445 protein-coding genes, 5 tRNA genes and 4 pseudogenes (2 of these 454 cut by a window edge) are annotated in these 453,280 nt (G+C 58.2%); 181 read left to right on the forward strand and 273 right to left on the reverse strand.

What is annotated here, in order from left to right:
- The 12 genes from ACR0J2_RS06675 to xylF all read right to left on the reverse strand — a co-directional run.
- Positions 1-824 carry the start of a molybdopterin-dependent oxidoreductase gene (locus ACR0J2_RS06675; RefSeq protein ID WP_480812063.1) on the reverse strand. 1,816 nt of this gene lie to the left of the window's left edge, so only the first 824 of its 2,640 coding nucleotides appear in the window; its start codon is at positions 822-824; its stop codon lies off the left edge, out of view.
- On the reverse strand, positions 824-1,156 hold the full coding sequence (gene nirD / locus ACR0J2_RS06680; RefSeq protein WP_170614615.1) for a nitrite reductase small subunit NirD: 333 nt from the start codon (positions 1,154-1,156) through the stop codon (positions 824-826). The genes ACR0J2_RS06675 and nirD overlap by 1 nt, the downstream gene beginning before the upstream one ends.
- Positions 1,153-3,588, reverse strand: a complete 2,436-nt coding sequence (nirB, locus tag ACR0J2_RS06685; RefSeq protein WP_480812064.1) for a nitrite reductase large subunit NirB — start codon at positions 3,586-3,588, stop codon at positions 1,153-1,155. The genes nirD and nirB overlap by 4 nt, the downstream gene beginning before the upstream one ends.
- Positions 3,589-3,592: 4 nt before the next feature.
- Positions 3,593-5,272 carry an ABC transporter ATP-binding protein gene (locus tag ACR0J2_RS06690; protein ID WP_480812065.1) on the reverse strand — a complete coding sequence of 560 codons (1,680 nt, stop codon included), beginning with the start codon at positions 5,270-5,272 and terminating at the stop codon, positions 3,593-3,595.
- 5 nt (positions 5,273-5,277) lie between these two features.
- The gene (locus tag ACR0J2_RS06695) at positions 5,278-6,360 is read right to left on the reverse strand and encodes an ABC transporter permease (protein ID WP_480812066.1); all 1,083 of its coding nucleotides are present in this window, start codon (positions 6,358-6,360) and stop codon (positions 5,278-5,280) included.
- A gap of 73 nt (positions 6,361-6,433) precedes the next feature.
- Positions 6,434-7,798 carry a CmpA/NrtA family ABC transporter substrate-binding protein gene (locus ACR0J2_RS06700; RefSeq protein WP_480812067.1) on the reverse strand — a complete coding sequence of 455 codons (1,365 nt, stop codon included), beginning with the start codon at positions 7,796-7,798 and terminating at the stop codon, positions 6,434-6,436.
- A gap of 292 nt (positions 7,799-8,090) precedes the next feature.
- Positions 8,091-9,260 (reverse strand): ABC transporter substrate-binding protein, encoded by a 1,170-nt coding sequence (locus ACR0J2_RS06705; protein WP_170614610.1) that lies wholly within the window; start codon positions 9,258-9,260, stop codon positions 8,091-8,093.
- Positions 9,257-9,841, reverse strand: a complete 585-nt coding sequence (locus ACR0J2_RS06710; RefSeq protein WP_170614609.1) for an ANTAR domain-containing protein — start codon at positions 9,839-9,841, stop codon at positions 9,257-9,259. The genes ACR0J2_RS06705 and ACR0J2_RS06710 overlap by 4 nt, the downstream gene beginning before the upstream one ends.
- 245 nt (positions 9,842-10,086) lie before the next feature.
- Complete coding sequence (gene xylA, locus ACR0J2_RS06715) at positions 10,087-11,394, reverse strand: xylose isomerase (protein WP_170816020.1); 1,308 nt, start codon at positions 11,392-11,394, stop codon at positions 10,087-10,089.
- A 9-nt stretch (positions 11,395-11,403) separates the two neighbouring features.
- On the reverse strand, positions 11,404-12,207 hold the full coding sequence (locus ACR0J2_RS06720; protein WP_480525431.1) for an ATP-binding cassette domain-containing protein: 804 nt from the start codon (positions 12,205-12,207) through the stop codon (positions 11,404-11,406).
- Positions 12,207-13,505: a sugar ABC transporter permease gene (locus ACR0J2_RS06725; protein WP_480812068.1), complete on the reverse strand. Its 1,299-nt coding sequence runs from the start codon at positions 13,503-13,505 to the stop codon at positions 12,207-12,209. Before ACR0J2_RS06725 ends, ACR0J2_RS06720 begins: the two co-directional genes overlap by 1 nt.
- A 62-nt stretch (positions 13,506-13,567) precedes the next feature.
- The gene (gene xylF / locus ACR0J2_RS06730) at positions 13,568-14,551 is read right to left on the reverse strand and encodes a D-xylose ABC transporter substrate-binding protein (protein ID WP_480812387.1); all 984 of its coding nucleotides are present in this window, start codon (positions 14,549-14,551) and stop codon (positions 13,568-13,570) included.
- Between the two features lie 187 nt (positions 14,552-14,738).
- Here xylF and ACR0J2_RS06735 point away from each other — a divergent pair, with 187 nt between their 5' ends.
- Complete coding sequence (locus ACR0J2_RS06735) at positions 14,739-15,956, forward strand: ROK family protein (protein ID WP_480812069.1); 1,218 nt, start codon at positions 14,739-14,741, stop codon at positions 15,954-15,956.
- Complete coding sequence (locus tag ACR0J2_RS06740; protein WP_170680405.1) at positions 15,946-17,457, forward strand: CRTAC1 family protein; 1,512 nt, start codon at positions 15,946-15,948, stop codon at positions 17,455-17,457. Before ACR0J2_RS06735 ends, ACR0J2_RS06740 begins: the two co-directional genes overlap by 11 nt.
- On the opposite strand, the gene ACR0J2_RS06745 is transcribed toward ACR0J2_RS06740, so the two are convergent.
- From ACR0J2_RS06745 to ACR0J2_RS06810, 14 genes are all read right to left on the reverse strand, one after another.
- Positions 17,458-18,759 (reverse strand): cytochrome-c peroxidase, encoded by a 1,302-nt coding sequence (locus tag ACR0J2_RS06745; protein WP_480812070.1) that lies wholly within the window; start codon positions 18,757-18,759, stop codon positions 17,458-17,460.
- The gene (locus tag ACR0J2_RS06750; RefSeq protein WP_480812071.1) at positions 18,749-19,708 is read right to left on the reverse strand and encodes an aldose epimerase family protein; all 960 of its coding nucleotides are present in this window, start codon (positions 19,706-19,708) and stop codon (positions 18,749-18,751) included. The genes ACR0J2_RS06745 and ACR0J2_RS06750 overlap by 11 nt, the downstream gene beginning before the upstream one ends.
- Entirely contained in the window at positions 19,705-21,162 is a 1,458-nt protein-coding gene (xylB, locus tag ACR0J2_RS06755; protein WP_480812072.1) for a xylulokinase, read from the reverse strand. Before xylB ends, ACR0J2_RS06750 begins: the two co-directional genes overlap by 4 nt.
- A 264-nt stretch (positions 21,163-21,426) precedes the next feature.
- Entirely contained in the window at positions 21,427-22,521 is a 1,095-nt protein-coding gene (locus tag ACR0J2_RS06760) for an alpha-hydroxy acid oxidase (RefSeq protein ID WP_480812073.1), read from the reverse strand.
- A complete protein-coding gene (gene comE / locus ACR0J2_RS06765) occupies positions 22,521-23,075 on the reverse strand; it encodes a sulfopyruvate decarboxylase subunit beta (protein WP_480812074.1) in 555 nt (184 codons plus the stop codon). The genes ACR0J2_RS06760 and comE overlap by 1 nt, the downstream gene beginning before the upstream one ends.
- Complete coding sequence (gene comD / locus ACR0J2_RS06770; protein ID WP_480812075.1) at positions 23,072-23,578, reverse strand: sulfopyruvate decarboxylase subunit alpha; 507 nt, start codon at positions 23,576-23,578, stop codon at positions 23,072-23,074. Before comD ends, comE begins: the two co-directional genes overlap by 4 nt.
- A gap of 62 nt (positions 23,579-23,640) precedes the next feature.
- The gene (locus ACR0J2_RS06775) at positions 23,641-24,051 is read right to left on the reverse strand and encodes a universal stress protein (protein ID WP_480812076.1); all 411 of its coding nucleotides are present in this window, start codon (positions 24,049-24,051) and stop codon (positions 23,641-23,643) included.
- Positions 24,052-24,078: 27 nt separating this feature from the next.
- Entirely contained in the window at positions 24,079-25,059 is a 981-nt protein-coding gene (locus tag ACR0J2_RS06780; protein WP_480812077.1) for an alcohol dehydrogenase catalytic domain-containing protein, read from the reverse strand.
- Positions 25,056-25,817: an SDR family NAD(P)-dependent oxidoreductase gene (locus ACR0J2_RS06785; protein WP_480812078.1), complete on the reverse strand. Its 762-nt coding sequence runs from the start codon at positions 25,815-25,817 to the stop codon at positions 25,056-25,058. Before ACR0J2_RS06785 ends, ACR0J2_RS06780 begins: the two co-directional genes overlap by 4 nt.
- Entirely contained in the window at positions 25,810-27,117 is a 1,308-nt protein-coding gene (gene hisD / locus ACR0J2_RS06790) for a histidinol dehydrogenase (protein ID WP_321253872.1), read from the reverse strand. Before hisD ends, ACR0J2_RS06785 begins: the two co-directional genes overlap by 8 nt.
- A gap of 12 nt (positions 27,118-27,129) precedes the next feature.
- Positions 27,130-28,458, reverse strand: coding sequence for a TRAP transporter large permease (locus tag ACR0J2_RS06795; RefSeq protein WP_170680424.1), 1,329 nt, complete (start codon positions 28,456-28,458; stop codon positions 27,130-27,132).
- Between the two features lie 11 nt (positions 28,459-28,469).
- On the reverse strand, positions 28,470-28,982 hold the full coding sequence (locus ACR0J2_RS06800) for a TRAP transporter small permease (RefSeq protein WP_170614591.1): 513 nt from the start codon (positions 28,980-28,982) through the stop codon (positions 28,470-28,472).
- Positions 28,983-29,095: 113 nt separating this feature from the next.
- A complete protein-coding gene (locus tag ACR0J2_RS06805) occupies positions 29,096-30,241 on the reverse strand; it encodes a TRAP transporter substrate-binding protein (protein WP_170614590.1) in 1,146 nt (381 codons plus the stop codon).
- Positions 30,242-30,263: 22 nt separating this feature from the next.
- Positions 30,264-30,449 carry a hypothetical protein gene (locus ACR0J2_RS06810; protein ID WP_170614589.1) on the reverse strand — a complete coding sequence of 62 codons (186 nt, stop codon included), beginning with the start codon at positions 30,447-30,449 and terminating at the stop codon, positions 30,264-30,266.
- A 130-nt stretch (positions 30,450-30,579) separates the two neighbouring features.
- On the opposite strand from ACR0J2_RS06810, the gene ACR0J2_RS06815 reads away from it, so the two are divergent.
- Positions 30,580-31,614 (forward strand): LacI family DNA-binding transcriptional regulator, encoded by a 1,035-nt coding sequence (locus ACR0J2_RS06815; RefSeq protein WP_480812079.1) that lies wholly within the window; start codon positions 30,580-30,582, stop codon positions 31,612-31,614.
- A 505-nt stretch (positions 31,615-32,119) separates the two neighbouring features.
- Here the strand turns inward: ACR0J2_RS06815 and ACR0J2_RS06820 are convergent.
- From ACR0J2_RS06820 to ACR0J2_RS06835, 4 genes are all read right to left on the reverse strand, one after another.
- Positions 32,120-33,187: a hypothetical protein gene (locus ACR0J2_RS06820; protein ID WP_480812080.1), complete on the reverse strand. Its 1,068-nt coding sequence runs from the start codon at positions 33,185-33,187 to the stop codon at positions 32,120-32,122.
- A 4-nt stretch (positions 33,188-33,191) separates the two neighbouring features.
- On the reverse strand, positions 33,192-33,503 hold the full coding sequence (locus ACR0J2_RS06825) for a MocE family 2Fe-2S type ferredoxin (protein WP_480812081.1): 312 nt from the start codon (positions 33,501-33,503) through the stop codon (positions 33,192-33,194).
- Entirely contained in the window at positions 33,503-34,663 is a 1,161-nt protein-coding gene (locus ACR0J2_RS06830) for a fatty acid desaturase family protein (protein WP_480812082.1), read from the reverse strand. Before ACR0J2_RS06830 ends, ACR0J2_RS06825 begins: the two co-directional genes overlap by 1 nt.
- 78 nt (positions 34,664-34,741) lie before the next feature.
- Complete coding sequence (locus ACR0J2_RS06835; RefSeq protein ID WP_480812083.1) at positions 34,742-35,770, reverse strand: LacI family DNA-binding transcriptional regulator; 1,029 nt, start codon at positions 35,768-35,770, stop codon at positions 34,742-34,744.
- 175 nt (positions 35,771-35,945) lie between these two features.
- On the opposite strand from ACR0J2_RS06835, the gene ACR0J2_RS06840 reads away from it, so the two are divergent.
- The 13 genes from ACR0J2_RS06840 to ACR0J2_RS06900 all read left to right on the forward strand — a co-directional run bounded on the left by ACR0J2_RS06840 (position 35,946) and on the right by ACR0J2_RS06900 (position 51,268).
- On the forward strand, positions 35,946-36,674 hold the full coding sequence (locus tag ACR0J2_RS06840) for an SDR family NAD(P)-dependent oxidoreductase (protein ID WP_480812084.1): 729 nt from the start codon (positions 35,946-35,948) through the stop codon (positions 36,672-36,674).
- Between the two features lie 12 nt (positions 36,675-36,686).
- Positions 36,687-37,841, forward strand: a complete 1,155-nt coding sequence (locus tag ACR0J2_RS06845) for a Gfo/Idh/MocA family protein (protein WP_480812085.1) — start codon at positions 36,687-36,689, stop codon at positions 37,839-37,841.
- 10 nt (positions 37,842-37,851) lie between these two features.
- A complete protein-coding gene (locus tag ACR0J2_RS06850) occupies positions 37,852-38,766 on the forward strand; it encodes a sugar phosphate isomerase/epimerase family protein (protein ID WP_480812086.1) in 915 nt (304 codons plus the stop codon).
- A gap of 45 nt (positions 38,767-38,811) precedes the next feature.
- Positions 38,812-39,849, forward strand: coding sequence for an ABC transporter substrate-binding protein (locus tag ACR0J2_RS06855; RefSeq protein ID WP_480812087.1), 1,038 nt, complete (start codon positions 38,812-38,814; stop codon positions 39,847-39,849).
- Positions 39,850-39,924: 75 nt separating this feature from the next.
- The gene (locus tag ACR0J2_RS06860; RefSeq protein ID WP_480812088.1) at positions 39,925-41,409 is read left to right on the forward strand and encodes a sugar ABC transporter ATP-binding protein; all 1,485 of its coding nucleotides are present in this window, start codon (positions 39,925-39,927) and stop codon (positions 41,407-41,409) included.
- Positions 41,406-42,347 (forward strand): ABC transporter permease, encoded by a 942-nt coding sequence (locus ACR0J2_RS06865; RefSeq protein ID WP_480812089.1) that lies wholly within the window; start codon positions 41,406-41,408, stop codon positions 42,345-42,347. Before ACR0J2_RS06860 ends, ACR0J2_RS06865 begins: the two co-directional genes overlap by 4 nt.
- On the forward strand, positions 42,344-43,351 hold the full coding sequence (locus ACR0J2_RS06870) for an ABC transporter permease (protein ID WP_480812090.1): 1,008 nt from the start codon (positions 42,344-42,346) through the stop codon (positions 43,349-43,351). The genes ACR0J2_RS06865 and ACR0J2_RS06870 overlap by 4 nt, the downstream gene beginning before the upstream one ends.
- A 12-nt stretch (positions 43,352-43,363) precedes the next feature.
- Positions 43,364-44,440, forward strand: a complete 1,077-nt coding sequence (locus tag ACR0J2_RS06875) for a Gfo/Idh/MocA family protein (RefSeq protein WP_480812091.1) — start codon at positions 43,364-43,366, stop codon at positions 44,438-44,440.
- Positions 44,437-45,552 carry a Gfo/Idh/MocA family protein gene (locus ACR0J2_RS06880; protein WP_480812092.1) on the forward strand — a complete coding sequence of 372 codons (1,116 nt, stop codon included), beginning with the start codon at positions 44,437-44,439 and terminating at the stop codon, positions 45,550-45,552. Before ACR0J2_RS06875 ends, ACR0J2_RS06880 begins: the two co-directional genes overlap by 4 nt.
- 231 nt (positions 45,553-45,783) lie before the next feature.
- A complete protein-coding gene (locus ACR0J2_RS06885; RefSeq protein ID WP_480812093.1) occupies positions 45,784-47,316 on the forward strand; it encodes a phospholipase D family protein in 1,533 nt (510 codons plus the stop codon).
- A 57-nt stretch (positions 47,317-47,373) separates the two neighbouring features.
- Positions 47,374-47,739 carry a cupin domain-containing protein gene (locus ACR0J2_RS06890; RefSeq protein WP_480812094.1) on the forward strand — a complete coding sequence of 122 codons (366 nt, stop codon included), beginning with the start codon at positions 47,374-47,376 and terminating at the stop codon, positions 47,737-47,739.
- Between the two features lie 168 nt (positions 47,740-47,907).
- On the forward strand, positions 47,908-49,302 hold the full coding sequence (locus tag ACR0J2_RS06895) for an alpha/beta fold hydrolase (RefSeq protein ID WP_480812095.1): 1,395 nt from the start codon (positions 47,908-47,910) through the stop codon (positions 49,300-49,302).
- A 76-nt stretch (positions 49,303-49,378) separates the two neighbouring features.
- A complete protein-coding gene (locus ACR0J2_RS06900) occupies positions 49,379-51,268 on the forward strand; it encodes an amidohydrolase (protein ID WP_480812096.1) in 1,890 nt (629 codons plus the stop codon).
- Positions 51,269-51,414: 146 nt separating this feature from the next.
- Here ACR0J2_RS06900 and ACR0J2_RS06905 read toward each other — a convergent pair whose 3' ends face one another.
- The 8 genes from ACR0J2_RS06905 to ACR0J2_RS06940 form a co-directional block, all read right to left on the reverse strand.
- Entirely contained in the window at positions 51,415-51,867 is a 453-nt protein-coding gene (locus ACR0J2_RS06905) for an SRPBCC family protein (RefSeq protein WP_170680458.1), read from the reverse strand.
- Positions 51,868-51,973: 106 nt separating this feature from the next.
- Positions 51,974-52,786, reverse strand: coding sequence for an XdhC family protein (locus ACR0J2_RS06910; RefSeq protein ID WP_170614569.1), 813 nt, complete (start codon positions 52,784-52,786; stop codon positions 51,974-51,976).
- Between the two features lie 12 nt (positions 52,787-52,798).
- The gene (locus ACR0J2_RS06915; RefSeq protein WP_480812097.1) at positions 52,799-53,938 is read right to left on the reverse strand and encodes a vWA domain-containing protein; all 1,140 of its coding nucleotides are present in this window, start codon (positions 53,936-53,938) and stop codon (positions 52,799-52,801) included.
- A gap of 47 nt (positions 53,939-53,985) precedes the next feature.
- A complete protein-coding gene (locus ACR0J2_RS06920; protein WP_480812098.1) occupies positions 53,986-54,852 on the reverse strand; it encodes an AAA family ATPase in 867 nt (288 codons plus the stop codon).
- A gap of 53 nt (positions 54,853-54,905) precedes the next feature.
- Positions 54,906-57,323, reverse strand: coding sequence for an aerobic carbon-monoxide dehydrogenase large subunit (locus ACR0J2_RS06925; RefSeq protein WP_480812099.1), 2,418 nt, complete (start codon positions 57,321-57,323; stop codon positions 54,906-54,908).
- The gene (locus ACR0J2_RS06930) at positions 57,320-57,814 is read right to left on the reverse strand and encodes a (2Fe-2S)-binding protein (RefSeq protein ID WP_480812100.1); all 495 of its coding nucleotides are present in this window, start codon (positions 57,812-57,814) and stop codon (positions 57,320-57,322) included. The genes ACR0J2_RS06925 and ACR0J2_RS06930 overlap by 4 nt, the downstream gene beginning before the upstream one ends.
- Before the next feature lie 13 nt (positions 57,815-57,827).
- Positions 57,828-58,661 carry an FAD binding domain-containing protein gene (locus ACR0J2_RS06935; protein ID WP_480812101.1) on the reverse strand — a complete coding sequence of 278 codons (834 nt, stop codon included), beginning with the start codon at positions 58,659-58,661 and terminating at the stop codon, positions 57,828-57,830.
- A 139-nt stretch (positions 58,662-58,800) separates the two neighbouring features.
- On the reverse strand, positions 58,801-59,901 hold the full coding sequence (locus tag ACR0J2_RS06940; RefSeq protein ID WP_170614565.1) for an MHYT domain-containing protein: 1,101 nt from the start codon (positions 59,899-59,901) through the stop codon (positions 58,801-58,803).
- A gap of 607 nt (positions 59,902-60,508) precedes the next feature.
- Between ACR0J2_RS06940 and ACR0J2_RS06945 the strand changes: the two genes are divergently transcribed.
- Positions 60,509-61,729 (forward strand): APC family permease, encoded by a 1,221-nt coding sequence (locus ACR0J2_RS06945; protein ID WP_480812102.1) that lies wholly within the window; start codon positions 60,509-60,511, stop codon positions 61,727-61,729.
- A 45-nt stretch (positions 61,730-61,774) separates the two neighbouring features.
- On the forward strand, positions 61,775-63,391 hold the full coding sequence (locus ACR0J2_RS06950; protein WP_480812103.1) for an MFS transporter: 1,617 nt from the start codon (positions 61,775-61,777) through the stop codon (positions 63,389-63,391).
- Here ACR0J2_RS06950 and ACR0J2_RS06955 read toward each other — a convergent pair whose 3' ends face one another.
- Both ACR0J2_RS06955 and ACR0J2_RS06960 read right to left on the reverse strand, forming a co-directional pair.
- Positions 63,392-64,882 (reverse strand): trypsin-like peptidase domain-containing protein, encoded by a 1,491-nt coding sequence (locus ACR0J2_RS06955; protein WP_480812104.1) that lies wholly within the window; start codon positions 64,880-64,882, stop codon positions 63,392-63,394. It lies immediately after the preceding gene.
- Between the two features lie 321 nt (positions 64,883-65,203).
- Positions 65,204-65,707 (reverse strand): Hsp20/alpha crystallin family protein, encoded by a 504-nt coding sequence (locus ACR0J2_RS06960; RefSeq protein WP_480812105.1) that lies wholly within the window; start codon positions 65,705-65,707, stop codon positions 65,204-65,206.
- Positions 65,708-65,999: 292 nt separating this feature from the next.
- Between ACR0J2_RS06960 and ACR0J2_RS06965 the strand changes: the two genes are divergently transcribed.
- Together ACR0J2_RS06965 and ACR0J2_RS06970 are read left to right on the forward strand one after the other, a co-directional pair.
- A complete protein-coding gene (locus tag ACR0J2_RS06965) occupies positions 66,000-67,304 on the forward strand; it encodes a ferredoxin reductase family protein (protein ID WP_480812106.1) in 1,305 nt (434 codons plus the stop codon).
- A gap of 310 nt (positions 67,305-67,614) precedes the next feature.
- The gene (locus ACR0J2_RS06970; RefSeq protein ID WP_480812107.1) at positions 67,615-68,166 is read left to right on the forward strand and encodes a flavodoxin domain-containing protein; all 552 of its coding nucleotides are present in this window, start codon (positions 67,615-67,617) and stop codon (positions 68,164-68,166) included.
- Between the two features lie 83 nt (positions 68,167-68,249).
- Here ACR0J2_RS06970 and ACR0J2_RS06975 read toward each other — a convergent pair whose 3' ends face one another.
- The 11 genes from ACR0J2_RS06975 to ACR0J2_RS07025 form a co-directional block, all read right to left on the reverse strand.
- Positions 68,250-69,095, reverse strand: a complete 846-nt coding sequence (locus ACR0J2_RS06975; protein WP_480812108.1) for a universal stress protein — start codon at positions 69,093-69,095, stop codon at positions 68,250-68,252.
- Between the two features lie 93 nt (positions 69,096-69,188).
- Positions 69,189-69,566: a SnoaL-like domain-containing protein gene (locus tag ACR0J2_RS06980; RefSeq protein ID WP_480812109.1), complete on the reverse strand. Its 378-nt coding sequence runs from the start codon at positions 69,564-69,566 to the stop codon at positions 69,189-69,191.
- A gap of 367 nt (positions 69,567-69,933) precedes the next feature.
- A complete protein-coding gene (locus ACR0J2_RS06985) occupies positions 69,934-71,208 on the reverse strand; it encodes an amidohydrolase family protein (protein WP_480812110.1) in 1,275 nt (424 codons plus the stop codon).
- Complete coding sequence (locus ACR0J2_RS06990) at positions 71,208-72,152, reverse strand: ABC transporter permease (RefSeq protein ID WP_480489624.1); 945 nt, start codon at positions 72,150-72,152, stop codon at positions 71,208-71,210. Before ACR0J2_RS06990 ends, ACR0J2_RS06985 begins: the two co-directional genes overlap by 1 nt.
- Positions 72,152-73,201, reverse strand: coding sequence for an ABC transporter permease (locus tag ACR0J2_RS06995; protein WP_480812111.1), 1,050 nt, complete (start codon positions 73,199-73,201; stop codon positions 72,152-72,154). Before ACR0J2_RS06995 ends, ACR0J2_RS06990 begins: the two co-directional genes overlap by 1 nt.
- A complete protein-coding gene (locus ACR0J2_RS07000) occupies positions 73,191-74,729 on the reverse strand; it encodes an ABC transporter ATP-binding protein (protein WP_480812112.1) in 1,539 nt (512 codons plus the stop codon). The genes ACR0J2_RS06995 and ACR0J2_RS07000 overlap by 11 nt, the downstream gene beginning before the upstream one ends.
- Entirely contained in the window at positions 74,729-75,751 is a 1,023-nt protein-coding gene (locus tag ACR0J2_RS07005) for a BMP family protein (protein WP_480441254.1), read from the reverse strand. The genes ACR0J2_RS07000 and ACR0J2_RS07005 overlap by 1 nt, the downstream gene beginning before the upstream one ends.
- A gap of 201 nt (positions 75,752-75,952) precedes the next feature.
- Positions 75,953-76,405: an N-acetyltransferase family protein gene (locus ACR0J2_RS07010; RefSeq protein WP_480812113.1), complete on the reverse strand. Its 453-nt coding sequence runs from the start codon at positions 76,403-76,405 to the stop codon at positions 75,953-75,955.
- Positions 76,406-76,458: 53 nt separating this feature from the next.
- The gene (locus ACR0J2_RS07015) at positions 76,459-78,525 is read right to left on the reverse strand and encodes an oxidoreductase (protein WP_480812114.1); all 2,067 of its coding nucleotides are present in this window, start codon (positions 78,523-78,525) and stop codon (positions 76,459-76,461) included.
- A 75-nt stretch (positions 78,526-78,600) separates the two neighbouring features.
- Positions 78,601-79,428 carry a TetR/AcrR family transcriptional regulator gene (locus ACR0J2_RS07020; RefSeq protein ID WP_480812115.1) on the reverse strand — a complete coding sequence of 276 codons (828 nt, stop codon included), beginning with the start codon at positions 79,426-79,428 and terminating at the stop codon, positions 78,601-78,603.
- An 8-nt stretch (positions 79,429-79,436) separates the two neighbouring features.
- Complete coding sequence (locus tag ACR0J2_RS07025; RefSeq protein ID WP_480812116.1) at positions 79,437-79,766, reverse strand: DUF6614 family protein; 330 nt, start codon at positions 79,764-79,766, stop codon at positions 79,437-79,439.
- Between the two features lie 80 nt (positions 79,767-79,846).
- Here ACR0J2_RS07025 and ACR0J2_RS07030 point away from each other — a divergent pair, with 80 nt between their 5' ends.
- Entirely contained in the window at positions 79,847-81,139 is a 1,293-nt protein-coding gene (locus ACR0J2_RS07030) for an NAD(P)/FAD-dependent oxidoreductase (RefSeq protein ID WP_480812117.1), read from the forward strand.
- Positions 81,140-81,157: 18 nt separating this feature from the next.
- Here ACR0J2_RS07030 and ACR0J2_RS07035 read toward each other — a convergent pair whose 3' ends face one another.
- Together ACR0J2_RS07035 and ACR0J2_RS07040 are read right to left on the reverse strand one after the other, a co-directional pair.
- Complete coding sequence (locus tag ACR0J2_RS07035; protein WP_480812118.1) at positions 81,158-82,510, reverse strand: MATE family efflux transporter; 1,353 nt, start codon at positions 82,508-82,510, stop codon at positions 81,158-81,160.
- A gap of 28 nt (positions 82,511-82,538) precedes the next feature.
- The gene (locus ACR0J2_RS07040; RefSeq protein WP_480812119.1) at positions 82,539-83,177 is read right to left on the reverse strand and encodes a TetR family transcriptional regulator C-terminal domain-containing protein; all 639 of its coding nucleotides are present in this window, start codon (positions 83,175-83,177) and stop codon (positions 82,539-82,541) included.
- Positions 83,178-83,306: 129 nt separating this feature from the next.
- Here ACR0J2_RS07040 and ACR0J2_RS07045 point away from each other — a divergent pair, with 129 nt between their 5' ends.
- From ACR0J2_RS07045 to ACR0J2_RS07060, 4 genes are read left to right on the forward strand one after another with little or no spacing between them, the layout of a single operon-like run.
- Positions 83,307-84,953: a phytoene desaturase family protein gene (locus ACR0J2_RS07045; protein ID WP_480812120.1), complete on the forward strand. Its 1,647-nt coding sequence runs from the start codon at positions 83,307-83,309 to the stop codon at positions 84,951-84,953.
- Positions 84,950-86,482, forward strand: a complete 1,533-nt coding sequence (locus tag ACR0J2_RS07050; RefSeq protein ID WP_480812121.1) for a phytoene desaturase family protein — start codon at positions 84,950-84,952, stop codon at positions 86,480-86,482. Before ACR0J2_RS07045 ends, ACR0J2_RS07050 begins: the two co-directional genes overlap by 4 nt.
- Complete coding sequence (locus ACR0J2_RS07055; protein ID WP_480812122.1) at positions 86,479-87,654, forward strand: aminomethyl transferase family protein; 1,176 nt, start codon at positions 86,479-86,481, stop codon at positions 87,652-87,654. Before ACR0J2_RS07050 ends, ACR0J2_RS07055 begins: the two co-directional genes overlap by 4 nt.
- A gap of 13 nt (positions 87,655-87,667) precedes the next feature.
- Positions 87,668-89,047 carry an aminotransferase gene (locus ACR0J2_RS07060; protein ID WP_480812123.1) on the forward strand — a complete coding sequence of 460 codons (1,380 nt, stop codon included), beginning with the start codon at positions 87,668-87,670 and terminating at the stop codon, positions 89,045-89,047.
- Between the two features lie 34 nt (positions 89,048-89,081).
- Here ACR0J2_RS07060 and ACR0J2_RS07065 read toward each other — a convergent pair whose 3' ends face one another.
- A complete protein-coding gene (locus ACR0J2_RS07065) occupies positions 89,082-89,861 on the reverse strand; it encodes a class I SAM-dependent methyltransferase (protein WP_480812124.1) in 780 nt (259 codons plus the stop codon).
- A 188-nt stretch (positions 89,862-90,049) separates the two neighbouring features.
- On the opposite strand from ACR0J2_RS07065, the gene ACR0J2_RS07070 reads away from it, so the two are divergent.
- Entirely contained in the window at positions 90,050-92,509 is a 2,460-nt protein-coding gene (locus tag ACR0J2_RS07070) for a GcvT family protein (RefSeq protein WP_480812125.1), read from the forward strand.
- A gap of 24 nt (positions 92,510-92,533) precedes the next feature.
- On the opposite strand, the gene ACR0J2_RS07075 is transcribed toward ACR0J2_RS07070, so the two are convergent.
- From ACR0J2_RS07075 to ACR0J2_RS07095, 5 genes are all read right to left on the reverse strand, one after another.
- Positions 92,534-93,166, reverse strand: coding sequence for a TetR/AcrR family transcriptional regulator (locus ACR0J2_RS07075; RefSeq protein WP_321253946.1), 633 nt, complete (start codon positions 93,164-93,166; stop codon positions 92,534-92,536).
- Position 93,167: 1 nt separating this feature from the next.
- A complete protein-coding gene (locus ACR0J2_RS07080) occupies positions 93,168-94,010 on the reverse strand; it encodes an ABC transporter permease subunit (RefSeq protein ID WP_170824829.1) in 843 nt (280 codons plus the stop codon).
- Positions 94,011-94,919: an ABC transporter permease subunit gene (locus tag ACR0J2_RS07085; protein WP_480812388.1), complete on the reverse strand. Its 909-nt coding sequence runs from the start codon at positions 94,917-94,919 to the stop codon at positions 94,011-94,013.
- 50 nt (positions 94,920-94,969) lie between these two features.
- The gene (locus ACR0J2_RS07090) at positions 94,970-96,034 is read right to left on the reverse strand and encodes an ABC transporter ATP-binding protein (RefSeq protein ID WP_480525324.1); all 1,065 of its coding nucleotides are present in this window, start codon (positions 96,032-96,034) and stop codon (positions 94,970-94,972) included.
- Between the two features lie 164 nt (positions 96,035-96,198).
- Positions 96,199-97,410, reverse strand: a complete 1,212-nt coding sequence (locus ACR0J2_RS07095) for an extracellular solute-binding protein (RefSeq protein WP_480812126.1) — start codon at positions 97,408-97,410, stop codon at positions 96,199-96,201.
- Positions 97,411-97,724: 314 nt separating this feature from the next.
- On the opposite strand from ACR0J2_RS07095, the gene ACR0J2_RS07100 reads away from it, so the two are divergent.
- From ACR0J2_RS07100 to ACR0J2_RS07110, 3 genes are all read left to right on the forward strand, one after another.
- Complete coding sequence (locus ACR0J2_RS07100) at positions 97,725-98,987, forward strand: aromatic ring-hydroxylating oxygenase subunit alpha (RefSeq protein ID WP_480812127.1); 1,263 nt, start codon at positions 97,725-97,727, stop codon at positions 98,985-98,987.
- 15 nt (positions 98,988-99,002) lie between these two features.
- Positions 99,003-99,245, forward strand: a complete 243-nt coding sequence (locus ACR0J2_RS07105) for a hypothetical protein (protein ID WP_170806491.1) — start codon at positions 99,003-99,005, stop codon at positions 99,243-99,245.
- A gap of 127 nt (positions 99,246-99,372) precedes the next feature.
- Entirely contained in the window at positions 99,373-100,638 is a 1,266-nt protein-coding gene (locus tag ACR0J2_RS07110; RefSeq protein WP_480812128.1) for a flavin monoamine oxidase family protein, read from the forward strand.
- A gap of 108 nt (positions 100,639-100,746) precedes the next feature.
- Here ACR0J2_RS07110 and ACR0J2_RS07115 read toward each other — a convergent pair whose 3' ends face one another.
- The gene (locus ACR0J2_RS07115; RefSeq protein ID WP_170680549.1) at positions 100,747-101,541 is read right to left on the reverse strand and encodes a helix-turn-helix transcriptional regulator; all 795 of its coding nucleotides are present in this window, start codon (positions 101,539-101,541) and stop codon (positions 100,747-100,749) included.
- A 117-nt stretch (positions 101,542-101,658) separates the two neighbouring features.
- Between ACR0J2_RS07115 and ACR0J2_RS07120 the strand changes: the two genes are divergently transcribed.
- Genes ACR0J2_RS07120 through ACR0J2_RS07145 form a run of 6 tightly spaced genes read left to right on the forward strand, consistent with a single transcriptional unit; the run spans position 101,659 to position 107,275 of the window.
- Positions 101,659-102,789: an ABC transporter ATP-binding protein gene (locus ACR0J2_RS07120; RefSeq protein WP_480812129.1), complete on the forward strand. Its 1,131-nt coding sequence runs from the start codon at positions 101,659-101,661 to the stop codon at positions 102,787-102,789.
- Between the two features lie 31 nt (positions 102,790-102,820).
- Positions 102,821-103,984, forward strand: coding sequence for an ABC transporter substrate-binding protein (locus tag ACR0J2_RS07125; protein ID WP_480812130.1), 1,164 nt, complete (start codon positions 102,821-102,823; stop codon positions 103,982-103,984).
- 27 nt (positions 103,985-104,011) lie between these two features.
- Complete coding sequence (locus ACR0J2_RS07130; RefSeq protein WP_480812131.1) at positions 104,012-104,863, forward strand: ABC transporter permease; 852 nt, start codon at positions 104,012-104,014, stop codon at positions 104,861-104,863.
- 9 nt (positions 104,864-104,872) lie between these two features.
- Positions 104,873-105,688, forward strand: a complete 816-nt coding sequence (locus ACR0J2_RS07135; protein ID WP_170614528.1) for an ABC transporter permease — start codon at positions 104,873-104,875, stop codon at positions 105,686-105,688.
- Positions 105,685-106,482, forward strand: a complete 798-nt coding sequence (locus ACR0J2_RS07140; RefSeq protein ID WP_480812132.1) for an SDR family NAD(P)-dependent oxidoreductase — start codon at positions 105,685-105,687, stop codon at positions 106,480-106,482. Before ACR0J2_RS07135 ends, ACR0J2_RS07140 begins: the two co-directional genes overlap by 4 nt.
- Positions 106,483-106,498: 16 nt before the next feature.
- On the forward strand, positions 106,499-107,275 hold the full coding sequence (locus tag ACR0J2_RS07145) for an SDR family NAD(P)-dependent oxidoreductase (RefSeq protein ID WP_480812133.1): 777 nt from the start codon (positions 106,499-106,501) through the stop codon (positions 107,273-107,275).
- 218 nt (positions 107,276-107,493) lie between these two features.
- Here the strand turns inward: ACR0J2_RS07145 and ACR0J2_RS07150 are convergent, their stop codons facing one another.
- From ACR0J2_RS07150 to ACR0J2_RS07180, 7 genes are all read right to left on the reverse strand, one after another.
- The gene (locus ACR0J2_RS07150) at positions 107,494-108,714 is read right to left on the reverse strand and encodes an aminopeptidase P family protein (protein WP_480812134.1); all 1,221 of its coding nucleotides are present in this window, start codon (positions 108,712-108,714) and stop codon (positions 107,494-107,496) included.
- A 162-nt stretch (positions 108,715-108,876) separates the two neighbouring features.
- Complete coding sequence (locus ACR0J2_RS07155; RefSeq protein ID WP_170614525.1) at positions 108,877-110,088, reverse strand: ABC transporter permease; 1,212 nt, start codon at positions 110,086-110,088, stop codon at positions 108,877-108,879.
- Between the two features lie 5 nt (positions 110,089-110,093).
- Positions 110,094-111,368: an ABC transporter permease gene (locus tag ACR0J2_RS07160; protein WP_170614524.1), complete on the reverse strand. Its 1,275-nt coding sequence runs from the start codon at positions 111,366-111,368 to the stop codon at positions 110,094-110,096.
- A gap of 72 nt (positions 111,369-111,440) precedes the next feature.
- Entirely contained in the window at positions 111,441-112,532 is a 1,092-nt protein-coding gene (locus ACR0J2_RS07165; RefSeq protein ID WP_321253967.1) for an extracellular solute-binding protein, read from the reverse strand.
- Between the two features lie 103 nt (positions 112,533-112,635).
- Complete coding sequence (locus tag ACR0J2_RS07170; RefSeq protein ID WP_170806700.1) at positions 112,636-113,724, reverse strand: ABC transporter ATP-binding protein; 1,089 nt, start codon at positions 113,722-113,724, stop codon at positions 112,636-112,638.
- A 148-nt stretch (positions 113,725-113,872) separates the two neighbouring features.
- Complete coding sequence (locus ACR0J2_RS07175) at positions 113,873-114,583, reverse strand: aspartate racemase/maleate isomerase family protein (protein WP_170680568.1); 711 nt, start codon at positions 114,581-114,583, stop codon at positions 113,873-113,875.
- The gene (locus ACR0J2_RS07180; protein ID WP_480812135.1) at positions 114,580-115,725 is read right to left on the reverse strand and encodes a M24 family metallopeptidase; all 1,146 of its coding nucleotides are present in this window, start codon (positions 115,723-115,725) and stop codon (positions 114,580-114,582) included. Before ACR0J2_RS07180 ends, ACR0J2_RS07175 begins: the two co-directional genes overlap by 4 nt.
- A gap of 192 nt (positions 115,726-115,917) precedes the next feature.
- On the opposite strand from ACR0J2_RS07180, the gene ACR0J2_RS07185 reads away from it, so the two are divergent.
- Positions 115,918-117,102 (forward strand): M24 family metallopeptidase, encoded by a 1,185-nt coding sequence (locus tag ACR0J2_RS07185; RefSeq protein WP_480812136.1) that lies wholly within the window; start codon positions 115,918-115,920, stop codon positions 117,100-117,102.
- Positions 117,103-117,135: 33 nt separating this feature from the next.
- Here ACR0J2_RS07185 and ACR0J2_RS07190 read toward each other — a convergent pair whose 3' ends face one another.
- A complete protein-coding gene (locus ACR0J2_RS07190; protein ID WP_480812137.1) occupies positions 117,136-117,978 on the reverse strand; it encodes a LysR family transcriptional regulator in 843 nt (280 codons plus the stop codon).
- A gap of 106 nt (positions 117,979-118,084) precedes the next feature.
- On the opposite strand from ACR0J2_RS07190, the gene ACR0J2_RS07195 reads away from it, so the two are divergent.
- The 5 genes from ACR0J2_RS07195 to ACR0J2_RS07215 are packed head-to-tail and all read left to right on the forward strand — an operon-like array spanning position 118,085 to position 122,884.
- On the forward strand, positions 118,085-118,684 hold the full coding sequence (locus ACR0J2_RS07195) for an amino acid synthesis family protein (protein WP_480812138.1): 600 nt from the start codon (positions 118,085-118,087) through the stop codon (positions 118,682-118,684).
- Positions 118,656-119,444 (forward strand): alpha/beta fold hydrolase, encoded by a 789-nt coding sequence (locus ACR0J2_RS07200; RefSeq protein ID WP_480812139.1) that lies wholly within the window; start codon positions 118,656-118,658, stop codon positions 119,442-119,444. Before ACR0J2_RS07195 ends, ACR0J2_RS07200 begins: the two co-directional genes overlap by 29 nt.
- Entirely contained in the window at positions 119,441-120,358 is a 918-nt protein-coding gene (locus ACR0J2_RS07205) for a flavin reductase family protein (protein ID WP_480812140.1), read from the forward strand. The genes ACR0J2_RS07200 and ACR0J2_RS07205 overlap by 4 nt, the downstream gene beginning before the upstream one ends.
- Before the next feature lie 3 nt (positions 120,359-120,361).
- A complete protein-coding gene (locus tag ACR0J2_RS07210) occupies positions 120,362-121,396 on the forward strand; it encodes an LLM class flavin-dependent oxidoreductase (protein WP_480812389.1) in 1,035 nt (344 codons plus the stop codon).
- A gap of 9 nt (positions 121,397-121,405) precedes the next feature.
- The gene (locus ACR0J2_RS07215; protein ID WP_480812141.1) at positions 121,406-122,884 is read left to right on the forward strand and encodes an aldehyde dehydrogenase; all 1,479 of its coding nucleotides are present in this window, start codon (positions 121,406-121,408) and stop codon (positions 122,882-122,884) included.
- Positions 122,885-123,177: 293 nt separating this feature from the next.
- Here the strand turns inward: ACR0J2_RS07215 and ACR0J2_RS07220 are convergent.
- The 18 genes and pseudogenes from ACR0J2_RS07220 to ACR0J2_RS07305 all read right to left on the reverse strand — a co-directional run bounded on the left by ACR0J2_RS07220 (position 123,178) and on the right by ACR0J2_RS07305 (position 141,375).
- A pseudogene (locus ACR0J2_RS07220) lies at positions 123,178-123,884 on the reverse strand (IS6 family transposase).
- A 94-nt stretch (positions 123,885-123,978) separates the two neighbouring features.
- On the reverse strand, positions 123,979-124,986 hold the full coding sequence (locus tag ACR0J2_RS07225; protein ID WP_321253982.1) for a LacI family DNA-binding transcriptional regulator: 1,008 nt from the start codon (positions 124,984-124,986) through the stop codon (positions 123,979-123,981).
- Between the two features lie 5 nt (positions 124,987-124,991).
- Complete coding sequence (locus tag ACR0J2_RS07230; RefSeq protein ID WP_480812142.1) at positions 124,992-126,161, reverse strand: dihydrodipicolinate synthase family protein; 1,170 nt, start codon at positions 126,159-126,161, stop codon at positions 124,992-124,994.
- A gap of 4 nt (positions 126,162-126,165) precedes the next feature.
- A complete protein-coding gene (locus ACR0J2_RS07235; protein ID WP_170806510.1) occupies positions 126,166-126,474 on the reverse strand; it encodes a Dabb family protein in 309 nt (102 codons plus the stop codon).
- A 2-nt stretch (positions 126,475-126,476) separates the two neighbouring features.
- The gene (locus tag ACR0J2_RS07240; protein ID WP_480812143.1) at positions 126,477-128,063 is read right to left on the reverse strand and encodes a GMC family oxidoreductase; all 1,587 of its coding nucleotides are present in this window, start codon (positions 128,061-128,063) and stop codon (positions 126,477-126,479) included.
- Positions 128,064-128,079: 16 nt separating this feature from the next.
- Positions 128,080-128,838, reverse strand: a complete 759-nt coding sequence (locus tag ACR0J2_RS07245; protein WP_170806512.1) for a 3-ketoacyl-ACP reductase — start codon at positions 128,836-128,838, stop codon at positions 128,080-128,082.
- Entirely contained in the window at positions 128,835-130,325 is a 1,491-nt protein-coding gene (locus ACR0J2_RS07250; RefSeq protein WP_170614508.1) for a GMC family oxidoreductase, read from the reverse strand. The genes ACR0J2_RS07245 and ACR0J2_RS07250 overlap by 4 nt, the downstream gene beginning before the upstream one ends.
- The gene (locus ACR0J2_RS07255; protein WP_170806514.1) at positions 130,322-131,434 is read right to left on the reverse strand and encodes a sn-glycerol-3-phosphate ABC transporter ATP-binding protein UgpC; all 1,113 of its coding nucleotides are present in this window, start codon (positions 131,432-131,434) and stop codon (positions 130,322-130,324) included. The genes ACR0J2_RS07250 and ACR0J2_RS07255 overlap by 4 nt, the downstream gene beginning before the upstream one ends.
- 6 nt (positions 131,435-131,440) lie before the next feature.
- Positions 131,441-132,322: a carbohydrate ABC transporter permease gene (locus ACR0J2_RS07260; RefSeq protein ID WP_170614506.1), complete on the reverse strand. Its 882-nt coding sequence runs from the start codon at positions 132,320-132,322 to the stop codon at positions 131,441-131,443.
- Positions 132,322-133,215 carry a carbohydrate ABC transporter permease gene (locus ACR0J2_RS07265; RefSeq protein ID WP_170496900.1) on the reverse strand — a complete coding sequence of 298 codons (894 nt, stop codon included), beginning with the start codon at positions 133,213-133,215 and terminating at the stop codon, positions 132,322-132,324. Before ACR0J2_RS07265 ends, ACR0J2_RS07260 begins: the two co-directional genes overlap by 1 nt.
- A gap of 101 nt (positions 133,216-133,316) precedes the next feature.
- Positions 133,317-134,567, reverse strand: coding sequence for an ABC transporter substrate-binding protein (locus tag ACR0J2_RS07270; protein ID WP_170614504.1), 1,251 nt, complete (start codon positions 134,565-134,567; stop codon positions 133,317-133,319).
- Between the two features lie 56 nt (positions 134,568-134,623).
- On the reverse strand, positions 134,624-136,147 hold the full coding sequence (locus tag ACR0J2_RS07275; RefSeq protein ID WP_480812144.1) for an aldehyde dehydrogenase family protein: 1,524 nt from the start codon (positions 136,145-136,147) through the stop codon (positions 134,624-134,626).
- A gap of 4 nt (positions 136,148-136,151) precedes the next feature.
- Positions 136,152-136,919 (reverse strand): enoyl-CoA hydratase/isomerase family protein, encoded by a 768-nt coding sequence (locus tag ACR0J2_RS07280; protein WP_170680589.1) that lies wholly within the window; start codon positions 136,917-136,919, stop codon positions 136,152-136,154.
- Complete coding sequence (locus ACR0J2_RS07285) at positions 136,916-138,487, reverse strand: acyl CoA:acetate/3-ketoacid CoA transferase (protein WP_480812145.1); 1,572 nt, start codon at positions 138,485-138,487, stop codon at positions 136,916-136,918. The genes ACR0J2_RS07280 and ACR0J2_RS07285 overlap by 4 nt, the downstream gene beginning before the upstream one ends.
- A complete protein-coding gene (locus ACR0J2_RS07290) occupies positions 138,487-139,488 on the reverse strand; it encodes a Gfo/Idh/MocA family protein (RefSeq protein ID WP_170614500.1) in 1,002 nt (333 codons plus the stop codon). Before ACR0J2_RS07290 ends, ACR0J2_RS07285 begins: the two co-directional genes overlap by 1 nt.
- Before the next feature lie 216 nt (positions 139,489-139,704).
- Positions 139,705-140,529, reverse strand: coding sequence for a TauD/TfdA dioxygenase family protein (locus tag ACR0J2_RS07295; RefSeq protein ID WP_480812146.1), 825 nt, complete (start codon positions 140,527-140,529; stop codon positions 139,705-139,707).
- A 43-nt stretch (positions 140,530-140,572) separates the two neighbouring features.
- Entirely contained in the window at positions 140,573-140,980 is a 408-nt protein-coding gene (gene gloA2 / locus ACR0J2_RS07300; protein ID WP_480714203.1) for an SMU1112c/YaeR family gloxylase I-like metalloprotein, read from the reverse strand.
- Positions 140,981-141,000: 20 nt separating this feature from the next.
- Complete coding sequence (locus ACR0J2_RS07305; protein ID WP_170614498.1) at positions 141,001-141,375, reverse strand: winged helix-turn-helix transcriptional regulator; 375 nt, start codon at positions 141,373-141,375, stop codon at positions 141,001-141,003.
- A 130-nt stretch (positions 141,376-141,505) separates the two neighbouring features.
- Between ACR0J2_RS07305 and ACR0J2_RS07310 the strand changes: the two genes are divergently transcribed.
- Positions 141,506-142,114, forward strand: coding sequence for an NAD(P)H-dependent oxidoreductase (locus ACR0J2_RS07310; RefSeq protein WP_170680616.1), 609 nt, complete (start codon positions 141,506-141,508; stop codon positions 142,112-142,114).
- A complete protein-coding gene (locus ACR0J2_RS07315) occupies positions 142,101-142,820 on the forward strand; it encodes a glutathione S-transferase family protein (protein ID WP_480812147.1) in 720 nt (239 codons plus the stop codon). Before ACR0J2_RS07310 ends, ACR0J2_RS07315 begins: the two co-directional genes overlap by 14 nt.
- Positions 142,821-143,380: 560 nt before the next feature.
- On the opposite strand, the gene ACR0J2_RS07320 is transcribed toward ACR0J2_RS07315, so the two are convergent.
- Positions 143,381-143,470: transfer RNA gene (locus ACR0J2_RS07320), tRNA-Ser, on the reverse strand.
- Positions 143,471-143,750: 280 nt separating this feature from the next.
- Here ACR0J2_RS07320 and ACR0J2_RS07325 point away from each other — a divergent pair.
- Positions 143,751-146,738 carry an NACHT domain-containing protein gene (locus tag ACR0J2_RS07325; RefSeq protein ID WP_480812148.1) on the forward strand — a complete coding sequence of 996 codons (2,988 nt, stop codon included), beginning with the start codon at positions 143,751-143,753 and terminating at the stop codon, positions 146,736-146,738.
- A 10-nt stretch (positions 146,739-146,748) separates the two neighbouring features.
- On the opposite strand, the gene ACR0J2_RS07330 is transcribed toward ACR0J2_RS07325, so the two are convergent.
- Positions 146,749-147,891 (reverse strand): tyrosine-type recombinase/integrase, encoded by a 1,143-nt coding sequence (locus tag ACR0J2_RS07330; protein ID WP_480812149.1) that lies wholly within the window; start codon positions 147,889-147,891, stop codon positions 146,749-146,751.
- Entirely contained in the window at positions 147,888-148,466 is a 579-nt protein-coding gene (locus ACR0J2_RS07335) for a hypothetical protein (protein WP_480812150.1), read from the reverse strand. Before ACR0J2_RS07335 ends, ACR0J2_RS07330 begins: the two co-directional genes overlap by 4 nt.
- Before the next feature lie 105 nt (positions 148,467-148,571).
- Here ACR0J2_RS07335 and ACR0J2_RS07340 point away from each other — a divergent pair, with 105 nt between their 5' ends.
- The 7 genes from ACR0J2_RS07340 (at position 148,572) to ACR0J2_RS07370 (ending at position 153,520) form a co-directional block, all read left to right on the forward strand.
- On the forward strand, positions 148,572-148,817 hold the full coding sequence (locus ACR0J2_RS07340) for a hypothetical protein (RefSeq protein WP_480812151.1): 246 nt from the start codon (positions 148,572-148,574) through the stop codon (positions 148,815-148,817).
- Positions 148,818-148,945: 128 nt separating this feature from the next.
- Positions 148,946-149,224 carry a hypothetical protein gene (locus ACR0J2_RS07345; protein ID WP_480812152.1) on the forward strand — a complete coding sequence of 93 codons (279 nt, stop codon included), beginning with the start codon at positions 148,946-148,948 and terminating at the stop codon, positions 149,222-149,224.
- Positions 149,221-150,906, forward strand: coding sequence for a DUF3987 domain-containing protein (locus tag ACR0J2_RS07350; protein WP_480812153.1), 1,686 nt, complete (start codon positions 149,221-149,223; stop codon positions 150,904-150,906). Before ACR0J2_RS07345 ends, ACR0J2_RS07350 begins: the two co-directional genes overlap by 4 nt.
- Positions 150,907-151,534: 628 nt before the next feature.
- Complete coding sequence (locus ACR0J2_RS07355; protein WP_480812154.1) at positions 151,535-152,026, forward strand: hypothetical protein; 492 nt, start codon at positions 151,535-151,537, stop codon at positions 152,024-152,026.
- Between the two features lie 67 nt (positions 152,027-152,093).
- A complete protein-coding gene (locus ACR0J2_RS07360) occupies positions 152,094-152,312 on the forward strand; it encodes a hypothetical protein (protein WP_480812155.1) in 219 nt (72 codons plus the stop codon).
- Between the two features lie 165 nt (positions 152,313-152,477).
- Positions 152,478-152,993 (forward strand): hypothetical protein, encoded by a 516-nt coding sequence (locus ACR0J2_RS07365; RefSeq protein WP_480812156.1) that lies wholly within the window; start codon positions 152,478-152,480, stop codon positions 152,991-152,993.
- Positions 152,994-153,316: 323 nt separating this feature from the next.
- Positions 153,317-153,520, forward strand: a complete 204-nt coding sequence (locus tag ACR0J2_RS07370) for a hypothetical protein (RefSeq protein WP_480812157.1) — start codon at positions 153,317-153,319, stop codon at positions 153,518-153,520.
- 143 nt (positions 153,521-153,663) lie between these two features.
- On the opposite strand, the gene ACR0J2_RS07375 is transcribed toward ACR0J2_RS07370, so the two are convergent.
- A complete protein-coding gene (locus ACR0J2_RS07375) occupies positions 153,664-153,858 on the reverse strand; it encodes a hypothetical protein (RefSeq protein ID WP_480812158.1) in 195 nt (64 codons plus the stop codon).
- Between the two features lie 66 nt (positions 153,859-153,924).
- On the reverse strand, positions 153,925-154,839 hold the full coding sequence (locus tag ACR0J2_RS07380; RefSeq protein ID WP_480812159.1) for a hypothetical protein: 915 nt from the start codon (positions 154,837-154,839) through the stop codon (positions 153,925-153,927).
- 458 nt (positions 154,840-155,297) lie between these two features.
- On the opposite strand from ACR0J2_RS07380, the gene ACR0J2_RS07385 reads away from it, so the two are divergent.
- The 9 genes from ACR0J2_RS07385 to ACR0J2_RS07425 all read left to right on the forward strand — a co-directional run bounded on the left by ACR0J2_RS07385 (position 155,298) and on the right by ACR0J2_RS07425 (position 163,434).
- Entirely contained in the window at positions 155,298-155,444 is a 147-nt protein-coding gene (locus tag ACR0J2_RS07385; RefSeq protein WP_480812160.1) for a hypothetical protein, read from the forward strand.
- A 441-nt stretch (positions 155,445-155,885) separates the two neighbouring features.
- On the forward strand, positions 155,886-157,142 hold the full coding sequence (locus ACR0J2_RS07390) for an SPOR domain-containing protein (RefSeq protein ID WP_480812161.1): 1,257 nt from the start codon (positions 155,886-155,888) through the stop codon (positions 157,140-157,142).
- Positions 157,143-157,161: 19 nt separating this feature from the next.
- On the forward strand, positions 157,162-158,328 hold the full coding sequence (locus ACR0J2_RS07395; RefSeq protein ID WP_480812162.1) for a D-alanyl-D-alanine carboxypeptidase family protein: 1,167 nt from the start codon (positions 157,162-157,164) through the stop codon (positions 158,326-158,328).
- Complete coding sequence (gene tmk, locus ACR0J2_RS07400) at positions 158,325-158,951, forward strand: dTMP kinase (RefSeq protein WP_480812163.1); 627 nt, start codon at positions 158,325-158,327, stop codon at positions 158,949-158,951. The genes ACR0J2_RS07395 and tmk overlap by 4 nt, the downstream gene beginning before the upstream one ends.
- A gap of 7 nt (positions 158,952-158,958) precedes the next feature.
- Entirely contained in the window at positions 158,959-160,080 is a 1,122-nt protein-coding gene (locus tag ACR0J2_RS07405; RefSeq protein WP_170677769.1) for a DNA polymerase III subunit delta', read from the forward strand.
- Positions 160,077-160,883 (forward strand): TatD family hydrolase, encoded by an 807-nt coding sequence (locus tag ACR0J2_RS07410; RefSeq protein ID WP_480812164.1) that lies wholly within the window; start codon positions 160,077-160,079, stop codon positions 160,881-160,883. Before ACR0J2_RS07405 ends, ACR0J2_RS07410 begins: the two co-directional genes overlap by 4 nt.
- Positions 160,880-161,677 carry an MBL fold metallo-hydrolase gene (locus ACR0J2_RS07415; protein WP_480812165.1) on the forward strand — a complete coding sequence of 266 codons (798 nt, stop codon included), beginning with the start codon at positions 160,880-160,882 and terminating at the stop codon, positions 161,675-161,677. Before ACR0J2_RS07410 ends, ACR0J2_RS07415 begins: the two co-directional genes overlap by 4 nt.
- A 66-nt stretch (positions 161,678-161,743) precedes the next feature.
- Positions 161,744-162,676, forward strand: a complete 933-nt coding sequence (locus ACR0J2_RS07420) for an AEC family transporter (protein WP_480812166.1) — start codon at positions 161,744-161,746, stop codon at positions 162,674-162,676.
- Between the two features lie 62 nt (positions 162,677-162,738).
- Positions 162,739-163,434, forward strand: a complete 696-nt coding sequence (locus ACR0J2_RS07425) for a CbiX/SirB N-terminal domain-containing protein (RefSeq protein ID WP_170806524.1) — start codon at positions 162,739-162,741, stop codon at positions 163,432-163,434.
- Positions 163,435-163,538: 104 nt separating this feature from the next.
- Here the strand turns inward: ACR0J2_RS07425 and ACR0J2_RS07430 are convergent, their stop codons facing one another.
- The 5 genes from ACR0J2_RS07430 to ACR0J2_RS07450 all read right to left on the reverse strand — a co-directional run bounded on the left by ACR0J2_RS07430 (position 163,539) and on the right by ACR0J2_RS07450 (position 167,916).
- On the reverse strand, positions 163,539-164,555 hold the full coding sequence (locus tag ACR0J2_RS07430) for a GGDEF domain-containing protein (protein ID WP_480812167.1): 1,017 nt from the start codon (positions 164,553-164,555) through the stop codon (positions 163,539-163,541).
- Complete coding sequence (locus ACR0J2_RS07435; protein WP_480812168.1) at positions 164,552-165,139, reverse strand: heme NO-binding domain-containing protein; 588 nt, start codon at positions 165,137-165,139, stop codon at positions 164,552-164,554. The genes ACR0J2_RS07430 and ACR0J2_RS07435 overlap by 4 nt, the downstream gene beginning before the upstream one ends.
- Positions 165,140-165,240: 101 nt before the next feature.
- Positions 165,241-166,800 carry a trimethylamine methyltransferase family protein gene (locus tag ACR0J2_RS07440; protein ID WP_480812169.1) on the reverse strand — a complete coding sequence of 520 codons (1,560 nt, stop codon included), beginning with the start codon at positions 166,798-166,800 and terminating at the stop codon, positions 165,241-165,243.
- A gap of 105 nt (positions 166,801-166,905) precedes the next feature.
- Positions 166,906-167,607, reverse strand: coding sequence for an HAD family hydrolase (locus ACR0J2_RS07445; RefSeq protein ID WP_170677790.1), 702 nt, complete (start codon positions 167,605-167,607; stop codon positions 166,906-166,908).
- Positions 167,608-167,631: 24 nt separating this feature from the next.
- Positions 167,632-167,916 carry a DUF3572 domain-containing protein gene (locus ACR0J2_RS07450; RefSeq protein WP_170615403.1) on the reverse strand — a complete coding sequence of 95 codons (285 nt, stop codon included), beginning with the start codon at positions 167,914-167,916 and terminating at the stop codon, positions 167,632-167,634.
- An 88-nt stretch (positions 167,917-168,004) separates the two neighbouring features.
- On the opposite strand from ACR0J2_RS07450, the gene ACR0J2_RS07455 reads away from it, so the two are divergent.
- Positions 168,005-169,405, forward strand: coding sequence for a diguanylate cyclase (locus ACR0J2_RS07455; protein ID WP_480812170.1), 1,401 nt, complete (start codon positions 168,005-168,007; stop codon positions 169,403-169,405).
- An 18-nt stretch (positions 169,406-169,423) separates the two neighbouring features.
- Here the strand turns inward: ACR0J2_RS07455 and ACR0J2_RS07460 are convergent, their stop codons facing one another.
- Genes ACR0J2_RS07460 through ACR0J2_RS07475 form a run of 4 tightly spaced genes read right to left on the reverse strand, consistent with a single transcriptional unit; the run spans position 169,424 to position 171,322 of the window.
- Positions 169,424-169,897 carry a periplasmic heavy metal sensor gene (locus tag ACR0J2_RS07460; RefSeq protein WP_480812171.1) on the reverse strand — a complete coding sequence of 158 codons (474 nt, stop codon included), beginning with the start codon at positions 169,895-169,897 and terminating at the stop codon, positions 169,424-169,426.
- Entirely contained in the window at positions 169,894-170,241 is a 348-nt protein-coding gene (locus ACR0J2_RS07465; RefSeq protein ID WP_480812172.1) for a hypothetical protein, read from the reverse strand. The genes ACR0J2_RS07460 and ACR0J2_RS07465 overlap by 4 nt, the downstream gene beginning before the upstream one ends.
- Entirely contained in the window at positions 170,234-170,848 is a 615-nt protein-coding gene (locus ACR0J2_RS07470; RefSeq protein WP_480812173.1) for an RNA polymerase sigma factor, read from the reverse strand. Before ACR0J2_RS07470 ends, ACR0J2_RS07465 begins: the two co-directional genes overlap by 8 nt.
- A 6-nt stretch (positions 170,849-170,854) precedes the next feature.
- Complete coding sequence (locus tag ACR0J2_RS07475; RefSeq protein WP_170806533.1) at positions 170,855-171,322, reverse strand: EF-hand domain-containing protein; 468 nt, start codon at positions 171,320-171,322, stop codon at positions 170,855-170,857.
- Positions 171,323-171,521: 199 nt separating this feature from the next.
- On the opposite strand from ACR0J2_RS07475, the gene ACR0J2_RS07480 reads away from it, so the two are divergent.
- Together ACR0J2_RS07480 and ACR0J2_RS07485 are read left to right on the forward strand one after the other, a co-directional pair.
- Entirely contained in the window at positions 171,522-171,920 is a 399-nt protein-coding gene (locus tag ACR0J2_RS07480) for a DUF983 domain-containing protein (RefSeq protein WP_170806534.1), read from the forward strand.
- Between the two features lie 9 nt (positions 171,921-171,929).
- Entirely contained in the window at positions 171,930-172,631 is a 702-nt protein-coding gene (locus tag ACR0J2_RS07485; RefSeq protein ID WP_170615390.1) for an NUDIX hydrolase, read from the forward strand.
- A gap of 9 nt (positions 172,632-172,640) precedes the next feature.
- On the opposite strand, the gene ACR0J2_RS07490 is transcribed toward ACR0J2_RS07485, so the two are convergent.
- The 31 genes from ACR0J2_RS07490 to ACR0J2_RS07640 all read right to left on the reverse strand — a co-directional run bounded on the left by ACR0J2_RS07490 (position 172,641) and on the right by ACR0J2_RS07640 (position 201,135).
- Positions 172,641-174,308: a ribonuclease J gene (locus ACR0J2_RS07490; RefSeq protein WP_480812174.1), complete on the reverse strand. Its 1,668-nt coding sequence runs from the start codon at positions 174,306-174,308 to the stop codon at positions 172,641-172,643.
- Entirely contained in the window at positions 174,305-175,084 is a 780-nt protein-coding gene (locus ACR0J2_RS07495; protein ID WP_170615386.1) for a type III pantothenate kinase, read from the reverse strand. Before ACR0J2_RS07495 ends, ACR0J2_RS07490 begins: the two co-directional genes overlap by 4 nt.
- 11 nt (positions 175,085-175,095) lie before the next feature.
- Entirely contained in the window at positions 175,096-175,845 is a 750-nt protein-coding gene (locus ACR0J2_RS07500; protein ID WP_480812175.1) for a biotin--[acetyl-CoA-carboxylase] ligase, read from the reverse strand.
- A gap of 54 nt (positions 175,846-175,899) precedes the next feature.
- Complete coding sequence (nuoN, locus tag ACR0J2_RS07505; RefSeq protein WP_170677812.1) at positions 175,900-177,342, reverse strand: NADH-quinone oxidoreductase subunit NuoN; 1,443 nt, start codon at positions 177,340-177,342, stop codon at positions 175,900-175,902.
- 15 nt (positions 177,343-177,357) lie between these two features.
- Positions 177,358-178,902: an NADH-quinone oxidoreductase subunit M gene (locus tag ACR0J2_RS07510; protein WP_170615380.1), complete on the reverse strand. Its 1,545-nt coding sequence runs from the start codon at positions 178,900-178,902 to the stop codon at positions 177,358-177,360.
- Positions 178,902-181,091: an NADH-quinone oxidoreductase subunit L gene (gene nuoL / locus ACR0J2_RS07515; RefSeq protein ID WP_480812176.1), complete on the reverse strand. Its 2,190-nt coding sequence runs from the start codon at positions 181,089-181,091 to the stop codon at positions 178,902-178,904. Before nuoL ends, ACR0J2_RS07510 begins: the two co-directional genes overlap by 1 nt.
- Before the next feature lie 6 nt (positions 181,092-181,097).
- Positions 181,098-181,403 carry an NADH-quinone oxidoreductase subunit NuoK gene (nuoK, locus tag ACR0J2_RS07520; protein ID WP_480812177.1) on the reverse strand — a complete coding sequence of 102 codons (306 nt, stop codon included), beginning with the start codon at positions 181,401-181,403 and terminating at the stop codon, positions 181,098-181,100.
- Positions 181,404-181,407: 4 nt separating this feature from the next.
- Positions 181,408-182,010 (reverse strand): NADH-quinone oxidoreductase subunit J, encoded by a 603-nt coding sequence (locus ACR0J2_RS07525; RefSeq protein WP_480812178.1) that lies wholly within the window; start codon positions 182,008-182,010, stop codon positions 181,408-181,410.
- On the reverse strand, positions 182,007-182,417 hold the full coding sequence (locus tag ACR0J2_RS07530) for a carboxymuconolactone decarboxylase family protein (RefSeq protein WP_010442761.1): 411 nt from the start codon (positions 182,415-182,417) through the stop codon (positions 182,007-182,009). The genes ACR0J2_RS07525 and ACR0J2_RS07530 overlap by 4 nt, the downstream gene beginning before the upstream one ends.
- Positions 182,414-182,908, reverse strand: coding sequence for an NADH-quinone oxidoreductase subunit NuoI (gene nuoI / locus ACR0J2_RS07535; protein WP_170615374.1), 495 nt, complete (start codon positions 182,906-182,908; stop codon positions 182,414-182,416). Before nuoI ends, ACR0J2_RS07530 begins: the two co-directional genes overlap by 4 nt.
- A gap of 1 nt (position 182,909) precedes the next feature.
- Positions 182,910-183,947 carry an NADH-quinone oxidoreductase subunit NuoH gene (gene nuoH / locus ACR0J2_RS07540; RefSeq protein WP_480812179.1) on the reverse strand — a complete coding sequence of 346 codons (1,038 nt, stop codon included), beginning with the start codon at positions 183,945-183,947 and terminating at the stop codon, positions 182,910-182,912.
- Positions 183,948-184,151: 204 nt separating this feature from the next.
- On the reverse strand, positions 184,152-186,173 hold the full coding sequence (gene nuoG / locus ACR0J2_RS07545; RefSeq protein ID WP_480812180.1) for an NADH-quinone oxidoreductase subunit NuoG: 2,022 nt from the start codon (positions 186,171-186,173) through the stop codon (positions 184,152-184,154).
- Positions 186,174-186,176: 3 nt separating this feature from the next.
- Positions 186,177-186,530 carry a DUF5333 domain-containing protein gene (locus ACR0J2_RS07550; protein ID WP_480441352.1) on the reverse strand — a complete coding sequence of 118 codons (354 nt, stop codon included), beginning with the start codon at positions 186,528-186,530 and terminating at the stop codon, positions 186,177-186,179.
- A gap of 149 nt (positions 186,531-186,679) precedes the next feature.
- Positions 186,680-187,069: a hypothetical protein gene (locus tag ACR0J2_RS07555; protein ID WP_480812181.1), complete on the reverse strand. Its 390-nt coding sequence runs from the start codon at positions 187,067-187,069 to the stop codon at positions 186,680-186,682.
- Positions 187,069-187,485 (reverse strand): MAPEG family protein, encoded by a 417-nt coding sequence (locus tag ACR0J2_RS07560; RefSeq protein WP_170806545.1) that lies wholly within the window; start codon positions 187,483-187,485, stop codon positions 187,069-187,071. The genes ACR0J2_RS07555 and ACR0J2_RS07560 overlap by 1 nt, the downstream gene beginning before the upstream one ends.
- A 5-nt stretch (positions 187,486-187,490) precedes the next feature.
- Complete coding sequence (gene nuoF / locus ACR0J2_RS07565; protein ID WP_170806703.1) at positions 187,491-188,789, reverse strand: NADH-quinone oxidoreductase subunit NuoF; 1,299 nt, start codon at positions 188,787-188,789, stop codon at positions 187,491-187,493.
- Positions 188,790-188,801: 12 nt separating this feature from the next.
- Positions 188,802-189,023, reverse strand: a complete 222-nt coding sequence (locus ACR0J2_RS07570; protein WP_170615364.1) for a DUF5337 domain-containing protein — start codon at positions 189,021-189,023, stop codon at positions 188,802-188,804.
- 32 nt (positions 189,024-189,055) lie between these two features.
- Positions 189,056-190,153: an NADH-quinone oxidoreductase subunit NuoE gene (nuoE, locus tag ACR0J2_RS07575; RefSeq protein WP_480812182.1), complete on the reverse strand. Its 1,098-nt coding sequence runs from the start codon at positions 190,151-190,153 to the stop codon at positions 189,056-189,058.
- Positions 190,153-191,376 carry an NADH-quinone oxidoreductase subunit D gene (locus tag ACR0J2_RS07580; protein ID WP_170806549.1) on the reverse strand — a complete coding sequence of 408 codons (1,224 nt, stop codon included), beginning with the start codon at positions 191,374-191,376 and terminating at the stop codon, positions 190,153-190,155. Before ACR0J2_RS07580 ends, nuoE begins: the two co-directional genes overlap by 1 nt.
- Complete coding sequence (locus ACR0J2_RS07585) at positions 191,376-191,501, reverse strand: hypothetical protein (RefSeq protein ID WP_475159136.1); 126 nt, start codon at positions 191,499-191,501, stop codon at positions 191,376-191,378. The genes ACR0J2_RS07580 and ACR0J2_RS07585 overlap by 1 nt, the downstream gene beginning before the upstream one ends.
- 1 nt (position 191,502) lies before the next feature.
- On the reverse strand, positions 191,503-191,676 hold the full coding sequence (locus ACR0J2_RS07590; RefSeq protein ID WP_170615358.1) for a hypothetical protein: 174 nt from the start codon (positions 191,674-191,676) through the stop codon (positions 191,503-191,505).
- A gap of 2 nt (positions 191,677-191,678) precedes the next feature.
- A complete protein-coding gene (locus ACR0J2_RS07595; RefSeq protein WP_480812183.1) occupies positions 191,679-192,281 on the reverse strand; it encodes an NADH-quinone oxidoreductase subunit C in 603 nt (200 codons plus the stop codon).
- Positions 192,282-192,292: 11 nt separating this feature from the next.
- Positions 192,293-192,826, reverse strand: coding sequence for a NuoB/complex I 20 kDa subunit family protein (locus tag ACR0J2_RS07600; RefSeq protein ID WP_170615354.1), 534 nt, complete (start codon positions 192,824-192,826; stop codon positions 192,293-192,295).
- Positions 192,817-193,182 carry an NADH-quinone oxidoreductase subunit A gene (locus ACR0J2_RS07605; RefSeq protein WP_170615352.1) on the reverse strand — a complete coding sequence of 122 codons (366 nt, stop codon included), beginning with the start codon at positions 193,180-193,182 and terminating at the stop codon, positions 192,817-192,819. Before ACR0J2_RS07605 ends, ACR0J2_RS07600 begins: the two co-directional genes overlap by 10 nt.
- A 186-nt stretch (positions 193,183-193,368) precedes the next feature.
- Positions 193,369-194,157: a crotonase/enoyl-CoA hydratase family protein gene (locus ACR0J2_RS07610; RefSeq protein WP_480812184.1), complete on the reverse strand. Its 789-nt coding sequence runs from the start codon at positions 194,155-194,157 to the stop codon at positions 193,369-193,371.
- Positions 194,150-194,680, reverse strand: coding sequence for a P-loop nucleotide/nucleoside kinase family protein (locus tag ACR0J2_RS07615; protein ID WP_480812185.1), 531 nt, complete (start codon positions 194,678-194,680; stop codon positions 194,150-194,152). The genes ACR0J2_RS07610 and ACR0J2_RS07615 overlap by 8 nt, the downstream gene beginning before the upstream one ends.
- Entirely contained in the window at positions 194,681-195,535 is an 855-nt protein-coding gene (locus ACR0J2_RS07620; protein WP_480812186.1) for a hydroxymethylglutaryl-CoA lyase, read from the reverse strand.
- Positions 195,536-195,614: 79 nt separating this feature from the next.
- A complete protein-coding gene (locus ACR0J2_RS07625) occupies positions 195,615-197,546 on the reverse strand; it encodes an acetyl/propionyl/methylcrotonyl-CoA carboxylase subunit alpha (protein ID WP_480812187.1) in 1,932 nt (643 codons plus the stop codon).
- 78 nt (positions 197,547-197,624) lie between these two features.
- Positions 197,625-199,229 (reverse strand): carboxyl transferase domain-containing protein, encoded by a 1,605-nt coding sequence (locus tag ACR0J2_RS07630; RefSeq protein ID WP_480812188.1) that lies wholly within the window; start codon positions 199,227-199,229, stop codon positions 197,625-197,627.
- Entirely contained in the window at positions 199,226-199,534 is a 309-nt protein-coding gene (locus tag ACR0J2_RS07635) for a hypothetical protein (protein WP_480812189.1), read from the reverse strand. Before ACR0J2_RS07635 ends, ACR0J2_RS07630 begins: the two co-directional genes overlap by 4 nt.
- Positions 199,535-199,608: 74 nt before the next feature.
- Positions 199,609-201,135, reverse strand: a complete 1,527-nt coding sequence (locus ACR0J2_RS07640; RefSeq protein WP_480812190.1) for an AMP-binding protein — start codon at positions 201,133-201,135, stop codon at positions 199,609-199,611.
- 136 nt (positions 201,136-201,271) lie between these two features.
- On the opposite strand from ACR0J2_RS07640, the gene ACR0J2_RS07645 reads away from it, so the two are divergent.
- A complete protein-coding gene (locus tag ACR0J2_RS07645; RefSeq protein ID WP_480812390.1) occupies positions 201,272-201,874 on the forward strand; it encodes an OmpW/AlkL family protein in 603 nt (200 codons plus the stop codon).
- Between the two features lie 51 nt (positions 201,875-201,925).
- Here ACR0J2_RS07645 and ACR0J2_RS07650 read toward each other — a convergent pair whose 3' ends face one another.
- The 3 genes from ACR0J2_RS07650 to ACR0J2_RS07660 form a co-directional block, all read right to left on the reverse strand.
- Positions 201,926-203,089, reverse strand: coding sequence for an isovaleryl-CoA dehydrogenase (locus tag ACR0J2_RS07650; RefSeq protein ID WP_480812191.1), 1,164 nt, complete (start codon positions 203,087-203,089; stop codon positions 201,926-201,928).
- A 166-nt stretch (positions 203,090-203,255) separates the two neighbouring features.
- Entirely contained in the window at positions 203,256-204,455 is a 1,200-nt protein-coding gene (locus ACR0J2_RS07655) for a DegT/DnrJ/EryC1/StrS family aminotransferase (RefSeq protein ID WP_480812192.1), read from the reverse strand.
- Positions 204,456-204,494: 39 nt separating this feature from the next.
- Positions 204,495-205,166: an HAD-IA family hydrolase gene (locus tag ACR0J2_RS07660; RefSeq protein ID WP_480812193.1), complete on the reverse strand. Its 672-nt coding sequence runs from the start codon at positions 205,164-205,166 to the stop codon at positions 204,495-204,497.
- 134 nt (positions 205,167-205,300) lie between these two features.
- Here ACR0J2_RS07660 and glmU point away from each other — a divergent pair, with 134 nt between their 5' ends.
- The 4 genes from glmU to ACR0J2_RS07680 are packed head-to-tail and all read left to right on the forward strand — an operon-like array spanning position 205,301 to position 209,720.
- Positions 205,301-206,653, forward strand: coding sequence for a bifunctional UDP-N-acetylglucosamine diphosphorylase/glucosamine-1-phosphate N-acetyltransferase GlmU (gene glmU, locus ACR0J2_RS07665; protein WP_480812194.1), 1,353 nt, complete (start codon positions 205,301-205,303; stop codon positions 206,651-206,653).
- 3 nt (positions 206,654-206,656) lie between these two features.
- Positions 206,657-208,480 carry a glutamine--fructose-6-phosphate transaminase (isomerizing) gene (glmS, locus tag ACR0J2_RS07670; protein ID WP_480812195.1) on the forward strand — a complete coding sequence of 608 codons (1,824 nt, stop codon included), beginning with the start codon at positions 206,657-206,659 and terminating at the stop codon, positions 208,478-208,480.
- A gap of 3 nt (positions 208,481-208,483) precedes the next feature.
- Positions 208,484-209,044 carry a pyridoxamine 5'-phosphate oxidase family protein gene (locus ACR0J2_RS07675; protein WP_480812196.1) on the forward strand — a complete coding sequence of 187 codons (561 nt, stop codon included), beginning with the start codon at positions 208,484-208,486 and terminating at the stop codon, positions 209,042-209,044.
- Positions 209,034-209,720 carry a DNA alkylation repair protein gene (locus ACR0J2_RS07680; protein ID WP_480812197.1) on the forward strand — a complete coding sequence of 229 codons (687 nt, stop codon included), beginning with the start codon at positions 209,034-209,036 and terminating at the stop codon, positions 209,718-209,720. Before ACR0J2_RS07675 ends, ACR0J2_RS07680 begins: the two co-directional genes overlap by 11 nt.
- Here the strand turns inward: ACR0J2_RS07680 and ACR0J2_RS07685 are convergent.
- The gene (locus ACR0J2_RS07685; RefSeq protein ID WP_170806565.1) at positions 209,708-210,124 is read right to left on the reverse strand and encodes a hypothetical protein; all 417 of its coding nucleotides are present in this window, start codon (positions 210,122-210,124) and stop codon (positions 209,708-209,710) included. The genes ACR0J2_RS07680 and ACR0J2_RS07685 overlap by 13 nt on opposite strands.
- Positions 210,125-210,214: 90 nt before the next feature.
- On the opposite strand from ACR0J2_RS07685, the gene moaA reads away from it, so the two are divergent.
- The gene (gene moaA, locus ACR0J2_RS07690) at positions 210,215-211,222 is read left to right on the forward strand and encodes a GTP 3',8-cyclase MoaA (protein ID WP_170806566.1); all 1,008 of its coding nucleotides are present in this window, start codon (positions 210,215-210,217) and stop codon (positions 211,220-211,222) included.
- Between the two features lies 1 nt (position 211,223).
- The gene (locus ACR0J2_RS07695) at positions 211,224-212,519 is read left to right on the forward strand and encodes a 3-deoxy-D-manno-octulosonic acid transferase (protein WP_480812198.1); all 1,296 of its coding nucleotides are present in this window, start codon (positions 211,224-211,226) and stop codon (positions 212,517-212,519) included.
- A 94-nt stretch (positions 212,520-212,613) separates the two neighbouring features.
- Here the strand turns inward: ACR0J2_RS07695 and ACR0J2_RS07700 are convergent, their stop codons facing one another.
- From ACR0J2_RS07700 to ACR0J2_RS07715, 4 genes are read right to left on the reverse strand one after another with little or no spacing between them, the layout of a single operon-like run.
- Positions 212,614-213,777 carry a M20 aminoacylase family protein gene (locus ACR0J2_RS07700; protein WP_480812199.1) on the reverse strand — a complete coding sequence of 388 codons (1,164 nt, stop codon included), beginning with the start codon at positions 213,775-213,777 and terminating at the stop codon, positions 212,614-212,616.
- A gap of 18 nt (positions 213,778-213,795) precedes the next feature.
- The gene (locus ACR0J2_RS07705; RefSeq protein ID WP_170806569.1) at positions 213,796-214,962 is read right to left on the reverse strand and encodes a M20 aminoacylase family protein; all 1,167 of its coding nucleotides are present in this window, start codon (positions 214,960-214,962) and stop codon (positions 213,796-213,798) included.
- 51 nt (positions 214,963-215,013) lie between these two features.
- The gene (gene argE, locus ACR0J2_RS07710) at positions 215,014-216,180 is read right to left on the reverse strand and encodes an acetylornithine deacetylase (protein ID WP_480812200.1); all 1,167 of its coding nucleotides are present in this window, start codon (positions 216,178-216,180) and stop codon (positions 215,014-215,016) included.
- A 5-nt stretch (positions 216,181-216,185) separates the two neighbouring features.
- On the reverse strand, positions 216,186-218,006 hold the full coding sequence (locus tag ACR0J2_RS07715; RefSeq protein WP_170806571.1) for an ABC transporter ATP-binding protein: 1,821 nt from the start codon (positions 218,004-218,006) through the stop codon (positions 216,186-216,188).
- A gap of 285 nt (positions 218,007-218,291) precedes the next feature.
- Here ACR0J2_RS07715 and ACR0J2_RS07720 point away from each other — a divergent pair, with 285 nt between their 5' ends.
- The 3 genes from ACR0J2_RS07720 (at position 218,292) to ACR0J2_RS07730 (ending at position 222,073) form a co-directional block, all read left to right on the forward strand.
- A complete protein-coding gene (locus ACR0J2_RS07720; protein ID WP_170615308.1) occupies positions 218,292-219,998 on the forward strand; it encodes a peptide ABC transporter substrate-binding protein in 1,707 nt (568 codons plus the stop codon).
- Positions 219,999-220,092: 94 nt separating this feature from the next.
- On the forward strand, positions 220,093-221,100 hold the full coding sequence (locus ACR0J2_RS07725) for an ABC transporter permease (protein ID WP_170615306.1): 1,008 nt from the start codon (positions 220,093-220,095) through the stop codon (positions 221,098-221,100).
- Complete coding sequence (locus ACR0J2_RS07730; protein ID WP_170806572.1) at positions 221,093-222,073, forward strand: ABC transporter permease; 981 nt, start codon at positions 221,093-221,095, stop codon at positions 222,071-222,073. The genes ACR0J2_RS07725 and ACR0J2_RS07730 overlap by 8 nt, the downstream gene beginning before the upstream one ends.
- A gap of 6 nt (positions 222,074-222,079) precedes the next feature.
- Here the strand turns inward: ACR0J2_RS07730 and ACR0J2_RS07735 are convergent, their stop codons facing one another.
- From ACR0J2_RS07735 to ACR0J2_RS07760, 6 genes are all read right to left on the reverse strand, one after another.
- Positions 222,080-223,216, reverse strand: a complete 1,137-nt coding sequence (locus ACR0J2_RS07735; RefSeq protein ID WP_480812201.1) for an MFS transporter — start codon at positions 223,214-223,216, stop codon at positions 222,080-222,082.
- Between the two features lie 71 nt (positions 223,217-223,287).
- Positions 223,288-224,565: a DUF3422 family protein gene (locus ACR0J2_RS07740; RefSeq protein WP_480812202.1), complete on the reverse strand. Its 1,278-nt coding sequence runs from the start codon at positions 224,563-224,565 to the stop codon at positions 223,288-223,290.
- Positions 224,566-224,671: 106 nt separating this feature from the next.
- Positions 224,672-225,028 carry a VOC family protein gene (locus ACR0J2_RS07745; RefSeq protein ID WP_480525189.1) on the reverse strand — a complete coding sequence of 119 codons (357 nt, stop codon included), beginning with the start codon at positions 225,026-225,028 and terminating at the stop codon, positions 224,672-224,674.
- Between the two features lie 161 nt (positions 225,029-225,189).
- Complete coding sequence (locus tag ACR0J2_RS07750; protein WP_170615302.1) at positions 225,190-226,644, reverse strand: NAD(P)(+) transhydrogenase (Re/Si-specific) subunit beta; 1,455 nt, start codon at positions 226,642-226,644, stop codon at positions 225,190-225,192.
- Between the two features lie 13 nt (positions 226,645-226,657).
- Entirely contained in the window at positions 226,658-228,229 is a 1,572-nt protein-coding gene (locus ACR0J2_RS07755; RefSeq protein WP_170677877.1) for a Re/Si-specific NAD(P)(+) transhydrogenase subunit alpha, read from the reverse strand.
- A 131-nt stretch (positions 228,230-228,360) separates the two neighbouring features.
- Positions 228,361-228,810: an isoprenylcysteine carboxylmethyltransferase family protein gene (locus ACR0J2_RS07760; RefSeq protein ID WP_321254091.1), complete on the reverse strand. Its 450-nt coding sequence runs from the start codon at positions 228,808-228,810 to the stop codon at positions 228,361-228,363.
- Between the two features lie 170 nt (positions 228,811-228,980).
- On the opposite strand from ACR0J2_RS07760, the gene kynU reads away from it, so the two are divergent.
- Positions 228,981-230,174 (forward strand): kynureninase, encoded by a 1,194-nt coding sequence (kynU, locus tag ACR0J2_RS07765; protein ID WP_480812203.1) that lies wholly within the window; start codon positions 228,981-228,983, stop codon positions 230,172-230,174.
- Here the strand turns inward: kynU and ACR0J2_RS07770 are convergent.
- The gene (locus tag ACR0J2_RS07770) at positions 230,167-230,745 is read right to left on the reverse strand and encodes a TetR/AcrR family transcriptional regulator (RefSeq protein WP_170615298.1); all 579 of its coding nucleotides are present in this window, start codon (positions 230,743-230,745) and stop codon (positions 230,167-230,169) included. The two genes, kynU and ACR0J2_RS07770, sit on opposite strands and share 8 nt — an antisense overlap.
- 98 nt (positions 230,746-230,843) lie before the next feature.
- Here ACR0J2_RS07770 and ACR0J2_RS07775 point away from each other — a divergent pair, with 98 nt between their 5' ends.
- Both ACR0J2_RS07775 and ACR0J2_RS07780 read left to right on the forward strand, forming a co-directional pair.
- Entirely contained in the window at positions 230,844-231,308 is a 465-nt protein-coding gene (locus ACR0J2_RS07775; protein WP_480812204.1) for a (2Fe-2S)-binding protein, read from the forward strand.
- 3 nt (positions 231,309-231,311) lie between these two features.
- The gene (locus ACR0J2_RS07780; protein ID WP_480812205.1) at positions 231,312-233,552 is read left to right on the forward strand and encodes a xanthine dehydrogenase family protein molybdopterin-binding subunit; all 2,241 of its coding nucleotides are present in this window, start codon (positions 231,312-231,314) and stop codon (positions 233,550-233,552) included.
- A gap of 39 nt (positions 233,553-233,591) precedes the next feature.
- On the opposite strand, the gene ACR0J2_RS07785 is transcribed toward ACR0J2_RS07780, so the two are convergent.
- The 3 genes from ACR0J2_RS07785 to ACR0J2_RS07795 form a co-directional block, all read right to left on the reverse strand.
- On the reverse strand, positions 233,592-234,371 hold the full coding sequence (locus ACR0J2_RS07785) for a gamma-glutamyl-gamma-aminobutyrate hydrolase family protein (protein WP_170615295.1): 780 nt from the start codon (positions 234,369-234,371) through the stop codon (positions 233,592-233,594).
- Between the two features lie 231 nt (positions 234,372-234,602).
- The gene (locus ACR0J2_RS07790; RefSeq protein WP_170615294.1) at positions 234,603-235,028 is read right to left on the reverse strand and encodes a GlcG/HbpS family heme-binding protein; all 426 of its coding nucleotides are present in this window, start codon (positions 235,026-235,028) and stop codon (positions 234,603-234,605) included.
- A gap of 81 nt (positions 235,029-235,109) precedes the next feature.
- Entirely contained in the window at positions 235,110-237,245 is a 2,136-nt protein-coding gene (locus tag ACR0J2_RS07795; RefSeq protein ID WP_480812206.1) for a malate synthase G, read from the reverse strand.
- A 223-nt stretch (positions 237,246-237,468) separates the two neighbouring features.
- On the opposite strand from ACR0J2_RS07795, the gene pepN reads away from it, so the two are divergent.
- The 7 genes from pepN to ACR0J2_RS07830 all read left to right on the forward strand — a co-directional run bounded on the left by pepN (position 237,469) and on the right by ACR0J2_RS07830 (position 246,415).
- The gene (gene pepN, locus ACR0J2_RS07800; protein WP_480812207.1) at positions 237,469-240,021 is read left to right on the forward strand and encodes an aminopeptidase N; all 2,553 of its coding nucleotides are present in this window, start codon (positions 237,469-237,471) and stop codon (positions 240,019-240,021) included.
- Entirely contained in the window at positions 240,018-240,446 is a 429-nt protein-coding gene (locus tag ACR0J2_RS07805) for a hypothetical protein (RefSeq protein WP_321254101.1), read from the forward strand. The genes pepN and ACR0J2_RS07805 overlap by 4 nt, the downstream gene beginning before the upstream one ends.
- 204 nt (positions 240,447-240,650) lie before the next feature.
- Entirely contained in the window at positions 240,651-241,838 is a 1,188-nt protein-coding gene (locus tag ACR0J2_RS07810) for a hypothetical protein (protein ID WP_480812208.1), read from the forward strand.
- 99 nt (positions 241,839-241,937) lie between these two features.
- A complete protein-coding gene (gatB, locus tag ACR0J2_RS07815) occupies positions 241,938-243,449 on the forward strand; it encodes an Asp-tRNA(Asn)/Glu-tRNA(Gln) amidotransferase subunit GatB (RefSeq protein ID WP_480713772.1) in 1,512 nt (503 codons plus the stop codon).
- A 149-nt stretch (positions 243,450-243,598) separates the two neighbouring features.
- Complete coding sequence (gene pepT, locus ACR0J2_RS07820) at positions 243,599-244,855, forward strand: peptidase T (protein WP_480812209.1); 1,257 nt, start codon at positions 243,599-243,601, stop codon at positions 244,853-244,855.
- A gap of 81 nt (positions 244,856-244,936) precedes the next feature.
- The gene (locus ACR0J2_RS07825) at positions 244,937-245,371 is read left to right on the forward strand and encodes a DUF4177 domain-containing protein (protein WP_170806585.1); all 435 of its coding nucleotides are present in this window, start codon (positions 244,937-244,939) and stop codon (positions 245,369-245,371) included.
- A gap of 144 nt (positions 245,372-245,515) precedes the next feature.
- The gene (locus ACR0J2_RS07830) at positions 245,516-246,415 is read left to right on the forward strand and encodes a hypothetical protein (protein WP_480812210.1); all 900 of its coding nucleotides are present in this window, start codon (positions 245,516-245,518) and stop codon (positions 246,413-246,415) included.
- A gap of 6 nt (positions 246,416-246,421) precedes the next feature.
- Here ACR0J2_RS07830 and ACR0J2_RS07835 read toward each other — a convergent pair whose 3' ends face one another.
- Positions 246,422-246,676: a BolA family protein gene (locus ACR0J2_RS07835; protein WP_170678569.1), complete on the reverse strand. Its 255-nt coding sequence runs from the start codon at positions 246,674-246,676 to the stop codon at positions 246,422-246,424.
- Between the two features lie 107 nt (positions 246,677-246,783).
- On the opposite strand from ACR0J2_RS07835, the gene ACR0J2_RS07840 reads away from it, so the two are divergent.
- Positions 246,784-247,410, forward strand: a complete 627-nt coding sequence (locus ACR0J2_RS07840; protein WP_170615281.1) for a J domain-containing protein — start codon at positions 246,784-246,786, stop codon at positions 247,408-247,410.
- Between the two features lie 69 nt (positions 247,411-247,479).
- Here ACR0J2_RS07840 and ACR0J2_RS07845 read toward each other — a convergent pair whose 3' ends face one another.
- Positions 247,480-248,256 (reverse strand): carbon-nitrogen hydrolase family protein, encoded by a 777-nt coding sequence (locus ACR0J2_RS07845; protein ID WP_480812211.1) that lies wholly within the window; start codon positions 248,254-248,256, stop codon positions 247,480-247,482.
- A gap of 137 nt (positions 248,257-248,393) precedes the next feature.
- Between ACR0J2_RS07845 and ACR0J2_RS07850 the strand changes: the two genes are divergently transcribed.
- The 7 genes from ACR0J2_RS07850 to ACR0J2_RS07880 all read left to right on the forward strand — a co-directional run bounded on the left by ACR0J2_RS07850 (position 248,394) and on the right by ACR0J2_RS07880 (position 256,590).
- The gene (locus ACR0J2_RS07850) at positions 248,394-248,813 is read left to right on the forward strand and encodes an Lrp/AsnC family transcriptional regulator (protein ID WP_480812212.1); all 420 of its coding nucleotides are present in this window, start codon (positions 248,394-248,396) and stop codon (positions 248,811-248,813) included.
- A gap of 81 nt (positions 248,814-248,894) precedes the next feature.
- Positions 248,895-249,488 carry a dimethylsulfonioproprionate lyase family protein gene (locus ACR0J2_RS07855; protein ID WP_480812213.1) on the forward strand — a complete coding sequence of 198 codons (594 nt, stop codon included), beginning with the start codon at positions 248,895-248,897 and terminating at the stop codon, positions 249,486-249,488.
- A 379-nt stretch (positions 249,489-249,867) separates the two neighbouring features.
- A complete protein-coding gene (gene cobS / locus ACR0J2_RS07860; RefSeq protein WP_170615271.1) occupies positions 249,868-250,854 on the forward strand; it encodes a cobaltochelatase subunit CobS in 987 nt (328 codons plus the stop codon).
- Between the two features lie 121 nt (positions 250,855-250,975).
- On the forward strand, positions 250,976-252,853 hold the full coding sequence (cobT, locus tag ACR0J2_RS07865; RefSeq protein WP_480812214.1) for a cobaltochelatase subunit CobT: 1,878 nt from the start codon (positions 250,976-250,978) through the stop codon (positions 252,851-252,853).
- A 294-nt stretch (positions 252,854-253,147) separates the two neighbouring features.
- Complete coding sequence (locus ACR0J2_RS07870) at positions 253,148-254,314, forward strand: alpha/beta hydrolase (RefSeq protein WP_480812215.1); 1,167 nt, start codon at positions 253,148-253,150, stop codon at positions 254,312-254,314.
- Between the two features lie 77 nt (positions 254,315-254,391).
- Positions 254,392-256,182: an aminopeptidase P family protein gene (locus tag ACR0J2_RS07875; protein ID WP_480812216.1), complete on the forward strand. Its 1,791-nt coding sequence runs from the start codon at positions 254,392-254,394 to the stop codon at positions 256,180-256,182.
- A gap of 63 nt (positions 256,183-256,245) precedes the next feature.
- Positions 256,246-256,590: a DUF427 domain-containing protein gene (locus ACR0J2_RS07880; protein WP_170806592.1), complete on the forward strand. Its 345-nt coding sequence runs from the start codon at positions 256,246-256,248 to the stop codon at positions 256,588-256,590.
- A 62-nt stretch (positions 256,591-256,652) separates the two neighbouring features.
- On the opposite strand, the gene ACR0J2_RS07885 is transcribed toward ACR0J2_RS07880, so the two are convergent.
- Entirely contained in the window at positions 256,653-257,471 is an 819-nt protein-coding gene (locus tag ACR0J2_RS07885; protein ID WP_480812217.1) for a DUF2189 domain-containing protein, read from the reverse strand.
- A gap of 213 nt (positions 257,472-257,684) precedes the next feature.
- Positions 257,685-258,278, reverse strand: a complete 594-nt coding sequence (locus ACR0J2_RS07890) for a sulfotransferase family protein (RefSeq protein ID WP_480812218.1) — start codon at positions 258,276-258,278, stop codon at positions 257,685-257,687.
- A 137-nt stretch (positions 258,279-258,415) separates the two neighbouring features.
- Between ACR0J2_RS07890 and ACR0J2_RS07895 the strand changes: the two genes are divergently transcribed.
- A complete protein-coding gene (locus ACR0J2_RS07895; protein WP_480812219.1) occupies positions 258,416-259,333 on the forward strand; it encodes a LysR family transcriptional regulator in 918 nt (305 codons plus the stop codon).
- Positions 259,334-259,382: 49 nt separating this feature from the next.
- Here ACR0J2_RS07895 and ACR0J2_RS07900 read toward each other — a convergent pair whose 3' ends face one another.
- The 17 genes from ACR0J2_RS07900 to ACR0J2_RS07980 all read right to left on the reverse strand — a co-directional run bounded on the left by ACR0J2_RS07900 (position 259,383) and on the right by ACR0J2_RS07980 (position 277,437).
- Positions 259,383-261,068, reverse strand: a complete 1,686-nt coding sequence (locus ACR0J2_RS07900) for a chloride channel protein (RefSeq protein WP_170615256.1) — start codon at positions 261,066-261,068, stop codon at positions 259,383-259,385.
- Positions 261,069-261,168: 100 nt separating this feature from the next.
- Positions 261,169-262,818 (reverse strand): DNA repair protein RecN, encoded by a 1,650-nt coding sequence (gene recN / locus ACR0J2_RS07905; RefSeq protein ID WP_480812220.1) that lies wholly within the window; start codon positions 262,816-262,818, stop codon positions 261,169-261,171.
- Positions 262,819-262,853: 35 nt separating this feature from the next.
- On the reverse strand, positions 262,854-263,714 hold the full coding sequence (locus ACR0J2_RS07910; protein WP_170615252.1) for an outer membrane protein assembly factor BamD: 861 nt from the start codon (positions 263,712-263,714) through the stop codon (positions 262,854-262,856).
- Positions 263,715-263,861: 147 nt separating this feature from the next.
- The gene (gene lpxC / locus ACR0J2_RS07915; RefSeq protein WP_170806597.1) at positions 263,862-264,782 is read right to left on the reverse strand and encodes a UDP-3-O-acyl-N-acetylglucosamine deacetylase; all 921 of its coding nucleotides are present in this window, start codon (positions 264,780-264,782) and stop codon (positions 263,862-263,864) included.
- Between the two features lie 213 nt (positions 264,783-264,995).
- A complete protein-coding gene (gene ftsZ, locus ACR0J2_RS07920; RefSeq protein ID WP_170615248.1) occupies positions 264,996-266,612 on the reverse strand; it encodes a cell division protein FtsZ in 1,617 nt (538 codons plus the stop codon).
- A gap of 345 nt (positions 266,613-266,957) precedes the next feature.
- Complete coding sequence (locus ACR0J2_RS07925; protein WP_480812221.1) at positions 266,958-267,377, reverse strand: hypothetical protein; 420 nt, start codon at positions 267,375-267,377, stop codon at positions 266,958-266,960.
- Positions 267,364-268,698 carry a cell division protein FtsA gene (ftsA, locus tag ACR0J2_RS07930; RefSeq protein WP_170615246.1) on the reverse strand — a complete coding sequence of 445 codons (1,335 nt, stop codon included), beginning with the start codon at positions 268,696-268,698 and terminating at the stop codon, positions 267,364-267,366. Before ftsA ends, ACR0J2_RS07925 begins: the two co-directional genes overlap by 14 nt.
- Before the next feature lie 8 nt (positions 268,699-268,706).
- A complete protein-coding gene (locus ACR0J2_RS07935) occupies positions 268,707-269,711 on the reverse strand; it encodes a cell division protein FtsQ/DivIB (protein WP_480441393.1) in 1,005 nt (334 codons plus the stop codon).
- Entirely contained in the window at positions 269,699-270,619 is a 921-nt protein-coding gene (locus ACR0J2_RS07940) for a D-alanine--D-alanine ligase (protein ID WP_480812222.1), read from the reverse strand. The genes ACR0J2_RS07935 and ACR0J2_RS07940 overlap by 13 nt, the downstream gene beginning before the upstream one ends.
- Before the next feature lie 104 nt (positions 270,620-270,723).
- Positions 270,724-271,650 (reverse strand): UDP-N-acetylmuramate dehydrogenase, encoded by a 927-nt coding sequence (gene murB, locus ACR0J2_RS07945; protein ID WP_480812223.1) that lies wholly within the window; start codon positions 271,648-271,650, stop codon positions 270,724-270,726.
- On the reverse strand, positions 271,647-271,940 hold the full coding sequence (locus ACR0J2_RS07950) for a hypothetical protein (RefSeq protein ID WP_480812224.1): 294 nt from the start codon (positions 271,938-271,940) through the stop codon (positions 271,647-271,649). Before ACR0J2_RS07950 ends, murB begins: the two co-directional genes overlap by 4 nt.
- A 24-nt stretch (positions 271,941-271,964) precedes the next feature.
- On the reverse strand, positions 271,965-272,231 hold the full coding sequence (locus tag ACR0J2_RS07955; RefSeq protein WP_170677935.1) for a DUF2484 family protein: 267 nt from the start codon (positions 272,229-272,231) through the stop codon (positions 271,965-271,967).
- Positions 272,228-272,476 carry a DUF2484 family protein gene (locus tag ACR0J2_RS07960; RefSeq protein ID WP_480812225.1) on the reverse strand — a complete coding sequence of 83 codons (249 nt, stop codon included), beginning with the start codon at positions 272,474-272,476 and terminating at the stop codon, positions 272,228-272,230. The genes ACR0J2_RS07955 and ACR0J2_RS07960 overlap by 4 nt, the downstream gene beginning before the upstream one ends.
- Positions 272,477-272,552: 76 nt before the next feature.
- A complete protein-coding gene (murC, locus tag ACR0J2_RS07965; protein WP_170677940.1) occupies positions 272,553-273,962 on the reverse strand; it encodes a UDP-N-acetylmuramate--L-alanine ligase in 1,410 nt (469 codons plus the stop codon).
- Entirely contained in the window at positions 273,959-275,056 is a 1,098-nt protein-coding gene (locus tag ACR0J2_RS07970; protein WP_480812226.1) for a UDP-N-acetylglucosamine--N-acetylmuramyl-(pentapeptide) pyrophosphoryl-undecaprenol N-acetylglucosamine transferase, read from the reverse strand. The genes murC and ACR0J2_RS07970 overlap by 4 nt, the downstream gene beginning before the upstream one ends.
- Positions 275,056-276,219, reverse strand: a complete 1,164-nt coding sequence (gene ftsW, locus ACR0J2_RS07975) for a putative lipid II flippase FtsW (protein WP_170677944.1) — start codon at positions 276,217-276,219, stop codon at positions 275,056-275,058. The genes ACR0J2_RS07970 and ftsW overlap by 1 nt, the downstream gene beginning before the upstream one ends.
- Before the next feature lie 165 nt (positions 276,220-276,384).
- Positions 276,385-277,437, reverse strand: a complete 1,053-nt coding sequence (locus tag ACR0J2_RS07980) for a Hint domain-containing protein (RefSeq protein ID WP_480812227.1) — start codon at positions 277,435-277,437, stop codon at positions 276,385-276,387.
- 235 nt (positions 277,438-277,672) lie between these two features.
- Here ACR0J2_RS07980 and ACR0J2_RS07985 point away from each other — a divergent pair, with 235 nt between their 5' ends.
- The gene (locus tag ACR0J2_RS07985) at positions 277,673-278,851 is read left to right on the forward strand and encodes a BaiN/RdsA family NAD(P)/FAD-dependent oxidoreductase (protein ID WP_480812228.1); all 1,179 of its coding nucleotides are present in this window, start codon (positions 277,673-277,675) and stop codon (positions 278,849-278,851) included.
- On the opposite strand, the gene ACR0J2_RS07990 is transcribed toward ACR0J2_RS07985, so the two are convergent.
- The 9 genes from ACR0J2_RS07990 to mraZ all read right to left on the reverse strand — a co-directional run bounded on the left by ACR0J2_RS07990 (position 278,848) and on the right by mraZ (position 288,544).
- Positions 278,848-279,222, reverse strand: coding sequence for a glycine zipper family protein (locus ACR0J2_RS07990; RefSeq protein ID WP_480812229.1), 375 nt, complete (start codon positions 279,220-279,222; stop codon positions 278,848-278,850). The genes ACR0J2_RS07985 and ACR0J2_RS07990 overlap by 4 nt on opposite strands.
- A 106-nt stretch (positions 279,223-279,328) precedes the next feature.
- Entirely contained in the window at positions 279,329-280,726 is a 1,398-nt protein-coding gene (murD, locus tag ACR0J2_RS07995) for a UDP-N-acetylmuramoyl-L-alanine--D-glutamate ligase (protein ID WP_480441397.1), read from the reverse strand.
- A 150-nt stretch (positions 280,727-280,876) separates the two neighbouring features.
- A complete protein-coding gene (gene mraY / locus ACR0J2_RS08000) occupies positions 280,877-281,959 on the reverse strand; it encodes a phospho-N-acetylmuramoyl-pentapeptide-transferase (protein WP_170615220.1) in 1,083 nt (360 codons plus the stop codon).
- 40 nt (positions 281,960-281,999) lie between these two features.
- Positions 282,000-283,394 carry a UDP-N-acetylmuramoyl-tripeptide--D-alanyl-D-alanine ligase gene (locus ACR0J2_RS08005; RefSeq protein ID WP_480812230.1) on the reverse strand — a complete coding sequence of 465 codons (1,395 nt, stop codon included), beginning with the start codon at positions 283,392-283,394 and terminating at the stop codon, positions 282,000-282,002.
- Positions 283,391-284,872 (reverse strand): UDP-N-acetylmuramoyl-L-alanyl-D-glutamate--2,6-diaminopimelate ligase, encoded by a 1,482-nt coding sequence (locus ACR0J2_RS08010; RefSeq protein WP_480812231.1) that lies wholly within the window; start codon positions 284,870-284,872, stop codon positions 283,391-283,393. The genes ACR0J2_RS08005 and ACR0J2_RS08010 overlap by 4 nt, the downstream gene beginning before the upstream one ends.
- 22 nt (positions 284,873-284,894) lie before the next feature.
- Positions 284,895-286,682 carry a peptidoglycan D,D-transpeptidase FtsI family protein gene (locus ACR0J2_RS08015; RefSeq protein WP_480812232.1) on the reverse strand — a complete coding sequence of 596 codons (1,788 nt, stop codon included), beginning with the start codon at positions 286,680-286,682 and terminating at the stop codon, positions 284,895-284,897.
- Positions 286,679-287,047, reverse strand: coding sequence for a cell division protein FtsL (ftsL, locus tag ACR0J2_RS08020; protein ID WP_480812233.1), 369 nt, complete (start codon positions 287,045-287,047; stop codon positions 286,679-286,681). The genes ACR0J2_RS08015 and ftsL overlap by 4 nt, the downstream gene beginning before the upstream one ends.
- The gene (rsmH, locus tag ACR0J2_RS08025; RefSeq protein WP_480812234.1) at positions 287,044-288,036 is read right to left on the reverse strand and encodes a 16S rRNA (cytosine(1402)-N(4))-methyltransferase RsmH; all 993 of its coding nucleotides are present in this window, start codon (positions 288,034-288,036) and stop codon (positions 287,044-287,046) included. Before rsmH ends, ftsL begins: the two co-directional genes overlap by 4 nt.
- 4 nt (positions 288,037-288,040) lie before the next feature.
- A complete protein-coding gene (gene mraZ, locus ACR0J2_RS08030) occupies positions 288,041-288,544 on the reverse strand; it encodes a division/cell wall cluster transcriptional repressor MraZ (protein WP_170677960.1) in 504 nt (167 codons plus the stop codon).
- 897 nt (positions 288,545-289,441) lie between these two features.
- Between mraZ and ACR0J2_RS08035 the strand changes: the two genes are divergently transcribed.
- Both ACR0J2_RS08035 and ACR0J2_RS08040 read left to right on the forward strand, forming a co-directional pair.
- Positions 289,442-289,666: a DUF1127 domain-containing protein gene (locus ACR0J2_RS08035; protein ID WP_170615206.1), complete on the forward strand. Its 225-nt coding sequence runs from the start codon at positions 289,442-289,444 to the stop codon at positions 289,664-289,666.
- 375 nt (positions 289,667-290,041) lie between these two features.
- On the forward strand, positions 290,042-290,332 hold the full coding sequence (locus tag ACR0J2_RS08040; protein ID WP_480812235.1) for a DUF1330 domain-containing protein: 291 nt from the start codon (positions 290,042-290,044) through the stop codon (positions 290,330-290,332).
- Here ACR0J2_RS08040 and ACR0J2_RS08045 read toward each other — a convergent pair.
- The gene (locus ACR0J2_RS08045; protein WP_480812236.1) at positions 290,329-292,725 is read right to left on the reverse strand and encodes an ATP-dependent helicase; all 2,397 of its coding nucleotides are present in this window, start codon (positions 292,723-292,725) and stop codon (positions 290,329-290,331) included. The genes ACR0J2_RS08040 and ACR0J2_RS08045 overlap by 4 nt on opposite strands.
- Before the next feature lie 425 nt (positions 292,726-293,150).
- On the opposite strand from ACR0J2_RS08045, the gene ACR0J2_RS08050 reads away from it, so the two are divergent.
- From ACR0J2_RS08050 to ACR0J2_RS08065, 4 genes are all read left to right on the forward strand, one after another.
- Positions 293,151-293,375 (forward strand): diguanylate cyclase domain-containing protein, encoded by a 225-nt coding sequence (locus tag ACR0J2_RS08050; protein ID WP_480812391.1) that lies wholly within the window; start codon positions 293,151-293,153, stop codon positions 293,373-293,375.
- A gap of 39 nt (positions 293,376-293,414) precedes the next feature.
- A complete protein-coding gene (locus ACR0J2_RS08055; RefSeq protein WP_170677968.1) occupies positions 293,415-294,572 on the forward strand; it encodes an alpha-hydroxy acid oxidase in 1,158 nt (385 codons plus the stop codon).
- Positions 294,573-294,696: 124 nt separating this feature from the next.
- Positions 294,697-298,134 (forward strand): pyruvate carboxylase, encoded by a 3,438-nt coding sequence (locus ACR0J2_RS08060; RefSeq protein WP_480812237.1) that lies wholly within the window; start codon positions 294,697-294,699, stop codon positions 298,132-298,134.
- 78 nt (positions 298,135-298,212) lie between these two features.
- Complete coding sequence (locus ACR0J2_RS08065) at positions 298,213-298,596, forward strand: MAPEG family protein (protein WP_170615194.1); 384 nt, start codon at positions 298,213-298,215, stop codon at positions 298,594-298,596.
- 2 nt (positions 298,597-298,598) lie between these two features.
- Here the strand turns inward: ACR0J2_RS08065 and ACR0J2_RS08070 are convergent, their stop codons facing one another.
- Positions 298,599-298,751, reverse strand: a complete 153-nt coding sequence (locus tag ACR0J2_RS08070) for a hypothetical protein (protein WP_321254170.1) — start codon at positions 298,749-298,751, stop codon at positions 298,599-298,601.
- Between the two features lie 151 nt (positions 298,752-298,902).
- Between ACR0J2_RS08070 and ACR0J2_RS08075 the strand changes: the two genes are divergently transcribed.
- The 3 genes from ACR0J2_RS08075 (at position 298,903) to ACR0J2_RS08085 (ending at position 300,037) form a co-directional block, all read left to right on the forward strand.
- A tRNA-Gly gene (locus ACR0J2_RS08075) sits at positions 298,903-298,977 on the forward strand.
- Between the two features lie 34 nt (positions 298,978-299,011).
- Positions 299,012-299,086: transfer RNA gene (locus ACR0J2_RS08080), tRNA-Gly, on the forward strand.
- Positions 299,087-299,170: 84 nt separating this feature from the next.
- Entirely contained in the window at positions 299,171-300,037 is an 867-nt protein-coding gene (locus ACR0J2_RS08085) for a GNAT family N-acetyltransferase (protein ID WP_480812238.1), read from the forward strand.
- Positions 300,038-300,040: 3 nt separating this feature from the next.
- Here ACR0J2_RS08085 and ACR0J2_RS08090 read toward each other — a convergent pair whose 3' ends face one another.
- Complete coding sequence (locus ACR0J2_RS08090; protein WP_058280212.1) at positions 300,041-300,280, reverse strand: Lrp/AsnC ligand binding domain-containing protein; 240 nt, start codon at positions 300,278-300,280, stop codon at positions 300,041-300,043.
- 154 nt (positions 300,281-300,434) lie between these two features.
- Between ACR0J2_RS08090 and hisB the strand changes: the two genes are divergently transcribed.
- Both hisB and hisH read left to right on the forward strand, forming a co-directional pair.
- Positions 300,435-301,022, forward strand: a complete 588-nt coding sequence (gene hisB / locus ACR0J2_RS08095; RefSeq protein WP_480812239.1) for an imidazoleglycerol-phosphate dehydratase HisB — start codon at positions 300,435-300,437, stop codon at positions 301,020-301,022.
- On the forward strand, positions 301,023-301,661 hold the full coding sequence (gene hisH / locus ACR0J2_RS08100; protein WP_480812240.1) for an imidazole glycerol phosphate synthase subunit HisH: 639 nt from the start codon (positions 301,023-301,025) through the stop codon (positions 301,659-301,661). It begins immediately after the preceding gene.
- A 4-nt stretch (positions 301,662-301,665) separates the two neighbouring features.
- On the opposite strand, the gene ACR0J2_RS08105 is transcribed toward hisH, so the two are convergent.
- Positions 301,666-302,067: a DUF2147 domain-containing protein gene (locus ACR0J2_RS08105; RefSeq protein WP_170615181.1), complete on the reverse strand. Its 402-nt coding sequence runs from the start codon at positions 302,065-302,067 to the stop codon at positions 301,666-301,668.
- Positions 302,068-302,201: 134 nt separating this feature from the next.
- On the opposite strand from ACR0J2_RS08105, the gene hisA reads away from it, so the two are divergent.
- Complete coding sequence (gene hisA, locus ACR0J2_RS08110) at positions 302,202-302,921, forward strand: 1-(5-phosphoribosyl)-5-[(5-phosphoribosylamino)methylideneamino]imidazole-4-carboxamide isomerase (RefSeq protein WP_480812241.1); 720 nt, start codon at positions 302,202-302,204, stop codon at positions 302,919-302,921.
- On the opposite strand, the gene ACR0J2_RS08115 is transcribed toward hisA, so the two are convergent.
- A complete protein-coding gene (locus tag ACR0J2_RS08115) occupies positions 302,922-303,368 on the reverse strand; it encodes a DUF302 domain-containing protein (protein ID WP_480812242.1) in 447 nt (148 codons plus the stop codon). It abuts the gene before it with no gap.
- A 117-nt stretch (positions 303,369-303,485) separates the two neighbouring features.
- Between ACR0J2_RS08115 and hisF the strand changes: the two genes are divergently transcribed.
- The 3 genes from hisF (at position 303,486) to ACR0J2_RS08130 (ending at position 305,201) form a co-directional block, all read left to right on the forward strand.
- The gene (gene hisF / locus ACR0J2_RS08120) at positions 303,486-304,247 is read left to right on the forward strand and encodes an imidazole glycerol phosphate synthase subunit HisF (RefSeq protein ID WP_170615177.1); all 762 of its coding nucleotides are present in this window, start codon (positions 303,486-303,488) and stop codon (positions 304,245-304,247) included.
- Positions 304,244-304,561 (forward strand): phosphoribosyl-ATP diphosphatase, encoded by a 318-nt coding sequence (locus ACR0J2_RS08125; protein ID WP_480812243.1) that lies wholly within the window; start codon positions 304,244-304,246, stop codon positions 304,559-304,561. Before hisF ends, ACR0J2_RS08125 begins: the two co-directional genes overlap by 4 nt.
- A 73-nt stretch (positions 304,562-304,634) precedes the next feature.
- Complete coding sequence (locus tag ACR0J2_RS08130) at positions 304,635-305,201, forward strand: hypothetical protein (RefSeq protein WP_480812244.1); 567 nt, start codon at positions 304,635-304,637, stop codon at positions 305,199-305,201.
- A gap of 3 nt (positions 305,202-305,204) precedes the next feature.
- On the opposite strand, the gene ACR0J2_RS08135 is transcribed toward ACR0J2_RS08130, so the two are convergent.
- The 4 genes from ACR0J2_RS08135 to rlmB form a co-directional block, all read right to left on the reverse strand.
- Positions 305,205-305,675 (reverse strand): CoA-binding protein, encoded by a 471-nt coding sequence (locus ACR0J2_RS08135; RefSeq protein ID WP_480812245.1) that lies wholly within the window; start codon positions 305,673-305,675, stop codon positions 305,205-305,207.
- Between the two features lie 202 nt (positions 305,676-305,877).
- Positions 305,878-306,327 carry a YHS domain-containing (seleno)protein gene (locus ACR0J2_RS08140; protein ID WP_170615169.1) on the reverse strand — a complete coding sequence of 150 codons (450 nt, stop codon included), beginning with the start codon at positions 306,325-306,327 and terminating at the stop codon, positions 305,878-305,880.
- Between the two features lie 107 nt (positions 306,328-306,434).
- Complete coding sequence (locus ACR0J2_RS08145; protein WP_170615442.1) at positions 306,435-306,716, reverse strand: hypothetical protein; 282 nt, start codon at positions 306,714-306,716, stop codon at positions 306,435-306,437.
- A gap of 12 nt (positions 306,717-306,728) precedes the next feature.
- The gene (gene rlmB, locus ACR0J2_RS08150) at positions 306,729-307,502 is read right to left on the reverse strand and encodes a 23S rRNA (guanosine(2251)-2'-O)-methyltransferase RlmB (protein ID WP_170677986.1); all 774 of its coding nucleotides are present in this window, start codon (positions 307,500-307,502) and stop codon (positions 306,729-306,731) included.
- Between the two features lie 116 nt (positions 307,503-307,618).
- Here rlmB and ACR0J2_RS08155 point away from each other — a divergent pair.
- Positions 307,619-307,702, forward strand: a tRNA-Tyr gene (locus tag ACR0J2_RS08155).
- An 85-nt stretch (positions 307,703-307,787) separates the two neighbouring features.
- On the opposite strand, the gene ACR0J2_RS08160 is transcribed toward ACR0J2_RS08155, so the two are convergent.
- The 6 genes from ACR0J2_RS08160 to ACR0J2_RS08185 form a co-directional block, all read right to left on the reverse strand.
- On the reverse strand, positions 307,788-308,219 hold the full coding sequence (locus tag ACR0J2_RS08160; protein WP_480812246.1) for a c-type cytochrome: 432 nt from the start codon (positions 308,217-308,219) through the stop codon (positions 307,788-307,790).
- Positions 308,216-309,535 carry a multicopper oxidase family protein gene (locus ACR0J2_RS08165; protein WP_480812247.1) on the reverse strand — a complete coding sequence of 440 codons (1,320 nt, stop codon included), beginning with the start codon at positions 309,533-309,535 and terminating at the stop codon, positions 308,216-308,218. Before ACR0J2_RS08165 ends, ACR0J2_RS08160 begins: the two co-directional genes overlap by 4 nt.
- Before the next feature lie 8 nt (positions 309,536-309,543).
- A complete protein-coding gene (locus ACR0J2_RS08170; RefSeq protein WP_480812248.1) occupies positions 309,544-310,410 on the reverse strand; it encodes a copper resistance D family protein in 867 nt (288 codons plus the stop codon).
- Positions 310,411-310,412: 2 nt separating this feature from the next.
- Positions 310,413-310,754, reverse strand: coding sequence for a copper resistance CopC family protein (locus tag ACR0J2_RS08175; RefSeq protein WP_480812249.1), 342 nt, complete (start codon positions 310,752-310,754; stop codon positions 310,413-310,415).
- Positions 310,755-310,764: 10 nt separating this feature from the next.
- Positions 310,765-311,196: a c-type cytochrome gene (locus ACR0J2_RS08180; RefSeq protein WP_170806626.1), complete on the reverse strand. Its 432-nt coding sequence runs from the start codon at positions 311,194-311,196 to the stop codon at positions 310,765-310,767.
- Positions 311,197-311,291: 95 nt separating this feature from the next.
- Complete coding sequence (locus ACR0J2_RS08185) at positions 311,292-311,642, reverse strand: hypothetical protein (RefSeq protein WP_480812250.1); 351 nt, start codon at positions 311,640-311,642, stop codon at positions 311,292-311,294.
- Positions 311,643-312,011: 369 nt separating this feature from the next.
- Here ACR0J2_RS08185 and ACR0J2_RS08190 point away from each other — a divergent pair, with 369 nt between their 5' ends.
- Together ACR0J2_RS08190 and ACR0J2_RS08195 are read left to right on the forward strand one after the other, a co-directional pair.
- A complete protein-coding gene (locus tag ACR0J2_RS08190) occupies positions 312,012-313,349 on the forward strand; it encodes a DUF3300 domain-containing protein (protein WP_170615154.1) in 1,338 nt (445 codons plus the stop codon).
- A 1-nt stretch (position 313,350) separates the two neighbouring features.
- Entirely contained in the window at positions 313,351-314,241 is an 891-nt protein-coding gene (locus ACR0J2_RS08195) for a DUF2950 family protein (protein ID WP_480812251.1), read from the forward strand.
- A gap of 199 nt (positions 314,242-314,440) precedes the next feature.
- Here the strand turns inward: ACR0J2_RS08195 and ACR0J2_RS08200 are convergent, their stop codons facing one another.
- A complete protein-coding gene (locus ACR0J2_RS08200; protein ID WP_480812252.1) occupies positions 314,441-315,385 on the reverse strand; it encodes a hypothetical protein in 945 nt (314 codons plus the stop codon).
- 417 nt (positions 315,386-315,802) lie between these two features.
- Positions 315,803-316,222, reverse strand: coding sequence for a hypothetical protein (locus tag ACR0J2_RS08205; RefSeq protein WP_480812253.1), 420 nt, complete (start codon positions 316,220-316,222; stop codon positions 315,803-315,805).
- 415 nt (positions 316,223-316,637) lie between these two features.
- Between ACR0J2_RS08205 and ACR0J2_RS08210 the strand changes: the two are divergent.
- Positions 316,638-317,410 (forward strand): annotated as a pseudogene (locus tag ACR0J2_RS08210) (transposase).
- Here ACR0J2_RS08210 and ACR0J2_RS08215 read toward each other — a convergent pair.
- Positions 317,324-318,379 (reverse strand): annotated as a pseudogene (locus ACR0J2_RS08215) (aromatic ring-hydroxylating oxygenase subunit alpha); the annotation flags it as partial. The pseudogenes ACR0J2_RS08210 and ACR0J2_RS08215 sit on opposite strands and share 87 nt — an antisense overlap.
- 1 nt (position 318,380) lies before the next feature.
- Positions 318,381-319,538 carry an aromatic ring-hydroxylating oxygenase subunit alpha gene (locus ACR0J2_RS08220; protein WP_480812254.1) on the reverse strand — a complete coding sequence of 386 codons (1,158 nt, stop codon included), beginning with the start codon at positions 319,536-319,538 and terminating at the stop codon, positions 318,381-318,383.
- A 132-nt stretch (positions 319,539-319,670) separates the two neighbouring features.
- On the opposite strand from ACR0J2_RS08220, the gene ACR0J2_RS08225 reads away from it, so the two are divergent.
- A complete protein-coding gene (locus tag ACR0J2_RS08225; RefSeq protein WP_480812255.1) occupies positions 319,671-320,591 on the forward strand; it encodes a LysR substrate-binding domain-containing protein in 921 nt (306 codons plus the stop codon).
- A gap of 587 nt (positions 320,592-321,178) precedes the next feature.
- On the opposite strand, the gene ACR0J2_RS08230 is transcribed toward ACR0J2_RS08225, so the two are convergent.
- The 3 genes from ACR0J2_RS08230 to ACR0J2_RS08240 all read right to left on the reverse strand — a co-directional run bounded on the left by ACR0J2_RS08230 (position 321,179) and on the right by ACR0J2_RS08240 (position 323,154).
- Positions 321,179-321,526 (reverse strand): ankyrin repeat domain-containing protein, encoded by a 348-nt coding sequence (locus ACR0J2_RS08230; RefSeq protein WP_480812256.1) that lies wholly within the window; start codon positions 321,524-321,526, stop codon positions 321,179-321,181.
- 212 nt (positions 321,527-321,738) lie between these two features.
- Positions 321,739-322,236 carry a GNAT family N-acetyltransferase gene (locus ACR0J2_RS08235; protein ID WP_480812257.1) on the reverse strand — a complete coding sequence of 166 codons (498 nt, stop codon included), beginning with the start codon at positions 322,234-322,236 and terminating at the stop codon, positions 321,739-321,741.
- A gap of 270 nt (positions 322,237-322,506) precedes the next feature.
- Positions 322,507-323,154, reverse strand: a complete 648-nt coding sequence (locus tag ACR0J2_RS08240; protein WP_170806710.1) for a class I SAM-dependent methyltransferase — start codon at positions 323,152-323,154, stop codon at positions 322,507-322,509.
- 96 nt (positions 323,155-323,250) lie between these two features.
- On the opposite strand from ACR0J2_RS08240, the gene ACR0J2_RS08245 reads away from it, so the two are divergent.
- Entirely contained in the window at positions 323,251-324,150 is a 900-nt protein-coding gene (locus ACR0J2_RS08245) for a LysR family transcriptional regulator (RefSeq protein WP_480812258.1), read from the forward strand.
- Between the two features lie 16 nt (positions 324,151-324,166).
- Complete coding sequence (locus tag ACR0J2_RS08250) at positions 324,167-324,658, forward strand: P-loop nucleotide/nucleoside kinase family protein (protein WP_480812259.1); 492 nt, start codon at positions 324,167-324,169, stop codon at positions 324,656-324,658.
- A gap of 119 nt (positions 324,659-324,777) precedes the next feature.
- Here the strand turns inward: ACR0J2_RS08250 and ACR0J2_RS08255 are convergent, their stop codons facing one another.
- Both ACR0J2_RS08255 and ACR0J2_RS08260 read right to left on the reverse strand, forming a co-directional pair.
- Positions 324,778-325,191, reverse strand: a complete 414-nt coding sequence (locus ACR0J2_RS08255; RefSeq protein WP_480812260.1) for a DUF4345 domain-containing protein — start codon at positions 325,189-325,191, stop codon at positions 324,778-324,780.
- Between the two features lie 28 nt (positions 325,192-325,219).
- Positions 325,220-326,047 (reverse strand): SDR family oxidoreductase, encoded by an 828-nt coding sequence (locus ACR0J2_RS08260; protein WP_480812261.1) that lies wholly within the window; start codon positions 326,045-326,047, stop codon positions 325,220-325,222.
- 136 nt (positions 326,048-326,183) lie between these two features.
- Between ACR0J2_RS08260 and ACR0J2_RS08265 the strand changes: the two genes are divergently transcribed.
- The 10 genes and pseudogenes from ACR0J2_RS08265 to ACR0J2_RS08310 form a co-directional block, all read left to right on the forward strand.
- Entirely contained in the window at positions 326,184-327,179 is a 996-nt protein-coding gene (locus ACR0J2_RS08265; RefSeq protein ID WP_480812262.1) for an AraC family transcriptional regulator, read from the forward strand.
- 777 nt (positions 327,180-327,956) lie between these two features.
- A complete protein-coding gene (locus ACR0J2_RS08270; protein ID WP_170806642.1) occupies positions 327,957-328,853 on the forward strand; it encodes a LysR family transcriptional regulator in 897 nt (298 codons plus the stop codon).
- Positions 328,854-328,927: 74 nt separating this feature from the next.
- Entirely contained in the window at positions 328,928-329,743 is an 816-nt protein-coding gene (locus ACR0J2_RS08275) for a putative hydro-lyase (protein WP_170806643.1), read from the forward strand.
- Between the two features lie 36 nt (positions 329,744-329,779).
- Entirely contained in the window at positions 329,780-330,814 is a 1,035-nt protein-coding gene (locus ACR0J2_RS08280) for a TRAP transporter substrate-binding protein (protein ID WP_170806644.1), read from the forward strand.
- A gap of 119 nt (positions 330,815-330,933) precedes the next feature.
- Positions 330,934-331,485: a TRAP transporter small permease gene (locus ACR0J2_RS08285; RefSeq protein ID WP_170806645.1), complete on the forward strand. Its 552-nt coding sequence runs from the start codon at positions 330,934-330,936 to the stop codon at positions 331,483-331,485.
- Positions 331,482-332,768: a TRAP transporter large permease gene (locus ACR0J2_RS08290; RefSeq protein WP_170806646.1), complete on the forward strand. Its 1,287-nt coding sequence runs from the start codon at positions 331,482-331,484 to the stop codon at positions 332,766-332,768. The genes ACR0J2_RS08285 and ACR0J2_RS08290 overlap by 4 nt, the downstream gene beginning before the upstream one ends.
- A gap of 6 nt (positions 332,769-332,774) precedes the next feature.
- Positions 332,775-333,428, forward strand: a complete 654-nt coding sequence (locus ACR0J2_RS08295; protein ID WP_480812392.1) for a DUF2848 domain-containing protein — start codon at positions 332,775-332,777, stop codon at positions 333,426-333,428.
- Positions 333,429-333,442: 14 nt separating this feature from the next.
- The gene (locus ACR0J2_RS08300; protein ID WP_480812263.1) at positions 333,443-334,186 is read left to right on the forward strand and encodes a 5-oxoprolinase subunit B family protein; all 744 of its coding nucleotides are present in this window, start codon (positions 333,443-333,445) and stop codon (positions 334,184-334,186) included.
- On the forward strand, positions 334,183-335,208 hold the full coding sequence (locus ACR0J2_RS08305) for a 5-oxoprolinase subunit C family protein (RefSeq protein WP_480812264.1): 1,026 nt from the start codon (positions 334,183-334,185) through the stop codon (positions 335,206-335,208). The genes ACR0J2_RS08300 and ACR0J2_RS08305 overlap by 4 nt, the downstream gene beginning before the upstream one ends.
- Positions 335,205-335,555: pseudogene (locus ACR0J2_RS08310) on the forward strand (LamB/YcsF family protein); the annotation flags it as partial. The gene ACR0J2_RS08305 and the pseudogene ACR0J2_RS08310, both read left to right, overlap by 4 nt.
- Here the strand turns inward: ACR0J2_RS08310 and ACR0J2_RS08315 are convergent.
- Together ACR0J2_RS08315 and ACR0J2_RS08320 are read right to left on the reverse strand one after the other, a co-directional pair.
- Positions 335,540-335,671: a hypothetical protein gene (locus tag ACR0J2_RS08315; RefSeq protein ID WP_480812265.1), complete on the reverse strand. Its 132-nt coding sequence runs from the start codon at positions 335,669-335,671 to the stop codon at positions 335,540-335,542. The pseudogene ACR0J2_RS08310 and the gene ACR0J2_RS08315 sit on opposite strands and share 16 nt — an antisense overlap.
- Positions 335,672-335,782: 111 nt before the next feature.
- Positions 335,783-336,163, reverse strand: coding sequence for a hypothetical protein (locus ACR0J2_RS08320; protein WP_480812266.1), 381 nt, complete (start codon positions 336,161-336,163; stop codon positions 335,783-335,785).
- A 168-nt stretch (positions 336,164-336,331) separates the two neighbouring features.
- On the opposite strand from ACR0J2_RS08320, the gene ACR0J2_RS08325 reads away from it, so the two are divergent.
- Together ACR0J2_RS08325 and ACR0J2_RS08330 are read left to right on the forward strand one after the other, a co-directional pair.
- Positions 336,332-336,766, forward strand: coding sequence for a hypothetical protein (locus ACR0J2_RS08325; RefSeq protein WP_480812267.1), 435 nt, complete (start codon positions 336,332-336,334; stop codon positions 336,764-336,766).
- 392 nt (positions 336,767-337,158) lie between these two features.
- On the forward strand, positions 337,159-339,075 hold the full coding sequence (locus ACR0J2_RS08330; RefSeq protein WP_480812268.1) for an adenylate/guanylate cyclase domain-containing protein: 1,917 nt from the start codon (positions 337,159-337,161) through the stop codon (positions 339,073-339,075).
- Between the two features lie 60 nt (positions 339,076-339,135).
- Here the strand turns inward: ACR0J2_RS08330 and ACR0J2_RS08335 are convergent, their stop codons facing one another.
- The gene (locus ACR0J2_RS08335) at positions 339,136-339,444 is read right to left on the reverse strand and encodes a hypothetical protein (RefSeq protein WP_480812269.1); all 309 of its coding nucleotides are present in this window, start codon (positions 339,442-339,444) and stop codon (positions 339,136-339,138) included.
- Between the two features lie 330 nt (positions 339,445-339,774).
- On the opposite strand from ACR0J2_RS08335, the gene ACR0J2_RS08340 reads away from it, so the two are divergent.
- The 4 genes from ACR0J2_RS08340 (at position 339,775) to ACR0J2_RS08355 (ending at position 344,124) form a co-directional block, all read left to right on the forward strand.
- Positions 339,775-341,001, forward strand: coding sequence for a tyrosine-type recombinase/integrase (locus ACR0J2_RS08340; protein ID WP_480812270.1), 1,227 nt, complete (start codon positions 339,775-339,777; stop codon positions 340,999-341,001).
- Between the two features lie 418 nt (positions 341,002-341,419).
- Positions 341,420-341,614 carry a DUF6462 family protein gene (locus ACR0J2_RS08345; RefSeq protein WP_170682562.1) on the forward strand — a complete coding sequence of 65 codons (195 nt, stop codon included), beginning with the start codon at positions 341,420-341,422 and terminating at the stop codon, positions 341,612-341,614.
- Positions 341,615-341,734: 120 nt separating this feature from the next.
- Positions 341,735-342,628, forward strand: a complete 894-nt coding sequence (locus ACR0J2_RS08350) for a DUF7146 domain-containing protein (protein WP_480812271.1) — start codon at positions 341,735-341,737, stop codon at positions 342,626-342,628.
- The gene (locus tag ACR0J2_RS08355) at positions 342,625-344,124 is read left to right on the forward strand and encodes a YfjI family protein (RefSeq protein ID WP_480812272.1); all 1,500 of its coding nucleotides are present in this window, start codon (positions 342,625-342,627) and stop codon (positions 344,122-344,124) included. The genes ACR0J2_RS08350 and ACR0J2_RS08355 overlap by 4 nt, the downstream gene beginning before the upstream one ends.
- A gap of 428 nt (positions 344,125-344,552) precedes the next feature.
- On the opposite strand, the gene ACR0J2_RS08360 is transcribed toward ACR0J2_RS08355, so the two are convergent.
- Together ACR0J2_RS08360 and ACR0J2_RS08365 are read right to left on the reverse strand one after the other, a co-directional pair.
- Entirely contained in the window at positions 344,553-344,768 is a 216-nt protein-coding gene (locus tag ACR0J2_RS08360; protein ID WP_480812273.1) for a type I restriction enzyme endonuclease domain-containing protein, read from the reverse strand.
- A 605-nt stretch (positions 344,769-345,373) separates the two neighbouring features.
- Positions 345,374-345,733 carry a winged helix-turn-helix transcriptional regulator gene (locus ACR0J2_RS08365; protein WP_170547363.1) on the reverse strand — a complete coding sequence of 120 codons (360 nt, stop codon included), beginning with the start codon at positions 345,731-345,733 and terminating at the stop codon, positions 345,374-345,376.
- A 111-nt stretch (positions 345,734-345,844) separates the two neighbouring features.
- On the opposite strand from ACR0J2_RS08365, the gene ACR0J2_RS08370 reads away from it, so the two are divergent.
- On the forward strand, positions 345,845-346,501 hold the full coding sequence (locus tag ACR0J2_RS08370; RefSeq protein WP_319546064.1) for a nitroreductase family protein: 657 nt from the start codon (positions 345,845-345,847) through the stop codon (positions 346,499-346,501).
- 16 nt (positions 346,502-346,517) lie between these two features.
- Positions 346,518-347,378 (forward strand): glyoxalase III HchA, encoded by an 861-nt coding sequence (gene hchA, locus ACR0J2_RS08375; protein WP_480812274.1) that lies wholly within the window; start codon positions 346,518-346,520, stop codon positions 347,376-347,378.
- 600 nt (positions 347,379-347,978) lie between these two features.
- On the opposite strand, the gene ACR0J2_RS08380 is transcribed toward hchA, so the two are convergent.
- From ACR0J2_RS08380 to ACR0J2_RS08410, 7 genes are read right to left on the reverse strand one after another with little or no spacing between them, the layout of a single operon-like run.
- The gene (locus tag ACR0J2_RS08380) at positions 347,979-349,640 is read right to left on the reverse strand and encodes a Na/Pi cotransporter family protein (protein WP_480812275.1); all 1,662 of its coding nucleotides are present in this window, start codon (positions 349,638-349,640) and stop codon (positions 347,979-347,981) included.
- A gap of 36 nt (positions 349,641-349,676) precedes the next feature.
- Positions 349,677-350,471 carry a metallophosphoesterase gene (locus tag ACR0J2_RS08385; protein WP_171724197.1) on the reverse strand — a complete coding sequence of 265 codons (795 nt, stop codon included), beginning with the start codon at positions 350,469-350,471 and terminating at the stop codon, positions 349,677-349,679.
- Between the two features lie 2 nt (positions 350,472-350,473).
- On the reverse strand, positions 350,474-351,283 hold the full coding sequence (locus tag ACR0J2_RS08390; RefSeq protein WP_170478326.1) for a carbohydrate ABC transporter permease: 810 nt from the start codon (positions 351,281-351,283) through the stop codon (positions 350,474-350,476).
- Positions 351,280-352,173: a carbohydrate ABC transporter permease gene (locus ACR0J2_RS08395; RefSeq protein WP_480812393.1), complete on the reverse strand. Its 894-nt coding sequence runs from the start codon at positions 352,171-352,173 to the stop codon at positions 351,280-351,282. The genes ACR0J2_RS08390 and ACR0J2_RS08395 overlap by 4 nt, the downstream gene beginning before the upstream one ends.
- Positions 352,174-352,232: 59 nt before the next feature.
- Complete coding sequence (locus tag ACR0J2_RS08400) at positions 352,233-353,489, reverse strand: ABC transporter substrate-binding protein (protein WP_480812276.1); 1,257 nt, start codon at positions 353,487-353,489, stop codon at positions 352,233-352,235.
- A 56-nt stretch (positions 353,490-353,545) separates the two neighbouring features.
- The gene (locus tag ACR0J2_RS08405; RefSeq protein WP_480812277.1) at positions 353,546-354,562 is read right to left on the reverse strand and encodes an ABC transporter ATP-binding protein; all 1,017 of its coding nucleotides are present in this window, start codon (positions 354,560-354,562) and stop codon (positions 353,546-353,548) included.
- Positions 354,563-354,564: 2 nt separating this feature from the next.
- Entirely contained in the window at positions 354,565-355,341 is a 777-nt protein-coding gene (locus ACR0J2_RS08410) for a DeoR/GlpR family DNA-binding transcription regulator (protein WP_170398784.1), read from the reverse strand.
- Between the two features lie 268 nt (positions 355,342-355,609).
- Between ACR0J2_RS08410 and ACR0J2_RS08415 the strand changes: the two genes are divergently transcribed.
- Positions 355,610-356,494: an HAD-IIA family hydrolase gene (locus ACR0J2_RS08415; protein ID WP_170398787.1), complete on the forward strand. Its 885-nt coding sequence runs from the start codon at positions 355,610-355,612 to the stop codon at positions 356,492-356,494.
- Positions 356,495-356,881: 387 nt separating this feature from the next.
- Here the strand turns inward: ACR0J2_RS08415 and ACR0J2_RS08420 are convergent.
- Positions 356,882-356,957: transfer RNA gene (locus tag ACR0J2_RS08420), tRNA-Thr, on the reverse strand.
- 181 nt (positions 356,958-357,138) lie between these two features.
- Between ACR0J2_RS08420 and ACR0J2_RS08425 the strand changes: the two genes are divergently transcribed.
- On the forward strand, positions 357,139-358,014 hold the full coding sequence (locus ACR0J2_RS08425; protein WP_480812278.1) for a hypothetical protein: 876 nt from the start codon (positions 357,139-357,141) through the stop codon (positions 358,012-358,014).
- Between the two features lie 193 nt (positions 358,015-358,207).
- Here the strand turns inward: ACR0J2_RS08425 and ACR0J2_RS08430 are convergent, their stop codons facing one another.
- Positions 358,208-358,477 (reverse strand): DUF2312 domain-containing protein, encoded by a 270-nt coding sequence (locus tag ACR0J2_RS08430; protein WP_170614681.1) that lies wholly within the window; start codon positions 358,475-358,477, stop codon positions 358,208-358,210.
- Between the two features lie 163 nt (positions 358,478-358,640).
- Here ACR0J2_RS08430 and ACR0J2_RS08435 point away from each other — a divergent pair, with 163 nt between their 5' ends.
- Entirely contained in the window at positions 358,641-358,859 is a 219-nt protein-coding gene (locus tag ACR0J2_RS08435; protein WP_170614682.1) for a hypothetical protein, read from the forward strand.
- A gap of 10 nt (positions 358,860-358,869) precedes the next feature.
- Here the strand turns inward: ACR0J2_RS08435 and ACR0J2_RS08440 are convergent, their stop codons facing one another.
- Entirely contained in the window at positions 358,870-359,085 is a 216-nt protein-coding gene (locus ACR0J2_RS08440) for a hypothetical protein (RefSeq protein WP_170614683.1), read from the reverse strand.
- Between the two features lie 253 nt (positions 359,086-359,338).
- On the opposite strand from ACR0J2_RS08440, the gene ACR0J2_RS08445 reads away from it, so the two are divergent.
- Genes ACR0J2_RS08445 through ACR0J2_RS08460 form a run of 4 tightly spaced genes read left to right on the forward strand, consistent with a single transcriptional unit; the run spans position 359,339 to position 361,530 of the window.
- On the forward strand, positions 359,339-360,202 hold the full coding sequence (locus ACR0J2_RS08445) for an MBL fold metallo-hydrolase (RefSeq protein ID WP_170619544.1): 864 nt from the start codon (positions 359,339-359,341) through the stop codon (positions 360,200-360,202).
- A 33-nt stretch (positions 360,203-360,235) separates the two neighbouring features.
- Entirely contained in the window at positions 360,236-360,658 is a 423-nt protein-coding gene (locus ACR0J2_RS08450) for a YeeE/YedE thiosulfate transporter family protein (protein ID WP_170680819.1), read from the forward strand.
- The gene (locus tag ACR0J2_RS08455; RefSeq protein WP_170680821.1) at positions 360,658-361,089 is read left to right on the forward strand and encodes a DUF6691 family protein; all 432 of its coding nucleotides are present in this window, start codon (positions 360,658-360,660) and stop codon (positions 361,087-361,089) included. The genes ACR0J2_RS08450 and ACR0J2_RS08455 overlap by 1 nt, the downstream gene beginning before the upstream one ends.
- A 9-nt stretch (positions 361,090-361,098) precedes the next feature.
- The gene (locus tag ACR0J2_RS08460) at positions 361,099-361,530 is read left to right on the forward strand and encodes a TIGR01244 family sulfur transferase (RefSeq protein WP_170680823.1); all 432 of its coding nucleotides are present in this window, start codon (positions 361,099-361,101) and stop codon (positions 361,528-361,530) included.
- On the opposite strand, the gene ACR0J2_RS08465 is transcribed toward ACR0J2_RS08460, so the two are convergent.
- The 5 genes from ACR0J2_RS08465 to ACR0J2_RS08485 form a co-directional block, all read right to left on the reverse strand.
- Positions 361,531-362,640 (reverse strand): FliM/FliN family flagellar motor C-terminal domain-containing protein, encoded by a 1,110-nt coding sequence (locus tag ACR0J2_RS08465; protein WP_480812279.1) that lies wholly within the window; start codon positions 362,638-362,640, stop codon positions 361,531-361,533.
- A gap of 78 nt (positions 362,641-362,718) precedes the next feature.
- Entirely contained in the window at positions 362,719-365,397 is a 2,679-nt protein-coding gene (locus tag ACR0J2_RS08470; RefSeq protein WP_170614689.1) for an ATP-binding protein, read from the reverse strand.
- Positions 365,385-365,699 (reverse strand): hypothetical protein, encoded by a 315-nt coding sequence (locus ACR0J2_RS08475; protein WP_480812280.1) that lies wholly within the window; start codon positions 365,697-365,699, stop codon positions 365,385-365,387. Before ACR0J2_RS08475 ends, ACR0J2_RS08470 begins: the two co-directional genes overlap by 13 nt.
- On the reverse strand, positions 365,696-366,076 hold the full coding sequence (locus tag ACR0J2_RS08480) for a response regulator (RefSeq protein ID WP_170807952.1): 381 nt from the start codon (positions 366,074-366,076) through the stop codon (positions 365,696-365,698). The genes ACR0J2_RS08475 and ACR0J2_RS08480 overlap by 4 nt, the downstream gene beginning before the upstream one ends.
- Before the next feature lie 78 nt (positions 366,077-366,154).
- Positions 366,155-367,450: a helix-turn-helix transcriptional regulator gene (locus ACR0J2_RS08485; RefSeq protein ID WP_170807966.1), complete on the reverse strand. Its 1,296-nt coding sequence runs from the start codon at positions 367,448-367,450 to the stop codon at positions 366,155-366,157.
- Positions 367,451-367,674: 224 nt separating this feature from the next.
- On the opposite strand from ACR0J2_RS08485, the gene ACR0J2_RS08490 reads away from it, so the two are divergent.
- The 4 genes from ACR0J2_RS08490 to aat all read left to right on the forward strand — a co-directional run bounded on the left by ACR0J2_RS08490 (position 367,675) and on the right by aat (position 370,907).
- Positions 367,675-368,211: a LuxR C-terminal-related transcriptional regulator gene (locus ACR0J2_RS08490; protein WP_170614692.1), complete on the forward strand. Its 537-nt coding sequence runs from the start codon at positions 367,675-367,677 to the stop codon at positions 368,209-368,211.
- A 152-nt stretch (positions 368,212-368,363) separates the two neighbouring features.
- Entirely contained in the window at positions 368,364-368,867 is a 504-nt protein-coding gene (gene accB, locus ACR0J2_RS08495) for an acetyl-CoA carboxylase biotin carboxyl carrier protein (protein ID WP_170807950.1), read from the forward strand.
- Positions 368,868-368,876: 9 nt separating this feature from the next.
- Positions 368,877-370,226 carry an acetyl-CoA carboxylase biotin carboxylase subunit gene (gene accC, locus ACR0J2_RS08500; RefSeq protein WP_170614694.1) on the forward strand — a complete coding sequence of 450 codons (1,350 nt, stop codon included), beginning with the start codon at positions 368,877-368,879 and terminating at the stop codon, positions 370,224-370,226.
- A 48-nt stretch (positions 370,227-370,274) separates the two neighbouring features.
- Positions 370,275-370,907 (forward strand): leucyl/phenylalanyl-tRNA--protein transferase, encoded by a 633-nt coding sequence (aat, locus tag ACR0J2_RS08505; RefSeq protein WP_170614695.1) that lies wholly within the window; start codon positions 370,275-370,277, stop codon positions 370,905-370,907.
- Here aat and ACR0J2_RS08510 read toward each other — a convergent pair.
- The 6 genes from ACR0J2_RS08510 to ACR0J2_RS08535 form a co-directional block, all read right to left on the reverse strand.
- Complete coding sequence (locus ACR0J2_RS08510) at positions 370,871-371,230, reverse strand: DUF2155 domain-containing protein (RefSeq protein ID WP_480812281.1); 360 nt, start codon at positions 371,228-371,230, stop codon at positions 370,871-370,873. The two genes, aat and ACR0J2_RS08510, sit on opposite strands and share 37 nt — an antisense overlap.
- A complete protein-coding gene (gene mlaD, locus ACR0J2_RS08515) occupies positions 371,227-371,679 on the reverse strand; it encodes an outer membrane lipid asymmetry maintenance protein MlaD (protein ID WP_170614697.1) in 453 nt (150 codons plus the stop codon). The genes ACR0J2_RS08510 and mlaD overlap by 4 nt, the downstream gene beginning before the upstream one ends.
- Before the next feature lie 12 nt (positions 371,680-371,691).
- Positions 371,692-372,075, reverse strand: coding sequence for an NADH:ubiquinone oxidoreductase subunit NDUFA12 (locus ACR0J2_RS08520; protein WP_170807948.1), 384 nt, complete (start codon positions 372,073-372,075; stop codon positions 371,692-371,694).
- A gap of 79 nt (positions 372,076-372,154) precedes the next feature.
- The gene (locus tag ACR0J2_RS08525; protein WP_480812282.1) at positions 372,155-372,514 is read right to left on the reverse strand and encodes a RidA family protein; all 360 of its coding nucleotides are present in this window, start codon (positions 372,512-372,514) and stop codon (positions 372,155-372,157) included.
- A 211-nt stretch (positions 372,515-372,725) separates the two neighbouring features.
- Positions 372,726-373,994: an ATP-dependent Clp protease ATP-binding subunit ClpX gene (clpX, locus tag ACR0J2_RS08530; protein WP_170614700.1), complete on the reverse strand. Its 1,269-nt coding sequence runs from the start codon at positions 373,992-373,994 to the stop codon at positions 372,726-372,728.
- 133 nt (positions 373,995-374,127) lie between these two features.
- Positions 374,128-374,760: an ATP-dependent Clp protease proteolytic subunit gene (locus ACR0J2_RS08535; protein ID WP_170614701.1), complete on the reverse strand. Its 633-nt coding sequence runs from the start codon at positions 374,758-374,760 to the stop codon at positions 374,128-374,130.
- 341 nt (positions 374,761-375,101) lie between these two features.
- Between ACR0J2_RS08535 and ACR0J2_RS08540 the strand changes: the two genes are divergently transcribed.
- From ACR0J2_RS08540 to ACR0J2_RS08550, 3 genes are all read left to right on the forward strand, one after another.
- Complete coding sequence (locus ACR0J2_RS08540; RefSeq protein ID WP_480812283.1) at positions 375,102-375,443, forward strand: ArsR/SmtB family transcription factor; 342 nt, start codon at positions 375,102-375,104, stop codon at positions 375,441-375,443.
- A gap of 243 nt (positions 375,444-375,686) precedes the next feature.
- Positions 375,687-375,896, forward strand: a complete 210-nt coding sequence (locus ACR0J2_RS08545; RefSeq protein WP_170807946.1) for a hypothetical protein — start codon at positions 375,687-375,689, stop codon at positions 375,894-375,896.
- Positions 375,897-376,567: 671 nt separating this feature from the next.
- A complete protein-coding gene (locus ACR0J2_RS08550; RefSeq protein WP_480812284.1) occupies positions 376,568-376,753 on the forward strand; it encodes a hypothetical protein in 186 nt (61 codons plus the stop codon).
- An 87-nt stretch (positions 376,754-376,840) separates the two neighbouring features.
- On the opposite strand, the gene ACR0J2_RS08555 is transcribed toward ACR0J2_RS08550, so the two are convergent.
- From ACR0J2_RS08555 to lepA, 4 genes are all read right to left on the reverse strand, one after another.
- The gene (locus ACR0J2_RS08555; RefSeq protein ID WP_480812285.1) at positions 376,841-377,293 is read right to left on the reverse strand and encodes a hypothetical protein; all 453 of its coding nucleotides are present in this window, start codon (positions 377,291-377,293) and stop codon (positions 376,841-376,843) included.
- A 168-nt stretch (positions 377,294-377,461) separates the two neighbouring features.
- A complete protein-coding gene (locus ACR0J2_RS08560; protein WP_170614706.1) occupies positions 377,462-377,947 on the reverse strand; it encodes a hypothetical protein in 486 nt (161 codons plus the stop codon).
- 427 nt (positions 377,948-378,374) lie between these two features.
- The gene (locus ACR0J2_RS08565) at positions 378,375-379,322 is read right to left on the reverse strand and encodes a hypothetical protein (RefSeq protein WP_480812286.1); all 948 of its coding nucleotides are present in this window, start codon (positions 379,320-379,322) and stop codon (positions 378,375-378,377) included.
- Between the two features lie 299 nt (positions 379,323-379,621).
- Positions 379,622-381,421 carry a translation elongation factor 4 gene (lepA, locus tag ACR0J2_RS08570; RefSeq protein ID WP_170614709.1) on the reverse strand — a complete coding sequence of 600 codons (1,800 nt, stop codon included), beginning with the start codon at positions 381,419-381,421 and terminating at the stop codon, positions 379,622-379,624.
- 518 nt (positions 381,422-381,939) lie between these two features.
- Between lepA and ACR0J2_RS08575 the strand changes: the two genes are divergently transcribed.
- The gene (locus tag ACR0J2_RS08575) at positions 381,940-382,251 is read left to right on the forward strand and encodes a hypothetical protein (RefSeq protein ID WP_170614710.1); all 312 of its coding nucleotides are present in this window, start codon (positions 381,940-381,942) and stop codon (positions 382,249-382,251) included.
- Between the two features lie 65 nt (positions 382,252-382,316).
- Positions 382,317-383,267, forward strand: a complete 951-nt coding sequence (locus ACR0J2_RS08580; RefSeq protein WP_321254378.1) for a LysR family transcriptional regulator — start codon at positions 382,317-382,319, stop codon at positions 383,265-383,267.
- Here ACR0J2_RS08580 and ACR0J2_RS08585 read toward each other — a convergent pair.
- Positions 383,264-383,707 (reverse strand): low molecular weight protein-tyrosine-phosphatase, encoded by a 444-nt coding sequence (locus ACR0J2_RS08585; protein WP_170807965.1) that lies wholly within the window; start codon positions 383,705-383,707, stop codon positions 383,264-383,266. The genes ACR0J2_RS08580 and ACR0J2_RS08585 overlap by 4 nt on opposite strands.
- A 28-nt stretch (positions 383,708-383,735) precedes the next feature.
- Here ACR0J2_RS08585 and ACR0J2_RS08590 point away from each other — a divergent pair, with 28 nt between their 5' ends.
- Both ACR0J2_RS08590 and ACR0J2_RS08595 read left to right on the forward strand, forming a co-directional pair.
- Complete coding sequence (locus ACR0J2_RS08590) at positions 383,736-384,431, forward strand: NAD-dependent deacylase (RefSeq protein ID WP_480812394.1); 696 nt, start codon at positions 383,736-383,738, stop codon at positions 384,429-384,431.
- Positions 384,432-384,492: 61 nt separating this feature from the next.
- Positions 384,493-385,101: a DUF308 domain-containing protein gene (locus ACR0J2_RS08595; RefSeq protein WP_170807939.1), complete on the forward strand. Its 609-nt coding sequence runs from the start codon at positions 384,493-384,495 to the stop codon at positions 385,099-385,101.
- 98 nt (positions 385,102-385,199) lie between these two features.
- Here ACR0J2_RS08595 and ACR0J2_RS08600 read toward each other — a convergent pair whose 3' ends face one another.
- From ACR0J2_RS08600 to meaB, 5 genes are all read right to left on the reverse strand, one after another.
- Positions 385,200-385,673 carry a copper chaperone PCu(A)C gene (locus ACR0J2_RS08600; protein WP_480812287.1) on the reverse strand — a complete coding sequence of 158 codons (474 nt, stop codon included), beginning with the start codon at positions 385,671-385,673 and terminating at the stop codon, positions 385,200-385,202.
- Between the two features lie 40 nt (positions 385,674-385,713).
- A complete protein-coding gene (locus tag ACR0J2_RS08605) occupies positions 385,714-386,064 on the reverse strand; it encodes a hypothetical protein (RefSeq protein WP_170614715.1) in 351 nt (116 codons plus the stop codon).
- A 397-nt stretch (positions 386,065-386,461) separates the two neighbouring features.
- Complete coding sequence (gene rpmB, locus ACR0J2_RS08610; RefSeq protein WP_170614716.1) at positions 386,462-386,749, reverse strand: 50S ribosomal protein L28; 288 nt, start codon at positions 386,747-386,749, stop codon at positions 386,462-386,464.
- A gap of 222 nt (positions 386,750-386,971) precedes the next feature.
- Positions 386,972-388,108 (reverse strand): Hint domain-containing protein, encoded by a 1,137-nt coding sequence (locus ACR0J2_RS08615; protein ID WP_480812288.1) that lies wholly within the window; start codon positions 388,106-388,108, stop codon positions 386,972-386,974.
- Between the two features lie 165 nt (positions 388,109-388,273).
- Positions 388,274-389,251: a methylmalonyl Co-A mutase-associated GTPase MeaB gene (gene meaB / locus ACR0J2_RS08620; RefSeq protein WP_480812289.1), complete on the reverse strand. Its 978-nt coding sequence runs from the start codon at positions 389,249-389,251 to the stop codon at positions 388,274-388,276.
- 123 nt (positions 389,252-389,374) lie between these two features.
- On the opposite strand from meaB, the gene hrpB reads away from it, so the two are divergent.
- The 3 genes from hrpB to ACR0J2_RS08635 all read left to right on the forward strand — a co-directional run bounded on the left by hrpB (position 389,375) and on the right by ACR0J2_RS08635 (position 394,027).
- A complete protein-coding gene (hrpB, locus tag ACR0J2_RS08625; RefSeq protein ID WP_480812290.1) occupies positions 389,375-391,822 on the forward strand; it encodes an ATP-dependent helicase HrpB in 2,448 nt (815 codons plus the stop codon).
- Between the two features lie 177 nt (positions 391,823-391,999).
- Complete coding sequence (locus ACR0J2_RS08630) at positions 392,000-392,458, forward strand: NUDIX hydrolase (protein ID WP_170614720.1); 459 nt, start codon at positions 392,000-392,002, stop codon at positions 392,456-392,458.
- A 90-nt stretch (positions 392,459-392,548) separates the two neighbouring features.
- Positions 392,549-394,027 (forward strand): inorganic phosphate transporter, encoded by a 1,479-nt coding sequence (locus ACR0J2_RS08635; protein WP_170614721.1) that lies wholly within the window; start codon positions 392,549-392,551, stop codon positions 394,025-394,027.
- Between the two features lie 6 nt (positions 394,028-394,033).
- Here the strand turns inward: ACR0J2_RS08635 and ACR0J2_RS08640 are convergent, their stop codons facing one another.
- Positions 394,034-395,008, reverse strand: a complete 975-nt coding sequence (locus ACR0J2_RS08640; protein WP_480812291.1) for a 2-dehydropantoate 2-reductase — start codon at positions 395,006-395,008, stop codon at positions 394,034-394,036.
- 151 nt (positions 395,009-395,159) lie between these two features.
- Here ACR0J2_RS08640 and ACR0J2_RS08645 point away from each other — a divergent pair, with 151 nt between their 5' ends.
- Both ACR0J2_RS08645 and ACR0J2_RS08650 read left to right on the forward strand, forming a co-directional pair.
- Complete coding sequence (locus ACR0J2_RS08645; RefSeq protein WP_170614723.1) at positions 395,160-395,879, forward strand: response regulator; 720 nt, start codon at positions 395,160-395,162, stop codon at positions 395,877-395,879.
- 1 nt (position 395,880) lies between these two features.
- On the forward strand, positions 395,881-396,012 hold the full coding sequence (locus tag ACR0J2_RS08650) for a hypothetical protein (RefSeq protein WP_480812292.1): 132 nt from the start codon (positions 395,881-395,883) through the stop codon (positions 396,010-396,012).
- A gap of 213 nt (positions 396,013-396,225) precedes the next feature.
- Here the strand turns inward: ACR0J2_RS08650 and aspS are convergent, their stop codons facing one another.
- The 4 genes from aspS to ACR0J2_RS08670 form a co-directional block, all read right to left on the reverse strand.
- Positions 396,226-398,001 (reverse strand): aspartate--tRNA ligase, encoded by a 1,776-nt coding sequence (aspS, locus tag ACR0J2_RS08655; protein WP_480812293.1) that lies wholly within the window; start codon positions 397,999-398,001, stop codon positions 396,226-396,228.
- Between the two features lie 79 nt (positions 398,002-398,080).
- Positions 398,081-398,752 (reverse strand): CPBP family intramembrane glutamic endopeptidase, encoded by a 672-nt coding sequence (locus ACR0J2_RS08660; protein WP_480812294.1) that lies wholly within the window; start codon positions 398,750-398,752, stop codon positions 398,081-398,083.
- Positions 398,749-399,396, reverse strand: coding sequence for an aminotransferase class IV family protein (locus ACR0J2_RS08665; RefSeq protein ID WP_170680879.1), 648 nt, complete (start codon positions 399,394-399,396; stop codon positions 398,749-398,751). The genes ACR0J2_RS08660 and ACR0J2_RS08665 overlap by 4 nt, the downstream gene beginning before the upstream one ends.
- A complete protein-coding gene (locus ACR0J2_RS08670) occupies positions 399,351-400,478 on the reverse strand; it encodes an aminodeoxychorismate synthase component I (RefSeq protein WP_170680881.1) in 1,128 nt (375 codons plus the stop codon). The genes ACR0J2_RS08665 and ACR0J2_RS08670 overlap by 46 nt, the downstream gene beginning before the upstream one ends.
- A 178-nt stretch (positions 400,479-400,656) precedes the next feature.
- Here ACR0J2_RS08670 and carB point away from each other — a divergent pair, with 178 nt between their 5' ends.
- Positions 400,657-404,010, forward strand: coding sequence for a carbamoyl-phosphate synthase large subunit (gene carB / locus ACR0J2_RS08675; RefSeq protein ID WP_480812295.1), 3,354 nt, complete (start codon positions 400,657-400,659; stop codon positions 404,008-404,010).
- Between the two features lie 220 nt (positions 404,011-404,230).
- Positions 404,231-405,355 (forward strand): beta-ketoacyl-ACP synthase III, encoded by a 1,125-nt coding sequence (locus ACR0J2_RS08680; protein ID WP_480812296.1) that lies wholly within the window; start codon positions 404,231-404,233, stop codon positions 405,353-405,355.
- 65 nt (positions 405,356-405,420) lie between these two features.
- Here ACR0J2_RS08680 and ACR0J2_RS08685 read toward each other — a convergent pair whose 3' ends face one another.
- Positions 405,421-405,882 carry a hypothetical protein gene (locus tag ACR0J2_RS08685; RefSeq protein ID WP_170614729.1) on the reverse strand — a complete coding sequence of 154 codons (462 nt, stop codon included), beginning with the start codon at positions 405,880-405,882 and terminating at the stop codon, positions 405,421-405,423.
- 355 nt (positions 405,883-406,237) lie between these two features.
- On the opposite strand from ACR0J2_RS08685, the gene ACR0J2_RS08690 reads away from it, so the two are divergent.
- Positions 406,238-406,816, forward strand: coding sequence for a thymidine kinase (locus ACR0J2_RS08690; protein ID WP_170614730.1), 579 nt, complete (start codon positions 406,238-406,240; stop codon positions 406,814-406,816).
- On the opposite strand, the gene ACR0J2_RS08695 is transcribed toward ACR0J2_RS08690, so the two are convergent.
- The 5 genes from ACR0J2_RS08695 to ACR0J2_RS08715 all read right to left on the reverse strand — a co-directional run bounded on the left by ACR0J2_RS08695 (position 406,813) and on the right by ACR0J2_RS08715 (position 410,025).
- Positions 406,813-407,763 (reverse strand): 2-hydroxyacid dehydrogenase, encoded by a 951-nt coding sequence (locus tag ACR0J2_RS08695; RefSeq protein ID WP_170614731.1) that lies wholly within the window; start codon positions 407,761-407,763, stop codon positions 406,813-406,815. The two genes, ACR0J2_RS08690 and ACR0J2_RS08695, sit on opposite strands and share 4 nt — an antisense overlap.
- On the reverse strand, positions 407,763-408,101 hold the full coding sequence (locus tag ACR0J2_RS08700) for a tRNA-binding protein (protein ID WP_170614732.1): 339 nt from the start codon (positions 408,099-408,101) through the stop codon (positions 407,763-407,765). The genes ACR0J2_RS08695 and ACR0J2_RS08700 overlap by 1 nt, the downstream gene beginning before the upstream one ends.
- A complete protein-coding gene (gene proC / locus ACR0J2_RS08705) occupies positions 408,094-408,909 on the reverse strand; it encodes a pyrroline-5-carboxylate reductase (RefSeq protein WP_480812297.1) in 816 nt (271 codons plus the stop codon). The genes ACR0J2_RS08700 and proC overlap by 8 nt, the downstream gene beginning before the upstream one ends.
- A gap of 39 nt (positions 408,910-408,948) precedes the next feature.
- Positions 408,949-409,449 (reverse strand): type III secretion system chaperone family protein, encoded by a 501-nt coding sequence (locus tag ACR0J2_RS08710; protein ID WP_170614734.1) that lies wholly within the window; start codon positions 409,447-409,449, stop codon positions 408,949-408,951.
- A gap of 327 nt (positions 409,450-409,776) precedes the next feature.
- On the reverse strand, positions 409,777-410,025 hold the full coding sequence (locus ACR0J2_RS08715; RefSeq protein WP_050604795.1) for an accessory factor UbiK family protein: 249 nt from the start codon (positions 410,023-410,025) through the stop codon (positions 409,777-409,779).
- 98 nt (positions 410,026-410,123) lie between these two features.
- Between ACR0J2_RS08715 and lgt the strand changes: the two genes are divergently transcribed.
- The 4 genes from lgt (at position 410,124) to ACR0J2_RS08735 (ending at position 414,349) form a co-directional block, all read left to right on the forward strand.
- The gene (lgt, locus tag ACR0J2_RS08720; RefSeq protein WP_480812298.1) at positions 410,124-411,011 is read left to right on the forward strand and encodes a prolipoprotein diacylglyceryl transferase; all 888 of its coding nucleotides are present in this window, start codon (positions 410,124-410,126) and stop codon (positions 411,009-411,011) included.
- Entirely contained in the window at positions 411,008-412,075 is a 1,068-nt protein-coding gene (locus ACR0J2_RS08725) for a class I SAM-dependent methyltransferase (protein WP_480812299.1), read from the forward strand. The genes lgt and ACR0J2_RS08725 overlap by 4 nt, the downstream gene beginning before the upstream one ends.
- Positions 412,072-412,830 carry a peptidoglycan editing factor PgeF gene (gene pgeF / locus ACR0J2_RS08730; RefSeq protein ID WP_170807922.1) on the forward strand — a complete coding sequence of 253 codons (759 nt, stop codon included), beginning with the start codon at positions 412,072-412,074 and terminating at the stop codon, positions 412,828-412,830. The genes ACR0J2_RS08725 and pgeF overlap by 4 nt, the downstream gene beginning before the upstream one ends.
- A gap of 736 nt (positions 412,831-413,566) precedes the next feature.
- Positions 413,567-414,349 (forward strand): Hint domain-containing protein, encoded by a 783-nt coding sequence (locus ACR0J2_RS08735; protein ID WP_480524323.1) that lies wholly within the window; start codon positions 413,567-413,569, stop codon positions 414,347-414,349.
- 117 nt (positions 414,350-414,466) lie between these two features.
- Here ACR0J2_RS08735 and ACR0J2_RS08740 read toward each other — a convergent pair whose 3' ends face one another.
- A complete protein-coding gene (locus tag ACR0J2_RS08740; protein ID WP_480812300.1) occupies positions 414,467-414,967 on the reverse strand; it encodes an Lrp/AsnC family transcriptional regulator in 501 nt (166 codons plus the stop codon).
- A gap of 227 nt (positions 414,968-415,194) precedes the next feature.
- On the opposite strand from ACR0J2_RS08740, the gene trxB reads away from it, so the two are divergent.
- The 3 genes from trxB (at position 415,195) to ACR0J2_RS08755 (ending at position 419,856) form a co-directional block, all read left to right on the forward strand.
- Positions 415,195-416,136: a thioredoxin-disulfide reductase gene (gene trxB, locus ACR0J2_RS08745; RefSeq protein ID WP_170680911.1), complete on the forward strand. Its 942-nt coding sequence runs from the start codon at positions 415,195-415,197 to the stop codon at positions 416,134-416,136.
- A 124-nt stretch (positions 416,137-416,260) separates the two neighbouring features.
- Entirely contained in the window at positions 416,261-417,931 is a 1,671-nt protein-coding gene (locus ACR0J2_RS08750) for an adenylate/guanylate cyclase domain-containing protein (protein ID WP_480812301.1), read from the forward strand.
- A gap of 206 nt (positions 417,932-418,137) precedes the next feature.
- On the forward strand, positions 418,138-419,856 hold the full coding sequence (locus tag ACR0J2_RS08755) for a bifunctional sulfate adenylyltransferase/adenylylsulfate kinase (RefSeq protein WP_480812302.1): 1,719 nt from the start codon (positions 418,138-418,140) through the stop codon (positions 419,854-419,856).
- A gap of 57 nt (positions 419,857-419,913) precedes the next feature.
- Here ACR0J2_RS08755 and ACR0J2_RS08760 read toward each other — a convergent pair whose 3' ends face one another.
- From ACR0J2_RS08760 to ACR0J2_RS08775, 4 genes are all read right to left on the reverse strand, one after another.
- Positions 419,914-420,786 carry a glycosyltransferase family 10 domain-containing protein gene (locus ACR0J2_RS08760; RefSeq protein WP_480812303.1) on the reverse strand — a complete coding sequence of 291 codons (873 nt, stop codon included), beginning with the start codon at positions 420,784-420,786 and terminating at the stop codon, positions 419,914-419,916.
- A complete protein-coding gene (locus ACR0J2_RS08765) occupies positions 420,783-421,670 on the reverse strand; it encodes a PhzF family phenazine biosynthesis protein (RefSeq protein ID WP_480812304.1) in 888 nt (295 codons plus the stop codon). Before ACR0J2_RS08765 ends, ACR0J2_RS08760 begins: the two co-directional genes overlap by 4 nt.
- Before the next feature lie 113 nt (positions 421,671-421,783).
- A complete protein-coding gene (locus ACR0J2_RS08770) occupies positions 421,784-422,008 on the reverse strand; it encodes a DUF1150 family protein (RefSeq protein WP_170614745.1) in 225 nt (74 codons plus the stop codon).
- Between the two features lie 5 nt (positions 422,009-422,013).
- On the reverse strand, positions 422,014-422,427 hold the full coding sequence (locus tag ACR0J2_RS08775) for an Hsp20 family protein (RefSeq protein WP_058275530.1): 414 nt from the start codon (positions 422,425-422,427) through the stop codon (positions 422,014-422,016).
- A gap of 164 nt (positions 422,428-422,591) precedes the next feature.
- Between ACR0J2_RS08775 and ACR0J2_RS08780 the strand changes: the two genes are divergently transcribed.
- From ACR0J2_RS08780 to ACR0J2_RS08790, 3 genes are all read left to right on the forward strand, one after another.
- On the forward strand, positions 422,592-422,816 hold the full coding sequence (locus ACR0J2_RS08780; protein WP_037308505.1) for a YdcH family protein: 225 nt from the start codon (positions 422,592-422,594) through the stop codon (positions 422,814-422,816).
- A 64-nt stretch (positions 422,817-422,880) separates the two neighbouring features.
- Complete coding sequence (gene purE, locus ACR0J2_RS08785) at positions 422,881-423,369, forward strand: 5-(carboxyamino)imidazole ribonucleotide mutase (RefSeq protein ID WP_480812305.1); 489 nt, start codon at positions 422,881-422,883, stop codon at positions 423,367-423,369.
- A complete protein-coding gene (locus ACR0J2_RS08790) occupies positions 423,362-424,429 on the forward strand; it encodes a 5-(carboxyamino)imidazole ribonucleotide synthase (protein ID WP_480812306.1) in 1,068 nt (355 codons plus the stop codon). The genes purE and ACR0J2_RS08790 overlap by 8 nt, the downstream gene beginning before the upstream one ends.
- Positions 424,430-424,496: 67 nt before the next feature.
- Here the strand turns inward: ACR0J2_RS08790 and ACR0J2_RS08795 are convergent, their stop codons facing one another.
- The 6 genes from ACR0J2_RS08795 to ACR0J2_RS08820 all read right to left on the reverse strand — a co-directional run bounded on the left by ACR0J2_RS08795 (position 424,497) and on the right by ACR0J2_RS08820 (position 430,369).
- Complete coding sequence (locus tag ACR0J2_RS08795; protein ID WP_480812307.1) at positions 424,497-425,648, reverse strand: alpha-D-ribose 1-methylphosphonate 5-triphosphate diphosphatase; 1,152 nt, start codon at positions 425,646-425,648, stop codon at positions 424,497-424,499.
- Positions 425,645-426,418, reverse strand: coding sequence for an alpha/beta fold hydrolase (locus ACR0J2_RS08800; RefSeq protein WP_480812308.1), 774 nt, complete (start codon positions 426,416-426,418; stop codon positions 425,645-425,647). Before ACR0J2_RS08800 ends, ACR0J2_RS08795 begins: the two co-directional genes overlap by 4 nt.
- 38 nt (positions 426,419-426,456) lie before the next feature.
- Entirely contained in the window at positions 426,457-427,299 is an 843-nt protein-coding gene (locus ACR0J2_RS08805) for a DMT family transporter (RefSeq protein WP_480812309.1), read from the reverse strand.
- A 237-nt stretch (positions 427,300-427,536) separates the two neighbouring features.
- A complete protein-coding gene (gene groL, locus ACR0J2_RS08810) occupies positions 427,537-429,177 on the reverse strand; it encodes a chaperonin GroEL (RefSeq protein WP_170614751.1) in 1,641 nt (546 codons plus the stop codon).
- A 55-nt stretch (positions 429,178-429,232) separates the two neighbouring features.
- Positions 429,233-429,520, reverse strand: coding sequence for a co-chaperone GroES (locus tag ACR0J2_RS08815; RefSeq protein ID WP_170614752.1), 288 nt, complete (start codon positions 429,518-429,520; stop codon positions 429,233-429,235).
- 174 nt (positions 429,521-429,694) lie between these two features.
- The gene (locus ACR0J2_RS08820; protein WP_480812310.1) at positions 429,695-430,369 is read right to left on the reverse strand and encodes a DUF2161 domain-containing phosphodiesterase; all 675 of its coding nucleotides are present in this window, start codon (positions 430,367-430,369) and stop codon (positions 429,695-429,697) included.
- A gap of 121 nt (positions 430,370-430,490) precedes the next feature.
- On the opposite strand from ACR0J2_RS08820, the gene ACR0J2_RS08825 reads away from it, so the two are divergent.
- From ACR0J2_RS08825 to ACR0J2_RS08855, 7 genes are all read left to right on the forward strand, one after another.
- Entirely contained in the window at positions 430,491-431,471 is a 981-nt protein-coding gene (locus tag ACR0J2_RS08825) for a TraB/GumN family protein (RefSeq protein WP_480812311.1), read from the forward strand.
- Between the two features lie 108 nt (positions 431,472-431,579).
- Positions 431,580-432,500: a manganese-dependent inorganic pyrophosphatase gene (locus ACR0J2_RS08830; RefSeq protein WP_480812312.1), complete on the forward strand. Its 921-nt coding sequence runs from the start codon at positions 431,580-431,582 to the stop codon at positions 432,498-432,500.
- A gap of 240 nt (positions 432,501-432,740) precedes the next feature.
- Positions 432,741-433,616 carry a TIGR01459 family HAD-type hydrolase gene (locus ACR0J2_RS08835; RefSeq protein WP_480812313.1) on the forward strand — a complete coding sequence of 292 codons (876 nt, stop codon included), beginning with the start codon at positions 432,741-432,743 and terminating at the stop codon, positions 433,614-433,616.
- A gap of 101 nt (positions 433,617-433,717) precedes the next feature.
- Positions 433,718-434,161 (forward strand): MaoC family dehydratase, encoded by a 444-nt coding sequence (locus tag ACR0J2_RS08840; RefSeq protein WP_170614757.1) that lies wholly within the window; start codon positions 433,718-433,720, stop codon positions 434,159-434,161.
- A gap of 68 nt (positions 434,162-434,229) precedes the next feature.
- Positions 434,230-435,162, forward strand: coding sequence for a bifunctional riboflavin kinase/FAD synthetase (locus ACR0J2_RS08845; protein WP_480812314.1), 933 nt, complete (start codon positions 434,230-434,232; stop codon positions 435,160-435,162).
- A complete protein-coding gene (locus ACR0J2_RS08850; RefSeq protein WP_480812315.1) occupies positions 435,159-435,632 on the forward strand; it encodes a YcgN family cysteine cluster protein in 474 nt (157 codons plus the stop codon). Before ACR0J2_RS08845 ends, ACR0J2_RS08850 begins: the two co-directional genes overlap by 4 nt.
- Positions 435,632-436,666, forward strand: coding sequence for a beta-eliminating lyase-related protein (locus ACR0J2_RS08855; RefSeq protein WP_170619553.1), 1,035 nt, complete (start codon positions 435,632-435,634; stop codon positions 436,664-436,666). Before ACR0J2_RS08850 ends, ACR0J2_RS08855 begins: the two co-directional genes overlap by 1 nt.
- Positions 436,667-436,701: 35 nt before the next feature.
- Here ACR0J2_RS08855 and ACR0J2_RS08860 read toward each other — a convergent pair whose 3' ends face one another.
- Positions 436,702-437,526 (reverse strand): alpha/beta fold hydrolase, encoded by an 825-nt coding sequence (locus ACR0J2_RS08860; RefSeq protein WP_480812316.1) that lies wholly within the window; start codon positions 437,524-437,526, stop codon positions 436,702-436,704.
- Positions 437,523-438,125, reverse strand: a complete 603-nt coding sequence (locus ACR0J2_RS08865; RefSeq protein ID WP_170614762.1) for a 2-hydroxychromene-2-carboxylate isomerase — start codon at positions 438,123-438,125, stop codon at positions 437,523-437,525. The genes ACR0J2_RS08860 and ACR0J2_RS08865 overlap by 4 nt, the downstream gene beginning before the upstream one ends.
- A 107-nt stretch (positions 438,126-438,232) precedes the next feature.
- On the opposite strand from ACR0J2_RS08865, the gene ACR0J2_RS08870 reads away from it, so the two are divergent.
- Both ACR0J2_RS08870 and rpiB read left to right on the forward strand, forming a co-directional pair.
- Positions 438,233-439,252, forward strand: a complete 1,020-nt coding sequence (locus tag ACR0J2_RS08870) for a ribose-phosphate pyrophosphokinase (protein ID WP_170614763.1) — start codon at positions 438,233-438,235, stop codon at positions 439,250-439,252.
- A gap of 68 nt (positions 439,253-439,320) precedes the next feature.
- Positions 439,321-439,770 (forward strand): ribose 5-phosphate isomerase B, encoded by a 450-nt coding sequence (gene rpiB, locus ACR0J2_RS08875; protein WP_170614764.1) that lies wholly within the window; start codon positions 439,321-439,323, stop codon positions 439,768-439,770.
- 60 nt (positions 439,771-439,830) lie between these two features.
- Here rpiB and ACR0J2_RS08880 read toward each other — a convergent pair whose 3' ends face one another.
- The 7 genes from ACR0J2_RS08880 to ACR0J2_RS08910 all read right to left on the reverse strand — a co-directional run bounded on the left by ACR0J2_RS08880 (position 439,831) and on the right by ACR0J2_RS08910 (position 446,203).
- On the reverse strand, positions 439,831-440,181 hold the full coding sequence (locus ACR0J2_RS08880) for an H-type lectin domain-containing protein (RefSeq protein ID WP_170614765.1): 351 nt from the start codon (positions 440,179-440,181) through the stop codon (positions 439,831-439,833).
- A 117-nt stretch (positions 440,182-440,298) separates the two neighbouring features.
- Positions 440,299-440,709 carry a F0F1 ATP synthase subunit epsilon gene (locus tag ACR0J2_RS08885; RefSeq protein WP_480812317.1) on the reverse strand — a complete coding sequence of 137 codons (411 nt, stop codon included), beginning with the start codon at positions 440,707-440,709 and terminating at the stop codon, positions 440,299-440,301.
- A 12-nt stretch (positions 440,710-440,721) separates the two neighbouring features.
- Positions 440,722-442,146: a F0F1 ATP synthase subunit beta gene (atpD, locus tag ACR0J2_RS08890; RefSeq protein ID WP_170614767.1), complete on the reverse strand. Its 1,425-nt coding sequence runs from the start codon at positions 442,144-442,146 to the stop codon at positions 440,722-440,724.
- A gap of 18 nt (positions 442,147-442,164) precedes the next feature.
- Positions 442,165-443,043: a F0F1 ATP synthase subunit gamma gene (locus ACR0J2_RS08895; RefSeq protein WP_480812318.1), complete on the reverse strand. Its 879-nt coding sequence runs from the start codon at positions 443,041-443,043 to the stop codon at positions 442,165-442,167.
- Between the two features lie 12 nt (positions 443,044-443,055).
- The gene (gene atpA, locus ACR0J2_RS08900) at positions 443,056-444,594 is read right to left on the reverse strand and encodes a F0F1 ATP synthase subunit alpha (protein WP_170614769.1); all 1,539 of its coding nucleotides are present in this window, start codon (positions 444,592-444,594) and stop codon (positions 443,056-443,058) included.
- Positions 444,595-445,155 carry a F0F1 ATP synthase subunit delta gene (locus ACR0J2_RS08905; protein ID WP_170614770.1) on the reverse strand — a complete coding sequence of 187 codons (561 nt, stop codon included), beginning with the start codon at positions 445,153-445,155 and terminating at the stop codon, positions 444,595-444,597.
- Positions 445,156-445,468: 313 nt separating this feature from the next.
- Positions 445,469-446,203, reverse strand: coding sequence for a class I SAM-dependent methyltransferase (locus ACR0J2_RS08910; protein WP_170807897.1), 735 nt, complete (start codon positions 446,201-446,203; stop codon positions 445,469-445,471).
- 61 nt (positions 446,204-446,264) lie between these two features.
- Here ACR0J2_RS08910 and gloB point away from each other — a divergent pair, with 61 nt between their 5' ends.
- From gloB to ACR0J2_RS08925, 3 genes are all read left to right on the forward strand, one after another.
- Positions 446,265-447,032: a hydroxyacylglutathione hydrolase gene (gene gloB / locus ACR0J2_RS08915; protein ID WP_480812319.1), complete on the forward strand. Its 768-nt coding sequence runs from the start codon at positions 446,265-446,267 to the stop codon at positions 447,030-447,032.
- 174 nt (positions 447,033-447,206) lie between these two features.
- Positions 447,207-449,531, forward strand: coding sequence for an ATP-dependent Clp protease ATP-binding subunit ClpA (gene clpA, locus ACR0J2_RS08920; protein WP_170680940.1), 2,325 nt, complete (start codon positions 447,207-447,209; stop codon positions 449,529-449,531).
- Between the two features lie 78 nt (positions 449,532-449,609).
- Positions 449,610-450,218, forward strand: a complete 609-nt coding sequence (locus ACR0J2_RS08925) for a DJ-1/PfpI family protein (RefSeq protein ID WP_480812320.1) — start codon at positions 449,610-449,612, stop codon at positions 450,216-450,218.
- Positions 450,219-450,228: 10 nt separating this feature from the next.
- On the opposite strand, the gene ACR0J2_RS08930 is transcribed toward ACR0J2_RS08925, so the two are convergent.
- The 3 genes from ACR0J2_RS08930 to ACR0J2_RS08940 form a co-directional block, all read right to left on the reverse strand.
- The gene (locus ACR0J2_RS08930) at positions 450,229-451,908 is read right to left on the reverse strand and encodes a peptidoglycan -binding protein (protein WP_480812321.1); all 1,680 of its coding nucleotides are present in this window, start codon (positions 451,906-451,908) and stop codon (positions 450,229-450,231) included.
- A 3-nt stretch (positions 451,909-451,911) separates the two neighbouring features.
- Entirely contained in the window at positions 451,912-453,090 is a 1,179-nt protein-coding gene (locus tag ACR0J2_RS08935; protein ID WP_170619555.1) for a biopolymer transporter ExbB, read from the reverse strand.
- Between the two features lie 69 nt (positions 453,091-453,159).
- A protein-coding gene (locus ACR0J2_RS08940; protein ID WP_480714020.1) for a gamma-glutamylcyclotransferase crosses the window boundary here: on the reverse strand, positions 453,160-453,280 show its final stretch. 410 nt of this gene lie beyond the right edge of the window; 121 of the gene's 531 nt are visible here — the last part of the coding sequence; the start codon falls outside the window, past its right edge — the gene reads right to left on this strand; it ends in the stop codon at positions 453,160-453,162.

Raw genomic sequence — 453,280 nt, forward strand, 5'->3', positions numbered from 1 at the left:
AGATCACAAAATGTCTCGATCTCTTCGGTGGTCAGGCCCGTAACTGTCGGGTCGTCCCGCTGCGCCGTTCTAAGCGCCTCATCAAAGCCGACAGTCTGCTCCAGAAATTCAGGCACGACGTGTCCGCCTTCGTGAATGCTGACCAGCAATCTGTTGAACAAAGCAACATCGCTGCCCGGATGCAAAGCCAGATGAAGGTCGGCCTGATCGCAGCTTGCTGTACGGCGCGGGTCGACAACAACGATCTTTGTCCCACGTGACTGTCGCGCCGCCAGAACGCGCTGGTACAAAACCGGATGACACCAGGCGAGGTTGGACCCGACCAGAACCACCAGGTCGGCCTGATCAATATCCTCGTAGGTACCCGGCACAGTGTCTGACCCAAAGGCGCGTTTGTGGCCAGCCACGGTTGAGGCCATGCACAGCCTGGAATTCGTATCGATATTGGCCGAACCGATGAACCCTTTCATCAGCTTGTTGGCGACATAATAGTCCTCGGTCAGCATCTGCCCTGACACGTAGAACGCGACACTGTCCGGTCCGTAGGCCTCGATAGTGGACAAAAAGCGATCGGCGACCAGTTGCAGTGCTTCGTCCCACGGCACATCCTTTCCAAATGCTTGCGGGGCCAGAAGGCGATGATCCAGCCCGACCGTTTCACCCAATGCCAATCCCTTTGAGCATAAACGCCCATGGTTCGCCGGATGATCCGGATCGCCGCGTACCGCCAAACCGCCGGCGCCATCAGGGCGCAACAGAACACCGCAACCAACACCGCAATAAGCGCAGGTGGACCGGATTTCAGGCAGCCCGGTTCCGTCCATCAGGCCGCACTCCGCCGGGTTGCCGCTTTGTCGTCCAGCAGGATACGACTGCCTTCCAGCCGCACCGGATAGGTGGTGATGCGACCATCATCCGCGCCCTGAGCCTCGCCCGTGTTCAGATCGAAGACCCAATTGTGCAAGGGACAAGTCACCGACTGACCATGCACGATGCCTTCGGACAGCGGGCCGCCCTTATGGGGACAATTATTGGTAGCTGCGAAGACTTCGGCCTCGGCAGTTCGGAAAATCGCTATGCAGCCGATATGAGTTTTTATCAGGCGCGCCCCGCGCAGTGGCACCTCATCGATATGCCCGACGTCGATCCAGCTCATTCCGCGGCCTCCAATGTGAAATCTGCAATCGGCGCGTAGGTTTGCGCCTTGTCCCGCACATGTTCGGCCCAAGGGTCCCTGCGGTAGATGCTTTGAGACAGCTCGAACCTTTCGACCAGAGCCGCGCGGTTTTCCAGATCGTCGACCACATGCCCCCTGATCCAACCCATGCCGACTTTGCCCATCCATTTATACAAACGATCCAAGTACTTGCCGCCTTCCCGATAGGCCTGAGTGACGGCCATCACAACCTCGATTGCTTCGTCTTCGGTTGGCACCTGGCACAGCAATTCGGTCTCTTTCACATCCATGCCGGCAGCTCCGCCGATGCTGATCTGAAACCCAGAGTCCACGCAAACCACGCCGATATCCTTGCAGGTGGCCTCGGCACAGTTGCGCGGGCAGCCCGACACGGCCAGCTTCAGCTTGTGAGGCGTCCACGACCCCCACAGGATTTGCTCAAGCTTGATCCCAAGCCCGGTGCTGTCCTGCGTTCCAAACCGACAATGATCGGTTCCGACACAGGTCTTCACCGTGCGCAAACCCTTGGAATAAGCATGGCCCGAGACCAGACCCGCCTTGTTCAGATCCGACCAGATCGCGGGCAGGTCCTCACCCTTCACGCCCAGAAGGTCGATCCGCTGGCCACCAGTGACCTTGACGGTTGGCACGTCGTATTTATCCGCCGCATCCGCGATGGCGCGCAGTTCTTCTGGTGTGGTAATCCCACCCCACATACGGGGCACCACGCTGAACGTGCCATCCTTTTGGATGTTTGCGTGCTTGCGTTCGTTGACAAACCGGCTTTGCGGGTCGTCCTGATACTCAAGCGGCCAATCGGCCAGCAAGTAATAGTTGATCGCGGGGCGGCAGACATGGCAGCCGTTGGGCGTGTTCCATCCAAGCTCCTGCCAGACGGCAGCCTGGCTTTTCAACTCCTGCCCTTTGATCAGGCGGCGCACATCCTCATGGGTCAGATCCGTGCAGCCGCAGACGGGTTGCGCCGTTGGCATTTGGAAGTCGTCGCCCAACGTGACTTGCAAGACTTGCTCAACCAGCCCCGTGCATGTGCCGCAGGAGGCACTGGCCTTGGTACTAGCGCGCACCGCGCCCAGATCGCCGGCCCCTGCATTGATCGCCTCGACGATGTTGCCCTTGCATACGCCGTTGCAGCCGCAAATCTCCGCCTCAAGCGGCAATGCTGCAACGGCTGAGAGAGGGTCCGCAGTGTCACCCCCCTGATAGGCAGGGCCGAAGATCAGCGTCTCGCGCATCTCTTCGATGCTGGTGCCGTCCTTGATTAGCCCGAAGAACCAGCTGCCATCGGCAGTGTCGCCATACATCACGGCGCCAACCAGACGATCTTCTTCGATCACAAGCCGTTTATAGACCCCGCGCGAGGGATCGCGGAACACAATATCCTCGCGCTCGGGGCCTTCGGCAAAATCGCCTGCGCTGAACAGGTCGCAACCGGTGACCTTCAACTTGGTCGAGAGGGTTTTCTGTGCGAATGCAGCGTCTTCCGCCAGCAACGACTGCGCTGCCACCTTCGCCTGATCATAAAGCGGCGCGACAAGGCCAAAGATTTCTCCGTCATGTTCGACACATTCGCCCACGGCAAAAACGTCCGGGTCCGAGGTCAGCATCTGGTCATCCACATGAATGCCACGCCCGGTGGCCAGACCGGCCTCCTGCGCCAGTGCCGTATTGGGGCGGATTCCAACTGCCATGACCAGCAGATCACAAGGCAACTCGGTCCCGTCATCCAGCAAAAGCGCGCGAACCTTACCGCCTTGCCCAATGATTTCCTTGGAGTTCGCCTGCAGACAGATCTTTATGCCTTTATCCTCAAGCGATTTCTTCAGCAGATAGCCGGCGGCCTCATCCAACTGGCGTTCCATCAGATGGCCCATGATGTGCACCACGGTGACGTCCACTCCGTGGGCGGCCATGCCTGCAGCCGCCTCAAGACCCAGCAAACCGCCACCGATCACAACGACCTTGTTGCCTGGGCCCATACCCATCATCTGCCGGGTGTCTTCCAGATCGCGATAAGCGATCACGCCATCCAGATCATGCCCAGGCAGAGGGATCATGAACGGGTTCGACCCCGTCGCGATCAACAGCTTGTCGTATGGAACATGGCCGTTCGCCCCTTCGACCACCTTCATCCCGCGGTCGATCCTGACCACCTTTTCGCCAAAGCGACAGGTGATCCTTCGCTCGGCGTACCAAGCGTCGTCATGGGTGACGATCTCTTCATAGGTCTTCTCACCCGACAGAACCGGGCTGAGCATGATGCGGTTGTAGTTTCCGCGCGGTTCCGCGTTGAACAGGGTGATATCGAACGCATCTGGTGCAGCATCGGTCAGGTGCTCCAGCACCCGGCCCGAAGCCATGCCTGCGCCTATGACAACTAGTCTTTGTTTCATGGTTTCACTCCGCTGCAATCGCCTTGGGGGCAGGCGATTTCGGCTTGGCGCCGTGTTCGTATTCTTCAAGGAAGTCCAGAACTTCCTGCCGGTAGGCGTAGTAATCAGGGTGTTCCAACAATGCCTTACGGGTCCTGGGGCGCGGCAGGTCGACCTCGGTGATTTTCCCGATGGTCGCTTGCGGACCATTGGTCATCATCACCACGCGATCGGCCAGAAGGATCGCCTCGTCCACATCATGGGTGACGCAGATCGCAGTCACCTTTGTGCGGGACCAGACCTCCATCAGGACTTCCTGCAATTCCCAGCGTGTGAGGCTGTCGAGCATCCCGAAAGGCTCATCCAACAGCAATAGTTTGGGCGACAGAGCAAAGGCGCGGGCGATGCCGACGCGTTGTTTCATGCCGTTCGACAGATCGGAGGCAGACTTGTCCATCGCGTCAGCTAGACCGACACGTTCCAGATAGTATTCGACCACATCTTGCCGCTCGGCCATGCTGGCCTTGGGGTAGACCTTGTCGACGCCAATTGCGACATTTTCCTTGGCGCTAAGCCAGGGGAACAGGTTGGGCGACTGGAACACCACGGCGCGCTCGGGATCGGCCCCTTCGACGTGACGGCCATCCAACTTGATCGCACCCTTCGAGATTTCGTTTAGCCCGGCAGCCATAGTCAGAACCGTGGACTTGCCACAGCCGGAGTGGCCGATCAGTGAGATGAACTCGCCCTTGTCGATCTTCAGATCGAAATTCTCAACCACGGTCAGCGGACCTTTGGGCGTCGGGTAGACCTTGTGCAGTTGCGAGAAATCGAGAAAGCGGTTCTCGATCATTCCTTTCTGTGCCTCGGCAACAGCAGTGGGGACTCCGTGGATTGGCGTGACATCGGGCAGGATGCGCGAACCTTCGACTTTGGCCTCGATACCCACATCCATGAGATACTTGGTGACGTCTGCACGCAGACGTTTGAAGGTCTCGTCGTTGTTCATCGCGCCCCGATCCCGTGGACGCGGGATCGACACGCGGAACTCCTGCCCCAAAGTCCCGTCCGGGTTCAGAGCGATGATCCGGTCGGCCAGGATGATCGCCTCATCCACATCATTGGTGATAAGGACACAGGTCTTTTTGTCGGCTTCCCAGATATGTTCGATCTCATCGGCCAGATTGGCGCGGGTCAGCGCATCCAGCGCCGACAAAGGCTCATCCAGCAGCAGAACTTCGGGGTTCATCGACAGCGCGCGCGCCACGTTAACCCGCTGGCGCATCCCGCCGGACAACTCCGCCGGGCGGCGCGAGGCGGCGTGGCTGAGTCCAACCATCTTGACGTAATCCGCCACTTTCTCGGCTCTCTCGGCCTTGCTTAGGCCAGGAAAGACCGTATCCACCGCCAAACCCACATTGCCGCTGACCGTCAACCACGGCATCAGCGAGTAGTTCTGGAAGATCACGCCACGTTCCGGGCCCGGCCCCTTGATCGGAGTGCCTTTGAACGTGACCTCTCCCTTGGTCGGCATATCAAGGCCGGCCATCAAATTGATCAGGGTCGTCTTGCCGGTACCCGAAAAGCCGAGGATCACCAGAAACTCGCCCTCTTGCACATCCAGATCGATCCCTTTCAGAACAACGGTCCGCGCGGTGCCTTCACCAAAGGATTTCGAGGCGTTCTTGAAGCTCAGAATGCTCATCTCGATCACCGGTTATTCGTAAAGGTAAAGAGGGATTGCAGCGCGTACATCACCCGGTCCAGCAAGAAGCCGATGATGCCGATGGTGAAAACCGCAACCATGATCTTGGCCAGAGAGCTGGACGAGCCATTCTGGAATTCATCCCAGACAAACTTGCCCAGACCGGGGTTCTGCGCCAGCATTTCAGCCGCGATCAAGACCATCCAGCCAACACCAAGCGACAGGCGCAGACCGGTAAAGATCAACGGCAGGGCCGAAGGCAGCACCAGCTTGGTGATCTTGGTATAGGTGTTCATTTTCAGTACCTTGGAGACGTTAACCAGGTCCTTGTCGATAGAGGCTACACCCAGCGAAGTGTTGATCAGCGTTGGCCACAGCGAACACAGGGTCACGGTGATGGCCGAGATCAGGAAGGACTTGGCAAACCACCCGTCATTGGTGACATAAACTGCCGAGACGATCATGGTGACGATCGGCAGCCATGCCAGTGGAGACACGGGTTTGAATATCTGGATCAGCGGGTTCAGCGCAGCGTTTGCTGTTGGCGACAGACCCGCCGCAATGCCAAGCGGGACGGCCACCACCGTTGCGATCAGAAACCCGAAGAACACGGTTTTGATCGAGGTCCAGATCTGCTGGTAGTAGGATGGCGCGCCCGTGTAAGCGACCTGCTTGACCTCTTCCGCGCGGCCCGCTTCGATCAGCTTTTGGTTTCGCTTCTCGACCATCGCCTCGAACTTGGCGCGTTTGGTGGCTTTGGCTTGCGCGTCCTCGTTCAGATTGACCATTTCCGCCCAAACCTGAGCCGGTCCGGGGACCGCACCCAAAGAGGTCTGCACCTTGGGGGCCAAAGTCGCCCACAGCAGCAGAAATGCGCAAATCGACAGAAGGGGGACCACCAGCAACCGCCAGATCTCGGTCATCTGGGCGCGCGGGTTGTCCCCCGCTGCTGCTTTCAGCACCGGGGTGGCCCAACTGAGGCCAAGGACCTGAAACCATTTGTCGGCGGCATTAATACGGGTAAAACGGCGGGCGCGGCGTTCCTCTCGGGCGGCGTCTGCATTCAATTCTGGATCGACCGTTGTCATCTGATGTGTCCTTGCGATGGCGGGGCACTTGTGAGCGTCGCGCCTGACCCAAGCCGGGCGCAGTGTTGCGGGGTTAGCCTTGCACGTCCGAACCGACGATCTTCTGATCGCCCTTCAGACCAATGGACAGACTTTCGAGGTAGGCGTTGGGGGTGCGGCCGTCATAGGCGATGCCGTCAATGATATCCTCGACCGGGGTCGGCGCCTTGTAACCGTCGCTGTTCCAAGGGAAGTCAGCCTCATTGGCCAAGCCCTCGTCGACCAGCAGGCGCGCGGCTTCCAGATAGATCTTGGGTTTGTAGACGGACTTGGCGACCTCGTCATACCAACTGTCCGGTTTTGCGTCGGCGATCTGACCCCATCGGCGCATCTGGGTCAGGTACCAGACAGCGTCCGAGTAGAACGGGTAAGTCGCGTTGTAGCGGAAAAACACGTTGAAATCAGGAACTTCGCGCTTGTCACCCTTCTCGTATTCAAATGTGCCGGTCATCGAGTTCGCGATAACGTCGTAATCCGCGCCGACATATTCTGGACGGCTGAGGATTTCGACGGCCTCGGGGCGGTTGGCGTTATCGTTTTCATCCAACCACATGGCGGCGCGGATCAAGGCCTTGGTCACGGCCAGCGTGGTGTTCGGATACTCCTCCGCAAATTCGGCGGTGATGCCAAAAACTTTTTCGGGGTTGTTCTTCCAGAGCTCATAGTCGGTGATGACCGGAACGCCGATGCCCTTGAACACGGCCTGCTGGTTCCACGGCTCCCCCACGCAGTAACCATAGATCGTACCAGCCTCGAGCGTCGCAGGCATCTGCGGCGGAGGGGTTACGGACAGGAACACATCCGCGCCAATCTGGCCAGTTACGTTCTCGGGGCTGTAGTAGCCGGGGTGCAGACCGCCAGCGGCGAGCCAGTAGCGTAATTCGTAATTGTGCGTCGAAACTGGGAAAACCATGCCCATGTTGAAGGGCTTGCCTTCGGATTTGTACTTCTCTACCACCGGGGCCAGAGCCTCGGCACTGATCGGATGCTGCGGGCGACCATCCTCCATCACCGGGATATTCGGTTTCATCTCTTCCCAGATTTCGTTGGACACGGTGATGCCGTTGCCGTTCAGATCCATCGAAAATGGCGTGATGATATGCGCCTCGGTCCCGTATCCGATGGTCGCAGCCAGTGGCTGCCCCGCCAGCATATGCGCGCCGTCCAGCTGCCCGTCGATCACACCGTCCAACAGCACTTTCCAGTTGGCCTGTGCCTCAAGCGTGACGAACAAACCTTCGTCCAGGAAATATCCCTGCTCATAGGCCACTGCCAACGGTGCCATGTCCGTCAACTTGATAAAACCAAAGGTCAGTTCATCTTTTTCCAGTTCAAGTTCGGCCAGAGCGGGAGAAACAAGCGCGGTAGTTGCCGCAAAGCTCAAGAACAGTTTCTTCATCACATTTCCCTTCGGTTCGGCCCAATCAGGGCGCGTGGCTGCCCGTTTGCCTTCGGGCACAAAAAAAGCCGCCGACACACACCGCCGGGAGGAGTTGGCGGTTGGTCGAGCGGCTTTGCTCTTGATAGATGCCCATGGACATGGGCGCATTCTGTCGGATGGCTCCGTTGCCTGCCGATGGCTTCAGTAAGCCGACAAAACGTGGTCGCGTCATCTGTATTTTGAAGGATGGCTGAAATTTTTCCGCATTGCAGCATTGCGCGATGCTGCAATGCGGAAAAAATGTGCACACCTACTCGGAAGGCTCGAAAATACGTCGATCGAAGAAGACATTCCGAGATAGAATCAGGCTGCCCTTGGCTGATGCAACTGCCATTGGTTCCGGCAAGGCACCTTCCAGTTTCTCGGACGCACCCGGGGTCTCAATTCCTGATCGATGCATCGCTTGACGGTACAAGTCGCTCCGAAAGACCTTGGCTGCTGCATGTTCGGCAGCACCAACTTCAAGGCCGTTTCGCTTCGCCATTTGATGTGCAATCCACTTGGCCTGACTGCGCCACGGAAAAGTTGCCGCGCCTTCAAAAAACTCTACAAACCCCTCAACATGGCGGTGTTCTCCACTTGGAGAGATCGCAAATTCCCCCATCAAGGCGCGATCGACCAGTTCCGGGGACACATTCAGATAGGCTTTGCGCGCCAACATCTCGGACGCCGTAGAACGGCTGTCGGGATTGGACAACCACCGCCCGGCACGCCAAACCGCGCGCATAAGGCTGCCCAGAAGATGTGGTTCGGTCTGGGCCCAATCGTTTCTGACGGCCAGCACCTTTTCCGGCGCGCAATTCCAGATTGCCCGACCGGGCAACAGCAAAGCCCCAAACTGGTCCTCGACAGCAAACGACCCCCAGGGTTCCCCAACGCAGAACGCATCAATCTCTCGTGCAGCAAGCGCCTGCGCCATCAAAGGTGGAGGAACAGTACGGATCTCGACGTTTTTTGAAGCCAGCTCGGTTCCGGCCACCCAATATCGCAGCAACTCGACATGCATTGAAAATGGAAACGGCACCCCGAAGATCAGAGTGTCGTCGGCGGCCTTTGCGAGTGCAGCGCCGGCAGCTTTTGCATCGATGAAGTCGAAACCATATCCCTGATCCACCAACTTCCGGGCCAGTTGTGCGCCAACTCCGACGACATTGCCATTCAGCGACAGAACGGAAACAGCGGATATCGGGGTCGTGATCCCACCCAGCCCAAGTGCTATTGCGACAGGGATCGGAGATAATAAATGTGCAGCATCGACGTGCCCAAAAGCCAACATGTCGCGCAACGAAGACCAGGACGGTGCGGGACGAAGATCCAGCGAGATCCCTTCGGCGTGGTCAAAGCCCATCTCGCGGGCGACAACCAAGGGGGCAGCATCCACCAAAGGCATATAAGCAACCGGGAGCGTCACGGTTCTCATGACAACAACCCCGACGCCGTCACCAGTGCGTCGGCCACTTCGGCCACCCGACGGTTTTGATTCATGGCCGTCTTTCGTAACAGGGCGTAAGCTTCATCTTCCGGCACGCCTCTGGACTTCATTATCAAGCCTTTGGCCTTGTCAATCACCTTGCGCTCTTCCAAGGCGCGGCGCGTTTCCGCCAGTTCCACGCGAATTTGGCGCAGGACCTGGAACCTGGCGATTGCAATATCCATCACTGGCTTGATGCGGTCGGCCTGCAATCCATCCACGACATAAGCCGACACTCCGGCCTCGACCGCTGCCCTTGCCAATCCCCCTGCCGCGCCGGACACGAACATCGCAACCGGGCGCTCCAACGGGCCGGACGCGACCGTCAGTTCCTCCAGCATATCGCGGGACGGATTGTCGATATCAATCAACACAATATCCGGGTCGTGGGTGGCAATCTTGCGCGCCAGGCCCGAAACATTGCCGATCACAAAGACATCTACATCCCCATACGCTTTCAAGGCGTCAACTATAGCGAAAGCGCGGTCGTGGTTCTGCTCGACCACAACGACGGTCAGGTTTTGGCTCATGACTAGTCAACTGAGCTCTGCCCACCTCAACCACAATTGGAAAGTCCTCCACCCCTTCCTTCGGCGGCAGAATTGCTCAATTATTCAGCGATCATTGGCGCTATGCAAAGATACAGGGCAGATTGACTGACATGTCGGCATGTCGAATTGTTCTGCGGATCAATTTGTTGGACAGGTCCCGCAAGCGCTATGGACTGCCAAATGTGTCAATCTCTCAGTACCCGCTTATTGAATGCAGCCCCTGTTCAGACAAACCTGTTTACATAGTTCTCCAGGATTTCCTGATGTCCCGATTGCGGCCTCGGATAAATGTTCTCACGCAAAACGCGCGCAGCAATCTCTTCCAGACCGCTATCCAGCATCGTCGCCGCTGAAGGCGTGTTCCAGCCCGAGTAACGCTTCGACAGCTCAGCTTCCAAACCGCCATCTTCAATCATGGCGGCAGCGGCCTTCAAACCCCGGGCGCAGATATCCATTCCCCCGACATGGGCAGCCACCAGATCTTTTGCATCAATGGACTGGCGTCGGATTTTTGCGTCGAAATTTGTGCCTCCGGTGGTAAAGCCGCCGGCCTTCAATATGTAATAATAAGCCAAGGCTACTTCCGGCGTGTTATTTGGGAACTGGTCAGTGTCCCAACCCGACTGGTAGTCGTTGCGGTTCATATCGATCGAGCCCAGCATTCCCTCGGCTGCGGCCACTGCAATTTCATGCTCAAAGCTGTGCCCTGCAAGGATCGCATGCCCCTGCTCAAGATTTAGTTTCACCTCGTTCTCCAGACCGTATTTCCTGAGGAACCCGATACAGGTTGCCGCGTCATAGTCGTATTGGTGTTTGGACGGCTCCTGTGGTTTGGGTTCTACCAGAATGGTGCCCTTGAACCCGATCTTGTGTTTATACTCCACGACCATATTCAGAAACCGACCCATGTGGTCCAGTTCGGTTTTCATATCCGTGTTCAGCAGGGTCTCGTACCCTTCGCGCCCGCCCCAAAGTACATAGTTTTCACCACCGAGTTTGTGGGTCGCGTCCAGGCAGGATTTCACCGTTGCCGCCGCAAAGGCAAAAACGTCGGGGTCAGGATTGGTGCTGGCGCCGGCCATCCAGCGGCGATGGCTGAACATATTGGCCGTGCCCCAAAGCAGTTTCGTCCCGGACACCTGCATCTTTTCGCCAATGTAATCCGTGATTTCTTCCAGAGTTCTCAGGTTGTCGGCAAAATTTCCCTGTTCGGGCCGGATGTCGGCGTCGTGCCAGCAGAAGTAGGGCTGGCCAAGAACTTCGAACATTTCGAAAGCAATATCTGCCTTCAAACGAGCCCGCCCCATATCATCCTGAGGATGCCACGGGCGTTCAAAGGTAGGACCACCGAAGGGGTCTCCGCCCTCCCACGCGAATGAGTGCCACCAGGCGACTGCAAACCGCAGATGATCTTCCATGCGTTTGCCCATGACCATCTCGTCCGGATCATAGTGCCGGAAGGCCAGCGGGTTTGTGCTGTCCACGCCTTCAAACCGGATCCGCTCGATCCCTTCAAAAAATCCGCTTGGCATTTCTGCCCCCTACTCTGCTTTTTGTTCTGGCTTCTTGCCGAGAATGATCATCGACAGAAGGTCATCATCGGTGACTTCTGCGATATCGACCGTTCCAACCAATTTCCCATTCTTCATGACCGAAGCGCGATCACACAGCTCCATAACGGCATGAACATCGTGATCGATCAGGAAGATACCGATACCTTGCGCCTTTAGCTGGTGGATCAGATCCGCAACCATCTGCGTTTCATGCGGCCCAAGAGCCGCTGTTGGCTCGTCCATAATCAGAATACGTGCGTTGAAGTAGACGGCCCGGGCAATTGCCACGGATTGTCTTTGCCCCCCCGACAACGCGGAAACCGGGTCATTGAACTTCTGAAAATTGGGGTTCAGCTGCGCCATGATCTTGCGGCACTCGGCCTCCATGGCTGCATCGTTGACCAACCCGAAAGGCGTCGTCATCTCGCGCCCCAGGAAAAGGTTCGACGTTGCATCCAGATTGTCGGCCAAGGCGAGCGTTTGGTAGATCGTTTCGATGTTGTTCGCGCGGGCATCACGGGGGTTTCCGATCTCGACACGTTTGCCGTCGATCAAAATTTCGCCCTGATCCATTTGATAGGCACCGGACAGAACCTTGATCAACGTGGATTTCCCGGCCCCGTTATGTCCGAGCAAACCAACCACCTCACCGGGGTAGAGATCGACTGACACATGGTCGACGGCCTTGATCCCGCCGAAGGAGATCGAGATATCGCGCATCTCGACCAATGGGGGCGCGCCAGATCCGCGGCCAGCATTGGTTGGTGTTTTCTGCGTGTCCTGAGCTTGCATCACTTTGCCCCCAGTCGCTTGCGGTAGACGATGTCGATATAGACGGCCAGTACAAGAACGCTGCCGACCACGATGTTCTGAAACGGTGCATCGACGCCAACCATGGCCATGCCAGATTGCAGCGCTTGCATGATCAATGCGCCAAGGATCGCGCCGTATATGGTGCCGATGCCACCGGACAACGCGGTTCCACCGATGACAGCAGCGGCAATGACCCTCAGTTCATCCAGCGTGCCAATGTCGTTCGAATGGTTTGCAAGGCGCGCCGAGGCGACCACGGCCGAAACAGCGCACAGAAAGCCCATCAGTGCAAATATCTTCACGGTCAGCAGGCGTGTATTGATGCCCGAAAGCTCTGCCGCATCCGGGTTGCCACCAGTGGCAAAGATGTAGCGCCCGAACCGGGTTTTTCGCGCCACGACGGTCAGCGTAACCGCCACGATGATCAGGATGAGGACAGAAATCGGTATGCCGTATCCGACGACCAGCCCTTCGGGCATCGTCTCTCCGCGCGCTTCGAACATGCGCTGCAATCGGCGCGTCGGAATGGCGTAGCTGTTGACGATGTAGACATAGCCAAGGATGGAAATTGCGATTATTCCGGCCAGGGTGGCCTCGGCCCAAACGGGCTTAACGGGGAAGCCATGCGCGGCTTTTGCGCGACGGCCGCTCCACAAGGCCCAGATGGCGATCCCGGTGGCAAACAAGCCAAACAGCCAGCTTGTCGTTGCCCCCAAGGTTCCGTTGGTTCCGCCAAACATCAGGAACGTACTATCCAGAGGGCCAATGGTCTGGCCGCTGGTCAAGTACCACGCCACATTTCTCCAGACCAGAAACCCGCCTAGAGTGACGATGAAGGCCGGTATCGTCAGGTACCCGACCATCCAGCCGTGAAAAGCACCGATTAATGTGCCGACAAACAACCCCACGACTATGGTAATCGCCCAGGTTGCCGGGTTGTTCAAACCCATCCCGAGGATCTGTGGCAAAAGTTCGGTTTGCGTCATTGCCATCACGGCCGAAGTCGTTGCCAGCAACGCGCCGACCGACAGATCAATGTGACGCGTGACGATTATGAACACCATCCCGCAGGCCATGATTGCCACCGAAACCGTCTGAATTGACAGGTTGAACAGGTTGCGAGGTGTCAGGAACCGCCCATCGGTGACGATGTTGAACCCGATGCACAGGATGACAAACGCGCCGATCATTCCCAAAAGCCGCATATCCAGTTCCAATTGCTGGAACAGGCTGGGTTTCGCTTTTTCAGGTACCGGCTGAGACGAAGTTTCGGTCATTTCCGATCTTTCATAGTCAGCAATAGTCCCCGGCCCCCCAAAAGGGCCAGGGACTTTAGGTTTTAGTTACAGGGGGCCGGGCCGTTTTCGACGCCCTGGCACAAGTCTTCCAGCGGAATCCATCCGGCTTCCACCACGACAGTCAGGTTGTCTTTGGTGATCGGTACCGGCGCCAGGAAGACAGAGTTCATCGCAGTGCCACCTGGCGAAGTCCAGCTAACTGCGCCTTCAACATCTGCAGGACTTGTGCCACCGCTCAGCGCCAATGCGATTTCACCAGCCGCTTTGCCCAATTCACGGGCATCTTTCCAAACCGAAACGGTTTGAGTGCCCAGTGCAACCCGGTTCAGCGCTGCGTGGTCGCCATCCTGACCCGACACCGGAATGCCTTCCATGCCCTGTGCCGTCAGGGCCGCAACAACACCGCCTGCAGTTCCGTCATTCGAAGCGACAACCGCATCCACGTTGTTTTCATTTGCGGTCAGGATCTGCTCCATGTTCCGCTGTGCATTCGCAGGAAGCCAGCCATCCGTATAGGCCTCGCCGACGATCACGATATCGCCACTGTCAACGGCCGCTCCGATGATTTCTTGCTGTCCGCCCCGCAGGAAGTCAGCGTTCGGGTCGGTCGGCGAACCTTTGATCATGACGTAGTTGCCCTTGGGCATGGCCGCAAAAACGGCCCGGGCCTGCATTCTGCCAACCTCGACGTTGTCAAAGGTCAGATAAAACGCACGGTCGTCCTCGATAAGGCGGTCATAAGCAATGACCGGGATGCCTTCGTCAGCTGCCGCCTGAACCGCCGGTCCGATAGCCTGTGCATCCTGCGCCAGAATGATAAGGGCGTCGACACCCTGGGCGATCAGGCTTTCGATATCCGAAAGCTGCTTTGCGGAAGACGATTGCGCATCTGCCGAAATGTACTCGGCGCCCCCTGCTTCCAGCGCCGATTTGATGGCCGCTTCGTCCGTCTTCCAACGCTCTTCCTGAAAGTTGGACCAGCTTACACCGACCACCGGCTCTGCGAATGCAACCGTGGCCAGCATAGTGGCCGCAGCTGAAAAGCTGAGAATTCGTTTCATGATTTCCTCCCATATGCCGAGCCATCGCTTCTCGATTCGCGGCTCTCACAATTTTGAATAGCATATTTATTTCAGCCGGTAAAATATTTACTCTATTAGACGAACTGAAATTCAAATAAGTTGAGCCAACGGTGAGATTCGCGAGGACAAGATGCTGAAAAGCAAAGCCTCTCCGGTTTCTTTGGAACAAAGAAATGCAACCCGGCTGCGGGTGTTGGAGCACATCAGAACAAAAGGATCCGTCTCTCGGATCGATATCGCTTCGGCCCTGCAAACCAGCCCTGCGACGGTAACGGCGGCGACGGCAGATCTCATCTCGGCCGGATTGATCAAAGAAACCCAAAGCGAAGCGCAGCTCAAATCCGGGAAAAGAGGCAGGCCAAGGGTTTTGCTGCAATTGGACGGCCAATCTTACCTTGTCGCAGGGCTCAAGGTCGCGCGTCAGGTGATCTCGGTCATTCTGGTGGACTTCCAAGGCAATGAGGTGGCTTCACACAAGTATGCGCTGGAATCCGCCAGAATGTCGTCGACGGATTTTGTACTGGCGATCCGCGAGGCTCTCGAGGCGACTTGCGGAAAGATTGATGCCTCTGTTCGCGACCTTGCTGGCGTCTCAATCGGGGTGGCTGGTCTCGTTGATGCCAGGGGAAATTTCGTGCACTGGTCATCTTCGATTGCCGAACGAAACATCGATTTCAATCGCCTGCTGTCAAAAGAGCTGTCCTGCCCTGCTTTCGTGGATAACGACGCTAACCTTGTCGCGAAGGCCGAACAGTTGTTCGGACTTGGCAAGGGGCTGAGCAACTTCCTTGTTGTCACGATCGAACATGGGGTCGGTCTGGGTATCGTACTGGACGGAAAGCTATATCGAGGAGAGCGCGGCTGCGGAGCTGAGTTCGGGCACACCAAGGTACAGCTTGACGGCGCATTGTGCCAATGCGGTCAACGTGGATGTCTGGAAGCCTATGTCGGAGATTATGCCCTGATCCGTGAAATGACGGTCACAGGTCATTCCAATGAAATGCAGGCTGTTTCCGACATTCATGATCTGGCCGACTCTGGAGATGAAAGAGCGTCTTCCGTGTTGGCCCGTGCCGGTCAGATGTTTGGCCTTGGGGTTTCCAATCTGATCAACCTTTTTGACCCAGAATGCATTATCGTCTCGGGCACGCAAAAAAGCTTTGAGCATCTGTGTTCAAGCGAGGTTATGACCCGCATCCGAAACGGCGTCGTGAATGTCGATGCGCCGTTGCCGGACATCAAAGTTCACCATTGGGGCGATTTGATGTGGGCCAAAGGCGCCGCAGCATACGGAATCGAACAGATTTCGATCCTAAAGGTCAAGGAACTCTCGGCAAATGCGTCCTGAGTTTGCTGCCCTCGTGGTTCTTGCCACCACTGCAAATGCCGGGCCGAACGTGCCCGAGTTCGTTGGCATCGAGGTGCCGGAACATATTTACGATGGCGGCTGGGAGCATTTTGTCGGCGGCGGTGTCGCCGTGTTCGATTGCAACGGAGATTCTTTGCCCGAACTGTTCGTGGCCGGCGGATCGAACCGGTCGCAACTGTTCCACAACACCTCGCAGGGCACGATTTCTTTTAAGGTCGAGACGCCTGATGAATTGTCCCTGACCGGCGTAACCGGCGCGTACCCGCTGGACATAGACAGCGACGGTCTGATGGATCTGGCGGTTTTGCGTGTTGGTCCGGACCTTCTTCTCAAAGGCCGCCCAAATTGTCGGTTCGGCCCTTTTGATAACCTTGGCTTCTTGTCGGAAGACCACTGGACCACAGGTTTTTCAGCCACTTGGGAAGATGGGCAGTCCTTGCCGACGCTGGCATTCGGGACTTATGTTGATCGGTTCGATCCCGACGGCCCTTTTGAAACTTGCGGACCTACCCTCCTCTACCGCCCCCATGGCAGCGGCTACCAGCAGCCGCTGCACCTTGAACCCGGCCACTGTTCGCTTTCAATTTTGTTTTCCGACTGGGCCCGGACCGGACGCGCGGACCTTCGCGTCAGCAATGACCGCCATTACTACGTCAGGGGTGGACAAGAGCAATTGTGGGCCATGGAAGCCGACCCGCGGTTGTATGATCTGGATGAAGGCTGGTTACCTTATTCGATCTGGGGAATGGGGATCGCATCAAGGGATCTGACCGGCGACGGCTTTCCCGAAGTTTATCTGACGTCCATGGGCGATCAGAAGCTTCAGGTTTTCGACCCAAGCGCCAACGGCCCGACCTGGCGCGATGCGACCTACGAAAAGGGAACAACAGCCCATAGACCGCATAGTGGCGGTGACGGAAGACCGTCGACCGGGTGGCACGCTCAATTTGGCGACGTCAACAACGATGGTAAGGACGACATCTTCGTTGCGAAAGGCAATGTCGAGCAAATGCCCGACGCCGCGCTGAACGATCCCAACAACCTGCTCATGCAAACCCCGGAAGGTCAGTTCGTCGAAGCCTCAGTCGATGCCGGGGTGGCGTCGATGGCAAAGTCTCGCGGTGCGGCCATGGCAGATCTGAACAATGACGGAAGATTGGATCTGGTGGTCGTCAACCGTGGTTCGACACTCGAAGTCAGCCAGAACATCTCGCAGGGTGGCAATTGGCTGTTGGTTGATCTTACTCAGGACCAATCTAATCGAGCCGCGATAGGAGGGTTTGTCGAACTCAGAACCTCGCAAGGTGTTCAGACCCGCGAAATAACAGTTGGCGGCGGTCATGCCGGAGGCATAGCCGGGTTCCATCATTTTGGCCTGGGGAATGAGGACCGCGCACAGATTCGTGTGATCTGGCCGGATGGAAAGAAAAGCAAGTGGCTGGAAACCCACGCCAACCAGATCTTCCGAATTCGGCGTTAGTTACTTGTCAATGGGCAGGCCGCTGGGGACCTGATCGGGCACACCGAGCCGCTCCGCCGGATGTTCAAGGCTTGCCAGAAAGCTCAGCAGCGCCTCAATCTCTTGATCTGTCAGGGTGATTTTCGGCAAGCTGGTACTTTCGGCAATCGCATCCACATTTTTCTGGTCCAGCATTGGATTTTGATCTTCGGAACCCGGGAAGTCTGGCAACCGGGCCATTTCAATCGAGTAGTTTTTCAATGACGTCACCGGATCCAGATGGTGGCGCACCATGTCCTCAAGACGGGCAAAAGCTCCGTTATGTCCATACGGAGCAGTCAGCGTCACGTTACGCAGTGAGGGTGTTCGAAAAGCGAATGTATCCTCCGCGCGACCAGTCACGCGGAGACGCCCGTCGTCCCGATTGTGGCTCTCAAACCACGCCGCTTTTCCGGGGCCGATTTGCGGCATCGCGATTGAATGAAACTGGTGATCCGTCTGGAACCAGCCCGAGTGGCAGTTGCTGCACTCAGCCTTGCCGTAGAAAAGGCTCATGCCGAATGTGGCCTTTTCCGACAACTCACCTTCACCTCTCATCGCGCGATCGAACGGGCTGTTATCCGCGCGCCACTCGAACGCGATGAAATCCGCGATTGCGTTGGCAATATCCGTGAATGTGATCTCTTTGCCCGGCGTGATCTCATCGAACCTTTGCCGGTACTCCGGAACAGCCGCGACACGGGCTGCAATCAGATCCCATGCGCCGCCTGGTTGTGTCAAAAACCCAAGTCGCACCGCTTTGCTGACGTCATTCTCGGAATAATGACCACCCATTTCGTCCGCCGACAAAACTGGAAACATGGCTTGTGCCGCCAGTGCCGACTGGAAGCCGGGCCTCATATGCGTTCCCAGCGGCGTCCTGATGCCATTGACTTGGCTCGGGTCCGTCTCAAGCCGCCCGTCATGAAAGAACGTCGTGAACTCAATGGCTCCGAGGTTCCAAAGACCTGGCGAGTTTCGCGGAATTCGTTGTTCGGGCGTGTTCAGGGGATCCAGCGTGCGATCCGTACCCAGCCCTATTCCCCCTTCCCCGATGCCAAGGGAAAGACCATCTGACGTACCCAGCCTGGGATGATGACAGGTCGCGCAACTGATGTTCTTGTTGCCCGACAAGATCGGGTCGTAGAACAGAAACCGCCCCAACTCGACGCTGTCGAAATCAGGATCAAGGAACTCCGGCCTCGGCCCAAGCTCTTGAGCACTTATGCCACCGGCGCCCCAAATGGACAGGCTGAAAACTGTGATTAACGACTTAGCCCTCATGCCAACCCTCAGAGATCTCTAAGGCAAGCACCTGACGGTACGGGTTCTCAGGTGTACAGATAATCGACGGAAACGACGGGATATTTGGGGCGTTGGGGTATCCCGATGGCTCAATACAGAGACCGGACGAACCACGAAACGGTTTTGCCATCTTCGCCCCTGAATACACCTGCGCTCCAGGCTGGTCAGAATAGACTGTCAAAGCAAGACCAGAAGGTGCCGAAAATACCGCTACCGGAGCCTTTGGATCACGGTTTTGGTCGAAGCAAAAGTAGTGATCGATCCCTGCAGAAATACTTCCAATCGATTTTGACTCTTCAAAGTCCAACTCGTTTTCCGTGGTTGAACAGACCCGACCGGAAGGAATTCCTTGATGGTCGATTTCCAGATACCGGTTTGAGGCAAGTTTCAACCTGTGCGCGTCGACCCCGTATGAGCTTCCCAAGGTGTAGTAGTTGTGTTGCGTCAGACTGATGGGCGTAGGCCGGTCCGGATTGGCTGTGAACGAATAAATCAATCGCGGAAGCTGCAGCGAGATCCGGACTTCGAACCTAACCTCCCCCGGAAAGCCGCTTTCCCCGTCGCGTGAAAGATAGCTCAGCAAGACCTCGTTTGGCGCCAACTTCTTGAGATCCCAGAATTGACTGGAAAGTCCCTTCTCTCCACCATGAAGGGTGTTTTCACTTTCATTGGCGCTCAGTTCGAAACCAGTGCCTTCCAGATCAAAGCGCGCACCGCCAATCCGGTTCGCGACGCGTCCGACAATTGCACCCGTATAACTTGTATCTTTGAAGTACGCGGACAGGTCATTGAACCCCAGAATGAGCGGCCTGTCCTTGTACAACCACTCTTGCGTGATTGCGCCGTAATTCAGGACCGAGGCCCGCATTTCCCCATCCGTCAACACAGCTGTTTCGACCCGAGAGAGCTTTTCCGTGTCCGGTGTCATCTTGCCGCCAACGGCGCGAGCGCCTTGTAGTATTGCCGGTATCGCCCGTATTCGCTTTCATAAAGGTCGATCAGGTCACTACGCGGCTCTATAGTTTCCTCGATCTCCGGCGGCGTCATGACATCTGCCGGATTTGTGTTGTTGGCAGCACAGATGGCAAGGCGCGCGGCGCCCATGGCCGCTCCGAATTCGCTGCCTTTGGGCACGTCCAGCGGCACCTGCAAAACGGTGGCGAGTGTTTCCAACCAAAACCTCGACCGCGCGCCCCCTCCTACGGCCATCAGGCTGTTTGGTTCTGTTCCCGTACTTTTCAGGGCTTCAAGGCAATCTCTCATCGCAAATGCAACACCCTCCATCACCGCCCGGGTCAGATCGACAGGTTCGGATGCCACGTCCACGCCCAGAAATGCGCCCCGGATCTTGCTGTCGTTGTGCGGGGTTCGTTCGCCGGACAGGAAGGGAAGGAACGTAACCGACGAAGGCCCAGTCACCCCGTCAGGCAACGCCGCAACCAGTTCTTCCACTGGTTTACCGAGGTTCCGTGACAGCCAGTTCATGCTGTTTGTGGCCGACAGGATAACCCCCATTTGTATCCACTTGTCCGGGATAGCATGGCAAAAGCAGTGCACAGCAGTTTCAGGTGCGGGCGCATAGGTATCCCTGGCAACAAGCAAAACGCCGGAGGTTCCCAGTGAGACAAAGCCTGCACCGTCCCGAATGCTGCCGATACCGCAGGCTGATGCGGCGTTGTCCCCTGCTCCTCCGGCTACGACAACACGCCCGGAAAGCCCCCACTCTTGCCGCAACTCGGCTTTCAACTCTCCACCAGGCTCACTGCCTTCAACCAAGCAAGGCATTTGGTCCGTGCGCATGTGGCAAGCGGCCAGCGCGGTTTCCGACCATTGCCGAGCGCCAACATCCAACCAGGAGGTCCCCGCACTGTCTGACACATCCGAGACATATTCGCCCGTCAGCCAGAATCGCAAATAGTCTTTTGGCAGCAGAACTTTAGCGGTCTTTGCGAATACCTCCGGCTCATGTGAGCGCACCCATTCCAATTTTGGCGCTGTGAACCCCGGGAACACGATATTCCCTGATATGGCGCGCATCTGCGGTGTCTGATCCAACATCCTCGCCTCATCAGCGGACCGTGTGTCGTTCCAAAGAATACATGGTCGCAAAACATTGCCGGCTTTATCCAGAAGGGTGGCACCGTGCATATGTCCGCTAAGACCGATACCCAGCAGTATTGCGAAGGCACTTTCGTTGCTGACGCGGATTTGCCTGACAACTTCTTGGCACGCATCAATCCAATCTGATGGGTTCTGTTCGGACCATCCAGACTTTGGCGTCGAAGTTGAAACGCTGACCTCGGCGCTGCTTACGACCAAACCGTTTTCATCTACCAAAATCCCTCTGAGACCAGATGTTCCCAAATCCAACCCAAGGTACATTCGACGCAAATCCCCATTTTTATTTTAGTTGATAAAATTAATTGAACCCGAGATCTTGTCAAGGCGCTGATCAAACCACTCCGTGTGGGGCGCGACATGAAGTCCCTTCTATCCCGCAGTTCCGCAAAAGAGGTGGTGCAGTACTGGCCCGAGCTGAACTCAACGGCCTACCCCAAGCGTCGCAGTTCCGCAAAATAGGTCAAGCCGTAAGCGACCGCTATTTCGGCCGGACTGTCGGGTGTTTCAGGCGCGCAGTGCTCGCAGTCAGGGGCCGGTCAGAGAGGTCTTCCCGGTCTGCGCCATGGCAATGCTCAGTTCTTCGCTAAGCGCGTCCCACAATTGCTCCAAACCGGATTCACCCGCGGCCGCAATGGCATACTGCAGGATCCTTCCGACAAATACGTAGTCCGCCCCGACCGACAATGCCTTGAGAACATCTTCGCCTGACCGGATGCCGCTGTCGTAGAACACGGGAAAGTCTGGCCCAAGATCGGCACGGATCTTTGCCAGCATGTCAATCGGCGCAGGCGCAGAATCCAACTGCCGCGCGCCATGGCTTGAAACCTGGATGGCATCCACGCCTGCCGACATCAGGTTGCGGGCATCTTCGACGTCCAGCACGCCCTTGACGACCAGTTTTCCAGGCCAAAGGTCGCGCAATTGCACCAAAGTGTCCCATGTGGCACGCGCCCGGCTTTCGGTACGATCGAAGTCATAGCCTTCCATCTCGAAATTGGCCATCACAGGCTTGCCCTTCAGAAGGGTGTTCAATGACCAGTGCGGGTGCAGTGCGAAGTCGATGAACTGGCGCGGGCCGATGCGGAACGGCATCTTGAACCCATGGCGCAATTCGCGCGGGCGACGGCCGACCTCGGGGACATCGACGGTCAGGACAAGGACGTCATACCCGGCCTGTTTCGCACGCTCGGCCAGTTTGAAAGATCCCGTCCCGTCTCCGCTGAAATACAACTGAAACCAGGCATTACCTTCGGCCTCGGTAATGATCTCTTCCATCGGCGTCGAGGCCACGGTCGATACGACATGTGGCACGCTGTAGCGCGCCGCAAGCCTCGCAAGCATCAAATCAGCGCCCGGGGCGGCAAGGTTGCACATCCCCATGGGGGCGATACCGAAGGGCCTGTCTGCCTCGACATCAAAGACCCGAGACGCCATCGACCGTTGATTGACATCGCGCAGGATACGGGGTCGCAAGGTTATGGCGTCCAATGCGGCACGGTTGCGCGCCGCGCCGGTTTCGGCCCCGGCGGAGCCGTCGATATAATCGAACACCATCCACGGCAGACGCCGCCGAGCCAGACGGCGGGCGTCTTCGGCGCTATGGATGGTGCCTGCGGCCATCAGGCCTGTACGGCCTTCATGAAGCGGTCGCGGATGACGACCGGGTCCATCGTGATCGGCGGCATCTTGGCATTTCCGCTTTCGCATTTGCTGACGATGACGGTCATCTGTTTGGCATCCAGTGCCTCTTGCAGCACACGGCCCGTGTCCTGGGCGGCACATTCGATCACCCGCTCGCACCCGGCGGCCTCGGCCATTTTCGTCAGGGACGTTTTCTGCCCGGCATAGGTCGGCTGATCCCCGGTCGACCCGTATGAGCCATTGTCCACGATCAGCAGGATATAGTTGTCGGCCACGTTGTTGGCGATGGTCGGCAAAGTACCAAGATTGGTCAGGATCGAGCCGTCACCATCGATGACGATCACCGGCTTCGGCTGCGACAGGGCGAGCCCCAGACCGATGCTCGAGGCCAGTCCCATAGTGCCCAGCATGTAGAAGTTGGTCGGCTGATCGTCGATGGCGTGCAGTTCCTGGCTGGGGATGCCGATATTGCAGACAACCAGCTGATCACGCAGGATCGGGGTGATTTCCTTCAGGATTTCAGAGCGGATCATTGGTCGCCGTAGCCTCCCCAGAAGTTGGCGTCGGTCAGGATGGCGACCGGCTTGTTGCACATGAAGGTATATTTCAGGATCGCGTCCAGTTCCTCGACATCCGACTGATGGTGGAAATGATATGTCGGGATATTGAGCTGGGCCAACAGTGCCTTGGTGTGCACCGCCATCTCGACCTGGCAGGCGATGGGTTCGCGCAGCTCACCGCGATACGAGATCAGCATGGGCAGTGGCATCCGGTAGTACTGGATCAGGGTGGCCAACGTGTTGATCGTAACGCCGATGGCGGTGTTCTGCATGATAATCGCAGGGCGCTTGCCGCCCATCCATGCCCCGGCGCACAGGCCCATGCCTTCGTCTTCCTTGTTCGAAGGAATGTGATAGATGCCGTCGCGCCGGTCGATTTCTTCGATCACGCCCGCCAATTGCTTGCAAGGGACGGTGGTCACGAACGAAACATCGTTCGCAACTAGGTCGTCTGTTATCTTTTTGTCTATGTCCATATCCGGGATATCAGTCCTGTCTGTGGCGCATAACGCGCGGTTGGATGTGTCAGTATCGGGGTTCAGGCGGTGCGGCAGACATGTACTGCGCACGGAGCATGGCGAACAACGCGGGCTGCCGTTGTGCCCAGAAAATAGTCGCTGAGGCCGGGCTTGTGAGAACCAACGACAATGCAGTCGACGCCGTGTTTTTCCGCGTATTCGACGATGCCGCGATACGAACGGCCCTTCACGATCTCGGCTGTTACGTTGTCATGGTCTGACGTTTTCTGGGCCAACTGACGGCGGGCCGTTTCAAACCCTTCGCGCACAACATTTTCGTCCAAATAGGTGCCGACTGAGCCATGCGGCGCTTCATAGACGTGCAGAGCGATGATCTGCCCGCCCGGATTGCATAATGTCGTGGCGGCCCTGAGGGTGGTGCCGGAAACTCCGTGATCCAGGGCCATGGGAACCAGGACTTTGTCATACATGGGTTCTCTCCGTTTTATCGCAGGCGTTCAGGCCCACGGGTCGAGGATAATCTTGGGCGCGGCCACCAAGCCGGACCGCAGGTCGTGAAAGGCGGCAGCGCCGCCAGACAACGGGCGCAATTCGGGCCAGTCGAGCGGGCCCAAGCGACCTTCAAAAATTGCCTGTGCGGTGTCACGGAAATCCTGCGCGGTATAGGTATAAGTGCCGATGAATGTGATTTCCTGCAAGGTCATGCGGCGGATATCCAGACCGCCTGTATCCTCACCCAGACCGACATGCGCAATTACTCCGCCCGGCATTGCAATCGCCGAGGCTGCGGCACGGGTGGCAGCATACCCCACCGCATCCACCACCAGCGGCACCATGCCCTGAAACGCGTCGATTGTCTGTTGGCCGCAGCGCTCTGTCAGAAAGGCACGGCGGGCGGCGTTGGGTTCCTGTATCGTCACATCATCCACACCCATGGCGCGAAACGCCAAGGCAGCCGCCAGCCCGATCGCGCCGCCGCCGATGACAAGCGCGCGGCGTTCCATCTGTGGATTCAGCGCTTCGAGCGCAAGTCGGGCGGCATGCCAGCTTACGGCCAGCGGTTCACTCAGCGCCGCCTTTTCCAGCGGCACGTCATCCGGCACCGTTACCAGATTGCGCTCGGGGATTGCCACGAACTGCGCAAAGGCCCCCTCGCGCGGGGGCATTGAAATGATCTCGCGGCGGGCGCAGAGGTTTTCGCGCCCGGACACACAGGCGGCACACTCTTCACAGGTGACCAACGGATTGATCGCTACCCGTTGACCATCACGCGGCCCGCCGACGATTACTCCAGCCGCCTCGTGCCCCAATATGAGCGGCGCAGGACGCCGGGCGTCATGACCCAGATAGGCATGCATGTCGGACCCGCAGATGCCCGAGGCATGGATGCGGATCAGGTGTTCGCCTGCCTGGGCCGCAGCCATCGGCACATCGCGAAAGCCAAGCTTCTCAACTCCTTCATAGACAAGCGCTTTCATTTTGCCGTGAACCCTCCGTCAACCATCAGGACTTGCCCGGTGACATAACCCGACGCTTCGGAACACAGAAACAACAGCGGTCCGTCGATATCCTCAAGCCGGCCATTGCGACCGATACAGGTTTGCGCCGCATTGCCCGCAGCGCGCGCCTCATCGCTGAACACGGCCTGTGTCAGCTCGGTCGGGAAGAACCCGGGCCCGATCGCGTTGGCGGTGATGCCGTGGGGCGACCAGGCTTCTGCCATGGCGCGGGTCATCTGACCGACCCCACCCTTGCTGGCTCCGTAGGCGATGCCACCGGGAAAAGCCCGAAAGGTCTGGAGCGAGGCGAAATTGACGATCCGCCCCCACCCCCGTTCCTTCATCGCAGGCACAAATGCCTGGCTGATAAAGAAGGGCGCTGAAAGGTTCAAAGCCAGCGTCTGATCCCAATCCGCAATCGTCACTTCGTCCGCTGGCTGCCGTGTATTTATCCCGGCCGCATGTACCAGAATATCCGGCATTCCGAAGGGGGCCGAAATCGCTTCTGCCAGCGCCTTCAGCCCGCTGCGGTCCGCCACATCCGCCACCACATGGGCACCGCCAGCCCCGATTTCCGCACACAGACCTTCCAATGCCTCGGCACGCCGTGCGACCGCCACAACCTGCGCTCCGGCGGCAGCGAGCGTCACTGCCGCTTGCCGTCCCAAACCGGAACTGGCGCCGGTTACGCAGGCAGTTCGGCCTGTCAGATCAAACAGGGCACGCGGGTCAGCCATTTGCGGTCAGATCAAAGACTTCGTCCGGGAAGTACTTGGCCAACCGGACGTCGGCGGCACGCGCGTGCCCCTCCATCCCTTCCAGCCGGGCAATCCGCGCGGTGGCCTCGGCCACTGGTTTCGAACCCTCGCGGGTTGCGCGCTGCCAGGTGACGATCTTCATGTATTTGTGAACCGACAACCCGCCAGTATAGCTTGCCGCGCGCGAAGTCGGCAGCACATGGTTGGTCCCTGCGGCCTTGTCGCCGTAGGAAACTGTAGTCTCTTCACCCAGGAACAATGAGCCGTAGCAGGTCAGCCGCTCAAGCCACCAATCCAGATCCGCGGCCTGCACTGTCAGATGCTCGGGCGCGTATTCGTCGGAACAGGCGGCCATTTCTTCTCGATCCGCACAAAGGATCACCTCGGCATAGTCACGCCAGGCCGCTGCGGCGTTCTCGCGGTTCACCTCGGGCAGGTCGTTGATGTAATCCGGTACCAGCCGCATCACGTCTTCCGCCAGGGCGCGGTTGTCGGTAACCAGCCAGACCGGAGAGTTGTAGCCATGCTCTGCCTGGCTCACCAGATCGGTAGCGACGATGTGGGCGTCCGCTGTGCCGTCAGCCAGGATCAGGCTGTCTGTCGGGCCTGCGATCATGTCGATGCCAACGCGACCAAACAGGATGCGCTTGGCCTCGGCAACAAACTGATTTCCGGGGCCCACCAGGATGTTTGCCTTGGGCAAGCCAAACAGACCGAATGTCATTGCCGCAACCCCCTGAACACCACCCATTGCCATGATTTTATCCGCGCCGCAGATGTGGGCGGCATAAATGATGGCCGGGGCCACACCGACGCCGGGGCGCGGCGGCGAACAGGCGGTGATATGCTTGCACCCTGCCACCTTGGCGGTGGTCACAGTCATGATGGCGCTTGCAATATGGCTGTAGCGCCCGCCCGGCACGTAGCATCCGGCCGCATCCACCGGGATCGCCTTTTGCCCGGTAACGAAACCGGGCGAGATTTCCATTTCCACGTCATGCACCGTGCCTTTTTGCAGCTGGGCAAAGCGGCGAACATTGTCGTGGGAAAACCGAATATCGGCCTTCAGTTTCTCCGGGACCAGTGCACAAGCGGCCTCGATCTCTTCCGGCGTCAGCAGCACGTTGCCCTCGTACTGGTCAAACTTTGCAGCATATTCCAGGGCCTTGGCATCGCCTCCAGTCTCAATGTCGTCGAGGATACCCTGCACGATCTTATGAGTTTCAGACGCGTCCGACTTAGGGGTCAGGGTAGCCTTTTTCAGATATTCACGGGTCATTTCCAGGGGGTCCTACTTGTAGATATCAGGAAGCAAAGTGGTCGAGATCGGCGGGAAATAGGCGATCAGCAGCACGACAATCAGCATTGTCAGAACAAAGGGCACGGCACGGGCTGCGATTTTCAGGATCGACTCGCCGGTAATGCCGGAGACGACAAAGAGGTTCAGCCCCAGGGGCGGTGTGATGAAGCCAACGCCCAGCGCGGTGATCATCATGATGCAGAACTGGATCTCGTTCATGCCGATGTTGTCGGCCAGGGGTTTCAGGATTGGCGCCAGGATCACGATGTTGGGCGTCGTCTCCATAACGCAGCCCGCTGCGATCAGGATGCAGATCATCAACAGGATCAGCATGGCCGGATCATCGGTCAGCCCGGTTACGGCGGTCACAAAGCCCTGCGGCACACCCATGATTGCCAGCGCCTCGGCCAGCGGGGCTGAAAATGCGATGATCGGCAGGATCACCCCGTTCACTTTGGCAGAGCTGACAAGCATCGCCGGAAAATCCGACAGCTTCAGGGTGCCCAGTATGAAACCCATCACGATGGTTACGACCACCGCCGTTGCGCCGGCTTCGGTCGGGGTAAGACGGCCCGAGAAGATGCCGTAGAAAATGATCCCCGGCACGATGAAGGCATACCAGCCGGATTTCAACGATTGACCCAGATTGCCCATCCACTCGCCCAACCCCATGTTGCCGCCGGTCTCATAGGTATAAAGGCGGTTCATGATGATGTTGGTGATCAGGATCGACACTAGGATCGCAAGGCCCGGGATAAGTGCCGCCAGGAACAGGGTTGAGGCTGAGATGCCCAGTACAAGACCGATAATGATATACGCGATTGAAGGTGGGATAAGGATGCCGGTACAGGCGCCAGCCGCCACCAGGGCGCAGGCATAGGGTCGGGGGTAACCGCTTTCGACAAGCCGCGCGATTGTCATCCGCCCCACGGCAGCGGCACCCGCCGCGTCCGAGCCCGAGATCGCCGCAAACATCCCGCAGACCAGAACGGTCGCCGATCCGAAACCGCCGCGCGTCCAGCAGGTCAGCGCCTCGGCCACATCCAGAAATTTCTTACTGAGGCCGGTTCGCACAAGCACATCGCCGGTCAGGATGAACAGCGGCACAGCTGTCAGTGCAAACGCGTCGATACCGGTGAAGAGGCTTTCACCGATGGCGCTCAGCGGCAGGTCGCCCGACATGATCAGCATGACAATCGCCGCAGTGCCAATGGCGGCCCAGACCGGAACCGCCAAAGCGATCAGACCCACGAAAAGGATCACCGGCAGGTAAAAATCCCATCCAAGCTCAACAGTCTGATTGAGGGAGTTCCAGAGCATTCGAGTTCTCCTCAGTCAAACAGCTTGTCGCCTTCGAAGACGGGCGTGCCGTCGCGAAGGGATTTCAGGTCGCGCAAAAGGGATTGGATCAGCCGCCATATCATCAGCGCAAATCCGGTCGGCACAGCCATCAGGAACCAGACCTTGGAGACCCGCAACCCGTCCGTGACCGAACCGAACTTGGCCGAGACATGAACCGCCTCATACGACCAGTAGAGCGCGATAACGGCCACCACGAACATCACCAAATCGCCGAAGATGTACAAAGCCGCCTTAGGGCGTGGCCCCAGGTAATGCATGATCACGTCGATGCGGATATGGGCGCGTTCCTTGACGGCCGCCGCCGCGCCGATCCAAGCTAGATATATGAAGGAATAGCGGACGATCTCTTCGCCCCAGATCGAGGAAAAGGCGAACACTTCCCGCCGCAACACCTCGATCGCCATGGTGATGACAAGCATCACGTAGAACACCAGTAGCAGCCAGCGCTCGGCGTCTCGGTCGATTTTTTGCAATATGGTCATTTCCGGCCCCGGTCCCTGGCAACATTAGACCTGCCGGTCCGCTTGGACCGCCGCCATCTGGTTGCACGTGGTAAAACGGGCGAGAGAGGTCAGCCCCCCTCGCCCGTCGGATCTTATGCGTCGTGGACGTAGTACTTGCCCTGCGTTCCAGCCGCCTCGACCAGTTTTTCGAAATTGTCCATCGATCCTGCAAGTTCGGTCTTGAACGGATCCCATTCCGAACGCTGGTAGCCACCGGCATCCTTCCACTCGGCCAGTTGATCATCGGACAGCGAATGGAATTGCACGCCTGCCTTGTTCAGTTCCGCCATGGCATAGGCTCGTGCCGACGGTACTTTGGACAGGTTCTGGTGGCTGGTCATTTCCGACCCCCACATGATGCCCTCCTGCACATCGGATGGCAGCGAGTTGAACCATTCCAGGTTACAGGAATAGACCTGACTGTCCGGCACGGCCTGCGTGAAGGTGACGTTGCTGAGAATGTCTTTGAAGCCAAAGACATACAACGCGCCGACGGACGGATCCAGCGCATCGGCCACGCCCTGTTTGATCGCCGATGGCGTCTCGCCCCATGCGACAGGTGTCGGGTTGGCACCGACCATCCGATAGTATTGCTGCAGCATCTTCGAGCCGGGCACGCGGAATTTCACACCGCTCATGTCCGACGGGGTAAGAATGGCGTTTCCGCCCTGACGCACCGCGACAACCCTTGGATCAATCACAACGTAGAACAGGGCCTTGAATCCGGCGGCTTCGACCTTGGGATGCACTTCGTTCTTCCAAGTGTCGGAATGCACCAGATTGGTGAACCGCTGGTTCGAGCCGCACAGATACGGCATGTTGATCAGATCGACGGTCGAGGCAAAAGGCGCAAAGTTCGACAGCGAATGCTGTGCTGCCTGAATTGTGCCGCCCTGTACCTTCTGAACCAGCGCGCCTCCCGCACCCAACTGCCCACCGGGGGCCAGCTTGACGTAGATCTTGCCGTTGGTCGCGTTCTGGATGTTTTCCTTCAGATCCAGTTGCATGATCGGATAACTACGCGACGCGCCCAGCACGTAAGCCGTGGCGACGGTCATCACATGCTCGGCTGCGTTCTCGCGTTCTTTCTCTTCTTTGGCGGTTTGCGCTGCGGCCTCCGAAGACCACAATACGCCGCCAGCTCCGGCCACCACCGCCGCTGTGAACGAGCCGGTTGAAGCCAGCTTCAGAAAATTCCGGCGCTCAGCAGATTTGAGGCCATCCTTGCCATTCGTCATTTTCTTCCTCCCATTGAATCCGTCAGCTGCCGTTGTTGTTTTCTTGGTCAGCCTCTCGCTTGAGAATGGCCGCCACGAACAGGATCGAGGCAGCAAACAGAACCAGCATCTCACCGACATCCCCCAGGAATCCGCCACCTCCAAATGCGCCCAGCGCCACATTTGTGAAAAATACGGCAAAGACGACAGCGGCAGCCCAAAGGAACATCGCAAAACCCCGGATTGTTTTCTCAACTCTATTTGTAAGCGCTTACATTAATAATGCAAGCGCTTACATCAGCAGATGGCAAGACCGGTTTTTTGTGGTATGACGGTGCCAAAGCAACAGCAGGCTCCGCATGGGAAAAACCCGTTCAGCTCCGACACTTAACGACGTTGCAAAGGCGGCAGGCGTTTCGACCGCCACTGTGTCGCGATGCCTGAATTCGCCGGAACGGGTAATCGAGCAAACCCGGCATCGGGTCATGCAAGCGGTCGAATCGTTGGGCTATACGCCGAATTTTGCAGCCCGTGTTATGGCTGCGAATCGCAGCTTCACCATCGGTGCGATTATTCCCACAATGGACAACGCAATCTTCGCCCGCGGATTGCAGGAGTTTCAGGACCAGCTTCGTGAAAGCGGATATACCCTTCTGGTATCCAGTTCCGCTTACGACCCCGAGGTGGAGAGAGAGCAGATCCGCACGCTTGTCGCCCGCGGTGCGGACGGGTTGCTTCTGATCGGACATGAGCGTGACGCAGATATTTATGAGTATCTGGAGCGCCACCAGGTTCCATCACTTGTTGCCTGGTCCTACGACCCGGACGCCAAGCGGCCGTCCGTCGGTTTCAGCAACAAGGATGCTATGGGGGAACTGGCGCGGACCGTGATTGCGGCAGGACACCGGCGGGTCGCCATGATTTCGGGCAAGACAAAAGGAAACGATCGGGCGCAAAACCGCGTCGAAGGTGTCAGGCAGGCTATGTCACAGAGCAACCTCGACGCCGATGCCTTGACCTTGATCGAAACTACTTACGAAATTGACAAGGGCGCTGAAGCCTTTCGGCAACTGATGGCCCTCACCCCAAGGCCAACAGTGGTCATGTGCGGCAACGATGTTCTGGCCGCAGGTGCCCTGTGCGAGGCCCGAAGACTTGGAATACAGGTGCCGGAACAAGTTTCGGTAACGGGTTTCGATGACATAGAATTGGCCGAGATCGTCAGCCCGGCCTTGACGACCGTACATGTTCCCCACCGGGAAATGGGTCGCAAGGCCGCGCGTGAGTTGACTGCAATGGTTGAAGGCAAATCGGAAGGCCATTCAATCTGCATCAATACAAGGCTGGTCAGCCGACATTCGCTGGCAGAACCCGACTGCCACACATCGCAATAGACGCGTGGGGTTTGCATTCACCGTGTTCGCACCAGTGAAGTCAGACATTTGCGGATAGCCAACTGCCGACCAAAGCGCACTGCATCCAACGCACGGTCGGCAACCTTCCCAGCAACGTCAACTTGACCGGAAGTGATGGGCGTAGTGTGTCGCCGCTGTTCGATCTGGGTTGCTATTCAAAGAGCTTTGCCTGCGCCGGTTTTGACGCGTCACCCTAACACCCTAAAATAGACAAGAAATAATCGCTAACGTCTTCGAGCCCTACTCGGGCAAGCGCTGTCCAACGTCCGACCGCCTATACCGTGCAAACTCTAGCGAGAATCTGGACGATCGAGCGCAAAGCGCCATTTCGGGCCAGAGCACGGTCATATGGCGTCAATACCGACACTCGGTCGAAAAGGCCGTCTCGCCGCACTGTCCCTATGAAGCAGACGTCGAGAGAGAAGCATTGAGTGGCGCCCTTGATGCCGGGCATCAATAGTGTGGATGCGCAGCTTTTGTCCAATCAAATGCCGAGTGCTTGCGGGTCAAACGGCAGAAGGAACTCCTCGCTTTTCGTATTTCGGATCAGGAGTTGGTCTTTCCGGGTCTCAATGGCGTTCACCCCGCCCCCATCACGCCAACGAAACACGCCGACGACATGACTAATTTCAACTTGGCCGTCGGGGTCCAGTTGAATGACTCCACGACCATTGGGAAAACCGTTTTCATCAGCGCCCAGAACGGTCGACGCAGCCCCCTCCTCGACCCCAAGGCAGGCGAAGTGCCTGCCCGACCACGGAGCATAGTAGCGACCTCCGTTGGAATGCCACAACATTGTCATCGGCAAAGCCTGTGCCGATTTGAGTGACAGGAAAACGTCGCCCTCCACCGGGCGAATAACCGCAGTCCACCCCAGTTTCACTTCAGGGGGTTCCAGCCCAACGACAAAATCTTCGCTTTTCGAAGACCATGGATAGTGTGACAGGTCCAATTCGTCTCCCATACCAGGGAAAGACGTCAAAGTATCACTTTCAGCCGGGTATTTTAGCGCTGAATGGCCCAATGACGGATCAACTTCCAGCGGGGTCTGAGGTGTTCTCCAACACTGCTTTCGAGAGGTTTGAATGATCCCGCCATTTGGCAAAGATACGTTCGCGTGATTGGCTACCGGCACCAACCCGTCGCCACCAATGAACGTATGACGCTGATAGACAAATGGATGCCCCGGGCGCAGTGTGATCTCTTTCTGCAGCCTTGCCCCATAGACTGTTTTTTCGAGCTCGGCTCGTAAGTAGTTTTCGGTCTTTTTCTTCAATACCCAGCGTGAATTGGGCGGCCATCCATGCAGCGGCGACGCGGCCTCGGTTGCCCCAAAAGGCGCGCAGAAAAAATCACCACCGAGCTTTTCCAGATGAGGCGCAATACCCTCGGGCATGGCTTCGCCCGTTCCGACCCAAGGTGCGCGATGCAGCGGCGAGATCTCGGTACCGCCGTCATTTACGCAAAAGCTCTCGATCAACCCCAACTGCAAATCGAAGGAAAGCCGGATACCAGTAGCGGACAGGTTGATCACAATGGATACCTCACCCAAACCATCATTCCACCAGAACCATCACACGACCATGTTCCACTTTGGTTTCGTGGGTGCGAAGGTCTTCACATGCAGGCGCTCGTAGAGCTTTGCCCGAGCGGTAGTCGAATAGCCCGTTGTGCTTGGGGCACTCGATCTCATAATCCATCACCAGGCCGTCCGATAAGTGCACCTGTTCGTGTGTACAGAGTCCATCAGTGCAGTAGAAGTCATTATCCTGACTACGGAAAATTGCGTATGTACGACCCTCGTGATCCCAACGAATGACGTCCTCTTCGTCAACATCGTCTACGGCGCACGCGTCGACCCAAGGCATTACACTCCCTCCCGGTCGCCGCTTGCATTTTCCGTTTTTCGCTCGGGAACAGCCATGTGCAAATGCTCTCGATAAGGTCGCGCCGTCGTTGGAAGTGTTTTTCGAATTGCATAGTTCGGATCAATGCGTTGCTTCATGACGGAACCCATCATTTCTTTGTAGCCATCCCAAATTGAAGTGTTCGGCGGCGGCAGGTCATCCTTGATCAACTCATGAAGCGCTGGAAGTGAGTAATAGGGCACCATCGGGAACATATGATGCTCGATGTGGTAATTCATGTTCCAGTAAACCCAACGGCTGATCGGGTTCATGTAGAGCGTTCGGGAATTCAACCGGTGATCAAGAACGTTCTCGGCCAATCCTCCATGCTGAAGCAGCCCCGTCATTACAAAATGCCAGCATCCATAGACCCGGGGGCCGCCGATCAGGAGTATCGGGATCAGGGACTTCCAAGCTGCCCCAGAGACAAACAATACCAATGAAACCAATAAAACAGAGGCGTAGATTGCGACGTGAACCCGTGCCCAGAATACTGCTTTCGGCCACTGGCTTTCCGGAATGTAGTCCCGCTCTTCCTGCGACAGGTTCCCCATGGCATTTCGCATCAGAACTTTGAGCGAAGTCCAGGTCTCGACAATCCCTACAAATGCAAGCGTCTTAAGGATCAGGTTGATCGGATGCATCCACGCTATTTCGGGATCGCGGCCAACAATAAGTGTATCGGTGTGATGCCGCGCGTGGCTCCAGCGCCAATTGACCGGGTTTCGCATGATCTGGAAGGACGCGATGTGGTAAACGACGTCGTTCATCCACCGGGTTCGAAACGCTGTTCCGTGACCACACTCGTGCCAACGGCTGTCGCAGGCAGAACCGTACACAACCCCGTAAGCAAACCAGAAAGGCACGCAAAGCCAGCTACCCCAAAAGTAAAGCCCGCCAGCCGCAAACACAAAATGCAAGGCAATCCATATGGCAGTGTCACGAATGGCAGGCGCATCCCGACGCTTCATTAGAGACTTCAGCTTCTTTCGGGGAACCTCGCTATGATACCACTCGGCGGCCGACAGACCGGCCTCTATCGCCTGGCGCGTACTCGTACCGGTCAGGGAATAGTCCCGAACAGCGAAATCCGAGCCATTGGATGCGGTCGACTTACTCATATCCCCTCTTTTCATCGCTCATGGCAGTTCTTACGCAGCTTCCTTGACCATAGCAAAGTCGCCTCGAATTTTGGCCTGTCAACTGGGCGGCGCAGTGCTCGCCCGCGTGACAAGTTCCACGGAAACTGCCGTTTTTGTCGGAAGGTTCCGGCTTGTATTCGCCAACTGGCCCAGCAACACCTCGGCTGCACGGCGTCCCAGTTGATGCCGGTCTTGTCGGATTGTTGTCAGCGCGGGAACGTAAGAACCTGACATTTCGATATCGTCAAAACCGACAACCGAAATGTCTTCGGGCACCTTCAGCCCGCCTGCGACCAGCCCAGAGATCAACCCAAAGGCAACCATGTCCGCCGCGCAGAATACAGCCGTTGGGCGGTCATCCATCGCGAGTATTCTTCTGGCGGCCTCATGTCCGGATTCCAGCGAGAAATCGCCCCTGATGATCCACTCCGGCTGCGCTGGAAGCCCCAGCCGCGTCCGTTCTTCGACCATGCCCTCACGCCGGGCCGTTGTCAGAACATTCCCGTCGGGGCCGGTCACATGCGCGATTTTCTTGTGGCCCAAATCATGCAGATGCCTGATCGCCAATCGCGCACCTTCGGCGTTATCACTGGAAATCACCGGAAAGGACGCGCCCTCGACCCATTCACACAAAAAGACAATGCGGTCACCCGCCCCGTACCTGACGCATTGCTGCAACGCGGCCGACGATATCCCGCCGTCCAACGAAATTGCACCGTCGATCCGGCCGTCCCGAAAGTACCCGGCAAGAGTTTCATCCTTCAATGGGTTGCTTTCTGTATCTGCAATCAGAACTGCATAGTCCGATCCGGCAAACCCCTCGCTGATACCAGCCAAGATGCCCGAGTAGAAAGGCTTGCCTAGATTGGGGACCAGGATCAGTACAGCACCGGCCCTTTGCATGCGCAGGTTTCTGGCGGCCTGGTTGACCCGGTAGCCTGTCTCATGAATGGCTTCCTGTACTGCCAAACGCGTTGCTTCCGACACCAGACCAGGATTGGATAAAACACGACTGACCGTGGCCGTAGACACCATCGCGGAACGGGCAACATCCTGTATCGTGGCGGGTTTGGGCTTCTTGTTCATGACCAGTCAGAAAATTTCCAGCTTGACTCGAATCTATTGTGATGCCGATTATGTAATCGATTACAGTTTTTGAAAAGCAGGTTTTTTCGAAAATGTAATCGATTGCAGAGGAAACTCGCGGATTGAGGGAAGTGATGACATCCGAATTCAAAAGCAGCGGAAGCCGGGCTCTTTGATGACTTCGAAGACCTCCTTCGACTTTACTGGGGCAAAGGTCCTGGTGATTGGCGCCAGCCGGGGCGGTATTGGCGCAGCTGTTGCCAGAGCATTTCAGGACGCGGGCGCCGAAGTGGAAATTACCGGCGTGGAACCGGATTGCATCGAAGAGGACGCAACCCGGTTTGGCTACAGTCAACTGGATGTAACCAACACGGTCGAAGTCTACAAATTCGCTGGAGCACGGAACCATATTGATGTGCTGATCAATTGTGCCGCGATCACACGACGCGGCGAGGAGATGGAGCCCGACTTTTTCTCACACGTGCTGGACGTCAATCTGACCGGGTCGTTTCGTTGCGCCGAGGCGTTGCACCCTGCCCTTTCGGCCGCAAAAGGACGCGTCATCAATGTGGCCTCGATGTATGCGCGATTTGGTTCACCGCAAAACCCGGCCTACGGCGCGTCAAAAGCCGGTGTGGAACAACTGACAAAGTCGCTGGCAGTCGCCTGGGCCAAGGACGGTATTCGGGTGAATGCGATCGCACCGGGGTTCATCGTGACCGAACAATCGGCCCGGGCGAGGGAAGATGCAAATTTCACAAAAGCGGTAGAAGCCCGCACACCGTTGGCGCGCTGGGGTCAACCGGAAGATATCGCAGGCTCAGCCATGTTTCTTGCGTCAGATGCCGCGGCTTTTGTGACCGGCACATGCCTCACCGTGGACGGAGGGTATTCGGTTGTTTGACAGGAGCACACGATGAGTGACTTCGCAAAAATTGGCGCGGCAGTGATCGGGACCGGATTCATTGGAACGGTGCACGTTCAGGCCCTTCGGCGTCTGGGCGTGGACGTAAGAGGCGTTCTTGGATCATCGCCGGAGCGCGGTCGGGACCGGGCGCGAGCGATCAGCGTGACGCACGCCTACACATCTCTGGACGACCTGCTGGCGGATGAAAGCGTCGATGTGGTGCACGTAACGACCCCGAACCACGCACATTATCCGCAGGTGAAGTCGATTCTGGCGGCAGGCAAACACGTCATCTGTGAAAAGCCCCTTGCCATGACGTCCGCCGAAAGCGCTGAAATGGTGGACCTGGCCAATGCGTCAGGAAAGGTAGCGGCGGTTTGTTACAACATCCGGTTTTACCCGCTGAACCAGCAGGCTCATGGCATGGTTCAAACAGGCGATCTTGGTGATATTCGTTTCATAACAGGGCATTACCACCAGGACTGGCTGGCAAAATCAGATGACTGGAACTGGCGGCTAGAAAGCGAAATGGGCGGAGCGCTGCGTTCAGTCGGTGACATTGGAACGCACTGGGTTGATCTGACTAGTTTCGTCACCGGGTTGAAAGCTGCTTCCGTCTTTGCAGAGCTGACAACCTTCATTCCGGAACGCCAGAAACCTCTCGGCTCGGTCGAGACGTTTTCCAGCGGAACCGGCGAAACCGAAACTGTCCCTATCGATACCGACGACGCGGCGATGATCCTCATCCGTTATGAAAACGGCGCACGCGGTGTGATGAGCACGTCTCAGGTGAACATGGGTCGAAAGAACTCATTGCAATGGGATATCGCCGGGGCGAAGGCCAGCGCCGCCTGGGACAGCGAAACTCCTGACCATCTGTTCATTGGGCACCGCGACGCGCCGAACCAAACCCTGATGCGCGACTTTACATTGATGAACGGCCCCGGGGTTGCCGCCGCCACATTGCCACCCGGACATGTCGAGGGCTTCGCGGATTCCTTCTTCAACTTTTTTCGGGCCGTCTATGCCGATGTCATCGCAGGCGGGCGTCAGCAAGGCAGCACATGGGCCACATTCGAGGACGGCCATTACGAGATGCAGTTCTGCGACGCTGTCGTGAAATCGGCAAAAGAAAGCCGCTGGGTGGATTTGAGCGAGATTTGAGGGCGATGACATGAAACTGGGCTTACTGACTGCACCATTCGAAGACTCTCAACTGGCCGATGTGGCGTCCTGGGCCGGTGCCAATGGGTTTTCAGCGATGGAGGTCGCCTGCTGGCCTGCATCAGGTGGCGAGCAACGGCGCTATGCGGGAACCAGCCACATCAACGTGGACGGCCTTTCTGCAGATCAGGGAAATGAGATTATCGCGGAACTTGGCGGTCATGGGGTCGAGATTTCCGGTCTGGGATACTACCCCAACCCACTCCATGCCGATGCGGATCATCGGGCAGAAGTTATCGGGCACCTCATGAAGGTCATCACCGCTGCTGGGGTGATGGGCATCAACGTCGTCAACACATTCGTGGGCGGTGTCCGGACGCTGAACCTCGACGCGAACTGGGAACGCGCGACGGAAATTTTCGATCCGATCGTCAAGCACGCACAAAACTCTGGCGTGCGCCTGTGTTTTGAGAACTGCCCGATGATCTTCAGCTATGACGAATGGCCCGGGGGTCACAACATCGCCTATTCGCCCAAGATCTGGCGACGGATATTCGAGCAGTGGGGCGATGCGGTTGGCATGAATTTCGATCCTTCGCATCTGATTTGGCAATTCATCGATCAGACGCGTTTTATCAAGGAGTTCGGCCCTCACATGGCCCATGTCCACGCCAAGGATGTGATGGTTGATCAGGACGGGCTGTATGAGAACGGGGTGATGTCAACCGGCATGGGGTGGCAAGTCCCCCGGCTTTGCGGGCTGGGTGACGTGGACTGGTCTGGCTTCTTTTCCGGACTTTACCGCGTCGGATACGACGGTCCCATCATCATCGAGCATGAAGACAGGCTGTTCGAAGGCGCAGACGAAAAGGTCAAGCGGGGGTTCCTGCTGGCCCGGGATGTCCTGTCGCCATTCATCAAATAAAACAACATCAAACGTGAACCGATTGAAAACTGGGAGGAAAACGAAATGAAAAACCTACTTTATGGCGTTGCTGCGGTAGCAGTATCTGCTTCTCTTGCAACTGTGGCGCTTGCGGACGGGCACAAGCAATACACCATCGGCGTGTCCAACACCGTTCAGGGTAACGGCTGGCGTGAACAGATGATCTGCGCCATGCGTGCGCAGGCATTGGTTGAAGCCGATGTCGCAAACCTGATCGTTGCGCATCGCAACACAGATTCTGCCGGGCAACTGGAAGACATCAACAACCTGATCGAAGCGGGTGTTGACGCGATTGTCCTGAACCCATCCAATCCTGACGCCTTGAACTCGGCGCTTGAAAAGGCAATGGCGCAAGACATTGTCGTTGTGGCCGTGGATGCCGGCGTTTCGGCTGACGGCGCGTACATTCTGTCGAACAATCAGGAAGAATACGCCTACCTTGGTGCCAAGTGGCTGTTCGAGCAGCTCGGCGGGAAAGGTGACGTCGTTTACATGCGCGGTATCGCCGGGGTTTCGGCGGATACGGACCGCGACAATGGCTTTAAGCGCGCACTGGCTGAACATCCCGAGATCAACGTGGTGCACGAGGTTTTCACCGGATGGCAGCAGGACCAGGGCAAGCAACAGATCTTTGATTTCCTTGCCACGGGCATCCCTTTTGACGGTGTCTGGACCAGCGGCATCGACAATGTAATCGTCGACGCCTTTACGGAATCCGGCGCACCTTTGGTACCGATCGTCGGAGCGGACAATGCGGGCTTTGTTCAATACCTGACCGAGGTTGAGGGATTGAATGGCGCAGCGGTGACAAACCCCGGCTCGGTTGGCGGTGCGGGCATCGCTTTGGCCGTCGACATCCTGAACGGTGAGGCCCCTGACAGTAACACTGTCCTTGTCGACCCCGTGCTTTGGGAAAACGCCACAGATGCTGGCCGCGAAACGATCAAGGCCGCTCAGAATCCTAATCTGGATCCTGAATGGCCCGTTTCCGTGACGGTTCCCGGATGGACTGACTACACGATGGAACAGATCATCGACTGCAAGGGACCCGGCGAAGGCTGATCCCAACAGACTGGCCTTCCGCCCCCGGCGGGGCGGAGGGCACACACAGTGCATCTCCAGCATTCAAGGAATTCCATGAGCCGCACAGCACTACTCGACGCGTCTGACGTGGCCAAAAGTTTTGGCGCCGTACATGCCCTGACCAAAGCCCAGCTTACGGTCGCCGAAGGCGAGATTGTTGCCTTGATGGGGGCAAATGGTGCCGGGAAGTCGACTTTTGTCAAAATCATAACGGGTGCCCTGAAACCTGATGCTGGCCAGGTGCTGATCCGGGGGAAACCGGCGCATGTCGGAAACCCGGCCGAGGCGCGCCGTTCCGGTCTGGTGCCTGTTTACCAGGAACCGTCGCTTATTCCTGATCTCGACGTGTCCGACAATCTCAGGCTGACCGACACACCGGTCGATCAGTTCCGTGACTGGGTTTCGGAACTTGGGATCAAAGACCTGAAGTTGTCGGCAATGATCGGCGACCTGCCGCTCGCCACGCTTCGCATTCTCGATCTGGCCCGCGCGTTGGCAGTTGAACCTGACGTTCTCCTGCTGGACGAAATGACCGCTGCACTGCCCACAGATTTGGTTGAACGTGTTTTGAAAACCGTACGACGCAAGGCAAATGACGGGATGGGGGTGATCTATGTTTCCCACCGCTTCACCGAAATTTCGGAACTATGCGATCGGGCGACGGTGTTGCGGGATGGCATGTCCGTCGGGGATCTCGACATAGAACCCGGTGTCGAAGAACGCGTTGTCGAGTTGATGTTGGGTCAAAAGATAGACATCGGACAGCGCCAGATACTTCAAGCAAACGGACCACAAACACAGACACCCCGATTGCACGTTCAGTCGCTTGCGTTCGAGCCCAGTTTCTCGGACGTCTCGTTCGACTTGTACCCCGGCGAAGTACTGGGGGTAGTCGCGCTTGAAGGTCAGGGACAGGATGAGCTTTTCGAGGTGCTCGCGGGTTTTGACCGACCAACGTCAGGGTCAATGGAAGTGGACGGAATGCCTGTTCATTTCGCCCACCCCGCCGACGCCATTGCGGCCGGGCTGACCTTCGTGCCGGGCGACCGTTCTGATGCTTTGATGGCGCAAAGGTCCGTCAGGGAAAACATTGCCCTACCATTCTCGGCACGTCTTAGAAACTGGGGGCCGATAAAACTCCGTCACGAGCGGGACCGGGTCGCTTATGCGGTCGAAAAGCTGCAGATCGACACACGCGCGCAGGGCGAAGTGCAACGACTTTCAGGTGGCAACCAGCAGAAAGTCACCATTGGTCGCTGGCTGGCGACCGGTGTCGAAACCTTGCTTTTGTTCGACCCGACTCGTGGCATTGATGTCCGCACGAAACGCCAGATTTACCCACTGGTTCGCGAGTTGGCTGATCAGGGCGCGGCGGTTCTGTTCTACACATCCGAGTTGGAAGAAATCCCGCTGGCCTGCGATCGTGCGGTCGTAATCTTCAACGGGCGGGTGGTTGACGTGATAAACGCTGCCGACGCCGATGAACAAACACTGATGCGCGCGGCTTATGGCCTGACCGAAGCGGAGGGCGCAGCGTGAGCGGGACCATCCGAAAACACTCCTGGGTCATGGGGCTTGTTTTACTTCTTGTGGTTCTTCTGACCATCACAAAGGTGATACAACCCACTTTCGGCGCGTCCGGGCTTGAGAGTATCGCCCGAGCCGCCCTGCCCTTTGCTTTTGCAACCGCCGGTATGGCCATCGTCGTGATCGTCGGCGGCATCGATTTGTCCGTCGCATCGATGATGGCGGTATGCGCCGTGACAGCTGCCGTTTTGATGGAACGCATGGCCGGTGTGCCCGCCCTGCTACTAGTTCTGGGTGTCGGGCTTTTGATGGGGCTGATCAACGGGCTACTGATTGTCGTGACGCGTGTACCCGACATCGTCGTTACACTCGCCATGCTTTTTGTTTGGGAAGGCGCTGCGTTGCTGATCCTTGAAACACCCGGTGGCGCGACGGCGGACTGGCTGGAACAATCGATCCGAGGGCATTTTCTGTTCGACGGGCTGCCAAAGGCGCTTGTCGTCATCGCTGTCGGCATCGCGGTGGTCTGGCTGCCGATCCGGCGCTCCAAACTTGGCCTTTCGATCTATGCAACCGGGTCGGACGAACTGGCTGCCTTCCGTTCAGGCGTTGCGGTCGGAAGAACGAAAGTTATCGCCTACGCCCTATGCGGTCTGTTTTGCGCCATGGGCGGATTAAGCCTGGCCGCCCTGACCGGGATAGGAGAGCCGGTGCCTGGTCCGTATCTTATGGCCTCTGTCGCAGCGGTGGTTCTTGGCGGTGTCGTTCTGGGTGGTGGCAAAGGCGGCCTTCTTGGCCCGATCATCGCCGTTTTCATTCTGCGGATCATCCGAACGATCCTGACTTTGCTGGCCGTCGATCCAAACGTGACAACCATTATCGAAGGAACAATCATGGTCCTCGTTGTCATGCTGGGCACTGCGGCGTCACTAAGGGGGGCCCGCCGATGAGCATGGACACCACTGACCTGCCAATGGTCCGCTTTGGGCGGTATCTTCGTGACAACCCGATCATCCCCCTATTGGTCTTCCTGTTCCTGATGATCGCTGTGCTCGAGGTCTTGCGGCCGGGTATCGTCACCCCGTTCCGGGCCGGTCGGGACGGGCTGATTTCAACCTTTTGGGTCGGCAACCTGATCAAGTTCGCAATTCCGCTGGCGATGCTTGCCGCTTGTCAGGTACTGACGATGCTGACCGCAGGAATTGACCTGTCGGTCGGAGTGGTCGCTACTGTGTCAGCCTTCGTCTGCGCGACACTCAGCGCAATATGGGGCGTTACACCCGCAGTCCTGATTGCGTTGTCCGCAGGCCTTGTTGTTGGCGTTGTGAATGGCATCGGGGTTGGGCTGGTGCGTGTCCATCCTTTGATCATGACGCTTGGAACTGGATTGATCGCCACCGGATGCCTGCAGGTCTACCAACGCCTCGTCATCAATGCGGGCACCGAGATTCCCGCTTTCCTTTCATGGATCGGGACCGGTCGAACCGCAGGAATGCCTAATGGACTGTTCGTGTTCGTCCCGTTCGCGCTCTTTATCCTGTGGCTGATGCGCTATACCGGGTTTGGCCGGTTGCTGTTTGCACTTGGTTCCAACGAACAGGCCGCCAAACTCTCCGGTGTACGGGCCTGGCAAGTCTATCTGGCGCTCTACGTGCTATCCAGCTTTATTGCCGCACTGGCGGGTTTGCTCTATCTCGGCATGATCCGTCAAACCTCACTGAGCCTGGCAAATCCGTTGTTGTTGCCCTCGGTCGCCGCGGCGGTGATCGGCGGCACATCAATCTTTGGGGGGCGTGGCAGCTTCGCGGGTGCAATTGTGGGCGCACTTATTCTGCGTGTGCTGGATACCATGCTAACATTGATGCAGATGCCGGAAGGTGCACGCACGGCCCTGTTTGGGCTGATCATCCTCGCGGTTACCGCGCTCTATGTCAGGATCACCGGCACACGCTAAAGGAGGTTTCCAATGGCAAAATTCCGGATCGTCGGCGTCAGTTTCGATCACATGCATATGGGTGATTTGCTTCGGATGGTGCACGAGCATCCTGACGCCGAAATCGCCGCGATCTTCGATCCGGATCAGGACAAAATGCAGGCGGCAGTGAAGGCATTCGATATTCCCGATGATCGGGTATTTACGGATTTCGACGCATGTATGACGGCGGGTCCTTACGATATGGCCATTCTATGCGTGGCGACAGCGCAACATGCGGACTACACGGAACGGCTGGCTCCTCATGACATGCATGTTTTTGTCGAAAAACCCTTTGCCACATCCGTTGACGATGCCCGCCGGATGATGACGGCAATGAACGAAACCGGAAATCAGCTGGTCATCAACTGGCCCTTGCGATGGGTCGAAAGCCACGTGACGGCCAAGCGGTTGATCGACGAAGGCATGATCGGCGATTTGTGTGAGGTTCATTTCTATGACGGAAATCGCGGACCGTTGTACCATCTGGCCGACAAGGTCGAAGTAACCCCCGAGGAAGTCGAGCGTCAAAAGCCGGACTCCTGGTGGTACAAACGGTCATCAGGCGGCGGTTCGCTGCTTGATTACCTGGGATACGGCGCGACGCTTGGAACCTGGTTCATGGGCGGCCGTGCACCGATCGAGGTCACATGCACGGTTGACGAAACACCAGGTATCGAGGTCGATCAGCATGCAATCGCCGTGTGCCGTTACGAAACAGGCCTGTCGAAGATGGAAACGCGCTGGGGTACGTTCACCGATCCTTGGACAACGCAGCCGCAACCCACTTGCGGGTTTGTTTTTGTCGGCACCGACGGCACCATTTCGTCGCCCGACTATGCCAGCCACATAACGGTTCAGACCCGCGCAAAACCCGAACGGCACGAGATACCGGTGACCCCGTTGGCTGCTGGCGAACGAAATGCCATCGAATACGTCCTTGGCTGCTTGTCCAATGGAACCCGGGTCGAAGGGCCGCTTGATCCGGCCCTGTGTCTGACAGCACAGCGGATCGTCGATACCGCGCTCCGTTCAGCCCGCGAAAAACAAACTCTCCGGTTGCTGTCATGAGCGAGGACAGTGCCAAAACCGACCAGTATGCCTTAAAGTCAGCCCAGTTGCCCGAAGTCCCTGCCCCGGACTTGCCGTATTCTCCACCGGTGCCTCAAAACTACAGGCCCAGGATCGGAATAATTGGTACGGGCGGAATTTCCGTAAGCCATCTGGTTGCCTACCGAACGGCCGGCTGGGACATTGCCGCAATCTGGAACCGGACGCGCGCGAAAGCCGAAGAAAAGGCTGCCGAATACTGCCCGTCGGCGCGCATCGAAGATGATTGGCAGGCGCTTCTTTCCGACAATGAAATCGACGTTGTCGACGTCACACTTCATCCGGAACAACGCGTGCCAATCCTCAAGGCTGCTTTGCAGGCGGGCAAACACGTGCTCAGCCAGAAGCCGTTTGTTAACGACCTCGATCTAGGCAATGACCTTGTGAAGTTGGCAGATGATCAGGGTGTGAAACTCGCGGTAAACCAAAATGGTCGCTGGGCCCCGCACCTGTCCTGGATGCGCGAGGCGGTTTCAGCTGGATTGATCGGCGACGTTCTGTCTGCACATGTTTCAATTCACTGGGATCACGGCTGGACCGCAGGTACGCCGTTTGACGAAATGGAGCACCTGATCCTTTATGATTTTGGTGTGCATTGGTTCGACTTTCTTGCGTCTCTTGTTGGCGACAGGGCAGAAAGCGTCTTTGCAACCGCGACACCGGCACGTGGCCAGGCCAACAAGGTCCCATTGATGTCACAGGCGCTGGTGCGTTTGGACCAAGGCCAAGCAAGCCTGATTTTTGACGGGGGCGTTCCTTTTGGCCCGCGTGACACAACATATGTGGCTGGCACAACCGGAAGCCTTACATCAAGGGGACCGGATCTTTCATCGCAATCTGTGACGCTTGAGACAGCGCAGGGCATCGCGCGCCCAGCGCTTAAGGGACAATGGTTCAACGACGGGTTTCGCGGAACCATGGGCGAGCTTCTTTGTGCGATTGAAGAGGACCGAGAGCCGTCGGTATCCGCAAAGAACAACCTAAAGTCATTGGCCATCGTTTTTGCGGCAATTGCCTCGTCCAAACAAAATCGAGAAATCGAGATCGGAAGCATCAGAACAGTCGACGCCTGAACGGGTATTCTCAGGCAAAACGGGTACGGATTCAGGCTTTGCCACCATACTTCGACCTATCTCGCCCCCCCATCCAACACGCTAATAGGTGGCTTTGAATGGTCGCCAAACTGCGGCCCCGACCACACGTCGCCCGGCGACAGACGCGAAACAACCAGACGCTGCAAAGAAGAAACTTGCATTCGCGCCCTGATGCGTAATCATTTGGTAACGGATGGTTGGAGGAAGACTATGAAACCATGGGCTATCGTGGTTTGTGTCGTTTGCACGTTGGGCCTTGTTGCTTGCTCTCCCCGGGTTCGAACCTATGAAAAGACGGTATCAAGTGCTGTTCCTGCAAGCTCGGGCAGCAATCTTGCGCAGACCGTCAACCGTCTCGGAGACCCAAAAGACGGTCGTTCGGGTGTAAAGCTGATCAGCGACGGCGAAGAAGCTCTGGTCTCACGGCTATTGATGGCCGCAGCGGCAGAGCAAACGATCGACGCCCAATACTATCTTTTGCACAACGATCCGACCGGGCATCTCTTTGCGGCCAGTCTTTTACAAGCGGCAGATCGGGGGGTGCGTGTCCGGTTGCTGTTGGATGATATGGACACATCAGGCTACGACGCGATGACCGCTGCGCTTGATTACCACGAAAACATCGAAATCCGGCTGTTCAATCCGTTCTGGCGCGATCAAAGCCTGATCGTTGCGGGGCTGACTGATTTCAAACGCATCAATCGACGAATGCACAACAAATCCATGACGGCGGACAACGTGCTCACGATTGTCGGTGGGCGAAACATCGGAGCCGAGTACTTTCTGGCCCGTAAAGAAATGAACTATGCCGATCTGGACGTTCTGGCCGCAGGTCCCGTTGTAAAAGAAGTCTCCAAAAGCTTTGACGCATACTGGAACAGCGAATTTGCCGTCCCTGCCCGCGTGGTTGTCGGTGAACCAGAGGCCTTCAGCCTGAGCGATGCACGAGGCAGGCTCAACGCGCTGGTGGAAGAGGCGAAGCAAACGCAATACGGCGCCGCCCTGCGACGATCAGCCGAAGAGAATTTTGCAGACGGCGCGCTGTCACTGGATTGGCTTCCTGCCCGATTGTATGCGGACCCGCCGTCCAAAGCGGCAGGCCTGGAAAACTCGGATCCAATTCTCGCATCCCAACTTCTGCCCTACTTCGAAAATGCCAAAAGCGAAGTGAACATTATCTCGGCCTATTTTGTACCGCGCAACAATGGCGTGAGATGGATGACCGAACTGGAAAACCGCGGGGTCGAGGTCAAAGTTGTCACCAACTCATTGGCCTCGAACGACGTCGCGCCGGTCTACGCCCACTATGCCAAGAAACGTCGGGCAATGCTGCGCGGCGGGGTCGATCTGTATGAACTGAGGCCCGATGCCTACCAAGTCCAACGTCGCGGCATCAACTGGGCGCAATCCCGATCCGGCCTCCATTCCAAGGCTTTCGCGGTGGATGACCGATATCTGTTCGTCGGGTCGTTCAACTGGGACCCGCGTTCGGTCCACATCAATACCGAAATGGGGATTCTGATGGATTCGCCCGCTTTGGCCAGTCAAACCATGGCTGCCTTGGACCAAGCGCTGCCAGCCTACACCTATCACGTGACGTTGGAGCGTGCAGGCCAACTTAAGTGGCGGACCCGGAACGAGGATGGCACGATCCTGGAATATGACTCCGAGCCGACAGGTACGGCATGGGATCACATCGTCGCCGGCTTTTTAAGCATCTTACCAATTGGTTCACAGCTTTAGGGTTGATGATTTTGACCATCAGCCTGGCTTTGGCAAGTTTCCGGAAGGGTTTTGATCGTGAAGTACTACAACCTGTATGCCGACGCCGCAGGCGAAAGCCGTTGGTCCGAGATCGAAGTTCCGCTGGCAGAGCGAAGCTTTGCGCCACCAGCAAAGGCAATTGAGGTCTCCGAGCCGGAGCATGTTAAACAGACCATGTTCCTGCGGCTTCGATCAGGTTGGAACGAACCGATCCACCCGACGCCTGTGGCGCAAAGGCTGGTGTGCCTTGCCGGAACGATCCGCGTTACCGCAAGCGATGGCAATTTTCGGGATATAGGACCGGGGGACGTTTGGCACATGGCAGACAAGTTCGGACGCGGTCATCACACCAAGGTCACAAGCTTCGAGGATTTTGAGGCGGTCATTATTCAGTTCGAGTGAAGTCGGAAAATTCCACGATCTCTTCAAACCTTCACCAGCCCCATCAACAGCCTACAAGTGAGAGCGCCGTTACGGCCTGAAGATTTCCGGCTATACTGGGGTCATTGTTTCGCGCCGGCACCTGATTGACAGCGATCAAACCACCGCTGGCGCAGAGGGGGGATTGCCATGGAACAACGCCTCTCAGCCATTATGGCGGCCGATATGGTCGGGTACTCGCGCTTGATGGAAGTGGACGAGTTGGGTGTTCTGTCACGTCAAAAGAAACATCGGCGCGAATTGATCGATCCGGAAATAACCCGGCGCCGAGGAAGCATCATCAAAACGACCGGAGACGGCATGCTGGCCTCATTTGAATCCGTTCAGGACGCGGTTCAATGCGCCGTCAGCATTCAACAAGCGATGAGCCTTCGGGAAACCGAACTGGAGGACGACAAGAGAATTCGATTTCGTGTCGGCATCAATCTGGGCGATGTCATTTTCGACGACGGCGACATCTTCGGAGATGGGGTGAACGTCGCCGCACGGCTTGAAGGATTGGCAGAACCCGGCGGCGTGTGCGTTTCGGATATCGTGCATCAGGCGATTCAGGACCGGGTCGACGCGCCATTTCGCGACATGGGCGGCCAACGCGTCAAGAACATCACTCGCCCCATTCGTGTCTGGCAATGGTCCCCTCAGGCGGCGCCCGTGCGTGCGGCTCCTGAGATTTCACTGCAACAGCGCGTGAAGTTCTGCAAATCGGCAGATGGCGTAAATCTTGCCTGGGCCTCGACCGGAGAAGGTACACCTGTGCTGAAAGCCCCGAATTGGCTTAATCACATCGAGTATGAGTGGACCAGCCCGGTCTGGGGGGATTTCCTGTCCGAGATGTCCAAACTCTGTCGATTGGTCCGGTTCGACCAACGGGGAAACGGGCTTTCCGACTGGGAAGTTGAGGACATTTCAGAAGATCGTATGATCGACGACATGATTGCCGTGGCCGATGCCGCCGGGCTGGATCGTTTTGGCCTGTTCGGCATCAGTCAGGGGTCTGCTTTTTCAATTCGATTTGCGGCAAGACACCCCGAGCGTGTGAAATTTCTTATCCTGCTGGGGGGCTATTTGCGCGGGCGCATGAAGCGCGGGGACGCCGAAGCCGAACAATTTTATCAAGCATCTCGCGCCATGGTATCGGCCGGCTGGGGCTCCCCCAATCCGGTGTACCGCCATTTCTTCACGTCTTGCTACATGCCGGATGCCACGCCGGAAGAAGGGGCAAGTTTCGACGAAATGCAACGCATCTCCGCCAGCCCGGAAACGGCCTTGCGGATCATGGAAATGAACAGCTACATGGACGTACGCACAGATGCGCAGCGCGTGAATGTTCCGACTTTGGTGTTGCATGCCCAAGGCGACATGGCGGCACCCATCAGTGAAGGCCGTGAGACAGCCCGGGAAATCCCGACGGCTGAGTTCGTTGAACTGCCCGGAGCCAATCATTGCATGATACGCGGCCATCCGGGGTTCGATGAGTTCTTTCAGGAAATCGGACCGTTTCTGAAAGAACATGGTGATTTTTGAGTACCTTACGCTTAAATGGGTGCTGACGTTATTTGTACCCGCTGTTTCCTAAGCAACGTGATTTCCGGAGAACGTAATGACTTATATTTCCAGAAGGCGTTTCCTAGAATTCGCCCTGATCAACTCAACTGCCCTGGCTTTGGCCGGACAGACAATGGCTCAGGCGACCTCTCTCTCGGACGTTGGCGGTGCAATGTTGGGTTTGGAGACCGCCACGATTTTCACCGCGCGCGAGATCGTGACGCTCGACCCGGATCAACCGTCAGCTCAGGCCGTTGCGGTGATAAATGATCGGATCCTTGCAACCGGAACGCTGGACGAGGTCAAGGGCATCCTTGGAGATAAACCGTACGATCTGGACACAACATTCGACGACCACGTTATCGTTCCCGGTTTCATTGCGCAGCACGACCATCCGATCCTGGCAGGATTGACAATGTCTTCCCTGATCCTGTCCATCGAGGATTGGGAACTGCCCGACGGCACCGCGATTGCCTTGAAAGATAAGGATGACTTCATGACGCGCCTTGCGGCAGCCGAGGCCGAGCTGGATGATCCGGCTGAACCGCTGCTCACTTGGGGGTATCATGCCGCGTTCTATGGCCCTCTGACCCGTGCCGACCTCGACGCGATCAGCGCCGAGCGGCCGGTATTCGCGTGGGCCAGATCCTGTCATGAGTTCATCCTGAATACAGCCGCGATGAACGCCGCGGGCGTCACCGAAGACCTGATCGCCAGCTGGTCAGAGACAGAAAAATCACAATCCAGTTTCGAAGATGGTCACTTCTGGGAACAGGGTTTGTTTGCCGTTTTGCCGAATATCGCACCGATGGTCGCAAACCCTGACAAGTTCCGTTCCGGCCTGCTGACCATGCGCGACTACATGCACGCCAAGGGTGTGACCTTCGGAAACGAACCGGGCGGTATTCTTGCAAAGCCCATTCAGGATGCTGTCAATGCGGTGATGTCGGCGCCATCGATGCCCTTCCGATGGACGTTCATCCCCGATGGCAAAAGCCTGGTTGCTACTTACGATCAGGATACCGACGTGATCCGCAAAACCGAGGCTTTGGTCGACTGGTACGGCGGCATGACCAGCATGGCAACTGGCAGCGTAAAACTGTTCTCTGACGGCGCCATATATTCCCTCGCAATCCAACTTCGCGACCCCGCCATCGGTGACTATCACGGTGAATGGATGATGGATCAGGATGCTTTCGAACGTGCTTTCCGGATCTATTGGGACGCCGGTTATCAGGTGCATGTGCATGTCAACGGCGATGCCGGTCTCGACCGTGTTCTGAACACGCTGGAAGATAATCTATTACGCAACCCGCGTTTTGATCATCGTACGGTGATTGTCCACTTCGCCGTCAGCGCGCCCGACCAGGTCGAGCGTATCAAACGCCTCGGCGCGATCGTCAGCGCCAATCCTTACTACGTCACCGCGCTATCAGATCGCTACAGCGAAACCGGCCTCGGACCCGAGCGCGCGGACCAGATGGTGCGGCTGGGCGATCTGGAGAAATCAGCTATCTCGTGGTCGCTGCACTCTGACATGCCCATGGCACCGGGCGACCCACTGTTCCTGATGTGGTGTGCGGTAAACCGGATCACGAGTTCCGGTCGCGTTGCCGGCAGCGACCAAAAGATCTCTGCCGAACAGGCCCTGCGTGGGGTCACGATCAATGCGGCGTATTCTCACCGCCTTGAAGAAGAACAGGGCAGCATCGAACCCGGCAAGCTCGCAAACTTCACAATTTTGGCTGAGAACCCCCTGACCGTAGACCCGATGAAGATCAAGGATATCGCGGTTTGGGGCACGATTGCGGAGGGACGCATTCAGAAAGTCGGCGATAACTTGCAGGAAGACGCAAGCCGAAGGGGCAGCGACTTTCCAAGCGAGATAGATTTCGCCGAAAGGGCGTTAACCCACGCCCTTTCCGTCGTTCACGCGCATCTTTGAAGTGTGAATCGCACTGCAGAACAACTGGATTTGACCGCATCAAGTTTGGTTACGTCCAGATGGGCACTCAAATGGGCTGGGTTTTGTCACCTCTGAACGATGATCAATTCCCAGCCACTCAATCCCAAGTTCTACTGATACTGGTTCTAAGAAACCGATTGCTCCGAGACAATCTCGCCAAAACGTGTAAAAAACTTGCCCGAGAGCTTTTTCGCGGTGCCCGCAATCAATCGACTACCCAATTGTGCAATCTTTCCGCCGACTTCAACTTTAGCGGTGTATGCAAGAATGGTCTCATCCCCATTTGAGGTAAGCGTTACGTCGGCACCACCTTTGGCAAACCCAGCCGCGCCGCCTTTGCCTTCCCCGGTCAGGGAAAAACCTTCAGGTGCATTTGAAGTATCCAGCGTCACCTCACCCGAGAACCGCGCTTTGACCGGGCCGATCTTGAGGACAACCTTGGCCTCAAGGTGCTCTGGCGAATGCTGGATCAGTTCCTCGCAGCCTGGAATGCACTCGCGCAGGACATCCGGATCGTTCAAAGCGCGGTAAACGACGTCGCGCGGGGTGGCAATGTGGATTTCGTCACTGAGTTCCATTCATGTTTCCTTTGTTCAACAACATCTTGGATAGACCAGAAGTGCGGTCTCGGTAGCCTCTTCCGGCGTTACGTCCGGGCGCACCAGCCAAAAACGCCGCAGGCGATTAAGCACGTTTTTCATCATCAGATGCCTCTCTGGATTTGTTCGTGTTTCGCCACAGCACGATCTCGGCCAGGATCGACAGGGCGATTTCATGCGGATCAATCGCATGGATATCCAGCCCGGCCGGGGATTTGAGCTGCGCCGCGCGCTCCGGCGCCAAACCTTGAGCGATGAGTTTTGCCGTAAGCGCATCAGCCTTTCGGCGGCTGGCCACCATGGAGACATGGGCCGCCTCGGTTTGCAGCGCCGCTTTCAGGGCGTCAGCGTCTCCGCGACCCTGCGAGGCAACAACAACGAAATCCTGCGATTCGATGTCCAAATGGTCGATGGTTTCCAGCGTAAACCTATCGTAGTCGCCGTCTGTTTCTGCCTCGTCACCAAGGCAGATGCGAAAGCCGGCCAGCGCCCCATGCGCTGCCAGCGCTGTGGCAATCGGAGACGTCCCAAAGATCACCAGACGCGGGGTGTGCTGATACGGCTCGACCAACAGATCGACAGTGCCGCCCGAGGGGCAGCCGCTTTTGAAGGTCTGCACTCCGTCGGGGTCTGTCATGCTCACCACCTTGTTCGAAGGTTTGACACGGATCATCTGCGGCTCGCCGGTGGTCAGCGCCGTCCGCGCCGAGGTTCGGACGGCGCGCTGCACGCAAGCCCCTCCGAGATGCCCAAGAAGGCGTCCGTCTTTGGTGATCGCAGCTTTTCCTCCGGCCTTTGCGGACGTTGCATCCGCCGTGCGCAGGACCGTTGCCACACAAAAGGCCTCACCGGTTTTGCGCAGCTGTTCAATCGTGTCGAATATGTCGAAGTTAGCCATTTCAGACTCCTTTCACAGCTTACGAAACTGCGGTTCCAACGCCGCCAGCGCTTCCAGCGTGTTGGCTGGCAAATGTGCATCCAGATAGGGTTCCGCCGCCTGCATCGCGGCAGCAATCGGCTGATAGTCACGCCAGCCTTTCAAGGGGTTCAGCCATACGATCCGCCGCGCTTTACGTCGGATGCGCGCAAGCACATCGCCCAGCGCGTGCGGGTCAGAACTGCAATACCCATCGGACAGGATCAGCACGATGGTCCGACCGTTCAAGGCGCGCGCGCCGTGTCCGTTCAGGAAATGCTCAAGACTGCCCGAAATATCCGTGCCGCCGCCAAACCCTTCGGCCATCAACGACAGCCGCCCTGCCGCGCGCAAGGAGTCGTGGTCGCGCAGCGCATCTGTGACGCGCATCAGGCGGGTATGGAAAAGATAGGCGTCCGCCTCTGTGCCACTGCCGATCAGACCTTTGAGGAAGGCCAGAAAAACCCGCGAATAAACCGTCATCGAACCGCTTACGTCACACAAGGCCACAATCCGCATCGGGCGTGGTGGACGAGCGCGGCGATACAGGTCCATAGGTTCTCCGCCCCGCGCAAGACTGGCGCGTTGGATCCGGCGCATATCCAGCGAAGCACCTCGCAGCGCTTGTTTCCGCCGACGCGAACGGCGGTCGCGGATGGCGCGCGCGATGGCAGTCGCGGCTTGTTCCGCCTGCCGCAGCGCGTCTTCGTCCATCAGCTCGCGCAAATCCTGACGCGACAGGTTGGCCGTACGGGTTGCAATCAGCTTCCCGTTCCTCCCCACGGCCTCCCCGTCGCCGGGATCAGGCGCAGTGGCCTGATCCGTGCCGGTTTCCGTTTCCTGAGCAGCCTGGCTTTCCTGCTGCCAGATCATCGGCTTGGCGGATTGAACCCGCACATGCGCCGTTTGGGCAGTTCCCGTGCGCTGCTTTCCGGTATTGAACCAATAGGCCTCGAACAGGTCATCGAAGCGCCGCCAATCGTCGGCGTCGCCGGCCAGTAACACGCAAAGCGCCCGCTGGGCCTGTCTGATATCCGTTGCCTCAACCGCCGCCAGCGCGGCCAATGCGTCCCCCGTTTCAGCCGGTCCAACACGCATTCCGTTCATACGCAGATGTGCGATAAAACCGGACATGCGATCCGCCAAACCAGATGCGCGAGTGGGGAACCGGGTGACTTGCATCACGCCACCTTTCCGATCAAACGATCCATGACCTCGGGCGGGGCCGCGTCATAGTCGGCGGCGGTTTTCAGAAGGCAGACAAGCGTCGCCTGAACCTCTTCTCGGGATTGCGCCATGTCGTTTACACCCAGCCCCGAAAGGGCCGCCGCCCAGTCCAACATTTCGGCAATACCGGGCGTCTTTTCCAAATCTTCTTTGCGCAGCGCCTGCACGACGCCAACAATCTGGCGCGCCAACAGCCCTTCAACTTCGGGCATGCGGGCTTTCAGGATCGCCATTTCCGTTTCACGCGATGGGTAGTCAAGGAAACTATACAAGCACCGACGCCGCAGCGCGTCCGACAGGTCCCGCGTCCCGTTTGCCGTAAGGATCACGATGGGCCGCGACCGCGCCTTTATGGTGCCGAGTTCAGGGATGGTGATCTGAAAGTCAGACAGGATCTCAAGCAGGTAAGCCTCAAACTCCTCATCCGCGCGGTCGATTTCATCGATCAGTAGAACAGGTGGCTCTTCTTCGCTGATTGCTTCCAACAATGGTCGTTTGAGCAGGTAGTCATCGGTGAACAACTGCGCTTCGCTGGTGCCGCCCTGCGCCTCGCTTGCACGGATGGCCAGCAACTGGCGCTGGTAGTTCCACTCATAAATCGCATGGCTGGCGTCCAGTCCTTCATAGCATTGCAACCGGATTAACCGCGCGGCGCGCTGGGCGGCCAACGCCTTTGCGACCTCGGTTTTGCCGACCCCTGCCGGTCCTTCCAAGAGCAGAGGGCGCCCAAGCGTCTGGGCCAGATGCAACGCCATCGCCAAACGGTCGTCGGCAACATAGCCCACCTCGGCGAGGCCCTGCTGAATGTCCTGCAAGCTCATGCCATTCTCCCGGATTGCCGCCGCGCCGTGTTCCAGCGCGGCGGCTTTTCCTGTTAGCCGTGCATTCCCAGACCGTTGGCGATCTTCCAGATGCGCCAGTGGTCATGCGGCATGTGGCTCTGAACAAGGCCAAATGGGCGGAATGCATCATGCACCGCGTTCGAGAACGCGGGCACACCGCCGACATTCGGGCTTTCACCAACGCCCTTGGCACCGATCGGGTGATGCGGGGACGGCGTCACCGTGTGGTCGGTGGTGTAGTTGGGCGTCTCCCATGCCGTGGGCAGGAAGAAGTCCATCAAGGTGCCAGTCTTCACGTTGCCCATCTCATCATAGGCGATTTCCTGACCCATCGCGATGGCCAGCGCTTCGGTCACGCCACCATGGACCTGTCCTTCGATGATCATCGGGTTGATCCGGGTGCCGCAATCGTCGAGCGCATAGAACTGCCGGACCTCCCATTCGCCGGTATCCACGTCGATCTCCATGACACAGATATAGGCTCCGAACGGATACGTCATATTCGGCGGATCATAATAGCTGACCGCTTCCAGACCCGGTTCCAGTCCCGGAATCGCCTGATTGTAGGCGGCGAAGGCAATCTCCTTCATGGTCTTGAACCGCTCGGGCGCACCTTTGACTGAGAACCTGTCCACATCCCATTCGACGTCGTCATCATGGACCTCAAGCAAGTAAGCCGCGATCATTTGCGCCTTGGCGCGGATTTTGCGGGCGGCCATCGCCGTTGCCGCACCGGCCACAGGTGTCGACCGAGACCCATAGGTCCCAAGACCATAAGGCGCGGTGTCCGTGTCACCTTCCTCCAACGTGATGTCATCTGCAGGTAGACCGATCTCACTAGCGATGATCTGGGCAAAGGTCGTGGCATGACCCTGACCCTGACTGATCGTCCCCAACCGCGCGATGGCCGACCCAGTCGGGTGGATTCGAATTTCGCAGGAATCGAACATGCCGAGCCCGAGAATATCGCAGTTCTTCACCGGTCCCGCGCCTACGATCTCAGTGAAGTGCGTCAGGCCGATGCCCAGCAGTTTACGCGTCTTGCCAGCCTTGAAATCCTCGATCCGTTGCGCCTGTTCCGCCCGCAGACCTTCATAGTCCACGGCCTTCAGCGCCTTGTCCCAAGCGGTGTGATAATCGCCCGAGTCATATTCCCAGCCCAGTGCCGACTTATACGGGAACTGATCGGCCTTGATGAAGTTGATCCGCCGCAGCTCGGCCGCGTCCATGTTCAGCTTGATGGCCAGTACCTCGATCATCCGTTCGATGAAATAGGCGGCCTCGGTCACCCGGAACGAACAGCGATAGGCGACACCACCCGGTGCCTTGTTGGTGTAGACACCATCCACAGCCAGATAAGCGGTGGGGATGTCATACGACCCGGTGCAGATGTTCATGAAACCGGCCGGGAATTTGGTCGGGTCGGCGCAGGCGTCGAACCCGCCATGATCCGCCGTGGTGTGACACCACAGGCCAGTGATCTTGCCATCCTTGGTCGCAGCGATCTTGCCCTGCATCCAGTAATCGCGGGCAAAGGCGGTGGACATCAGGTTTTCCATCCGGTTCTCGACCCATTTCACCGGTTGGCCGGTGACAATCGAGGCGACGACCGAGCAGACATAGCCGGCATAGGCACCAACCTTGTTACCAAAGCCACCACCGATATCAGGGCTGATGACCCGGATATTGTGCTCGGCCAGACCCGAGATCAGCGACACAACAGTCCTGATCGCGTGCGGGGCCTGGAAGGTGCCGTAGAGCGTGAGCTTACCGGTCACCTTGTCCATCGAAGCCACACAGCCACAGGTCTCAAGCGGACACGGGTGGGTCCGGTGGTAATAGACCATCTCTTCGGCCACGACATCGGCCTCACCTAGAACGGCTTCAGTCGCATCTTTGTCGCCTTGCTCCCAGGTGAAGATGTGGTTGTGATGCTTGCGCGGCCCGTGTGCGCCTTCGGTCTGACCCGCAAGGTCTTCACGCAGGACAACGTCCGATTTCAGTGCCTCGAACGGGTCGGTCAGGACGGGCAGTTCTTCGTAGTCAACCTCGACCAGCTCAGCCGCGTCCGCCGCGATATAGCGGTTTTCGGCGACAACATAGGCAACCTCCTGACCTTGAAACAGCACCTTGCCATCAGCCAGCACCATTTGCTTGTCACCGGCCAGCGTCGGCATCCAATGCAGACCCAGCGGTGCCAGATCTTCGGCGGTCAACACGGCAACAACACCGGGCACGGCCATCGCGGCGTCTTTGTTTACACTGACAACGCGAGCGTGCGCGTAAGGCGAACGAACAAAGGCACCGAACAGCATCCCGTCCAGCTTGATGTCGTCGACATAGTTGCCCTTGCCTTGGGTGAAGCGCACATCCTCGACGCGTTTGCGCGAGCTTCCCATCCCTTTGAGATTGGCGGTGCGTTCTTCGGGGGTCATGGTTTGATCGTTCATTCCGCGGCCTCCTTCTGAGCGTTCAGCATGTCAGCCGAGGCCGAGATCGCCTTGACGATGTTCTGATACCCGGTGCAGCGGCACAGGTTACCAGCCATGCCAAAGCGGATTTCTTCCTCGGTCGGGTTCGGGTTTTCTTGCAGCAGACGATGCGCACGGGTGATCATGCCTGGCGTGCAGAAGCCGCACTGCAGCCCGTGATGCTCGCGGAACATCTCTTGCAAGACGCCAAGGCTGCCATCGTCATTGGTCAGTCCTTCGACGGTGGTGATATCCGCGCCGTTCACCTGCGCCACGAATGTCGTGCAGGATTTGACGGACTTGCCGTCGACATCCACGGTGCAGGCCCCGCAATGGCTGGTCTCGCACCCGATATGAGGGCCGGTGATTTTCAGATCTTCCCGCAGGAAGTGGATCAGCAGCGTGCGCGGCTCGGCCAGACCTTCGACCTGCTTGCCGTTCACGGTGAGTTTGACGTGCATTTTCGACATAAGTGTTCCTCCCTCAGACCGCGCGGCTTTGCGCACGGTCTATGGCGCGGCGCAGCATCACGGCCGCCACGTGTTTTTTGAATTCGACGGGGCCGCGATTGTCAGCCACTGGATCAATCGCTTCGAGCATTGCTGCGACGCAGCCGTCGACGTCGCCGCCGGCCAACGCTGTACTGGCCGCTTCAGACCAGATGGGCGTATCCGCCAGATTGGTCATAGCGACCGAGGCCTGGCCGTTGCCAACCATCACCGCGGCCGCAGCGGTCGCGTAGTCGCCGATCTTGCGCTTCTGCTTTTCATACGCCTGTCCGACGCCCACCCCCGGTACCGGGATCGAAATCCGGGTCAGTATTTCCTCATCCTCGCGCGCAGTGAAATAGGCAGCCTCATAGAAATCGCGGGCTGCCACGCTGCGGTTGCCATCAGGACCAGACAGTTCGAACGTCGCGTTCAGACACTGCATCAGGCCAGGCATGTCGTTGCCCGGATCACCGTTGGCGACGTTGCCGCCAACGGTACCCATATAACGCACCTGAGGATCAGCGATCTGCAACGCGGCCTCGCGGATCAAGGGAACGGCCGATGCCAGACCGTCATGCGTGATCAACTCATGCTGAGTGACCATCGCGCCCAGCGAGACGGTATCAGCCCCGATCTCGATGCCTTTCAGTTCATCAATGGCTTGCAGATCGACCAGATGACCCATCTCGGCCATGCGCAGTTTCATCATCGGGATAAGGCTGTGCCCGCCCGCGATCACGCGCGCTTCATCCCCGTGTTCCTGTAAAATGCCAATAGCCGAGGCGATGTCGCCTGGCCGGTGATACTCAAAACCGGCTGGTATCATGTTTTTCCTCCCTGGGTCCGAGCGGTATGCCTTGGGGGACCTGAGGTAAGGAAAGAACACTGGGGTCAGCCATTCCAGCGGGTGGAAACGGGGCGCGCAGCTTGTTTCACGAAATGCGAATGAGCTGCACGAGTTGCGACTAAAGGCCCAGCGCCTCGCGAATGTCCGTCAGCCGGGATCGGCTGACCGGAACCTTGGCCAACGCGTCAACCCCGTCGAAGTAGCAGGTGCCGTTGTCCTTGTGCCTCTCAAAGCTTGAGACATGTTCGGGATTGACAAGATAGCTACGATGCGCCCGCAGGAAACCATCTGGTTTTAGCCGGCTTTCGGCCTCGGTAATCGACCAGGGGCAGAAAAGCTTATCGGCATCCATATAAAGAACGGTGTAATGCCCCTCGGCCCGGATTGCGGCTATTTTTCCGGGCTGGGCAAAGAAGGTTTGGCCGTCACGCTCGTACGGAACACCTGCACGCGGTACGACCGGCGCCGGTTCCGGTTCGGGTTCCACAGAAGGCGCAGCGCCGGTGGCCGTCTCGGGGCCGACAAACGAAATGCCGGTCAGCAGAAAGGCACCACAAATCAGAAACACCGAAACAGTCACACCCATCGCCAGGACCTGATTGTTCAAGGCCGGTCCGGCTCCGCCTGCGTTGTCCGTCGCGACAAAGTCGGTCAGGCCGGTTGCCACGAAGTGCATCGTGAATACAGCCAGGCCAAAACAGGCCGTGCCCAGCAGGATATTGCGCTGGGTTCGATTGTCGTACGCAACCCAAATGGCGGCAACGGAGAGCACAACCGACGCTAGCGTTGCAATTGCCACATCCCAGGCATTGTAGACCGGGCGGCAAAGCTGCATCCCTGACATGCCCACGTAATGCATCACCACAATTCCAAGGCCGACGATGACACCGGCGCCGATCATTGTTTGCACCGTCCGGGGACGGAAGTGCAAAAGCAGCAGCGCCAGACCGACCATCAGAATTGCCACCAAAGCTGAAATCAATGTGATCAGCGCGTCGTAATAAAACAGAATTGGCAGTTGCAAACCCAGCATTGCCACAAAGTGCATGGACCAGATCCCGCCACCCAGAATGATCGCAGCCAGAGCGACGATGAACTTGCGTCTTTGGTCGTTCAGCTTCGAGGCCCCATGAGTCAGATAGAGCCCGGTAAAACCGGCCATCAATGCCACGGCAAGCGATGCCGCAACAAGCCAGCCGTTATGCGAATAGTCCAACATGTAGGTACACACGCCCTCCCTGGCGCGGGGACGACGTTAACAAACCTGTTTTATTGGCACAATCGGCTCGTCTGATCCATCAGTTAAATCTTTTTGGACCCTGTGACCAAGTCGGAATTCAACGAAAGCATTCTGTTTCGTGCTGGCCGGTTATTTCGACGTTTGGCGACCGCCACCAATGGCACCTCACATTTCCAGAACTTCACAACCAAAGCACCATATCAACTCTAAAGTCACTGGAGATCACTGTCTTTTCCAAAGCAACCAACCGAGGCCCGCAGAACGTACCGATTGACACAGATCAATGCACTTGCAACCTTCATATAGTGAAATACGAATATTAATCATGATCTACGTTTACTGACCTGTCCCCAAGCAAACATGACAGTGAGCGGAATTTGAATAGCGTGGACGTTCCACACGGGGGCTCGGCAGGAGTGGTGGCGAGCCCCCTCTTTTTTCACAGGCCGCCAAAGAGCCTGAACGTTGAGACGCAAGGAATACGGCGCGAATTTGATCGCAAGACCTGGCCGGACCGCCAAATGCGGACGGTGACAACAACGACACCGCTGGCGACGTGCCAGCAAGACATTCGGTATAAACTCTGATGAGCACCGTTGAACCGCCAGAACAGAAACTCAAACGGGCCCTTACAGCACCGTTGCTTACGCTTTATGGCCTGGGCGTAACGGTCGGAGCAGGAATTTATGTTCTCGTCGGCGCGACGGCGGACATAGCCGGCCCGTATGCCGCATTTTCGTTTGTCGTAGCAGCACTCGTCGTCTCGCTGACCGCACTTTCATATGCAGAACTCGCAACGCGATTTCCGGTCAGCGCAGGAGAGGCAGCCTATGTCGAGGCGGGATTTCAGAAAAACTGGATGGCAATGCTGGTCGGTCTGGCGGTTGCGGCCTCGGGCGTTATCTCGGCCTCTGCCGTCGCGATAGGCGCAGCCTCCTATCTTCACGCATTAACGGGTCTGGCAATACCGCTTCTGACTGTCAGCGTTGTGTTGATTATGGGGCTTATCGCGCTGTGGGGGATCACAGAATCGGTGCTTGTTGCTGCGGCCATCACGATCATCGAGATTGCGGGGCTTCTCTTTGTGATCGGCTGGGGCATGTCGGTTCAGGACCCGCAGGGATATAATGTCAGCTCCATGCTCCCTCCACTTGAGCTTGAAGCGTGGCGAGGCATCTTCGCTGCATCTCTTCTCGCTTTTTTTGCATTTGTCGGTTTTGAGGACATGGCAAATGTCGCCGAAGAAGTAATTGACCCTATTCGCACCATCCCTAAAGCAATCTTGCTGACGCTCATACTGGCGACGGTACTGTATCTTGGGACATCGCTGACGGTGCTGCTGGTTGTCCCGATCGATGTTCTATCAGCGTCTGCTGCGCCGCTTGCACTTGTTTTTGCAAATGCCCCCGAGGTGATCAAACAGGGTTTTTCTGCAGTTGCGATCGTGGCGACTGTTAATGGAGTCCTGATCCAGATGATCATGGCATCGCGGGTGATCTATGGGCTGGCTGACAGGGACCATTTGCCGAAAGCCTTGGCCATTGTGCCTAAAGCAACCCAGACGCCTGTGGTTGCCACACTGCTCGTTGTCGCAACAATCCTTCTACTGACCCAAACCGTACCGATTGGGATCTTGGCGGAGCGCACATCACAGATTGTTCTGGGGGTTTTTGTCCTCGTCAATGTCTCGCTGATCCTTCTGAAGGTGAAACCGAACGGGTCTGAAGAACACTTCCGGGTGCCTCTTTTCGTTCCGATCCTTGGCGTGATCACCAGTGCATTGCTTTTCGGAGCTGGATTTCTCTAACTAAATGCAAAGGCAAACGGGCCATCAGCAATTCCAGGTTGGCATATGACCACTGACCGATCTTCGACAGGAACGCAGCTCTCAGATTGGTGGCACAGAACCTTTGTGGATCTGGCTCAGCAGTTGCAATGGTCCTATCTGCCGCCTTTGATGGTCTACTTCGCGGCTGGCGTCTCCGGTTTGACCTCGGTTGTCGGTGCCTTTTTTCTGAAGGATTACCTCGATTTATCAGCCTCTTTTGTCGCAGGTCTGGCATTTTGGGCCGGTCTTCCCTGGATTCTCAAAATGCCGCTGGGCCACATCGTGGATCTCTTCTGGCGCTGGAAATCCCTGTTGATCCTGTTTGGCGCGTCCCTGATTACCCTTTCCCTGCTCACAATGTACGGGCTTGTGACCGCGCCCACTCGGATGGCCGGCGTCATGCCGCTGGAAGACTGGTATGTTGTCGCCCTGCTTCTGGCGCCTTCCGGCTATGCCATTCAGGATGTTGTCGCCGACGCCATGACGGTCGAGGCGGTTCCCAAGGTCGACCAGGACGGCCTTGCGTTTACGCCTGAAGAAACCCGCGCCCAGCACACGACAATGCAGACCTTGGGCAGAGTTTCGATCATCTCAGGGTTTGCAGCGGTTGCGGCCGTCAACATCTGGATATTCTCAGGAACGGAAGATCTGCAAAAGTCTGACCGGCTTGCTCTCTACGGCCAGGTTTACCTGATTGCGTTGATCATCCCTGTGCTGTCCGTCAGCGGTGTGGTGCTGCACTCACTGATACAACGTCAGCGGCTTCGTCAAGGTCACCCACTGCATACCCCGGATGAGGTGACCGAGGTTAAATGGTCCATATTGCTTGGTGGCCTCGCGTTTGTTGTGTTCAGCATTGTGTTGGGAACCGCGGAATTCGAGTTTGCGCAAGAGGTGGTGTTTACCGTTTCTCTCACGGTGATCCTGTACCTCATGTCCCGTCTTCTGAAAGAACTGGAACCCGCCCAGGCGAAAGCCCTGGTCGGTACGGCAATAATCATTTTCGTGTTCCGTGCAGTTCCGCTGCCGGGGCCGGGACTGACGTGGTTCGAAATTGACGAATTGGGGTTCGACGAGCAGTTTTTGGCAATCCTGGCTCTGCTGACGTCCTTGCTGGCATTGCTTGGATTGATCGTCCTGCGGCCATTCATGGCCAAACGCTCAATCGCCCACGTGGTGGTGGTGCTTACGATCGCGGCTGGTCTGCTCTCTCTTCCAAACCTTGCCCTTTACTACGGCGTTCATGAATGGACGGCAGCGCACACAGGCGGAGTCGTCGACGCCAGGTTCATTGCCATTCTCGACACAGCTGTTGAATCGCCTCTTGGGCAAATTGCCATGGTCCCGTTGCTGGCCTGGATCGCACGCAACGCCCCGGTCCAACTGAAAGCGACCTTTTTTGCGGTGATGGCATCGTTCACCAACATGGCGTTGTCGGCGGCCAGTCTCGGAACAAAATACCTGAACCAAACATTCGTCGTTACACGCGCGGTGACCAATCCGGAAACGGGTGTCGTTACCTCGACTGCCGACTACAGCCAACTCGGGTATCTGCTGATTGCAGCCGCCCTGATAACTGTCACGGTCCCGCTGGCGGCGGTTTTCCTTGTACAGAAGTCCCGCTTCCGAACAAGCGACTGACTACAGGCCTTCTGCCTCGCTCAACAGTTCTTTGAGGTGCGCAACCGGAACGCCAATGTTGGAGCCGCCAAACTCAGGCAGGATCGCGGCGTTGATGGCGACTACCTCGCCTCGCCGGTTCAAGGCGGGTCCTCCGCTTCCGCCGGTTGTGGTTTCGGCGTCGTAAACGATGGAACCCGGGCTTGCTCTGGCAACGATCCCCCGGCTGGCCAGCGGATGAATCTTGCTTTGCTCGGACAATCGGGACGCTACGGTCCAGAAATTGACCGAACCTTCCTTCTCCAGTGTTTGAAGAAAGCCCGGCCCCGCCTGCGCAATCAGCGCCTTCAGGCCTGTCGGGTATCCCAACAGGTAGACTTCTTCTCCTGCGTTTGGCGGTTCATCCGCCAATGGCACGCCCAGCCCCTGAACCCGATCAGGAGCTACTGACAAAAGCGCGACATCGGCCGTTTCGCTGAACTTCTCCAACTTGGCCTCAATCGGATCCGGTTGACCTGGCAAATAGGCCAGCAACCTCAGCATTTCCGCCTCCAACCCCGCACTTTTCAAAGCGCCCACCCGATCGCGGGACGTCCACGGCAAGGCAACATGGCGATTGGTGGCCATAAGCGGAACACCTTCCAGCAGAAAACCGGTTCCCGTGAACTGGAATTCAGCTGGTTCGCCCGTGCCGTCCGGTTCGATCCAGGGCTGCCCAAACGGGGTTTTCAGGTTTTCTCCGTCCGGCCCCAACATGTGCCGCAAGAGCTTCCCGCTTTCCAGATGACGCAACCCGTAGGCACCCTGAATGAATGCGACAGACTTAGATGAGGCGGTAATTACCCGTGTCGATGCGCCTGCTCGCTGTTCAAGGGTTCCGAGACGCTGCTCGGTCGACGTGACTTGGTTTTCAAAGGCATCCCGCAACGCGGCCAGATCATCCGGGGTCAGCGCATCTTCACGTGTCTGTGCAAGCATCACCGCAACCGCTTCGATCTTGCGGGATTCCTGTTGGATACTGTCCGCCAACCTTTGATCGTTTTGATAAAGCAGAAACACAAGGCCCGCGATCAGAAGAAGTGCGGCGACGACCGTGATCCTGAACAGAACTGTCGTCTGAGACGCAAGCCGACGACCGCTGTCGCGCAGCGCGCCGGACATCCTTTTGGCAAACGGCCGCCGGCTTGTTCGGGCGTAAGCGTAGGCGTCACTTAGGATTTCTTCGACCGTATGACGCGCCGGGTAGGTTTTGCTACATAACCTGTACCGGGACATTGGGCCCTTTTCGCCGAACTCGATCATGTCGCCGTGCCCGAGACTCGCGGACGATATTTTGCGCCCATTCACCCAGACATTACGCCCAGACGACGCAGTTATTGAATAGACACCGTCCGCCCACTGAAGAGTAGCGATATCGTTGTCGTGCGGAGGCATGTCGTCTTTGGGGCGAAGACTCAACGCCCGACTTTCACCAACCGAAACAGTAAGGGCATTGTCGGCCAGCCAGCTCACGTTCCCGCGCGACGGTCCGGTCAAATTTTCAAGGAGGGCACGCACGCCCCCCTCGTCGGGGCACGGCGATGAGCTTGTGTCAGCCGCGTCTGAGTTCCGCATTTTAGCCCCCTTTTCAAAGGCCACGCAGAGGTACTTTAGCACACGGCTGTACAAAACCTATTGCTTCGTTTTGGGTGCCAGGAAGGATTGGATATCTCTGTCAGTTAAGCATCAAATCCGTGCCAACAGCTTCACCAAACCGCACACTCCTTGGATTGCAAATCAAAGAAGGCCGACCGATGATCGGCCTTCAGTTTCAAGCCCCAGCCGAAATGCCACCTACTTGGATGAAACCTTGATCTTGCGGCTGGGATCCCGAGGTTCGGTTTTCGGCATGTTGATGCTCAAAACACCCTTGTCGAAGGTGGCCGAGATATTCTCGACATCAACACTGTCCGGCAGCGTCATTGCCCGTGAAAAGCTGCCATAGCTTCTTTCGCTGACACGCAGGTCGCCCGTCTCATCATGTGTGATCTTCTTCTGGCCTCGCAGGGTGAGGCGGCGATCCTTGATTTCGATTTCAACATCGTCCTCTTCCAGACCGGGCAATTCCGCCGTCAGAACGATTGCCGTATCCGTCTCCTGAACATCAATGGCCGGGGAAATTGCGCCGGACATATCAAGAGATGGCAGACCCGTGCGCTGCGCAGCCGTTTCCAGCGGTAAAAACGGAGAGCCGCCTCCTAAGAACCGCGACATCAGGGTTTCCATTTCACGTCGAAAGTTGTCGGAGAGCGGATGCGTTCCGGTGAAAAGTTGCGGGGACTTTTTGTCTTCAAGCATTTCTGAACCTCCTCCTTTTGTCCGGCTATACGGACGCCGCATTATCGCAGAAACCCCGGTCAAGGACCTTGATCTTGCGCAAGGGAATGCTCGCATCTTTTTCCCGCCTGGCCTTTCGGACCGGCCAGTCTTCTGCCACCATTTCGGAACATGACAGCACTCCAACAGGCATAGCCTTTCGGACGGGAAAACACCCGATCACAGGAAGCTTGATCGCCAACCGGGGCTCGCCTAGCCTAGCCCCTTAAGACAGCGGGAATGGCCTAACTCTGGCGCAGTGGAGCAAAACCATATGAAATGGCCCTATCTGGCGCTGATCTATGTTCTGCTGATCTTGGCGCCGTTGGGCTTTTCCTGGTCACTTGGCTGGCCACCGCGATCTTTTCACCAAGAACTCGCATCCGGGCTGGGAATGATTGGATTTTCAATCATTCTGGTAGAGTTCCTGCTCTCCGGGCGCTTCAGGTTCATTTCGTCCGGTGTGGGCATGGATGTGACCATGCGCATGCATCAGCTGATGGCGCGCGCGGCACTCGTTTTTGCGTTGATACACCCGCTACTTTACCAGGGCACGCCTTCTGGCGGACACCGCCCGTGGGACGTATCGCGCCAACTGACGATTACGACAGACTTTCCAGTGCTATCCTCGGGGATTGGGGCCTTTTTCCTGATCGTCGTTCTGGTCGCCTCGGCGGTCGCCCGAAAAAGCCTTGAATACAAATACGAAACATGGCGTCTTTTGCACGGTCTCGGTGCTCTGTCATTGGCCGGTTTGCTTCTTCATCACACAATCCATGCAGGTCGCTACGGTGGGCATCCGTCACTGACATATCTGTGGCTCGCAATGACCGGCATTGCCGTTGGTACTCTGCTTTATGTCTATCTTGTCCGCCCCTTGTTTAAGATGCGGAAACCGTGGCGTGTTTCCTCGGTCACTCGTCTGACACCGAAGCAATGGGAATTGCGCCTCAAACCGGTCGGTCACCAGGGCCTCAGCTTTGAAGCGGGCCAGTTTGCCTGGCTCAATGTGGGGCACAACGTCTTTTCACAGCGTGAAAATCCGTTTTCGATTAGCTCGGCACCGGGTGAAGGTCCTGAAGTTTCATTCGTGATAAAAGAGCTTGGGGATTTCACAGGCAGTCTCGGGCAGATCGCGCCGGATACGCTGGCCTATCTCGATGGCCCCCACGGGAACCTTTCGGTCGGCAAACGCGCTGAACAAGGCATTGTTCTGATCGCAGGTGGTGTCGGCGTCGCCCCATTGCTCAGCATACTGCGCCAAATTCGCCTGAGCGCAGAGCAACGCGATATCAAGTTCATCTATGGAAACCGGATCGAGGAGCAGATTGTTTATCGGGAAGAACTGACCAGGGACGATACTGTATTTGTTCTATCCGAGCCCCCGAAGAACTGGAGCGGTGAAACAGGTTGGATCGACGGCGCCCTCTTGGACCGAACGCTTTCTTCAGAACATTATGACAACTGGCTTTTCGTGCTCTGCGGCCCCACTGCCATGATGGACACTGTCGAAGATCACCTTGTTGCCCGGGGAACACCTTCGCATCGGGTTCTGTCTGAAAGGTTTGACTATGATTGATCCGTTTAGAAACCTGTCCGCGCGCCGACGGGTCAAACTGGCAGTGTGGTCCGTCAATGTTACTGTTTGCGTCGCAATCTTTTTATTTGCCCTGAGATAGCGCGGACGTCCACTGGGTAGTGCAGAGAAGACCAGCCATCACAGCAGAAATTCTTCCCCGCGTAAGGCGTCGTCATGCAAATTTCAGAAACACGTTCGATGTATTGGAATCGCCAGCCTCAGCTTGCGCCTTTGATTAAGATCAAAGGCGAACTCACGCCAATTCATAATACTTGAAACGCTTCTCAGACCGATTTGTGGGAGGATCGGAATGACAGTACTTTTCGTCTTTGCCACTGTTGAGGGCCAGACGGCCAAAATTGCGCATTTTATCAGCAATGTCGCGAAGAAATCCGGCTTTGACACAAGACTGATCAATACCGATCAACTTCCCGGTCAGGTAAAACTGGACGATGTGGATCGCGTTGTTCTGTTGGCTCCTGTTCACGAACGTCGACACCCTGCCTCATTCGAAGCTTTTATCGCGTCGTTCAAAGACGAGTTGGTGAAACGAAAAACACTCGTGCTTTCTGTGGGTCTAAAAGCGGCCTTTGCATCGGGGCGCGAGGAAGCCCGCGACTATCTCACTGAGATGTTGTTGCGAACGAGTTTCGAACCAGATGCGTCAGCATTGGTCGCAGGCGCGGTGAGACCCGACAGCTATGGTTATTTTGAGAAAGAGATCGTTAAACACGTCGTCTTGTTGGGTCGAAAAATCGATCCGAAAGATGGCGTGCGGGAATTCACGGACTGGGACGAACTCTCGTCGATTGTGAAGGGGTTTCTGGATGGGAACTACAGGACAATATCAGACAATTCCTAACTCAATACACTGAACCCATTCTTTCATAGTGTTTGGACCTGACCGTCGAACCCAGACAAACACTGGACGTCCACTTGCTTCAGTCAGTGCGCAAATAGAACCGGAAGACCGGTTTGTTGCAGCATGGCCCGTGTTGTTCCACCAAAAATCGACTCGCGCAAGTATGAGTGCCCGTAAGCGCCCATGACAATAAGGTCAGAGCCGGCTTCCTTAGCACGTTCCTGTATGCACTGTTCGATCGGCAGACCGCCGCTCGGGAATTGCGCTACGGTCACGCTACAGCCGTGGTGTCTGAGCCATGCGGCGATGTCCGTACCGGGGTCCTGACTTTCCGGGTCATGTGCTAGCGGCGGATCGAAACAACCAATCACAACTTCCTTGGCTTCCAGAAAATAGGGTAAAGCCAAATGGGCCGCTCTGGATGCAGCAAGACTATCGTTCCACGCCAGAAAAATGCGCTCGCGTTGGGTATATGGGTCTCCGTTGATCATCATGGCGACTGGCGAATGGAACAAGACGCCATGGCAAACCTCGTGAAACACTTCGGGGTCATTGCGCAGTTCCGGGTCCAGGTATGCGACATCACAGCAGTACGATTGGCGCGCCGCCAGAGTCTTAAAGTCCGCACCGGAACCCATGAAAACCGTGACGCTCGCCGATGCGCCCGAGCGCGCAAGCAGTGCTTCAACTTCACGCGCACGGGACTTTAAGGCCGCCTTTTTCTCTTCCAATTGTTCCAACCAGTTTGCGGGCAAACCCGCCTCGACGAATTTGCTGGATCCGTACTTCAAGTAAGGCAGGTTCGGTAGCGCCGCGATCAGAAGGCAAGTCAAATGGCCGCGCTGACGTTGGGCAGCATCGGCGCATTCAAGTATCGATACATCGCTTGTATCCGCGCCAATGAAATACGTCGAAGTTCTGCGTTGCATACCGGATCTCCCTCCAGGATGTCACTGCGGGCAGGAAACTCGCCGACCGCACAAACCCAACAAAAGCAGCCACTTAGATGACGGTTGTTCTTCCTACTTCGGCAACATGAAGAACTCTTCCAGTACGATCTTGCCTTCTGCCACCGAATAGACAGCGATCTCGCTCAGGGTCATACGTTTTCCTTTGGCCTTCTGGGTTACTTCGGCACTAAATCGCACTGCAAAGCGGTTGGGTGGATGCACATAGGGTCCGTCTACATCGAGTTCGTGGAATTCATGCGCTGCCAGCCAATCCTCTCTCTTTCCCTTGATGGCGTCCCGACCCTTTGTGATACGAAACTGTCGAACCGGCGGCACAACCGCCTCAATCGACTGGGCGTTTTCGGCGTACATTTCGTCAACACTCACAAGCCCCCTGCGATCACGCATGGCCTGAACAAATGCTCTTCCAATTTGGACTAAGTCTTCCATGGGAACCCCCTTTGCTATCGCCGATTGTACCACTTCCGACCCTTGCCAATATTGACAAAGATCAATGAGGTTAGAGACCCGACTCGCCAGCATTTCCTGCGGTCCGCCTTGGTAAACGGGTCAAGGCACACCCAGCTATTTCATGATTTTCAGCTGCGGTTCTTCGATACAGATAGAGGTTTCAAACTGGATTCACGCAAATTCCGCGTTTCTCTTTTTCATTTTATTAACAGTAGCTTGAACGCAAGCCAGAATGCAGATCAGGCCGGACCATAGTTCGTCCAGGCCAATCGCAAAATCATTGAGCGAGGCTTCGAAAGCCCCCTACCCGTCAAAGAAAGATCATGACGAGACAGTCACAGAAACCCTAGTGCCGCCTACGCACGCTTTTCGGCCGACCAGGAAGGGCGAGACGGCTATCGTTACGTTGCTTTCTGGAAACCACATTTCCCTTTGAGATCACCGCCAACCGATCAGGTCTCAGGCGGACAGCTTCAATGGGGTCCCCGGCGTCCAGAACCAACAGCGAGGCCATGGCGCCCTCGTAAAGGCCATAGTCTTCAAGTCCGAGGATTGCAGCATTTTCAACCGTGACCATGTCAAAGCACCGCCTCATATCTTCTGGAGACGACATCTGAGCGACGTGCAACCCCATGAAAGCAACGTCAAGCATGTCTGCGGTTCCCAGCGAATACCAGGGGTCGCGCACACAATCCTGCCCCCAGCCAACTCGAATACCTTCGGCCTGCATTTCCTTCACCCGGGTCAGTCCGCGCCGTTTCGGGAAAGTGTCATGCCGACCCTGAAGCATAATGTTGATCAGTGGGTTCGGAATGGCGCTGATTTCGGCCTCGGCGATCAGAGGAAGCAGCTTTGAGACATAGTAGTTGTCCATGGAATGCATTGAGGTCAGGTGAGACCCTGCCACCCGCCCCTGCAATCCCAGTCGCGTCGTTTCATAGGCCAATGTTTCGATATGCCGAGAATGAGGATCGTCGGTTTCGTCACAATGCATGTCGACCGGAAGGCCCCGTTCAGCGGCGATTTCGCACAGGATACGAACCGAGTCAGCACCATCCGCCATGGTCCTCTCAAAATGTGGGATACCGCCGACGACATCGACCCCCATGTCGAGCGCCCGCAATGTATTGGCATGGGCAGTGGGGTCACGCAGCAGACCGTCTTGCGGAAAGGCGACAAGCTGAAGGTCCAGATAAGGCCGAACGACTTCGCGCAAATGCAACATCGCCTCGACGCCCTTCAGGCTGTCATCGCAGGTGTCCACATGGCTCCGGATCGCAAGCAGGCCCATAGAGACCGCCCAGTCGCAGTATGAAAGCGCACGGTCGACCATTTCATCGACCGTTGTCACCTGCTTGAGTTCGCCCCAAAGGCCGATCCCCTCCAGCAGCGTACCCGATGCGTTTATCCGAGGGATGCCATAGCTAAGCGTTGCATCCAAATGAAAATGGGGGTCGACAAAGGGCGGCGAGACCAGGTCGCCGGTCGCGTCGATGACCGTACCAGCCTTGGCACCGTCCAACTGCCCCATTGCCGTGATACGGTCGCCTGTTATTCCGATATCGGCGACGTTTCCGTCGGGCAGGTTCCCGCCCTTCACAAGAATATCGAAGCTTGCCATCAGCGTTCTCCGCGGTTGTAGGGTATCATCAGCGCCGCTGGCACTTCGGCACGACGCGACATCAGGATCAATGCCAGGATCGACAGGATGTAAGGGATCATCAAGAAGATCTGGTAGGGAACGAGGGCCCCCAGCCCCGTCTGCTGCAGGCGGATTTGCAGGGCATCGAAGGCAGCGAAAAGTAGCGCACCCAACAAAGCCTTGCCTGGCCGCCAAGCGCCGAAAACCACCAATGCGATACAGATCCAGCCGCGCCCGTTGACCATCTCGAAGAAAAAGCTGTCAAAAGCCGACATCGTGAGGAACGCCCCCCCGACAGCCATCAGACCAGACCCCATGATGACCGCCCCCATTCTAAGCGCGGTAACGGAAAGGCCCTGAGCCTCTACAGCAGAGGGATTCTCTCCGGCTGCCCGAAGGGCCAGTCCCAGCGGCGTCCGGTACAGTACGAAGGCAGTTACGCCAACGATAACAAAAGCCAGATAGGTTAACGGGGTTTGGTTGAACAGCGCCTGCCCCAGAACGGGTATCTTCGACAGTATCGGAACCTCAAGTGGTTGAAAGGGTTTGATCCGCGGGGGGCTTGAGACTTCCGGCAGGGCCAGGCGATACGCATAGTAGGCGGCTGATGTCGCCAGAAGCGTAATCCCAAGCCCCACGACATGCTGCGACAACCCAAACGGCACCGTGAGCGTTGCATGCAGAAGCCCGAAAAGCATACCTGCCAGCATCGCAATGAAAACACCGGCCCACAGTCCGGTACCGGCATAGACCGCCATCCAACCGGCAAAGGCGCCGGCCACCATGATTCCTTCGATCCCGAGGTTCAGAACCCCCGCGCGTTCGCAGATCAACTCTCCCATCGTCGCAAAGATCAACGGAGAAGCAATGCGCACAGCGGCTGCCCAAAAACTGGCAGAGAGGAGGATTTCGAAGATCTCCATCAGCCCCTCACGATCCTGAACCGCGTCAGCAAGATGGCGAGGACCATGAACAAAAGTGCGGTCGCCAATAGAAGGTCTGCGATATAGGTCGGAACACTCGCAGCGCGGCTCATACCGTCGGCACCGACGAATACGCCCGCTACGAAAATCGCCGAAAGAACGACGCCAAGAGGGTGAAGTAGCGCAAGCATGGCGACGATAATGCCCGTGTAGCCAAAGCCCGGACTCAGATCCAGCGTAAGGGACCCCTTGAGCCCCGCGACTTCCGAAAAACCTGCCAGAGCCGCAAGCCCGCCCGAAAGAAACGCGGTTTTCAAGAGCACAAGATTTACAGGGATACCCGCAAAACGGGCAGCCGTCGGGTTCTGACCCACCGCCCGGATTTCGTAACCAAGCGTGGTCCGGGTCTCAATCACCCAGACGACCACGGCACAGATCAGTGCCAGCGCAAAGCCCCAGTGCAGACGAAGCCCTTCGACAATCCGAGGAAGGCGCGCTTCTGCATCCAGCCTGGGCGATTTCGGCCACCCCATCCCCATGGGATCCTTGAGCGGTCCCTCCAGCAGAAGCGAGATGAAAAGAAGCACGATGAAGTTGAGCAGCAATGTCGTCACCACTTCATCAACGCCGAAACGCGTCTTGAGAATGACCGGGCCCAGCAGCATCAGCGCCCCTCCCAGCATCGAGGCGAGACCGACCAGTATCAGTGGTTGCGGCCCCGGCAGGCCCAACGCCGACGTCCCGAAGAGGACTGTCACAAGCGCGCCAATGTAAAGCTGTGCTTCCGCCCCGATGTTCCACAGCTTTGCGCGGAAGGCGACGGCTACCGCCAGACCTGTGAAGATCAAAGGTGTTGCCCGGTTCAGGGTCTCAAGCGCGGCGAACTTCGAACCTGCGGCTCCTTTCAGTATCAGTCCCAACGTGGCGAAAGGATTGGCCCCTGCAAGTAGAACGAGAAACGATACCATAACGATCGAAAGCCCCAATGCCACCGCTGGAAATCCCACGGATCGGGCGAGGGACGGGTTGGAAATCGGTTCAAGCCGCACGTTCAAACCCCTCCCCGGCCATCCACCGCCCAAGCTCGGCGGGGGTTATCGTTCCACGGGGGAACTCAGGCGAGAGCCGGCCGTCGGACATCACCCGGATCACATCCGCAAGCCCCATGATTTCGTCCAAGTCTTCCGAGATCAGCAGGATCGCCGCGCCCGCATCTCTGGCTGCTATCAGACGCTCCTGAACGTAGGTTACGGCCCCAATATCAAGCCCTCTCACGGGCTGGTTGGCGAGGATGATTTCCGGATCGGATTCAAGAACCCGCCCGAGGATGAGTTTCTGCATATTGCCGCCCGAAAGCAGACGAATTCGCGTATCCGGACCGGGACAACGCACATCGTATCGCGCGATCACCTTCTGCGCGAAGGCTTGTGCCGCGGCCCAGCGCATCCAACCTGCTCGGCTGATCCCCGGATTCCTGTAGCTTTCGAGGATGGCATTTTCGGTCAACGAGAAATCTGCAATGCTGCCAGTGCTGTGGCGATCCTCGGGAATGCGCCCGATCCGGGCCGCAAGGGACGCGCGAGGAGACCAGGGTGGCGCCTTTTCCTGACCAAGCCACATCTCTCCGCTTTCTGGCCTGGCTTCGCCCGACAGCAAATCGGCCAGTGCGCCCTGCCCGTTTCCGGACACACCGGCAAGGCCCATTATCTGGCCTGCACGCAGATCCAGATCGATGTTTCGAAGGCCGGTTCGGTGCCCAGGCGGATGCGCAGAGACACCGCGCAAGCTTAGTAGAACGGCACCGGGCTTGGCCTCGGATGGAACGGGTTGGGTAATCTCTTCCCCGACCATAAGCTCAGCAAGGGCATGAGGCGTCGTTTCATCTGTGCGCGTTTCCCCGACCAGCTTGCCATGGCGCAGCACAAGAACCCGGTCCGAGATTGCCATAACCTCGTGCAACTTATGGGAAATAAAGATGACGGAAAGGCCCTGATCGACGGCGCGGCGCAGTGTCTCGAACAGAGCGTCAGCTTCCTGTGGTGTCAGCACCGCTGTCGGCTCATCCAAAATCAAGATGCGGGCATCGCGATACAGTGCCTTCAGAATTTCCACGCGCTGCCGCTCGCCGACCGACAACTGCCCAGTCTTGGCCGATGGGTCGACGGCCAGCCCGAATTCTTCGGCCAGTTTCATCACGCGTGACTGCGCCTTCTGGCGGCCACGGCCCAACGACCAAAGGGAAGAAGTGCCCAGAAGGATATTTTCGAGAACAGTAAGGTTATTGGCAAGCGTGAAATGCTGGTGCACCATGCCGACACCGGCCCGCAGCGCTGCACCGGTTGCACCGGCAGGCAGGACTTGACCAAACGCCTCTACGGTTCCTTCGTCCGCAGTATAGTGCCCGAACAGGATGTTCATAAGCGTTGTCTTGCCAGCGCCGTTCTCACCAAGAAGCGCGATGACCTCGCCCCGGTGAAGCGTCACGTCAACCGAGTCATTGGCCGTCAAATTGCCAAATCGCTTGGTGATGCCATTAAGGCGCAGGACAACCTCCTGCGCCGAACTATCTTTGGACATCAGGAGGACACAGGCTCTGAATCGTCCACTTCCACAACATAAGTACCCGCCCGAATTGCAGCCTCTCGTTCAGCAACAAGCGCCATCGCATCGGCAGGCACCTTGCCCTCGAATGTGCCCAGAGGCGCGAGCGAGCAGCCGCCTTCCTTCATGTAGGAATAAAGCCCGTAATTGGCCGCCGTAAAGCTGCCGTCGGCGACCGCCGCGAGAGCTGCTTGCATCGTAGGCTCAAAATGCCAGAGCGCCGAGGCAACCACCGTATCCGGATAGTCCGCCTGAGTGTCGATGACATTGCCGATTGCCAGAACGCCGCGCTCCTGCGCCGCATCGGAAACGCCGAAGCGTTCGGCATACATAACGTCTGCACCATTTTCGATCATCGCAAAAGCCGTCTCTTTCGCTTTGGGCGGATCGAACCACGAGCCGATGAACGAAACCTGGAAGGTCGCGTCGGGTTTCATTTCGCGCACGCCTGCCATGAATGCGTGCATAAGCCGATTGACCTCTGGTATCGGGAAACCGCCAACCATTCCGATATTGCCAGACTCGCTCATGGCGCCGGCGATGATACCGGTAAGATAGGCAGCGTCCTGAATATAGTTGTCGAAAACGGCCAGATTGGGATGGGCCGGATCTTCAAGGAAAGACGAACCCAACAGGAACGCGGTATCGGGGTAATCCAGAACCACCTCCCGTGCTTCTGCCTCGACCCCGAAAATCTCGCCCACGATCAGCTTGGCGCCGCCTTCGGCGTATTCCCGCATGACCCGGGTATAGTCGGTATTGGCCGTGTTCTCGGTAAAGGCATAAGTTATCTGGCCCGCATCTTTCGCCGCTTCCGCCGCAATGTGGATGCGGCTGACCCATTGCTGTTCAACTGGAACGGTGTAAATGCCCGCAACACTCAAAGGCTCTTGCGCAATGAGGCGTTTGGGAAATGTCGCGAGGCTGGCTGCGGCGCTCGCGCCCAAAAGCAGGCTCCGACGATCAATTCCAGAGTAAAGCAGTTCGGCGCGTTTCATGACATATTCCCCCTATCGACCTTGTTGTCAGCCGACAGTAGCAAGAACGCCGTGTAACGCAAAGAAAACGTGCCAAATATTGGGCGAATGATCTCGGCACTGGTCTTGAATCAAGCAAATGCGCTGGGTTTGATCACGAATAGAAGCTGTGAAAGACACCCGCCCTCCGCAGCCCAAAGCCTTCAGAAAAGGCCCTGCTGACTATCCGTCTTTTTCGTAGACAATGAATGGCGTTCGTTTTGCCACTTTGTCGTATAGCATTCGGCCCTTGTAGTTGAACTCCTGAGTGGTCCAGTAAGTGGTTGGAACACCTTGCTGCTTTGCGGTTTGAAAAACAGCCTCGATCAGAGCGCGACCGACACCCTTTCCACGGACCTCGGGGTCTGCAAACAGATCCATCAGATAGCAGGTATCCTCGACCGACCACATAAACCTGTGTAACAGGTAGTGTGTCAATCCAACCGGTTTTCCGTCCAGTTCAGCAATGAGGCAATTGTATTCACCTGCATCTGTCGACAACAGCCTGCTGAAAGAGACCTCGTAGACTTCTTCCGGGACCGTGGTCTCGTAGAACTCCAGATAGGCAGTCCACAAGCGGCGCCACTCTTCCTTGTCTTTCAACTCAAGCGGGCGGATAACCAAACCATCTGGCATGACAGATTTCTCCTGCATTTCAAGGTGTTTATCGAGATGGCCGCACCGAGCGGTCAAATGAGCTGTTGCCCGACATCGACACGATCGTGTTTGAGCGGGACGTCCACATCCACGGAACTATCCAATTCCTGGGCGTATCTATGCCCGGCATAGACTGCCGCCGCGATAATCGCTGGTGCATCGCAATCGCCAATACGGCGGAGGCTGAATGGCAATTCCGCAGTTTTCGTCCGACTGCTCAGTTCCCGATACAAGCCGTCATTTGCTTTCCGGGCTGTCACCATCACAATGTTGGCAACGGGCAAGGTTTTACCTGATCCGCCGTAGAGACAATCCAAATGCGCCATTTCGCCATCGAATTGACTGAGGGTCTTTGACGGCATGATCTCGATCCCCAGGCGAAGCAAATGCGTTCGGATGCGCCAACGCTCGGACGTTTTTCCAGCCCAATCAGCCACACTGTCGGACGGCGTGACAAACGTTACGGCGTGACCTTGCGCCCTAATTTTCTCGGCAATGACGCTGGCCATGTAGTAGCCATCACTGTCAAAAACGAGAGTAGGCCCATCGGGAATCTTTCCATCCATGATGTCATCGGGGGTGTAAACGCGGTTCAAGGCGGCTCCTTCCGCGACCGGGACGAAACGTTCCTCATCATGGTAATCATTTCGCCAGGTCGCGCCCGTGGCGATTGCGACGTGGTCAGCCTCAACCGCGAAGATATCGTCAACTGTCAGCGGGCTTTCCCGGTAGATTTCAACATTGGGCATTTCGATCAATTGCTGCTCGCGATAGTCCCTGACGCGAATGTACTCGCTCATGCCCGGAAGTGCCGCTTCGCGCACGACCCTACCGCCTATTTCACGAGAAGCCTCTGCCAGCAGGACATCATACCCACGCGCCCCAAGCGCCCGCGCGGCTTCAAGACCAGCAGCCCCTGCCCCGACAATCAGAACGCGTGCATCGGAAGCTTTCTTTCGAATGATTTCGGGATGCCAGTCCTTGCGCCATTCCTCTCCCATTGTCGGGTTTTGCGTGCAACGAATTGGCACGCCAATCGTGTCGCTGGCATAGCAGACATTGCACCCGATGCATTCGCGGATCGCAGACAGGCGTCCTTCTTCGATTTTCCTGGGAAGGTAAGGATCAGCGATTGACGGGCGCGCGGCACCGATAAAATCCGTAATTCCGCGCCTGACCTGCGAGACCATTGTATCGGGTGACGTGAAGCGACCCACAGTCACGACGGGCTTATCCGTCACGGACTTGACCCAATGCATGTAGGGTTCAAGAGCTGCCTCTTTGGTAAAACGGGAAACGCCCATCTCGACCGAGTAATCTGCGATGTTGATATCCCACAAATCCGGAAGATCAGACAGCATCTCGAACATCTCGCGACGCTCACCATAGATGGGTTGGCCATCCTCGCCGATCTCTTCGTCTGCCGAGAAACGGACCGCCACGGCGCACCGGTCCCCAACGGCGTCCTTGGTTTCCTGAATCAGTTCACGGGTCAGGCGCACCCTGGTTTCCAGGTTGCCGCCATATTCGTCGCTGCGCGTGTTCACCCGTGGATGCAAAAAGTTCGAGATAAGGTATCCGTGCGTCGCGTAGACATAGACAATGTCAAAGCCCGCGTCTCGCGCCCGCAAGGCGGCCTTGCGGTGCCACCGGCGCAAATCCCGGATGTCCTGCTTGTCCATCGCGCGGGTTTGATACGGATGCCCTTTGACGTTGGGCCGGCTGTCGACGTCCATGCTCGGCAACCGGGAAAACAGGTTGTTCGAGTTGGCGCCTCCGTACCATAGTTCAGCACCCGCAAGGCTGCCATATTCGTGCACCGCGTCCGTCATCAAAGCGTGCGCCCGAATATCGCTGTCATCCCAAAGGGACGCATAGGGATGCGGCAGGTCGTCAGATGATGGATGGATCGAGTTGTATTCCGTACATATGACCCCCCATCCACCTTGCGCTTTCACCTTGCGCATGGCCGCAAGGGTACGCGGGTATTGCCAGCCCATGCCTGTGCAGTGCGGAACCTGGTAGAATCGGTTTGGCGCAGTGACTGGTCCGATTTGTATTGGTTCGAAAAGGATGTCGTAGCGAGGATCCCTGCTCATTCGTTTGCCTTTTGTTTGCTGCGCTGTGCGCAGGCCCGTCTTGTCTGTAAAACCGGAAATTTGACCCGCACTGTCTCAACTGCCGCTCTTGAACTCTGGCATTCGAAAATGACCCGGGTAGACCTTGGACAGGAAGGCGACGATGTGATCCCGGGCTTCGGTACGTCGAAAGTTCTCCGGATAGGTTAAAAGCTCTAACCAGATTCCGTCGTACAGAGCCTCCAGGATATTGGCGACTTGCCTTGGCGGCATGTCGTCATACCCGCCATCCTCAGCAATTTCCGAACACAGGCGCAGCGCGATTCTGTAACGCTCCAGATCGATGTCATTGATCAGTTTGCGGTAAACTTTGCGCCGCCCTGCCTCTCCAAAAAACGCAAACCAGACGGCCAGTTTCTTCGGCGAGCAAATCCGCGGGTGAAAATGCGCATCGACGATGGCCAACAGCTTTTCGGGCGCCGGTAAACCTGCATTGTCAAAAGCGTCCAACCACTGTTCATGGTGTTCCTTTGCAAGAAACAACAGCGTTTCTTCCAGCAAGTTCTGTTTGCTTTTGAAGTGGAAGTTGACGATGCCCAGCGACAAGCCGGCAATCTCGGTCACGGTGGACATGGTCGTTCCACCAATTCCGTTTTGTGCGATCGAGTCGATTGTGGCGTTGATCAGCTGTTGGCGCCGCACCTCCTTGGACTCGGTACGCCGGCGCCCTGTCGGTTTTGTGTTATCGCTTGGCGTCTGACTCACCGGCATGCTTCCCATCTTCTCAAGTTCGTTATCGGCTTTGCCCCCTAGCCCCGCTTTAACAGGAAGAGGCTGTTTGACATTTGCAGAGTTTATGCCATTGATTGAATAATCATTCAATGATGAAGATAAATGATTTGAAAACAATACGAATGTTCGCAATCATGGATCTAGAGCTCCGACCAAAAGGTGAAAACCGGGTCGTGCACCATAGAAATGACGCTGCGATGCAATTCTCCCAGTGGCTCAATGCGATCCTCGATGGCAGCCCAGGCCGCGTCGGCCTGCATTTGATCCCTGAACTCGATCACAGCCATAAGCGAATGGTCACGCTGTTCGCCGGTATCGTAACCGCTTGTAGGAATGCGTTTACACAATGGGGTCCCGTTCGTTGCCAGACCCGTCGCGACCAAATGTTCGACAAACGCGTTCCAGGCCTGTTCGAACGCGTCGAGGTCGACGGCTGGGTTCAGTTCGAATTGGTTCAAAAGTCTCGGCATTCTTCACATACTGTCCGGAAAGGCGTCACCCGCCAAACCTATGCAATTCCCCCCGCAAGGCAAGCGCGCGAGGCCAATAGATGATCCGCAACGAAAACCCCGTCATTGCAAACAGCCTGTGGTCAGCAACGGCAGGCTATTCAACCGAATACCCGCAACTCACTGGCGAGCGAAAATCAGACGTAACGGTGATTGGTGCCGGATTCACTGGCCTTTCGGCAGCGCTTCACCTGGCCGAGGAAGGCATCAAAGTTATTCTGATCGACGCCCAACACCCCGGCTGGGGCGCGTCTGGGCGCAACGGTGGGCAGATCAATGTTGGCCTTAAGGACGGGCCAACCGGCATCAAGGCCAAGTTTGGAGATTTCTGGGGAAACAGAATGATCCGAATGGCCGGTGACGCCGCCGATCTTGTTTTCGATTTGATCGCCCGGCACGACATTAAGTGCGATGCAAACCGCCCGGGATGGCTGCGCGCGGCGCATACGACCAAAACACTCAACGAATTGCACAAACTTGCTGAGGATTGGGACAATCACGGCGGCGGCATGGTTCAGCTTGATCAAGGCGGAATGCAGCGCCTGACCGGGACAGAAGCCTATCTGGGTGGAGTTCTGGACCGACGCAGCGGAGTTTTGCACCCACTGAACTATTCACTTGGACTGGCCGAAGCGGCCCGTCGCAATGGCGTGGAAATCTTCGGTGAAACGCCCGCCGACCGGATCGCGACGGAGGGCAGCCGCTTTCGGGTTGAGACACCTAACGGTGCTGTCTTTTCGGACAAGGTCCTGATTTGCACGAACGCCTATTCTGGTGATCTGCATCCGCGCCTGGCGCAATCCGTCCTGCCCGTTCGATCAGTTCAGGTGGCGACGTCGCCTTTGTCTGCTAACATCCGCCAAACAATTCTGCCAGAAGGCAACGCCTTGTCCGACGCAAGACGCCTTCTTTTGTACTTCAGGCAAGATGCAGGCGGCCGGTTCCTGATGGGCGGTCGCGGCACCTACCATGACAATTCCACCATCAAACAAATTGAGCGGCTGAAACGCATTTCCGTTGAACTTTTCCCTCAATTGTCCGGAGTTCAGTGGGAATATGAGTGGGGCGGGTATGTGGCGCTGACGAGGGATCACTATCCCCACCTGCATGAACTCACCCCGGGCGTAATGACAGGTCTCGGTTACAACGGTCGCGGCGTTGCCATCGCCACCGCAATGGGGCGGGTCCTGGCCCGGTGGGCGGCCGGGACCAAAGTCGATGAGCTTGAGTTTCCGGTTACCCCCCTCAAACCTCTACCTTTTTCGTTTGCCCGAGAGACCCTTGTCGAAGCAGAAATCCTGCGCCTGAAACTCCTGGACAAGTTGGGTCTTTGAGACAGAAAACCGCGCTGGTTAACGGTTTTTGGAGAAGAAGCGATAGGTCAATGCGATCGCGGCCAGTGAGAGGCCCGTGCCGTACCCAATCCAAACACCGTTGGGTCCGAACCCGAGCCAAAAGCCCAATCCATATCCAAGCGGCAAAGCAACGATCCAATAGGCAATCAGGGTAATGGCAACCGGAACATGATTGTCCATCATGCCCCGAAATGCGCCCAGCATTGTCCCCTGAACGCCATCTGCGATCTGCATTGCGGCGATCACAAGGAACATCGAAATCGCGAGAGAAACGACATTCGGATCATCTGACAAGCTGTTCGCCAGAGGAATACGGCCAACCAAAATACCCAGGATAACGACTGTCATCCAACTCACAACGACCAGAAGCGACGCTAATACAATTGGCTTCAGCCTGTCCTTATCACCGGCACCGATTGCCTGAGCCACGCGTATTGAGATTGCAATCGAAACGCCCAACGGCACCATGTAAATAACGTCGCTGACCGCAGAAACGATTTGATGTGCTGCAAGCGCGGCGGCGCTGAACCACCCAAGCATCAGGCCTGCTACGGCGTAAGCGGCCCCCTCCCCCAGGTAACCGACGGAGATGACGATCCCTTCTTTGATCTGCGCCTTGAACTCAGACCAGTCAAAACCTTCGGTCCTCAGAAGGTCCCATTTCCGTTTCCTTGCGCCCAAAATCACAAATGCCGCAATCAAAGGCACTGTCTGAGACAACAGACTTGCGATCCCTGCCCCAACAAGACCCAGACCAGGCCAGCCAGCAACACCGTGGATCAACACATAATTCGAAGGAATGTTGAAACCGACCGCAAGAAACGCAAGCCCAACGCCAATCCAAGGTTGGTTCATGGCGTCAAACAGAGCTTTTAACGCGTAGAAAACAGTGAATGGAACCAAAAGAAGGCTCATCGCGTTCCAGTAGCCGCCAAGCAAGCCTACGACTTCCGGGGGCTGTCCGATCCAGGAAAGAGCCGGTTTCAGGCAGATCATTACGCTCGCACCGACAACCCCGACGAGCAGAGAAACCAAAAGCCCGGCAGTTGTGGCCGAAGCAAGCCCTTCCTCGCTGGACTTGCCGAAGGCTTCCGCCATTCGCACGCCAATTGCGGACACAAAGCCATAAAGCGCAGAGTAAAAGATGATCAGCACCGAGGCCGTTATCGACACTGCTGCCAGAGGAAGCGTTCCCAATGGGGCCACCATCACGGTATCCACAACGCCAATCAAAGCAGCGGCGGCAAGGGAAATGACAATTGGCAAGGCAAGTCGCGCAAGATCACGCGCTTCCTGCACTATCGCAGCCCTGGGCGGCAGCGGCTGTTGTGAGATCCGCACTCGCGTCATGACATCGGGGCCTCTCAGCCGAAAGTGGCTATGGCGTTTCAGTCAGCAGGCCCGGAACCAAGCGCACGAGGCATCCCCACGCAGCTTGTTCCGCCTCTTCTCGGCTCAGGTTTTCCGGCGCAAGATGCAGGCGCTGCCAATAACCATCCGTCAGCGTCTCCATCCATTCCGTCATTTGACCCGGAGAGGCAACATCATCCTCGGCCAGCAATTCTTGCCAGATCGCATACAAAGTTTCGCGCCGCCGCGCTTCAAAGTGTTCCGCAACCTCATCATAGTGCTGCTGGAATCTGAGTTCCCCCCAAAACGCATACCACAAAGGCAGGACGTTCGGACCACATGCATCAGGGTGGAAGTCCGCTTTGATGAGTGCCCTTATCTTTTCCGTTGGCTTATCCCCTGCCTGTTCCAGAGAGGTCGTCCAGTGCTCCTCATAGCGTCGGTACAAGTCGCGAAGCGCTTCGGTCAGAAGGCCTCCCTTTGATTTGAAATAAAAGGCTGTAACGCCCTGAGACAGCTCGGCTTCGGACGCGACCGTCGCAAGTGTCGTTTTCGCCAATCCATGCGCCAGTATGGAACGGCACGCCGCGTCCAGCAGCTGCCGGCGGCGGCGATCTGCGTTTTCCTTCCGCTCTTTGCGGGGGCGTTTCCGCTCTGCGTCGACCAATTGCCGCTCCTCCTACAATTACCGCCATCTACAGTGCGCGAAAAACACGCGTCAATGGTCTAAAATTTATTTGAGCGATCAAATAAACTTTACGGAATCATGTCCGGTCTGTAAACGGAGAGGAAAGGGATGAAAAATTTGACGACTGAGAACAGATACGACGTGATTGTGGCCGGTGCCGGTCATAACGGATTGACAGCGGCCGCTTATTTGTCCCGTGCGGGCATGCGTGTTTTGATCGTCGAAAAGAATGACTGGATTGGTGGCGCAGCAGTCAGCCGTTCGCTGCACGAAGGCTGGACTTACTCGAACTGCTCTTATGTCTGCTCTCTTTTGCGGCGCGAAATCGCCAGAGACCTCGAACTCCCGAAATACGGGCTTCAGGTTATCCCCTACGAAGGTGGTGCGAGCTTCACACGCGACGGAGATTACTTCGCCTATTACTCCGATCACAACGCTCTCAAGCGCGAGATGGCGCGCCATTCTGCACGTGATGCAGACGCCTATCGCGGCTATTCACAAGCCATCATGCGGCAATGCCGTTTTATCCGCCCGTTTCTGCTTCGAGACGCACCGGACCCTGCTTCGCTCCGCCCACGTGACCTCGGTGAAATGGCGTACCTGGTCAAGAAGGCCCACAGACTGGGAAGTCGCGAACTTGGAGAAACGCTGAAATTCTGGACGATGTCCATTGGCGACTTTCTGGATGAGCATTTCGAGAACGACCTGATCAAGGCGCATTTGGCTGGATCGGGTATTATCGGCACTGGTCTTGGGGTGTATTCGCCCGGAACCGCCTATGTTTTGCTGCACCACTACATGGGCGATATCGATGGTGGCATCGGAGCCTGGGGTTTCGCCCGCGGCGGCATGGGCGCGATTTCCAATGCTATTGCGGCGTCTTTCAAAGATCACGGCGGTACGATCCATACGGGTGCAGGGGTCGAGAGAATCCTGAGCAAAGATGGACGCGTGGAAGGCGTGGCGCTGGAAGACGGCAAGGTTTTCCATGCCCCAGTCGTCGCATCCAACATGGATATCAAGCGCACCATTTTACACCACGTTGATACCGCCGATCTGCCGGATGACTTCACCAAAGCGGTGCGGAACTTCAAAATTCGCGGGTCTTCGGCGAAACTCAACATCGCCCTTGACCGCTTTCCAAACTTTCCTGCCGCACCAGACCACACCAGTTTTCTGAGGGGCGATCTGCATGTGTCGCAGAGCCTCTTTGAACTGGAAAAGGCTTATGATGATTGGAAGCTGGGGCGCTGGTCGGAAAAGCCGTACATTGACATGCTGATCCCCAGCCAGATCGACCCAACGATGGCTCCGACAGGTGCGCATATGATGACGGTGTTTGTTCAGTACGCCCCATATGATCTGGAAGTCGGCGGCGTCCGGTCGGCAGACAACTGGGACGACCAACAGCGCAAGGCAATGTCTGAAACTGTACTGGACCAGATGGCTGTGGCTTGCCCTGACATTCGCGAGCGCGTTGTGCACATGGAAGTCCGTTCACCGCTGGAAATCGAACGCGAGGTCGGTTTGACCGAAGGCAACATTTTCCAAGGCGAACTGACCTTTGACCAGCTTTTCTTCAATCGCCCGGTCCCGGGGTGGTCGCAGTACAGCCTGCCAATCAAGGGGCTGTATCTGTGCGGTTCGTCCGCACATCCGGGTGGCGGAGTTATGGGTGCGCCCGGCGCCAACGCGGCCCGCGCAATCCTGAGGAACGAAACACGGCATGGCCGAATGAAGGGGTATGCCGCATGAACCAGTTTGATGCAATTGTCGTGGGTGGCGGCGTCAACGGGTTGATTGCCGGAACGCTTCTCGGTCGGCGCGGCAAGAATGTCTGCATCGTTGAAAAATCTGACAGTTTTGGTGGAATGGCGTCCTACTCCGTGGACGGGGGGCCAACATTGGCCCACTCGCTTTACAACCTCAGCCCGCGCGCCCTGAGTGACATCGGTTTGGACCTGCAACACCCTGTTTTGGCCGGGAAACCGACCTCCACGGTCTCATTGGCTGAAGATGGTCGGCACATCGTCTTCAGTGACGAAGGCGTCTGCTGGAGTGACGGGACAGCGCACCCGGACTCCAAAGCCTGGTCCGATCTGACGCAACAGTTGATTACGTATGGCGGCTTGTTGCGCCAACTCGCCGAAGCCCCACCACCCGGCGGTCACAAAGCTGTGCTTTCGCGGGGCGGAATGGCTGAGGTTCTGCGCCTGGCGAAATTGGGCATCGGACTGAAAAGGCTGGGTAAATCGGAAATGCGGCGCTTCCTGCAGGTCGTTCTGTCCAATGTCTATGACATTGTCCTTGATGACTTGTCGGACGGACCGGCGGCTGGGATGCTTGCTGCTGATGCAATCTGGGGGGCAGCCGCCGGTCCAAGATCTTCGGGAACCGTGTTCAACCTGATCTACCGGATGGGTCACGGGGGCACCATTACCCAACCTGCGGACGGAGTGTCTGCGCTGACAGATTTAATCGTTGAAGCAGCGCAAAAGGCGGGGTGCGTCCTGATGCCGGGAACCGAGGTTTCCCGCGTTCTCGTGGACAAGGATGCCGTCTCTGGCGTCATAACTAACGATGGGCAAACTTTGACCGCACCTCTCGTGCTGAGCAACCTCGCACCTAAGCCAACAAGCCGTATGACCGGGCCATCTGTTTTTGACATCGAAACGATGCGGCGCATTCGGAACATCCGGGCACGAGGAACAGCAGCCAAGGTCAACCTAAAATTAAAGGACAACATGCCACTGCCCGGCTTGCCTGAAGGGTTGGCAAATAGTCGTCTGATCTATGCCCCCTCCGCAGAATACGTGGAAGCTGCGTTCAATCCAGCAAAATATCGACAAATGTCCAAGGCCCCGGTGATCGAAGCCTTCAAGATGCAGACAGCCGATGGATCAGGCTGGTTGTCGACCATAATGCAATACGCGCCATCCGACCTAGAAGGCGGCTGGACTGAAGCCGCGAAAGATCAGCTTGCGCAAATCACCGTAGATACACTGGGCCGCGCCCTGCCCGGCCTGAAGGATCACATCGCAGGCAGTCAAGTCATAACACCGGATCAAATCGAAAGCGCAACCGGAGCGCCCGGGGGCCACTGGCACCACGCGGAAATGTCTCTGGACCAGCTCCTGACACTTCGCCCCGCAAACGGAATGTGCCGCTATTCCATGGGTCCCAAGGGGCTGTACCTGTGCGGCGCTGGAACCCACCCCGGAGGCGATGTCATGGGCCTCGCCGGTCGCAATGCGGCCCTGGCGGCGCTGGAGGAGCAGCCATGAGCATCTTCACCGACCCGAAACTTGGCTTAATCCCCGCCGCCTTTCACAAGAAGCTCGAAGAGCAGAATCGCGCTCAAAACTGGTATGACTGGGCGGGTTACACTGCCCCCGGAGTTCTCGACAGTGTCGAGTTCGAGTATTTCGCGCTGCGCAATCAGGCCTCTGTGTTCGATATCTCACCGATGCACAAATACAGGCTGACAGGTCCTGACACGACCGCAATGCTCAATCGCCTGGTCACGCGTGATGTCCGCAAGATCGCAGCGGGCCGCGTTGGATACGCAACCTGGTGCGATGAAGAGGGCATGGTCATCGATGACGGGACTCTTTTCCATCTCGGCGACAACGATTGGCGCTTGTGCTGTCAGGAACCGATGCTGACGTGGTTGCTGGACGCGGGATGGGGTTTCGATGTTGCGGTTCGGGATGAAACTCACAGCGTTACCGGCCTTTCGTTGCAAGGTCCGACGTCCTATGCGGTGTTGGAAGCTGCGGGACTAGATGTTAGCGCGCTAAAGCCATTCGATCTGGTCCAGATCGAACCTGACCTCATGATTTCACGGACGGGCTTTACCGGCGACCTCGGCTATGAGCTTTGGTGCGACTGGGACAAGGCAGAAGATCTCTGGGACAGAATTTGGAAAGGTGGCTTGCATCAGGGGCTGCGCGCCATTGGGTACGAAGCTGTCAATATCGCACGCATCGAGGCGGGATTTCTGACCGCAGGGGTGGACTTTCAGCCCGTTCATGCGACCGAGCGGTTGCACCGGGGCCAAACGCCATTCGAACTCGGCCTGAGTCGGTTGGTCGACTTCGAGAAAGGCCACTTCAATGGGCGCCGTGCGTTGCTGTCGAAACGCGATGCTCCCAGAAGCCTCCTCATGCGTTTCGATGTCGAAGGCTTCAAACCCTCGGAAGGGTCATTGATCTACAACCGACGCAAAAAAGAAGTTGGGCACATAACTTCCGGGATTTGGTCCCCGACCGCCAAACGTAACATCGCGCTGGCGCATGTTCGTATGCCGGATGCACGCCGGTCATCCAGTTTGATGGCGGAAATCTACACCCTGCAAGAAGGCAAATGGGATACCGGAATGGCGCGTCTCACGCCCGTCACCAAAGCCTTTTTCGCACCGCCGCGCGCACGTGTGACGCCGCCCGCCCGAACCTGAAGGAGAAGAAGACGTGAACACACTTGGCAACACTCCAACCGATGGCGATCTTGTCACCTGGGATCGCGACCATCACCTACACCCCTGGGCAGGGACCGAAGGCTTTGGGTCCGATGAGTACATGCGGGTCAACACGGCGGATGGTATCTACCTTTGGGACGCTGCCGGAAAGCGCTATATCGATGGTCCCGGCGGTATGTGGTGCACACAGATCGGTTACGGCCGCCGGGAGATGGCCGACGCCATTTCGCAGCAGGTCATGACGATGCCCTACGCGTCGCCCTGGTCATTTACGACCGAACCCGCGGCCGTTTTGGCCCGGATGATCGCCGAGCGCTCTCCAGGCGATCTGAATACAGTGCACTTTACAACCGGCGGATCCACGGCTGTCGATACCGCGCTCAGAACCGCGCTTTTCATGAACAAGCGGCTTGGCCGACCAGAAAAGAAAATCGTGATCGGCCGGGAGAAAGGCTATCACGGATCGACTTTTCTGGCTGCAACGGTCACCGGGAAAGAACGCTTCGAAACAAGCTTTGAAAAGGCGCAGGATTTGGTGCGTTTCCTACCCGACGTGAACCCTTACCACCGGCCCGAGGGAATGAGTGTCGATGCCTGGTGCGACGCCAAGGTCGCGGACCTTGAAAACCTGATTGCCGAGGTCGGTGCTGACCATATTGCCGCCTTTATCGCCGAACCGATCCTCTGTTCTGGCGGCGTGATTGTCCCGCCTCCGGGCTACCACAAGCGCACACTCGAAATATGCCGTGCAAACGACATTCTGTACATCTCGGATGAGGTCGTAACCGGCTTTGGCAGGCTGGGCCATTGGTTCGCATCAGAAGACGTTTTTGGCATCGTTCCAGACATAATAACCTGCGCAAAAGGCCTGACCTCCGGGTATCTGCCACTTGGCGCTTGCATCATCTCGGACGCAGTAATGCAACGCATCTCTGACGCTCCGGGCGGCGATGTCTTCTACAATGGCTATACCTATTCAGGGCACCCGGTTAGCTGTGTTGCAGCAATCAAAAACATCGAGATCATGGAGCGGGAAGATATTCTTGGGCACGTTCAACGCGTAACGCCGCAATTTCAAGAACGCCTGCGCCAGATCAAGGAAAAGTTCCCGATCGTCGGGGACGTGCGCGGCGACGGTCTTCTGGGGTGTATCGAATGCCGCCCCGGGCTGAAGGTCGAAAGCTATGAAGCACACGTCAAGTTTGGGCAGAAACTGGACGACGCATGTGAAGAGTTGGGTTTGCTTTTGCGACCATTTGGAAACATGGCCGTGTTCTCTCCTCCTCTGATCATCACCCCTTCCCAGATAGGCGACATGTTCGACATCATGGAGGCAGGAATGGCGCTGGTTAGCAAGGACTACGGCGAATAGCGGCCACGACGCCACAACTTGGGCGGCGGTCAGGTCATGCTGGCTTTCGGCCTCGGATGTGATGCGGGCAGTGCTCTCCGGATTTCAGCACAGGCTGCATCGCGTCCCAGATCTCGATTTGGTGTTCGATAAACTCGGCACCATGCCGGGCTTCCCAGCCAGCCCGGTTCGGCCCGGTCAAATCCGCAAGTTCCCCAGCAGAAACTTCCGCATACCATGGATTGCGGTTGACCAATTCCACGCCTTCGAAGCCGGCCGCCTCCATCGCGGCGCGATACTTGGAAGGCGACGCCATTTGAAATTCCAAAGCTTCCATCTTCACATAATGCGCCATCTCAGGTGACATGTCCCCGTCATGATTGGTCAGCCAGTCAGAAGCGGCAAACCGACCACCCGGCTTCAACACCCGAAAGGCCTCGGCAGCCATCGCGGCCTTGTCGGGAATGTGGATGATTGAGTCTTTTGAGAACACGACATCAAAAGTACCATCTTCGAAAGGCATTGGGCCGGGAGTGACCTGAAGGATTTCGACTCTTTCTTCCAACCCGGCCCGCTGCACTCGCTCTCTCGCCGCCGCGCAGACGGGAGCCTCCACATCTATGCCTGTCACTTTCCCCGCACCGAACTTCTGCGCCATCAGCACTGCAATTGCCCCTGATCCACAACCAATATCAAGGATATGCTTGCCTTTGAGATCGATCCCCTCAACAACCCGAGCGACTTCCTCGGGGCCTCCTGGCGAAAGGAACCCCTCCCCCCAAAGCTCTTCCAGGAAGTTGATCACCTGACGGTCGTAAAGGATATCGTCTGACATAAGCTTCCCCCGCATCTGATTGACAGTTCACCGCCACAGTGAAGCCTGATCGCGCTGCCCTGACAAGCCTTTTTCCAGATAGGAAGGCGATGCTCAAAATCAGTTACTGAATGATCATTCAGTCAGTAGACATTGAACGCCATGACTGATATGCGAGAAAATGAACGCCCAGAAAGGACATTCTCGCCATGGCTGACACCCTGCCGACGCACGCCCGGACCGTCATCATCGGGGGAGGTTCCATTGGCGCGAATACGGCCTATCACCTGACCAAACTTGGCCATACCGATGTTGTGGTTCTTGAGCAGGGGCAACTGACATCCGGAACGACTTGGCACGCCGCGGGCCTTATCGTGGCCGGCCTGCTCAAGTCGGAAGCGGAATGTGCAATCTACACGCATGGACGCGATCTATACGCTAACCTTGAGAAAGAAACCGGTATTTCCACTGGTTTTCGGGACGTTGGATATCTGCAGATTGCGACCAACAAAGAACGCCTGCATGAAATGCGCCGTGTCGCAGCCTTCATGCGCCGCTTTGGGATAAACAATCACGAAATTTCAGTAAAAGAAGCGCAGGATTTGTTCCCTATTGGTGACCTGTCGGACGTCGTTGGTGCGTTCCTGATACCCGAGGACGGGCGCGCCAACCCGGTGGACGTGACAATGTCGCTGGCAAAGGGGGCCAGAAGCAGAGGCGCCCGCTTCTTCGAAGGTGTTCGGGTCGACGAGATTTTGGTCGAGAACGGCACCGCGACTGGAATCCGCACTGCGAACGGTCACGCCATCACGGCTGAAAACGTTGTGATATGCGGTGGCATGTGGTCCCGCCAGTTAGGGGCCAAGCATGGCGTCAACCTGCCCCTTCAAGCGGCTGAGCACTACTACCTGATTACCGAGAGCATCCCGGGCTTGCCCCGCGATCTGCCCGTTCTCGAAGACCCTTCCACGTACACTTATTACCGCGAAGAAGTTGGGGGGATGATGTTGGGTCTTTTCGAACCAGGTGCTGCGGCGTGGAAGCTGGGTGGTATCCCCGACGAATGGCAATTCGGAGAGATCGAGCCAGACTGGGAACGTGTTGGCCCCGACCTTGAAAAAGCCTATTCGCGCGTGCCTGACACGATGAATTATGGCGTCAAGAAACTGTTCTGCGGACCGGAGAGCTTTACGCCCGATCTTGCACCGCTTGTTGGCCCGACACCGGAACTTCGCAACCTCTGGGTTGCATGCGGGATGAACTCTTTGGGCATCCTCAATGGCGCCGGTACCGGTATGGTTCTGGCCCATTGGATTGTGGATGGCTTGCCCCCAATCGATGTCACGGGCATCAACGTCAATCGCTTTTCGCGTGAAATGGCCACACCGGCGTTCCGGCGCGACAGAACGCCGGAGCTGCTGGGCAAGCTCTTTGGCCAGCATTACCACAATGAGAATTACAAGACGGCCAGAAACGTAAAGCGTTCCGTGCTGTATGACCGCCTGAAGGATGCAGGGGCGTTTTTCGGCGAAGGAAGTGGTTGGGAACAACCTGATTGGTTTGCCCCGACACCGGAACAGGCCAAGGTCGAGAAATACAGTTGGTATCGCCAAAACTGGTTTGAATGGCACGCCGAAGAACACAAGGCAGCGCGCGAGGAAGTCATCGTCATGGACATGACATCAATGGCGTGTTTCAGCGTCGAAGGTCCAGATGCATGCGCCCTTCTCTCGCGCCTTTCCTGCAATGAGGTTGATGTTGAACCTGGCCACGTGGTCTACACTGCCTGGGTGAATGAACAAGGTGGGTTTGAGGCCGACCTTACGGTTACTCGACTGTCCGAGCGGAAGTACTGGGTTATTGTCGGCGAAAACTCGGCAGGTCATACCGAAATGCGCATGCGGCGGCACATTCTGAACGATGAGAATGTGGTCATCACAGACATCACTGCTGCGCGCTGCCAAATCAACGTTCACGGCCCAAAGTCACGCGATCTTCTGAGCAGAATATCCGGCGCTGATTTGTCGGACGAAGGCTTCCCATTCATGACGGCCCGAGAGATTGATGTCGGGTATGCCGTTGTTCTGGCCTATCGCGTGACCTTTATCGGGGAACTTGGCTGGGAGCTTCATGTGCCTGCCATTCAGGCCGTTCAAACATATGATCTGATAATGGAAGCGGGTCGTGACTTGGGGGTTCGAAACGCGGGCATGCAAACCCTAAACTCCCTGCGACTCGAAAAGGCCTACCGTGATTTCGGAATTGATGTGGACAACACGGACAACCCCATTGAGGCCGGGCTTGGTTTTGCCATCAAGCTGGACAAACCCGGAGGCTTCATCGGCAGGGAAGCGCTGGCTGCGATAAAAGCAAAAGGCACACCCAAAAACCGAATGCTGCAGTTTCTGCTGAAAGACGCTGAGCCCCTGATGTATGGCAACGAGATGATTTATCTGAACGGCAAGGAAGTCGGGTACATTCAGGTTGGCGGGTATGGGCACACGCTTGGCGCGGCTGTCGGGATTGGTTTTGCAGAAACCGAAAAACCTCTGACGGCAGACATCGTCGCAGAGGGACACTGGCAGATCGAAATTGCCGACGAGAAATTCGACGCCAGTGCTTCGCTAAAGCCGCTCTACGACCCCCAAATGAAGAAGATAAAGTGCTGAAGCACAATTACAGGGTATTGCGGCTTAAACCGGAAAGTGTTTTGGAAAGAACCGCGACAGCGAAAGCAGACAAACATCCCTGAACTCTCGCCGGTCAGCCACCTTGGGATACAACATCAGGCTGAGCCAGGCGCCGTCAGACATCGCCTCAACAGCTCGGGCAGTTTTTTCGGCCTCAAGATCGTCGTAATCGCCGTCGGCGATCAACTCTCCACATAGATGCAGAATTCGATCGTATCTCTCGTTGTCAAATTTATTGTGAATCTTCAAGTAATTAGGACGGTACTTTGCTTGCCCCCAGAACGCAAACCAGACCGCTAGACGCTTGTGCGTGCAGATGCTTTTGTCAAAATCCGCGCGGATAATGGCCGCAAGCCGATGTGCGGCCGTGGGTTCCGCGTCGTCATAATACCTTAGCCAGTTTTCGTAGTGCTCTTGTGCCAGAAAACCCAGCGCAGCGTCATACAATGCTTCCTTGCTGTCGAAATGGTAATTCACAACCCCATGGGACAGATTGGCAGCTTCGGTCACGTGTTTCAGAGTTGTGTCAGAAAACCCGCGCCTCGAAATCGAGTCTATGGCCGCCATTATCAACTGCAGGCGGCGAACTTCCGGAGGTTCGGTGCGTCGTTTTTTCTGAAGCTCGTGCGACTCCAATTTATCCTTCCTCTCGTTCAGCCATTTGTCTGTCCAGCAGATCCGCCCTCTGTTGCCGGAACATAACGATAGCAGCGACAGCGACGCAAATGGCGATCACGAGGATCATTATAGTCGCAAGCGCATTGATATCCGGCCTGAGGCCCAGTCGAATGCGCGAAAAGATTAGGATTGGCAAGGTATTTGCACCCGGACCTGTAACAAAACTGGCTATGACCAGGTCATCAAGAGACAAAGTAAACGCCAGCAGCCAACCTGAAATAAGGGCCGGTGTCAGCTGAGGAATGGTGATTGCAGTCAAGACTTTGAAAGGCTTGGCCCCCAGATCGGCAGCCGCTTCTTCCAGAGTTTGACCCACGCCGGTCAAGCGTGCCTGAATTGTTACGGCCACATAGGCCATGGAAAAGGTTATGTGCGCGATCGTAATCGTCGCGAACCCGCGCTCGGCGGGCCATCCGATTAGCTGGTTCAGAGAAATAAAGAAAACCAGCAAGGACAATCCGGTTATCACCTCGGGCATCACCAAGGGCGCAACCAACATGCCGCCAAACAAAGTCCGACCTTTGAACCGGCCAAATCGCACCATCGCAAGACCTGCAAGCGTACCAAGCGCTGTTGCAAAGGTTGCGTTTACAACGGCGATCTGAAGGCTAAGGGAAACCGCGCTCCAGACTTCTGCAGATTGAAATAGCTCCTTGTACCATCGTAAGGACCATCCCCCCCAGACCGGAACCAGCTTGGAGTAGTTGAACGAATAAATGATCAGCAAAATCATCGGGATATAGAAAAATGCCAAACCCAATGTCAGCATGATCGTCAGGAATCGGGAGCGTTTGCTGTACATCTATTGCTCCTCCGACGCTTTGCCCTGGTAGTGTTGGAACACCATGATGGGCAGCACCAGAATAACCAGCAGAACAATTGCAACCGCAGCAGCAACAGGCCAATCACTGTTTCTGGAGAACTCGTTATAGAGAACCCGGCCAATCATTTGTACGTTTCCACCCCCTAAAAGATCGGGAATAACGTACTCCCCGGTCGCAGGAATGAAGACCAGCAATGAGCCCGCGATGATGCCGGGCATCGTCAAAGGCAACGTGATTTTGAAGAACGTGTTCGTTGGCCGGGATCCGAGATCCGCTGCAGCCTCATTCAGGCTGTCATCCAGCTTTTCCATGTTCGCGTAGAGCGGCAGGATCATGAAGGGCATGTAGGTGTAGACGATACCAATATAGACAGCGAATTCGGTGTATAGCATCCGGATCGGTTCGTCGATTATACCAATTGCGATCAACAGGTTATTGATTGTACCTTGATCTGCAAGCAATCCCATCCACGCGTAGACGCGCAGCAGGAACGACGTCCAGAACGGCAGGATTATTGCGAAAAGCAACAGCGGCTTGGCGACAGGGCCTGATCGAACGATTGCATAGGCAATGGGGTAGCCAAACAACAGGCACAGGAAGGTCGATGTCACCGAAATCTTGAGCGAGTTGACGTAGGTGTCAAAATAAAGGCTGTCTTCCCAAATGTAGATAAAATTGTCGAACACCAGACGGATCGTCATGATCCCGCTGTCCGACCACTCGATCAAACTGGTGAATGGAGGGCTTGCAATGGCAAGTTCAGCCAAGCTGATTTTGGCGACAATAAAGAACGGTGCCAGGAAGAAAACCAGAAGCCAGAAGAACGGTATGACGGTAACGATCTGTCGCCACTTGCTTTGCAAGCGCCGCATAAATTGGCCAAGCATCGGCTGTCGTTCAACCTGTAACGGTTCGGGCCTATCTCCCGTGAAGTCCGTCATGAGTGGAGCAACATGGCACTGGACGGATCCCAGCTGATATTCACCTTGTCCTCCCACGTAATGCGCTGCGTGGCATGCGTTGGGCGTGACTGGTTGGGCCTGGTGACATCAAATATCTCTCCATTGGGAAGCCTCACCTTGTAGATCGACGTCTCTCCTAAATAACCCACGTCGTCGATGATGGCTGATGTCTGGTTGGGGCCTGGAGCAACTTCATCGGATTTCGAAAGACGGATTTTTTCGGGCCTCAAAGCCACCCAGATCTTGCTGCCAACTTTCACGGAGTGACCGTGATCTATGAAAACCTCGCAGAATTCAGTCTCGACCCGAACATGATCTGCACCTTCCTCGGTTACCCTGCCCTCAAAAATATTCGCTGACCCGATGAAGTCGGCGACAAAGCGAGACGCGGGAAACTCGTATATTTCTGTTGGCGTTCCAATCTGCTTGAACCGCCCAGCATCCATAACCGCCATGCGCGACGACAACGTCATCGCTTCTTCCTGATCGTGGGTCACCACAATAAACGTGACACCGACCTTGTCCTGAATATTGGCAAGCTCAAACTGCGTTTGCTTGCGCAGCTTCTTGTCAAGCGCAGCCAGAGGCTCATCCAAAAGCAGCAGCTTTGGGCGTTTGACCAACGCACGAGCCAGCGCAACGCGCTGGCGTTGCCCGCCTGACAATTGCTTGGGTTTTCTCTTTTTGAAGTCTTCCAGTTCGACAAGCTTGAGGATGTCGTGCACCCTGTCGGCTATGTCAAATTTTGGGACATGGTCTTGTTCCAACCCGAAAGATACGTTCTTTTCGACAGTCATATGCGGAAACAGCGCATAGCTTTGGAACATCATATTGGTTGGGCGTTCGTAGGCAGGAACGTCAGCCATATCGACGCCATCAATGATGATTGAGCCGGCGTTCAACTCCTCAAATCCCGCGAGCATTCGCAGCAGAGTGGACTTTCCGCACCCTGATCCGCCCAGCAGACAGAACAACTCACCCTTGTAGATATCCAGATCGACGTTATCGACGGCCGTTACTTCACCGTAATTCTTTGTCACACCTCTGATCTGAACCAATGGTTGTTGTTCTGTTTGGTCTAACCAAGGTACTGCGCTGACAGCTTTGGAAACGGTCAATTTGGGCCTCGCGGTCTGCCTGAATGGATCCGAAGTGCAGTAGCGATCCAAATAGGTTCGCTACTGCACTTGCCGGTGTGAGTGGATTAGTTACCGGCTTTGAAGTCAGTCCAGGTACGGGTCTGCAAACGCTCGACCTTGGGAGGAAGAACCGCAGTTGTGTACATCTTGGCAACCTGATCAGACGTCGGGAATGCGGCCGGGCTGGATGTGACGGCTTCGTCAACCATTGGCTTGGCTGACAGGTTGGCAGTCGCATACCAGGTGAAGTTACTGTCATTGGCCGCAACTTCAGGGCGCATCATGTAGTTCAAGAAAAGATGCGCGTCTTCCTTGTTGGCTGCGTCTTCCGGGATCAGCCAACCATCAATCCACAACTGCGCGGTGCGTTCGCCTTCAGGCAGGAAGAAGTCCAGCACAACCCCAGTGTCGGCTTCGGCTGCCCCGGACATCGCAAGAAGGCCATCCGGTCCCCAAGTGGTTGAGACGCAGAACTCTTTTTGAGGCATTCTTTGGTACGCGTAGTTGTCGAAGGTTTTGATGTACGGGCGGACTGCGGCCAGCATTTCTCCGACCTTTTCATAGTCTTCTGCGTTCGTGGAATTCGGATCCAACCCCATGTGCGCCAAAGCCATCGGAATGATATCGCCCGGAGAATCCAGGAAAGAAACACCGCACTTGGACAGCTCTTTCATGTGCACGGGATCAAACACCATGTCCATCGAACCGATGGGCGCGTCCGGATACGTCTCTTTCACCAATTCTTCGTTATAAGTGACCCCGTGCGTTCCCCACATATATGGAATGAAATGCTTGTTGCCCGGGTCCCACTCACTGGCCAGTTGCTCCATGATAGCCGGATCAATGTGCTGAACGTTGTCCAGCTTCGACATATCAAGCTCCGCGACGATGCCGGCCTTAATCGGCCGCGCTGTATCACTGCCTGCATGGCTGACCACATCATAGCCGCTGTTTCCTGCCAGCAGCTTGGCGTCGATTGCTTCAGCCGAGTCGTACGGATCGTAAATTACTTTGATGCCGTACTCTTTTTCGAAGTTCTCGATCGTGTCTTCAGCGATGTATTCCCCCCAGTTTGTGACTTTCAATACACGCTCTTGTGCAAGTACCGACCCGGAAATTGCAGTAGCCGTTACTGCTAGAACGGTGACCCCGGCGACTTTCCTGATTGAGTTCATAATTTCGCTTCCTCTCCCTGAGTGGTGGCTGCAGCAATTTTGCTTACTTTGTCTGCTGAACACTGTTTGTATGAGCCCCCCCCTTTTGACAGGTTTGCTCATCTTGCACCCCATTCCCCTCCAATCATCATGAATTTATCTGACTGGCCATTCAAAACGGTAGTCTGATGAAATCGCCGCTGTCAAGCAAAGCTGATCCAATTTTGATCAAAAGCCGACAAGTCGCTTAATTGACAGAAAACTTTCCAACTTTCCGCGCGTTCATCAACCTCAATTGGGTCGCAGGGAACCATTTGGGATCTACTTTTGAATGACTATTCAGTCAGAAATGATTGACGAGCAGCCCAAATTGGGCAAAATCTACAATCAATCGAACGATGGCTGATCCAACTCAAATCCAAGATCGCAGGCTGGGATTGGCCGAACCGACCAAAACACTGACTGATCAAGTCAAAACTGCGCGGATTGAACAGATGCATGACGAACCCCGGAACATCGAAGTTCCAGCCAATTGGGACAGACGTGGACTGCCGGGCTGGTGCTATCACAGCACCGCTCTTCTGGACCTTGAAAAGAGCAATCTGTTCAAAACCCATTGGCAAATAGCATGTCACGTTTCGGACGTTCCGGAATCCGGCAGCTTTATTTGTTTCGACATGTGCGGCGAGCGCGCACTGATCGTACGAGACAACAACTCGGACATTCGAGCGTTTCTCAATGTTTGCCGTCATCGCGGATCACGGCTCGTGCCCAAAGATCAAGGAAAGTGTGAAAACGCCTTGGTTTGCCCGTTTCATGGCTGGGTTTACAATCTTGATGGAACGCTGCGTGGTGCCGCCCGGCCAGAGTCCTTTCCGGACCTGGACAAGCACAAGTTCGGCCTGAAAGAACTTGAAATGGAAATCTGGCACGGTCTTGTGTTTATCCGCTTCAAACCGGGCCCCCAGCCATCTGTGGCGGAACTTCTGGCCCCGATTGAACAGGAAATCTCAGCCTATAAAATGGCCGATCATGTTCCGACAGATGGGATTTGGACGGAGGAGACGCCGGTCAATTGGAAATCAATCAGAGACGTGGACAACGAAGGCTACCACGTTCCGCTTGCGCACCCTGCCCTGCAGGATTTGTACGGTTCAACCTATTCCGACGAACCTTATGTCGATGGTGTCTCACGCTCTGATGCAAGCTTCACACCGACGAAAGGGCGTAGATGGGCTGTTCGCAACTACAAGAAGTTCACTAAGCCACAGCCCCACCTGCCTGAACACTTACACAAAACCTGGCTCTACTACGGTATTTTCCCTAACGCAGTAATTGCTGTCACTCCCGAGACAATGTTGTTTTATCAGGAGTTTCCAATCACGACGAAAAAGTCTGTGCTGCGGAGCGCAACATATCGAAATCCGCACGAAGATCGCCAACAAAGGGCAGCCCGGTATCTCGCCGCCCGGATTGATCGCGAAACCGTGGAGGAAGATATTCAACTGACGATCTGGTCGAACGAATCCATGGCTTCGGAATCGTTCGAGGGTTTCTACCTTTCGGATCTCGAATATGGTGTCCGGTCACATCACGACCACCTCCGCAAAATACTGCCCGTCTACAATTCAGAAACCGCCCCACGTGAAGATGAGGTTATGTCGCTCAATACCGCCATGTCGGCTGCGCCCAAGACGTGAACAAGGGCGCGTTCTATGTCGGAAGCAGAACTTCAAAAGCAACTTCTTGTGACGGAAGTCGGAATCCAAGGCTCCGGCGCCACAAGGTATGCGGCCGCAATGTACTTTTATCAGAACGGCAGAATGTCTACCGAGATGCTGGAAATTTACCGGAGGTGCAGCAAGTTTGACGCCGAAGACCCGCTTGATCTGGCCCGTTACGAGGGGGTTTCAGTGCCAGAATTGGTTGGTTTTTCAAATGAATGCACAGAGGCATGATAACGCCTGCGATTAGGATCACACCTCAGAAAATTTCTGATGATTGTTGGGCGTCGCAACGGCGAGCAATCGAAGTGCAATCTTTGAATTCACCCTACAAGCCACTCAACCCGCCGGAGGAAACAGAGTGAACGCGTATGACTATGACGTCGTTGTTGTGGGTGCTGGCGCAGCGGGACTCGCAGCGACCCGGGCCCTTATGTCGGCAGGTCTGTCAGTTATCTGTGTCGAGGCATCGAACCGCGTCGGTGGGCGCACCCACACGGATACGGAAATCTTTGGCGTCCCTTTCGACGTGGGGGCGCATTGGATGCACGCCGAACATGCCAACGCTCTGAAAGCGCCGGGTCTTGCGCTTGGCCTTGACCTTTATGCAGCCCCGGATAACGCAATGACATACGGCCTGAAAAATGATGCCGTCCTTTGGAACGAAGTGGAGGACATCCACAAAGACATAGCTGAAGCGGCGCGCATCGATGCGGAAATTGAAACAAGTACCGGAGTTCCAACCGACCGGTCTTTGGCTGACATCTGGGAAGACAAGGGGCCTTGGTCATTTACGGCAGCCATGACCTTTGCGCTGTCGCTTGCCAGGGATTTGCCGGACACTTCCCTGCGAGACATCATTGCCTGGGAGGGGGGCGACGACTGGTTTTGCCGTGAAGGTTTCGGGCACCTCATCGCGTGCACGGCGCAGGGTCTTCCGATCAAACTGTCCAGTCCGGTCACAGAAATCGAAGCCCTTAGTGACGGTGTGCAGGTAACCATGGCGACTGGCAAAACCAAAGCGCGCACCGTTGTCGTAACAGTATCCGTCGGGGTGCTGGCCGAAGACGTGATCCGTTTTGACCCTCCCCTTGAATCCGACCGGCGCGCAGCGCTCGAACTCATTACAATGGGAGACTACAATCACGCAGGCCTTCTTTTTCACCCCGGTGCATTACCCGTGCAACCCGACACATGGCTGACCTACCACTTGGAACCCGACGCGTCCGGAGTGGCCCGCGGTGGCGGCTTTCTTTGCAACATCTCAAGCACCGGCCTCACCAGCTTTGAAAGTTCCGGAAGCCTTTCCAAAGACTTGCAGAACGCGGGACCTGAAAGCGCCATCGAACATGCACTTGAAACGCTGGTTGGTTTCTTCGGCTCGGCCATCAGAGAAAAATTCATCAAGGGACACGCAACCGCCTGGCGACATGAACCATACGTGCTTGGGTCTTACGCAGGATCCCAGCCGGGGGGCTATGGCCAACGTGCCGTTTTGCGACAACCCCATGCAGAATGGGTCCACTTTGCTGGCGAAGCGACACATCCCAACCAACAATGCTCTGTCAGTGGCGCCCATCTGGAAGGTTTGCGAGCGGCGGAAGATGTGGTGGCTCAGTTGCTTTGACAAACCGGGAACCATTCCGGCCCAGCAAGCGCAATAGTTATGCCTGCCAAACATACCACCGCTGGGAACGCTTTCTGGAAAGCGCCAAGCGGCACGTCACTGAAGGCTTCACTTTTCCTCCGGCCCCAACAGCGCGTCGATGAACCGCGAAAACAACTCTCCCTGAGACCGGATTCTAAGCTTGGAGTATATGTTCCGGCGGTGAATACGAACAGTTCCCGGAGAAATACCCAGTATTCGGCCAACGGCGTCAGCGGAATGGCCTTTGAGGGTAAACTCGACAACCTCCTTTTCGCGAGGCGTCAGAAGGCCCTCGTCAAACTTTTCAAATGCCTCGTCCACATTCAGCACCCGCCCCCTTCGCCGCGTATTTGCCGGTTTCTGCCCAAACTCTCCGGCCAATCCGTTCCAGTGATGCCTGCAGGTTTCACTGACCACCGGCCAGGCCTTCCCCAGTTCCCGAAAGTCCTTGGCGCTAAATGCCTTTTCTGCCCGCATCAACGAAACACAAACGGTTGCCTCGTCAGGCAGGTCAACTACATAGCAAATCTCTTCGGCCAAACCGGTCTGAACATAGTAATTTCGAAAGTACTCACCCTGATAAAACCGATCTGGTGCCAGATCACGTAACCGGTACAGACCTGGATCAATGGAATTTGCGCTGGCCAGGTAAAACGGATCCAGAAGATATGGACCCTCCTGATAATCCTCAACCATGATCTTCCGCTTCGATTTTGGGAAATCGTCAAACAGGTCGATCGGGCGCGCTGATCCGAGATACCCAAATATGACAGTATAGTCGAACCCACTGATTTCCTGCAGAGATTTCGAAAGCGTCTGGGAGAAATCGTCTGTTCCGATAGCAGCTATGACCGCGCCTGCTTCGGTCAACCAATCTGTCACGGCCGCCTCCTACTCAAATTTGAATACCACATTCGTGATATATACAAGAATCGACAAACTTTTTACCGTTTACCTGAAACAAGTGGTATTTCAAAAATGAGGATATGTCCCGAAAAAATGCCAAACGGTGAATATACCCAACAATCGGACAGATCGACAGGAAGCACAATCGCCGAGCTTCGCGGCGTGTCCAAAAGGTTTGGGGACGTGTTGGCGGCCAATGATCTAAACCTGAAAATCGCAGAAGGAGAGTTTCTGTCATTTCTGGGTCCGTCCGGGTGCGGCAAGACAACGGCGCTTAGAATGCTGGCAGGTTTTGAAAGCCCGTCGGAAGGCGAAGTGTTACTGGACGGAGAGGTGGTGAACTCGCTGGATGCCCATCTGCGTCCGGTCAACATGGTGTTTCAGCATTACGCACTGTTCCCGCACCTGACCGTCGCACAGAACATTGGATACGGCCTGAAACAGCGGCGCCCGAAGCTGCCCAAAGCGACGATCGCGCAAAAGGTCAGCAAGGCATTGGAAATTGTTCGGCTCGAAGGGTACGAAGCGCGCCGAATTTGGGAAATGTCCGGTGGACAGCAACAACGCGTAGCACTTGCCCGGGCAATCGTGAACGAACCCAAGCTGCTGCTGCTTGATGAACCGCTGGCCGCGCTGGACAGGAAATTACGCAAGGAAATGCAGATCGAACTGCAAAACATCCAGCGCCGTCTGGGCATCACCTTTGTCCTAGTAACCCACGATCAGGAAGAAGCGCTGTCGATGAGTGACAGGATCTGCATCATGCGCGACGGCCGGATCGAACAGGTCGGCAGCCCACAGGACCTGTATGACCGGCCAGCAAACCGATATGTGGCTGGTTTTGTTGGCACGACCAACATTTTCAACGGTTCGATCACTGAAACAAGTAACCAAAATGCCGATGTGCAGCTGGTTACCGGGCAAACCGTCACGGGACAGAACCCGTTCAATCTGAATGTGGGAGAAGCCGTCGGCCTGAGCGTTCGGCCTGAACAAATCCATCTCAGCAGGACATCAAAGGCAGAAACCGACCTTGGGGTCACAGTCCTCAATCGCATCTTTCTGGGGGAACATACCGAATACCTGGTCAGGCATGACACACTGGGAGAGTTCCTGGTGTTGTCGCCACGCCAGTCAGAATTGAACGAGGGATCGTTCAAAGTGGATGAGCCGCTCTTTGCGTCCTGGAACGCCAGCGGAGCGCTCATCCTTTCCGGAGACTAACCTAACGGATCCAGCCAACAGGGGAAAACTCATGACAAAAACACCGGATCACATCTCGAAGCAGAAATTCATGGAAGAGCTGTACCGCTACAAGCGCGGTTCGGTCACACGCCGGCACTTTCTCGGTGTGACGGGTCTGGGGGCGGCGACGGCTGTGCTTGGCTCGGCCATGCCGGGTCTTCGGCCAGGTCCCGCATGGGCATCCGGCGATATTGGGGATCGCGTGGTTCTCGCCACCTGGCCGAACTACCACGACACCGCCAATTTTGACGCCTTTGCCGAAGCGACCGGTGCCAATGTTCAGGTCAACGTCTTTGGGTCGAACGAAGAGATGTTGGCCAAGCTTCAGGCCGGGGCAACCGGCTGGGACGTGTACGTCCCGACCAACTACACCATCACCACCTATGTCAGTGAAGACCTGATCGAACCGCTTGATACATCTCGGCTGCCGAACTACGACGCGTCCGCCTATGACCCGCGTTATGCCGAGGCCGGCTCGGTCGATGGCAAGCTCTACGCCGTTCCCAAAAACTGGGGCTCGACCGGTTTTGTCGCCAATACCAGCCAACTCAACGGTGCGCCCACGCCGTCGAGCTGGAAAGAGTTCTTTGATTTGACGATGGGAGATCTGTCTGGCGGTACAATCGTACATGACTATCAGCTGACAACGATCGGGAACGCGCTCAAGTACTTTGGCTATTCCTTCAACTCGGTCGACGAGAAAGAGCTGGCCGACGCCGAGAAACTGCTCATTGACGCAAAGCCGCACCTGTTTGCAATTTCATCGGACATCCAGCCGTCCATGCGCAGCGGAGACGCGACACTGGCGATGGCCTGGTCTGGCGACGGCAAACAGCTGAACACCGACATGCCCGAGATCATGTACATCCTCGGCAAGGAAGGCGGCGAGTTGTGGAGCGACTACTATGCCATCCCGAAAGGGGCGCCCCACATGGATGCAGCCTATGCGCTGATCAACTACCTGCTGGATCCCGCCGTGAACGTCAAAGAGGTGCTGGCGCACGGCTACCCGACAGCAGATGCGAAATCGATCGCGATGTTGCCGGAGGAGTTGCAGAATGACCCGATCCTGTATCCGGCGCAGGAACTTCTGGACGCGCTTGAATTCGGTGCGGCGGTAACGCTGACCGATCCGAACCGCGCTGAACTTATGGCCCGATTCAAATCTGCCTAAAGTCCGCAAACCGGAGATGAGAACGACATGAATGCGAGAACGCGCAACTGGCTCTTGCTGGCCCCGGCCGGGACCTGGTTCCTGGTGATGCTTGTGCTGCCGTTGACGGTCGTTCTTATCTTCAGCATTGGGGAACGCGGCCCGGCTGGCGGCTATGTGCCGGCTTTCACGCTGGAACAATACGCCAACCTTCCGGCACGGTGGACGGCGTTCAAAAACACGATGGTGCTGGCCCCGGTCGGCACCATTGCCGCATTGTTCATAGCCTATCCACTGGCGTATTTCCTGGCCGTCAAGGCTGATCCAAAATGGAAAACCGTCCTGCTGGTTCTGGTGATCGTTCCGTTCTGGACCTCGATCCTGATCCGCAGCTATGCGTGGATATTCCTGCTGGGCGGTCGCGGCATTCCAGAACTGATCGACTTTATCGGGTTCGCAAAGCCACGTCTTATCAATACACCTTTCGCGGTCCTGATTGGCATCATCTATGGCTACCTTCCGCTGATGGTGTTTCCGATTTTCGTCAGTCTCGACCGGCTGGACAAGCGTCTGCTCGAAGCTTCTTCAGACCTTGGTGCCACACCTGTGCGGACCTTCCTGCAAGTGACTTTGCCGCTGTCGGTACCCGGCGTCGCCACGGGCTGTCTGCTCGTGTTTATCCTCCTGATGGGGGAATTCCTGATCCCGGCGCTGCTGGGCGGAGGCAAAGTGTTCTTTGTTGGCAACGCGCTGGTCGATCTGTTCCTGCAATCGCGCAACTGGGCTTATGGATCGGCGGTGGCGGCGACGCTGGTATTCATCATGTTGATCTCGGTCACGATCTACATGCGCCTAATCTCGCGACTGGGGACCCAGCGCGAAGACGTATCGTTGATGTAGGGGGATAAGATGCGACTGTATGCTCTGTGCGTTTACTTGTTTCTCTATATCCCAATCGGGGTCATAGCGCTGTTCAGTTTTAATGCCGGACGCCATGCCAGCCAGCTGCAAGGGTTGTCCACGCAGTGGTACGGCAAGGCGCTGAACAACCCGTTCGTTATGGATGCGTTGGAAACCAGCCTTATCGTGGCACTTGTATCGGCCACTCTGGCCTCTTTGTTCGGAACAATGGCGGCTGTGGGTTTGCAAGGTATCCGCGGGCCGATGCGCACGGCCTTCGACGGTTTGATCTACGTGGCCATCATGATCCCCGGCATCGTCATCGGAATTGCGACCCTGATCGCACTTGTCACCGTGTTCAACTTCGTGAACCCGGGTATTGCAGCGCTCTGGCCGGAAGGGGCTGAGCCCCCAAAGCTCAACATGGGTATGGGCTCTCTCATTGCGGCGCACACCATGTTCACGATGGCACTGGTCGTGATCATTGTTCGCGCAAGACTTTCCGGCATGGACGCCACCCTGACCGAGGCGTCGTCGGATCTCTATGCGACGCCATTTGGCACCTTCAGACAGGTCACCTTGCCATTAATCTTTCCAGCGATTTTGGCCGGGTTTCTATTAAGCTTCACCTTCAGCTTTGACGATTTCATCATCGCATTCTTTGTCGCCGGGTCCGAGACAACGCTTCCAATCTACGTGTTTTCGTCAATCCGCCGCGGTGTCACGCCAGAGATCAACGCCATAGGCACAATGGTTCTGGCCGCGTCATTGGTCCTTTTGATCACAGCCCAGGTCCTTCTGCGGAGGGGAGACAAGAAGAAATGACAGCCGTTAAGCTTATGAAGACACGTTCTGAAAAGACCTCTCTCGACGGTCGCATTGCCTTTGTGACCGGGGCAGGATCAGGCATCGGAAGGGCCAGTGCCATCTCGATGGCTGAGTGCGGGGCGCATGTTGTCGTAACCGATCTTGTCGGTGAACTGGCCGAAGCGACCGCCCAAAAAATCACGGAAAATGGCGGCATCGCCGAGAGCATTGCGCTGGACATGACGGATGACAGCGCTGTTGTTGGCGCACTCCGGACGACAATCGAAAAACTAGGCCGACTGGACATACTGCATTCGCACGCAGGTATTCAGGTCGAGGGCACGTTGGAACAGGTCAGCCCCGAAGGCATGGATGAAAGCTGGAGGTTAAACGTAAGGGCGCATTTCGTTGCGGCTCGGGCGGTGGTCGGGCAGATGCGTGCTCAGGGCGGCGGCAGCGTCATCATCACTTCGTCCAATTCTGGGGTGCAGTATGACCGCGAAATGATTGCCTATGCGACCACGAAGCACGCAGTTGTGGCGATGGTGCGCCAGATGGCTGCGGACTATGCCAAGGACAATATCAGGTTCAATGCGCTGTGCCCCGGTTGGGTCGACACACCATTCAACGCTGGCTTTGAAACCCAGATGGGCGGGCGGCCGGCTCTGGAAAGCTATATCGCGAACAGCATTCCGATGGGACGTTGGGCGCAGGCCGATGAAATCGCCGATGCGGTGGTGTTCTTGGCCTCTGACATGTCCACCTTCATGACGGGCCACGCGTTGGTGATCGACGGGGGTGAGTGTATCTGAAAAAAGGGAGGGACTGATGGTTCAGCGGGCCAGACTGGAAGGAAAAACGGCCGTCATCACCGGCGGAGCAACAGGGATGGGGCGTGCTACGGCCCTGTTGTTCGCGCAGGAAGGCGCAACTGTTTCGGTCTTCGATATCAACGATGACGAGGGTCAGAAAACAGCTCAGATGATCCGTGATCAGGGCGGCCAAGCTAAGTTCTTTCACTGCGACGTCACCAGCGCCCGTGATATCGACGCCGCATTTGATGCCTGCGTCGCCGAGTTCGGGGCATACGATGTGCTGTTCAATCATGCAGGCTCGATCATCGTAAAATCCCTGCATGAGACATCGGAAGAAGAATACGATTGGTTGATGGACCTGAACGTGAAATCTGCTTTTCTTGTTTGCAGACGCGCGGTGAAAGAGATGGCCGACAATGGCGGTGGTTCGATCGTCATCACTTCGTCGATCGCAGCCGAGTTGGGGTACGCGTTGGAGTCCGTCTACTGCATGTCCAAGGCCGCCGTCCTGCAGCTGTCCCGCACGATCTCGACCGAGTATCGGGACGCCGGAATACGCTGCAACGCGATCTGTCCCGGATTTGTTGAAACAGCGCATGGGCTGAAGGAAATTGCTGAACTGGACGCCGCAGGCCAAGAATGGGAGGACAGCGGCATGGCCGCAACGCAGGGGCGCATTTGCTACCCTGAAGAAGTGGCCAGAACCGTGGTTTTCCTCGCCTCGGATGATGCGAGTTTCGTCAATGGAACAGCCACCTATGTCGACAACGGCTGGCACGCGAAGGGTTGAAGACTGGAGAGCGGGTGGAAACTGATTTCCGAAGGCTTGGCATTCCCCGAAGGACGGCCGCCCTGCCCGCGTCTGGCTGCCTAAATCTACATCTCGTGGGAATTTCGACTTTCGGGCAATCTCCACACGTCGAAAACCGGAACACTATTGTTGCCGATGTTTGCCTGCTCGGCGCGCATCCCAAAAAGGGTGGAGCAAAAGCTCCACCCCCTTGATCATCAGGCACCGATAATGTTGTGACCCGGTCCGTATGGGAAACCGGTGATGTTTTCGGCCCCGTCTTCACCCACCACCAGAATATCGTGTTCCCGGTAACCGCCCGCACCGGGCTGGCCTTCGGGAATCCACAGCATCGGCTCGATCGATACGACCATTCCGGGTTCCAGCACAGTGTCGATGTCCTCACGCAATTCCAGACCGGCCTCACGACCATAGTAATGACTCAGAACACCAAAAGAGTGGCCATAGCCGAAAGAACGATACTGAAGCAGGCCTTCGTCGGCAAAGAACCGGTTGATCTCAGCAGTGATGCCGGAACAGGTGGCGCCTGGCTTGATCAGGCTAAGGCCAAGTTCGTGCGCGGCCACGTTTGCCTTCCAAAGGCGCAGGCTGTCGGCATCCGGCTCGCCCAGAAACAGGGTCCGTTCCAGTGCGGTATAATAGCCCGAGATCATCGGGAAGGTGTTCAGGGACAGGATATCGCCCTTTTGCAGCGCGCGTTTTGTCACCGGGTTATGTGCGCCATCGGTGTTCAGACCGGATTGGAACCAAACCCAGGTGTCGCGGTATTCGGCATCCGGATAGGCACGCGCGATTTCCTCTTCCATCGCGTCTCGACCCGCCATTGCAACTTCGATCTCGGTTACGCCTTCGCGGATGGCCGCGTGAATGGCCGCACCGCCAACATCCGCAGTGCGCGCGCCGCCCTTGATCAGTTCAATTTCCTCTGCGGATTTGACCATACGGGCCGCCATCGTATCGGGCGCGACATCAACCAACTCGGGGTCGCCCAGCATGCGCAGGGCAGTTTCACGCGCCGCAATGGTCATGTGGTCGCTTTCGATCCCGACCCGCTTGGCGTTTCCGATCAGACTTGCAACAGCACGCCAGTAGTTGTCGCGCTTCCAGTCGGTGTAGATCACGTTGTCTTCAACCGACCGGCGCCACGGTTGCCCCGCATCGATATTGGCGGACACGGTGGTGCAGTTGTCTTGGGTCACAACGCAGCCATACGGGCGACCGAACGAACAATACAGAAAGCCCGAGTAGTAGGCGATGTTCTGCATCGACGTCAGCAGCACGACGGGGATATCCCGCTTGGCCATGATCGCGCGCAGCTTGCCAAGACGGCGGTCATACTCGGCCTTGCTGAACGGCAACGGGGCCTTGTCACCATTGTGGCAGGTGAAGAACTCGGGGCGGTTTGAAATGTCAGTCATCTTTGGTCTCTCATCCTTGCCGGGTGTGCAATCCCCGGCCACATGTCCCGGCGTTCAGGACAGGCGGTCTCGGGGTCCGAGAGCCGATCACCTCCTTAGACGCCGCGACGCCATCGCGGCGGAGATGAACAGGTGAATCGATAGATCAGACTGTTTGCTACGTCAAGCGGGCGAAAGACCCCGCAACCGTTCGGAACGGCGCCGCAACAGTTCGACCGTGGTCAACAGGGCAATCGACAAGACCACCAGGATTGTCGCAACCGCCAGAATGGTCGGGCTGATCTGCTCACGCAGGCCGGTGAACATCTGCCACGGCAAGGTCTTCTGGCTGGCGGAACCGACAAACAGTACCACGACCACTTCGTCGAATGACGTGATGAAGGCAAACAGACCACCCGAGATGACGCCGGGCAGGATCAGCGGCATCTGGATCTTGAAGAAGGTCCGCACCGGCCCCGCGCCCATATTGGCCGCAGCCCGGGTCAGGGACCGGTCAAAACCGACCAGAGTCGCCGTCACGGTTATGATCACAAAGGGAATACCCAGCACGGCGTGGGCCAAAATCACTTTCAGATAGCCCACGAAGTTCTTGTTCATGCCCAGCGTGCCTTCAAGGAACCGTCCGATATCGCTGTAGAAAAAGAACATGCCCGTCGCCGAGATGATCAGCGGGACAATCATCGGAGAAATCAGAATTCCCATGATCGCGCGGCGCCCGGGAACGTGGGACTGGCTAAGACCAATGGCGGCCAGAGTTCCCAGCGATACCGAAATAACCGTCGCAATCGGCGCAATGATGAGCGAGTTCTTGAAGCTGCGCTGCCATTCGTTGTTGGTGAAGAAGTCCCGATAGTGCTTGAGCGAATAGCCTTCCGGGTCCAGACGCAGCATCTCGGGCGTAAAGGTGAAGAAGTCCTGCGCGTTGAACGACAGCGGCAGCACCACAAGGATCGGCGTGATCAGGAAGACGAAGATCGCACCACAGATCACGCGAAACAGATAGTGGTAAAACACCTGTTGCGCTGTCAGGTACGGCAACAGCTTGCGCCGATAGCGCCCCTCGTACAGCCAGTAGATAAACCAGACGAAAAACCAGCCGCCGAGCAAACCCAAGACGCCGCCCATCAGGCCGGCCACCAAAAAACCTATGACGCCGAATCCGACGATGTTGATCCACCGTGCCAGTTTTTCATTCTTAACAAGATTTATGTAGACCCAGGCCAGCCCCGTGATCAGGACAGCTCCGCCCAGAATGCCAAGAAAAACCGAGCCATTTCCGGCGCCGACAAAGATGCCGGCAAAAGCCCCCGCCAGTGCGACACTGGGCAGAACCATGGACATGGGTTTGCGGGATATCGGTGTCAGTGCAGCCATCTTGATTATCCCAACTTCACGTTATCGATGCCCACGATCTTGTCGTAGACCCAGTAGAGCAGCAGCACGACCCCCAGAAGGATCGTACCCAAGGCCGCGGCAAGCCCCCAGTTCAATGAGGACGAGATGTGATAGGCGATCCGGTTCGAAATAAAGACGCCTTTGGTCCCGCCCACGATCTCGGGCGTGATGTAGTAACCGATCGCCAGAATGAACACGAGGATCGACCCGGCGCCGATCCCCGGAATGGATTGCGGGAAGTAGATACGCCAGAAAGTCGTCCAGTTCGTCGCACCCATGGATTTGGCCGCGCGCGTGTAAGTGGCCGGAATGGTCTGCATCACTGAATACATTGGCAGGATCATAAACGGCAGCAAGATATGCGTCATCGCGACGATTGTGCCGATCTGGTTGTTGATGATGATCAGTCGAGAGTCGTCCGCTACCAGCCCCAACCAAACAAGTGTATCGTTTATGACCCCCTGTTGTTGCAACATGACTTTCCAGGCCGATGTCCGAACCAGAAGGGATGTCCAGAATGGCAGCAGCACCAGGATCATCAACAGGTTCGACACCCGCATCGGAAGCGTCGCCAATAGATAGCTGACAGGGTACGCAAGCAAGATACAGGCACCCGTAATGACGAGCGACATGAACAGCGTGCGTCCGAAAAGCTTGATGAGGATCTGCTTGTCTTCCGGTTGGGCCTGCGCCCCTTCCGGCGTTCTGCGCATATCGACGGCATTCAGGAAGTAACCGTTGGTGATCGTCGGTGAATGGGTTTTCATCACCCGCCAGGTTTGCGGATCCCCCCAGCCGTCGTGGATCTCGATCAACTTCTCCTTGAACGGCCCGTCCGTTTCAGGATCCAGTTTTTTGATCTGACGCCCGGATTTGCGGAACATCGAGGACATACCAGTCTCTTCATAGTTCAAACGCGTGCCGAGCTTTGTGTGCTCTTTGTTGTCAATCGCAACAATCATGTCGCGCACGAATGCGTCATACACATCCTCGCCCGGCAACTCTCCTGATTGTTCGTCCCAGTTGTTCAGGGCCTCAACAGTCAATGGAAGAGTGTCGGACACGATGCTGTTTTCAACCGACCGGAACAGCATCGATGCAATGGGAACAAGGAATGAAAACAGGACAAACAGAAGAAGCGGCGCAACCAACATCAACGCCCGGAGCTTTTGCCGTCGTAGCGAACGCGCCAGCGACTGCTTAAGCGGTGTTCCATCAGCGGCCAGCATGGGGCCCGCGTTTTGGGTTGCGTCAGTCATTGTTGTCCCTTGGCTTTTTCTGGGTCAGGGGCAGGAATCCGCCCCTGACAGTGTCACCAATTCAACGGCTGCTTATTGCGCCAGCCACGCCTGGAATTTGGCGTCGATATCGTCGCGGTAGTCAGCCCAGAACTCGTAGTTGTAAAGGAACGTGTTCTTGGCGTTCTCCGGATCGGTCGGCATGTGCGGTGCCATGTCGATACCCAGATCGGCGTGCTGACCAACCAACGGAGCCGACGAAGCGCGTGCCGGGCCGTACGAGATGTACTTGGCCTGATCCGCCAGACGCTGCGTATCGGTCGCGAACATAATGTAGTCCAGCGCACGCTGCTGACGCTCTTCGCTCAGGCCGGCCGGGATGATCCAGCCGTCCAGATCGAACACCTGCGCGTCCCAAAGCATGGCGACGGGCTGCTTCTGCTCTTCGATCACGCTGAACAAACGGCCGTTATAGGTCGAACCCATCACAACCTCGCCATCGGCCAGCAACTGCGGTGTGTCCGCACCGGCGGACCACCAGACAACGCTGTCTTTGATGGTGTCCAGTTTGGCCAGCGCCTGGTCCTGACCCTCGGCAGTGGCCAAGACGTCATAGACGTCATCTTTGGCCACGCCATCACAAAGCAGCGCCCATTCCATATTGTTGATCGGGCGTTTTTCCAGCGAACGCTTGCCGGGATAGGTTTCCAGATCGAACACGGCGCAGATGTCGGTCGGTGGCGTATCGCCCACCAGATCGGTGCGGTAACCGAAGGTGGTGGAGTAGACGATCTGCGGGATAAAGCAGTCGCTGACCAGCAGGTCGCCGAAATCCTCGGAGGCCGGTGTGCCATCGGGGGCCGGAGCGAGTTGGGTGTCAAAGTCAATTTCAAGCGCAAGCCCTTCATCGCACAGACGAATTGCATCCGCAGCGACCACGTCAACCACATCCCAGGTGATGTTGCCCGCTTCGTTCATCGCACGCAGCTTGGCCACAGCTTCGTTCGAGCTGTCATCGTTCAGGATGGTCACCCCGGTCTTCTCGGAATAGGGCTCGTGATAGGCCTTCAGCTGCGACTTGGAATAGGCCCCGCCCCAGGAAACGATGGTCATTTCCTGTGCAAAGGCACCGCCAGCAACCACCCCGAGTGCCGCTGCTGTCAACAATGTTTTGGTTGTTTTCATGTATAACTCCCAGTTCTTCCCGTTTATGTGTGTGGTCGGCTGATGCACGGGTATTCACCAGCCAGTCCCTCAGTGAGGTCGCGCTTGTTCCGCGCGACTTGGTCTATGCGTCGAGCGCACGACAATCCTGAGCCAGCCAACCAATCTCGATCTCCTGCCCCGGGGACAGGCGGATTGCGTCTGGTGCGTTCCGGGTTTTGACGATGAAGTCATCGTTCCCTGCGACGGACATCCGGAACCGGAAAACGTCGCCCATATAAATGAACTCTTCAACGGTTGCCTTCAGCGTATGCGCATCCGCGTGCAGGCGATTCTTGTTGAATTCTACCCGCTCAGGCCGGATCGACACCTTGGTCCGTTCACCCGGTTTGTGAACATTGATCGGAACCGCGTCGATTTCAGAGCCATCATCCAGTTGGACAACACATGTGCCACCACCAATCGATTTAACGACACCTTCCAAGGTGTTGTTTTCCCCGATGAATTGCGCAACAAAGCTGTTTTCCGGTTCTTCGTATAGCTGATCAGGCGGCGCAAGCTGCTGAATGCGGCCATCGTCAAACACGGCAACACGATCGGACATGGTCAGGGCCTCGGTCTGGTCGTGGGTAACGTAGACCGTGGTGATTCCCAGTTCATGCGCAAGGCGCGTGATTTCGAACTGCATATGCTCACGCAGCTGTTTGTCCAATGCGCCCAGGGGTTCGTCCATCAAAACCAGTTCGGGTTCGAAAACCAGGGCGCGCGCCAACGCGATCCGCTGTTGTTGGCCACCGGACAACTGAGCCGGACGTCGACCTCCAAAATGGCCCATCTGGACCATGTCCAAAGCGCGCTGAACCTTTTCCTCACGCTCGGACTTGCCCAGTTTGCGGACCTCCAACGGGAACGAAAGATTTTCGGCCACTGTCATGTGCGGAAACAGAGCATAGTTCTGGAAAACCATACCGATTCCGCGCTTGTGCGGTGGAATATTGTTGATGGGCTTGCCATCAAGCAGGATTTCACCGTGGGTGGCGGTTTCAAACCCTGCGAGCATCATAAGACATGTCGTCTTACCCGAACCTGACGGCCCGAGCATTGTCAGAAACTCACCCTTGGGCATCGCAAGATTTAGATCTTTAACGACGAGGTTCTCGCCATCATAAGACTTCTGAACGCGTTGGAATTCGACAAACGCGGCGTCGTTCATTGTACCGGTCACAAGACCCCCTGTTTCGTCAAATGATTATCCGAGAGTTTCGGATTTCATTGATCTGTAAGCAGCAGTTAAGACCATGCAGTAGGCACTTGGCAACAATATATAGCGCATTTCCGCATTTTGAATTTAACTCTACCGCTCAGTGAACACCGTTGAGGCGGCGCATATGCCATGCAAGGCTTTGATTACTCGAAAGAACCGGCTTGCCGATCCGCTCACGAATCTCGGGGATAGCTTCAAGGGTGCGAAGGTTCGTGCAGCTAAGGAAGACGGCTTCAACCGACGGATCAGATCCCAGTTCAGTTGCGGCTTCAACCACGGATTGGACCGAAATCCGCGCAACCTTTGCCTCTTCGGCCTGCCCGAAGGTTCCAAATACATCCATGGTTATTCCGTTTTCCGAGAACGCGTTTCGCAGCGGTGCGTTGACCTCCTCGATGTAGGGAGAAAGCAGCGCGAATTTCGAAACACCCAGGTCCGCAGCGCAGGCCGTGGCGGCACGCAATGGATTTGTCACTTCGTCTGTATTGCACGCCTGCTTTACAAGCTCTGCCACACGCTCTGATCCAATGACCGAACTGGCCGACGTGCAGCCATATCCAACCACCCGAAAAGGTCGCGCGCCTGGCAACAACCTCGCCGCCGCCGGCAGGGCTTTCTCCATTTCCGCGAGGCTTTCGGTTGTTACCTCGATTCCACTGGGTATTCGCGTTATGTAAAGCGGGTTCTTCCGGTCTGAGAAATACGCACTGAATTCCGGCTCAATCGTTTCGTCGACTTGCAGAACAATCAACCCAAGCGGCGAAGCCTGCGGGTCGTCTTCGTCAAGTGTGTAGGGAACGTGGGTCATAGTTCGATCATCTCCGGCCCGATGCGCGGGCTGATAAACCGCGGGGCGTCGGCTGTTACAACGATGTTTTCTTCGTGAACCAAAATTTTGTCACCAACCGAAATGCCCGGCTCCAACGTCAGCACCATACCAGGTTCAAGGACGGTTTGGTCCGTCGGGATAAGAGACGGCCATTCGGTCAGCGACATTCCCAAACCGTGTCCCAATCGCCCTGCATCCGTGCCTTCAGAGTCCTTGGTCAGCACCGTATTCATGGCATGAAACAAGTCCGCCGCGGTCGCGCCGGGCCGCGCGATTTCGAACGCAGCGTCGGACGCTTCAATCAGCCTGGCGTAGGCAGATTTCACATCCGGACTTGCAGGGCCCACAGACCAGTTGCGGTCGAAGTCGCTGAAATACCCGTCCCGGACCAGGCCGGTGTCAAGCATCAGTACATCGCCAATCGCCAAAGGCGACGAAGAGGCAGGCGAAATCACGTCGGAGTAACCGCCCTGCTCTGCCCCACCAGCGAGATACGGCACCCAGTCGGCACCTTCCTCCAGACAGAGTATCTGGAAACGACGAAAAACCTCATCCAAAGGCACGCCGACCCGGGCAATCTCGGGAACTCGGGCGAATGCCCGACCGGCTATGCCGCATGCGGTTTCGATTTTGGTGATCTCTGCCTCGGATTTGACCGTGCGCAGTTGGCGTAAAATACCGTGGTCTCCTGTGACACGGCGCGAGCCAAGACTGATACGCAGACGTTCAATATCCGACATGGGCATACGCGCGTGGGTCTCGTGACCATCGGGCATTCCGATACGACCGTCGGCTGGCGTCAACTCCATCAGGGTATCGGCCAGAAGCGAAATGCCGTCGTCCTGCAGGTCGGGTGAACTCCACGTTCGGATATCATCAATCCAGGTCTGCCCCATCAGCGAAGCACCGATTGAGGGGATAACGGCGACAGGTTTACCGGCTGCAGGCAAGATCAGGAACCAGGGGCGGGTCGGGCTTTCCCAGAACCTGGTCAGGTATCCGGTAAAGTACCGCACGTCAGTTTCCGTGGTAAGCAACAGCGCGGACAATCCTGCGTCATCCATCAACGCCTGCGCGCGTTTGGTACGATTCGCGAATTCTGTTGGCTCGAACCCCCTCATTCGGCGACCTCAGTGCTGGCGCCCCACATGCAGGCCGAAACGTTGGAACGATACGGCACAGATAGCGCATTTCTTCGGTCCAATCGGTGTGGATTGATATCGGTCTTCATGCCCCCCCCAATTTTGGTTCGTTGACGTGAGCCGATCGGTAGGGTTCTGTCAACCAAAGTCTGTTGCTAACTGGAGACGCCTATGACCCATTCCGATCCAGCCTTCAGTCAGGCCGAGTATGATCGCCGTCTTGCCAAGACCCGAGAGGCGATGGTTGCAAAGGGAATAGACTGCCTGTTTGTCGAAGATCCCTCGAACATCGGGTGGCTCACCGGGTACGAGGGTTGGTCTTTTTACGTTCACCAGGGCGTCCTGATTTTTCTGGACGCGGACCCGATCTGGTGGGGACGCCGTCAGGACACAAACGGCGCGCTGCGCACAGTGTGGATGGGGGACGATCGGGTTTTCGGATACGCGGATCATTTCGTGCAATCGACCACACGGCATCCGATGCAGGATTTGGCGCAGCTGATTGTCAGATGCGGGCATGGCGCTAGCCGAATTGGGGTGGAACTGGACAACTACTACTATTCGGCCAAAGCCCATATTGCGCTGACGTCTGAATTGCCTGAGGCAACAGTGATTGATGCAACGGCTTTGGTAAACTGGCAACGAGCCGTGAAATCCGACGAAGAAATCACCCTGATGCGCAAGGCGGCCCGAATATCGGAGTTTGTTACTGACGGCGTCCTTGAACGCGTTGAACCCGGGTTGCGCAAGAATGAACTGGTCGCGCAGATATATCATGATGCAATTACCGGCGTCGGTGATGATTGGGGGGACTACGCCGCCATCGTGCCACTTCTGCCGTCGGGATCTGACGCCGCCGCGCCGCATCTGACCTGGAATGGTGATGTTTTCAAGTCGGGTGAATGCACGTTCTTTGAGCTTTCAGGGTGCTATCGCCGCTATCACGCGCCTTTCTGTCGATCGGTATTTCTGGGTCAGCCACCTGATCACCTCAAAAGAGCCGAGGAAGCTTTGGTTGAAGGACTGGAGGCGGGTCTGGAGGCCGCAAGGCCCGGCAATCGCGCGAGTGACATCGCCAAGGCGCTGGCCGCACCGCTCGAACGCGCCGGGATCAAACGCGGTGCTCGGTGTGGCTATCCCATCGGCCTCAGCTATCCTCCGGATTGGGGCGAACGCACGATTTCACTGCGGGACGAAGACAATACGATCCTCGAAGCTGGCATGACATTTCATTTTATGCCGGGACTTTGGATGGATGATTGGGGTCTTGCGATCACCGAGTCGATCCTGATTAGGGAAAGCGGGCCTGCAGAGTGTTTGTGCCAACGACCACGAAAAATGTTCGTGAAACCCTAAAAACGGCACGGACTATACGTAGTCGATGCCTGATCAATCGCAAATCTGCTCAAGCAACCAGTCATGAAACAACACGGCTGCGGGATTGGAGGTATCGGCGGAAAGGTAATACCCTTCGTTGCATTCGACAGAGCAGCTATGCGCGCGTTCGACCAGACCGGACGCAATCGCGTGTTTCGCCAGCAATTCGCTGACCAGAGCGACCCCGCTGCCATGAACGGCCAGTTGAAGCGCCATGCCGAATGTATCGACAAAAACGGTTGGCTGACGCCGCACCTCCTGCTTTTCGAACCATGTATTCCAACCGCTTGACGTACCGACTGCCTCAATCAGGGGAAGGTCAAACGGGTCTCCGGCAAGTGTCGGCGCCTTGAACGCAACCAGGCCGTCCGGCCTTAAGCGCTCGGACCCCTGCCCCACTTGTTTTTCTGACCCAAACCGGACCTGAACGTCAGCCTGGGACGTGTGAAAATCGTCAGGCCAGATTGCACTTAACACCCGCACGCTAATTTCGGGATGGCGCGTGGCGAAGTCCGAAAGATGTGGGGCGATGACCCATTGTGCGATACTGACAGATGTCGCCACCGTCAAAACATCGCCCGGTGCGCTGGCATCGGCCCTTCCGGCGGCAGCGGCCAGGATTTCAAGCGCGCTGCCAACTTCGGGCAACAGTTTTCGCCCGGCATCTGTCAGGGCCAGACTGCGCGGATGCCGGACAAAAAGTGCGGTCCCCAATCGCATCTCAAGAGATTTCACCTGCTGACTAACTGCCGATTGTGTCAGCCCGATTTCTTCTGCAGCCGCCGTAAAGCTCAGGGTGCGAGCCGCGGCCTCAAAGGATCGGAACCACGTCAGTGGCGGAAGAGATTTTCCCATTGGTCAAGCTGGCCATTAGTCTTTTTAATGTGAAAGCACATAATTCAATCATTTGTCAAAATCCACGGCCGTTTCTAACCTCTGCCAGCGCGACAGGAGGGGAAATATGCAGCCAGAGATACGCAAGATTGTAACCTACGATGAGGAGGTTCTTGTCGAAGGGTTTCGCCCCGTGGAAACCCCGTGGCGCATGTTTGCCGTGGCTGCAATAGTCACCAATCCATGGGCCGGTCGGTACGTCGATGACCTCAAACCTGAAATCCAGGCCTATGGCCCCGTTCTTGGCAAGATGATGACAGACCGCATGATTGCATTGGCCGGGAGTGGTGACGCAATCGAAGCCTATGGCAAGGCAGCCGTCGTCGGGCTGAATGGCGAGGTCGAGCATGCTTCGGGCCTTATTCATACTCTGCGGTTCGGCAATCATTACCGGCAGGCGGTTGCCGCCAAATCCTATCTGGCGTTTACAAACACACGTGGCCCGGCGAATGCGCCGATCATGGTGCCATTGATGGACAAGAACGATGCCGGTCGGCGCTCTCACTACCTGACCATTCAATTCTCGATCCCGGACGCGCCGCGCGACGACGAGATTGTCGTTGTACTGGGCGCGGCAACCTCGGGCAGACCGCATCACCGCATCGGCGACCGCTATCAGGACCTTAAGGACTTGGGCCATGACGTGGACAACCCGGCCGCGGTCTGAGGTCGGCGGGCTGGCCGCAATTCAAGCTGGCTCAGGACCGGACGTTCTGTTGCTGCATGGCGTTGGCCTGCGGGCTGAAGCCTGGGGCGCTCAGTTGGACGCACTGGCCTCAGCGAGCCGCCTGACCGCTCCGGATATGCCCGGTCACGGAGAAAGCCCGCTTGGTGATTCAGGCGGCGAGCTGTCGGGCTACATCAATGCGGCATTGAATGTTCTGGGTTGTCTGAAAGGGCCGGTCGTTTTGGTCGGCCACTCGATGGGCGCCATGATCGCGCTGGAACTTGCCGCCAAAGCACCGGGTCAGGTCCGTGGTGTCGTGGCTTTGAACGCCATTTTTGAACGCAGTGCAAAAGCAGCGCAGGCGGTACACGATCGGGCCTCGGAACTGGACGGCGAGACACGTGCCGATTCGACGGGCACGTTGCGCCGGTGGTTCGGCGATGGCGCCTCACCTGAACGCGATGCCTGTCGTGAGTGGCTGATGGCCATGGATCCAGCAGCCTACAAGTTGGCCTATACGGTTTTTGCCCAAAGCCAAAGTCCGCGGCGCGACGAGTTGGAGAATCTCGCTTGCCCCGCGCTTTTTCTGACCGGCAGTCTGGAGCCGAACTCCACCCCCGAAATGTCCCGCAACATGGCAGATGCCACTCCGAACGGGCGGGCGCAGGTCATTGACGGGGCGGCACATATGATGCCGATGACACATGCAATTCAGGTCAACGCCGCCATTTCCAGCTTTCTGAGCGAGGTGCAACCATGACCAAACTCGACCCCCGTGACCTCCGGCGCGCTTTTGGCAGCTTCATGACCGGCGTGACAGTCGTTACCACACGAAATGCCTCTGGCGCTGCCGTGGGCTTCACGGCAAATTCCTTCACATCGGTTTCGCTTGACCCGCCGCTAATCTTGGTCTGCCCAGGCAAAAGCCTGTCTTCATACAACGAGTTCTCAGCCTGCGACCATTTTGCAGTGAACATTCTGGCCGAGGGGCAAGAAGAAGTGTCCAACACATTCGCCGGCTTCAAAGGTGATCGATTTGCCAAAGCTGGCCACACCCTCGACGCGCGCGGCATTCCACTGATCGACGGCGCGGTCGCGACGTTCTCCTGCCGGACCCATCAGGTAGTCGAGGCAGGCGACCATTGCGTTTTGATCGGGCAGGTCGAGGCGTATTCCCACAACGAAATCCCAGCGCTTGGCTTTGCGAACGGACGGTATTTCAGTCTCGGTCTGGAACGCGGTGCGCTTGAACCCAAAGGGCGAAAGGTCGTCTGCGGCGCAATCATCGAACATGAAGGGCATGTGTTGCTGGAGAAAAACGATGCTGGTTTCAGACCGCCCCAGGTCACGCTTTCAGACCGGAGCCAATTGCGAAACGGCCTTCGGCAAGACCTGCACGCTCGTGGAATAGACGCGCGTCTGGGCGTTGCCTACTCGGTCTATGACGATGCCACGACGCACCATGTCTACATACTTGCCAATGCGACGGAACTTCCACGGCACGGCAATCTCGAGGCGGTCGCAATCAAGGATTTGGCGACCCTTTCTTACGCGACGCCTCCAATCGCCACCATGATGTCTCGTTATGCACTGGAAAGCCGAACCCGCGACTTCTCGCTTTATCTGGGCAACGCGCAGCAGGGCGACACGCACAGCCTCTCGGAAAGGACCTGAATGATGGAGTTTTCTCTCTTTGCACACATGGAGCGGCTGAGCCCCGATCAGCCCCATGAGAAGCTGTATGAAGAGTTCATTGATCTGTGCAAGATGGCCGATGAGGCCGGAATGCGCGCTGTCTGGACTGGCGAGCACCATGGCATGGACTTCACCATCGCGCCCAACCCGCTGATGTCACTGGTGGATATTGCACATCACACCAAAAACGTGCGGCTTGGCACCGGTACAGTGATTGCGCCATTCTGGCATCCGATAAAGCTGGCCGGCGAAGCGGCAGCGGCCGACCTTATGACGGGCGGTCGAATTGAGCTGGGCATCGCGCGCGGCGCCTATTCCTACGAGTATGAACGGATGATGCCCGGCATGGATGCGTGGGAAGCCGGCCAGCGTATGCGCGAAATCGCCCCCCTTCTGCCCAAGCTTTGGGACGGTGACTGTGCGCATGACGGAGCGTTCTTTCAATTCCCTGCCACCACCTCGGCCCCCAAGCCCGTACAACCCGGCGGACCGCCCATCTGGATCGCGGCGCGGGATCCAAACAGCCATGAGTTCGGCGTACAGAACGGCTTTAACATCCAGGTTACGCCGCTGTGGCAGGGCATGGAGGAAATAGAAACGCTGATGGGTCGCTTTGAAGACGCCTGCACAAATTACGAAGGCCCGCGCCCCAAAATCATGCTGTTGCACCACACCTATGTTGGCCGCGATGATGCTGACCTGGGTCAGGCCGCAAAGGATTTATCCCGCTTCTACAATTACTTCGGAGCCTGGTTCCAAAACAAGCGGCCAGTCCAACAGGGCTTGATCCAGGAATTGACGGACGAAGAGATGGCGGCCAATGCTATGATGGCCCCGGAAAACCTGGCTCGTGATCTGACCGTCGGCACCGCGGATGGGGTCACGGATCGTCTGAAACGCTATGAAGACCTTGGCTATGATGAGTATTCGTACTGGATCGACAGCGGCATGAGCTTCGAGCGCAAGCGCGCATCGCTGGCGCGTTTCATTGACGACGTAATGCCAAAGTTTCAGTGAGGCTCGATCATGAACCAGAAACCACACTTTCAGCTCTATATTGACGGCGAATGGACCGAAGGATCGCGCGGACAGGTGATGAGTTCGCAAAACCCCGCGACGGGTGAGGAATGGTCCAGTTTCGCCTGCGCTTCTGAAGATGACGTGAACCGCGCCATTTCTGCGGCGCGCCGGTCCCTTGATGACCCGGCGTGGCGCGACATGACGCAAACCGGACGCGGCAAACTCCTGTACAGGCTTGCGGACCTGATCGAACAGAACGCCAAACTCCTGGGCGAGCTCGAGACAAAGGACAGCGGAAAGCTACTGGCCGAAACCGCAAGCCAGACAGCCTATGTCGGTGATTATTATCGATACTATGCAGGGCTCGCAGACAAGATCGAAGGTGCGGTCCTGCCGATCGACAAACCGGATATGCATGTCTTTACCAGGCGCGAACCCATTGGCGTAGTGGTCGCGATCGTGCCCTGGAATGCACAAATGTTCCTGACCGCAACCAAGCTTGGACCGGCTCTCGCGGCAGGGTGTTCGGTCGTGCTGAAGGCATCAGAAATTGCACCCGCTCCAATGCTGGAGTTTGCGCGGCTGATCGATGAAGCGGGTTTTCCGCCCGGTGTTGTTTCCGTCATTACAGGCGACGCCGAGAATTGTTCGATCCCCCTCACCCGGCATCCCGAGGTCGACCGGATCGCGTTCACTGGCGGTCCGCAGACAGCACGCCACGTGGTACGCAACTCGGCTGAAAACTTTGCGGTAACCACGTTGGAGTTGGGCGGCAAGTCTCCGATCATAGTTTTTGATGATGCCAACCTGGATGGCGCGGCAAACGGCCTGATTGCAGGAAACTTTGGTGCCTCAGGCCAAAGCTGCGTGGCTGGGTCACGCGGGCTGATACATCGTCCGGTGCTGGATGCCCTGGCCGAAAAGATCGAAGAGAAGATGAAGGGCGTCGTTATCGGGGATCCTTTGGAACAAGCCACCCATATCGGCCCGCTTTGTACCGACGCCCAGATTGCCAGAATTCAGGCGACTTTGGCAAAGGCCACAGAACAAGGCGCGCGCATCCGTTTTGGTGGTACGCCACTGGACCGGCCAGGAAACTACATGGCCCCGACGCTGGTTGAATGCACAAGTGCCGAGACAGAGACCCTGAAGGTCGAAATGTTCGGTCCTGTGATGTCCCTTTTGCCTTTCGAAACGGAAGATGAAGCCATCGCATTGGCCAACGACTCGCAGTTTGGGCTTGGGTCCGGCGTTTTCACCGAAAATGTCGCCCGTGCCCATCGTGTGTCATCGCGATTGAAATCGGGAATCTGCTGGATCAACACCTACCGCGCCGTATCCCCAATCGCGCCCTTCGGTGGCTATAATCAATCCGGTTATGGTAGGGAGGCGGGCGTCGAGGCTATTCACGACTATACCCGGACCAAAACTGTCTGGCTCAATACGTCAGACCAGCCAATGTCGAACCCATTTGTCATGCGCTGACCAGACTCTGCTTCACGTTTTGGTCGAAGGGATCCTTCTTTTTGCTTTTCCTGCGCACCGAGTACTCAGAGGGCCGTTTGATATGACGCGAAGCCGAACGATCTTGGGACCGGCGTTGAGGCACATGAATGGTGACTTCCAAATCATCGATAGAGGCTACGAAAGACCCCACCCCCAGAGCAAACAAAACAATAAGAAGGATTCGCAGAGCAATTCCGAGTTATAACCTGTTCTGGTGGCGGAGCTGTCAGACGAATTCGAACGCGACTCTGATAAGCCGGTGACACTGTCTTTTATCTCGCGCCAATTTCGCGCCACTCGGCCAGAGCGGCGGCGCGCGTCAGCATGAAGGTGTCACGGCTGGCTAGCGATTTTTCCGGGTTGAAGTGGTTATAGATGCAGGAGTGGACGGAGGCGCATTTCTGTAAGCTTCGCATGCGCCTGAAACGTTGCATGGCGCGTTCGCGTCGTTGAAACGGGAGAAGTGATTTCTCGACGCAGTTGTTGGGCCACCTGCCCGTCCTTTGTTTTTGAGAGCACCCAATTGTCTGAGCGCAGCCTAATAGGGTGCAAAACAGTCGGTCACGATCTCATCGACACAACTATGGCGCTTCAATAACTTCTTGAGGAATATCAATGCTGCAGCTTTGTTTCGGCGTTTGGTGAAAGCGGCTTCCAGCACCTTGCCTTCGTGATAAACGGCCCGCCAAAGGTTGTGTCTCTTGCCATTCACCTTCACAAAGACCTCATCCACGTGCTGCTTCTGTTTCGAGAATGCGAGCAGTTGCTGGGCTCGCTCTTGCCTGGTCTCGGAGGCAAACATCGGGCCGAACTTGTTCCACTAAAATCGGACGGTTTCGTGGCTCACCTCAATTCCCTGTACACGCACTAGATCTTTCACGTTTTGAAGCGGCAATGGGAACCGAACGTATAGCATTACAGCCAAACGAATGACCTCTGGTCTGGTCTTGAAGTAATTGAATGGCGACTGTTTAATCATGCGCGAAAGCTACGAGAGCACCCTACCCACCACAACCCAAGTTATTCTGACAAGACGCTAGGAGCTTCTCGACAAGGGCCGGTATAACCTTCTGCTATACTGTGTCTTTCGTGGTTTGCCGCAAAACCAAGCGCGTTGAAGTGCGCGTGTGCCGCGCTGGCGCGACTCCATCCTGCAGCCACAGCAAAACAGTGTCCGCGACTTTTTCTCCAAACTCGGATACGCCGCAACGTACTGTAGATAAAGCTGGCCAGCATTCTGATGCTTCCTTGATGTCGTCGAAACCGACAATCTGAAACTCCGTGCCAATCTTCACCTGAGCTTCATGGCAGGCATTAATCATCCCAAAAGCAACAAGATCATTGAAACAAACTGCGGCATCGCACGCCGGTTGCTCCTTGAAGAGGCTGACTGTTGCCTTATGTCCAAATGATCGGCTGGATTCCCCTGTTTTAACAACAGGCTGCAAGTGGTTGTCTTTCATTGCTCTGATATAGCCGGACAGTCTTTCCTGAGTGACTTCGGCGCCATCCAGACCACCGATGAAGGCGATGTTCCGCGCGCCCGTTTCGATCAGGTACTGCGTTGCCGCGCGCCCCCCCTCTGCGTAATCAGGGGCGATAAAGGGAAATCTGGCCGTTTCGCTTTCAACCTGCCGCAAGACCTGCATCAAAGGGATGCCAGCTCGCTCGACCGCGGAAAGGGTGTTTGAGACATCGCCATAAGCAGGCGATAGGATCAAGGCGGAAACCCCATGCTCCAGCATCGCGCCCACCACCTGATCCTGAAGCTCGGGGTCTTCGTTTGTATTAGCCACAACAACCGCATAGCCTCGGGACCCCAGTGCCATCTGCAAGGAAGTCGCAAACTCAGTAAAAAATGGGTTGTTCAGGTCGTTGATAACCAAGCCTATGAGCGCCGTTCCCGTGGATCGCAGATTTGCCGCCGACCGGTTGTAGACATACCCAATCTCTTTCATGGCGGCATGAACCAGCTTGCGTGTCTCTGGCTTCACCTGCGGACTGCCCTGCAAAACAAGGCTGACCGTCGACTTGGAAACGCCCGCCGAGTTGGCGACATCTATGATCGTGGGTCTGCGCATTTAGGCTATTGTTCAACTCCATGCAGGTTGAGAAGCGTGGTCATCCGTGCTTTAGCCAGTTCCGGATCCGAGAGCAAACCGGCCTGATCCGCCAGCCTGAAGACCTGCGCGTAGTGGCAGATATCGCGGCTGGATTGGAAGCCACCCGGCATGATGAAATGGGACTGCGACCCGTTCAGCCACGCCAAGTACGTAATACCGGCCTTGTAGAACCGGGTTGGTGCTCGGAAAATCTCACGGCTGAGTGGCACCGTCGGCGCGAACAGAGCACTGTAGCGATCCATGTCATTCATCGCAAGCGCCTCAAGCGCTTGGCTGGCGGCTGGAGCGATAGCAGCGAAAATCCCAAGAAGAGCATGGGAAAAATGTGTTCCATCCCCGACAATTAGGTCCGCATAGTTAAAATCGTCCCCGGTATAAAGGCGTACGCCTTCCGGCAGCCGAGCGCGGAAGGCTTCTTCGTGCGCTTGGTCCAGCAAAGAGATCTTGATTCCGTCAACTTTGGCAGGGTTTTCCTTGATCAAGGACAGCACAAAGTCACTGGCCGTATCAACATCCGCACTGCCCCAATAGCCCTTGAGCGCAGGATCGAACATGTCCCCTAACCAATGGAGAATTATGGGCGCCGCAGCCCCATCGATCAGCGTGCGATAAACATCATGGTAGGTGTCCGGACCCGCATCGATAGCTGGGAAGGCGCGTGACGCCATTAGGATCAATTGCCCTCCAACGGCTTCGATCGCCTCGGCCTGATGCTCGTAGGCTGACAGGATTTCACCCGCTGTGTTCAACGCGCTCAGCGGCAAGTGATCGGTCCCTGCCCCACAAGCCACCCGAGGCGACAACGGGTGTGCCTGCGCAGCCTTCATCGTGCGTTGGATCAATTCCAACGCGGTCTCCCAATCGACCCCCATACCGCGTTGTGCGGTATCCATCGCCTCGGCCAGGCCCAGCCCCTGATCCCAAAGCCCCTGACGAAAACGCAAGGTCGCGTCCCAGTCAACGGCCGGGCGTCCATCCCAAGGGCTACGTTCTGCCAGCGGGTCTGAAACCACATGTGCTGCTGCAAAGGCCGTCCGCGTCAGAGGCACTTGCGGCGCACGCGGCACCAATGGCGTCCCAGTCAGCGCATAGGGTTCAAGCTTCCCTTCGGGATTTGGCAAAATCAGTTTCATTGTTTCAAACCTCCAAATCCAGAACCAGAATACCGTCGATACCGCCTACGGCGTTCTCGACAAGTTGCGCGCCCAACGCCTTGTGTGTTTCGTTGTTCTGATACGTCTCCAGCGCCGCCCAATCGTCGAAATCGATTACGAACCCATGCATGTATCCGCGTTCGATCTGCTCGGGACTTTTACTGCGCCCCCCGGTGAACCCGCTGGCGCCGGGAAGGGCCTCAGATACTTCTGCGAGGCCCTTGTAGATGACTCCGACGGTCTCTTCGGTCACGTCAGGGCGAAATTTGGTCAGTACGATGTGGCGGATCATTTTCAGAAGCCTTGATCTTTTTTGATCATGTCAGCAGCCTTTTCGCCGATCATAATTGTCGGTGCGTTGGTATTCGATGAATTGACCGTCGGCATGATCGACGCGTCCGCGACGCGCAGCCTTTCGATCCCGTTGAAGCGCAGACGCGGATCCAGCACCGCTTCGGCATCACTGCCCATTCGGCAGGTTCCAGCGCAGTGGTGCGATGTTTTGGAATGCACGCAGATAAAGTCGAAATACTCCTGCTTGGTCTTCACATCCGGACCCGGCAAGCGTTCGGCCAAGATGTACGGCTTCAGCGCATCCTGTGCGAGGATGTTCTGCACCAGCTTTAGACCCCGAATGGACATCTCGCGATCATAAGAATCCGCCAGATAGTTGGGATCGATCAGCGGCATGACCGCGGGGTCTGAACTTTGCAACCGGACGGTTCCGCGTGACCTTGGGCGCAGGAAACAGGCGTTCAGGGTAACTCCACCATTGGGCATCGCCTCGACCCCTGCCTCGATTCCGGTGCCAAGCCCTAGATGCATTTGAAGGTCAGGTGAGCGCGCATCCGGATCGGCGTACCAGAACCCACCCGTTTCAAACAGACTGGACGCGACCGGTCCCTTGCGGGTGAAAAGATATTGCAGGCCTGCGAAGGCTGAAAGGTGCAGCTTAGCGTAACGGTCGTAGGTGTGCGGGCCGGTCACTTCGCAGATCGAGTACAAGTCCAAATGGTCTTGCAGGTTCGCGCCGACCTGAGGTTGATGATAAACCGCGTCGATACCAAGACTGTCCAAATGATCCGCTGGCCCAATGCCCGATAGTTGCAACAAGCGCGGTGAACCGATGGCACCCGAGGAAAGAATGACTTCTTTCGCGGCGGAGATCTTGTCCCCGTTCACCATCTCGACTCCAGTCGCCCTGCCCTTGTTCACAATGATGCGGCAGACTTGTGCGCCGGTGCGCACCGTCAGGTTCGGGCGGCTGCGGTTGGGTGCAATAAACGCCATCGCAGCAGAGGAGCGCCGCGCGTTGCGCTGGGTCAACTGATAGTACCCCGCGCCATCCTGTTTCGCGCCATTCACATCGCGTGTTTCAGGAATCCCCAATTCCCCGGCGGCCTTAATATAGGCGTCGCAGATTGGCAGAGGTGCTGCGGGCATGGACACGCCCAGCGGTCCGCCCTTGCCGTGGAATTCGTCTTCATAAGTGTCATTGTCTTCGGACTTTTTGAAATAGGGCAGCACGTCAGCATAGCTCCACCCCTCGCAACCAATCTGTCGCCAGTCATCGTAGTCCTGCGCCGCGCCTCGTGTGTAGATCTGCGCGTTGATCGCTGATCCGCCGCCGATTACCTTGGCTTGTGTATAGTTGAAGACCTTGTTCTGCATTTGTTTTTGCGGAACCGTGGACCAACCCCAGCTGCCGATGCCCTTGGTCATTTTTGCAAACCCGGCGGGCAGGTGAAAGAACGGGTGGCGGTCGGTTGAGCCGGCCTCTAACAACAGCACTTTCGCCGACGGTTCTTCGGAAAGGCGCGCGGCGATAACCGAACCTGCCGAGCCGCCTCCGACAACAATGAAATCAAATCCTTCAGACATTCTGATGTGCCCTGCGTTAAAGACGTGAGATCGACAGACCGCCGTCCACCGGGATGGCGGCGCCGTTGGCAAAATGCATCTGCCCCTGAACCAGCGGGACAACGACGGCCCCGATGTCCTCGGGCTTACCCCAGCGTGCTGCGGGAACAAGACCGCCTTCGATACGGTCGGTGTACTTGTCGCGCACGCCCGCCGTCATCTCAGTCGCGATGATGCCCGGTCGCAGTTCAAAAACGCCGATGCCATGGGGGGCCATGCGCACCGCGAATAGCTGGGCCATCATCGCCGCGGCCGCTTTGGACACGCAGTACTCGGCCCGTTCAATCGACACCATCGTGGCACTGACTGAGGTTACAAAGGTTATCGAACGATAGGTGTCTTGCGGCTGCTCCAACATGCGCCGGGCCACATCCTGCGCCAGAAAGAACGCGCCGCGCAGGTTGATATTTTGCACGAAGTCCCAGTTTTCAGGCGTCAGATCCAGCATGTCGCCACGTACCGGTGCCCCGACACCAGCATTGTTGATCAGGGCTGTGATCGGCCCCAACTCGGCTTCGATCTGGTCCAGCAACACCGGTACGTGATCAATGTCAGACACGTCGTGCTGCACATAAATCGCGTTTGGGCCAAGCTCGGCCAAAGCCGCCTGCACAGCCGGTTTTTCAGGTGCCGATCTAGAGGCCACCGCGACCCTGTACCCCGCCGCAATCAAAGCGCGGGCCACCCCCAGGCCAATACCCTGCTGTCCTCCGGTCACCAATGCTGTTCCGGTCATACGGAAAACTCCGTTTCAATAATGTGACGACCCGCCCTGAGCGCCAGCGCGGCTATCGTAAGGGCCGGGTTAACCGCAGCAGACGTCGGAAGGACAGAAGCGTCGACAATGAATAGGTTCTTGTGGTCGTGGCTTCGGCAAAACGTGTCGACGACACTGCTATCCGGGTCGTTGCCCATCCGGGCCGTGCCGCATTGATGCGACGGTGTGCGCCGATCAAATGGTCGAGAAAGTATCACAGGAAACCCTGCCTGTTTCAGATGCGCCTTTAACCGTGCGACAAGGGCCTCGTGCGCTGCCCAATTCGAGCGTTTCCAGTCCAGTGTGATCTGGTCTCCTTCGACCGTAACCCGGCTGTCCGGGTTCGGCAGGTCCTCGGACATGGCATAGAAATCAAAACTGCGATCGGCGATTAGCGCTGCAATCGGCCCCGGTAGGTGAGATTGCGACGAAAGGATCGGCCCGGTGATCTTTCCCAGCATCTGAATATTGCCCAATGGCAAACCACCCTGCCCGTCGCTGTTGTAATAATCGTTAAACATCAACGTTTTCTGATAGACTGCTCTGTTTCGACGCAACGGATGAAGGGCCAGCACCGCCGAACAATTGTGGTTCATAAAATTCCGCCCGACTTGATCGGACCGATTGGCAAGACCGGTTGGGCAATTGTCATTCGCGGACTGCAGCAACAGGACCGAGGACTGAACCGCGCCTGCTGCAAGCGCGATGACCGGCGCGCGCAGGGTACCGTGGCCGTCAACCTCGACACTCGTAACGCGACCATCGTCACCAACCGTTAGTTTTCGGACACGCGCACCAGTCAACAGTTCGACATTCCCGTGCTTCATTGCCTTGGCGATCGCACAGGTTTCGGCATCCATTTTGCCACTGCATGTATTGGGAAACGCATCCCAAGTCGTTTGCCCGGCCTGCAACCAGGTATCGATATCCACGCCCAACGGTACTGAGGATGGCGTCAGGCCTGCGTGGCTTAGCCGGTTTCTCAGGTCTGCAATATCAACCTCATCCGGCACAGGTGGGTGCGGGTAACCCCTACTGTGCGGCGGTTCGGTGGGGTCTTCTTTAGTGGTGCCACGCGCGTCGTAAAGCTGTTCTGCGGTGGAGTAATCCGTCTCCAGCACTTCGTAGGAAATGGGCCAGCCGAGCGAATGCCCCCCCATGTGCTGACGCGGCGCAAAATCCTCTTTCCGATAGCGGATCAAAGCTGCGCCGTAGAACTTGGAATTGCCACCAACGCAGTAGTAGTTTCCGGGGTTGAAAGGCTTGCCTGCTCCATCCAGCCATGTTTCATCGGGGCGGAAGTGCCCATTGGCAAAGATCGCCCTTGGGTCTCGATCCTGAGGTGAGGGCTGCAACCGCTCTCCCCTTTCAAGGATCAGAATACGACGGCCAGACGGAGCCAACGCTGCAGCCAGCGTTGCCCCCCCGATACCCGACCCAATGATTATAACGTCAGCCCTTTTCATGGAAGGATCCGCATCTCGCTTTCCGGATCAAAGGCCACTGCCTTTTCCATGTTCACCGCAAAGTTGAAATCCTGTCCCGGTGCAACCTCGGCATCCGAGCGCATGCGCGCGATCACATCTCGGCCGCCCAATTGCATCGAGACGAAGGTGTCCGATCCGGCAGGTTCTGTCACCACGATACGGTTGGTCATCTGCGCGATGTTCGACGACTTTCTGTCCGCACCATCCATGTCAGTGATCGTCTCAGGCCGGATGCCCAGCAGGATATCACGACCGTCCCAAGCGGCCAGATTGTCCTGACTGAACGGCAATTGCGCCATAGATCCGTCGTGAACGGCGACCTCTGCGTGAGGGCGACCATTCAATACCGTGACCTTGGCCGGTACCACGTTCATTGCGGGCGAGCCCATAAACGTCGCGACGAAGATATTCGAGGGCGTGTCATAGATTTCCTGCGGCGTGCCCAGTTGCTGCACGTAGCCGCCGTTCATCACAGCGATGCGGCTTGAAAGAGTCATCGCCTCGATCTGGTCGTGGGTCACGTAGACGATGGTGGTCCCGAGGTTCTGATGCAGCTTCTTGATCTCAGTTCGCATGTCGACCCGAAGCTTGGCATCAAGGTTCGAAAGCGGCTCATCGAACAGGAAGACATCAGGGTTTCGCACCAGCGCGCGACCCATTGCAACCCGCTGACGCTGACCACCCGACAACTGCCCGGGCTTGCGATCCAGCAATTGCTCGATTTGCAACAGCTTGGCGACTTCTTGCATCGCTTTCTCGCGCTCAGGCTTGGGCACCCCGTGCATCTCAAGCCCGAAGGTGATGTTTTGCCCCACAGTCATGTTGGGGTAAAGCGCATAGCTTTGGAAAACCATAGCGATGTTGCGGTTCGACGGGTGCACCCCGTTCATAACTTGATCTTTGATACGGATTTCGCCGCTGGTGATCTCTTCCAGCCCCGCGATCATGTTCAGCAGGGTCGACTTGCCGCAGCCCGACGGACCGACCAGCACCAGGAACTCACCCTCCTGCACCGAAATATCGACCTTGTGCAGAACCTCGACCGCCCCGTAGGATTTGGTCGCGTTGTCTATGTCCAGAAATCCCATGGGACTTTATCCTTTCACCGAACCCGCCATCAGGCCGCGGACGAAGTACCGTCCGGCCACGATGTAGACGAGCAGAGTTGGCATGGCGGCCAGAATGGCGCCTGCAAAATGAACGTTGTATTCCTTCACACCGGTGGAAGACTGCACGAGGTTGTTCAGCGCAACGGTCATCGGTTGGCTGTTGGCATCGGCAAAGGATGCACCGAACAGGAAGTCATTCCAGATGTTGGTGAACTGCCAGATGATCGACACCACTGCGATCGGCCCGGAACTGGGCAGAAGGATGCGCCAGAAGATCTGGAAGAACCCGGCCCCATCAATCTGGGCAGCCCGGATAAGCTCGGTCGGGAACACGGCGTAGTAGTTGCGGAAATACAGCGTGGTGAAGCCAATCCCATAGACCACGTGCACCAGTGCCAGACCCCAAGTGGTACCCGCCAGCCCGATGATACCCAGCATCCGCGCCATCGGGATCAGCACGATCTGGAACGGAATGAAGCAGGCAAACAGCATCAGACCGAATAGGATGGTGTCATATTTGAAGCGCCACTTGGTCAGTACATAGCCGTTCAGCGCGCCAAGGATGGTCGAAACGATCACCGCCGGAACAACCATCTTGATCGAGTTCCAGAAGTAGGGCTTCAACCCCGTAGGATCGACACCGATCTGAGCCGAGGACCATGCCTTGAACCAAGGCTCCAACGTGAACACCTGTGGCAGGTTCATCATGCCACCGCCGGTGATCTCCTCTAGCGGTTTCACCGAGTTTACCAGCATGACGTAAAGCGGTAGCAGGTAGAACAGACCGAACAGCAGCAGCACCAGATAGATCAAGGTGCGCGTGACGCGGCCAGTGCGGATTGCGGTATCCTGAGTTGCTTGGGACATCAGCGTTTCTCCCGCAATTCGGCATAAAGATAGGGGATCATGATCGCCGCGATGGTCATCAGCATGATCGTGGCCGAGGCCGCGCCGATCCCCATCTGGTTCCGCGTAAAGGTGTAGGAATACATAAAGGTCGCGGGCAGTTCGGTAGCACGACCGGGCCCACCCCCGGTCAGGGCGATCACAAGGTCAAAGGTCTTGATCGCAAGGTGGCTGAGGATCACGAAGGCCGACAGGAATGCGGGGCGCAGTTGCGGGATGATGATCCGGCGATAGAGGTTCCAGTTCGACGCCCCATCCATCTGCGCCGCTCGCAGGATTTCGTTGTCGATGCCTCGCAGCCCGGCCAGGAACATCGCCATCACGAAACCGCTGGTCTGCCATACGGCCGCCAGAACAACCGTGTAGATTGCGTAATCCCGGTTCTTGATCCAGTCGAACTCGAAGCTGGTCCAACCCCAGGTGTGCATCACATTCTCAAGGCCTATACCCGGGTCAAGAAACCATTTCCAGGCGGTACCCGTGACAATGAAACTTAGCGCCATCGGATACAGGTAGATCGGGCGCAACAGCCCCTCGCCGCGGATTTTCTGATCAAGGAAGATTGCCAAACCCAGCCCGAGGCAGGTGCAGATCACGATATACAGGCTGGCGTAGATGCCCATATTGATCAGCGATGTTTCCCAGTGGCTGAGCCGCCACAGCTTGTCGTAGTTTTCCCACCCGACCCAACCAAAGGTCGGCAGAATGCGGCTGTCAGTAAAGGACAGGTAGACCGAAAACAGAATGAAACCGTAGACAAAGACCGTCATCATCGCGATCGATGGGGACAGGACCAGCTTGGGAATCCAGTTCTGAAGGCGTGTCTTGAAATCCGCGTCGGCTGAACCAGCCATGGCGCGCCCTCCTCGTTCGGGTAGTTGTAGGTCGGAGCGTTAGCGCCCGCTTGGTGACAGGGCGGCCAACCCGCCGCCCCATCGGGAGGATCACGATAAGATCACTTGGCGATCGAAACTGCGTCAACCAGTTCAACCACAGCAGTCTCGCTGTCATACTCGCCGTTGAAATGGGCTGTGACGACGTCATAGACCGCATTCTTCACTGATGCCGGCGCGGCATGGCCGTGCGCCATCGAACCAAACAAGTTGCCCGACGAAGCCGCTGCTGCCAGATCCTTCATGCCCTGTTGGCCGCAAGCATCAAGATCACTGCCATCCACGTCAGTACGAGCCGGGACAGAGCCCTTCACCTTGTTGAAAGCAATCTGGAAGGATGGTGAAAGGATCGCGCTGGCCAGCGCGGCCTGTTCGGCCGACACCGAACCGCCCTGATCGAACATCATGAACTGGTCAGCATTGAATGTGACCTGATCCTGAGTACCCGGGAATCGGAAGCACAAAAAGTCCTCACCCGGCACTTTGCCCGCGTTCAGGAATTCGCCTTTGGCCCAGTCACCCATCATCTGGAAACCGGCTTCACCGTTGATGACCATTGCAGTCGCCAGGTTCCAGTCGCGGCCCGAGAAATTCTCATCCACGTTGTCGCGAATGAACGCCATACGGTCGAACGCTTCCTTCATGGCGTCGCCACCAAGTGTTTCCTCGTCCAGGTCAACGAAGGCTGCTTTGTAGCCATCGGGCCCAAGTGTCGACATCGCCACAGCATCGAAGATGGTCGCATCCTGCCAAGCCTGACCACCATGCGCGATCGGTGTGACACCGGCAGCTTTCAAAGCCTCAACCGCCGCGACGAATTCGTCCCAGTTGGTGGGCTGTGCAATACCGTTGGCGTCCAGCACCGCTTTGTTCGCCCAGACCCAGTTGGTCGAGTGCACATTGACTGGTGCCGAGACCCATTTGCCGTCATGCTTGGCAAAGGCCTTCAAAGCATCCGGGACGACATCATCCCATCCTTCTTTCGCTGCGACCTCATTCAGATCAGCCAGCGCGCCCTGATTGGCCCAGTCCAGAATGTCGAAGCCCAAAGCCTGAACAGCAGTCGGCGCGTTACCGGCAGTCACACGAGCCCTCAGAACGGTCATCGCCTGTTCGCCTCCACCACCCGCAACGGGCATATCGGTCCAACCGATTCCCTGCCCGGACAGGTCTTCCTTGAGAACATTCAACGCTGCGGCCTCGCCACCTGAAGTCCACCAGTGCAGAACTTCCACGTCTTCCGCGTGCGCAAGGCTGGTCGTGCAGAGCAGACCGGCCACAAACAGCGATTTTGTCTTCAGCAGTTTACGCATTCTTGTTTCCTCCCTTAATGCGTTCTTCTTATTCGGGACCAATCCGGTGCCCGGTCTTAATCTTGCGGAACCCATGGCGCTCGGCTGTTGCCGATGCGCATGACTACTGATTTCACTTCGAAGAATTCCTCGAACCCGTAACGTCCGATTTCCCGCCCCTGCCCGGATTGTTTGAACCCACCGAAGGCGACCTCCGGGAATCCGTCCATCCAGGTGTTGGTCCAGACCGTTCCCGTTTCTGCACGACGGGCGAACTCAAGGCAGGTGTGAACGTTTTGGCTCCAGACCCCTGCCGACAGACCGTAAGCGCTATCATTGGTTAGCGCGATTGCTTCGTCCAGTGTTTTGAAGGTCAAAACGGACAGAACCGGTCCAAATACCTCATCGCGGGCGATGGGCATTTCTGGCGAGACGCCAGAAATCACTGTCGGCTGGTAGAACTGATCACCCAGACCATCGACCTCTAGCGGCTTACCACCCAAGTCTATAGTCGCGCCGCACGCTTTCGCTTGTTTGACATAAGCGTCTATCTTTGAGTTGTGCTCGGGCGTTACGATAGCTCCGACTTGCGTCGTCGGGTCCAATGGATCGCCAAATTTGACCTTGCGCGACAAGGCAACGACACGCCCTCGGAAATCGTCGGCGATGTCTTCGTGCACAATGATGCGACTGCTTGAATTGCAGCACTGGCCGACATTGAAATAGATGCCAAACACAACGGCATCCGCCGCTGCATCCAGATCGGCATCGGGAAAGATGACCTGCGGGTTTTTGCCCCCAAGCTCGAGCGCGACCTTTTTGAGCGTACCAGACGCAACTGCGCTGATCGTCTTGCCCACGGCTGTCGAGCCGGTAAAGCTGACCATATCCACGCTCTTGTGACCGGACATCAAGCTCCCGACGGGAACGCCATAACCAAGCACGATATTGCAGACACCGGTGGGCAATCCTGCTTCGACCAGCAACTCGCCGAGCATCAAGGTCGTCGACGGCGTCATCTCGGATGGCTTCACGACGACAGTACAGCCTGCGGCCAGTGCAAATGGCAGTTTCTGGCTGAGGATCCAGAACGGAAAGTTCCAAGGTGTGATGATCGACACGACACCGATGGGTTCTTTCAACACGACACCCATCATGTCCATGCCAAGAGTATTGTGACTGTCGCCGTGGGTGCTGCGTGCCAATGAGGCCGCATAGCGCCACAGATCTGCGGCACCGCCAACTTCGCCCTTGGATTGACTGATCGGCTTGCCGCTTTCCAGTGTTTCGATCAGGGCAATCCGGTCAACGTTCTGCTCGATCAAATCGGCGACTTTCAGCAAGACGGAGGCGCGTTCCTTGCCCGAAGCACGGCTCCAGGCACCGCTGTCGAACGCCTTGCGCGCCGCCTGGATCGCAGCCTGGGTCTCAACCTCACCCCCCATGGCCGAACGGCTGACGATGTGGCCGTGCGAAGGAGAGCGGCGCTCGAACGTCTCACCCGAGGCGCTGTCCTGCCATATGCCATTGATGAGGTGCCGGCCTTCAAACAGAGGCGGCAGCTCGAACGGGATGGCAGGGTTGATTGCGATGTCTTTCATAATTTCAAAGGCCCGAAAATGTTGGGTTTCGTTTTTCCATGAACGCCGCGACGCCTTCTTCGCGGTCCGCCGAGGCGGCAATTGCTGCACTGCCGAGGGCTTCGACCGCAGCATGGCTGTCCTCACCGACCGCAGCGTGGATCATGTTTTTCGAGATTTCGGTGGCGCGGGGCGACAGGTCGCTAAGATCGGCGGTGATCTCAAGCGCGCGCGCCAGAACCTCGTCAATCACCTCGGTCGCATAGCCTAAAGCCAGCGCACGGTCGGCACCAATACGGCGCCCGAAGAGTGCCATCTCCTTCACCGCAGCCTCGGGGATCAGCCGGGTCAACCGTTGCGTCCCGGACCAGCCCGGCACGATTCCAACCTTGGCTTCGGGCAAGGCCAGCGTGGCGCGCGGGGTCATCAGACGCAGATCACAACAACTGGCCAGCTCCAGCCCGCCGCCAAAGGCGTGGCCATTGATCGCAGCAATCGTCGGTTTGCCGATCCGTGCCAGACGGTCAAAGATCCGATGGCCGTCACGGACCCAATGGCGCGCGAATTCGGCGGGACTCAGACCACCCCATGCGCCAATATCGGCCCCGCAACAGAACGCTTTTTCCCCTGCACCGGTCAGAACAAGCGCACGAATGGATGCGTCACGCTCGACCTCTTGCAGACGAGCCTCCAGCGCATTCAGCATGTCCACCGTCAGAGCATTGAGCTTGGACACGTTGTCCAATGTCAGCACAGCGGTCGCACCCTCGATATGAAACCCAAGCTTGCTCACAGCGTCATCCCCATCGGGCCAACTGCGAACAGAGATTTGGACATCTGAACCGCGTTCTCCGCGACTTTGACGCGACCGCCCGAAGCTTCGACAATGTCGCGTTGCGCCTCAATTCCGGGCATGATTTCCGTCGCAACCAGACCTTGATCTGACAGGCGAATAACGCAGCGCTCGGTTACATACAGCACGTCCTGACCGGTTTCCCGGGCACGGCGGCCGGAGAATGTGACATGCTCGACCTGATCCACCATCTTGGTGAATTTTCCGGGGGCCTTCACAAGGATACCGTCATCCGCCAGATCAATCTTGGCGCCGGCTTCGAACCAGCCCGAGAACACGATCTTCTTGGCGCGCGCGGTAATATCGACAAAGCCACCGCACCCTGCAGTCAGATAGGGCTTCTTACCAAGTTTGGAGACGTTCACATTGCCTTCGACATCGACCTCAAGGAAAGAAAGGAACGACATGTCGAAGCCGCCGCCCTGGAAATAGATGAATTGCTGTGGGGACGGCACGAAAGCATGTGCATTGGACGCGCAGCCAAAGGCAAAGCCGGTCAATGGGACGCCTCCAACGGCCCCTTGCTCGATCGCCCATGTCACAGCCTGAGGATGCCCCTCTTCCAACAAGACACGCGGGACCATGGCGCTGATTCCAAAGCCCAGATTGGCGCTCATGCCTGTGCGCAGCTCTTGCGCGGCGCGGCGGGCGATGACCTTTTCGACGCCATGCTCGGCCAGCGAAAAGCTGTCCCAAGGGCGCATAATCTGGCCAGAGATCGCAGGGTCGTACGACGTTTCCGTCGTTTGCATCTGCTTCGGGTCTTCAACGATCAGATCGACCAGATGCCCCGGCACGCGCACGTCATGGGGGCGCAAGCTTCCGGCGGCAGTCACACGTTGAACCTGTGCGATCACGATCCCACCGTGGTTGCGTACACAGATCGCTTGCTCCAGCCCGCCCAGATAAGCACCTTCGTGTTCATAGGTCAGGTTGCCGAACTCATCCGCCGTTGTTGCGCGCAAAACACATACGTTCGGGTTGATGTTCGGAAAGTGCAGCCAGGTCTGACCGTCGAACTCTCTCCGGTTCACGATAGGCGCAGCCGCGCCACGCGCGTTCATCGCGCACCCCTGGCGCACCGGATCCACGAAAGTCTCAAGCCCGACCTGCGTCAGAACACCGGGCCGATGCGCTGCGGCCTCGCGATGCATGTCGAACAGAATTCCCGAAGGCACGTTATATGCGGCGACCCGATCCTCGACGATCATTTTCCAGATTTCCGGCATCTCAAGGCTGGAAGGGCCCGACGGGTATGATCCGGCGAGAACGCGGTTTAGCAATCCATCCTGCGCCAGATAATCCATGCCCTTCACGCCATACATATCCCCGGCGGCGATAGGGTGCAGCGTTGTAATGTTGCGCGGATGCCCCTCCGCGCAAAACCGCTCTCCAAGTGCCTTCAGCACAAGGTCAGGGCACCCCAATGCCGAGGACGACGAAACGGTTACCACCGCATTGTCAGGAATGCGAGAAACGGCCTCGGAAACGGAAACGAGCTTGGTCATCAGAAGCCACCATAGTCTACGTTGATGCGCTTACCTGACGCTGCGGCCTCACGAACGCTCAGCGCGACGGACAGCGATTTCACTCCATCAGTTCCATCCGCAGCTGGACGGCCCTGACCCGCTGTTGCGGCGACAAATTCGGAAACGCCCTGAATGTAGAGCGAATGCTCCGAAAACGGGATTTCTTCGCTTCCGGCTTCTGTCACCAGTTTTATTGCCCCAACTGGGCGCTGCGTCATGACGCCATCCGCAAAAATCGAACCCTTGGTCCCGTGCACTTGCAGGCCCGAACCTGCAAATGGGTGCGTAAAACTTTCATGTGTCATGACCATCGCGCCTGAAGGCATCGTCCAGACGGACATGCACGAGTCTTCGACCCCCTGCCCCATCCCAGAGCTGGCCATTTGCGCAACGACAGACACCGGGTCCTCATTAAGCAGGAACCGCGTGACATCCGCATCATGAACGACGATGTCGGGGATCACGCCACCGCCGGCATCTGCTGAGTTGATACGCCACCCTTGTAGGTTTCCCGGCAAATGTACCGCGTGATGTATACGCAGCGAAAGAACGTCGCCGACGCGCCCGTCTGCAATGAGGTCACGAATGGCACGATGGCTGCCAGAGCATCGCAGGTGGTGATTTGTACCAAAAGTTACGCCAGCCGCTTCGGCTGCGCGCACCATTTCGACACCTTCCTCCTGAGTCATCCCAAGCGGCTTTTCACATAGAACATGCTTACCAGCCAAAATGGCTGCCATGGCCTGACCGTGGTGCTTCTCATTGGTCGAGGAAACATAAACAGCCTGAATGTTCTCGTCAGAAAGCGCAGCGTCCACGTCCGTCGTTGCGTTGGGAATTCCGTGTTCCTTGGCCCAGGTCTGAACCCGATCTGGAGAATGACTGACGACCCAGGTCACATTGTTGCCTGCCTGCCGGCGCACCGCGTCCAACATGTATTGCGAAGCTATTGTGCTCGCTCCGACAAATGCCCAATTCATCCTCTTACCCCACAATTGGAACGTTCCAAAATCATTAGTGGAACGTTCCAATTGTGACAAGAGAAAATTCGACAGGCATTTTATGCACAAGAAAATAAACAGAAATTTCGATACCGATCGCCCTTCTTTTTAAATAGTGCACCGGGAATCGAAGGGGGTGTCACAGCGTCGTCGCGCCCAAACTGAGTCGCAGAGGCCCGCCTTGTGCCACTTGCCTCACGGCTTCAAGGCAACCCCTTCAACCGTCACCCGGTGCATAAGGCGTCGAAAACCGTGGTAGTCGTTGATTGCCTTGTGCCACGTGGCTCGGTTATCCCAAATGGCGATATCCCCTGCCTGCCAACGGAGGCGGCATTGGAATTCGGGCTGCTTGCAATGATCATAGAGCATCCCAAGCACGGCCGCAGACTCATCTGCGCTCAACCCCTTGATTTCGGTGGTGAACACAGGATTGACGAACAGCCCACGCCTGCCACTAAGCGGATGCGTGATGACAACGGGGTGCAAGGCGTCTTGCGTGGCAGCTTCGGCATTACCCAGCCTGCCGCTTTTTGCGGCCTCTGATTCCATGTTGCTGGAGCCAAAGACATGGCGAGAGGAATGCACCGCCCACAGGCCATTCAGAAAACCACGCATCGTGGGCGACAGAGCCTCATAGGCAGCAGCCATTGACACAAACAGCGTGTCGCCGCCGTGCGGCGGGACTTCCAAGGCGTGCAGAATTGAGCCCATGGCCGGTTCCTGATCATAGGAGTGGTCGGTATGCCAGCCCTCTCCCACAGCCTCTTTCTGATCTTTCTCTTTCAAAACTGTGGCGATCTCGGGATAGCCGTCGACAGGTTTGAAAAAGCGGTTCACGTTAATCGGGCCGAACCTTCGCGCAAAGGACAGATGCTCTTGCGGTCTAACGTTTTGGCCCCTCAGTACGACCACGGAATACTTTGCGAAGGCTGACTTAATCGCGTCGAATTGATCTTCATGCCGGATGTCCGCCCCGGCGATTTCAGCACCCAATCCACCGGTGAGAGGTTTTACTTCCATGCGCATTCCTCCCTGCTTTGCTCAGCCTAAAGAACGGGAAACATCACTTCAACGCAGTCGGCGCGGCTTCATACAATTCCAAAGGAAGATCGTCCGGATCACTGAAAAAGGTAAAACGGCGTCCGGTATATTCATCGACACGGATGTCTTCGACGGGAACACCCTTCTGTTCCAATCTGTCTTTCAACTTCTCGATATCGTCTACAACAAACGCAAGATGCCGCAGACCCAGCGCCTCGGGGCGGGACGTGCGTTTGGGCGGGTTGGGAAAGGAAAACAACTCAATCTGAGTACCATCCGGCAAAGCCAAGTCCAGCTTCCAAGATTGCCGCTCGGCCCGGAAATTTTCCGCAACTATCTCCAACCCAAGCGTTTCTGAATAAAATGCCTTGGACTGCTCATAGTCCGAACAAATGACCGCAGCATGGTGGATTGCTTTCAAACTACCCACAGACTCATTCCCTCATATTATCAGGTGGTTCGATCCAACTCCTGAGGTAATTCTTCGCTCCACTTTCGAAGCTCTTCGAGAAAACCAAGAGCTGTCTGGCCAAATTCGGTAACCGAATATTGCACGGAAACAGGAGCGGTATCCATTACCTGCCGGCGAACCAGACCCTGCCCCTCAAGTTGACGTAGTCTTTCAGTGATCATCTTCTTGCTGGCACCGCCGATCATGCGCGACAGATCGTTGAAGCGCACTGGGCCATCTCTAAGGTGCCACAAGATCGACCCCGTCCACTTTCCGCCAATAATCCGCATACCGCGTTCGATTGCACATGGTTCCTGACAGGCCTCTGAGACCTTTCGGCGCCCTTTGGCATCCTCATCAATTCGCGCCCGCATCGTCGTCCCTTCGCTCAGACATCTAGGTTACCAAAAGTATACTAGTTGAATTATCACACCATCGCAATCAAATGCTCTCTGAACTCGCTGAAAGTCAAGGGTTCAGAGATAGTACATATAGGATATGGACATGAGCAAAATCCTGATCGTCAACGGCACCCAGCCCTACGAATTCGCCCCCGGACAGTTGAACGCCAGCCTCGCCAAACGCGCACGTGACACGCTGACCGCAATGGGTCACGACGTGCGTGTGACCACCGTCGCCGACGGCTATGATGCAAATGCTGAGGTCGAGACGCATCTGTGGGCCGATACAGTCATCATGCAGTTCCCGGTGAACTGGATGGGGGTACCGTGGATATTCAAAAAATACATGGATGAGGTATATACGGCTGGCATGGATGGCCGCATGTGCGCAGGTGACGGTCGAACGACCGACGCGCCCAAAGCCAATTACGGTACCGGGGGCACACTAAACGGTAAGAAATACATGCTGTCGGTTACGTTCAACGCCCCAAAAGAAGCGTTTGATGATGCGTCCGAGCCTTTCTTTGCGGGCTCCAGCGTCGACGACCTGTTAGCGCCGATGCACCTGAACGCAAAGTTCTTTGCCATGCAACCCCTTCCGACTTTTGCTGCATTCGATGTTATGAAGGACCCGGAAATCGAGGCCGATTTCGCTCGATTTGACGCGCATCTAAAAACCACATTTGCCGAGCTTGAACATGTCCCAGCCTGATATCCATCTCTACACCGCTGGAACGATGAACGGGTACAAGCCGGTTATCTTCCTGGAGGAGGCAGGCGTCCCCTACGACCTGACACATATCAATTTTTCCAAGCAGGAACAGAAGGCGCCGGATTATCTGGCGCTGAACCCAAATGGAAAGATCCCGACAATCGAGGATCGTTCGGAGAGGCGCGCCATCTTCGAATCCGGTGCGATCCTGTGGCATCTCGCCGAAAAATACGGAAAATTCCTGCCTTGGGATCCGGTCAAACGGTCAGAGGTCATGCAGTGGATGTTCTTTCAGGTCGGCCATATAGGCCCAATGATGGGACAGGCGATGTACTTCCAGCACATCGCCGCACCAAACGGCCACGAAGAGCCGTTCTCAATCCGCCGCTACGTGGACGAAAGCCGCCGCTTGATGGAAGTGATGAACACGCGCCTGGATGGGCGTGAATGGATCGCCGCGGACGAATACACCATCGCTGACATGATGCTGTACCCATGGGCACGCGCTTATGTCTGGGCGCGGGTAGGAGTGTCGGACTTGCCGCATCTGAATTCGTGGTTCCACCGTATTGATGCCCGGCCCGCCGTGCAGCGCGCGCTGACGATACCCAAGGCAAACCCGCAGTTCTGGGATACCGACGCGGATGCCAGCGCCTTTGCAAAGGAAAACGCGGCGCGGTTCTCCAGTGATGTGAAAGGAACCTGAACCGGTAAGAGACGTTGTCAGACAATTTCGAACCAGTCTCAACTGGGTCAGTAGAACTGCTCTTTACACTGCGCCAGGTTCGCGCCACTCAGCGAGAGCGGTAACCGATGTACAGCATCACAGCAAGGCGGATGATCTCGGGGCTGGTTTTGAAATACTGGGGGATCATCTTTGCATGAGTAAAAGCTACGAAAGCTCCCTGACCCGCTCAAGCAAAGCTCTTCTGACAAGAACGATTAAACAATTCCCTGTTCCCACAAGAAAATCCCCTGCTCCAACATCCAGGGATGTGTGCGACATAAGCCGCTGAAAAACATACAATTCTGACACGAAAAATGCCTGTATTCGAACCCATCTCACGATAATTCCCCGTAAACTGATGGTTATCAGGGAAATCCGGCCCAAAGAGACCCCGACAAAATGCGGCACTTAGACTGAGGCCTGAATTCTGCTCTAAGTGCAACGCTTGCTCCATCCCAGATTGAAAGCGCAAGCGCCAACGCGGGAACTGCGGCACAATTCCGGGTCAGAAAAAACAACTGGATTGAGACGGGTATGAGTGGCGGGGAGACAGGGATTCGAACCCTGGGGACGCTCTCACGCCCAACGGTTTTCAAGACCGCCGCATTCGACCACTCTGCCACCTCCCCGGATCGTGCAAGGCTGGGGTTTAGGCTGGTCGAACCTGATCGTCAATCGCATTTCGTAGCAAAACAGTAGCAAAAACACCCCAAGCAGATCAGTCTCATCTGGTGGTTGGCACAGGTGAGTAAGGGGAATCGAGACGATCTTCGTGGCGGCGACTTTATTGTTTTTGGAATGACAAAGGTTGACAGGTCCGTGAACAAACGGGCAACTTGATTCATATTAAGTTTTTGAAATCATTGATCTACTGCAACACCCTTCAGGACTCTTAAAAGCGGAACCGCCATGAACTCTTTTACTTCCTATCTTCCCCACATTCTGATCCTTTTTGCACTTGCTGCGGTTGCGTTCGTAGTTTGGATGCGCTGGCGGATGAGAGTGTCGAAAGGTCGGTTCGCAATTTATACAATCTCCGCACTGGTTTCGATTTTCATCGCTTACATCGGATTTGTTAGTACCCCATGGTCAGAAATCATACTAAACGCTGTTGCAAGACTTACAGGCACAACGATACAGCTGAAGGAATATACGTGGGCAACCAACTTGGCAGTTTTTTTCCTTGCTGTAGTTGTTTGCATCCTAATTTCGCGATTTGCCATGAGTGCAATCCGAAATTGGGAAGCTCCCCAACACTTATCCGACTACGAAGCCGCCAGAAAGGGTCAAGACACCAGCCTAGTTGGTTTAGCGAAAAACCAATTCCAAGTTGTCATTACGAATGGCAACGACCCAGAAGTCGATCGTGGATTTTTCGATCCCACGAAAGAGAAGATAACTCCCCCTAAGGCCGTCGAAACGTGGAAGATTTTAAGAAGCACGTTTGTGACTTGCTTTACTGAAGCCGAGATTCCGGATTCGCACTGGAGAGCCGCACAAAAGTGTTGGGTAGGTGAAATATTTCATGGTGTCTCAAGACGCGCAAGTCCACTGATTCTAGTGGTTTTTGACACACCACCCAGCAAAAGCGCAGTCAGCGACAGGTTTGAAGAAATAATCAAAAACTCGAGCTTTGACGAAAGTACAAAACTGTACGGAGCTTATCTTTCGAACGAAAAAGACGAAGGATTCAACGGTCGGCTGAGTGTTCTAGGCCACGAAGTAGAGGTTTTCTCGAACCGAGACCTGATACTCAAATCCTTAGACCTTCCACGCTACGCTCGCGGATTGATTTCAAGCTTCGATAGTTTACGCGTCGGCGGCACAGGAATCCCTTTAGCATCGACTTATGTAGAACTTTGCGTCACAAAGAAAGAAAGCTTGCGCGACCCGTTGCCTCTTAGCACCGTCCTTAGCGACTGGGAGAAGGAAGATAGTAGAAGGCAACTAGCAATCACTGGGGAATATGGCCAAGGAAAGAGTACCGCCATGCTGAGGTACTGTTGTGAATGGGCGGAAAAGTTTTTAGACACGGGCGAGATCACCAGTAGAGTACCACTGCTTATTGAACTTCGCGGCAGGAACCCATCCGAATCTGACCCATTGAGCTTTATTTCTACATGGTGTTCTAGATATGGCCTAAATCCTGAGCAAACTCTCAACTTAATTAAGTCAGGAGATGCAGTTGTAATATTTGAAGGATTTGATGAACTAAGGAACAGCGGAAGGGCGTTCGATAGGTTCAATCATTTCAAGAATCTTTGGTCATTTTCCTACCCAAATGCAAAACTAATCTTCACGGGTAGACCTAACTTCTTTCTTGACGAGGCAGAGGCTAATTCAACATTGAAATCGCGGATCACCAGCGGCTTGTCTGGCGAGGCGTATTCGGACGTTTGGACATTGGAGAAACTGACTATTGAACAAATAAAACAGTCTTGCCGCAACCTCCCAGCACCCACAAGCGCGGGAATTTTCGAAGCTGCAAAGTCTAAACCAGATTTCCAGGAAATTATTTCGAGACCCTCCATGCTTCCTGTTGTTGCTACAATCTGGGACGACATCGAAAAACTGCAAGAGCAAGGAACCCCTCTTACTGGCGCGTTGCTAATCGAGATGTACATTAATGCGTCTTTTGAAAGAAAAGAGGCCGAATTGGAGCGTGATAGGATAGAATACGGTACTCCCGATGCAGGTCGCTACATTAGCCTTCCCCGCCCCGTTCGCGAGTTATTGACCATGTGTATTGCTTGGCGGATGGCGGCATATGAGTTAAAAAATACGATTCCCAGGTCTGAAGTTAAGTCGTCTATTGCGGATATCTACGAGAATCTTTTCAATTTATCCGTATTGGCAAACATCTCACAAGAAGTTAGCTCGGGCATGGCTGATTTCGCGGCCAAGAACCATGAAGCAACAAAAGAAGAAATACTGGAGATCATAACGCAAGAGGTTTGTAGCTCCGGGTTGTTGGTTCCCGATCCCGCTGGTGGCTCAACAAATTTAAGGTTTCCACACAAACAATTTTTTGAGTACCTTGTCGCAAAATGTTTTTGTATTCGAACATTTTGTGGACGCAATGCTGCAACAGTGATTATTGCGAAAGTCGGCGGCCTAAAGCCTGCTATCAAAATCATACAGAGGGAGATAAACGCCATATCGTATCTTGCAGAGTGTGTTGGACCAAACCTAAGTCTTATCTTCCCTAGATATTACTTGACTTTTGCGGCAAGATGGGAAGCTTTTTCGCTATGGCTTTTTTACCGCAATAAGTCTTCTTCGAGAACAACTCCAAGGGATCGCGCCTTAATCTACGCGAGAGAATACTATTCCAAACCGATAACACATAATGCAAATGAGGCTTTCGCGAATGTGATTGTTACAGCATACACTTCTAGCTATAAGCTTTCGCCCCTTGTTGAAGCGACGGAATACGGTTCGCGACTTTCCGCCATGTCCATAATTACGGGTTCGTCTTTACTTGGCCTAGGCATTTCCCAATTTGTCAAATTGAGTGAATTAACCGATTCCGCTGCAATTCGACTTGCAATTGTTTCATTGACCATGTTTGCCGCGGCCATTTATTCTACTATCAGTTTAACAAGGCTTCGTGGATATCGGACAGCAAGTGCTGCGATTCTTTTAGCGGAGTATTGGGCTTCAATTGTTAAACCCGATGTCGAAATGCGCTATCCGTCTAGTCGATTTCATGGCAAAGATGCACTTGATACCGCTTTAGAATTACTCAAACAGCTCGAAATAAGCTTCATAGATTCTCGTCGGAAGGGATGGATTGGCTTCGAAGGCAAAAAGATACTTGAACGCCAATCAATTGAGCTGTTTCTCAGCCCTGCCGAAAGCTTCGGGAAAGTGAATGACACTCAGCCAGTCAAATAACAGAATTTTTCTAAACGCCGCGATTCATAATCCTATCCATGGCGGCGTCTGCGGCTTCGACCGCAGCGTCGTCGTCCCCGTCAATTACGTGTGAATAGATGTCCATCGTCGTGCTGATCCGGCTGTGACCCAGCCGAGTTTGCGCGATCTTTGGATGGACATTTGCCCGCAACATCTCGGTTGCATGTAGGTGGCGCATGACGTGCGGTGACATCTCTACACCCACCCGTGCCGCCATCGCGCGGATTGCGCTTGTAAAGGTTTCAGGATTGACCACTACACCTGACAGGTTTGTCATGATCCAGTCGTTGGGATTCCGGTATCCACGTTTGACCGCTTCAACCCGCTGCTGGTGTTGCCACTGGCGCAGCAGATCGACCGTGCCTGCGGTCAGCTTGATCCGGCGACGGGACGCCTTGCGCTTCACTTCTTTGATGTAGGTCACGCCCTTTACCCGGCTGATGGCCCGCTGCACGGTCAGGTGTCCGGCATCCAGATCGATGTCGGACCATTTCAAGACCAGCACTTCACCACGGCGCAGACCTGTTTGCAGCATCAGATAGATGGACGGCCACAGACGATTGCCCCGCAGTGCGTCCAGAGCGGCCCGCGTCTGATCATCGTCGGGCAAGACAATCGGCACGTCTTCCACCTTTGGGCCGTCCGCCAGTGCCGCTGGATTATAGGCCAGCTTGCGTTTACGCAGACCGTCTTGGAACGCCTTGTGCAGTAGCCGGTGAATGTGCTGGACGGTGCGCGGTGCCAGACCGCCCTGCCCGTCCAATCGCCCTTCGGTCAGCAGCGTGGAAAAAAAGGCTTCCAGATCGTCCGCTTCCAGATCGGCAACCTTGGCGGGGCCGATAAAGCGGTTAATGGTTTCGATCAACTGACCCTGCCGGTGGTGCGTCTTGGGTGCAACCTTCATCGCCCTGCCCGTCTGCCAGTTGGCCAGATACCCGGCGACCGTATCCTTGGACGGGCTAACCGTGCCGTTTTCCAGTTCGGCGCGTAGTGCCGTCTCAAGGCGTTTGGCTTCTTTGTACGTCTTGACGGTGCCAGACCTGCTGGCCCGCTTTTGGGTCACTTTGTTGATCTTGCCGAAGACCAGAACGCGGTATGTCGTGCCGCGCTTCCCTTCACGTTTGGTGATCATGATGACGTCCCCCTGTTGTGCATTGTGCGGCAACTCGCGCTGCAAAAGTGTTGACGCTGGTTGGCAGGAACAAATGCCCGCCCGCAGTGATCGCAGGTGCGTGTGGTCACTGATCCGTTAACGGCCAGTTGGGCAAATTGCTGCGCCTTGATCAGCATGTGATCCAGCAGCGTGACCGGCTGATGTGTGGCGGTAAACGTCTCGGGATCGATCACCACTTCCATGTGACCCATTGCATCCGTCAACAGGTCGGCCAGCGTGTGCTGCGCCGCTGTCGTATCGCCTTGTGTGATTGGCACGAGAGCGTCAAAGAACCCTGCTTGGGTCAAATTCCTGGAAACTGTCCGCAACTGTGTGCGCTGCGCCGCGTAGTCCGTTTCGGTCTGCTGCGTACCGCTGTTGAGCAATCCAAACCGCTTGATCAGTGTACGGTCGTCCGTGGCGTCGTCCGCAAAATCAGCAAACGCCAACGTGTAACGCGGCTGTGACAGATCGACGGCCACACGGCCCTTGCGATCCACGATCCACGTTTCATTGGCCAACGTTATGCCGCTGGCTTTTGGTCGGTAAATCATAGCTTATGATTCCTGTCAGTTGTCGCAACATATATACTTGTTGCGGAATCTTTTTGTCAACGTTAACGTTGTTTATAAATTTTTCCGTAAACAAGGATTATCAACATGACTGGCAAAATCACTTGGCTGAAGGCTGACGACATCGCGGCCCGTGATGACATTCCGTTCAACAGCCGCGACACGGTTTATAAAGCAGCCCGCGCCAATGCGATCCCGCATTGGAACCCCGGCGGCATGGCAAAGAAGTCTACGCTATTCCCGCTGGAAATCATCCTGCAATGGCTGGCTGGTGAGCAGATCGGTGATCACTGGATGATTGGCCGTCTCGCAACTGATCGTCCCGCTGCGTGACCAGCCTGTAAACACCAACGCCAGTGTTTGCGTCGGGTGGTGACTGACGAACTGACACCCTCACTGGCAGAAAGAAAGACCCGGCTGCGTAGCTGCGCAGACCGGGCCATGAAAGGATGTCAGTACAGATGTCACACAATAGCAATTGTACCTGCGGATCACAAATCGAATGGATCAGCAGCACGGACACGGGCTATGCGGGCCGCACGGCCCGTGTAACCATTGTGGAAAGCCATCCACCCGGCATTAGCTGGAAAGCCACCGCCGAAGAACTGGTGCCGGTTGTGGGCACCAACTACTTGCGCCCATCTGGCTGGAAGCTGAGCGAGGGAAGCCCGACACGTGACGCAGCAAAGGCCAATGCGGTCTTGCTGGTGCGCAGACTGAAAGAGGGGGTAGCGGCATGAAACCCCAAACGACAACCCTGCTACCAACCGACGCGTACATGCCCGCCAGCCGGTATTACGATCAGGAATTGACGCTAGAGCAGGCCACGACGGTGCGATACCTTTTGGACAACTACCAGCAGCCCACCACGATCAAAGGGCTGGACCTGTACAATGCGGACGGTCTGAAACTGGAAACACACCCGCAGATGGTCCCAAGCTGGTGGCACTGGCTGGAACCCGGCGATGTGTTTGACGAATTTACGGTCGGACAGATTTACCGCACCAGTGCGCCGTCATGGCTGGCCGATATGGTGGCCTATGAGGCCGAAGCGATGGGAACGGACATCCAGTTACTGTTTGGCGGCTGTATGGGGGCCGTAGCAGGTGCTGTGGACGGTCAGATGTACATTGTGGCCCAAGCGGAACGGAACTGGCACGAACCACCCTGCATATGGTCCGCTCTGATCGCCCGATCCGGTGCGAAGAAGTCACCAGCCGTCAAGGCCGCACTAAAGCCACTGAAGGACGCCATGAACCGTCACGCCGCGACGGATGCGGCCCTGCTCAAGCAATATGCCATCAAACTGAAGCAGCACGAAAACTGGATGCGTGAACTGGAAAAGGGTGACGAACCGCCACCGATAGATGACATGAACGGACCAAGGCACCCGGAGTCGCACAGATACGTCCTGTACGATGCGACCACAGAAGCCTTGTCTGAAGTCCTGCGGCACCAGAAACGCGGCACCCTGCTACACTTCGATGAATTGGCCCGCTGGATGGCGCATCTGGAAGGCAAGGGCAAAGCCGCCACGGATCGCGCCCTGTATCTTGAACTGCACGATGGTGGATCGCGGACCATCGACCGGATCGGGCGCGGCCTCAACATCCACATTCCGAACTGGATGGCGTCTATCGTCGGTGGCATCCAGCCGACCGTTTTGCAGCAGGCAATGAAGGACGTGCCCATAGACGGGCTGTTGCAACGGTTCTACCCCTACGTTGCTAACCCGGCCAAAAGGGCCACCAACAAACCACGGCTGGAAGGTGACTGGCAACGGTTCGAAACGGCCATCGAACGGCTGACGATGCAATTACCAGGTCCCGTACATTTGAGCGATGAAGCCGCAATCGTAATGGAAGACCTGACCGACGATCTGTTCGACATGCGTCAACACCAGTCCATTCCCGAGCCGATGCAATCACATCTGTCGAAGTGGGAAGGCGGCGTCTATCGCTGGCTGCTGGTGATGCATTGCTTTGTGTGTGCCGATCAGAACATCCAGCCCATAAGCGTACCAGTGGCGGCTGAGACGGCGCGTATGGTCCAGATGCTGCATGCCCGTCTGTTCGTGCCGAATCTGTATTGCCTGTACATGGAAGTGCTGGACCAGATCGGCCACATGTCTCAGGTCCGCTGGATCGCTGGCCACATCCTGTCAAAAGGTCTGAATGAATTTACCGTGCGGGACATATATAGGGTTTCACGTGCGTTCGAACGTATGAACGAGCATGATCGCCGCGCTGTTCTACGTGCGTTGGACGATGCTGGTTGGATTCAACAGGCCGACCCTGACGACAGATCGCTGGTTCCAGCCAAGTGGTTGGTCAATCCACACGTCCATTTCTACTTTGCACGTGAAACCGTTGGTGAGAAGAAACGACGTGGTGATGTCGTGGCACAGATACGCACACGTTGATCGTTGGTGATGCGTCAACACTTGTCATTCACGCGCGTAAGTGACAACTGTTGACGTGTCGACACTTGTCACTTGTGTGTGATACGCAATCTTATTTTCCCTTTCTTTCTAATAAATCGCGCTTGTGAATCAGAGTGGTTTGTCGCACACGCGTAAGTGACAACTGCTGACACCACCAACGGGCGCACCAACACCCAACCGACGACCAGCAGCCACACGTATCATATAACCGTCACGCTATAAGCCACACGTCACGCAAGGCACACAGTCAAACGTCCTTATGAGTTGGTCACACGTGACACGACACTGACCACCATGGCATGATCGATGATCAACAGATCGACATCGTGCCAACACCACCAGCACCACAACCAACACGTCACACCAAAGCATCATGTTGACCGTTCGTTCCGTGATCAATGCGTGAACGTGTGCCACCGGTCAATCCAATGGGTGGGCGGGCGTGAGGTAGCGTAGAACGTAAAGCTTCCACCGCGCCGGGGATCGTTGAACGTACGTGAACCGAGTTCTGGCCTATATGGTTGCGTTCGTGACAGTTGCGAAAGCGACTACCTCAAGCATAAACTGACTACAAACAGGGGTGATTAAAACAGGATTACTTCGAATTATGGCCAGAGGACGGAAAGCAGCCTCAGACAGCCAAGAACAGCTATTACGGGACGCACGTGCGCCCGATCTGAGCGTTGCGGTCGCACCGCTCGACATTCCGGGTGCCGATCTACTCGGTGACAAAGGTCAGCACTATTACACCCAGATTTTTCGGACCCGGCACGAATGGGCGGTGGCTGATCTTATCCTGATCGTTACCGCAGCCGCTGCGATGGAAAAGCTGTGGTATCTCGCAATCGAATTGCAGACAGAGCCGACATTCCAGATGACCAAGACCGGGTTCAAGGTCACACATCCCGGCTACAAACTTCAGAACGAATTGCGTCGTACGGTGGCAAATTCACTCAGGGACGCCGGTGTCCGACAACGTGACGGTCACAGCGACAGTGACGCACGCAATCCGAAGCCTGCCCAGTACCAATCCGGCACCGCATCGCCCGCTGGTACCAGCAGCTTCGATGAGTGGATGAGCAGCCATGGACTACATTAGTTCTGCCGACGTCCAACGCGCGTGTGGGGGAAAGCTGCCGCCAGTAGCGGATGACTCAGATCGGCGCATGATGCTTTTTCTGTGGATCAAGACCCAGCTACGTGCCGCCGGTCTGGAAGAACAGGTGAATAAAGCTCAGATTTGGAATTGCTGGCCGATTGAATGGATGCATGAAGCCGACCGCGATCTGGCCAAGTTCAACACCCGATGTATGCACCTGAACTGGCCGCGTGGTCTGGAAGGTCTGAAGCACAAAGCAGCCCACCCCGGCGACTGGCCACACTAGAATAGCAGCACCTATGACAGAACGTAAACACACGTACTACGGCACCCTGATGGAATGGTTGCCACGCCCCGAACGAAATAAAGACGTAACAACAGCGTTTGATCGACATCAAAGATTTCCTCTTCGCTGGGTTTAAACTTGGCTTAATGAATTGGAGAATTTTCGATGCGAAGATTATTCAATGTTTTGCTTTTCATTTTAGTTTTTCAGTTGGCTGGCTGTGAATCCTGCCCATGGGTTCACCCAACAGAACCCTCGCAAGTTCGGTGGAATGATCGATTTCAAACAGACGAAATTTACTACTATGGCGAAATTATAGAAAACCCTAATAAAAGTGGAAAATTTGAGTATTTTGAAGGTAAAACTCGTAGTGAAGTATTGAATGACCTGAATGCTTCTCTGAAAGCAAACGGTTATGTTGTTTGCACACGCACCGAACATCGTCAAATCTACAAGGATGTGGGGACCCCCTGCGCTGGCTGCGTGTATTCGAACTTTGACAAAGGTTACATTTTTGCTGGCAAAATTGTTGTTTGGAACGGAGAACGAATTTCATCGGATGTTTCGTTCGTCGTAGCTGACACCCAGGACGGAAACGGAGTTTGGGTGGTTGCCTATCCTACCGGCGCAACAGAAGGCGATGTGGAGAAAATTTTTCGCCAAGCAAAGTTTGGTCTTTGATCTGAAGTCGGCTACACCAGCCGCACGACCTGTTACTGACGATGAACCAATCAGTGAGCATGACTCACAGGATCAGTGCCAACAGAGGCCGTCCAAGGCATAGGCTTAAAAAAGGCTGTCTACTTGAAGCGGGTTTGGTGTCAAATACCCGGTAGCTGCTCGACCGTCCTATGACAGTCTAGAGCTGACCAGCGGTGAATACGCATAAACGACCCACGACGTGATGGACTTGATGGTCAACCCAATTGCGGCCTATCTGGTCGGGTCTATCATCCTTGGTGTTTTGACCGAGATAATCATGCGTGTAGGAGAGTAACCAAGCCATGGACGCACCTATCATCCAACTTGTCTTTATGCTCATCTTTGCGGTCGTTGTGATCTGGCTCTACATTCTGCCGATCACGATGGCGGGTCGGCGTAACCGATCTGGACTGATCTGGTTTTTGATTGGTCTTGTCGGATCGCCCTTATTGGCCATTCTGTTGTTGCTCGCATTAGGTGACGCACCAGAGCAACCGACGGCCTAACTCACGCCGCTCTGCCTGTGTTTGATCCAAACCGCGACCCGTGCCGTATCGATTATACCCCAAACTGCTACACGCGTTGTAACAAGGGTCCCCCCAATTGAACGCGGGTCTTATTGGGCGGGTGAGGGATAAAGAGTTTTCCGTCACCAGTGGCCGACCGGACCTTTTATTTCTGGTTCGGTCGGCAACGCGTGATCTGGCGGTTCAACCCCGTGCTTTTTGAGCCATTCCAGCACTTCACCCCATTGGGTCTGGATGCTTGGCGTGCTGCGATATTCACGCAACTGTTCCAGCCGACATTTCAGGTCATACGGAATCGTTCGTGGCCACTTGCGCATGGCTCATGTTCTAATTTTGTTCCAAATCGGTCAAGACAGATTTTTGGCCAAAAGACTTACAGTATTTCAAACCGACCGCACCGCTATCGTGATCAGCAGGTAGAGGAAAAATACCAAAAAGCCGACAATGCCCATCGAACGGATCGGTTTTTCTTCAATCGGCAAGGCGTATTGTAGTGCGCTGAAGATCGGGCCAGAACGGGCCAAAAGGCGTATCAGAAGTGTTCCCAACGCTGCGGCCCATAGCCAGAAACTGGTGATGAAGGCTGTGAAAACGAATGTTCTGTAAAGAACAGAAAAGAAGTACTCAACTTCATTGCTGCCAATTGAAATCAACCCGAACAAATACGCAGGTAATGATATGGCCGCACCGAGGAAAACAAGTGGGAGCGTAAATGCATGCATCGGAAAGGTGGCATCAGTTAAAAGTGCAACCGGTAACAAAAAAAGGAGACACGTAAAGCCGATGATTATTGACGTAAACAGATAGTCAATAACAACAGCCGACAAAAACTTGACTCTCTGTTCAACCGCACAAAGCACCAAAACTCTTCTTGTTACATACAGCGCAAAGATGTCAGAAAACGCGTTGAATAGTATGATTGGTGTAGCGGTGGCCGGTATCCACCAGCTAAGATTAAGCGAAAAATTATTGTAAAAATTTTCCATTCCCATGCGTGCTTCGTCTATCTGCATGAGTTGAAAAAATAGTATTGAGCAAGAAAATACCGTCGAAACCAAAAACGATCTACTAAAGCACTTCCAACTCCAATGTCGTTCGCCAAACACTTTCTCAAACATCGCCAAGACTGACTGAGCAACAGGGCTGTTACCGGGTGGTGGTTTGAGCAAAATGAGCCAAGCGGCCAGATCGTCGCGAAACTCCGGTGAGATACAGTCGTCGCCCTTCCAGAACACGGCGAGTACGGCCAGAATGATGGCTGAACCGCCTAGCAGCTCGACTAAATCACCCCACGGCACGGCTAAATTCCCTCGTGTAAATATGGTGCTATCTTACCTGGTAGGGAAAATATGCCAATCCTGCAGATGGATTGAGCGGATACCGACGGCAAGCGGCGGATCGCCGGGAAGCCGGAAAGACCGATTATGTCAAAAATGGGCCGCGCGTCCGTTCCCGCGATCTTGCGGACACGAATGCCGTCGATCTGATCGCCACGCACGATGTCGAAACCGTTGTCGGTCGGCACGAGTTACCTCGCATCGCCACGCTGGAAGCCAGCAGCGGTCAGATGCGAACCTTCAAGACACAACCTAGACTTGTTGCGGTTGGTGCCGATTTTACGGGTAAAACTGGTGGTCATTGGTTTGTGCCTTTCGTTTGCATATGCTGCATGCAGATACGTGTAGATACACTTGCAAGGGGAGGGCGAGCGTAGATTTATGTAGATTTTTGTATCTACACGAAAGGACGTGCCGACATGGCCAAAAAACCAATCAACATCCGGCTGGACGAAAACCTGCTGGACCGGCTCAAAATGTGGCAGGATAAGCAACCGGTCAAGGCGGATCGCACAGCAGTGATCGAAGCGGCACTGGACGCGTGGCTGAAAAAGCAGGGCGAGTAATTACCAGATTTTTTATTGATAATGAAAAATCCCGCCACCGAAGTGACGGGATTCACCGCATACCAAACCAAACCAGTGAGTTAGTGACAAATGAGAACGGTCAGGGCAAATCCAGCCTAGCACGATCCGCAAAAAGTTGCAGCAGGTTTGGTAGCAGAATGTGTAGCAGTTCAACGCCAGACCGCAGGACAGCCCCTGAGGTGTTTTTGCTTTATGCAAATATGTTGACGTAACACATACGTTCTTTGCGATAACTTTTGCGGCTACTGGCGGTTTTCAAGACCGCCGCATTCGACCACTCTGCCACCTCCCCGTCGAAAGCAGGGTCTAAGGCCAAGTTGAAACGGTGGCAAGTCAAAAGAGGGAAATCTTGCCGAAGCCCAAGCAGTGGTCTTTCCATGGCATCACGCGCGGGTTATGATCTGCTGGAAAGACCAAATAATGCCAGCAAAACAGAACTGGCAGATCGGCGTCGGGGCACGGCGAACCAAGCCCCTTCAGGCAAGGGAATACGCGATGAATCGAGCGATTGGGACACGCGCAAAACCGCTGGGATTTGCGGTTCTGGCTGTGACTTTGGGGTTACTGTCCGGCTGTGACGAGGCGTTGTTAAATTCCGGCGCTTCGCCGGATGGGGACACAAGCGCATCGGATAACGATGGGAAAATCGAACTGCTACCGCAGGTTGCAAGCGGCTCGCAACGCGATGTCGAAGCCCCGGATGTCTTTGAAGTGACCGAAGCGGGTCTTTGGGATGGTCGTCCGTCACTGGGTGGAATATGGGTCGCACACCCAGACGCTGCACAACCTGAACGCGTTGTGATCAAGAACAAATCTAACAATAAGTCAGTGACAGGCGCCCTGTTTCGCCGCGAACGTGATTTGCCGGGCCCAGCCCTGCAGGTTTCATCGGCGGCCGCTGAAAAACTTGGCCTTCTGGCTGGCGCGCCTACCAGCATCTACGTAGTGGCGCTGCGGCGCGAAACAGTTGAAGAAGCGCCCGCGGAAACGGACGAGGCACCGGCAGAGGCCGCCTCGGAGGATCAGGCTGTCGCTGACGCGACCGACGCTTCGGAAGAAACCAAGGAAGTTTCGGAAACCGCGGAAACGCAACCCGAAAAACCGGCAAAACGGAAGTGGTGGCAAAAGAAGGCCCCTGCCGCAGCCGCCACTGCCGGAGCAGCCGCGGCTGTCGCAACAGCCGAAACCGGGTCTGAAGTTGCCGCCGAAGCCACCGAAAGCACTGCGGATGCATCGGTTCAGGCGGCTTCGACCCCCGGGCTGTCCGACGCTCCGGTGCAGGCACCCACCGAAAAGCCCGCCAAGCGAAAATGGTGGCAAAAGAAAGATCCTGACGAAATAACACAGACGCCTCTGGACCCGATTGCCGGTGCAGAAGCAGCGATTGATGCGGCGGAACCTACTCCGGTGGCCGCGACAACCGGCACTGCGAAGGTTTCGTCCTTGACCAAACCCTACATCCAGATCGGCACGTACAGCGTTGAAAAGAACGCCAACAGTGCGGCAGAAAAAATCCGGCGGAACGGAATGGCAGCCGAAGTTCGGGAACTGAAAACCGCTGAAAACACGGTTTGGCGCGTCCTGGTTGGCCCTGCCATGACCCGGTCGGAACGCAAAGCCCTGCTTGGCGATGTCCGGGACCTGGGGTTCACCGACGCGTTCACCACAAGCAACTAGAATCAAGGAGGGCCCCTACGTGCTATCCTCTCTGCGAACATTTGTCTTAACGCTTGGGCTTGCCGTACTGGCCCTGCCTGCAAGCGCCTATGATACGACCGCGCGTGCCGCTTATGTCATCGACCAGACGACGGGCACGGTTCTGCTTTCCAAGGAAGCAGACCTGCCGCTGCCACCGGCATCGATGTCCAAGCTGATGACGCTCTATGTTGCGTTTGAGGCGCTGCGGGACGGGCGCCTGACGCTGGATGAAAAACTGCCGGTGTCGGAACACGCGATGAGCTATGGCGGCTCGACCATGTTCCTGAATACGCAGGACCGCGTGCGGGTCGAAGATCTGCTGCGCGGTATCATCGTTCTTTCTGGCAACGATGCTTGCGTCGTCATCGCCGAAGCGCTCAGCCCGGATGGAACCGAAGCCGGATTTGCCCGCTACATGACCCAACGCGCCAAGCAGATGGGCATGAACACGTCGAACTTCGCCAATTCCAACGGCTGGCCCGCTGCCGGGCATATGATGTCCGTACATGACCTTGCCGTTCTTGCGGACCGCCTCATTGCCGATTTTCCGGAATACTATCCTTTGTTCGCCGAAGAGGAATTTGAATTCGACGGCCGCGCACCTTCGAATGCACGCAACCGCAACCCTCTTCTGAAACTGGATATTGGCGCGGACGGGTTGAAAACCGGGCACACTCAGGAGGCGGGCTATGGTCTGGTCGGTTCGGCCAAGCAGGGTGATCGGCGTGTGATCTTTGTTCTGTCCGGCCTCGACAGCACGGCCCGCCGCGCAGAGGAGGCTGAGGCCGTGGTTAACTGGTCGTTTCGAAATTTTGTCGAGAGGACGGTTGCCAACCCGGAAACGCCGATAGCCGAAGCCAAATTGTGGATGGGCGCACAGAAGACGGTGGGATTGGTCCCCGAGGGCGATCTGACCCTGCTGTTCCCGGTTCTGGGTGATCAGGACGTGCAGGCCGAAGTGGTTTATGACGGCCCGATCAATGCGCCCGTCGCAAAGGGGCAGCAACTGGCGGAACTGGTGATCAAACCTGAAGGTCTGCCGGAAATCCGCCGCCCGCTGGTTGCATCCGAAAACGTGCCCCTCGGTGGCTTTGTGGTTCGCATGATGACAGTGGGCGGAATTGTTCTGAAGGACGTGATCAACGGCCCGCTGGGTGCAATGTGACGCGGCGCGGATTGTTTGTCACTTTTGAAGGGATTGACGGATCAGGCAAATCGACTCAGGCGCGCAGGCTTGCAGAACGCCTGCGCGAAGCTGGTCACGAGGTTGTCCTGACCCGCGAACCCGGCGGCTCAGCCGGGGCGGAAGAAATCCGGAAACTGGTGCTTGAAGGGGACCCCGACCGATGGTCGGCCGAAACTGAAATCCTGCTGTTCACAGCAGCCCGGCGCGATCATCTTGAGCGCACCATCGAACCCGCCTTGGCTGCGGGAAAGGTGGTGATCTGCGACCGTTTTGCCGACAGCACGCGCATGTATCAGGGCATGTCCCGTGGCGATCTGCGGGGCCTGGTAGACCAACTGCACAGCTTGATGATCGCGCGCGAGCCGGATCTGACACTGCTGATCGACATGGACCCCAATACCGGCCTGTCCCGCGCCAAAGGGCGGCAGGGCACCGAAGAGCGGTTCGAAGATTTTGGCCCGGCCCTGCAACAACAGATGCGCGCAGGTTTTCTTGCGCTGGCGGATGAATATGCTACCCGTTTTCGCGTCGTGGATGGTAACCGAAACATGGACAGTGTCGCGCAGGATGTGACAGAAATCGTCATGCAAGCCTTGCCATAGACGAACGATGAGCGACGACATCACTTTACCGGATCAGGCGCCCGGTGCACCGCACCCGCGCGAAACAGCCCGCCTTTTTGGTCAGGACGAGGCTGAACAGGCCTTTCTGTCTGCCTATACTTCTGATCGTTTGCACCATGGCTGGTTGCTGACCGGTCCGCGTGGGATTGGTAAGGCAACACTGGCGTGGCGTATTGCCCGGTTTTTGCTTGCAACACCGCCAGCAGATGATGGCGGGTTGTTTGGCACCCCCCCTGCCCCGCAAACGCTGGATATCGACCCCGAACATCCTGTCGTGCATCGCATGTTGGCCGGAGCGGAACCAGGCCTTGCGACAATCACCCGGTCGCTGAACGATCAGGGTCGGCTGCGCAATGAGATCGTGGTCGACGACATCCGCAAACTCGGTCGGTTCTTTGGCCTGTCCTCTGCGGATGGCGGTCGGCGCGTGGTGATTGTGGATTCGGCGGATGAAATGAATGTCAGCGCGGCAAACGCGTTGCTGAAAATGCTGGAAGAGCCTCCGGCGCGGACAACGTTGCTGCTGGTTTCCCATCAGCCATCGCGGCTGCTGCCGACGATCCGGTCCCGATGCCGAACATTGCGCCTGTCTCCGTTGGGACCCGAAGACATGCAGGCGGCGCTGACGCAGACCGGGGCTGAACTGCCGGCACAACCCGACCATCTGGCGGCGCTGTCCGCAGGGTCGGTCGGGGACGCGGTTCGCCTGATCAATCTGGGCGGGCTGGAGATCTATGCCGAACTGATCGGCATTCTGGGCACCCTGCCCAGGCTTGACCGGCAGCGCGCCCTTGCTTTGGCCGAAGCCGCCGCACAACGGGGTGCGGCAGACCGGTTCGATCTGTTGCTGACCCTGATTGATTTGGCCCTGTCCCGACTGGCGCTGACCGGCGCAAAAGGCGAACCGCCAAGTCCCGAAGCCGCCCCGAATGAGGCGCAAACACTGTCGCGATTGTCAGGATCACCGCATCAGGCGCGGCAATGGTCCGAAGCCGCGGCAATGATCACGGCACGCGCACGTCATGGACAGGCGGTGAACCTTGACCCTGCCGCTCTGGTCCTAGATACGGTGTTCAAGATACAGGAAACCGCCGGTCAGAGCAGATGAGCACTACCCCTACGATCACCGACAGCCATTGCCATCTGGATTTCCCCGATTTCGACGGGCAACTTGACGAAATCATCTCACGCGCTGCCGAAGCGGGCGTGACCCGTATGGTTACGATCTGTACCCGGCTGCGAAACGAGGCCACCGTGCGCGCGATTGCCGAAGCACACGCTCCGGTGTTTTACGCTGCAGGAACGCACCCCATGAGTGCGGCGGACGAACCTCTGGCAAGTGTCGACCAACTTGTCGCCCTCTCGCACCATCCGAAATTCGTTGGCATCGGCGAAACCGGGCTCGATTATCATTACACCGCCGAAAGCGCCGAGGTTCAGAAGAAGTCACTGCGTATTCATATCGAAGCCGCGCAGCGCACCAATCTGCCCCTGATCATCCACGCGCGCGCCGCAGATGACGACATGGCCCGGATCTTGTCCGAGGAATACCGCAATGCGCCCTATTCCTGCGTGATGCATTGCTTTTCTTCGTCCGCCGAACTGGCCAAGGCGGCGCTGGATCTGGGGTTCTATCTGTCGATGTCCGGCATCGCGGCATTTCCCAAAAGCCAGGAGTTGCGTGACATTTTCGCCGGCGCCCCGGTCGACCGTATTCTGGTCGAAACCGATGCGCCCTATCTCGCTCCGCCGCCGTACAGGGGCAGGCGCAATGAACCGGCCTATACCGCCCACACCGCCCGCAAAGGTGCCGAGGTTTTCGGCATGGACTACACCGAGTTCGCGGCGCGCACACAGGCCAATTTTGACCGTCTGTTCACCAAGGCGGCGACATCACAGGCGGCTGCATGACCGAACTGCGCTGCACCATCCTGGGCTGCGGATCGTCGGGCGGTGTGCCCCGGCTGGGCGGCCATTGGGGTGATTGCGACCCTGAAAACCCAAAAAATGTTCGCCGCCGCTGTTCCATGCTGGTCGAACGGGACGGCCCCGAGGGTACGACTTCGGTCCTGATCGATACGTCGCCGGATATGCGCAGCCAACTGCTGGATTCGGGAACCGGGCGGCTGGATGGCGTGGTCTACACCCATTCACACGCCGATCATGTGCACGGCATCGATGATTTGCGGATGATCGTGTTCAACATGCGCACCCGGGTTCCGGTATGGGCGGATGGCGACACGCAGAACGCCCTTCTGGGCCGGTTCGGGTATGCGTTCATCCAGCCCGAAGGCTCTCCTTACCCGCCTATTCTGGACCTCAAATCCATAGATGGCCCTTTCGAGGTGGACGGCCCCGGCGGCCCGATCCCGTTTCATCCGTTCAAGGTCAATCACGGCTCGATCGACTCGCTGGGGTTCCGATTGGGAAAACTGGCCTATCTGCCTGATGTCGCAGAGATTTACGACGATGCATGGACCGACATGCTGGGTCTGGATTGCCTTGTTATCGACGCCTTGCGCCGGTCGCCGCATCCGACACATGCCCACCTGGAAAAGACCCTGGGCTGGATCAAAATGCTGCAACCACAGCGCGCCATTCTGACCAACATGCATATCGATCTGGATTATGAAACGGTTGATACGGAAACCCCCGATCACATTACGCCTGCTTTTGACGGCATGGTGATCCGGCAGGCGCTCTGACCCTGTTACCGGCGCCTGCGATATCGCCCTTCGGGCCATCCCCGATCTCGCAGGCGGGGCGCTAGCATGCTGCAAAGCCTGATCAACGTCATTCTGCCGGTCTTTCTGGTGATTGGTGCAGGCTATGCGTCGACCCGATTGGGTTACTTCAAGGAAATCCACATCGACGGGTTGATGAAGTTCACCCAAGGGTTTGCCATCCCCTGCCTGCTGTTTCTGGCAATTGCCCACCTTGACCTGAGCGCCAGCTTTGATCCCCGGTTGTTGGTCAGTTTCTATACCGCCGCCGCTTTGTGCTTTACTGCCGGACTTTTTGGCGCACGTCTGATCTTTGGCCGCGAGTGGGAGGATTGCGTCGCCATCGGATTTTGCTGTCTGTTTTCGAACTCGGTGCTGTTGGGCCTGCCAATCACAGAACGCGCATATGGCCCCGAGAACCTGACTGGCAACTACGCCATCATCGCGTTTCATTCGCCCTTCTGTTACGGGGTTGGCATCACGGTCATGGAGATCATCCGCAACCGTGGGAACGGTGGTGCGCATATGGCCCGTTCCGTTCTCACGGCCATGTTCCGCAACGCGCTGATTCTTGGGATTGCACTTGGCTTTGTGGTTAATCTGTCCGGGCTTGCAGTTCCGGCGGTCGTGGACGAAGCTTTGGGGCTGATCACCCGCGCCGCGCTGCCCGGCGCGCTTTTCGCTTTGGGCGGGGTGCTGGTAAAATACAAACCCGAAGGTGACTTTCGTACAATCGGATTTGTGTGCTGCATTTCTCTGGCCCTGCATCCGGGGCTTGTCTGGCTGTTCGGCTCAGCGGTTGGCCTGCCGCAGGATCTGTTCCGCTCAGGCGTTCTGAATGCTGCGATGGCACCGGGCTTCAACGCGTATATCTTTGCAAATATGTATGGTCGCGCCAAACGCGTTGCCGCGTCGTCGGTTCTGATTGGCACGGCGGTTTCGATCCTGACAGTCTGGATGTGGCTGACCCTTTTAGGGTGATCCGGCATTGACAATCTGCACCCGGAAAACACCTATCGCGATATCACACAGGAGACCCGGCAATGCCTCATGCTCTTATCGTCGCTCATGGCCAGCCATCGGACCCGGCCCCGGCCGAGGCCGCGCTGGCGGCGTTTGCTGATCAGGTCGACAGGCTGGCGCAGGACGTCACGGTCCGATCGGCGACATTGGCTGCTCCGGGGGCATTCGAATCGCAGTTGGACGAGCTGCCCGAAGATGCCGTGATTTACCCCCTGTTCATGGCCAAGGGCTGGTTTGTAACCAGTGCCCTGCCGAAGCGGATTGGGGATCGCAGTGCCCGTATTCTGGACCCTCTGGGCATTGATCCGGACTTGCCCGAACTGACCGCCAGGTCGCTACTTGCGACGATGTCAAGGAAGAACTGGGAAACCGGCGCGACGGACTTGGTGATTGCAGCCCATGGTTCCGGACGCAGCCGTAACCCTTCTGCCGTGACAGCTAGATTTGCAGATCAGTTGAGGGCGCATTTGCCCTTCCGCTCTGTCCGTGTCGGATTTGTCGAGGAACCGCCATCCATTGCCGAAGCCGCAGCAGGGTTGGGCGAACACGCGCTGTGCCTTCCGTTTTTCGCCTGCACGGGTGGTCATGTTCTGCAGGACGTTCCGGAACAATTGCAGCAAGCCGGTTTCCAAGGTGTTACATTGCCCGTGATCGGAGAGCTGCCTGAAATTCAGTCTCATATCGCGGATGTTCTGACCCGCGAATGCATAGCTTAACAGGACTTTCACACACAAAAAATCTGCACCGTTTCCGTCTCAACGCACATTTGCCGAACAACTGCTGTCCGACGCACAGCCAAAGAAGCTGAGTCTAAGCTCAGCTATCGTGGTTTAACCATGTGCTTGCGCTGGACCGAGCTGGCAATGTCGGAAAAAAGGTGGTGACGGGACCTGCCGTTTCGCTTGGCCTCGTACAAGGCCAGGTCGGCGGCATGCAGTATTTCGGCGGGCTTGAGGATGTCAAACTGTGTGGAAATCGCCGTTCCAATGCTGGCTGAAATCCGACAGGGATTCTGATCGAAATTCATCGGCTCGCGAAGCCTGCCGATTAAACGGCCCGCAATCGCCGACAGCTTCTTTTCATCCGTCAGGTTCCTGAAAACAATAACAAACTCATCCCCACCCATTCTGACGACTGCATCATCGCTGCGGGTCTCTTCGACCATAATCCGCGCGGCCTCTTGCAGAACAAAGTCACCGGCCGCGTGACCCAGCCTGTCATTCACCGATTTGAAGAAGTCCAGATCAAGGTGCATCAGGGCAAAATCGGTTTGCGTCGATGCCATCTGGCCTAGCATGTGATCCATCGCGCGACGGTTTTTCAGGCCGGTCAACGTATCGGTAAAGGCCTGTTCTTCCGCCGCCACCCTGGCGTCCTGCAGACGCTGGTTCAATGATCGCGATGCCTCCATCGCTGCGGATTTGGCCTCGACCAGATAAAGAAGCTCAATCGCAAGGTCAGCACCGGAAAAATCTGCGCTGGTCAGCGCGTAGTCGCGAACAGCATCTAGGATCGAAATACCAAACGAAAGGTTGATCACCGTGCCACCTTGATCCGGCAGCGGGGTTATCAGCCCTTTCAAAGCCGTGCGTGGTTCATCATGAAACCGCAGGTGCAGCTTTGCACCCGCCATGGACATCAGAACGGGAACGGTCGACACAGTCCGGGGGCGGACCAGTTGAAACAAGTCCAGAAAATTCTGCCCGGCCATTGCGCGTTCCGGCCTCAGTTTTTGCAGCGTCGGTCCGACCTGAACAATCCGCCCGTCATTGTCCAACAACAAGAACATCGGGCAAAGAGATTCAAGCAAGACGCCCAGACCCCGCCCATCCATCATGGTCTTCGCGCCCCAAGTTCAAATTGACGCCCTTCGGCAAAGGAACTCTCCACCAGGGCAATTGTAATGACATCAGCGTCCCCCTGTACGCCGTCATGGGACAGCATCACCAAAGCGCCGTAGTCATCCGCCATGGCTCGCAAAACTCCGACCATGACACTGGAGTATCCCGGCAAGCCCGGAAAACAGTGCAACTGGTATTCAGCACCGGACAGTTCACGCAATTCAAGCGCGGGCAGAGACAGGTCGGATACAGCCAGCCTGACCCGGTCGGACAAGTCGTCCAGGGAATGCAGAAACTCAACATAAGTCACGCCGCCAAAACGCAGCAAACGCCGCAACCCTTCGGTATTCGGATGCGAGACAAGATATGTCCCAAGGTCTTCAAGCATTTCGGTGCGCGCCCGGTTCCGGTCTGCACATAGCGCATCCAAAACCCGCAACGAGGTGTCCGCATCATAGACAAGCATCGCTTCGAACTCGACAAACCCGAGTTCAGCCGCCGCGGCAACGCGCAGCCAGCATGCCTGCCCATAGGTCGCGCATACGAAGGACTGTACCGCCCGGTTGATCAGACCATGCATCAATTGCCCCGGATTGATTTCGCGTTCAATCTGGCCGGACAATCCTTAACAAATACCCAATACCCGCTGCGAAACCGGAAATATTGCAGCCATTCGAATTCCTAGAAATCCGTGGGCGCGCCACCTTCCGATTTGCGCCGCGCGACAAAGTCGGCCAATTCTTCGCGAATGCCCTCATCCAATGCAGGCGGTTCAAAGCTTGTGATGATTTCCTTGAACATGTGATGCGCGCGCTCGGCTGTCCAGATGCCTCCGGCCGCCGCCCAGCCTTCATAGTTCTTCCAGTCACTCAGAAACGGCTGGTAGAACGCGGTCGAGTACCGGTCCTGTGTGTGCTGGATACCAAAGAAATGCCCGTCGTTACCAACCGCTCTGATCGCATCCAGCGCGATCTCGTCCGGCCCTGTGGCGCAGATTTCTGGCTGCATATATCTTTGGATTTGCTGCAGAATCTCGCAATCCATGATGAATTTTTCAGGGCTCGCGATAAGGCCGCCCTCAAGCCAGCCTGCTGCATGGTAGACCATGTTCGTTCCCGACTGCACCGCTGCCCACAGCGAGTTCGATGTCTCCCATATCGCCTGCCCATCCGGGACGTTTGCAGCACAAACACCTGATGAGCGCATCGGCAGTCCGTAGAAACGTGCCATCTGCCCGGTCATTTGCGTCGACCGCATGTACTCCGGCGTCCCGAAGGCCGGAGCGCCGGACTTCATGTCTACATTTGAGGTGAAGGTTCCGATCACACAGGGAATACCAGGACGTACATACTGAAACAACGCAATGGCACACAGTGCTTCGGCCAGCGACTGCGCGACTGCCCCGGCCATGGTCACGGGCGCCATGGCCCCGGCCAGGGTAAATGGCGTCACCACAATCGCCTGCCCCCGACGGGCCAGTCGCAGACAGCCATCAATCATCGGGAAATCGTGCTTGAGAGGTGATGTCGAGTTGATGTTGGTGTACATCCGCGGCTTCGACTCGAACTCCTCATGGCTGAGGCCGCTGGCGATGCGCACCATTTCCATGACATCTTCCACGCGCTCCTTACCCAGCGAATAGGCGTGCATGGCCTTGTCGGTCAGGGTCAGCTTGTCATACAGCACGTCCAGATGTCGCACACTGGCGTGAATATCCACCGGCTCGACCGGATAGCCGCCAGCAAAATGGATACAGTTGAAGTACTGCGTCAGCTTCAGCAGGTTCCGGCACATCTCGCGATTCCCCGAAACCTTGGTGCCGATCTCCATATCCCAGTAGTTCGGCGGCGAAGAGACGTTCCCGAACAGCATGGTCTTGCCGCCGACTTCGATCGTTTTGTCCGGGTTTCTAGGCGTGATGGTAAAGCTTGACGGCGCTTTGGCGATCATTTCCATGACAAAGTCGCGCCCCATGCGCACATTGTCGCCGTTGATGGTACATCCTGCTTCGCGCAGAATGTCCAGCGCCTCTTTGTTGTAGAACTCGATACCGATCTCTTCGAGAATTCGCATCGCACCCTCGTGGATCGCCTCGATCCCGGCCTGATCCAGCGGCTCGGTGGGTCTGTCGATATTGACGGGTGGGTTCCACGGCATCTGATCGATGACTGCGCTGCCCCGGCGAGCTGCGGCTCCCGAACGTCCACCACTTCTGCGTCTGCGCGTATTGCTGTCGGCCATTTGTTCCTCCGAGGCTTTTTATCAAAAAGCCCCGAAGTCTGGAACATGGCCGCTCTGTCTGCGACAGGTTGTGTCGGTTTCTTATTCCAAACCGCCGAAATCCGCTCAGATCGACCGATTTTCCGCCAGCCAAGCAGGAATATGTCCGATATCCGGCAATACAACATCGGCCATCGGCGCGAGCGTTTCAGGGCCTGCAAGACCGGTCAAAACCCCGATGGTGGTCATGCCGGCGGCGCGGCCTGCCTGCAGGTCATGCAGGCTGTCGCCAACCATGACCACATTCGCCGGGTCCACACACACTTGTGCGGCAAATGCCAGCAACTGGCCCGGTCCCGGTTTGCAGCCGTGGCCGCTGTCATATCCCGCGACAAAGTCGAAATGATCCCGGATTCCAACGGATGACAGATGCTCCAGCGCGGGTCTTTCACTGTCATTGGTGGCAACGCCCAGCTTGAAGCCGGCTTCCCGTAGCTGTTCCAGAAAAGGCACAAGCGGAACGGCCGGTGCCTGTGGGGCCGCGGCGGATTCCTCGTCGATCAACTCGATCAGGGCCTCGCAGGTCATCTCGGGCAAATAGGGAAGAAGCGCTTCTGCAATTTCCACAACGCTTGCGGCAATTACGATGCTGTCATCCGAATAGGTCCCCTTCTCGGGATCAAACCCGATCACCAGCGCAAGTTCCTCCGCCTTTGATTTGTCACCCGATGACAGACGCAGCAGCAGACTGCGCCCAAATGTGCCCCAGGTGTTTGCAAAGTCAAACAAGGTACCGTCCTTGTCGAACACGATGGCGTTTATTGGCATTGGGGCTCCTGCAAAAAAGTCGTCTCAGGTCCAGTGAACATCGGCTTCGCCGGACAACGCGGCGCGCGCCTGACCCGGCAAGTCATAAGGGACCGAATTGGCATCACAAAAAGCGATCACCCACGAATCGTCAAGCATCAGAAACTCAAGAACCGACGCCATGAAATCCGGCTCGCCAGCGCGGGCGCGCAGATCGCCGACCGATGCACCGGTCGAACCCAGAAACACCGGTAGAAGTTCCTCGTTACCGACAAGCCAGGTCAGCACATTCAGCGCCAGAGTTTCCGCCGAATTGCCGGAGATTGCCATATTCAAGCCTCGGATCAGAACTTGGAAAGGGTTTGTTAACCAGACTCATAAACACTTTGGCAGCACATGCAATCAACGGTGAACGAATATGTCCGTGCAAGGAACGATCCTTGTCCTAGACGGGGCCTCGACCAATCGCATCATGCTGAAGGTTCAGCTGACTGCGGCGTGGTATCACGTCGTTCAGGGTGAGAAGCTTGAGGGCCTGACACCCCTATTGCGCCGTGTGCGGCCGGATCTGGTGCTGACGGCGCTCGCGCTGGCAGATGGAACCGCCGCAGATGTAAAGCGGTTGATTCAGAACATTCCGGATCTTGGAGACATCCCCGTGGTTGCCATCGCCCCGCAGAATGACAAGTCGGCCCGACTTGAGGCGCTGTCTGCCGGGCTGGACGACGTACTGGCCCATCCGTTCAAGGACAATTTTCTGATGGCGCGGGTTCGCAGCCTGCTGCGCATGCGCGCGGACGTGCAGGACCTTCAGTTCAAGGAAGATACGCTTCCCATCGGCTTTGCCGAACCTCCCGCCACATTGATCGCACCAACCGCGCCATCGCGGGTCGCAATTCTGGCCCCGTCCCACCGCATAGGTGCGTCGTGGTGCCGGGCTCTGCAGCAGCAGACACATCATTGCCTTTCCAAACACACCCAATCCAACCTGAAAGACATCCTGTCAGGGCCTGTTCCGGATGCAATTGTCGTGGACCTGAACACCGCGCCCTCTTCCCTCAACGTTCTGGCAGACCTGAGATCGCGCAGCGCCACACGACACACCGTCCTGATCGGCGTTCTGGACAAAGAACACGCGCCCAATGCAGCCGAAGCGCTGGATCGTGGGGCCGACGCAGTTTGCCTGGGCGACTTCTGCGCACGTGAGATTGCGCTGCGACTGGACAGTCTGATTGCCCGCAAGTCCCGCACCGATCAGATGCGCGCCTCATTGCGTCGCGGACTTGCTGACTCATGGGTCGACCCGCTGACAGGTCTAAACAACCGCCGGTTTGCGATGCAGGCCGTTGGCCATATCGTCCGGCAATCCCGGCACACCGGCCGTGGGTGCGCTCTGATGCTGGCCGACCTTGATCACTTTAAGGCAATCAATGACCGGTATGGTCATGCCGCCGGAGACCATGTTTTGACCGAAGCGGCCAGACGCATGCGAAATGCGCTTGGCCCCCGCGGTTTTGTCGCCCGTTTCGGAGGTGAGGAGTTTTTGATCGGGGTGCCTGACGCGACCAATGCGCAGGCATTGAAACTGGCAGATGCGATGTGCAGATCGATCCGCGAAAGGCCCTTTTCGCTGCCGGACCAGAACGGGTTCACCCAAGTCACGACCAGCATAGGCCTGAACGTGTTTCGGCCCCCTTACCCGCAATATCAAACCGAACACGCGCTTCTGGACAGTTTGATCAAATCCGCAGACAAAGCTCTTTATGCTGCGAAAAAAGCCGGTCGCAACCAGATCAGCACCCGGCAAAGCGCGGCGTAACACCGGTTTCAGCGCGCTTTAGTCCTTTTTCTTGTGCCAGTGCCGACCGCGTTTTGTCACCTCGTCCAGCCGGTCGGCATACACTGCCCGTTCTGCATCGCTCATTGCGATGACACGCGCCAGCCACTGCCCTTGCAGGGCACCCTGCAATTCCGCCGAAGCCCGCGCCTGCTGCGTCAGCAAAACTTCGACGGCGGCCGGATCAAATGGCACGGTCCGCAAGGCCTGGCTGAGAACTGCGAAATCCTTGGACCTGTGCCGCGATCCCTCTTTGCGCAAACCGGACAGATCTGACCGCATCGCGGTTCGGTCCGATTTGGGCAATGCCCGGTAAAGGGCCGATCCGAACCCCGGCGGCGCCTTGGCATGGTCGCTACCCTTGACCCTCATGAAGGTCCCCAAAGCGACACCGACAATCAGCAAGTTAAGGGCCAGGGACGCAGCCAGAAGTATCGGCATCCAACGGCGTTTTGGCTTGGGTGTTTCGGTCATTCCGTATCCTCCAGGAACACTGCATCCAGGTCCGCCACTTCATAGGTTGCATCCTGCGAGAACAGATACGTCGCCGGGTCCGGCAGAAAGGCCGGAGCCGAGAACCCGATCCAGACACCCGCCGCACTGGCCGCGACCAGCCCGCCAAGGCCCTGCCAACCACCGATACCGTCCAGAAGGCGTTGCCACGTGCTGCGCCCCGGCGGGACAGGTTTGGCAATCCGATCCAGTCGAACTTGTTCTGCGTCCGTCATAATCCGAACCGCCAGATCGTCCGGCAGGTATCGACGCCCGGCTCTGGCCTGCGCAAACAGTTGATTCAGCTCGGTATCATCATCAGCCATCGTCATACCCCAGTTCGTCCCGGCGCCCGGCAAGATATCCCGCCAAGGCGCGTTTTCCGCGTGCCGTCAGGCTTTCGACCGCTTCTACAGAAATGCCCATGATCCCGGCAATCTCGGGGTTGGGCAGCTCTTCGATATGCCGCAATACAACTGCCTGTCGCTGCCGTTCGGGCAGATGAGACAGGGCGGATTGGAGCGCGTCTTTTCGGGCCTCGTCCTGCATGCGTTCAACCACGCTTGCGCTGGCATCCTCGGGATCGACACCTTCGGCCAGCCTGTCAGGCTGTTTCTTGCGGCGCAAGTCAACGCACAGGTTCAGCACCACGCGATACAGCCACGTTGAAACCTTTGCCTGCCCCGGCATCCAATCCGGCGCCATCTGCCAAAGGCGCATCATCGCGTCCTGCGTGACATCTTCGGCTTCGGCGCGGTTGCCCAGCATCCGCAGGGCGACGGAAAAACAGCGCGGGCCAAGCCGGTCGGTCAAAACACGCGCCGCCGTCGCGTCGCCAGTGGCAAACCGCTCCAGCAACGCATCGTCGCCGATTGCGTCCGCGGCGCAAGTCCCGCCGCGAACGTCTTGCGTTGAGGAGGTCAGATCCTCCATCCCGCATCAGCTGTCGTCAGAGTCGGCCTTGCCACGCTTCTTGTGGTGCCGCCCCATTCTGTCTTTTGCATCCGCAAATTCCTGCTCCGAAATCGTTCCGTCATCATTCGCATCGATCCGGTCAAACATCTTGTCAGCCCGGCGCGGTTTCGGCAACTCATCCGTGGTCAGGAAACCATCGTTATTGGCGTCGTGTTCTTCAAACATACTTGCAATGCGGTCGCTGGTCTTTTTCTGCGCCGCCGCCTGCATCTCTTCGACGCTCAACTGGCCGTCCCCGTTGGCATCCGCATCGGTAAATCGCTGATTTCGATGGGCCAGCATTTCGTCTTTCGTAACCTGCCCGTCACCATTCGCATCCAGTTCCTGAAACGACACCGGTTCCCGGTTTTTCGACCCTGCGGCCAAAGCCGTTGTGCCTGTAATCGCAACTGCCGCAACAACAATTGCCGAAATGAACTTTGCGCTGTGCATGTCGTGTTTCCTTTTTTCGCGCGACCCCATTGCCGCTGCTTATGGTCTTAAAACGGGACAGCCGCAGATTTCCGTCGCAGGAAACCAAAAAATTTTTCAGACCATTTTTCGCCGGATGCGGTCATTGCGACGCACCCCCCTTTCAAGCAGACCCAAAGATGCGCAATATATGCGACATTCGAATGCGCGAGTTTTCATCATGACGGATCATACGATCGACACCACAACTCCTCAGGATCGTGAGACCTGGCCCGCACTGGTCAAAGGCTTTCGTTGCCGTTGCCCGAAATGCGGAGAAGGCAAGCTGCTGCACAGCTACCTCAAGGTCAACGACAACTGCAGCAATTGCGGGCAGGAACTGCACCACCACCGGGCGGATGACGGCCCTGCATACCTGACCATTCTGATTGTAGGCCACTTGCTCGCGCCCGCGCTGCACGTCTCATATGTGCACTGGCGCCCTGATCCGCTGACGATGGCCCTGGTTTTCGCCATTGGCTGTACGGTTCTGACCCTTGCCTTGCTGCCCAGGATGAAGGGGGCCGTCGTGGCCTATCAGTGGGCGCGGCGGATGCATGGGTTCGAACGGGCCCGGTGACGGACAGGCATGACCACAGACAAAACTGCAATTCGCAACGCGGCAACCGTAATTGTCCTGCGGGACAGAATGACCGAGCCGTCAATTCTGATGGGCCAGCGTGGGGCCAAAGCGGCTTTCATGCCAAACAAGTTCGTTTTTCCTGGCGGTGCAGTCGATGCCGCGGATGGTGATGTTCCGCTTGCCACGCCGCTGACTTCAAAGTGCCACGGCCGTCTGGCCGAGCGGGCAGAGACAAATTTGCAGAATGCGCTGGCTTCCGCCGCGATCCGCGAGTTGTGGGAAGAAACCGGCCTGATCCTGGGGCAACCGGGCACCTGGCCGGGAGACATCCCCGAAGACTGGCAGGGCTTTGCCGAGATGGGTTTTCGGCCCTCTGCGCAAGGCCTGCAGTTCGTGTTTCGCGCACTGACGCCGCCGGGCCGCCCCCGTCGCTTTGATGCGCGGTTCTTTCTGGTTGATGCCGATGAGGTACAAGGCGATCTGGACGATTTCAGCCATGCCTCGGACGAGCTGTCGCACCTGCAATGGGTCAGGCTGGATCAGGCGCGTGATTTTGACCTGCCCTTCATCACCGAAGTTGTTCTGGCCGAGATCGCTGCACGGGTCGCGGACACATCACCCCCGGCCTCTGTGCCGTTTTTCCTGAACAATGAAGAGGCCAGCCTGTTTCTGCGTCTCAAGGGCTATCCCATGCCCGAAGCAGACTGACCCGTCCGCTTATTTCATCCGGCTGATGACAACGGTAACTTCGGGCTTTTTCCCGATCTCTGTTTTTGTGCTCTGACGTACGATCCGTCGCATCGCTTCTTCCAGCTTGTCATCATCGCGCAGGGTTTTGGCCTCGGCCCGCATCAGGAACTGGTTCAGGTCCTCCTCCAGCACCTCGACCAGCGCCGCGCGTGACGACCCAAGCTCCGGCAGACCCATGGTGTCACACCAGGGCTCGCCCAGCGGTTCATCTTCTTCATCCAGAATAACCGTCACAGTCACGTGGCCATTCAGCGCCATACGAATCCGGTCCCGCACAACCCCATCCAGTGCGCCAATCTTGACGGTTCCGTCCAGATAGGTTCGACCGGTTTCCACGTAGTCCGCAACCTCGGGCGTATCCCCGGTCAAGTCCAGCATTGTCCCGTTCACGGCCAGCATACCGGTTCGGCCGCCCGCCTCGGCCAGTTTCGCATGTTCGCGCAGATGCCGGTGTTCACCGTGCATCGGGATGACCATCTTTGGGTTCATCAACTCGTGCACCCGCTCAAGGTCAGGGCGGTTGGCGTGGCCTGAAACGTGATACAGACCCGAACTGTCGTCCACCACGTCCACGCCCTTTTCGCTCAGCTGGTTCATGATGAAAATCACGCCCCGCTCGTTGCCGGGAATGGTTTTGGAGGAAAACAGAAACAGGTCGCCGTCTTTCAACTCAAGTCCGCGATACTTGCCACGCGCCAGCTGTGCGCTTGCGGCGCGGCGTTCACCCTGGCTGCCGGTCACGATCAGCATGAGGTTCTGACGCGGCATATCCACCGCCTCTTCGGCGCTGACGACGCGGGGGAAGTCCGAAAGGATGCCGGTTTCCGTCGCGGCCTCAATCATGCGGCGCATGGCGCGCCCCAACAGAACAACAGACCGCCCGGCCCGTTGACCGGCCTCGGCCAGGGTTTTGACCCGCGCGACGTTTGAGGCGAATGTGGTCGCGACGACCATTCCGTCGGCCTCTTCGACCAGTCGTGTGATTTCCGGCCCGACTTCACTTTCCGAGCGTCCGGGATGGGCAGAGAATACGTTTGTACTGTCACAGACCAGCGCCTTGACGCCGGGATTGGCTACTTCGGCCCACAGATCGGGATCGAAGGCTTCGCCGACAACAGGGTTGGCATCCAGTTTGAAATCGCCCGTATGCACGATCCGGCCAGCCGGGGTGTCGATCACCAGCGCCGCACTTTCGGGGATGGAGTGTGAGACCGGCAAAAATCCGACCGTAAACGGACCCACCTGAATCTGTTCGGGCCAGGCAGACGCTGTGCGCACCGCGTCCTCCGGATGGCCGTATTCCTCCATCTTGCGGCGCGCGATATTGGCGGTGAAGGCCCGCGCATAGATCGGCGCGTTCAGCGCGTCATAACAATGCGCAACCGCACCAACATGGTCTTCGTGCGCGTGGGTCACGAATACCGCGTCCAGCCGGTCCGCACGATCCCGCAGCCATGAGATATCGGCATGGATCAGGTCAACGCCCGGGGTGGTATCCATATCCGGAAACGTCACGCCCAGATCCACAAGGATCAGCCGTTCCTGCCCCGGTTTGCCATACCCGTAGACATAGGCGTTCATGCCAATCTCGCCCGCGCCGCCCAGCGGCAAATAGATCAATCTTTCGCTGCTCATGCCGAGCCGTTTTCCTTGTTGTAGCGATGTATCACAGTCAGACCGTGCATCGTCAGATCATCCTCGATTGCGTCGAACCCCACGTCGGCCTGATCGAACAGAGGCGCAAGCCCACCGGTTCCAACGACTTTCATCGGCATTCCGTATTCAGCCTTGATCCGGGAAATCAGCCCTTCGATCAGCCCGGAATAGCCCCAATACACGCCGGACTGGATACAGCCAACCGTATTTGTCCCGATCACTTTTTCCGGGCGGGTTATGTCGATATGCGGCAATGCCGCCGCGCCCTGATGCAATGCCTCAAGACTCAGGTTCACGCCGGGGGCGATGATGCCGCCGACATAGGCACCATCTGCGGCCACCACGTCGAAATTGGTCGCAGTGCCGAAGTCCACCACAACGACATTGCCGCCATGCCGATCAAAGGCACCGACGGCATTGGCCAGCCTGTCCGGCCCCGGAACTGTCCCCTCATCCACGCGTGGGGGCACGGGCAGCAGACAGTCCGGCCGGCCCACGACCAGCGGGCGGCAATCAAAGAAACGGTCCGCAAAAACCCGCAGGTTGAACACCACACGCGGTACGGTCGAAGCGATGATGACATCGGTGATTTCCGCTTCGATCCCATAGTGTTTCACCAAGGTCGAGTACCAGGTGAAATACGCATCAGCCGTACGGGCGTGATGGGTCGATGTGCGCAGGGTGCACAGGAACTTCTCGCCATCCCAGATCGAGAAAACGGTATTCGTGTTGCCGCAGTCGATAGCCAGAAGCATGTACGCCTCCCTCAGAAAAACACATCGGCCGCAGGAATGCTCACCCGGCCTTTCGCGGTGTTTAAGACAAGGTTTCCTGTCGCGTCTACAGTTTCGAAGGTTCCAACCGTTTCTGACGCTGCGGTCCGGGCGGTAATAACCTCGCCCAACCGGGCCGCACGGGACAGCCATGCCTTTCGGATCGGATCAAACCCAAATGTGGCGAACTGCGTCTCGTACCGCGCATAGGCAGAGGCAAGTTCCGTCAGGAAATCTTCGGGCGACACCTGCGCCCCTGTTTCCGACAACAACGATACGGGCCGAACAGCGCCCGGTTCGACCATATCCGCTCCCGGAGCTTCGGTCAGGTTGACGCCGATGCCGATCGCCAGATGCGACACCTCGCGCCCGTGGCCGGTGCTTTCCAGCAATATGCCGGCCAGTTTACCGCCGTTCAGCAGAACGTCATTGGGCCATTTCAACGACAAACCGGTCGCCCGGCCTGAAACAGCGACGCATGCATCGAACAGGGCCAGAGCAGCCACAAAGCTCCGCAGGGCGGATTGTTCCGGGTTGCCCTGTGGGCGCATCAGCAAGGTCGCCGCCAGATTACCTTTCGGATTGGCCCAAACCCGTCCCCGTCTGCCCCGCGCCGCCGTCTGGCGATGGGCCATGATCCAGACAGGTCCCTGCGCAGTCGGAGCGATCCGGGCCGCTTCGTTCAGGGTGCTGTCCACCTCCTGCACAACATGCAGGCCGTATCCGGCGGGCCAACCGCTCATGTCAAAAAGGCCCGGTCACAAGACCGAGCCTCCTGAATGTTGCGAAAGAGAAGATCAGTTGACAAGTGTCGCCGCCGCAGCCGCAGCCGCCCCCTCGATCCCGAACTGGTAGAACACGCCGATCAGCATGAGTGCCGCCGACCCCATCAGAGCGACCCACAGAACCGGTGTGGAATGTGTCTCGATCGGTTCTTCATTCTCTTCACCGAAGTACATGTAGAACACGATCCGCAGATAATAGAAGGCACCAATGACCGAAGCGATGGCCGACACAATGACCAACCCGGTCAACCCCGCGCCGACACCGGCCTGCCAGACGCCGAACTTGGCGAAGAAGCCCAGCATCGGCGGCACCCCGGCCAGGCTGAACATCAGGATCAGAACGGCCAGTGCTTTGCCCGGATCACGCTTGGAGTATTGGCGCAGAGCGTCAATGTCAGTGACCGGTTTGCCGTCACGCTCCATCATCAGGATGAAGGCAAACGTGCCGATGTTCATGGTCACATAGATTGCCAGATACATCAGCATCGCCTTGACGCCCATTTCCGTACCTGCAGCCAGGCCGATCATCGCGTAACCCATATGGGCGATTGATGAAAACGCCATCAGTCGCTTGATGTTGCGCTGTCCAATCGCGGCAACCGCACCCAGCAGCATCGACAGAACCGAAAGCAGCACAATCACCTGCTGCCAGTCTTTCACCACACCACCAAAGGCGTCATGCATCAGTCGGGCAAACAGCGCCATCGCCGCCACTTTCGGCGCGGTGGCAAAGAAGGCCGTAATCGGCGTGGGCGACCCTTCGTAAACGTCCGGTGTCCACATGTGGAACGGCACGGCGGACACTTTGAACGCAAGCCCCGAGATCAGGAAGATCAGACCAAACAGAAGGCCAATCGAGACGTCGCCGTGGTGAACCGTCTGGATAATGCCCGAGAACAGCGTGGTGCCGGTGAAACCATAGACCAGCGACGCACCGTAGAGCAGCAAGCCCGAACTCAGCGCGCCCAGAACGAAGTATTTCAGACCGGCTTCGGTCGACTTTGCACTGTCACGACGCAGGGCGGCCACCACATAAAGCGACAGCGATTGCAGTTCCAATCCCATGTAAAGGGACATCAGGTCGCCGGCACTGACCATCATCATCATGCCAACAGCGGCCAAGGCCACCAGCAAGGGGTATTCAAACCGCAGCAGACCGCGGCGGGTCATGTAATCCTGGCTCATCACCAGAACGGCGGCGGCCGACAACAGGATTGCAACCTTGGCAAAGCGCGAGAACCCGTCATCCACGAACATGCCGTTGAACGCGACATTGGTGCCGTCGCCATTTGTGGCAATCCAGAAGGACAGCAGCGCCATCAGACCTGCCGTCGCCCAGACCAGAACCGGCGCCAGCCCGTCTTTCGTCGTATAGACAGCCCCGATCAGAGCAGCCATCGCATACACGGCCAGAACGATTTCCGGCAGGATTATTGTCAGATCAGCCTGGATCATGTCTCCAAAGCTCCCTTAATGCGAGGCGGCCGTCTGGGTCGCGGCCTCAGCCGCGGCCAGAGCCGTGTCATAGTTCGAAATCAATGCAGCGGTCGATTGGCCGATCACATCTGTCACCAGCGACGGGTAGACACCCAGCAGGATGGTCATCACGATCAGCGGCGCAAAGATCAGCCGCTCGCGCGAGCTCATGTCTGTCATTGCCTTCAGGCTTTCCTTGATCAGGTCGCCAAAGACAACACGGCGATACAGCCACAGCGCATATCCGGCCGAGAAGATTACACCGCTTGCAGCAACCGCAGTCACCCAGGTGTTGACCTGGAATGCGCCCATCAAGGTCAGGAATTCGCCAATGAACCCGGAGGTGCCCGGCAAGCCGACATTGGCCATGGTGAACAGCATGAAGACCAGCGCATAGGCGGGCATCCGGATCACCAGACCTCCGTACGCTTCGATGTCGCGGGTGTGCATCCGGTCATAGATTACTCCAACGCAAAGGAAGAGCGCCGCCGATATGAATCCGTGGCTGAGCATCTGGAAGATCGCGCCGTCAATACCCTGCTGGTTCGCCGCGAAAATCCCCATAGTCACAAATCCCATATGCGCGACGGACGAATAGGCGATCAGCTTCTTCATGTCCTCCTGCACCAGCGCAACCAGCGAGGTGTAGACAACCGCGATGGCCGACATCCACAGCACCAGATCGGTCATCACCGCCGAGCCCACGGGGAACATCGGCAGGCTGAACCGCAGGAAACCGTAGCCGCCCATCTTCAGCAGGATCGCCGCCAGCACGACCGAGCCCGCAGTCGGGGCCTGCACGTGCGCGTCCGGCAGCCAGGTGTGGACCGGCCACATCGGCATCTTCACGGCAAATGATGCAAAGAATGCCAGGAACATCAGCGTCTGCATTCCGCCGACAATGTAGATGCCCAGAACACTGAACCCTTCGGACGAGAACTGATGCGTCATCAGCGCCTCGATATCCGTGGTTCCAGCATCCGAATACATCGCGACCATCGCCACCAGCATCAGTACCGAACCGAGGAAGGTGTAGAGGAAGAACTTGAAGCTGGCGTAGATGCGATCCTTGCCACCCCAGATGCCGATGATCAGGAACATCGGGATCAGACCTGCCTCGAAGAACAGGTAGAACAGCACCAGATCCAGCGCCATGAACACGCCCAGCATCAGGGTTTCCAGCATCAGGAAGGCGACCATGTATTCCTTGACGCGGGTCGTCACATTCCAGCTGGCCAGAATGGTCAGCGGCATGATGAAGGTGGTCAGCAGCACGAACAACACGCTGATGCCGTCCACGCCCATCTTGTATTTCAGGCCCATCAGCCATTCACCCTCTTCCACCATCTGGAAGCCGGTGTTGGACGGATCAAAGCCGGTATAGATGCCGATCGACACCAGGAAGGTGACAGTGGTCGCCAGCAGTGCGATCCATTTCGCATTGCGCTGTGCCGCGGCATCATCGCCTTGCAGGAACAGCGCCAGAATACCGGCGGCCGCTGCGGGGATGAAGGTGACGATGGAGAGGATATTATCCATTAGTGTGCGCCCCCGCCAATCGACATCCAGGTGATCAGGGCTGCGATGCCCAGAACCATCCAGAAGGCGTAAGTAAAGATGTACCCCGTCTGCGCCTTGCCTGCGAGGCGGGTAAAGAAGGGAACTACGCCCATGGCAACCCCGTTCAGGAAGCCGTCGATGGTGTTGCCATCGCCGCGTTTCCACAGGAACCGGCCAAGCGCCACGGTGGGCTTGACGAAGATCGCGTCGTAGATCTCGTCAAAGTACCATTTGTTCAGCAGGAACAGGTACAGCGGACGCTGGTTCGCCGCCAGCCGCGCAGGCAGCGAGGTGTTCACGATGTAGAACCAGTAGGCGACGACAAAGCCCAGCAGCATTGCGACGAAAGGCGAAAACTTGACCCATATCGGCGCCGCATGCGCGTCGTCCAGAACGTGATTGTCCGGTGCGATATACAAAGCGCCCTCACCTGGTTCTCCGGCAAAGACATAGTGGTGATCGCCGCCTTTTGCGTCCTTGTCACCATGAGCGGCATCTTCGCCATGCCCTTCATCCGCGTGCGCTGAATCCGCATGAGCTTCTTCAGCTTCGTCACCGTGATGCTCCTCGGCGGTCCCGTCAGCCACATGCTCGGAATGCGTTTCGGCGTCGTGACCTCCCGCATGCTCCGAGGCTTCGGCCACGGGGATGCCGTAGAACTTGCCGACCTTGTCGGTATGCCCAAAGAAGGGGCTGTACCAGAGCATCCCGGCAAAAACCGCACCAAGTGACAGAATCCCAAGCGGCACCAGCATTGTCATCGGGCTTTCATGCGCGTGATCATGAGTATGCTTGTCGCCGCGCGGGTCGCCATAGAAGGTCAGGAAGATCAGACGCCAGCTGTAGAACGAGGTGAACATCGCCGCAATGACCAGCATCCAGAAGGCATAACCCGTACCGCCCGCATAGGCGCTTTCGATGATGGCGTCCTTGGACAGGAAGCCGGCAAAGCCGAAGGTGGTCAGCGGAATGCCCACACCCGTGATGGCCAGCGTGCCGATCATCATGGCCCAGAAGGTATAAGGGATCTTTTTCCGCAATCCGCCATATTCGGTCATTTCCTGCTCGTGATGCATCGCGTGGATCACCGAACCCGCCCCAAGGAACAGCAGCGCCTTGAAGAACGCGTGAGTCAGCAGGTGGAACATGGCCGCAGAATACATGCCGACGCCAGCGGCCACGAACATGTAGCCCAGCTGCGAACAGGTCGAATAGGCGATAACGCGTTTGATGTCAGTCTGCACCAGACCCACGGTCGCCGCGAAGAATGCGGTCGAGGCCCCAAGGAAGGTGATGAACCCGGTCGCACCCGGCGCGAACTCCATCAGCGGCGACATGCGGCAGACCAGGAACACACCCGCCGTCACCATGGTCGCGGCATGGATCAGCGCCGACACCGGCGTCGGGCCTTCCATCGCGTCCGGCAACCAGGTGTGCAGGATCAACTGCGCCGACTTGCCCATCGCGCCGATGAACAGCAGGACACAGATCACTTCGATCGCAGTCCACTCACCCCACAGGAAATGCAGCTTTTCTTCGGCCAAAGCCGGAGCTGATGCAAAGATGTCCGAGAAGTTGATGCTGTCGGTCAGGAAAAACAGCGCGAAAATCCCCAGCGCAAAGCCAAAGTCACCCACTCGGTTGACGATAAAGGCTTTCATCGCGGCCGCATTGGCGCTGGATTTGCGATAATAGAACCCGATCAGCAGATAGGATGCGACGCCCACGCCTTCCCAGCCAAAGAACATCTGAACCAGATTGTCCGCCGTCACCAGCATCAGCATGGCGAAGGTAAAGAACGACAGATAAGCAAAGAAACGCGGCTTATAGCTTTCACCCTCGCGCCATTGCGGATCGTGATCCATGTAGCCAAAGGAATAGAGGTGCACGAGCGCCGAAACCGTCGTCACCACGATCAGCATGATCGCGGTCAACCGGTCCAGACGGATGGCCCAGCTTGTCGACAGCGATCCGCTTTCGATCCAGCGCATGATCTCGATCTGCTGGGTCACACCGTCAAAGGTGAAGAAAACAATCCACGACAGCAGACAGGCCAGAAACAGCAGGCCCGTCGCGGTCCACATGGCGGCTTTCTCGCCAATGAACCGCCAGCCGAACCCGCAGATCAGCGCGCCCACCAACGGGGCAAAGAGGATGGTGGTTTCCATATTCTCTTACCCCTTCATCATATTGACGTCTTCAACCGCGATGGTGCCACGGTTGCGGAAGAAACAGACCAGAATGGCCAGACCAATCGCCGCCTCGGCCGCCGCAACGGTCAGTACGAACAGCGTAAACACCTGCCCGACCATATCGCCGAGAAAGCTGGAAAACGCCACGAGGTTGATATTTACCGCCAGCAGCATCAACTCGATGCTCATCAGCAGGATGATGACGTTCTTGCGGTTCAGGAAGAGACCGAAGATGCCGATGACGAACAGCGTCGCCGCGACCGTAAGATAGTGTTCAAGTCCGATCATCGTCTTAAAGCCCCTGCCCCGGTTTCACGTCCTTCAACTCCATCGCCTTGGCCGGGTCGCGCATCATCTGGCCGACGATGTCCTGACGCTTGATGTCCTGACGGTGCCGCAGCGTCAAAACAATGGCGCCGATCATGGCCACTAGCAGGATCAGGCCCGCCAGTTGGAACAAAAGGAAATATTGATCGTAAAGAATGACGCCCAGCGCCTCGGTGTTGTGACGGTCTGCCGGGACCGGCTGCGCCAGATTGGCCTCAATGCCCTGCGCGCTGTCCCACGCCCCGAAGGCCATGACGAATTGCATCAGAATGACCAGACCGATCAGCAGGGCCAGCGGCATATAGCGCGCCATCTCGGCCTTCAACTCGGCAAAGTCCACATCCAGCATCATCACCACGAACAGGAACAGCACCGCGACCGCGCCGACATAGACGATGATTAGCAGCATCGCCACGAACTCGGCCCCCAGCAGCACGAACAGCCCCGCTGCGGACAGGAAGGACAGGATCAGCCACAGCACCGAGTGTACCGGCTGACGGCTGATCACCGTGAACAGCCCGCCGGTAATGGCGCTGATGGCAAACAGATAGAAGGCAAAGACGGTCATTGATCCTCATCCTCGTTATCGCCCATGACCTCTTGCGCCAGATCCAGCGCGCGGGTCATGGCCGGGATGCCGGCAAAGACCGACATCTGACCGATCGTTTCAACGATCTCTTGTTTCTTGGCACCCGCCTCAAGCGCGTGGCGCACGGTCTGACGCACTGCCGAGTCCGCCTGAGCGCCCTGACAGGTCAGCCCGGCCAGCGTCAGCAGCAGGCGGGTCTTGGCATCCAGCCCGTCCTTGTTGACGGTATTGCCGAACATCATCTCCATGACCTCTTTCGGCATGGTCGGCCAAAGCGCCTCGAACCCCTTGGGCGAGAAATTCTCCATCGCCGGGTTCATCGCCTTGGCCATGTCCTGAGCCTGCTTCATCATCAGCTCGAACGGATTTGTCGGGCTGTCACTCATCTGTACGGCGCGTCCATTTCCAGATTGCGGGCGATTTCGGCTTCCCAGCGTTCACCGTTCGACAGGAGTTTTTCCTTGTCGTAGAACAGCTCTTCCCGGGTTTCGGTGGCGAATTCGAAGTTCGGGCCTTCGACGATTGCATCGACCGGGCAGGCCTCTTGGCAGAAGCCGCAATAGATGCACTTGGTCATGTCGATGTCATAGCGTGTCGTGCGGCGGCTGCCGTCCTCGCGCGGTTCGGCATCGATGGTGATGGCCTGCGCCGGGCAGATTGCTTCGCACAGTTTGCAGGCAATGCAGCGTTCTTCGCCATTCGGATAGCGGCGCAGAGCGTGTTCCCCCCGGAAACGTGGCGACAGAGGGCCCTTTTCATGCGGATAGTTCAAGGTGGCCTTGGGCGCGAAGAAGTACTTCAGCCCCAGTTTCATACCGACCCAGAAATCCTGCAGCAGGAAATACTTGGCAGCGCGGGTGTAGTCGATGTTTGCCATATCAGCCTCCTACGCTCCAACGGGCAAACGCGCCCCAGAACCAGTCGAATTTCGCCGCGAAGGCCACGAATACCACCCAGACCAGCGAGAATGGCAGAAACACTTTCCAGCCCAGCCGCATCAGTTGGTCATAGCGGTAGCGGGGCGTGATCGCTTTGACCATCGCGAAGATGAAGAAGAAGAACGCCATCTTGGCGACCATCCACAGCACGCCGTCCGGCAGGCCCGGGATCGGAGACAGCCAGCCGCCGAAGAACAACAGCGAAGTCAGCGCGCACATCAGGAAGATGGCGATGTACTCTCCCGCCATGAACAGTAGGAAGGGCGTTGCCGAATATTCGACCTGATAACCGGCAACCAGTTCCGATTCCGCTTCCGGCAGGTCGAAGGGCGGGCGGTTGGTTTCGGCCAGCGCCGAGATGAAGAACAGGAACACCATCGGGAAATGCGGCAGCCAGTACCAGCTGAAGAAGCCGAACGAGCCATCCTGCGCCCGAACGATATCACCGAAATTCATCGAACCGGTCGAAATGATGATGCCGATAATGATTAGGCCGATCGAGACCTCATAGGAGATCATCTGCGCGGCGGACCGCAGCGAGCCCAGGAACGGGTACTTTGAGTTCGACGCCCAACCGCCCATGATCACGCCATAAACTTCCAACGAAGACACGGCGAAGACGTAAAGGATGGCGACGTTGATATCCGACAGAACCCAGCCATCGTTGAACGGGATCACCGCCCAGGCGATCATCGCCAGAACGAAGGACGTCAGCGGCGCAAGGATGAAAACCGTGCGGTCAGCGCCTGCCGGGATCACGACCTCTTTCACCACATATTTCAGCGCGTCAGCCACCGATTGCAGAAGACCATAGACGCCGACCACGTTGGGGCCGCGGCGCATCTGGACAGCAGCCCAGATCTTGCGGTCGCCGTAGACAAGGAACAACAGCGAAATCATCACAAAGGCAACGACGGCAAGTACTTGCGCCAGAATGATGATGGCTATTCCGCCTGGGGTGTTAAAGAAATCAGCCATTGGTCCTCACACCGTGGGTATTCCGTTTTCCGCGAACGATGCAAAGGCCACGTGCCTGCGCAAACTGCGGCTGGGTCGGCGCGTTGGTGTAAACAGCATACGCCGCCCATGCGCCACCCTTAATCTTGGGTTTCACACACAAATCAGGCGCAGCGTACTGCCGCCCGGCAGTCGCGTTTGCCTGCGATATGAAACAGCTCTGGTTCATTCCGCCGCGATCTTCTCGGCCTTGCGTGCCTGCGCCTGCGCCGAAAGCTCGGCCATCAGCTGCGAGGCCCGCGCAATCGGGTTGGTCAGGTAGAAATCCTTGACCGCGTTTCGGAAGGTCGCCGTGCCCAACGGGCCGGCATCCAGCGGCTGAACTTCATTTTCGACCACCTGATCGATCTGGGCCAGGTGCGGAACCGCTTCGACAAGCGCGGTGCGCAGTTGCGCCAGCGAGTCGTAGGGCATAGTTGCGCCCAACTCAGCCGACAAGGCCCGCAGGATCGCCCAGTTCTCTTTCGCCTCACCGGGCGCGAACCCGGCGCGCATGGCCAGTTGCGGGCGGCCTTCGGTGTTCACGAACAGGCCGTTTTCCTCGGTATAAGCGGCACCCGGCAGGATCACGTCGGCGCGATGCGCGCCGCGATCACCATGGCTGCCCTGATAGATCACGAAGGCGCCCTCACCGATCTCGACCTCGTCCGCGCCGAGGTTGTAGATCACGTCCGCCGCTGAAACGGCATCCATGCCACTTTCGTTGGTCGCATCCACATCCATCGCACCTACGCGCGAGGCGGCGGTATGCAGAACGATCAGACCGCTTTCCGTGTTTGCAGCAATGGTTTGTGCGGCGGCCAGAACGGCGGCGCCGTCCGCCTCTTGCAACGCACCTTGGCCAACAATGACCAGCGAGCGTTTGCCCTTGATCGTATCGTCGCCACCCATGTCCACGACCTTTTGCAGCGCCGTGCGGTCATCACCCACATGGTGATACTCATAGGTCAGGTCCACAGCGGGACCTACCAGTGCAACCTCGGCCCCGTGCGCCCAGGCCCTGCGGATCCGGGCGTTCAGAACCGGAGCCTCGTCACGCGGGTTTGTGCCGATCAGCAGAATGCGTTCGGCAGCGTCAATATCCTCGATCGCCGCAGTCCCGGCATAGGCCGCACGATTGCCCGCAGGCAGTTTGGCCCCGTCGGTGCGGCATTCAACAACACCACCCTGCCCTTCGATCATCTGTTTCAGAGCAAACGCAGCCTCGACCGGAGCCAGATCACCGACGATCCCAGCCGGTTTCTCGGCCCCTTTCAGCGCCTCGGCGGCCTTGGTCAGCGCCTCAGACCAAGAGGCCGGGCGCAGCTTGCCGTTCTCGCGCACATAAGGCTTGTCCAGACGCTGACGGCGCAGGCCGTCCCAGACGAAGCGGGTTTTATCGCTGATCCATTCTTCGTTCACGCCATCATGGTTGCGCGGCAGGAAACGCATCACTTCGCGCCCCTTGGTATCGACGCGGATGTTCGAACCCAGAGCGTCCATCACGTCGACGCTTTCGGTCTTGGTCAGTTCCCACGGACGCGCGGTAAAGGCGTACGGCTTCGACGTCAGCGCCCCGACCGGGCACAGATCGATAATGTTGCCCTGCAGGTTCGAATTCAGCGTCTGGTTCAGGTACGAAGTGATCTCGGCATCCTCACCACGCCCGGTCTGGCCCATCTGGGTGATCCCGGCGACTTCGGTGGTGAAGCGTACGCAGCGGGTACAACTGATGCAGCGCGTCATCGCGGTGCCGACCAGCGGTCCAAGATCCAGATCATCCACCGCCCGCTTGGCTTCCTTGAAGCGCGTGCCCGACAGACCATAAGCCATCGCCTGATCCTGCAGATCACACTCACCACCCTGATCGCAGATCGGGCAATCCAGCGGGTGGTTGATCAGCAGGAACTCCATCACCCCTTCGCGGGCCTTCTTGACCATGGGCGAGTTCGTCTTGACCACCGGCGGCTGTCCTTCCGGCCCCGGGCGCAGATCGCGCACCTGCATCGCGCAGGAAGCCGCAGGTTTGGGCGGGCCGCCAACAACCTCGACCAGACACATCCGGCAGTTTCCGGCAATCGACAGGCGCTCGTGATAGCAGAAGCGCGGCACTTCGACTCCGGCCTGTTCACAGGCCTGGATCAGGGTCATCGCACCATCGACTTCGATATCCTGCCCGTCGATATTGATCTTGCGGAGGTCAGACATTCTCTAGTTCGCCCTCAAATACACGCCAATGGCGCTGTTTCTTTCGATTTCCGTCTGCCCCAGTGAGCAGAAGGACTTGGGGTTGTCATAAGACACACCGTTCTGGGACAGATACGCCTCGCCCTTGGCGCGCATCCGGTCCTTTTCGGAATCCGAGTCCACATAGGCGCGGATTTCCTGATCCGAGTACCCCAGTTTGTTCGCTTTGGATCGCAATCCCCACATCACTCCGATCGCTTTCATCCGGCGCCCGCTGATCGACGGGCAGTACTCCGAAATCTCGTTTGCGATGGCGATGTAGTAGAGTTCGTTGTCGATCTCTTTGACATCCCTCAAAGGCGGCTTGGCCTCTGCCACTATCGGGAAGGTTAATACTGAAATCAGAGCAACTGCCTTCGCGCCGAGCGTGATCCTTCCGTTCGGTATGGAAGGTCCACAACGATGTTTTCTCCGGGCGCTAAGCAATAGCTGCCCGGTCAATCCGCCGCGATATGCAAAACCCTGCTTCATGGTCTCTGGCAGGTTCCTGCAAATGTCAGTTTGTCATCCGCGATGCGCAGATTCTGGGGTTCCGTATCAGGTCCGACTTTCCAGGCGATTCTGGACGATCCGAAGTTCTGAATACAGAACTTGGTACCTTCATAACGGCCGGCTTCGAGCGCTCCGTCCAACGACGCGGAAACACCTTTCACGGTCACGGTGAACTCGGCCGGCATGGCCTTTTTGTTTACCGCTTTCGCCTTGGCCCGGAAGGATTTGCCATCGAACGTGACCCGGTCATCCGGAGGTTTGACGAGGCCGCATGCCGTCACAAGCGACAAAGCCGCAACCGCCACTGTCAGCATCGATGCAGCCCTTAGCTTGCGGGTCGTATTTTCGCGTGCACCTGTCGACATCAGAACGCCGCCACCAATGCCATGAGACCGGTAAGGAACATGCAGGCCCATGCCACGACGTACAGCACGGAACGCAAACCGCTGTTGGGTTTGCCGACGCCGCGAATATGGACGAACAACATGACCAGTCTGGCAACCAACGCCACCGATGCAAAAAGGTTGACCCAGAACGGGCTGACACCCATCAATATTGCGGCCACTGTAACAGCCAGAAACGCAGGCAGCGTCTCGGTACCATTCAGATAGGCCCGGTTCAGGCGGTAAGCCTTGTCCGAATAATCCTGATCCGGTGTCGCCCCCGGAGCCAGCCCTTTTCCCTGTTTGGCCAGCGCGGTGAACGGTGACAGAAACAGAACAACCAGGGTGAAAATCACCAATGCGGCGATTGCGTGGGAATATTCGGCATAGATTTCCATTGAGTTCACTCCGCAGCCATCGCACCCATGCGGCCCGATTTCTGAGCCTTGATGCGATCCTCGATTTCTTCACGGAAGTTGCGGATCAGGCCCTGGATCGGCCAGGCCGCCGCGTCGCCAAGGGCGCAGATCGTGTGACCTTCGACCTGTTTGGTCACGTCGAACAGCATATCGATCTCTTCCAGTTCCGCCTCGCCTCGGACCAGGCGGTCCATGACGCGCATCATCCAGCCGGTACCTTCGCGGCAGGGCGTGCACTGACCGCAGCTTTCGTGCTTGTAAAACTTTGACAGACGCCAGATCGCCTTGATGATGTCGGTGGACTTGTCCATCACAATCACGGCCGCCGTGCCCAGGCCAGATCCCAGATCGTTGCGCAGGTGATCGAAATCCATGATCGCATCGCGCATGTTCTCACCGCGCACACAGGGAACGGACGAACCGCCCGGGATCACCGCCAGAAGATTGTTCCAGCCGCCGCGAATGCCGCCGCAATGGGTTTCGATCAGCTGTTCGAACGGGATCGACATGGCCTCTTCAACCACGCAGGGGTTGTTCACATGGCCAGAGATCGCAAACAGCTTGGTGCCTGCGTTGTTCTGGCGGCCGAAGCCCGCGAACCAGTCGGCCCCACGGCGCAGTATCGTCGGCACCACAGCAATCGATTCCACGTTGTTCACCGTGGTCGGACAGCCGTAAAGACCCGCACCTGCCGGGAACGGAGGTTTCATCCGCGGCATACCCTTCTTGCCCTCAAGGCTTTCGATCAGGGCGGTTTCTTCACCGCAGATATAGGCGCCGGCACCGTGATGCAGGAACAAGTCGAAATCCCAGCCCGAACCAGCGGCGTTCTTTCCCAGCAAGCCAGCGTCATAGGCCTCATCAATCGCCGCCTGCAAAGCCTCACGCTCGCGGATATATTCGCCACGCAGGTAGATGTAGCAGGTGTGCGCGTTCATTGCGAAGGACGCGATCAGGCAGCCTTCAATCAGCGTATGCGGATCGTGGCGCATGATCTCGCGGTCCTTGCATGTGCCGGGCTCGGATTCATCTGCGTTCACAACCAGATAGGCCGGGCGCCCATCGCTTTCCTTTGGCATGAACGACCATTTCAGACCGGTCGGAAAGCCCGCACCACCACGACCACGCAGGCCCGAGTCCTTCATGGTCTGGATGATCCAGTCGCGCCCCTTCTCGATCAGGCCAGCGGTGCCGTCCCAATGCCCCCGGGCTTGCGCGCCTTTCAGCGTGCGCTCATGCATCCCGTAGATGTTGGTAAAGATCCTGTCCTGATCCTTCAGCATCATTCGTTACCTTCAGCTTTCCTGACGCATGCGCCAGAGTTGAAAAATGTTCACGCCCGCATAGATGAATGCCGCCAACGCAGCAAAATCAAACAGCAGCGCGTGTCGCGCCGTCAATCCCAACGCGGGGCCGACAAACAAGTTCATGGCAAGCCAAATCGTCATCGTAACTGCGATGACGATACCGATATGTCGGCCCTTTCGGGCTATGGCCTGTTCTTTGTCCTTGTCCATCACACATTGATGCCCCGGATGGGCACCCGCTATCACTCTTCGTATGTGCCGTCTTTCTTGGCACGTTTCGCAAACTCGGTTTCTTCACCAGCCGCCAGCTTGCCCGCCTGCTCGATCCAGCCATCCCGTTCGATCCGGCCCTTGAACTTCAAACGCGCGTCGACCCAAGCCACCTGATCAGGTGTCCAGGCGGCGATCTGGTCAAAGTGGTAGAAACCCAGCTCGTTCAGCGTTTGCTCCAGCTTCGGCCCAACGCCTTTCAGCAGCTTGAGATCATCTGCCTTGCCATCCCGCGCAGCCGACAGCGTTTCAGGCGCATTTTCCTTGGCCTTCGCCTCAGCCGCTTGTTTCACTGCAGGCTTAGCCGGCGCAGGTGCTTTGGGAGGGTTGGGAGCCGCCTTGGTCGCAGCAGCCTTGCCATCCTTGCCCAGCCAGGGCGTCAGGATCGGCACTTCGGTTCCGTCGATCCGCTTGACTGTATCACCCAGATCCGTCGCCAATGCGACGCTGGCGTTATACTGCGTTCGGCCACTGTCATACTCGGTCAGGCTGGTCAGCCCTTTCAGCGGTTCCGCCGCATAGCGCCCGTTCTGCGGACCCGGCGTCGGAACCTTGCCCGCCGCCAGATCGTCAATGATCTGGCCAAAGCTCTCGGCGGTCAGATCCTCATAGTAATCCTTACCGATCTGCGCCATCGGAGCATTGGTGCAGGAGCCGAGGCATTCGACCTCTTCCCAGCTCAGCTTGCCATCGGCGGACAGTTCATGCGGCTTGGCGGCGATCTTTTCTTTGCAGACCGCAATCAGATCCTCGGCGCCACAAATCATGCAGGACGTGGTGCCGCAAACCTGAATATGCGCCACAGATCCAACCGGTTGCAGCTGGAACATGAAGTAGAAAGACGCAACCTCAAGCACACGAATATAGGCCATACCCAGCATATCGGCGACGGATTCAATCGCCGGACGGCTCAGCCAGCCCTCTTGTTCCTGCGCACGCCACAGCAACGGGATCACCGCGCTGGCCTGACGCCCCTCGGGGTACTTTGTGATCTGCGCTTCGGCCCATTGCTGGTTCGCAGCAGTGAAGGCAAAGCTTTCGGGTTGTTCGGGGTGAAGACGGCGGAGCATTAGCGGTCAATCTCTCCAAATACGACGTCCATAGTGCCAATGATGGCGGCGACGTCGGCCAGTTGATGGCCCTTGGCGACGTGGTCCATGGCTTGCAGATGCAGGAACCCCGGTGCGCGCAGTTTGGCGCGGTAGGGTTTGTTGGTGCCGTCGGCGACCAGATAGACGCCGAACTCGCCCTTGGGGGCCTCGACTGCAGCGTAGACCTCACCGGCGGGGACGTGGAAACCTTCGGTATACAGTTTGAAGTGATGGATCAGGCTTTCCATCGAGGTCTTCATGTCCGAGCGTTTCGGCGGGGTGATCTTGCCGCGCGCCAGAACATCGCCGGGGCAATCACGGATTTTCGAGATGGCCTGACGGATGATGTGCAGCGACTGGCGCATCTCTTCCATGCGGCAGAGATAACGGTCATAGCAGTCGCCGTTCTTGCCAACGGGGATCTGGAATTCGAACTCGTCATAGCACTCATAGGGCTGCGCGCGGCGCAAATCCCAAGCGAGGCCCGATCCGCGCACCATCACGCCCGAGAAACCGTATTTCTGGATGTCATCCTCGGTCACCACACCAATATCGGCGTTGCGCTGTTTGAAGATGCGATTTTCGGTCAGCAGGCCGTCAATGTCATCGAGAACTGAGGGGAACTCATGGCTCCACGCTTCGATATCGTCCAGCAATTCCGGCGGCAGATCCTGATGTACACCGCCGGGGCGGAAATAGGCGGCGTGCAGACGCGCACCACAGGCACGCTCATAGAACACCATCAGCTTTTCGCGCTCTTCAAAGCCCCACAGCGGCGGGGTCAGCGCGCCAACATCCATCGCCTGCGTGGTCACGTTCAGCAGGTGGTTCAGGATGCGCCCGATCTCGGAATACAGAACCCGGATCAGCGAGCCGCGACGTGGCACTTCCACACCGGTCAGCTTTTCGATGGCCAGACACCAGGCGTGCTCCTGGTTCATCGGGGCCACATAGTCCAGACGGTCGAAATACGGCAGGTTCTGCAGATACGTCCGGCTTTCCATCAGCTTTTCGGTGCCACGGTGCAGCAGGCCGATATGCGGGTCGCAGCGTTCGACGATCTCGCCGTCGAGCTCAAGCACCAAACGCAGAACTCCGTGCGCCGCAGGGTGTTGCGGGCCGAAGTTGATGTTGAAGTTGCGGATCTTTTGTTCTCCGCTCAGCGCGTCCGTGCTGCCGTCATCGTATCTTGAGCCGTCCATCAACGCCCTCGTTTCTTCTTTTTCGCCTCAGCCCGGACCCGGACCTTTTCGGCTTCGGCCGCTTTCGCCGCGGCCCCTGCAAGCAAGACGCCCAAGGCGCCCAAAACGATCAGTTCGCCCATCATGTCAGCGTCGCTCCATCTCTTGCAGCTTCATGGCCATCATCCACAAAAGGACAATGACCACTGGCGAAATCACGCAAGCGAACGCCCAGTTCTTGTTGATCCCGAAATGCGGCAACAGCTTGGTCATCGGAATGACCGTTGCAACCACCACGATAATCCAGATCAAGAACTCCATGATTACGTCTCCTGTTTTTCGTCCCCTGGCAGAATGTAGTTCGCACCTTCCCATGGGGACATGAAATCGAATTGACGATATTCCTGAACCAGCGACACGGGTTCGTAGACCACGCGCTTCTGCGCTTCGTCATAGCGGACTTCTGTATAGCCAGTGGTCGGGAAATCCTTGCGCAGCGGATAGCCGCGGAAGCCATAATCGGTCAGGATGCGCCGCAGGTCCGGATGGCCCGAGAACAGTATGCCGAACATGTCGAACACCTCACGCTCGAACCAGTTGGCCGAGGGGTGAACGCCCACGATCGAGGGCACCATGTCTTCCTCGCGGATCGAGACCCGCAGGCGGATGCGCTGATTCTGGTACATCGACAGGAAGTGGTACACCACGTCGAAGCGCTTGGCCCGTTCCGGATAGTCCACGCCGGTGATGTCCACCAGCGTCGAAAACTTGCAGTTCGGATCGGACGTCAGGAATTCGACAAATTCCACAAGGTTCGACGGGGCCACATCAACGTTCAGCTCGCCGTGGGTGACATCCCAGGACAAAACGCAATCAGCCCGTTTCAGCTCTAACTGCGTGCCGAGTTCCTTGAGTGCTTCGCTCATCAGCTCACTCCTCAGCGTACGATGGTGCCGGTGCGGCGGATTTTGCGCTGCAACTGCATCAGACCGTAAAGCAGGGCCTCAGCCGTCGGAGGGCAGCCCGGTACGTAGATGTCCACAGGAACAATCCGGTCACAGCCGCGAACAACAGAATAGGAATAGTGATAGTACCCACCGCCATTGGCGCAGGACCCCATCGAGATCACGTAACGTGGTTCCGGCATCTGGTCATACACCTTGCGCAGCGCCGGTGCCATCTTGTTGGTCAGCGTCCCCGCGACGATCATCACGTCGGACTGACGCGGAGAAGCGCGCGGAGCAATGCCAAACCGTTCGGCATCGTAGCGCGGCATCGAGGTGTGCATCATCTCAACCGCGCAGCAGGCCAGACCGAATGTCATCCAGTGCAGCGACCCGGTACGCGCCCAGTTGATGATGTCTTCGCTCGAGGTCAGCAGGAAGCCCTTGTCCTGCAGCTCGGCATTGAGGGCCTGGGTGGCGACTTCCTTGTCGACGCCGGCGGTGTTTGCGCCCGTCATCACTCCCATTCCAGGGCCCCCTTCTTCCATTCATAGGCAAAGCCGATCGTCAGCACCGCCAGGAATACCATCATGGACCAGAAACCCACATCGCTGATGTCGCGGAAGCCCACGGCCCACGGAAACAGGAAGGCGATTTCCAGATCGAAGATGATGAAGAGAATCGAGACCAGATAGAATCGGACGTCGAATTTCATCCGCGCATCGTCGAAGGCATTGAAGCCACATTCATATGCGCTGACTTTTTCAGGATCAGGATTGCGAACAGCAAGCACCACAGCCGCAAGAATAAGGACGATTCCAAGGCCTACGGCGACGGCCAGAAACACCAGGATCGGGAGATACTCCCGCAACAGCTCTTCCACGAGTGGCTCCTTTCCTGCGCGTCCGGTCCCGGGCGCGCCGTCAATTGGCGTGTTGACTGGACATTCTCTATCCGCGCGGGGTCAGAGGGTCAACCAAGCACAGGCGGCGAATGCCGTATTAATCTGCATGCCTGACCCCGATACACCGCCCGGATTTCGCTTTATCCAACAAACGGGAAGATGCTGCTAAACCTTACTATTCCATGCAGGTTTTCGTTTCTCGAAGAACGCACTGATTCCCTCTTGCGCCTCTTGTGTTTCCCACCTTTGGACAAGGGCGTTGATCGTGTGATCAATCACGGCATCGTCGATTTTCGGGCCCAACGCCTGAACAAGGCTTTTGGCGGACGCGACAGCCCCGGGCGCGCAGGACAGATAAGGTTCCACATGGGCTTCCACCGCGTCCTCCAGACCTTCGGCGGGCACAGTCTCAGCCAGCAGCCCAAGATCCACAGCCTCGCTCGCATCAAACAGGCGCGCGGACATGAAGACACGGCGCGCTCGCGCTTCGCCCATGCGAGCAACGACGTATGGCCCGATCGTTGCCGGGATCAGACCTAGGCGGGTTTCCGTCAGGCCCATCTTCAGGCTGTTCACACCGATCGCAATATCGCAGACGGCCGCCATGCCCACACCGCCCCCGAACGCGTTGCCCTGCAAGGCGCCAATCAACGGCTTGGGCAGGGTATTCAGGGCGTTCAGCATTTCGGCCAGCTTGCGTGCTTCGGTGAACCGTGTGGCGGGATCCGCTGCCATCTGGTCCTGCATCCAACCAAGGTCGCCCCCGGCGCAAAAGCTCTTTCCTGCCCCGGTCAGAACAACCAAGCGCACGTTTTCATCCTTGCCCAGCGCCGCTGCCGCGCTGGTCAGTTCCGCAATCATTTGCGCCGACATGGCGTTGTGCTTTTCGGGGCGGTTCAGGGTCAACCTGGCGACACCACGCTGATAAACTGCAATATCGATCGTTTCAAACATCGTTTTTCTCCTGTGGGTCTTCACGGATCGCAGCCGCCAACAAGGTCGCCGCCTCGGCCGGATCTGTCTGCGCTGTGTCGATCCTGATATCGGGATTTGGAAACGGGTCGTATCTGCGCATCTCAACAGCCTGCCATGTCGGCGGTGACCAATTGCGCAACTCGACCACGCGCTTTTCGACACGTTTTCGATGTTCGGTCTTGTCTGAGCACCAGAATTCCACATCAAGATGCCGCGCCCGGGCTCTCTCCGAAACACTGCGCCAAGCGTTTCGCGTCAGGCTGATCGGGTTCACACAATCGGCTATCACATCAAACCCCTGCTGCAAGGCACCAGTGGCAACGGCTTGTGCTGCGACATAGCCGCCATCTGCAAGATCATCGACCTTCATATGCGACGACCGCATGGCGGTTTCGATCTGATCAATCCAAAGCCACAACGCACCTGTCCGCTCCGCAACCATTCGGGCAATTGTCGTTTTGCCAACACCCGGCAAACCGGACAGACACATCAAAACCGGCACTCAAGTGCCCCGCATCGAACGGGCCATCTCTGCCGCTTCCTGCAGGATCGCGGCGTCCAGTCCCGTGTCATAGCCCAACCGTTCAAGATGCGCCGCAACCGCCTCGGTCGCCACGTTCCCCGCCGCCCCCGGCGCGTATGGGCAGCCGCCCAAACCGCCGACCGCCGCATCGAAGACACGCACCCCGAGTGCCAGAGCGGCATCGATATTATCCATCGCCCGGCCATTCGTGTCATGAAAATGCCCCGCCAACCTTGTGACCGGCACCTGCTCGCGAACAGCAAGGATCATGCGCGCGATCTTGTCGGGCGTGCCCTGCCCGATGGTATCGCCCAATGAAATCTCATAGCAGCCGTGCGAAAACAGCACATCAGCCACTTCGGCGACTTTCTCCGGCGCTGTCGGTCCGTCATAGGGGCAGTCGGTCACGCAGGAAATATACCCGCGCACCGGCAAGTCGATATGGCGCGCTTCCTCCAGAATCGGCTCGAACCGCGCGATGGATTCCGCAATAGACGCATTAATGTTTGCCTTCGAAAACCCTTCGGATGCCGACGCGAATATGGCGATTTCGTCCGCATGTGCGGCAATAGCGTCCTCATAGCCGCGCATATTCGGCGTCAAGGCAGCGTAGCGAACGCCAGCCGCGCGGGTAATGCCTGCCAAAACCGCTGCACTGTCTGCCATTTGCGGCACCCATTTCGGCGACACAAAACTCGCAACTTCGATGCGATTGAAGCCGGCATCGCTCAGGCGATTCACCAGCGCCACTTTCTCGGCCACGGGGATCTGGCGCTGTTCATTCTGCAGACCGTCCCGGGGCCCGACCTCAAAGATTTCGACTCTGTCACCCATTCCTGCGCCTCTCCTGTGTTGTTCCGATCAACGGCTGAACCTGCCCCGACAATGGCATGCGATGCATCACAGGGATAGGCTACTCCTCTTCCAGCCGAACAAGCGCGGCGCCGGCTTCGACCTGCGATCCGGGAGCGGCCAGAACTTCGGCAACGATGCCGTCACGTGCGGCCAGCAAGGCGTGCTCCATTTTCATAGCTTCCAGAATGGCCAAGCGGTCGCCCTCCGATACGGACTGACCAGCCTCGGCGAACACGGCCTTGACCAGACCGGGCATGGGCGCCTCGATCACGTTTGTGTTGCCGGATGCCGTCGTATCGCGATCAAGCGGATCGATTAGTTCAAACGCGTGGCCGTAATCGTCAAAAACCGTGATGACGGCTCCGTTGATGGCAACGCGAGGTATGGGCTGACCGTCCAGACGCCAGAGGCCATCGCGCCGCCGTGCCTCGATCTGTTTCTGGTTTACATACCACAGTTGCCGGTCACGCCCATCGACCTGCACATCCAGATCGATGACATCGCCCCGGTGCTGCAGGTGGACCGCACGACGCAGCGGCTCCCACAGCGTGAAACCGGTCTCGTCATCTGTGTTGACGAGACCCAGCGCCGCCATAGCGGCGGCCACGGAATGTCCGGCAGAGGGTTCAGTTTCCGAAGTCAGCCCCGGCAACTCCCGGCCAATCAACCCGGTATCGACGTCTCCTGCTGCAAATCCTGCATGCCGTGTCAGCGCGCCCAGAAATGCAAGGTTCGTGACCGTTCCAGCGACCTCGGTTTGCTGCAACGCCCGGTGCAATTGCTCCAGCGCCACCGATCGGGTTGGTCCATGTACGATGACTTTGGCAATCATCGGATCGTACCACGGGCTGATTATGTCACCGGCACGCACACCACTGTCGGCGCGGCAATCATCTGGAAACCGAAGATGAGAAAGCTGTCCGGTCGCGGGCAGAAACCCTTTTGGTACGTCTTCAGCGTAAAGCCGCGCCTCGAAGGCATGCCCGCTGATCGACAGTTGTTCCTGACCGGCGGGCAGCTTTTCCCCGGACGCGACCCGCAATTGCCATTCGACCAGATCAACGCCAGTGATCGCTTCGGTGACCGGATGCTCAACCTGCAAACGTGTGTTCATTTCCATGAACCAGAACCGGTCCGGGCGCAGCCCCTCCGAGGCATCGACAATAAACTCAACGGTGCCTGCGCCCTTGTAGCCGATCGCTTCGGCGGCCCGGACACCTGCCTGCCCCATCGCCTCGCGCATCTCGGACGTCATCCCAGGCGCTGGCGCTTCCTCGATGACCTTCTGATGGCGCCGCTGTAACGAGCAGTCCCTTTCGAACAAATGCACGGCATGGGTTCCGTCGCCGAACACCTGCACTTCGATATGGCGGGGTTTGGCGACGAATTTCTCGACCAGAACCGCGTCATTGCCAAACGCCGTCCTAGCCTCGCTGCGCGCGCTGTCCAGCGCGGCGTTGAAGTCCTGCGGCTTTTCGACTAGCCGCATGCCTTTGCCGCCGCCACCGGCAACCGCTTTGATCAGAACCGGGTAGCCAATCGCATCGGCCGCGCCGGCAAGGTGTTCCGGGTCCTGGTTTTCGCCGTGATAGCCGGGAACAACCGGCACACCGGCCTCCTCCATCAGAACCTTCGCGGCATCCTTCAATCCCATCTTGCGGATCGCATCGGCGGACGGTCCTATGAACGTCAGACCGGCAGCTTCGACTGCATCCACGAAATCGGGGTTTTCGGACAAGAACCCATAGCCGGGATGGATCGCTTGCACGCCGGTTTTTAACGCCGCCTCGATGATCACGTTCCCTTTAAGGTAGCTGTCCGCAGGGGCCGCGCCACCGATATGCACAGCCTCATCGGCCATCTGGACGTGCTTGGACCCGATATCGGCGTCCGAATAGACGGCAACGCAGGAAACGCCCAGCTTTTGCGCGGTTTCCATCACTCGGCAGGCAATCTCACCCCGGTTGGCAATCAGAATTTTAGTGAACACAAGCCCAGTTCCTCTCTGAACAAAAATCCCTCGACGAAGGATTTCTTCCCAAGAATTTTCGCAGAAACTTCTCTGCCATCACATCCTGAACACGCCGAAACGCGTCTCCTCGATCGGGGCATTCAACGCAGCGCTCAGCGAGAGGGCCAGCACATCGCGGCTTTTGCGCGGGTCGATGATGCCGTCGTCCCACAACCGCGCCGAGGCATAAAGCGGATGCGACTGCTCCTCGAACATGTCCAGCGTGGGCCGCTTGAACTCGGCCTCTTCTTCGGCCGACCATGTGCCGCCCTGCCGCTCGATCCCGTCGCGTTTGACGGTGGCCAGAACACCTGCGGCCTGCTCGCCACCCATGACCGAGATGCGCGAGTTCGGCCAGGTCCAAAGGAAGCGTGGCTGGTAGGCGCGGCCCGCCATGCCATAGTTCCCTGCCCCAAACGAGCCACCGACAAGCATCGTGATCTTCGGCACCGAGGTCGTCGCCACGGCAGTCACCATCTTGGCCCCGTGCCGTGCGATGCCTTCGTTCTCGTATTTCCGCCCGACCATGAAGCCGGTGATGTTTTGCAGGAAAACCAGAGGGATTTTGCGTTGTGAACAGAGTTCAACGAAATGCGCGCCCTTCTGGGCTGCCTCTGAAAACAGCACCCCGTTATTGGCGATGATCCCGACGGGGCAGCCTTTGACATGGGCGAACCCTGTCACCAGCGTTTCCCCGAACCGCGGTTTGAACTCGTCAAAGCGCGAGCCATCCACCAGCCGCGCGATTACCTCGCGAATGTCATAGGGCGTGCGCAGATCGGCGGGGACCACACCCAGAATCTCTTCAGGATCATAAGCGGGATCCTCCGGGTTCGCCCAATCCACGGTCTGCGGCTTGCGCAGGTTCAGCGATGCGACGGCCCGGCGCGCCAGCGCCAGCGCATGGGCATCATCCTCGGCCAAATAGTCGGCTACGCCGGAAAGGCGTGTATGAACGTCACCACCGCCCAGATCCTCGGAACTGACCACCTCGCCTGTTGCGGCCTTGACCAGAGGCGGCCCGGCCAGAAAGATCGTCCCTTGCTCCTTCACGATGATCGTTACGTCCGACATCGCAGGCACATAGGCGCCACCCGCCGTGCACGACCCCATGACCACCGCAATCTGAGGGATCCCCTTCGCGCTCATCCGCGCCTGATTGTAGAAGATGCGACCGAAGTGGTCGCGGTCGGGAAAGACCTCATCCTGATTGGGCAGGTTCGCGCCGCCACTGTCGACCAGATAGATGCAGGGCAGATGATTTTCCTCGGCGATCTCCTGCGCGCGAAGGTGTTTCTTGACCGTCATCGGGTAGTAGGTGCCGCCCTTCACCGTGGCATCGTTGCACACCACCATGACCTCGCGCCCCTGCACCCGGCCAATGCCCGCAATGGCCCCGGCAGACGGCGCAGCATCTCCATACATGCCATGGGCCGCCGTTGCGCCGATTTCAAGGAACGGAGAGCCCGGATCGAGCAAGTTCGCCACCCGGCGGCGCGGCAGCATCTTGCCCCGAGATTCATGCCGTGCACGGGACTTTTCACCGCCCCCCATACGGGCCGCTTCCGCAGCAGCGGAGATTTGTGCCAATGCCTCGAGATGAGCAGCGCGGTTTTGCTTGAAGCCCTCGGAGGTGGGCATGGCTTTGGATGTGAGTTTCATACCTTGACCTCTAATTTCAGCATTTGATTACTCAGCGGCATTGCAACAAAGAACACATAAATCAGAAAGGGAATGAACTTGGCGACGCCCGATGAAACGAAAGATGCAAATGACGTTATATTGTCTGCCAGCACATCTAGTATTCCCTGCGAAATTAGGAAGAAAATCGGGACAAACATCAAGATAAATGAAACCAAGAAAAAGCTCAGTGCGTTACCAAGCCTAACTCTTAGAACGCTGTTACATTTCGCGCATTTACCTGCGGGCAAATGGCCTTCAACAATATCAACACTCCCCGCAAGCATCCAAGACACCCATAGCGGAAGCGGTTCACAACAATTCGGGCACTTTAGGCCAGCCAGTCGTCGAAAAAGCCCAATCAATTGTTTGTTTCCTCTGCAGCCAAGTGCTTCAACTCTTTCCGAATAACCTTCCCCGTCACCGTCATCGGCAATTCTTCCAAAAACGCTACCTCGCGCGGATAGGAGTAATGCGCCAGACGGTCTTTGACCCAATCCTGCAACTCGGCCCCCGACGCCTCGGCGCCGGGTTTCAGCACGACATAAGCCTTGACGATCTCGGTCCGCAGCGGGTCAGGCTTGCCGACTACGCCCACGGTCGCTACCGCCGGATGGGTCAGCAGGCAGTCTTCGATCTCGGCGGGGCCAATGCGGTAGCCAGCCGAAGTGATCACGTCATCTTCGCGGCCGACAAAACGCAGGTATTCCCCCTCCCACACGCCGCGGTCGCCAGTGATAAGCCAATCGCCGCGAAACTTCTCGGTCGTGGCCTGGGGCCGGTTCCAGTACTCCAGCATCATTGAGGCCGACCCCTGCCTGATCGCTACGTCGCCTTCCTCGTCCGTCGGAACACCATACTCGTCAATCACCGCGACCTCATGCCCAGGCACCGGTTTGCCGATGCATCCGGGACGAACCGGATAGTCCTCGGCGCAGGAAGACACGACCATGTTGCATTCGGTCTGACCGTAGAATTCGTTGATGGTCAGGCCAAACGCCTTTTCCCCCCAGGCCAGCATTTCCGCGCCCAAAGGCTCTCCTCCCGAGGCGACAGAGCGCAGGCCGGGAATGTTCTGATCCGCCGCTTTCAGCATCCGCAGCGCGGTCGGCGGGAAGAAGACGTTCCGTACTCCACCCCGCGAAATCACGTCGGCGCACCCTTCGGGCGAAAACTTCTCAAGCCGCGCGGCAACCACCGGAATTCCCAATGCCAACCCCGGCATCAACACGTCGAACAGTCCGCCAATCCATGCCCAGTCCGCAGGTGTCCAAAGGCAATCACCGTCCCGCAGATGATTGTGGCTTATCGACACGCCCGGCAGATGGCCGGTCAACACCCGATGCCCGTGCAAAGCCCCTTTCGGAGTCCCTGTTGTACCAGACGTATAGATTAGAACCGCAGGGTCTTCGGGGCCCGTATCGGCAAAAGGCACCGGATCACCTGGTTCTCCGATCTGGTGTGCCAGCAAAGGTTCGGCCAGATCGCCCAGCAGCGCGGCCCCTACGGCGTCGGTCAGCACAATCCGAGCCCCGGAATCCCCGACCCGCGAGGACAGAGCATCGCGGCGGAACAGCTTGAACAGCGGCACTGAAATGGCACCGATTTTCCAGATTGCCAGATGTGCCGCAGCGCACCAGACAGACTGCCCCAGCAACACACCAACCCTGTCCCCGGTCCGCACCCGGCGCAACAGCGCCCGCGCCAAACCGTCCGCCAGAGCGCTGAGTTGCCCGTATGTCACGGATGAGGTTTCTTCTCCGGTCAGATCCAGCAACGCCAATTTGTCCGGGGCCTGCGCCAAGCACTGCCGGGCCATGTTCAATTGCGCCGGACAATCCCAGCTGTGATCGGCGCGCAAACCCGGTATGACCTCAGTGGGACGCATGGGTTTTTTCCATTGTTTTACTGCGCTTTACCGCCGCTACCTCATTTGGCATTTCGACACGGATTTGACTCAGATCAGAGTCCGCCAGCCTTTGATCCGGCACCACAGCCTTATCAACATAACCAAAGGCATGAATATGACCAAGAAACTCGCCGCTTTGACCTTGTCTACTGCACTGGTTGCGCTGGCCGCGCCGGCTTTTGCACAATCGCAAGGGGACTGGACCGTGGGTATCGGTGTCGGCTACCTCGACCCGAAATCCGACAATGGCACTCTGGCCACACTGGATGCCGAAGTCGGGTCCAGCACCCGCCCGATCTTTACCGCCGAGTACTTCGTCCGCGACAATCTTGGTATTGAACTTCTGGCCGCAACCCCGTTCAGCCACACCATCGCGCTGGGTGGCATTGATGCCGCCAGCACCAAGCAATTGCCGCCGACCCTGTCCCTTAACTATCACTTCCCGACCAACAGCGCCTGGAAGCCCTATGTTGGTGCCGGTCTGAACTACACGATCTTCTTTGACGAAAAGTCCGCCTTGGGCGATCTCGACATCGACAATTCCCTTGGCGTCTCGCTGCAGGCCGGACTGGACTACATGGTCACCGAACAAGGCTCGGTGCGGCTGAACGTGCGCTGGTTCGACATCGACTCGGACGTCACGCTGGATGGCGCCAAAATCGGCAAAGCCGAAATCGATCCGTGGCTGGTCGGTGTGTCCTACGTCCATCGCTTCTGATCCGTTCGCAATCCCGCCCCGCTGGTCCATTGGCCTGCGGGGCGAATTATCTCAGAGCATCTTGTTCATCATTTCGCGCCCGATCAGCATCCGACGGATTTCGCTGGTCCCGGCACCAATCTCCATCAGCTTTGCATCCCGGAAGATGCGGCTGACCGCAGCGTCGGACAGGAACCCGGCCCCGCCCATTGCCTGCACCGCCTGATGAGCCTGCGTCATGGCCTGCTCCGACGCATAGAGGCAGCAAGCCGCCGCGTCCTGACGGGTCACGTCGCCCCGGTCACAGGCCTTTGCGACCTCGTAGATATAAGCTCTGGCCGAGTTCATCGCGGTGTACATATCGGCGATCTTGCCCTGCATCAGCTGAAAGGTACCGATTGGTTTGCCAAACTGCTTGCGCTCGGCCAGATAAGGCATGACCTCATCCAGACAGGCCGCCATGATACCGGTTCCAATCCCCGCAAGAACGACGCGTTCGTAATCCAACCCGGACATCAGCACCGCAACGCCTTTGCCCTCCTCGCCCAGAACATTCTCGAAGGGCACTTCGACATCTTCGAAGATCAGTTCGGCGGTATTCGACCCGCGCATCCCCAGCTTGTCGAAATGGGGTGAGGTCGAAAACCCGGTCATCTCCTTTTCGATCAGAAAGGCGGTGATGCCCTTGGACCCTGCATCCGGGTCGGTCTTGGCGTAGACAACCAGCGTATCGGCATCCGGGCCGTTGGTGATCCAGTATTTGTTGCCATTCAGCCGATAATGATCGTTCCGTTTCTCGGCCCGCAGCTTCATCGACACAACATCGGATCCGGCCGAAGGCTCGGACATCGCCAACGCGCCGACATGCTCACCGGAAATCAGGCGTGGCAGGTATTTCTGTTTCTGCTCGGCGTTGCCGTTCAGCTTGATCTGGTTCACACACAGGTTCGAATGGGCGCCGTAAGACAAAGATACCGAAGCGGACGCGCGGGCGATTTCCTCGACCGCGACCGTGTGCGCCAGATAGGACATTCCGGCTCCGCCGTATTCCTCGGGCACGGTAATGCCCAGCAGGCCCAGTTCCCCCATTTCCGTCCACAGATTATTCGGAAACGCGTTCAAGGAATCAATCTCGGCGGCCATCGGTTTGACCCGCTCCTGCGCCCAGCGATGCACCATATCGCGCAGGGCATTCACATCTTCGCCCAGATCAAATTGCATTGTTGCGGTGAACATCCGGGGCCTCCCTTGCCGGTTTAATGAACACTTGTTCAATAACGACATACCAGCTTGCATCCGGCCGGTCAACGTTACGGTTTCACGATCTGCCAAAACGAAAAAACCGCCGCCTGTTGGCAGGCGGCGGTTTGTTTGAGAAATCGAGCGTGCGCCGCAGGCGCACTCAATCGGATTGCGCCTGATAGACTGCACCGACTTCGGATCGGATAATCCGTGCAATGACGCGACAGTCTTCAAGGGAAAACGTCAAAGGCACCCGCATGTCCATGATGCCATCCAGGATACGGTCACTCGCTGGCATCCGGGTGCTTTCCGCATAGCGCCAGCTGTCATAGCGCGAGGTAAAACCGGCCGGTTCCGCCCCGCCAAACCACTTCAGTTCCACCCCTCGCGCGGCACAGCGAGCAATGACCTCTGCGATGCGGTCAGGGGGCCAGTCCAGCAGCAGAAACTGGATCGAAGACCCGACATAGGTCTCGGCCTCAGGGCGTTCGACAATCGTCAACCCGGGCGTTTGGCGCAAACCTGCCTCAACTTCTCTGTAACGTTCGTTCCAGCGCTGCACCTGACGGTCGAGATCCCGCAGTTGCGGGCGCAGAATCGCGGCCCGCAGATTATCCATGCGGCCAGAAACGTTAGGCGTGGTGTATTTGATGCGCTCGAAAACCTCCGGCCCCGGGGCGGCCAAGTGCCGTTCATACAGCATGTAGGATCCTGACAGCATCGTGGCCTTGGCGGCCAGTTCCTCATCATTGGTGATCAGCAGCCCGCCTTCACCGGAATTGACATGCTTGTAGGTCTGACAGGAATAGCACCCGATGGCGCCCTGACGGCCCGACAATTGCCCCCGCCATGCCGCGCCCATCGTGTGGGCGCAGTCCTCGATCACCGTGACACCGGCCGCATCACACATCTGCATCAGCCGGTCCATGTCGCACAGATGTCCGCGCATATGGCTTAGCATCAGAACGCGTGCCTGACCCAACTTTCCTTCCAGATCGTCCAGATCGATCGTCAGGCTTTCCGTCACCCCGACAAACACCGGGCGGGCACCGACCGAGGCGATTGACCCCGGCACCGGAGCCAGCGTGAAGGCATTCGTCAGAACCGGATCACCCGGCTGAACCCCGACGGCCCGTAAGGCGGTCGCCAGCGCATACCCCCCCGAGGACACGGCGAGACAGTATTTCGCGCCGGTCTGCGCGGCAAATTCCTGTTCCAGCAATGCAGTCTCGCCCAGTTCCCCGGGCACCACGTTATAGCGATGCAGCCGACCGTGCCGGAGGACGGCCAGTGCGGCTTCGATTGCGTCTTCGGGGATGGGTTCCTGCTGCGTGAAGCTGCCAGAGAATGTTTCGGTCATGTGCCTGTTCTGATCCTGCAAAAGGTTCCGGTCAAGAGCTTACGCCGTCACGCCAATCAGGTCATTCACGACGTCGGGCAGATCATTGTAATGATGCAGCAGGGCGTCCGGTTCCAACGCGGCCATATCTTCGCCGGAAGGCCCGAACGTCACCAGGACCGACGGCACCCCGGCGGCGCGTGCCGTGTTGTGGTCGGTATCCGAGTCTCCAATCAGAACGCACTGGTCGGGGTGCCCTCCGGCGCGGCGCGCGGCCTCGCGTAGGGGTTCAGGATCGGGCTTTCGCACCGCCAGCGTATCGGCCCCAACCAGCGAGGCGAAACGATCCCGCACCCCAAGACGCGTCAAAAGCAGATCGGCCAGAGCCTCGGGTTTGTTGGTGCAGATACCCACACCGTACCCTGTGGTTTTCAACGTATCGACTGCCTCAAGCGCGCCGGGGTAGAATTTGGTGTGGATGTCAATGGCTTCCGAATAGGCCTCGAGCAGAATTGGATAATACGCCAGCACTGTTGCCTCGTCATACGCTCCGACCCGTTTCAGCCCGTGGCTCAGCATCATGCGTCCGCCACGCAAGGCAACACCGGCGTCCTGTTCCCGCGTCAGAACATCGCCGTGCCCCATTTCACGAAAACAATGATTTGCCGCCGCCAGTAAATCGCCTGAAGTATCCGCCAAAGTGCCGTCCAGATCGAAGATCACCGTACGCATTTTGCCTCCTTGCTCGGCAGAAACCCGCCATGAGATGTTGCAAACGGCAATCTAGTTTGATGGGCGAACCGCTTGCGCCTTTGAAACCAGCGGATAAAACGGACGACAACAAAACACAAAGAGAAAACGATTTCATGACCACTGCCCTTGTCATCCTCGCCGCCGGAAAAGGCACCAGGATGAATTCGGAGATACCAAAAGTTCTGCATCCCATCGCGCAGGCCCCGATGCTGGTTCACGCCATGCGCGCCGGCGCAATTCTGTCCCCCGAACGCACTGTCATCGTCACCGGGCACGGGTCCGAGGCGGTCGCCAAAGCCGCGCGGGCCGAGGATGAAGACGTGCATATCGCCATGCAGGAGGAGCAACTGGGTACCGCCCACGCGGTCGCGCAGGCACGCGGCGCGTTGGACGGGTTTTCCGGCGACATCGTGGTTCTGTATGGCGACACACCCTTTCTGCAACCGGACACTCTGGAACGGATGGTAGCCGCGCGGGCCGAGAACGATCTGGTCATTCTGGGGTTCGAGGCGGCCGATCCCGCCCGTTATGGCCGACTGGTCATGAAGGGCGACACACTGGAACGGATCGTTGAATTCAAGGACGCCTCCGAGGAGGAGCGCGCGATCACCTTCTGCAATTCGGGCCTTTTGGCCTGCGATGCTCAGACCCTGTTCTCGCTGATCGACGCGGTCGGGAATGGCAATGCATCCGGCGAGTACTACCTTACCGATGTTGTTGAAATCGCAGGAAATCGCGGACTGAAAGTCACTGCTGTTGCCTGTGATGAGGCCCAGACACTGGGCGTCAATTCCCGCGCCGATCTGGCGGCGGCGGATGCCGTTTTTCAAACCCGCGCTCGTGCAGAACTGATGGATCTGGGCGTCACGCTGATGGACCCGCAGACCGTGTACCTGGCTGCTGACACAGTGATCGGGCGCGATACCGTGATTGAACCAAATGTGGTTTTTGGCCCCGGCGTTACCGTGGAAAGCGGCGCAACGATCCGCGCCTTTTCGCATCTTGAAGGGTGCCATGTCAGCCGCGGTGCCATCGTCGGCCCCTATGCCCGCCTGCGTCCAGGCGCCGAATTGGCCGAAGATGCGCGGATCGGTAATTTCGTCGAAATCAAGAATGCAGAAATCGGTGAAGGTGCCAAGGTCAATCACCTCAGCTATGTCGGCGATGCCTCGGTCGGGGCCAGAACCAATATCGGCGCCGGAACCATCACCTGCAACTATGACGGCGTCATGAAGCACCGCACGACGATTGGTGACGGTGTCTTCATCGGCTCCAACACCATGTTGGTGGCACCGGTCACGCTGGGCGACGGCGCAATGACGGCGACCGGCACGGTGGTCACTAGGAATGTCGATCCCGACGCACTGGCCGTGGCTCGTTCACGCCAGGAAAACAAACCGGGTTATGCGCGTAAATTGTTTGAAATGTTAACGGCGAAGAAGGCTCGCCGCGACAAAGGAGCCTAAATTATGTGTGGTATTGTTGGCGTACTGGGACAGCACGAAGCCGCCCCGATTCTGGTCGAGGCGCTGAAGCGGCTGGAATATCGCGGTTATGACAGTGCGGGGATTGCAACGGTCAACAACGGCGCACTGGGGCGTCGGCGGGCCGTGGGCAAGCTGGTCAACCTAAGCGATCTGCTGGTGCACGACCCCTTGCCCGGAAAATCGGGTATCGGCCACACCCGCTGGGCCACGCATGGCGCGCCTTCGGTCACCAACGCCCACCCGCACAGGGCGGGCCCGGTGGCCGTTGTCCATAACGGCATCGTCGAAAACTACCGCGAATTGCGTGCTGAGCTGGCAGAAAACGGGATCGATTTCCAGACTGAAACCGATACTGAAACCGTCGCCCTGATGACCGAACACTACATGAAAACCGGTCTGAACGCGGTTCAAGCCGCCTTTAAAACGATCGACCGGCTGGAAGGTGCCTTTGCCCTGGCATTCCTGTTCGACGGAGAGGATGACCTGATCATTGCCGCCCGCAAAGGCTCTCCGCTGGCGATTGGTCATGGCGATGGCGAGATGTTCGTTGGCTCGGACGCCATTGCGCTGGCCCCGCTGACAGACAGGATCACATATCTCGAGGAAGGCGACCGCGCCGTCCTGACCCGCACGTCGCTGGAAATCCGCAATGAAAAGGGTGACCTAGCCAACCGGGAAACGCGCCGGATCAAACTGGATCACACCCGAACCGACAAGGGCGGACACAAACATTATATGGCAAAGGAAATCGCCGAACAGCCGGTCGTGGTGGCCGAGGCGATCCGGTCCTATCTGCCGACCGGTGGCGACCGGGTCGTGTTGCCCGATGCGGATCTGGATTTCACGAAACTGGATCGGTTGACCATGGTGGCCTGCGGCACAGCCTTCTATGCCTGCCTGACCGCAAAATACTGGTTCGAACAACTGGCCAAAATGCCGGTCGAAGTCGATATCGCCAGCGAGTTCCGCTACCGCGAGCCACCGATCACTGATCGCACACTGGCCCTGTTCGTCAGTCAGTCAGGCGAAACGGCCGACACATTGGCCGCGCTGCGCTATTGCGAGGGCAAGGCGGACAAGATCGTTTCGGTCGTCAATGTCCCCGAAAGCTCGATTGCCCGCGAAAGTGACATCGCCCTGCCGATCCACGCCGGCGTGGAAATCGGCGTGGCATCGACGAAGGCGTTCACGTGTCAGTTGAGCGTGTTGCTGATGCTTGCGCTCAAGGCTGCCGCCGACCGGCGCACGCTTAGCGACGAAGAACTGGCCGATCACGCCGCAGCTCTGCGCGGTCTGCCCACAATCCTGAACGCGGCGCTGGATCAAAGCCACGCCATCCGCAAATCCGCCCAGCGCCTGTCCGAGGCGCGCGATGTGTTGTTTCTGGGCCGGGGGCTGATGTATCCACTGGCCATGGAGGGGGCGCTGAAGCTCAAGGAAATCAGCTATATCCATGCGGAAGGTTATGCCTCGGGTGAATTGAAACACGGGCCCATCGCCCTGATCGACAAGCATATGCCGGTGGTTGTCATGGCCCCGCGCGACGCCGTTTTCGACAAGACGGTTTCGAACATGCAGGAGGTCATGGCACGCAAGGGCAAGGTCATTCTCATCTCGGACGATGACGGCATTACCGACGCGGAAGACGGCGTCTGGAACACGATCCGCATGCCGCATGTCCATACAAGCCTGGCGCCAATCCTGTATTCGGTGCCGGCCCAGTTGCTGGCCTATCACACCGCTGTCGCAAAGGGCACTGATGTGGATCAGCCGCGCAACCTGGCCAAATCCGTAACGGTGGAGTGAACCATGTCCAAACAATTCCCGGAACTGGACGCCGCCCAACGCAAGTTCATCGAAGACCAGCACATGTTCTTTGTCGGCACCGCAGGGCCTGAAGGTCGCGTCAATATCTCGCCCAAGGGCATGGATTCCTTACGTGTTCTTGGGCCCAACCGGATCGTTTGGATGAACCTGACCGGAAGTGGCAACGAAACCGCCGGTCATTTGCTGCAGACCAACCGCATGACGCTGATGTGGTGTTCCTTCACCACGCGCCCTCTGATCCTGCGCACCTATGGCACTGCACATACCCTGCATGTCGGCGACGATGGCTGGGACGAACTGGCCGCCCGGTTCCCCAATCATCGCAGCGCGCGGCAGATCTATGACCTCAGCCTCGACATGGTGCAGACATCCTGTGGCTACGCGGTTCCGTTCATGGAATTCCAATCGGACCGCGACACGATGCAAAAGTGGGTCGACGGAAAATCCGACGAAGACATCCGTGCCTATTGGGTCGACAAGAACCACTCCACGATTGACGGCCACCTCACTCGTGCCTTGGAAAAGGGCGGCGATGCCGGATAGCTATCTCAACCAGATCAAGGCTCATGCCGACCCCGAGCGCGCCGATCAGATGGCGGCCTATCACAAGGTCGAGCGTCCTTACCTGGGGGTCGCCAATCCGGTTTTGAACGACCTCACCAAGTCGTGGCGGCAAGAGCTGGATGTTTCTGCTCGCGTAGAAGTGGCGGACGCTCTGTGGCAGAGCAACATTCACGAGGCTCGTCTTGCTGCTGCCAAGCTGCTGACGCAGGCCCGTATCCGGCCAGATCAGGCGGTCTGGGAACTGCTGCACAGCTGGTTGCCGGATTTTGACGCCTGGGCGGTGGCCGATCACGCCTGCATGGCAATGCAAAAGCGCCTTACAGCAGATCCCGAACGGCTGGATCAGGTGGAGCTCTGGACCGCCTCAGACCACATGTGGACCCGCAGGGCTGCGCTGGTCGCCACCCTGCCCTGGACCAAGCAGAACCACCCCAAACCCGACGATCTGCAGCGCCGCGACCGTATTCTGGGTTGGGCTGCGGGTTATGTTCCCGATCGTGACTGGTTCATTCAGAAATCTGTCGCCTGGTGGCTGCGCGAACTGTCCAAACACGATCCGTCCCGCGTCATTGCATTTCTGTCCGCGCATGGCAGCCAGATGAAGCCCTTTGCCCGCCGCGAGGCCGGCAAATACCTGAAAGATCAGTTGGAATAAACCTCGAGCTCGACCAGAGCGTCGAGCGGCAACAAAAGTGCCCGCATTGCATCCAGCGACAGGCGGCTGCCCCCGCTTTCAGGTCCCGGCGCCGGTACCAGCGCAATATAGGCCTGCGCCCCCGTACTTGGGACCAGAACGCGCCCCGTAAACTCGGTCTCGACCAGAGGGGTTTCCATCCAGCGTCCCGGCGTCGTGGGATCACCCAGCGCGGCGACGGTCGTTCTGGCGCCGATCCAACCAGCCGCAGTGGCGGCAACAGGTTCCGGTTCGATCGCTTCCCCGGCAGTCGCAGCATCCGGTTCGGCAACACCATCGCCACCGCCAAAGACCCGGTCCGTCGTTGACCGAACCGCGTCACATCCCGCCAGCAAAGCGCAAAACACCAAAACCGCATATCTCATGGCCACAACCTATCGACCTGTGCCCATCTATGCCAGCGCAAAGGAAACTTCACCCTTGTCGTGGGCAGGCCGCAGCTTTACCTATGTCGCATGACAGCTCCACTTATCGACCCGTTTGCGCGCGCCATCACCTATCTCCGTGTTTCCGTCACGGATCGCTGCGATTTCCGCTGCGTCTATTGCATGTCCGAAAACATGACGTTCCTGCCCAAAAAGGACCTGCTGACTCTCGAGGAGCTGGATCGCATGTGTTCGACATTTGTCCGGCTGGGCGTCGAAAAGCTGCGCATAACCGGCGGGGAACCACTGGTGCGCCGTAACATCATGAGCTTTTTCAACGCCATGACCCGGCATCTGGACAGCGGCGCGCTGAAAGAGCTGACGCTGACAACCAACGGATCACAGCTAAACCGTTTTTCCGAGGATCTGTATGCCGCAGGTGTGCGCAGGATCAACGTGTCGCTGGATACGCTGGATGACGACAAATTCGCGCGCATCACCCGGTGGGGCCGCCTGAAACAGGTGCTGAACGGCATTGATGCCGCACAAAAAGCCGGATTGCGGATCAAGATCAATGCTGTGGCTCTGAAAGGCTTCAACGAGGAAGAACTGCCGCGCATCACGCAATGGTGCGCTGAGCGTGACATGGACCTGACCTGGATCGAAGTAATGCCGATGGGCGACATCGGCAACGAAGATCGTCTGGATCAGTACTGGTCACTCAAGGATGTACGGGCCGAATATGAAAACCACTACCGGGTCACCGATCTGGCCGAGCGGACCGGCGGCCCTGCGCGCTATGTCCGGCTCGAGGAAACGGGGCAGAAGATCGGCTTCATCACGCCGCTCAGCCACAATTTCTGCGAAAGCTGCAACCGCGTGCGGCTGACCTGCACGGGCGAGCTGTACATGTGCCTGGGCCAGGAAGACATGGCCGATCTGCGCGATCCGCTGCGGGATCATCCGGATACGGAACAACCGCTCGAAGACGCGATCCGCGCTGCGATCAACCTCAAACCCAAGGGGCATGATTTCGACTATTCCCGTCAGGCGGTAGATGGCCGGATGAGCCGCCATATGAGCCACACAGGCGGCTGACATGCCGCGCCGGAACGGCCAGACACTGCTTTATCGATTGTATTGCGGCCTGACCTCAATTGCCGCACCGCTTGTCTGGCGTACCGTGCGCAACAAGCTGCAGGCTGCAGGGGTTCCCCAGGCACGGCAACAGGAACGCCTCGGCCACGCAAGCCAGCCCCGTCCAGATGGCCGCCTGGTCTGGTTTCACGCCGCCAGCGTCGGAGAAAGCCTGTCCGTTCTCAGCCTGATCAATCGGCTTGCGGAAAAGCTGCCAGATGCGCATTTCCTTATCACATCCGGCACTCCGACCTCGGCGGCCCTTATCGAAAAGCGCCTTCCGCCCAGAACGCGCCACCAGTACCCGCCGCTGGACACCGGCGGCCCCGTCGGACGGTTTCTCGCCCATTGGAAGCCCGATGCCGGGATCTTCGTCGAAAGCGAAATCTGGCCGCACCTGATTGTCGAGGCCTCGCACCTGGGAATGCCGCTTGCCCTGCTCAATGCCCGACTGTCGGATAAATCGGTCGCTGGCTGGAAAAAGCGTCCGCGAACAGCACGGTTCATCCTTGAACAGTTTCGCTTGTTTTTGACTCAGAACGACAAGGCGGCGGCCAACCTGCTGGCCATGGGGGCCCAAGCTGACCGGGTCAAGCCCGGGACCAACCTCAAGTCGATGTCCGACCCCCTGCCCGTGAACAAGGAAACGCTGACCAGCATCCGCAGCCAGATTGCCGGGCGGCCGGTCTGGATCGCCAGTTCCACCCACGCCGGAGAAGAGGAAATCGTGCTGGCGGCCCACGCGCAATTGCTGGAAAGCTGGCCCGACCTGCTACTCCTGCTGATCCCCCGCCATCCTGAACGGCGCGAAGATGTCGGTACATTGATCCAGCAGGCCGGCCTTTCCATGTCGCTGCGCTCTGCCGACATGCCAATCACGGCAGACACGCAGGTCTACGTCGCCGATACCCTCGGCGAAACTGGAACCTGGTATGCCTTGTGTCCGATCGTATTTTTGGGCGGCTCGCTCAAGGAAATCGGCGGTCACAATCCGTTTGAACCGGCACAGGCCGGCGCGGCCGTCATTACCGGGCCGGGGTATTTCAACTTTGCCGAAACATTTGCGCCTCTGATCGAAAGTGGCGGCACAATCGAGGTGCGGACAGCACAAGACCTTGCCACCGCCGTCGCCACTTGGCTGAGCGACAAAGTGGCATTAGCGGAAGCCCAAAGCGCCGTGAAAACCTGCGTGAACACTCAAAAATCGGCGCTGGACGACGTCACAGATACACTCTGCACGCATCTTTCTCTCACGTGATCGCCCGTGGGGTCCACGCTTCATCTGGCTAAAAATATCCCGGGGGAGGCGCGCCATAGGCGCGACGGGGGCAGTGCCCCCATCGCCTTTGCCGTCAGGCGGCCGGCATCCTTTGCTCGACAATCTCGGCCCACCAACTGCATCCTGCCGGAATGGCCTCATCATTGAAGTTGTATTGCGGGTGATGCACCATCGCCGTGTCGCCGTTGCCAACCAGAATATAAGCGCCCGGACGTTCTTCCAGCATAAAGGCAAAATCCTCGCCGCCCATGACCAGAGGTGCCTCCTCGCAAGCGCCTGAGACTGAACGCGCCACGTCCGCCGCAAAATCGGTCTGCTCGTCGCTGTTCACCATAACCGGATAGCCCCGGATATAGGTCACATCAGCGTTCCCACCGTAAGTCGCGGCAACGCCGTTGCAGATTTCGTTGATCCGGCGCTCAGCCAGATCCCGCATAGCATTGCTCATGGTGCGCACGGTTCCCTTGATCTGAACCGTCTGAGGGATCACGTTGAAAGCCTTGGAGGAGGTTTCGAACGAGGTTACGGATACCACAATCTGATCGACCGGATCGGCATTACGCGAAGCGATGGTCTGCAACGCCAAAACTGCATTGGCGGCCAGGACGGTCGTATCAACAGTTTCATGTGGTTTGGCCGCGTGGCCGCCAAGGCCTTCGAACGTGATGTCGAACTGGTCAGTAGCTGCAAAGAACGCACCCGGACGGATCGCAAACGACCCTACGGGCTTACCAGGCCAGTTGTGCATTCCATAGACTTCCTGAATATTCCAGCGATCCATCATGCCATCTTCGCACATCTCGCGCCCGCCGCCGCCGCCTTCTTCGGCAGGTTGGAAGATGACCACAACCGTTCCATCGAAATTGCGGGTTTCAGCCAGATATTTTGCGGCCCCCAACAACATCGCCGTATGCCCGTCATGGCCACAGGCATGCATGGCACCCGGAGTTTTCGATGCATAGTCCAGCCCGGTCGCCTCATGGATCGGTAGCGCATCCATATCCGCCCGAAGTCCAATGACCTTGCCTTTGGTATCCGACTTGCCCTTGATCACGCCAACAACGCCGGTTCGCCCGATGCCGGTTACAATCTCGTCACAGCCGAATTCCTTCAGCTTGTCGGCGACCACCGCGCTGGTGCGATGCGTTTCGAACAGTATTTCCGGATTTTCATGAAGATCCCGTCGCCAAGCGGTGATTTCTTCCTGCATCTCGGCAAGGCGGTTCTTGATAGGCATGTCATTCTCCCCTGTGTGTCATGCGACGGGCATTCGTCGTTCCACCACTTCCGCGTACCAACTGCAGCCTGCGGGTATGGCTTCGTCATCAAAGTTATATTCAGGATGGTGGCACATGGCGGTGTCCCCATTGCCAACAAAGATGTAGGCGCCCGGCCGTTCTTCAAGCATGTAGGCGAAATCTTCCGACGGCATGATCGGATCGACGCTATCATTCACCTTGCCGGCAACAGCCGCCGCAGCTTCGGCCGCATAGCCTGTTTCCGCATCGGTATTGACAGTCGCCGGGTACCCCGGCGTCCAGATCACATTTGCCGTTGCACCAAAGGCCGAGGCCGTGTCCTCGGCGATCCGGCGCACCCGCTCTTCCGCGATTGCGCGATACTCGGGATCCAGCGTTCGCACCGTGCCTTGCAACCGCACCGTATGCGCGATCACGTTTGATGCGACACTATCAGTCACGAAGGTGCCAACCGTCAGCACCACACGCTTGATCGGATCGACGGTGCGCGACACAACCGACTGCAAAGCCACGACAATATGAGATGCGACAAGTGTTGTGTCCACCGCATCATGCGGCGCGGCGGCGTGCCCGCCCTTGCCCATCACAACAATCTCGAATTCGTCAGACGAGGCCAGCAAGGCACCGGGTCGAATGGCGAACTCTCCCACCGGAAGGCCAGGCATATTGTGCATGCCGTATACTTCCTGAATGCCCCATCGTTCCATCAGGCCATCCTGACACATCGCCAATCCGCCCGCGCCGCCTTCTTCGGCGGGCTGGAAAATCAGAACAACGGTGCCATCAAAATTCCGGGTCTCAGCCAGATACTGTGCCGCCCCCAGCAGCATCGAGGTATGGCCGTCATGCCCGCAGGCATGCATCTTACCCGGCACGGTCGAGGCATAGTCGAGCCCGGTTGCCTCTTCGATGGGCAGCGCATCCATATCGGCGCGCAGGCCCACCACACGGCCCTTCGTGTCGGTCCGCCCCCGGATCACGCCAACAACGCCTGTTTTGCCGATACCGGGCGTAATCTCATCTACGCCAAACGCTTTCAGGCGCTCTGTTACAAAGGCGGCCGTTTCGTGGACGTCATACATCAATTCTGGATTGGCATGCAGATGGCGGCGCCATTTGGTGATCTCGCCATGCATTTCGGCTAGCCTGTTTTTGACGGGCATTTTCATCCTCCTGTGACAAGAGTTTCAATATCGACCAAGTGGCCACAAATCTCAGGCCCCGAGCTTGTTTACCAGCCGCTCCATAAATCTGTGACCTTCATTGAACTGTGCAATCGTTATGAACTCGTTTGGCTGATGGGCCTGTGCAATATCGCCGGGGCCGCAAATAACCGCTGAATAGCCCGCTTCCTGAAACTGCCCCGCTTCAGTCCCGTAGCTGACAACATGCGAGGCATTGTCCCCCGTCAGGGATCGCACCAAGGCCTCGGCCTCTCCATCGGGCTCAGGCACCAGCGCCGGTACTGCAAAATCCTCGGCCACGTCGATGCGCGCTTCCGAGTGGACCTGCTGCATCCGGGCTTCGATCTGCCGCACCTGCTCCAGATAGTCCGTTCTCCAGTGCGATGCCTGTTCACCGGGCACCACTCGGAAATCCATCATGAACCGGCAGTCCTTGGCAGTGATATTGTGCGCCGTGCCCCCTTCGATCATCCCGACATGGCAGGTGGTCCAGGGCGGGTCGAATATCGCGGCGACATCACTCGGTTCGGCAGCCATATTCTCGGCATTACGATCGTTGGCCCAATCGATCAGCGGCGCCGCCGACATGATCGCGTTGACCCCGGTATGCATGATCGAGCTGTGGACCTCAAACCCGACAACATGTGTATCATACCCGAAGCTGCCTTTGTGGCCCGTGACGGCCTGCATCATCGACGGCTCGCCCACGATCACCGCGGATCCTTTGGGCAGAAACTCCTGCATGGCTTCGATCATCGGCGGGGCTCCGGTGCAGCCAACCTCCTCATCAAAGCTCAGCGCCAGTTGCAGAGGTCGTTTGAGATCCGCGTATTGCGCCTCGACCAATGCCCAGATGGCCAGTGCGTCAAAGCCCTTCATGTCGCAGGTTCCGCGTCCGAAATATTTGCCGTCTCTTTCAACAACAGTGAAAGGGTCGCTGTCCCATGGCTGCCCGTCAACGGGCACGACATCGGTATGGCCGGACAGGACAACCGCCCCTTCCTGCCAGGGGCCAATATGGGCCAGCAGGGCGGCTTTGTGTGGCTGGTTCGGATCGGGCCAGCGATGCGACGTGATGCCGTGGCTGGCCAGGTAGGCTTCGACCCAGTCAACCAGAGGCAAGTTGGTCTCACGGCTCACCGTCGGGAACGAGATCAGGTGCGTCATGATCTCTAGCGGCGTCAGGCGGTGCGGCATGGGGATCAGTAACCGCTATCCGTGGTTAGGACGAAGTGACCCGGCTCGACCTCGCGGTATTCTGAAGGTTCGGGTTTATAGCCGATTGGATGAATTGGCGACGGGATCGGCTTGAAATTCAGATCCTTTTCCGATTTCCGCTGGTTCGGATCGGCAATCGGAACGGCCTTCATCAGCGCCTGAGTATAGGCATGCTGCGGGTTCTCGAACACCCGGGCGCGCGGCCCAAGTTCGACAATGCGGCCCAGATACATGACGCCGACATGGTGGCTGACTCGCTCGACCACGGCCATGTCGTGGCTGATGAACAAATAGCTGAGGCCAAGTTCCGACTGAAGCTCCATCATCAGGTTCAGAACCTGCGCCTGGACCGATACGTCAAGCGCCGATACCGCCTCGTCCGCGACGATCAGCTTGGGGTTCAGCGCCAGCGCTCGGGCAATCGCGATCCGCTGCCGCTGACCACCCGACATCTCGTGCGGGAAACGGCGCATGAAACTGCGCGGCAACTGTACCTTGTCGAACAGTTGCGCCACACGGTCCTGCAACTCCGAGCCTGACGCGACACCGTAGTTGCGCATCGGTTCGGCCACCTGATCGATCAGCTGCATCTGCGGATTGAGCGAGGCGAACGGGTCCTGAAATATCATCTGCATATCCAGCCGCGCTTTGCGCAGACCCGCAGAATCCAGTTTCATGATATCAAGGCCATCCAGATTGACCTCACCTGCCATCGGCTCGACCAGCCGCAGGATCGACCGACCCGCCGAAGATTTGCCGCACCCTGATTCGCCCACAAGGCTCAGCGTCTGGCCCTTGTTCAGGGTGAACGAAACGTCTTCGACCGCGTGCACATTGGAAATCGTGCGACGCAGCAGCCCCCCCTTGACGGGGAACCGGGTGGTCAGGTTCTTGACGGACAGCAGAACTTCTTCAGTGCCGGGGATTGGCGCGATGTTCTGCCCTTCGACACCCAGCAGCTTCATCGGTTCAGGGGCCGATTTTCCCTGCATTTCGCCCAGTTTCGGAACAGCGGCCAGCAGCGCCTTGGTGTAATCGTGCTGCGGATTCTCGAAGATTTCCTTGACCGTGCCCTCTTCGACCTTGTTGCCGCGGAACATGACCACGACGCGGTCGGCCATCTGCGCCACAACCGCCATGTCATGCGTGATGAACATCACCGCCGTGCCGGTTTCCCGCTTGAGCCGGTCCATCAGTGCGAGGATCTCGGCCTGAATGGTCACGTCCAGCGCTGTGGTGGGTTCATCCGCGATCAGCAGGCGCGGCTCGCAGGCCATGGCCATGGCGATCACCACCCGCTGGCGCATGCCGCCGGACAATTCGTGCGGGTATTGCTTCAGTCGCCGTTCGGGTTCTGGAATGCGGACCTGACGCAGCAGTTCCAGCGCGCGGTCCTCGGCCTGCGACTTGGACAGGTTCTTGTGGATCCGCAACCCTTCGGTCAACTGCCGGCCGACGGTAAAAACGGGGTTCAGCGCTGTCATCGGCTCCTGAAAGATCATTCCGATCTCGTTGCCGCGAATCTGTTTCATCAGATTCTGATCGGCCCCAGACAGGTCCATTTCGGTCTTGTCGCGCCGGTCAAACAGCAGTTGCCCACCCGCGATCTCACCGCCGCCGAATTCCACCAACCGCATCAGCGACAGAGACGAGACCGATTTCCCCGACCCCGATTCACCAACGATACATACGGTTTCGCCGGGATTGACCGAAAACGAGACATCTTCGACCCCGACCACCGGACCATCCTTGGTCTGAAATTCGACCCTGAGATTCTTGATCTGGGCAATAGGCTGATCCAGCACGCGCACGCTCCCCTTGGCGGCTTGTTATTTTTGAATGCCAAACGCTAAGGCGGCAGGAAGGGAAAAGTCAAACGCATTGCAGGTTTTCCTTAAGGCAAGGCTTGCAATTTTCCAAAACTCTGTTTCGATACGCCGCGTAACCGTTTTTGGGAGATGGCGGAATTCGCGAAGCGTGGCTTGCATACATGTTTCTTTTCAGCGCCTTACAATCCCACACGGCAACGCCAAACCCGCAGGCCTTGCGGAGATAATCGAGACACGAATGTGTCCAACATGGAGTGTATGATGAAAATCAAAACCCTTTTGCTTGGTGCGATTGCAAGCACAGCGATGGCCCCGATGGCCTTTGCCGAGCGCGGATCGGACGGCAATGTCAGCATCATTTACTGGCAGGCACCGTCGATCCTGAACCCGTTCCTTTCGGGTGGCACCAAGGATGTGGAGTCGGCCTCGCTGGTGATCGAACCGCTCGCCCGCTACGACCAGGACGGCAACATGGTGCCTTATCTGGCATCGGAAATTCCAACCGTTGAAAACGGCGGTGTCAGCGAAGATCTGACCTCGATCACCTGGAAAATCGCACCGGGAATCACCTGGTCGGATGGTAGTCCGTTCACTTCTGCGGACGTGAAATTCACCGCTGACTACTGCATGCACCCCGAAGGTGGCTGCGCGCAGGTGACCAAATTCGAAGGCGTCACATCGGTCGAAGCCGTGGACGACCTGACCGTAAAGGTCACGTTCGATGCACCGACCCCGTTCCCTTATGGTCCGTTTGTCGGCGGCGAAAGCCCGATCATTCAGGCCGCACAGTTTGCCGACTGCCTGGGCGCGAAAGCCCCCGAATGCACCGAGCAGAACTTTAACCCGATCGGCACCGGCCCGTTTGTCGTCACCGAGTTCAAGCCGAACGACGTGATCACCATGAAGGCCAACGACAACTACCGTGATCCGGCAAAACCTGCCTTTGCGACGCTGACCTTCAAAGGTGGCGGTGACGCAACTGCGGCGGGCCGCGCGGTGATGGAAACCGGCGAGTTTGACTATGCCTGGAACCTGCAGCTGGCACCCGAGGTGATCCAGCAGATGCAGGAAGGCGGCAAGGGCACTCCGGTCGCAGGCTTCGGCCCGCTGGTCGAGCGCATCATGCTGAACCAGACCAACCCGTCGCCCGATCTGCCGGAAGGCGAGCGTTCGACTGCTGCGCATCCGCACCCGTTCCTGCAGGATCCTGCGGTTTACAAGGCGATGTCTCTGGCAATCGACCGTCCGCTGCTGGTGGAAATCGGCTATGGTCAGGCCGGTCAGGTCACCTGTAACTGGGTTCCGGCCCCGGCTGCCGTGAATTCGGACACCTTTTCCTGTGACACGCAGGACATCGAAGGTGCGAAGAAGCTGCTGGATGACGCGGGTATCGTAGACTCTGATGGCGACGGCGTGCGTGAAAAAGACGGCGTTCCGCTGAAGATCGTCTACCAGACCTCGACCAACGCCGTCCGTCAGGACTTCCAGGCGCTGATCAAGGAATGGTGGAGCCAGATCGGTATCGAAACTGAGCTGCGCAACATCAACGCGTCGGTCTTCTTCGGCGGTGACCCGGGTTCGCCCGACACCTTCCAGAAGTTCTATGCGGACGTTGAAATGTACGCCAACACCTTCAACGGCACCGACCCTCAGTCCTATCTGGGCAACGGCCTGTGCGACAAGGCACCCAAGCCGGAATCGCAGTGGCAGGGCGAAAACATAAGCCGCTTCTGCAACGAAGAATTCGACAAGCTGCATGGTCAGCTGGCCGAAACCGCCGGTGCGGAAGAGCGTGCAAAAATCGCCCGTCGTCTGAACGACATCATGGTTGAAAACGGCGGTATGATCCCGCTGGTGCACCGTGGCCGTCTGTCGGCACACGCAAACACCCTGGGTGGCGTGATCCTGAATGTTTGGGACAGCGAGCTGTGGAACGCAGCGGACTGGTACCGCAAGACCGGATCCTAAACTTCAAGTTGCAAAGCTGCGCCCCGATCTGTATCGGGGCGCGGTCATTTGCACACCACTCCAACAAGAAGACGCACAATAAAGGCGCCTTTTGATGCTCAACTTCACCATCAGACGACTGATTCTGGCCGTTCCGACGCTCCTGTTCATCAGTCTCGTCATCTTCCTGCTGCTTGAACTCGCACCCGGCGATCCCATGGCGCAGGTTCCGCTTACCGTCCCTCCCGAAGTCAAAGAGAAGATGCGCGAGGCGCTTGGCCTCGGGCAGCCGATGCATATCCGGTTCTGGAAATGGATCGTGCAGTTCTTCTGGATTGAACCGCAGGTGCTGATCGACTCGATGTTCGGCACGACCTTCTCCGAAGGCGATCTGCGTGTGATTTCGTGGCAGACCCGCTCGCCCGTCATGGACATCGTCGTTCAGCGTATCCCGCAGACCCTGTGGGTCGTCGGCACCGCCTATGTGGTCGCCATCCTGATCGCGCTGCCCATCGGCATCTATTCCGCGTACCGCCAGTATTCCTGGTTCGATCAGATGGGCACATTCGTGTCGATGGTCGGCTTCTCGGTCCCGCCCTTCTTCTCGGGCGTGCTGGTGATCGTGATCTTCTCAGTCCAACTTGGCTGGTTCCCGTCAATCTATGACACAACACATGTGGTCGATAGCTGGGACAGTTTTGTCGTGCAGCTGAAGCAGATGATCATGCCTGTCATGGTTCTGGCGCTTCAGATCACCGCACAACTCAGCCGGTTCATGCGCGCCTCGATGCTGGATAACCTCAACCAGGACTACGTCCGCACCGCCCGCGCCAAGGGCCTCAGCGAATACACCGTCGTGATGGTCCACGTGCTGCGCAACTCGATGATTCCGGTTGTCACCGTGATTGCTCTGGGCATTCCGGCCATCTTCGGCGGTGCCATCATTACCGAGCAGGTCTTCAAGGTGAACGGCATCGGCCAATTGCTGATTGGGGCCATTCAGGCCAATGACCTGCCGATGGTGCAGACCCTGACCTTCATCTTCGCCGTCCTGATCGTGCTGTTCAACCTGATCGCAGACGTCCTGTATGGCATTCTGGACCCGAGGATTCGCTATGACTGATCATGATCGCACGGATTCTCTGGTTCCGGACGAAGGGCTTGCCCCGGCCTCGACCGCTCTGCCAACGGCAGACGTGCTGGAGGAACTGGCCACCCCGCCCCGCAGCCAGTGGCGCGATGTCTGGGATCAATTCAAGACCCACAAGGGCGCGATGATCGGGGCCATCCTGTTTATCTTCATCGTGGCCGGCGTCTACATTGGTCCTTATCTGTGGAGCATCGACCCGACACAGATCGACATCCGGTCCCGCAATCAGGGGCCAAGCTGGTCGCATCCGTTTGGAACAGACCAGTTGGGCCGAGACATTCTGGCCCGTATGATGTCAGGCGGGCAAACCTCGGTCTCCGTGGGCATCACCGCGATGTTGCTGGCGTTGTTCCTGGGATCTTTCATCGGCGTTCTGGCCGGGTTCTTCAAACGGCTGGACGGGCCGTTGATGCGCCTGACCGATCTGTTCCTGGCCCTGCCCCTGCTGCCATTGCTTCTAGTCATGATGCTGCTGTTCCGCGAACCGCTGTCGGCGGCATTCGGGCTGGAGCGCGGGATCTTCATCCTGATCGTCGCCGCAATCGGCGTCACATCATGGATGCCGACGGCGCGGATCGTGCGCGGAGATGTTCTGGCGATCAAGGAGCGGGAGTTCGTTCTGGCCGCGCGCTCGATCGGGACAAGCAACGGACAGATCATCACGCGGCACATCCTGCCCAATGTGCTGTCCCCGATCATGGTCTCCGCCACGCTGGGCATCGCCACCGCGATCATCACCGAAAGCGCACTGTCCTTCCTGGGCCTGGGCTTTCCGCCGGACTTCCCGACCTGGGGCCGGTTGCTGTTTGACGGTGTCGACTATCTGCAGCAATACCCCGAACGCGTGTTCTGGCCCGGTCTTGCGATCTCGCTGACGGTGCTAAGCGTCAACTATCTGGGTGACGGTCTGCGCGACGCTCTGGACCCGCGTATTCGCGGACGTTGAACCAAGTCAGCCGGCGCGTTTCAGCGCGCCGGCCAACACGACGATCAGTACCGCCAGCGGTATCAGCACCGAAAACGCCATTCTCAGGCCAAACAATTCGGCCAGAAACCCGATCAATGGCGGCCCGATCAGCAACCCGCCATATCCAAGCGTTGCAACACTGGCAATTGCCTGTCCGGGGGGCACCAGCGGGTCATTCGCGGCGCGACTGAATGCCAGAGGCATGATGACGGCATAACCGATCCCCATCAAAGCAAAGCCGAACAAAGCCAGCGAGGTCGCCGCAGCGGATATCACGCAAAACACCCCGATGGCCGCACAGACACCGCCGAACCTTGCGATACTGACCGGCCCGAACCGGGCTATGAACACCCCACCCGCCAGTCTGAGCGCAACCATGGCAACCGAAAACACCGCATAACCCAACGCTGCAACACCTTCGGTCGCTTCCGTGACATCGCGCAGGTAGACCGCGCTCCAGTCCGCGACCGCTCCCTCGCCCAACGCACCACACAGGGCCGTAATTCCAACAAGAACCAAAGCACCGGACGGCCATGCAAAAACGGCGCCGCCCTCGCTCTCTGACAGTTTTGACGTCCAGCGCACCCATGACAGGGCAAGCGCAAACCCTACGACAATCCCACCCGCCAGCAGGAAATGAGTGATCACGGTCAGCCCCATCTGGACCGCCACGTAACCGCTGAGCGCCCCCAGCCCGGCCCCAAGGCTCCACATTGCGTGAAACGAGGACATGACGGGTTTATCGTAAGCCTGTTCTACCTCGGCCGCCCAGGCGTTCATCGCCACGTCCATCGACCCGTGGAATGCCCCAAAGATGAACAGAAAAACAGCCAGCGCCCAGAACCCGCCTGCCAACGCCAGAAGGATCAGCGAAAGCGTGTAGAGAACGGCAATCACACGCGTGATGACGACGGCTCCGAAGCGGTCGGTCAGACGCCCCGTCACTGGAAATGAACACACTGCCCCTGCCGCCATGAACAGCAAGCCGTAACCCAACGCCTCGTGCGTCAGTTCCAGCCTGTCACGCACCGCGGGGATGCGCGATGCCCAGATGCCGAACAAGGCACCGTTCAGGATGAACATGGCCGCGACAGCGCGCCATGCGACCACTATTCCGATCACGAAAAACCCCTCTTGCCGGACAAACCTGCCGGCCCCGTTCTACAGGCCTGTTGGATTTTGGCAAACGTGATCTAGGACAGCCGCTTGCGGATATGGCGAACACCCACCCAAACGCCCGCGACAACCGGCAATGTCACGGCAGCCGTCAGCATTCCCTTGCTGATGCCCGCGCTCGTCAGCGGATACAAAAGATAGCTGACCAAAGACACCGCATAATAGCTGATTGCAACAACCGACAAGCCTTCTACCGTGTGCTGAAGTCGCAACGCCAGATCTGCGCGACGATCCATGCTTTCCAGCAGCGCCTGGTTCTGAGCACTTCGTTCCACATCCACCCGCGTCCGCAGCAGGTCGCCGGCGCGGATAGCCCGGTCCGACAAGGCTTGCAGGCGGCGCTCGGCCGACTTCACGGTGCGCATTGCCGGGTCATAGCGGCGCATCATGAAATCGGCAAAAGACTGGCCGCCCTCGAACCGCTCCTCGCGCAGGATTTCGATCCGCTGGTTGACAATGGCTTCATAGGCGCCCGACGCTCCAAAGCGAAAAGAGGATTGGGCCGACAGGGTTTCCAGTTCGATCGACGTGGACAGCAGTTGCGGCAATAATTCATCCGGCTTGGACGAACTGACAGTCATCTGCCTCATCAACTCCGTCAGCTTCCCGTCCAGTTCGCCTATGCGCGGCATCAGCTGTTTCACGCGCGCAAAGCCCAGCATGGACATTGCCTTATAGGTCTCGATTTCACACAGACGCTGAATGATACGGCCAGTCCGGCGCTGATTGGTGCCGTCACGGACAAAAACGGCAAAGCGCATATGCCCAGCCGGGTCGATGCGAAAATCGCTGGCGCAAATGGCGGCGTCGTCCAAAACGCGGGCCACCGCCAGGCTTTCCGGTTCGAACCAATCCGCAAGCATCGGCTTCACGGTGTCATCATCCTTGCATTCCACCACCCGCAGCATCGCCGAAGTTACGCGCTGACCGGGGCTTGCCATCAGCCAGTCGGGCGGAAAAATTTCGAAGTCCGCCGGATTGAACGGGCGGTCACTGACATTCTGCGCAATGGCCGTATACGTGACGAATTCAGCGTGCTGCTCCCATTTGAGCCAGTGACGCCCGATCTGTCCGGCATAATGCGTGGCCCCGGGCTGCGGATGCGGTGCTCCGTGGCGGTTCAGCAGATCCGTCAAATGCGCAACATCTTCATCACGATCCCGCGCTACCGCCGCAACGGGCTTCTTGATGGCCAGAAACACCACCGTACAGGGCGTTTTCGCCACCGGAAACGGGCGCGCGTGCAATTCATTGGCCAGCGCATAGCGCAGCGGATGATCCTGGATGGGCGTCATTCTTAGCTCCCTGACTCCGGGCCACTATACCCCGCATTCAAAATACATCAATTATTGTTTTATTTCATATAGTTACGTGAATACCACCGCATACAGTGGAGCTATCCTATTGATTTGGCTGCCAGAGCTCGATCGGATTGCCTTCAGGGTCGCAAATACGAGCGAACTTCCCGACCTCACTGTCCCACTCATCGCGGGTTTCGACCTGGATGCCTGCTGCCTCAAGCTGCGCGATTAACGCTGCCAGATCATCGACGCGGAAGTTGATCATCCACTGTTGCTCTGACCGGCCGAAATATTCGGTCTCCTGGTCGAAAGGCGCAAACACCGTGTACCCCTCGCGCTGTTTCCAGGGGACAGGATCGTAGTGATTGACCCCAAGATGTGTCTCGTACCACGCGGACAACGCTTTCGGATTACGCGCGCGGAAAAACACACCGCCGATGCCGTTCACCTTTTCCATCAACGCCCTCCTGTCAACAACCTGTCCTACCCAGCCTAGCACGCCCCGCTTGCTTCATCTGGCCAAAAATATCCTGGAGGTCAGGAGGCAAAGCCTCCTGCATATCAAAAAAAGAAAAGGGCGCCGTCTGGCGCCCTTTGCAATATTGTTCAGCCTGCCGATCAGTCGATCATGGGCAGCAGCTTGTCCAGGCTCGCCTTGGCGTCGCCATAGAACATGCGGGTGTTTTCCTTGAAGAACAGCGGGTTTTCGATGCCCGAATAGCCAGTACCCTGACCACGCTTGGACACGAACACCTGCTTGGCCTTCCAGCATTCCAGAACCGGCATGCCGGCAATGGGGCTGTTGGGGTCTTCCTGCGCCGCAGGGTTCACGATGTCATTCGAACCGATCACGATGGCCACATCCGTGTCCGGGAAGTCATCGTTGATCTCGTCCATTTCCAGAACGATGTCATACGGCACCTTCGCTTCGGCCAACAGAACGTTCATATGGCCCGGCAGACGACCGGCTACGGGGTGGATCGCAAAACGCACCTCTTTGCCCTTGGCGCGCAGCTTGCGGACCAGTTCAGAAACGGACTGCTGCGCCTGCGCGACGGCCATACCGTAGCCCGGGATGATGATCACGCTGTCAGCGTCGTTCAGCGCGGCCGCAACTCCATCTGCGTCGATCGCCACCTGCTCGCCCTCGACCGCCATCTGCTCGCCCTGCGGGCCACCGAAGCCGCCCAGGATCACGCTGACAAAGTGACGGTTCATCGCCTTACACATGATGTAGGACAGGATCGCACCGGACGAGCCCACCAGCGCGCCGACCACGATCAGCAGGTCGTTGCCCAGCGAGAAGCCGATCGCCGCAGCGGCCCAGCCCGAGTAGCTGTTCAGCATCGACACAACCACCGGCATGTCGGCGCCTCCGATGCCCATGATCAGGTGGTAACCAATGAACAGCGCCGCCAGCGTCATCAGGATCAGCGGGAACAGGCCACCCGACGAGGTGTACCAGATCAGGCAGATCAGCGAGAGACCGGCAGCCGCCGCGTTCAGCGCATGACCGCCGGGCAGTTTAGTTGCGGCGCTCGTCACCTTACCCGCCAGCTTGCCATAGGCGACAACCGAACCGGTAAAGGTAATCGCACCGATGAAGATGCCGAGGTACAATTCGACATGCAGGATTGCCAGTTCCGCCGCGGTCTTCTTGGCGATCAGCTTAGCAAATGCGCCCAGATCGGAAAGATCCGCCTGAGACGCACTGTCGGCAATCGCCATGACCTGCGCCACGTTACCGATTTCGAAATGAGCGTTGAAGCCGACGAACACAGCCGCAAGACCCACCAGCGAGTGCATAGCTGCGACAAGCTGCGGCATCTCGGTCATCTGCACGCGCTGCGCCACGTATTGGCCGATGAAACCGCCACCGGCGATCAGCAGCAGCGACAGCAGCCACAGTCCCGAACCGGGACCAACCAGCGTGGCGAAGACCGCCAGCGCCATACCGACGATGCCATACCAGACCGCGCGCTTGGCGCTTTCCTGGTTCGACAGACCGCCGAGCGAAAGGATGAACAAAACAGCCGCAACAACATAGGCAGCAGTAGTGAAGCCAAATTCCATGTGCCCGGCCTCCTTAAGATTTCTGGAACATGGCAAGCATGCGCCGGGTTACGAGGAAGCCACCGAAGATGTTGATCCCGGCCATGAAGACGGACAGCGCCGCCAGCAGAATGACCAGGAACGATCCTGATCCGATCTGCATCAAGGCCCCAACGATGATGATCGACGAGATCGCGTTGGTGATCGCCATCAGCGGAGTGTGCAAGCTGTGCGAAACATTCCAGATCACCTGGAAGCCCACAAAGATCGCCAGCACAAAGACGATGAAGTGCTGCATGAAACTGGCCGGAGCGATCAGCCCCACCAGCAACATCAGCGCACCACCAACACCCAGCAGTGTGAACTGCTGCTTGGTCTGCGCCTTGAAGGCCGCAATCTCCTGCGCCTTCTTCTCTTCCGGGGTCAGTTCCTTGACTTCCGGTTTCTTCTGCGCCGCAATCGCCTGCACTTTCGGCGGCGGCGGCGGGAAGGTAATCTCGCCCTCATAGGTCACAGTCGAGCCGCGAATGACGTCATCTTCCATGTCGTGATTGATCTGACCGTCCTTTTCGGGCGTCAGGTCGGTCATCATGTGACGGATGTTGGTCGCATACAAAGACGAGGACTGTGCTGCCATCCGGCTGGGGAAGTCGGTATATCCGATAATGGTCACGCCATTGTCGGTCACGATCTTCTCGTCCGCCACGGTCAGCTTGCAGTTGCCGCCCTTTTCCGCCGCCAGATCGACGATCACCGAGCCGGGCTTCATGCTTTCAACCATGTCCTTGGTCCAAAGCTCGGGCGCTTCGCGGTTCGGGATCAGCGCCGTGGTGATGACGATGTCCATCTCGGGCGCAAGTTCGCGGAACTTGGCCAGCTGCGCGTTGCGGAACTCTTCGGACTGGACCGAGGCATAACCGCCGGTGGCCGCGCCGTCCTGCTGGTCTTCTTCAAAGTCCAGATAGACGAATTCAGCACCCATGGACTCGACCTGCTCGGCCACTTCCGGGCGCACGTCGAACGCATAGGTGATCGCGCCCAGCGAGGTCGAGGTCCCGATGGCCGCCAGACCGGCCACACCGGCGCCAACGATCAGCACCTTTGCAGGCGGCACTTTACCTGCCGCCGTCACCTGACCGGTGAAAAAGCGACCAAAGTTGTTGCCCGCCTCGATCACGGCGCGGTAACCCGCGATATTGGCCATCGACGACAGCGCGTCCATCTTCTGCGCGCGCGAAATACGCGGCACCATTTCCATGGCGATCACGTTTGCGCCCTTGGATTTGGCCAGTTCCATGCCTTCTTCGTTGCCCGCAGGGTTGAAGAACGAGATCAGCGTCTTGCCCTTGGTCAGCCGCTTCAATTCCACATCGGTCGGTTGGCGCACCTTGGCGACGATATCAGCCGCCTTCCAAAGCGCCGCCGCGGTCTTGACCACCTCGACACCCGCAGCCTCATAGGCCGCATCCGAGAACCCGGCAGCGGCACCCGCGCCCTTCTCGATCAGGCACTCATAGCCCAGCTTCTGCAATTGCACGGCAGAGTCCGGCGTCATCGCAACCCGGTTCTCTCCGTCCAGTCTTTCCTTCGGTGTGCCTATTTTCACCGGTGCTATCCCCCTAATTTTGACTCAATCTGAGCAGGTGGTCGGTATTGTTTGATAAGCAAACATGTATCCTGCGCAACATTATTTCGCAAGCGCAGCATTTTTGACGTTGGATCATCGCCGCAACCCACTCATATCCACCGCCGTGTTTCCCGTTCATAACGGGCAAAATCGGCGCGGAATGTCCGGCGCAGGCGGTCTTCTTCCGGCAGGATAAAACGGCGTTCCAGGACCCAGACAAAGACCGGCACCAAAACCAGAGAAAGCACTGCATCAAAACGCAGAATCAGACCGGCCAGGATCAGAACATCCCCCAGATAAATCGGATTGCGGCTGCGCTTGTAGATGCCCGAGCGTACCATCGCGGTCGGTGTTTCGTGCGGAATGACGGTGGTTTTGTGGCGGCGGAATTCGACGATGGCCAACACGGCCAGAAGGATGCCCCCTCCGATCAGGATGCCACTCAAAAGATCGGTCAGGCCGCTTTCCAGCGACAGATCCAACGACAGATGACGTCCCTGCAGCCACGCGAGCACGGCGAATCCCAAAAGCCAGACGGGTGGTACATCAATCCGTTGCACGCACATTTCCTGTGATTGACGACACGCGCGATCATGTCGCTTCTGAACGACGTCCTACCGCTTTCGGGCCAAAATGGCAAAGCTCAGGATGTCGCATCGATGGACAGGCGGTATCCGATCAGATAGGCCCGTGGAAACACTGATCCGAAGCACAATGAGATGAGCACTGAATGACCGATTTTGCCGCAACCAAAGCCATGTTCGACCTGCCCGAGGGCGTGATTTATCTGGATGGCAATTCGCTCGGTCCTTTGCCCAAGGCGGCGGGCGCACGTGTGCAGGACATGATGGCCAACGAATGGGGGCAAATGCTGATCACCGGCTGGAACAAGGCAGGCTGGATGGGAATGCCGACCGGGCTGGGTGATCGTATCGGGCGGCTGATCGGGGCCGAACCCGGCAGCGTTGTGGTCGGCGACACATTGTCGATCAAGGTATATCAGGCCGTGGCGTCCGCGCTGGAGCTGTGCCCCAACCGCAAGGTTGTTCTGTCGGACAACGGAAACTTCCCCTCGGACCTTTACATGGCGGACGGGCTTCTGCGCTCACTCGGACCGGATTATGAATTGCGTGTGGTCGCCCCTGAGGACGTGGCCGCGAACATTACCGAAGACGTTGCCGTTCTGATGCTGACGGAAGTGGACTATCGCTCGGGACGCATGCACGACATGAAGGCGCTGACGGAACAGGCGCATTCGAACGGCACAGTTACGGTCTGGGACCTGGCCCATTCTGCGGGCGCAATTCCCGTTGACCTGTCGGGCTGCAACGCAGATTTTGCAGTGGGCTGCACATACAAATACCTCAACGGTGGTCCGGGCGCACCTGCCTTTATCTATGTCGCACCACGTCTGGCTGACAGCGTCAGGCCCGCACTGTCCGGCTGGCTGGGTCACGAAGCGCCATTTGCCTTTGATCTGGATTACCGTCCGGGCAGCGGGATCGAAAGAATGCGGGTCGGCACCCCCCCGGTCATTCAGATGAGCGCGCTTGCATTAGCAATGGATGTCTGGGATCTGGCAGAAATGAACGACGTGCGGGCCAAGTCCATCGAACTGACCGAGCTTTTCGTTGCGCGCGTCGAAGCCACCTGCCCTGGTCTGCATCTGGCCAGCCCGCGAGATCCGAACCTGCGCGGCAGTCAGGTCTCATTCCATTTCACCGAGGGCTATGCCGCGATGCAGGCCCTGATCGTGCGCGGCGTGATCGGAGATTTCCGGGCCCCGGACATTATGCGCTTTGGCTTCACGCCGCTCTACATCGATGAACAGGATGTCGAACGCGCGGTCGAAATTCTTGCAGATATCATGCAGAACAGATTGTGGGACGCGCCGGAATACAAAATTCGCCAGCGCGTCACCTGACCTCTAGCCCGGCGCCAAACAGGTCAGCCACCTGGCCTACCTGTTGTTCGTAAACCTCGGCACCCGCTCCGGTCAGTTTCAATCCCTTGAGCGTCGCTGAAATGGTCCGGCCGGTTTCAACGGCGTCGGCGAACAACCGAACGCGCCCAGCTTGTTGTTGGTGTGACAGCCAGTCTGCGTAAAGCCCCGCCAGCATGGCCTCCCCCTCCGAGATGATCTCGGAAGACATGGACTTGGTGTTATCCAGCAGTTCAAGCCCGTGCGGCAGCGCCAGAATGGCTGCCATTCCTTCGGTCTGCGCCCGTATTGCTCGCTTCAACACGTCCGGCACGGAACCGGGCGACGCCAGTGCGGCAGCAACCGCTGCGCTTTTTTCCGCATAGTAGAGTTCGGTCAGCTTTCTGACGATCGCTTCTTTGTTCTTGTAGTGCAGATACACGGCCGGTCGGGACATCCCCGCGCCCCGCGCTATGTCGTCCATTGATGTCTTGCGAAATCCGTACGTTGCAAACGCCTGAAAGGCCGAGTCCAGGATCGCTTTTTGCCGTATATCGCCAACTGCTTCTGTCATGCTCAAATTCGTGACATTTTTTGTTTATTTTGTCAATTGACATCCTGACACTTTTCATCAATTGTGTCAGAAACCGCGACAGCTACGAGAGGTGCGCCATGGCGACCGCCCTTAAGATCAATGGAAAACAGCATCAGATTGACCTGCCCGATGACGTCCCCCTGCTTTGGGTCTTGCGGGATGAGGTCGGCCTGACCGGGACCAAATTCGGCTGTGGCGTGGCAGCCTGCGGGGCCTGCACCGTCCATATTAATGGCGAGGCGGTACGCTCGTGCCAGGTTGCGCTATCGGACGTTTGGGGTGACGTGACCACAATAGAAGGTATCGGCACCCCGGACGCGATGGCCACCATACAGCAGGCCTGGGTCGATCATCAGGTCGCGCAATGCGGTTATTGCCAGTCGGGCCAGATCATGCAGGCCGCTGCGCTGCTGGCGGAAAACCCCGTCCCAAGCGACAGTGATATCAACGAGGCGATGCAGGGCAACCTGTGCCGCTGTGGCACCTATCCCCGCATTCGCGCCGCGATTCACGATGCGGCTTCAAAGATAAACGAGGCGTAAGTCATGGCATCTGTTGGTAAAATCCTCCGCCGCACGTTCCTGATCGGTTCAGCCGCAATTGTCGGCGGCGTGGCGTTCGGCGCCTACTATGTCAGCCGCCCGGTCGCCAATCCGCTCAAACCTGGCAAAGGCGAGGCGGCGCTGAACCCGTTCGTTCTGATCGACCAGAACGGCGTTACCCTCTTTGCACCCCGGGCCGAGATGGGTCAGAGCGTGAAAACCACCTGGGCCGCACTGATCGCGGAAGAACTGGACGTGGATCTGGACCAGATCACCGTCCTGCACGGCCCGGCGGCGCAAGCCTATTACAACACGGCTATGATCGGTGAAGGCTTGCCGAACAAGGGCTACGACATCTCTGATTTCCAGCACAATCTGGGTGAAGCTTTGGGCGGGATCGGCAAAGTGCTCAGCCTGCATGTGACTGGCGGCTCGACCTCGATGAAGGACGGCTTCGAGCGGATGCGGGAAGCCGGCGCCTCGGCCCGCGAAACGCTGAAACAGGCTGCCGCCGACCGTCTGGGCGTGGACCGCAGTGCCCTGAACACGGCCTCGGGCCATGTGATTGCCCCGAATGGCGACAAGATACCCTACACCGAACTGGCCGTGGATGTGGCCAAGCTCGACCCGATCGAGGCACCGCTGCGTGACCCCTCGGAATGGCGTTACCTTGGCCGGCCCCAACCGCGTCTGGACATTGCCGAAAAGGCGACCGGCACCGCCGAATTCGCAATCGATGTACGCCTGCCCGGAATGAAATTCGCCTCGGTCCGCATGAACCCGAAACTGGGTGGCCAGATGAACGGCTTTGACGACACCGCCGCGAAGTCAATGCCGGGGGTCGAGAAAATCGTCGATCTGGGCACTGGCGTTGCTGTCATTGCCACCAATACATGGCTGGCCAATCAGGCAGTCGAAGCCATTGACGTGGATTGGGGCGACGCGCCCTATCCGCCCGGGACAGAGGCAATCTTTGCCAGGATCAGCGAGGCGTTCGAGAACGACCCGAACTCGACCATGCGCGATGACGGCGACGTCAGCACTCTGCCGGACGGCGCCACCGAGATATCCGCGGAATACACCGTGCCTTATCTGGCCCACGCGACAATGGAACCGATGACGGCCGCCGCGCTGTTTTCCGGCAACAAACTGGAATTCTGGGGCGGCAATCAGGCCCCGACCTTCATGCAGATCAAAATTGCCGAGGCGGCCAATCTCGAAACCGATGCTGTTGAGGTTCATACCACCTATCTGGGCGGGGGCTATGGCCGTCGGCTGGAGTTTGACTTTGGGGTCATCGCCACAAAAATCGCCTTGGCCATGCCGAACACGCCGGTTCTGACGACCTGGAGCCGGGAAGAGGACATGCGCCACGACTTCTATCGTCCCGGCGCAATAGCCCGGATGCGCGGTGCGGTCAAAGACGGTCAGGCGGTCCTGATTGACGGTCGGGTCGCCTCGCAATCCTGCACACATCAGGCCGTGTCTCGCGTGACCGGGTTCGCCGGCGGCGGCCCCGACAAGGTACTTGTCGAAGGGCTGTTCAACCAGCCATATGCCGTGCCGAACTATCGCATCAGCGGCCACATCGCCGATCTGGATATTCCCGTCGGCTTCTGGCGTTCGGTCGGCAACAGCCACAACGGGTTCTTCCACGAAACTTTCATGGATGAAATGGCCCATGCCGCCGGCCGCGACCCGCTGGAATTCCGGCTGGAGCTGATGAGGAACGAACACGCGCCATCGGCCGGGTGTCTGGAAGCGGTGCGCGACATGTCGGGCTGGACCGGCCAGACCCCGGACGGAGTTGGCCGCGGGGTCGCCTTCACCTACAGCTTCGGCACTCCGGTAGCGCAAGTGATCGAAGTCGTTGACGAAGACGGCAGCATCCGCATCAGCAAGGCTTGGATTGCCTGCGATATGGGCATTGCGCTGGACCCCGATAACGTCAAGGCGCAGATGTTCGGCGGCATGATGTACGGCCTGTCAGCGGCCTGCTTTGGTGCAATAACCTTTGCCGATGGCGAGGTCGAGCAGTTCAACTTCCCCGACTATGACGCCATGCGTATGCACACGGCCCCGGAAGTCGAAGTGCGCGTACTGGAAACCAACCGTCACCTGGGCGGCGCAGGAGAACCCGGCACGCCGCCATCAATGCCGGCACTGGGCAACGCGCTTTTTGACCTGACCGGAGAACGTGCTCGGTCTCTGCCGCTGATCAATCAGTTCAATCTGGTGGTTTGATGCAACCCGACCGGTCCCGTTTTGCGGGGCCGGCGCAAGTCACGCGGTTTGTTGAAACAGTCCAGCTTCCGATCCAGTCGCCCAGGCCCGCACCGCCGCTCCAAATGCTTCGAACAATGGCCGTGACACAGGATCATTCACAGCATCCCATTCCGGATGCCACTGTACGGACAGGGTAAATCCCGGGGCATCTTTGACATAGATCGCCTCGGGCGTGCCGTCCGGTGCATGGCCGTCGATTTCGATCCTGTGGCCGACTGTCTTGATCCCCTGCCCGTGCAACGTATTGGTCATCACCTCGGTCGCGCCCATCAGGCGGTGGAACACACCACCCTCGGCCAGTGTCACGACATGGCGCAGGGCGAATTTCTCTTCCAGCGTGCCGTCGGGCGGCATCCGGTGGTTCATGCGCCCGGGCAGATCACGGATTTCGGGGTATAGCGTCCCGCCCAATGCCACGTTGACTTCCTGAAACCCACGGCAAATTCCAAAAAACGGCTGACCTCGCTCAACACAGGCCCGGACCAGTGGCAAAGTTATCGCATCGCGCGCCCGGTCGAATTCCCCATGCGCTTCGGTGGCCAGTTCGCCATACTCCTCCGGGTGAACATTGGGGCGCCCACCTGTCAGCAGGAAGCCGTCGCAGACCTCAAGCAGTTCATCGACCGATACATATCTGGGGTCTGCCGGGATCAGCATCGGCAGGCAGCCCGAAACATTCGCCACCGCATCGGAATTCATCGTTCCGCCGGCATGCGTCGGGTATTGATCGTTCATCAGATACGAGTTTCCGATGATACCAACCACGGGTCGTGACATTGTTGTTTTCCAAAACGTTTCCAGATCTAGCTGAAAACTATCGGCAGCAGATGAGACGTGCAATAGCACACACCCTGCATCTCAGCGCAAGCTCCTGTTCACAACTGCACAATTTTTCCCAATTTTCGATCAATATTCAGGAAGCTGTTCCAGAAATGTCACTAATAGAGGGAAGAAGTTCCTAATGGCGGTTCTTCAGCCTCCACACCGGCCACGACATAACGTTGCGTGTCAGATCTCGCCCGTCAGACCCGCGGCTTCGATGCCAGCCAGGGCCGCCGCCGCGTCGTTGTCCGACGTATCGCCGGTCACCCCAACCGCACCAATTACGGCACCCTTTTTGTCGCGCAGCAGGACGCCACCCGGAACAGGCACGACCTGACCGCCATAAACGCCATTTACCGCCGCCATGAAATAGGCCTGAGCCTCGGCGCGCTGCATCTGCGCAGTACCCGCCATGCCCAACATGACCGCCCCATAAGCCTTGCCGTGCGCTATTCCAAAGCGCCCCGGGGCCGCGCCGTCCTCACGCTCGAATGCGATGACGTGGCCGCCGGCATCCAACACAACCACCGAGAGTGGCTTCAACTCCATCTCATGCGCTTTTTCCAACGACTTTCGAATGATGGTGCGCGCCTTGCGCAAGGAAATAGCCATCCCTGATCCCTTTCATCTGGCCCAAAATATCCTCGGGGGAGCGCGAGGGGGCAGACAGCCCCTCGTTCCCGCCCGTGCAACTCAACCCAAACTGGCTTTCTTTTCCAGCCGCCGTGCATGCAAAACCGGCTCGGTATAGCCCGAGGGCTGCACCCGCCCCTTGAAAACCAGATCGCAAGCCGCCTGAAAGGCGATACCATCAAAACCGGGCGCCATGGGAGAATATTCCGGATCATCCGCATTCTGGCGATCGACCACGGTCGCCATCTTGCGCATTGCGGCCATCACCTGGCCTTCGTCAATCACATCATGATGCAGCCAGTTGGCCAGCGCCTGCGAGGAAATCCGGCAGGTCGCGCGGTCCTCCATCAGGCCAATGTCATGAATGTCCGGCACTTTCGAGCATCCGACACCCTGATCGACCCATCGCACCACATAACCCAGAATGCCTTGCGCGTTGTTCTCGACCTCACGAGTGATTTCCTCTTCGCTCAGGTTGCGCCCGCCCAGCAGGGGCACGGTCAGCAGATCCTCAAGCGTGCCGCGCGCGCCGCCGGCCGCCAGTTCGTCCTGACGGGCCAGAACATCAACCTTGTGATAGTGGGTCGCGTGCAGTGTAGCGGCGGTTGGGGAAGGCACCCAGGCACAGGTCGCGCCGGATTTCGGGTGGCCGATCTTTTGGTCCAGCATGTCGCCCATCCGGTCGGGCATCGCCCACATGCCCTTTCCGATCTGAGCCTTGCCCTTCAGGCCGCAGGCCAGACCGATATCAACGTTGCGATCCTCATAGGACGCAATCCAGGGCGTGTTCTTGATGTCGCCTTTCGGCAGCATCGGGCCGGCCTCCATCGAGGTGTGAATCTCATCCCCGGTGCGGTCCAGAAAGCCGGTATTGATAAAGGCCACCCGCGATTTTGCAGCGCGGATACATTCCTTTAGATTGACCGATGTGCGGCGCTCCTCGTCCATGATACCCATTTTCACGGTGTTTCGCGGCAAGCCCAGAATATCCTCGACCATGTCGAAAATTTCGACCGAGAACGCCACTTCTTCCGGCCCGTGCATCTTGGGCTTGACCACGTAAACCGACCCTTCGACCGAGTTGCCCCCCTCGCGCCGCAGATCGTGCATCGCGATCAGCGTGGTGCAAAGCGCATCCATCAACCCCTCGCCGATCTCATTACCCTCGCCATCCAGAACTGCGGAGTTGGTCATCAGATGGCCGACGTTTCGGATCAACATCAGCGAGCGGCCCTTCAGCGCCGCGGTTTCGCCGCCAACGGCGGTGTATTCAACGTCGCCAGCCAGCTTTCGGGTGAATGTCCGGCCACCTTTCGAAACCTCTTCGGTCAGGTCTCCCTTCATCAGACCCAGCCAGTTGCTGTAGGCCACAACCTTGTCGGCGGCATCCACGCAAGCCACCGAATCCTCGCAGTCCATGATAGTGGACAGCGCCGATTCCAGGCGCACATCGGCGACGCCTGCGGGGTCGGAGGCACCAATATTGCTGGAGGGGTCGATCATGATCTGCACGTGAAGACCGTTATTCTTCAGCAGCACGAACTCAGGCTTGTCAGCGGAACCGCCAAAGCCAACGAAACCTGCGGGATCGGCCAGCGCCGGCACCAGCGCACCGCCTTCGACGCTCAGGCGCGAAACGTCGGACCACGAGCCATTTTCCAGCGGTACCGCGTCATCCAGAAATGCCTTGGCCCACGCGATCACGCGGGCGCCCCGAGCGGTATCGTATCCTTTACCCTCGGGCAGATCGCCCATCGCGTCAGTGCCATAAAGCGCATCATACAGGCTGCCCCATCGCGCGTTGGCGGCGTTCAGCGCAAAGCGGGCGTTGGTGATTGGCACCACCAGCTGAGGCCCGGGTGTCAGAGCAATCTCCGGATCGACCCTGGCGGTTTCGATCTGAAAATCGGTACCTTCCTCGACAAGGTATCCAATCTCTCGCAGGAAAGCCTGATACGCGGCGGCATCATGATCCTGCCCTGTTCGGGCCAGATGCCAGCCGTCGACCCGGCCTTGGATCTCGGCCCGCTTTGCCAGCAACGCTTTGTTCTTCGGCCCCAGCTCCTGAACCATCCGGGACAGGCCTGACCAAAAATCCTCGGATGAAACGCCCGTTCCGGGCAGCGCCCGGTTTTCGATGAAATCTGCCAGTTCAACGGCGATCTGCAAACCGTTCCGGGCTTCTCTACTGCTCATATTCGACATCTCCCGCAATTGTACGCCACTGTATGCCGGCTTCAATTAGAGCGGAAGTTTCCGATAGGCAACATATTCGCCATCGCTTTTCGGCGGACCAGCCGGATTGGCGTGGCGTCAGCACGCAGGAGAAGCACGCCGGATTTACGTGCCCGGCACCGCTTGCAGCGCATCGCCGCAACCCATAACGTCGCGCCAGACATGAACCGATGCGAGGCCCCCGATGCGCGACGCCGCCCCCACCACAATCTATCTGAAAGACTACACGCCCTTCGGCTATCTGGTGGACAGTGTGCATCTGACCTTTGATCTGGCCGAACACGCCACGCGCGTCACATCGCGCATCGCGTTCCACCCCAATCCCCAAGCAACGGACCGAACCTTTTTCCTGCACGGCGAGGATCTGAAACTGATCCGCGCCGCCATTGATGGCGCGGACATCGCGCCACAGGTCACCGACAAGGGCCTGACTGCGGATGCACCGGATGCGCCGTTCGTGTGGGAGGCCGAAGTCGAGATTGACCCGGGCAACAACACCGCGCTTGAGGGGCTTTACATGTCGAACGGCATGTACTGCACGCAGTGCGAGGCCGAGGGGTTCCGCAAGATCACTTTCTACCCCGACCGACCGGATGTGATGTCGACCTTCACCGTGCGGATCAATGGCGACCTGCCCGTGCTTCTGTCCAATGGCAACCTCACGGCCAAAGGCGAAGGCTGGGCCGAATGGACCGACCCATGGCCCAAACCCGCCTATCTGTTCGCACTGGTCGCGGGCGACCTGATCGCCCATCCCGACCGGTTCACCACCATGTCGGGCCGGGACGTGGACCTGAACCTTTGGGTTCGTCCGGGCGACGAGGGCAAATGCGCCTTTGGCATGGAAGCGCTGAAGAAGTCGATGAAATGGGACGAAGATGTCTATGGCCGCGAATACGATCTGGATGTGTTCAACATCGTGGCCGTCGATGATTTCAACATGGGCGCGATGGAGAACAAGGGGCTGAACATCTTCAACTCCTCCGCCGTGCTGGCCAGCCCCGAAACTTCGACCGACGCCAATTTCGAACGGATCGAAGCGATCATCGCGCATGAGTACTTCCACAACTGGACCGGCAACCGGATCACCTGCCGCGACTGGTTCCAATTGTGCCTGAAAGAGGGTCTGACCGTCTTCCGCGATGCGCAGTTCACATCCGACATGCGCTCGGCCCCGGTCAAGCGCATCCACGACGCCATAGACCTGCGCGCACGGCAGTTCCCCGAGGATAACGGGCCGCTATCGCACCCCGTCCGGCCCGAAAGCTTTCAGGAGATCAACAACTTCTACACCGCGACCGTCTACGAAAAAGGCGCCGAGGTAATCGGCATGCTGAAACGGCTGGTGGGGGATGAGGCCTATTCCAAGGCGCTCGACCTCTATTTCGATCGCCATGACGGGCAGGCCTGCACCATCGAGGACTGGATCCAGGTGTTCGAGGACACTGCTGGCCGCGACCTGAGCCAGTTCAAGCGCTGGTACAGCCAGTCGGGAACCCCGCGGGTGGCCGTAACAGAGGACTGGGCCGATGGCACCTATACGCTGACCCTCAGCCAGCGGACAGAACCCACACCGGGTCAGACCGAGAAGTTGCCGCAGGTGATCCCCGTTGCTGTTGGCCTTTTGGGGCCGAACGGCGACGAGGTGCACGCAACTGAAATGCTGGAATTGACGGAAGCGGAACAGAGCTTTGCCTTTACCGGTCTGGCCGCCAAGCCAACGCCGTCGATCCTGCGTGATTTCTCGGCGCCAGTGATCCTGGAACACGATCAGACCAATGCCGAACGCGCTTTCCTGCTGGCCCATGACACCGACCCGTTCAACCGCTGGCAGGCGGGACGCTCACTGGCGCAGGACACACTGCTGCGCATGATATCCGAAGACGCCACCCCGGACTCCGATTATCTGGACGGGTTGCTGGCCGCGCTGCGCAACCGGGATCTTGATCCGGCTTACCGCGCCCTGATGCTGGGACTGCCAACGCAATCGGAACTCGCCGCCGCCTTGTTCGACCGTGGTGAAACACCAAATCCAATGGCGATCTGGAGCGCGGTCGAGACATTGCGGCAAGCCACAGCGCAACATGTGCAGGACCTGCTGCCCCGCCTGCACAGCGAAGCCCTGGTTCAGGCCCCCTACAGCCCAGACGCGGAGCAATCCGGCAAACGCGCACTGGGCAGCGCCGCTCTGTCGCTGACTTCGCGCCTGGACGGTGGTGCCAAGGCAGAAGAAGAGTATGGCGCAGCCAACAACATGACCCTTCAACTCTCGGCCCTGGCTTGTCTGTTGCGGGCCGGCAAAGGTGAGACGGAACTGGCCGGATTTTACACGCAGTGGCAGCACGACCGGCTGGTCGTGGACAAATGGTTCGGCCTGCAGGTCGCGATGGCCGCGCCCGATGCGACGCCAGACATCACCTACAAACTGACCGAACATGCCGATTTCAACTGGAAGAATCCCAACAGGTTCCGCGCAGTAATGGGCGCGCTGGCAATGAACCACGCCGGGTTCCATCAGGCCGACGGCGCAGGTTATGCCCTGCTGGTGGACTGGCTGATCCGGCTTGACCCGGTCAACCCGCAGACCACTGCGCGCATGTGCTCGGCCTTCCAGACATGGAAGCGGTATGACAGTGACCGTCAGGCCCTGATGCGCGCACAACTGACACGCATCCAGGATACCCCAAACCTGTCGCGGGACACCGGGGAAATGGTGTCACGCATACTCGACGCATGACGCCCTTTACCTTCACCCGGCAAAACCGCGCGCCCCGCACTGTACTGATCCTGATCGGCGTCTTTGCGGGGCTGATATCGCTCGTGATCTTTTTCAACGCCGCACTATGGCTGGTCGGGGTGCTGGCGCTTGCCACGCTGCCGGCCATCTGGGACATCGTGAAAGACACCAGCGCCGGGCTGACGCTGGACCGGGATTGCCTCAGGTGGCATTCGGGCGGGCGCGAAGGTGAAATCGACCTGAACGAGATCGATTTTTTCCGCTTCGACACACGTTGGGACTTCTCGGTTCGCGTCTCTTTAATGTTGAGATCAGGCAAGCGTATCCGGCTGCCGGATGAGTCGGTCCCGCCGCACCGTGCCTTTGAAAACACTTTGGAAAACGCCGGCTTTCGGGTCGAACGGCATCATTTTACAGTTTTCTGAAACGATGAGCCGCCACTGACCGGATTGACCCGGGATTCTGAAGTGTTTCAGGCAATTTACTTGAACTGACGCTGATTTACGGCCAGACTTCCGCTGTAAGTTACGTTTTTTGTTACAGTTCCGAGTTTCGCCATGTTCAGGTCATTCAGGGCTCATCTTGCCCGTTTCACAAATCCTTCCCGGCAAATTGCGCCGCCAAACAAGGTGGCAGCAGATGCTGTTGCCGCCGCTCTGCCTGATCAGGGGCAGCTTAACATTCCCGTTGCACAACTAAAAGCTGGCGACTTCGTGGGACGCACCACTATTGAACGCGGCCGTCATCTGGCCCGGCAGGACCGGTGGGAAGATCTGTCCGCGGAAATGCGGGCAGCTGATGCAGCGCGCGACACCGCGCCCGACGGGTTGCCGATTGCTGATTTGCTGGCATTCGGTGCACGCTCAGATGTGGTTCTGGCCGCTGAACATGCATTGTCGGATGGCAAGGCCCTGTCAGACTATGATCTGCTAGGAGGCGTCGCCGATCTGGAAGACGTGATGCAGGAACACCCCGGCAACCCGATGATAGCCCTGATCGTTGCACTGGCACATATCGATCTTGCCTGGGCATGGCGGGGAACGGCACTGGATGCGACCTTGCCACCGCTGCATCGGTCGCGCTGCGCAGCGCATTTTGACCGGGCGGCGGCTATTCTGCCCAAGTGCAAGGCCGCGTTGCCAGACAGCCCGTTGGTTGCTGCCGCAGGCTGCGCCCTGCTGGCCGGTCAACGCCGCACGTCGGTTCGGGTAGCAGACGAGTACGAGCGGCTGATCGCGCTGGACCCCGAAAACCAGCGTCACATGCGCGCCATGGGCAGCCATCTGCTGCCGCGCTGGTTTGGCAGCTATGAAGAGCTTGAGGTTCAGGCCCTGCGCAACGCCGCCAGAACGCAAAAAATATGGGGCGCCGGGGGATATACCTGGGTCCAATTCGATGCGATTGCCCTGGATGAGGAAGCCTGCGCTCGGGTCGATATCGAGTTCTTCCTGGAGGGGCTGCACGACATCTTGGAGCGTCGTCCGGATCAGCAGACCATCAACATGCTGTCGGCCTATTGCGCCATTACCGTGCAAAACGGCGTGGGCCTGAACGAAAAAGCCGATCTTGTCCGCTCGCAACTGCGCGAGGCGGCAAACTGGCTGATCCGCGATCATCTGACCGAACTGCATCCGCTGATCTGGGCGCATGCGGCCGCCGGGTTCAACAACTCGGTCCGCGTTCCTTCGCCCGAGCGGTTCGCTGCGCGCGGACACCGGGACGCACTGCGGGCCATCGCCGATCTGTTTCGCGAGGAACTCAACAGCGGCAAGGACGTGACATTTACCTCGTCGGGCCTGCAACTTTCACGGAACTGAACCGGCAAAAGACTGGAAATCACAGCCATTCCCCCTTGCTCCTCTGACGTGCCGGGCCTAATACGCTGGCCTAGACTTTCTGCGGATATGAGGCGCGCCATGCTCGACCTGACATACGAAATGCCCAAACCCAAGACCATTGCCGGGGCCAAGCACGACTGGGAACTGGTAATCGGGATGGAAGTGCATGCGCAGGTCTCGTCCAATGCCAAACTGTTTTCGGGCGCGTCGACAAAATTCGGGGCTGAACCGAACGCAAACGTTGCTTTCGTGGACGCGGCAATGCCGGGCATGCTGCCGGTGATCAACGAGTATTGCGTGGAACAGGCGGTGCGGACCGGGCTGGGCCTGAAGGCAGACATCAATCTGAAATCGGCCTTTGACCGCAAGAACTATTTCTACCCCGATCTGCCGCAGGGATACCAGATTTCCCAGCTTTATCATCCGATTGTGGGTGAGGGCGAAGTGCTGGTCGAGATGGGTGATGGCACCGCGCGCAAGGTGCGGATCGAGCGTATCCACATGGAACAGGATGCGGGTAAATCGATCCACGACATGGACCCGCATATGTCCTTTGTGGACCTGAACCGGACCGGTGTTTGTCTGATGGAGATCGTGTCGCGACCCGACATCCGTGGCCCCGAAGAAGCCGCCGCCTATATCGCCAAGCTGCGCCAGATCATGCGCTATCTGGGTACCTGCGACGGCAACATGCAGAACGGCAACCTGCGGGCGGACGTAAACGTCTCGATCTGCTTGCCGGGCGCGTATGAGAAGTATCAGGAAACGCAGGACTTCTCGCATCTGGGCACACGGTGCGAGATCAAGAACATGAACTCGATGCGTTTCATCCAGCAGGCGATTGAGGTCGAAGCCCGCCGTCAGATCGCAATTGTTGAGGCCGGTGGCAAGATCGATCAGGAAACCCGCCTGTACGATCCGGACAAGGGCGAGACGCGGTCCATGCGGTCCAAGGAAGAGGCGCATGATTACCGCTATTTCCCGGACCCCGACCTGCTGCCGCTTGAGATCGAGCAGGCGTGGGTGGACGATATCGCCGCCAACCTTCCGGAACTGCCGGACGGCAAAAAAGCGCGTTTTATCAGCGAGTTCGGTCTGACCGACTATGACGCATCGGTGCTGACTGCCGAGGTGGAATCGGCAGCGTATTTCGAAGAAGTCGCCAAGGGACGCAGCGGTAAACTGGCCGCGAACTGGGTCATCAACGAGCTGTTCGGCCGGTTGAAGAAAGAAGATCACGACATCACCGAGTCGCCGGTTTCGCCAGCGCAGCTGGGCGGTATCATCGACCTGATTTCGTCGGACGCCATCTCGGGCAAAATCGCCAAGGACCTGTTTGAAATCGTCTATACCGAAGGCGGGGACCCGGCACAGATCGTCGAAGAACGCGGCATGAAACAGGTGACAGATACCGGCGCGATTGAAACGGCTCTGGACCAGATCATCGCCGCCAACCCAGCGCAGGTCGAAAAGGCCAAAGTGAACCCGAAACTGGCCGGATGGTTTGTCGGTCAGGTGATGAAGGCGACCGGTGGCAAGGCCAACCCGAAGGCCGTCAACGAATTGGTCAGCAAAAAGCTGGGTTCGTAAATCTTCGGGTTTGTACGCTGCGCATGGCGCAGGGTGTGCATTTTGTACATAACAAAAAGTTAACCGCTCTGCCCCGATTTCGGGCTGAGCATCTGCTTGACTCCTCATCGGATTGCACCCTTTCTTCCGGGCAAGAGAGGTGAGGTAACATGCAGAAAAGATTTGATCAGGAACTCGAGGACCGGTTGGTCCGGTATGCGGCGATCGACAGTCAGAGCGATGAGACGTCGTCCTCGACCCCAAGTTCGGACATCCAGCTGAACATGCTGAACCTGCTGCGCCAGGAACTGACCGAGATCGGTGCGCAGGATGTTGAATTGACCGGTGACAGCGTTGTTGTTGCCACTATCCCCGGAACTGTTCCCGGCCCCACAATCGGGTTTCTGGCCCATGTCGACACCGCCCCACAGTTCAATGCCGCCGGCGTCAAGCCGCGCGTGATCAAGGGGTACAATGGTGGCGAGATCACCTTTCCCGACGACCCCGATCTGGTCCTGTCGCCGCAGGAGCACCCCTATCTCGCCGAAAAGATCGGGCACGATCTGATTACTGCATCGGGCACCACGTTGCTGGGCGCGGATGACAAGGCGGGTGTCTCGATCCTGATGACCATGGCGCGGCATCTGATTGAAAACCCTGATATTCCGCACGGGCCGATCCGCATCGCGTTTACCCCCGATGAAGAGATCGGGCGCGGTGTTACCGAACAACTACCCAAGGATCTGGGCGCTGATTTCGCATACACTCTGGATGGTCAGGAAGTCGGCGAAATCGAATATGAGAGCTTTTCGGCCGACCGTGCCGTGATCCGGATCGAGGGCGTCTCGATCCACCCCGGGCTGGCGAAGGGAAAAATGGTCAACGCAGCCCATCTGGCAGCGAAGATCGTGCAGACTTTGCCGCAGGCGACGATGACGCCCGAGGTCACAGATGACCGCGAAGGGTTCATTCACATTACCGATATGAATGGCGGCTCCTCCGAGATGGAGATCAAGCTGATCCTGCGCGACTTCGAGCTGGACGCATTGCAGGCGCAGGGCGATCTGGTGCGGCAGGTCTGCGCCGCCGTACAAGCCACCGAGCCACGCGCGGTGATCGGGTGCGAGATTTTTCCGCAGTACCGCAACATGCGCTATTGGCTGGAAAAGGACATGACCCCGGTTGATCTGGCCCGCGACGCCTGCCGCGACATGGGGATCGAGCCTGTATCTGTTCCGATCCGGGGCGGCACCGACGGGTCGCGCCTGACCGAGTTCGGCACCCCCTGCCCCAATATCTTTACCGGGATGCAGTGCATTCACGGCCCGCTGGAATGGATTTCGGTGCAGGACATGGCCGTCGCGACCGAGTTGTGCCTTTCCGTGGCGACCAGGGCAGCGCAGAAACCGGGCAACAGTGCCGGCTAAAATCCGACATCGGGTCGACGTCTCTTTCGCCCGGCGGTCAACGTGATAACCTGTCCGCTACAGGCATTTCAGGAACGGTTGATGCAGCGCTACGAATACAAGGTTGTCCCCGCCCCGCAAAAAGGCACCAAGGCCAAGGGCGTGAAAACGCCCGAGGGGCGGTTTGCCAATTCGGTCGAACAATTGCTGAACGAGATGGGTCAGGACGGCTGGGAATACCAGCGCGCCGAGTTGCTGCCCAGCGAGGAACGCTCGGGCCTGACCGGATCGACGACCCACTGGCGCAATGTGCTGGTGTTCCGCCGCGCGTTCGAGGCTGAGGTCGCCCCGGTTCCCGTCCCGAGCCCGACAGAAACGCCCGAAGGCGTTCCGCTGGCCCACCCGATCCCGGGACCGGATACGGTGAAGGCGCCCGAGCCGGATGCGGTTCAGGCCCCGGGACCTATTTCAGCCGAGGTAGATGAGCCGCCCCTGACCTTGCAACCCGGCGAAAAAGCCGACGAAGATTCCAAGTAACAAGCATCAAGACCAGACGGTTCGAATGGTGTGTTTTTGATGGCACGGATTTGACCGACAGGACTGAGACGGTCATCCGATTCAGGGTTCCGGTCGTATCGTTAAGAGATATTTTTTTGACACCCAGAAGGACCACGTGCCGCGATGAAACCCCGCAAAGCTTATCTTTGTCTTTTTGCCGCCATCGCATGCCAGTTCGCGTTGCCCGCCGTCGCACAACAACGGTTAGGCTGGGTCAGCCAGATCGACGGGCTGGCCGCCTATCAGGGCAGCGCCGATCTGGATCAGGGCGGCGACTTCAGCGCGACGCGGTCGTTCCTGCGGGCTACGGGTTTGTATAATTTTGACAGCGGTACTTCGCTTGGTGTTTCGGTAAGTTATGGGCAACTGGATTACGATTTCAGCGCAGCGGACAACCAGCCATGGAACGATATCCGCGACATCCGAGTTTCAACCCCGCTTCGGTTTCAGGCCGGGCAAAGGGCCAGCGTGTTCGTATCGCCTCAGATCAGATGGGACTACCAAAGAGGTGCCGCATCTTCGGATGGGCGCACATATGGTGTTTTTGCGGGCGTCGCATGGCAGATGAGCGAAAGCTTGACCATCGGCCCGGCATTTGGGGCCTTCTCGCAACTGGAAGATAGCGGTGTGGATGTCTTTCCCGCGTTGTTGGTGGATTGGGACATCAATGATCGCTGGAACTTGAACACCGGATCCGGAATCGGAGCTACGCGAGGGCCGGGGCTGACATTGAGCTATGCGGTGAATGAAGATTTCAGCCTCTCGCTTTCGGCACGTTCCGAGAAAATCCGCTTCCGGCTAGACGACAACGGGCTGGCTCCAAGCGGGATTGGTGAAGATCAGAGCATCCCGGTGGTTGCGTCCCTCAGCTATGACCCGAATCCCGGCGTGTCAGTAACCGTCTTTGCAGGGGCCGAGTTCGACGGCCGACTGACGCTGGAGGACGAGAACGGTAACGAAATCAGCCGTCAGAACTATGACACGGCCCCTCTGGTCGGTCTCGCCTTCCGGCTGCGGTTCTAAGCGCAGTCAGACACCGATATCCAATGCCAGCGCATGAATGCGCGGAACCACATCACCCAGCGCCTTGTGCACGGCGCGGTGGCGGGCAACGCGGGACTGGCCTTCAAACGCGGCGGCGCGGATGCGAACGTTGAAGTGGCTCTCGCCCCCGTCCTGGTATCCGGCATGGCCCCGGTGGCTTTCGCTGTCATCAACCACTTCAAGCTCGCGCGGGTCAAACGCGGCCTGCAGGCGGGATCGGATTTCTTCGGTCACGCTCATTTTTATGCTCATCGGCAAAATTTTTGCCGCCCCCCTCTTCTACTTTCGGCTGCTTAGACTAAACTGCTGCCTCCGAGTCGAAAAGATGTGTTCGTAAGGATCAGAGCATGACGAAATCAGACCCATTCGGATTCGATATGTCCGTTTCCAGCGCCAAGAAAAAGAACCCGCGCGGGCGTCGGGGCATGTCGGGTGCGTCTGAGACCTCGATGCGAATCTGCGATCACGAGGGTTGTGAAGAGGCGGGCAAGTTTCGGGCGCCAAAAGCGCCGGACGTTCTGGATGACTTCTTCTGGTTCTGCCAGCAGCATGTGCGCGAGTATAATCAGAAGTGGAATTTCTTCGACGGCACCACCGAGGCCGAACTGAACGCGCAGCGGTCCAAGGACAAGGTGTGGGAGCGTGAGACCAAACCCATGGGCGACCCCGAGGCGCGCGCCTGGGCCCGGCTGGGCATCGAGGATCCGCACCAGGTGCTGGGCGCCAACGGTACACAGAACAAGGGCCGTACATCAGGCGGCGGCGGGCGTCGCCTGCCCCCGACCGAGCGCCGTGCGATCGAGATTCTGGAAGCCAATGACAGCTGGTCAAAGGCCGAGGTGCGCAAGGCGTACAAGAAACTGATCAAGGTGCTGCACCCGGATATGAACGGCGGCGACCGCAGTCAGGAGGAGCAGCTGCAGGAGGTTGTCTGGGCCTGGGATCAGATCAAGGACAGCCGGAACTTCAAATAGACCGGCATCCGGTTGGCCCTGCCGCAAACAATGACGACAGGACCAGAACGGATCTGGCGCGTCAAACAATCATTCCGGAACGTAGCGCGGATAGGTCGATTTGCTTTGCGCGGCAAAGTCCAGATCAATCTCGACCGTGGCAAAGGGATTGTCAGGGTCGGTGGTGGCCAGCACGTTTCCTTCGGGGTCGATCACCCAAGCCAGACCGCCTGCGTCGGGGGCTTCTCCGACAGGGGCCCACAGGTTGGACGACAGGCAATAAGCACCGGAACACACGGCCGAGGCCTGACCGCCGGCCAGCCATTTTTCGACAGAGCCGTGCGGCGTCGCACGCGGGACGCATAACAGGTCGGCACGCGAGGCCGCATAGTGGCGGGCCCATTCAAAGAACCACATCTCGGTACAGATCTGAACGCCGACGCGCATCCCCAGAACACGGGCCAGATCAAAGCTTTTGGGTCCGCGATCATACCAGCTGTGCTCATGATAACCCGGTTCATCCGGCAAATAGTATTTCTCATGCACCGGCGCTGCGTTGTCGGTTTCAGCGGTCCAGACATAGGCCTGATTGCGGCGGCTGCCGGCGGCGTTGACAATCGGGCGGGTTCCCATCGCGCCGCGAACGCCCAGTTTCGAAAGCTGCGAAATCCTGTCGTCATGCGCCGCAACGGAGGCAGCCCAGCGCCCGGCATCCGGCGTTGCGTCATGCGCTAGCCAGTCGAAAAAACACATCTCGGGCAGCAGCAAAAAATCTGCTCCGGCAGCTTGGACATGATCGGCCAGACCCGACAGGTACTGGTCCAGTTGTGATGGGCGCGGATCGAATTGGCAAACGGTGACTTTCACGGCTGCGGTCCTTGGACATGGTTGATACTGCGGATCAGCATGACTGCACCGGTATTGGCGTAACAGTCAGGGAATGGTATCGTTTCGATAGATCTTTAGCGATATGACAGCTATTTTGACGAAAGCGAATGCAAGGCATGGACAATATCGATCGGGAACTGCTGCGCCTTCTGAGCGGGGATGCCCGCTGTTCGGCCGCCGAACTGGCACGCGAATTGGGTGTGTCGCGAGCCACAATTCAGAACAGGATCGACAAGCTGAAGGCGAACGGCACGATCGCGCGGTTTACGGTGAAACTTGGGGGCTTGGTTGAAAATGCGCTGGTCGATGCACTTGTGCTTTTGAAGCTGGCACCGGGGGACAGCAGACGGATCATCGACCAACTCAGGAGAATTCCGGAAGTTCAGTCGCTTGGTTCCGTGAACGGTGTGTTCGATCTGGTTCTGGAATTGCGCACCTCCTCGCATCAGCGTCTGGATACGGTCCTGATGGATATCCGCCGCATGCCGATGGTGGCCGAAACCAACAGCTGCATCCGCCTTAATCATTTCAAATGAAGCAAGTGCCCGCAGCGAAATATCTGTCCGATGTCGCAGGTGGACAAGCCTAAAGGTCCGATTCGATCGTCTGATCACCGCATGGGCAACGATCACCTGTACGACAATCTTCTGCGCCTTTCGCGCGACGCCTATCGCGGCAATCGTGAATTGACGGCCTTTGCGGCGTTTCCGGATGACATCGAACGGCAGCCGATCACGCCATTACACCGCCCCTGCGGTGACGTTCTGCGCAACGAAACCGGTTTGTCATCCCAACACTATGGCGATCTGCAGGATGCCATCATTGCCGCCGGTCCGGCGGCTGTCTGGCGTGAAACCTACAAGGGCACCAATATCGGGGACCGGTTCCTGCAAAATTTCGGATGCTATTCCATCATCGGCAAAGGCGGGCCGTTCACCTCGCGGCAGTTGTGGCTGTGGGTCGTCCATATGCCAGCCGGGCTGTACTATCCATGGCACCATCATCCGGGGGAAGAGGCGTATATGGTCGTATCCGGGTCGGCTGTTTTCAAGCGGCAGGGATGCTCCGACGAACCCCTGCGCGAAGGCGACACGGTACTGCATCAAAGCAACCAGCCACACGCGATGGAGACATTGGACGCCCCGGTCCTGTGCCTTGTCGCATGGCGAAACGGGTTTGACACACCGCCTGTTCTGACCTCTGCCGAATGATTGCCGACGACCGCTGCGCTGATCTGCACTTCATTCTGCGCGGTCAACCTCCCGCTTCACCATGGCGCCTTCCGGACCGTTCTCACAGCGCAGTGCCTGCGTCTTTCGGATCTTGGCTTGTCGGACCAGGTCGACCGGATTGGGTCATTTTCCAACTGGTTGTACGGGACCAGTTCGACCCGCGCCCGCACGTGTAGCAGGCACCATGGACCGTTTGATGCCCGCCGCCGAGCTGGGTTCAATGCTTTTATGGTCAGTTTCAAAGAAACATCCGGCCAGCTAAAGGAACGGGCGGCTTTCCCTTGCCCTTGTCCGCAATATGTTGCACCACACACGGGTTCAAACCCGGAGAGCGGGGCAAAGGATAAGGACAAGGCGCATGGCTGACGGATCGATCGATATCAACGCAAAACCAACCGAAGACATCTCGGTCCGTGACGTATTTGGAATTGACAGCAATATGGCGGTCAAGGGGTTCGCCGAGCGCAGCGACCGCGTTCCGGTGATCGACCCGACCTACAAGTTCGACCCCGAAACCACGCTAGCAATCCTGGCGGGTTTTTCGCACAATCGCCGCGTGATGATCCAAGGTTATCACGGCACCGGGAAATCGACCCATATCGAACAGGTCGCCGCGCGTCTGAACTGGCCTGCCGTACGTGTGAACCTGGACAGCCATATCAGCCGGATCGACCTGATCGGCAAGGACGCGATCAAGCTGCGCGACGGCAAACAGGTGACCGAATTCCACGAGGGCATCCTGCCCTGGGCGCTGCGCAACCCCGTCGCCATTGTCTTCGACGAATATGATGCGGGCCGTGCGGACGTGATGTTCGTGATCCAGCGTGTGCTGGAACATGACGGCAAGCTGACCCTGCTGGACCAGAACGAGATCATCACGCCGAACCCGAACTTCCGCCTGTTCGCGACGGCCAACACCGTGGGTCTGGGCGATACCACCGGCCTCTATCACGGCACGCAGCAGATCAACCAGGCGCAGATGGATCGCTGGTCGCTGGTTTCGACCCTGAACTATCTGAGCCATGATGCCGAGACCATGATTGTGCTGTCAAAGGCACCGCACTACAACACCGCCGAGGGCCGCAAGACCGTCAGCCAGATGGTGACCGTTGCCGACCTGACCCGGACGGCCTTCATGAATGGCGATCTGTCCACGGTGATGAGCCCGCGGACCGTGATCAACTGGGCCCAGAACGCTGAGATTTTCCGCAATGTGGGTTACGCTTTCCGCCTGTCGTTCCTGAACAAGTGCGATGAGTTGGAGCGCCAGACCGTGGCCGAGTTCTATCAGCGCTGTTTCGACGAGGAACTGCCCGAGAGCGCGGCGAGTGCGAGCCTGGGGTAAGCACCTGAATTGCGCCCGTTTCGGGCGCAATGCCTCCGGCGGGGATATTTTTGGCCAGATGAAGGCGGATCCGTTAATGTTTTCCAGGCCGGGCTGGTCACTTTGATGAGGGCTTAAGGACATGGCACAGAAGAACGACAACCCCGCCGATCCTTTCAAGAAGGCCTTGGCCGAGGCCACCAAGGTGATGGCCGACGATCCCGAGCTTTCGGTGAGCTATACGGTCGACCCGTCGGGCCTGTCCGGTGAATCGATGCGATTGCCGCAGGTCTCTCGTCGCATGACACGGGAAGAGGTGTTGCTGGCGCGCGGCACGGCGGATGCTTTGGCGCTGCAGCGGCGGTATCATGACGATGCGACCCATGCGCGTTATGCGCCTCCGGGCGATATGGCGCGGGATCTTTATGAGGCGATGGAAGTTGCCCGTTGTGAAGCGATGGGCGCACGGGACATGCCCGGGACTGCCAGCAATATCGATGTCAAGATCAGCCACGAGGCGATCCGGCGCGGATATGACCAGTGCAAACAGCCTGCAGATGCGCCGCTTGCGGTGGCCGCGGGCTATCTGATCCGGCATCTGGCGACCGGGCGGGATCTGCCGCCGGCGGCCGAGAACATCATGAACCTGTGGCGCGGGTTCATCGAAGAACAGGCGGGTGGCGTGCTGGAGAACCTTGAAGAGGTTCTGTCGGACCAGGCGGAATTCGCAAGGTTTGCTCGTCAGATGATCAAGGATCTGGGCTATGGCGACCAGCTGGGCGAGGACCCGGACGAGCTGGACGACGAGCAGGAAGATCAGGCCGAAGACGACGCCGAGGAACAGCCCGACCCCGACAGCACCGGGCAGGACGATCAGGACGAGCAGGACGCCGACGCGACACCTGAGCAAACTCAGGAAGAACAGCAGGATCAGTCTCAGGCGCAGGTCTCGATGGACGAGATGGCCGAGGATGAGATGGGCGAAGAGGCCGAGATGCCCGAAGGCGAGGCCCCGCTGGAGCCGCCTGCCCCGCCGCCCGCGTCTGAAGCGGATCCCGACTACAAGGTTTACCTGAGCACCCATGACGAGGAGATCGCCGCCGAGGATCTGGCGGAACCCGCCGAGTTGGAGCGGCTGCGGGCCTATCTGGATCAGCAGCTGGAGCCTTTGAAAGGGGCGGTTTCGCGCTTGGCCAACAAGCTGCAGCGCCGGTTGCAAGCGCAGCAGAACCGGTCCTGGGAGTTTGACCGCGAGGAAGGCATTCTGGACGCAGGCCGTCTGGCGCGGGTGGTGGCGAACCCCACGACGCCGCTAAGCTTCAAGGTCGAAAAAGACACCGAGTTCCGCGACACCGTGGTGACGCTGCTTTTGGACAATTCGGGCTCGATGCGCGGGCGTCCGATCTCAATCGCGGCGATCTGTGCCGATGTTCTGGCGCGGACGCTGGAGCGCTGCAACGTCAAGGTCGAAATTCTGGGCTTTACCACACGGGCATGGAAAGGCGGTCAGGCGCGTGAGGCCTGGCTGAACGATGGACGTCCACAGCAACCCGGCCGTCTGAACGACCTGCGCCACATCATCTACAAAGGTGCGGACGCCCCTTGGCGTCGTGCACGACCTAATTTGGGTCTGATGATGAAAGAAGGCCTATTGAAGGAAAACATCGACGGCGAAGCCCTGGAATGGGCACATCGCCGGATGCTAGCGCGGCGAGAGCAGCGCAAGATTTTGATGGTGATCTCGGATGGTGCGCCGGTTGATGATTCAACGCTGAGCGTTAACCCTGCGAATTATCTGGAAAAACACCTGCGCGACGTGATCGCGATGGTCGAAAAGCGCAAGATGGTCGAACTGCTGGCGATCGGTATCGGTCACGACGTGACCCGCTATTACGACCGCGCGGTGACGATCACCGATGTCGAGCAGTTGGCAGGTGCGATGACCGAGCAGCTGGCGGCTCTGTTCGACAGCGACCCGCGGGCGCGGGCGCGGGTCATGGGAATGAAGCGGGCCAGCTAGATCCGTTGACGTCGCCCTGCCGGGCGGCATAGCATCCTAAGCAACCAGCCCCAGATTGACGATCCGGTAGTCGGAGCAATTCGGGGCTGGGTATTATTGTGCCTGTGGCGAACGGCCTTGTGGTGCAATAACGCGATATCGAAGGGTGGCATCATCTGAAGCTCCTGTTTGTTGCCTCTAATTTGGCAACGGCGCTGCCCTCTCGCTTGAAGACAATCCTGAGAAACCCCCGAGAAACCTTTGGGAATGCCATTGAACCTTGTGGCCCCAATCGAAACGGAGTGTATTCAGCCCATGCGCTATGAGTTTGCAGATTGTATTCTGGACGTTGACCGCCACGTGCTGTTGCGCGGGGGCGAAGCGATTCCGGTTGAACCTCAGGTCTTTGATCTGCTGGAGTTATTGGTTGAAAGCCCTGGCAAGCTGGTTGCACGCGAAGAGATCATCGAGCGGGTCTGGCATGGTCGGTTTGTCTCGGAATCGACCATAAGCGCCCGCATCGCTGCTGCGCGCAAGGCGGTGGGTGATGATGGCAAGACGCAGCGGATCATCCGGACGATCGTGCGGCGAGGCCTGCAGATGGCGGCTGAAGTCAGCCGCGACTCAGAACCTGCACAACACAGCGAACATAGGACCCAGCAGCTGAAATACACCCGAGGTCACGATGGTCAGGCAATTGCCTTTGCCGTGTCGGGAGAGGGCCCTCCGGTTCTGAGGGTTGGATCTATCGTCTATGATCTTGAGGCAGAATGGCGACTGGCCTCCGAGCGCACCTACATTAGTGCGATGGACGCAAAGTTCACGATGTTGCGTTACAACAAAAGCCACCAGTCCCATTGGGGCGACCCCTGCCGGGCCAATTACGAAGGGGTTGCCGAAGACATTCTGGCGGTGACGCAGGCCGCAGGCTTTGATCGCTTTGCCATTGTTTCGGAGTTCGGCGGCATCTTCTCTGCCCTGCAGTTCGCCACGAAATATCCCGAGCGCGTCAGCAGGCTGGCAATTGTTGGCGGCTGGGCAGAAGGGCGCGATCATCGTGAAGGTGTGGCGGGGCCGGATTCGATCCGCAACCTGATCATCGAAGGCTGGAAAGACCCCGGGAGCGGTTATGCGGTTGGCTCGCTACTGAGCTACTTTCCCGAGGGACCTTTGGAAACCGTGCGCGAAATTGTGAACGAGATGCAGACGCTCTATTCCGTCGAGCAGAAACTGTATCAGCGCGACAGCGGAAACACCGCGTCGGTTCTGCATCTTTTGCCGCAAGTGCAATGCCCGACGTTGGTCCTGCATGGGCGCAACAGCGCCGTCCACCCCTTGTCCGAGGCGCGAAAACTGGCAGCCGGTATTCCCGACGCTTCGCTTGTCATTCTGGAAACCGCCAATCACATTCCTCTGCCCGGAAACGACGTTTACGACTCTTATATCGAGACGCTGAAAGGCTTTCTGGGCGCAACCGAATAGTGTCGTCGCGATGTGCTGGACATTTGCCGCCGCGCGCCCCACTTTTCGCCGCACCAAGACATAAGCAAGAGGCCCCCATGTTCCAGACATTCGAAGTGACCGCCCGCCCGGAACAGGGACCGCCCAGGCTGGCGGCCTTGCGCGGCGAGATGGCTCAGGAAGGGCTGGACGGATTTCTGATTCCCCGCGCGGATGCGCATCAAGGGGAGTACGTTGCGCCGCGCGATGAGCGTCTGGCCTGGTTGACCGGGTTCACCGGATCGGCCGGGTTCTGTGCCGCGCTGACAGACGTGGCGGGTGTATTCATCGACGGGCGCTATCGCACGCAGGTCAAGGCGCAGGTTGCGGATGTGTATACTCCGGTTCCCTGGCCCGATATCGGGTTGGCCGCCTGGCTGAAAGAACAGCTGCCACAGGGCGGCAAGGTCGGGTTTGACCCCTGGCTGCATGCTGTGGGTCAGATCACGAGCACGCAGAAGGATCTTCAAGGCAGCGGTATCGAACTGGTCCCCTGTCCGAACCTGGTGGACCGGATCTGGGCGGACCAGCCTGCGCCACCGATGAACCCGGTTAGCGCGCACCCGATTGAATTCGCGGGTGAATCCGCCGAAAGCAAGATCAGCCGCCTGGCCGAAGCGCTGCAAAAGGCGGGACATGCGGCTGCGGTGATCACGCTGCCGGACTCGATCATGTGGCTGCTGAACATCCGGGGATCGGATATCGGGTACAACCCGGTGGCGCACGGGTTTGCGATTCTGCATGCCGATGGCGGAGTGGACCTTTTCATGGCCGCCAAAAAGCTGTCCGATGTTGCCGATCATTTGGGGCCGCGGGTGCGCCAGCACGAACCGGATGTGTTTTTGCAGGCCATAAGCGGGCTGGCTGGTTCGGTGCAGGTCGATCCGGCGACACTGCCGCAGATTGTTGCGGACGCTCTGGGCGACAGGATGGCCGAGGGGGGCGACCCCTGCGCCCTGCCCAAAGCGTGCAAGAACGTTGCGGAAATCGCGGGCAGCGCCGAGGCCCATCTGCGCGATGCGGTTGCGGTGATCGAAACGCTGTGCTGGTTGGACGCGCAGCCCCCAGGCAGCCTGACCGAAACGCAGGTCGTCACCCGGCTGGAGGAAAACCGACGGCAGGACACGGCACTGCGGGATATCTCGTTCGACACCATTGCGGGCACCGGGCCAAACGGCGCGGTCATGCATTACCGGGTGACGACCGAGACAGACAGCCTGTTGAAGGATGGCCATATTCTGGTTCTGGACAGCGGAGGGCAATATCTGGACGGCACCACGGACATCACCCGAACCGTTGCGATCGGCACCGCCGGTGACGAGGAAAGCGCCTGCTTCACGCGCGTGTTGAAAGGCATGATTGCCATGTCCATGCTACGCTGGCCCGTCGGGCTGTCCGGGCGCGACATCGAATGTGTGGCGCGCGCGCCGCTGTGGTCCGCGGGGCAGGATTTTAACCACGGCGTGGGCCACGGCGTCGGTGCCTATCTGAGCGTGCACGAAGGCCCGCAGCGTCTGTCGAAGGTCAGCCATGTTGCGCTGGAACCCGGTATGATCCTGTCAAATGAGCCGGGGTACTACCGGGAAGGTGCCTTTGGTATCCGGATCGAGAATCTGGTGGTTGTGGACAAAGCCCCCTCGCTGCCCGGTGGTGATACCGAACGGGCGATGCTGAACTGGCGCACGCTGACCTTTGTGCCCATTGACCGGCGGTTGATCGTCGCCGACATGCTGTCCCCGCAGGAACGGGCATGGCTGAACGGGTATCACCGCGAAGTTGCGGAAAAAATCAGGCCAAGGCTGGGCCATGACGCGCAACTGTGGTTGGATGCCGCAACCGCGCCGGTGTGACATCCGGCTGTTACATAGACTGGGCAGAGGAAAGGCCCTGACGCGACAAAAGAAGGAGCAGACATGACCGACCACATAACAATCCGCAAGGCGCCCGGAAAATGGAGCGTCCGGTCAGGTGGCGCGATTCTGGGCGAAACCACGGGTGCGCTGGAGTTGCTTGAGGGGAATCTGGATCCGGTGATCTATTTCCCACGCTCCGATGTCGCGATGGCCTTTCTGGACCAGACGGATAAAGTCACCCACTGCCCGCACAAAGGCGACGCCACGCATTTCTCGATCGTCAACAAATCCTCGACAACCCAAAACGCCGCGTGGAGCTATGAAGACCCGATCCCGGCGGTGGCCGAAATCAAGGGCTATCTGGCGTTCTATCCGCTGGACTCGGTGAAAGTCGAACAGTTGTAGAATCATCCGGTGTTGAGAAGTCAGTCGAAGCCGGCAGTTGCACCAAGTGATGGCAGGCCGGATCACCCCTCGGCGGGTTGCACGGCCCGCTGATAGAGATGCCATGTTGTGTGGCCAAGGATCGGCAGGGTGAAGATCAGGCCCAGAAACGCCGGGACAAGCGACAACAGCATAGTGACCGAGATAATCGCCGCCCAGCCAAGCATGACCACGGGGTTTTCCGTGACGACGCGAATGGACGTGATCATGGCAGAGACGAAATTGGTTTCCCGGTCAAGCAGCATGGGCATGGCGATGACGGTCACCGAGAACAAGGCAGCCGACAGAAATGCGCCGACGCATGTGCCAACGGCCAGGAAAGTCCAGCCCTGCGGTGTGAAGAACACGGTGTTCAGAAACCCGTCGAAATCCGAGAAAGATGCATTCTGTAGGATGATCGCCAGCCAAAGCCGGACCTGATAAATCCACACCCAGAAAATGAACAGGGTGACAAAGGCCATCCAGCCCATTTCGCGCTTGCGCTGGTTGGCCATGACGGTGAGGATTTCAGACCAGCCGAAACTCTCGTCGTTCTGCATCCGGCGGGACATCTCATACAGCCCGGCGGCAGCAAATGGCGCTACCAGGGGGAAGCCGACGACCGCTGGAATAATCATCCAGATCTTGCCAAGCCAGACCAGGCTCCAGACAAACAGGATGCCGAACACCGCATAGAACAGGCCAAAAAAGCCACTCATGAAGGGGCGGGCCAGAAAATCGGAAAAGCCGGCCTTCAGGGACGCCGTGATATCATCCGCAGTGACCTTGTTGATCCTGGGCATGGCCTGCGGCGGCGGCGTCAGATTGTCCGGTGGCGTGGAACCCGCAGTCTTGGATGTCATGACACTCCTCCCAAAGCAGCTGCACCGTTCTGGTCCGCTTTCAAACAGACCCAACGGAGAAACAGACATCCCTCCTTTGCGGTTAAGTTTGCATCAGGTGCGGCACAAGGGCAAGAAGCGAGTATTTTGGCCAAGTGTTCGCAGGGAATGCGGAAAATCAGCAATTTCGCGTCAAGGGTCGCCGGTTCCCAAGGCCTGGGTTATTCGGGAGGGCTATGCGACCGCCCGGAATCCTGCCTTTGTGTTGCCGTTGGGATAGTCGATGTCGGGTGCTGGCAAGCCCAGCCCCCTGCACAAAGGCCCCCAGCCGGAGCCAAGCGGCAGGTCGATAAGCCGTTCCGCAGGCACTTCGTTTCGGACCCTGGCGATCGTGTCCTCGTAAACAGACAGAACATGCGCCTTGTCCTGGATGTTTCCTCCGAAAACCCCTTCGGTTATCACGCTGGTTCCCAGACCGCCGACATCCGTGCCCGTTAGCAGCGCTGTCTGAATCGTATTGGTGAAACTGTTCCACCAGTCTTCGGCGGGCCGGTGGGTCAGCACCACTTTGGCATCCGGGTAGAAGGCCATCGTTTCGCGCCAGTAGGCGGCTGATGGCCAGTCCACGGCGCTGTTGTATCCTTCAAACAGCGAAGGCCAGTCCGGTGTTGCCCCATTTGCGAAAGCGATCCAACGTTCCCGCTGCGTTTCACTGTCCATGACCTCGTACATGTGGTGTGTCGGTCCGAGCCCAAGGGCTTCAAGCGCCCGCTTGAGGCTTTCCGTTCCTGTCCGTCCAAATCCGGCTCCGATCACTTTCAAAGTCATGTTCATCCTCCGGTCTGTTGCAATGCATCCCGTGACGGGTCTGCTTGCCTAAGGATGTCCGGATGTGTCAGATTGAACAATCAGATCAATCCGTTTCATTGCATTGAAGTTTTCAATCACACTCAGACAGGGTTCCGATGTCCACAGCGCCAGAAATACTCTCGCTCGATTTCGCGGCGCTTCGTACGCTGAAGCTGGTGTACACGCACCGCTCATTCGCAAAGGCCGCGGCCGAGCTGGGCATGAACCCGTCTTCGGTCAGTTACACGATCGAACGTGTCAGAAAGGCAGCGCAGGATCCCCTGTTCGTCAAACAAGGCGGGGGGATAGCACCTACACACCATTGTCACCGACTCATGGACCGGGTGGAGCACATGTTGGAAGAAGCCGAGCAGTTTCGCGACGATGAGGCATTCGATCCGAAGCAGTCCGAGGGAGAGATCCGGATCAATATCACCAGTTACGAAACGTTGCTTGTTTTGCCGCAAGTCGTTCGACGGTTCCGGCGCGAAGCACCGGCGATCCGGCTGATCCTGAACTATAACTACGGCCTTGCCAGCGACTTGTTGCTGAGTGGCAGCGCCGATATCTACCTCGGGCCGCAGAAAGTGTCGGACAGCGGGATTTACGGCGAAGAATACCTGAACCGCGAGCAGCATGTCTGCATGATGGATCCGTCACACCCGCTGGCAAAGAAAGAGGTCCTGGGGCTGGACGACATCAAGGAGATGAATTTCGTCCATTTCGAACCGCGCCCCGGCTGGCAGCAGGCGCCGGTTCGTTATGCCGCCGAACAGGGCATCAGCCTGCGGCGTTCGATCGTCAGCAGTGATGCGATATCCTTTGGCGAAATCATCGTGGGCACCGACCTGCTGGCTGCGTTGCCGTCACGGATGGCCAACCGGTTCAGGGACAGGCTTGCTCTGCGGCCTTTCGATTTTGACACGGGCATGGCAGAGCATATGTACTGGACCGCTGCAACCGACCGGTCGAAACTGGCGCGCTGGGTCCGGTCCGTGATCAAGGAAGAAGCCAGGAAAGCGCCAACCGGCTAAGCGGCTCCCGTTTCAGAAGACGCAGTGCAACGCGCCGGCTTCGGCCTCGCTACGAATGCTCCTCGGCCGCTGTCGCCGCCAGCGCGCGGTTATACGCCTTGAGCGCATCTATGTGATAGAGCGCCCCGACCGGGGTTTCGACACCGTTGTCTTCGATCAGAACCACCGGAATGCAGGGGATGTCACCGCGGTCGAAATAGGGCATCGCAGCCTCGAGCGTGGCGCTGGCCTGAATGCAGAAGCCCTGTTCAATCAACTCCTGCGCCTCATCCCTGGTGATCGAGCGCGGATCTCCGAGCGGTCGCATCACGGCGCCAGCGCGCAACATGGCCAGCAGGTAGGCCTGCGGCCCGGCGGCCAGATGCACGTTGCGGCGCTCCAGTTGAGTCAGGAAGAAGGACCGGTCCACCAGGCGCGAAGCCAGCGCGGTGGACATCGAAACCGAGACCATCACCGCAAGGCCGATCTGCCAGTCTCCGGTCAGTTCGAACACGATCAGCGTGGTCGAGATGGGTGCCCCCAGAACTGCGGCGGCCACGGCACCCATTCCGGCAAAAGCATAGAGCGTGTGGGTCCCCGATACGTCCGGCAGCAGGCCGGTGGCGATCAGGCCAAAGGCCAGCCCAGTCAGCGCGCCGATCATCAGCGACGGTGAGAACACACCGCCACCCATGCGGCCGCCCATGGTAATGGCGACCGCAACGGTCTTAAGAACGGCAAACAGGATTGCGGTGGTCAGTAGCAGGTCGCCGGTCAGGGCGCGGATCGTGGTCTCGTACCCGACACCGATGATATGCGGGAACCAGATCGCCATCAGCCCCAGCATCGCCCCCGATACCGCCGGCCGCAGCCAGCGCGGCAGAGACAGGCGGGTCTGGATGTGGTTGCCGATATCCTCGGCAAAGAAGATCGAGCGCATCAGCAGCAGAGAGACGAACCCACAGATCAGCCCGAGGATCAGGAACGCGGGCAACTCCACATAGAATTGCAGCGATCCGGGGGTCTCCAGGACAAACTCGGTGACGTCACCATAGGCCAGACGGTTGATAACCGTCCCCGCGACCGAGGCAATAACGATAGGGGCGAAGGCATGGACCGCGAAATGGCGCAGAACCACTTCGAGCGCGAAAAGCGCACCCGCAATGGGCGCGTTGAAGCTGGCCGAGACGGCGGCGGCCACGGCACAGCCCAGCAGGTCGCGACCGGTGATACCGTCCGCGTGGATGCGGTTGCTGACCCATGTTGAAATGACGCCCGCCATGTGAACCACCGGCCCTTCACGGCCCGTCGAGCCGCCCGAGCTGAGCGTGATGAGCGAGGCGAGGAAAGACGCGATACCGGCCTTGATCTCGACCCTCCCATCAGTGACAGCAGAACCTTCCATTACGTCCGCCACGGACCGGACACGCCCGTCATCGGTGAAAATGTGCAGGATGATACCGACAACAAGGCCACCGATGATCGGCGTGATCAGGATCAGGACCCAGGGCAGCTTTTCCACATGGCTGTGCAGCAGAAGGATATCTTCGGTGTTGTAGATATACGCCTGAAGTGCGGCGATGGCCTTGCGGAATCCCAGCGCCATGAAACCCGCCGCGATACCGATGGCCAGGGCGATGAACCAGAACTGAATCTGGCTGGGTCCCCGGCGGAGCATCACCCGCCATGCATCCTTGATCGCGGCCAGTGCCTGATTGAGCTGATTGCGCAGAACGGTGCGGGTCGACTGGGTCATTTGCCCTCGGAGGTCATCGTTCCCTCATTAGTAAGCCACGGGGCGTCCTTATAAAAGTGGGATAGCGTCGGATTGAGAACCGGAAAGCGGCAGATATGTCTCAGGCCTGCAGCAAAGCGCGTGCGGCGGCGCGGGCTTCGTCCGTTATAGTGTCGCCTGCGACCATGCGGGCAATCTCATCCACCCGATCCGGGTCGGCCAGCGGGATGACGGTGGACAGGGTTTGCCCGTCCGCAACCTGTTTCTGCACACGCCAGTGATGCGCGGCCCGCGCGGCCACCTGCGGCGAATGCGTCACGACCAGCACCTGCCCCCCCTGCGCCAGCGCGGCCAGACGGCGGCCAACGGCATCGGCAGTGGCACCGCCGACACCCCGGTCGATTTCGTCGAAGATCATCGTGCGGGCGCTGTCATCACCGCTGAGGCAAACCTTGAGCGCGAGCAGGAAGCGGCTGAGTTCACCGCCGGATGCGATCTTGTTCAGCGGTCCCGAGGGCGCGCCGGGATTGGTGGCGACGGTGAAGGCCACCCCATCGGTGCCTTCAGGGCCGGGATCGGCTGATGTGATTTCAGTCCGAAACACCGCGCGTTCCATTTTCAGCGGTGCTAGTTCAGCCATCACGGCCGCGTCGAGTTGGCCCGCCGCATTCTGACGCGTGCTGCTGAGTTGGGCTGCGGCGGTATCGTAGGCGACCTGCGCGGCCTCGACAGCGGCACGCCTGTCGGCGAGATCGGCATCTCCGGCGTCCAGCCGGTTCAGGCGCTCACGCAGGGTGTCGGCGAAAGCACCCAGATCGTCCGGCGCGACGTCGTGTTTGCGGGCCAGCGCGCGGATGGCGAACAGGCGTTCTTCGGTCTGTTCCAGTTCTGTCGGATCGAAATCCAGCGCCTGAAGGCAGGCGTTGACGCCATCCTGCGCTTCGCCCAGTTCAATCATGGCGCGGCCGAGGGCGGCGATGGGCTCTTCAAGCTGGCCGCCGGCATGGTCCGACACACCTTCAAGCCAGCGCACCGCGTCGGCCAAAGCGCCTTCGGCGCCCTCGCCCCCCAACAGGGCAAAGGCACGGGCCACGTCGTCGCGGATCCGTTCGGCCCCCTGCATCATGCGGCGGCGGGCGTCGAGTTCGGCATCTTCACCCGGCTGAGGATCAAGCTGATCCAGTTCCGACACGGCGTGGCGCAGAAACTCTTCTTCAGCGCGCATTGCTGCCAGCGTGCCTTCGGTCTCGGTCAGCGCCTTGCGGGCGCGGGACATCTGTGACCAGGCCGCTCGGACGGCGCTAAGCTGGTTCCCTGCCCCGGCATAGTCGTCCAGCAGAACACGATGCCCGCGCGGGTTCAGCAGGCCGCGGTCATCGTGCTGGCCGTGCAGTTCGATCAATGTCTCGGACAGCGCACGCAGCACCTCGCCCGAGCAGCGGCGGTCATTGACCCAGGCGGTTTTGCGGCCCTCGGCCGTGTTGACGCGGCGCAGGATCAGTTCTTCGCCGCCGGGCAGCCCGGCCTCGGCCAGAACGGCATGGGCGGGATGATCGGCGGGCAGTTCAAACTCGGCCAGCACTTCACCCTGCGTAGCCCCCTGCCGCACCAGTTCGGCGCGACCGCGCCAGCCCAGAACAAAGCCCAGCGAATCCAGCAGGATCGACTTGCCCGCACCGGTTTCACCGGTCAGCGCATTGAGACCCGGCTGGAAGGTCAGTTCCAGCCGGTCGATGATCAGCATGTCGCGAATATCAAGGGCGCGTAGCATCGGGTCCTACTGTCCCAACCCTATGGTCATGGCGATTACAACCACTGCCCTTTGATCGATTGACGGTAAACCTGGCTGAGCCAGTTGTTGCCACGGCTCTTGAGTTTGAGGCCGCGCGAAGTCAGCAGGGTATAAGCACTGTCGTACCATTCCGAGGACTGGTAGTTGTAGCCCAGGATCGCACCGGCCGACTGCGCCTCATCCACCAGGCCCAACGACAGGTACGCCTCGACCAGACGATACAGCGCTTCGGCGGTATGCGAGGTGGTCTGAAAATCCTCGACCACAACGCGGAAGCGGTTGATGGCGGCTGCAAAATGATCCTGACGCAGGTAATAGCGTCCGATCTCCATCTCTTTTCCGGCCAGATGGTCGAAGGCGAGATCGAATTTCAGCACCGCAGAGGTGGCGTATTCACTGTCCGGATAGACCTCGATCACCGTGCGCAGCGCCTGCAGCGCCTGAAAGGTCAGGCCCTGATCGCGGCCCACTTCGTCGATCTGGTCATAGTAGCTTAACGCCAGCAGATACTGGGCATAGGCGGCATCTTCGTCCGTGGGATAGAAATCGATATACCGCTGAGCTGCCGCCCGGCTTTCTTCATAGTTCTCGTCGGTATGGAACGCGAAGGCCTGCATGATCAGCGACCGTTTGGCCCAGTCAGAATAGGGATAGAGCCGCTCGACTTCCGAGAAATACCACGCCGCATCGTCAGAACGGTTCTGCGACAGTTCGTATTCACCGCGCGTGTAAATCTGTTCGGGCGTGAAGCCTTCCAGGTTCTGGTCGCGGTCCGCGCCCCTTCTTCCGAAAAGTCCGCCATTGCCGCACGCTGCTAAAGTTGCTGCCAGAAGAATCGCCCCTGCGAACCTGACTGCCGCTTTGCTGCCCACCATTCCGCTCATCCTTGTCGTCTTGCTTAACGGGTTCTGACCCGGATTGTGCCATGGTCTAGCACAGAAAATTCCGGTGCAAAACGTCTTTAACGCTCTCTGTCGGAAATGTCGCCAGTGTTGATCCGCGCATCTCGCGGACCGCCCAGATCAGGCGACTTCGGGGATTTCCGCCCAGATCAGGCCCTGACCGGGCAGTCTGGCCGCCTGTTCGGGGGTGCACAGCACGGGGCGCACGGCGCCGGGCGTCTCGAACAGCTTGCGCAGCAGCGTGTTGGTCATCGAATGACCGGACTTGTCGCCAGTGAAGTGGCCCAGAATCGGACCGCCCGCCAGATACAGGTCGCCCAGGGCATCAAGCATCTTGTGGCGTACGGCCTCATCCGCGCGGCGGAACCCGCCTGGTGTCAGAACGTCGGTGCCCTGAACAACAACTGCGTTGTCCAGCGTACCACCCAGCGCCAGGCCGTTTTCGCGCATGGCTTCGACATCGGTGCGGCGGCAGAACGTGCGGCAATCGCTGAGTTCGCGTGCGAACGAGCCGTTGCGCATATCCAGCGTCTTGGTCTGGTTGCCAATCGCGTCATCTTCGAAATCGATGTGGAAGTCGATGATCAGCCCATTTGCCGGAGCGATCGAGGCGCTTGCGCCCTCGCGAGAGACGGTGACCGGTTTGAGCACTTCGTAAGCCAGAACAGGGCTGGCCTGACGGCGCACGCCCTTGGCCATGATGCCACGCACGAATTCGATGGACGAGCCGTCCATGATCGGAACTTCGGGACCATCAATCTCGACCAGCGCGTTGTGCACGCCGCAACCGGCAAGGGCCGCCATGATGTGTTCAACGGTTGAAACGGAAACGCCGGCCTCATTCACCAGACGGGTGCAGAGCGGGGTCCGGTCCACCATGTCGTAGATGGCCGGGATCAGCGCATTGCCCAATTCGATATCCGTCCGCTTGAACCAGATGCCGTGACCGGCGGCTGCCGGCTTCAGGACCATCGTCGCAGGCTTGCCGCTGTGCAGCCCGGTGCCTGTAAACGTGACCGATGATTTGAGCGTGTGTTGCAAAACTGACCTCAGTGAGTGATGTCCAGCCTGCTCGGGCTGTGTTAGACACTCAGTTAAGGAAGCCGGCGATAAGGCTCAACTCACTCTTTGCAACCGATTGAAACATGGATGTTACAGATCGGCAAAACCCTGCTTACATTACAATAAGCACTTTATTTTAAACGAAAAAGGGCCGCCAAACGGCGACCCTTTGTCATCATTTTGTTACCGCGATCAGTTGGCCTGACGGCGCAGGAAGGCCGGAATTTCGATACGTTCCTGATCCGGATCTGCCTCTTCATGGGCAGGTGCTGTGGCGTCAGCCTGGCGCATGACCGGCTGTTGGCGGGCCGGTTGAGCGGGTGTATCGGCTGCATGACCGGTCATGCGGTCGATCAGCCTGTTGAAGCCGAAACGGGGCCGGTCATGAGCTTCCGCCCGCTGTGCGGGGGCTGCTTCTTCGACGTCCGCGCGGCTTGCCGCCATGCGCTGTTTTGCCGATGGCACGTTCTGAACAGCTGCCTGCAGTCTCTGCAGGGCCTCGGGGGACGGAGTGCCGGCAGCAGCGGCGCGCGGTGCGACAAAGCTTTCCGGCGCAGGTTCCGCAACCTCGGGCTGCGGTTCAAATTCGGCCACGCGCGGCTGATAGGCGGGCGGCGGCAGGTCATCATCATCCTGTTCCGCCTGCGGCTGGAACTGAGGCTGGGACTGCACCGGCTCGTCAGCCGCTTCGAACAGCGAAGGTTCGGGGTTTACCTCAGCAGGTGCCTGCTGTTCTGCGGCAACGGTCTGCGCTTCTTCCTGCGCCTGCTCTTCCGCGGAAACGGTGCGGGTCAGCGGTGCCGACATCGAACGACGCGCAACCGGAATTTCGGCCTGTTTGTCGGTTGCATCGATCCCGGTGGCCACGACGGACACGCGCATGCCACCTTCCATCGCGGTGTCGAGGGTCGAACCGACGATGATGTTGGCTTCGGGGTCCACTTCCTCGCGGATGCGGTTGGCGGCTTCGTCCAGTTCGAACAGGGTCAGGTCGTGCGAACCAGTGATGTTGATCAGCACGCCCTTGGCACCCTTGAGGCTGATTTCGTCCAGCAGCGGGTTGGCAATCGCCTTCTCGGCCGCCTGTACCGCGCGATCTTCGCCGGTTGCCTCGCCGGTCCCCATCATCGCTTTGCCCATCTCGTCCATGACGGCGCGAACATCGGCAAAGTCGAGGTTGATCAGGCCCGGACGGACCATCAGGTCGGTCACGCCTTTGACGCCCTGATACAGAACGTCGTCAGCCATCGAGAACGCCTCGGTAAAGGTCGTCTTTTCATTGGCCAGACGGAACAGGTTCTGGTTCGGGATGATGATCAGCGTATCGACAACCTTCTGCAGCGCCTCAACACCGTCTTCAGCCTGACGCATCCGCTTGGCACCTTCGAACTGGAAGGGTTTGGTTACGACGCCTACGGTCAGCACACCCAGCTCCCGCGCGGCCTGCGCGATGATCGGAGCCGCGCCTGTCCCGGTACCACCGCCCATGCCAGCGGTGATGAAACACATATGCGCGCCAGCCAGATGATCGACGATCTGTTCGATGCTTTCTTCGGCGGCAGCTGCGCCAACAGTCGGACGCGCCCCAGCGCCCAGGCCTTCGGTGACTTTCACACCCAGCTGTACCCGTGCCGAGGACTGGCTTTGCTGCAGCGCCTGCGCGTCTGTGTTGGCGACCACGAAATCGACGCCGTCCAGCTGTTTTTCAATCATGTTATTGACGGCATTGCCGCCTGCACCGCCCACGCCAAATACTGTGATCCGAGGCTTCAGTTCGTCGTGCCCGGGCATCGAAAGATTCAATGTCATGCTCTGTCCGCCTGTTCTTATAACCCGCCAAAGCGGTGTTTTTCTTACCTATCCGCCTTTAATTCTACCGGTCATATCCACAAACGTCACGTCAAAAATCGCAGGAATCCACAAAATATGGAGGAAATAAGGCAACCAGAGGCGGTATTTCGCGCGATCTGCCAGATGTTGCGGAGCGGACGCATGGCACCACAACGCATACGCAATTCGTGCCGCCAGCCAGAAGATGCGTCACAATCGGGTCCATTCTTGTTTTGCGGGTACCTGCTCGGGTCCTGCCGCCGGGCCTCTGTCGGGCCTTGTGGATATCTTGAGGGATATTCTCGGGCACCGCAAGCCGATTTTTCAACTGACTGGGACACTTGGACAGTTGAGGCTATCCTCGCTTATTCGGCGGACCTCCTGAATTTCACCGCCGATGAAGGTGGCCAAGCGCACCAGCAGCCGGTCGTGGTGCAGAAACGGCCACCAACAGACTGGCACCCCGTCCGTGTCGTTGTCATAGAGGAAGCAGATCTGCCCGTTTGGCGTGGTGATCTGACCATAGACGCAGCCCAGGCCATTCTCGCGCCAGACCGAGGTGTTGCGACTTAAAAACTGCTCTGTTCCGACCAGCTGACCGCTGCGGATCTCGTAGAACGTGACCGTCTTGCCGATGACCGCATCCAGAAACGCGTCGGGAGAGATGGCGGTCTGAGCGACCCCGCCGGCGGGCAACAGCAACGGGGCGATCAGCCACCGAAGCAGCCTTCTACCAGTTGTCACGGAACCAGCGCACGGCGCGTTTGAAGGGGCGCGCCGCGTAGGTGTCGACCGGGATCTCGAAATCCCACCATTCGTCCTGCGGATGGGCGGCGAACAGGCTGAGGCCCACAGCAGACGAAAAGCTCGGCCCTGTGGCCGATTGCGGCAGGCCGTGAACGCGCAAGGGGCGACCAAGGCGGACGCGCTGACCCAGGATACGGGTGGCGAGGCCGTCCAGCCCCATGATCTGGCTGCCGCCGCCGGTCAGGACGATCTGCTGGCTGGGCATGTGTTCGAACCCGGCTGCATCCAGCCGCACACGGACTTCTTCGAGAATTTCCTCGACCCTTGGGCGCATGATTCCGATCAGTTCGGCACGGCTGACGGTGCGACGGTCATGTTCCCAGTCGCCAGTATCGCCACCGATATCGATCAGATCGCGATCATCGGCTCCTGTGGCATGCACGCCGCCATTGAACGTCTTGATCCGCTCGGCCACTGCCGCTGGAACGCCGAGGCCCATGGAAATGTCCGAGGTCACGTGATCACCACCCATGCGCACGCAATCGGCATAGATCATGTGTTTCTTCATGAAGATCGACACGCTGGTCGTGCCGCCGCCCATGTCGATACAGGCCGCGCCCAGTTCCTGCTCGTCCTCGACCAGCGCCGAGATGCCCGAGACATAGGCTGAATTCGCTATCCCCGCCAATTCCAGGTCGCAACGTTTGATGCACCGCACGATGTTCTGGATCGCCACCGCATCAACGGTCAGCATGTGCATATCGACCGCAAGGCTCTGCCCCATTTGTCCCCGCGGGTCTATCAGGCCGGACCGGTTGTCCAGCGCGAAGTTCACCGGCTGGGCATGCAGAACCTCGCGCCCGGCCCCGTAATCGGGCACGTCGCAGGCGTTCAGCACACGTCCGACCTCGGCTTCGGTCACGAGCTGACCTTCCAGATCGACCTGAGCGTCCAGACCGTAGGAGCGCGGGTTCGCGCCCGAGAAACTGGCGATGACGTGATCAACGCGAATGTCCGCCATCTTCTGTGCCGCCTGCAAGGCAGTGCGGATGGCGCGTTCGGTTTCCTGCATGGCAGTGACTTCGCCGAACTGCACTCCGCGCGAGCGGGTCGTCGCGGCGCCGATGACACGGAACCCGGTCTGCCCGGCCAATGAGCCGATGCTGTTGTCATCGCTCAGCCGGCCAGTGCCGTCAAATCGCAGCACCAGACAGGCGATCTTGGAACTGCCCACGTCCAGAATGGCGATGACGCCCCTTTGCATGGCTTGCCTGCGCATCTGCCGCATGGCCCGCTGGGACTGATAAAGATCGGTCATCATTGTCGCTACTGCCCGCTACTCGTTGTCACTTTTGTGTTCCACCAGTCTTCGCTGGCGGCTTTGGTCATTCGGATGGTCGGACGCTGACCGAGGCGCATGTCGACCACGGCCACGTCGCGTTCCAGAAGGTCCTGTACCTCGTTCACCGCCAATACCCGCTCGAGCGCGCGAACCGGGCGGTCGGTTGGCAGCATGATTCGCTGGCCACGATCCAGGACCAGGTCCCAGCGGCGTTCACCGATGCGTACCAGTCCGCGCACGCGGTCACCGAGGCTGCGCGCCGTGGTCAGTATCCGCAGCGCTTCGCCGACATGCTGATCCGCCCCCTGACCCGCGATCAGCGGCAGATCCGCATGATCCTTGCGCGAGGCGACCTGATCCACATGGGCACCAGTTTCGTCCAACAACTCGATCCCGTCGCGCGTGCGCCAGACGATGACCGGCTGACGCTCGACCACATCGACCTGAAGAATGCCGCCGGGGCGAATGCGGACGGTGGCCGATTTCACCGGGTCCAGTCCGGTTATGGTGTCGCGCATCTGTTCGACATCCAGATCCCAGGAACTGATCGGGAAGTCCAACGGCACGACTTCGCGGATGTCGTCGGACAGGCCCGGCCCCGCACCATCGATGGCCATCAGGTTGACCATGAATTCGGGGCGCTCCTGAACCGAGGTCTTGATGTCGGCGATATAGGCGCTGAGCGCTTCGCGCCGGTCTTCGGACGCGAAATAGAGCCCGACCGCCGCCGCAACAACGCAAACCGGCAGGCCCAGACGAACGCTCAGCCGGATGCCCGGTGTCAGCATCCAGCGTTGGAACCGGTAGCTGAGTCGCGACGGCGCGGGATCGGAGCGGCGGGCGTTGCGACCAAAAAAACGGGCGCCGCGCAGTTGCAGTTTCGGCTTGGCCTGAGGGCTCGGCTCGGCAGTGGCGAAATCGGCATCCGGTCCGGCCAGAGGCTTGCTGCGATGGATCACGGGTGCGCGGGTGGCGGTCAACGGTCGCATGAGGCGTCCTCCACCATCCAGGCGCAAAACTGGCCGAAACTCATGCCCAGATGGGCGCCCTGTTCCGGCGCGAGCGAGGTCGGCGTCATGCCGGGCTGGGTATTGGTTTCCAGCAGGAACAGACCATCCGCGCCCCGTGCATCGTCCCAGCGGAAGTCGGTGCGGCTGACGCCCTTGCACCCCAGCACCTTATGAGCGCGGACGGCATAGTCCATGCACATGTCGAAAATGTCAGCCGGAATCTTGGCAGGCAGTTCGTGCGACGAGCCACCGGGCTTGTACTTGGCGTCGTAGTCGTACCAGCCTTCGGTCATGATCTCGGTTACGGTCAGGGCACGGTCGCCCATCACGGTCACGGTCAGTTCGCGCCCCGCCACATATTGCTCGACCATTACCTGATCCGGCATGTCGTCGGACAGTTTCGGGGGACCGTTGGTGCCTTCGTGCACCAGATAGATACCCACGCTGGAGCCTTCGTTGTTGGGTTTGACCACATAAGGCGCAGGCATGACGTGGTCGGCTTCGACCTCAACCTTCGGGGCAATGATGCTTTCGGCGATGGGCAGGCCTTCGACGCGGAACGCTTCCTTGCTGCGCTGCTTGTCCATGGCCAGGGCCGAAGCCAGAACGCCGGAATGTGTATACGGGATACGCATCCATTCGAGCATCCCCTGCACACAGCCATCCTCGCCCCAGCGGCCATGCAGGGCGTTGAAAACCACATCCGGCTTGATATCCAGAAGACGCGCGTAAAGGTCGGGACCAGCGTCCAGTTCGACCACCTCAAAGCCTTCTTCCCTAAGGGCGGCTGCGCATTCGCGCCCGCTGCTGAGCGAGACCTCGCGTTCCTTCGAGGGGCCGCCCATCAATACCGCCACTTTGGGGTTTGTCCTGCTCGACTTACCCACTTCGTGCGCCTCAATGTCCCCGGACCTTATGTGGTGGTCCGTATCTTGTTTATGCCTTTGATCCGCCGCCTGAATTTGCCTGCTATGGTCTGACGGATGGGGCTTTATTCTGTCAGCGGATCACCGACCCGCATGATTTCCCACTCTAGCGTGATGCCGCTTGTTTCGTAAACCTTTTTTCGCACCTCCTCGCCCAATCCTTCGAGGTCGGCGGCGGTGGCGGTGCCGGTGTTAATCAGGAAGTTCGAGTGCTTTGGACTCATCTGCGCCCCGCCACGTGTCGCGCCGCGCATGCCCGCATCATCGATCACTTTCCACGCCTTCAGGTCGTGGACGTCATCGGCCCGGCCTGTGGAGGAGAAACCGGCAGGGTTGCGGAAAGTGGAACCGGCGCTGCGATCCTTGGTGGGCTGTGTCTCGTCGCGCTTTTGCAACTGCGCCGCCATGCGCGCATGAAGGTCCTCGGGATCGCCCGGGGGGCCTTCGAACGTGGCCGAGACCAGAACCGCGCCTTCGGGCAGATCTGTCTGGCGGTAGCGGAAGTTCAGTTGGTCGGGCGACAGGTCCACAACACTGCCCTGCCGAGTCACGATGGTGGCCTTGCGCAGTACATCCGCCGTGTAGTTGCCGTAACAGCCTGCGTTCATTCGCACCGCACCACCGATGGAGCCGGGGATGGTTCGCAGGAAGGTCAGGTCGACCCCCGCGTCCGCCGCCTTGCGCGCCACATGCGCGTCCAGTGCCGCCGCGCCTGAGGTAACAGTGTTTCCCTTGACCGAGATGCCGTTGAAGCCGCGCCCCAGCCGGATCACCATGGCCCGCAAGCCGCCGTCGCGGACAATCAGGTTCGAACCGACGCCCATCGGGAACACCGGAACATCCGCCGGAAGGTCGCGCAGGAACGATTGCAGATCGTCAAGGTCGGCTGGCTGGAACAAATAATCTGCCGGACCTCCGACACGAAGCCATGTGAGGTCGGCCAGCGGACGGGCCTCGGACAGGCGGCCTCGGGTCGCGGGGAGGGTTGTCATTCGGCTGCACGCGCAGCCAGGCTGCGCCCGCCGACCCCGCCCATGATCACGGCGAATAGAAACGGAAGCACGCCGGCGGTCAGCCACACGAGCGGACCGAATGCCTGCTCTTCTTCGCCCGTTCCAACGCTGGCCAGCATCACGATCAGCACCAGCCCGGCGGCAGACGCCAGCCCAATCAGCCACAACAGACCGCGCAGTCCAATCCAGCGGCCTGCGGTGAACCCTGCGGCGGCACCAAGAACAAGGGAAATGAGCGGCAGATAGGCAAATGTGGTGATCGTCGCCATGGCGGACCTCGTGAAGTTGGCCGGTTATTCGTCAGCCGCCTTCATGCCCTGCATTTTCGCCTTTGTCCAACGGGTCAGGTAAATCACCGGCCAGCGCAGCACCGACATGCCAGCGGCCAGTACGATCAAACCGACCCATGGGCCATTCTGATAGGTCACAAATCCCAGAATCGGGATACCCAACGCAATCAGGACATAGGCGCGGGTCCAGTGATTGTCCTTGCTGGGGATCATCGCCAGCACATTCGCGGCAACCCCCCAGAGAGCGGCGAGAGCAATGGACCAGTTCATTCCATGACCTCCCCGCGCGCCCATTTGCGCCAGTAATAGCGGATCGGGTTGCGGAACATCGAGACAAAACCGCCCAAAGCCAGCAGCGACCAAAGCCAGCCATGTACGTAGCCCAGCCAAACGATCAGCACCGGCGCACAGATCAGCAAAATGATACCCGGAGGGAATTGCAGCCGCATCGGCAACAACGCCACGATGGTGGCGCAGATCACCCAGAGCGCTGAGAAGATCATCGAATAATCCATTCGCCCCTCCAAGGACGCGCGGAAGCCGCCCGCAGCATATCACACTTTTGGGTTGTGCGCCAAATGAGCGCGAGGGTCAAACAGCTTGTTTTCGCTGCAATCTTTCGGGCAATCCATTGGCCCAGGCGCTGATTGTACCGGCACCGAGGCAGACGACCATGTCGCCTGGACGGGCCTGTTCCCGGACAAGGCGCTCCAGATCGTCCTCGCTCAGGATTGCACGGGAATGGCGGTGGCCATGGCGGATCAGGCCTTGCACCAGAGCATCGCGCGAGGCGCCTTCGATCGGATCTTCCCCTGCCGCGAACACCTCGGCGATGGCGACCACGTCGGCGTCGTTGAAGCAGGTGCAGAAGTCATCAAACAGGTTCGACAGGCGGGAATAACGGTGCGGTTGGTGCACGGCGATGACACGGCCGTCGGTGGCCTGACGGGCCGCCTTTAGCACGGCAGCGATTTCAACCGGGTGGTGGCCGTAGTCGTCGATGATGGTGACACCGTCGACTTCCCCGACCTTGGTGAAGCGACGATTGACGCCGCCGAAATTCGCCAGCGCCTCGCGGATTTCCGACGCCTTCATGCCCAGATGACGGGCGACGGCCACTGCAGACAAGGCGTTCGAGACGTTGTGGTCGCCCGGCATCGGCAGGGTGCAACCTTCGATCACCTTGTCTTCGTATTGCAGGTGGATGTCGAAATGCGCCACACCGCCCTTGTAGGTCAGGTTCACTGCCCGCACATCCGCCTGCGCATTGAAACCGTAAGTGCGGACGCGGCGATCGGTGATGCGGCCCACCAGCGCCTGCACTTCGGCATGGTCCGTGCAGCAAACGGCCAGACCGTAGAACGGCAGATTCGTGACGAATTCATAGAACCCGTCGCGCAGGGTGTCGAAATCGCCCCAATGCTCCATATGCTCGGGGTCGATATTGGTGACGATAGCGATAGTTGCAGGCAGTCGGTTGAACGAGCCATCGGATTCGTCGGCCTCGACCACCATCCATTCGCCCTGCCCCATGCGCGCGTTGGAGCCATAGGCGTGGATGATGCCGCCATTGATGACGGTCGGGTCGAAATCGCCCGCCACCATAAGCTCGGCCATCATGGTGGTCGTGGTGGTCTTGCCGTGGGTTCCGGCGATGGCGATGTTGGATTTCAGGCGCATAAGCTCGGCCAGCATGTCGGCGCGGCGGACAACCGGCAGGCCTTGCGCACGGGCTTCGTCCAGTTCGGGATTGCCCGGCTTGATCGCGGTCGAGACAACGACAACAGCGGCGTTCTTCAGGTTCTCGGCGCGCTGCCCCACGAATATCTCGGCCCCCAGACTGGCCAGACGATCCGTGATTTTGGAAGCTTTCAGGTCGGAGCCCTGCACCCGGTAGCCAAGGTTCAGCAACACCTCGGCGATGCCTGACATCCCGATCCCTCCGATCCCGACGAAATGGATCGGGCCTACGTCCTGCGGCAGTTTGGTTGCTGGGGTCATGCGGTCTCCTTCTGCGCCAGATGTTCGACAAGGGCTGTCAGTCGCTCGGTTGCGTCCGGCGCCCCCGCGGACAAGGCGGCACGGGCCATTTTCTGTGCGGCTTCGGGGTTGGTCAGAACCGTGGTGATTTGCTGTGTCAGCGAGGCAACGTCAAGTGCATTTTCGGGGATCATGATCGCCCCACCCGCCTGAACCAGTCCGCGCGCATTGGCGGTCTGGTGGTCGCCTGCGGCGGCGGCAAACGGGATCAGGATCGAGGGGCGGCCGATCACCGAGATATCGGCGACGCTGGATGCGCCCGAACGGCTGATGACCAGTTGGGCATCTGACATGCGGCGGGGCACATCGTCGAAAAAGGGCCGAACATCGGCGCGAATGCCGTGGTCGCCGTAGAACGCAGTGACCCGTTCGCCATCTTCGTCGCGCGCCTGATGAGAGACGCGGATATGGTTGCGGATATCTTCGGGCAGTGCGGCGATGGCTCCGGGCACCATATCGCTGAGGATGCGTGCGCCCTGCGAGCCCCCCATAACAAGGATCGACATCGGGTAATCACCCGGCGGGATATACCCTGCGGCGGCCCGATCCAGAACAGCAGCGCGAACCGGGTTGCCGGTATGGATGCCATGTGCACCTTCGGGCAGATCTGTCGGCCAGACGCCGCAGGCCACTTGTGCAACACGGGTGGCGAACAATTGGTTCACACGGCCCAGTACCCCGTTCTGTTCATGGATCATGCGGGGGATTTTGAGCATCGTCGCCGCACCCAACGCCGGAATCGAAGGATAGCCGCCAAAGCCCACGACCACATCCGAGCGGTCGCGCATCATCTGAAACGCCATCCCCGTCACACCGGCGGCGATCCGGGGCCCGACCATCGCCTTGGCCGCCAAGCCACCACGTGCGAAAGTGGCCGAAGATGCCTCGACAATCTCGGTCGCGTCAGGGAAGGCGCCAGTATACCGGGCGCCACGTGCATCGGTGGACAGGCGCACGCGCCATCCTTTTTGCAGCATCGCCTCTGCCAGCGCCTGCGCCGGGAACATGTGGCCCCCGGTGCCGCCCGCCGCAATCAGAAGGTAGGGTTTGCTCATCAACCTCGTCCGCGCAGAATATCACCCAGTTCGCCCTGTGGGCGGGTGCGGGTAAACGCCAAAAGCATGCCGACCGCAATGCCGCCTGCAATCAGCGATGAACCGCCGTAGCTGACGAACGGCAGCGTCATGCCCTTGGCGGGCAACAAGCGGACGGCAACGCCCATGTTGATCATCGCCTGAACACCGAACATGCAGGCCAGACCGGTTCCGGCCAGACGGATGAACATGTCTCGCTCGCGCATCAGGCGCAGCAGCGACCGCACGACGATCAGTGAGTATAGCGCGATGATGATCAGAACCAGGATCAGGCCATACTCCTCGGCCGCCACGGCGATGATGAAATCCGTATGCGCGTCGGGCAGCGACCATTTCACCTGCCCTTCACCGACGCCGACACCGAACAGCCCACCCTCGCGGATGGCGTTGGTGGCATAGCCCAGCTGGGTGGTCGGATCGACCTCCTGGTTGAGGAAACCGTCGATACGGCGGGCGAAGTGTTCCGAGTTCGAATAGGCGAACATGCCGCCCAGAACCACAAATGCAGCCATGCCGACCAGCAACAGCATCGGTGCGCCTGCCACAAAGTACATAACACCCCAACCAAACAGGATCAGGCACGCCTGCCCGAAATCGGGTTGCATCACCAGCATTCCGACAATGGCCGTGCACAGCGCGAAAGACCACAACCGCCCCGGCGGGCCGTTGATTTCCTGTGATGCGGCAAGAAGCCATGCAGCCACGACAACAAACCCGGGTTTCAGAAACTCGGACGGCTGCAGCGAGGCAAACCCCAGCGAATACCAGCGCACCGCGCCTTTGCCGAAATCGGTGCCGAAGACGGGCAGAAAGGCCAGAGCCACAAATGAAGCCAGAAAACCCAGCACCGCCAGACGTCGCACCAATGTCGGCGACATCATCGAGGTCAGCAGCATTGCGATCAACGCCAATCCGCCGAAAAACGCCTGACGTTCGACATAGTGGAACGGATCGAACCCGTTGCGCCCCGCAAGTGGCGGTGATGAGGCAAGCCCCAGCAAAAGCCCGATGACAAACAGGATCAGAACGCAGGACATCGTCCAGCGATCAATCGTGCGCCACCACTTTGGTAGAATCGGTTCGCCGCGCTGGTCCTGGACCGCGCCATACACCATCTCAGTCATGAGATACCGCCACTTTCTGCCTCGTTCACGTCCCGTTTTCGGGATCTGATTGAGAGTCTAACGCGATTTTTGCGTTTGGGCCAGTGGAATGAGGGCGGTCAGCGGAATTCCCATCACGAGAATACCAGGGGCTCCGTGCCCCCAAGACTGTGGTGCGGGTGGACCTCAGGCCTCAGAAACCAGCGGCTTGCTGTTTTTCAGATGCCGCTTGACCAGAGTCCGCGTTTGCCCTCCGGTTCGCGGGATGAGCCGCGCCATTTCGGGCGCATAGGTTTCGGACATGATCTCGGGAAAAAGTTCTGCGATTTCGGCGGTGGCCTCTTCACCTATGCTTTTGAGGGCCTGTGGTCCTGTGAACAGGCTTTCCGACGGCGCCCCTTCGGCAAAAATCACCTCATGCCGATCAAACAGCATGTGAAAATACGTCACCTGCTGGTCGTCTTCTTCGATGGAAATACCAGGCATCCCAACCAGTTCGTGCGCAGGCACCAGAACCTCGTGCTTGGCAAACATTCTGGCCGCGATCGGGGATCGGACCAGCATCCGATGCTGCCTGGACACTCGCAGGTCGTCTTTGGGCAGACCATTCCCAAGCGCGCCCCTTGTGATCCGAACCGGCCGCAGCTTTGGCTTGACCCTCAGATCGATGCTGTCCAGTTCGCGCGAACCGATCCAGCGGATTATCTGGGGCCCATTGTCCAGGGTCGTGACCACATCGCCCGGCTGCAAGGTCTCGATCAGGCGTGGACCATCAGGCGTCTGGATGCTTGTCCCTTCCACAAAGCAAGGGACAACAGTGTCGACATCGATGTCCGGGCCATTGTCGATAATGGCGGTGATGGTCAGCGTCGTGTTCAGGGGCGGAATGGTCCCGCCGATAAAGCCCAGAAAATACCCGTCCTCGCTGTCGACCCCGATCGAATTTCCGTCCCCATCGAGGTCATAGTCGAAAAGGCCGATCTGGTAGGTATTCGTGCCGTCCGTCACCGAAACGGTGAAATCCCAGAAGATGATCTCTCCGTTCAGGGTCTGGGTCGGGTCGTTGCCGGTCTCGTTTGAGATGTTGTCGCCATCGATAATCGTGGCGTCTGCGCCGTCCTGGATCGTGATCTGGCTGTAGGCCGATATCTGGAATGTGGATCCCACGACACTGGATGAAGCCCCTGCATCGGACAATGTGCTGTCAGACCGAAAGGCACCATATACGTTCGTGGGCATGTGGCCCCTCCACCAAATTTATTAACGCAGACAAATAGTCACTTTACCGAAGAATTCGTAGGATTTGAGGCTCGTGCAGGTCAAGTGCCGCCGCGGGAAAACTTCGAAGTTGTGACCGGCAGGCAAGTCATCGTCGTGTCGATCGCCTGTTGGAAAGGCCGAAACAAACGAAAATGGGGCGTTGGAAAACATCTCGCCCTTGCGGTTGCGGGAAAACCGGGCCATGCGCTTGCACATGACCTTTGACACGATCATCCTTGGTGCCGGAGCCGCCGGCATGATGTGCGCCGCCCACTGTGGCGGGCGTGTTCTGGTGATCGATCACGCCAAGGCAGCCGGAGAAAAAATCCGCATCTCGGGCGGTGGGCGCTGCAACTTTACCAACATGTATGCGGGGCCGCAGAACTTCCTGTCGCGAAACCCCCATTTCTGCAAATCGGCGCTGGCGCGATACACGCAGTGGGATTTTATCGATCTGGTAAACCACCACGGCATCGCCTGGCATGAAAAAACTCTGGGTCAGCTGTTCTGTGACGGGTCGTCAAAGCAAATCGTTCAGATGCTGCTGGACGAGATGCAGCGTGCGGGGGCCGAACTGTGGATCCGAACCGAACTGAAGGACCTGCGCAAGACCGAAGGCGGCTTTGCACTGGATGTCGAGCGTGAAGGTAAACGCCTGAGCCTGACCTGCGCCAATCTGGTGCTGGCCACGGGTGGCAAGTCGATCCCCAAGATGGGTGCGACCGGGCTGGCCTATGACCTTGCCCGGCAGTTCGGGCTAAGGCTGACGGAAACGCAGGCGGCGCTGGTGCCTTTTACCTTTTCGGACGGCAAGTTCCGGGACTTGTCTGGCGTGTCCCTGCCCGCACGGTTGTCAAACGCGCGGACCAGTTTTGACGAGGCGCTGTTGTTCACCCATCGCGGCCTCAGCGGACCATCGGTGCTGCAATTGTCGTCCTATTGGCGCGAAGGTGAGACGATCAGAGTGAACCTGATCCCGGATCTGCCACTGTTCGACATGCTGCGGGACCAGCGGCAAAGCGGTGGCCGCAAGGCTCTGACCACGGAGCTGGCGCGCCACCTTCCCGCGCGATTGGTGGATTACCTGAAACAGTACATCCCGATGCAGGGCAATCTGGCGGATCAGTCCGATGACGCGCTGAACGACCTGATCGCGTCCCTGTCCGACTGGCAACTGACGCCTTCCGGCACGGAAGGCTATCGCACTGCCGAGGTCACGCTGGGCGGAATTGACACCGACGACCTGTCGTCCAGAACGATGGAGGCCAGGGATGTCCCCGGCCTCTATGCGATTGGCGAAGCGGTGGATGTCACCGGCTGGCTGGGCGGTTACAACTTCCAATGGGCGTGGTCTTCGGGCTACGCCGCCGGAACTGCAATCGCGGGGCGTTAGCCGACGACGTTGTACCCGCGTCCGCGCATGCAGTTGCGCACGATAACTTCCTTGTTCTGGTTTTTCGCGATGACATCCGCGCCCGCACCGATCACCGCGCCGGCGGCGGCGGCCCTGCCCAGGTTGGAACTGCTGTCCTGAATGATGGCGGTCGTGGCGGCAGCACCCGCTGCGCCGATCGCCGCGTTGCCGGCGGTCGAGCCGTCAACGCTGGCCTGCGACGCCGCCAGCTGCTGGCATTGCGCCAGATCCGAATTGTAGTTCGGACCCACAGGGCCATCGATGACCGGTTGGTAATTGGCACCGGAGTTGGCGCAGGCCCCCACCAGAACAAGGGCGGGAAGGACCAGAAGTGACTTGCGATTGAACATTTTCGTGACCTCGTATTGATTTACCCGCAGGTAATACCGCCGGGGACAGTCTTCAAGCAGGCAGGGTCCAAGCCTGCCCGAACCGGCGGTCTATTGCAAACGCGGCTCAGTCCAGCCGTAGGCGCACCTGCGCGGTGAAGTCATCTCCGCGCTGCTCGAAATTGTCGTACTGGTCGAAACTGGCCGCTGCCGGAGCCAGCAATACCGTTTCACCCGGCTGCGCGTCCTGCATCGCGCGCTCGACCGCCATGGCCATCGTGGTGCAGATTTCGGTCTCGACCTCAAGCTGCATGGCGAATCCTGCGGCCTCGCGCCCGATCACGTAGGCTTTGCGGACCTGGTCCTTCACCTCGTTCAGGCCGGACAGGCCGCCGTCCTTTTCCAGCCCCCCACAGATCCAGCGGATGTTGCGGAACGCGCTCAGCGCCTTTACCGCGCTGTCCACATTGGTCGCCTTGGAATCGTTCACATAGGTCACATCGTTTGCTTCGGCGATGATCTGGCTGCGATGCGGCAGGCCGGGATAGCTGTGCAGGGCCTGCTCGATCATTTTTGGCGCAAGCCCCACTGATCGGCAGGCAGCATATGCGGCGCAGGCGTTCTGGTGGTTATGCGCCCCTGGCAGTCCCTTGATCCCACGCAGGTCGATTGATCCGGCCTGGCGCCCCTTGCGGTACTCCGAAAGAAACCCCTTGCGGGCAAAAACCTGCCAGCCCGGCCCGGTCAGCTTGCGCGCAACCGATACCCGGATGACGCGGTCGTCGGCAGGGCCTTCGGACATCTGACCGGCCAGAAACGCGCCTTCGGCCTCATCCACGCCGATGACCGCGCGATCCGGTCCGCCTTCGGCAAACAGGCGACGCTTGGCGGCGAAATACCCGCCCATGCCGCCATGGCGGTCCAGATGGTCGGGCGAGAGGTTGGTGAACACAGCCACATCCGGCGTCAGCGCACGGGCAAGTTCGGTCTGATAGCTGGAAAGCTCAAGCACCACGACCGAACCATCACCGCCGGGATCAATATCCAGCACTCCGCGTCCGATATTCCCGGCCAGCTGCGCCTCGCGTCCGGCCTCGGTCAGGATGTGGTGAATCAGTGCTGCGGTGGTGGATTTGCCGTTCGACCCGGTTACGGCGATCACACGTGGCGGGGTGTCAAAATTGTTCCATGTCTGATCCGCGAATGACCGGAAGAACAGGCCGATATCGTTGTCGACCGGCACACCGGCCTCAAGCGCGGCCGCCACGACCGGGTTGGGTTCGGGATAGAGATGCGGAATGCCGGGGGAGACGATCAGAGTGGCGATGTCATCGAAGGCCCCATGACGCCGCAGATCGGCACAGGTGAACCCTTCGCCTGACGCTATGTCACGCGCCGTCGGGTTGTCATCCCAGCAGATCGCATCGGCCCCACCCGCCCGCAGCGCACGCGCCGTGGTCAGACCGGACCGGCCCAGCCCCAGAACCGCAACTTTCTGCCCTGAACACCCTTTGACCGGGATCATGCCGCCACCCTTCCTACGACCTTCGATTGGCCGCCACACTGCGCAGAAGACCTGACCGAAGGCAAGGGTCCGGAAAGGCTCGCGCGGCAGCGCGAGCCGGGCCCAACAGGTGGCAGGCGGACCGCAGGTCCGCCGAACCTGGCGGGAGCGTTAGCGGACCTTGAGCGTCGCCAGACCGATCATCGCCAGGATCAGCGAGATGATCCAGAAGCGGATGACGATCGTGGGTTCCGCCCAGCCCTTTTTCTCGTAATGGTGATGGATCGGCGCCATCAGGAACACGCGGCGGCCTGTGCGTTTGAAATACAGCACCTGAATGATCACGCTCAGCGCCTCGACCACGAACAGCCCGCCGACAACGGCCAGTACCAGCTCGTGTTTGGTGGCCACGGCAATTGCGCCCAGCGCCCCGCCCAAGGCCAGGGATCCGGTGTCACCCATGAACACGGCGGCAGGCGGTGCGTTGTACCACAGGAACCCAAGCCCCGCCCCAAAGAGCGCCGAGGTGAAGATGAAAATCTCACCTGTGCCTGGCACGTAATGCACATCCAGATACTCGGTGAAGTCGACCCGCCCCACTGCGTAGGCGATGATGCCCAGCGTCGAAGCCGCTATCATCGCGGGCATGATCGCCAGACCGTCCAGACCATCGGTCAGGTTCACCGCATTGGCGGCCCCGACAATCACCACGATCGAGAAGGGAATATAAAAGATGCCCAGATTGATCAGCGTGTCCTTGAAGATCGGCAATGCCAGCTGGCTTTGCAGCATTTCGGGGTGATTCAACGTCGCCCAAAGCGCCGCCAGGGCTGCAATGATGATGCCCAGCGCCATGCGCATTCGGCCGGACACGCCTTGTGTGTTCTGCTTGGACACTTTGGCATAATCGTCGGCAAAGCCTATGGCCGCATAAGCCAGGGTTACGAACAGTACCATCCAGACATACGGGTTATCCCATCGCGCCCAGATCAGCGTCGATGTCACCAGCGCCCCAACGATCAGCAACCCACCCATCGTGGGCGTTCCGGCCTTGGAAAAATGCCCCTCTGGGCCATCATCGCGGATCGGCTGACCTTTGCCCTGCTTGCGGCGCAGCACGTTGATCAGCGGTTTGCCGAACAGGAAGCCGAAGATCAGCGCCGTCATGAAGGCACCGCCCGCACGGAAGGTGATATACCGGAAGAGGTTCCAGAAATCTCCTCCGTCCGACAGGCCGGTCAGCCAATACAACATAGCGATACCTTTCTCACGCGGTGGTCACGGTGGCAAACGCTCATGACCCGGGCGCGCCCACTTGCCCCATTTTGCGTAAACCGTCAACAATACGGGCCAGCGCCATGCTCAGCGAGCCCTTGGCCAGAACGGTGTCTCCATCCCGGACCAGTTCCGGCAGGCGGTCGGCCATCTCGGCGCTGGTCTCAAACCACAATCCCCGTTTTTCTGCGGGCAACGCCTGATGCAACGACTGCATCAGCGGGCCGATGCAATGGATCTGATCGACCTCGCCCATGGCAGGCAGGTCAGCCATACCGGCGTGCATGGCGATTTCCTGCGCGCCCAACTCCTTCATATCGCCCAGAAATGCGATCCGGCGGGAGCCGCGCGACGCGGCCAGTACATTCAGCGCCGCCTCCATCGAGGTGGGGTTGGCGTTATAGCTGTCGTCGAGCAGTTCGATATTGCCGCCTTCTGCCAATGTGACTTGCTCGCGCACACCACGCCCTTTGACCGGCGACCATTGCCCCAGTCCAGCGATCGCCTGATCCAGGTCCACACCCATTTCGACACAAGCTGCCAATGCGCCCAATGCGTTCATGGCAAAATGCAGACCAGCGGACCTGACGCCAAAACGGATCGTTTTGCCGCCCACCATTGCCGCCGCGGAAACCGAATCAACCTCCTGTGTCGCGCCTCCCAGAATGAAATCCTTCCCATCGCGGCCAAATTCGACTGTTTTCAGGCCGAGCTTCTGCGCACATTCCCGCAGGATGTGCGCGTGTTCGATGTCCGCATTGACGATGGCTGCGCCGCCTTCGGTCAGTCCCTCAAAAATCGCGGCCTTTTCCCGGGCGATAGCAGCTACCGACTCGAAGGCTTCGAGGTGAACCGCCGCCACAGTCGTCACCAGCGCCACATGCGGCTTCGCCTGCCGCGCCAGCGGCGCAATCTCGCCCGGGTGGTTCATGCCGATCTCGATCACCGCAAACTCGGTGTCGCGCGGCATCCGGGCCAGCGTCAACGGCACTCCCCAGTGGTTGTTGTAACTGGCGACGCTGGCATGGGTCCTGCCTTGCGTTTCCAGGATCGTAGCAAGCATTTCCTTGGTCGAGGTCTTGCCGACACTGCCGGTCACACCAACCACTTTCGCATTTGTCCGGGCGCGTGCGGCCTGCCCCAGCGCTTCGAGCCCCGCCTGAACATCGTCGACGATCAGCAATGGCGCGTCGCCTGGCACGCCATCGGGAATACGCGAGACCAGCGCTGCGCCTGCGCCCTTCTCAAGCGCCTGCGCCACAAAGTCGTGCCCGTCACGCGCGGCCTTCAGTGCGACAAACAGATCGCCCGGCTGGATGGTGCGGGTGTCGATGGACACGCCGTTTGCTTCCCAGTCAGAGGTCGCACGCCCGCCGGTTGCCGCGGCAGCCTCAGCCGCTGTCCAGAGCGTCATGCCACCCTCCCGTCCAGTGCGGCCACGGCGATACTGGCCTGTTCCGCATCGTCGAACGGCAAAACCTGATCGCCGACAATCTGGCCCGTCTCGTGCCCTTTGCCCGCAATCAACAGCGCGTCACCCGGTTGCAGCGCGTCGATGCCACGCAGGATGGCTTCGGCGCGGTCACCCACTTCGGTGGCTTCCGGCGCGCCATCCATGACGGCGGCACGGATCGTGGCCGGATTTTCGCTGCGCGGGTTATCGTCGGTGACAAAGACGATGTCAGCGTGATCAGCCGCAGCCCTGCCCATCAGCGGGCGCTTGGTGGCATCCCGGTCCCCGCCCGCGCCGACGATGGCGATCAGGCGACCCATGACATGCGGGCGCATCGCTTTCAGCGCCGTGGCGACTGCGTCAGGCGTGTGGGCGTAATCGACAAAGACCGCAGCCCCGTTTTCGCGGGTTGCGGCAAGCTGCATCCGCCCGCGAACCGTTGTCAGATACGGCAGGGTTTCGAACACACGCTCGGGTTCATCCCCGGCCGCGATGACCAGCCCGGCGGCCAGCAGTACGTTTTCGGCCTGAAACCCCCCGATCAGGTTCAGGCGGGTCAGATGCGTTTTGCCCTGCCACGAAAACCGCAAATCCTGCCCGGTCGCGTCAAAGCGCTGGTTCATCAGGCAAAGGTCCGCATCGCCCAGCCCGACTGTCAGGACGGTCTGACCGCGCTGTTCGGCAATCCGGCGCACCTGGGCCCCCTTGGGATCGCTCAGATTGACGACGGCTGTTCCATCCTGCGGAAGAACCCGGTCGAACAGGCCCATTTTCGCGGTGAAATACGCCTCGAACGTTTCGTGGTAATCCAGATGATCCTGCGTGAAGTTCGAGAATCCGGCGGCCGAAAGGTGCACACCGTCCAGGCGGCGCTGCTCGAGCCCGTGCGAGGACGCCTCCATCGCGGCGTGGGTCACGCCATTCCCCGCTGCCGCCGCCAGACAGCGATGCAAGGTGATAGGTTCTGGCGTGGTGTGGGCCAGCGGCGCGGTCCATGCGCCTTCGACACCGGTGGTGCCGAGGTTCACGGCGGCGTGGCCAAGCTCGGTCCAGATCTGGCGGACAAACGTGGCAACCGAGGTTTTGCCGTTGGTCCCAGTGACGGCCACGATGGTTTGCGGCTGCGCGCCGAACCACAGGGCTGCGGCGCCTGCCAGCGCCTGACGCGGATCTTCGACAACAATCAGGGCCGCGTCCGATGCAGCCAGTTCGCTGGCCGCGATCTCAGCGCCTATGGCATCGGTCAGGATGGCGGCGGCTCCCATGCGCAGAGCGAACTGGATGAATTCGCCCCCATGAACGCGTGTCCCGGGAAGCGCTGCGAAGAGAAAACCGTCTTTGACCTCGCGGCTGTCAACCGCCAGACCGGTGATGTCGGGATTCGCGCCGCCCCGCGCGGTCAGGGCCAGTTGGCTTAGTTTCTTTGACCTTGCGCCCATGACCCACCTCTTGTCCGACGGCCTAGTTCGAGGTCAGCGTTATAGCAGCGCGCGCCTCAGGCTCAAGCCGGGGTCTGAGGCCCAGCAAAGGTGCGACCCGGCCGATCAGTTCGGCAGCCACCGGGACGGCCGTCCAGCCTGCCGTGCGGCGTTTTTCGCCATAGGCCACGATCGACGGTTCATCGAGCGTGACGATCAGAACGTATTTCGGGTCGTAGGCCGGGAAGATCGTCGCAAAGGTGGCGATGACCTTGTCGTCATAGTAGCCCCCGCGCGGTTTTGGCTTGTCGGCGGTGCCGGTTTTGCCCGCGACATCATAGCCTGCAACTTCACCAAAGCTGGCAGTCCCGTCCGTCACGACCTTGCGCAACATCTTCTGGGCCTGCTGCGCCGCATTTTCCGACAGCACACGGGGCCCGTATTGCGGACCGTTCTTTCGCAGGATCGTGGGGCTGACATAGTGGCCGCCATTGGCTATCGACGCATACCCGGCCGCCAGATGCATGGGGCTGGTCGACAGACCGTGACCATATGAGATGGTGACGGTGCTCAATTCGCCCCATTTCTTGGGCTTCAGGGGCGCGCCACCTGCTGCCTCGACAATTTCGAACGGGGTGGGTTCGAACATGCCCAGCGATTCAAGGAAATCCTGTTGCCGCTGTGCGCCAATTTGCAGGGCCAGACGCCCGGTGCCCCGGTTCGAACTGTGGACGATCACGTCCGCCACACTGATCTTGCCGTAGTTCTTGCCGTTGAATTCACCAATCGGAAAGCGCCCGATCTTCATCGGGCCCGAGGTGTCGATGATGGTGTTCGAATTCACCAGCCCAAGCTGTACTGCCTGCGCGGCGGTGAAAATCTTGAAGACCGATCCCAGTTCGTAGACGCCCTGAACATAACGGTTGAACAGCGGGCTGTCCGAGGGATCAAACCCCGAAGTCGGCGGGCGCGGACGGTCATTGGGATCAAAGGACGGCAGGGAGGCCGCCGAAATCACCTCGCCCGTGTGGGCATTCATCAGGACAGCCGAAGAACCTTTGGCATTCATGATCTTCATGCCGCCGTAAAGCACCTGTTCGACCGCGGCCTGAACGGTCAGGTCCAGCGACAGTTGCAGCGGCTTGTTTCCGTTGGCCGGATCGCGCAGATACTCGTCAAACTGTTTTTCAACACCGGCAACGCCAATCACCTCAGCCGCGCTGACGCCTTCGCGACCAAACCCTGACCCACCGAGGATATGCGCGGCCAGCCTGCCGTTCGGATACAGCCGCATCTCGCGCGGGCCGAACAGGATGCCGGGGTCGCCGATGTCGTGCACCGCCTGCTTTTGCTCGGGCGAGATACGTTTCTTGATCCACAGAAACTTGCGGTTGCCGGTGAAGTCCTTGACCAGACGATCCTTGTCGAGATCGGGGAAGATAGCCACAAGCTGATCGGCGGCGGCAACCGGGTCGATCATCAGCGGGGGCTGGGCATAGACCGAATAAGTGTCCAGATTGGTCGCCAGAATGCGCCCGTCGCGATCGACAATATTGGCGCGCTGCATTGCGATGGCCGCACCGGGGGCGCTGGCCAGTGGCTCCTGCGCTTCGGACGTGGCAAGCATTCCCATCCGCACGCCAACGACCGAAAAAGCACAAAAGAAGAACAGGCCAAGCACCAGAAGACGCCCTTCGGCACGGGCGCGGGCGCGGTCTTTCATGCTCTCGTGACGTTGGCGAATGTTCTCGCGCTCGATGGCCTTGGGGTTTTCGCCCCGGGCGCGGGCGTCAAGAATGCGGGCCAGTGGGCGCAGAGGCGTGCGGGTCATGGAAACTGTACCTCGCCCAGCGCCTGAATGCTTGTGATGGCCTGCAGTTCGATCGGATCAACGATCGGCAGGTCGGGGTCTTCGGCATAGGCGATCTGGTCGGCGCGCCCGAACTGCTCGGCCCGCAGCGGCAGCAGACCAAGCCGTTCAAAGTTCAAATCCGCCAGTTCGCGCAGCCGGTCGGGTCGGTTCAGATAGGCCCATTCGGCGTCAAGCACGGCCAGCCGAACCTGCGCCATGCCAATTTCACGTTGCAGACCTTGCGTTTCCTTCAACACCTGCTGGGTGCGGTAATTCTCCTGATAGGCCCACAACGCCAGTCCGAACACGGACAGAGCAGTCAACACATACAGAACACTCTTCATCTTGCCCTTCCCCCCAGTTGCGGCATGCCGATTGCACGGGCGTCAATTTCCCCTGCAGGCGCCTCGGTTCGCACAGCCACACGCAGCTTGGCCGAGCGTGCGCGCGGGTTTTCCTGCAATTCCTGATCATCCGGGCCGACGGCTTTGCGGGTTTTCAGGGTGAATTGCGGCTGTTCCTGTTCCATCTCGGGCGCATAGCGATTGGCGCGGCCCGTTTTCCCTGCGCGCGCCTGGAAGAACCGCTTGACCATCCGGTCCTCGATGGAATGGAACGTCACAACGGCCAGTTGCCCGCCCGGTTTCAGCGCGCGTTCGGCGGCCATGAGGCCCTGAAACAGTTCCTCGTATTCGGCGTTCACGGCAATGCGCAGCCCCTGAAAGCTGCGGGTCGCCGGGTGCGACTGCCCCGGTTTCGGGCGCGGCAGGCAGGATTCGATGATTTCAACCAGACGCAGGGTCGTTGTGATCGGCGCATCCGCCCGCGCCCGTGCAATCGCTTTGGCGATGCGGCGGCTGGCGCGTTCTTCGCCATAGTGAAACAGGATGTCGGCCAGTTGCGCCTCGGTTGCGGTATTCACCAGATCGGCGGCGCTTTCGCCATCCTGACTCATCCGCATGTCCAGTGGACCGTCCTTCATGAACGAAAATCCACGCTCGGCCTGATCCAGTTGCATGGACGAAACACCAAGATCCAGCACGACACCGTCCAGATCCTGAGCGTATTCATCCAGTTGCGAGAAAACGCCGGGCTGCATCACCAGTCGGTCGCCGTAATCACCTGCCCATCCGGCTGCCATCTCAAAAGCCAGAGGATCGCGATCGACACCGATAACCTTGTCGGCGCCAGCCTCGAGCAGCGCACGCGTGTACCCGCCCGCACCAAAGGTTCCGTCCAGCCAAACGCCCGAGACGGGCGCAACGGCGGCCAGCAAAGGACGCAGCAAAACGGGGATATGGGGTTTGTCGGAAGGGGACCCGGCACCGGCCATGCCGTTACGCGTCCCCGACGCCGTCTAGGAACTCCAGAGGATCGAAGTCTTCGGGCTGATCGTCCAGCCAGTCTTCGGCCGCGGCCAGTTCTTCGGTCTCGTAGGTTTCGGGCTTCCAGATCTGGAACGTGTCGCCGGCGGCGATAAAGAAGGCCTCGTTCTCAAGCCCGATCTTGTTGCGCAGCTTGGCCGGCAGGACCAGACGCCCGGTTTCGTCGACCGTTGTCGGGAAGGACTGGCCATGGAACATACGCTGCAGCATCTTGCGCTGCATCGACCCGCGCGGCAGTGCATTAATCTTTTCGTCGACCTCGTCGATCGCCTGCATTGTATAACATTCAAGGAACTTGCGGCGGTGATCCCCGTAGACAATCACCAGTTCGGGGGTATCTCCAGGTTGCCAGTTGGGGTCCGAAGCCTCTAGCACACGGCGAAACGAGGCCGGGATCGAAACCCTGCCCTTCGTATCCACCTTGTGGTGGCTTTCACCTCTGAACCTGCGCGCCAAGACGACTGTCCCTTTCGCTTGCGCCCCACTTGATCTTTACGTTCCCCCCTGATGAAAAACGGCGGGTTGATCTGCTGCCACTGATCAACCCGCCGCATTCGCCCGCTGTGCGGGGATGTCCAGCTGCGCGCGCCACCTGGGGGGATGTCTGCTCGCCCGCGCGCCGGATCTGTTAAGTGATGAAAGCGAGATGCCTGTATGAAACCTGATTGTTTTTGGTCGGGGTCGTTTGGTGCCCCATCTGCCTCGTCCTCATCGGATGTATTAGGGATGACATGGGAAATCATGGAAATCAACAAGTTTTTTGGGCACTGACGTATTCTGGACGCAATCCACACGCGAAAAATCAACATAAAATTCACCAATGGACACCATAAATAGACACTCTTGGTCGACTACACACAACATATCCACAGAATTTGCTCAGCCCAAACTGTCCCATGATTTCCCATAAAATTCGAATTCTCCTTGCATCGGTTGGCGAAAAATCGGCATTTTGCCGAACACCGCCTCGAATCAACCGTGTCGAATGGCGCAATTACCCCACACACATCGCAAGAACACCGGCAGCCCATGAATTCCCATCCGGAATGCAAGGGCCCCTTAACATGTGAATGTGCATGTGCCGAACGATCGGCCTGGACACCATTTCCATTCCTCCATCACGCCCATGCGCCGGAGAGCTTCACCCAAAAGCACACCCGCCGAAGCCCCAAAGGTGACCCCACGGCACCCGCTACCCCTGGGCGCGACTGCCCCAACAATTTGATATCTATGCGTTTGCTGCATAGCGGCATTGACGACGCCCGCTATTGTGCATCTGCAGCATTTGCCTATTTTCATCCTCAAGCAAACGCCGGAACACTTCGGCAAACGATCAAGTCAGAGGCATTGAAAATGGCAGTCGCAACCAACCACTCCGCGCTTGGCAATGCACCGGCAACCGGGCTGGTGGCACTGTTTGAAGCAGTAAAAACACGTTTTGTTCGCTATCGCCTGTACCGCCAGACACTTAACGAGCTGTCGGGCCTGTCGAACCGCGAACTGGCCGATCTGGGCCTGCAACGCTCGATGATCCGTCAACTGGCCCTGCAGGCCGCTGCGGATTACACCGCGCAGTAAGCGCACAACAGTTTAACGAGATCAGGTCCGTCCTCCTCCCTTTGGACCTGCATTTCGGCGGCGGCATCTCTCCTCCTCCCTGATGCTGCCGCCCCAAATACCGGCCCTGATAGCCGGGACATGACACATCGGGGCTCTCCTCCTCCCTACCCCGATGTTGAAAGCACGCGGCGACACTTATTCTCCTCCCTTGTGTCGCCGCGTCTTCCTCATACCGGGATCAGACCCGGGTTCGGATACATCGGGGCCTTCCTCCTCCCTGCCTCGATGTTGAAAAGAACGGCGGTTCCCCTTCCTCCTCCCTGGGAACCGCCGTTTTTTGTTTGTGCTTGTGTGTGTAAGGTGAAGCCGGAACCGAAGTTTCAGGAGTTTCCAATGGCTGCATATTTCATCGCCCAGATCACAATTCGCGACCCAGACGGATACCAGAAATACCTTGAAGGGTTCATGCCTGTCTTTGACAGGCACGGAGGTCGCCTTCTGACAGTATCATCCAAACCGGTGGACGTGATCGAAGGCACCTGGGCTGAGGAAGGGATAGTCCTTATGGAGTTTCCGTCGATCGAAGCCGCAAAGGCATGGAAAGACGATCCCGACTACGTCGAACTGGCGAAAATCCGGCACAAGACCGCGACGGCAAACATGGTTCTGGTCGAAGGCCTTTAAAACGGAACGTCATCCTTGGCGGACAGAAAGCGCGAGACAACCTTCTTCATGCCCGCCTTGTCAAAATCGACCTCGACCTTGTCCCCTTCGATACCGATCACTGCGCCATAGCCGAATTTCTGGTGGAATACCCGTTCGCCCAGCGTGAAACTGGCCACCGCGGTCGCATCGATGACGGTGTTGCGGCTTTCGCGCGGTTGCGACATGCCATACTGACCCTGCCGCGCCTGCATCCGTTTCCAGCCGGGTGAGTTGTAGACGTTTGCTTCGGCGGCGCGGGTTTCGATCCCGGCCGTGGTCTGACCGCCACCGTAGAGACCCGGAGGCGTCAGAACCTCCACATGAACTTCGGGCAATTCATCGATAAATCGGGACGGCATCGAATTCTGCCACTGACCAAAAACGCGCCTGTTGGCGGCAAAGGAAATCGTGCAGACCTCCTCCGCGCGGGTGATGCCGACATAGGCCAGCCGCCGTTCTTCCTCGAGGCCTTTGAGGCCAGCCTCGTCCATCGACCGCTGCGAGGGGAACAACCCGTCCTCCCACCCCGGCAGGAACACGGCGGGAAATTCCAGACCTTTGGCGGCATGCAGGGTCATGATCGACACTTTCGCGCCATCCGATTCCTGTTCGTTGTCCATCACCAGGCTGACATGTTCCAGAAAGCCCTGCAGGTTTTCAAAATTGTCCAGCTGGTTGACCAGTTCCTTGAGGTTTTCCAACCGCCCCGGGGAATCTGGATTCTTGTCGTTCTGCCAGTGCGCCGTATAGCCGGATTCGTCGAGGATAATCTGCGCCAGTTCGATATGAGTATGTTCCGGTTCGCCAAAGCGTGTGGGAGCGGTGCCATCATCAATGACGGAATCGTCGTCAACCTCGATCCTGGGTCCCCGGGTCATTGCGTTCCAGCGGGCCAGCCCATCGACAAGCTGGCGCAAGGCCGCGCCGCCCTTGCCTTTGATCAGCCCTTGTTCCACCGCAATCCGCGCGCCTTCGACCAGAGAGACGCCATTCTGTCGGGCGGTCGCCTGAATCGTCTGCTGCGCCTTGTCGCCGAGGCCACGTTTGGGCGTATTCACGATCCGCTCGAACGCCAGATCGTCTTCGGGGCTGATGACCAGCCGGAAATAGGCCATGGCATCGCGGATCTCCATTCGCTCATAGAACCGCGGGCCGCCGATGACCTTGTAGGGCAATCCAATGGTCAGAAAACGGTCCTCGAAGGCACGCATCTGGTGGCTGGCGCGCACGAGAATGGCGATTTCATCAAGGGTCATCGGCCGCACGCCACGGGTGCCGCCCTGCATCGCGTCGATTTCCTCGCCAATCCAGCGCGCTTCTTCTTCGCCATCCCAGTGGCCGATCAGCCGGACCTTTTCGCCGTCCTGCTCGTCGGTCCAAAGCTCTTTGCCCAGGCGATTTTCATTGCCGCGAATGACATTCGACGCGGCGGCGAGGATATGCGGGGTCGAGCGGTAGTTCTGTTCAAGCCGGACGACATAGGCACCGGGGAAGTCTTTCTCGAACCGCAGAATGTTGCCCACCTCGGCCCCGCGCCAGCCATAGATCGACTGGTCATCATCGCCCACGCAACAGATGTTCTTGTGACCGCCCGCCAGCAACCGCAGCCACAAGTACTGGGCGATGTTGGTGTCCTGATACTCGTCCACCAGAATGTAACGGAACCACCGCTGGTATTGTTCCAGCACATCCGCATGTGTCTGAAAGATCGTGACCATGTGCAAAAGCAGATCACCGAAATCCACCGCGTTCAGCTCGCGCAGACGGGTCTGGTACTGGGCGTAAAGGTCGACGCCCTTGTGATTATAGGCTCCGGCATCAGCAGCAGGTATCTTGTCGGGTGTCAGTGCACGGTTTTTCCAGTCATCGATGATTCCCGCCAGCATCCGCGCAGGCCAGCGCTTGTCATCGATATTGGCCGCCTGAACCAGTTGCTTGAGCAGGCGCAACTGGTCGTCGCTGTCAAGAATCGTGAAGTTCGATTTCAGCCCCGCAAGTTCGGCGTGGCGACGCAGCAGCTTGACGCAAATCGAATGGAACGTGCCAAGCCAAGGCATCCCTTCGGCGGGCTGGCCGAGCAGGCGGCCGACACGCTCTTTCATTTCACGCGCAGCCTTGTTGGTGAATGTCACCGACAAGATCTCGTTGGGACGCGCCCGCCCGGTATTCAGCAGGTGCGCGATCCGGGTCGTGAGTGCCTTGGTCTTGCCGGTCCCTGCCCCGGCCAGCATCAGAACCGGACCGTCAAGCCGTTCAACCGCATCGCGCTGCGCCGGGTTGAGATCATCCAGATAAGGCACGGCACGCGCGGCCATTGCCTTTTGGGACAGTGATGCGCCCTCGAAGGCGTCCATTTCGTCAAAACTGCTCATGCCCCCAAACTACGCCGGATGCGGCCAGAGGGAAAGGGTTTGTTCACGGCTTGTTCACAAAGAAATCGCAGAAGATAATATACTGGTTTCCAGACAAAACCTTTGTGTACATCCGGCGATCTTACCTTTCTGCAAAAGCTTGTTTCTGATGCCCGGTCCATTGCTGTGGGAGAGCATATGACGAAGCAGGCGACATGGGCGGTGCGAAGTTCGCGGCTGAAAATGGTAGGCGTTACGCTGATGCTGATCGCCCTATCGGCGGCTGCCGGTTGGGGAATTAACGCCGTACCCGCGCGCGAAGGATGTCCAGCTCACCTTCAATACCACTGTCGAAGATAATTGGCAGGTCCGTCGATGCCTTGACCCGCGCAGAAAAAGTACGGCTGGCGGTTTAATCCGTTGCGGTCAGATATAGTGAAAAATCCCTGCCCCGCATTACGATTTCGTTTGGGGTCGCCTATTGCCCGGTGCACGAAGTCATGCCGCAGGATCTTCCGCGCGCGGCGGATGAAGCGCTCCATACCGCCAAGGACCGGGGCCGAAATCAGGTGCAGATTGCCAACTCCGCGTCCTTCGGCGCAGACATCGGGGACAGCCTAGTTCGGAAAAAGGGGGCCAAAATCAAACCGTCGTCCTCGACAGCCGCTTGAAAAACTTGCCGAATCGCGCGGCAAATCGGATCAATCCTCATGGACCTGCACAGTGCATATCCCGGCATTGCCGATTTGAAACGACTTGCGCGGCGTCGGTTACCGCGCTTTGTCTGGGAATTTGTGGAAAGTGGCACCGGCGCTGAAACCCTGATCCGGCGCAACCGCGAAGCGCTGGACCGGGTTACACTGACCCCGTCGATCCTGCATGGCGAACTGGAGTTCGACACAAGCAAGAAGCTGCTGGATCACGACTGCGCCCTGCCGTTCGGTATCGCCCCCATTGGAATGTCGGGGTTGGTCTGGCCGGATGCCGAAGGCATTCTGGCCCGCGCTGCGGCCACGGCCAACATTCCCTACACCTTGTCTACGGTCGCCAGCCAGATGCCCGAAGATCTGGCCGGCCACATCGGCGAAAACGCCTGGTTTCAATTGTATCCGCCACGGGATCCCGACATCCGCACCGATATGCTGGCCCGCGCGCGCGATGCGGGATTCCGGACGCTGGTGCTGACTGCGGATGTACCGGTTGCTTCTCGGCGCGAACGGCAGGTGCGGTCCGGGTTGACACATCCGCCAAGGCTGACGCCGCGCCTGCTGGCGCAGATTTCGCGATGCCCGGCCTGGGCCATGGGGATGCTGCGTAAGGGACCACCCAGAATGCGCACGCTCGAGAAGTATTCGGACAGTAGCCTCAACCTCCCTCCTACGGCACATATCGGGTATCTTCTGAGAACGTCGCCGGACATGGAGTACGTATCCTGGCTGCGCGACAACTGGGATGGTGCATTTGTCGTCAAAGGCGTCCTGCGGCCGGAAGATGCCGTTTCGCTGCAAAAGGCGGGCGTTGACGCCATATGGGTGTCGAATCACGGTGGCCGTCAGTTTGACGGCGCGCCCGCCAGTATCGATGCGCTACCGGCCATACGCGCAGCGACGGACCTGCCGATTATCTTTGACAGTGGTATTGAAGGTGGGCTGGATATCCTTCGTGCGCTGGCCCTTGGCGCGGATTTTGTCATGCTGGGGCGCGGGTTTCTCTTTGGTCTGGCGGCGTTAGGCGAACGCGGCCCCGCTCATGTCATCGACATCCTGCGGCAGGATCTGAAGGCCAATATGGGCCAGTTGGGCCTCGCAAGTTTACAAAATGTGACATCTGCAATCACAAATATTGATGCTGCATCGCAGCATGTGTAAGTAGATTGCGCCAACAGGCGGCGTTTGCGAGCGATAACATGCCGGTTCTACCCAGAACGACTGATATACGTGCGCGTATTGTCCGCCTATGAACACGGCCACACCATAAAGACCGGGACCTGACATGACCGACTTCAAAAAGATCCTGATCGCCAATCGCGGCGAGATTGCTATTCGCGTGATGCGCGCGGCCAACGAGATGGGCAAACGCACCGTTGCCGTCTTTGCCGAGGAGGACAAGCTTGGCCTGCATCGCTTTAAAGCGGATGAGGCATATCGCATTGGCGAGGGGATGGGGCCGGTTGCCGCTTATCTGAGCATAGACGAGATCATCCGTGTCGCCAAAGAATGCGGAGCGGATGCGATCCATCCGGGCTATGGCCTGCTATCGGAGAACCCGGACTTCGTGGATGCCTGCGTCCAGAACGGCATCACTTTCATCGGTCCCAAGGCCGAGACCATGCGCGCGCTTGGCGACAAGGCCAGTGCCCGTCGTGTCGCCATCGAGGCAGGAGTTCCGGTGATCCCGGCGACCGAGGTTTTGGGCGATGACATGGACGCGATCCGCAAGGAAGCCGCCCAGATCGGCTATCCGCTTATGCTCAAGGCGTCCTGGGGCGGCGGCGGGCGCGGTATGCGTCCGATCGAGTCCGAGGACGAACTGGAAGAGAAAGTCCTGGAAGGTCGTCGCGAAGCCGAAGCCGCGTTCGGCAATGGCGAGGGTTATCTGGAAAAGATGATCACCCGCGCCCGGCATGTTGAAGTTCAGATTCTGGGCGACAAGCATGGCGAGATCTACCATCTCTACGAACGCGACTGTTCGGTCCAGCGCCGGAACCAGAAGGTCGTGGAACGCGCCCCCGCCCCTTACCTGAGCGAGGAGCAGCGTGCCGAAATCTGTGAGCTGGGCCGCAAGATCTGTGCCCATGTGAACTATGAATGCGCGGGCACGGTCGAATTCCTGATGGATATGGAAACCGGCAAGTTCTACTTCATCGAGGTCAACCCGCGCGTTCAGGTGGAACACACCGTCACCGAGGAAGTTACCGGCATCGACATCGTACAAGCCCAGATCCTGATCGCCGAGGGCAAGACGCTGGCCGAGGCGACCGGGGCCGCCAGCCAGTCGGACGTTCAACTGAACGGCCACGCCCTGCAAACCCGGATCACCACCGAGGACCCGCAGAATAACTTCATCCCCGATTATGGCCGCATCACCGCCTATCGCTCGGCCACGGGTATGGGTATCCGTCTGGACGGCGGCACGGCCTATGCGGGCGGAGTGATCACGCGGTACTACGACTCGCTGCTGACCAAGGTGACCGCTTGGGCACCAACGCCGGACAAGGCGATCCATCGGATGGACCGCGCGCTGCGTGAATTCCGCATCCGCGGCGTCAGCACCAATATCGACTTTGTCATCAACCTGCTGAAGCACCCGACCTTCCTGTCGAACGAATACACCACCAAGTTCATCGACACGACGCCAGACCTGTTCCAGTTCAAACGCCGTCGGGATCGGGGCACCAAGGTTCTGACCTATATCGCGGACATTACCGTGAACGGGCACCCCGAGACCAAGGATCGCCCCGAACCGCGCGCCGACCTGAAAGAGGCCAAGCCCCCTGCATTGAAGGGTGAACCCAAAATGGGCACCCGCAACCTGCTGGAGCAGAAGGGCCCGCAGGCCGTGGCCGACTGGATGAAAGCGCAGCGGCAGCTGCTGATCACCGACACCACCATGCGGGACGGCCATCAATCCCTGCTGGCGACCCGGATGCGGTCGATCGACATGATCAAGGTGGCGCCGACCTATGCGGCGAACCTGCCGCAACTGTTCAGCGTTGAATGCTGGGGCGGCGCGACCTTTGACGTGGCCTATCGCTTTCTTCAGGAATGCCCGTGGCAGCGTCTGCGTGACCTGCGCGAGGCGATGCCGAACCTGATGACACAGATGCTTCTGCGCGGCGCGAACGGGGTTGGCTATACCAACTACCCCGACAACGTGGTGCAGGAGTTCGTGCGTCAGGCATCGAAGAATATCGACGTCTTCCGCGTATTCGACTCGCTGAACTGGGTCGAGAACATGCGCGTGGCCATGGATGCGGTGGTTGAAAATGGCAAGATCTGTGAAGGCACCGTCTGCTATACCGGTGACATTCTGGACCCCGATCGCGCCAAGTACGACCTTAAATACTATGTCGGCATGGCCAAGGAACTGCGCGACGCCGGTGCACATGTTCTGGGCCTCAAGGACATGGCGGGTCTGCTGAAACCGGCCTCGGCCAAAATCCTGATCCGCGCGCTGAAGGAAGAGGTCGGTTTGCCGATCCACTTCCACACTCATGATACTGCCGGAATCGCCAGCGCCACCATTCTGGCCGCGTCCGAGGCGGGCGTGGACGCGGTGGATTGCGCGATGGACAGCTTCAGCGGCAACACGTCTCAGGCAACGCTGGGCACCGTTGTCGAAGCGCTGCGCCATACCGAGCGTGACACCGGACTGGATATCAAGGCCATCCGCGAGATCAGCGATTACTTCGAAGCCGTTCGCGGCCAGTACGCGGCCTTTGAATCCAGCCTGCAGGCCCCTGCATCAGAAGTGTACCTGCACGAGATGCCCGGCGGCCAGTTCACCAACCTCAAGGCGCAGGCACGTTCGCTTGGGCTGGAGGAACGCTGGCACGAGGTGGCGCAGATGTATGCCGACGTGAACCAGATGTTCGGGGACATCGTTAAGGTGACGCCGTCCTCCAAGGTGGTCGGTGACATGGCGCTGATGATGGTCAGCCAGGGGCTGACCCGCGCCGACGTGGAAAGCCCCGAAACGGATGTGGCCTTCCCGGATTCTGTCGTCGACATGATGCGCGGCAATCTGGGTCAGCCTCCGGGCGGGTTCCCCGACACGATCATCAAGAAGGTCCTCAAGGACGAAGCGCCCAATACCCAGCGCCCCGGCAAGGACGTGCCCGCCGTGGATCTTGAGGCCACCCGCGCCGAACTGTCCAAGCAACTGGAAGGCAAAGAGGTCGATGACGAGGATCTGAACGGATACCTGATGTATCCCAAGGTCTTCCTGGACTACATGGGCCGCCACCGGATTTACGGTCCGGTCCGCACCCTGCCCACGCGCACCTTCTTCTACGGCATGGAGCCCGGGGAAGAGATCACGGCGGAAATCGATCCGGGCAAAACGCTGGAAATCCGCTGTCAGGCGATTGGTGAAACCGATGAAAAGGGCGAGGTCAAAGTTTTCTTTGAACTCAATGGTCAGCCCCGTGTCATCAGGGTGCCGAACCGTCTGGTGACCTCGACCACGCAGGCCCGGCCCAAGGCCGAGGCGGGCAACCCCAACCATATCGGCGCGCCGATGCCGGGCGTTGTCGCGACCGTTTCAGTCACCGCCGGTCAGGAGGTCAAGGAAGGCGACCTGCTGCTGACCATTGAAGCCATGAAGATGGAAACCGGCATCCATGCCGAACGCGATGCGGTGGTCAAAGCGGTTCACATTCAGCCTGGCGGCCAGATTGACGCAAAGGACCTTTTGGTCGAACTGGAATAAGCCGACAAACAGGTTAATGTCAGCCGGGCCGCGCAGGACACTGCGCGGCCCTTTTTCATGCCCCTGCGGAGCCACGCCATGCTGACCATTACCCCGATCTACGCCGCGCTGATTGCCCTCCTGTTTCTCGCGCTCAGCCTTAACGTCATCCGGCAACGGTTCATGGGGCAAATCTCGGTCGGCGACGGCGGCAACAAGGCGCTGATCAAGGCCATCCGCACGCATTCCAACTGCGTCGAATACGCGCCGTTCACGCTGTTGCTGATCGCTATGGCCGAAATTCAAGGTGCGGGGGGCGTTCTGGTCAACCTGATGGGCTTGGCGATTCTGTCCGGGCGATTGCTGCATGCCTACGGATTCGGGCGCACACCTCAGATCGTGATTCTGCGCCGGACGGGAATGTTGCTGACATTTGCCGCCATTCTGGTCGCTGCGGTCACCAACCTCGTGCTGGCGCTTTAGGGTCAGCCAGCCAGCACCTCGACTTCAACCGGGCATGCAGGCTGCCATATCTGTTGGGCGGTCTGCCCTTTGTCGCCACCGGCCTGCGCCACGATGCCCGCCATGAACATCGAAACAACCAGCACCGAGAGTTTCAGGGTTTCTTTCGGGTTCATCTGTCACCTCCGCCGTTCTTTCCTGACGTGTTCAGACAGTTGAACGGATGGGGTCCGGATTTCCGTCGCCAGAAAAGAAATTTTGCGGAAGATGCGTTTTTCCTCTTGCAGCTTTGCGCCAGAATTTATACTTCACGCCTCACTCAACGGCGCGGGCGTAGCTCAGGGGTAGAGCATAACCTTGCCAAGGTTAGGGTCGGGCGTTCGAATCGCCTCGCCCGCTCCATTGAGAGGTCTTTGGACCAACATATGTATCTGATGCGGGCGTAGCTCAGGGGTAGAGCATAACCTTGCCAAGGTTAGGGTCGGGCGTTCGAATCGCCTCGCCCGCTCCAGATACCAACCTCCCTTAAATTTCTGGTTCTTTGTTATCTGCTGCGGCATTCTCGGGTCGCACGCAATCACGACGGAGATGCGCCATGCCAGAATACGTAATTCGCGCTCTGACAGCGGATGAGGTCCAGACGGCTGTTGATTGGGCCGGCCGCGAAGGTTGGAACCCTGGCCTTCACGACGCCGTGTGCTTCCGCAGCTCCGATCCCGAAGGATTCAAGGGCGGATTTCTGGATGGCAGGATGATCGCGTCTGCCTCGGCCGTGAATTACGACGACACCTATTCGTTCCTGGGCTTTTACATCGTCCTGCCGGAATATCGCGGATCGGGCTTCGGGCTGCAGGTTGCCGAGGCCGTCAAGGCGCATTGCGAACATCGGAACATGGGCATGGACGGGGTCGTCGAACAGCAGGACAATTACCGAAAGTTCGGGTTTAAGCTGGCTTATGACAACTACCGCTTTTCGGGCACAGCGGGTGAAATCCTCAACGCCCTGGGCTGTTCCGGCCACGGTCAGGTATCACTGATCGACACACTTTCGGAAGAGCTGAAGTCTTATGATCGGGGCCTGTTTCCTGCCCCGCGCGACACGTTCCTGCAGGCCTGGCTGGATGCACCCAATCACACCTCGCGAGTGTTTGAGGAAGGCGGCCGGATCAGAGGCTATGGAACGCTGCGCCGATGTTTGGCAGGGTACAAGATAGGGCCATTGTTTGCGGACACACCCGAGATCGCGCAGGCGCTTTTGGTGTCGCTGCTGATGACGCTTCCGGCTGACCAGATGGGTGCCGAGGTCTTTATCGACATGCCCAACCCCAACTCGCAGGCGATGGCGATGGCGCAACAACTGGGGTTGACCAAAGTGTTCGAAACCGGCCGCATGTATTCCAGCCACGCGCCGGAAATTGATCTGCACCGTATCTATGGGATCACGACGTTTGAGCTGGGGTAACGTTCAGAACGCCTTGAACGTCATCGTGGTCAGGGATCGTTCGATATTGGGAATCACCAGCAGGTTTTCGTTGATGAAGTGCCCCACATCCTCGGTTTCGGGGATATAGAGTTTCAGCAGCAGGTCGAATTCGCCGCTGGTCGAGTAAAGCTCGGAATGGATTTCGCGCAGGGCGATTTCTTCGGCGACCTTGTAGGTGGAACCGGGTTTACAGCGGATCTGGATGAAAACGCAGGTGGACATGGGGTTGACCCTGTTTGTTGAGTTGCGCGCAGGCTGGCATGGGCCGCGCCCGGGCGCAATCCCCTGCAACAGTTTGGCGCGCATGTGATGCTTGGTCTGGATATGCCCGGCGATCCCCGTCTATAAGCGCGCCTGTATCAAAAGGAATTCGCCCATGCGCAGCGCAAAGATCAGTCGTCAGACCGCCGAGACCGAGATCACGGTCGAGGTCAATCTGGACGGCACCGGCCAGTATGACAACCAGACCGGCGTTGGCTTCTTCGATCACATGCTGGACCAACTGGCGCGCCATTCGCTTATCGACATGACGATCCGCGCCAAGGGCGATTATCACATCGACGATCATCACACGGTCGAGGACACAGGCATCGCACTGGGTCAGGCGCTGACGCAGGCATTGGACGACAAGAAGGGTATCCGCCGCTATGGCGAGTGCCACCTGCCGATGGATGACGCTCAGGTGCGCTGTGCGCTGGATCTGTCGGGCCGTCCGTTCCTGATCTGGAACGTGGATTTGCCGACACCCAAGATCGGGACCTTCGACACCGAACTGGTGCGCGAGTTCTTTCAGGCGCTCAGCACCCATGGTGGCATCACCCTGCATATCGACCAGCTACACGGTTTCAATAGCCACCATATCGCCGAGGCGGCCTTCAAGGCGGTTGCCCGTGCCCTTCGGCTGGCGGTTGAGACCGATCCGCGCAAGGCCGATGCGATTCCGTCGACCAAAGGCGCATTGTAGATGCTGACTGCCATTATCGACTACGAAAGCGGCAATCTGCATTCCGCTGAAAAGGCGTTTCAGCGCATGGCGCGTGAACTGAATGCGGGTGAGGTCGTCGTGACCTCGGACGCAGATGTCGTCGCGCGGGCCGATCGGCTGGTTCTGCCCGGCGATGGTGCGTTTCCAGCCTGTGCGGCCGAACTGCGCGGCCATAAGGGTATTTATGACGCGATGGTCGAGGCGGTCGAACAAAAGGGCCGCCCTTTTCTGGGTATCTGCGTCGGTATGCAGCTGATGGCCTCGAAAGGCCATGAATACAGCGAAACCGATGGTTTGGATTGGATCGCGGGCGACGTGGTTCGGATCGAGCCGTCAGACCATGCGTTGAAAGTACCACATATGGGCTGGAACGATTTGGTTCTGGAGAGCCCGCACCCGGTGTTTGAAGGCGTGAAATCAGGCGATCACGCCTATTTCGTGCACTCCTATCATTTCCGGGTGACGGACCCGGCGCAACGGTTGGCCTATGTGGATTACGGTCAAGAGGTCACGGCCGTGATTGGCCGTGACACGATGGTCGGGATGCAGTTCCACCCCGAGAAAAGTCAGGATGTCGGCCTGCGTATGATCGGAAATTTTCTGATCTGGGCTCCGTGACGGCCTATTGCACGCGTGTCCAGGTTTGCCCACGGCAGATCAGGCCACCGGCAACGCAACCTTTCACGGTCAGCTGGTTCTGGCTGTCCAGCGTCATTTTCGAGTTGTAGGTCTTGTCGCGGTCCGGCGCCCAGATCTTGCCGTTGTCATAGGCCCCGCCCCCTTCCGGAACCATGTCCCAGATAATCTGTTTGCCCAAATTCTCGTAGTCCAGCTGCTCATCGCCGTTGGCGTCAAACGCCGTGTCGATTGTGCCGCAGACGGCACTTCCGCACGATCCGATGGAAACATGCAGATACCCGCCGGTGTCACCGGGCTGGGTTTTCCAGATGCCATCAACCGGATCGGCCGCATAAGCGCTGCTTGCCAAGGCGGCAAACCCTGCGGCCAGAACGAATTTCTTCATGATATCCTCCCTGTTTTGCAAGCAGTCTGGCGCGCCGGTCGCCGTCGGGCAAGATTGACTTTGCGTCGCGTTGCATCCCCTGCTCTGTGTGTGCGATATCCCGCGCGGATAACATTGATATAGGGCCGCCCGACATGATCCTCTACCCCGCCATCGACCTAAAAGACGGCCAGGCCGTGCGCCTGCTGCGCGGTGAAATGGACAAGGCCACGGTGTTCAACGAAGACCCTGCCGCGCAAGCCCGCGCCTTCGTCGAAGCGGGTTGCGAGTGGCTGCATCTGGTCGATCTGAATGGCGCCTTTGCAGGGGAACCCGTCAATGCCGCTCCGGTCGAGGCGATTTTGAAGGCCTGTGATGTGCCCGCCCAACTGGGTGGCGGCATCCGTGACATGGCAACAATCGAAACATGGCTCGACAAGGGGCTCGCGCGCGTCATTCTGGGCACTGTCGCCGTCGAGAACCCCGATCTGGTGCGTCAAGCGGCACAAGAGTTCCCCGGCCAAGTAGCCGTCGGTATTGACGCACGCAATGGCATGGTCGCCACCAAGGGCTGGGCCGAAGAAACCGATGTGCAGGTCACGGATCTTGCCCGAAGCTTCGAGGATGCGGGTGTTGCCGCGATCATCTACACCGACATCAACCGCGACGGAGCGATGCAGGGCCCCAATATCGAGGCCACAGCGGCGCTGGCCCGCGCCGTGTCGATCCCAGTCATCGCATCGGGCGGTGTCAGCTCGCTGGACGACCTGATCGCGTTGCGTGATTGCGGGGTCGAACTTAACGGCGCGATTTCCGGCCGGGCGCTCTATGACGGCGCGATCGATCTGAACGAGGCCATTCGCGCCCTGAGCTGACTACTGAGCGGCGACCGATGTCAGCTTGGCCAGCGCCCCGCGCATTTTCTCGATGACCGGGGATTTCTCGACCGCATCAAGTTCGTCCATGGTCTCTTTCGGGTCTTCATAGGCCAGCCAGACCTGCCCGTTTTCGTCCTCGTAGGCCTGCACTTTCAGCGGCAGAAACAGACCTGCGCGCGGGTCGGCCTGCATGGCAGGTGTGCCCAGCGCCGGATTGCCGAAGATCAGCACCTGATTTGCCGAGATGGTCATACCCACCTTCTCGGCGCCCGCTGCGTGATCGACACGCGCGAAAACCGTGGCGCCCGCATTGCCGACTGCGGCCTCGAGCGCGTCCATCGCCTCGGACACGGATTTGGCTGTCTCTACTTTGATGATATCGTCAGCCATCGCGGCGACAGCTCCTGTGAATATGAATGTGGTCGTCAAAAAGAGGTTACGCATCTCATTGATCTCCTGATGAATTAGGGACCAGTTTTCACAGGTTCGAGAGATGTGGCAATCACAAGTCTGGCATCGGCGGGGCTTTGCCGGTAGAGGTGCGCCAACAAAGGACATGCCATGCTCAAAACACGGATCATTCCCTGCCTTGATGTTGCCGATGGCCGCGTGGTTAAGGGCGTCAATTTCGTCGGCTTGCGTGACGCGGGCGACCCGGTGGAATCGGCCAAGGCCTATGATGCCGCCGGCGCGGACGAAATCTGCTTTCTGGATATTCACGCCACCCATGAAAACCGGGGCACCATGTTCGATGTGGTGCAGCGCACGGCGGAACAGTGTTTTGTTCCGCTGACGGTGGGCGGTGGTGTCCGCACCAGGGAAGATGTCCGCGCGCTGCTGCTGGCAGGTGCCGACAAGGTCAGTTTCAACTCGGCCGCCGTGGCGAATCCGGATGTTGTGGCCGAGGCCGCCGATCAGTTCGGCAGCCAGTGCATCGTGGTCGCCATCGATGCCAAAACCGTCAGCCCCGGCAAGTGGGAGATCTTTACCCACGGGGGGCGCAAACCAACCGGCATTGACGCGGTCGAGTTTGCAAGAACCGTGGTCGCCAAGGGCGCAGGGGAAATCCTGCTGACCTCGATGGATCGTGACGGCACCAAATCCGGGTTCAACCTGCCCCTGACCCGCGCGATCTCGGACGCGGTGGATGTACCGGTGATCGCATCGGGCGGGGTCGGCAATCTGGATCATCTGGTCGAAGGCGTGACCGAAGGCGGTGCCAGCGCGGTATTGGCGGCTTCGATCTTCCATTTCGGAGAATACACCATCCGCGAGGCCAAGGAACACATGGCCGCCGCAGGCATCCCGATGAGGCTGACATGAGCATTCTGCACGAACTGGCCGCAACCATCGAAGCGCGCAAGGGAACCGACCCCGAGTTGAGCTGGACCGCCAAACTGCTTGCCAAGGGCCCCGAAAAGTGTGCCGAAAAGTTCGGCGAAGAGGCCATCGAGGCCATCATCGAAGCCGTCAAGGGCGATCGGGCCAGACTGACGTCCGAGGCGGCGGATGCGCTGTATCACCTGCTGGTGATGCTGGCCGCCCGTGATGTGGCGCTAGATGACGTTCTGAACGAACTTGCCCGGCGTCAGGGCATCAGCGGCATTGCCGAAAAAGCGGCGCGCCCCAAGGGCTAAGCGTGGGTTTCGTGCGCTGCTCCTGCCCGCTATAGTGCTGTGTCAGGGTGCCACGGATCAGGGAACGCGCGCGATGATCAGAGCATTGTTGTTTGTGGCGACGCTTGCCATCCTGGCGGCCTGTTCTGCGCCGCCCCGTTCCACCGGGGACGAGGTTCAAAGGCTGGCAGCGGAAATCCAAAGCCTCGGACCCGATATCGACCCCGCAGAAGCGCAGCGCGCGGCGCGAGTCGCCTACAGCTACACCGCGCAGTTGGTCGAGGAATATGAGATCACCGACCCGCCGCTGATCCATAACGCAAAGGTCAATAAGGGCCTGCGTCCGCGCGGATTGTGCTGGCACTGGGCCGAAGACATTGAACGGCGCCTGAAGCAGGAAGAGTTCGAAACACTGACCCTGCACCGTGCCATCGCCAATGCCGACAACCCGTTCCGAATCGACCACTCGACCGCCATTATCAGCCGACGCGGAGAAACCATGTACGAAGGGATCGTACTGGACCCGTGGCGATATGGTGGAGTGCTGTACTGGGGACCTTTGGTCGAGGACACACGTTACGAGTGGGTCCCGCGCGATCAGGTTCTGGAAAAGCGGCGTCTGGAACAGGTTGCCCGGCTGAAAACGGCAGGCGGCGGCTGACGGTCACAGCTTTGAGGATATGATCCCGGTGGCAAACCCGCCCATGCGCAATTCCCCGAAAAGCCGCTGATATTCGATTTTCGGGCATCGGTTCATGACCACATCGACACCTCTGGCCTGCGCGACTGCCGCCGCGCCTTCATGTTCGACACCGATCTGCATCCAGACTGTCCTGAGCTTTGGAAAAGCCTGCAAAGCCTCGTCCACAATCGGTGGCACGGCTTCGGATCTGCGAAATATGTCCACCATGTCGACAGGTTCGGAAATATCCGACAGCGACGCATGAACGGTCTGACCGAACAATTGCTTCCCTGCATGCCCCGGATTGACCGGAATGACCCGGTATCCTTTCAGCGAAAGGTATCGCGCCACGTAATAACTGGGCCGCACCGGGTTCATCGACACCCCAACGACCGCCACAACTTTGGTGCGTTGCAGGATGCCTTTCAGGAACTCATCGGAATAATCTGCCATGAGGGCACCCTAATCGCTGCGTTCAAAAGAAAAAAGCGCCCAGGTCGGACCTGAGCGCCAGTTGTTGGAACGAGGGACAGTGAAATGACCCGCGGCAGTTCCGTTCCGCGGTCACTGTGACATTTAGGCATGAGTTCGGCAAAAAAAAGAGGGCGCGCGCATTTTTGTGATGACAGATCAAAAAAACGCGAAGTTTCGCCTGTCACTTGTACAGAACCGAGGGCCAGTGCTCCTCGGCCATGCGAATGTTCAGCGCCATGTCTTCCTGCCACACTTTCTCGATCGCGAGCGAATGCACCAAATAAAGCCTGCCATCCACGACCCTCCACGCCATTGGGTCGGTGCTGGACAGAAGACCCAGAGCCATAGCATAAGCGCAATATCCGCCGAACTGAGGCGCAAAGGCACGCGGATCACGCTCGAACCGCTCCTGGTTCTCGGCTGATGCGAAATGCCATTCAACGCCTTTCCACATCAACGAATGCTCGGCGTGGCCCAGCACCGGTGCGTCATCCACGAAATAGGACACGGGATCATAGCCCGCCATTGCGGCACCATCTGTGGCAAAATAGACCGGCGCATCCTGCGCCTGGACGGCAGGTGCGAACATGATAGCGGCCATAGCGCCAATGAAGAAACGTCGGGTCAGCATCGTCGGTCTGAGTTCTTAGAATTCGAGACCGTCAAAATGCAACTTTTTCAGCGCCATGAAACCCCCCTTGACGCGGTTGTGAACACCCGTGTCGCCGAAGAAACAAGTCAGTCGAAGATATCTTCGATCACATCCCAGGCTTCATCCAGCACGCGCGAGAATACACCTTTTTTCCGTTTCTTGTATTTGTATTTCGGCGTTCGAGCCTTGGATTTGGCAGGACGCACTTGCCTTTCTTCCGTCAGCTTTCGTTTGGGCAACATCTTGAGGTCGTGCAGGGGGGCGCCACAACTGGAACAGCTGAGCTCGTGACGTTGTTTTCCCTGCAGAACCAGCGCGGCACGCGTGCCGCAGTAACAGCAAGTGGCAATTTTCGACGGGCTGGGAATGACGCTCTCCTGTTATTTGTGCCTCGATGCATATAGGGCAATCGCAGCCGCATTTGAGACGTTGAGCGACCCGAAACCGCCCGCTGCGTCAATTTTCACCAGATGATCGACCGTTTCCTTGGTTTTCTGCCGCAAACCGGGGCCTTCGGCACCCAACACCAGTGCAACCGGCCGGTCCAGCTTGCCGGCCAACGTGGTTTCGATGGTCTGATCCGCCTCGCCGTCCAGCCCCAGCACCAGAAACCCCATATTCTGCAGCTCGACGATTGCGTCCGCCAGATTGCGCACCCGCAGATAGGGCTGGCGTTCGAGCGCGCCGCTGGCGGTTTTCGCCAGCGCTCCGGTTTCCGGCGCCGAATGGTGGCGTGTGCCGACAACGGCGCTTGCACCCAGCACCTCGGCCGAGCGCAGAATCGCCCCGACGTTGTGCGGATCGGTGACCCGGTCCAGCAGAATGACACGCGGGTGTTCACGACCGATGCAGTTTTCGGCCAGCCCACCCCAGTCCAGCGGCTTGACCTCAAGCGCCGCGCCCTGATGCACCGACCCCGGATCGATCGGCGCGGTGAACTTGCGTGGATCAACCAGCTCGGCTTCAATTCCTGCAAATTCAATGGCTTCCGCCAGCTTGGCCTGCGCGTTCAGGGTCACGATCAGACGCAATTTCTGACGCTTCGGGTTCATGAGCGCGTCACGGACGGCGTGCAGTCCGAACAACCAGACAGTCTCGGACGCGGCTGCTTTGCGCGCCTGTTCCTTTTCGACGACCCATTTGGGTTTCTTCATTTTAAGGGCCTCCGGGCCGGGAATTCGGTTTCCTGCGCCAAAGCGGAATTTTCCTGTTGACGCACCTTTAAGGCGCTAGTAATCACGCCTCCACGTCAGGTGCAACGCCTGACAGTGGGCGACAGGCCGCAAGGTGTGGCAGGGGACTGTAACTCCCTCGCGGAGACGCACGCCTGGTTCGATTCCAGGGTCGCCCACCACTTCTTCAAGCAACTGAAATTGAGAACTTTGTGTGTGGCACCCGTCCGGGCGCGGTTTGTCGGCGTTAACCGGCTATTAGCGGTGTCAGTCGTGCGACGGATTTCTGGAGGCCTGAATTTCCTGCGCACGTTCAGACCACGTCGATCGAATGTAGGCTAAGATATCCCAGATTTCATCGTCGGATATTACTTCTTCAAACCCGGGCATTCCACTTGCGAAGTCGCTGATATCGCGTGCCGCCAAAGCTTTTTCTCCACCCAATTGGGTGTATTCAAAAAGAAGAAGGTTGTCGTGATGCCAGGTGTGTCCCGTCTCATCATGGGGAGGCGCGGGCAAGACACCGTTTTCGTCTGGCGTTTGCCAATTCGGTTGTCCTTCGAGGTTGGCACCGTGACAGGACGCGCAATGTTCGGCGTAAAGGGCCTGACCGACAGCCAAATCGCGGCCATCCAGTTCGTGACCTGCGATCGCCCCGGTTGCAACGCTAAAGGCTGCGATGATCAGAACGCGTTTCATGCGACCTCGACCCAGGTTTTCATGCCCGCCGCCTGATGGCCCAGCATGTGACAGTGCATCAGCCATTTGCCGGGGTTGTCGAACACGCAAACGAAGTCTCGCGTTGCACCCGGATCAATCAGCGTTGTATCCCGGAATGCACCTAAATTACCGTCGGCTTCGACCTCGAAAAAGTGATGCCCGTGCAGATGGATACCATGTGGAAAGCGGGTATCGTTCACCAGTTGAATGCGGGCAGTCTGTCCGCGTTGGAAGCTGTGGAAAGGGGTGTCCGCAAGGCCGGACTGTCCGTTGAACGCCCAGATGCCCTCTTCCATCAGCCCCTGCATCATTCTTTGGCTCATGGCCCCGCCCTCCATGGTCAAGGTCAGGGAAACGGCATTGTCCAAATCGGGCTGCACCGTCTCGTTTGGCGGCAACGCGGATATCACTGATGGTTGTCGCGCCGTGTTCTCTCCCTCAACCGGGATTTCGCCCAGCAGGTAAGGATCATCCCGGGTCGGAAATACAAATGCGATTGTTTCCGCGGAAGTGACATCCGCTATGATATCAACCCGTTGGGCCGGCGCCAAAACCAGGTCAGAAACCTCTTGCGGATCGGAAAGCGGCATACCGTCCAGTGCAACAGTCTTGCCGTCAATGCCTTCAAGCTCAATCGGGAAAATCCTGTCAGTCGCGACGTTGATCAACCGCAAGCGCACACGGTCACCAAGACGAACAGACGCGTCCGGTTCGAAAAACACACGGGCATAGTTGCCAAGCCGACCCTGATGCGCCTGATCGTGCATGTTCTCAAAGCCATCGGCGAGCGTGCCGTCTTCGGTAATGCGCCAATCGTCAATCATGACGATCACGTCATGATCCACATCAGGCGGGGATTGTTCCTCGACGATCAGGGGGCCGTAAAGCCCCTTTGCAACCTGTTCCCAGGACCGGTTATGCGAGTGATACCAGAAGGTTCCGGCGTCCGGCGCGCGAAAGCGATAGGCGAACTCTGCACCCGCTTCGACAACGTCCTGTGTCAGGCCCGGCACACCGTCCATCGCATTGTCGGTCCGCAACCCGTGCCAATGAACCGCCGAGCCGTCGTCTATCTGATTGAGAAAACGGATGTCGAAAATCTCGCCCTGACGAACGCGAAGGACCGGTCCGGGCGTGCTGCCGTTGAAGCCAAGCATCGGCGTTGCCGGATCGCCTTCCGGCAGGATTTGCGCAGAGACTGGCTGTGCAATCAGGTCCAACGGAGCCGCCGCGATGACGACGCCGGGAACCAATGCCATTGCACTTGTCGTGATCAGGAATTCTCTTCGGTTCATCTTAAACCTCAATTCGGAAGGGTCAGGACGCTGGTAAGGGTAGCTGTTGCCGCGAACACGACCAGTATGATTGCAGTTTCTATTTCGATGGAGCGTGCCAGATGCCGCGCTGCGTCGCGATCACCTGCCTGCATGGCAGGAACAAACCGAAACTTGTTGGCGGCTGCCATCATAAGCACCAACGCCACCAGCCCCAGTTTAACGAGAAGCGCCTGCCCGTAGCCCGAAACAAAAAGGCTTCGAAGATCACCCAACAGAAGCCAGGACATCAGCAGGCCCGCCAAAATCAGCACAGGAACAAAGACCGAGGCGGCTTGCCCGAAACGATCCCCCAGCGCTGCTGCCTCGTCCAAGCGTTCGGGCTGTAACGACAAGCGCCGTAACGGTCCAAGAATGCCGATCCAGAACGCAAGGCAAAGCAGATGCAAAAGCAGCAGAAGCCTTACGCCGCTTTGCTCCAGGCCGGGTACATGCCCAATCTGTGCAAACGACCACAGCGCCAGCACACCGCCGCCAAGGGATATCCATTGACCGGCAAATGGCACGAACAACCCGACAAGGATCATGGCCGCGCCGACCAGTCGATAGATCAGAACATCACCGACCGGTGTTTGCCACAAAAGCCCCAGCATCTCGGGATCGCTCATCCCATCAGCGCCGCCGGTCAGGGCGGCCCCGCGCAGCATGAACCCAATGACAGACGCGACTATCGCAAGCCCAGCCAAGAACGCAGTATGGACGCGCATCCGGCCGCTCAGCGACGAGAGGAGATCAGCAAAGGCGGCGCGCATGATCACCAGCCCGCTGGATCCTGCAATGCCAACATACAGCAGGAGTTTTGACAGGATCGCGGCAATGCCCCAGACGCCCGGCATCCTCAGTCAACCGTAAAGGAAAATTCGCCCTGCATCGCATGGCCGTCCACGCCCAGACCGCGCCATTCTATGCGATAGGCGCCTGCCCCCATATCCTGAAGCGGGAGGGTGAAGAGACGATCAAAACTGGTCTGGTTCCCAATATCGAGCGGGACCGAATGAAGATCCTGATGGGTCATCTCCACTCGGGTCAGACGGATGTCGTCCGCAAAGTTGAAACTGATTTCAGACGGGACTTCCGCAATCGTCGCACCGTTTTCTGGCGTCGTCGTGTCCACGCGGGAATGCGCAAGCGCACCCGTGGCAAGCGTGGCAAGCAGAGCAAGGATCGTGATCGTCTTCATAGAGTGTTCCTCAGTTAATTCCGTTGGCCCGCTGGATTTCGCGGATATAGGCGACAACCATGGCAACGTCGCCACGGGTTAAGCCTTCGACCGGCGGCATATCTCCGAACGACCAGTGATGGCTTCTTACACCTGTCGCAACTGCGCGCTGAAAGGATTCGTCGGCGTGATGGCTGGGTTCATAGATAACATGGATCAGTGGCGGTCCGGCACCTTCAATTCCAACAGCATTGGTGCCGTGGCACGCGGCGCAAGCCTCGTCGAAGATGCGCTGACCAATGGCGGCTTTGCCCTCGATCGTGGGCATTTGAACGGCCACCAAGGCACCCCCTGCGGCAGGGGACGACGGAGTGGCAATTTCAGACGTACCGGGCCGCAGCATAATGGAGGCAGCAGCGACCGCCACGGCACACACACCGATAACGAGATATTTTCGGTTCATGGTTCTTCCTGACTTTATGAAACAGAATATTGACCGCGCTGAGCGGCGGCCAAGCAGAAACACCAGGCGCGTGCACCCGGCGTCGAAGTGCCGTTTCAGAAGTTAGGTGGTCTGTCAGGATGTTCCGGCTCACGCAGCGCCGAAAGTTCGCTTACCTGCCAATTCAATACCTGTTCGAACTGGTCTGGTGATGCATCCGACGTCTCGGAGGCAAGTAACATCAAGTTGCAGAGGAAAGGATTGCATCCATCATGGTCTGCGCCGTCCGTTTCGTGATGGCCGGTCGGCGACAAACGAACCAAGTGCGGAGATCGCTCCAAAAACTGAACTTCGTCACAATGTCCATCGTTGCAATGCAGCGGCATGTCATGGGCAACACTTGCGAACCCGGTCAATAAGACCAGAATTGCTGCCAGGACCACCGATATTATCCGCTGCAAAATCATTTCGGCGGAAACCTATTACGCAAATTGGAACAAAACAACACAGGAATAGAACTTGGCGCAGGCATACACGGGGGTCATCAATTGGCCTGTCTCGCCGACAAAGTGGTTGGTGGCAAATGGGAAACCAAAGCGGTTCTGTCACCCCACCGCGCGATCACGGTAGAATTTGCGCCGAAATGCCGCAAAAGGGGCAATTGCCAAACGTTTGCTCGTTGAGTTTGCGACATTTTCCCTATGCTTTCGGTCGCAGGGTCCGGCGCACGGGGATGCCTCCAGCGACGGTTTCGCCTCCAACAAATGTCTGTAAGACCGCCCGGTTGCCAGAATCGCGGTCTTGGGTGATCCTTCAAGAAATTGAAGGATCGCAATATGTTTAGATATCTAATATTTGCGCTCGGTATTTGCGCATCTACGACCTTGTTCGCACAAGAGGCATCTGATGACGCTGCTGCGACGGAAAACGCCTCGGCCACTTCGTCCGATCTTCTGACTGATGCTGAGTTGCAGACCCTGGTCGCTCCGGTCGCTCTTTATCCTGATACGCTGCTGATACAGATTTTGGTCGCGGCGACGCAGCCGTTGGAGATCGTGAAGGCCGAACGGTATTTGCTGGACAACGCCGACCGAGACGCCTCCGAGCTTGGTCCGGAAATTGAAGCCATGGGCTGGGATCCTTCGGTCAGTGTGTTGGCGACAGCGTTTCCCGAAGTCGTCGGTCAGATGGCCACCCATGTCGATTGGACCGAGACGGTGGGAACGGCCATGCTGGCGCAGTCCGATGATGTGCTGGATGCGGTTCAAGTCATGCGGGACCAGGCGATTGACAGCGGAGCGCTTGTGTCCGGGCCCGCGCAAACTGTCGAGGTGACGGAAGAAGACACGGTTGTCATTACACCGACAGAGCCGGAAACCGTATACGTCCCGCAGTATAACCCTGAGACCGTCTATACGGGACCGTCGGTGGGGGACGTTGCAGGCGCGGCCCTGCTGACATTTGGCACCGTCGCCCTGATCGACGAGATTTTTGACGACGACGACGATTGGTATGGCTATTGGGGGTGCCGGAACTGCGGTGGCTGGGGCGGTGGCCCGATTTACAGAAACCCGAACATCGACATTGACGTCGATGGAAACGTCAACATCGGCAACAACATTGATCTGGGCAACCGCACGGATATCGGATGGAAACCCGATCCTGGCCGTCAGCAGCAAGCCCGAGACAAAATCGCCAATCACAAAAGACCAGAAGGGGGTCGCGGCAATTTGCCGGTCAACCGCCCCGAGGGTCGCACGGATGAATTGCGGTCAAAACTGAGCCGCGAGTCCGGCGCCGCGGACATCAGCCGCGACCGTGCGGCGGCTGCCGTTGCGGCTGGCGCAGGTGCAGGGGCCGTGGCCGGTGGTGCTCTGGCAAATCGGAGCGGTGGGAAAAAACCGTTGCCGCAGATAAACCGGGGCAACGTCGACCGGGACAAGGCCGCTGCAAAACAACAGGCCGTTGATCGGACCAAACGACCCGATGCGGCGAAACGGCCTGTCGCACAAAAACCGCAGACAGCCAGAAAACCGCAGGCGAAGAAGGCCGCAACGGCGCAGCGCAAACCCAGTGCGTCCAGGGGGCAAGCGATGAAGAAAAAGGCGTCCGGAAGCAGAACTCACAGCGCGTCCAAGCGAGGGCACGCCGCCAAAGGCAAGCGGAGACGGTAAGATGCGTATATCGGTATTTTCAGTTGTTTTGCTCGCTGCGACCGCAGGCGTCGCGCTTTCTGACGGCGCCCGGTTTGATACTCCGCAAAGCGCGCTGGACGCGTTCGCAGATGCTCTGAAAGCAAATGATCAGAGTAAGTTGCTTGAAATTTTCGGACCTGAAGCCGAAGATTTGGTCGGATCGGGAGATCCGGCAGAAGACCAGCAAAGAAGGCAGGAAGTTCTTGGCATGTACGCCGAAGGGTACCGCTTTCAGCCCGAGGATGATGGGGTTGTTCTTCTGCTGGGTGAAGACAGTTGGCCTTTCCCGATTCCAATCCTGCGCGGGGAAGACGGCTGGCGTTTTGACCTGGAGGCCGGGATCGAAGAACTTTCGGCCCGGGAAATCGGCTTGAATGAGCTGGAAGTGATTGATTTGCTGGAGGCTTATGTCGACCTACAGGCGGCATTCCGGCTGGTGGATCACAACGGTGACGGCGTCATGGAATTTGCGCAGACGATCATTTCCGACCCGGGCGAGCAAAACGGACTTTTCTGGCCCGAAGACGACAGCTTTGTCGGCGCGGCACTTGCCCGAGCCGCCGCCTCGGGGTGGAGCGACGGTGAGACCGACTATGAGGCGGAACCATTCCTCGGCTATTACTTCACCATCCTTCACGAACAGGGGGCGAATGCGCCTGGCGGAGCCTACTCGTACTTTGTCGGGGATCGCTTCGTGGCCGGACATGCCTTGCTTGCAGTGCCTTCGGATTACGGAGAAACAGGCATCCATTCCTTCATGGTCGGTGAAAACGGTATCGTTTACGAGGCCGATTTCGGCCCCGAGACCCTCGATGCCACTGCCGATATCAACATCTACGATCCCGGCCCGGACTGGTCGCCGGTTGAGTAGCCGCCGATCTCCGGCGCACTTCCCGCCGCAGCAAAGCGATTGGTAAGTGATGGTCGCCCAAAGTGGGCGACCATGCCGACCGGATGGCGTCAAGCGACGAGCCTGCTCCAACTGGACCATATCGAATAAACGGGAAAGGATCGCGCACTTCAGCGCTGTCCCGCGAAACCAATGTATCGGTGCCTTCGTCCCGCCCGCCTTACTTGCAGATCGGCAACACCAATGGAGGTTGCTTGGGCAAAGAATCCCTCCATTGGTTTATGATGGGTTGGAGGCTGCGCTTGGGCCAGAACTTCGGAGCACCGATTGCCTGTAGACAGGCGGCGTTCCAGTAAACCCCCGCCCCAGATAACGATTTGCCCTTTTTGACCGCCTTTGCGACGGCGTTAATGTCTTTGCCTTCCGGATAGATGTAGAGGGTTGTCGGGTTCCCTTCCACCAGGGCCAGAATCTCTTTCGAGGCGGATTGCGACCATGTCGTGCACCCGTTGCTGCGGCCCCCGGTATAGTTCACGAGCCTTCCGTATGGGACATAGCCGTCATCATCCGCATGAGAGCTTTGCGGATTTTTGAACCGGCATTGCCACTTCAGGAAAACGGCAGGATGTCCGCCAATTGCGCGCTCCCGTGCGTTGCTCGTTTCGCCTTCGCCATCAAACAAAAGAAACGTCCGATAGAACGGTTTCGTCTGACCCGAATGACTGTAATAGCCTTTGAAGGATGTTCGTGTCTCGGCGGTCACGTAGGATCCGCCAGCGGTTAGTTTCGACCCCTCAGCGTTGCTGAAATTCTTCGCGCATTGCCGACCGTTCGAGAAATTGGCGCGCTGCAGTTTGCGCCCATTCCCGTAGCCGGACGAGACGGCCTGGAAAGATCTCCGAGACTCGCAGATGACATAAAACCGACGTCCCGGATTGCCGTTTCGCGCGGTACTGGGCCGGGTTGCATCCTTTGCAAGGTAGCAAGGATTTCTGACCACGCCCTGCCGCACTTTTTCCTGATACAAATCCCGCGCCCTTTTCAGGACGATCGGAGCTATTTGGCCATCGCCCGTGCCCACATGCTTTTGCAACCAAGCGGGGATATCCGATGACAACGCCTTAACTTGATCAGGCAGCGAACCTGCCGAGACGGCAATTGTCATGAATGTGATTGCAAGACGGAGCGATATCGGTTTCAACGGAAAACCTCCTGCCAGTATGTCCTCGTGACCAACCTACCACAATTTTAGCGTGCAGGGATGTCTGTCGAAGGAACGACGGAGGGCGCCTGTTGCCGCAAATCCCACTTTTTGCAATGAGAGGTCTCTTGGCAGTTCATTTTCCAAAACACTGAGGTTCATGCGTTGACGGCTGCTGATCTGGAAGTGCCCGTCTAGACTTAAGTGCCGATTTCGTGGTTATGGCTTCACAGGCTTCGGAAACCGCCTTGGGGGCGCGGCTTGGCGAAAAGGGCGACAGAGTGACTTTGAGGCTGACCAAACTGCCTTGCCGCAATTTGAATGACATTCGAACCTGGCAAGCAGTTCTCTGATTAACCGTACGTCCTGAAAGCCAGTCGTTTAGTTGAGACGGTTTGCGGTGGCACTTCTTGCCACGTCGACCACACGGTCATCTCCAGACTGAATACAGCTGACCGGAACTTCGCCTCCCAGCTCACTTTTGGGCGAGGTCATCCACAACGCGCATTGCCACGGGGTCATTTCAACGGGCAGCGCCTTCAAAACATCTTCCATCAACGGAAACGGAGTACCATCTTCGGCAAACTGAAAAGATGGATACGCGTCAATACCTTCATATGGAACGGAGAAAACCTTTCCGCTTCGCTTCCAGATGTCGCCAATCCGCGTGACCAGCCGCGAGCCTGTCTTCCACTGCGCGTGTACCGCGCCCATGTCGAGCAAAGAAAACTTCCGGGAAAACTCATCCTTGCGGATGTCGCTGACAATACAGAACTGTTCTTCGAATTTGGCCAAGTACATCTGACTACACACAACACTAACAAATTCACACACGACAACACTGCCAGAACATCGCCCTCGCGAAAGTAAAATAGTTCACTTTCAAAAGTGCGTACTGATCTAAAGCCGCGCGAAGAAAGTTAAGCCACTGTAATTATTTCAACTTTCAGGCAGATAAACCCTCAACCCGAAGACCAGAAAACCATATTGGCCTTTCCGTTTACCTGGCATGCGGGCAACAATTCCTGTGAGAGCAGCAAATTGATTACAGTTAAGGGTGAAATTACACGGATCGGAACCACTCAGGTGCTGTGGGCTACTTCCCGCCTGCGTCGGAAACCATTATCCCGATGGCAAACAGGGCAATGGCTCACCAGGGTCAGGATGTATTTTTTCCTGCGATGGGAGGTTCACGGTTCGAAAACCGAGCCGCGACATGAGCGACCTGAATTGGCTGACCATTGAGCAGATGGCTAAGCTCGCTCCTTATTTCCGGAAGTCACAGGGCAAGCCTCGGGTTGATGCCAAAAGCGTGTTTGCCGAGATTATCTTCATCAATGGCGGCGGTTTGGGATGGCGGGACGATCCGGAATCCGACGGTCTGCAAAAGACCCATTGCAGCCGGTGGAAGCATTGGAACAAGACGGTGTTTTCGCCCGGAGGATGGCCGTTCTTGCCGCCGAGAACAGCAAAGAGAAGGCCGTCAAGATCGATAGGAACAGGCGAGCATCATGCGTTCAGCTGAGCCTGCGCAAGTATCTCAGGTCACTCCGCGCCGCGACGAGCATGGTCGCGCAATAAAGGTTAGTCGCCGGATCGGGAGAACCAAAGGAGGCTTGAATACCAAGCTTGATGCCATTTGCGACAGCCATAGGCGCCCGCTCAACCTGTTCGTTGCCGACGGGGCAGATCAGCGATCAAATCGGTGCTCGGGTCCTGATCAGTTGCCCACCAAATGTGGACCGTCTGCTCGGAGATCGCCACCACGACGACGACAGGTTCCGAGATATGTTGAAAGACACAGGTATATCCACTGGCCTCCATTTTTTATCATGCAGGGAATTGTCGCGACAGGTAACGGTAAAAATCCCATATGGTTCCTTCATAGTCGCTTGGCGCGAGATGGCCGGACGGCGCGTGGCGCGAACTGAGCGCCGATTGCATTTTCTCCAGCTTCTCGCGATCCTCGCGATTTACCTCGTGCCATAACTTGATGCGTTCTTCCAACTCATCCTGGGTCAGCTCGTCGCCATAGGTCGACATCGTCCATCGCACCCGGATGCAATCCACGGACAGAGGCTTGATGGACAAAGAAACAAGCAATGTCGCGGCCTGGCTGGCCACCTGAGCGGGGAATACATTGAACAAGGTTGAGCGGCGGCGTTCGTCGTCGCTCAGACCTGGCGCGCCCATGCCACGGGATTCGGCGCTTGATGGGTAGTTGGCACAATAAGCCGTGAACGTGTCGTCGGATAAGGCCTTTCGGCTTAAACCCGTCGGCGTGTAGGGATGCAGCGTTTCCGGATGCACGACCGACAGGTGGTACGCTTCCATGAAATTCTCGACAAGGCACTTCCAGTTCGTGTGCCAGTCTTCTTCAAACGTTGCAACATGGCGCATCCTGTCCGTCTGATAGTTGCCAAGCAGAACTTCCAGTTGCTCAAGGCGCGGCGCCAGCGGCTCTGCATCATCGTCCAGATTGACATAGATAAAGCCGTTCCACTGCTCACAGCGAAATTCCGGTAAGGCGCAACTGCCCTTTTTGACGCCTTTGTCACGCATACGCGGCGCGTTCAAAAGCTCACCGTCTCGCGCATAGCTCCAGGCATGGTAGCTGCAGACAAACTTACGGGTTGAACCAGACCCTTCGGCAATCGGCATGCCCCGATGGCGGCACAGGTTCGACAAGATTCTGACTTGCTCGTCATCCCCGCGAACGACCAGCAGGGGTTCGTCGAAAAGCTGCGCTGTAAAGTAGTCCCCGGCACTTGGGATTTCGTCGGCACGGCCAAGGCAATGCCACTCCTTGCTCAGGAATGTTTTCACCTCGAAATCAAAGAACTCGGGGTCCGTGTAAAACCATCCGGGCAAGCACTGCGCTTGCGACTCTGGCAGGGCCGCGACCTGATGGAGCATTCCCACCATCTCAGCAACCCGCTGCTTTCGAACCATTTGCATTTTACTGCGCGGCCTCCTGTCCGAAGACGCGGTTGAACCCGGCCGTCTTCTCAGCCAGATACTGCGTGAAGTCGTAGATCGGTCGTTCGAGGTAAGAGAGATGTCCGGCCCGCGCCGCGCCGGAGTTCAGACCCTTGAACACTTTTTCCGTACAGCCGCGGTCTTCGTCATTCACGTCATCCAGCAGCTTCTTCAGTGTCGCGATATATTCATCCGCCTTCGGGTCCGCCATGAATTCGGGTGACAAACCGCCGCCATAGACAATCGAGACCTGGCCCGTGCCTTTCGGGTGCAGCGAAAGATACCAGAAGTATCCCGGCGTCAGAGTGATCAGGTGACTTGGGTAAAGCGTCAGCAGAGCGGTGGTCTTGCGCCAATCGCCCTCAAGGCGCGTGTTGTTCGGATGGGCGTTGCCCATCGGCAGCGACGCCTCTTTGGTGATCCAGTGATAATTGAAGTGCTTCAGCCCAGGCGGGCAATCCATCTCCTCCAGTTTGGAATGTCCACCAACCGTCTGGGCGTGACACACAGGCAGGTGGTAGCTCTCCATGAAGTTTTCGGCCAGAACCTTCCAGTTCGTGTCCCAGACATGGGTCTCGCGGAAGCACTCGACATAGTTCTCCATGCCGTACTGGGACACCATCTCTTCCAGTTCGGACAGTTGCTGGGCCACCGGGGCTGAATCCGGGTTCAGGGTCACGTAAATCCAGCCCAGCCATTCCTCGCAGCGGATTTTGGGGAGCTTGTAGCTTTCTTTGCAAAAACCCGTCGTCTCTTTCATGAACGGTGCGCCGCGCAGGTTGCCTTCCAGATCGTAGGTCCAGGCATGATACGGGCAGACCAGAACGCGGGCGTTCCCTTCGCCTTCCACGATCGTCGACATGCGGTGCAGACAGACATTCGAAAACGCTTTCAGCTCTTTGGACTTGTCCCGAAGCACGACGATGGGTTGTTCCGCGACTTCAAGGGTTATGTAGTCACCGGGATTTGCCAGTCGGCTGGAACGTCCAACGCAGACCCAGTCCTTGCCAAAAACGTTGTCCAACTCACTGCGCAGGAAATCCTGACTTGTGTAGACAGAAGGAGGCATGGCAACCGCGTCTTCCATCGGCCGATGAGCGGCATTCAACAATTCAGTAACTGCCTGGTCTAACGACATAGGTGGCTCCTCAATCATGCGGTGACCCCGATTTGCAGGCCAAGACAGCCTGTCATCCTCGGACGATTTCATGTTGCACTCGAACTGAAAAATATAAAAACTTAAAAAAGATGGCCTTTAAGAAGGTAAAATATGGTTCGCTTCACTTTGCGCCAATGCACCTATTTTCGAACCGTCGCCGAATACGGCGGCATTGCACAGGCCGCGCGTGTGCTGAACATTTCGCAGCCTTCGGTCGCGCAGGCGATACAAAAGCTTGAAGATGTCACCGGGTTGGTCCTGTTCAATCGCCACCATGCTCGGGGCTTGTCGCTCACGCTTCAGGGGCGCCTGTTTCTGGAACATGTCAAGGAACTTGAAGCGCAGGCTGAACGTGTCGGCACTCAGGCAAAGGCACTGCTTTCGGAAACGGCGGGCGAACTTCGGCTGGGCGCATTTCGGACCCTTTCACCCTTTTTCCTTCCGACGCTCATTCGAAAATTTCAAAACACCTATCCGGATGTCCAGGTGTTTCAACAAGAGTATGGTCTGGCTGAACTTGGCGATGCGCTGCGAAACGGAGAGATTGATCTGGCTCTGACATACGACCGGGGCTGGTCACTGGATGGGCTGGAGATCGTCAGACTGGCCGCTTTGCAGCCGAAAGTTATTATTTCTTCAAATCATCCGCTGGCACAAAATGAAGAGGTTCGATTATCTGACTTGCGCGATATTCCATATGTCATGTTCGACGGGCCAGGCAGTCGGACCTATTTCGAAGATTTGCTGAGAGAGGCGGCCCTCTATCCAGACATAGCCTATGCGTCGAATTCTCTTGAAACCGTGCGCAGCGCCGTAGCTGAGGAGTTCGGATTTTCGTTTTTGATAATGCTGCCCGAGTCGACGACGACATATAGCGGAGGCACGATAAAAGCGCTGCAGTTGGTCGAAACCCTGCGCCCCCTAAACGTTGTACTTGCGTATCACAGAGATCTTCAGAGCAAGTTCATCATGGGTTTTAAGGCACTTGCGAGTGAGCACTTTGGTGGCCGTTCTGAGGACCAAACTGAATGAGAAAAGTGTTGTAACCTCCAGCTGGGTGTCAGGCCCTTTGGCACAGTGAATATAAGCCTCCGCAACTGAACTGGTCCACCGCTATGTTTAGAATACGGAGGACCAAGAACGGCAAACCAGCGGTAGAAGCCCGAAGAGATTACCTTGAAGTTGCAGCAGGTTGAGGTGTTGATGGCGCAAGGTAGGACCCGCCTGGATGCGACCAGACAGATCGGCGTCGTTGAACAGACTTGCCTCAACCACGTACCGGAGAGGGATTCGATCAGTGTTGCTGCCCGATCATCGTTACTTGCTGCCATTGGTGTGTTCATAATGAAAAAGAAAGTCGGGAAAACCACTGAAACCCGCCTCGCTCCTTTTCATCAGATCACACAGTTTTCTAACCACACGGTTCAAACGCGATCGCCTGTTTCTCTTGTTCTTCCAGTTCCAGCACACACTGACGAAACTGTCTTTTTGCCACCGTCGTGTTCTGGCTGGACACCATATTGACCGCGCGCGATGCCTTTGCGAATTCGGCTGCCGATCCTGACCAACCAGCCGCTCTGGCGCCAGCTTTCAACGGTGACCATTGAACGAAGTACCACTCACCATCGAACAACGCTGATGCCTGATGGAACGGCCGCAATCGTGACCAAGTCGCTGGCCTGACCGTCAAGCGCATTCATATCGGCGCTGGCCTCGGCTAGCGCACGCAATGCCTCATCCTCTGAAGCAAAGGCTGCCACATGGGCTGGTGTGCGGCCTCGCGAGTCCCTCGCGTTGACATTTGCCCCCGCCGCTGCGAGCTGCCGGATCATTTCTTCATTGCCGGTATGAGCAGCTTCGAAAAGACCGTCGCAATTCACGACCTCACCAACCGAAGGCGGCGTTTGCGCCGCGCCCGCGTTGGCGGCGAGTCCTGTCAAGAACGCGAACAAAATAGGACGAAACATGGCCAACCCCTTTACTCAAATACTGGTGAAAGCCTCCGGGCTCGCAGACCTCTTATCAAGAAACAACTGCAACATGCACCAACGACTGCCCAGGGCAGCATAGGCAAAGCCATTGAACGTCGGGAACGAGCCAATCGCGAAAGTGAGTACGAAAGCCCCCCGTCCGCTTCAACCCAAGTTCACCGGACAAGACCATCGAGGTTTTGCTAGGCTTAATTTTCTGGCCCGGGATGACGCCAGATTTGCATCGCGCCCAGTACAGGATGTTGAAAAGGTGCTTCGAACTCAGCGCCCAAGCGTCGAGCCAAAGCAAATGACCGGCGATTGTCTTCCAGGATCAAGCTGATTGCTGTCGTCCAGCCGAGAGCTGAATATGCAAACTCACGAGCTGCAAGCGAGGCTTCGAAAGCGATGCCCTTACCCTCACCGCCTTCGAACACAGACCAAGCGATTTCAGGCTCGGGCCAACCCTCGGGAAACCACAACCCTACAACCCCGAGAGGCTCATCCGAGACACGGTCGGCCACGATCCAACGACCAAATCCGCGCAAAACCCAATGGCCAAACAGTTCACCGAATTGCCCATAGGCCTCTGAGCGCGTGAATGGACCGCCAACCGTGGACGCCCGTTCCGACATTCGGAACGCGACAAATGGCTCAAAATCAGACGCCAACGGTGCGCGAAGGCGTAGGCGCCGTGTTTCTAGCATTGGGATATCTACGAGGCGCGGTGTCATGTCTTCTCAAATGCTGAATGCACTTTAGCCTCAATCGGAACGTCACGCTATGACTGCGAAGGACTCGAAGTGGAAATTCGCTCAGTCGCAGCGAATGTCCACTTTGCGGACAAACTTGCCGCTCGCAGTAGCTTTTTTTAAGGTGCAAACAAAGTCAGAACCATTCGAACATTCGAGGCTGAAAATTGTTAGATTTTGCAACGTAAAGATCTTTTCAGCAACGAAGATGAGAGAAGGGCAGCTTCAAGTTTTTTGCGCAACAATGTAACGACTTTGCAGCATCGAGGCTTGATTGGAAGTATAAAGGATTTCGAAGCCTGCGCGCTCAATTTTCCTCTCAAGTACCGATCCAGAAACGAAATTCACAAATGGGGCTTTCCCGAGTATCTGCATGATCGGGATCGCAATCCGACTGATCATCGTATACTTGAAACCACCATTCTCAGGCGCGCAGACGGTCTTGGATATGAAAAGCCCACCGGATTTTGTCAGCGTGGAAATGTGCTCGAGCGCTTGGTCCAGATCGGGCAGGAGATGAAGCAGGTTATGCGCCAAGACCGCATCGTATGAACCTTCATCAAGACTGTGCTCAAGAACTTCGGCCACCTTGAAAGTGACATTCTCAAATCCTTCCTTAGCGCACTTCTCATCGGCAATCTCGATCATGCCCGGAGCGAGATCCGAGGCAGTGATATGGGTCACATGCGGTGCCAGCAACAGCGCGGTTGAACCCGTACCGCACCCGATTTCCAGTACGCTGTCCTCCGCTTTCAGGTACGACTTCGTACGTTCGAGTGTGTTCAGATACCCTTCCACGTTCCGGATTGGGTCCGCCGCATACTTTCGCGAGATTTTGCTCCAGAACGCGGCATCCTTGGACAAAGCAGCCATTTCATTACTCTCTTTCAAGGTTGTTGCCGCATTCCATACATCCAAACACTCATTTATGGAATTGCCACATGCCGCAGAAGCGTTATGCATAAATGCATGAACTGGAAAGCCATCAATTTCGACTGGAATCAGGTACGATCCTTTCTTGCGACAGCTGAAGAAGGCTCGTTTTCCGCAGCGGCGCGCGTTCTTGAGCAAACTCAGCCTACTGTCGGCCGTCAGGTTGCTGCGCTCGAATTGGCACTCGGGATCAACCTGTTTGAAAGAGTTGGCAAATCGCTCAGTCTGACGACCGCTGGCACCGAGCTTTTGTTGCATGTCAGAGAAATGGCGGATGTCGCGAGCAGGATTTCTCTTACCGCGACAAGCCAGTCGCAAACTGTCGAAGGGCAAGTCAGGATCACCGCGTCCGATGTGATGTCTGCCTATCAACTGCCGCCTATACTGAAAAAGATCAGGCTTGCGGCACCGCGACTTGAGATCGACGTCGTTGCAGCCAATGACTTACGCGACATACAGCGACGTGAGGCTGATATCGCCATCCGACATGTGCGCCCGACGCAGCCAGATCTGACCGCAAAGCTTGTCGCCGAGGCGAAGGCACATTTTTACGCAGCACCTTCGTACCTTGATCAGGTGGGACGGCCAAAAAATGAAAACGAACTCGCTAAGTTGGACTTTGTCGGATTTGGCGACATTGACACGATGATCGGTTTTCTCGATCCGGCGGGCATTAAGGTCACCCGAAAAAGCTTCCGGATTGGCTCACAAAGCGGGATTGTATCCTGGGAGCTGGTGCGCCAAGGTTTTGGCATCAGCGTAATGTCAGATGACGTGGCTGCCTTAACACCCGGCGTGGAGCGCGTGCTCCCTGATCGTGAGCCGTTTAAGTTCCCGATTTGGCTGGCCACGCACTCGGAGTTGCATACCGCAAGAAGGATCAGGTTGGTGTTTGATCAACTGGCTGACCAACTGAGCACGGGGACTATCAGGTAATCCGGGAGTTCACCCTATGTCACATGCTATTCCAACGCTTCACTTGCTTTGTGGTAAAGTCGCCTCAGGAAAATCAAGTCTGGCTGCGAAACTTGCGAGTAGCGATGGGACGGTGCTCATTTCAGAAGATGAATGGCTCAGCGCCCTGTTCGGCGACCAAATGAACTCCCTGCAGGATTATGTAAATTGTGCATTGAAACTGCGAATGGTCATGGGACGGCACGTGACTTCATTACTGACGGCTGGGGTTTCAGTCGTTCTCGACTTTCCGGCGAACACAATTGAAAACAGGGATTGGATGCGTTGCATTCTGGAAAACACAGCCGCGAAGCATCGCCTTCATTTCTTAGACTTGCCAGATGAGGTTTGTTTGCGTCGGTTGCAACAGCGCAACAGAGATGGCAAGCATGCCTTTGCAGCAACGGAAGACCATTATCGGCGTATTGCGCGATACTTCGTGCCACCATCACCCGAAGAAGGTTTTAACGTCATAACTCACCATCAGTAGCCGCAACCGTTCAGAATGTCGCGGACGTACTAACGTGTGTTGGCCACCCGCTCTGAATCGGCGAATGGCCAAATGCTCACAGACAGCTTTCAAGGGTCTCAAGTCCGAAGTTTGTGCAACTACAACGAGTGCATGCCTACTTTCTTTTGCCGCCCTTTGCTTGCAACCCAGAAACACATCAGGCCAAGCATCACCTCTATCCCAAGGGCAGAAAGGATGCTGTCCGATGGTCGTCCGTCAAGGGCAAGGCTGACCAATCGCCCTGCGGCAAAGGCGAAGAACACAGTGGCTCCAAGCCAAGCTGCTGTCTGGGCCATCTTTTGGTATAGCGCTCCCGACAGGATGATAAGGCCAAGTGCAACCAGATTGGCCGCAGGTGCGCGCAATTCACTCATCAGGTTCGGCTGCGGCGAAATAACAATGCCGTAGCTGGAGTAAAAACCCAGTGGGGCCAGCGTGATGATCAGCCCCAAGGTGGCTGCGATCAAACCCGCCACCCCCAGGACAAGCCTGCGTTTTACGTCAAACGTCATGATTGTGTTCCTTTGCTGTCAGACCAACTCATGCAGCCTGTGTCCAAGCGCCAGACTTTGCGGCTTCATTTGCAAAATCGGAAAAGTCGCGCGGCGCCCTCCCCAAGGCGCGTTGAACACCGTCTGCAACATTCGAATTGCGGCCATCAAGCGTTTCTCTTGCAATGTTGGTAATGACGTTGGCAATCATCTCACCGCTTGCATTCATGATTTCCGCGTGGAATTCATCAAACGAAATCGGAACGTATTGCACAGTTGTGCCCATTGCCCGCGAAAGCTCGGCTGCCATTTCGGCGAAAGTCATAAGACGCGGCCCTGTAACTTCGTAAAGCTCGCCAGTGTGTCCTTCCTCGGTCAAGGCGGCGACAGCGACGTCGGCAATGTCGTCCACGTCGATAATCGGTTCACGCACGTCACCAGCGGGCATGGGCAACACACCAGCCATTACCGGCTCCAGCAATGCACCTTCAGAGTAGTTTTGCGCAAACCACGCAGCGCGGACAATCGTAAACGGCACACCGGAGTTTCGAACAACCTCTTCAGCACGCTCGGCATGGAATTCTCCGCGCCCTGTCAACAGCACGAGCTGCTGCAGTCCCTTTTCCCTGGCCAATGCCGCGAAGGTCGCGACTTGCTCGACCGCGCCCGGAAATGCGATGTCAGGAAAATAGGAAATGTAGGCAGCCGAAACACCGTCCAGGATTGCAGGCCAAGTCTGCGGCTGTTCCCAATCAAATGGGGTTTGGCTATTCCGCGATCCACGCCGAACTGCATGGCCCATGTCTTCCAGGCGCTTCACGATACGTGATCCGGTCTTACCTGTTGCGCCAAGCACGAGAATGGATTTCTGTGTCATCGGTCATCTCCGTTAGTCTGTCAATGACCCGAATTTAGGGAAGAATATAGGATGATGTATTCTCCATCATCCTATTCTATTATCCATTCGTCCAAACAATGTAGACAATTGAGGAAGCTTCTAACAGGCTGGTGTAATGAACCAGAATACCCCTCACATTCCCGACCCCGATGCACTGGCGCAGCCGATTGGCGATCCGCTTGGGGAAATTCTTCATCTTTTGAAGCTGACAGGCACATTCTACTGCCAGTCGCGCATGTCTGCGCCCTGGGGTGTTTCTATACCGGGCATTCCCGAAGTACTGAGCTTTGCCGTCATCACACACGGGCGTTGCTTTTTGAGGGTCGGAGAAGATGTGCCGTTTGAAGTCGAAAAAGGCGACTTGGTTCTGATGACAAATGGTGCACCGGTTGGTTTCTTCAGCTCGGAAGACACTCCACTTTTGACACTCGAAGAACTGCCCATACGTAAGGTAACCCAGCTCTATGAAACGCTGGAATACGGCGGCGGCGGAGTCGAAACCGGCATCATGTATGGCCTTGTCAGGATAGATCATGCAGCCAGTGGAATGTTGATGTCCCTGCTTCCCGACGTACTCAAAATCGATCCTTGGGAAGAGGACGCAGGGAGCTGGTTACAAGCAACTTTGCAGTTCATTGCAAGAGAGGCGCGTGAATTGCGACCGGGCGGCGAAACAGTGATTACCCGCTTGGCCGATGTGGTTGTCATCGAGGCCATTCGCCGATGGCTGAACAGCGCACCCGACGCTAATCGCGGTTGGTTAAAAGCGGCCCGAGACCAACAGATTGGCCGCGCCATTGTAGCCATACATCGCGCACCCGCAGCAAACTGGACAGTCGAATCCCTTGCGCAGGTTGCGGGTATGTCCAGGTCGGCATTCGCTGCACGTTTTACTGAGCTCGTCGGTGTTCCGGCAATCCAATATCTTGCGACCTGGAGGATGCATCTGGCTCGGGAACGATTGATTTCCACCGATCAACCAATCTCGCAGATCGTAGCTGACGTAGGGTATCTATCTGAACCTTCCTTTAGAAAAGCGTTCAAACGGGTATTTAACGTGTCTCCAGGGAAAATCCGCAGGCAGCAATATCAGGCGCAAGGCACTCATTAGACGAAAATAGACACGTGTTGCAGTAAGCTTGGCAGCTTTGGGTCCAGAAGGTCAGCTTCGGGGTTCGATGCGGACGTTCGACGAAATTTAGCGAATGTTCATTATTCGGACTGTGCCGACATTCCGTTTTCGGAACCTTGCTGGCGTAGTATTTTCCCGCATCTGCGGCGGCTTCTATTAAGCGCCGCAGCGACTTTCACGAGACCGGACATTCAAAAGTACGCAGATCGTCAGATCCCAAACCGATCTTTCGCTGCACCCGGATTCGACAATCGAGACGCGACACGAAGTTGTCTTTCGCACGGAAGGCTTTTGCTCTAGCAGAAATGACTTGTGCGTACGGCGAGCAGCTTGTCGCGGTGCAGAGATAATCCTGATCGCAGCCGCTCAGAAGCACCGATTTGGCGGGCATAAGCCATTGGCTCGCAATAGTCAGATCGAACCGTCGCAACGTTGAACTTTCCAGAACAACACTTGGGATGTCTGCTACAGATAGAGCGCGCCGGGGCCGGGCAGGATAAAGCGGTCAAGAGGCAACATTGGCACTCGCCGAAAGATACTGACATCGCCGTTGGGCAGTTTGAGGAATGACGGTTTCGGATGTTCCTGGTGAACGCAGGATTGGGCAGTGGCTACAGTTGACCACAGGAGGTATTGCTTGCGCGGAAGGGCTTTGTTGTGACGCGACCCAATCCATCGATGCTGTCATTCGGCATGTGTTGAATGCGATTTCGTTCGGATAGACTAGTCAAGACGAGATCAACCGAAAAAGCTGCAATGACTAGAATCAATATCGATCAACTCAAGACATTTCTTGCTGTCGTGCGTCACGGTGGGGTGCGAAGGGCGGCGTCGGCACTTAATTTAACACAGCCTGCCGCAACCGCCCGGATCAAGAATCTTGAAGACGCGCTTGCTTGTGAATTGTTTGAAAGGCGCTCGGGGGGGATGCGGCTGACCAAGCGCGGAGAGCTACTTCTGGCTCATGCGGAAAAATTCGAACATCTGACGGAGCTTGTCGAGAGAGATGTGGTCGACCCCAAGGGGGTTGATGGACGTCTACGCCTTGGCACATCCGAGACTATCGCGCAGTGCTGGTTACCGAATCTGGTGGCGCGGCTGCACGCGTTTTACCCCCGCCTTGAAATCGAATTTAACGTGGATATTTCCTCAAACCTGCGTGATGGCCTGATGAACCGCGAAATCGACCTTGCGATTCTTTTGGGACCCGTTTCGGAGCATAAGGTTAATAATATCGAACTGCCCTGCTTTGATCTGGCCTGGTACGCGGCAGGGTCGCGGCGCGACGGGATAGACGCCCTGAATCTGAAGCGTCCGGTTTTGACCTATGCACGCAACACGCGTCCCTATCGCGAATTGAAAGAGATGCTTTTTGAACGTGTCGGACCCGAAGTATCGCTGTTCCCTTCCTCTTCTCTCTCTGCCTGCTTCCGGCTGGTGGAAGCCGATCTCGGCGTCGCTGTTCTTCCGCGGGTGTTGGGACTTGAATACGTCGCCGCCGGGCGCATCACCGAGTTCGACCCGGGCTGGGTGCCTTCTCCGCTCCAGTTTACCGCTTCCTATCTCGGAGAACCGAAGAGCCATCTTATTGAAACCGCCGCAATGATGGCGCTGGACGTCGCGACCGGTTACAGTGGTGATAAAAATATCTGATCGATAATGAGAAAATTATTCGATTTGATTTTATAGCTTGAACTTGTGACCTTGTCGGCGACGGAGGGGCACCTGTGAGCAAAACCTACGAATTGTTGAAATCTCGAACGCTGACAGAACAGCGTGGCGCAATACGTTCCGGGCAATATTGCTCGCATACCGCCGGACTGGGACAGGGTCATCTGCAAGCAAATCTGGCCATTATGCCAGAGGCCTATGCACTCGATTTCATGCGGTACTGCCAGCGCAACCCGAAGCCCTGCCCTTTGACCGGCGTGTCCGACACTGGCAACCCAATGATGTCCACCATGGGCCGGGACATTGATATCAGGACGGATGTGCCCGCCTACAATATCTATCGTGACGGCATTCTTGCCGGTTCGGCAAAAGATATCCGCGATATTTGGCAAGATGATCTGGTAGCCTTTGCGCTGGGCTGTTCATTCACCTTCGAACATTCGCTGATACGCGCCGGGGTGCCCGTCTGGCACATCAAAAACAATACGACCGTGCCCATGTTCCGCTCGAACATTGATACGGTGCCTGCCGGACCATTTTCCGGAAAGATGGTCGTTTCCATGCGCGCAATACCCGAGTCGCGGGTGCGGGAGGTTGTGGAAATCTCGCGCCGCTTCCCGCTCGCCCATGGAGCGCCGGTTTACTGGGGTGATCCTGATGGAATTGGCGTCACCGACGTCTCGCGTCCTGAATGGGGCGACCCCGCACCGATTGGCCCTGGCGAAGTACCGGTGTTCTGGGCCTGCGGAGTGACTCCGCAGGTGGCACTCGAAGCGGCCCGCATGCCACTTTGTATCACGCACAAACCAGGGCACATGCTGATCACTGATGTTGCCGAAGACGCAGAGATCCCGGTCCTGACGTTTACCTGACAGACAACAACGAACCCGACCAACAAGGAGACCAATATGAAACGTATTACCACCATTCTTGCCGCCACTACGGCACTGGCGTCGCCAGTCTTCGCCGAAGACCTGTCCGTCGTCGGCAGCTGGTCCGGTCTGCCCCTGCACAAGCAGTATGAAGCACCGTTCTGGGGTGAAACACTGCCCGCCGCTTCGGGGGGAGCGATCAATGTCAACCTGACCACGCACAATCAGATGAACTTGGGTGTAGGCGACGTGTTCCGCCTGCTGGGTGATGGCGTTTATGACGTGGCGATGACCGTGGCCGATTACGCCGTGGCTGACGCCCCCGAGCTTGAGGGCCTCGACGTGCCTCTTCTCGCCCTGACCGCCGCCGAGGCTCGAGCCATGGTGGACGCCGCCCGTCCAATGGTTGTGGACATTTTCGCGGACCGGTTCAACAGCCACGTTTTGGCCATTGCACCCTATCCACCGCAGGTGGTGTTCTGTAACGCCGAGGTCGGCGAACTGGCTGACCTTAAGGGTCTTAAGGTCCGCGCATCCGGTCGGATGACAGCCAAGTTCCTCGAGGCGCTTGGGGCTGAAGGCGTGAACGTCGGCTTCTCAGAAGTTCCCGGCGCGCTTCAGAAGGGCGTCGTTGATTGCGCTGTAACTGGTGCAGGTTCGGGCTACTCCGCCGGCTGGTGGGAAGTATCCACCCATTTGATGCCAATCCCGCTCGGCGGATGGGACAGTGTCGTAACCGCGATGAACATGGACAAGTGGAACAGCCTTGATGCCGGCACGCAGGCGCTGATCACCGAGCAGGTCGCGGCCGAATTCGAAGGCCCGGCATGGGATACCGCGCAAAATGCACTGGTGAATGACATCGCCTGTCTGACTGGTAATGGCGAGTGCCCGGCCGGTGACGCGCGCGGCATGACGCTGGTCGAGGTCTCGGACGCTGACTTTGCCAAGGCGCGCGAAGTGCTGGTCGGCGAGGTTCTGCCCGACTGGGCGGAACGCGCGGGCGGCGATTGGGCCGATCGCTGGAATGCCAGCGTAGGTGCCACGGTTGGCGTGACGATCGCCAAGTAAAACGTTCTGGATGGGCCTGCAGAGCGCCCATCCTTTTTTGCCGACACGCCGGATTAGTGGTTGCGAGAGTTCGACCGATAATCCTTCTCGTCCTAAGATTGACCCAGCAAAGGGGCCACATGGAACTGATCGCTCTTGAAAAACTGCGCAACCTGAACAGGCAGATTGCCATCCTAACCGGGATCGTCCTTTTGGCCTGCGCTGGTATCGTTATTCTAGATGTTATCCTGCGCCGGTTCGGTTCGTCCTTTGGCGGCACCGATGAAATTTCCGGCTATGTGATGGCGATTACTACGTCCTGGGGCATGGCGTTCACGCTTCTTGAACTTGGTCATGTACGCATCGACATCCTGCGGTCACGCACCGGTAAAATGGGCCGCTCGATATTTGATCTCTTTGCCATGACCATGATGGCCGGAACGGTGACATTGATCGCGGTCAAGTGCTGGCCCGTCCTTTCACGCTCGCTGGCCAATTCCTCTCGTGCAAACACGCCTTTGGAAACCCCGCTCGCTTGGGTGCAGACCCCTTGGTTCGCTGGCTGGATCTGGTTTGCCGTCGTCTCGTGGTTCACGCTGATCGCGGCAGTTTTGTTGGTGGTTAAGGGGCGGTTCGAAGACTCCGAGGCCGCCATTGGCTGCTTTGGTGAGGAACAGGAGGCGTTGAAATGATCGGCTATCTGTCCATCGGACTCCTGGGACTTCTGACCCTGTCGATTCCAGTTGGCATCGTGCTTTTCCTCTTGGGTTTCGGCGTCGATGCTTTCTTCAGCCCCTTTCCCTTGATTCGGGGGCTCGGCAATCAGGTCTGGTCGACCTCGAACAACGCCACGCTCATCGCCATTCCCTTCTTTGTGCTGCTGGGCGAGATTCTGGTACGTTCCGGCATCGCAACACGCACATATGCCGCCCTCGACCGCTGGGTCTCCTGGCTGCCAGGCGGGCTGGTGCACGCCAATGTTGCCACCGCGACGATGTTCTCGGCGACCTCCGGCTCGTCCGTTGCTACCGCTGCGACCGTCGCCACCGTGGCGATGCCCCAAGCAGAAAAGCTGGGTTATGACCCAAAACTTTTCTCTGGTGCGATCGCGGCGGGGGGAACTTTGGGGATCATGATCCCGCCGTCCATCAACCTGATCGTGTATGGCTTTCTGACGCAAACATCTATTCCGCGTCTGTTTCTGGCCGGGCTTATTCCGGGCATCGCGCTCGCCCTCGGATTTATGGCCATCACCATGTTGATCTGCATGATACGCCCGAACCTTGGCGGCACACGGCGCGTGTTTCCCTTTCCCGAAATGCTCAGGGCGCTTTTGCAGCTTATCCCGATCATCTTGCTCTTCACCATCATCATCGGCACAATCTACAAGGGTTGGGCAACACCGACCGAAGCGGCTGCCGTGGGTGTGGCCGGTGCCGTTCTGATCGCTGCGTTTTTTGGCGGCATCAGTGTGAAAATGTTCACCGATAGCATCCTGGGCACGGTGAAGATTACCTCGATGATCATGTTGGTGGTCATCGCGGCATCCTTCCTTAACTTCACACTGGCCTCGGCCGGACTAGGGCGCGAATTGGAGGTCTTCCTGAACGGGCTGGGCCTCTCGCCCTTTGGCACGATACTCGTTGTCGTGCTGATCTATATCGTCCTTGGTTTCTTTATCGAGACGCTCTCTCTCATGGTCGTCACTATTCCGATCATCGTACCCCTCGTCGTCGCGCAGGGCTATGACCCGATATGGTTTGGCATACTTATGATCGTGCTGATCGAAATGGCGCTGATCACGCCGCCTGTGGGTCTGAACCTCTACGTTGTTCAGGGCGCGCGGAAATCGGGTACGATGAGCGAAGTGATGCTGGGCAGCATTCCCTACGTGGTAGCGATGCTGATCATGGCGGCACTGCTGATCGCCTTCCCGGGGATCGCGCTTTACCTGCCATCGGTTCTCGGAGCCTGATCCGTGATGCAGTTTTCTGTGAACGAAACAGAGATCCCTGCCCGGATTGATCAACTGATTGTCGCAGGTTGGACGGGGCGCAACCTGGATGCAGTGCAGCACCACATCGACGAGTTGGCAGCCCTTGGCGTTGCGCCGCCTCGTCAGGTACCGCTGTTCTATCAGGTCTCGACCTCGCTTCTGGCGCAGTCGCCCGAGATTGAGGTGCTGGGGGCAGCTACATCGGGAGAAGTTGAACCTTTGCTTGTCAAGCTGGAGGGCCAATTGTTTCTGGGGCTGGCGTCGGACCATACGGATCGCGACCTTGAAACTGTGTCTGTCGCGGCCTCGAAACAGGCATGCCCGAAGCCCGTCTCGGATCGGCTTTGGCGTTTCGAAGAGGTCGCACCCCATCTCGACCAACTGGTCCTTCGTTGCGAGATTGATGAGGGCGAACAGTGGGTAATCTATCAGGAAGGAACGCTGGAAGGCATCCGACCACTGACCGACTTAGCTGAGAGCGCAGGCCTCGCCGATGGTCAGGCCATGTTATGCGGCACCCTCGCCGCCATTGGCGGCGTGCGGCCCGCGCCCGCCTACAGAATGAGCCTGACCGACCCGGTTCTGGGGCGCTCGCTAAGCCTTTCATATCGTGTCAAAACGCTGCCCGTCATTGCATGAAGAAATCCTGCCTGATGCCCAGATCACAAAATTCGAATTGGCCACAGATACGAACCGCCGGATATGACGGCTTTGTCGTCAGTTTTGGAGACGGGCTTGGCGAGACGGCCAACCGCGCGGCCTTGGCCTTTCGGGATGCCGTCATGGCCGCGGATTGGGCGGGGGTGGAAGAGAGCTCGACGTCGCTGGTCTCAACATATCTGCGCTTTGATCCGCTGACGAACGACCACGCTGCGATGCGCTTAGCGCTGGAAGGGCTGGTGCAGGATCGCGACTGGTATGCAGCCCCTCTTCCCTCTGGACGCAGGCTTTGGCGCGTGCCCACTGTTTTCGGCGGCGAAGCCGCTCCTCAACTTGCCGATGCGGCGAAACTGGCGGGGCTGAACGAGGCCGACGCCATCGCTTCGATTGCCGCCACGCCTGTGCGCGTTCAAACCATCGGTTTTGCGCCGGGTATGCCTTATCTGGGCGAATTGGCACCGGTCTGGGACATCCCCCGGCAATCCGAACTGACTGATCAGGTTCCTGCGGGCGGGCTCTGTGTTGCTATACGCCAACTGGTCTTGTTTCCGGTTAGCACGCCGACCGGTTGGCGCCACATTGGCCAGACTGCGTTGCAACTGTTCCGGCCCAAATCTCCGGAACCATTCCTCTTACGCCCGGGGGACGAGGTGCTGTTTCAACCCGCCGATCCCGACACGCTTGCGAAACTGCAAGGCGATGAAAACGGCGGTGCCACATGCGAGGTCATCACATGAGTCGCGCGCTGATCGTTCACCGCGCCGGACCCGGCTTGACTGTGCAGGATCTTGGAAGACCGGGTTACCTAGCCTTTGGACTGTCGCGTGGCGGTGCGGCCGACCGGCTCGCGTTGGCCGAAGGGGCTGCTCTGCTCGGGCAATCGCAAGACCACGCACTGCTCGAAATGGCGGGGGTCGGCGGTCAGTTCGAAGCGACCGAAGATATGCGTTTTGCACTGACCGGAGCACCGATGAGGGCCAGCATCGACGGTACCCGCATCGCTTGGAATGCAAGCCATCTGTTGCCTAAAGGCGCCCGCTTGGAAATCGGCGCCACCGACACCGGAAATTACGGTTATCTGCACTTGGGCGGTGGCCTGGCAACAGCGCCGGTTCTGACGGCTCAAGGCGCCCATCTGGCTGCGGGCATCGGTTTGGTGATCCAGTCCGGCGACAGGTTTGCCGTTGGACCAGATGGGCGAGGCGAGACGGGGTTGAAACTCGATACCGAAGACCGGTTCGGAGGCGGCACAGTTCGGATAGTTCCCAGTCTCCAGACCGGTTTCTTCACGTCTGAAGAACTCACGCGCTTTGAGGCGACGACATTTCGAAGGGACGCGCGTGGCAACCGTATGGGCGTGCGCCTTGTTCAGGATGACGAGGGCTTTCACAGCGAAGCGGGGCTGAGCGTCCTTTCCGAAGTCATCGTGCCGGGCGACATACAAATCACCGGCGATGGCTCTCCATTCGTGCTGCTTAACGAATGCCAGACGACCGGCGGATATCCCCGGATCGGTTCGGTCCTGCCTGTCGATCTACCCCGGGTCGCTCAGGCCGGTCCCGGCGAAACATTGCGGTTTTCTTTCGTATCGCTGGAAGAGGCAGTTTCGATTCAAGCGCACGCACGAGAGTTTCAGAATTCCTTGCGAAACAGGCTCGCTCATTTGGTTCGCGATCCGGCAACGATCGCGGATTTGCTGTCGTATCAGCTGATCAGCGGAGTGACCGCAGGAGACGATTTGGAGAGGAGCGACTTATGAGCGGATCGGTCGATCTCAACGCTGACATGGGCGAAAGCTTTTGCCCATGGCGCATGGGCTACGATGTCGCGCTATTGCACACCGTACCCTCGGCTAATATTGCCTGTGGATTTCATGCAGGCGACCCGGACGTGATAGCGTGAACAATGAAAGCTGCACATGAGCGTGGCGTCGGCATCGGAGACCATCCCGGCTTTGCCGATCGGCAGGGTTTTGGCCACCAGCGTGTGTCACTCCCCTCCTAAAGCTTGAGCAATCTAATTCGCCATCAGGTCGAGGCGGCAACGGGAATGGCGCGCGGGTTCGGAACGCAAATCCGGCATCTTAAACTTCACGGTGCACTGGCCACACCGCCGGTCTGAAGCACCTTGATCTGCGTCGCGCCCATTCTGAAGTTGTTGCGCACGCGCATTAGCACGTCATCCGCGCCGGCTACGATGGCCGTCATATTCAGAAGATCCAAGTCGTCACGTCACGCGGAGAGGAGTTGTAAGGCATGAAATCCCATGGCCACCGCGCGCGCTGAGCCATGCTCCGGAACTGTAGTACCGCGGGCCTTCAAAAAAAACCACGTCTATCTCGCTGCGCAGTCCCCGTTCGCGGTGCCAGCGTCGCGCGCGGTGTTGAAGCCTTCATATAGGTACAATATCGCCATGGCCGTCTGGCCAAGGGCGATATCCTCCCATGTCATGCCTTTTGCGACGGTCGTGACATCCGGACAGATCAATGCCGAGTGAACATACGTATCTTTGAAATCGGGCATCAGCGCGCCGACGTCGATCACGGTTGCGCCCGGCGCGTCGATCGCCTCGGTCGAGACGGTCTTGACCAGGTTGTCTTTCACCAGGACGTTGGCGTTTTCGATCCGCGCCTCTTTCACGCCGTCAAAGGTGTGGACTTTGGTAAACAACGTTTGGGCGGGCTCGTCTCGCGCCGACACAGATACCGCTGTCAACAGCATAAACACAATGGAAGGCAATCGTATTATCATAACAATTCCTCACTGCTTCGAATTACCGAATTAGCACGCGGCCAATCAAAAAACTGTCCGTTCGACCTTCATTTTCGGAGTTCCACTCGAAGATGATAATTTTGTGCGTCAATGCTTGTTTAAGCTGCCCCATTGGATGAAAAATCGCACCCTTCCAAACCCAAGGCCTCGAAAGCTGGTTCACTGGTCAGGCTGATAACGGTCGCGCCCTTCGTGAAACGGTCTAACAAAAACGGAGTAGATCCGGCAAAGGTGTTCAGAAGTCTTGGCCCGAAAGAAACGGATATGGATGATCCGACGCGTCTCGTTCATGTGGGGTTGTCTATGGGCTTGTGCATGATCTTGCCGTTAGCCGAGGGCCCTTTCTTCGGTGTGCATGTCGGCGAGAAATTCAACGTCTTGAGTTTCCCGTATTTTCAGCTGGCGAAGGATGCACTGTCGATGACCAATGACAGCGTTGCAGAGATCGGCAGATGGTTTGGCTTTGGTGAGGCGGGCAGCTTCACAGGGTTCTTAAAGTCGAAGGCGGGCGTGTCCCCCCGCGAGTTCAAAATTTCACATAAGTGACTGGATTTCAGACAACCTGCCAATCAAGTTCTTCACTTTTTTCGATATCAGCCCCAGAACTGCAGCCCAAGTGAGAAGGCCGACTGTTTGATGCTCAAAGCAGTTGTTAGCTGTAGTGCGGCCCGCAGATGCGGGACAAACGGCTGCTACGGGCTCGATGCTGTCATTCTCTACTACTTGCATCAATTACCGGAGGTAGACTTCAAGCGGACTTGCCTAATTGGTCGTACGGGGCGGAGAACTGAATTTCGCTGCACCTACAAAGAGTAGGAGCCATCGAGGCGCAGAGGTCATTTGATCTGAATCATGACAGCCAAATTGGTTGGACTACCAGAAAGACATGCATTGTCGAGATTTCGTGACATCCGTTAGACTGTGAACAGGAGGGTCCTATGCAGCGCCGACTCGCCGCGATCATGGCTGCCGATGTCGTTGGGTATTCGTCGTTGATGGGCAGCGACGAGGCAGGGGTATTGTCCGCCCTCAAAACTCTGCGTTCAGAGATTTTTGATCCCGCAATTGCAAGACATCACGGGCGCCTCGTCAAGTTGATGGGGGATGGTGCTCTTGTCGAATTTGCTTCGGTTGTCGATGCCGTAAACTGTGGTGTCGAGATCCAGCGGACAATGGCTGAGGCTGCTCCGACCCTCGCCAACGGGTCGCAGTTGCAACTTCGGATCGGGATTAACCTCGGTGATGTCATGATCGCTGATGGGGACCTCTATGGAGACGGGGTGAATGTTGCCTCGCGCATTGAAGGTCTCGCTGACCCAGGCAGTATCGCGGTTTCTGAGAGTGTCGCACACCAGGCAATGGGCAAGGTAGATGCCGGATTTGAGGATCTCGGACTGAAAAACCTAAAGAACATCGCTGAGCCAGTTCGGGTTTTCCGCGTCATGCCTGACAAAGCGCCCGCCTCCGAACGGCGATCAAACAAGCTTCCATTGGTGACCGGTGCATCGGTGTTGGTTGGTCTGGGCGTTGCAAGCTTGTTAACGTGGTGGATCGGCTTTGGTCACCAGCCGCCAGATGCCATTACCTTTGATGAAACTGCTCTGTTAACAGAGCCAACGGGTCCGACCGTTGCGGTTCTGCCATTTCAAAACCTTAGCAATACAGACGCCCACGATTTATTGGCTGTGGGCATAGGCGAAGACATCATCGTTGAACTGGGGAACTATCAGGACCTCAATGTTCTTTCGCGTCAATCTACCCATGCCGTTGTTACCGGTGAAAGCGACCCGCGCAGTATCAGGCAAAAATTCGGAGCGGACTATGTGCTGGAAGGTTCGGTTCGGCAGGTTGCAGATCGCCTGCGCGTGACGGCGCGGCTGATTGATACTTCGACAGGCCTTCAGGTCTGGTCCGATGCGTATGACGAAAGCCTCACAACATCCAATATTCTCGACGTTCAATTGCACATAACAGAAAAAGTCGCCTCTGCTGTGGGTGACGCGGGAGGTGCCATCAAGCGGATTCACGCAGGCCGCGCGCGCGCGAAACCCCCGGAAAACCTTTCGTCTTACGAATGTTCGCTTCTGCGTGTCGGATTTATGAACCGGCGCGACATGCAAGAGCGCGTCCGCGCCTGTATAGAGCGGGTCGTGGAAGAGGAACCTGACTACTGGCGGGGTTGGGCGCAGTTGTCCGAGGCGCTTCAGACTGACGTCAAGTTTTTCACCGGTTTGTACGAAGGAACGCAGGAAGAAAAAATTGCCCGAGCCGAGGAAGCGGCTCGCACGGCCGTTTCACTGAATCCCTATTCTGCGCGTAGTCATTTTCTGCTGGCGCTTGCCCTGCAAATCCAACGCGATCTCGACGGTTTTTTTTCATCAGCCGAGACCGCGCTTGCACTTGGGACAGACCGGTATTTGCAGGGGCAAATCGGTTACGAGTTCATTTGGTCCGGACGCTTGGATTTAGGCGCCGCTTTAGTCGAAAACGCCATTGCGCTTGATCCAAATGCGGCAGATCCTAATTGGTTTCAGGCGCTCGCCGAGTATCATTTCCTGAATGGAAACTACGAAACAGCATTGGAAACTTACCGCAAAGGGGCGCAGCCTGACCTGTGGTGGTCGGTTTCGATTGAGGTCGCGATAATGGCCGAGCTTGGCCAGCACAGCGCTGCCATTGCGGCGAGAGACCGGCTCAACAGAATCCGCCCAGGCATAAAAATTGCAGATATTGTCTGGATGTATCGGCGTTTTGCGCGACCCGATGAACTTATTCTTCCTTTTGTCAAAGCCTATCGAACTGTAGGAATGCCGGAAGGACAGTATGCCCCTTTGGATGCGGAGGGCGGGGGTTAACGTACGTAGCCATCGGTATGGTGCGGGATGCGGATAAGATCGCTCACAAAGAACTCAGCCTTACTCGGGCTCTCTCGCCCTTTGCAGGCTTGCCAGCCAGATCCGCCGGTTTTCGGGATGGTTTTTTGATCCTGCAAACTGCCTGCGCATCGCGGAAATTGACAGATTCGGATTGATCTCAAGCGCATCGTTGACAGCCTTTTGCGCATTTTCCGACCTGCCCATCTCGGAAAAAGTGTCCACGCTCAACAGGTGATGAAACAACCGCCAAGTATTGATTGTTACCACCGTGCCCAAGTGCCGGGCTGCGTCCAGCGCTTCTTCATAACGCCCCAGGTGAAACAGGATATGACCCTGGTAGGAGTACATGTTTGCAACATCGGATCGCGCGGACTTATCAACGCCTCTCTCACCACGGATAGGGCCAAGCGCGATGCGCGTGGTCAAACATTCTCATAAAAACCCTTACATACAGGGTTTAAATGGATGTCACTGGACATTTCGATATTGGAAGATGGTGCCCCCACACGGCACTGAACACATTCACCACAATGCGTCAAGATTCCTCCGTGAGACTAGTTTTTATGAACAAAAACAAAAAGCTTTATCAGTTTAACGATCACTATGCCTCAGAGTACGTCTTGAAGCTGCATAGAAAATAGGGGATAAAACAGGGGATACAGATTGCTGTGAGGGGATATGGCCGGATCACTCTACAAGTTGAGCGCAGCAAAGGCCCGCAATGCCGGACCCGGCAAGCACAGTGACGGTGGGGGGCTGTACCTCTATCGACTTACTACAGGGGACCAATGGGTGTTTCGCTTCACCTACTCGGGTAAGCGCAAAGAGATGGGTTTGGGCGGTTATCCCGGCGTGACTTTGGCACGAGCTCGCGAAATGGCTGACGCCTACCGGGGGATCGTCAAGCGTGGCGGCAACCCTATTGAAGTTCGTAATGCAGAAAAAGCGGAGGCCGTCGCCAACCAGATTGCCAACGATCCCGTGGCCCGCGAAAAGAGACTGTTGAAGAATATTGCGCCTTTAGCCTTCGAAGCCCGCAAAGCGCAGCTGAAAGACGATGGGAAAGCTGGGCGTTGGTACAGCCCAATCAAAACACACATCCTGCCCACCTTGGGTGAAAAGCCAGTTGAGGATGTCACCGGCACCGCTATCGCCGACGCCCTCCGCCCAATATGGCACACCAAGACGGATGTCGCTCGGAAAGCTCTGACGCGCCTGAAAGCCTGTCTGAGCTACGCCAGCGCCAAGAAATACGAGGTTGACCGCCACGCCATCGAAGACGCCCGTGAACTTCTAGGCAAGCAAGTGCATAAGGCGAAGAATATACCATCGATGAACTGGCGGGACGTTCCAGCGTTCTATCAGAGTCTCGACGGCGGTGGCACGGTTCAACTTGCCTTACAGCTTTTGATCCTGACGGGGTTGCGATCTCGACCGATAAGGTTCGCAAAGACGAACCAGATTGACAATAATGTCTGGACGATCCCGGCAGAAATGGTCAAAGGTCCGCGGGGCAAGACCGATGACTTTAGGGTGCCGTTATCCAATGAGGCACTTCGGATCGTTGATAAAGCGCGGGAAGCCACCCGCGATGGATATTTATTCCCCGGCGTCCGAAAAGGCGTAATCAGCGACGCCAGTATGTCCCGACATATGGAGCGGCTGGAATTGGAGGCGCGACCACACGGGTTCCGTGCCAGCTTCAGGACCTGGGCCGACGAAGCGACCAGTACAGACTATGAAATTAAGGAAACTGCGATCGGGCACAAGGTTGGGTCAACCGTCTCACGCGCCTACCAAAGGTCCGACTATTTTGACCAAAGACTTTTGTTGGCGGAACGCTGGGCAGCGCATGTGACTGGAAAAAAGGCTGATGTCATTTTCAATTTGAGAGGTGTGAAATGAGGGCAGATTGGTGCAGTGCAACCATCGGCTACTCTCAAAAATATACTAAATTACAAGAACGTAGCTTCGCGAAATGAACATATTGAGCTGTACACAACAAAGGGATAACGTGCTTGCGTCAGTATCCCTCGGGAGAACGCATAAACACAGCAAGGGCGCTCTGTCTTTGGCGAGAAAAGCGCCCTCGCTGCTGAAACCGAAACCTGTCTACAGAAGGCCCGGAATAGTATGTGCGTTGGAAGAAACAAGGTATCGCCGGTAAAAGCGGTCACCTGCTTTTTTCTCCCTCCCGCTATATCAACAGAATTGTTGCAAAATGCAACACCCATTGCGCCGTTGCAATTGGATGTGTTCCAAAGCGTTTTCCGACACTGTGTGAAGCTCTTTCCTGGTCGTCTGCCCATCATGAGGTAATTACATGGCAGACCAAATCACCAACCCTAAGAACCTGATCCGACTCAAGGACGCTATTGAACGGTATTCGTTGAGCCGGTCCACCTTCGATCGTGCGGCCAATGCAGGCGCGATTACAAAGCACACCCTGGGTCGCGCTGCGTTTGTGGACACGCATCAAATTGATGCCTGGATCACAGGCAAAAACCAGAGCAACTAAAACGAAACCCGCGCCAATGGGGATGACATTGGACACGGGTGATTTCGTTGAGAGGTGTAGAAAAACTACACTCGAAATCTAATGTGTTCGGCCCCTCAGCGCAAGGTGAGGTCAGAGCAAATGACTATCGAAATACAATCCAGTTCACGTATTTGTGGAGAAACCCTGACATTCCGCCTCGGGGGTGTCTGGCGCGCCGGCAGGGGGTCAGCACCCTGCCCCGTTTGCCAGCCTGAAGGCCGCCGCGATCAACAAGCTCTTTCGATCTCGGAATCGGGAGGCAAGTTACTGTTGTACTGCTTCAAGAACGGTTGCCGCTTCAAGGATATTGCGACCGCATCCGATGTACCGCCTAGCAACACTTATGTCGATCACACAGCGCGGACTGAGGCTGAGTACAAACGCAAAGCGTACGAGTTCAACAAACTTCAACAGGCCCGAGGAATTTGGGAAGCGGCTCGCCCGATAAAAGGCACTAAGGCTGAAGCGTACCTGCGTGATCGGGGTATTACCTGTACCTTGCCGCCGTCGCTACGGTTTGCGCCAGATTTGTTTCATAGCCCGACTACGTCTTGGTGTATGGCTATGATCGCCAACGTCACTACAGGGGCCATTCACCGTACATTCTTCGACAAGAAAGGCGTGAGGGTAAGCAAAAGCCCGAAGTTGATGCTGGGGCCGTGCGGTGGTGGCGCTGTGGTCTTGTCAGAGGCAGCAGAGCGGCTTGTGGTGTGTGAAGGAATAGAAACAGGCCTGTCGCTCTTGTCTGGGCTTCTCAATGGTCCAGCAGCCGTCTGGTCCGCACTCAGCACGTCTGGGATGAAGGCACTGAAACTGCCACCTTATTCAGGAAAAATTACAATCGCGACTGATGGGGATCCAGCAGGCATAGAGGCCGGGCAGTCTCTTGCTTCTCGGGCATCGTCATTTGGATGGCAGGTATCGCTGCTACCTGCACCGGAAGGTTGTGATTGGAACGACGTTCTGCGCGGAAAGAAAGGCGGCCAGGCATGAACGAGCTAAACCCCAATATCGTGCCATTTGATGCAGCCGCCGATTGGCCTGATCCCGATCTAACCATTGCGAAGCCAGTGCGACCACCAGTGCCCGTCATGTCCGAGGCCGACCTTGACGAGATATTCGGCATATGGGCGGCTTGGATCAGATCGGCCGCCGATGCCAAGAATGCACCGATCGACTATGTGTCACTCACGTTGCTGTCGACCGCCAGCGCGGCCATCGGCAATTCGCGTTGGGCAAGCCCGTGGGATGGCTGGAAAGAACCCCCTGTTCTTTGGGCTATGCTGGTTGGTGATCCGTCGGCAGGTAAAAGCCCTGCACTGGATAGCGTGCTTGATCCCGTAAAGGACATTGAACGTTCACTGTCTGAGGATTATCGCCGTGCACGAGGGGATTGGGAGGCCAAAAACGAGCTGGCCTCGCTCGCCTTGGCGCAATGGAAATCCGACGCTAAAACGGCCTTGATCGAAGGTGTGGAACCACCTGCGAAACCGCCAGAAGCTGATGCGGGGAATCCTCCTGTTCGGGAGCGCATCAGCATTACCGATATCACAACTGAGAAGGTCGCTGACCTCTTGTCGTCAACCTGGCGTGGCCTGCTGCTGGCACGTGATGAGTTGTCAGGTTGGCTGTCTAGCATGGACAGATACAACGGCGGTGGCGATCGACCGTTTTGGTTGGAAGCATACGGCGGGCGTAGCTATGATATCGACCGTAAAAATAACCCTGAACCTATCATTGTCGAACACCTAAGTGTTGCAATAGTCGGCGGTACTCAGCCGGATCGCCTGTCCGATCTTTTGATAAAAACAAGTGATGACGGACTGCTCGCGAGGTTCATGGTGGTTTTTCCTGACCCCGTACCGCTTTCTCGTCCTTCGCAGGGGCTGAATGATCAGCAAATGATTGATGCCATCAATCGTCTACGTGGGTTGCCACATGTAGTTTGTGAGAAAGGCGGGAAACGTCCAAGCCTCGTTCACTTTAACGAAGCTGCCGCCAACATTCTGCATCAATTCAGGAAGCAGTGTCGAGAATGGGAAGTCGATGCAGCTGGCCTGTTAAAAAGCCATATTGGGAAGATGCCTGGGCTTGTGGTGCGTATTGCAAATGTCCTGGCCCATCTGGATTGGGCGGCAACAGACAACCCCCAATCCCCTGAACAGATTGAAGCGCACCATGTTGGCCGTGCCTGTGACTTTGTCGGGGACTATCTAAGAAAACATGCTTTCAGGGCATACGGTACTTCCAAGTTGTCGCCTGAAGTCGAGGGGGCAAAGGTTATTGCCGATATCATTCAGACCGAAGGTATTCGTCTCTTTAAGGTCAGGGACATCCACCATCGTGGTCGTTCCGGTCTAAGTTCCGCCAATCACGTCAGAGCGGCATTGAAAGTCCTGATCGACGCGGATTGGGTCCGCGAAGTCAAGACCGAAACTGGCGGGCGACCCTCGATCAGCTACGAAGTTAATCCAAAACTGGAGGTTTGAGGCGTGGGCCGTTGGTCAGATCTGGCGCGTAAGTTTGAAGTCGGTCGTATGTCTCTTCCCGACAACCGGCAGAAACCGGCAGAAAGGAACGAAGACCACGTTTCAACGGCGATTACGTCATTCGATCGCAACCGGCAAGAACCGGCAAGAAGGGCACGCCTGAAAACCCAATAGATAATGGGGAAACTACCTTTTTACCGGTTTCTGCCGGTTGTCGGGAAAGGAAATCAATTGGTGACCGCCCGATAACCTGGACCGGTAAGGTGGTCGGCCTGGAAGACTGGCGACGCCTCTCGGAATGGGAACGCCACGGCCCAAACGGCAGGGTGTGGAACGGTCTGGCTCGGCAGTGGAAACCATAACATGAGCGCCAAAAAAACAAAGTGGTGGTAGAGCTAGGTTACTCTCACGGATTCGAAACTACACCTCTACGCCCATCGTAACAGCGTTTCCGCCTGACTTAGGACCGTGTTGATCGCAACTGGAGCGAGATCAGGTGGATATCCGTATCTTTTTAAGATGCGTCGAACCAGCACCCGCAACTTGGCCCGGGCGCTTTCTTTGAGGTGCCAGTCGACGGTGACGTTCTTTTGAAGCTGTTCAACCAGCACATAAGCGATCTTTCGCAGCGCTTCGTTACCCAACCTTTATAAACCTTAGCAAACCTTAACATATCAGATGTCTTTGAAGACACTTTAGTGTGACCGCAAGACAAACCGATTCAGTGGGTCGTATGCGACCCATACTTGAATAGTGCACCCGGACATCGTGGGCGGTTACGAATGACATGGATGATGCCGTTAGGAGCGCGATGGTCATCGACACGCTCAACCCCGCGTAACTTCGGAAATATGTGTCTAATGTGGTTGAGATACTCTTGGTCGAGCCAAGGCAAATGCCACATGGCCAATCCTCCTGCCACATTGAATCACGATGTGGCATAGAATGGAATTGACAACGGCAAAGATCACTCAGCGCGGCAAAGCTGTCGTCCGGCAGAAACACTCAGATGACCGCTCCGAGCCCAAGGCAGTCATAGTGATTTTGTGCTGTGCGTACACGCAGCGCGAAAATCGCTGCGCCTGCGTGGTTCTCGGCGCTGCTAGGCAGCGGAAAAACCTGCCATTCGTTCGGGGCGCGGTGAGCTACTTAGAGGGCGAAGATAAAGTAGCGGACAAAGGGGCAATTCGCTGCGGGAGCATCAATGTCTCCTATCAAAAAACAGTGGTTCTCGGGAAATTGTCTGGCTTCAGTCAGACTTGTCATACGCTTCCCGTGCGGCATCAATCTCGCTCAAGTGTTCCAATGCCCAATAGCCTAAGGCGCTGACTGGCTCGCGAAACGACTGCCCCATCTGAGTCAGATTATATTCGACCTTGGGCGGGATCGTTGGATATTGGGTCCGGTTCACAAGCCCATCCCGTTCCAACTCCTTCAGCGTCAAGCTCAGCATACGCTGCGAAATGCCTAGGTTTCGCTTTATCTCGTTGAAGCGCATGGTCCCGTATTGAGCCAGCGAGATGACCACCAGAACGCTCCAACGGTCGCCCACTCGTGACAGGACCTCGTTGATACGCTTGCAATCGGGGCATTGTTTGTCGTCCAGCATGACAGTTCCCAATTTGTAACTAAGGGTCAAAAATGTGCCTTCTTGCGGCAAATATCAGTTCTCATTAGTTAGTCAGTAACAAAAATATACTGATCATCTCGGGCTCTGACAATGGGATCAACAACCGTGACCGCAAAAACACTGAACGACCACCTGAACTGGCGCTACGCCACCAAGAAAATGGAAGCTGGCAAACCCGTTCCACAAGACAAGGTCGATGCCATCGTCGAAGCTGTTCGCATGGCGCCGACGTCAAGCGGCACGCAACCATTTGAGCTGATTGTGGTCACAAACTCCGATATCCGGGCAAAGATCGCCGAAGCGGCGTCAGGTCAGGCACAGATCACAGATGGGTCGCACCTCTTGGTGTTTGCCGCTTGGGACAATTACACCGAAGACCGTATTGATACAGTCAAGCAATTGAATGTTGCGGCCCGAGGCGACCTGCCTCTGATCCATGGCTACTACGACAATCTGAAAGCCAACTATTTGCCGCGCGAGGCCGAGGTGAACTATGCCCATGCAGCGCGTCAGGCTTATATCGCATTGGGCATTGCCCTCATTGCAGCCGCAGAACAAGAGGTCGACAGCACGCCGATGGAAGGGTTTGACCCCGATACTGTTGACGAAATTCTTGGTCTTAGGGAACGTGGTCTTCGTTCCGTCGTTTTGATGCCATTGGGTTATCGCGAAGAGGCCAGCGATTGGCTGCTGCCGATGCCAAAGGTCCGCAAGTCGCGCGATGCAATCGTGACAGAAATCAAATGAACGCGGACGGAATCACATGAGCTTTCTAAGAAATCTGTTTAAAGCAGCCCCCACGCCCACAGAGGACGGAGCCTTTCAGCCGTCACCCCTTGCCTTGAAACTCGCGACGGCATCCAAGACGGATTATGATGGCGGGGCCTATGCCAACCCTTACAGGGGCGGTGACAAGCGCGTGCTGATGATCTGCACCGAAGAGCGCAACATGACCATGGCCAATGGCAAGAAATTTTCGACCGGGAACCACCCGGTCGAAATGGGCCTGCCGATGTTGCACCTGCTGGCCGCCGGTTTCCAGATCGACATTGTCACACCCACGGGTGCCCCTGCCGTTATTGAAGACTGGGCCATGCCGCGCGAAGACGAAGCCGTTATGAAGCTGTATCGCGACTATGCCGATGCCTTTGCCAACCCCGGCAGCCTCGCCGATTTCGTGGCGAATACGATGACTGATGATGCGCTTTACGTGGGGGTCTATCTGCCGGGTGGCCACGGGGCCATGTTGGGCCTGCCAGAGAACGAAGACCTGGGAAAACTTCTCCGGTGGGCGCACAAACGGGACCTTTTCACGCTGGCGATCTGCCACGGACCGGCCGCCCTGCTTGCTGCGGGCGATGGCCCATCGTTCATCTACAACGGTTACAAGATCGCGGCCTTTCCTGATGCGGTCGACAAACAAACGCCGATGATCGGCTACATGCCGGGCCATATGCCGTGGAAGTTCGGCGAAAAGCTGAACGCTCTCGGTGTGGAAATCATCAATTCCAAGGCCGACGCCACATGCCACATCGACCGCCGTCTCGTTTCGGGCGCAAGCCCCAAAGCGGCGAACGCATTTGGAAGGTTGGCGGCGGAAGCGCTGTTGAAGAACGTGCGGTAGACGGAAGCAGGTGCGGCGTGCATGCGGACATTCGTGCATCACGCAGCATCGGTAATTCCGGGCTCTCCTGGCACCTTCGCCGCGATCTGCGCTAAGGGCGGGTCTGGTATGGATCGACTTTCGCTACACATCGCATGAACAAGCAAGACGTAAACAAATTCGCCATCGGCAAAATCGCAAACAATGGCGGTCGTCCAGCCCACAGCAGGTATAGTTTTTTTGACGCCGAGCAGTTTGCGAACATACGATAGGGCGATTGTGAATACCACAACCGATGGCGAGACATTTGACCAATCATTCACCCAATTTTCGTGGCAACCACGTAGCCTTGGCAACAAAACAATGGGAAACAAATATTTAGCTATTTCCTCTCAACACACTCATAAATTTTTCTGTTACGCCCCCGGTCAATTTGAATTTGAGCGACCGTGATTGGCTGACACAATATTATTTCCAATCAACTTAATAAGCTGACCCATTGGATGAACTGTTTTAAGTTTGATCAAATTCCATTTGTTCGTCTGATTGCCAGCGCTTCCCGGCTCGGGAAAGTGGATTGTCTTGAACTAGGACTGTATCTTCATCACTCTATGAAACCGTCTATCCATTTGCCAATCGGCTTTCCAACAACTGTCCACTTTCTTTCAAAAGCGGATAGGCGATCATCGCGAATGCCGTGTTTAACATTTTCAGGGCGCGCAACAGATCAAGGTGAATCGCACTGGTTTCGATGGTTTCGGACGCCCCAGCACGCAGCCGGGTAAGATGCGCGCGCTCCAGCTTTCTCTCGATCTCGCGGATCATTTCCTTTTGCTGCACCAGCTCCCGTGCTGCCCCGGCATCCTCGGTCATCAGTACCGCGATTCCGTGCTGAACGTTGCGCAACACACGGTCATAGAAATCGGTCAGTTCCTGCCAACCCTCTTCCGAAAAGTTCACGTTTTCCGCACTCTTGCGCTTGGCCAATTCGACCATTTTCCGTGCAATCGTATCCGCCCCGGCCTCAAGGTTCACTGCCACGCCGGACAGATCAAATGCCCGCGTACCGGTGTCCTCTTTCGGATTGTCGCTTTTGACTCCTGACAAATAAACCCGCAGGTCAAGTGACATTCGGTCAATTTCGACTTTTTCCCTCTTCAGTTGTTGAGCAATGGCATCATCGTAATTGTCAAAGAGTGACATTGAGTCCCGCACCATGATCTCGATCCTATTGCCCATTTCGACCAACTCACGATGCGCACAGGCAAAGGCGCGCGCCGGCTGGTTCTGAACCGAAGGATCCAGGGCCGTACGTCCGTTGGCCTTGGTGCTGTTTTTATTGTCATCAGCGAAAACACTCTCCGCCAAACGCATTATCGGGCCAAGAAACGGAATACAGACAACAAGAAGCGCAAGGTTGAACAGGAGATGCAGGTTCAAAACCTGCTGAACGGGGCTGGCCCCGGGAATAAGGTCAACACCGTCAAGCCGGTAGAGCAAAAACAGCACCAGCCCCGCCCCACCGCCACGCAGGAACAAATTGCTAGACACGACCCGCCGCACCGAGACATCGGCCTGCAAGGTCAGAACAAACGCAATAAAGGCACCGCCCAGATTGGCCCCAAGGACCATGGCAAACGCCGCCGACAACGGCATAACGCCCTGAGCCGCAAGGGTTGCAAACAACAATATCGCCGCAACGCTGGAATGCACCAGCCAGGCAAAAACCGCCGCCAGCAAAAAGGCCGTCAGTGGATCAGCAGACAGGTAAATCAAGGCCCCCGAAGCGGCCTCGCTGTTTGCCAGCGGCGCGCTGGCATCGCGAATAAGGTCAAGCGACAAAAAAATCAGGGCCAATCCAATCAGGATCCGACCAACCTGGCGCACGCCGCGCCGGGAACTGCGCAGGAAAATCAGCACCCCGATCAAAAGTAGCAAGGGCGTCAGCAAAGCAATCCGGGAATTCATGATCTGCGCTACGATGGCAGAGCCAAGGTCCGCCCCCAGAATAATGGCCAACCCGGCGGTGCTGCCAACCGAACCCGCGGCCATGAATCCGGCAAGCAGCATTGCGACGGCGGTGGAACTTTGCAGCAGGATCGCGGTCAGCGTTCCGGTTCCCGTCGCGGCCAACCGGTTTCCCGTCGACCGACGCAACCAAAGCCGCAACTGGCTTCCAAAGGCTCTCTCAAAACCGGTGCGCACGAGGCGAACAGCCCAGATCAGAAGTGCCGCAGCAGCAGCCAAATTCAAAACAATAATTATGGGTGAGCTATCCATCATCACCGGGTCTTTGGTTTCCGGGCCAATCCGGCCACTTCAGAATGAATACGGTCCCTCGGCAGCGTCTAGCGAAACAACGCTCCATATACCGCTCTTTCCGGTTTCGAGAACTGCACAGCCCGTAGGACCAGAAAAAAAACCAGCAGGAGCCACCGCGCGCCGGTCCAGTGCAAAACCGCTGCAAAGGCCCGGCGCTGTCATGGCAACGTGACCGCCAACGCGACCAATGTGAACGCCGTGGACATGCCCAGCCAGCACCGTGATATCCTCTGAGTGCATTGAAAGAATTTCTGCCAGATCGGAACGGTTCTCCAATCCGATAACATCCATGAAATCAATCCCGATGCTAAACGGCGGATGGTGCAACATAACGACAACCGGCCCGTCAAACCCAGAGAGTTCCCGCTCCAAAAGATCAAGACTTTCCCGGCGCAGCCTGCCACCGCCCTGTCCTTCGACCAGCGTATCAAGCCCGATAACACGCGTATCGCCCACTGTATCCGCCCAGTCGACAAGCCCGTCCGGCGGCATGATGCCAAGGCCTGAAAAGGCCTCTTGCATTGGCTTGCGCGCATCATGATTTCCAGGAACAACGTAAATCGGCAGGGCAAACCGCTCCAGTTGAGTGCGTGCGAAATCGTAGCTGTCCGGGCTACCATCTTCGCTGACGTCACCAGTGACTAAAACCGCGTCGAGCGGGCCAAGAGCCTCGCCTTTATCGATCAATCGGTCGATGGCCCCGATCAGGATCGCGCGGGTATCAAGCACGCCTGAACACAGATCGCCATGCCCTACCGCGTGCAAGTCACTTAGATGCAGAAATGTCGCCATGACTATTTGATCCCCGCGCGCAGGAAGGCCTGAACGAATTGACGCTGGAACACGAGGAACGCGATCAACAAGGGCGCAACCGACATCATCGTGGCCGCCGAAATGACGCTTATATCCACACCATTTTCCGGTGCGCCAAAGATCGACAGGCCAACCGTCAGCGGTCGTGTGTCGGGCGAGTTGGTCACGATGAGCGGCCAGAGGAAGTTGTTCCAGTGGGTCGATACCGACACCAACGCATAAGCAAGATATGTCGGGCGCGCCAAGGGCACATAGACTCGCCAAAGAATTCCGAACCAGCCGCAGCCTTCGACGCGCGCTGCCTCATGCAGTTCTATAGGAACACCCTTAAACGCCTGCCGCATTAGGAAAATGCCAAAGGCAGAGGCCATATAGGGCATTCCGACGCCAAGAATCGTGTCAAACAACCCGAGGCGTGACACCATTGCATAGTTTTCCACGATCAACACTTCAGGCAGGATGAAAAGTTGCATCAGCACGAGGATGAACACGAAATCCCGACCCGGAAACTGGACCTGGGCAAAGGCAAATCCTGCCAGCGTCGTGACAAAGAACTGACCAATAAGGATCACCGTCACTAAAAGGAAGGTGTTGATGAAATAGCGTAGCCACGGCGCTCCCTCCCAAGCTGTGCGGAAATTGTCGAGCGTCCATGGCGACGTGATGTTAAAGTTGACCGCGTCAGAGGTGCTGTGGAACGCCGCCCAAAAGGCAAAGACCAGCGGGGAAATCCAGATCACGGCCAACAATAGTGCGCCAAAGGATTCGATATGCCTGGAAAATCCGCTCATTGGTAGTGGGTCCGCTTGTCGAGTATGGTGAACTTGACGCCGGCAACCACGCCAAGCACGACAAGCACCAGGATGGTCATTGCCGCTGCGTGGGGCGCATCAAAGAAGGCAAAGGCCATTTCCCAGATGTAATAAAGGATAAGCTTGGAGGCGTCGTTGGGCCCGCCCTTGGTCAGGATGAACAAATGATCGATCAATTTCACAGAGTTGATCAACGCATTGACCATGATAAATAGCGTCGTCGGCATCAACAACGGCAGCACGATCCGGCGCGTATAGGTCCAGCGGCTGGCGCCTTCAATGTCGGCAGCTTCCTTGAGGTCCTCAGGGATCGTCTGCAAGGCCGCCAGATAGAAGATCATGAAAAACCCAGCCTCTTTCCAGATCGTCACGATGATTACAGCCCACAGCGCAGTTTCAGGCTGTCCCAGCCAGTTGATTGAGGGAAGGCCAAACAGACCGCCGATCTGGTCAAGCACACCCAATCCGGGAGTATAAAAAAACAGCCAAAGGTTTGCCGCTGCGATCATTGGCAGGACCGTGGGCGTGAAATAGGCGGTGCGTACAAACCCGCGAGCCGGGATCTTTGCGTTCGCCCAAAGCGCCATCGAAAGCGCAATTGCAATAGAAATAGGGATGGTCGCGCCCGCATAGATCAAGTTGTTCACAACAACTTTCCAAAAGGTTGGGTCGGCAAACAGGTCAGCATAGTTCTCACCGCCGACAAATTCGCTGGGGCGTCTTCTGGTTTCTCGGCTGAACAAACTCGACCACAAGGTCGCAAGCGAAGGATAAAATGCAAACGTCGTCAGCAGAATTGCCGCTGGTGACAACAGGATCCAACCGTAGATGGCCTGTCGACGACGCTCGATGTTCACATGCTCTGCCATATAGCGACCCTCAAGGTTGGGCGCGTCGGGCATCTCTGCCCGACGCCAGGGAGTTGAGGTTACTGGTAATCACGCAGCAGGCGCACAGCCGCCGTCTGGGCTTCCCCCAGCGCGTCTTCAGCCGATTTTGTGCCGGTCAAAGCCGCCTGAATTGCGTTGTTCAGACCTTCGCGCACGCGTGCGGTTTCAAAGGTCGAGAATTCGGCAACAGCATTTTCCAGTTGGTTTCGGGCAACGAGAGCGGGTGGGAACTCTTCTGTATAGGATTTAAGCGCCTCGGTTTCATACGCTGCCGGAGACACGCCCATATAGCCGGTCGCGATGGACCACGCTGCCGCTTGCTCGGGCGAGGTCATGAATTCGATCAGCTTCATGGCCGCCGCGCGCTCTTCGTCCGATGTCTCCTTGAAAACATAGAAGTTGCCGCCGCCGGTAGGCGAACCCAGCCGCACATTGGCCGGAAGCTCGGCGACGCCAAAGTCAAAACTGGCGTTGTTCTTCACAGCCGTAAGGTTGCCGGTCGAATGCCACATCATCGAGGTCTGACCTTCAAGGAACGCCTGCCGCAGGGTACCCCATTCAACGGTGCCAGTGGGCATGATGCCATGCTCCTGCGACAGCGACTGCCAGAATTCCAACGTATCGACAACGGTTTCGTCATCGAAATAGGTGGTCAGGCCGTCATCGGACATCACCTCCTTGCCGTTCTGGATCGCCAACGCCTGGAACATCCAATAGGGATAGCCTGTCGATGGGATCATCAGGCCATAGGTTTCGTCGTTGGTCAGTGCCTTGCCCATGCTAATCAGCTCGTCCCAGGTCTTGGGCGGTGCCTCAGGGTCAAGACCTGCCGCACGAAACTGGTCCTTGTTGTAATAGGCAACGATAGTTGAACGCTGGAATGGAATGCCCCAAGTTTTACCCTCGATCCGGCCATTGGCCATCAATGCAGGATAAAAGCTCTCTAGCCAGTCCGGGTTAACCCCGTCGATATCTTCGTAGGCCACGATCAGATCCTGCTCGATCAGATCATAGGCATCGATTGAGAACATCACCGCCAGCTGAGCCGGTTCACCCGATGCAAGTGCGGACAAGGCACGAACGCGCGTGTCGTCATAGTTGCCTGAATAGATCGCGTTGACCTTGATGTCAGGGTTGGCGGCTTCAAAATCGGCAACGATGCCATCCACTACCTCGGTCAGCGCGCCGCCAACCGCGATAGGATAATACATTGTTAGTTCCGTCTCAGCCGCCGCCGCCGATGTCAGCGCGGTGGCTGAGACGGCAGCCAAACTTATCTTCTTAATAACGTTCATTTTTTCCTCCCAGTGATGACAGTTATTCTTGTCTTTCCAAAGTTCAGTTGCTCGACCTACCCGGCCAGTCGCTTGCCCATGTCGTCAAAGAAATGCAGGTCTTCATCGGCAAAGCTGATCTCCAGATCTTCTCCTGCCGGAATATGTTTCAGTCCGGGCATGGATACGGTCAGACCATTGGCAGCAGGATGTGACAGGCCAATGAATGTTTCGGAACCCAGGAATTCGCATTCCGATACTTTACAAGTCAGCCTGCCCTTGCCCGATTCCACCACCTTCACTGCTTCGGCGCGAAGGCCAATTGTCGTTGCGCGCTCAAATCCCGGCACGCCTTCTGACTTGATCAGCGCCATTGGCGGGGCACCGACAAACTCGGCGACAAAAGTGTTAGCAGGCTGGTAGTAAAGCTCTTCCGGGGACCCTGTCTGCTGGATATGGCCGTCTTTCATCAGCACGACCATGTCGGCCATGCTCATCGCTTCGGTTTGGTCATGCGTGACGTAAACTACGGTGATGCCCAAATCGACCTGAAGTTTTTTGATGTCCTTGCGCACAGAGGCGCGCAGCTTGGCATCAAGGTTCGAAAGCGGCTCATCCATCAGGCACAGCGGCTGGTTTGCCACGATCGCACGTGCAAGCGCCACACGCTGGCGCTGACCACCCGACAATTCCCCCGGCTTACGCTGCTCATAGCCCAGCAAGCCAGTGATCTCGAGCGCCCGAGTCAGTTTCTCGCGCCGTTCCGCCGCGACGACTTTTCGCACCTTGAGGCCAAAAACAACGTTTTCCGCGACACTCAGATGCGGGAACAATGCATAAGACTGGAACACCATCGACAGATTGCGTTCTGCAGGGGCAGAAGTAGTGATGTCACGCCCGTCAATGACGATCCGCCCCTCATCCGGCAATTCTAGTCCCGACAGCAATCTCAGCGTCGTTGACTTGCCGCAGCCCGACGGGCCAAGCAGCGCTACGAACGAACCACGCGGGATCGAAAGATTAATATTCTCGACGCCAAGCTGCCCATTCCAGCGCTTAGCAATATTGTCGACGTGAACAAACGGTTCTGCCATATTCAGCGCTCTCCTTGTGAGTAAGTAATGGCTTCGCCCAAACTGTCTGCGAGATCGGAAAATTCAGGGCCCGGAGGACGGTCGCACACGACAACGTCGACATCCGAGATGTTGCCGCCCAATGCTGGCGCAATGCGACCAAATTTACTGCTGTCTATTACGAGGATCGATTTGGCTGCGTGCTGCTGCATTTTCATTCTCACCCGAACCTCAGCTGGATGAAATTCTAACAACCCACCATCATGCGCCACACCGGCAACGCCAAATATTGCGAACTCGGCACGAAACCTGTCAAAGAAATCGGTTGCTTCTTCGCCGATAAAATCACGATCGGGCAGGCGCAGCTCGCCTCCTGGCAAAAGGATACGGTTTGAGATTTCATTACTCAGCGCCATCGCGGCACTCAGGTTGTTCGTGATGACCGTTAACTCCTGGTGGCCGGACAGTGCCTTAGCCACTTCGAGCGGAGTCGACCCAATTGAAAGGAACACGTTCGCCCCATTGGGGATCATGCTCGCAACAAGTTCGGAAACCGACCGTTTGCCACGTAAGTTCGTTCCGGCTCTCTGATCAAACGGGGTATTCAAACGGCTTTCAGCCAGCTCGATCCGCCCGTGCGCGCGTCGCAGGTTTTCACCGTCGCACAAAATGTCCAGATCACGGCGGATGGTTTGCGTCGAGACCCCTAGCATTTCCGCTAAGGCCCCCACACTGACACCGCCACGCTCTTGCACGACCTGCTGGATTAGATCCCTCCGTCTGATCTTCTTTGACGCCATTTATCCCCCTTCAAGTTGCCAGAACCATATCACCAAAAAACAACAAAACAACATTTTTCAATCAAAGCCACATAGAACGTTGAAGGGTGACTTGATCGCAAGTGTCGAAAAATTATATTTTTCAAAGCTTTACGCGCAAAGCTTCAGAGCTCGCTAATGGCGACTTGCTAAAAATGTTGTTTTTTCTTCCATTTTGTTTTGTTGATGTTACATTCCGTATTGCGTCAAACCTGTCGGGGGCGCCCATCAAAAAAGGACATTTGGACACATGCTTGACGCCAACTCGATATTTTCGCGTTATCAGTCCATACGTCCCAGACTCCCAAAAGCAACATTCAACGCGGCCACTCTGGATATTGAGTCACTTCTGGATATTGGCAACGAAGTAGACGCCTTTGTTTTTGATGCTTTTGGCGTTCTAAATGTTGGCGAAACTCCGATTCCCGGCGCGGCAGCTCGTTTGAAAGAGCTCAGGGAGGGCGGACACCAGATTCGCATTCTTTCCAATGCTGCCAGCTATAATCACCAGGGCGCGACTGCCAAGTTTCAAAAACTCGGAATGCAAGTTGACGCAGATGAGATTGTAACCAGCCGCGACGCAGCCTTGGCAAACCTGAACGACGGTCTATGGGGCTGCATCGCCTCTCCGTCTGACGATCTGACGGACATCTTATCCGAGACGATCAGGCTTGAGGCAGACCAGACAGACTTTGACCGCGCTGACGGTTTCTTGTTTCTCTCGACCGAAATCTGGCAACAATCTCAACAATCCATGCTTTGCGACAGCTTGTTGGCGAACCCGCGCCCAGTGGTGATCGCAAATGCTGATCTGGCAGCGCCACGAGACTTCGGATTCTCACTGGAGCCCGGTCACTACGGGCATTTGCTGGCAGATGAGGGCCTTCAAGACATCAAGTTCTTTGGCAAGCCATTTCCGGAAGTATTTGAAATGGTCGAAGCCACGCTTCCAGGAATTCCGCCCGAACGCATCGCGATGTGCGGTGACACTCTTCACACCGATATCCTCGGTGCAGCAGCACGGGGTTGGCGCACAGTCCTTGTCGCGCAAGATGGAGTGTTTTCGGGGCTGGATACTCGCACTTTTTGCGAGCAATCGAGCTTGACACCGAGCTGGCGCCTACTTCGCATATAGAAAACATCGTGATGCTCCCACTTTTGGCGAAGTATCAGACCGAAGATTTGCCTTGGTTCGAACGGCGGCTATGTCCGCAACTCGGTCAGTCGCCCAATCTCGATAAACGTCCGTTGGTCATGAAAGCTGCCGTCGGAGCCTAGCATCGTTATTAGGTATTAAACCTAGGTCGGGTTGCCCGCTTAACTTGGGACATTTTCACAGCCCTAACTCTAACAAAAAATAACATTTACCGTCATCAATCTTATCAGAAGAATGCATATCATGGGAAGCGATGGCAAGAAAACCGGGGCTCATAACTATCAGCAGAATATTAGGGGATAGATCAGGGGATACACTGATCTCCACACTTAAAAGTACTATATTGCAGCACCTTATCTTGGAATGTGGTGCCCCCACACGGACTCGAACCGCGGACCTACTGATTACAAATCAGTTGCTCTACCAGCTGAGCTATAGGGGCGCTGGCGTCCGATTACTCTCTCCGGAAAGGGACTGCAACCCACAAATTTTGCCCGCATAGAAATCTATCCCAGAACGTTTTGATAACTGCACCTCTGTTCCCCCGTTGCGAATTTGACTGTGGTTGCTGCAGGCTGTAACCCGACAGGGCACCATAGGGACGCAAGGGCTGAAACGGAAAGATGCAGGTTGTCATTCACGCAGGCGGAGCTTTTGCGGACGATGGTCGGCTGCTGAACTCATTGCAGGCGAATTTGAACATCCTGTCTGCGCATGGGGTGTCTCTGGTTGGACCACGGCGCTATCGACAGGTTTTTCGGCCTGTGTTCAACGCGATAGGATCGCATCCGGTTTCCACTGATGAGCTTGTCCGGCTTATGGAAATACTGCCGGATGACGAAAACACTCAGCGTACAATATTCACCAGCCCGGATTTTGTCGGTGAGCCGGTCGAGGCCATAAAGGATGGACAGTTCTATCCTGCGGCCGGGCAACGCATGGCCATCCTGGAACACGCCTTCCCCAATGATCAGGTCGAGCTGTTTTTCGGACTGATCAATCCCGCAAGCTTCATTCCGAAAACCCTGGCAGCACTTCCGCAAGACCGTCGCGATCAGATCCTTCGCGACACCGATCTGAGCTGCCTGAGTTGGCTCAGCACGATAGAAGATATTCGCGATCTTGCACCCGGGGTCGGCATAACGCTTTGGTGCAACGAGGATACGCCTCTGATCTGGGGGGATGTTCTGCGCGCGATGGCCGGGCTTGACGACGGTATGGTGATGCAGGACGAATATGCCTTCCTCTCCTCCCTGCTGACGGAACCCGGCAAGCGCGAGGTTCTGGCGCTGATCCGTCAGGACCCTCAGCCCGACAAACGTGATCTGCGTGAGGCACTGGCCGGGATATTTGAAACACACGCATCGCCTGAAGAGGTTGAAGAGGAGTTGGAATTGCCCGGCTGGAGCGCAGATATAGTCGAAGCGTTTTCCGAGCTTTACGAACAGGACCTGGCCCGAATTCAATCCATGCCGGACATTCGCTTTCTGAAACCCTGATGGTCGGCCGAGGGTAGCAGTCATCCGGTATGGGGTGCTACCGCCGCGGGTGAACCTCGTATTGGGTTTGATGAATTGCGTTAGCAAGGATTGAAGACCCACACTGCGCCTGAACGCTGCGACAGCCCGAAATTCGCTGGCTTCCCCCTAAGACCCGAGCAGAATGGCAGCACAGAACCCCGTGGTTCTGAGCCTAGCTCATACCCAAAGCTTCTTTGTACATTTCAAGAACCGCCTCTTCCTCGGCGATGTCGTCCTTGTCCCGTTTGCGCAGCGCGATTACCTTGCGCATGACCTTGGTGTCGTAGCCGCGCGCCTTGGCTTCTGCCATCACCTCTTTTTGCTGTTCGGCAATGTCTTTTTTTTCGGCATCGAGGCGCTCGAACCGTTCGATGAACTGGCGCAATTCACCCGCCGTCACACGGTAGTTGGCGGTGGCCTGATCTTCGGTCATGTCTTCCATTTACGTCTCTCCCAGAGGCTGCGGTCTGATGCTGTGACATCGGGCAATATGCCGGATACATCGGTGCCGTCCGGGCCGCAAGCACCCAATAGCGGGCCAGGCTTGTGCCATCCGGCCTGATCCGCTAAGCGCAGCTTGAGAAAAAGGCAATATGTGGAAACCCATGTTCGAACTCATCACATGGAGCGGTGCCGCTCTTTCGCTGGCGGGGCTGGCCGGGCTGGTCTGGTGCATTCTGCGCGTGATGAAGGCGCGCAAGGCCGGTCTTTCGGATGATGAATTGCGCGCGGCTGTTCAAAGCGTTCTGCCGTGGAACCTCGCCTCATTGTTTTTATCGGTGATCGGGCTGATGCTGGTCATCCTCGGCATCTCGTTCGGATGACTAACTAAGCTCAGACTGGCAGGTTGTCGAAGCGCGCTTCCATGGCGTCTTCGCACAGCGACGCATCCAGACGCTTCAGGCGGGACGGCACATGCAGCCCCCGCTGATGCAGACGGTCAATCATTTTGCTGACGGAGGGCTGAAGGGCCAGTCGTGTTTCAAGGCATGCACCCTGCAATTGACGCTCCAGTTGTTCAGCTTCTGAGTAGAGATTCTGTTTCGACATTTCCATCCTCCCAAATGGTGCCAGTCTTGCAGATATGCGTAGTAAGTAACGGTATTGCGACTTTCAGAACATTTCCACCCAAGGTTGCGGATTCCCGCCGGTTCCCGGGGAAGATTTCGCCACTTTGCGCGCACTGCATGAATTTTATGCGGTTCCGAGTCAGAATGCCTTGACCGACATCAACAAGGAATTGATGATTGCATCACATTCCGAATTTACTATATGATATGTGATACGTTTAATGGGGGTGTGCATGACACCAGTAGTGAAAGCCTTTTTCGATCCGGATACATTCACCGTATCCTATGTCGTGCAAGAGCCCGAAGGCACTGCGTGCGCAATTATCGACAGCGTGCTGGATTTTGACCATGCATCGGGGCGGACCGGCACGGGTTCGGCAGACCGGATCATCGAATACGTCAGGTCCGGCGGACTGAAAGTCGAATGGATTCTGGAAAGCCATGTGCATGCGGATCACCTGTCGGCCGCGCCCTATCTGCAGCAGGAGTTGGGCGGAAAGATCGGGATAGGCGCCCAGATCGTCACGGTGCAGGACACGTTCGGCAAGGTGTTCAATGAAGGTACGGAATTCCAACGCGACGGCAGTCAGTTCGACGCTCTGTTCTCGGAAAATGACAGCTTTCACATCGGCCAGATGCGGGGCGACGTTCTGCATACGCCCGGGCACACCCCGGCTTGCATGACCTATGTGATCGGTGACGCGGCTTTTGTCGGGGACACCCTGTTCATGCCCGATTTCGGAACCGCGCGTTGCGATTTTCCGGGCGGCTCCTCCGAAATGCTGTATGCCTCGATCCAGAAAATCCTGTCCTTGCCGGATGAAACCCGGATTTTCGTCGGGCACGACTACAAGGCACCCGGACGCGATGAGTTTGCCTGGGAAACGACGGTGGGCGAGCAAAAGGCGCTGAACGTACATATCGGACAGGGACGCAGCATCGAAGAATTCGTGGAAATGCGGGATGCGCGGGATGCGACACTGGCGATGCCCCGGCTGATCCTGCCATCGCTACAGGTCAATATGCGGGCCGGGCAGATGCCGCCTGCGGACGAAAAAGGCGACGTGTTTCTGAAGCTGCCCCTCAACAAGCTTTGACGCGTACAGGCGCTTAGAAGAAGGCAAAACAACATGAATGCAGACTGGATATGGGGCCTCGCCGGAGGCCTTCTGATCGGGCTTGGCGCAGCGGTTTATCTGTTGGGAAACGGCCGCATCATGGGCGCCAGCGGTATCCTTGGCGGGTTGGTGGATCGCAGCGGCAGAATGACCGAGCGTTTGGCGTTCATCGCCGGTGTTGTCGCCATACCGGCATTGCTTCGCCCCTTGATGAATCCGCAAGCTGAAACCCATCTGACCGGAAACATCGCGGTTGTGATAGCCGCCGGCCTTCTGGTTGGCGTCGGCACCCGGATCGCGAACGGCTGCACCTCCGGGCACGGTGTGTGCGGCATCTCGCGATTTTCTGCGCGTGGAATCGTTGCCACGATTGTCTACATCGCCGCGGGCGGGCTGACGATTGCCCTGCTGCGGCACGTCTGGGGGGTGATCTGATGCGCGTTCTGATTTCTCTGATTGCCGGATCCCTTTTCGGCGCGGGTCTTCTGATCTCGGGCATGACGGACACCACCAAGGTGCAAGGCTGGCTGGACGTGTTCGGCAATTGGGATCCGACCCTGGCCTTTGTGATGGGAGGTGCAATTCTGCCTATGTTGGTTGCCTGGCAGCTGACGACCAACCGCGCACCTCTGGTGGGTGGGCAGTTTCCGACCGCACCGTCATCGGAACTGGATCGCCGTCTGATCGTGGGATCGGTTCTGTTCGGGGCCGGCTGGGGGCTGGCCGGATTGTGCCCGGGACCGGCCATTGCGTCGCTCAGCTACGGCGGGGTTGGCGGCGTTGTGTTCATGGTGGCAATGATCACGGGTATGTTGATGGCTCCAACCCTTGGTTCGCAACTGGACAGAACCGCAAACCCGGCCTAAGCAATCAGAATGGAGATTCGACCAATCACCCCCCGCTATGCCGTCTCGCCACAAATCACGGTCGAGGATGTGCCAGCTATCGCTGCGGCAGGATTTGTCAAAGTCATCTGCAACAGGCCCAACATCGAAGTTCCGGCGAACATGCAGTCTGACGCCATCGGACAGGCAGTTCGCGATGCAGGGATGGAATACGAGGTTCTGGAACTGACACACCAGACCATGACCCCCGAGAACGTGGCGCTTCAACGTGAACTGGCGGAAAGCTGCAGCGGGCCGGTTCTGGCTTATTGCGCATCAGGCACGCGATGCTCGGTGGTCTGGGCGCTGGGGCAATGCGATCGGATGAGCACGGATGACATCCTGTCCGCCACAACCAATGCAGGTTACATGCTGGAAAACCTGCGTCCGGCATTGGATCACATCCGCCAGGAAAAAAGCTGATCAGAAATTATGGCCCGGGTCGGTTTCCGGCCCGGTCAATCCAGCAAGCTTGGATATCTCGGCGGCCATTTGATCGGCATCCTCAAAATTCAGTTCCGCATCGGCTGATGTCAGCAAACGCGTGTCTCTTGGCGAGGAGGCCTCAACCGCATCGACTTGTGCGGTTGGATCTTTGGGGATCGACTGTTTTTCGTCGGGCTTGCTTTCAAGAAATGGCAACGCTGCTGCATCGGCGGGAACGGGTGTAATTCCTTGCTCATTCAGCCGCACCGCGCGCATTCCCCCACATTGACCCAGACGACCGACAGCGACGGGGCTTTTGTCAATTGTCAGGAGCCTGGTACGGTCCAGCCTTGCGCCGGTCAGGGGAACAACATCGCCCACCTTTAATACCGACAATGTCGTCAGGGGCAGCGACATCCGGCAGATCACGGAGTTCAGTTCAGCCCGTAAAACGCCGATCGCCTGATCCAGTCGGGGCCCTGTTTTCTGAATGGCCGCGTCACCGGTTTCCACAACCAGTGCTGGCTCGGGTTGCAGAAAGCACATCTGACCTTGCCGCGCCCCTCCGCCCAGCTCCACAGTCAGGTCGAAAAGGCGGTATCTGTCTTCCACCAACGCCAGTGACAAGGCCCGTGTATCCGGCAGGCGGGAAGCAAACTCAAACCCCGACAGGCTCGCCTGATCGGACGCCAAGGCGACCAGATCGACGGACCGAGCCAGCGTATCTTCGATCAGAGGTGCCACCATGGCCGCATCTGTTTCAGTGAAAGGGCGCGGCTGAGGTTCACCCGGCAGCACCTCACCGAAGGCTTGCGCCTGCACGATCGCGGACACAGCGCCGGGGTTCAGACAAACGGCAGCCATGACCCCATTTTCCGCCCGAAACAACAGCAAAAGCCAGTCTTTCCCTATCAGGTCAGCCAACCCGTCCTGCGGGCAGGTCGTCTGTTTTGCGCCGATTACAGTTAGTGGTAGGTTCCATTGTTCGCCCGCAGCCCTGGCCAGTGCCAGTCGGAAGGCCCGCAGCACCGGTCGGGGCGTGTCGTCGGGTTCGGTCGGCCTGATTGCAAGCTTACGCGCCAAAGCCGCATTGACGGGTTGTGTCATCGCCCTGTTCGCCACCTTATTCCGAATTCCAGGTTCAGGTGTAACCCAGCCAAAGTTACGAATGTCTTTAGACGGCCGTTATTGCGCAGCCTGCCGGTAGGCCAGCGGCAGGCTGACCCGGAACGCCGCCCCGCCCTGCCCCGCGAGATAGTTGATCTCGCCGCCCAGCCGCTGCACGATCTCGCGGCAGATCGCCAGACCCAACCCCGCCCCCTGGGCCTTTTCGACCCCTACGCGGGCAAATTTCTCGAACACAACCGAACGCGCTTCGGGGGGGATGCCAGTGCCATTGTCCACGAAGTCAATCACCACCTGACCGCCAATGTCATGAGCCGAAATCGTCAGTTCCGGATCGGTCGCGTCGCAGTATTTCTGAGCGTTCGAAATCAGGTTGATGAACACCTGGGCGAGGCGGTCCAGATCCGTGTGCAGCGGAATCCGTTCAGCACCACGCACCCGCCGCACACTCAGAGTCTTTTCGGTTCCCGCAAGCGCGCTGGCGACCGCTCGATCCAGGACCGAGCGCAGCGTGTCGTCCCCCATATTCAGACTGACCTTGCCACTTTCAAGAACACTCAGATCCAGCAGATCGTCCAGCAAACGCGTCAAACGCAACGCCTCGTCATGAATGATCGCGGCATATCGGGTCTGTTCCTCGCGCTTCAGCCCGTCCGTGTCACGCATGATCTCGGAAAAAGCCCGGATCGAGGTCATTGGCGTACGCAATTCGTGGCTGACCTGACTGAGGAACGTGTCCTTTTGCTCGGAAATCTGCGTCAGCTTCGTGTTGGCTTCGCGCAGTTTCCGCGCCGTGCGGCTGAGTTCTGCGGACTTCTCCTCAAGCTTGCTAGAATATTCCAGCAGTTCCGCGGATTCGTCCGCGACCGCCAGCAGATCTTCGACGGAAACCGATGCACCGCCAACGATCTGTCCGATCATGGCATGGGCTGTAGCGGCACCAACCGAACCGCTCAACTCGCGTTCCAGCCGTTCCAGAAACCCCGGCGTCGGTTCAGGCAGATCGGCGCGCCCGCCCTGTTGTCTGGCCTCGGACTGAAAGAACTCCTGCGCGGGACCCGCACCCAGAATCCGCTGGGTCATGATCATCAGATCTTCGCTTTGAGCGACCGAACCGGTCCAGCCACCCGGCGCGACAGAGTGATCAAAGACATTGACGAACTGCGCACCCTGCAGGCGTTCAAGCGGGCTGGGAAAGCTCAGCAGCGAGGCGATACAGAAGGCAACGGTGTTCAGCGACATGGACCACAGGACGGAATGCACCATCGGGTCGATCCCCTCGATCCCGAACAGCGCCTGTGGCCGCAGCCAGCCCCAACCGAACAGCCCGTTCTGCACAACGCTGTCAGGCATTATGGCGCCGCCCATTCCCGGCAGAAGCAGGGTATAGATCCAGAGGACGAACCCAACGCTGAGCCCGGCAAGTGCTCCGGTTCGAGTGGCACCGCGCCAGAACAGGCCGCCGACCATTGCCGGCAGAATCTGGGATACACCCGCAAAAGCAATCAGACCGATCGAGGCCAAAGCCGCCCCGCCCCCCGACAGCCGGTAGTAAAAGTAGCCCAGCGCCATCAGGGCTGCGATGGACACCCGGCGGGACATCAACACCACGTTGCGCACGTCACCCGAAACCGAACCGGAACCTTCCTGCGTGCTCAGCCAGATTGGCATGACGATATGGTTCGATACCATGGTCGACAGCGCCATCGCAGTCACGATCACCATAGACGTGGCCGAGGAGAACCCGCCGATAAAGGACAGCATCGCCAGCCAGTCATTGCCCTGCGACAGCGGCACGGTCAGAACGAACAGGTCCGGGTTCGAGCCTTCGGGCAACAGATCCAGCCCCACAACGGCAATCGGAACGACAAACAGACTCATCAACAGCAGATACAGCGGAAATGCCCATGCAGCGGTTCGCAGATGACTTTCGTCATCGTTTTCCACCACCATGACCTGGAACATGCGCGGCAGACAGACAAAGGCAGCGGCGGACAGGAAAACAAAAGTGGTCCATCGGCCCGCATCCACGTTCCATCGACCGATATCCGACGCGTCGATACGCTCCATCATCGGGGAGATCCCACCCGCAACGCCCCAGACCACAAACGCACCGACGGCAAGCAGGGCGAACAGTTTCACCACGGATTCCAACGCGATGGCCGTCACCACACCGTGGTGTCGCTCGTTCGCGTCCAGGTTGCGTGTGCCGAACAGGATGGCAAAAACGGCAAGACCTGCCGCGACCCAGAATACACTGGAACCTTCGCGATAGAGGCCCGAGGGGTCCGCCTCGGCAAAAATGGAAAAGGACAGGGTTATCGACTGTAGTTGCAGCGCGATGTAAGGCGTGCCGCCCAGTACCGCCAGAATAGTCACACAGATGGCCAGCGTGTTGGACTTGCCGTAGCGGGAGGAGATCAGGTCCGCGATCGAAGTCACACGCTGACTGCGTCCGACCCGGACCAATTTGCGCAGGCCCCACCACCAACCGATCATCACCAAAGTCGGCCCCAGATAAATGGTCACGAATTCCAGCCCCGAACGGGCTGCGTTTCCGACCGCACCGTAGAAGGTCCAGGCGGTGCAGTAGATCGACAGGGAAAGCGTATATATCAGCGGTGAACGCAGCCATTTACCCTTGCCCGCTGCCGCCATTCTGTCGGCGGCGAACGCAACGCCAAACAGCAACACCACATAGCCCAGGCAGACCAGGATCAGGACGTTCAGCGTTGCCATTGATCCGTATCCGCTTCGGTTTCGTCGCGCCGGGACAAACGCCTGGCCGCATATCCAAATCCCACACTGGCCAGAATAAGCAGCCCCCAGCAGGCAAAGATGTAATAGATGGCCGAGGACAATGGCACGCCGGCCCCGGCGTTATCCACCGAGGGCCATAACAGCGGGATTGCAACAAGGGCGCCGCCGAGTACAGGCAGCAACCGGGCCGCGTCCATCAACCTGCGCCGGCGATACCCTTGACGTTCAAGAAACAGCGAAGACCGCCCCGCTGGCGGCTGATGGTCTTCGCTCTGGCTCATGTCCGGGTGGCCTGTGCGTGCAGGTCCCGCACCGCTGTCAGAACTTCGGCATTGGAAAACGGCTTGGTCATGAACCGGCTGACCCCGGCATTTTCAGCCATCTCGCGGTCACGGGACTGGCCCCGCGCAGTCAGCATCAGGACCGGCAGAGCTTTCATCTCGTCCAGCTCGCGTAAATCCCGCAGGATGTCCATGCCGTTTTTCCCCGGCAACATCACGTCCAGTATCACCAGATCAGGGTTTGCCTCCTGAATCACTTCAACCGCATCCGTACCCTCGGCATGGGTTTCGACCTGCCAGCCTTCACGCGTCAGCAAAAACCGAATGGCCTCAGCAATGTTCGGCTCATCCTCAATCAACAGAACCTTACGGCTCATATTTGCAATTCCTCCCCGAGACCGGCCACGCGCCTGGCGACCTGTCACATTCAGATTAAGCGCTATGTTACGAAACTGTCAAAAACCTTCACTCAGAATCGACGGTTCGCGGCGCGATCCGCATTCTGGGTTTGGGCACACACGGCAGCCGGGACCGGCGCGGACACTTGCATTACTTGTGTCTCCGGCAAACTCGACCGGTTGCACCAGCATGACAGACCGGTAATCCGGCCCGTCCTCGTGACCCGATATGCTATGCGGCCAGGCCACCGCATGACACTCGAATTCTGCCGCTGTTCTGCCAAGTTGCAGAACACGCCTGCGGATCGGCACCAATGGCCGGTTCAACGCCTGATACAACGGCCACAGCGGGCAGGCTTCGCCGTATCGCGGCAAGGCAAACCCTTGTACCGGCTTGAAGAAAAGGATGCTTCCCGAGGCGTCGCAGATCACGAGGCCTGTCGGGCGTGTCAGCGTGTCCTTGGGCAAAAAGGCCAGCCTGCGCAATACCGTGGCGTGGTCGACCGAAAACCGGGCCGCAAGTTTCAGCGGATCTGTTCCTGTATCAGCCAGGGCTGCCTTCAGTGGCTCAAGCGGCAGGGCCTGTGCGTCCTGTGCGTAGAGCCTCAGAAGATCGCGCGTGACGGCCCTGGCGGCACCAGAATCAAGCGCGTTGAGGTCTATTTCGCCGGTTGCTCCGTTCTCTTCGATCATTGGGAAATGGTGCGCATGATCCGAAAAGAACGCCTCGGCTTCTTCCAGTGGGACACCCCGGCGATCGTTTGCCGAGTCGTTGTCATCCAGATAGGCCACCAACGCCTTTGAACTGTCGGCCAGACGCTCTGCATCCTGATGCAGGTTTCGATGAAATCGGTCCTGCCACTCGGCCTCGATATCCCGGGTGTCGACCAGAATGGCTGCCGTGGATCGAATCGCTGCTGCCGTTGACAGAACCTCGTGCATGGATGCGGCCAGGTGCGGGTCATGCGTCAGGCGATCGGACAGTGTTTCGACTGTGCGTTCAAGCGACACGACCCGCCGATGCATCTGTGCCAGCACCTTCGCCCACCCAGGAAAGCGTCCGGCAAATTCTTCCAGCCCGTCAATTTCGGCGGAATGGCCGACCGATTCCGCCGCAGCCTCACGCAGGGCCGAAATCAGCGTGGCCTCGATACCTTGCGTCAGTACCGAAGGTTCCACCATCAGAACTGACGCTATATCGACCAACAGCTTACCGCCGATCCGGCGTCGATTGTGTTCGATCAGATTCAGGTAAGAGGCCGAAATGCCGACCTGCCGGGCAAGTTCGGACTGGCGCATACCAGCTATCTGCCGACGTTCCCTGATACGGCTTCCTGTCAATACACCCCGAATTGCAGCGCCCTCCCTTCGGTTGCCGCTACTGTATATCCCAGATTTGTTTTCAGATAAAATTATTAATAAAAGAAGTTTAGGGCAGTATTTTCAACCGGTCTTTACACAATTAACAAGCTATACCGCACCATGCGTTTCGTTTAATATTCACCAACAGACATCCCCGTTCGATCTATTTCTTCATACCACTTCATTTTCACCACAAATCCCGGCACGATACAGAAATGAGCGACCCTGCATTCGAATACGCGCCGATCGGCCTTGTCGAGTTGGAAAACCGGATCATCCGGCGATGCAATCTGCAATTCGCGCGCACCTTTGGCGGCGAAGAAGCGGAATATCGCAACATGCCTCTGCTGCATCTCTACCCGTCTGTGGCCGACTGGGAGCGCATTGGCGCGCGCAGTCTGCAGGTGATGCGCGATACGGGCTACTACACGGATGAACGCGTCATGCGTCGGCGCAATGGCGATCTGTTCTGGTGCCGGGCGCGCGGGCGCTCGCTGACGCCTGATGACCCGTTTCGACATGGAATCTGGAGCTTTTCCGATATCTCCGAAGAACGGCCACTGGTCGAGTTGACCGCGCGGGAACGCGAAGTGGCCATCCTGTCGTGCCGGGGGCTATCCGCCAAGGAGATCGGCGGAGAACTGGGCCTGAGCTATCGCACCATCGAGGCCTACCGCGCGCGGCTTCTGGAAAAGTTCGGCGCCCGGAAACTGCCCGAGCTTGTCGCCAAATTGTCGGGGATGCCATTATGAGCGCCTCACCCCCTCACGTTTCCGAATAAAACCCCAATTTAGAAGGGCGAGACGGCACTTTTCATGACCGATCGCATGGCTTATAACGCTGCCTAATCAGACCAAAGCCCGCACGAAACAGACGGGCCAAAGGGGAACCGTCGAGGACACTCATGACAGATACCAAGCACGAAGCGGATGTGGCGTTCATCAAGGCATTGGCCGAACTATTGCGCGAAAATGACCTGACCGAATTGCAGGTCAAGCGCGAGTATGGCGAGGAAGACAGCCTGAACGTACGCGTCAGCCGCATGTCGCAGGCCGTGCCTGCCCCGGTTCAGATGACCGTTCCGACCGCTGCACCGGTCGCAGCCGCCCCCGTTGCTGCTGCGGCTCCGGCCCCTGCGGAAGCGCCCGCCGCTGCCGAAGATCCCGCCAGCCACCCCGGCGCCGTGACGTCGCCCATGGTTGGCACTGTCTACATGCAGGCCGAACCCGGTGCACCCTCTTTCATCTCTGTCGGGGCATCCGTGTCCGAAGGGGACACGTTGCTGATTGTCGAGGCGATGAAGACCATGAACCACATCCACGCCCCCAAGTCGGGTACAGTCAAACGTATTCTGGTCGGCGATGGCGACGCTGTGGAATTCGGCACCCCTCTGGTCATCATCGAGTAAGGCGGGCCCATGTTCGACAAGATCCTGATTGCCAACCGAGGCGAGATCGCCCTGCGCGTGATCCGTGCCGCGCGCGAGATGGGGATTAAGACGGTCGCCGTGCATTCTACCGCTGACAGCGACGCCATGCATGTGCGTATGGCGGACGAATCGGTGTGTATCGGCCCTCCGCCCAGCCCGCAAAGCTACCTGTCGATGCCTGCGATCATATCGGCCTGTGAAATCACCGGCGCGCAGGCCATTCACCCCGGCTATGGCTTCCTGTCCGAGAATGCCGAGTTCGTGCAGATCGTCGAGGACCACGGCATTACCTTCATCGGCCCCACTGCGGAACATATCCGCATCATGGGCGACAAGATCACCGCCAAGGATACGATGAAAGCCCTGGGCGTGCCCTGCGTTCCGGGATCGGATGGCGGAGTGCCTGATCTGGCCACAGCCAAGCAGATAGGCGAGGAATTCGGCTATCCCGTCATCATCAAGGCCACCGCCGGTGGCGGCGGGCGCGGCATGAAAGTCGCGATGAATGCCGACGAGATGGAAAGCGCATTCATGACCGCGCGCGCCGAGGGCAAGGCCGCCTTTGGCAACGACGAGGTCTATATCGAGAAATACCTGACCACGCCGCGCCACATCGAGATTCAGGTGTTCGGCGATGGCAAAGGCAAGGCCGTACATCTGGGCGAGCGCGATTGTTCGCTGCAGCGTCGCCACCAGAAGGTGTTTGAAGAGGCCCCCGGCCCCTGCATCACCCCGGAAGAACGCGCCAAGATCGGCAAGGTCTGCGCAGATGCGGTGGCCAAGATTAACTACATCGGCGCCGGGACCATCGAGTTTCTCTATGAGAAAGGCGAGTTCTATTTCATCGAGATGAACACCCGCCTGCAGGTAGAACATCCCGTCACCGAAGGTATCTTTGGCGTCGATCTGGTGCGCGAGCAAATCCGCGTCGCCGCAGGTGAGCCGATGTCCTTCGGCCAGGACGATCTGGAGATCAACGGTCACGCCATCGAAGTTCGGATCAACGCTGAAAAACTGCCCAACTTCTCGCCCTGCCCGGGCAAGATCACAGCGTACCACGCGCCGGGCGGACTGGGCGTCCGGATGGATTCGGCGCTTTACGACGGGTATTCGATCCCGCCCTATTACGACTCTCTGATTGCCAAGCTGATCGTGCAAGGCCGTGACCGGGCCGAAGCGCTGGCGCGGCTGGAACGAGCGCTGGGTGAATTGATCGTCGACGGTATCGACACCACGGTTCCCCTGTTCCACGCGCTTTTGCAGGAATCCGACATTCACAGCGGTGACTACAACATTCACTGGCTGGAGCGTTGGCTTGCGCAAAACATGGCCCAGTAAGACAGCGGCATTGGGTGGTCACACCCACCCAATGCCCGGCCAAAAATCATGAGCCTGTCTCCTGAACTTCTGCTGCACGGGTATTCCATCGGTATCTTTCCGATGGCCGAGCACCGGGACGCGGCTGAACTGTTCTGGGTTGATCCCAAACTGCGCGGAGTTTTTCCGCTGGATGGGTTTCACATTTCCCGAAGCCTGGCCCGTCGCATACGAAACGCGGATTATTCGGTTTCAATCGATCGTGACTTCGCCGGCGTTGTCGATGGCTGCGCAGACCGCGCGGACACCTGGATAAACGCCGAACTGCGTGATCTATATCTGCAGCTTCATCGCTCGGGCCATGCCCATTCGCTGGAAGTATACGCCCAAGACAGATTGGTCGGAGGCGTCTATGGCGTGGCCCTCGGTGCCGCGTTTTTTGGCGAAAGCATGTTTTCGTACCATACCGATGCGTCGAAGATCGCCCTGGCCTATTTGGTGGACCGATTAAGTCAGACCGGATTTCAATTGTTCGATACGCAGTTTCTGACAGCGCACCTAGCCTCGCTTGGCGCAATTGAAATCCCGCGCGCGCGCTACCAGCAGGCTCTGGAAAGGGCGGTCAATGCCAGCGCTCATTTTTCCGCCGAAATCTCTCAAACCCCTCAGGGGGTCATACAGCGGATTACCCAAACGTCATAACGGGAATGGTCCAGCGCATTCAGCGCGGGCGAGGTTGCAATCATCCAGCCGTCAAACAATTGCTCGGTCTTGCCCTGTTCCCAGATTGTCAGGAAGGCAAACGCATCGCCGGTGGGATTTTCAATCGGATACCTGCAATCGCCCAAAGCGACATCCAGCCCAAAGATGGTCTGTGTCTCGCCGCTTCGCAACTCGACATCAACGGTCTGGCCACTGACCTTGTCCAGACCACGCAGCATGGCACCCGGCCCCGACGCCACTTTTTGCTGGGCCATTGCGCCGGTTGCGGACAGGACAAGCGCCAAAAGCGCTGCGCGCATCATTCGCTGCCGTCTCCTGCCACAAACTTGACCAGCAGTGAGATCAGGCTGACGGCACCCTGCGTATCCTCGACCACGTCTCCCGGTTCAAAAAAGAAGGGCGAACCGCCGGGCATGACTTCAACAAAGTTCCCGCCGAGCAACCCCTCGGAAGAGATCACGATGGCACTGTCATCCGGCACCAGGACACCATCCGCAATCGTGAAGGTTGTATCGGCACGATAGGTGTCGGCGTTCAGTTCAACACCCGTTACAGTCCCGATCTTCACCCCCGCTAAGCGCACGTCTGTTCCGACCCCCACACCTTCCAGGGATCGGAAGGACGCGCCCAGTTCATAGCCTGTGCGGTTTTGCGACAGGCCGGTGGATTGGCTGGCATAAACGCCAAATGCGACGGCGCATGCCAGTACAACACCGCCGACCAAGACTTCGGTCATGTTATGGGTAGACATCGCTCGCCTCGCCTATTCCGGGCTCCAGGCCTCATAGTCGGATCGCTCGACCGGTTCGGCCCGGCGCAACGATCCGGCAGGCATGTATGCCAAAGCTGTTCCCGTCAGGTTTTCCTGATGCGGTTTTTCCCAGGACTTGTGCGCAAGCGGCTTGTCGGTGGGCGGCTCATCCCAGGTACGGTGCAGCCAACCGTGCCAATCCGGATCGATCCGGCTGGCCTCGACCTCGCCATTGAAGATGACCCAGCGCTTGCTGTCATCGGCATTGCGGTAAAAAACATTGCCTTCGTTGTCTTCGCCAACCTTGATGCCATTGCGCGAGGTGAAAATCCGTGTGTTCAGGGTCGCCCCATTCCACCAGGTCACCGCCCGCAATAGAGTGTTCAGGATTCCCATCGGTTGCCTCCGGCATTTAAGTCAAGGAAGGTATGGACCAAAGGCCGGGCAAGGTCCAGTACCACGCAACGCAACTGCGTCATTCCGGCAAAACCGCGGTTACTTCTATTTCGATCCTGTATTTTGGGTCGATCAGGCCACACTCGATCATCGTCGCTGCCGGAGGGTGCTCTCCGAATATTTCGGCCAGGATTGGCCAGCACGGCGCAAATTCCATCCGGTCCGGCAGCATATACGTAACCCGAACCACGTCGGCGAAACCCGCTCCGGCCTCGGCCAGTGCCTTTTCGATGATGCCCAACGCAGACCGGCATTGTTCGGCCACCGTATCGCCCTGCCCGACCGTGCCCGCGACATGAACAAACCCACCGGCCACAACCGCGCGGCAATATCCGACCTTGGCCTCAAACTCGCCGCCCGAGGAAATACGCTTGATCACACTGCTCTCCTTAAGAAGGTTCATCCGGGGTTTGCACCGCGGTGCTTTCGCGAGGCTCTGCCTCGCGCTCCGGGATACTTGCGGCCAGATGAACAAGGGATCCTTTATTCATCTGGCTAAAAATATCCCGGGGGAATCGCGGCCTGCCGCGATGGGGGCAGCGCCCCCCTCGAAAGGGCGAAACCAACCGACTTTTCAGAACCGCGTCCGATCAACCCGCAGAGGCGGATTCCTGTCCGGCATCGGCATAGATGAACAGAGGCTGAGCGTCTGACATCACGGCCTCTTCGTTGACCACCACTTCGGTCACGTTTTTCATCCCCGGCAGGTCGAACATGGTATCCAGCAGGATGTCTTCGAGGATCGAGCGCAAACCACGCGCGCCGGTCTTGCGTTCGATGGCCTTCTTGGCGATTGCCTGCAATGCGTCATCGGTAAAGGCCAACTCGGCATCTTCCAGCTCGAACAGACGCTGATACTGCTTGACCAAGGCGTTCTTGGGCTTGGTCAGGATGGTGACCAAAGCGTCCTCATCCAGATCTTCCAGCGTGGCCAGAACCGGAAGACGGCCGACAAATTCCGGGATCAGGCCGAATTTCAGCAGGTCTTCCGGCTCAAGATCCTTGAAAATCTCGCCGACACCGCGCTCGTCATTCTCGCGGACGTCTGCGCCGAAACCCATGGCCGAACCCTTGCCGCGCTGCGCGATGATCTTGTCGAGGCCGGCAAACGCACCACCGCAGATGAACAGGATATTCGTGGTATCCACTTGCAGGAACTCCTGCTGCGGATGCTTGCGGCCACCTTGCGGCGGAACACTGGCCACGGTGCCTTCCATCAGTTTCAGCAGCGCTTGCTGGACGCCCTCGCCCGAGACATCGCGGGTGATCGATGGGTTTTCTGACTTGCGCGTGATCTTGTCGACTTCGTCGATATAGACAATGCCGCGTTGCGCACGCTCGACGTTGTATTCGCTGGCCTGAAGCAGCTTGAGGATGATGTTTTCGACATCCTCACCCACATATCCGGCCTCGGTCAGCGTAGTCGCATCCGCCATGGTAAATGGCACATCCAGAATCCGTGCCAGCGTTTGCGCCAGCAGGGTTTTGCCGCAACCGGTGGGGCCGATCAGCAGGATGTTCGATTTCGCCAGTTCAATATCATTGCCCGCCTTCTGGGCATGATTCAGGCGCTTGTAGTGGTTGTGCACGGCAACCGACAGAACCCGTTTGGCAGTGGCCTGACCGATGACATAATCGTCCAGCACCTCACAGATATCCTTGGGCGTCGGCACACCATCCGAAGATTTCAAGCCGCTGGCCTTGGTTTCCTCGCGAATGATATCCATGCACAGCTCGACGCATTCGTCGCAAATGAACACGGTCGGGCCGGCAATCAGTTTGCGCACCTCATGCTGGCTCTTGCCGCAGAAACTGCAGTAGAGCGTGTTCTTGCCGTCACCGCCTGAATTCGTCGCCATGTTCTACCTTTCGGGCTCCATCCCAGCGACCCCATCGAGCCGCGCTTGCCGCCTTTTGACGCAGCTTAGGCCAGCGCCGGGGCCGCTACAATCTCAAAATCGCACCTCGCGCAGTGCGCGCGAGGTTTTGAACTCAGGCCTCTTCTCCGCCCATCTTGGCGCGGTTTTCGACGATCTCGTCGATATGGCCCCAGTCCTTGGCTTCTTCCGGGCTCATGAAATTGTCACGATCCAGCGCTTTTTCAACCGCCTTTTTGGTCTGTCCGGTATGACGCACGTAGATATCATACAGGCGATCCTTGAGCTTTTGCGTCTCGGCCGCATGGATCATGATATCGCTGGCCTGACCCTGATAGCCACCGCTGGGCTGGTGCACCATGATCCGGCTGTTGGGCAGCGAAAAGCGCATGCCTTTCTCGCCGCCGGCCAGCAGAACCGAACCCATCGAGGCCGCCTGACCGATCACCAATGTCGAACATTTCGGCTTGATGTACTGCATTGTGTCGTAAATCGACAAACCGCTGGTGACGACGCCGCCGGGCGAGTTGATGTAGATCGAGATTTCCTTGTTCGGGTTTTCCGCCTCAAGGTGCAGCAGTTGCGCCACGATCAGGTGGCTCATGCCATCGTGTATCGGACCGTTGATGAAAATGATCCGCTCTTTCAGGAGGCGCGAGAAGATGTCGTATGCGCGCTCGCCCCGGCTGGTCTGTTCGACGACCATCGGGACAAGAGTGTTCATATATGTGTCTACGGGATCGAACATTCGGAACCTGCCTGCTTTGCTATGGATCGGGACACTACCCGAAGAAAAGTTACACGAGTCTTAGTATCGGCACAGAGGGGCTGCAAGGGGTCGGCTGACATCGGTCAGGTATTCTTGCTTTTGGAATTGTCGAGTGGCATTTGAGGGCGCTCGTGGTTTGGATCGGTGTCCGGAAAATCATCGAAATGCGGTTAGGCTTCGGTGGCGTATGTCTTTCATCACGGTATTTTGATGCGTGCATATTGTGATGCATGATCAATAACTGTATCTACACAGCCCATATTGAGCGTCTGTAATTGGTTAACACCTGCCCTTTTATCGGGCCAAAAAGGATCGGAACAATGGCACTGCGTCAGCTCGCACAGGACATGAACCCTGAAGACCTGGACCGTATGGTGACCAGCGCCACAGAAGCGTCCAACTTTCTAAAAGCTATCAGTCACGAAGGTCGCCTCATGATCCTGTGCCATCTGGTGTCCGGAGAGAAATCTGTGACCGAGCTGGAGACTTTGCTGTCTGCCCGTCAGGCCGCTGTATCGCAACAACTTTCCCGTTTGCGGTTGGAAGGCCTTGTGACGCCCCGCCGGGAAGGCAAAGCCATTTATTACCGCCTGGCAGATGATCGCCCGCGCCGGATACTGGAAGTGGTTTACGAGCTGTTCTGCGCCGGGAAACACGCCTGACAACTGTTCCACTACGGACAACGGACAGACCGTATAACTCAATGGTCACATACTGAACAACCGCGAAGGTCCTCCGCATATTGCGTCGGCGGCAGCAGTGTACCCTATATATAGTTGCGCACTTCAATAAGGTCATGTAGGGTGTTGCCCACAGGTGCATAGACGCGGCATTGCATATCCTGACACAAATGCGGGGTTCTTTTGCTCAAGCAAAAGAACCCCGCTCTCGTTGGCAGGTGAGTAGTGGCAGCCTGTATGAACCCGGGGTTCGAAAAAGGAAAAGGCGTCAGGTGCGCAGACGCGGTCTTTGCATGTATCCTTGCGGACACCCCTGACGCCTTGCCGGTCCGATCCGTCCCGAAAGACATCTCGATCCAGTTGCCCGGCCCCCGAAAGGACCAAAGCTGCTACGTCACGCTCAGTGTCGCGGCGCAGCACGCACGAACCGTCTGAGAGGCTGATCATCTGATCCGGACATAAAGCCCAACTCAACCGATCCGCCACCGGTAAGCCATTGTGATCAAAGCTAAATCCTAAGACCTGCCTTCATCACCGCGGCCCCCTTGGCCCTTGCGTCCCGCTTGGGTTCCTAAGAACCGCTGCGGTGATCAGACTGTTACATTCACACCATCAACCGACAAGAAAATAGCACTGCAGCATAAAAATTAGACGGGGATAACCTGTTGGTATCCACCGGGAAAGAGTTGTGGACAACTCTGAAATCCGCGATGCCGCGTGGGGTTGAGGGTGGATAAGTCCGGACATGAAACAGCGGCCCGATTTTGGGCGATTTCTGCAGGTGCGAAGGCCCCGTGCAGTGCCCTAGGCCGAAATTGCAGGGTTTGCACAACCATCGGACCCCCGATCTTTCGAATCGTACAAAGGAGATTCGCCGATACGCTGCACCATTTCCCACGCCCGCGCCCATCTGTGTGATCTGGTCACCTGCGCCCAGGATCCCCGCGAGGTGATCATCCGAACCCACCACGGCAAACCGCTGGCTGCGTTGATCTCGATCACCGAGGCCAGCCGAATCTGGCACCTGCAGGACAATGAAAAGATCGGGTGGAAACACCTTCTGAGCGGCATCCGCGGAATGTGGTCCGGGGCGGAACATTCCGGGGATGGAACCGGGGCCGGACGGCACCTATGTCACCGCGCGCGGGGCCGCGCTGAAGGTTCGCGAAATCCAGATGACCCGCGCCGAGGAACGCCGCATTCTTGCGCGGGGCGGTCTGGACCCTGTCGCGGGCGGCGAGCTTGCCGCCCGGCCTGTCCCCTCCTGGTGGAGACGCTGGTTCCGTTTTTGAGAAGCGTTCCGGCCCGGGCGGGATTACCTATTACGCGCTGCCAACGACAGCCAGTACCCCCTACAGCCCGACCGGGCCGGAAACACTTCAGTTCACCTGACGTTCCAGAACAGTGCTGTAGGTCGTTCCGTTCCGCAGGCTACGGAAATCCGCATATATCTTGCCATCCTCATAGCGGGCATCGATCAGGGCATTCACGCCAATCGTCGGATCGGCCGAGCTTTCGACGATGCCGATCTTGCCCGACCCGTCCAGACTGACCGAGCCTGTGGCGTCATAGACAGTCCAGTCCTCGCTGGCCGCACGCCGCCATTTGCTGGGTCCCCAGAACACGTTGTCCTGCTGCTTTTCGATATGCAGCACCCATTCGGCATTGTTAAAGCGCGGCACGTCACCGGTGGCGGTGCGCGAGGGTGAAACCGTGGTGTAGCTGCCGGCCCAGGTGCCGCGCAGATCCGGTGTGGTATCTGCCAGCGCGGCGGTTCCAAGGGCGAGTGTGGTGGCCAGAGCGGCGGCTCCGGCGGTCATGTATCTGGTCATGGGCTCTCTCCTTCTCTCTGCAAAACAGATTGGGAGGGCGAAAGCCGGTTACAACTTACCTAAGGGAAACTTCATGATCGGTTCATCTGACGCTCAGGCAACGCCCACGCGGATCGGGCGCGCGACCCTCTGCCCGCGCGCCCCATACCATGGCTTTAGACTGTTAAGTCAGTTCATCGTGATACTGCCGGTTATCGTGTTCACGAACGTCTTGGTTTCCGGATCGGTCAGCGACGAAAACGTGCCGCTCCCCGAAGCGGTGCCCCATCCGCCAGTGCCACCCGACACGGTCCAGTCCCCCGTCAGCGCGCCATCCGCGCCGAGGCCCTTGGCGACCCAGCTCAGCACCGCCTTGTCCCCTGACGCGGTGTCGAACACGCAGTTGCCGGTGCCCGAGGCCGCGCCCGCATTGATCAGCAAAGCGCCAAAGCAGGCCCCTGTCGCCCCTTCCAGCGGATGGCCGGACGGGACCTCGAAACTGTCGTAATTGGTCTGCGTCTTCACCACCGCGTGGCCGTCAGAAATGCCGTAGACTTCGTTGGTATTCATACCCATCCCCTTGCCCTCGGAATCATAGGTTTCCCCGGATGCCGAGGCGGCGAACAGTCCAATGGCAAGGACAGAGATTGCGGTCGTCTGAAAGAACTTTTGCATTATACCCTCTCGTTTCTGAGGCCTGGGCGTTGCAAGTTTCCGGACAAGAAATGCGTCCACCTGAACGCGGTCCCCCGGAGAGACAATACCACATTCTGATCAGATGGTTGGGTATTAATCGCGCGTATGGCGCAGCGGGTGGTCGGTGGAATTGAGGGCAGCGGTTGGTCCGAGGGGGTGAGCGGCGTCCCGGAATTCGTCCAGTGGACGAATTCAGCCGCGAACGGGCGGAGCCCCGGGGCGCAAACGCGTTTGCAACGGTTGATCAACAGAGCTGAGGGCAGCGCCGGCCCGAGGGGTGGCGCAAACGCGCCGCCCCATAGGGACGGGTCGGCGCGGCCCGGCGGTGCCGCCGGGCGGGTGGGTTGCATTGATGTGACAAATAAGAGTGCTTTAAGAATATAGTTCTATCTGGTTCCAGATTAAGTTATTGATCAATTTTCATAAGTTCTGGTTTGGAAATACTTTGAATAGATTCGAAAGGGATCAAACCTAGACTAAAGACTTCACCTTGTATCAAAAATTTTACCCCTCTCTCTGAAACTTTTTCTACATATAAGGCTCCTATGCCGCCCAAACCGAGCAACCTAACATTAATTACGCAACTCTCGGCGTCACGGCAGTTTGAAATCAAAATCGAAACAAATGGTCGGTCAATCAAGTAGTCAAATCGAGATGCCCCGGTCAGGGCAGAAAAGAAAACGGCAAACGCGGCAATCGCAGGTAACGATAAAGGGAGTGAAAGCAGGTACTTTCTTTGAAAAACCAGAAGCACCGGTAAGAACACTAGTGGAATGGCTGAAAATGCAAGAATGAGATAGCTCCTCCAGCCACTGGCATCAGAAAATCCATCTTTCAGTTCTGCATATCTTTCCTTCAATTCCGCATCCAATCTCGAAACGCGAATTAAGATAAAACAGATAATTATTAGTAAGAAAAAACCTTTAGCTATAAGCACGACCATTCGAAAAAAGTCTAAAAACAGGTAATGTCCAACCACAAAGAAGGTGCCAATCAGAATCACTGTCACCCATATAGTAGCATTGACTTCCACTTTGGTGGCTTCATCATCCTTTCCTTCTGCAATCAGCTTCCTTGCAGCGGATCCAAAAAAATTTATTAGCCGCATACCTATCAAAAGAATACCGGCCATGATGGAGACCACTATGTATTCAGAGGCAATAAACTTAGAATCTATTAACGAAATAGCAATCGTATCCAGTTTTAAAAGAAATCCAGCAAAATATGCCGCTGAGATAGAAAATATCGCAATAAGTGTTGATAAAATGGGAGCTAGTCGCCGCCCGCTATGTTCAAGCAATCTAAACCCAATATTTCCAGAACTTGATACACGTCGAAGGCGTGCCCTCTTCATTCCAGTGTGTTTCTGCGATCTCCGGTAGCTCACTTAGCAAAACAACCACTGTATCGACAGCGATCTCTCCCTTTTCGATCCATGGGTTTTCAATGCCCAACAAACTAGACTTCGAACATAGACCAAAGTAGGAATTTCTTCAATTTTGAATGAGACGGGTCGATTTCTCAGATGTGAGCCAAGCGATTGAATCTTTGAGGCTCAACCGTTAGTCAGGCACTGCCGCTTTGGCTAGGATGAGCCCCCATCCACTATAACGAAAACTTGGTTCCTATTATCATTACGAGGCTTGTTAGCCTTTAGCTATCCATCTTCAACGCCGAGATAAACGCCTCCTGCGGGATATCGACTTTCCCGAACTGGCGCATCTTCTTTTTACCTGCCTTCTGCTTGTCCAGCAGCTTCCGCTTCCGCGTGGCGTCGCCGCCATAGCATTTCGCGGTCACGTCCTTGCGCAGGGCCGAGAGGGTCTCGCGCGCGATGACCTTGCCTCCGATGGCGGCCTGGATCGGGATTTTGAACATGTGGCGCGGGATCAGATCTTTCAGCTTTTCGCACATCGCCCGACCCCGCATCTCGGCCCGGTCGCGGTGAACCATGGTCGACAGCGCGTCGACCGGTTCGTCATTCACAAGGATCGACATCTTGACCAGTGCGTCCTCGCGGTAGCCGGTCATCTGGTAGTCGAAGCTGGCATAGCCCTTGGTCACCGATTTCAGGCGGTCGTAGAAGTCGAAGACGACCTCGTTCAGCGGCAGGTCATAGACGACCATGGCGCGGCTGCCCGCATAGGTCAGGTCCATCTGGATGCCGCGGCGGTCCTGACAGAGTTTCAGCACGTCGCCGAGGTATTCGTCGGGCACCAGAATGGTCGCCTTGATGCGCGGTTCTTCCAGGTGGTCGACCTTGGACAGGTCGGGCATGTCGGCGGGGTTGTGCAGCTCGATCATCTCACCGTCTTTCATGAAGACGTGGTAGATCACCGACGGTGCCGTAGTGATGAGGTCGATATCATATTCGCGTTCGATGCGGTCGCGGATGACCTCGAGGTGCAAGAGGCCCAGAAAACCGCAGCGGAAACCAAAGCCCAGCGCGGCCGAGGTTTCCATTTCAAAGCTGAAAGAGGCATCGTTCAGCGCCAGTTTGTCGATCGCGTCGCGCAGGTCCTCGAATTCGGCCGAGTCCACGGGAAAGAGACCGCAGAAGACCACCGGCTGCGCGGGTTTGAAACCCGGCAGGGCGACTTCGGTGCCATTGCGGTCATTGGTGATGGTGTCACCGACGCGGGTGTCGCGGACCTGCTTGATGGAGGCGGTGAGAAAGCCGATCTCGCCGGGGCCAAGGCTGTCGATCATCTGCATTTCGGGCCGGAACACGCCGACGCGGTCGACATGGTGCAGGGTGCCGTTCGACATGAACTTGACCCGCATACCCTTTTTCAACGTGCCGTCCATGATGCGGACCAGAACGATCACACCCAGATAGGCGTCGTACCACGAGTCGACCAGCATCGCCTTGAGCGGTGCGTCCAGAGTACCCTTCGGCGCGGGCAGCTGACGCACGATGGCTTCCAGCGTCTCGTGGATGCCCTGCCCGGTCTTGGCGCTGACCTGAATGGCGTCGGTCGCGTCGATGCCGATCACGTCCTCGATCTGCTCGGCCACGCGGTCACAGTCGGACGCGGGCAGGTCGATCTTGTTCAGCACCGGAACGATCTCATGATCGGCGTCGATGGCCTGATAGACGTTCGCAAGCGTCTGCGCCTCGACCCCTTGGGTCGAGTCCACGACCAGCAACGACCCTTCGACCGCGCGCATGGACCGCGAGACCTCATAGGCGAAGTCGACGTGGCCGGGGGTGTCGATCAGGTTCAACACGTATTGCTCGCCGTTGTCGGCGGTATAGTCGATGCGGACCGTGTTGGCCTTGATGGTGATGCCCCGCTCGCGCTCGATATCCATGCTGTCGAGCAGCTGTTCCTTCATGTCGCGATCCTGCACCGTTCCGGTCTCCTGGATGAGCCGGTCGGCAAGGGTGGATTTGCCATGGTCGATATGCGCGACGATGGAGAAATTGCGGATATGAGCGAGGTCTGTCATGTTCCGCGTATTAGCGGGTTTTTTAAGGCGGTCAAGGTGGAGAACGACTGCAATCGGAACCTGAGCCAAGAAAGAATTGGAGCTTGGCAAATGAATGCCGACAATACTGTGCTCTGCGGTGGGTTGCAGTGAAACTGCCGTCACCTGCATCGGCAATCGTGTCTTACTTGAGGGACGATGCTGAAGGTTGGATTGGTATACCTGCTGGTCTGGTGCGCACAAAGCTGATCCTGCCGAAGAAGGGGTTATCCGATGGAACATTCCGGCCGCCGGGGCCATTGCATACTGCCGAGTATTCCAGACAATCGAAGCGTCCATTGAAGCTGTTCAAGAGTGGATGGCGTTCCTGCCTTGAACGGTGCCGGGCTGAAGCCCGGCCTACGGGTGTGGCGGGGTTGACCCCGGTAATCACTTTTTCGCAACGCATGATTGATCCGAACCCCCGATTAATTCATACTCCGCCGCAGACCGAGAGGGGCGTCAGATCCCTCCGGGCAGGCAAAAAACGAGGCTCGAGTATGAAACAGTTCCTCTTAATCGCATTCTGTGCGGCGTCGCTGACGGCGGTGGCTCCGGCCCCTTCGTATGCGGCCAAGATCAAACAGGCATGTCTGGCGTCCGACCGGGCGGCGGCGACGCGGGATCGGTGCAGCTGCATTCAGCATGTGGCCAATCAGGCATTGACGCGCAGCGACCAGAAGACCGTCGCCAAGTGGTTTACCGACCCACACAAGGCGCAGGAGTTGAAGATGTCGAAAACTGCGCGCGATGACGCGCTGTGGGATCGGTATCAGAACTTCGGCCAGATGGCGCAGGCGATCTGCAGCTAAGCCGGACGCAATCCTTGACCTGACGCCCGCTGCCCCTCAGAAAAGGCGCAGCGAGAGGATTTTGCATGGTTATGAAAGGGCTGAGCTTGCGCGGCCTCGAAGTGTTCGAGGCGTTGGCGCGGACGGGATCGGTGGCGCAGGCGGCCGAGATCACCGGGCTCAGCCAGCCGTCGGTCAGCCAGCAGTTGCGCAATCTGGAAAACGCGCTGGGGGCCGAGCTTGTGGATCATGGGCGGCGACCGATGCGGCTGACGCAGGCCGGGCGCAGCTTTCTGGCCCGGACCAGGGCCGTGCTGGCCGAATTGCAGATGGCGCAGAGCGAGCTTTCCGTAATGGACCTGGGGCATCTGGCCACGCTGTCCATCGGTCTGATTGATGATTTCGACAACGAACTGACCCCACGCCTGGCAACGTTGCTGGCCGACAGCCTGACCCGTTCGAAATTCAAGTTGATCACGCTGTCCAGCCTTGACCTGTTTCAGGCGCTTGAGGAACAGCGGCTGCATCTGGCGGTCTCGGCCCATAGTGGCGAGGTGCTGGAGGGGGTGGTCGAGTACCCCCTGGTCCGCGATCCGTTCATACTGGTGGCCCCAAAAGGCGCCGGAGGTGTGGAGGCCGCGCTGCGGGACTTGCCGTTCCTGCGGTATGCCCGCGAACAGTTGATCAGCCGCCAGATCGAGAGCCAGTTGGCGCGGCAGCAGGTCGAGTTCGAGGAACGGTTCGAGATCGGCTCGCATCTGGCGCTGATGGCAATGGTGGCGCGGGGCTTGGGCTGGGCGATCACCACGCCGCTGGGCTACATGCGGGCGGCGCGGTTTCATGACGGGCTTGAAGTCTATCCGGCTCCGTTCGGAGAGTTTTCGCGCACCATCTCACTGTTCACCCGCACGGACTGGCCCGACGAGGTTCCGCGCGAGATTGCGGGCATGATTCAAAGGCTGATGCGGAGCCATATCCTTGACCCCGCGATCGAGCAGGTGCCGTGGCTCAGCGACCGGCTGAAGGTGATCGGCTAAGCCCTCAGGTGGGCGTCAAGCCCTTCGACCGCCGTTTCGATCAGGTCAAGCGCACCGTCAAAATCACGGGTATAGTACGGATCGGGCACATGGTCGGCCCCGGTCTGGGGCGCGAAGTCTGTCAGCAGGCGGACAGAGGTTTGGTTCCCCGGTGGGCGCAAGGCCTCGATGTCTTCGATGTTGCTGGCGTCCATCCCGATGATCAGGTCGAACCGGTTGAAATCGGCCGCCAGGAACTGCCGCGCGCGCAGGTCGCTCAGGTCGATGCCCCGAGCGTTGGCGGCGGTCTGCATCGGGCCATAGGGCGGATTGCCGGTGTGCCAGCCCATGGTGCCGGCGCTGTCGGTTTCGTGCTGCGGGGCACGGGCGCGGAACACGCCCTCGGCCGCGGGTGAGCGGCAGATATTGCCGAGACAGACAAACAGGATACGGTGGGTCATGAGCCAAGGTTTAGCGCGCGGAGGAGACATGGGAAAGATCGTCATTCTGACCGGAGCCGGGATTTCAGCCGAAAGCGGGTTGAGCACGTTTCGCGATGAAGGCGGATTATGGGCGCAGCACCGCATCGAAGATGTGGCCACGCCCGAGGGTTTTGCCCGCGATCCCGCGCTGGTCCACGGGTTCTACAATGCCCGCAGAAAACAGGCTGCGCAGGTGCAGCCAAACGCGGCGCATGACGCCTTGGCGCGGCTGCAGCGGGATTGGCGCGGAGACGTGGTCATCGTGACCCAGAATGTTGACGGCTTGCATGAGGCGGGCGGTGCCAAAGGGGTCATCCATATGCATGGCACTCTGGCCGGCGCATTGTGTTCAGCCTGCAATCATCGCTGGCAGGCCCCGACGGAAATGGTGGTGGGCGAGCGTTGTCCCGCCTGTGACCATCCAACCGCCCGCCCCGATGTCGTCTGGTTTGGCGAGATGCCCTATTTCATGGACGACATCTATGATCATCTGGCCGACGCCGCGATCTTTGCCGCCATCGGCACATCGGGTCAGGTCTATCCTGCGGCGGCTTTTGTGCACGAGGCGCAGGCCGCCGGGGCGCAGACGATCGAGCTGAACCTTGAACCGTCCTCCGGAGCGTCCCATTTTGATGAGACGGTATTTGGCCCGGCCACACAGATCGTGCCCGGGTGGGTGGATCGGCTGCTGGATCGGACCTGATGCCATCCGTTACAATCGGGTTCACGCGTATTGGAATAAGACCCGAAGACAGGAGACCCCGATGGAGGAACATCAGACCCGGAGCGGTGAAGTTCTGGAAGACGGCACATTTACAGGTCGGGACGCGCTTGGTGACAAGCTCGCCAATCTTTGGTGGACATTTCTGCTGCGTGGGCTGATGGCCGCCGCACTTGGGCTTGCGGCCCTGTTCTGGCCGGCCGGCAGCATTACGGTTCTGTTGCAACTGGTCGGTCTGTTGCTGATTCTCGATGGCGGGCTGACGTTGCTGGGGTTCGGGCGGCGCGGGTTGATTGGCGGGTTCGGCATCGGCGCCGTGCTGATTGGCCTTATCCTGCTGATATGGCCCGAAGGGACCGCCCGGCTTGCCTTCTTCCTGCTTGGGGCCTGGGTGTTGATTGTCGGGATCGGATCCGTCATGACGTGGCGACAGATGCACCAGATGGACCCGGCAGGGCCGACCCTGCGCAATTCCGGAATCATCGCCATTCTGATCGGTTTGGTTCTGATGTTCTGGCCCGGCAGCGGGTTGGTTGCGCTGGGATGGGCTATTGCGTTTTCTGCGCTGGCATTTGCCGCCGTAATGTTCTGGCTGACGGCCCGGTTCAAACGGGCCCATGACCGGATCGCCATGCGTGTCGTCAACAGATAGCAAACATACCCGGACCGCCAAAGGGCAACAGGCCGGGCTAAAGCCCCGGCCTGACGCATGGATGACGGCCGCAGAGCGGCCTGAAGACAGGCGTTGGTTCAGTTGGAATGCGAGCCGTGACCGCCCTGATCCTGACGCTCGAGATCGACCGGGACCTCGACCGTGACTTCACCGGCCTGTTCGAAAATCAGGGTGACAGGAACGGTTGCACCCTGTTCGAACGGCTGCTTCAGGCCCATGAACATCACGTGATCGCCGCCGCGTTTCAGCATGTGGACCTCGCCCGCGGGGATGGCAAAGCCTTCCTCGACATGCATCATCTTGGCGACGCCGTTTTCGTCTACCTCGTGGGTATGAAGCTCGACCCGTGCTGCCACATCCGACGTCACACCGATCAGACGGTCATCCTGACCGCTGTCATTCCGGATCATCATGAAAGCTGCGCCCGCCTTGGCCGATTTGCCCGAAGATCTGGCATAGGCGTCTTCGACCAGGATCAGGTCCTGGGCAAATGCGGTAGTGGCCATGGCTACGGTGGCGATGGTGGCGAACAGGGTGGATTTGAAGGACATTGTGCCTCTCCTTTGATTTGATCTGAAAACTGGTTTGGAATCAGATCAGAAAAGGAGGCGCGCGGGCCGGTTTGCGCGGCAGCGTCCGGGCGACGAGGTTTTCGGCCAACGGCAATGGGGCCGGTTGCGAAAGGCGCGGAGCAGCAGGCAACTCGGGTTGCGCCGCCGCCAACGCCCCCAGAAGGCTCAGGGCGTAGTCAGGGCAGTAATGCGGGGCTTTGGTGGGCTGGCCGTCTTCGTCCATGTAGACGACAACCGGGCCGGTTCCGGTGCACAGCACCATCTGACCAACGGCGCGGTCCATCCCCCGCGATACAGCCACCCCCTGCCCGGTCAGAATGACGAGCAGGGAAATGGCCAGAGCCAGATTTTGCTTGAATACGGATCTCATCTTATCCGCGATATACGCCCGCTTTCGCGCGCGTCACAAGGGCATTCGCCTGCGTCCTTTTCTCCGCGTCAGGTATCCACGCCGTTACGACGGACTTGGCTTTTGGTCAGGCTGGTGTGAAGATGGTTCACCCGTCTCTGCATCCGCGTGCAGGCCGCAAAGGTTTTGGCGCAAACGGTAGCCAACAGAGAGAAAAAGTAAAACGATTTTAACGACATATCCACAATCTCCACCGGAATTGCGAGTCAGACAATAGACCTGTCACCGATGGGCGTCTGTGAACAATTTCACGAAAGAGAATAAAACTATTTCCCTTTGGGGAACAGTTTGCAATCGGGCCATGAAAAAGGCCCCGCACCGGACCGGTGCAGGGCCGAAATTCCCGCTGTGAGAAAGATCAGGCCGAGGCTTGTGCCTTGGCGATTTCCTTTTTCACTTTCAGCGCGTTTGCCGACAGCTCATCGTCTTTGGCCTTGGCCAGGAACGCGTCCAGACCACCGCGGTGGTCAACCGAACGCAGAGCAGCAGCCGAGATGCGCAGCTTGACGCCACGGCCCAGTGTTTCGGACTGCAGAGTAACGTCGTTCAGGTTCGGCAGAAAGCGACGCTTGGTTTTGTTGTTGGCGTGGCTGACATTGTTGCCAGTCATCGGGCCTTTTCCGGTCAGTTCGCAACGGCGCGACATGGTTTCTTCCTTTGTTTCTGGAGGCCGGGCTACTGCCTGCGGCCAAATCACAAGGGGCGCAACCCGAAGTCGCGCCCGAAAACTGGTTGGATGCGTGTAGTGGGAATCGGCGGAAGGGTCAAGACGGATGCTGCGAATTCTTTCCAGCACCTTCGGAGGTAATCCGCGATGTCAGACCGGGCTATCCGTTTCGGGCAATATTCGCAATCCTTGCTGCCCGGATCACGAGTTCAGAAGCAGGGGCTTGTTGTTGCGCAAGTGGCGCGCGACCAGCCGGGCCTGTTGCGGTCCGCGCGGAATGAAACGGGCGGGATCCGACTCATGTGTCACGTCCGCCAGTTCCGGGAAAATGGCGAAAATCTCCTCGCGGGCCGCATCGCTGAGGGTCTTGAGCGCTTCGGGTCCGGTGAAAAGGCTTTCGGTGGGGGCGTCTTCGGCGAAGATGATCTCGTGCCGGTCAAAGAGCAGGTGAAAATACTCAACCTCAGCCAGCGTGTCATCAACATGGATACCCGGCAGTTGCGTCAGCTTGATTGCGGGGATCAGCACCTCGGGCGCGCCGAACATGCGCATGGCGATTTTCGACCGCACCACCATGCGGTGCTGCCGGGAGACCAACAGATCCTGCTGCGGCAACCCGCCGCCCAGGGCTCCGGCATGGATCCGGACGGGCCGGAGTTTGGGGTTGGCGGCAAGAGTCTTTGCGCCCATGCGGCGGCGACCGATCCAGCGGATGGGCTGCAGCCCGTGGCCGCCGGTGGGAAGTCTGTTGCCCGTGCGCAGGTTCTGGATGGGCACGGGTCCGTGTTCGGTCTGAATTTTCGTGTCGCGGGTAAAGCAGGGAACACCGGCTCCGTTTTCGAAGGTGGAATAGGTCACGGTGCTGCCCGATGGCAGGGTGAACGTGCCACTGGACAACGAATAACCTGTCCCGGCCACAACCGTGATGGTGCCAAATGTGTTGTCGGTGATGACCGTGCCCGCAGGCAGGTTCAGCGTATCGGTTCCACCGCCACCGCGTATATCGCCGGACACATTGGTGCTTTGGAAATCGAGCGTATCATTGCCGCCGCCCAGGCGGATGTTGGAAACGTCCGACCCTCGGACGGTGACCGTGTCGCCTGCGCTGCCGGCCGCCAGCGTGCCGCCGATGGTGCTGCCCGTGATGGTAATGTCATCGCTTCCGGCATTGCCGCGCACATCGCCCACGACCGTGCTGTTCGAGACGTTAATGGCGTCATTGCCCTGCCGCCCACGGATATTGTCGATCGGCGACCCCTGCGGCGTACCGTTCAGGGTGCCGTTGTTGTTGGTGACGTCGATGTTGTCGGCACCGTTGGTGCCATTGATATTGGGCATGATCGACAGTTCCCGTTGATCTGTTCAGTCTGGCTCCTGCCCTGCGGCATCAACATGTGCCACCTTGAGGGACGAGCGCCCGAGCGCCCGGATCCCGTTAAGTATTCATATATAATACAACATTAGATGGGATCGCACCACCTTTGGCGGAATTCCGGCCCGAACCTACTGCCCGGATAGGGTGCCGAGCATACGCTCCGCCGCTGCGGTGGGGCTGATATCGCCTGATCCAACCTCGGCGCTCAGCCGCTCCATCTCGGCGCGGATTTCGGGAGCGTCAAGCTGCGCCAGAAGGGCATGGCGCACCTCCTGATCGAACCAGAAGCGGGCCTGCGCAGCTCGGTTCGCGTGCCAATGACCGTTGTCGCGGCGCCATTGGGTGAGGGATTGCATCTCGTCCCAGGCCTGTGCCAGCCCATGTTCCTCGACCGCCGAGACGGTCATCGCCTTCGGAAAACCTTCGGGGTCCTGCGGACGTTTTCGCAGCAGGCGCAGCGCACCGGCATAATCGGCGCAGGTGCGGGTGGCGGTGGCCTTCAGGTCGCCGTCGGCCTTGTTGACCAGAATCATGTCGGCCATTTCCATGATGCCGCGCTTGACGCCCTGCAATTCGTCGCCGCCTGCGGGCGCAAGCAGCAGCAGGAACAGATCGGACATTTCCGAAACCACGGTCTCGGACTGGCCGACGCCCACGGTTTCGATCAGCACCACGTCAAAGCCGGCCGCTTCGCACAGGGCAATCGCCTCGCGCGTGCGGCGGGCAACACCGCCCAGGTGGCTTTGGCTGGGGGACGGGCGGATAAAAGCGTTCTTCTCGCGGCTCAGCCGTTCCATCCGGGTCTTGTCGCCCAGAATCGAGCCGCCCGAGCGGGCCGAACTGGGGTCGACCGCCAGAACCGCGACGCGCAGCCCTTGCCCCGTCAGCATCATGCCAAAGCTTTCGATGAAGGTGGATTTGCCGACACCCGGCGTCCCCGAAAGGCCGATGCGCAGCGATTGCCGATCCGCTGTTGCCAGATGGGACAGCAATTCGGCGGCCTGCGCCCGGTGATCGGCGCGGCGGCTTTCGACCAACGTGATGGCGCGTGCCAGCGCGCGGCGGTCGCCCTGCAGAATTCTGTCCCCAAGCTCGGCGGTGTTCATGGATGGGTCCCTCGTCGAAATTTGCCCTAGATGACGGAGTGGGCCCGGGTTTGTCCAGTGCCCGCGGCAAGGTTTCGGCGCACGCGTTCTGGACCTTGGCGGTGCCATTGGGGATAAGGCGGCATGACCCGACTGCCGATAGATGATGCCCTGCCCGATCTGATCTCAGCGCTGAAGGCGCGGGGCCGTGCCGTGTTGCAGGCCCCGCCCGGCGCGGGCAAAACCACCCGGGTGCCACTGGCGATGCTCGACGCCGGTCTATGCGATGGCAGGATCGTGATGCTGGAACCCCGGCGTCTGGCTGCGCGGGCGGCGGCCGAGCGCATGGCCGAAACCCTGGGAGAGCGCGCAGGCCAGACCGTGGGCTATCGGGTGCGCGGCGATGCCAAAGTCTCGAAAACGACCCGGATCGAGGTTGTGACCGAAGGTATTCTGACCCGGATGCTGCAGTCCGAACCCGACCTGCCGGGTATTGGCGCGGTGATTTTCGATGAATTCCACGAACGATCCCTGAATGCTGATCTGGGTCTGGCCCTGTGTCTTGAGGTCACGGCTGCGCTGCGGGACGACCTGATCCTGCTGGCGATGTCGGCGACACTGGATGCGGAACCGGTAGGGCAACTGATGGATGCCCCCCTGGTAACGTCAGAAGGGCACAGCTACCCGGTTGAAACACGCTGGCTGGACCGGCCTTTGAGCGCGCGGGCACGACGGCTGGATGCTCTGGTCGATCTGGTCGTGCGGGCCGAGCGTGACAGCCGCGCGGCAGGCGGCGGGATGCTGGTGTTTCTGCCGGGCGAGGGTGAAATCCGGCGGACCGAGGCGGCTTTGTCGGGGCGGTTGCCCGGCGACTGCGTGGTACGGCCCTTGTTCGGGGCTATGCCCTTTGCCGCCCAGCGCGCCGCAATTGCGCCAGTTGATCAGGGGCGCAAGGTGGTGCTGGCAACCTCGATTGCCGAAACCTCTCTGACCATCCCCGACATACGGGTGGTGGTCGACATGGGACAGGCGCGACGGGCGCGGTTCGATGCCGGATCGGGCATGTCCCGGCTGGTGACCGAACGGGTCACGCGGGCCGAGGCCACGCAACGCGCGGGCCGAGCCGGTCGTGTCGCCGAAGGCCTGTGCTATCGGCTGTGGTCGAAAGGCGAGGATGGCGCCATGGCCGCCTACCCACCCGCCGAAATCGAGGCGGCAGATCTGACCGGGCTGGCGCTGGAGCTTGCATTGTGGGGGGCCGAACCGGGCGATCTGGCATTTCTGACGCCACCACCCGAGGGGGCCATGTCAGAAGCGCGGGCACTGTTGGCGATGCTGGGTGCGCTGGATGCCCGTGGGCGGATCACTGATCACGGGCGGGCGCTTGCGGCGCTGCCCCTGCACCCTCGGTTGGGGCACATGCTGGTGCACGCGGGTGCTGACGCCGCGCCGCTGGCGGCGTTGATGGCCGAACGGGATCCGTTGAAGGGCGCGCCAGCCGATCTGTCCCTTCGGCTTGAAGCGTTACGAGATCCACGCGCGTTCCAACGCAATCGGGTCTGGCCGGTGAACATGAGTGTTGTGGAGCGCATCAAGGGCGAAACCAGGCGGTTGCGGGCACAGCCCGGCGGGGCCGGTGAATTGTCCCCTGCCGCCATGGCGGCGCTGGCCTATCCCGACCGCGTCGGTCAGCGGCGCAAGGGGGACGTACCACGCTATGTCCTTTCAGGCGGCAAGGGTGTTGTGCTGGACAATGGCGACACGCTGGCCGCCGCACCCTATCTGGTGGTGATCGATACGGACGGAAACCCGCGTGAGGCCCGCGTGCGAATGGCGGTGCAGATCACCGAGCGGGACATCCGCGACCTGTTCATCGATCAGATCGCATGGATCGACAGTTGCGACTGGTCCAGGCGCGAACGCAGGGTCGTGGCCCGCCAGCAGGAAAGGTTCGGGGCGATCGCTCTGGACGACAGGATCTGGAAGGACGTGCCCGAAGAGCGAGTGTCACGCGCCATGCTGGACGGTGTACGCGATCTGGGGTTGCGCCTGGACGGGGCCGCCGCCCGGCTTGCCGCCCGGGTGGAACTGGTCCGGGCCGGAGGGGTGGACCTGCCGGACTTCTCGGTCGAAGGGCTGCTGGCGGATCTGGAAAGCTGGTTACTGCCGATGTTGGCGGGCGTGCGCAATGCCGAGGATTGGAAACGCTTCGATCTGTTGCCTGCCCTGCGGGGGCGACTGGACTGGACGCAGACGCAGGAGCTGGACCGCCGCGCACCAGGATCGTTCGAGACGCCGCTGGGTCGAAAAATTCCGATCGACTATGGCGGGGCGGTGCCCGAAATCTCGGTCCGGTTGCAGGAAATGTTCGGAGTGACGCGCCACCCGGTCATCGGGGATGAACCGTTGAAGATCACCCTGCTGTCGCCGGCACAGCGTCCGATCCAGATCACGCGCGATTTGCCGGGTTTCTGGGCGGGGTCCTATGCGGATGTGCGCAAGGATATGCGGGCGCAATATCCCAAACACCCCTGGCCGGAAGATCCGACTCAGGCCGACCCGACCCTTCGCGCCAACAGGCGCCACAAGTGAAGCCAGCGCCCCGCGCGGGATTTTCAGCGAATTTTCGTGACCGCCACCGGGTGTGCGTGAGCACGTGGTAGAGTCGGAGCGGCAACACTTTCCGGAAATGAAAGCTCGTTGAAAACACTCCGTTAGGTTCCTAAATGATATCTGCCTAATGTAGGTTATGGAAACTGACGCGAACACATGAAAAACAAGCTACAAAAGCTCTGGAACGAGGTCGGCAAACCTCTGTTTCAGCGCCCGGAACGGGTGCAGTTTGCCGCGCTTTGCACACGCAGAACCGAAACCGGTGAGGATGTTCTGCTGATCACCAGCCGCGAAACCAAAAGGTGGGTCATTCCCAAGGGCTGGCCGATTGACGGCCTCGACGGGGCCGAGACCGCTTTGCAGGAAGCGTGGGAAGAGGCCGGCGTGCGGGCCACTTCTTTCGACAAAACACCGATCGGGCATTTCACCTATGACAAGATCCTGAAGGACGGCACATCCCAGGCGGTCCGGACAAATGTCTACCGCATACCGGTGACGGAACTGTCGGATCAATACCCCGAGGCGCATGAGCGTCAGCGGTGCTGGGTGTCGCCCAAAGTGGCCGCGGAACGTGTGAACGAGCCGGAATTACGCGATTTGCTGCTGCATTTGTAACAGTAAAACGTAAAATTGATGACATGTCGGTTGCCCAACCTGCCGAAAACCGTTAGCGGCCTGCATCCAAATCCTTAACGGCCCAAACAGATGTCAGAATCGCAGACCAAATCCCGCTGGCGCGCACTGGACAGCGACCTTCACCGTATTTCACGGCTCGAGCATGCGAATGCGCATGTGGCGCGGCCGTTGCTGGCCCCGGGGATCGCGCTGGCCTTCATCGCGCTGGCCGGTTTGTCCGCAGCGGTACTGTTCGGTCAGGCCGATGGCAGTCTGATAGTGGTCGCGGCCGCAGGGTTCGGGGCCTATATGGCGATCAATATCGGCGCCAATGACGTGGCCAACAATATGGGCCCTGCGGTAGGTGCCAACGCTCTGACCATGGGCGGTGCGATCCTGATCGCCGCCGTTGCCGAAAGCGCCGGAGCTTTGCTGGCTGGCGGCGATGTGGTTTCGACCATCTCGAAAGGCATCATCGATCCGATGTCGGTGCAAAACAACAACGTCTTCATATGGGCGATGATGGCAGCGCTGATTTCATCGGCCATGTGGGTCAACCTGGCCACCTGGATCGGCGCGCCGGTATCCACGACTCATTCGGTGGTCGGCGGCGTCATGGGCGCCGGAATTGCGGCCGCCGGGCTGAGCGCGGTGAGCTGGGGCACCATGGGGGCCATTGCCGCCAGTTGGGTCATTTCGCCGGTGCTGGGCGGCGCAATCGCCGCCTGTTTCCTGGCGCTGATCAAGGCCAAGATCCAGTATCAGGACGACAAGATTGCCGCTGCCCGCTTTTGGGTTCCGATCCTCGTCGCGGTCATGGCCGGGGCATTTGCCACCTATCTGTCCGTCAAGGGCCTGAAGCGGATCGTGAAGATCGATCTGGAATACGCCCTGCTGATCGGCCTGGCCGCAGCCCTGCTGGTCTGGGCGGTTACCGTGCCTTGGGTGCGTCGCAAGTCCGAAGGTCTTGAAAACCGCACCCGATCGCTGAAAACCCTTTTCGGGTTGCCTTTGGTCATTTCGGCCACGTTTCTGAGTTTTGCCCACGGTGCCAATGACGTCGCCAACGCGGTTGGCCCGCTTGCGGCGATTGTGCACGCGGCAGAGTTCGGAGATTTCTCGGCCAAGGTGTCCATTCCCACTTGGGTGATGGTCATTGGGGCCTTCGGCATCTCGTTTGGCCTGTTCCTGTTCGGCCCCAAGCTGATCCGCATGGTCGGAAGCCAGATCACCAAACTGAACCCGATGCGCGCATTCTGCGTGGCCCTGTCGGCAGCCATTACGGTAATCTTCGCCAGTTGGCTGGGCCTGCCCGTCAGCTCGACCCACATCGCTGTGGGCGCGGTTTTCGGGGTTGGCTTCTACCGCGAGTGGCACTCGGACCGCCGACGGAAAGTTACCAACCGCCGGCGCTCGTCCGAGTTGCAGCTGGCACCTGAAGAGTACCAACGCCGCAAGCTGGTACGCCGGTCGCATTTCATGACCATTGTGGCGGCATGGGTCATTACAGTGCCTGCGGCAGCGGCAATGTCTGCGGTGATATTCTGGGTGCTGACGGCGTTTTCCTGAGCTGTCTCAAGCCCGGACCCGGTCCGGTGTCAAAGGCTCGGCAGGGGCTCTTTCGATCAGGGCCTGTACCTTTGTGCACAGTGGCGCCGAAGTGCCAGCTTCATTGGCGATGCGAACGATCTCGCCCTGCAAACTGTCGATTTCCGTCGGCCGGCCTGCCGCCAGGTCATAGGCCATGGATGTGCGTGCGCTGGGGTCAATGGTCAGCATCCGGGATGCAATCCGGGTAAAAAGCGGTGTTGGCAGACGCAAAACATATGGCGTCATCCACGCCGGAAGCGGCGTGGTCGACGCGACGGGATGACCGGCGGCTTTCAGCACGCGCAGTGCTTCACCCATCTGATCGGCCATCAAACGCCGCCACGCCCGGTTCATGAGCTGTTCGCGCAGGGTCAGGCCGGACAGGGCATTCAGGGCGTTGTTGAGGTTGATGACCAGTTTGCCCCATTGCACCGCCTGAATATCGTCACTTTCAGACACCGGCAAATCCGCGCTGCCCAGCGTCTGGCCCAATGCGCCTGATCCGCTTTCGATTATGATATCGCCGGAGGTTGCCCGGTGAAAACAGGCGGGTTCTGTCGGCACAACGTTGAATGGCACCATTCCGGCGCGCACATCGTGCCCCGGCAAGGCTGCGCGCAGGATGCGTGCGTTTTCCATACCATTTTGCCACGACACAATCGGTGCGCTTGTCGGTGTGAAGCGGGCTATATCCGCCGCCAGATCCGCCGTGGCGCCCGTTTTGACCGACACAATCACGATCCCGGCCCGGGACAGGCAGGCCGGGTCTTCGCTCAGGGTCAATCTGTCCGGCGCGATGTGACGATGCAGGACCGAGAAATCGGTCACCGTCAGGCCCTGCCCCCGGATCGGGTCCAGAATTCGGGCGCGACCCAGCAAGGTGACCTGATGCCCCGCATCGGCCAGTAACGCGCCGCAATAGCACCCGATGCTGCCGGCTCCGGCAATGACGATGTTCATGACGGCCCTCCTGCCGTTGGCGGGTCAGAAGGTTTGGTAGCACGAGCCGACGGGAAACGGCCAGTGTTTGCCTCTGGCGTGCAGTGCAAAATTAACCCTGTGTTAGCCAGGAGATCCTAGCGTGAGGCATCTGCTGATCAGGAGGTCTGCCATGGACGATTCGAACCCTTTCGAGGCCACACGCCCTTTGCCCACCGCCACGCGCCCGCTTTTGGGGCAAACCATTCTGGTTGTCGAGGACAGCCGTTATGCCTGCGATGCGATCCGGCTGATGTGTCTGCACAGCGGCGCGCGGATCCGGCGGGCGGACTGTCTGACATCTGCGCGGCGTCATCTGAAGATCTATCGCCCATCGGTCATTCTGGTGGACATGGGGCTGCCCGACGGGCCCGGGGCGGACCTGATTGCCGAACTTAACGAGGCCTCGCCCCGGATCGGCGTCATATTGGGTCTGTCCGGCGATGACTGTGCCGAGCAACTGGCAATGCAGGCCGGTGCAGACGGTTTTCTGAACAAGCCCCTGAACTCTCTGGCCTGTTTCCAGCGCACCATTCTGGAGTTGCTGCCCGAAGATCGCCGCCCCGGCGGACTGCATGCCATCCAGGATGAGGTCATACGCCCCGATCCGATGGCCTATCAGGACGACATGGCCCATATCGCCGACGTTCTGGCCGGGCCAAACGACCACCGGACACTGGACTATGCCGCGCAATTTCTGACCGGCGTGGCCCGCGATGCGGAAGACACGGTGCTGGCAGACGCCGCGCAAAAGCTGGCCGCGTCCCGGGCTGCGGGTGCGCCTGTGACCGCGCGGGCGGCGCAGGTGGCCGGTATCGTTCAGTCCCGCTTACAACAGCGGGAGGCGATCTGACATGGTCACGGCGTATTTCATCACGGCCACGCTGCTGTTTCTATGGGCCTACCGGCAGACGCGCACGGCGGCGCGCAGCATTCGAAACAACCGGCAGCATCTGGAAAACCCGCTGGACCGATCCGCTGGCTGAGCGGCTGATCGTCGTCCGGTCGGACCCCTGCGTGAGTGGTGAGGCCAGGATGCCGAGGGGAAAGGCAATTCACGCCTTGCGCCGAATGAGGTGCGTTCGTGTGGGTTAAGGGATTGCATCACCGGTCAGCGCGTATCGATGCGCGGGGCCTATGGCGCGATCCCGGAAACGGCACGTCAGGGCAACCGCCCGCGCAAGGCGGGCGTTACCGGATCACTCCTGCGGAATGAGGCGCAAGCCCAGTTCCATAAGCTGATCCGAGGTCGGATCGGACGGGGCGTCCATCATCAGATCCTCGGCACGTTGGTTCATCGGGAACATCATGACCTCGCGGATGTTGGCCTCATCGGCCAGCAGCATAACGATCCGGTCGATACCGGCAGCACAGCCACCGTGCGGCGGCGCGCCGTAATGGAAGGCATTGAACAGGGCACCGAAGCGGGATTTGACTTCGTCCTCACCATAACCGGCCAGTTCAAAGGCCTTCAGCATGATTTCGGGTTTGTGGTTCCGGATCGCGCCCGAAACCAGTTCATAGCCGTTGCAGGCCAGATCGTACTGATAGCCGCGCACGTCCAACGGATTGCCGTTCAGCGCCTCCATCCCGCCTTGGGGCATCGAGAACGGGTTGTGCTCAAAATCGATCGCACCGGTTTCCTCATCCTGCTCGTAGATCGGGAAATCGACGATCCAGGCAAAGGCAAAACGGTCCTTCTCGGTCAGGTTCAGTTCTTCGCCGATCACGTCGCGCGCTTTGCCTGCAACCTTTTCAAAGGTTTTCGGCTTGCCGCCCAGGAAGAAAGCCGCATCGCCGACACCCAGACCCAACTGCTGACGGATCGCCTCAGTCCGCTCGGGGCCGATGTTCTTGGCCAGCGGGCCAGCGGCCTCCATGCCTTCGCCCTGATCGCGCCAGAAGATGTAGCCCATACCGGGCAGACCTTCTTTCTGGGCAAAGGCGTTCATACGGTCACAGAACTTTCGGCTGCCACCAGTCGGCGCAGGGATGGCGCGGATTTCGGTGCCTTCCTGCTCGAGCAGCTTCGCGAATATCGCAAAGCCAGACCCACGGAAGTGGTCGGAGACCACTTGCATTTTGATAGGATTGCGCAGGTCGGGCTTGTCGGTGCCGTACCACAGGGCCGAGTCCTTGTAGGAAATCTGCGGCCAGTCCTGATCCACCTTGCGACCACCGCCGAATTCTTCGAACACGCCGGTCAGAACGGGTTGGATGGTATCGAACACGTCCTGCTGCTCAACAAACGACATCTCGAGGTCGAGCTGGTAGAAATCGGTAGGCGAGCGGTCGGCGCGAGGGTCTTCGTCGCGAAAGCACGGCGCGATCTGGAAATACTTGTCAAAGCCCGACACCATGATCAGCTGCTTGAACTGCTGTGGGGCCTGCGGCAGGGCGTAGAACTTGCCCGGATGCAGGCGCGAGGGCACCAGGAAGTCGCGCGCGCCTTCGGGTGACGAGGCGGTGATGATCGGCGTTTGATACTCGCGGAAGCCCTGATCCCACATACGTTTGCGCATCGAGGCGACAACGTCCGAGCGCAGGGTCATGTTCTGCTGCATCGCCTCGCGGCGCAGGTCCAGATAGCGATAGCGCAGGCGGGTTTCCTCGGGGTATTCCTGATCGCCAAAGACCATCAGCGGCAGTTCTTCGGCGGCGCCCAGCACTTCGAGTTCGCGGACATATACCTCGATCTCGCCGGTCGGCAATTTCGGGTTCACCAGTTCGGCATCACGCGCCTTGACAGTGCCGTCGATGCGGATGCACCACTCGGACCGCACCTTTTCCAGGGCAGCAAAGGCGGCGCTGTCGCCGTCGCACAGCACCTGGGTTACGCCGAAATGGTCGCGCAGATCGATGAACAGCACGCCGCCGTGATCTCGGACCCGATGCACCCAGCCGGACAGGCGGACGGTTTCACCGACATTGGCGGCGGTCAGAGCGGCGCAGGTGTGGCTGCGGTAGGCGTGCATGGATCATATCCCTTCGGGCGCAGAATTCGTCGCGCCGATACACCCCGTCGGGCTTGGAAAGTCAAGGCGGGTCGCGCCGTCAAAACGGCCTTTGCACGTTGCCCGAGTAGAAATAGACGCCCAGCCCGGCCGCGAATATGATATTGCCCGCAATCGCGTGCAGCAGCACCGCGTAGAAAAACGATCCGCGCTTGCGGTAGGCCCAGGTGAACAGCAGCCCGCCGCCGAAGGTCATGAGGGCGACAATCCAGCTCCAGTACATCAGGTGCGCCAGTGAAAACAGCGCTGCATTGAGTAGATAGGCCGCGCGGCCGTCCGGCAGGATCCCGTGATAGCGGCGAAAGAACAGGGGCCGGAAAAGCAGCTCCTGCGGCAGGGCCGAGGCCAGCGGATACCCGAGCCAGATGATGGCCAGAAACTCGGGCCGCTGGAGCAGCAGGTAGAACGCTGCGTCCTGCCGTGTCCACAACACCAGGATCGAGCAGAACAGGGCCATGGCGAAGATGAACACCAACAGTTCGGCCCAGGACCAGTTGCGCCAGTTCCAGCGTAGTTCGGCCCATGAAAAGCCGGGCGTGTTGTGCAACAGAACGATCCCGATTGCCGTGAAGATGAACAGCATCGGAAACATCCAGTTCGGCGGGAAAAGGACCGCAATCAGGACCGGGGCCACAACGAAGAACAATCCGAACTCCAGCCAGAGCCGGACGCGGGTTGTCGGCGGAAGGGCCCATTCGCCAAACGCGCTCAATGCTGCACCAGTTCAGCCGGGATAAGGCCGCGAAGGGAATTGCCGACCCAGAGGTTCCGGGCGTTGCGCAGATCGGCCAGGGTAAGGACCGCCTGAGTGGTTTTTCCTGTTTCCAGAAGCTGCTGCCGCAGAATGCCCGGCAGAAGACCGCAGGTCAGTGCCGGTGTCAGGTGCTGGCCCCGCGAGGTTTCGATGAACAGGTTCGTTATGGTGCCCTCGCACAGCTCGTCCAGTTCGTTCAGGAAAATCAGCTCATCCGTTCCAGCAGGCAACGAGGCCCGGGCGGTGTCATAGGTTTCGCGTTGCGTGGTCTTGTGCCGCAACCAGATATCCGACGAAGATAGCCGTGTTTCGGCCACGGCAATCCGCCAGACTGCGGGGTTGTCGGCCAACACCCCGGTGGTCACCTCGAAACGGCCCGACACGTCCATCGTCAGACGACACCGCAGCGGGGTATCGCCCGTTATGGTCTGCAGCGCCGATTGTGCGTCGTCCGGGGAAAACGGCAGGTGCAGGGCGTTTGCGGTGCGCTGCATCCGGTTCAGATGAAGATCCAGCCGGATCATCCCCTGTCCCGGCCGGTAGGCCAGTGTTTCAATCAGGCGGAAGTCAGTCTCGGCTGGCGGGCAAAGCGGGCTTTCCATAGCGCTTCCTCATATTCGGACGGGGCGGTGCTGTCCCAGACGACACCGCCGCCGACATTCAGCGTGGCCGCGCCGTTTTCCACCATCAGGGTCCGGATCGCCACGTTGAATTCCGACCGTCCGTCCGGCGCTGCCCAGCCGATTGTGCCGCAATAAATGTCGCGCGGCCAGAGTTCGAGGTCGGACAATATCTCCATCGCGCGGATTTTGGGCGCGCCGGTGATCGAGCCACAGGGAAAAAGTGCCGTGAGGATATCGGACAATTCCGCGCCCATATGAAGTTGCGCCTGCACCAGCGAGACCATCTGATGCACAGTGGCGTAGGTTTCGACCTTGAACAGTTCGGGCACCCGGACCGATCCGGGCAAGGCGACGCGGCTGATATCGTTGCGCAGCAGATCAACGATCATCAGGTTCTCGGCGCGGTTCTTGTCGTCGGTCGACAGGAATGCGCGGCGGCGGGCGTCTTCCGCCATGTCCTCGCTGCGCGGCTGGGTGCCTTTCATCGGGCGGGTTTCGATCCCGCGGTCGGCGTCGGTGCGGAAAAACAGCTCGGGCGAGCGGCTGAGCAGATCGGGCAGATCGTCTTGCTCGATCAACGCGCCGTGGCCGACAGGCTGGCCTGCAGCAAGGGCCGCGTATAGCGCGGCGCTGTCGCCTTCGACCGTCAGATGGATCGGAAAGGTCAGATTGGCCTGATAAATGTCCCCGGCCCCGATCGCGTCATGAACCTGTCGAAAGGCGCGGGTATACCGGGCCTCATCCCAGCGTGGCTGAAAACCGGTCACCCCGCCGGCGGCGGGGGGAAGATCACGTTGTGTGGGCGCGGCATAAACGCCAAAACACAGAAGCGGCAGGCGGCGATCTTCCGGCAGACGGTCGTTCAGGCGCGGCTCTAAAACATAGCCAAGCTCGTAACTGGCGTAGCCTGCCAGCCATGCACCGTCAGTGCGCGCCGAATCCAGCGCCGCCATCGCCTGGGGCACGTCCTCCGCCTTGTCCGCGCGGATCACTCTGGCTGGCCGGTCGAAACTGGTTCCGGGTCCGGCTGGCCCCTGATCGAAACGAATTCGCACGTGCATCCTCAATTTACCGTGCTGCGCGGTATAGAGAATACGGCGGTAAGGGAAAGAGGGGAAAGCGGCAATTTCATCCCTGTTTCCGATCCCCCTTGAACCTTTTGGCGCGGTCCCTATAACGCAGGACAATTTGGGCACTCGGAGGGTGTCCTGACTCGCGGACAATCGAAGGAACCAGGCCATGCCCAGAAGAACCGACATCCAGTCGATCATGATCATCGGGGCCGGCCCCATTGTCATCGGACAGGCCTGCGAATTCGACTATTCGGGCGCACAGGCCTGCAAGGCGCTGCGGGAAGAAGGGTACCGGGTCATTCTGGTGAACTCGAACCCCGCTACGATCATGACCGATCCCGGTCTTGCGGATGCCACCTATATCGAACCGATCACGCCCGAAGTGGTTGCCAAGATCATCGAGAAAGAGCGCCCCGACGCCCTGCTGCCCACGATGGGCGGGCAGACCGGGTTGAACACTTCTCTCGCCTTGGAAGAAATGGGTGTGCTCGAGAAGTTCGGGGTCGAGATGATCGGTGCCAAGCGCAATGCCATCGAAATGGCCGAGGACCGCGCCCTGTTCCGCGAGGCGATGGACCGGCTGGGTCTTGAGAACCCCAAGGCAACCATCGTGACCGCACCCAAGCGCGAGAACGGCTCCACCGATCTGGATGCCGGCGTACAGATGGCGTTGGACGAGCTGGAAGAAATCGGCTTGCCTGCGATCATCCGCCCCGCCTTTACACTGGGCGGAACCGGCGGTGGTGTTGCTTATAACCGCGAGGATTATATCCATTTTTGCCGCTCGGGCATGGATGCTTCGCCGGTGAACCAGATTCTCGTCGATGAAAGCCTGCTGGGTTGGAAGGAATACGAGATGGAGGTGGTGCGCGACACCGCCGACAACGCCATCATCGTCTGTTCCATCGAAAACGTAGACCCGATGGGCGTGCACACGGGTGACTCGATCACCGTGGCCCCTGCCCTGACCCTGACTGACAAGGAATACCAGATCATGCGTAACGGCTCGATCGCCGTTCTGCGCGAGATCGGCGTCGAAACAGGTGGGTCGAACGTGCAGTGGGCGATCAACCCTGAAGATGGCCGTATGGTCGTGATCGAGATGAACCCGCGCGTGTCGCGGTCTTCGGCGCTGGCCTCGAAAGCGACCGGTTTCCCGATTGCCAAGATCGCCGCCAAGCTTGCTGTGGGCTATACACTGGACGAACTGGACAACGACATCACCAAGGTCACGCCCGCGTCGTTCGAGCCAACAATCGACTATGTCGTCACCAAGATCCCGAAATTCGCCTTCGAGAAATTTCCGGGCTCTGAACCCTATCTGACCACCGCGATGAAATCGGTGGGTGAGGCGATGTCCATCGGCCGCACGATCCACGAATCGATGCAGAAGGCGCTGGCGTCGATGGAATCGGGCCTGACCGGATTTGACGAGATCGAAATTCCGGGGTTGAGCATCGGCCTGTGGGACGAGGTCGAAAGCGGCGACGACAAGGCGCACGTCATCAAGGCGATCAGTCAGCAGACGCCCGACCGCCTTCGCACCATCGCGCAGGCCATGCGCCACGGCCTGACCGATGACGAGATTTTCGGCGTTACCAAGTTTGACCCGTGGTTCCTGGCCCGTATCCGCGAGATCATCGAGGCCGAGCGCACGGTCCGCAAAGACGGCCTGCCGGTAACCGAGGACGGCATCCGCAAGCTGAAAATGCTGGGCTTCACCGATGCGCGTCTGGGCAATCTGTCTGGCCGCGACGAAGCCAACGTCCGCCGCGCCCGCCGCAATCTGGGTGTGAACGCTGTGTTCAAACGTATCGACACCTGTGCCGCCGAATTCGAAGCACAGACGCCCTATATGTACTCGACCTACGAAGCCCCGATGATGGGTGAGGTTGAATGCGAGGCGCGTCCGTCGGACCGCAAGAAGGTTGTCATCCTCGGTGGTGGCCCGAACCGGATCGGTCAGGGCATTGAGTTCGACTATTGCTGCTGTCACGCCTGTTTCGCGCTGACCGAAGCTGGGTATGAGACCATCATGGTCAACTGCAACCCCGAGACGGTCTCGACCGACTATGACACCTCGGACCGGTTGTATTTCGAGCCGCTGACCTTTGAACACGTCATGGAAATCCTGACGAAGGAACAGGAAAACGGCACTCTGCACGGTGTGATCGTTCAATTCGGGGGCCAGACACCGCTGAAACTGGCGAACGCATTGGAAGCAGAAGGCATTCCGATCCTCGGCACCACACCGGACGCCATCGACCTGGCCGAAGACCGCGAACGGTTCCAGGCGCTGGTCAACGAACTGGGTCTGAAACAGCCCAAGAACGGCATCGCTTCGACCGATGAACAAGCGCTGGAAATCGCCGAAGAGATCGGCTTCCCACTGGTGATCCGCCCATCCTACGTGTTGGGTGGCCGCGCGATGGAAATCGTGCGCGATATGGATCAGCTGAAACGCTATATCAACGAGGCCGTTGTGGTGTCAGGCGACAGCCCGGTTCTGCTGGACAGCTATCTGGCCGGTGCGGTCGAACTGGACGTGGATGCCCTGTGCGACGGCACTGACGTGCATGTGGCCGGCATCATGCAGCATATCGAGGAAGCAGGTGTGCATTCGGGCGACTCGGCCTGTTCGCTGCCGCCTTATTCGTTGTCGAAAGAGATCATCGGCCAGATCAAGGAACAGGCGTTCAAACTGGCCAAGGCGCTGAACGTCGTCGGCCTGATGAACGTGCAGTTCGCGATCAAGGACGACGAGATTTTCCTGATCGAGGTCAACCCGCGCGCCAGCCGCACGGTGCCGTTTGTCGCCAAGGCGACCGACAGCGCGATCGCCTCGATCGCGGCGCGGGTGATGGCGGGCGAAAAGCTTTCGAACTTCCCGATGCGTCCGGCCTACAAGACCGTGGACGACACCAAGATCGCCGATCAGATGACACTGGCCGACCCGGACATGCCGTGGTTTTCGGTTAAAGAGGCGGTGCTGCCCTTTGCCCGCTTCCCCGGCGTCGACACGATCCTGGGTCCCGAAATGCGCTCGACCGGGGAAGTGATGGGCTGGGACCGCAGCTTCCCGCGCGCCTTCCTGAAGGCGCAGATGGGCGCCGGGATGGTCCTGCCGTCTTCGGGGCGCGCGTTCATCTCGATCAAGGACGCGGACAAGGGCCGGACGATGCTTGAAGCGGCGCAGGTGCTGGTGGCGCAGGGCTTTACGCTTGTCGCAACCCGGGGCACGCAAAGCTGGCTGGCTGAACAGGGCGTGCCCTGCGACGTGGTCAACAAGGTTTATGAAGGCCGCCCGGACGTGGTCGACATGCTGAAAGACGGTCAAGTTCAGTTGCTGATGAACACCACCGAAGGCGCGCAGGCGGTCGAGGACAGCAAGGCCATCCGCTCGATCGCGCTCTATGACAAGATCCCCTATTTCACCACCGCTGCCGCAAGCCATGCGGCCGCGCTGGCGATCAAGGCGCAGGCCGAGGGTGATGTCGAGGTCAGGTCGCTGCAGGGCTGACACGGTTCAGCGCCATTTGAATGTTACTCGAAACCCTCGGAGCAATCCGGGGGTTTTTTCTGGCTCGGGCAGGTTGTTCACATAGTCGGGTAAGCAAAAGCAATCACGCCGGAGGTTACATCACCCGGCGTGTTCCCGCGCATTCCCTTAGGTCACCCAACCTTGATCTGCCCGCCTTGCATCGGCATTTTGTGCTGATCCAGACCAATCAGGACCGAACATGTATACGCCTGCCATCACCGGCTCCGGGGTTTTCACACCCGAAAATGTCATCACCAATGCCGAGCTTGTCGAAGCGTTCAACGCCTATGCCGACAAACAGAACGCCGCGAACGCGCAGGCCATCGCGGACGGGCGCATGGAGGCGATGCAGCATTCGTCGGAAGATTTCATCCTGAAGGCATCAGGGATCGAAAACCGTTATGTGATGGACAAATCCGGCGTTCTGGATCCGGACGTGATGCACCCGCTTCTGCGGCAGCGCGGCGATGATGAGCCGGGGATTATGACCGAAATGGCGGTGGATGCCTGCAAAAAGGCGATGGCGCAGGCCGGTCGCACGGCGGATGACATTGATCTGGTGATCTGCGCCGCCTCGAACCACGAGCGCGCTTATCCTGCCATTGCGATCGAGATACAGCAGGCGCTTGGTATCTCGGGCTTCGGGTTTGACATGAATGTCGCCTGTTCCTCGGCCACGTTCGGGATTCAGGCGGCTGCGGATATGGTCCGGTCGGGGTCTGTCCGGGCGGCGCTGGTGGTCAACCCCGAGATCTGCTCGGGCCATCTGGAATGGCGCGACCGAGATTGCCACTTCATTTTCGGCGATGTTGCAACCGCCACGCTTATCGAGCGGCAGGAGGATGCCACGGGCGCCCATTTCGAGATTCTCTCGACCCGCTGCGCCACGGCATTTTCCAACAACATCCGCAACAACAACGGCTTTTTGCGCCGCGCCCGACCGGCCGGGATGGAAGATCGGCGCGACATGCAGTTCATGCAGAACGGGCGCAAGGTGTTCAAGGAGGTGCTGCCGATGGTCAGCCAGCACATCACCGATCACATGGAGGCCGAGGGGCTAGGCAGTGACGATCTGAAACGGCTGTGGCTGCATCAGGCCAACAAGACCATGAACGATTTCATCGGCAAAAAGGTTCTGGGCCGCGTGCCCGATCCGGGTGAGCAGCCCAATATCCTGCAGGATTACGCTAACACCTCATCCGCCGGGTCGATCATTGCATTCTCGAAATACTCGGACGATCTGGAAGATGGCCAGATCGGCCTGATCTGTTCCTTCGGGGCCGGTTATTCGGTCGGGTCTGTGATTGTGAAGCGGCACGGCTGAGTTCACAATCATTCGGGCAAGCGTCTGTTCACGAAAATCGCATCTCGGACCCGAGTTCCGGCGGTTCAGCTGACGCTTTCTTCTTCCAGATGCAGCTTCATTTCGATCAGCACCTGCTGCAACAGACTGGTTTCTCTCAGCAGCCGCTTTGCCTCGTTCACGGTGATGATACCGTCTTCGATGGCAGCCTGGTATTCGGTCATCAGCATCGCAAAACGCTGACTTAAGGCGATGACGTCCGAGTTCACGCCGCCGGTGCGCGGGGAGTCGGAATTCCGGCCGTCATACGACAATGTGATGTTATTGAGATCGGCCAGCGCAGAGGTAACGTGGGGGAAGCCTGCCACCGTCTCAAGCCGCGCTACGGCGTCCACCGGCATGAACCGGTCGCTGTGTTCGGCGTTGTCTGAATAGTACCGACCAAGTGTCGCTTTGGACTTGCCCGTTATCTTACAGGCAGATTCGATTCCCACATCTTTGACCAGTGCTTCGGTATGCTTTTTCAGATAGGCCCCGATATCTGCCATTGTTTTACCTTTGTTACCTGTAATCACCCTTCAGCCGACCGCATTTGGGGGAAAGGGTGGGGAAATTTCCCATATTCGATTCATAATTGAAATGTCATATATTGGCTATCCCTCAGATATGCGGGGATTTTGTGAGTGAGTGGCGGCATTTCAAGCCGGTAATGAGTGATCGCGGAGCTGATTTTTGGCTCCGCTCTGTTTAGGCCATATGTTGGCCGACGGCGTCGTTGTTGTGGGCGCGCGGGTTCCATCCCCAGAGAGCATCTGCTCGGCCCATGCAACCGCAACGGCGACGTCGCTTCCTCAATGCCATTGATGACTTGCCCCCTTGGTTCACCCGATTTAGACCCGGCCCATGGCAAAACTGTATTTCAACTATTCCACCATGAATGCGGGCAAATCGACCGTGTTGCTGCAGGCATCGCACAACTATCGCGAGCGGGGCATGGATACCTATCTGATGACCGCCGCGCTGGATGGACGGGCCGGTGTCGGTCGCATCGCTTCTCGCATCGGAATATCCGCCGAAGCGGATGTGTTCGCAACGGAAGACGACGTTTTTCAGATGATCCAAGATCGCCGGAACAAAGGCAAAATCGCCTGCGTCTTCGTCGATGAGGCGCAGTTTCTGACCGAGGATCAGGTATGGCAACTGGCCCGCGCGGTGGACGATTTGGATGTTCCCGTGCTGGCGTATGGGTTGCGGGTCGATTTTCTGGGAAAGCTGTTCCCGGGCTCGGCCGCCCTGCTGGCTTTGGCCGACGAAATGCGCGAGGTACGCACCATCTGCAGATGCGGACGTAAGGCGACCATGGTGATCCGGCAGGACGAAAACGGCCAGGCCATCACCGAAGGCGCACAGGTGCAGATCGGCGGCAACGAAACCTATGTTTCGCTGTGCCGCAAACACTGGCGCGAGGCGGTGGGCGTCTAAACCGGGTTGGGCAACGGACGCCCCGCAACAAAGGCCGCGACATTGTCCAGCGCCATCTGCCCCATATCGGTACGCACCTCTTCGGTGGCCGTGCCCAGATGCGGCAACAATGTCACGTTTTCCATATCACGAAGGGCCTGAGGGACGTCCGGTTCGAATTCGTATACGTCCAGACCCGCGCCCGCGATTCGGCCGTCTCGCAGGGCCACGATCAGGGCCGCCTCGTCCACGACCTCGCCCCGCGCGATGTTGATCAGCAGGCCGGACGGCTTCATCGCCTCAAGAACCTGAGTGTTGACCAGATGCCTCGTTTGCGCGCCGCCGGGGACGGCAAGCACCAGGAAATCGACAGACGCAGCAAGGTCGGTCAGTTTGGGGATGTAGTCCGCGGGAAAATCGACGTCCTTTGGGCTTCGGGACTGATAGGCAACCTGCATACCGAACCCGAAATGACAGCGCCGTGCGATGGCCTGCCCGATACGGCCCATGCCCACGATGCCGACCCGCTTGCCGGTCACGTGGTGGCCCAGCATCTGGGTCGGGTGCCACCCCCGCCAGCCAGCCGAACGGACCAGCCGCTCACCCTCGCCCGCACGGCGAGCAGTGGACAGCAAAAGGGTCATGGCGATGTCAGCGGTGGCGTCCGTGACAGCGCCAGGCGTGTTGGTAACGGCGATACCTGCCGACCGTGCCGCATCCACGTCGATATGGTTGTAACCCACGCCGAAATTGGCCAGCAGCTTGCATCGCGGTGCGGGCACCTCACCGATGATCTGCGCCGAGAACTGATCACCCAACGTCGGAACCACCAGATCGAACTCGGTCAATGCTCGATGCATTTCAGCGTGGTCAAGCGGCGTGGTTTCAGCCCTGATCAGGACGTCGAACTCGGCGCGGGCGCGGGCTTCGACGGCGGGTGTCATCGGTCGGGTGATCCAGAGCTTCATCAGTGCATCCGCCCGCCCAGCGGGACCTTGCCGTCAGGGCCGATAAGAACGATTTCGCCGTTCTCGTCCGGCAGGCCAAGCACCAGAACTTCGGACATGAAACGTCCAATCTGGCGCGGCGGAAAGTTGATCACGGCCATCACCTGTTTGCCGACAAGCCCGGCCGGGTCGTAGTGGGCCGTGACCTGAGCCGAGGTTTTGCGCTCGCCGATCTCGTCGCCGAAGTCGATCCACATCTTGATCGCGGGTTTGCGGGCCTCGGGATATGGTTCCGCGCGCACCACCTGACCCACGCGGATATCGACCTTGAGAAAGTCGTCGAAGGAAATCTCACTCACGCGACAGCTCCCTCGACCGGTTGGTTGCAGCGCCGACGGCGCGGTGCAGAAGATCCGGGAACCCGGTTTCCTCGTGCATCAGAACCTCAAGCGCGGCCTGCGTTGTCCCGTTGGGCGAGGTGACATTGATGCGCAGTTGTGCGGGGTCTTCCTCGGCGGCCATGGCCAGCGCACCGGCCCCGGCCACGGTGGATTTGGCCAGCTTCATCGCCAGTTCGTGCGGCAGGCCATGCGCCTCGCCCGCCTTGGCGAGCGCTTCGATCAGGTGGAACACATAGGCCGGACCCGAACCGCTGAGGCCGGTTACGGCATCCATCTGGTCCTCACTCTCCAGCCGGACCGTCTGCCCGATGGCCGTGAGAAGGGATTCGGCCAGATCCGCATCGGCGTCTGTGGCGTTGGCGTTGCCGATCAGCGCGGTAATGCCCTGGCGGATCGCTGCGGGCGTGTTCGGCATGGCGCGGATGATCGGGGTGCCCTGCCCCAGAACGTCCTCGAACGTGGCCAGAGAAGTTCCGGCTGCAACAGAGATGAACAGGCTGGTGCCACCGCCCAGCGCCTTGATCGCGGGCAGCGCGTCGCCCATCATCTGCGGTTTGACGGCAACAAGCACCACGGCGGGCGCTTCGGGCAACGGTGTGTTGATGTTCACGCCCTGCGCCTTAAGCCAGTCGGACGGATAAGGGTCGATAACCCAGACCGAAGATGCGGGAAGACCATGTTCAAGCCATCCGGCGAGCATGGCGGACCCCATCTTGCCACATCCCAAAAGCACAAGCCCCTGATCGGCGACGCGTGACATATCCATGATTGCCCCTCTCGTAACGTAACGATTCAGGGCAAAGCTTTACGCGCGGCCGTAGGCCTCTGCAATGGCGACCTGAATGGCCTCTTCCGGGGTACGGTTGCCCCACGTGACCAGTTGTATCGCCGGGTAATACCGCTCGGCGCTGAGAACGGCGGCGTTGATCATCGTATCGATCTGCTCGGCGCTGGCCATCTGGCCGCCCGCCAGCACCAGACCATAGCGGTAGACCATCAGTTTCTGGTTGGCCCAGTAGGTAAATGCCCCAGCCCAGCACTGATCGTTCATCTTGTTGAGCAGCTCGTAAAGCTGCATTTCCCGTTCGGCCGGCGGTTCCATTTCGAACGAACAGACCATCCGCAGTGTTTCGTCATAGTTGGACCAGGCCAGCGTGATCGAATAGGTCCGCCACTGGCCTTCGACGGCCATGGCAATCTGGTCATCGCCGATGCGGTCAAAATCCCAGTCGTGGTGTTCGGCCAGATGTTCAACAATATCAATCGGATGAAGGTCTTCTTCTAGAAACTGTTCGGAAAGGGCCATAATGCCACCTCGCTCCTTCTCTAGCATTTCGGGGCTGGCAGCGCCCCATTGCTAGTTGCCTGCTCTACAAGCCGGGCTTCCCCCTTAGGCCTGTACTAAATATGGTGCGATGTGGTTGATATTCTGACAACCCCCATTCTTGGGGATAACAGCAATAAGTTGTGGACAGCCTGCAACGGCATCCAAAATATTGGCACTTTGCCCAGCTTTTTCTTGATTAAATTCTGCGACGCGTCAAAATACACCGCATCGCACAACCCGTTAATTCGGATTGCGCGGCAGAAAATTTTGTCCTGAAAACTTGGTCAAAGCGGCGCGAACGGAACGTTACTTGTCCAGTTTCGCCTCAAGCGCTGCAATCCGCGCTTCGAGCGCCGCATTTTCTTCGCGCGCTTTCTGGGCCATGGCACGGACGGCATCAAACTCTTCGCGGGTAACGAAATCGCGGTCGGCCAGCCAGCGGTCGATCATCGACTTCATCGCGTTTTCGGCCTCTTCCCGCGCGCCCTGCGCCACGCCCATCGCGTTGGTCATCAGCTGGGACACATCGTCCAGGATTTTGTTGCGGGTCTGCATGTCTCTAACTCCGGTTTCGCGGTTGCCCTCTATATGGGTAAAGAATGAGCCGGACTCAAGGTTGACTTGCCCTGCAAAGCCCGGGCAATGAGACGCACATGCAGGCTGTTCTGAATTTTCCCGATCTGTCGCCCGAATTGTTCTCGATCTCGCTGTTCGGGATGGAGTTCGCGCTGCGATGGTACGCACTGGCTTACATCGCCGGCATTCTGATCGCGTGGCGGATGGCGCTGTCCGCATTGCGTCGCCCTGCCCTGTGGCCCGGCGAGGTGCCGCCTCTGCGCAAGGAACAGCTGGAGGATCTGGTCACGTGGATCATCCTTGGCGTCATTCTGGGCGGACGGCTGGGGTTCGTGCTGTTTTATCAGCCCGGATACTACCTGTCGCATCCGCTGGATATCCTGAAAGTCTGGCAAGGCGGCATGGCCTTTCACGGCGGATTGCTGGGCGTGGTTGTCGCCGCATATCTTTATGCAAGGCGGCATAATATACCGGCGCTGTCTCTGGCCGATCTGATCGCCCACACCGTACCGCCGGGATTGTTGCTTGGGCGACTGGCCAATTTCATCAATGCGGAACTCTGGGGGCGGCCAAGCGATGCGCCATGGGCTGTGATCTTTCCAGGCATGGCCGCGCAGGACTGCCCCGGCGTTGTGACGGGCATGTGCGCGCGCCACCCTTCACAATTGTATGAGGCTGCACTTGAAGGCATCCTGCTTGGCGCGCTGTTGCTGTGGCTGGTTTACCGTCGCGGGGCGTTCCGCAAACCCGGCCTGATCATGGGCGTGTTTCTGGCCGGATACGGCGCGTCGCGTTTCATAGTCGAGTTCTTCCGCCAGCCGGATGCGCAGTTTGTTTCTCCCGGCAACCCGTTGGGTCTTGCGTGGCATGCGGGCGGCTATGGGCTGACGATGGGACAGTTGTTGTCTCTGCCGATGATCGCTCTTGGTCTTTGGTTTGCCCTGCGTGCCCGGGCGGCGCAATGACCCTGACCGATCACCTGCTGGCACGGATCGGGCAGGACGGCCCGATGACCATTGCCGATTACATGAGCGAATGCCTGCTGCATCCTGATTTGGGATACTACACAACCCGCGACCCGCTCGGCGTGCAGGGCGATTTCATTACCGCCCCCGAAATAAGCCAGATGTTCGGAGAGATGTTCGGCCTGTGCCTGGCGCAAAGCTGGCTGGATCAGGGCCGCCCTGCACGGATTGCGCTGGTCGAGTTGGGCCCCGGTCGCGGAACCCTGATGTCGGACATCCTGCGCGCCACACGGGATATTCCCGGTTTTCACGATGCTGCGCAGGTCGTGTTACTGGAGGCATCACCCACACTGCGCGCCGTTCAGCTTGAGATGCTGAAAGATCATGCGCCAGTCTGGATTGATACGATCGACATGTTGCCGGACCTTCCGACCTATCTTGTCGCCAATGAGTTCTTTGATGCCCTGCCGATCCGGCAATTCCTGCGGGATGGCAAAGGCTGGCGCGAGCGGCTGATCGGCGCGGATCACGGCGCGCTGAGCTTTGGTTTGGGACCGTCGGGGCCACAGCCCGCCCTGCACGAGCGGCTGGAGGATACCCAGGACGGTGATCTGGTTGAAATTTGCGCCCCGGCCGTCCCCTTCGTTACGGAAATCGCCGGCCGCATTGCCGCGCACGGAGGCGTTGGCCTGATCGTGGATTATGGCGACTGGCGGTCGCTGGGCGACACGTTGCAGGCGCTGCGCGGGCATCAGCGGTCAGACGTGCTGACGGATCCGGGCCAGGCCGACCTGACGGCCCATGTTGATTTCGAACCCCTTGCAGCGGCCAGCCGGACAGCGGGCTGTGCCCACACGCGCCTGACCCCACAGGGCGTTTTCCTTGAGCGGCTGGGCATAACGGCACGCGCGCAAAGACTGGCTCAATCATTAACCGGTCCGGCGCTGGATTCGCTGGTCTCGGCACATCGCCGGTTGACGCATCCCGAGGAAATGGGAAACCTGTTCAAAGTGCTGGGCCTCTATCCGGCAAACGCTTCTCCACCACCGGGACTGGAACCATGACGCTCGAGATTCTGACATCTGATCTTCTGTCCCCTGTCCGACATGGGTTTTTCAGCCGCCGCGGCGGGGCGTCATCCGGAATCTTCTCGGGGCTGAACTGCGGGTACGGGTCGTCTGACCAGACCGACGTTGTAACCGTGAACCGCAGCCGGGTGGCCGATGCGATGGCAGTTGCCCCCGACGCGCTGATCGGTGTGCATCAGGTGCATTCCCCGACCGTCCTGACGGTCGATGCCCCAATTACCGGAGAGAAGCCAAAGGCGGACGCGGTTGTGACCGCGACGCCCGGGCTGGCCCTGACGATTCTGACGGCCGACTGCCAGCCCGTGCTGTTTGCTGATCCAAACGCAAATGTGATCGGGGCCGCACATGCCGGGTGGCGCGGTGCCCTGGATGGCGTGCTGGAAGCCACGTTGGAGGCCATGGTGGCCCTGGGCGCGCGCCGCGAAGACACCATTGCGGTGATCGGCCCCACGATCTCGCAACGCGCATATGAGGTCGGGCCGGAGTTTCTGGATGACTTTGCCGCAGACTCGCCCGATAACATGCGGTTTTTCGCAAATGGGCAAGGCGATCGGCTTCATTTCGACCTGCCCGCCTTTGGCCTGCACCGGCTGCGGGCGGCGGGTATCGGGCAGGCGGAATGGACACGGCATTGCACCTATTCCGACCCTGAAAGGTTCTATTCCTACCGCCGGTCGACACACGCCAAAGAGGCGGACTACGGGCGCCTGATTTCCGCGATCAGATTGTAGTTTTAGACAAGATTAAGGCAATTTTGCCGCTTTTCCGCCACATTTGTGGTGTTTATTCCAATCAGAATCGAACGGAAATTATTGTCCGCTGTCAAACAGTTATACGTTTTGACCTTTGATTGGCGCGGCAATGTTAACAAAAGGGAACCGCTTACCTTCAATTTGTCCTCAATTGATCCCGGATCAGCCTTATCGGTGCCGCAAATCAGCGTCACAAATGGTTCACACAAGGGAAAACGGGCCTAAGCCCCAATAATTGAGCAGGACAAAGTTATGAAGACGAGATCACGCTTTCTAAGCGCTGTTTTCGCGGCGATCAGGGATCAAAACCCTGACATGCCATGGAAGCGAGTTTCCAGCAGATCTGTCAGAGTTGCGCGCCGTCTGGCGGCGCGGCGCTGATCATGAAGGCCCGCGGAACCATGCTGCCGGTTCCAAGGGCTAATACGTGCAACGGGAGGGTGCTCCGGCCCGATGCACGAGCTGCCACGACCATACTGCGTGGCGCTGATACGGGGCGTGTGTGCGTGAACAATTTCAGTTTGCGTTTGTGTGAGTTTGTCTGGGGGGTCAATGTGTTGACCAAAGTTATGCGATATTGCGTCGCGACGCGCGGGAATTCCGACTGCCGTCCTGTGGTCTCTCGTTTCATTCAAGACAAAGAACGACACCGATCTGGTGGGTCTGCCCCAGGGTTTGGCCTGCATGACCGGTATTTAGAGGGGACGGAATAAATATGACTATTCCAAATTCACTGGCACGCGCCGCCAGAAATGCCGTCGAAACGTCGGCGATGCTGCGCGAAGCCCAACAACCGCCAGTAAAGGCAAAGGCGCAGCTGCGGCGCTACGAGGTCAGCACGTTGCTGAAAAACGGTGAAGTTTCGCAAACCCGCCATATCGCACCGGCGCTGCCCATGTTCGAGGATGCGTTCTGCGCCTTCACGCGCGGTTCGCTGGTCGATACCGAACACGGACCGATTGCAATCGAAGATCTGATGCCGGGGGATACGGTCCTGACACAGGATGGCACCTCGGAAACCGTGCTGTGGAAAGGATCCGTCACGCTGATTCCAGGACGCGAAGATTCTCGCGGCCGGACGCGGCCATTGACCCGGATCATGGCCGACACGTTCGGGATGCAGAAACCGATGTCCGGTGTCATCGCCGGACCAGCGGCCCGGCTGCTGGGCTGCCCGGCCCATTTGCGCCACCTGCATGGCGGCGCGCCGATTCTGGCACCGGTTCGGGAGTTCCAGGACGGAATGGGCGTTATCGAAACATTGCCGCCCACTCCGGTCGAACTGTTTCATATCTGCCTCAAACGGCATTCGGTGATAAGTGTTGATGGGTTATCTTTTGAGTCTTATCATCCAGGTGTTAATGCTGTTCGGATGATCAGCCACTCTTTGCGGTCGATCTATTTGAACCTGTTTGCTCATATCGAGTCGCTCAACGATTTTGGCCCGCTGCTGATGCCGCGCGCCGGAGATGGAGAGGTGGACGCGATATCAGCATGAAATGTTAACGATTACTGCATAGTGGGGGCATAATGCAGCTAATACTCAGTTGGATCTTATCTTTGGCGGTCGCCGCAATGCTGCCGCCGGTTACGGCACATCCAAAACGCGCGGGGGTTACGCCGTCCGGTTCATTCGTTGTTCCAGAACGTCGAAGGGCACGCCGGGCTCGTCTTTTGCGCCGCGGATGACAAGCGACGTCTTGACGCTGGCCACGTTCGGCGTGGTTAGCAAGTCGCCTGTCAGAAACTGCTGAAAGCTGCTGAGATCTGGCGCAACGCATTTCAGGATGAAATCGACTTCGCCGTTCAGCATGTGGCATTCGCGGACCAGTGGCCATTCCCGGCACCGATTTTCGAACGCGCTGAGTTCGGATTCGGCCTGGCTTTCGAGCCCGACCATGGCAAAGACCTGCACTTCGAACCCAAGTTCGCGGGCGTTGACGTCGGCGTGGTAGCCGTGGATCAGGCCTGATTCCTCAAGCGTGCGCACCCGGCGCAGACACGGCGGGGCCGATATTCCCACGCGTTTGGCCAGTTCTACATTGGTCATGCGACCGTCTGCCTGCAATTCCGCCAGAATTTTGCGGTCAATCTCATCCAGCCGTGTGGCGACCATGGAATGCTCCTGAATTTTCAGTTGTTATATCAGCGCCCAGCTAATGCGCAATATTATTTCACCGCCGCGCAATATTGTTTATTTGTAATGCAAATTTCATCGACATCGCCTGCCCCGCCTGCCGTACAGGAACCGTCAGGAAGGGGCTTTAAGCCCGATCAAGCGGTCGCTATATCCATCCTCAACGGGCCGAGCGCCCACATCAGGCAGATCGAGTTGGGGGTACCATGGCCGACACAAAACACACCAAGGTTCTGATCATCGGGTCGGGACCGGCCGGATACACGGCCGGCGTTTATGCGAGCCGGGCAATGCTGGAGCCGATCCTGGTACAGGGCATCGAGCCCGGCGGCCAGCTGACCACCACAACCGATGTTGAGAACTATCCCGGTTTTACCGAGGTGCAGGGCCCCGATCTGATGATCAAGATGCAGGAACATGCAGCGGCGATGGGCTGCGAGATCATCGGCGACATCATCAGCGATCTGGATATCAGCAAGCGCCCGTTCACCGCGAAGGGTGACAGCGGCACGGTTTATTCGGCAGACGCGGTCATTCTTGCCACTGGCGCCCGCGCCAAGTGGCTTGGCCTGCCCTCGGAAGACAAGTTCAAGGGCTTTGGCGTATCTGCCTGCGCCACCTGCGACGGGTTCTTCTATCGTGGACAGGAGATTGTGGTGATCGGTGGCGGCAATACCGCCGTCGAAGAGGCGCTGTTCCTGACCAATTTTGCCAGCAAGGTCACACTGATTCACCGCCGGGATGAATTGCGGGCAGAAAAGATCCTGCAGGATCGCCTGTTCAAAAACGAAAAGATCGAGGCGCTGTGGTTCCATGAACTGGACGAGGTGATCGGAACCGATGCTCCGCTGGGCGTGGAAGGCGTGCGCGTGAAGAACGTGAAAACTGGCGAGATCACGGAAATTCCATGCAAGGGCGTATTCGTGGCCATCGGCCACGCTCCGGCCAACGAACTGGTCAAGGACACGCTGGAAACCCATATGGGTGGCTATGTCGTGACCAAACCGGGGTCCAGCGAAACCTCGGTTCCCGGTGTTTTCGCTGCGGGTGACCTGACGGACCATATCTATCGCCAGGCCGTCACCAGCGCCGGAATGGGCTGCATGGCCGCACTGGACGCCGAGCGTTTCCTGGCCGAACAGGAATAAGCAATTGGCTGAATTCACCAGCGACGCCCGGTGAATTCAGTCGTTCGCCCGATGGCCGTCTTGACCGCCGCCCTACCCCGTATCAGACTTTGGGGGCACGAAAGGCCGGATATGGGTGGCATCTTTGAGTAACGTTCTGTGGCGCGGCGGATGGGCTACCCGTCTTCGGATCGGCAGCGGTCTTGTCCTGTTTACCTTTGCCTTCTTTCATTTCATCAACATTGGCCTGGGCCTGTTTCACACGGACTACCTGCATGGCATGCAGGATGGGCGTCAGGCTGTCACCCGGCACGATGCCGGGGCAATCCTTCTTTATTCGGCGCTGTTCACCCATGCCGGTCTGGCACTTTACTCCATTGCCCAGCGCAGAACCCTGCGCATGCCGTTCAGCACCGGATTACAGGTTGTTCTGGGGTTGCTGATCCCGCTGCAGCTGATCTCTCACATTGTTCATACACGGTATGCGCACGAGATTTTCGATGTGAATGACGAGATGGGCTATATCATCATCCTGATGTGGCCCAGCATCGCGATCTGGATGCAAAGCCTGTTGCTGTTGTTGGTCTGGATACATGGCTGCATCGGTTTGCATATGTGGCTGCGCCTGACCCGTTGGTGGTCACGGGCCGTGCCTTATCTGATTGGATTGGCCGTTTTCATCCCGACCTTTGCGCTTGCGGGGCTGCTGACCGAGGGGCGGCGGCTGTGGTTGGACTTCGCTGATGACGACCTGCGCGAGCAGTATATCGAGCACTACAACTGGCCCTCCCCCGAAGCTTTCCAGACCATGTTCGGTGTCAAGAACACCTCGCTAATGGTTTTCTGGGTGGCCCTTGGGGCGACGCTGCTGATCTATTTCGGGCGCAAGATGTGGCGGCGCAGGCATTCGGTGCGTGTCCGGTATGTGGACGGCCCCGAGGTAGTGGCGGAGAAAGGCATGACCCTGCTTGAGATTTCTCAGGCCAACGGCATCCCGCACACTGCATTGTGCGGCGGCAAGGGGCGTTGCACCACCTGCCGTGTAATTGTCGAGAAAGGCGCCGACGATCTTCCGTCCCCCAGTGCGGTCGAGGCACGCAGTCTGAGCGCCGTAAACGCCCCGCAGGGCGCGCGCCTGGCCTGTCAGATTCGCCCGACCGAACCCGCAACCGTGTTCCGCATGTTCCGCCCTGAAGGCCGCCGCGGGCGCGCGCATGCCAGTCAGGGAAAAGAGCGCCAGCTTGCCGTGCTGTTTCTGGACATGCGGGGGTTCACCGCGCGCACGACCGGCCAATTGCCGTATGACATTGTGTTCCTCCTGAACCGCTTCTTTGACGCGATCGTGCCGCCCATCACTGCCCAGGGGGGTGTTGTCGACAAGTACATGGGTGACGGGCTGCTGGCCGTGTTTGAAACGCCGGATACCGCAAGCTCGGCCCGGGCCGGGCTGAAGGCCGCCGCTGAAATCAGTCAGGCGCTGCAGCAGTTTAACCGTCAGCTTGAGGGCGAAGGCGCACCGGGTGTTCGGATCGGCATGGGGTTGCATCTGGGCGATCTGGTACTGGGCGAGATCGGCGCTGCCGGTTCGGCTTCGCGCACCATTATCGGGGATGCCGTGAACGTGGCCAGCCGGTTGGAAGCCGAAACCAAGGCACTAGGTGCGGAACTGCTGGTGTCCGAGACGCTTTTGCAGGCGGCGGGGTTTGATTACAGCGTTTCAGACATCCACTTTTTTGAGTTGCGTGGTGTGAGCCACCCGGTGCCTGCCCTGACCGTCAAACGTGCATCGGAACTCGAGCTGAGCGTCGCGGCATAGGAACACATTCGCTGAATGCGGTGGAATTGTTGCCAATTTGAAGAACCACGATCGCAAATGCATTCCAAACATGGAAAATCCTTCCAATCCGGGAGAATTCGACGCATATCGTCCTTTGTTTCATGAAGGTATATGGACTCCGGGCCTGCATCGGGGCACATGCGCCGCGACGACAGGCAACACCACACTGTAATAAGAGTATTCTGATGACGATGTTAAGCAATCTGGCACCGATCCCCGAACTGTACGTATCCTATGACTCGGCCCAGAAACTGAAGGTCGAAGCCGCCGATCTGACAAGCTGGGACCTGAGCCCGCGCCAGATCTGCGATCTGGAGCTGCTGATGAATGGCGGGTTCAACCCGCTCAAGGGTTTCCTGTCCGAGGCCGACTACGACAACGTCGTGGAAAACATGCGCCTGGCTGACGGCACCCTGTGGCCGATGCCGATTACGCTGGATGTCAGCGAAGGTTTTGCCGAGAACATCGAACTGGGTCAGGACATTGCCCTGCGCGACCAGGAAGGTGTCATTCTGGGCACCATGACCGTGACCGACCGCTGGACGCCCGACAAGGCGCGTGAGGCCGAGAAAGTCTTTGGCGCGGACGACGATGCGCACCCGGCTGTGAACTATCTGCACAACGTGGCCGGCAAAGTATATCTGGGCGGCCCCGTGGTCGGCATTCAGCAACCGGTCCACTACGATTTCCGCGCCCGCCGCGACACCCCGAACGAGCTGCGCGCCTATTTCCGCAAGCTGGGCTGGCGCCGCATCGTGGCGTTCCAGACCCGCAACCCGCTGCACCGTGCGCATCAGGAACTGACCTTCCGCGCCGCCAAGGAGGCGCAGGCCAACCTGCTGATCCATCCGGTTGTCGGCATGACCAAGCCGGGTGATGTCGATCACTTTACCCGTGTCCGCTGCTACGAGGCGGTACTGGACAAGTATCCCGCATCCACCACATCGATGTCGCTGCTGAACCTGGCGATGCGCATGGCCGGCCCGCGCGAGGCGGTCTGGCACGGCCTGATCCGCGCCAACCACGGCTGCACCCATTTCATCGTGGGCCGCGACCATGCCGGCCCCGGCAAGAACAGCCAGGGCGAGGATTTCTATGGCCCCTACGACGCGCAGGATCTGTTCCGCCAGTTTCAGGACGAAATCGGCGTCGAGATGGTCGACTTCAAACACATGGTCTATGTGCAGGAGCGTGCTCAGTACGAGCCGAATGACGAGATCCTGGACAAGGACAAGGTCACGATCCTGAACATCTCGGGCACCGAACTGCGCCGCCGTCTGGCGGAAGGTCTGGAAATCCCCGAATGGTTCAGCTTCCCCGAAGTCGTTGCAGAACTGCGCAAGACCAAGCCGCCGCGCAGCCAGCAGGGATTTACGGTGTTCTTCACCGGTTTCTCGGGCTCGGGCAAATCCACCATCGCCAACGCGCTTATGGTCAAGCTGATGGAAATGGGCGGCCGCCCGGTGACTTTGCTGGACGGTGACATTGTGCGTAAGAACCTGTCGTCGGAACTGGGCTTCTCGAAAGAGCACCGCGACCTGAACATCCGCCGCATCGGCTATGTGGCGTCTGAAATCACCAAGAACGGTGGCATCGCCATCTGCGCGCCGATCGCGCCTTATGCCACAACCCGCCGCGCGGTTCGCGAAGAGATCGAACAATTCGGCGCGTTCTGCGAGGTTCACGTGGCCACCACGATCGAGGAATGCGAGCGCCGCGACCGCAAGGGCCTGTACAAGCTGGCGCGGGAAGGCAAGATCAAGGAATTCACCGGCATCTCGGACCCTTACGATGTACCGCAGAACCCGGAACTGCGCGTCGAAACCGAAAATGTCGAGGTCGACAACTGCGCCCACCAGGTACTGCTGAAACTGGAAAGCATGGGCCTGATTGCCGCGACCTGAGCCGGTTTCAGAACCTGAACACGGAAGCCCCTGGTCTATGCCGGGGGTTTTCTTCTCTCAACTTCCGGAATTCAGTTCCGCGCGCAGCGCCTCGACTGCGCGGCGCTCGAAGGCGCCAAATTCGGCGGCTTTGGCCTGAATGGCCTGCACATGCGGCAGACGGGCGGTGAAATCCTCTGGCGATGCATCCGCAATCGCCTGCTGAATTTCAGCCTTGGATTCGCACAGGATCATGCCCGACGTGTCCATAAAGTCGTCGATATTCGGGCATCCCCAGTAGATCGGCACGGTCGAACACAGGATCGCATCGATCAGCTTTTCCGAGAAGTAGTTCCGTTCCCGGACGTTCTCGATAACCACCGAGTACCGGTATGGGGCCAGACCATCGGACTTGTTTTCAAACGGTTTGTAACCCCGGCCCATTACATCGACATCCGCGCCACTTTCCCGGACCCAGTCAATCAGTTCGTGCCGCAATTCATGCCCAACCTGATCCCGTTTGGCCGACGCGATGAGGGAACAGGAGCGGTTTTTTTCAATTTTCAGATCCTGCCAGTTCAACACCTGCGTATCGCCGTAGGGCAGGAACACGGCGTTCGGGATGGTCTGCAGAAGGATGTCGTGAAAGGTGAACACCCGGAAAAAACGGCGATGGGTCCAGCGCAGCATCCGGTCGTGCTTGGCGTGAATGGCCGAAGGTTCCCCCATCATCAACGAAATGCGCGCGCGTGTGCCCCGACGCAGCGGCAGATGTACGGTAGAGTTGGGGTACATGATCAGGTGATCGGTGCGCTCGAGGTCACCGATGGTCTTGCCGGTCAGGCGCTCCGGGCAGCCCTCGGGCCAGATGAGTTCGGACAGCGGCACAGCCGCCAGTTTCGGCCCCAGACGGTGGCCGTATGGCAAAACGGCAATCGCGGGACGGGTCATTGCAAAGTCTCTGGCAGGTCGACCTGACCACGCATCAGGACATGGCCGCGACCGGCAACCCTGATCCCGGTCATCGCGTCCGGGGGACCGACTCGCGTGACAGTCGCCTGTCCGGGGCGGCCCATGTCGTGCCCCTGCTCTGCCACAATGGTGTCCTTCGGCATCAGGCCGTATTTCCACAGGTAAGCCGCCATGGCGCCCGTGGCCGAGCCGGTGAACGGATCCTCTGGCGGGCTGGGCGGCGCCAGCAGCAGGCGCGAGAATGTGTCACCTGCAGACGTTGCACCCTTCAGCGTCACTAGGAAGGGTTCGGCCATATCTGAGCTCGAAAAACCTGCTTTCTCGGCCACCTTGCGCAGAGGCACTTCGGACAGTTTTGCAGCGCGCAGGGCATCATGATCGCGCAACACGGTGATGCAGAACGGCAATCCGGTCGACACAAACTGAGGCGGGGATATGATGGCGCTTTCAGGCAGGCCGATCGCGGCGGCAACAAGTTCCGCCGGCACGCGCTGGCCAAATTGGGGGGCAACCTGCGTCATCTCAATTTCATCGCCGCTCAGGCGGATCGATACGATCCCGGCCCCGGTTTCCAGCGTCAGGCTGTCGCCTTCGAACAACGCGCGCGACCGCATGGCTGCAACCGTGGCGATGGTGGGATGCCCGGCAAATGGGATTTCGCGGCTGGCCAGGAAGTAACGCACATGCACATCAGCGACTTCCGAAGGGCCGGTGAAGGTGCATTCCACAAGCGAGGTTTCGCGGACATAGGCCATGCACACTTCCTGCGACAGCACAGCACCACCGTGGACCACGGCACAACCGTTTCCGCCAAATGCCCGGTCGCTGAAGGCGTCTACCCAGTCAAAATCGAACCAGCTCATGCGTCACTTTCCCCGAACCATATGAATTACGGGCGCATCCGGCCCTTCCGGTTCGCATATGTCGCCGCTATGGCGGTCATTGTCACGCTAAAAACAGCCGGAGGCGGGGCCGTTCAGTGAACGGCCACCGGTGAAAAGTCATGTTCACGGGCCAGGACAAAGGCCAGTTTCCGGTCGGCGACCAGCGCCAATTGCTGTCCGTCGGAATCGTGAACCGCATAAAGCTGATCCAGATCACCAGCCTGCTCTCGCACTTCCAAGGGAAGATCGGCAACATCGACCGCTTTGACATACACGATCCGGTCGCCTTCGGTGTTAATCTCAATCGGTGTATTCATTGCTCTTACCCCTTCCTTATGTTGATCGTCTGCACCACGGTTTCCGGCACGGCGCGGGTCAGGTCCACGTGCAGCAGACCGTTTTCCATGATCGCCTCGCCGACCTCGACCCCGTCTGCCAGCACAAACATGCGCTGAAACTGACGCGCCGCAATGCCTCGGTGCAAAAAGATACGCCCCTCGCTGTCGTCGCGTTGACGGCCCCGGATCACCAACTGGCGATCCTCGATGGTGATCGACAGATCTTCTTCCGCGAACCCAGCCACGGCCAGGGTGATGCGATACGAAAAATCCGATGTCTGTTCGATATTGTAGGGCGGGTATCCTTCGTTGCCAGCCTTTGCAGACCGTTCCAGAAGGCGTTCCAACTGCTCGAACCCCAAAAGATGCGGGTATGAGCCAAGAGTAAGTTTTGACACGTTTTCTCGTCCTTTTATGTCAAAGCGACGGGTAGTGCGGCCCCGTTGCGGCAACCGCGTGTAATAGAATATGGGAATATGCAGGGATGTCCACAAGGTCTGGCCCGATAAACCCTGACACACTATCTTGTGTGGAAAGCACCACAACTACGACTGAGTCGCCTATGAATGCGCCTACCGATCTTTCCATGAAAACTGATGAGGTTTTGCGGGTTGAACTTGAGGTGTTCCGACGTCAGCACCGCGATCTGGACGAAGCGATTGAGGCGCTGCAGGCAACGGGTACCTCGGACCAGCTGACCATCAAACGGCTGAAAAAGCAGAAACTGCGGCTGAAGGACATCATCCGGCTGATCGAGGACCGCCTGACCCCCGACATCATCGCCTGACGCATTGCCAGACAGGTGGATTTGGCTATAGTGCGCGCTCTTTGAAAAGCCGGGGAAAATGCGGATGGGTGAGATCAAGGTAGGCATCATAATGGGCAGCCAATCGGACTGGCCCACGATGAAGGAAGCCGCGGATATTCTGGACGAACTGGGTGTTGCCTACGAGGCGCGCATCGTGTCGGCCCATCGCACGCCGGATCGCCTGTGGGACTATGGCAAAACCGCTGTGTCGCGCGGCTTGCAGGTGATCATTGCGGGTGCCGGCGGGGCCGCGCATCTTCCGGGCATGATGGCTTCGAAGACACGGGTTCCGGTGATCGGAGTGCCGGTTCAGACGCGGGCCCTGTCGGGTGTCGATTCCCTCTATTCCATCGTTCAGATGCCGAAAGGGTTTCCGGTGGCGACCATGGCCATCGGATCGGCGGGTGGTGCCAATGCCGGGTTGATGGCTGCTGGTATCCTGGCTCTGCAGGATGCCGAACTGGCCGGACGGCTGGATGCCTGGCGCGAGGCGCTGTCGGCCTCTATCCCCAAGGAGCCTGCCGATGACTGAAGCATTGCAAACCGGGGCTCGGATCGGAATTCTGGGCGGTGGCCAGCTGGGCCGGATGCTGTCGGTCGCGGCGGCCCGACTGGGGTTTGTCACCCATGTTTATGAGCCGGGCGCGAACCCACCTGCTGGCCACGTCGCCGACCGCGTGACCACTGCCGCCTATGACAATGCCGACGCCCTGCGTGCCTTTGCCGAAGACGTGGATGTCATCACCTATGAGTTCGAGAACATCCCGACCGAGGCACTGGATCTGCTGGAAGCGCATCGCCCCATTCGCCCGGGCCGCGAAGCCCTGCGGGTCAGTCAGGATCGGCTGACCGAGAAGACCTTTCTGCAGGGACTGGGCCTCAAAACGGCACCCTTCGCCGAAATAACAGATCTGGACAGCCTGCGCGCAGCGGTTGATGAGATCGGCACACCCGCCATTCTGAAGACCCGCCGTTTCGGTTATGACGGCAAAGGTCAGGCCCGGCTACGCGCGCCCGACGACGCCGAATCCGCACTGGCCGATATGGCGGGCGCGCCTGCTATTTTGGAAGGCTTCGTGGATTTCTCGCACGAGGTGTCCGTCATCGCCGCCCGAGGTCTGGACGGTCAGGTTGCCTGTTTCGATCCCGGTGAAAACGTCCACCGTGACGGTATCCTGCATACAACGACCGTACCGGCGCGGTTGTCGCCGTCGCAGCGAACGGATGCCGTGCTGCTGGCGGCCAATATTCTGAACGCGCTGGATTATGTCGGGGTGATGGGCGTTGAACTGTTTGTCACGGCCGAGGGTCTTATCGTCAACGAGATCGCCCCGCGTGTTCACAACTCGGGACATTGGACCCAGAATGGATGCGCCGTGGATCAGTTCGAACAGCATGTCCGCGCTGTCGCAGGGTGGCCTCTGGGGGATGGTCAGCGGCATTCCGACGTGGTCATGGAGAACCTGATCGGCGCCGATATGGACCGTGTGCCCGATCTGGCCCGCGAACGGGATGTGGCGCTGCATCTCTACGGCAAGGCCGACGTCAAGGCAGGCCGCAAGATGGGCCATTTCAACCGGGTCATCCGCTGAGGGGTATCGCGCCGACGTGCGATGCCTCAGTCGAAGCTGTTCGTGAACTAGAGGAGACGCAGCGCGCTTATGCCACCAGGCGCGCCGCGATGTCCCCGGACATGTAGCTGACGCGCCCACCCGCCAGAGTGGCCGCGACACGGTTGGTGGCGGTTTCCAGGATCACCAAATCGGCCCGTTTGCCCGGTGCAAGCGTGCCGCGATCCGTCAGACCCAGCACCTGCGCAGGCCCTGACGAGACCAGCGCCCAGGCCCCGGCCAGATCCAGCAGGCCGCTTTTGGCAAGCATCAGGGCCGCGCGGCGCGGGCTGGGGTAATGGTAATCCGACGCCAGCGCGTCGCACAGCCCCATCGTGATCAGGTCAAGCGCGCTGGCATTGCCTTTGTGCGAGCCGCCCCGCACCACGTTCGGAGACCCCAGTATGACGTGATCACCGGCAGCACGGGCCGCCTCGGCGGCTTCCAGCGTTTCGGGAAACTCTGATATCCGGGCCCCACGCGCGCGCCAGTCTGCCCGGGCCCGGGCCGTGGCGTCGTCATGACTGCCCAACCGGACACCGCGATCGGACAGCGTGGCGCATAGCCGTTCCAGCGCTGCCGGTACTTCCCCTGACCGGGCATGCATTTCTTGCAGCATTTCGAGATGCGCTTCGGGGCTGCGCCCGGCCTTGAGCGCCTGCCCGGTCAGACGCGGCGGTGTGCGTCCTTGCGCCAGGCGGTCATGCGGCAGATGGTCATTGAACACCACATAAGGCACCTGCCACCGGGCAATACGCTCGGGCAGGTCCGCATAGTCGTCCAGCATGTGGGTTTCGAACCGCAATTGGGGCAACAGATCCGTCACGACGATATCCCTGACCCCGGCAATCGCGTCAAAGACCTGGCCCGCAAATCCCGGGCCGCGCACGCCGCCCTCCCAGCTATGGAACTGGGCCAGCACGGCTGTGGTAATACCATTGGCGGCCAGTTCCGCCTCGGCCGACACCAGACCTTCGGCCATTTGCTTCATCGCTCCGCGACGCGGCGCAAGATGACGCTCAAACCCGTCCCCGTGCAGATCGACGATCCCCGGCAGGATGGTGTATCCCGACACATCGATCTGCCGTCCGGCCCCCGAGGACTGAATGATCCCGTCCGCCACGGCCAGTTCGGTTCGCGTCACTTCGTGACCCGACACAAGAACATCCGCCCGGGTGAAGGTCAGTTCAAGTGCGGTCATCGCGTCGGCTCCGACGGAGGTTCTGAACAGTCCTCTCCGATACAGATCTCGTCAATGACATCCATGACACCGTCGAGCCAGGTGATCTGCGGATCAAAGCGGCCAAACTCGATAAAATGCAGCGCCTGCGCCATGACCCGGGGGTTGTTCATCATGAAGGTATGGGTCACCGGCAATACGATGTGATCGGCCATACCCGCGACACGGGTGGTTCGCACTGACACCTTTCCATCATCCCGCCCCTCGATCATCGACGAAAACAAAGGGTTCAGCGAGTTTTCTCCCGCGATTACGCCAAGATCGAATTCGACCGGCGGCAACTGGCCCGGAATACCCTCCGGTCCGGTTCCCAGCGCCAACCCGGCGGGACCGTTGAGCATACCGAAGACCTCCCATGAGCCTAGTTCATCAACCAGTTGGCTGCCCTGGTTTGGCGGGCCCAGCATGACCACGCGGCCCAGGTTGTCCGGTGTATTGTCCTGCAGCCAGTACCGCAGAAGAATCCCGCCCATCGAATGGGCCACGACATTTGCGGTCTCGTCCCCGCAGGCGGCAAGGGCGCCCGGCACGGTTTGCCGGGCCAGTTCGGGTATGGGCAGATCCGTTGACGGGTAATCCGGACGCACGACTTTGTAGCCGTGGGCGCTAAACAATTGCTCCATCACCGAAAACGAAGCCTTGGTGCGCGCAAGCCCATGCAGCAAAACAACGCATTTCGCGCTGGCTAAAGATGGAGCGAGGCAAAGAAGCAATACGACCAGAAATCTCATAGCCGCCAGATAAGGCTTATCGTGGATCGTGAAAACCCCTAGCCGGTCTTCCGTCGCGATACGGCCATCGCAATGCCGCCCAGAACCGCGACGGTTCCAACAGCCAGACGCAAACCTGCCGTTTCCCCCAGCAGCGCAATTCCAGCCGCGATGGCGATGATCGGAACGCTCAGTTGCACCACGGCCGCAGTCGCAGGCAAAAGCTGCGGCAGAACCCGATACCACAGCGCATAACCCAGCCCCGAAGTCACGGCGCCGGACAAAATCGCCAGCGCATACCCAGCGGGTGCCATCTGCCACGCTCCGCCCAACAAAAACAACGCAACGGACGTGACCGGCAGGGCAACCACGAAATTGGCAGCTGTTCCCTGCAATGCGTCGGGCTCGGACCGGCCTGCCAGCGAATAAGCGGCCCAGCCCACACCCGCCGCTGTCATCAGCGCGGCGCCGGACAAGTCGGCCTGAACAGCACCAGATGGCCACAACACATACCCAAGTCCGAAAAGCGCAATCCCCGCTCCGGCCAACTGGCGCGCGGTGGGGCCTGAACCTGTCACGGCGCCAAAGGCAAACATGGAAATCTGTACAACTCCGAACAGGATCAACGCCCCCAATCCCGCATCAAGCGTCAGGTACGCCATCGAAAACCCGATCATATAAATGGACAGTGACCCGGCCCCGATAACCCTGCGCTTGTGAAATACCGGCAGATACTCGCCTTGTTGCCGGACCAACACGCCCAGCATCAAGGCCCCAGACAGAACCCGCACCACGGCAAATCCCGCCGGATCGGCGGCCCCGCTGTCGATTGCCAGCCGGTTCAGGATTGAGTTCGCCGCGAAGGCGCACATGGTCAGGGTGGTCAGCAGGAACAGTCTCATATCAACCGCATAGCCGGTTCGCCGCGAACTGGACAGTCCTTTCCGCAAACACCCGGCGCTTCATCTTTTCCCAAATACTCCCACCGGAGGCATGGCCGCATCGCGGCCATCGAAACCGAAACGGGGCCGCCCGAAGACGACCCCGTTCCTTTGTACTGTACGTCCCCGTGAAGCAGCCTGGCCATGTGGCCTGGCGCCTGTCGGGCCGTCAGAATTCGCCGGAGCGAATTCGACGTCTTACATCATGCCGCCCATGCCGCCCATGTCGGGCATGCCGCCTGCGGCAGGTGCGTCTTTCTGCGGCTTGTCAGCAACCATCGCTTCGGTGGTGACCAGCAGACCGGCAACCGATGCCGCGTCTTCCAGAGCGGTACGGACAACCTTGGCCGGGTCGATCACGCCGAACGAGAACATGTCGCCATATTCTTCGGTCTGCGCGTTGAAGCCGAAGGCAGCGTCCGAGGATTCGCGAACTTTGCCTGCAACAACCGCACCGTCGACACCTGCGTTCTCGGCGATCTGGCGCAGCGGCGCTTCGATAGCTTTGCGAACGATGTTGATGCCTGCATCCTGATCAGCGTTTGCACCCTTCAGAGCTTCCAGTGCCTTACCGGCCTGAACCAGCGCAACACCACCGCCCACAACGACGCCTTCCTGAACGGCAGCGCGTGTTGCGTTCAGAGCATCGTCCACACGGTCCTTACGCTCTTTCACTTCAACTTCGGTCATGCCGCCGACGCGGATAACAGCAACACCGCCGGCCAGTTTGGCAACGCGCTCTTGCAGCTTCTCACGGTCGTAATCCGACGAGGTTTCTTCGATCTGAGTGCGGATCTGAGCAACACGTGCTTCGATCTCGGCTTTCTCGCCAGCACCGTCGACGATGGTGGTTTCGTCTTTGGTGATTTCGATTTTCTTGGCGGTGCCCAGCATGTCCATGGTGACGGACTCGAGCTTCATGCCCAGATCTTCGCTGATGACCTGACCGCCGGTCAGGATTGCGATGTCCTGCAGCATGGCTTTGCGGCGGTCGCCGAAGCCCGGTGCTTTGACAGCAGCAATTTTCAGGCCGCCGCGCAGTTTGTTGACAACCAGAGTTGCCAGCGCTTCGCCTTCAACGTCCTCGGCAATGATCAGCAGCGGCTTTTGCGACTGGATCACCTGCTCGAGCAGCGGAACCATCGGCTGCAGCGAAGACAGTTTCTTTTCGTGCAGCAGGATCATGCAGTCGTCGAGTTCTGCGATCATCTTGTCTGCGTTGGTGACGAAGTAGGGCGACAGGTAGCCACGGTCGAACTGCATACCTTCGACAACGTCGGTCTCGGTTTCCAGACCTTTGTTTTCTTCGACGGTGATAACGCCTTCGTTGCCAACCTTCTGCATCGCGTCTGCGATCTGCTGACCGATTTCGGCTTCGCCGTTGGCCGAGATGGTGCCAACCTGAGCAACTTCTGCCGAGTCCTTGACTTCGCGCGAAGCGGCCTTGATGCCTTCAACAACCTTGGCGGTTGCCAGGTCGATGCCGCGCTTCAGGTCCATCGGGTTCAGGCCCGCTGCAACCTGCTTCAGACCTTCTTTAACGATGGCCTGTGCCAGAACGGTTGCAGTGGTGGTGCCGTCGCCAGCTTCATCATTGGTGCGGCTGGCGACTTCTTTCACCATCTGCGCGCCCATGTTTTCGAACTTGTCTTCCAGTTCGATTTCCTTGGCAACCGAAACACCGTCTTTGGTGATGCGCGGCGCGCCGAAGGATTTGTCCAGAACCACGTTGCGGCCTTTGGGGCCCAGGGTCACTTTAACCGCGTCAGCCAGGATGTTCACACCCTTCAGCATACGGTTGCGGGCATCGGTGTCGAACTTGACGTCCTTTGCAGCCATGTCGTTTCTCCTTGAGAAATATGTTGGAAATGAAGATCAGAGAAAGCGCGTGGGCTTACTCGATGATCCCCATGATGTCGCTTTCTTTCATCATCAGCAGCTCTTCGCCGCCGACGTTGACCTCGGTGCCCGACCATTTGCCGAACAGGATCTTGTCGCCGGCTTTTACGGCCATTGCGATCAGTTCGCCGCTGTCCTTGCGTGCGCCTTCGCCGGTTGCAACGACTTCGCCTTCGCTGGGCTTTTCTTTTGCGCTGTCAGGAATGATCAGGCCGCCTGCTGTTTTCTCTTCGCTTTCAACGCGACGGACCAGCACACGGTCATGAAGCGGTTTCAATGCCATCTTTGCAGCTCCTTGGGCTCAAAGTTTGTTTATCCTCCCCTCACCTAATGGCGAGGCGTTAGCACTCGGGTCATCCGAGTGATAACGACGCATAGCTAGGGAGTTGGAAAGGCCGAGTCAACAAGATGTGAGAAACTTTTTGCGTCAGGGATTCCAGCGGGGCGGTTTCGGACTTCAGCCCTGTTGCTCCCAGCTATAGGCCCAATGCTTCAGCCCCTCGGATCCGCAGGCCGACAATTGGTAGACCCCCTTTTCGACTTTTTCGAACCAGCCATAGTGATTGTCGCGCATGATGCGCGTCGCCCCGGTAACTCCGGTTGCGCTGGCCACGTCAGATCCCTTGGTCGCGCCGCATTCCGCCAGATGGGCCGCACATTTCAGGGCGTCTTGGCGGTACCCGGTCACGATTCCGTGCCGCGTGGCCCCGCCCACATTCGGGTCGCCCTGCAGCCGGTCGAATTCCCGCAACAACCGCGCGGCCCTTACCTTGTTCTTGCGAGGCGCGTACGGCCCCGGGTCGCAATGCACCTCGGCCCGGCCATCTTCCCGGACGGTAATCAGGCCCAAACCCAGCCTGCGGCATAAGGACAGATTATCCCTCAGCGCCCGCCTTGCGGTCCGGCCCTTCGGTTTGCGCACACCGACATAGACCTGATCGGTTACTTTCAGGCGCGCGATCGCCTGATGAAACAGGGCCAGCGAAAACCCCAGCTTCAGCTCGACAATGACCGGATCATCGCCGTCGCGCGCGGCAACGATATCGGCTGCGCCGACCTCGCCCTTGACGGTGTATCCCTGACGCTCAAGCAACGCCTTGATCGGCGGGTATAGGTCCTGTTCGCGCTTCATCTCACCATGCTAGGCTATTCGGCCGGGATTGCCAGACGTTGCCACCCCCTTCAGCTTGCGCATCGCCGAAAGGAAAGGCAATGTCGCGCCCGATAGGATAGCCGTCAAAGCGGGGAAAACGATGCGCCTTCTGATTATTCTGTTGTGCCTGATCTTGCCTGCGAGCCTTCACGCCGCTTGCGAAGGCCGCGACCTGAGGGCGGATATGACACCCGAGATGGCGACCCGCCTTGAACACGCCTTGGACGGCATCCCCTTTCCCGAAGGCAACCACTGGGTTGCTGTCAGGGGCGACACGGTACTGCATCTGATCGGAACCCTGCACGTCAATGACCGGCGCATGTCCGCCGTGGTCGAGCGGCTGGAACCGCTCCTGAAAGACGCCGACGCCTTTTTCTTTGAAACCTCGCAGGCCGAGATGAAAGCGTTCGAGCAGGCTCTGGCCAAGGACCCCAGCCCTTTGCTGATCACATCGGGGCCGACTCTGATTGATCTGATGCCGGCCGAGGATTGGGCCGCCCTGTCAGCCACCTTGGCCAAACGCGGCATTCCCGCCTGGACCGCCGCCAAGTTGCGCCCCTGGTTTTTGAGCCTGACATTGGGCGTGCCATCCTGCGTCGCCCAGACCCCGGACGGAGACCGCGGCATGGATGCACGCCTGTCCGAACTCGCCGATACTCACGGTATCCCGCAGCATTCGCTGGAACAGGTCGAGAATGTCATTGCGATGTTCGAAAGCCATCCGATCGAAGAACAGGCCCAGTCACTGGCCCGGCTTGCCGGCGCGCTGGAGGCCAGCGAAGACCAGCTAGCCACGATGACCAACGCCTATCTGGAAGAAAAACATGCCGAAATCATCCAGCTTTCCTTGCTGCAGGGGTTCGACGCATCAGATCTGACGCAGGAAGAATTTGATGCCGAATGGAAGGCGTTCGAGCAGCAATTGCTAATCCAGCGCAACGACAACTGGCTGAAGCACATTCTGGAACTGAAGAACCAAACGGCAGTCATCGCCGTGGGTGCGGGGCATCTGGCCGGTCAGCAGGGGTTGTTGCATCAATTACAGCTTGCGGGCTTCACGCTGACACGCGCACCCTTCTGATCTGACAGTCAGGTTTGACGAACAGTCGCATCTGGCGCACTGCCGGGTGACAAGCCTGTCTGTCCACCCTATAAGGCCCGCAAAATCCCATTTCTGCAGGACACTGACATGACAATTCAGGTTTTCGGCCACAAGTCCCCCGACACTGACTCGACCGGCTCGCCCATTCTGTGGGCCTGGTATCTGAACGAAATCAAGGGCGAAAAAGCCGAGCCCGTGCTGCTGGGCGAACCCAATACCGAAGCTGCCTTCATGCTGCGCCACTGGGATCTGCCGAAACCGCGGATCATCGATGACGTGAGTGAGGGCGCTCCGGTCGTCATCGTCGACACCAACAACCCCGCCGAGCTGCCTGCCGGTATCAACGGCGCCGATATCCGCGCCATCATCGATCACCACAAGCTGGTCGGCGGCCTGGAAACCAAGGGCCCTATCGACATAACCGTTCGCCCGCTGGCCTGCACCGCAACCATCATGATCGACCTGATCGGGGATGACGCGGCCAAGATGCCTGACGCCATCAAAGGCGCGGCGCTGACTTGCATCCTGTCCGATACGCTGGAGTTCCGCTCGCCGACCACAACACCGCGCGATCGTGCGGTCGCGGAAAAGCTCGCCGCCGAGCTTGAGCTGGATATTACGGAATACGCTGCCGACATGTTCGCCGCGAAGTCGGACGTTTCATCCTTTTCCGACGCGGAACTGATCCGCATGGACAGCAAGGAATACGAGGTCGACGGCACCAAATTCCGCGTCTCAGTTCTTGAAACCACCGCGCCCGGTGTGGTTCTGGACCGCAAGGACAGCCTGGCAGGCTCGATGGCGGATGTCGCCAGGGAAGATGGTGTGGATCAGGTTCTGCTGTTCGTTGTGGACATCCTGAACGAAGAAGCCACCTTGTTGGTTCCGAACGATCTGGTCAAATCCGTTGCCGAAAAAAGCTTTGGTGCCTCGGTCGACGGCGATGCCGTGGTTTTGCCCGGCATCATGAGCCGCAAGAAACAGATCATCCCGAACCTCAAGGTCTGACACCGGACTCTTTACGGAAAGTCAGGCGCCCTTATCGGGCGCCTGTTTTTTTGCGAGGCTCTGCCTCGCGCTCCGGGATATTTTTGGCCAGATGAAGTTTGGATCCCCTGCTTCATCTGGCTGAAAGTATCCTGGGGGAGACGTCCGAAGGGCGGCGGGGGCAAAGCCCCTACTGGCCAAACCGGTATTCCTCTGCCATAGGCTTTGATGACTTTCCCACCGCGTCAACAGGGGCCTGACATGACACAGATAATCCAATCGCTTGCCGAGGTTTCCGACCGCTACAAAGCTCTGTTCGTCGACCTGTGGGGCTGCGTGCACAATGGCATTACGGCCTTCCCCGAAGCGGTTGCCGCGCTGCAGTCTTACCGCGCGTCGGGTGGTTTGGTGGTTCTGGTCACAAACTCACCAAAACCCCGTGCCGGTGTGGCCGTGCAACTGACGCAGTTCAACGTACCGGCCGACGCCTATGACACCATCGCCACCAGTGGCGACTCGGCCCGGTCGGCCATGTTCCGAGGCACGGTTGGTCAGAAAGTCTATTTCATGGGCGAATGGGAGCGCGACGAAGGGTTCTTTGAACCGCTCAAGCTGTTGCATCACCCGATCCAGATCGAGCGGGTGCCGTTGGATGAGGCCGAAGGGATCGTTTGCTGCGGCCCGTTCGACCCCATGGCGGACCCGGCGGTCAACCGGGCCGATTTTCTGTACGCCAAACAAAAAGGGCTGAAGCTGCTCTGCGCAAACCCCGATATTGTCGTGGATCGTGGTGAAGTGCGGGAATGGTGTGCAGGGGCTCTGGCCCGCCTTTACACCGAAATGGGCGGTGAGAGCCTGTATTTTGGCAAGCCTCATCCGCCGATTTACGATCTGGCCCGGCGCAGGCTGCAGGAACTGGGCGCAGACATTGCCGATGCCGATATTCTGGCAATCGGTGACGGTCCACATACGGACATCGCCGGCGGCATGGGGGAAGGGATTGATTCCCTGTTCATATCCGGCGGTCTGGCTGCATCCGAGACAAAAACGTCATACCAGCCTAACCCGGATGCGCTAAACAGCTATATTGAAAAAGAAAAAATAAACCCAACCTATTCGATCGGCCGTCTGAGGTAATAAAATAGGGCTTGATTTTCTGCACTTGCGAAGTAATAAAGTTGCCAATCGATGGCTACGGGCGGTTTTTTATTTCTCCGCCAACTGCAAGTGAGGGCAACATGTTGGACAATCTTCCGCGCGGAACGATCTGTATCGAAGACATTGAAATGGGCATGAGCCGCCACCTGCGCAAAGTGGTGACGGACGAGGACATCGAGATGTTTGCCCAGGTGTCGACCGACCGGAACCCGGTTCATCTGGACGACGATTATGCCCGCGACACGATTTTCGAAGGGCGCATCGCGCATGGGATGCTGACGGCCGGCCTGATTTCGGCGGTAATCGGTGAGCAGCTGCCCGGTCACGGTACCGTATACATGGGCCAGTCGCTGAAGTTTCTGGCTCCGGTCCGCCCCGGCGACATGGTTTATGCCGAGGTCAAGGTCATCGACATCGACTTCTCGAAGCGGCGCGTCAAGCTGGACTGCCATTGTTCTGTCGAAGGCAAAAAGGTTTTGGTTGGCGAAGCCATGGTTCTGGCCCCCTCGCGGAAATTCGACTGAGGCGAACTCTGTCTGATCTGCTATCGGCAGGTCTTGAACCCGCCTCTCAGTCCCGCTAGGCAGACGCCATGCGCATCATCCGGGATTTTCAGTTTGTCGAGCCTCAGGACCGGGGCGCCAGCGTGGCGATCGGGAATTTTGACGGCGTTCATATCGGCCATCAGTCGGTCATCGAACTGGCGCGCAAAGCCGCGCCGGATGCGCCCTTGGGTGTCATGACGTTCGAGCCGCATCCGCGCGAGTTTTTCGCGCCGGACAGCCCCCCCTTTCGGCTGATGCGCGGCAACAGCAGAGCGCATCGGCTGGAAAAGCTGGGGGTGCAGAAGTTGTATGAGCTGCCCTTCAACAGTGCGCTGGCCGGCCTGACCCCCGAGGAATTCGCGCGCGATGTCATTTGCAAAGGCCTGGGTCTGGCGCATGTGGTGGTGGGGGCCGATTTCTGTTTTGGAAAGGGACGCAGCGGCACAGCCGATGACATGGTCCGGTTTGGCCGGGACATGGGGTTTGGTGTCACCATCGCGCCGCTGATGGAACGGACCGAGCATGTGGTCTCATCCACCGCGATCCGACAGGCGCTGAGTGACGGACGCCCGCGCGACGCGGCCTCGATGCTGGGTCACTGGCACCGGATCGAAGGCGAGGTCATCGGCGGGGAACAACGCGGGCGCGAACTGGGTTTTCCGACGGCCAACATGTCCATCGAAGGGCTGCACCCACCGAAATTCGGCGTCTACGCGGTGCTGGTTGACGTTCTGGATGGACCCAATCAGGGCAGCTATCGCGGTGCCGCATCTGTTGGGACGCGCCCGATGTTCAATGGCGCAGTGCCGAATATTGAGACCTTTCTGTTCGACTTCTCGGGCGATCTTTACGGGGCCACATTGTCGGTGGGGCTGGTGGACTATCTGCGCCCGGAAATGACGTTTGAGAGGCTGGACGGGCTGGTCGCGCAGATGGATGCGGATTGTGCCCGTGCCCGCGAGATTCTGGCGGGCCAATGAAAAAAGACCCGATCGAACGCGGTGGCCTGTCGCATCGCTTTTGGGAGCGTAAGCCCCTGCGTCGCCTGAACGAGCGCGAATGGGAGGCCCTGTGTGATGGCTGCGGTAAATGCTGCCTGAACAAGCTGGAAGATGAAGACACGGGCGAGGTCGCCCTGACCTGCGTCGCCTGCCGCCTGCTGGACGACGAAAGCTGCCGCTGCACGCAATACGACATCCGCCATCAGTTCGTGCCGGAATGCATCGTGATGACCCCGGATAATATTGACGATCACGCCTATTGGCTGCCGCAGACCTGTGCCTACCGGCTGCTGTGGGAAGGCAAGCCCCTGTATGACTGGCACCCTTTGATATCGGGGACGCCGGACAGCGTTCATGCGGCCGGGGTTTCCGTTCAGGGGCGCACCGTGTCCGAATTCGAGACCCCTCTGGAAGAGTGGGAAGACCATATTATCGAGGAGCCCGTCTGATGTTTTTCGCCTCTGACAATTCCGGACCAGTCCATCCTGAAGTGCTGACCGCGCTTAGTGAAGCCAATCAGGGCTATCAGATGGCCTATGGCGCCGACACTCTGATGAACGAGGTGCGCGACCGCATCCGGGGCGTCTTCGAAGCACCGGGCGCGGCGGTATACCTGGTGGCGACAGGCACGGCTGCAAACTCGCTGGCGCTGGCGACACTGGCGAACCCTTGGGACACCGTCTTTTGCTCGCCCGTCGCCCACATTCACGAGGATGAGTGCAACGCGCCCGAGTTCTACAGCGGCGCCAAGCTGACGCTGGTGCCCGGCGGCGACAAGATGCAGCCAGAGGCATTGCGCAGCAGCATTCTGGGCGAGGAGACCCGCGGCGTACATGGTCCGCAGCGCGGCCCAGTATCGATCACTCAGGTGACCGAGCGCGGGTCCGTCTATTCGCTCGCCGAATTGCAGGGGTTGTGCGGTGTTGCACGGGAATACGGCCTGCCGGTGCACCTGGACGGGGCACGGTTCGCCAATGCTCTGGTCGCGCTGAACTGTTCCCCTGCCGAAATGACGTGGAAAGCCGGGGTGGACGCCGTAAGCTTTGGCGGCACCAAGAACGGGCTGATGGGTGTCGAGGCCGTCGTTTTCTTTGACGAATCCAAAGCCTGGGAATTTGAGTTGCGCCGCAAGCGGGGCGCGCATCTGTTTTCCAAACACCGCTATCTGTCCGCGCAGATGGCGGCCTATCTGCGGGATGATCTGTGGCTGCGCGCAGCCCGGCAGGCGAACGCGAATTGCGCAAGGCTGGCGGCAGGATTGCAGGCGGCCGGTGCGGATTTCCTGCACGAGCCGCAAGCCAATATCGTTTTCGCCCGTTTCCCGAGGCACCTGCATCGTCGATTGCACGAAAAGGGCGCGGTCTATCACATGTGGGGTGATGAACTGGACGGGGCGGACGAAGACGAAATGCTGGCCTGCCGCCTTGTCTGCGACTGGTCCATCAGTGCGGAACAGATCGACCGGTTTCTGGCCCTTTTCTGACGGTTGTCGGGGGCGTCGCCCCCGCCGCAGCAAATTCAGACAGAAGAGGCTAGCGGAATGCGGAAGAACTCCGACAGGCTGCGCGCCGTCTCTTTTGGATGGGAAATCGGCAGCATGTGCCCTGCCCCCGGGATGAGTTCGGTGGTTGCCGCAGGCAGACGGCGTTGCAGGCTGTTGCATATTGCGGGGATGACTGGGTGCGTCAGCGATCCGCTGAGGATCCGGACCGGCATTTGGGCGCGTTCCAGTTTTCCCGGTTGCAACAGGCCCGCACCGTCCTCGTATAGGGCATTGTTGGAGGCCGGGACTACATGCACCCCGCGGATCATTGCGGCGCGGGTACGGTCCGGCAGATCCGCCCAGCGGGGGCTGTCCTGTGTGCTCCACATGCGGTTGAACAGGCGGGCTGCCTGCGATGCGTTGCCTGCGGCGAGCGCGGACACAAACGGTTCTGCATCTCGCTCATGCTGATCGTAGAGGTCTGGGGCGTCCAGCTTTGCCAGGGCAAAAAAGACCGGCTCGATCAGAATAGCGCGGCGCACGAGGTCGGGGTGTTCGACCGCCAGGCGCAACGCGATCATCGCACCGAAGGAGTGGCCGATCACATCCATCGGTTTTTGCAGCTGGCTGGCCGCCAGTTCGGTCATCCGGTCAAAAAAGTCGCCGCGCCCGTCCCAATCCGGGCTGCGGCCGTGTGACAGCATGTCCGGCGCAATCAGGCTTGCCTTCCCGCTCAGCGCAGCTGCAAGGCCCGACCAGGCGCCGGAATGGGCAATGGTGCAATGCAGGGCGAGCATCTGATGCGCGCCCTTGCCCAGTGTTCGCACAAAGACATCTTGCGGCAGGGTACGGCCTGTCATGCCTTCAGCGTCGACAGGTGCCGGTCCAGATCGTCCAGCCTGTCCTGCCCCCAGAACCGCTGGTCATCCGGGGTGATATAAAACGGCGCGCCGAACACGCCGCGATCGACGGCCTCTTCAAGATTGGCGGCGTAGGTTTCCGCACCCACAAGCAGGCCGCTGTCGGCAAGTCCGGGATCGAACCCGGCCTTTGACAGGCAATCGCGGATCACATCATCCTGAGCGATGTCCTTTTCCTCGGCCCAGCAGGCACGCAGGATCGAATGGCAAAGCTGCCCGACATCGCCGGACCCGTCCTGAACGGCGGCGATCACGGCGTAGGATGAGGGGGCCATATTCGTTGGCCAGTGCGCGGGTTGCAGGTTGAATTCCATTCCCAGATTTCTGGACTGGCGCAGCAATTCCTGAGCCCGGTATTCGATGCGAGAGATGTGCCGATCCTTCGGCGGAACCCCACCAGTGCGCGAGAACAGAGCGATAATGTCCAACGGCTTGTAGTTGATCGTCGCACCGTGCTTTGCCGCGATCTCTTCCAGCCGGGTTCCGGCCAGATAGGAATAGGGCGAGAGTGTCGCAAAATAGTAGTCAATCTGGGTCATGTGCACTTTCTCCGCTGCGTTACCTTTGCGGGACGGTAAGGCCATGCTAAGCGGTGTCAACATCACGAATCTGTCACATTGCCATTGCTGCCCGGGGACCTCAGCCGATGCCGACACTTCACGAACCCAAGCTAATCGCTGGGAACGCCAACCTTCCGCTTGCCAAAACCATAGCCCGCCGCATGAGCCTTTACCGCGGCGTCGATCAGGGGCTGGTCGATGCGCGGGTCGAACGGTTCAATGATGGCGAGATCTTCGTCGAGGTGTTCGAGAATGTGCGCGGCGAGGACATGTTCATCATCCAGCCGACCTCGAACCCGGCCAATGACAACCTGATGGAACTTCTGATCATCGCCGACGCGCTGCGTCGGTCGTCGGCCCAGCGGATCACTGCCGTGATCCCCTATTTCGGGTATGCCCGTCAGGACCGCCGCACAAAGGCGCGTACGCCGATCTCTGCCAAGCTGGTCGCCAACATGCTGACCGGTGCCGGAATCGAGCGGGTCCTGACCATGGACCTGCACGCGGCCCAGATTCAGGGTTTCTTCGATATTCCGGTGGACAACCTCTATGCCTCGCCGATCTTTGCCCTGGATGTGAAACACCAGTTCAAGGACAGCCTGGATGAAATCATGGTGGTGTCGCCCGACGTCGGCGGCGTGGCCCGTGCGCGCGAACTGGCCAAACGGATCAACGCCCCCCTGTCGATCGTGGACAAACGCCGCGAGAAAGCCGGTGAAGTGGCCGAGATGACCGTAATCGGCGACGTCAAGGACAAGATCTGCCTGATCGTGGACGACATGTGCGACACTGCCGGTACGCTTTGCAAAGCGGCGCAGGTGCTGCTGGATAATGGTGCGAAAGAGGTGCACTCTTACATCACCCACGGCGTCATGAGCGGCCCGGCGGTCGAACGTGTGACCAACTCGGTCATGAAGTCGCTGGTTCTGACCGACACGATCCAGCCCACCGACGCAATCGCCAAGGCCAAGAACATCCGGATCGTACCGACGGCACCGATCTTTACCCAGGCGATCCTGAACATCTGGAACGGCACAAGTGTTTCTTCGCTGTTCGAAGACAAGACACTGACACCAATCTACGAATCCCTGTATCAGATGAACTGACCGGAAAAGGGACGCCTGGACAGGGCCCACCTTTCTTACACGCATATCTTAGAACGGACAGCCTTTTCATGACTGACAACAAACGCGTCGTCCTTTCCAGTGACCATGCCGCCATCGGACTGCGCCAGGCAATCGCCGCACATATCGCGGACGCCGGATGGGAGGTCGTGGATATCGGCCCGACCACTCCGGAAAGCACACACTATCCCCTGCATGGCAAGGCCGCTGCCGAGCGCGTCGCCTCGGGCGATTGTGCGCTTGGCATCCTGTTGTGTGGCACCGGTCAGGGCATCATGATGGCAGCCAACAAGGTGCCGGGCATCCGTTGCGGTGTGTGTTCCGACACATTCTCAGCCCGGATGATCCGGCAGCACAATGATGCCAACATGCTGTCCATGGGCGCGCGCGTCATTGGCGAAGGTCAGGCGCTGGATATCGTGGACGCGTTTTTGGGGGCCGCGTTCGAAGGTGGCCGCCACGCAACACGCGTGGACATGATCGAAGGCACCGACGCGTAAGAAACGGGCTTCAAGTGAGCAGTTGACGACAAGAGCGCGGCTTCCGTTCTGAAGGTGCGCTCAGGATATATGCCAGTCATCCTCGTGCGGCACCTCGCCAATCGCGGTCCACGAGGCGCGGATGCGGGCAACGCGCGTATCCGACCAGGTGCGGAAGACGGCGCAGAACCCTTCGGGCGTAATGTTCTCGGCCTTGATTTCGGCGCGCAGCGCCGAGGACGTGTCCACATCCCAAAGCGAAATGCCGATCTGCACCATCGGTGCCGAGCGAAACGGTTGGCTGAATGCGACGGTCGTCCGGCGTTCCCGCGCCCCTTCACCTGTCCACATTTCACCGCCATTGGCAAAATCGGAAAACAACAGGGCCTCGCCTTGATCAATGCCAATCGGATGGGTTTGAAAAGTTTTCATTCTGTCGTCGTTGTTCTTGAATTCCCGCAACTTATTCCGGCAATCGGGCAAAAGCACGACAAAAAAACGGCCCCGCAAACGCGAGGCCGTTCTAATTCATAAGCGATCAAGCCCGCGCTACAGGCTCATATGCGTTCCAAGCGCTTCCATGTCGGCCAGCAGTTTGGCTGCGTCGTCGACGATGGTCTGATCGTCGCCACCTTTTGCCGCTTCGTGCGACTCGCGGGCCTCGGCGATCAGATCGTCGATATGCGCACGGGTCACTTCTGAAACCGGAATGGCCTTTTCGGCCAGAACCGACAAGCTGTCGCCGTTGATCTGGGCAAACCCGCCGGTGACCAGATAGTCACTGGACCCTTCGGGCGCCTCAACCTTCAGCAGACCGGGGCGCAGTGTGGTGATGGTGGGGGCATGATCGGGCATTGCCGTCATGTCCCCGTCCGCGCCGGGAATCTGGACCGCCGTCACCGCGAGCGAAGCAAGGCTCCGCTCGGGGCTGACGAGGTCGAATTGCATCGTGTTTGCCATCAGGGTTTCTCCTTAGGCAGCCGCTGCAGCCATCTTCTCGGCCTTGGCGATCACGTCTTCGATGCCGCCGACCATCAGGAAGGCCGCTTCGGGCAAGTGATCGTATTCGCCGGCTACAACGGCCTTGAACGACGAGATGGTGACATCCAGAGGAACCTGAACACCAGGCGAACCGGTGAAGACTTCGGCCACGTCGAACGGCTGCGACAGGAAGCGTTCGATCTTACGGGCGCGGGCCACGGTCAGTTTGTCTTCTTCCGACAGTTCGTCCATGCCGAGGATGGCGATGATGTCCTGCAGCGACTTGTAGCGCTGGAGAATCTGCTGAACGTCGGTCGCAACCTTGTAGTGCTCTTCGCCAACGATGGCCGGGTCGAGCAGACGCGAGGTCGAGTCGAGCGGGTCAACCGCCGGGTAGATACCCTTTTCCGAGATCGCACGGTTAAGAACGGTAGTCGCGTCCAGGTGCGCAAACGAAGTTGCCGGCGCGGGGTCGGTAAGGTCGTCCGCAGGCACGTAGATCGCCTGAACCGAGGTGATCGAACCAGCTTTGGTCGAGGTGATGCGTTCCTGCAGGGCACCCATGTCGGTCGCAAGTGTCGGCTGATAGCCCACCGCCGAAGGAATACGACCCAGCAGAGCCGAAACCTCGGAGCCCGCCTGCGTGAAGCGGAAGATGTTGTCGACGAAGAACAGAACGTCGGTACCGGACTGGTCGCGGAACTGCTCGGCCAGGGTCAGACCGGTCAGAGCAACACGCGCACGCGCTCCCGGAGGTTCGTTCATCTGACCGTAAACCAGGGCCACCTGCGATTCCGACAGGTTGTCCGGCTTGATAACGTTCGATTCGATCATCTCGTGGTACAGGTCGTTCCCTTCACGGGTCCGTTCACCAACACCCGCGAACACCGAGAAGCCCGAGTGCACTTTTGCGATGTTGTTGATCAGTTCCATGATCAAAACGGTTTTACCAACGCCGGCGCCGCCGAACAGGCCGATCTTACCGCCCTTTGCGTAGGGGGCCAGCAGGTCAACAACCTTGATGCCCGTGACCAGAACTTCGGATTCGGTCGACTGTTCCGCAAAGGTCGGTGCGGGCTGGTGGATCGCGCGGGCTTCTGTCGCCTCAACCGGGCCTTTCTCGTCGATCGGCTCGCCGACAACGTTCAGGATGCGGCCCAGAGTGGCGTTGCCGACGGGAACCGAGATCGGTGCGCCGGTGTCGGTCACTTCTTCACCACGGACCAGACCTTCGGTCGCGTCCATCGCGATGGTGCGGACAGTGTTTTCACCCAGGTGCTGAGCAACTTCCAACACCAGGCGCTTGCCGTTGTTGGTGGTTTCCAGCGCGTTCAGAATTTCAGGCAGCTGATCGTCGAAGTGCACGTCGACGACGGCCCCGATGATCTGTGTGACTTTGCCTTTTGCATTCGCCATGTTTCGTCTCCGGTTTTCTTACAGCGCTTCGGCGCCGGAAATAATTTCAATCAGCTCGTTGGTGATCACGGCCTGACGCGAGCGGTTGAACTGGATCGTCAGCTTGTCGATCATTTCACCCGCGTTACGTGTCGCGTTGTCCATCGCGGACATCCGTGCCCCCTGTTCGGACGCTCCGTTTTCGAGCAGAGCCGAGAAGATCGCGGTCGCAACCCCCTTGGGCAGCAAGTCGGCCAGAATGGCCTCTTCGCTGGGCTCGTAGTCGAAAATGGCACCGCTGTCGTCACCTGCCGCTTCGTCCTCGAACGAGGCGGGAATGACCTGCTGTGCCGTCGGGATCTGGGTCACAACGTTGACGAACTTCGAGTAGAAGATCGTGGCAACGTCGAACTCTCCCCCGTCGAAACGAGACAGGACGTCCTTGGCGATGTCTTGCGCGTTGGAATACCCCAGACGCTTGACCTCGCTCAGGTCGATATGTCCAACGAACAGATCGCCAAAATCACGCTTGAGCGCGTCGCGGCCTTTCTTGCCGACGGTCAGAACTCTGACCGTCTTGCCATTCAGGCGCAGCTCTTCCGCCTTTTGGCGGGCCAGCTTGGCGATGTTCGAGTTGAAGCCGCCACACAGGCCGCGTTCAGCTGTCATGACAACCAGCAGATGGACATCATCACTGCCCGTACCCCGGAGCAGCTTGGGGGCGCTGTCGCTGCCCCCGACCGAAGCCGCCAGCCCCGCCATCACGGCATTGAACCGCTCGGCATAGGGGCGCGAGGCTTCGGCAGATTCCTGGGCGCGGCGCAGTTTTGCTGCCGCGACCATCTGCATGGCCTTGGTGATCTTGCGGGTCGATTTGACCGACTCGATCCTGTTTTTAAGGTCCTTCAGACTAGGCATCGGAACCCCCTATCAAGCGAAGGTTGCGGCGTATTCGTCGATCGCTGCCTTGATCTTGTCGGACGCGTCGCCTTTGACCTTCGGATCTTCGTCGGTGATCCACTTCAGCAGGTCGGCGTGCTTGCCGCGCAGGTGCGCCAGAAGACCGGCCTCGTAGCGGCCAACATCCGATACGTCGATCTTGTCGAGGTAGCCGTTGGTGCCTGCGAAGATGACGCAGACGATTTCCGCGTTGGTCAGCGGCGAGTACTGCGGCTGCTTCATCAGTTCGGTCAGACGCGCACCACGGTTCAGCAGCTGTTGGGTCGCGGCGTCAAGGTCGGAACCGAACTGCGCGAACGCAGCCATTTCGCGGTACTGGGCCAGTTCCAGTTTAACCGGACCGGCGACCGACTTCATCGCGTTGGTCTGGGCCGACGAGCCCACACGCGAAACCGACAGACCGGTGTTCACGGCAGGACGGATGCCCTGGTAGAACAATTCGGTTTCCAGGAAGATCTGGCCGTCGGTGATCGAGATTACGTTGGTCGGAATAAACGCCGAAACGTCACCACCCTGAGTTTCGATAACCGGCAGAGCGGTCAGCGAGCCCGCACCGAAATCTTCGTTCAACTTCGCCGAACGCTCCAGCAGGCGGGAGTGGAGGTAGAAAACGTCACCAGGATAGGCTTCACGTCCGGGCGGACGGCGCAGCAGCAGCGACATCTGACGATAGGACACGGCCTGTTTCGACAGGTCATCATAGATGATCAGAGCGTGACGGCCGTTGTCACGGAAGTACTCGGCCATCGCGGTCGCGGCGTAAGGTGCCAGGAACTGCATCGGCGCCGGGTCGGACGCGGTTGCGGCCACAACGATCGAGTATTCGATGGCGCCGGACTCTTCCAGTTTCTTCACCAGCTGCGCAACGGTCGAACGCTTTTGGCCGATCGCAACGTATACGCAGTACAGTTTCTTCGACTCGTCGTCGCCTGCTGCGTCGTTGTAGACTTTCTGGTTCAGGATGGTGTCCAGAGCAACGGCGGTTTTGCCGGTCTGACGGTCACCAATGATCAGCTCACGCTGGCCGCGGCCGATCGGGATCATCGCGTCAACCGATTTCAGACCGGTTGCCATCGGCTCGTGCACCGATTTACGCGGGATGATGCCCGGGGCTTTCACGTCTGCAACGCCGCGCTTGGAAGCGTTGATCGGGCCCTTGCCGTCCAGCGGGTTGCCCAGACCGTCAACAACGCGACCCAGAAGTTCGTCACCGATCGGAACGTCCACGATCGAGTTGGTGCGCTTGACGGTGTCACCTTCTTTGATGTCACGGTCGGAACCGAAGATAACGACACCGACGTTGTCGCTTTCCAGGTTCAGCGCCATGCCCATGATGCCACCGGGGAATTCGACCATCTCACCGGCTTGCACATTGTCCAGGCCGTATACACGGGCAATCCCGTCACCGACGCTCAGCACGCGGCCGATCTCGGCCACTTCGGCTTCCTGACCAAAATTCTTGATCTGGTCCTTCAGGATTGCAGAAATCTCTGCAGCTTGGATTCCCATTTATCCGACCTCTTTCATTGCATTCTGTAGGGAGTTGAGCTTCGAACGGATCGAACTGTCGATCATCTTCGAGCCCACTTTAACGACAAGACCGCCGATGAGGCTTTCATCAACGGTCGCATTGATTGTCACGGTCTTGCCCACACGCTCGGACAGCGTTTTGGACAGTTTTTCCATTTGCGTCTTGGTCAGCGCCTTGGCCGAGGCGACATCGGCGGTCACTTCGCCGCGCTCGTCCGCCAGCATGTCGCGCAGAACCTGCACCAGCTGCGGCACAACGAACAGGCGACGCTTTTGGGCCATCAGGCCCAGCGTGTTCTGCAGGATGGAGTTCAGCCCCATCTTGGCGGCAATTGCGGTGATTGCGCCTTCCTGTTCGGCGCGGGAAACCAGAGGCGAGGCGATCAGGTCGCGCAAATCTGCGCTTTCGCCCAAAGCTGCTGCCAGATCATTGATGCCGGTTTCCAGACCTGCGAGGTCATTATTCTCTTTGGCAATCTCGAAGATTGCGGTGGCATAGCGCTCGGCGATGCCTGTGGAAATCGAAGCTGGTTCGGACACGTCCACCCTTCCGATATTTTGGGCCCCGAATTCGCGTGCGGCAGCTACCCCGGGGGCGTGAAGAAACCCCGTCCTTGTAGGGCGGGGATCAAAATCACCGGGGATGTAGCAGAGGTGTTCCAACCTCGCAATATAGTATAGTGATTACGATGTTATCCACAAATTGTTTTATTTCATGCACTTACGCAAAGTGCGACCCTTTGGACACGTCTGAAGGGGTGAAAAATGTTACCAAATTGCAGCTTTTGGCGATTCCTGTGGCCTATTTCCCTCAGATTTAGGCACCAGACATGGGTGTCCATCGCCCGTTCTGTCAGGCCGGCTTGAGCAGGCCGTCCAGCGCCTTGATCGGGCGTTTGACCGCATCTTTGGTCACGGTGCCACTTGGCGGCCGGATAAGCTTGGTCGCCTCGACCATGAGAACGCCACCCGCCATAATTGTCGGCAGACGTTGCCCTGTCTTTTCGATCAGATTGCCGGATTTCAACCAGAACCGTCGATAGGATGGCGGCATGTAAAGAGCCGAGCAATGGGTTTCCGGAACGAAGTGATGGGCCTTGAGCTGGGATTCCAGCTGCGACGCGGAATACGGGCGACCAAATCCAAACGGTGTCCGGTCGGATCGCGACCACAGACCCGCCCTGTTGGGCACGACAAACAGGATACGCCCCCCCGGCCCCAACACGCGCCAGCATTCCTCCAGCAACTGGGTGGGCCGCTCAGAGGTTTCCAGACCGTGCATCACCACCAGCTTGTCCACGTGACCGGTTTCGATAGGCCAAAGCGTCTCTTCGGTCAGGACCGAGACGTTGGGCATTCCTGCAGGCCAGGGCATCACACCCTGCGGGCCGGGCATCAGTCCGATCACGCGCCGCGCATCCTTCAGATAGGGGCGCAGCAAGGGCACGGCGAATCCGAACCCGACAACAGTCTGCCCCTTGGCCTCGGGCCACAGCTCGACCATTCGACCACGGATCGCCGCCTGCGCGGCACGTCCCAAAGTGCTGCGGTAGTAGAAATTCCTCAGATCCTGCACATCAAGATGCATTGCGGACACCCGGTCAATCGGCTTAGCTGTCGGCAGTCTAGCAACGAAAGGGCAAAAGGCCATGCCTCTTGAGATCGTCACCATCCCATGCCTCAGCGACAATTACGCCTTTCTGGCGCATGATGCGGCCAGTGGCCAGACCGCATTGATCGATGCGCCTGAACCTGGACCGATCCTGGCCGCGCTTGACGCCCGCAACTGGAAACTGTCTCATGTCCTGCTGACCCATCACCACTGGGATCATGTGGATGGTCTGGCCGGAATCCTCGAACATCACTCTGCCAAAGTGATCGGAGCCGCCGCTGACGCCCACCGCCTGCCGCATCTGGATTTGCAGGTGCGCGAAGGCGATACTTTCGAAATCGGCGGCGAACCGGTTCATGTGCTGGACGTCTCGGGCCATACTGTCGGACATATCGCGTTTTATATGCCGGAAAGTGCGGCTGTGTTCACCGCAGACAGCCTGATGGCCTTGGGCTGCGGCCGTCTGTTTGAAGGCACACCTGCGCAAATGTGGGCTTCGCTTGGCAAACTGGCCGCCCTGCCCGACGAGACGATCGTCTGTTCCGGTCACGAATACACACAATCCAATGCAAAGTTCGCGATCACTGTCGATCCGGACAACGCGGCGCTGCAGCAGCGCATGCAGGATATCGACCGTGCAAGGGCTGCCGGCGAGCCAACCGTTCCGTCGACTCTGGCGCTTGAGAAGGCCACAAATCCGTTTCTGCGGGCCATGGATCCTGGGATCAAGACTCAACTGGGGATGGAAAATGCCGATCCTGTATCAGTATTTGCCGAAATTCGGGCTAGAAAAGACCGGTTTTAGGACCTATTTGCCCCACGTCACGGTCACGGTCACACGAAATGTGACTGTCAAGAGCAAGAAAACCCTTGAAGCCGCGCCACGATCAACCAAACTCTAATAGTATGAGGACATGGTTGGGATGGGGATCCGACCTTTAACGCGCCCCCTTCTGACCCAAGACAGAGGAGCACCCGCGTGCCTTCATTCTCGAGCACATTAGAACAAGCCATTCACGCGGCCCTGGCTGCGGCGAACGAACGGCGACATGAATTCGCAACGCTGGAGCATCTGCTGCTGGCGCTGCTGGAAGAACCCGATGCGGTGCGCGTGATGAAGGCGTGCAGCGTCGATCTGGATGAGTTGCGCAGTACCCTTGTCGAGTTCATCGACGAGGATCTGTCAAATCTGGTGACGGATATTGACGGATCCGAGGCGGTGCCGACCGCAGCCTTCCAGCGTGTCATCCAGCGCGCGGCGATTCACGTTCAAAGCTCTGGCCGGACCGAAGTCACCGGGGCCAACGTTCTGGTCGCCATCTTCGCCGAACGCGAAAGCAACGCGGCCTATTTCCTGCAGGAGCAGGACATGACCCGCTATGACGCGGTGAACTTCATCGCACATGGCGTGGCCAAGGATCCTGCCTATGGTGAAAACCGCCCCGTTTCCGGCGCGGATCAGGTTGAGGAAGAGGTTCAGTCTAGCGCCGGTGAAGGCGAACAAAAGGAAAGCGCGCTGGGCAAGTATTGCATCGATCTGAATGCCAAATCGCGGGCCGGAGATGTCGATCCGCTGATCGGGCGCGCAGATGAGGTCGAGCGCTGCATCCAGGTGCTGTGCCGCCGTCGCAAGAACAACCCGCTGCTGGTGGGTGATCCGGGTGTAGGCAAAACCGCCATCGCCGAGGGTTTGGCGCATAAGATCGTCGCGGGTGAAGCGCCGGATGTTCTGGCCAACACCACGATCTACTCGCTCGACATGGGTGCGTTGCTGGCCGGAACCCGATACCGCGGTGATTTCGAGGAGCGTCTCAAGGCGGTCGTGACCGAGTTGGAAGACCATCCTGACGCGGTCTTGTTCATCGACGAGATTCACACCGTGATCGGTGCCGGCGCCACTTCGGGCGGCGCGATGGACGCGTCGAACCTGCTGAAACCTGCACTGCAGGGCGGCAAGCTGCGTACCATGGGCTCGACCACGTACAAAGAGTTCCGTCAGCATTTCGAGAAGGACCGTGCGCTCAGCCGCCGGTTCCAGAAGATCGACGTGAATGAGCCTTCGGTCGAGGACAGCGTGAAAATTCTGCGTGGTCTGAAACCCTATTTCGAAAAGCATCACGAGATCAAATATACCGCTGATGCGATCAAAACCGCTGTGGAACTGTCGGCGCGCTATATCAATGACCGCAAACTGCCCGACAAGGCGATCGACGTGATCGACGAGGCCGGCGCGGCCCAGCATCTGGTCGCGGAAAGCAAACGCCGCAAGACCATCGGTGTGAAAGAGATCGAAGCGGTGGTCGCCAAGATCGCCCGCATTCCGCCCAAGAACGTCACCAAGGATGATGCCGAGGTTCTCAAAGACCTGGAGGCTTCGCTGAAACGGGTGGTGTTTGGTCAGGACGAAGCCATCGAGGCGCTGTCCAGCGCGATCAAACTGGCACGCGCGGGTTTGCGTGAGCCTGAAAAGCCAATCGGCAATTACCTGTTCGCCGGCCCGACCGGTGTGGGTAAAACCGAGGTTGCGAAACAGCTGGCCGATACGCTGGGTGTGGAACTGCTGCGGTTCGACATGTCCGAATACATGGAGAAACATGCGGTTTCCCGTCTGATCGGTGCGCCTCCGGGCTATGTCGGGTTCGACCAGGGCGGTCTGTTGACCGACGGCGTCGACCAGCATCCGCATTGCGTCCTGCTGCTGGATGAGATCGAGAAAGCGCACCCGGACGTGTTCAACATCCTGTTGCAGGTGATGGACCACGGTGAGCTGACCGATCACAACGGCCGCACAGTGAACTTTCGCAACGTGGTTCTGATCATGACCTCGAACGCGGGCGCGCAGGAACAGGCCAAGGCCGCCATCGGTTTTGCCCGTGATCGCCGCGAGGGCGAGGACACAGCCGCAATCGAGCGCATGTTCACGCCGGAGTTCCGCAACCGTCTGGATGCGGTGATCTCGTTCGCGCCGCTGCCGAAAGAGGTTATCCTGCAGGTGGTCGAGAAGTTCGTCCTGCAGCTTGAGGCGCAGCTTTTGGATCGCGGCGTCTCGATCGATCTGACCCCCAACGCAGCCGAATGGCTGGCCGACAAGGGTTATGACGACAAGATGGGGGCCCGCCCGTTGGGCCGGGTTATTCAGGAGCACATCAAGAAACCGCTGGCCGAGGAATTGCTGTTCGGAAAACTCGCCAAGGGCGGTGTGGTCCGCGTATCCGTCAAGGACGGCGAGCTGGATCTGGAAATCCTCGGCCCCGATCAGCCGCGTATTCCGGGCGACAAACCTCCGCTGCTAACGGCAGATTGACCCGAAGAATGAAACGACAGCCTTCGCCTGCCAACCCAAATTGGCAGGCGATTTTCGTTCAAAGGACAGGAGACAGGGATGCGCAAAATCGGCGCTTTGATTTTTCCCGGGTTTGAGTTGCTGGATGTGTTCGGCCCGATGGAGATGTTCGGCCTGCTCACCGATGACTTCACCCTGGAGCTTGTCGCGGAAACCAGTGGGCCGGTTGAAAGCAATCAAAAGCTGAAGGCCTTTGCCGACACGACGATCGACGCGGCGCAGGGCTATGACATTCTTTTTGTGCCGGGCGGAGCCGGCACCCGCAAGGAAGTCAACAACTCACGCTTGTTGGATTGGATTGCGGACAGTTCGGATAAGGCGGAATTCACCTTGAGCGTATGCACTGGCAGCGCCCTTCTTGCCAGGGCCGGAGTATTGGACAACCGACGCGCCACGACCAACAAGGCGGCTTTTTCGTGGGTCTGCGCCCAAGGGCCCGACGTGGAGTGGGTTCCCCGGGCCAGATGGGTTGAAGACGGGCCATTCCTGACCTCATCCGGCGTTTCCGCCGGAATGGATATGGCCCTGGGTGCCATTGCCCTGATGCACGGAACGGATGTAGCCGAAAAGGTGTCGGTGTGGTGTGAGTATACCTGGCACAAGGACAAGACCCACGATCCGTTTGCCCGCGTGCATGGGCTGACGTGATGTAAAGGGATCAGCGCTCGGTCAGTTTCAGCTCGATCCGCCGGTTCTGGGCGCGGGCTTCGGGCGTATCTGACGGATTGACGGGCTGGAATTCACCAAAGCCGTTTGCGGCAAGCCGGTCTGGCGGGATGCCCAGCGCGTCGACCATGTAGCGAACAACGGACAAGGCGCGCCCCTGGCTGAGTTCCCAGTTGTCCTGATACCGCCCTGTTCCGGCCAGCGGCACGTTGTCGGTGTGCCCGTCCACCCGGATGACCCAATTCAATCCTTCAGGGATTTCCGCCGCCACGCTGCGCAGGATATTGGCCACCTTGGCGACCTCCAATTGCCCTTCCGGGGAAAGGACGGCCGAGCCGGTGTCGAACAGAACCTCGGACGAGAACACGAACCGGTCGCCTTCGATCCGTACGCCTTCCTGATCCCCAAGAACCTCGCGCAGGCGCCCGAAAAACTCGGACCGGTACCGTTGCAGATCTTCGGCCTGCGCCGCCAGTTGCTGGTTCTGACCCGACAGCGCTTCGGCTTCGGCCTCAAGCCGTATCCGCTCGGCCTCTTCCAGCAAGCGGCGACGGCGTTCTTCCGAGGCCGCCCGCGCCAGGGCGGCGTTCAGGTCCTGCCCCAGTGTCTGGATGCGGATATTGGCTGAAGCGTTACGCTCTTCGTAGTCATCCAGCAGGGCCTGCAACGATCCAAGCTGCCCGCGCAGTGCAGCCATCTGTTGATTCAAAAGCGCCGTTTGCCGCTGCGCTTCTGCAGAGATTTCTTTTTCATCCGCAATCGTGTTACGTGCCACCGCCAGCAATGTTGCCCGCTCTTCTGCCAGTGTCTTCTGCGCCTCGGCATCCGCTTGCGCCTGGGTCTGCGCGGCCAGGGCGGCCTTGAGTTGCGCCTTCAATTCTTCCGGATCCAGATCGCCAAAGCGACGCTCCAGCTCGGCCTTGGCTGCCTGCGCCGCGGCGAGCAAGGTCAGAGTATCCTCGGCGTCCTTGCGCTGCGCCTCAAGTGCCAGGGTCATCGCCGTCAGCTCCGCATCGGCGTCCTGAAGACGGTTGCGCAGGTTTTCGGCGGCGGCGGCTTCGGCCAGTTTCGCGGCCTCTTCCGCGCTCAGTGTTTCTTCAAGTTCAGCGATCCGGCTGCTTTGGGTTGCCTCGCTCGCCTCTAGGTCGGCAACGAGCGCTTCCAGCGCTTCCCGGCGGGCGGCAGCCAAACGGGCAGCTTCGGCCTGCGCGTCGATTTCTTCCCGGCGCTGGGCAAGCGCAAGGTTCAGGGCCTCCTGTTCGCTCAGCAATTCCTCGCGCTGGGATTGAAGATCGGCAATCGCCCCGCGCGCCTCTTCCTGATCAACCAGCAGAGCCGCGACCTGAGCCTCGAAATCCGTGATCCGGGTCTGTGCCTGTGACAGGTCATCTTCGGCCTGCGTCAAGGTCGCATTCAGCGCCCCCAGACGGGCCTGCAAACGGCTGTTTTCACGCTCTTCCAGCCCCAGTGCGCCTGCCAACGCGGCGACTTCGTCGGACAGGGCCGTCAGCTCATCCTCCTGCCCCGAAATAGTCTCGCGCAGGACGAATTGCACCACCATGAAGATGGTCAGAACGAAGGTCAGAACCATCAGCAGCCCGGTCATCGCATCCACAAAGCCGGGCCAGACCGAACCCTGGAAGCGTTGACCTGTGCGGCGGGACAGAGCCATGGTTTACTCGCCTTCCGGTGTGCTGCGCACGGCGCCCTTGGGCAGGGTCAGCGCCCTGACCAGCAATTCGATATCCTTGCGCATCTCGTTCATGCTTTCCTGACGGCCAGCCGAAATTTCCTCGAGGATACGCAGCAGCTGCACGTCCATCGACCGCAGGCGCATCCGGCTTTCGGCGTCGATCCCGTCGCCGGCGCCATGTTCGCGCATGTGATCCAGCAGCGCGTCCTGACCAAGGGCCACGCGTTCCAAAGCAGATGTCACACCTTCGGTTTCAGACTGCCGCTGGTTCATGTCCCCGATGGTTCGAACCAGCTGACCCATCTTGGCCGAAAGGTCGGCGCGGTCAGCTTCCTGCGCGGAAAACAGATCCTGCAGCGCATTCATCTGTTCGGACATTGCATCCAGAACCGGCGTCAGAACCGCGATTTCTGCGCCGCCTTCTTCACTTGCCGCGAACCCGACGCGGGTGATCGATGACAGCCATTCCTCAAGCTCGCGATAGAACCGGTTTTGGCCGTGCCCGGCAAAGAGTTCCAGCAGGCCAACGATCAAGGAGCCAGCCAACCCAAGCAGCGAGGATCCAAATGCGACGCCCATACCCTGCAACTGCGCCTCGAGCCCGGTCATCAGCCGGTTGAACACCGCCAACCCTTCTTCGCCTTCCTGCGGGTTCAGGCTGCGGATGGTGTCGACTATGGCCGGAACGGTGGTGGCAAGGCCAAAGAATGTACCCAGAAGGCCAAGGTAAATTAGGACGTTGGTGATATAGCGTGTGATCTCACGCTCTTCCTCGACCCGTTCGGCGACGGAATCCAGAATTGACCGGGTTGAACTGGAACTGATCTGCGACCGCGCACCGCGTTCGCGCAGCAGCGAGGCCAGCGGTGCCAACAGCTGCGGTGTCCGGGCATCCTCGCGCACGACACCGCCGACAAATGCCTCGATCCAGCGGACGGAGCCGATCAGCTGCCCCACCTGATAGAAACAGGCCAGAACGCCGATGACGAAAACAAGCAGAATGAACCCGTTCAGATAGGGGTTCGCCTGAAACACCGGCAGCACGTATGGCAGCGCCATGAACACACCCAGCCCTGACAGGCCAATCGCGATCAACATCATCACGATCTGTCGGATGGGATGCGAGAAATGGGGTCTCGCGCCCTGATGTGCCTGCGCCATGCGCGTCATTCCCGGTTTTTGCCTGCTCTGCGCTGAATCTAGCGAACTTCCGCCGGTGACGCCAAGGGTTTATGCGGTAATGCTGCGCACCCGTTGCGACAACCACTCAAGATCGGGATCGCGCAGACCGATCTCGGCCAGATGTTCGGTCGTATTGTACAGATATTCGGTGTTCGGACCGCGCCCGCCG

The sequence above is a fragment of the Ruegeria sp. CG4 genome (assembly GCF_056537185.1).

Excerpts from the sequence above, each read along its gene's own strand:
- nirD (WP_170614615.1), bottom strand. The coding sequence starts at position 1,156 with ATGAGCTGGATCGACGTCGGGCATATCGATGAGGTGCCACTGCGCGGG.
- nirB (WP_480812064.1), bottom strand. The coding sequence starts at position 3,588 with ATGAAACAAAGACTAGTTGTCATAGGCGCAGGCATGGCTTCGGGCCGG.
- ACR0J2_RS06690 (WP_480812065.1), bottom strand. The coding sequence starts at position 5,272 with ATGAGCATTCTGAGCTTCAAGAACGCCTCGAAATCCTTTGGTGAAGGC.
- ACR0J2_RS06695 (WP_480812066.1), bottom strand. The coding sequence starts at position 6,360 with ATGACAACGGTCGATCCAGAATTGAATGCAGACGCCGCCCGAGAGGAA.
- ACR0J2_RS06700 (WP_480812067.1), bottom strand. The coding sequence starts at position 7,798 with ATGAAGAAACTGTTCTTGAGCTTTGCGGCAACTACCGCGCTTGTTTCT.
- ACR0J2_RS06705 (WP_170614610.1), bottom strand. The coding sequence starts at position 9,260 with ATGAGAACCGTGACGCTCCCGGTTGCTTATATGCCTTTGGTGGATGCT.
- ACR0J2_RS06710 (WP_170614609.1), bottom strand. The coding sequence starts at position 9,841 with ATGAGCCAAAACCTGACCGTCGTTGTGGTCGAGCAGAACCACGACCGC.
- xylA (WP_170816020.1), bottom strand. The coding sequence starts at position 11,394 with ATGCCAAGCGGATTTTTTGAAGGGATCGAGCGGATCCGGTTTGAAGGC.
- ACR0J2_RS06720 (WP_480525431.1), bottom strand. The coding sequence starts at position 12,207 with ATGCAAGCTCAGGACACGCAGAAAACACCAACCAATGCTGGCCGCGGA.
- ACR0J2_RS06725 (WP_480812068.1), bottom strand. The coding sequence starts at position 13,505 with ATGACCGAAACTTCGTCTCAGCCGGTACCTGAAAAAGCGAAACCCAGC.
- xylF (WP_480812387.1), bottom strand. The coding sequence starts at position 14,551 with ATGCTGGCCACGGTTGCATTCGCAGAGCCGGTGGTCGGTGTAAGCTGG.
- ACR0J2_RS06735 (WP_480812069.1), top strand. The coding sequence starts at position 14,739 with ATGCTGAAAAGCAAAGCCTCTCCGGTTTCTTTGGAACAAAGAAATGCA.
- ACR0J2_RS06740 (WP_170680405.1), top strand. The coding sequence starts at position 15,946 with ATGCGTCCTGAGTTTGCTGCCCTCGTGGTTCTTGCCACCACTGCAAAT.
- ACR0J2_RS06745 (WP_480812070.1), bottom strand. The coding sequence starts at position 18,759 with ATGAGGGCTAAGTCGTTAATCACAGTTTTCAGCCTGTCCATTTGGGGC.
- ACR0J2_RS06750 (WP_480812071.1), bottom strand. The coding sequence starts at position 19,708 with ATGACACCGGACACGGAAAAGCTCTCTCGGGTCGAAACAGCTGTGTTG.
- xylB (WP_480812072.1), bottom strand. The coding sequence starts at position 21,162 with ATGTACCTTGGGTTGGATTTGGGAACATCTGGTCTCAGAGGGATTTTG.
- ACR0J2_RS06760 (WP_480812073.1), bottom strand. The coding sequence starts at position 22,521 with ATGGCCGCAGGCACCATCCATAGCGCCGAAGACGCCCGCCGTCTGGCT.
- comE (WP_480812074.1), bottom strand. The coding sequence starts at position 23,075 with ATGATCCGCTCTGAAATCCTGAAGGAAATCACCCCGATCCTGCGTGAT.
- comD (WP_480812075.1), bottom strand. The coding sequence starts at position 23,578 with ATGGACATAGACAAAAAGATAACAGACGACCTAGTTGCGAACGATGTT.
- ACR0J2_RS06775 (WP_480812076.1), bottom strand. The coding sequence starts at position 24,051 with ATGTATGACAAAGTCCTGGTTCCCATGGCCCTGGATCACGGAGTTTCC.
- ACR0J2_RS06780 (WP_480812077.1), bottom strand. The coding sequence starts at position 25,059 with ATGAAAGCGCTTGTCTATGAAGGAGTTGAGAAGCTTGGCTTTCGCGAT.
- ACR0J2_RS06785 (WP_480812078.1), bottom strand. The coding sequence starts at position 25,817 with ATGGCTGACCCGCGTGCCCTGTTTGATCTGACAGGCCGAACTGCCTGC.
- hisD (WP_321253872.1), bottom strand. The coding sequence starts at position 27,117 with ATGACCCGTGAATATCTGAAAAAGGCTACCCTGACCCCTAAGTCGGAC.
- ACR0J2_RS06795 (WP_170680424.1), bottom strand. The coding sequence starts at position 28,458 with ATGCTCTGGAACTCCCTCAATCAGACTGTTGAGCTTGGATGGGATTTT.
- ACR0J2_RS06800 (WP_170614591.1), bottom strand. The coding sequence starts at position 28,982 with ATGACCATATTGCAAAAAATCGACCGAGACGCCGAGCGCTGGCTGCTA.
- ACR0J2_RS06805 (WP_170614590.1), bottom strand. The coding sequence starts at position 30,241 with ATGACGAATGGCAAGGATGGCCTCAAATCTGCTGAGCGCCGGAATTTT.
- ACR0J2_RS06810 (WP_170614589.1), bottom strand. The coding sequence starts at position 30,449 with ATGTTCCTTTGGGCTGCCGCTGTCGTCTTTGCCGTATTTTTCACAAAT.
- ACR0J2_RS06815 (WP_480812079.1), top strand. The coding sequence starts at position 30,580 with ATGGGAAAAACCCGTTCAGCTCCGACACTTAACGACGTTGCAAAGGCG.
- ACR0J2_RS06825 (WP_480812081.1), bottom strand. The coding sequence starts at position 33,503 with ATGCCTTGGGTCGACGCGTGCGCCGTAGACGATGTTGACGAAGAGGAC.
- ACR0J2_RS06830 (WP_480812082.1), bottom strand. The coding sequence starts at position 34,663 with ATGAGTAAGTCGACCGCATCCAATGGCTCGGATTTCGCTGTTCGGGAC.
- ACR0J2_RS06835 (WP_480812083.1), bottom strand. The coding sequence starts at position 35,770 with ATGAACAAGAAGCCCAAACCCGCCACGATACAGGATGTTGCCCGTTCC.
- ACR0J2_RS06840 (WP_480812084.1), top strand. The coding sequence starts at position 35,946 with ATGACTTCGAAGACCTCCTTCGACTTTACTGGGGCAAAGGTCCTGGTG.
- ACR0J2_RS06845 (WP_480812085.1), top strand. The coding sequence starts at position 36,687 with ATGAGTGACTTCGCAAAAATTGGCGCGGCAGTGATCGGGACCGGATTC.
- ACR0J2_RS06850 (WP_480812086.1), top strand. The coding sequence starts at position 37,852 with ATGAAACTGGGCTTACTGACTGCACCATTCGAAGACTCTCAACTGGCC.
- ACR0J2_RS06855 (WP_480812087.1), top strand. The coding sequence starts at position 38,812 with ATGAAAAACCTACTTTATGGCGTTGCTGCGGTAGCAGTATCTGCTTCT.
- ACR0J2_RS06860 (WP_480812088.1), top strand. The coding sequence starts at position 39,925 with ATGAGCCGCACAGCACTACTCGACGCGTCTGACGTGGCCAAAAGTTTT.
- ACR0J2_RS06870 (WP_480812090.1), top strand. The coding sequence starts at position 42,344 with ATGAGCATGGACACCACTGACCTGCCAATGGTCCGCTTTGGGCGGTAT.
- ACR0J2_RS06875 (WP_480812091.1), top strand. The coding sequence starts at position 43,364 with ATGGCAAAATTCCGGATCGTCGGCGTCAGTTTCGATCACATGCATATG.
- ACR0J2_RS06880 (WP_480812092.1), top strand. The coding sequence starts at position 44,437 with ATGAGCGAGGACAGTGCCAAAACCGACCAGTATGCCTTAAAGTCAGCC.
- ACR0J2_RS06885 (WP_480812093.1), top strand. The coding sequence starts at position 45,784 with ATGAAACCATGGGCTATCGTGGTTTGTGTCGTTTGCACGTTGGGCCTT.
- ACR0J2_RS06895 (WP_480812095.1), top strand. The coding sequence starts at position 47,908 with ATGGAACAACGCCTCTCAGCCATTATGGCGGCCGATATGGTCGGGTAC.
- ACR0J2_RS06900 (WP_480812096.1), top strand. The coding sequence starts at position 49,379 with ATGACTTATATTTCCAGAAGGCGTTTCCTAGAATTCGCCCTGATCAAC.
- ACR0J2_RS06905 (WP_170680458.1), bottom strand. The coding sequence starts at position 51,867 with ATGGAACTCAGTGACGAAATCCACATTGCCACCCCGCGCGACGTCGTT.
- ACR0J2_RS06910 (WP_170614569.1), bottom strand. The coding sequence starts at position 52,786 with ATGGCTAACTTCGACATATTCGACACGATTGAACAGCTGCGCAAAACC.
- ACR0J2_RS06915 (WP_480812097.1), bottom strand. The coding sequence starts at position 53,938 with ATGTCCGGTTTTATCGCACATCTGCGTATGAACGGAATGCGTGTTGGA.
- ACR0J2_RS06920 (WP_480812098.1), bottom strand. The coding sequence starts at position 54,852 with ATGAGCTTGCAGGACATTCAGCAGGGCCTCGCCGAGGTGGGCTATGTT.
- ACR0J2_RS06925 (WP_480812099.1), bottom strand. The coding sequence starts at position 57,323 with ATGAACGATCAAACCATGACCCCCGAAGAACGCACCGCCAATCTCAAA.
- ACR0J2_RS06930 (WP_480812100.1), bottom strand. The coding sequence starts at position 57,814 with ATGTCGAAAATGCACGTCAAACTCACCGTGAACGGCAAGCAGGTCGAA.
- ACR0J2_RS06935 (WP_480812101.1), bottom strand. The coding sequence starts at position 58,661 with ATGATACCAGCCGGTTTTGAGTATCACCGGCCAGGCGACATCGCCTCG.
- ACR0J2_RS06940 (WP_170614565.1), bottom strand. The coding sequence starts at position 59,901 with ATGTTGGACTATTCGCATAACGGCTGGCTTGTTGCGGCATCGCTTGCC.
- ACR0J2_RS06945 (WP_480812102.1), top strand. The coding sequence starts at position 60,509 with ATGAGCACCGTTGAACCGCCAGAACAGAAACTCAAACGGGCCCTTACA.
- ACR0J2_RS06950 (WP_480812103.1), top strand. The coding sequence starts at position 61,775 with ATGACCACTGACCGATCTTCGACAGGAACGCAGCTCTCAGATTGGTGG.
- ACR0J2_RS06960 (WP_480812105.1), bottom strand. The coding sequence starts at position 65,707 with ATGCTTGAAGACAAAAAGTCCCCGCAACTTTTCACCGGAACGCATCCG.
- ACR0J2_RS06965 (WP_480812106.1), top strand. The coding sequence starts at position 66,000 with ATGAAATGGCCCTATCTGGCGCTGATCTATGTTCTGCTGATCTTGGCG.
- ACR0J2_RS06970 (WP_480812107.1), top strand. The coding sequence starts at position 67,615 with ATGACAGTACTTTTCGTCTTTGCCACTGTTGAGGGCCAGACGGCCAAA.
- ACR0J2_RS06975 (WP_480812108.1), bottom strand. The coding sequence starts at position 69,095 with ATGCAACGCAGAACTTCGACGTATTTCATTGGCGCGGATACAAGCGAT.
- ACR0J2_RS06980 (WP_480812109.1), bottom strand. The coding sequence starts at position 69,566 with ATGGAAGACTTAGTCCAAATTGGAAGAGCATTTGTTCAGGCCATGCGT.
- ACR0J2_RS06985 (WP_480812110.1), bottom strand. The coding sequence starts at position 71,208 with ATGGCAAGCTTCGATATTCTTGTGAAGGGCGGGAACCTGCCCGACGGA.
- ACR0J2_RS06990 (WP_480489624.1), bottom strand. The coding sequence starts at position 72,152 with ATGGAGATCTTCGAAATCCTCCTCTCTGCCAGTTTTTGGGCAGCCGCT.
- ACR0J2_RS07000 (WP_480812112.1), bottom strand. The coding sequence starts at position 74,729 with ATGTCCAAAGATAGTTCGGCGCAGGAGGTTGTCCTGCGCCTTAATGGC.
- ACR0J2_RS07005 (WP_480441254.1), bottom strand. The coding sequence starts at position 75,751 with ATGAAACGCGCCGAACTGCTTTACTCTGGAATTGATCGTCGGAGCCTG.
- ACR0J2_RS07010 (WP_480812113.1), bottom strand. The coding sequence starts at position 76,405 with ATGCCAGATGGTTTGGTTATCCGCCCGCTTGAGTTGAAAGACAAGGAA.
- ACR0J2_RS07015 (WP_480812114.1), bottom strand. The coding sequence starts at position 78,525 with ATGAGCAGGGATCCTCGCTACGACATCCTTTTCGAACCAATACAAATC.
- ACR0J2_RS07025 (WP_480812116.1), bottom strand. The coding sequence starts at position 79,766 with ATGCCGAGACTTTTGAACCAATTCGAACTGAACCCAGCCGTCGACCTC.
- ACR0J2_RS07030 (WP_480812117.1), top strand. The coding sequence starts at position 79,847 with ATGATCCGCAACGAAAACCCCGTCATTGCAAACAGCCTGTGGTCAGCA.
- ACR0J2_RS07035 (WP_480812118.1), bottom strand. The coding sequence starts at position 82,510 with ATGACGCGAGTGCGGATCTCACAACAGCCGCTGCCGCCCAGGGCTGCG.
- ACR0J2_RS07045 (WP_480812120.1), top strand. The coding sequence starts at position 83,307 with ATGAAAAATTTGACGACTGAGAACAGATACGACGTGATTGTGGCCGGT.
- ACR0J2_RS07050 (WP_480812121.1), top strand. The coding sequence starts at position 84,950 with ATGAACCAGTTTGATGCAATTGTCGTGGGTGGCGGCGTCAACGGGTTG.
- ACR0J2_RS07055 (WP_480812122.1), top strand. The coding sequence starts at position 86,479 with ATGAGCATCTTCACCGACCCGAAACTTGGCTTAATCCCCGCCGCCTTT.
- ACR0J2_RS07065 (WP_480812124.1), bottom strand. The coding sequence starts at position 89,861 with ATGTCAGACGATATCCTTTACGACCGTCAGGTGATCAACTTCCTGGAA.
- ACR0J2_RS07070 (WP_480812125.1), top strand. The coding sequence starts at position 90,050 with ATGGCTGACACCCTGCCGACGCACGCCCGGACCGTCATCATCGGGGGA.
- ACR0J2_RS07080 (WP_170824829.1), bottom strand. The coding sequence starts at position 94,010 with ATGTACAGCAAACGCTCCCGATTCCTGACGATCATGCTGACATTGGGT.
- ACR0J2_RS07085 (WP_480812388.1), bottom strand. The coding sequence starts at position 94,919 with ATGCTTGGCCAATTTATGCGGCGCTTGCAAAGCAAGTGGCGACAGATC.
- ACR0J2_RS07095 (WP_480812126.1), bottom strand. The coding sequence starts at position 97,410 with ATGAGCAAACCTGTCAAAAGGGGGGGGCTCATACAAACAGTGTTCAGC.
- ACR0J2_RS07105 (WP_170806491.1), top strand. The coding sequence starts at position 99,003 with ATGTCGGAAGCAGAACTTCAAAAGCAACTTCTTGTGACGGAAGTCGGA.
- ACR0J2_RS07120 (WP_480812129.1), top strand. The coding sequence starts at position 101,659 with ATGCCAAACGGTGAATATACCCAACAATCGGACAGATCGACAGGAAGC.
- ACR0J2_RS07125 (WP_480812130.1), top strand. The coding sequence starts at position 102,821 with ATGACAAAAACACCGGATCACATCTCGAAGCAGAAATTCATGGAAGAG.
- ACR0J2_RS07130 (WP_480812131.1), top strand. The coding sequence starts at position 104,012 with ATGAATGCGAGAACGCGCAACTGGCTCTTGCTGGCCCCGGCCGGGACC.
- ACR0J2_RS07135 (WP_170614528.1), top strand. The coding sequence starts at position 104,873 with ATGCGACTGTATGCTCTGTGCGTTTACTTGTTTCTCTATATCCCAATC.
- ACR0J2_RS07140 (WP_480812132.1), top strand. The coding sequence starts at position 105,685 with ATGACAGCCGTTAAGCTTATGAAGACACGTTCTGAAAAGACCTCTCTC.
- ACR0J2_RS07145 (WP_480812133.1), top strand. The coding sequence starts at position 106,499 with ATGGTTCAGCGGGCCAGACTGGAAGGAAAAACGGCCGTCATCACCGGC.
- ACR0J2_RS07150 (WP_480812134.1), bottom strand. The coding sequence starts at position 108,714 with ATGACTGACATTTCAAACCGCCCCGAGTTCTTCACCTGCCACAATGGT.
- ACR0J2_RS07155 (WP_170614525.1), bottom strand. The coding sequence starts at position 110,088 with ATGGCTGCACTGACACCGATATCCCGCAAACCCATGTCCATGGTTCTG.
- ACR0J2_RS07160 (WP_170614524.1), bottom strand. The coding sequence starts at position 111,368 with ATGACTGACGCAACCCAAAACGCGGGCCCCATGCTGGCCGCTGATGGA.
- ACR0J2_RS07165 (WP_321253967.1), bottom strand. The coding sequence starts at position 112,532 with ATGAAAACAACCAAAACATTGTTGACAGCAGCGGCACTCGGGGTGGTT.
- ACR0J2_RS07170 (WP_170806700.1), bottom strand. The coding sequence starts at position 113,724 with ATGAACGACGCCGCGTTTGTCGAATTCCAACGCGTTCAGAAGTCTTAT.
- ACR0J2_RS07175 (WP_170680568.1), bottom strand. The coding sequence starts at position 114,583 with ATGACCCACGTTCCCTACACACTTGACGAAGACGACCCGCAGGCTTCG.
- ACR0J2_RS07180 (WP_480812135.1), bottom strand. The coding sequence starts at position 115,725 with ATGAGGGGGTTCGAGCCAACAGAATTCGCGAATCGTACCAAACGCGCG.
- ACR0J2_RS07185 (WP_480812136.1), top strand. The coding sequence starts at position 115,918 with ATGACCCATTCCGATCCAGCCTTCAGTCAGGCCGAGTATGATCGCCGT.
- ACR0J2_RS07190 (WP_480812137.1), bottom strand. The coding sequence starts at position 117,978 with ATGGGAAAATCTCTTCCGCCACTGACGTGGTTCCGATCCTTTGAGGCC.
- ACR0J2_RS07195 (WP_480812138.1), top strand. The coding sequence starts at position 118,085 with ATGCAGCCAGAGATACGCAAGATTGTAACCTACGATGAGGAGGTTCTT.
- ACR0J2_RS07200 (WP_480812139.1), top strand. The coding sequence starts at position 118,656 with ATGACGTGGACAACCCGGCCGCGGTCTGAGGTCGGCGGGCTGGCCGCA.
- ACR0J2_RS07205 (WP_480812140.1), top strand. The coding sequence starts at position 119,441 with ATGACCAAACTCGACCCCCGTGACCTCCGGCGCGCTTTTGGCAGCTTC.
- ACR0J2_RS07210 (WP_480812389.1), top strand. The coding sequence starts at position 120,362 with ATGGAGTTTTCTCTCTTTGCACACATGGAGCGGCTGAGCCCCGATCAG.
- ACR0J2_RS07215 (WP_480812141.1), top strand. The coding sequence starts at position 121,406 with ATGAACCAGAAACCACACTTTCAGCTCTATATTGACGGCGAATGGACC.
- ACR0J2_RS07225 (WP_321253982.1), bottom strand. The coding sequence starts at position 124,986 with ATGCGCAGACCCACGATCATAGATGTCGCCAACTCGGCGGGCGTTTCC.
- ACR0J2_RS07230 (WP_480812142.1), bottom strand. The coding sequence starts at position 126,161 with ATGAAACTGATTTTGCCAAATCCCGAAGGGAAGCTTGAACCCTATGCG.
- ACR0J2_RS07235 (WP_170806510.1), bottom strand. The coding sequence starts at position 126,474 with ATGATCCGCCACATCGTACTGACCAAATTTCGCCCTGACGTGACCGAA.
- ACR0J2_RS07240 (WP_480812143.1), bottom strand. The coding sequence starts at position 128,063 with ATGTCTGAAGGATTTGATTTCATTGTTGTCGGAGGCGGCTCGGCAGGT.
- ACR0J2_RS07245 (WP_170806512.1), bottom strand. The coding sequence starts at position 128,838 with ATGACCGGAACAGCATTGGTGACCGGAGGACAGCAGGGTATTGGCCTG.
- ACR0J2_RS07250 (WP_170614508.1), bottom strand. The coding sequence starts at position 130,325 with ATGAAAAGGGCTGACGTTATAATCATTGGGTCGGGTATCGGGGGGGCA.
- ACR0J2_RS07255 (WP_170806514.1), bottom strand. The coding sequence starts at position 131,434 with ATGGGATTTCTGGACATAGACAACGCGACCAAATCCTACGGGGCGGTC.
- ACR0J2_RS07260 (WP_170614506.1), bottom strand. The coding sequence starts at position 132,322 with ATGTCCCAAGCAACTCAGGATACCGCAATCCGCACTGGCCGCGTCACG.
- ACR0J2_RS07265 (WP_170496900.1), bottom strand. The coding sequence starts at position 133,215 with ATGGCTGGTTCAGCCGACGCGGATTTCAAGACACGCCTTCAGAACTGG.
- ACR0J2_RS07270 (WP_170614504.1), bottom strand. The coding sequence starts at position 134,567 with ATGCGTAAACTGCTGAAGACAAAATCGCTGTTTGTGGCCGGTCTGCTC.
- ACR0J2_RS07275 (WP_480812144.1), bottom strand. The coding sequence starts at position 136,147 with ATGAAAGACATCGCAATCAACCCTGCCATCCCGTTCGAGCTGCCGCCT.
- ACR0J2_RS07285 (WP_480812145.1), bottom strand. The coding sequence starts at position 138,487 with ATGACCAAGCTCGTTTCCGTTTCCGAGGCCGTTTCTCGCATTCCTGAC.
- ACR0J2_RS07290 (WP_170614500.1), bottom strand. The coding sequence starts at position 139,488 with ATGAATTGGGCATTTGTCGGAGCGAGCACAATAGCTTCGCAATACATG.
- ACR0J2_RS07295 (WP_480812146.1), bottom strand. The coding sequence starts at position 140,529 with ATGGAAGTAAAACCTCTCACCGGTGGATTGGGTGCTGAAATCGCCGGG.
- ACR0J2_RS07305 (WP_170614498.1), bottom strand. The coding sequence starts at position 141,375 with ATGCGGGCGCGAATTGATGAGGATGCCAAAGGGCGCCGAAAGGTCTCA.
- ACR0J2_RS07310 (WP_170680616.1), top strand. The coding sequence starts at position 141,506 with ATGAGCAAAATCCTGATCGTCAACGGCACCCAGCCCTACGAATTCGCC.
- ACR0J2_RS07315 (WP_480812147.1), top strand. The coding sequence starts at position 142,101 with ATGTCCCAGCCTGATATCCATCTCTACACCGCTGGAACGATGAACGGG.
- ACR0J2_RS07325 (WP_480812148.1), top strand. The coding sequence starts at position 143,751 with ATGAACTCTTTTACTTCCTATCTTCCCCACATTCTGATCCTTTTTGCA.
- ACR0J2_RS07330 (WP_480812149.1), bottom strand. The coding sequence starts at position 147,891 with ATGATCACCAAACGTGAAGGGAAGCGCGGCACGACATACCGCGTTCTG.
- ACR0J2_RS07335 (WP_480812150.1), bottom strand. The coding sequence starts at position 148,466 with ATGATTTACCGACCAAAAGCCAGCGGCATAACGTTGGCCAATGAAACG.
- ACR0J2_RS07340 (WP_480812151.1), top strand. The coding sequence starts at position 148,572 with ATGACTGGCAAAATCACTTGGCTGAAGGCTGACGACATCGCGGCCCGT.
- ACR0J2_RS07345 (WP_480812152.1), top strand. The coding sequence starts at position 148,946 with ATGTCACACAATAGCAATTGTACCTGCGGATCACAAATCGAATGGATC.
- ACR0J2_RS07350 (WP_480812153.1), top strand. The coding sequence starts at position 149,221 with ATGAAACCCCAAACGACAACCCTGCTACCAACCGACGCGTACATGCCC.
- ACR0J2_RS07355 (WP_480812154.1), top strand. The coding sequence starts at position 151,535 with ATGGCCAGAGGACGGAAAGCAGCCTCAGACAGCCAAGAACAGCTATTA.
- ACR0J2_RS07360 (WP_480812155.1), top strand. The coding sequence starts at position 152,094 with ATGATGCTTTTTCTGTGGATCAAGACCCAGCTACGTGCCGCCGGTCTG.
- ACR0J2_RS07365 (WP_480812156.1), top strand. The coding sequence starts at position 152,478 with ATGCGAAGATTATTCAATGTTTTGCTTTTCATTTTAGTTTTTCAGTTG.
- ACR0J2_RS07370 (WP_480812157.1), top strand. The coding sequence starts at position 153,317 with ATGGACGCACCTATCATCCAACTTGTCTTTATGCTCATCTTTGCGGTC.
- ACR0J2_RS07375 (WP_480812158.1), bottom strand. The coding sequence starts at position 153,858 with ATGCGCAAGTGGCCACGAACGATTCCGTATGACCTGAAATGTCGGCTG.
- ACR0J2_RS07385 (WP_480812160.1), top strand. The coding sequence starts at position 155,298 with ATGGCCAAAAAACCAATCAACATCCGGCTGGACGAAAACCTGCTGGAC.
- ACR0J2_RS07390 (WP_480812161.1), top strand. The coding sequence starts at position 155,886 with ATGCCAGCAAAACAGAACTGGCAGATCGGCGTCGGGGCACGGCGAACC.
- ACR0J2_RS07405 (WP_170677769.1), top strand. The coding sequence starts at position 158,959 with ATGAGCGACGACATCACTTTACCGGATCAGGCGCCCGGTGCACCGCAC.
- ACR0J2_RS07410 (WP_480812164.1), top strand. The coding sequence starts at position 160,077 with ATGAGCACTACCCCTACGATCACCGACAGCCATTGCCATCTGGATTTC.
- ACR0J2_RS07415 (WP_480812165.1), top strand. The coding sequence starts at position 160,880 with ATGACCGAACTGCGCTGCACCATCCTGGGCTGCGGATCGTCGGGCGGT.
- ACR0J2_RS07420 (WP_480812166.1), top strand. The coding sequence starts at position 161,744 with ATGCTGCAAAGCCTGATCAACGTCATTCTGCCGGTCTTTCTGGTGATT.
- ACR0J2_RS07425 (WP_170806524.1), top strand. The coding sequence starts at position 162,739 with ATGCCTCATGCTCTTATCGTCGCTCATGGCCAGCCATCGGACCCGGCC.
- ACR0J2_RS07430 (WP_480812167.1), bottom strand. The coding sequence starts at position 164,555 with ATGATGGATGGGCGGGGTCTGGGCGTCTTGCTTGAATCTCTTTGCCCG.
- ACR0J2_RS07435 (WP_480812168.1), bottom strand. The coding sequence starts at position 165,139 with ATGCATGGTCTGATCAACCGGGCGGTACAGTCCTTCGTATGCGCGACC.
- ACR0J2_RS07440 (WP_480812169.1), bottom strand. The coding sequence starts at position 166,800 with ATGGCCGACAGCAATACGCGCAGACGCAGAAGTGGTGGACGTTCGGGA.
- ACR0J2_RS07445 (WP_170677790.1), bottom strand. The coding sequence starts at position 167,607 with ATGCCAATAAACGCCATCGTGTTCGACAAGGACGGTACCTTGTTTGAC.
- ACR0J2_RS07450 (WP_170615403.1), bottom strand. The coding sequence starts at position 167,916 with ATGGCAATCTCCGGCAATTCGGCGGAAACTCTGGCGCTGAATGTGCTG.
- ACR0J2_RS07455 (WP_480812170.1), top strand. The coding sequence starts at position 168,005 with ATGTCCGTGCAAGGAACGATCCTTGTCCTAGACGGGGCCTCGACCAAT.
- ACR0J2_RS07460 (WP_480812171.1), bottom strand. The coding sequence starts at position 169,897 with ATGACCGAAACACCCAAGCCAAAACGCCGTTGGATGCCGATACTTCTG.
- ACR0J2_RS07465 (WP_480812172.1), bottom strand. The coding sequence starts at position 170,241 with ATGGCTGATGATGATACCGAGCTGAATCAACTGTTTGCGCAGGCCAGA.
- ACR0J2_RS07470 (WP_480812173.1), bottom strand. The coding sequence starts at position 170,848 with ATGGAGGATCTGACCTCCTCAACGCAAGACGTTCGCGGCGGGACTTGC.
- ACR0J2_RS07475 (WP_170806533.1), bottom strand. The coding sequence starts at position 171,322 with ATGCACAGCGCAAAGTTCATTTCGGCAATTGTTGTTGCGGCAGTTGCG.
- ACR0J2_RS07480 (WP_170806534.1), top strand. The coding sequence starts at position 171,522 with ATGACGGATCATACGATCGACACCACAACTCCTCAGGATCGTGAGACC.
- ACR0J2_RS07485 (WP_170615390.1), top strand. The coding sequence starts at position 171,930 with ATGACCACAGACAAAACTGCAATTCGCAACGCGGCAACCGTAATTGTC.
- ACR0J2_RS07490 (WP_480812174.1), bottom strand. The coding sequence starts at position 174,308 with ATGAGCAGCGAAAGATTGATCTATTTGCCGCTGGGCGGCGCGGGCGAG.
- ACR0J2_RS07495 (WP_170615386.1), bottom strand. The coding sequence starts at position 175,084 with ATGCTTCTGGCTATCGACTGCGGCAACACGAATACCGTTTTCTCGATC.
- ACR0J2_RS07500 (WP_480812175.1), bottom strand. The coding sequence starts at position 175,845 with ATGAGCGGTTGGCCCGCCGGATACGGCCTGCATGTTGTGCAGGAGGTG.
- nuoN (WP_170677812.1), bottom strand. The coding sequence starts at position 177,342 with ATGATCCAGGCTGATCTGACAATAATCCTGCCGGAAATCGTTCTGGCC.
- ACR0J2_RS07510 (WP_170615380.1), bottom strand. The coding sequence starts at position 178,902 with ATGGATAATATCCTCTCCATCGTCACCTTCATCCCCGCAGCGGCCGCC.
- nuoL (WP_480812176.1), bottom strand. The coding sequence starts at position 181,091 with ATGGAAACCACCATCCTCTTTGCCCCGTTGGTGGGCGCGCTGATCTGC.
- nuoK (WP_480812177.1), bottom strand. The coding sequence starts at position 181,403 with ATGATCGGACTTGAACACTATCTTACGGTCGCGGCGACGCTGTTCGTC.
- ACR0J2_RS07525 (WP_480812178.1), bottom strand. The coding sequence starts at position 182,010 with ATGACCGTCTTTGCCTTCTATCTGTTTGCCATCAGCGCCATTACCGGC.
- ACR0J2_RS07530 (WP_010442761.1), bottom strand. The coding sequence starts at position 182,417 with ATGAGTGACAGCCCGACAAATCCGTTCGAGCTGATGATGAAGCAGGCT.
- nuoI (WP_170615374.1), bottom strand. The coding sequence starts at position 182,908 with ATGGCAAACATCGACTACACCCGCGCTGCCAAGTATTTCCTGCTGCAG.
- nuoH (WP_480812179.1), bottom strand. The coding sequence starts at position 183,947 with ATGGCTGATTTCTTTAACACCCCAGGCGGAATAGCCATCATCATTCTG.
- nuoG (WP_480812180.1), bottom strand. The coding sequence starts at position 186,173 with ATGTCTGACCTCCGCAAGATCAATATCGACGGGCAGGATATCGAAGTC.
- ACR0J2_RS07555 (WP_480812181.1), bottom strand. The coding sequence starts at position 187,069 with ATGTCGACAGGTGCACGCGAAAATACGACCCGCAAGCTAAGGGCTGCA.
- ACR0J2_RS07560 (WP_170806545.1), bottom strand. The coding sequence starts at position 187,485 with ATGGAAATCTATGCCGAATATTCCCACGCAATCGCCGCATTGGTGATT.
- nuoF (WP_170806703.1), bottom strand. The coding sequence starts at position 188,789 with ATGCTGAAGGATCAGGACAGGATCTTTACCAACATCTACGGGATGCAT.
- ACR0J2_RS07570 (WP_170615364.1), bottom strand. The coding sequence starts at position 189,023 with ATGGACAAGGACAAAGAACAGGCCATAGCCCGAAAGGGCCGACATATC.
- nuoE (WP_480812182.1), bottom strand. The coding sequence starts at position 190,153 with ATGCTCCGCCGTCTTCACCCCGAACAACCCGAAAGCTTTGCCTTCACT.
- ACR0J2_RS07580 (WP_170806549.1), bottom strand. The coding sequence starts at position 191,376 with ATGGACGGCTCAAGATACGATGACGGCAGCACGGACGCGCTGAGCGGA.
- ACR0J2_RS07585 (WP_475159136.1), bottom strand. The coding sequence starts at position 191,501 with ATGATGGGCGAACTGATCGTTTTGGGCGCCTTGGGCGTCTTGCTTGCA.
- ACR0J2_RS07590 (WP_170615358.1), bottom strand. The coding sequence starts at position 191,676 with ATGGAGTTCTTGATCTGGATTATCGTGGTGGTTGCAACGGTCATTCCG.
- ACR0J2_RS07595 (WP_480812183.1), bottom strand. The coding sequence starts at position 192,281 with ATGAGCGAAGCACTCAAGGAACTCGGCACGCAGTTAGAGCTGAAACGG.
- ACR0J2_RS07600 (WP_170615354.1), bottom strand. The coding sequence starts at position 192,826 with ATGGGAGTGATGACGGGCGCAAACACCGCCGGCGTCGACAAGGAAGTC.
- ACR0J2_RS07610 (WP_480812184.1), bottom strand. The coding sequence starts at position 194,157 with ATGTTTGAAACGATCGATATTGCAGTTTATCAGCGTGGTGTCGCCAGG.
- ACR0J2_RS07620 (WP_480812186.1), bottom strand. The coding sequence starts at position 195,535 with ATGGGTGACAGAGTCGAAATCTTTGAGGTCGGGCCCCGGGACGGTCTG.
- ACR0J2_RS07630 (WP_480812188.1), bottom strand. The coding sequence starts at position 199,229 with ATGAAACTCACATCCAAAGCCATGCCCACCTCCGAGGGCTTCAAGCAA.
- ACR0J2_RS07635 (WP_480812189.1), bottom strand. The coding sequence starts at position 199,534 with ATGCTTGCGGGGAGTGTTGATATTGTTGAAGGCCATTTGCCCGCAGGT.
- ACR0J2_RS07640 (WP_480812190.1), bottom strand. The coding sequence starts at position 201,135 with ATGCGTCCCACTGAGGTCATACCGGGTTTGCGCGCCGATCACAGCTGG.
- ACR0J2_RS07645 (WP_480812390.1), top strand. The coding sequence starts at position 201,272 with ATGACCAAGAAACTCGCCGCTTTGACCTTGTCTACTGCACTGGTTGCG.
- ACR0J2_RS07650 (WP_480812191.1), bottom strand. The coding sequence starts at position 203,089 with ATGTTCACCGCAACAATGCAATTTGATCTGGGCGAAGATGTGAATGCC.
- ACR0J2_RS07655 (WP_480812192.1), bottom strand. The coding sequence starts at position 204,455 with ATGACCGAAACATTCTCTGGCAGCTTCACGCAGCAGGAACCCATCCCC.
- ACR0J2_RS07660 (WP_480812193.1), bottom strand. The coding sequence starts at position 205,166 with ATGCGTACGGTGATCTTCGATCTGGACGGCACTTTGGCGGATACTTCA.
- glmU (WP_480812194.1), top strand. The coding sequence starts at position 205,301 with ATGACCACTGCCCTTGTCATCCTCGCCGCCGGAAAAGGCACCAGGATG.
- glmS (WP_480812195.1), top strand. The coding sequence starts at position 206,657 with ATGTGTGGTATTGTTGGCGTACTGGGACAGCACGAAGCCGCCCCGATT.
- ACR0J2_RS07675 (WP_480812196.1), top strand. The coding sequence starts at position 208,484 with ATGTCCAAACAATTCCCGGAACTGGACGCCGCCCAACGCAAGTTCATC.
- ACR0J2_RS07680 (WP_480812197.1), top strand. The coding sequence starts at position 209,034 with ATGCCGGATAGCTATCTCAACCAGATCAAGGCTCATGCCGACCCCGAG.
- ACR0J2_RS07685 (WP_170806565.1), bottom strand. The coding sequence starts at position 210,124 with ATGAGATATGCGGTTTTGGTGTTTTGCGCTTTGCTGGCGGGATGTGAC.
- moaA (WP_170806566.1), top strand. The coding sequence starts at position 210,215 with ATGACAGCTCCACTTATCGACCCGTTTGCGCGCGCCATCACCTATCTC.
- ACR0J2_RS07695 (WP_480812198.1), top strand. The coding sequence starts at position 211,224 with ATGCCGCGCCGGAACGGCCAGACACTGCTTTATCGATTGTATTGCGGC.
- ACR0J2_RS07700 (WP_480812199.1), bottom strand. The coding sequence starts at position 213,777 with ATGCCTATCAAGAACCGCCTTGCCGAGATGCAGGAAGAAATCACCGCT.
- ACR0J2_RS07705 (WP_170806569.1), bottom strand. The coding sequence starts at position 214,962 with ATGCCCGTCAAAAACAGGCTAGCCGAAATGCATGGCGAGATCACCAAA.
- argE (WP_480812200.1), bottom strand. The coding sequence starts at position 216,180 with ATGCCGCACCGCCTGACGCCGCTAGAGATCATGACGCACCTGATCTCG.
- ACR0J2_RS07720 (WP_170615308.1), top strand. The coding sequence starts at position 218,292 with ATGAAAATCAAAACCCTTTTGCTTGGTGCGATTGCAAGCACAGCGATG.
- ACR0J2_RS07725 (WP_170615306.1), top strand. The coding sequence starts at position 220,093 with ATGCTCAACTTCACCATCAGACGACTGATTCTGGCCGTTCCGACGCTC.
- ACR0J2_RS07730 (WP_170806572.1), top strand. The coding sequence starts at position 221,093 with ATGACTGATCATGATCGCACGGATTCTCTGGTTCCGGACGAAGGGCTT.
- ACR0J2_RS07740 (WP_480812202.1), bottom strand. The coding sequence starts at position 224,565 with ATGACGCCCATCCAGGATCATCCGCTGCGCTATGCGCTGGCCAATGAA.
- ACR0J2_RS07745 (WP_480525189.1), bottom strand. The coding sequence starts at position 225,028 with ATGGAAAAGGTGAACGGCATCGGCGGTGTGTTTTTCCGCGCGCGTAAT.
- ACR0J2_RS07750 (WP_170615302.1), bottom strand. The coding sequence starts at position 226,644 with ATGGAATTTGGCTTCACTACTGCTGCCTATGTTGTTGCGGCTGTTTTG.
- kynU (WP_480812203.1), top strand. The coding sequence starts at position 228,981 with ATGACCGATTTTGCCGCAACCAAAGCCATGTTCGACCTGCCCGAGGGC.
- ACR0J2_RS07770 (WP_170615298.1), bottom strand. The coding sequence starts at position 230,745 with ATGACAGAAGCAGTTGGCGATATACGGCAAAAAGCGATCCTGGACTCG.
- ACR0J2_RS07775 (WP_480812204.1), top strand. The coding sequence starts at position 230,844 with ATGGCGACCGCCCTTAAGATCAATGGAAAACAGCATCAGATTGACCTG.
- ACR0J2_RS07780 (WP_480812205.1), top strand. The coding sequence starts at position 231,312 with ATGGCATCTGTTGGTAAAATCCTCCGCCGCACGTTCCTGATCGGTTCA.
- ACR0J2_RS07785 (WP_170615295.1), bottom strand. The coding sequence starts at position 234,371 with ATGTCACGACCCGTGGTTGGTATCATCGGAAACTCGTATCTGATGAAC.
- ACR0J2_RS07790 (WP_170615294.1), bottom strand. The coding sequence starts at position 235,028 with ATGGCTATTTCCTTGCGCAAGGCGCGCACCATCATTCGAAAGTCGTTG.
- ACR0J2_RS07795 (WP_480812206.1), bottom strand. The coding sequence starts at position 237,245 with ATGAGCAGTAGAGAAGCCCGGAACGGTTTGCAGATCGCCGTTGAACTG.
- pepN (WP_480812207.1), top strand. The coding sequence starts at position 237,469 with ATGCGCGACGCCGCCCCCACCACAATCTATCTGAAAGACTACACGCCC.
- ACR0J2_RS07805 (WP_321254101.1), top strand. The coding sequence starts at position 240,018 with ATGACGCCCTTTACCTTCACCCGGCAAAACCGCGCGCCCCGCACTGTA.
- gatB (WP_480713772.1), top strand. The coding sequence starts at position 241,938 with ATGCTCGACCTGACATACGAAATGCCCAAACCCAAGACCATTGCCGGG.
- pepT (WP_480812209.1), top strand. The coding sequence starts at position 243,599 with ATGCAGAAAAGATTTGATCAGGAACTCGAGGACCGGTTGGTCCGGTAT.
- ACR0J2_RS07825 (WP_170806585.1), top strand. The coding sequence starts at position 244,937 with ATGCAGCGCTACGAATACAAGGTTGTCCCCGCCCCGCAAAAAGGCACC.
- ACR0J2_RS07830 (WP_480812210.1), top strand. The coding sequence starts at position 245,516 with ATGAAACCCCGCAAAGCTTATCTTTGTCTTTTTGCCGCCATCGCATGC.
- ACR0J2_RS07835 (WP_170678569.1), bottom strand. The coding sequence starts at position 246,676 with ATGAGCGTGACCGAAGAAATCCGATCCCGCCTGCAGGCCGCGTTTGAC.
- ACR0J2_RS07840 (WP_170615281.1), top strand. The coding sequence starts at position 246,784 with ATGACGAAATCAGACCCATTCGGATTCGATATGTCCGTTTCCAGCGCC.
- ACR0J2_RS07850 (WP_480812212.1), top strand. The coding sequence starts at position 248,394 with ATGGACAATATCGATCGGGAACTGCTGCGCCTTCTGAGCGGGGATGCC.
- ACR0J2_RS07855 (WP_480812213.1), top strand. The coding sequence starts at position 248,895 with ATGGGCAACGATCACCTGTACGACAATCTTCTGCGCCTTTCGCGCGAC.
- cobS (WP_170615271.1), top strand. The coding sequence starts at position 249,868 with ATGGCTGACGGATCGATCGATATCAACGCAAAACCAACCGAAGACATC.
- cobT (WP_480812214.1), top strand. The coding sequence starts at position 250,976 with ATGGCACAGAAGAACGACAACCCCGCCGATCCTTTCAAGAAGGCCTTG.
- ACR0J2_RS07870 (WP_480812215.1), top strand. The coding sequence starts at position 253,148 with ATGCGCTATGAGTTTGCAGATTGTATTCTGGACGTTGACCGCCACGTG.
- ACR0J2_RS07875 (WP_480812216.1), top strand. The coding sequence starts at position 254,392 with ATGTTCCAGACATTCGAAGTGACCGCCCGCCCGGAACAGGGACCGCCC.
- ACR0J2_RS07880 (WP_170806592.1), top strand. The coding sequence starts at position 256,246 with ATGACCGACCACATAACAATCCGCAAGGCGCCCGGAAAATGGAGCGTC.
- ACR0J2_RS07885 (WP_480812217.1), bottom strand. The coding sequence starts at position 257,471 with ATGACATCCAAGACTGCGGGTTCCACGCCACCGGACAATCTGACGCCG.
- ACR0J2_RS07890 (WP_480812218.1), bottom strand. The coding sequence starts at position 258,278 with ATGACTTTGAAAGTGATCGGAGCCGGATTTGGACGGACAGGAACGGAA.
- ACR0J2_RS07895 (WP_480812219.1), top strand. The coding sequence starts at position 258,416 with ATGTCCACAGCGCCAGAAATACTCTCGCTCGATTTCGCGGCGCTTCGT.
- ACR0J2_RS07900 (WP_170615256.1), bottom strand. The coding sequence starts at position 261,068 with ATGACCCAGTCGACCCGCACCGTTCTGCGCAATCAGCTCAATCAGGCA.
- recN (WP_480812220.1), bottom strand. The coding sequence starts at position 262,818 with ATGCTACGCGCCCTTGATATTCGCGACATGCTGATCATCGACCGGCTG.
- ACR0J2_RS07910 (WP_170615252.1), bottom strand. The coding sequence starts at position 263,714 with ATGGTGGGCAGCAAAGCGGCAGTCAGGTTCGCAGGGGCGATTCTTCTG.
- ftsZ (WP_170615248.1), bottom strand. The coding sequence starts at position 266,612 with ATGACATTGAATCTTTCGATGCCCGGGCACGACGAACTGAAGCCTCGG.
- ftsA (WP_170615246.1), bottom strand. The coding sequence starts at position 268,698 with ATGACCGATCTTTATCAGTCCCAGCGGGCCATGCGGCAGATGCGCAGG.
- ACR0J2_RS07935 (WP_480441393.1), bottom strand. The coding sequence starts at position 269,711 with ATGCGACCGTTGACCGCCACCCGCGCACCCGTGATCCATCGCAGCAAG.
- murB (WP_480812223.1), bottom strand. The coding sequence starts at position 271,650 with ATGACAACCCTCCCCGCGACCCGAGGCCGCCTGTCCGAGGCCCGTCCG.
- ACR0J2_RS07950 (WP_480812224.1), bottom strand. The coding sequence starts at position 271,940 with ATGGCGACGATCACCACATTTGCCTATCTGCCGCTCATTTCCCTTGTT.
- ACR0J2_RS07955 (WP_170677935.1), bottom strand. The coding sequence starts at position 272,231 with ATGAACTGGTCCATTGCTCTCGCCGCTCTCTGGGGGGTTGCCGCGAAT.
- ACR0J2_RS07960 (WP_480812225.1), bottom strand. The coding sequence starts at position 272,476 with ATGGATTATTCGATGATCTTCTCAGCGCTCTGGGTGATCTGCGCCACC.
- murC (WP_170677940.1), bottom strand. The coding sequence starts at position 273,962 with ATGACCCCAGCAACCAAACTGCCGCAGGACGTAGGCCCGATCCATTTC.
- ACR0J2_RS07970 (WP_480812226.1), bottom strand. The coding sequence starts at position 275,056 with ATGAGCAAACCCTACCTTCTGATTGCGGCGGGCGGCACCGGGGGCCAC.
- ftsW (WP_170677944.1), bottom strand. The coding sequence starts at position 276,219 with ATGACTGAGATGGTGTATGGCGCGGTCCAGGACCAGCGCGGCGAACCG.
- ACR0J2_RS07980 (WP_480812227.1), bottom strand. The coding sequence starts at position 277,437 with ATGCCCACGAACGTATATGGTGCCTTTCGGTCTGACAGCACATTGTCC.
- ACR0J2_RS07985 (WP_480812228.1), top strand. The coding sequence starts at position 277,673 with ATGACCTTTGACACGATCATCCTTGGTGCCGGAGCCGCCGGCATGATG.
- ACR0J2_RS07990 (WP_480812229.1), bottom strand. The coding sequence starts at position 279,222 with ATGTTCAATCGCAAGTCACTTCTGGTCCTTCCCGCCCTTGTTCTGGTG.
- murD (WP_480441397.1), bottom strand. The coding sequence starts at position 280,726 with ATGATCCCGGTCAAAGGGTGTTCAGGGCAGAAAGTTGCGGTTCTGGGG.
- mraY (WP_170615220.1), bottom strand. The coding sequence starts at position 281,959 with ATGTTGTATTGGCTGACCGGCCTGTCGGACGGAGGAGATTTCTGGAAC.
- ACR0J2_RS08005 (WP_480812230.1), bottom strand. The coding sequence starts at position 283,394 with ATGACGCTCTGGACAGCGGCTGAGGCTGCCGCGGCAACCGGCGGGCGT.
- ACR0J2_RS08010 (WP_480812231.1), bottom strand. The coding sequence starts at position 284,872 with ATGGGCGCAAGGTCAAAGAAACTAAGCCAACTGGCCCTGACCGCGCGG.
- ACR0J2_RS08015 (WP_480812232.1), bottom strand. The coding sequence starts at position 286,682 with ATGACCCGCACGCCTCTGCGCCCACTGGCCCGCATTCTTGACGCCCGC.
- ftsL (WP_480812233.1), bottom strand. The coding sequence starts at position 287,047 with ATGAAGAGTGTTCTGTATGTGTTGACTGCTCTGTCCGTGTTCGGACTG.
- rsmH (WP_480812234.1), bottom strand. The coding sequence starts at position 288,036 with ATGGCCGGTGCCGGGTCCCCTTCCGACAAACCCCATATCCCCGTTTTG.
- ACR0J2_RS08035 (WP_170615206.1), top strand. The coding sequence starts at position 289,442 with ATGGCAGTCGCAACCAACCACTCCGCGCTTGGCAATGCACCGGCAACC.
- ACR0J2_RS08040 (WP_480812235.1), top strand. The coding sequence starts at position 290,042 with ATGGCTGCATATTTCATCGCCCAGATCACAATTCGCGACCCAGACGGA.
- ACR0J2_RS08045 (WP_480812236.1), bottom strand. The coding sequence starts at position 292,725 with ATGAGCAGTTTTGACGAAATGGACGCCTTCGAGGGCGCATCACTGTCC.
- ACR0J2_RS08055 (WP_170677968.1), top strand. The coding sequence starts at position 293,415 with ATGGACCTGCACAGTGCATATCCCGGCATTGCCGATTTGAAACGACTT.
- ACR0J2_RS08060 (WP_480812237.1), top strand. The coding sequence starts at position 294,697 with ATGACCGACTTCAAAAAGATCCTGATCGCCAATCGCGGCGAGATTGCT.
- ACR0J2_RS08065 (WP_170615194.1), top strand. The coding sequence starts at position 298,213 with ATGCTGACCATTACCCCGATCTACGCCGCGCTGATTGCCCTCCTGTTT.
- ACR0J2_RS08070 (WP_321254170.1), bottom strand. The coding sequence starts at position 298,751 with ATGAACCCGAAAGAAACCCTGAAACTCTCGGTGCTGGTTGTTTCGATG.
- ACR0J2_RS08085 (WP_480812238.1), top strand. The coding sequence starts at position 299,171 with ATGCCAGAATACGTAATTCGCGCTCTGACAGCGGATGAGGTCCAGACG.
- ACR0J2_RS08090 (WP_058280212.1), bottom strand. The coding sequence starts at position 300,280 with ATGTCCACCTGCGTTTTCATCCAGATCCGCTGTAAACCCGGTTCCACC.
- hisB (WP_480812239.1), top strand. The coding sequence starts at position 300,435 with ATGCGCAGCGCAAAGATCAGTCGTCAGACCGCCGAGACCGAGATCACG.
- hisH (WP_480812240.1), top strand. The coding sequence starts at position 301,023 with ATGCTGACTGCCATTATCGACTACGAAAGCGGCAATCTGCATTCCGCT.
- ACR0J2_RS08105 (WP_170615181.1), bottom strand. The coding sequence starts at position 302,067 with ATGAAGAAATTCGTTCTGGCCGCAGGGTTTGCCGCCTTGGCAAGCAGC.
- hisA (WP_480812241.1), top strand. The coding sequence starts at position 302,202 with ATGATCCTCTACCCCGCCATCGACCTAAAAGACGGCCAGGCCGTGCGC.
- ACR0J2_RS08115 (WP_480812242.1), bottom strand. The coding sequence starts at position 303,368 with ATGCGTAACCTCTTTTTGACGACCACATTCATATTCACAGGAGCTGTC.
- hisF (WP_170615177.1), top strand. The coding sequence starts at position 303,486 with ATGCTCAAAACACGGATCATTCCCTGCCTTGATGTTGCCGATGGCCGC.
- ACR0J2_RS08125 (WP_480812243.1), top strand. The coding sequence starts at position 304,244 with ATGAGCATTCTGCACGAACTGGCCGCAACCATCGAAGCGCGCAAGGGA.
- ACR0J2_RS08130 (WP_480812244.1), top strand. The coding sequence starts at position 304,635 with ATGATCAGAGCATTGTTGTTTGTGGCGACGCTTGCCATCCTGGCGGCC.
- ACR0J2_RS08135 (WP_480812245.1), bottom strand. The coding sequence starts at position 305,675 with ATGGCAGATTATTCCGATGAGTTCCTGAAAGGCATCCTGCAACGCACC.
- ACR0J2_RS08140 (WP_170615169.1), bottom strand. The coding sequence starts at position 306,327 with ATGCTGACCCGACGTTTCTTCATTGGCGCTATGGCCGCTATCATGTTC.
- rlmB (WP_170677986.1), bottom strand. The coding sequence starts at position 307,502 with ATGAAGAAACCCAAATGGGTCGTCGAAAAGGAACAGGCGCGCAAAGCA.
- ACR0J2_RS08160 (WP_480812246.1), bottom strand. The coding sequence starts at position 308,219 with ATGAAACGCGTTCTGATCATCGCAGCCTTTAGCGTTGCAACCGGGGCG.
- ACR0J2_RS08165 (WP_480812247.1), bottom strand. The coding sequence starts at position 309,535 with ATGAACCGAAGAGAATTCCTGATCACGACAAGTGCAATGGCATTGGTT.
- ACR0J2_RS08170 (WP_480812248.1), bottom strand. The coding sequence starts at position 310,410 with ATGCCGGGCGTCTGGGGCATTGCCGCGATCCTGTCAAAACTCCTGCTG.
- ACR0J2_RS08175 (WP_480812249.1), bottom strand. The coding sequence starts at position 310,754 with ATGAAGACGATCACGATCCTTGCTCTGCTTGCCACGCTTGCCACGGGT.
- ACR0J2_RS08180 (WP_170806626.1), bottom strand. The coding sequence starts at position 311,196 with ATGAACCGAAAATATCTCGTTATCGGTGTGTGTGCCGTGGCGGTCGCT.
- ACR0J2_RS08185 (WP_480812250.1), bottom strand. The coding sequence starts at position 311,642 with ATGATTTTGCAGCGGATAATATCGGTGGTCCTGGCAGCAATTCTGGTC.
- ACR0J2_RS08190 (WP_170615154.1), top strand. The coding sequence starts at position 312,012 with ATGTTTAGATATCTAATATTTGCGCTCGGTATTTGCGCATCTACGACC.
- ACR0J2_RS08195 (WP_480812251.1), top strand. The coding sequence starts at position 313,351 with ATGCGTATATCGGTATTTTCAGTTGTTTTGCTCGCTGCGACCGCAGGC.
- ACR0J2_RS08200 (WP_480812252.1), bottom strand. The coding sequence starts at position 315,385 with ATGACAATTGCCGTCTCGGCAGGTTCGCTGCCTGATCAAGTTAAGGCG.
- ACR0J2_RS08205 (WP_480812253.1), bottom strand. The coding sequence starts at position 316,222 with ATGTACTTGGCCAAATTCGAAGAACAGTTCTGTATTGTCAGCGACATC.
- ACR0J2_RS08220 (WP_480812254.1), bottom strand. The coding sequence starts at position 319,538 with ATGTCGTTAGACCAGGCAGTTACTGAATTGTTGAATGCCGCTCATCGG.
- ACR0J2_RS08225 (WP_480812255.1), top strand. The coding sequence starts at position 319,671 with ATGGTTCGCTTCACTTTGCGCCAATGCACCTATTTTCGAACCGTCGCC.
- ACR0J2_RS08230 (WP_480812256.1), bottom strand. The coding sequence starts at position 321,526 with ATGTTTCGTCCTATTTTGTTCGCGTTCTTGACAGGACTCGCCGCCAAC.
- ACR0J2_RS08235 (WP_480812257.1), bottom strand. The coding sequence starts at position 322,236 with ATGCTAGAAACACGGCGCCTACGCCTTCGCGCACCGTTGGCGTCTGAT.
- ACR0J2_RS08240 (WP_170806710.1), bottom strand. The coding sequence starts at position 323,154 with ATGGCTGCTTTGTCCAAGGATGCCGCGTTCTGGAGCAAAATCTCGCGA.
- ACR0J2_RS08245 (WP_480812258.1), top strand. The coding sequence starts at position 323,251 with ATGAACTGGAAAGCCATCAATTTCGACTGGAATCAGGTACGATCCTTT.
- ACR0J2_RS08250 (WP_480812259.1), top strand. The coding sequence starts at position 324,167 with ATGTCACATGCTATTCCAACGCTTCACTTGCTTTGTGGTAAAGTCGCC.
- ACR0J2_RS08255 (WP_480812260.1), bottom strand. The coding sequence starts at position 325,191 with ATGACGTTTGACGTAAAACGCAGGCTTGTCCTGGGGGTGGCGGGTTTG.
- ACR0J2_RS08260 (WP_480812261.1), bottom strand. The coding sequence starts at position 326,047 with ATGACACAGAAATCCATTCTCGTGCTTGGCGCAACAGGTAAGACCGGA.
- ACR0J2_RS08265 (WP_480812262.1), top strand. The coding sequence starts at position 326,184 with ATGAACCAGAATACCCCTCACATTCCCGACCCCGATGCACTGGCGCAG.
- ACR0J2_RS08270 (WP_170806642.1), top strand. The coding sequence starts at position 327,957 with ATGACTAGAATCAATATCGATCAACTCAAGACATTTCTTGCTGTCGTG.
- ACR0J2_RS08280 (WP_170806644.1), top strand. The coding sequence starts at position 329,780 with ATGAAACGTATTACCACCATTCTTGCCGCCACTACGGCACTGGCGTCG.
- ACR0J2_RS08285 (WP_170806645.1), top strand. The coding sequence starts at position 330,934 with ATGGAACTGATCGCTCTTGAAAAACTGCGCAACCTGAACAGGCAGATT.
- ACR0J2_RS08290 (WP_170806646.1), top strand. The coding sequence starts at position 331,482 with ATGATCGGCTATCTGTCCATCGGACTCCTGGGACTTCTGACCCTGTCG.
- ACR0J2_RS08295 (WP_480812392.1), top strand. The coding sequence starts at position 332,775 with ATGCAGTTTTCTGTGAACGAAACAGAGATCCCTGCCCGGATTGATCAA.
- ACR0J2_RS08300 (WP_480812263.1), top strand. The coding sequence starts at position 333,443 with ATGCCCAGATCACAAAATTCGAATTGGCCACAGATACGAACCGCCGGA.
- ACR0J2_RS08305 (WP_480812264.1), top strand. The coding sequence starts at position 334,183 with ATGAGTCGCGCGCTGATCGTTCACCGCGCCGGACCCGGCTTGACTGTG.
- ACR0J2_RS08330 (WP_480812268.1), top strand. The coding sequence starts at position 337,159 with ATGCAGCGCCGACTCGCCGCGATCATGGCTGCCGATGTCGTTGGGTAT.
- ACR0J2_RS08335 (WP_480812269.1), bottom strand. The coding sequence starts at position 339,444 with ATGTACTCCTACCAGGGTCATATCCTGTTTCACCTGGGGCGTTATGAA.
- ACR0J2_RS08340 (WP_480812270.1), top strand. The coding sequence starts at position 339,775 with ATGGCCGGATCACTCTACAAGTTGAGCGCAGCAAAGGCCCGCAATGCC.
- ACR0J2_RS08345 (WP_170682562.1), top strand. The coding sequence starts at position 341,420 with ATGGCAGACCAAATCACCAACCCTAAGAACCTGATCCGACTCAAGGAC.
- ACR0J2_RS08350 (WP_480812271.1), top strand. The coding sequence starts at position 341,735 with ATGACTATCGAAATACAATCCAGTTCACGTATTTGTGGAGAAACCCTG.
- ACR0J2_RS08355 (WP_480812272.1), top strand. The coding sequence starts at position 342,625 with ATGAACGAGCTAAACCCCAATATCGTGCCATTTGATGCAGCCGCCGAT.
- ACR0J2_RS08365 (WP_170547363.1), bottom strand. The coding sequence starts at position 345,733 with ATGCTGGACGACAAACAATGCCCCGATTGCAAGCGTATCAACGAGGTC.
- ACR0J2_RS08370 (WP_319546064.1), top strand. The coding sequence starts at position 345,845 with ATGGGATCAACAACCGTGACCGCAAAAACACTGAACGACCACCTGAAC.
- hchA (WP_480812274.1), top strand. The coding sequence starts at position 346,518 with ATGAGCTTTCTAAGAAATCTGTTTAAAGCAGCCCCCACGCCCACAGAG.
- ACR0J2_RS08380 (WP_480812275.1), bottom strand. The coding sequence starts at position 349,640 with ATGATGGATAGCTCACCCATAATTATTGTTTTGAATTTGGCTGCTGCT.
- ACR0J2_RS08385 (WP_171724197.1), bottom strand. The coding sequence starts at position 350,471 with ATGGCGACATTTCTGCATCTAAGTGACTTGCACGCGGTAGGGCATGGC.
- ACR0J2_RS08390 (WP_170478326.1), bottom strand. The coding sequence starts at position 351,283 with ATGAGCGGATTTTCCAGGCATATCGAATCCTTTGGCGCACTATTGTTG.
- ACR0J2_RS08395 (WP_480812393.1), bottom strand. The coding sequence starts at position 352,173 with ATGGCAGAGCATGTGAACATCGAGCGTCGTCGACAGGCCATCTACGGT.
- ACR0J2_RS08400 (WP_480812276.1), bottom strand. The coding sequence starts at position 353,489 with ATGAACGTTATTAAGAAGATAAGTTTGGCTGCCGTCTCAGCCACCGCG.
- ACR0J2_RS08405 (WP_480812277.1), bottom strand. The coding sequence starts at position 354,562 with ATGGCAGAACCGTTTGTTCACGTCGACAATATTGCTAAGCGCTGGAAT.
- ACR0J2_RS08410 (WP_170398784.1), bottom strand. The coding sequence starts at position 355,341 with ATGGCGTCAAAGAAGATCAGACGGAGGGATCTAATCCAGCAGGTCGTG.
- ACR0J2_RS08415 (WP_170398787.1), top strand. The coding sequence starts at position 355,610 with ATGCTTGACGCCAACTCGATATTTTCGCGTTATCAGTCCATACGTCCC.
- ACR0J2_RS08425 (WP_480812278.1), top strand. The coding sequence starts at position 357,139 with ATGCAGGTTGTCATTCACGCAGGCGGAGCTTTTGCGGACGATGGTCGG.
- ACR0J2_RS08430 (WP_170614681.1), bottom strand. The coding sequence starts at position 358,477 with ATGGAAGACATGACCGAAGATCAGGCCACCGCCAACTACCGTGTGACG.
- ACR0J2_RS08435 (WP_170614682.1), top strand. The coding sequence starts at position 358,641 with ATGTTCGAACTCATCACATGGAGCGGTGCCGCTCTTTCGCTGGCGGGG.
- ACR0J2_RS08440 (WP_170614683.1), bottom strand. The coding sequence starts at position 359,085 with ATGTCGAAACAGAATCTCTACTCAGAAGCTGAACAACTGGAGCGTCAA.
- ACR0J2_RS08445 (WP_170619544.1), top strand. The coding sequence starts at position 359,339 with ATGACACCAGTAGTGAAAGCCTTTTTCGATCCGGATACATTCACCGTA.
- ACR0J2_RS08450 (WP_170680819.1), top strand. The coding sequence starts at position 360,236 with ATGAATGCAGACTGGATATGGGGCCTCGCCGGAGGCCTTCTGATCGGG.
- ACR0J2_RS08455 (WP_170680821.1), top strand. The coding sequence starts at position 360,658 with ATGCGCGTTCTGATTTCTCTGATTGCCGGATCCCTTTTCGGCGCGGGT.
- ACR0J2_RS08460 (WP_170680823.1), top strand. The coding sequence starts at position 361,099 with ATGGAGATTCGACCAATCACCCCCCGCTATGCCGTCTCGCCACAAATC.
- ACR0J2_RS08465 (WP_480812279.1), bottom strand. The coding sequence starts at position 362,640 with ATGACACAACCCGTCAATGCGGCTTTGGCGCGTAAGCTTGCAATCAGG.
- ACR0J2_RS08470 (WP_170614689.1), bottom strand. The coding sequence starts at position 365,397 with ATGGCAACGCTGAACGTCCTGATCCTGGTCTGCCTGGGCTATGTGGTG.
- ACR0J2_RS08475 (WP_480812280.1), bottom strand. The coding sequence starts at position 365,699 with ATGAGCCAGAGCGAAGACCATCAGCCGCCAGCGGGGCGGTCTTCGCTG.
- ACR0J2_RS08480 (WP_170807952.1), bottom strand. The coding sequence starts at position 366,076 with ATGAGCCGTAAGGTTCTGTTGATTGAGGATGAGCCGAACATTGCTGAG.
- ACR0J2_RS08490 (WP_170614692.1), top strand. The coding sequence starts at position 367,675 with ATGAGCGACCCTGCATTCGAATACGCGCCGATCGGCCTTGTCGAGTTG.
- accB (WP_170807950.1), top strand. The coding sequence starts at position 368,364 with ATGACAGATACCAAGCACGAAGCGGATGTGGCGTTCATCAAGGCATTG.
- accC (WP_170614694.1), top strand. The coding sequence starts at position 368,877 with ATGTTCGACAAGATCCTGATTGCCAACCGAGGCGAGATCGCCCTGCGC.
- aat (WP_170614695.1), top strand. The coding sequence starts at position 370,275 with ATGAGCCTGTCTCCTGAACTTCTGCTGCACGGGTATTCCATCGGTATC.
- ACR0J2_RS08510 (WP_480812281.1), bottom strand. The coding sequence starts at position 371,230 with ATGATGCGCGCAGCGCTTTTGGCGCTTGTCCTGTCCGCAACCGGCGCA.
- mlaD (WP_170614697.1), bottom strand. The coding sequence starts at position 371,679 with ATGTCTACCCATAACATGACCGAAGTCTTGGTCGGCGGTGTTGTACTG.
- ACR0J2_RS08520 (WP_170807948.1), bottom strand. The coding sequence starts at position 372,075 with ATGGGAATCCTGAACACTCTATTGCGGGCGGTGACCTGGTGGAATGGG.
- clpX (WP_170614700.1), bottom strand. The coding sequence starts at position 373,994 with ATGGCGACGAATTCAGGCGGTGACGGCAAGAACACGCTCTACTGCAGT.
- ACR0J2_RS08535 (WP_170614701.1), bottom strand. The coding sequence starts at position 374,760 with ATGTTCGATCCCGTAGACACATATATGAACACTCTTGTCCCGATGGTC.
- ACR0J2_RS08540 (WP_480812283.1), top strand. The coding sequence starts at position 375,102 with ATGGCACTGCGTCAGCTCGCACAGGACATGAACCCTGAAGACCTGGAC.
- ACR0J2_RS08550 (WP_480812284.1), top strand. The coding sequence starts at position 376,568 with ATGGAACCGGGGCCGGACGGCACCTATGTCACCGCGCGCGGGGCCGCG.
- ACR0J2_RS08555 (WP_480812285.1), bottom strand. The coding sequence starts at position 377,293 with ATGACCAGATACATGACCGCCGGAGCCGCCGCTCTGGCCACCACACTC.
- ACR0J2_RS08560 (WP_170614706.1), bottom strand. The coding sequence starts at position 377,947 with ATGCAAAAGTTCTTTCAGACGACCGCAATCTCTGTCCTTGCCATTGGA.
- ACR0J2_RS08565 (WP_480812286.1), bottom strand. The coding sequence starts at position 379,322 with ATGAAGAGGGCACGCCTTCGACGTGTATCAAGTTCTGGAAATATTGGG.
- lepA (WP_170614709.1), bottom strand. The coding sequence starts at position 381,421 with ATGACAGACCTCGCTCATATCCGCAATTTCTCCATCGTCGCGCATATC.
- ACR0J2_RS08575 (WP_170614710.1), top strand. The coding sequence starts at position 381,940 with ATGAAACAGTTCCTCTTAATCGCATTCTGTGCGGCGTCGCTGACGGCG.
- ACR0J2_RS08580 (WP_321254378.1), top strand. The coding sequence starts at position 382,317 with ATGGTTATGAAAGGGCTGAGCTTGCGCGGCCTCGAAGTGTTCGAGGCG.
- ACR0J2_RS08585 (WP_170807965.1), bottom strand. The coding sequence starts at position 383,707 with ATGACCCACCGTATCCTGTTTGTCTGTCTCGGCAATATCTGCCGCTCA.
- ACR0J2_RS08590 (WP_480812394.1), top strand. The coding sequence starts at position 383,736 with ATGGGAAAGATCGTCATTCTGACCGGAGCCGGGATTTCAGCCGAAAGC.
- ACR0J2_RS08595 (WP_170807939.1), top strand. The coding sequence starts at position 384,493 with ATGGAGGAACATCAGACCCGGAGCGGTGAAGTTCTGGAAGACGGCACA.
- ACR0J2_RS08600 (WP_480812287.1), bottom strand. The coding sequence starts at position 385,673 with ATGTCCTTCAAATCCACCCTGTTCGCCACCATCGCCACCGTAGCCATG.
- ACR0J2_RS08605 (WP_170614715.1), bottom strand. The coding sequence starts at position 386,064 with ATGAGATCCGTATTCAAGCAAAATCTGGCTCTGGCCATTTCCCTGCTC.
- rpmB (WP_170614716.1), bottom strand. The coding sequence starts at position 386,749 with ATGTCGCGCCGTTGCGAACTGACCGGAAAAGGCCCGATGACTGGCAAC.
- ACR0J2_RS08615 (WP_480812288.1), bottom strand. The coding sequence starts at position 388,108 with ATGCCCAATATCAATGGCACCAACGGTGCCGACAACATCGACGTCACC.
- meaB (WP_480812289.1), bottom strand. The coding sequence starts at position 389,251 with ATGAACACCGCCGAGCTTGGGGACAGAATTCTGCAGGGCGACCGCCGC.
- hrpB (WP_480812290.1), top strand. The coding sequence starts at position 389,375 with ATGACCCGACTGCCGATAGATGATGCCCTGCCCGATCTGATCTCAGCG.
- ACR0J2_RS08630 (WP_170614720.1), top strand. The coding sequence starts at position 392,000 with ATGAAAAACAAGCTACAAAAGCTCTGGAACGAGGTCGGCAAACCTCTG.
- ACR0J2_RS08635 (WP_170614721.1), top strand. The coding sequence starts at position 392,549 with ATGTCAGAATCGCAGACCAAATCCCGCTGGCGCGCACTGGACAGCGAC.
- ACR0J2_RS08640 (WP_480812291.1), bottom strand. The coding sequence starts at position 395,008 with ATGAACATCGTCATTGCCGGAGCCGGCAGCATCGGGTGCTATTGCGGC.
- ACR0J2_RS08645 (WP_170614723.1), top strand. The coding sequence starts at position 395,160 with ATGGACGATTCGAACCCTTTCGAGGCCACACGCCCTTTGCCCACCGCC.
- ACR0J2_RS08650 (WP_480812292.1), top strand. The coding sequence starts at position 395,881 with ATGGTCACGGCGTATTTCATCACGGCCACGCTGCTGTTTCTATGGGCC.
- aspS (WP_480812293.1), bottom strand. The coding sequence starts at position 398,001 with ATGCACGCCTACCGCAGCCACACCTGCGCCGCTCTGACCGCCGCCAAT.
- ACR0J2_RS08665 (WP_170680879.1), bottom strand. The coding sequence starts at position 399,396 with ATGGAAAGCCCGCTTTGCCCGCCAGCCGAGACTGACTTCCGCCTGATT.
- ACR0J2_RS08670 (WP_170680881.1), bottom strand. The coding sequence starts at position 400,478 with ATGCACGTGCGAATTCGTTTCGATCAGGGGCCAGCCGGACCCGGAACC.
- carB (WP_480812295.1), top strand. The coding sequence starts at position 400,657 with ATGCCCAGAAGAACCGACATCCAGTCGATCATGATCATCGGGGCCGGC.
- ACR0J2_RS08680 (WP_480812296.1), top strand. The coding sequence starts at position 404,231 with ATGTATACGCCTGCCATCACCGGCTCCGGGGTTTTCACACCCGAAAAT.
- ACR0J2_RS08685 (WP_170614729.1), bottom strand. The coding sequence starts at position 405,882 with ATGGCAGATATCGGGGCCTATCTGAAAAAGCATACCGAAGCACTGGTC.
- ACR0J2_RS08690 (WP_170614730.1), top strand. The coding sequence starts at position 406,238 with ATGGCAAAACTGTATTTCAACTATTCCACCATGAATGCGGGCAAATCG.
- ACR0J2_RS08695 (WP_170614731.1), bottom strand. The coding sequence starts at position 407,763 with ATGAAGCTCTGGATCACCCGACCGATGACACCCGCCGTCGAAGCCCGC.
- proC (WP_480812297.1), bottom strand. The coding sequence starts at position 408,909 with ATGGATATGTCACGCGTCGCCGATCAGGGGCTTGTGCTTTTGGGATGT.
- ACR0J2_RS08710 (WP_170614734.1), bottom strand. The coding sequence starts at position 409,449 with ATGGCCCTTTCCGAACAGTTTCTAGAAGAAGACCTTCATCCGATTGAT.
- ACR0J2_RS08715 (WP_050604795.1), bottom strand. The coding sequence starts at position 410,025 with ATGCAGACCCGCAACAAAATCCTGGACGATGTGTCCCAGCTGATGACC.
- lgt (WP_480812298.1), top strand. The coding sequence starts at position 410,124 with ATGCAGGCTGTTCTGAATTTTCCCGATCTGTCGCCCGAATTGTTCTCG.
- ACR0J2_RS08725 (WP_480812299.1), top strand. The coding sequence starts at position 411,008 with ATGACCCTGACCGATCACCTGCTGGCACGGATCGGGCAGGACGGCCCG.
- pgeF (WP_170807922.1), top strand. The coding sequence starts at position 412,072 with ATGACGCTCGAGATTCTGACATCTGATCTTCTGTCCCCTGTCCGACAT.
- ACR0J2_RS08735 (WP_480524323.1), top strand. The coding sequence starts at position 413,567 with ATGACTATTCCAAATTCACTGGCACGCGCCGCCAGAAATGCCGTCGAA.
- ACR0J2_RS08740 (WP_480812300.1), bottom strand. The coding sequence starts at position 414,967 with ATGGTCGCCACACGGCTGGATGAGATTGACCGCAAAATTCTGGCGGAA.
- trxB (WP_170680911.1), top strand. The coding sequence starts at position 415,195 with ATGGCCGACACAAAACACACCAAGGTTCTGATCATCGGGTCGGGACCG.
- ACR0J2_RS08755 (WP_480812302.1), top strand. The coding sequence starts at position 418,138 with ATGACGATGTTAAGCAATCTGGCACCGATCCCCGAACTGTACGTATCC.
- ACR0J2_RS08760 (WP_480812303.1), bottom strand. The coding sequence starts at position 420,786 with ATGACCCGTCCCGCGATTGCCGTTTTGCCATACGGCCACCGTCTGGGG.
- ACR0J2_RS08765 (WP_480812304.1), bottom strand. The coding sequence starts at position 421,670 with ATGAGCTGGTTCGATTTTGACTGGGTAGACGCCTTCAGCGACCGGGCA.
- ACR0J2_RS08770 (WP_170614745.1), bottom strand. The coding sequence starts at position 422,008 with ATGAATACACCGATTGAGATTAACACCGAAGGCGACCGGATCGTGTAT.
- ACR0J2_RS08780 (WP_037308505.1), top strand. The coding sequence starts at position 422,592 with ATGAATGCGCCTACCGATCTTTCCATGAAAACTGATGAGGTTTTGCGG.
- purE (WP_480812305.1), top strand. The coding sequence starts at position 422,881 with ATGGGTGAGATCAAGGTAGGCATCATAATGGGCAGCCAATCGGACTGG.
- ACR0J2_RS08790 (WP_480812306.1), top strand. The coding sequence starts at position 423,362 with ATGACTGAAGCATTGCAAACCGGGGCTCGGATCGGAATTCTGGGCGGT.
- ACR0J2_RS08795 (WP_480812307.1), bottom strand. The coding sequence starts at position 425,648 with ATGACCGCACTTGAACTGACCTTCACCCGGGCGGATGTTCTTGTGTCG.
- ACR0J2_RS08800 (WP_480812308.1), bottom strand. The coding sequence starts at position 426,418 with ATGAGATTTCTGGTCGTATTGCTTCTTTGCCTCGCTCCATCTTTAGCC.
- ACR0J2_RS08805 (WP_480812309.1), bottom strand. The coding sequence starts at position 427,299 with ATGAGACTGTTCCTGCTGACCACCCTGACCATGTGCGCCTTCGCGGCG.
- groL (WP_170614751.1), bottom strand. The coding sequence starts at position 429,177 with ATGGCTGCAAAGGACGTCAAGTTCGACACCGATGCCCGCAACCGTATG.
- ACR0J2_RS08815 (WP_170614752.1), bottom strand. The coding sequence starts at position 429,520 with ATGGCATTGAAACCGCTTCATGACCGTGTGCTGGTCCGTCGCGTTGAA.
- ACR0J2_RS08820 (WP_480812310.1), bottom strand. The coding sequence starts at position 430,369 with ATGAAGCGCGAACAGGACCTATACCCGCCGATCAAGGCGTTGCTTGAG.
- ACR0J2_RS08825 (WP_480812311.1), top strand. The coding sequence starts at position 430,491 with ATGCGCCTTCTGATTATTCTGTTGTGCCTGATCTTGCCTGCGAGCCTT.
- ACR0J2_RS08830 (WP_480812312.1), top strand. The coding sequence starts at position 431,580 with ATGACAATTCAGGTTTTCGGCCACAAGTCCCCCGACACTGACTCGACC.
- ACR0J2_RS08835 (WP_480812313.1), top strand. The coding sequence starts at position 432,741 with ATGACACAGATAATCCAATCGCTTGCCGAGGTTTCCGACCGCTACAAA.
- ACR0J2_RS08840 (WP_170614757.1), top strand. The coding sequence starts at position 433,718 with ATGTTGGACAATCTTCCGCGCGGAACGATCTGTATCGAAGACATTGAA.
- ACR0J2_RS08845 (WP_480812314.1), top strand. The coding sequence starts at position 434,230 with ATGCGCATCATCCGGGATTTTCAGTTTGTCGAGCCTCAGGACCGGGGC.
- ACR0J2_RS08850 (WP_480812315.1), top strand. The coding sequence starts at position 435,159 with ATGAAAAAAGACCCGATCGAACGCGGTGGCCTGTCGCATCGCTTTTGG.
- ACR0J2_RS08855 (WP_170619553.1), top strand. The coding sequence starts at position 435,632 with ATGTTTTTCGCCTCTGACAATTCCGGACCAGTCCATCCTGAAGTGCTG.
- ACR0J2_RS08860 (WP_480812316.1), bottom strand. The coding sequence starts at position 437,526 with ATGACAGGCCGTACCCTGCCGCAAGATGTCTTTGTGCGAACACTGGGC.
- ACR0J2_RS08865 (WP_170614762.1), bottom strand. The coding sequence starts at position 438,125 with ATGACCCAGATTGACTACTATTTTGCGACACTCTCGCCCTATTCCTAT.
- ACR0J2_RS08870 (WP_170614763.1), top strand. The coding sequence starts at position 438,233 with ATGCCGACACTTCACGAACCCAAGCTAATCGCTGGGAACGCCAACCTT.
- rpiB (WP_170614764.1), top strand. The coding sequence starts at position 439,321 with ATGACTGACAACAAACGCGTCGTCCTTTCCAGTGACCATGCCGCCATC.
- ACR0J2_RS08880 (WP_170614765.1), bottom strand. The coding sequence starts at position 440,181 with ATGAAAACTTTTCAAACCCATCCGATTGGCATTGATCAAGGCGAGGCC.
- ACR0J2_RS08885 (WP_480812317.1), bottom strand. The coding sequence starts at position 440,709 with ATGGCAAACACGATGCAATTCGACCTCGTCAGCCCCGAGCGGAGCCTT.
- atpD (WP_170614767.1), bottom strand. The coding sequence starts at position 442,146 with ATGGCGAATGCAAAAGGCAAAGTCACACAGATCATCGGGGCCGTCGTC.
- ACR0J2_RS08895 (WP_480812318.1), bottom strand. The coding sequence starts at position 443,043 with ATGCCTAGTCTGAAGGACCTTAAAAACAGGATCGAGTCGGTCAAATCG.
- atpA (WP_170614769.1), bottom strand. The coding sequence starts at position 444,594 with ATGGGAATCCAAGCTGCAGAGATTTCTGCAATCCTGAAGGACCAGATC.
- ACR0J2_RS08910 (WP_170807897.1), bottom strand. The coding sequence starts at position 446,203 with ATGCATCTTGATGTGCAGGATCTGAGGAATTTCTACTACCGCAGCACT.
- gloB (WP_480812319.1), top strand. The coding sequence starts at position 446,265 with ATGCCTCTTGAGATCGTCACCATCCCATGCCTCAGCGACAATTACGCC.
- ACR0J2_RS08925 (WP_480812320.1), top strand. The coding sequence starts at position 449,610 with ATGCGCAAAATCGGCGCTTTGATTTTTCCCGGGTTTGAGTTGCTGGAT.
- ACR0J2_RS08930 (WP_480812321.1), bottom strand. The coding sequence starts at position 451,908 with ATGGCTCTGTCCCGCCGCACAGGTCAACGCTTCCAGGGTTCGGTCTGG.
- ACR0J2_RS08935 (WP_170619555.1), bottom strand. The coding sequence starts at position 453,090 with ATGGCGCAGGCACATCAGGGCGCGAGACCCCATTTCTCGCATCCCATC.